Origin of the sequence: Streptomyces abyssalis, from assembly GCF_001751365.1 — a bacterium.
Lineage (GTDB): Bacteria > Actinomycetota > Actinomycetes > Streptomycetales > Streptomycetaceae > Streptomyces > Streptomyces abyssalis.
This window is the reverse complement of record NZ_LJGT01000038.1, coordinates 698,122-1,156,169: the sequence shown is the minus strand read 5'-3', so window position 1 is coordinate 1,156,169 and position 458,048 is coordinate 698,122. Positions and strand designations below refer to the sequence as shown.

The window sequence follows — 458,048 nt, the reverse complement described above, 5'->3', positions numbered from 1 at the left end:
GTTCAAATCCCACCGCCTCCGCGCTGTGAGCAGGCAACTCGGCCCCCGACCAGGCAAGTCGGTCGAGGGCCGTTGTCGTGGGCGCTGCCCGTCGGTGACTGCGGTTCCCCGTGGCTTACCGGTGGATGGGGCACGGCAGGGGCACGGATGGCCACATCCTTATCAGGTCGACGACGTGGGGTCTTAAGTTGCGGTCAATCCGCTCCCGACCACGATGAGCGGTCCCTCCGAGTTCGCTGCCGACCGCCGCTGTCCGCCCCTGTTGGTGTCAGCTATGGGTGTCAGCGACGAGCATTGCTCTCAGCAACCTGTACGCCACGCATTCCCTCACCCGGCATGAGGTGTCGGGTGAGGGAAAGCATGGTCGCGTTCAACTCGGTGAGCGGATCAGGAGTTCGGCTCGAACTTCCACAGGCGGTCGGCGCTCGGGTACTTGTAGGCAGTGTCGAGGTAGAGGTGGTCCCACGCACCGGGGCCCACATAACTCTTGAGCGTCATTGCCAGACTCTTGTCGGTCTTCGGGCGGTATTGCCACCAGTTGGTGCCGCCGTCGGTGTCCGGGGTCGCAAGCCACCGTTGGTCGTCACTCCCGTTGCAGGTCTTGACTACGATGCTGCCCCCGCGCTGTGGGTTCGAGTCGGACGGCTGGAGGCACTTGTCGGCGGCCTCGTTCCGCACCGTGCCGTACCAGTTGCCCTGACTGTCCTTTGCGAAGTCCGATTCCCACTGTTCCGTCTTGTATTTGTATTGGGGGTCGCGGAGTGTGATCGCCAGGGCCCCCTCTCCGGTGTTGTCCGCGTAAAGCGCGAGCCGGCTTCCGTCCATCCGGTTGACCATGTCCTTGTGCGGTCCGACTGCGGCGGCTTGCGGTGCGGTGGCGAGCATGGTGCAGGTGACGGCGGCAGCCAGGACGGAGGCGTCACGAATCGAACGAGCCAGATTCGGCACAGAGAAATCCCCTTCTCGGAATTGCTGCGATGAACATCAAGAGCTTGATGGGAGGGATTGAACTCCAACAAGGCCCAGAGAATGGATTCACCTGCTCCAGTGACTCTGGTGATAATTGCATTGCCCAGGCGGGCAGTTGGGGCTGTACCCCGCTGAGCTGTCCTTTCGGACGGCGCCCCGGTGCTCTCGTTGCTGAGGATCCGCACCGCCGCCTCGAAGTCCGGACGGCGTTCCGGGCCGGCGGGGAGCCGAATCGTGCCGGGGAGCTCGCGCAGCAGCGGATGGGTCCGATACGGCGCGAGCTGATACCCGCCGCACAGGGTCACCGTCGCCGCTTCGTCGGCCAGTGTGTATCCGTTGCCGTGCGGGGAGAACACCACCTCCCCTCGCCCGAGCCGGACAGGGCCGGCGGATTCCTCAACACCGACCTGAGGCCCCTCGCGGCGATGCTCGCCGATGCCGGCGCCGCCGTCGTCGGCACCGGCGAGACGACGCGCGCCGCGCACGAAGTGGTGTCGCTGGGCAAAGTCGCCTACTGGGAAGGCGTCTCGTTCACCGCGAACGCGGCGCGGCTCGAACCGGTCGCGCTTCTCGACCCGTTCCGGAGTGTCGGCAGCGAACTGCGCGGGCAACTGGGCGAGCGGTACGTGTCGCTTCTGATCGGGTTCGGTGCGGGAGACATCAGCGGACTCCATCCCCGCCAGCACGCGCCCGCGCCGATGGCGGGCTCCGTGGAAGCCGAACTGGCCGCGGCGGAGCCGGCCCGGTACCTGCTCGATCTGCGCGCCCCGCGCCAGGACCCGGTGGACGAGTGGCTGCGCGGGACGCACCGGCTGCGGGTGATCGGCGGAATCTACGAGGCCGCCGCCGACCACGAGCACTACCTGACGACCGGCCCGCTCGACGAATGGTTCGACGCCGTGCTGCACGTGCGCACCGTCGGCCCGACCACCCTGCGGTAGCGCGGGGGCACAAGAGGCCCGACAGGCCCGACACACCGAAGCGGTTCGAGGCTCCCCCCTCCTGCCTCGAACCGCCCGGTCGCGGCTCAACGCGCGAAGAACCGCCTACACCAGGGTAGTTGACTCTGCGTCAATGTCCAGTGACGGAGACGACATTATCGATATACCTCTGTGGAGATATTCGCCATTGCGCGTGCACGTCCTGTGGGGCTACGGGCGTCTCCCGGGTCCATCCCGGAGGCCGTCAGGTCCGGATGTCCGTACATCCGCACCGGACTGTGTTTGACCCGCCCCTCCACGGGCCAGACCTCACCCATGGCCGATGAACGTCCCGTGGTCAAGCGCACCGCCCGAGCCATCCTCCTCGACGGAGAGGGCACCGCCACCCCCCGCCTCGTCCTGATCAAACGCACCAAACCCGGCCGTGAACCGTACTGGATCACCCCCGGAGGCGGCGTCGAACCGGACGTGGACGCCACCGTCATCGACGCGCTGCACCGCGAGGTCGACGAGGAACTGGGCGCGAAGGTGACGGACGTGGTCCCGGCGTTCGTCGACACCGTTCCGCACACCACCGGCAGCGGCCAGGCCGGCGTGAAGGTGCAGCACTTCTTCGTCTGCCGGCTCGCCTCGATGGACCTCTCCCGCAGGCACGGACCGGAGGTCGACGAGCCGTGCGGGCTGTACGAGTTCGTGCGGGTGCCCTTCACCCGCCGAGGCATCGCGTCGGTCGACATCGTGCCGCCCGCGCTGCGGGCATACCTCGACAAGAACATCGAGGGCGTACTCGCCCTCCTCGCCCGCGACATGGGATGAACCGGGCGGCGGGCGCCTCACGCGGAGAGGGGCTTCCCCGTCCGTTCGGCTGTGCGCGCCCGCCTGCCGCTCCGGTGCCCGGTCCCCGCTCGTCCGGCCCCAGGGCCTCGTCTCGTCCTGTACTCGTCCGGCACTCCTCCGGTGCTGGTCCTCAGCCGAACCAGCCCTGGAACGAGCCCGTTTCGCTCACCTTGCCACGCCGCTGCGCCTCCGCCAGCGCGCGCTCGGCCTCCTGCCGCCACTCCTGAGGATCGGAACCGCTCATCGTGAAACCGGCGGACGGCGCGCCGCGGGCGGCCAGGGCGCCGGACGCCCCGTCCATCGCCGTACGGCCCTGCTGTTCCTGCGAGTTGAGCGAGGTCGTGGGAAAGCGCGGCCGCGGTGGCATCTCAGGCCACGACGAGTCCCGGGAGCGCCGCTGCTCCGGCAGGCCCGGCGACTCGGACTCGGACTCGGGGGAGCGCCGCTGCTCAGGCACCTCGACGGAGGCCGGCACGCTTTCGGCCTCGCGGGCAGCGGAAGCACGCTCCTGGTGCGCCACTTCCCGTGCGAAGCCGGGCAGTTCGTCGTACGCGGACAGGGTGGCGGACGAAGCGGCAGGTGCCGGAGAGGCAGCGGAGCCGGTGGCCGGGGAGTCGGACGAGGAATTGCCGGCGGACGAGGAGTTGCCGGCGGACGAGGAGGAGATGCTCGCGGACGATGCGGGAGAGAAGGCCGGGTCGGAGCCGGGAACGCTCGGCCCGGCAGCGGACACGTGCTCGGGGGCGCCGCCCACGCCGTCGAGGGCCGTGCGCTCACGTGCGTCGCGGGCCGTGCCGAAGAAGTCGCCGCCCTTGCGCTTGTAGTCGTCCGTGCCCCAGTCGCGGGCGGTGCGCTTGGGTGCCTTCTGCATCTGCGGTATGTGCTTCGCGCAGTGGATGTAGGCCTCTTCGACCTCCACGTGCACCCACATCTGTGCCCGCCGCCCGGGAACGGGGTCCTCGGGCAGATGCGGATACGAGGCGCGGAGCTCCTCGTCCTCGACGATGGTGGCCCGACCGTTGATGTGCAGACCGATGCGTGCCCGCGTGAAGTCGACCAGCATGATGCCCAGGTGCGGGTTCTCCTGGATGTTGCCGAGACTGGCGTGCACGCCGTTGCCGCGGTACTCCGGGTAGGCCAGGGTGCGTTCGCCCAGCACCTGGAGGAAACCGGCCGGGCCGGCGCGGAAACTGCTGTCGCACTCGCCCGACGCGTCCGCGGTGGCCAGGAAGAACATCTCCTGACGCTGCACGAACTCCTGCATCCGGTCGTTGAGATGGTCGAGCACCTGCTCGTCGTAGAAACGCTGCGCGCGGTCGGACGTGCCGAGCCGGCGCTGCAGCAGCCGCTCCCCGTCACTTCCCGGCCGGCGCAGCGGCCCGTCGGGTGCCGCCCTGTCGTGTTCGTGCCCGTGCCGCGTCCGTGAGTCCTGCCCGACCCACGGACGCGGCTCCTCCGCCTCAGCCACGCCGCTGACCCCTTTTCCTTCCTCTGCCTCGTTCTCGTTCCCGTGGTGCGTGTTCGGTGTTCGTGTTAGGTACTGCGTGTGCCGTGTTGCGTGTGCGTTGTTGCGTTGCCGTGTTCTGCTTCGCGGATCGCGTTTCTCGTTTCGCGTTCTCGTTCCAGTGCGCCCGGACCCGCAGTCGGCGTTATTCGTACGCGCCGCCCGTGCGCATCACTCGCACTGGGAGAACACTCTGCACCCGTGCCGGTACCCGTGCCCGTGCCGGTTGCGTCGGATCATTCGGACGCCCGCTCACCGCTGAGGAGGAGCTCCGCCAGCGAGTCGTGCCGTATCCGGTCGGCGGGGACACCCGACGCCACCAGCGCGTCCACACCGCTGCGGATCATGCCGGGCGGCCCCGAGAGATAGCCGTCGTAGGCGGACCAGGGGCCGTACTGTCTTACGGCGTCCGGGAGTTGCCCGGGCAGGGCGTTCGCGAACGCCGACCCCGGCGGGGTGGCGACCACGGGACGCACCGAGAGCCAGCGGTGCTGCTGCTCCAGCCGCATCATCGTGTCCAGGTCGTACAGATCGTGATCGCTGCGCGCGCCGTAGAAGACCTCCACGGGACGTGCGCGTCCGTGCTGGGCGACATCCTCCACGAGTGCCCGGATGGGTGCTATCCCCGTGCCGCCGCCGACGCAGAGCAGTCCGCTCTCCGTGGCGTGGTCGACGGTCATGCTGCCCGCCGGCGGGCCGAGCCGGAGTACGTCGCCGGGGCGTGCGCGGTGCACCAGGGCGCTGGAGACCCATCCCGTGGGGACGGCCTTCACATGGAGGGTGAGCAACCCGTCGGAGCGCGGCGACGAAGCGAAGGAGTAGTGCCTCCACACGCGGGGCCACCACGGCGTCTCGATGCTCGTGTACTGGCCCGCGAGAAAGGGGTACGGCTGGTCCGGGCGCAGAGTGATCACCGCGATCTGCGAAGTGCGCAGCTCGTGCGAGACGATCTGGGCGTTCCACCAGGCCGGAGCGCGCTGTGCGTCCTCCGCGGCGGCGTCGATCATGGCCTGCGAGATCGTCGTGTACGCGCGGACCCACGCGTCCTCGGTCTCCGGGCCCCAGCTCTCCGGGGCGTACTGCGCGAGTGCGCCGAGCAGGCACTCGCCGACGGCGGGATAGTGCTCGGGCAGCGTGCCGTACTTGCGGTGGCCGCGGCCCAGGCCGCTCAAGTACTCGGTGAGCGCGTCCACTTCGTCGGAGAGCCGCACCGCGGTGAGCAATGCCCTGAAGAGGCGGTCGCGCTGGGTGTCCATGGAGGCGGGGAAGAGGTCGCGAAGCTGGGGATGCTGCACGAAGAGCAGCGCGTAGAAGTACGCGGTGGCCGCGTCCGCACGCGGCTCGACCTCTTCCAGCGTCCGCCGGATCAGCGTGCCGTCGCGCGACTCGACATCTGCGGCCGGTGCGGCGGGCGGACCCCCGGCCGGCGGGCCGGGCGGGGTCGGCGGAGCAGGCGGGACCGGCGGAGCCGTGGGCGCCGACGCGTCGCCGTGCTGAGGGGCTCGGGGCTGCGGCTGTCTCTCCGCCTGGGGCGGTGGCCCCGGTGGGTACGGGGGCTGAACCGGGCCTTGGCCTGGGTGCTGGCCTGGGTGCTGGCCTGGCTGCTGGCCCTGGCCCTGTCCTTGGGGCTGGCCCTGGCCCTGGGGCTGGTGTGGTGGCTGGGGTCGGGTGCGGGGCGGTGTCCGGGCCGCGGACGCATGGGGTTCGGGGCCGGGGGCCTGACCCGATGCGGGGCGGGGCCCGCCGTACGGGGAGGGCTGTTCGCGTGGAGCGGTGGGATGTTCGCGCGGCGCCTCCGGGCCACCGCCGGGCCACGCGCCGGGAACCGGTCCGCGCTGCCCGCCGCCGGCCGGGGTGCCCGGACCGTCCGTTGCGGCGGGGGAACCTGGGGCGGGCGTGGCGGACGGATCCGCCGGCGGCGGCACGGGTATCGCCGCCTCCTCGGCCGTCTCGGCCCACAGGGCCCGGCCGGCACCGGGCCCGGTGGTGACGGGGCTCAGCGGCCGGTTCCCCACCTGCGGTGCGTCGTTGTCAGCTCCCCGGCGAGCGGAGGTCTCGGACTGCCGGGCCTGCTCCGCCGGTTCGCGCTGCGCGCCCTGCTCGCCGTGGGTGCCCTGTTCGCCCTGCGCGCCCTGCTCGTTCCGGCGGGAAGCCTCCGCCTCGGTGGCCGGCGGTGCGGGGGTGAACCACCCCCAGCCGCCGTCGTTGTCACCGCTGCCGTCTTCCGCGGACGGACCGTTACCGGCCGATGTGGTCGTCATGGTCTGCCTCGCCTCGAACTCCTACGTACAAGCTGCGCAGTCGCGCGCATTTGGAACGTCGTTCTGGTGGTGCGGCCCCCTGACACGGACAGCGTTCTGTAGCCGTACCGCGCGATGCGGACTCGACCATACCGTTATCACTTCGCCACACAAGTCCCGTCCGTACAGGGGGCGAATTACGTGACCTGCACCACTGAGAGGGAATTACGGACCTTTACGGACAAGTCCGTATGCCTCGCGAAGATCTTCGCCCTCGTACTCGGCCGACGCGAGACCCCGCAAATGACCGTCGCCGTTGACGGCCACCGAGACCGGCACCGCCGCGAACAGCGCCGCATCCGACATCGAGTCGCCGTAAGCCACACATTCACTTCTCGAAACACCGAATTGCGCGCAGAGTTCGTCGGCGATCCGCACCTTCGCCTCCGCCGAGAGAATCCCCGCCGGATCGGGCACCTCGCGGAAAGGGACGGCCGGCCAGCGGGAACCGTAGGTCGCGTCAGCGCCCCGGCCTCGGGCGTCCGCGACGGCATCCGTGACGGCGTCCGCGCGAAGGTCCGTACGGCGGGCGGGACCTGCGGTGTCGGCCGCGGTGTCCGCGGCACCGCGCGCCGCACGCGGGCGCGGAGCCTGCACAAGGAGACGGCTCACGAAGAAGTCCGGTGAGAGCGATATCACCGCGGAACGCTCACCACGTTCCCTTATGTCATCCCACACTTCGCGGATTCCGGAAAGCCAGGGGGCTTCCAGGAAAGCGGCGGTGACATGATCCTCCGTCAGTTCCGACCACATCGCGCACGCACGTGCCGCGAAATCCGGCGGTGTCATTCCACCGGCGGCGAAGGCGAGTTCGAGTTCGCGGATCTCATCGTCCAGACCGAGCTGATGCGAAATCTCCACCGCCGCGGACGACCCGTGGATCAGCGTGCCGTCGAGATCGAAGAGATGGAGCCGGGACGGCCGCCCTGACGGAGAGGAGAGCGAAGAGGCCATGCGTTCGATCGTAGTGACGTTCGAACGCGGCGGGGTTCGGCGGGCGCACACCCCCGAGCTGCCCCTCCGGGGCAGCCTCCGGGGGCACGAGGGGACTGCCGGAGGAGGCCGGAAGCCGCCAGGGCATCGGCAGGCGAACTCGCGCTGCGGCTGCGCCCTGCTCCCGCGGCTGTACTCGGCAGCGAGTAGGACGAAGTACTCCCGACGTAAGACGCGCTGAGCCGCCGCCACCCGGCACCTTGTGGAACATGCCTCAGCTCCCGCGCCTGCCGCGCCTTCCACGCCCCGCACGAAGAGCCGTCCTCGTCGCCCACGTCACCGTCTCGGTCGGCTGGCTCGGCATCTCGCTGTGCCTGCTGACCCTGGCGATCGCCGCGGCAGACGACCCGGACGCCCTCGCCGTCCCCGCGAGCACTGCCATGAAGCTCTTCGCCGACTGGCTGCTGCTCCCCGTCGCGCTGCTCTCCCTGACCACCGGGCTCGTGCTCTCCCTCGGCACATCGTGGGGGCTGGCCAGGCACCGCTGGGTGTGGGTGAAGTTCTGGCTGACGCTCGCCGCGACAGGCCTCACCGTCTTCTCCTTCAGGCCCGGAGCCGGCGAGGCCGCGGCGATGGCGGCAGCCGGCGAGACCGTGCCGGCCACCGACCTCCTCGTCCCGCCCGCCGTGTCCCTGGCGCTGTACGCCTTCCTCACGGCGGTATCGGTGCTCAAACCCTGGGGCCCGACCCGGCGGGGGCGCCGCCTGCGCGAAGCCCGTACGGGAAGGACCGCGGCAGCCGCGACGGAGGGACGGGCAGGCAGGACCGGGGCCGGGGACCGGGACGGGGGCAGGGGCACGGACGACAGGGCAGGGACCGGGACGGAGACGGAGACGGGGACGGGGGCGGAGACGGGGACCGGGACGGGCGGCAGGCGCCGGCACCCGGTGAGCAGGGCGAGCGGAAACCCGGTGGCAGGGAGTCAGTCCCGTCAGCCAGTCTGAGCCCGTGACGACCTCATCGGGGGCTCCCGCACCCCGCCTTCTCGGGCAACGGCTCCAGGATCTTCCCGTACGCCGGCTCACCGTCGCCGATCTCGCCGCGTGCTCCGACCTCGCCGAGAGCCGGGGCTGGGGGCGCGAGCAGCACAAGTGGCGGCTGCTGCTCACCACCGGGCAGGGGTACGGCATCGACGCGCCCGACCGGCCCGGCGCTCTGATCGGGACCTGCGTCGTCACCTCGTACCCGGGCCTGCCCGGCGCTGTCGGGGAGGCGGGGCCTGACTCCGGACCGGAAGCGGCGCCGCGGGCGGGGTCGGCGTGCATCGGCATGATGCTCGTCGCCGCACGCTGCGCACGCCAGGGCCTCGGCCGCCGGCTGATGGAACACGCCATGCACTCCGTGACCACTGCCGGCGACGCGGTTGCCGCCGGCTCGGCTGCGGGTGACGGGGCTGCCGGTGACGCGGTCCTCTTCCTCTCCGCGACCGAGAACGGCAGGCCTCTCTACGAACGGCTCGGCTTCCTTCCGGCCGGTACGGTGACGTCGCTCACCGGCCGGTTCCGCATCCCTGCCGGCGAGCCGTCCGGCGGGCGCGCGGGCACAGCACCGTACGTACGTACCGCCACGGCATCCGATCTGGCCGCCGTCCGCTCGCTCGACGGCCCCGTGTTCGGGGCGGACCGCACCACGGTCCTGCTCCGGCTCCCGCAGTTCGCGGACCGCTTCGTCGTGGCCGAGTCCGGCGACGGCTCACTCGCCGGGTTCGCGGCAGCCTGGCCCAACGGGCCCCGGACCACCGTCGTCGGGCCCGTGATCGCCCGTGACACGGAGACGGCCGAAGCCCTGATCCGCGACCTGGGACTGCACGCCCCCGGAGAGGTCCGTCTCGACATCGACGCCCGGCACGAAGGACTGGCGACCTGGGCGCGGCGGCACGGCCTCGACGGCCGGTGCCTCTGCACCCTCATGGTCCGCTCCGGCTCCGCCCTCCCGGGCGACAACTCACGCCGGTTCGCACCCTGTTCCGTGGCGCTCGGCTGACCGACGGCGCATGTGAGGCGGGCGCGACGACCGGCGACGAGCGGCAAACGGACGACGGCCGTCAACGAACGGCGGCACGACCGGCGACGACGACCGGTGGCAACGACCGGTGGCAACGACCGGCGAACGCCTCCGCGAGCCGCCGAGGCATCCGAAGCGAGAAGCGGAATGCGCCGTGGGCGGCGAGCTGCGAGGTGAGGCGCATCGCGAACCGGAAACCGGGGCCATCGCCGCACAACCCGCACTCCCACCCGCTTGTGCACTTTCCGACCGAGTCCAACCTCTGGCCAATACCGGGGCGTAAGCTGCGATCATGAGCACCGGGACCCCGCCCCCGTCATCAACGCCGTCACCGGCGTCGTCGCCGTCCTCACCGGCTCCGGCGCCGATCACGATGCGGCGCGCGACCGCCGACGACGTACCGGCCCTCGTCTCCATGCTCGCCGACGACCATCTCGGCGCCCAGCGCGAGAACCCCGACGAATCGGCCGTGTACCGCGAAGCGTTCGACCGCATCGACGCCGACCCGAACCAGCACCTCGTGGTCGCGGAACGCGACGGACGGCCCATCGGCACCCTGCAACTCACCGTCATCCCGGGCCTGTCGAGGCGGGGCTCGACCCGCGCCCTCATCGAGGCGGTCCGCGTACACGCGGACGCACGCGGCGACGGCCTCGGCAGCAGGCTGATCCAGTGGGCGATCGAGGAGGCCCGCCGCCAGGGCTGCGTCCTGGTCCAGCTCACCTCGGACGCCACCCGCATCGAGGCCCACCGCTTCTACGAACGTCTCGGCTTCGAGGCATCCCACCTGGGCTTCAAGATGCAGCTCTGAACGCAGCACACGGGCAGGCGGCAACGCGTCGAGACGGACGCGGCAACGCAGCCCGGCTCGGCGCCCGTTCGGTTCGAATCGCAAGAACGACCGCAATTCGAGCGTGTCTTCCCATTTAATGCCTCGTTTATCACGACAGGGGTGGGATCAACGGGGATGCCCACTTGTGTCCGGGTCCGCCCGGTGGGGAGGGGTGTCATGGTGCACGAGGGCGCGCTGCTGGAATCACAGACGCTGCGGGCGTCCGTCGCGGAACGAACGGAAGCACTCGACAAGGTCAAGCTGCTCTCCTTGCTGCCCGACGGCCTGCACGTGACGACGCGCATGGTGGCCGACTACTTCGAGGTGACCGAACGCACTGTCAACAGGCTGATGCAGCGGCACCGCGAAGAGCTGACAGAGAACGGCATGCGTACGCTGCGCGGCTCTGAGCTGGAACTTTTCAAGAGAGACACCCTGTCTCTCTTTCCGGAGAGTTATCCACAGCCCCGCTCCAACCTGGCTCTCTTCACCCGCCGCGCCGTCCTCAACGTCGCCATGCTGCTCCGGGACAGCGACGTCGCGCGGCGGGTCCGTACGTATCTGCTCGACGCCGAACAGACCGGACGGGCCGCGCCTCGCACGCCCCGGCCGGGTCCCGGTCCCCGTGCGGGTTCAGGGCCTGTGGACGAGTCCGTCGTCCGGAGTCTCATCGCGTGGCTGGACGAGCGCATCGCGCAGAGCGTCGCGGAGCAGCACGCCCGGCACCCGTCCGGCTTTCAAGGCGTGGACGAGACGCTGGTACGGCGGCTCGCGGAGGAGACCGTGCGCGGTGTCATCGGGCGGACGATCGTGCCCCTCCTCAACCAGGCGATCGAGTCCCAGCGGGAAGTGCGCCGCCAACTCGCGGAGAACGAGGCGGAGATGATCCAGCTCAGACGCGTTCTGCGGGAGCACGAGGCGGCCGGTTCCATGGCGGCGCTGGATGCCATGAACGGGCGGGAGTTCGAACGGCACGTCGCCTGGCTGTGCCGCCGGGACGGCTGCGCCCAGGTCACCGTCACCGGCGGGCACGGCGACGCCGGTGCCGACGTCCTCGGCTACACCGCCGACGGCCGGCGCCTCGTCGTCCAGTGCAAGGCACGCACCCCCTCCTCCAGCATCACCAGCGGCGACGTGCAGGGCTTCATCGGCATGGCCAGGCTCGAGTACAAGGCCGACGTCGCACTGCTCGTGGCCACGGCGCCCTTCACGCGGGACGCCCTGCTGATGGCCGCTCGTCACGAGGTGACAGCGGTTCACCGCGGTCTGCTGGAGGCGTGGAACAACGGCGCGAAGCTTCGCGTACTGGAGTGACGCGCACCCCGCCGGTTCCGGACGTACCGATTCCTGTTCCGTGACCGGTTCCGGAACCGGCAGCCCGGAAGCTCAAGTGCCCTCCGCCGTACCGGTGTCCGGGAGTGCAACGTCACCGGGCGGCGGGGCCGCCTCCCCGCACGAGGCGCACACGATCCCGGCGTCGAGCGGCCCGCCGCAGTCATGGGTGAAGGGCGTGGGGCCCACTGGAGCCCCGGGCACCCACCGCATGCCCCAGCGCATCAGGCCCAGCAGGGCGGGGGCGAGTTCCCGTCCGGCCCGGGTGAGGTGGTATTCGTCCCGCGGCGGACGTTCGGAGTAACGGACACGCCGCAGCACTCCGCCGTCGACGAGCGTGCGCAGCCGCGCGGCGAGTACGTCGCGCGGTGCTCCCGTGTTGCGCACGATGCCGTCGAAGCGGTGCACGCCGTAGAACACCTCGCGCACGGCCAGCAGTGACCACTTCTCACCGACCACGTTCAGCGCCGAAGCGAGCGAGCACTCCCGCGGGTTCACCTCTCGCTTCGCCATGACCGCGATCCAACCAGCCATTTGATTGGAAAATCAAACCCTCGTGCTAGAGTCCCGGCGTCCGAGTTGGTCGTGAATTCCAACTCACCTATGTCCCGGAGGACTTCGTGCACACCGCCGCCATAGCGCTCACCGCCCTGGTCGCCCTGCTCCACCTGGGCTTCCTGATATTGGAGATGTTCCTGTGGCGCACGCCGCGCGGCCGTGCCGTGTTCGGCACGACCCCGCAGTTCGCCGAGGAATCGGCACCGCTGGCCGCCAACCAGGGCCTGTACAACGGCTTTCTGGCCGCAGGCCTCATCTGGAGCCTGGTCGCACCAGAGCCGACCGGGTCGCAGGCGCAGATCTTCTTCCTCTGCTGCGTGATCGTCGCCGGTCTGTACGGCGCGCTCACGGTCAGCCGCCGCATCGTCGTCGTCCAGGCCCTCCCCGCCGCGGCCGCCCTGGCCCTCGCACTGGCCGCGTAACGCTCGTCGCCTGGCCCTCGCCTCGTAGCGCTCGTCGCATGGCCCTCGCCACGAAGGGCACTCTCCCCCTGACAAGGGGCACTTGCCGGCGCCGCCCCCTCAGGCGACCGGAGCGGCCAGGAACTCCAGGAGCGCATCGGCGGTCGCCTGCGGATCGTCCTCCGCGACGAAATGGCCCGCTCCCTCCACGCGTGCCTCGCACGCACCGGGGATGGACGCCGCGAGCCGGTCCGCGGTGGCGGTGCCGAGCCATTCGTCCTGTGCGCCCCACAGCACGAGCGTGGGAACGGCGATCTGCTCCAACCGGGCCGCGGCATGGCGCGTGTCCTCGAAGCTGACACTCGACACCTGGTCGATCCAGCGGCCCTGGCCTGCGGTTCCAGCCCAAGGAGCGAGGTAGGCGTCGGCGGTCTCGTCGGCCATCGGGTTACGGGTGGCGGTGCGGAGACGGCCGGCGATCAGCTCTTGGAAGACCTCGGTGGGCATGGTGCGGTAGACGTCGGCGTGACGTTGCATGTGCTCGGTGAAGGGCGTGTTCCAGGGGCCGAGGACCGCCGCGTCCAGGAGCGCGAGCCGCCGGGCGCGTACGCCCTCGGTGAGGTGGGCGCGCGCCACGATTCCTCCGCCGATGTCGTGCCCGACCAGGGTGGGCGCCTCCAGGCCCCAGTGCGCGACTAGTTCGGCCAGTGCACGTGCCTGTGCGGCGATCGAGGGGCGGACTCCGGGACGGAGGCGAGAGTCACCAAAACCGAGCAGGTCCCAAACGTGGACGGCATGCGTCCGCGCCAGTAGAGGAACGACCCCGCGCCAGAGGAACGACCATGCCGGGGTGCCGTGGACCAGCAACACCGGCGGCCCCTCCCCGAAGACGTCCGCGGCGACCACGCCACCGCTGACGCGCACGCGTTGGCGAAGTCCCCACGACCCGGGACGGGTTGCATTCGTGGTCATACCGCACTCCCAACCAGGCATTGCTAAGGGGTATAGTCGACTTTCTCCAGTTACCGTAGCAGCGAGGTAAGGCTTGAAGGTATCTTTTTCCAATTACGCTCTCGGGGCGGGGGTGGCCACGTCCCTCGTCAACACCGCTCCGGAGGTGCGAAGAAGCACCGGCGAGGCGCTGCGCTCCCCCGGCGACCTCGCGCGCTTCCTCGACGAACACGGCCTCTCACCCGGGCCGCTGAAGTCAGCCGCCCGTCCGACCGGCGACGACCTCCGGCAGGTACACGCCCTCCGCGGCGAGATCCGCGACATCATGGATACGCACGCCGAGGATCACGCGGTCGACGCCGCCAACGGCGTGCTGGCGCGTGCGGGCAGCAGGCCGGTGTTGCTGCGGAACGCCGAGGACGGCCCATGGCAGTGGCACGTGGTGACCTCTCAGCAGGCCTCCCTCGCCGAGGAGTTGGCCGTCCTCACGGGCGCCGGCATGCTCGGCGTGATCCACACCTTGAGCCACAGCCGCTTCCGCGCCTGCACCTCGTCCACATGCGAGGGAATGTTCATCGACACCAGCCGGGCGGGCCGCCGCCGCTACTGCACGCCGGACGTGTGCGGCAACCGCCTCAACGTCGCCAACCACCGGGCGCGGCGACGGGCGGGTGCCTGAGGCAGGCCGCCGCCCGGCCGGTGCCTCCTACCGCAGGGTGTCCGCCACGACCGACGCCGCCTTCGCGATCAGTTCGTTGTCGAACTCGGCGTCCCGTTCCTTGCGGTGCGACAGGATCGCCACGACGATCGGGGCGCCACCGGGAGGCCGGAGCACGGCGATGTCATTGCGCCCGCCGTAGCTGCCGCTTCCGGTCTTGTCGCCGACGACCCAGTCCTGGGGCACTCCGGCCCTGATGAGTTCGTCCCCGGTGGTGTTGGTCCGCAGCCACTCGGAAAGCTGCTTGCGTTCCGCTTCGCCGAGGACGTCCCCGAGGACGAACGCCCGCAGATCCCCGGCCAGTGCGCGCGGTGTGCTCGTGTCCCTCGTGGAGCCCGGAGTCCACCGGCTCAGCTGCGGCTCGCGGCGTTCCATTCGCGTCACGTCGTCCCCGATGTCCTCGAGCGCCGCGTCCAGGCCCTCGGGCCCGCCGAGCACGTCGAAGAGGAGGTTGGCCGCGGTGTTGTCGCTGTAGCGGACGGCGGCGTCGCACAGCTCGTCCAGAGTCATCCCGGAGCCGACGTGCTTCGCCGTCACGGGAGAGTTGGCGATCAGGTCGTCCCTGGAGTACGTGATCCTGCGGTCCATGCCGTCCGGGGAGTGCCTGCGCAGTACCTCGCCGGCGGCCAGGGCCTTGAACGTGGAGTTGTACGCGAACCGCCGGCCGTCGTTGTAGGCCACCTCGCGTCCGCTGCCTGTGTCGACGGCGTAGACACCGAGCCGCGCGCCGAACTCGCGCTCCAGTTCCTCGAATTCCCGGTCGTACGGCTTCTTCTCCGACCCGGAACCGGACCCGGAACCAGAACCGGACGCCGCGGCCGACGACGAGGACGACGGTGACGACCGGGACGACGAGTCCGCGGAACCCCCCTCCCCGCAGGCCGCGACCTGGACGAGGGCGAACACTGCGAGCGCACCGGCAACGGCACGCCCTGCACGGGTCTGCTTCATGATCCGAACCTCCCGGACGGGACGCCCCGCACGCAGGGCGCAACACAGGATGGAGCGAGCAAGGCCCATCCCGGTACGTGGTGGCGAGTGAGGGCCAAAACCAAGCTCACCGGCTCCCGGCCATGCGGTCCAATACGCACCGGCGCCGTTCCATGCCGATCCGGCATAGGGTCACGGGTGTGGATCTTGTGGGAGCGTGTCGCGCGTTCGTCAGTGTCAGCGAGCACGGCAGTTTCACCGTCGGTGCGGACGCCGCCCGGATGTCCCAGTCCGTGGCCAGCCGTCGTGTCGCCGCTCTGGAAGAACGCTTCGGTGAGCAGCTGTTCGAGCGCACGTCACGCAGAGCCGTCCTCACGTCCTTCGGCCGGGACCTGCTGCCGACCGCACGCCAACTCGTGCAGGCAGCCGACGTGCTGCTGCACGAAGCAGAGTCCGCCAAGCGCAAGCCGTGGCGGCTGGCGATGCCCGCCGTCTGCCCGACAGCCGGGCTCGCCCGCCTCGTCGCCGAGGCACGAGCCCACGCGGTCACGCTCGAAGTCCGCGTCGCGACACCGGCTCAGCGTCAGGAGACCGTCCACGCCCGGCAACCCGTCCGCTCCCACGGGGAGGCATCCGGGGCACCGGCCGGGAGAGTGCACGCCGCCCTGCTCGCGGTGCCGCCCGGCGAGGCCACCTGGTCCGTGCCCCTCGGGCTCGCCGGCGCCCAGGACCCCGGGGTGAGACGCCTGTACGTGGAGACCTTGCGCCCCGGACGAACCACCACCGGCCCGGCGGCCCGTATCTGGATACAGCCGGAGGACGATGTGCCCCACATCCGCGACCCGTTGACGCGACTGCGCGACGCGGTCGGACTGCGGCCCGCACAGCTCACCACCACCAACGACCTGGCGCACGCCGCGGCGGAAGTCCTCTGCACACCCGACCTGTTGCTGTGCTCCCCCGCACAGGCCGAGGAGTTCGGCCTCGACTGGCGGCCCATCGGCGAGATCACGCTCCGGCGCGGGTACGCCCTCGCCACCGCGGACGGCCGTGCACAGCACATCGAAGCCCGCCTCGGCGAGGCACTCGCCCGCTGCCTCGGAGCGCGCTCCGGGACCGGCACCACCGGCGATGCGACGGCCGGAGGTACGGGAACGTGAGCATCGAGGCCCTGCTGCACGACATGCGCCGGCAACTGAACGACGGAGGCCTGCGCGCCTGCATGCTCGTACGGGATCTGCACACGCGGGACGAGTTGAGCATCGACCCGGACACCCAGCTCCCCTCCGCCTCCCTGGTCAAGATCCCCCTCGCGATCGCGACCGCCGAGCGCATCCGACGGGGCGAACTCGACGGTGCGGCCCTGCTCGACGTACGCCCCGGACGGATCACCACACCCGGCCCGACCGGCCTCAGCCGCTTCCGCCACCCCTCCCGGGTCGCGGTGGACGACCTGATCTACCTGAGCACCTGCGTGAGTGACGGCACCGCCGCCGACGTGCTGTTCGACCTCACCCCGCCCGCCCAGGTCGCCGGAATCCTCCAGGAGCTCGGCATCCACGGGATCACCGTCCGGCACGGCATGCACGAACTGTCCGACACCCCGGTGGAACGATTCGACGCCGACCAGGCCCATCTCGCCCACGCGCTCGCCATCGAAGCCGGCACCAGCGGCCGTGGACACCGGGTGCCGCAGCTGGACACCACCCGGGCCAACACCGGCAGCGCACGCTCCTACGCCGACCTGCTCCAAGCCCTGTGGACACCGTCGAAGATCCATCCGGAAGTCGCGGAGCGCGTGCGCGGTCTCATGGCGCACAACGTCCTCCGGCACCGCCTCGCCCCCGACTTCAGTACCGACGCCGCCACTTGGTCCTCCAAGACCGGCACCCTCCTCAACCTCCGCCACGAAATCGGAGTCGTCGGGCACTCCGACGGCCAGAACTTCGCAGTCGCCGTCCTCACGGAGTCACTCGTACCCGCCGGGACCCAGCCCGGCGCCGACGCCCTCATGGCTCAAGTGGCCCGCCGCCTCCGCGACCACCTGCGGCAGCTCTAGCGCGGCCGCGAGCCGTGCCGCCCGGCGCCTTTGCGCCACGGCGCGCTGCGCGGAGCATGTCGGCGCGGCTCAGCCCCCCTCGGCGCAAACCGCTCATTCACGCCGTTGGCGGCGCATGCACCGGCAGGGGTGTGGTCGCGGTCCGGGCCACTGAGCGCTAGCCGCGTTCCGGTGTGTGTACGTCGACATCTGTCGCCAGATGGCCGTTGTCCGGGTCCAGTACACCGCACAGCCGGTTCACCGGACTGTAGATGGGACGCCCGTCAGGCTCGATGCCGTCCTCGTCGGGAAACTCCCCCAGCCGCTCGAACGGCACGATCACGAACGGCCATTCGCCGGGGTCTTCCGATGAGGCCGGGTGGTACTGCCACACCGTGCCGCAGTGGCGGTTGTGGACCTCGCCGACATACCAGGCCGCCGTCTGGAGGAAGTCCCCGCCTTCCTCCGCATGGGCTTGAGCGCTGCCGGAGTATGCCGAACGCACCAACTCTTCCACCTGGGCAAGGGAGTCAAGGCTGAAGTCCCAGCCGCCCGGGTGCCTCTCGGCCCACGCGGGGAACTCGGCGTGCTGGATCTCCAGCCACGCGTTCAGCACGGGGTTGTCCGACCGCAGCCGGTCCAGCTCCCGCAGTTCCTCGTACTCCGCGCTGGTAATCTCCATGAGCCCGACCTTAGCTGCCGGAGCCGACAAGGCTTCAACTGCCTGGCATACACGCATAGTTGAGCTTTTTGCCGGTTCAAATTCCTTGCCGGATCACTGGATTGACTTCTAGGGTCGTTGTGCTCTGCAGCGCCACACAGAACACGGGGGCCCTGGCGCCGCATGAGCTCTCACCCTCTGGGCCCCGACGGGGGGACTCAAGTGAATCGAGCTTTACGCCCAGAGCGCTGGTCCATGCTGCGACGTGCTGCCGTCGCTGTGGCCTGCGCTTCCGCCATGGCCGTCGGCGGGCTGCCGGCCGCCATGCACGCCGTCGCGAAGCCGAAGCCGCTCGACCCGGGTCTTCCCTGCTTCGAGTACTTCGAGCTGCTGGAGGACGCAGCGGGCCTCCTCGACCTACCGGAAGGCGACGCCTCCCGGGCGAAGTCCCAGTGGGACACGTACGAGTACGTCAACGAGGCCAAGAAGTGGGACGGGCTCCAGGCTCCGTCACCGGCCGATGAAGCCCGGCTCAAGGATCTGCCGACGAAGCCGCCGAAGTCGAAGCCCGTCGACCGGATCTACTGGACGTGGATCCAGGCCAAGAAGAAGGACTCCAAGAACTGGTCCAACTGGGACCACTGGCGGGACGCCCGGTTCATACGCAACTCCGGCAACGACCCGCGGGGCAAGGCGTTCGAGAAGAAGGTCATCAAGGATCACGGGCTGACCGGCAAAGACTGGATCTGCCAGAAGGAAGTGATCTTCGAGGACCCCGACACCGGGATCAAGCACCGGCGCCAGCTCGACGCCTACAACCAGAAGACCGGCAAGATCCTCGAGGTCAAGGGCAACGGCGAGCTCACAGAGACGCAGAAGCCCAAGGACCGTGCCTGGGCGAAGGACCCCAAGTGGCGGGGCACGTCCTGGAAGTACGTCTTCGCAGAGCCGCAGACCAAGGGAACGCGCGACTTCATAGAGGAGCAGCGCAGGGCGGCGCAGGCGAACAGCCGCGGGGTCACGGAGTACAACTACCGTTCCGACAAGGTGGAGAAGGCCCCCAGCGGAGGGGTGCGCTACAAGTCGGCCAACATGCAGCCTCCGGGGAAGCCCGGCATCGCGGGGGGCGGCGCGTCCGATCTCATCCGTGAGTCGCGGCCCAGTCCGAAGGACATGAAGGAGTTCCTGGACCGCAAGAACGCGGCTGACCCCAAGCGGCTGTCCCCCAGGGGGCCGGGCGGGGTGGACTTCACCACGCTGGAACTGCGCTACGTCGGCAAGCCCCAGAAGGGCAAGGGCCTGGATTACGGGTTCTCCGCCCAGCAGGACCCGACCGGGCAGTCCGGCTGGGGTGGCAAGGCGAAGTCCCAGCTCATCTCGGACGCGTTCTTCACCTGGCTCGCCCTCACGCCGGAGAAGTTCTGGGTGAACCTCAACCCGGACCAGCCGGACAAGATCATGGATGCCCAGTTCGGCAAGACCGACGCCGGCAGAGTCCTGCTCGAGTCCGACCTGGAGCTGAAGAAGGACTTCGCCTCCGCGATGAACCCGGCCAAGCGGCCCGAAGCCGACCAGTACTGGAAATCGCTGCCCCGCAACGACAAGGGCCAGCCGTGCTGGTTCCAGGTCCGCAACTGGATCGAGCCGAAGGAAGCCGTCGTCCGCGAGGAGAACGGCGGGATCCACATCCTGGACACCCCGCTGGCTGTCAAGGCCCAGTACCTGAAGATCGACAACATGCCCGGCGACCCCTACTTGTGCGACTTCAACGAAGCGGAGAAGAAGGCCACCGAGCGCCGCATGAACCGGCTGATCATGCCGGAGGTCGAGAAGCAGGTGAACACCTCGCCCCGCTACGCCGACCTGCGGCGCGTCTACACCGCTCGTGTCGCGGCGGAGTTCATCCGGCAGCAGGACGCCAAGGAGCCGACCGACTACCGCAAGATCATCAACAGCAACGACGTGAGCGCCTGGCCGCTGCGCGCGCCCAACCAGGACTGGAAGCGGGAGAAGACCTACCAGGCCTACCTGGAGTCATTGAAGAAGGGTGAGGAGAGCTGGGAGCACGACGCCGGCGGCGGCCCCTACACCTACAGCGTCGGTGGCGTGGACTTCTCCAAGCAGCCCAAGCGCAACATGAACAAGGCGCGCTTCACGGCTGAGCACCGGTATCTGCCCAAGCAGACCCGGACCAGCGTGCAGACGCTCACCGACAACACGAAGGACGACGAGCGGAACCTGCTGTTGCTGGGCGGCAACACTGCCACCACCGACACCGGCGGCGGGGACGGGGACGGAGACGGGGACGGGGGCGGCGAGCCAGATCCCACCCCGACCCCGACGCCCACGGACAAGCCGACCGGGGAACCGACGAGCCCGGCTCCCGACCCGTCCGCCCCGGGCAATGACGGCGGCGATTCCACCCCCGGCAGTGGCGGCGGCAAGCCAACGGCTCCGGCCGAGGACCCGGACGGCAACCTCGCCGGCACCGGGACCGGCATCCCGATCGGGTTGATCGCTTCCATCGCCGCAGCGCTGGCGGCGGCCGGAGCAGCACTGATGTGGTGGAAGCGAAACCGCGGCCGGCAAAGCGCCGAATAGCACCGGTCTTACCGAGCCGCACAGTTGGGCCGCTCTTCCTTCGGGAGGGGCGGCCCTTCGCTGTGCCGGCCACCAGCCTCCGGCTGCCTCCGCGACCGCGACGGCCGGGCCCTCCGTGCGGCCCACACGGTCAGCTCTGGTGGACGCTGTTCCTTCCGCTGCCTCCGGAGAGGGTGTCGCTCTCGTCGGTGCCGATCAGGGTGTCGTTGCCGCTGCCACCGTCCGCCCCGTAGTCCGGCGAGGTGAGCAGATCGGCGCCGTCACCGCCCAGTTGGGAGCCTCCCGTGAGGGTGTCGTCACCGTCGTCGCCGTAGAGGATCTCGTGGCCGGTGCCGTTGAGGGTGTCGTTCCCCGAGCCGCCGTGGATCGTGACGCGGCTCGATGGTTGTTCCGGGGGCGGCGGGGCTCAGTTGAGGCCCTACAGGACGGAGCCCTACGTCTGCGCCATGTCCACGAAGCGCGAGTAGTGCCCCTGGAAGGCAACGGTGATCGTCGCCGTCGGACCGTTGCGGTGCTTCGCCACGATCAAGTCCGCCTCCCCCGCGCGCGGTGACTCCTTCTCGTACGCATCCTCACGGTGCAGCAGAACGACCATGTCGGCGTCCTGCTCGATCGAACCCGACTCGCGAAGGTCGGAAACCATCGGCTTCTTGTCCGTACGCTGCTCCGGACCACGGTTGAGCTGCGACAACGCGATCACCGGAACCTCCAGCTCCTTCGCGAGCAGTTTCAGGTTCCGGGACATCTCCGAGACCTCCTGCTGACGGCTCTCCGGGCGGCGCGAACTGCCCGTCTGCATCAGCTGGAGATAGTCGATCACGACGAGCTTCAGATCGTTCCGCTGCTTCAGCCGGCGGCACTTCGCCCGGATCTCCATCATCGACAGGTTCGGTGAATCGTCGATGTACAGCGGTGCCTCCGTCACCTGCGGCATCTGACGCGCCAGCCGCGTCCAGTCGTCGTCCGTCATCGAACCCGAGCGCATGTGATGCAGCGCCACCCGCGCCTCCGCCGACAGCAGCCGCATCGCGATCTCGTTGCGCCCCATCTCCAGCGAGAAGATCACGCTCGGCATGTTGTGCCGCACGGAACAGGCACGCGCGAAGTCCAGCGCCAGGGTCGATTTGCCCATGGCGGGCCTCGCCGCGATGACGATCATCTGGCCCGGGTGCAGGCCGTTGGTCAGCGAGTCCAGGTCGGTGAAGCCCGTGGGCACGCCCGTCATCTGGCCGCTGCGTGAACCGATCGCCTCGATCTCGTCGAGGGCGCCCTCCATGATGTCGCCGAGCGGAAGGTAGTCCTCCGAAGTGCGCTGCTCGGTGACCGAATAGATCTCCGCCTGGGCGGAGTTGACGATGTCGTCGACATCGCCGTCGGCCGCGTATCCCATCTGGGTGATACGCGTGCCCGCCTCGACGAGCCGGCGCAGCACCGCGCGCTCGTGGACGATCTCCGCGTAGTACTCCGCGTTGGCGGCCGTGGGGACGGTCTGTACGAGGGAGTGGACGTAGCCGGGCCCGCCGACGCGGCTGATCTCGCCGCGCCGGGTGAGTTCGGCGGTGACGGTGATGGGGTCGGCGGGCTCGCCCTTGGCGTAGAGGTCGAGGATCGCCACGTAGACGGTCTCGTGCGCGGGGCGGTAGAAGTCGTGCCCCTTGAGGACTTCGACGACGTCGGCGATGGCGTCCTTGGAGAGCATCATGCCGCCGAGCACGGACTGTTCGGCTTCGAGGTCCTGCGGCGGTACGCGCTCGAACGAGACGGGCGCGGGCGCCGCGCCGTGTCCGTCCGTGCCGCGGTCGTGCCTCTCGGCGTGCCCGCTCCCGTGCCCCGCCGCGTGGCCGTTCCCGTTGCCCGCCCCGTGTCCGGGGCCGCTCTGGCCGGCCTGCCTGCTGCGGGCGGCGGGCAGGCGCTCGGTGTGCGCGGGGCGCGTGGCACCGCGGGAGCCAGGGTCCGCCGCCCAGGCGTCCTCGACGTGTTCGGGCTGCTGAGTCATGCGTCCACCTCCTCCCCGTCCGGTGATCGTCCATCACTCACGACCGGACCTGACCGCAGTGCCCTCTTTCTTACGGCACGGCTCTGACAATGGGCCGCCCGGCTCCGCATCGGCGCGTCGGCGCAAGGGAGTTGACGAGGGGTTCGGGAGCGGACGACGACCAACGTTATGGGGCCCGGGAGGCGTCATCCAAGCTTGTTATCCACAGGGTGATGTGGACGGTGTTCGGGTTTCTGTGGAGAAGACCGCGAAAGCTGTGTACGGCTCAGGGGACAGCCCTGTGGAGAAGTTCCCTGCCGTCCATCCCGACCACCCCTGACCTGTGACGACGGTGTCCACCGCCTGTGCGGGGAAAAAACTTGGCCCTGGAGCCGGGATCGTTACGCGGCTTGGCGCACAGTTGCCGCACACGCACACGAGCCGCACAGCGGTAATAGACAGTAGTGCCTTGCAACCATTACTTGTGGATGCTTGGATCGAACCCATGAGCGAGCCTGCCGACACCCGCGCCACCATGCGGCGCCACGACCGCGAGATCATCGCGCTCGCACTGCCCGCCTTCGGGGCCCTCGTCGCCGAACCACTCTTCGTCATGGTGGACAGTGCCGTCGTCGGGCACCTGGGAACCCCGCAGTTGGCCGGACTCGGAGTGGCCGCGGCGCTGCTGCAGACCGGGGTCAACATCTTCGTCTTCCTCGCGTACGCCACCACCGCCGCGGTCGCACGCCGCGTCGGTGCCGGTGATCTGCCGGCGGCGATCCGCCAGGGAATGGACGGCATCTGGCTCGCTCTCCTGCTCGGACTGGCCGTGGTCGTCGTGGTGCTGCCGGTCGCTCCGGCACTCGTGGACGTCTTCGGCGCGTCCGGGACGGCGGCACCGCACGCCGTGACGTACCTGCGCATCAGTGCGCTCGGCATACCCGCCATGCTCGTCGTGCTCGCGGCGACGGGCGTGCTGCGGGGACTGCAGGACACCAGGACGCCGCTCTATGTGGCGGTCGGCGGCTTCTCGGCCAACGCGGCACTGAACGTGCTGCTCGTCTACGGGTTCGGATGGGGCATCGCGGGCTCCGCCTGGGGGACCGTGCTGGCGCAGTGGGCGATGGCCGCGGTGTATCTGTTCGTCGTGGTACGGGGAGCACGGCGGCACGGCGCGTCGTTGCGTCCCGACGCGGCGGGCATCCGCGCGTGCGCGCAGGCCGGTGCACCGCTGCTGATCCGTACGTTGTCGCTGCGTGCCGTGCTGATGATCGCGACGGCGGTGGCGGCGCGGCTGGGAGACGCGGACATAGCGGCGCATCAGATCGCGCTGACGCTCTGGTCGTTGCTGGCTTTCGCGCTGGACGCCATCGCCATCGCGGGGCAGGCGATCATCGGCCGGTATCTGGGTGCCGGCGACGAGGCGGGTGCGCGTGCGGCGTGCCGTCGGATGGTGCAGTGGGGCGTCGCCTCGGGGGTGGTGCTGGGCCTGCTGGTCGTGGCGGCGCGGCCGTTCTTCATGCCGCTCTTCACGTCGGACGGTGCCGTGATCGACGAGCTGACGCCCGCGTTGCTGGTCGTGGCGCTGACGCAGCCGATCGCCGGTGTGGTGTTCGTACTGGACGGGGTGCTGATGGGCGCGGGCGACGGCCCGTATCTGGCGGGGGCGATGCTGGTGACTCTGGCGGTGTTCGCGCCGGTGGCGCTGCTGGTTCCGGTGCTGGGGGGCGGCCTGACGGCGCTCTGGTGGTCGGTCGCGGGCGTGATGATGGGGGTGCGTCTGGTGACGCTGTGGCTGCGTGCCCGTTCGGGCCGTTGGGTCGTGACGGGTGCCGTGCGGGCCTGACCGGCGGTTCGTCGGCCGGGGCGGCGCGGGTGCGGCTGCAATGCCTGGCGCGGGGTGCGGTGCCATGCCAGGAGCGGACGGTGTGCGGTGCGCCCGGCGTGCGCTGTGCCGTGCGCGATGTGACGTACAAGGTGACGTACGAGGCGGGCTCGGAGACGGCCGGAGGGCCGTACCCCTGCTTCCAGGAGTACGGCCCTCCGCTTGTGCCCTTGCCGACCCGACCGGGTCCGCTGCCCGCCCGCTGTCCCGCCCTTCAGGCGTGACGGCCGGTCAGGCGCCGGACTATTCAGGCCGTTGAGCCCGTGCGTGCCGTCAGGCCGGGACGACCTCGATGTCGACCTTGGCGGCGACGTCGGCGTGCAGGCGCACCGAGACCTGGTGCGAGCCCAGGGTCTTGATGGGCGCGCCCACCTCGATGCGGCGCTTGTCGATCTCCGGCCCGCCCGCGTCCTTGACGGCGCCGGCGATGTCGGCCGGGGTGACGGACCCGAAGAGCCGGCCCTGGTCGCCCGCCCGGACCTTCAGACGCACGTTGGCGCCCTCGATCCGGGTCTTGATCTCGTTGGCCTGCTCGATCGTTGCGATCTCGTGGATCTTGCGGGCGCGGCGGATCTGCGCGACGTCCTTCTCCCCGCCCTTGGTCCACCGGATGGCGACGCGGCGCGGGATCAGGTAGTTGCGGGCGTAGCCGTCGCGGACGTCGACGACGTCGCCCGCGGCGCCGAGGCCGGACACCTCGTTGGTCAGGATGATCTTCATCTGTCGGTCACCCTTCCCTTATCGAGCAGTCGAGGTGTAGGGCAGCAGCGCCATCTCACGGCTGTTCTTGACGGCCGTGGCGACGTCGCGCTGGTGCTGGGTGCAGTTGCCGGTGACCCTGCGGGCACGGATCTTGCCGCGGTCGGAGATGAACTTCCGCAGCAGGTTCGTGTCCTTGTAGTCGACGTAGTTGATCTTCTCCTTGCAGAACACGCAAACCTTCTTCTTGGGCTTGCGAGCAGGCGGCTTCGCCATGTCTCTCTCCGTTGAGTTTCAAGAAGTGTGCAGCTGTCTGGCCCTGCCCTGACCGGCCCGGTGCTCCGAGCTCCGGCCGGTCGTCCCGGCCGGTACGCGCATGTGCGCGACCGGTCAGAAGGGGGGCTCGTCCGAGTAGCCGCCGCCGGAGCCTCCGCCCCAGCCGCCACCGCCTCCGCCGCCCTGGCCGCCTCCGGCCGGTGCGCCGGTGGCCCACGGGTCGCCCGCGGGTGCGCCGCCGCCCTGCTGGCTGCCGCCGCCCTGGCCGCCGCCCCAGCCGCCGCCGCCCTGGCCGCCGCCGAAGCCGCCGCCCTGGGCGCCTCGGCCGCTGGTCTTGGTGATCTTGGCGGTGGCGTTGCGGAGGCTGGCGCCGACCTCGTCGACGTCCAGCTCGTAGACCGTGCGCTTGATGCCCTCGCGGTCCTCGTACGAGCGCTGCTTGAGGCGGCCCTGTACGACGACGCGCGTCCCCTTGGTGAGGGACTCGGCGACGTTCTCCGCCGCCTGCCGCCAGACCGAGCAGGTCAGGAAGAGGCTTTCGCCGTCCTTCCACTCGTTGGTCTGACGGTCGAAGGTGCGGGGAGTGGACGCGACGCGGAACTTCGCGACCGCCGCACCGGAGGGGGTGAAGCGCAGCTCGGGGTCGTCGACAAGATTGCCGACGACCGTGATGACGGTCTCGCCTGCCATGGGGAACCTCTCGGCGGGTGCTGCTGGCTGCTTGTGGCTTCTGTGGCTCGTGCTCTGGCTTGCTGCTACTCGGTGTCCGGTCCTTCGTCCGTCCCTTGTGCCGTGGGTGCCGTGCGGCTCGGCCGCCTGGCGGGCCCGTGGCTCAGTGGGCGGAAGGGCGCAGGACCTTGGTCCGCAGGACCGACTCGTTCAGATTCATCTGACGGTCGAGTTCCTTGACGGTCGCAGGCTCGGCCTGGACGTCGATGACCGAGTAGATGCCCTCGGGCTTCTTGTTGATCTCGTAGGAGAGCCGGCGACGGCCCCAGGTGTCGATCTTCTCGACCTTGCCCTTGCTGTCCCGTACGACGGACAGGAAGTTCTCGATCAGCGGCGAGATCGCGCGCTCCTCGAGATCGGGGTCGAGGATCACCATCACCTCGTAGTGACGCATGTGGAACCCACCTCCTTCGGACTCGCGGCCACGGTCGTTCCGTGGCAGGAGGTTCGTGATGCGTTCCGCACCATGGGCCGCCTCGCTACGGGGGCGGCGGGTGCAGACCGTTCAGACTACCCGGCTTGAGCCTTCCGGTTGAAATCCGGGGGCAAGTCCCCTCAACCTGGACGCAACGGTGTGAGCGGCGTCACGAGGGCGCCGCCGATGCCGGCCTCTGTCAGGAGGTGCCGCATGGCACAGGCAGTACGGCACAACCCGGTCTCCATGCTCCTCGACGACGGCAGGGCTCACCCTCTGGAGAGCTCGCTCGCCGCGGTCACGGTCGTCCTGGGCGCGGTCGCGTTCCTGACGGCGCTGGTCTGGCCGGGGCTTCATGTGCTCAGCGCCTGGACGGGCCTGGTCGGCATCGTCACGGGCGCCTGGGGGCAGTTCATCTCGGCCACCACGGGCGAACGCTTCGCCCTGATCATCGGGCTGGGCGGGGCCGCCTTCGGCTTCTATCTGGGCATGGCGCACGGCGGTCTTCTCGCCTGAGGCGAGGTCCCGCTGCCGCTCTCCCCGCTGCGCCGCGCGGCGGGGAGCTGCCCGCGGCTTCTGCGTTCTGCGGATGCCGCGGACGACCGTGGTGCCTACGCTTGCGGATGTCCGGCTGCGGGTCGCCGGTGTCCGGTCATCAGCCGATCGTGTGACGCCTGAGGCACGACTCAGGCGCCGCATCCATGTCTGCCGCCGCGATGTCCGTACTCCTGCGCCCGTACGCCCTTCGTCGCCAGGGGGGCGAGCGAGAGGAAGCCGCAGATGGCACAGCAGGACGGAATCCCCGGCATCGATCCTTCCGCGCAGCCGAGCGGTACGGGCTGTGTGGAGTGCTCGGCGGGCGACGGCCCGGGGTGGTGGTTCCATCTCCGGCGCTGCGCGGCGTGCGGGCACATCGGCTGCTGCGACTCCTCGCCCGGGCAGCACGCCACGGCGCACGCCCGGCAGGCGGGGCATCCCTTCCTGACCAGCTTCGAGCCGGGCGAGGACTGGTTCTGGAACGCGGAGACCGAGCAGGTCCAGGAGGGTCCGCAGCTGGCTCCTCCCACGTCGCATCCGCAGTCGCAGCCGACGCCGGGCCCGGCGGGCATGGTTCCTGCGGACTGGCAGCGCCGGCTGCACTGACCGGGAACTCGCAGGGCGAACTCGCAGGGCTCTGACCCGCCCCTCACGGGGCACGTCCGGGCGCCGCCCGGACGTGCTCGCAGCCCGCCGGGGCGCAGGCCAGCGGTCAGCGGTGCTGGGCGACCAGCTGCTGATCCGTGATGCCGTCCGGGCTGGTGAACGCCTCGATGTCCCAGTCGGCACGGGACGCGGCCGCCCGGTAGGCGCTCTCGTAGAAGTCGAGCAGGGCCCGGCGCGGGTCGTCGAGGGCGCGCACGTCGTCGTAGCGCAGCAGGGCGAGGTGGCCGCCGTTCTGCGCGACCCAGCGTGCGGCCTGCGGCGTGAGCGGCTCCAGCTCCAGTCCGGCCGGTTCCGGTGCGGCGTAGGCGTAGAAGGCGGGCTCGGCGAAGGAGTCGTCGCCGAACCAGAAGCCGAAGCTGGTCACCTCGCGCGAGTACGCCTCGCGGGTCACGGAGTCCACCTGGGGCGGCTGTTCGACGTGCCTGCCGGAGAAGCGGGTGTATGCGAGGTCGAACGTGTGCCAGAAGTGGTGTACGGCGCTGCACTTGCCGGAGAAGCGTGCGGCGAACTCCTCGAGCACCAGCGCGACCTGGCTGAGGACCTGCCAGTAGCGGTTGGCGTGCTCCGGGTCGTACGTGGCGTGCTCGGTGTCCATGGCGAAGGGCCTGGAGGAGTCGGGCAGGTCGAAGGGCTCGGGGTGCGGGATCTCGGCATGTATGCCGAGATCGGCGAGCGTCTCCAGGGTGTGCCTGCGGAAGGAGGCCACGGACTGGCCGAGGAGCGGGAAGGAGACGGCCGTCCCGTCGAGCGCCGAGACGATGAGCTGGTGGTCGACGAAGTCGAAGTCGATGGTGAAGACGGGGTTGCCGTCGGCCTGGCCCATGGGGCGTGTGGTGATGCCGCGCCCGGTGATGTGGAACGGCACGTTCCACCAGTGGTTGCGGCGGCTGCTCGACGTGAGGCGGATCTTGCCGATGAGCTGTTCGAAGCGGTGCAGGGTCTCCTTGGTGTCCCGCCACTCGCTGAGCGGCAGGGGCGGGAAGAGCTCCATGGCGTCGTCCCCCTTTCCTGCTGTCTCCTGCGGTCCTCCCCGGGAAGAGGTCCGGACCGCCCGGCGGTTCCATGATGACGAGATCGGCGTGGTACGGCATGTGCGCGCCGTCCCCGGCCCTTCCCGCCCGTACGGCGGCCGCTGAAGAGCCGCTGAAGAGCCGCCGCGAACCGGCCGGAAACCCGCGCACGCGCGTACGCGGCGGTGCCGGTCCCGGCCCCGGGCAGCAGGATGGATGCCATGGATGCCAAGGACGCTCCGCGCGCCGGCGAAGTGGCCCTGTCAGGGGCCACCGGGCGCCGGGTGCTGTTCGCGACGGTCCTCGGATCGAGCATGGTGCTGCTGGACGGTACGGCCGTGAACGTGGCGCTGCCCCGCATCGGCGCCGATCTGGACTCGGACCTGGCGGGACTGCAGTGGGCGGTGAACGCGTACCTGCTGACGCTCGCCGGGCTGATCCTGCTGGGCGGCTCCCTCGGCGACCGGTACGGGCGGCGGCGGGTCTTCGTCATCGGTGTGCTGTGGTTCGCCGTGTCGTCGGCGATGTGCGGGCTCGCGCCGAGCGCGCCGCTGCTGGTCGGCGCCCGGGGCCTGCAGGGCGTGGGCGGCGCGCTGCTGACGCCGGGATCGCTCGCGATCATCCAGGCGGTCTTCCGCCCCCAGGACCGGGCGGCGGCCGTCGGGACATGGGCCGGTCTGGGCGGGGTGGCCGGGGCCGTGGGCCCGCTGCTCGGGGGCTGGCTGGCCGGCGGGCCGGGCTGGCGCTGGGTGTTCCTGATCAACCTTCCGCTGGCCGCACTGACGGTGCTCGTCGCCGTACGGGACGTACCGGAGAACCGGGACGAGGCTGCGAGCGGCCGCTTCGACGTTCCTGGGGCGGTGCTGGCGGCGCTGTCGCTCTGCTCCCTCACCTATGCGCTGACCGCTGCCACGACACAGCCCTTCGCCGCGCTCGTGACGGGTGCGGCGGCGGTGCTCCTCGGTGCCGCGTTCGTCGTCGCGGAGCGCCGCTCGCCGCGTCCGATGGTGCCGCTCGGACTCTTCAAGGTCCGGCTTTTCTCGTACACGAACGTGGTGACGGTGCTCATCTACGGTGCGCTGGCGGCGGTGTCCTTCTTCCTTGTGCTGCAGCTGCAGACCACCGCGGGTTTCTCGCCGCTGGTGGCCGGGCTGGCGCTGCTGCCGCTGACGCTGCTGATGCTGGCCTTCTCCAGCCGCGCGGCGCGTCTGGGCAAGCGCATCGGGCCGCACGTCCCGCTGACGGCGGGCCCGGTGCTGGCGGCCGTGGGGGTGCTGCTCATGCTCAGGATCGGTCCGGACGCGTCGTACTTCGCCGATGTGCTGCCCGCGGGGATCGGGCTGGGCGCCGGCATGACGCTCCTTGTGGCTCCGCTCACGGCGACGGTGCTGGACTCCGTGGACGTGGGCAGGGCGGGCACCGCGAGCGGCATCAACAACGCCGCGGCCCGTACGGGCGGACTCGTCTCCGTCGCCGCCATCCCGTCGGTCGTCGGCCTCTCCGGCGACGAGTACCGTTCGCCCGCCGACGTCGACGCGGCCTTCCACGGCGCGATGCTGACCTGTGCGGGGCTGCTGGCCATGGCGGCGGTCACGGCCTGGCTCTTCGTACGTACGGCCGCGCCGGCGCCGGAGACGGTGGACGCGGTGTGCAGGTCCTGCTCGCTGTCCGCGCCGCCCCCCGCCGCGGAGCGTGAGAAGCCCGGCGGCGGGACGTGAGCCCCCCACCGCGCACAGTAGGCTTCCCGGCGAGTCACCCACCTGCGCCCGGAGGAGCGTCCCGCATGAGTCTGACCCTGAGGACCATCAGCCGTGAGCAGCATCTGGCGTACATCCGCAGCCTGCCTTCGGCGAGCCACTGCCAGGTGCCCGCCTGGGCCGATGTGAAGGGCGAGTGGCGCTCGGAGAATCTGGGCTGGTTCGACCGGGACGGCGAGCTCGTCGGTGCGGGTCTGGTGCTCTACCGGCAGCTTCCGAAGGTCAAGCGGTATCTGGCGTATCTGCCGGAGGGGCCGGTCATCGACTGGTTCTCGCCCAGTCTGGAGGACTGGCTGCGGCCGATGCTGGCGCATCTGAAGCAACAGGGCGCCTTCTCGGTGAAGATGGGCCCGCCGGTGGTGATCCGCCGCTGGGACGCTCCCGCGATCAAGGGCGGCATCCAGGACCCGGACGTGAAGCGGCTGCGGGACGTGCAGGCGACGCACATCGAGCCGCACGCCTTCGAAGTCGCGGACAGGCTGCGCCGGATGGGCTGGCAGCAGGGCGAGGACGGCGGCGCCGGCTTCGGCGACGTGCAGCCGCGCTACGTCTTCCAAGTGCCGCTGGAGGGACGGTCCCTGGAGGATGTCCACAGGGGCTTCAACCAGCTGTGGCGGCGCAACATCAAGAAGGCCGACAAGGCGGGCGTCGAGGTCGTACAGGGCGGGCTGCAGGATCTGGACGACTGGCAGCGGCTGTACGAGATCACCGCCGAGCGCGACAAGTTCCGTCCGCGGCCCAGGTCCTACTTCGAACGCATGTGGAAGGTCCTCAACGCCGAGGACCCGAACCGGATGCGGCTGTACTTCGCCGAGCACGAGGGCGAACGGATCGCTGCCGCCACGATGCTGATCGTGGGCGGCCATGTGTGGTACTCGTACGGAGCGTCGGCCAACCACAAGCGTGAGGTGCGGCCGTCGAACGCGATGCAGTGGCGCATGCTCCAGGATGCGTACGCCCTGGGGGCGAGCGTCTACGACCTTCGCGGCATCAGCGATTCGCTGGACGAGTCCGACCACCTCTTCGGGCTGATCCAGTTCAAGGTGGGCACCGGGGGAGAGGCCGCCGAGTATCTCGGGGAGTGGGACTTCCCGCTGAACAAGCTGCTGCACAAGGCGCTCGACATCTACATGTCGCGACGCTGACGGCGCGGCCCGCCGCGCCGTCAGCCTCTCGACAGACGGCGCGATCAGACCGACCGAGACGAGAGACGGAAGAAAGGTTCCCTACCGGCCATGGCGCTCACCCTCTACGTCGATACCGATCGCTGGCGGGCGCACCAGCAGTCGGTGATCCAGCAGTACCCGGGCCTCGTCCCGGTCTGCAAGGGCAATGGCTACGGCTTCGGCCATGAGCGGCTGGCCGACGAAGCCACCCGTTTCGGCAGCGACGTCCTCGCCGTCGGCACGACTTACGAGGCCGCCCGCATGAAGGACTTCTTCGGCGGCGACCTGCTGGTGCTCACCCCGTTCCGCAAGGACGAGGAGCCGGTGCCGCTGCCCGACCGCGCGATCCGCTCGGTCTCCTCGGTCGAGGGCGTCGGCCTGATGCGGGGCGCACGCGTCGTCATCGAGGTCATGAGCAGCATGAAGCGCCACGGGGTCAGCGAGGAGGATCTGCCGAAGCTGCACGCCGCGATCGACGAGGTGCGGCTGGAGGGCTTCGCGATCCACCTTCCGCTGGACCGCACGGACGGTTCGGACGCGGTCGAGGAGGTCATCGGCTGGATGGACCGGCTGCGCGCCGCGAGGCTGCCGCTGGAGACGATGTTCGTCTCCCACCTGGGTCCGGACGAGTTCGCCAGGCTTCAACAGCAGTTCCCGCGCACGAACTTCAGGGCGCGTATCGGTACGAGGCTGTGGCTGGGGGATCACACGGCCACGGAGTACCGGGGTTCGATCCTGGACGTCACGCGCGTCGTGAAGGGCGACCGGTTCGGCTACCGGCAGCAGAAGGCTCCGGGCGACGGATGGCTCGTGGTCGTCGCCGGCGGCACGTCGCACGGCGTGGGGCTGGAGTCGCCGAAGGCGCTGCAGGGGATGACGTCCCGCGCGAAGGGAGTCGCGCGTGCGGGGCTGGCGACGGTGAACCGGAACCTCTCGCCGTTCCTGTGGGGCGGCAAGCAGCGGTGGTTCGCGGAGCCGCCGCACATGCAGATGTCGATCCTGTTCGTACCGGCGGAGGCGTCCGAGCCGAAGGTCGGCGAAGAGCTGGCGGCACAGCTGCGGCACACGACGACGATGGTGGACCGCACCGTCGACCGCTGAGCGGGCGGAGTCAGGCCCCCGCCGCAACGGCCCGGGTCACCGCCCCGGGCCCGGGCCCTGGCCCGGGGCACCCCCAGGGGGCGCCCCGGCGGGGCACGGCGCTAGCGCTCCGTCTTGCCGTCGATGAACGCCTGGACGAGCTCCCGCGCCTCGTCGTCGTAGTACTGCACCGGCGGCGACTTCATGAAGTACGAGGAGGCCGAGAGGATCGGCCCGCCGATGCCCCGGTCCTTCGCGATCTTCGCGGCGCGCAGTGCGTCGATGATGACGCCGGCGGAGTTCGGCGAGTCCCAGACCTCCAGCTTGTACTCGAGGTTGAGCGGTACGTCGCCGAAGGCGCGCCCCTCCAGCCGCACATAGGCCCACTTGCGGTCGTCGAGCCAGGCGACGTAGTCGGAGGGGCCGATGTGCACGTTGTCGGCGCCCAGTTCGCGGTCGCGGATCTGGGAGGTCACGGCCTGCGTCTTGGAGATCTTCTTCGACTCCAGCCGGTCGCGCTCCAGCATGTTCTTGAAGTCCATGTTGCCGCCGACGTTCAGCTGCATGGTGCGGTCGAGGATCACGCCGCGGTCCTCGAAGAGCCTGGCCATCACGCGGTGCGTGATCGTCGCGCCCACCTGGGACTTGATGTCGTCGCCGACGACCGGCACGCCGGCCTCGGTGAACTTGTCCGCCCACTCCTTCGTACCGGCGATGAAGACGGGCAGCGCGTTGACGAAGGCGACGCCCGCGTCGACCGCGCACTGGGCGTAGAACTCGACGGCCTCCTGCGAGCCCACGGGCAGATAGCAGACCAGGACGTCGGCCTCGGCTTCCCGCAGGGCGCGTACGACGTCGACGGGCGCGGCGTCGGACTCCTCGATGGTCTCGCGGTAGTACCTGCCGAGCCCGTCGAGCGTGTGTCCGCGCTCCACGGTCACCCCGGAGGGCGGCACGTCGCAGATGTTGATGGTGTTGTTCTCACTCGCGCCGATGGCGTCCGCCAGGTCGAGGCCGACCTTCTTGCCGTCGACGTCGAAGGCGGCGACGAACTCCACGTCACGCACGTGGTATTCGCCGAACTGGACGTGCATCAGGCCCGGCACCTTGCTGCCCGGGTCGGCGTCCTTGTAGTACTCGACGCCCTGCACGAGCGAGGCGGCGCAGTTGCCCACGCCTGCGATGGCTACACGAACCGAACCCATTCCGGTTGCTCCCTGTTTCTGGTCGGTGAGGCCGCGTTCGTACGGGGCCTCATGCGGTGTCGTCGGACGGATCCGGCGGGGTGCCACCCCTGTGCCGGGGCCTGCCTCCCGCGTCTCCTGGCCGGCGCGGCGGAGGTACGGCGTCGTCGCCGGCCTCCAGGTCGCGCCCGGTCCGCTCGGTCTCGATGAGTTCGGTGAGCCAGCGGACTTCGCGCTCTACGGATTCCATTCCGTGGCGCTGCAGTTCGAGGGTGTAGTCGTCGAGCCGTTCCCGTGTGCGGGCGAGTGAGGCGCGCATCTTCGCGAGCCGCTCCTCCAGGCGGCTGCGGCGTCCCTCCAGCACGCGCATCCGCACGTCCCGCGAGGTCTGCCCGAAGAAGGCGAAACGGACACCGAAGTGTTCGTCTTCCCACGCGTCCGGTCCGGTGTGTGAAAGAAGCTCCTCGAAGTGTTCTTTTCCGGCCGCCGTGAGTTTGTAGACGATTTTTGCCCGGCGTCCGGTCAGCGAGGCCTGCCGGTCCTGCCGCTCGCCCTCCTGGGACGGTGCGGCCGTCTCGTGCTCCTCGGTCAACCACCCGCGCTCCACAAGGGTCTTGAGGCACGGGTAGAGCGATCCGTAACTGAAGGCGCGGAAGACTCCCAGCGAGGTGTTGAGCCGTTTTCGCAGCTCATAACCGTGCATGGGCGATTCACGGAGCAGCCCGAGTACGGCGAACTCAAGGATCCCCGAGCGCCTGCTCATTCCGCACCGCCCCCCTCGACTCCCCGCCCCGGCTGCCTGCTTGTGTCGCGCCGATGTATCGGCTCGATACATCAGAACGATAGAGCGATGCTCACGGAGCGACAAGTGGGGAGTGGGTGAAGGGACTCACATCTCTGATTAGTTGGAGGCAACTTGCCTCGATTGAGATGAATGCCCGGCGACGGGTGTTTTGGATCTGCGTAGTCTGTGCGCGTGCAGACCACCACCGGGAACCAGAAGACGCCCGCGCGCGTCATCGTCCTGGGTGCAGTGCGACCGGCAGACCGAGCGTCCGCGGGCCGCGCTCGGGGGGACCAGACGTCAACTGCCACCTTCAGGCGCGAGCGCCTGCCCGAGGAGTAGCTGTTCCATGAGCGAGCACCGTCGAAAGCCGCCACAGGGGCGCGGCCGGCGCGCAGCGCAGCCGCAGCCGTCACCCGGCACCGGCCGTCGTTCCGCCCCGCCGCCCAGGGGTGGCGCTTCAAGCTCGTACGGCGGGCGCGCCGACGCCCGCAGAGCGGCACCGCGCGGAAGTGGCGGCGGCGGACGGCGCCGGGCAGCCGGCGCGGGGGCCGCAGCGGGAGCCGGGGCCGGGATGGCCGCCGGCGGCATGGGCGGTGGTGGCCGGCGTGCGGGCGGCGCGGGAGGCCGTGGCGGCGGCGGCCCGTACGGCAGGGGCGGCGGGCGCTTCCAGCCCCCTCCCAGAAAGAGGTTCATCGACTACCCACGCTGGAACAAGGCCGGCTTCGGCCGCTGGGTGCCGTCGTGGAAGCTCGTGCTCGGCTCCTTCGCCGGCTTCCTCGGGCTGATCATCGGGCTCTCCGGCATCGCGCTGGCGATGGTCGGTGTTCCCGACCAGAACGAGGCGACCAAGCAGCAGAAGAACGTCTACTACTGGGCCAACGGCAAGCAGATGGTCGTCGCCGGCGGCGGCGACCAGAACCGGCAGATCGTGCCGCTCGCCCAGATCCCCAAGTCCATGCAGAACGCGGTCATCGCGGCGGAGAACGAGTCCTTCTACGAGGACCCGGGCGTCGACCCCGTCGGCATCGTCCGCGCGGTGGGCAGGATGGCGCTGGGCGGCGACACCCAGTCCGGTTCGACGATCACCCAGCAGTACGTGAAGAACACCTACCTCGACCAGTCGCAGACGATCACGCGTAAGGTCAAGGAACTGTTCATCTCCATCAAGGTCGGTGCGACGGAGAAGAAGCAGAAGATCCTCGAGGGTTACCTCAACACCGGCTACTACGGGCGCGGCGCGTACGGCATCCAGGCCGCGGCCCAGGCGTACTACCGCAAGGACGCCAAGGACCTGAACCCGAGCGAGTCCGCGTTCCTCTCCGCGACGCTCAACGGCCCGAACCTCTACGACCCCGCGGGCGGCATCGGTTCGGCGGCCACGAAGGAGAAGAACTTCGAGCGGGCCAAGGCCCGTTGGAGCTGGACGCTGGACCGTGAGGTGCAGACGGGCCGGCTGTCCAAGGCGACGCGCGCCGAGTACACGAAGTTCCCGATGCCGAAGCAGCCGAAGAAGTCGACCGAACTCAAGGGCCAGAAGGGCTACATGGTCGACGTCGTCAACAACTACATCACCGCCAACAGCGACATCTCCGACCGGGAGCTCAAGCAGGGCGGCCTGCGCATCCACACCACCTTCGACAAGAAGAAGATGGCCGACATGGCCGCCGCGGTGAAGAAGGTGCGCGACGCGAACATCAAGCCCGAGGATCGCGAGGTCGACAAGTACGTTCAGTTCGGCGGCGCTTCGGTGAAGCCGAACGACGGCGCGATCGTCGCCATGTACGGCGGCGACGACGCGACCACGCACTTCACGAACAACGCCGACTACACAGGCGTCCAGGTCGGCTCCACGTTCAAGCCGTTCGTCCTCGCCTCGGCGATGCGCGACGGCGTACGCAACCCGAAGGGCCCGGAAGTCCAGGGCAGCGAGGCCCGTACGCCTGTCTCGCCCAAGAGCGTCTACAACGGCGACAACAAGATCAAGCTGCGCAACTACAACCGCACCATCTGGCAGAACGAGGAAGGCAAGGAGTGGCGTCAGCGCAACGACGGCAACCAGAGCATGGGCCGGATCAACCTGCGTGAGGCCATGAAGGAATCGGTCAACACGCCCTTCATCCAGCTCGGCATGGACGTCGGCGTCGACAAGGTCAAGGCCGCGGCGATCGACGCCGGCCTCAACGAGGACAGCCTCGCCCGCACCACTCCGACCTTCTCGCTGGGCACGTCGGCTCCGAGCGCCATCCGCATGGCCAACGCCTACGGAACCTTCGCCAGCAGCGGCATGAAGTCCGAGCCGTACTCCGTCAAGCGGGTCGAGAAGGACGGCGAGGACGTCTACACGCACCAGAAGCAGGTCAAGAGCGCCTTCGAGGCCCGCGTGGCCGACAACGTCACCAATGTGCTGGAGACGGTCGTCCAGGACGGCACCGGCAAGGCCGCGAGCGCGCTCGGCCGTCCCGCGGCGGGCAAGACCGGTACGACGGACGACAACAAGTCGGCCTGGTTCGCCGGTTACACGCCGCAGCTGTCCACGTCGATCGGCATGTGGCGCGTCAACGACAAGGCCAAGGTGCAGAAGTTCCAGAAGATGTACGGCGTGGGCGGACAGGAGTCCATCCACGGCGCGTCCTTCCCCGCCGAGATCTGGACCGAGTACATGACGGGCGCCCTGTCGGGCACGCCGGCCAAGTCCTTCCCGGCCCCCGAACCGATCGGCGAGCCGGTCTTCGGTGTCGGGGCCAGCCCGTCGCCGACACCCAGCCCGACGGACACTCCCTCGCAGGACCCGTCGCAGGACCCGTCGCAGTCGCCGTCCCAGTCGCCGTCGCCCTCGGGCACGTGTGACAACCCGTTCGTCTGCAACGACCAGGGCCAGACCGCCGGCCAGGACCAGGGCCAGGACGGCGGAAACGACCAGGGCCAGGACGGTGGGAACACCGGCGGCGCCAACGGCGGGAACACCGGCGGCGCGAACGGCGGGAACACCGGCGGCGCTGACAACGGCGGCCTGTTCGGCGGGCCGACCGGAAGCCGCGAACGGGACTAGCCGGAAGCTTCGCCTCGGCACCTCGCAGCCCCGTCACGGGTCACACCGTGACGGGGCTGCTGGCGTCTGCGCCCGTACGGCAGGATGTGCGCATGACGCGTGCCCACCTCCAGGACCTCCCCGACCGGAACGGCGCCATCGAGCATCCGACGGAGCAGGACGAGGTCGCCGCCGCCGGCAGCGAACTGATCGGCGGGCCGATGGGCCGCCGGGCCGCACCGGGGCCGGGTGGCTGGTGGACTCCGGTGCGGGTGGTGGCGCTGCTGGGGCTGGGCATGTTCGTGCTGGGCATGGTGCAGAAGGCCCCCTGCTTCAACGGTGCCTGGTTCTCCGGCCAGACCAGCCAATACGTACACGCGTGCTATTCCGACATCCCGCATCTCTTCGCCGGGCGGGGCTTCGCCGAGGGCCTCGTCCCGTACTTCGACCGCATCCCCGAGCGCATCTCGGGCGGCATGACCTACCTCGAATACCCGGTGCTGACCGGCGTGTTCATGGAGGTCGCGTCCTGGATGACGCCCGGCGACGGCCTCCAGCAGCGCGAGCAGTTCTACTGGATGGTCAACTCCGGCATGCTGATGGTCTGCGCCGCCGTCCTCCTGGTCTGTGCCGCGCGCACCCACCGCAACCGCCCCTGGGACGGCCTGTTCGTCGCTCTCGCGCCCGCTCTCGCGCTGACGGCCACCATCAACTGGGATCTGCTGGCGGTGGCGCTCACGGCCGCGGCGATGCTGATGTGGTCCCGCAGCCGCCCGCTCGCCGCCGGGGTGCTCATCGGGTTGGCCACGGCCGCCAAGCTCTACCCGGTGCTGCTGCTGGGGCCCCTGCTGCTGCTGTGCTGGCGCGCGGGGCGCCTGCGGCCGTACGGCACGGCGCTCGGCGGCGCCGCGGTCGCCTGGCTGTGCGTCAACCTGCCCGTGATGCTCCTCGCGCCTCAGGGCTGGTCGAAGTTCTACAGCTTCAGCGAGGAACGGCCCGTGGACTTCGGGTCGGTCTGGCTGATCATCTCCCAGCGGACCGGCGATCCCCTGCCTGACGCCAACACGTACGCCACGGTGCTGATGGTGCTCGGCTGCGCGGGCATCGCCGCGCTGGCTTTGCGTGCGCCGCGCCGGCCACGCCTGGCGCCGCTGGCGCTGCTGGTGGTGGCGCTGTTCATCCTGACCAACAAGGTCTACTCGCCGCAGTACGTCCTGTGGCTCATCCCGCTCGTGGCGCTCGCCCGCCCCAAGTGGCGGGACTTCCTGATCTGGCAGGCGTGCGAGGTCGTCTACTTCCTCGGCATCTGGCTCTACCTCGCCTATACGGGCAGCGGGGACAAGCATCACGGCCTGCCGACGGAGGGTTACCAGCTGGTAATCATGATCCACCTGCTCGGCACGCTCTATCTGTGCACCGTGGTGGTACGGGACGCGCTGATGCCGGAGCGGGACGTCGTACGCCGGAACGGCTCGGACGACCCCGGGGGCGGCGTGCTGGACGGGGCACCGGACGTCTTCACACTGGGTGCCGCCCGGCGGAGGCCCGCACACGCGAGTCCCGCGCCGTTCGAGGAGAAGCAGGTCCACTGGGGCACCGGGGCCCGCTAGCCACGGAAGACCCGGAAACCACGGGCGGCTTGCGGCTCGAAGAGGAGCGATCCGGGCCGGAGTCGCGAACGCGACGAGACGGCGGGCGCGTTTCACGGGACGCCATGTTTCACGTGAAACACGAGGCCATGGCCGACACCCGCAGCCCTCGCCCCTTGCCGTCACACCTGCCGTAGCTCCTTCCGTAGCTCCTCCCCTCCCGCCGCCGGGACGCGGACCCGCCCCCGCGTGTGTGAAGCTGGGGCCATGAGTGCCGTCGGAGATCTCCGCACCCTGATGCGCTTCCCCGACTTCCGGCGACTCCTCGCGGTGCGCCTGCTCTCCCAACTCGCCGACGGCATCTATCAAGTCGCACTCGCGGCCTACGTCGTCTTCTCCCCCGAGAACGAGACCTCGCCGGCGGCCATCGCCTCGGCGATGGCCGTACTGCTGCTCCCGTACTCACTCCTCGGGCCCTTCGCGGGCGTGCTGCTGGACCGGTGGCGCAGACGGCAGGTCCTGCTCTACGGAAACCTCCTGCGCGCGGTGCTCGCCGCCGGCACCGCGGCGCTGATACTGGGCGCCGTCCCCGCCTGGCTGTTCTATCTCTCGGCTCTCTCGGTCACCGCGGTGAACCGCTTCATCCTCGCCGGGTTGTCGGCGGCGCTGCCCCGCGTCGTGGACGACGCCCGTCTCGTGATGGCCAACTCCCTCTCCCCGACCGCCGGAACGCTCGCCGCAACGGCCGGCGGAGGCATCGCGTTCGCCATCCGGCTCGCCTTCCCCGACGGCGGACGCGGAGCCAATGCGTGGGTGGTGGTGGCCGGGGCCGCCGTCTACCTGCTCGCCGGTGCCGCCGCCCTGCGCATGGGACGGGACCGGCTCGGACCCGACCCCGGAACTCCGCGGGAACGGCTGCGGCTGCTGACGACGCTGACGACCACCACGCGGGGCCTGGCCGACGGTCTGCGGCACCTCCGGCAACGGCACACAGCCGCTTACGCGCTCACCGCGATGACGCTGATGCGGTTCTGCTACGGCGCTCTGACGGTGATGGTCCTGATGCTCTGCCGCTACGCCTGGGGCACGAACGGAAAGGTGGGAGACGCGGTCGAAGTGGACGTGGGTGCCGGACTGAAGCTGCTCGGGCTGGCAGTGGCGGCGTCCGGGCTCGGCTACTTCGCGGCGGCCGTCATCACTCCCTGGGGAGTCGGGCGAGCCGGCCGCTTCGGGTGGCTGGCGGTGTGCGCGGCGGCAGCGGCGGTGCTGGAGCCGCCTCTCGGGCTGAGCTTCGCGCCGCTGCCGATTCTGCTCGCGGCCTTCGTTCTCGGGCTCGTCACACAGGGTTCGAAGATCACCGCCGACACGGCCGTGCAGTCGACGGTGGACGACACCTACCGGGGCCGGGTGTTCTCCCTCTACGACATGCTCTTCAACGTCGCCTTCGTGGGTGCCGCGGGAGTGGCCGCGCTCATACTCCCGCCGGACGGACGCTCGGTCGTACTCGTCCTCGGGGTCGCCGTGGTCTACGCGGGCGTCGCCTGGCTGATGTTTCACGTGAAACGCACGCAGGCGGACCGGAGCGCGCTCACCTCCCAGGCGCCGCCCTCCTCACCTCCGGGTGCGCTCTGACCCCGGCTCGGGGCCCTGCGCGGCCCACCACTCCTTGAGGGCGGCGATCGCGTCGTCGCGTTCCATCGGACCGTGCTCCAGGCGGAGTTCCAGCAGGTGCTTGTACGCCTTGCCCACCACCGGTCCGGGCTTCACTCCGAGGATGGTCATGATCTCGTTGCCGTCGAGGTCCGGGCGGATGGCATCCAGTTCTTCCTGCTCCTGGAGCCGGGCGATCCGCTCCTCCAGACCGTCGTACGCCCGCGAGAGCGCACCGGCCTTGCGCTTGTTACGCGTCGTGCAGTCCGCACGCGTCAGTTTGTGCAGCCGGTGCAGCAGCGGTCCCGCGTCCCGTACGTACCGGCGTACCGCGGAATCGGTCCACTCGCCGGTGCCGTAACCGTGGAAGCGCAGATGCAGCTCCACCAGCCGGGAGATGTCCTTCACCAGCTCGTTGGAGTACTTGAGCACGGTCATGCGCTTCTTCGTCATCTTCGCGCCCACCACCTCGTGGTGATGGAAGGAGACCCGCCCGTCGGCTTCGAAGCGCCGCGTCCTCGGCTTGCCGATGTCGTGCAGCAGAGCGGCCAGCCGCAGGGTCAGATCGGGGCCGTTCTCTTCGAGGTCGATCGCCTGCTGCAGGACGGTCAGCGAGTGCTCGTAGACGTCCTTGTGGCGGTGGTGCTCGTCCCGCTCCAGCCTCAGCGCGGGAATCTCGGGCAGCACCTGCTCGGCGAGCCCGGTCTCGACGAGCAGCCTGATGCCCTTGACCGGGCGGGGGGAGAGCAGCAGCTTGTTCAGCTCGTCCCGTACACGCTCCGCGGAGACGATGCCCAGCCGGCCGGACATCGCCTTCATCGCCGCCAGCACGTCGTCCGCCACGGAGAAGTCGAGCTGGGCCGCGAAGCGCGCCGCGCGCATCATCCGCAGCGGATCGTCGGAGAACGACGTCTCCGGCGCCCCAGGGGTGCGGAGGATCCGGCGGGCCAGATCCTCCAGGCCGCCGTGCGGGTCGATGAAGTGCTTCTCCGGCAGTGCCACCGCCATGGCGTTCACCGTGAAATCGCGGCGGACGAGGTCCTCCTCCACGGAGTCGCCGTAGGACACCTCCGGCTTGCGCGAGGTGCGGTCGTAGGCCTCGGACCGGTAGGTGGTGACCTCCACCTGGAAGGTGCGTGTCTCGCCCCCGTCTTCCGCCTTCTTCTGGCAGCCCACCGTTCCGAACGCGATACCCACCTCCCAGACGGCGTCGGCCCAGGGCCGGACGATCCGCAGCACGTCCTCGGGGTGTGCGTCGGTGGTGAAATCCAGATCGTTGCCGAGGCGTCCCAGAAGGGCGTCCCGTACGGAACCGCCGACCAGCGCCAGCCGGAATCCTGCGTCCTCGAAGCGCCGGGCGAGGTCGTCGGCGACGGGGGAGACCCGCAGCAGCTCGCTCACCGCCCGGCGCTGCGCCGCGTTGAGCTGCTCCTTGGCGGAAGGGGCGGGCGGTGTCTGCTGGATGTCATCATTGGCGTTCGGCACGACAGCACAGGGTACGTTGCCACCCCCACGCCCTGCCCTGCGCCTGGTCACAACGCCGGGCGATCATGTGACGTACACCGCGGCACGTGCCTTCCCGGGGCATCGTTACCATCAGACGAGCGAGACGCATCCACGACGACACGAGGACGGACGAGCGCGTGGCCGAGGCGGCTGAGAACCAGGGCACCCCGACCGCTCCCGCCCGCCGGTTGCTGCGAGGTACGGCCGCCGTCCTGCTCACCACCGGGCCCCTCCTCGGCGGCCTGCTGCCGCCTCCCGCGGCCGCCGCGGACACGGCGGGCGCACCGGCCGCCGCGTCCGCACCATCCGCCGCGCAGAGCCACGCCCGCTCGGAGGCGTCCGCCCCCGCCCCGGCCCGCAAGGGCACCGGCTCCCAGACTGCCGACATCTCCGTGAACACCCTCTCGCCCGCGACTCCGCAGAAAGGTGACACGGTCAGCATCACCGGCACCGTCACCAACAACGGACGCTCGTCGATCAGCGACGGCCGCATCGGTCTGCGGATCGGTCCCGGCGAGAACAGCCGCAGCGCGCTGGAGCAGAACGCCGGCCGCAAGGACTATCTGCCGGGCGCCGACGGCAAGGAGGTCGAGGCGAAGCGCGCCACGACCGACGTCGGCAGCATGCGCCCCGGCATCCGCCGCTCCTTCAAGCTCAAGCTGCCCGTCAGCGCGCTCAAGATGGACTCCTCCGGCGTGTACCAGCTCGGCGTCACGCTCACCGGGCAGACGCGGGAGCGCCCGTACGACCAGATCCTCGGAATCGAGCGCAGCTTCCTGCCCTGGCAGACCTCCGACGCGGAGAAGAAGACCGGGCTGACCTACCTGTGGCCGCTGATCTCCTCCTCCCACCTGACCGCGCGTACGCAGTCCGACGAGGCACAGACGCCTGTCTTCCGCAACGACGAGCTCGCCAAGGAGCTGGCTCCCGGTGGCCGCCTGCAGCAGATGGTCAACCTCGGCAAGGACCTTCCGATCACATGGATGATCGACCCCGACCTGCTCGCCTCGGTCGACGCGATGACGGAGCGGTACCGGGTGCAGAAGAAGGGCGGCGGCACGGTCGCCGGGAAGGGACAGGCGTACGCCAAGCAGTGGCTCATGGACCTGCAGGGCGCTGTGAAGGGCGAGGAGGTCGCGACCCTGCCCTTCGCGGACCCGGATGTGGCCTCCCTCGCCCACCGGGGCAGGAACGTCCCGGGCGCGCTCGGCGACCTCGGATCCGCCACCAAGCGGGCCACGGAGACGGTCGAGACGATCCTGCACACCAAGCCGAGCACCGACTACGCCTGGCCGGTCGAGGGCGCCGTCGACCCGGGCATCGTGGACGTTGCGACCTCGGCCGGAGCCCACAACGTCATCGCCCGCAGCGACAGCCTCAGGGACACGGCCCTGTCCTACACGCCGACGTCGGCGCGCCCCATCGGAGGCGGCAACACGGCCCTCGTCGCCGACGCCCGCCTCTCCAAGGCCTTCGAGGGCGACATGACGCGGCCGGGCGCCACGTCCAGGGCGGTGCAGCGCTTCCTCGGCGAGACCCAGGCCGTCACCGCCCAGGTGCCGAACAAGCAGCGCAACATCCTCGTCGCACCGCAGCGGACGCCGAGCGCCTCCCAGGCACGCGCTATGGCGCTGGCGCTCAGCTCCCTGCAGAAGGACGGCCGCTGGGTCGAGGGCAGCGACCTGTCGGAGGCGGCGAAGGCCAAGCCCGACCCGGGCGCGAACGGCCGGGTGCCGAGCAGCAGCCAGTACCCGGCTTCGCTGCGCAAGAAGGAGCTGCCCGCCGAGGCGTACCGGCACGTGCAGAACACCAAGCGGCTCGTCGGCGACTTCAAGAAGATCCTGACGCGTGAGGACCGCGTGGTGACCCCGTTCGCCAGCGCCGTGGAACGCGGACAGTCCACCTCCTGGCGCGGGGACGCCGAGGGTGCCTCGAACTACCGGGACGGGGTGCGCAGTTACCTGGTCGGGCTGACCAAGGAGGTCCGCCTCATCCAGAAGTCGCCCATCACCCTCTCCGGACGCAGCGCCACGATCCCCGTGACGGTGCAGAACAACCTGGTGCAGGGCGTCGAGAACCTGGAGCTGCGGCTGACGTCCAGGCGCCGCATCGGACTCGACGTCGGTGAGCCGAAGGCCGTCAGGATCGACGGCGAGCACAGCCAGTCGGTGAAGTTCCCCACGACCTCCAAGGCCAACGGGCGTGCGTTCGTGGAGGCACAGCTCTACACGAAGGACGGCAAGCCCTACGGGAAGCGCATGGTCTTCCAGGTCAACGTCACTTCGATCACGTCGACGGTGCTGCTCGTGATCGCCGGCGGCGTTCTGCTGGTGGTCCTCGCCGGAGTACGGATGTACACGACGCGGAAACGGAACGGCGGCACGGCTCCCGGTCAGGACCCGTCCGGGCCGGACGAGGACGAGGGGGACTCCGACTCGGGCCCCGGCGCGGACGGCACCGACGGCGCTGAGGGCGTGGGGGAGGACGACGGCGGCGAGCGCCCTGACCCGTCGTCCGGGCCCGCAGAACCGGACGAGGCGGATCAGGCGTCTCCCGCGGTCGGCACCGGCGAATCCGCCGGGTCCGACGGGCGCACCGGTGCCGGTGGCAACACCGGTAAGGGAAGCGGAAGCGTCCCCGACGCGGGTGAGAAAGTGGACCGTTGAGTCAGCTCGGGAGCAGGGGCAGGGGTAGGTAGCGATGAATGCGCCGCACGACGGTGACCGGGGCGACCAGGCCGCCGGTGACGGCTCACAGCCGCCGGAGGACCCGTACGTACGGGACGCCTACGCGCGCGACCCGTACCAGGACCGCGACCCCGCCACCAGGGACCCGGTGGGCGAAGCCCTCCAGGACCGCGCGGCCGACCCGCCACCGCCCCCGGGCACCCTCCCCGACCCGCAGGCGCTCTACGAGCAGCCCGAGCAGGGCCCCGACGCACCCGACCCGCGCCGCTGGGCGCATACGCCCGCCCCCGAACCGGACGGACCCTCCCGGCGCCTGCCCTACGGTGACGACCCCGCGACCGTCCAGTACACGGGCCTGGACGGGCTGCTCAGCCGCTCCCGCGACGACCGCACCGGGGACGACCGCACCGGCCACGACCCCACCGGCGACCGCGACCCGCATTCCCAGCGCCGGCTCCAGCCCGAATCCGGGCCTCAGCCCCACCCGGACGGCGAACGACGCGACCCTGAGGACGCCTTCGCCCACCTCTTCCGCGACCAGGGCCGCTCCCACGCCTCCGACACCCCCGCGGCTCCGCCGCAGCCGCGCTCGGAGAGCACACCCGGACATGAGCCGCGGGCCTCCGCGTCCGGTCCGTACGAGGGCCGTCAGCCGCTCCCCGACGAGCAGCCCGCCCCGCACCCCGGGCAAGGTCCCGGCTTCGAAGCCGCACACTCCGCACCAGCCGAAGTGACGCCGCCGCCGCCCGAACCCGACGCACCGTCCGTGCCCGTACAGGACGACGCCGCCCAGGAGCCGCCGGCGAAGGGCGGCGGAGGAGGCGGCCGGGCCGGCGGACTGCTGCGCTCCAGCGCCATCATGGCCGCGGGCACGATGGTCTCCCGCCTGACGGGCTTCATCCGCTCCGCGATGGTCGTCGCGGCCATCGGTGCCGCGGTCCTCGGCGACACCTACCAACTGGCCATCACGCTGCCGACGATGCTGTACATCCTCACCATCGGCGGCGGCCTGAACTCCGTCTTCGTCCCGCAGCTCGTCCGCGCCATGAAGGAGGACGGCGACGGCGGCGAGGCGTACGCGAACCGTCTGCTGACCCTCGTCACCGTCGTCCTCGGCGCCCTGACCCTCGTCGCCGTCCTCGCCGCTCCCCTGCTGGTACGGGTCATGTCGGTGCCGCTCGCGGAGAACCCGCAGGCGAACGAGGTCACCGTCACCTTCATCCGCTACTGCCTGCCCACGATCTTCTTCATGGGCATCCACGTGGTGATGGGTCAGATCCTCAACGCCCGCGGCCGGTTCGGCGCCATGATGTGGACGCCGGTCCTGAACAACATCGTCATCATGGCCACCTTCGGCGCCTTCCTGTGGGTCTACGGCTCCGCCGACGACTCCGGCCTGACGGTGGGAAGCATCCCGCCCGAGGCCGTCCGGCTGCTGGGCATCGGCACCCTGCTCGGGCTCGTCGTGCAGGCCCTGGCGATGATCCCGTACCTGCGCGCCACCGGCTTCCGCATCCGGCCGCGCTTCGACTGGCGCGGCCAGGGTCTCGGGAAGGCCGCGAAGCTCGCCAAGTGGACCGTCCTGTTCGTCATGGCGAACCAGGCCGGCGTCCTCGTCGTCACCCAGCTCTCCACCTGGGCGCAGGAGTCGGCCGCGGCCGACGGCCACGCCGGAGCGGGCTGGACGGCCTACTCGCAGGCCCAGCTGATCTGGAACATGCCGCAGGCCATCATCACCGTCTCCGTGATGGCCGCACTGCTGCCCCGCCTCTCCCGCGCCGCCAACGACGGCGACACCGGCGCCGTCCGCGACGACATCTCCCAGGGGCTGCGCAACTCCGCCGTCGCCATCGTCCCCATCGCCTTCGGCTTCCTCGCCCTCGGCGTACCGATGTGCACCCTGATCTACGGTCCTTCCGGCATCGAGGCGGCCCGTTCCATGGGATACGCGCTGATGGCGTTCGGCGTCGGCCTGATCCCCTTCTCCGTGCAGTACGTGGTGCTGCGGGCCTTCTACGCGTACGAGGACACCCGCACGCCCTTCTTCAACACCGTCATCGTCGCCGTCGCCAACGCCGTGGCCTCGTCCGCGTGCTTCGTGCTGCTGCCCGCCCGCTGGGCCGTCGTGGGCATGGCCGCCTCCTACGGCCTCGCCTACGTCATCGGCGTCGGCATCGCGTGGCGGCGCCTACGTCTGCGGCTGGGCGGCGACCTGGACACCGCGCACGTGCTGCGTACGTACATCAGGCTCGCCGGTGCCGCCGTGCCCGCCACCCTGGCTGCAGGTGCCGTCGTGTACGGCGTCACCGTGGCCCTCGGGAGCGGAACGCTGGCTTCACTGGCCTCGCTGGTCGCCGGAGGGATCGCATTGGCCGTCGTTTTCGTCCTAGCCGCGAAGAGGATGCGGATCGCGGAGATGACAGCCATGGTCGGTATGGTGCGTGCCCGCCTCGGGCGCTGACCGTACAACCATCCGCAGCCACTGCGTGTCGTGCATAGCGGCGGACTGTGGGCACAATTGTTGAGCTGTTTCACAGAGTGGCTGCATTGAACTGGGGAGGCAGGAACGACGGTGGCGGAACGGAGCACAGCTGCCGTCGGCGTGGCTGAGAACAGCGGTGATGAGGAAACACTCACCGCCCGGTCGGACAAGGCCAGCGTCGACAGCGCGACGGACGGACAGAGCGGCAGCGACCGGCCCCCGGAGGACACCAGATCCGACGCTCCCGCCGCGACGGCCGGAAACCAGGACAGCGGCACAGCAGACGGCACAAGTCCTGCAGGTCCTGCAGGCGACCCCGGCAGCCCTGGCGACCAGAGCGGCCCCAGCCCTGACCACGGGCCGTCCGCGGCCGCCGACGGCCCGTTTCAGACGCAGGATCAGACACAGCAGCTCGGCACCGCCGGGGTCACGGGCACCGGTGCGGTCGAGGAGGCCGTCGCCGCCCCCAGCTCCGCCGCGACGCCCGAGCCTCCGGAGCTGCACAGCGGTCACAAGCTGGCCCGGCGGTACCGTCTGGAGGAGTGCGTCACCCGTCTGGACGGATTCAGCAGCTGGCGTGCCGTGGACGAGAAGCTGCGCCGCGCCGTCGGCGTCCACATCCTCCCTTCAGGCCACCCCCGCGCCCGTACGGTGCTCTCCGCCGCCCGCTCTTCGGCCCTTCTCGGGGACCCGCGCTTCGTCCAGGTCCTCGACGCCGTCGAGGACCACGATCTGGTCTACGTCGTCCACGAGTGGCTCCCGGACGCGACTCCGCTCAGCGACATCCTCGCCGCCGGCGCGCTGGAGCCGCACGACGCGTATCAGCTCGTCACCCAGGTCTCCCAGGCCATGGCCGCCGCACACCGCGAAGGGCTGGCCCACCTGCGGCTGACGCCGGGCACGGTTCTGCGTACGGGCTCCGGGCAGTACCGCATCCGCGGGCTCGCCGTGAACGCCGCCCTGCGCGGCATCGGCAGCGACACCCCGCAGCGCACCGACACCGAGGGAATCGGCGCCCTGCTCTACGCGGCACTGACCCAGCGCTGGCCGTACGAGGAGGACGCGTACGGGCTCACGGGCGTCGGCTCGCTCGCCAAGCGCACCCTCGTCGCACCCGACCAGGTGCGTGCCGGCGTGCACCGCGGCCTCGCCCAACTGGCGATGCGCGCCCTCGTCAACGACGGCGCCACCGCTTCCAGCCAGGAGCAGCCCTGCGCCACCCCCGAGGAGCTGGCCAAGGCCGCCTCGGCGCTGCCGCGCATCCGGCCGCCGGAGACCAGCTTCAGCTCACCCGGCCCGTATCAGCGGACCACCTACCAGCAAGGCGCGTACGGGCAGGGGGGCGCCCACGCCCGTCCGGCTCCCGGCATGGGCGGCGGTCACGGATCACCGAGCGACCCTGCGGCACCCCCCGCGCTGCCGGGGCGTACGGGAAAGATCCTCAAGTGGGGCGTGTCCGCCCTGCTCATCGCCGCGCTCGGTCTGGGCAGCTGGCAGGTCGCCGACACCCTCCTCAAGGGCGACAACTCCCCCGGGAAGGGCACGGGCCAGACGCAGGGCAACGACGAGACCGGCGGCACCGGAAAGCCCGTGAAGATCGTGGACGCCAAGGACTTCGATCCGCCGCCCGGCGGGAACGGCAGTGAGAACCCGGGGAAGGTCCCCGACGCGTACGACGGGTCCCAGGGCACCTACTGGCTGACGCAGAAGTACTACGGCCGTCCGGACTTCGGGAATCTCAAGCCGGGTGCCGGGCTCGTCCTGGACCTCGGCAAGCCGCAGCCTGTGAGCTCGGTCGAGGTCGACTTCATGGGCACCACCACCGCCGACCTCCGCGCCGCTCCCGGCGACACCGCCGCGATGCCCACCTCGCTCGACGGATTCAGCAAGGTCAGCGGCGGCACAGGCAAGCATCTGGACCTCAAGACGAAGAAGCCCGTCAAGACTCGTTACGTATTGGTATGGCTCACCGAACTCCCGCTCTCGGACGACGGCAACTACCGTGGCCGGATCACAGAGATCCAGGTAAAGAGCTGATCCCTCGACAGTGACGCACGGCACGGCCGGCGGGCGAGGATGACGGGAGGCGTCCGACGGTGAGCGACGACAGCGGCGGCAAGCGAATGCGCCGCCGCCCCAGACACGGGCGAGGCGGCCCGGGCACGGGCGACAGATCCGCGCGGACCCCTGTCCCCGCCCAGGACCAAGGGCCCGACGCCCCGGACGACCGGGAGCTTCTCGCCCGGCACGTCGAAGGTGACTCCGAAGCCTTCGGCGAGCTCGTCCGCCGGCACCGGGACCGGCTGTGGGCGGTGGCGATACGCACCCTCGGCGACCGTGAGGAGGCCGCCGACGCCGTGCAGGACGCTCTCATCTCCGCCTACCGGGCGGCACACACCTTCCGCGGCCAGTCCGCCGTCACCACCTGGCTGCATCGCATCACCGTGAACGCGTGCCTCGACCGTGCCCGCAAGGCCGCTTCCCGCCGCACTCAGCTCACCGACGACAACGAGCGCCTGGATCTGCTGCTCGAGCCGGAGGAATCCGCCGCGCTTCCCGCGGAGCGCCGGGACCTCAACCGGCAACTCGTCGCCGCGCTCTCACAGCTTCCCGCCGAGCAGCGGGCGGCACTTGTACTCGTGGACATGCAGGGCTACCCCGTCGCCGAGGCCGCCGAGGTTCTGGGCATCGCCGTGGGCACCGTGAAGAGCCGCTGCGCCCGTGGGCGGGCCCGGCTGCTCCCTCTCATCACGCACCTTCGGCCGAACGGGGAGGAGAGGGGTAGCTCACAGCAATCCGGGGGAAGGAACCGGACCCGCGGGCCATCCGTCCCACCCGCGAAAGGTGTCACGCAACGACCCGGAGCCGTGAAGGGAGGAGGAGAACACACATGACATCCACCCCTTTCACGTCCGGCGCGCGCAGCACCGACGGCCATCCGGACGTCGCGGAGATCTCCGCGCTCAACGAGGAGCTGCTGCCCCCGGACCGTTCGTCGGCCCTCCACGCCCATCTGGCGTCCTGCGGCCTGTGCGCGGATGTGCTGGCTTCGCTGGAGGAGATCCGCGGAACGCTCGGCACCCTGCCGGGTCCGGCCGGAATGCCCGCAGACGTCGCGGGCCGTATCGACGCGGCACTCGCGGCTGAGGCTCTGCTCTCCTCTTCGGCCCGAGACAGCTCCGTTGTTTCACGTGAAACCGACGAGGCCTACAACAGCGGCCGCTACGCGAGGCCGACGACAGAACAGCCCTCCGGGCACGGCGTCGGTGTCGTTTCACGTGAAACCGGCGCCTCCCGCCGTCCCGCCGACCGTCCAGCGGGGCGCCCCGGCGGCGGCAGCAGCGGCCCGGGGCGACACCGGCCGGCCCGTCGTGTGCGCCGGTGGCGCTCAGCGATCCTCGCGGGTGCAGCCGCGGTCGTCGCGCTGGGGGTCGGTGGCGTCGTCATGCAGTCGATGAGCGGTTCCGCTCCCTCCACCGCCGAGTCGGGCCCCGACAAGAGCGAACGTGCCACGGCCGGGAGTGCACTCGAGAAGCACGTCCAGGGTCTACTCGCGAAGAACGAGAGCGGAGGATCCACGGAAGGGACGGGAGGCTCCCCGTCGCGGGACATCAAGACGAAGGAGAGCCAAGGGGACGCTCCGCTCGCGGGCGGCGCCACCTCCGTTCCGTCCTGTGTCCGCGCGGGCATCGACCGTACGGACTCGCCCCTCGCCGTCGATGAGGAGGCCCCGTACAAGGGTGGCACCGCCTATCTCGTCGTCCTCCCGCACGAGGACGACCCCAAGAGGGTGGATGCGTATCTCGTCGACAGGTCCTGTCTCGGCGACCAGGGCGGCGGCCCGGGAGACGTGCTCACCAGGCACACCTACACCCGGCGCTGACACACGGCGTCCCTGACGCCTGCCAGGCGGCAACACCGGGAATGTCTGCCCCCTAGGATCCGTTGGGTGGGGTGAGAACCTCACAGACCGGAAAGCAGTCGGCAGACAAGGAAGACTCCCGTGAGCGACGTCCGCAACGTGATCATCATCGGCTCTGGGCCCGCCGGCTACACCGCCGCGCTCTACACGGCGCGGGCATCGCTGAAGCCGCTCGTCTTCGAAGGCTCAGTGACAGCGGGCGGTGCGCTGATGAACACCACCGAGGTCGAGAACTACCCGGGCTTCACGGACGGAATCATGGGCCCGGAGCTCATGGACCAGATGCGCGGGCAGTCGGAGCGCTTCGGTGCCGAGCTCATCCCGGACGACGTGACCGCCGTCGACTTCTCGGGTGAGATCAAGACCGTCACCGACTCCGCCGGCACGGTCCACCGCGCCCGGACGGTGATCGTCTCCACCGGGTCCGCCTACCGCTCGCTGGGTCTGCCCCGCGAGGAAGAGCTGTCGGGCCGTGGCGTCTCCTACTGCGCCACGTGTGACGGCTTCTTCTTCCGCAACCAGGACATCGCCGTCGTCGGCGGCGGCGACACGGCGATGGAAGAGGCCACGTTCCTCTCCCGGTTCGCCAACTCCGTCACCGTCGTCCACCGCCGCGACGCGCTCCGCGCCTCCAAGGCGATGCAGGAACGCGCCTTCGCGGACCCGAAGATCACCTTCGCCTGGGACAGCGAGGTGGCCACGATCCACGAGAAGGACGGCAAGCTCGGCGGGCTGACCCTCCGGAACACCAAGACCGGAGACACCTCCGAACTCCCGGTGACGGGGCTCTTCGTGGCGATCGGTCACGACCCCCGCGTCGAGCTGTTCAAGGGCGTACTCAACCTGGACGAGGAGGGTTACCTCAAGGTCGACTCCCCCTCCACCCGCACCAACGTGCCCGGGGTCTTCGCCGCAGGCGACGTCGTCGACCACACCTACCGGCAGGCAGTCACCGCAGCCGGTACCGGCTGCTCGGCCGCCCTGGACGCCGAGCGCTATCTGGCCGCGCTGCTCGACGGCACCGCCGAGGCGGCCGAACCGGAGAAGGCCGCAGAAGCCCAGGAAGCGGCAGAGGCAGAGGCCGCCACGGTCTGACAGCCAGCGCGGCACCGCGGAACAGGCCGCGGCACCGCACAGAAGACGTGCACGCACCACCCGCACCATCACGAGAATCGAGGAGAACCACCATGGCCGGTGCCACTGTGACCGCAACCGACGCCGACTTCGACGAAGTCGTCCTCAAGAGCGACAAGCCTGTGCTCGTCGACTTCTGGGCTGCCTGGTGCGGTCCGTGCCGTCAGATCGCTCCCTCCCTTGAGGCGATCGCGGACGAGAACAGCGAGAAGCTCACCGTCGTGAAGCTCAACATCGACGAGAACCCGGCTGTCGCCGCGAAGTACGGGATCATGTCGATCCCGACCATGAACGTCTACAAGGGCGGCGAGGTCGTCAAGACGATCGTCGGCGCGAAGCCGCGGGCAGCAATCGAGAAGGACCTCGCCGAGTTCATCGGCTGAGGCGACCGCGGCGGGAGCCACCCTCGCCCATCGCTCAACGGAACGGCCCGGCGTACGACGCCGGGCCGTTTCACGTGAAACCCGTTTCACGTGAAACGAGGCGACCTCAGGGAGCCGGCCCCTCGCACGTCTCAGAAGCCCGACCGGACCACTTACTCCGCCACGGTCACAACGGCCGAAGCACCCGGTCCTTCTGCACCGCCCCCAGCAGTTGATCGAGGGCGCGCTCCATGTCCTCCCGCCAGGAGACCGTCGAGCGCAGTTCCAGTCGCATCCTGGGAAAGCTGTGATGCGGCCGTACGGTCTTGAAGCCGACCGACAGCAGATGATCCGCCGGCACCAGACAGGCCGGCTCGGTCCAGCGCGCGCTTCCGAACGCCTCGATCGCCTTGAAGCCTCTCCGCAGCAGATCCTTCGCCACGGTCTGCACGATGACCCGCCCCAGTCCCTGTCCCTGGCACTCCGGCTTCAGCCACGCTGTCATCAACTGGACGGCGTCAGGGGAGACCGGGCTCGTCGGGAAGGCGAAGGACCGGGGGACGTACGCGGGAGGTGCGTACAGCACGAAGCCGACCGGCTTCTCGTCCACGTAGACGACGCGCCCGCAGGACCCCCACTCCAGCAACACCGCGGAGATCCATGACTCCTTCTCAACCTCGGGCCGCCCGGCTCGCGCCGCGGCCTCACCGCTGACGGGATCAAGCTCCCAGAACACACAGGCGCGGCAGCGCCCGGGAAGGTCGGTGAGGTTGTCCAGCGTGAGCGGAACGAGCTGTCGCCCCATGGATCCATCGTATCCATGGGGCGACATTTGATCCCGTTCCTGCGGGCCGGTATCGGGAGAACCCGCACCAGCCGCTCTCGCGGCTCCCGGCCAAAGGCTCAGTCCTCGCTCTCCTCGTCTTCGGTCCCCGCGGCCTCCGCCGTCAACTGCTGACCCAGCACGCGGCCTTCGCCCGGGGCGAGCTGACCGAGGATCCGCTCGAGGTCGTCGACCGAGGCGAACTCGACGACGATCTTCCCCTTCTTCTGGCCGAGATCGACCTTCACCCGGGTCTCGAAACGGTCCGACAGCCTGCCGGCCAGTTCGTCCAGCGCGGGGGATACCCGCCGCCCCGCACGAGGGCCCTTCGGCTTGGCCGAGCTCTTGGCGGATGAACCCGCCATCGTGACGATCTCCTCGACCGCACGCACCGACAGGCCTTCGGCGACGATCCGGTGGGCGAGGCGATCCTGCTCGTCACCGTCCTCCACCGACAGCAGCGCGCGGGCATGCCCGGCGGAGAGAACCCCCGCTGCCACACGCCGCTGCACCGACGGGGAAAGACGCAGCAACCGCAGCGTGTTCGAGACCTGCGGGCGCGAACGGCCGATCCGGTCGGCGAGCTGATCGTGCGTGCAGTTGAAGTCCTTCAGAAGCTGGTCGTATGCGGCGGCCTCTTCCAGAGGGTTCAGCTGTGCCCGATGGAGGTTCTCCAGGAGAGCGTCCAGGAGCAACTTCTCGTCGTCGGTGGCTCGGACGATCGCCGGGATTCGCTCCAGGCCGGCTTCGCGGCACGCACGCCAGCGCCGCTCACCCATGATGAGCTCATAGCGCTCCGGCCCCAACTGACGTACGACGACCGGCTGGAGCAGTCCCACCTCTTTGATGGAGGTGACCAGCTCCGCCAACGCGTCCTCGTCGAAGACCTCACGTGGCTGACGCGGGTTCGGAGTGATGGCCTCCAGCGGCACCTCCGCGAAGTGCGCACCGACGGGAGCGACTTCACTGCCCGAAGCAGCCCCGTCGTCGCCCGACGACGAGGTTTCACGTGGAACATCGTCCCGTGCCTCGCTGTCCGGCAGCGCGGTCACCTTCGCCGCAGCCACACCACGATCCGGCGGGATCACGGGAACAGCACTTGGGGAAGTGGCACCGTTGGCGTCGACCGAGGGCTTCCCCTCTTCTGTCCCGGATCCCGGCGCGGCCGGAATCAGTGCACCAAGACCCCGGCCCAGCCCCCTACGTCGATCACTCACTGCGTCCCCTCCGGCATGGTGCTGTTCTGCTGTTGCTGCAGCTGCTGAACGGACTCCTCGTGCCGCTGCTGCACATTCGGATCGCGCAGCGCGATCTCACGAGCTGCCTCCAGGTAGGAGAGCGAGCCGCTCGATCCAGGATCGTAGGTCAGGACGGTCTGCCCGTAGCTGGGGGCCTCCGAGATGCGTACCGACCGCGGGATGTTGGTCCGTAGCACCTCTGCACTGAAGTGACTGCGCACCTCGTCCGCAACCTGCGAAGCGAGTCGCGTACGACCGTCGTACATGGTGAGGATGATCGTCGAGACGTGCAATCGCGTGTTGAGGTGCCCCTTGACGAGATCGACGTTCCGAAGGAGCTGCCCCAGACCCTCCAGCGCGTAGTACTCGCACTGGATCGGGATGAGCACCTCGGCACCGGCGACCAGAGCGTTGACGGTCAGCAGACCCAGCGAAGGCGGGCAGTCGATCAGGACATAGTCGAGCGGCTGATCGTACGCACTCAGCGCACGCTGAAGGCGGCTCTCCCGTGCGACCAGAGACACCAATTCGATCTCCGCACCGGCGAGATCGATTGTGGCGGGCGCGCAGAACAGTCCTTCCACGTCCGGTACCGGCTTGACGACGTCCGAAAGCGGCATGCTTTCGACCAACACGTCGTAGATCGACGGCACTTCCGAATGATGGTCGACACCCAGGGCCGTCGAAGCATTCCCCTGAGGGTCCAGGTCGATCACGAGGACTCGGGCACCGTGCAGGGCCAGGGAGGCAGCCAAGTTCACGGTGGTGGTGGTCTTCCCGACTCCACCCTTCTGGTTGGCCACGACCATGATCCGTGTCTGCTCGGGCCTGGGGAGGCCTTCGCCGGCACGGTTCATCGCCTCTACCGCCTGCTGGGCGGCGCGACCGATCGGCGTATCGTCCATCGGGGGCGGAGTTTCACGTGAAACATCCACCGATTCTGAACGGGGGCCGGGGACCGGGTCGGCCATCGGTCCCGCGGTATTGGCGTCGGACCGCAACGGTTCACTCTCCTCGACATAAGGCTCGTGCTGAACAGAGCCTGCCATGCTTTCGGTGTCATGAACCAGCGAGCCCCGCTCAGTTGTGGATGAATCCACCGAGGAGCGGGGCTTGGACGAGGGTTTCTGGTCGCGTTGCGCAGCCTGAGCGCGACCACGGCTGATGATTCCTTGCAAGAGAGAGCGGCGTTTCACGTGAAACACGATGCACACTCGGGCACCGCACACCAGGACGACACACCGTAACGCATAGTCTTAAGAGCTTTTTTGGAGTAAACGGACATCCCGCTCTGTGCGGAAATCAGTGTCGCCGACGCCCACTCCGTGCGGTCCGCCCGCGGGCCTTCTGCGCCTTCGCCCGCCTCGCGGCGAAGCGCACACCTCCGGGGCTCTCGCCGACCTCAGCCCGTACCACCGTCGAGAGCGGATACACGACACCGGAGCCCACCTGAACCACCGATGTCTCCACGACACCGAGCTTGTGCAGTGCGTCGCGTGCGCCCTTCAGTTCCTCGTCGGCCGTGTCGCCCTTGATCGCGAGCATCTCTCCGTACGGCCTGAGCAACGGAATGCCCCAGCCGGCCAGCCTGTCCAGCGGAGCCACAGCACGGGCGGTCACGACATGCACCGGCTGCAGCGCCCCGAGCATCTCCTCCGCGCGGCCACGCGCCACCGACACATGGTCCAGCCCCAGCAGCTCGACGACCTCCTCAAGGAAGGTCGTGCGGCGCAGCAGGGGCTCCAACAGAGTGATCTCCAGGTCGGGCCGTACGAGCGCCAGGGGGATGCCCGGAAGGCCCGCACCAGAACCCACGTCACAGACCGTCACGCCTTCCGGCACGATCTCCGACAGAACAGCGCAGTTCAGAAGGTGCCGCTCCCACAGCCGCGGCACTTCCCGCGGCCCGATCAGTCCGCGGCGTACGCCGACATCCGCGAGCAACGCGGCATAGCGCTCGACCTCGGGGAGTTGTTCACCGAAGAGTTTCCGCGCCGCCTCGGGGGGATCCGACAGCTCCGACAGCTCACTGGACTCCGCCGAGCCCCCCTCAGGTGGCCCGGCCTGCCCCACCGAACCGTCGGTCACGGCAGCACGACCACACAGCGCTGTGGCTCCTCGCCCTCGGACTCACTGCGCAGCCCCGCCGCCTTGACCGCGTCATGGACGACCTTGCGCTCGAAGGGCGTCATCGGCCGCAGCTTCACAGGCTCACCGGACCCCTTGGCCTCCTGCGCCGCCTTGGCACCCAGCTCCGCGAGCTCCTCGCGCTTCCGGGCCCGGAAGCCCGCGACGTCCAGCATCAGCCTGCTGCGGTCACCTGTCTCCCGGTGCACCGCGAGCCGCGTCAGCTCCTGCAGCGCCTCCAGGACCTCGCCCTCGCGGCCCACCAGCTTCTGGAGATCGCGGCTGGATCCGTCGTTGATGATCGACACCGCGGCACGGTCGGCCTCGACGTCCATGTCGATGTCGCCGTCGAGATCGGCGATGTCGAGCAGGCCCTCCAGGTAGTCGGCCGCGATCTCGCCCTCCTGCTCCAGGTGGGACAGCGTGTCCGTCTCCTCCGCAGCAGCAGTCGTACCAGTGGTGTCCGTCGTCTCCGTCACGCCGTGGGCTCCTTCTCGCTACTTCTTGGAGGGGTGCTTGGGACGCTGCGCTCCACCCTTGCGCTGCTGCCCCGACTTCTGCTGTCCCGACTTCTTCTGTCCGGCCTTCTGTCCCGACTTCTGACCGGACTGCTGGCCGGACTTCTTCGGCTGCTGGCGCGATCCGGCATCGCCGGTCTCCGCATCGGTGGCCTCGTCCCCGCCGTCGCCCTGCTTCGTGAGCGACCCGGACCCGCCGGCGGCCGCCCTGCCCTGCTGACGCTGGGACTTCGACTGCCGCTTTGGCTGCTGACGCCGCGAGCGTGCCTCCTCCGCGGCCTCCCGCGCCTCGACCTCCTTCGGGTCCTCCTTGAGCTTCCCGGCGGCCCGCAGCTTGTCCTGACGCTGCTTGTACGCGATGGAGCCCGGCGTCGGATTGCGCTTGATGACGAACATCTGCTGCCCGAGCGTCCAGACGTTCGTGGTGAGCCAGTAGACGAGAACACCCACGGGGAAGTTGATGCCGAAGACGGCGAACATGATCGGGAAGACGTACATCAGCATCTTCTGCTGCTGCATGAACGGCGTCTTCACCGTCAGGTCGACGTTCTTCGTCATCAGCTGGCGCTGCGTGTAGAACTGCGACGCCGACATCAGGATGATCATGATGACCGTGACGACCCGCACATCGGTGAGCGCGGCGCCCAGCTCCGCCACCTTGTCCGCGCTGTCCAGGAACTTCGCCGCGATCGGAGCACCGAAGACCGAAGCGTTACGAGCGCTGTCCACCTGGTCCGCGGTGAGGACACCCACCGGCCGGTTGTTCGCGATGTGGTTCAGCACCTGGAAGAGCGCGATGAAGAACGGGGACTGCGCCAGGATCGGCAGACAGCTGGAGAGCGGGTTCGTGCCCGTCTCCTTGTACAGCTTCATCATCTCTTCGGACTGACGCTGCTTGTCGCTCTTGTACCGCTCCTGGATCGCCTTCATCTTCGGCTGGAGCGCCTGCATGTTCCGGGTCGACTTGATCTGCTTCACGAAGAGCGGGATCAGGCAGATCCGGATCAATACCACCAGGAAGAAGATGGACAGACCCCAGGCCCAGCCGCTGTCCTGGTCGAAGACCATGCTGAACAGCGAGTGGAACTGGACAATGATCCAGGAGACAGCGGTATAGAGAGGACTCAGGATCGTGTCCAGGAAGTTCATCAGGCTCCTTGGGCGTTGGACTGGGTCCGGTACTGCTGCCAGCGGTAACGCAGCCGCTGGTGCCAAACCGGATGTTTCCGGGCGGGGACGTGGTCGACGCCACCTGGGGACCAGGGATTACAGCGCAGAATGCGCCAGGCCGTCAGCGCCGTCCCCTTCACAGCGCCGTGCCGCCCGATGGCCGCGTAGCCATAGTGCGAACACGACGGGTAGTACCGGCACACCGGCCCGAGCATCGGACTGATGGTCCACTGATACAACTTGATCAACCACAGCAGCGGGTACTTCATGACGGAGGCCTTCCAAGCAGCCGCCGGAAAGCGGCGTCCAGGTCGCGCACCAGCTCGTCATGGCCTGCCTCACCCGCGCCCGGCAACGCCCGTACGACAACCAGGCTACCTGGGGGCAACGCGGCCAATCGCTCCCGTACCAGATGCCGCAGCCGCCGCTTGACGCGGTTGCGCACAACCGCGTTGCCGACCGCCTTGCTCACGACGAAACCCGCACGTGCGGGGGGAGCCTCTCCCCCCGCCTCGTGCGGGTCCGATGAGTTGCCGTTGCGGCGGAGATGGACGACGAGAAGCGGGCGGCCCGCCCGGCGTCCTCGGCGTACCGCGGCCGCGAAGTCCTCGCGCCGCCTCAGCCGGTTCTCGGTAGGCAGCACGTCATGGACCGGAGGTCAGGCCGCTCAGGCCGACAGGCGGCTGCGGCCCTTGCTGCGGCGGTTCGCGACGATCGCACGGCCGGCGCGGGTCCGCATGCGCAGCCGGAAGCCGTGGGTCTTCGCGCGGCGGCGGTTGTTCGGCTGGAAGGTGCGCTTGCTCACTCGGGGGCTCCAGGAAAGCTTCGTGTCCCGCGTCGGCCGCGGGAGAGGGCGTGTGGAGTCGACAGGCTGTCACCGTGCGCCCACGAGTAGCTCGCAACGCCCGAGTGCGCACCGCTTCATGATCCGTGAAGAGTCTCATGGATCTTGCCCATCGGAGGCAGGCGGCAGCAGCCGTCGACAACTCGACCTCGTTACGGTACGCGCGGCTACGCCATTCGGTCAAACCACCGACGGCCCTGCCGAAGGCCTCGGCAAGGGGCCGGAGGCCGCTCGTGCACAGCCTGTGGACAACGACTTGAATGGTGCACGTCGCCCTGACTACCGTGACTGAACTTCCCATCCCTCCCGACCGCCCGCAGAACCACACATTCGTGGGATCCAGCCGGCTTCCCCGAAGCATCACACCCAGCGAGTGAGAGAAGCGTGACCCGTGGCCGACCTGCCTGCCGATCTTGCCGCAGTGTGGCCACGAGTACTGGACCAACTCCTCTCGGACGGTCAGGGAGTCGAGGCCAAGGACCAGCGCTGGCTGCGTGAGGCCCAGCCGCTGGTCCTCGTGTCGGGCACAGCTCTCCTCGGCGTCCCGAACGAGTATGCGAAGGGCGTCCTGGAGGGGCGGCTCTCCCCGGTGATCAGCGATGCTCTCAGCCGGGAGTGCCAGCAGCCCATCAGGCTCGCGATCACGGTGACCGGACCCGCTCCGGAAGCATCCGCCCAGGCGGCGGCCACCGACGCCACGGCCGCCGCTGCCGCGTCGGCACCGGACCCGCAGCAGTCCGCCCCGTCCGTACCGGCACAGCACACCCCCGCCCCGCATGAGAGCGGAGACGCGGGCGGCCCGGCGGGCGGCGACCCCGGCGGCGGATACGACAGCGGATACGACAGCGGCGGGTACGCCGGCGGCAGGTACGAGAGCTACGAGAACCGCGACCTTCCCAGCCCTCGCCCCGCCTACCCGGAGTACCCGGAGGCGCCGCGGCAGGCCGGCGCGTGGCCGCAGCCCCAGCAGGGCCAGTACGCACCCCAGAACCAGCCGCCGCCACAGCACCACTCACAGCAGCAGCACCACTCACAGCAGGCGCACCCCCAGCAGGCGCAGCAACAGCACACGCAGCAGACGTACGAACAGCACTACGACCAGCACCGCCCGCCGCACCAGCAGCAGTACGAGCGCCCCCAGTCCCCGTACGACTCCTACGAGCACCACCGTCAGGCGCAGCAGCAACTGCCGCCTCCCCAGGGCCAGATGCCGCAGCCGCAGGTGCCGCCTCAGGGCCAGCCCCCCGCGCCCCGGTACGACGGCCCGTCGCAGCTCCCCGCGCCCAGCGGCGCGCCCGGCCCCCTGGCCGCGCAGCCCGCGCCCGCCACGGGCCCCGGCGAGCCGACGGCGCGGCTGAACCCGAAGTACCTCTTCGACACGTTCGTCATCGGCGCTTCGAACCGCTTCGCGCATGCCGCGGCCGTCGCCGTCGCCGAGGCTCCGGCCAAGGCTTACAACCCGCTTTTCATCTACGGGGAGTCCGGGCTCGGCAAGACCCACCTGCTGCACGCGATCGGTCACTACGCGCGCAGCCTCTACCCGGGCACTCGGGTGCGCTATGTGAGCTCGGAGGAGTTCACGAACGAGTTCATCAACTCCATCCGCGACGGCAAGGCGGACGCGTTCCGCAAGCGGTACCGCGACATGGACATCCTGCTCGTGGACGACATCCAGTTCCTGGCCGACAAGGAGTCGACGCAGGAGGAGTTCTTCCACACCTTCAACACCCTGCACAACGCGAACAAGCAGATCGTGCTCTCCAGCGACCGTCCCCCCAAGGCGCTGGTCACGCTGGAGGACCGGCTCCGTAACCGCTTCGAGTGGGGCCTGATCACGGACGTACAGCCGCCGGAGCTGGAGACGCGCATCGCGATCCTCCGGAAGAAGGCGGTGCAGGAGCAGCTCAACGCACCGCCCGAGGTGCTGGAGTTCATCGCCTCGCGGATCTCCCGCAACATCCGGGAGCTCGAAGGCGCGCTGATCCGGGTCACGGCCTTCGCATCGCTCAACAGACAGCCCGTGGACCTCGGTCTCACCGAGATCGTCCTCAAGGACCTGATCCCCGGCGGCGAGGACGCCACCCCCGAGATCACCGCGCCGGCCATCATGGCAGCCACGGCGGACTACTTCGGGCTCACGGTCGACGACCTGTGCGGCTCCTCCCGCAGCCGCGTCCTGGTGACGGCGCGGCAGATCGCCATGTATCTGTGCCGCGAACTCACCGATCTGTCACTGCCGAAGATCGGCAGCCAGTTCGGCGGCCGCGACCATACGACCGTGATGCACGCCGACCGCAAGATCCGGGCGCTCATGGCCGAGCGCCGCTCGATCTACAACCAGGTCACCGAGCTCACGAACCGCATCAAGAACGCCTGAGCGCACTCCTCCACGTTTCCCTTCACACGTACCCACGCGCACCTTCGCGCCCTCCTGCGCGCCCTGCCTCGCGCCGTACGCCGCCACGAGCCCCCTCGGAGCCAACTCCCCGGGGGCACTTCGCTGTTCGAATCCGAGGGGCGCGAAGGGCGAGTTCCACAGCCTGGAGCCGCATGAGGCGTCCACACCCTGTGGGTCCCACAAGTTGTCCCAACAGTGTCCACAGCAGAGGGTGCTGACGGGCGATCACCGGTGGTCAAGGGGATGTGGATTTGTGTGCAACCGGGGTCCACAGGGTGTGGACCCGGGAAGCGGACACCGGCTGGAGGAGGTTGCTGTCCACCGCCCGCCCACAACGACCGCAATCTTGTCCCCAGCTTCTCCACAGCTCTGTCCACTGTTCGGCAACACAACGCGCCTGCTCACTGGTCCGAGTGAAAGCCGTCACACCCGGCACCCAACAACCCCTGTGGGAAAGCTGGGGACAACATTGGCAACCCTTGTGGGGAAGTCCGGGCGGGCTGTGCACCGGATGTGCAGAACTTTTCGGTGTCCACAGAAACCGTCGCCTGTCCACTGGTCCCGCCCACAGGGACGGTGGACAAAATTCGCGCGCTGAGCTGGGAAAACGGACTTGTCCACGGTTTCCACAAGCCCTACTACTACGACCACGGATATATAGCGAGGAATCTGTTTCGAAGTGGGGGCTGTGCACAACTCAGGGCGCTCCCCTCCTACCCATCCCGCAACGACTTGACCCACACCCACGCCGACTGTCGGCGGCGTGCGTCAGACTGGTCCCCGGCAACGAGCCGACTACGACAGGCGGCAGGGCGAGCAGCCAGCAACAGCAGGAGGCGGCTGAAGGTGAAGATCCGGGTAGAGCGCGATGTACTCGCGGAGGCGGTGGCATGGGCGGCGAAGAGCCTCCCCGCCCGTCCGCCCGTGCCTGTCCTGGCAGGCCTGCTGCTGAAGGCCGAGGACGGTTCCCTGAGCCTCTCCGGCTTCGACTACGAGGTCTCGGCGAGGGTTTCGGTCGAGGGCGAGGTCGAGGAGGAGGGCACGGTCCTCGTCTCCGGCCGGCTGCTCGCCGACATCTGCCGCTCGCTCCCCAACCGTCCCGTGGAGATTTCCACAGACGGTGTACGGGCGACGGTGTCCTGCGGCTCCTCCCGGTTCACCCTGCACACACTGCCTGTCGAGGAGTATCCGGCGCTGCCGGAGATGCCCACCGCCACCGGCACGGTGCCGGGCGAGGTGTTCGCCTCCGCGGTCTCCCAGGTCGCCATCGCCGCCGGCCGTGACGACACGCTGCCGGTGCTGACCGGTGTACGGATCGAGATCGAGGGCGACACCGTCACCCTGGCCTCGACGGACCGGTACCGCTTCGCCGTCCGGGAGTTCCTGTGGAAGCCGGAGACGCCCGACGCCTCCTCGGTGGCGCTCGTGCCGGCCAAGACGCTGCTGGAGACGGCCAAGTCGCTCAGCAGCGGCGACAACGTCTCGCTGGCGCTGTCGGGTTCGGGTGCGGGCGAAGGTCTGATCGGTTTCGAGGGCGCGGGACGGCGTACGACGACCAGGCTGCTCGAGGGCGATCTGCCGAAGTACCGCACGCTGTTCCCCACGGAGTTCAACTCGGTGGCGGTGATCGAGACCGCGCCGTTCGTCGAGGCGGTGAAGCGCGTTGCCCTGGTCGCCGAACGGAACACTCCGGTCAGGCTGAGCTTCGAGCAGGGCGTGCTGACACTCGAAGCGGGTTCCAGCGACGATGCACAGGCTGTGGAGCGTGTGGACTCGGAACTGGAGGGCGACGACGTCTCGATCGCCTTCAACCCCGGCTTCCTTCTTGAGGGTCTGAGCGCGATCGACTCCCCTGTCGCCCAGCTCTCCTTCACGACGTCGACGAAGCCGGCGCTCCTGAGCGGCAAGCCCGCGAGGGACGTCGAGGCGGACGACGCGTACAAGTACCTGATCATGCCTGTGCGGTTGTCGGGCTGAGCGGCTGTCGAAGCCGTCGAGTCCGTCGAATCCGGTCCGGGTCCTCGCCCGTCGTGGGCGGGGCGGCTCCGGTAGCGCCCCTGGTCAGCACGTATGAGCGTCCCCTGTCCACAGGTGTGCACGCGACCTGTGGGCGTAGGGTCGGGCGCAGTACGAATCGTGAAAGAAGGGGCACTGATGGAGCTCGGTCTCATCGGTCTCGGCAAGATGGGCGGGAACATGCGCGAGCGCATCCGCCGGGCCGGCCACACAGTCATCGGCTATGACCGCAATCCCGACGTGGCGGATGCGCGGAGCCTCGAGGAGCTGGTGACGAAGCTCGAGGGGCCGCGCGTCGTGTGGGTGATGGTGCCGGCGGGCGCCGCCACGCAGTCGACCATCGACCAGCTGGCAGAGCTGCTCTCCCCCGGTGACGTGGTCGTCGACGGCGGCAATTCGCGCTGGACGGAGGACGAGCAGCACGCGGAGGAGCTGGCGGCCAAGGGGATCGGTTTCGTCGACTGCGGTGTCTCCGGCGGCGTCTGGGGCCTCGAGAACGGCTATGCGCTGATGTACGGCGGGGACGCCGAGCATGTGGCCCGGGTGCAGCCCGTCTTCGACGCGCTCAAGCCCGAGGGCGACTTCGGCTCGGTGCACGCCGGCAAGGTCGGCGCGGGCCACTTCGCCAAGATGGTTCACAACGGCATCGAGTACGCGATGATGCAGGCCTTCGCCGAGGGCTGGGAGCTGCTGGAGGCCGTCGATTCGGTCACCGATGTGCGTGAGGTCTTCCGCTCGTGGCAGCAGGGCACGGTCATCCGCTCCTGGCTGCTCGATCTGGCGGTCAAGGCGCTGGATTCCGACGAGCACCTGGCCGAACTGCGCGGCTATGCCGCGGATTCGGGCGAGGGGCGCTGGACGGTCGACGCGGCGATCGACCACGCGGTGCCGCTGCCGGCGATCACGGCGTCGCTCTTCGCCCGTTTCTCGTCGCGGCAGAAGGATTCGCCGCAGATGAAGATGGTGGCGGCGCTGCGGAATCAGTTCGGGGGTCACGCGGTCTCGGCCAGCGGCGCCCATGTGGACGGTGACACTCCGGGGGCGGACGTCCTTCCGCCGGTGGGTGGTTGACGGTTCCGATGCACGTCACGCATCTGTCGCTCGCCGACTTCCGTTCGTACGCCCGGGCCGAGGTGGCTCTCGGTCCGGGCGTGACGACGTTCGTGGGGCCGAACGGGCAGGGCAAGACGAATCTCGTGGAGGCCGTCGGCTATCTCGCGTCGCTCGGCAGCCACCGGGTGTCGTCGGATGCTCCGCTGGTGCGTATGGGTGCGCCGCGCGCGGTCGTACGGGCGGCGGTCCGGCAGGGGGACCGGCAGCAGCTGGTTGAGCTGGAGCTGAATCCGGGCAAGGCGAACCGGGCGCGGATCAACAGGTCCTCGCAGGTCAAGCCGCGTGATGTGCTGGGGATTCTGCGGACGGTGCTCTTCGCGCCCGAGGATCTGTCGCTGGTGAAGGGGGATCCGGGCGAACGGCGCAGGTTCCTGGACGAGTTGGTCACGGCGCGTTCGCCGCGCATGGCGGGGGTGCGTTCCGATTACGACCGGGTCCTCAAGCAGCGCAATTCGCTGCTGAAGTCGGCGGTGATGGCGCGGCGTCACGGGGGGCGTGACGTGGACACTTCGACGCTGGACGTGTGGGACGAGCATCTGGCGCGCGTGGGTGCCGAGTTGCTGGGGCGGCGGCTGGAGCTGATATCGGCGCTGCGGCCGCTCGCGGACAAGGCGTACGAGCGTCTCGCGCCGGGCGGTGGTCCGGTGGGGCTGGAGTACAGGGGTGTTCCGGCGGACGGCGGCCGTGGCGAAGCGGGCGGTGACGGCGGGGCTCTCCACGCGGACGCGGACGGTGCGGGCGCGGGCGCGGGTGTGGGCGGTGGGTTCTCGCCGGCGGAGCTCTACGACGGGCTGCTGGGGGCGTTGCGTGAGTCGCGCCGTGCGGAGATGGAGCGCGGTGTGACGCTGGTGGGTCCGCACCGGGACGACCTGGTGCTGAAGTTGGGGGAGCTGCCGGCGAAGGGTTATGCGAGCCATGGTGAGTCGTGGTCGTTGGCGTTGTCGTTGCGGCTGGCGTCGTACGAGTTGCTGAAGAGCGAGGGCAACGAGCCGGTGCTGGTGCTGGACGACGTCTTCGCGGAGCTGGACGTGCAGCGGCGGGCGCGGCTCGCGGAGCTGGTGGTGCCGGGCGAGCAGGTGCTGGTGACGGCGGCTGTGCCGGAGGATGTGCCGGATGTGCTGGCGGGGGCCCGTTTCACGGTTGCCGGCGGGGAGGTGGTGCCGGAATGAGCGAGGAGCGCGACGGGGAGCACCCGGACGCACGGCGGCCCGAACGTACGTCCCCGGAGGCGGGCGCGGAGACCCGGGACGAGACGCCCTGGACGTCCGGCCCCGAGCCGCCTGGCGCGGAGCGTCCGGAGCCCGGGGAGCCCACGGGTGTGGATCTGGCGCGGGTGGCGCTGCGTGCGGCCAAGGAGCAGGCGCGGGAGCGGGGTGCGGCTGCCCAGCAGAAGAAGGATGTGCGGCGTGGCCGGGTGCCGCGTTCCGCCGCAGGCCGTGACGGGCGCGATCCGCTCTCGCTGGGTGCCGCGGTGCGGGGGTTGATCACGGAGCGGGGCTGGGCGGTCCCGGCCGCGGTGGGCGGTGTGATGGGCCGCTGGCCGCAGTTGGTCGGGCCCGAGGTGGCGCAGCACTGTGAGCCGCAGCGGTTCGACGAGGAGGAGCGGGTGCTCACGGTGCGGTGTGATTCCACGGCGTGGGCGACGCAGTTGCGGTTGCTGGCGCCGAGGCTGGTGGCGCGTCTGAACGAGGATCTGGGGGACGGAACGGTGGCGTTCCTGAAGGTTCGCGGACCGCAGGCTCCGGGCACGCGCAGTGGTCCGTTGCGTGCACCGGGTAGCAAGGGTCCGGGCGACACCTACGGGTGATTCGTGACGGCGCTCACGGTGATGGAGCGTTGACAGGTCGAAGCGCTGAGCGCCCCTGTGAGCGTTCTGGCCCCCCGGTGTGCATATAGGGAGTCGGCGGACGCCGATCCAGGACGGCACATGCGGACTCAGGCACCGGCAAACCCCCATTCACACTGCCGCCACCGGTACACTGGTGGCTAACCCGCCCCGTTGCGGAACATGTCGAACGACGCAGCCGCTCCACATCGATGGAGTCGGCCTGTGCTGTGCCAGAAAGGGCGCTTCGTGGCCGATTCCGGCGATCTCAACGAGTCCGAGAACAACTCCACAGACACCGGCACCGATGCGCCGCTCGTCGACGGCGCCGGCGCCGAGGTCCCCCCGGTGGGTCCGCCGGTCTCGCCGGTGTCCGCGGTGTCGGAGCCGTCGTACGACGCGAGTGCGATCACCGTCCTTGAGGGCCTTGAGGCCGTGCGCAAGCGGCCCGGCATGTACATCGGGTCGACAGGTGAGCGTGGTCTGCACCACCTGGTGCAGGAGGTCGTGGACAACTCGGTCGACGAGGCCATGGCGGGCCACGCGGACACGATCACGGTGACGCTGCTCGACGACGGCGGGGTCCGGGTGCAGGACAACGGCCGTGGCATCCCCGTGGGCATCATCCCGTCCGAGGGGAAGCCGGCCGTCGAGGTCGTGCTCACCGTGCTGCACGCGGGCGGCAAGTTCGGCGGCGGCGGGTATGCCGTCTCCGGCGGTCTGCACGGCGTCGGTGTCTCGGTCGTGAACGCGCTGTCGCAGAGGGTCGCCGTCGAGGTCAGGACGGACGGCCACCGCTGGACCCAGGACTACAAGCTGGGTGTGCCGACCGCGCCGCTGAAGCGCAACGAGGCCACCGACGACACCGGTACGACGGTGACGTTCTGGGCGGACCCGGAGATCTTCGAGAGCACGGAGTACTCGTTCGAGACGCTCTCGCGCCGTTTCCAGGAGATGGCGTTCCTGAACAAGGGCCTGACGATCGAGTTGAGGGACGAGCGTCAGGAGCATGTGGACGAGGAGGGCAAGCAGCTCTCCGTCCGTTACCACTACGAGGGCGGCATCTCCGACTTCGTGCGCTATCTCAACTCCCGCAAGGGCGAGTTGGTGCACCCGACCGTGATCGACGTGGAGGCCGAGGACAAGGACCGTACGGTCTCGGTCGAGATCGCGATGCAGTGGAACAACCAGTACAGCGAGGGTGTGTACTCCTTCGCCAACACCATCCACACGCATGAGGGCGGCACGCACGAGGAGGGTTTCCGTGCGGCGCTGACGGGTCTGATCAACCGGTATGCGCGGGACAAGCGTCTGCTGCGCGACAAGGACGACAACCTGACGGGTGAGGACATCCGGGAGGGTCTGACGGCGATCATCTCCGTCAAGCTCGGTGAGCCGCAGTTCGAGGGCCAGACGAAGACGAAGCTGGGCAACACGGAGGCGAAGACCTTCGTTCAGAAGATCACACATGAGCATCTGAGCGACTGGCTGGACCGCAATCCGAACGAGGCCGCGGACATCATCCGTAAGGGCATCCAGGCGGCGACGGCACGTGTCGCGGCCCGCAAGGCCCGTGATCTGACGCGCCGCAAGGGCCTGTTGGAGACGGCGTCGCTGCCGGGGAAGCTGAGCGACTGCCAGTCGAACGACCCGGCGAAGTGCGAGATCTTCATCGTGGAGGGCGACTCGGCGGGCGGTTCGGCCAAGTCGGGCCGTAACCCGGAGTTCCAGGCGATCCTCCCGATCCGCGGCAAGATCCTCAATGTGGAGAAGGCCCGGATCGACAAGGTGCTGCAGAACGCCGAGGTGCAGGCGCTGATTTCGGCGTTCGGCACCGGCATCCATGAGGACTTCGACATCGCGAGGCTCCGGTATCAGAAGATCATTCTGATGGCTGACGCCGATGTCGACGGCCAGCACATCAACACCCTGCTGCTGACCCTGCTGTTCCGTTTCATGCGTCCGCTGGTCGAGGCCGGGCACGTCTTCCTCTCGCAGCCACCGCTCTACAAGATCAAGTGGGGGCGTGACGAGCATCAGTACGCCTACTCGGACCGCGAGCGCGACAGCCTCATCGAGCTCGGCCGTGAGCAGGGCAAGAGGATCAAGGACGACTCGATCCAGCGCTTCAAGGGTCTGGGCGAGATGAACGCCGAGGAGCTGCGCATCACCACGATGGACTCCGATCACCGGGTGCTGCGCCAGGTGACGCTGGACGACGCGGCCGCGGCCGACGACCTCTTCTCGATCCTCATGGGCGAGGACGTGGAGGCGCGGCGCTCGTTCATCCAGCGCAACGCCAAGGACGTCCGCTTCCTGGACATCTGAGCCTTGAGATCCGAGCCCTGACACCTGAGCCCTGCCATCCGGGGCCGCCGGCCGCCGGCAACGCCCGGGGCCCGTACTCCGCCGCGGAGTCCGGCGTCGCAAACACACTGAAGGACTTGAGCTGAGCAATGGCCGACGAGATCACCCCCACCCCTGACAGCCCCGACAGCGACGAGGGCACCGAGCCTGTCGTCGCAGGCGATCCCGCTCCGGTGCAGATCGAGGGCGCGGCTTCGCGCGTCGACCCGGTGAGCCTCGAGACCGAGATGCAGCGTTCGTATCTCGACTACGCGATGAGCGTGATCGTCTCGCGTGCGCTGCCGGACATCCGCGACGGTCTGAAGCCGGTGCACCGGCGGGTGCTGTACGCGATGTACGACGGCGGCTACCGGCCGGAGAAGGGCTTCTACAAGTGCGCCCGCGTCGTCGGCGACGTCATGGGCACGTACCACCCGCACGGCGACTCCTCGATCTACGACGCTCTGGTGCGGCTCGCGCAGCACTGGTCGATGCGGATGCCGCTGGTCGACTCCAACGGCAACTTCGGTTCGCCGGGCAACGACCCGGCGGCGGCCATGCGGTACACCGAGTGCAAGATGACGCAGCTGTCGATGGAGATGCTGCGTGACATCGACGAGCAGACGGTCGACTTCCAGGACAACTACGACGGCCGCAACCAGGAGCCGACGGTCCTGCCGGCTCGCTTCCCGAACCTGCTGATCAACGGCAGCGCGGGCATCGCGGTCGGCATGGCGACGAACATCCCGCCGCACAATCTGCGCGAGGTGGCGTCCGGCGCGCAGTGGTATCTGGAGCACCCGGACGCCTCCAACGAGGAGCTGCTCGATGCGTTGATGGAGCGCATCAAGGGCCCGGACTTCCCCACGGGCGCGCTGATCGTGGGCCGTAAGGGCATCGAGGAGGCGTACCGCACGGGCCGTGGCTCGATCCCGATGCGCGCGGTCGTCGAGGTCGAGGAGCTCCAGGGCCGGCAGTGCCTGGTCGTGACCGAGCTTCCGTACCAGGTGAATCCGGACAACCTGGCGCTCAAGATCGCCGAGTTGGTGAAGGACGGCCGGGTCGGCGGCATCGCGGACGTACGGGACGAGACGTCCTCGCGCACGGGCCAGCGGCTGGTGATCGTGCTCAAGCGGGACGCGGTCGCGAAGGTCGTGCTGAACAACCTCTACAAGCACACCGATCTTCAGACGAACTTCGGCGCCAACATGCTGGCGCTCGTCGAGGGCGTGCCGCGCACCCTGTCGCTGGACGCCTTCATCCGGCACTGGGTGGCGCACCAGATCGACGTCGTCGTACGCCGGACGCGTTTCCGGCTGCGCAAGGCGGAGGAGCGGGCGCACATCCTGCGCGGTCTGCTGAAGGCTCTCGACGCGATCGACGAGGTCATCGCGCTGATCCGGCGCAGTCAGACCGTCGACGACGCGCGCGGCGGCCTGATGGGGCTGCTCGAGATCGACGAGATCCAGGCCAACGCGATTCTCGAGATGCAGCTGCGGCGTCTGGCGGCCCTGGAGCGGCAGAAGATCACCGCCGAGCACGACGATCTGCAGGCGAAGATCGACGAGTACAAGGCGATCCTGGCTTCGCCGGACCGCCAGCGGCAGATCATCGGTGAGGAACTGACCGCGCTGGTGGAGAAGTTCGGCGACGACCGGCGCACGACGATCATCCCCTTCGAGGGCGACATGTCCATCGAGGACCTGATCGCCGAGGAGGACATCGTCGTCACGATCACCCGTGGCGGCTATGTGAAGCGGACGAAGACCGTCGACTACCGGGCGCAGAAGCGCGGTGGCAAGGGCGTGCGCGGTACGAAGCTCAAAGAGGACGACATCGTCGACCACTTCTTCGTCTCGACGACGCACCACTGGCTGCTGTTCTTCACCAACAAGGGCCGTGTGTACCGGGCGAAGGCGTATGAACTGCCCGATGCGGGCCGGGAGGCCCGCGGTCAGCACGTCGCGAATCTCCTCGCTTTCCAGCCGGACGAGCAGATCGCGGAGATGATCGCGATCCGCGACTACGAGGCGGCGCCCTACCTTGTGCTGGCCACGAAGTCGGGCCTGGTGAAGAAGACTCCGCTGAAGGACTACGACTCCCCGCGCTCCGGCGGCGTCATCGCGATCAACCTCCGGCAGATGGAGGACGGCCGCGACGACGAGCTGATCGGCGCGGAACTGGTCTCCCCCGAGGACGATCTGCTGCTGGTGAGCCGCAAGGCGCAGTCGATCCGTTTCACGGCGACGGACGAGGCGCTGAGGCCCATGGGACGTGCCACTTCCGGTGTGAAGGGGATGAGTTTCCGTGAAGGTGACGAACTTCTCTCGATGAACGTCGTACGTGCGGGTACGTTCGTGTTCACCGCCACGGACGGCGGGTATGCGAAGCGCACCGACGTCGACGACTACCGCGTGCAAGGCCGGGGTGGCCTGGGCATCAAGGCGGCGAAGATCGTGGAGGACCGCGGCTCGCTGGTGGGCGCACTGGTCGTCGAGGCGAACGACGAGATCCTCGCGATCACGCTCGGTGGCGGTGTGATTCGTACACGCGTGAGTGAGGTCAGGGAGACGGGCCGTGACACGATGGGCGTCCAACTGATCAACCTGGGCAAGCGGGACGCGGTCGTCGGTGTTGCCCGCAACGCCGAGGCCGGCCGTGAGGCCGAGGAAGTGGAGGCGGCTGTGGAGCCCGGCGGCGAGCCGGGTGAGGAGCCGGCGGCCACGCCGGATGAGCCGGACGACGAGGAGTAAGGCGTGAGTGGTGCCCAGCCGCAGCCTCATGCGGGGCAGGGGGCCGAGGCGCGGCAGCAGCCGCAGCCGGAGTCGCAGCCCCTGCCTGACGCGCAGCCGCATCGTCCCCCGCAGGCGTATCCGGCGCCGCCGGTGACCCCGCCGACGACGGGCGTGGCGGGGCCCGGGTCTGCGGGCGGCGGTCACGGTCAGCAGCCCCGTACGGACGGTGCGGGGGCGGGCACGGGCGCGGGTGCCGGCGCGGGCATGGGCACCGGCACCGGCACCACCACGGAAGCGGGCGCCGGCGCGGGTGTGGGTCTGGCCGCGGGTGCCGTGCGGCGTCCGCGCACCGGGGCCCGCACGGTGCCGCGTACCCGGAAGGCGCGGCTGCGCGTCGCCAAGGCCGACCCGTGGTCGGTGATGAAGGTCAGCTTCCTCCTGTCGATAGCACTGGGCGTGTGCACGATCGTGGCGGTCGCGGTGCTGTGGATGGTGATGAACGCGATGGGAGTGTTCTCCGCCATCTCCGGTACCGTCAGCCAGGCGACGGAGTCCGGCGCCGCGGGCGGCGGTTTCGATCTCGAATCGTTCTTGTCGTTGCCGAGGGTGCTGCTGTTCACGACTGTGATCGCAGTGATCGACGTGGTCCTCGCGACGGCTCTGGCGACGCTGGGTGCCTTCATCTACAACCTGTCGGCGGGCTTCGTCGGAGGCGTCGAGCTCACCCTCGCGGAGGACGAGTAGCAGCGGGAACGGGCCCTGGAACCGATTTGGGGGCCCGGATGGAAGTGCGCTAATCTTTCGGTGCAGCACGGGGCTATAGCTCAGATGGTTAGAGCGCATCCCTGATAAGGATGAGGCCACAGGTTCAAGTCCTGTTAGCCCCACCAGCGCGAAGGCCGGTGTCGGACATCCGACACTGGCCTTTGGCATCACCAACTGACATCAACCGGCCCGACGATCATCCCTCGGCAGGTCGGCAAGCCGAGCGGGACGGGAACGCACCTCAACCTGCTGGCCTTAGGCCGGAGTTCGAGCGGGACGGTCTCGGGACCGTCGGATACGTCGACACGCACGATGGCGTGGAAGTGGACCGCTCCCCTGCGTTGGAAGGCCGCGATCAGTGATTATTCGCGCTTGGGCCAGATCGGCCCCTGGTCGGTCCAGATGACCCCCTTGTTGCGGCACAGGCAGAAGGGGTGGCCGATCGGGTCGGTGTAGACCTGCCAGCCGTAGCCGTTGGGGCCGATGAAGTCCTGCATCAGCGTCGCACCGAGGCCGAGGACGCGGCGCTGCTCGGACTCGATCTCGTCCACCTCGAAGTCGAGGTGGAACTGCTTGGGGTGCTCACTGTCGGGCCACTGCGGAGCGCGGTAGTCGTCAACTCGGATGAATGCCAGCTCGATCTCGCCGAACTGGATGCCGGCCCAGTCCTCGGAGCTGCCTTCCTTGATCGGACGGCCCGTCACCTCGGAGTAGAAAGCCGCCAGCTCCATCGTGTCCGGGCAGTCGATAATGAAATCAGTGAGTCGCAGCATCCCGCGATCTTGGCACAGGCTCACACCCGACTTCGAGACAGACCGCGAGCAGCTCCGCTGAGGTGTAAATCGGGTGGATCACCCGTTCTCGGGCGCGCGTCACGGTGCGTTACCGGCGCCTTTCCCCCGGCGACGGGGACGCCTGCGCCACGCTGCCGACCCCGAAGGCCGGGCGAGCGAACTCGCCTGCAAAGCACGGCAGTTGGACCCGTGAGGTTTGTCACTGAGTGAGTTCTGAGCGAGGCATCGACACTTCCCCGTTCGTGTGGTTGGGACCGGGTCCCGCGGGCGATCCGTGAACCCTTGTGCGCGCATTGGTTCGCTGACGCCAGATACGTTCCCGTGTCCGTATTGCGGACCCGGTGATCCTTCACCGGGATCGAGCCGGCCGTTCCGCATCGCCCTCCTCAAGTTTCCGGCCGCAGAAGTTAACGTCTCTCCGCGCCATTCGCCTTGCGTCAACCTCTGGCCGGATGAAGGAGAGTGCCGACAATGAACCGCAGGACTCTTACGCCCCCTGCCATGGCCGGGCTGCTTGCCCTCGCGCTCGTTGCCTGCAGCGACGGGGTTGGCGGCAGTGACGACGAAGAGAAGAGCATCGTGGTCGGCACGACGGCGAGACTGGCGGTCACCGAGGACACCCCGGCGCCGTTCGACCCGGCCGCCTCATACGACGTCAGCTCCTGGAACGTCATGCGCAACACTTTGCAGACGCTGCTGCGGCCGCCCCGTTCGGGCACCGATCCCGTGCGGGACGCGGCCGAGAGGTGCGCTTTCGCCTACAAGAAGAACGACCGGTACAGCTGCACCGTGCGGGACGGGCTGACCTTCTCCAACGGGAACAAACTCAGCGCCGAGGACGTCGAGTTCTCCATCGAGCGCCTGCTCCGCATCAACCTCGAGGGCGGTCCGGCCTCACTGTTCAGCAACGTCGACAAGGTCGAGGCCACCGGCGGCAACAAGGTCGTCTTCCACCTGAAGAAGCCGGACGCCACCTTCCCGTACAAGCTCGCCACCCCGGCCGCGTCCATCGTCGACAGCGAGACGTATCCCGCCGGCCGGGTCGCCAAGGGCTCCGACGGCACCGGTTCGGGGCCGTACCTGGTCGACGACTTCGACGAGAAGGGGCGCAAGCTGATCCTCGCGAGGAACCCGGACTACCGGGGCGGCCCCGAGGCGAAGAACGAGAAGATCGAGCTGCGATTCTTCGGCAGCTCGGGCGCGCTTCAGAAGGCACTCACCTCCGGTGACATCGACGTGATGAACCGCGGCATCACGTCCCGGTTCGTCGACCGGCTGGAGGCGGAACAGGACGACCACATCGATCTCGTCGAGCAGACCGGCCAGGGGGTCCGCTACCTCGTCTTCGACACGGAGGACAAGACGGTCGGACGGCGCGCGGTGCGGCAGGCGTTCGCCCAGGTCGTGGACCGCAAGCAGCTGGTGGGTGACGTCTTCCCACGTACCGCCGAGCCGTTGTACTCCGTCGTCCCCGGCGGCCTCACGGGGCACACGAACTCCTTCTTCAACGAGTACGGCGAGCCCAGCGTCAAGGCCGCGGAACGCACCCTGCGCAAGGCGAAGGTGAAGACGCCGGTGAAGATCAGCCTTCATCACGCCCGTACCGGCCGGGGCGGCGTGACCGCCACGGAGTTCGCGATGCTCAAGAAGCAGCTCAACGACAGCGGAGTCTTCGAAGCGGACGTCAAGGCCGAACCCCTGAACTCCTACAGCTCCGCGGCGTTGAAGGGGAAGTACCAGGTGTACGGCTTCGGCTGGCTCCCCGACTTCCCGGACGCGGACAACTTCATCGCGCCCTTCCTCGAGAAGAACAACGTGCTCAACTCCCCGTACGCCAACAAGGAGATCCGCGACGAGCTGATACCGCAGACCCGGCGTGAACCCGACCGGGCGGACGCCACGAAGAGCTTCGCCCGCGCGCAGAACATCGTCGCCGACGACGTCCCGGTGCTGCCGCTGTGGCAGAGCAAGCAGTACATCGCGGCCCACGACGACATCACGGGCGTGGAGTGGGCGCTCAACTCCTCGTCCCTGCTGCAGCTGTGGGAGCTGGACCGCGGGGTGAGCAGCTGACGCGTGCCGCATCCGGCGCGCGCCGGCACCGGCCGGTGACGTGGCCGGTGTTCACCGTCGTTCGCCCGGCTCTCCGGTGGCGCCGGAAGGACGGGCCGTGCTGTCGATGATGGTGCGGGCGCCGTGGCGGAGCAGTTCGTCGCACACGCGCGTGCCGAGGCCCGCCGCGTCCTCCGCGCCGGGTGCCTGCAGGTGGGCGTGGGCGGTGCGGGTGCCGTCGAGGGTGAAGACCAGGCCGCGCAGGCTGAGCCGGCCGTCCGCGCCGGTGACGCAGTGACCGGCGACGGGTGAGTTGCAGTGGCCGCGCAGGCCCCCCAGCATCGAGCGCTCGGCCGTCGCCTCGGCGTGTGTCCGCGGGTGGTCGATGCGGCGGAGCAGCGCCGTGGCGGCCTCGTCGTCGCTGCGGCAGTGTGCCACCAGTACGCCCGCGCCGACGGCCGGCAGCACTTCGCCGAGGGGGAATTCGTACCGGATGCGGGCTGTGAGACCCAGACGTACGAGCCCGGCCTTGGCCAGCACCATCGCGTCCGCTCCGAGGCCGCGGCGGGCCCCGTCCAGCTTCTCCAGGCGTGTGGCGACCGCTCCGCGCACGTCCAGCATGCGCAGGTCGGGCCGCAGGGCGAGGAGTTGGGCCCTGCGTCGTACGGAACTGGTGGCGACCGACGAGCCGGGGGGAAGGTCCGCGAGGGTGGTCGCGGGTGAGCCCTCGGGTACTAGCAGCACGTCGTGCACGTCGGCACGGGGAAGCATCGCGGCGACGGCCAGGCCCTGCGGCAGGGGCCGGTCCCCGGGTACGTCCTTGAGGCAGTGGACGGCGACATCGACCTCGCCGCGCTGGAGCCGCAGGTCGACGGCCTTGACGAACAGTCCCTTCCCGCCGGCGTGGGAGAGGGAGCCCGGCCAGGTGTCGCCGGAGGTGATGACCGGTACGGTCCGCGTGGCCAGCCCGGGGGCGGCACGGTGCAGGAGTTCCGCCACCTGGGCGGCCTGCGCGAGCGCCATCGGAGAGCTGCGGGTGCCGATGCGGAGCGGGCGGTCGGGGAAGTCGGTCACGGGTGGAGATCCTCTCGGGGTGCGGATCTCAACGTAGGGCGCGGGCCCGCTCATTGGGGGCGATGGCAGTGTGTGTTGGTTCGGTCGCTGTGAGTTGCGCGGGTTCGGGATGCGGTGTGCGCGGAACCGTCGCACTCTTTTGGTTATGGCTGCGTCGATCGTCGTGCATCCGCCCGCACCCACGGGCGGGCGCCGTATAACCGCTGACAGGGTCGATGGGGACGATCTCGGGTTCGCCCGTGGGATCGCGGACCTGGTCGAGATCCTGCGCCGCGCGGGACTCGATCCCGACCAGGTGCGTCTCGACGACCCGGTGCTGATCGAATGGCGCGGGGGGAAGGCCGACGTGTGGGAGTGACGCGCACCGCGCGCTGCTGAGCGGGCTACTGAACGCGCTGCTGAACGTGCCGCTGAGCCCGCCGCGGAAGGGCCGCGCGGGCGTCCGGCGCCGTGCGTACGCGATGCGCCGAACGGAGATCGTCGTCGTCGGGGCGGACTCCCCGGTGATGGTGGACGGTTGGGTATCATCGGGCGCCAGATGGTCCCAACGTCTCTCAGAAGGACGAGGTAGCGCGGTGAAGAAGCTTCTCCTGGTCGCACTGGCCGCCATCGGCGGGCTCCTCGTGTACCGCCAGATCCAGGCGGACCGCGCCGAGCAGGATCTGTGGACGGAGGCGACCGACTCCGTGCCCGCAGGTTCGGGTGTGTGAAACCACAGCGTTTTCGCGTAGAGGCCCTGACCGTTCAGGCGGTCGGGGCCTCTTCGCGTGCGAAGGCGGCCGGGGCGCCGTTCGTGCCGCTCCTGGACCGAACGCTTCGTGAGCCGCACGCACCCGGTGTCCGTCCGCAGGGACGGCGACTACTACTACATCGCGGTCACGTTCGGGGCGGACGCCGCGTCTGTCGCGGAGAATCCTGACACCGGCGTCCTGTTCCGCGCCGACGTCCGGGGCGAGGCCGACGCGGGACCGCGCACGGGTGTCCCGGGGCCGAGGGCTCCGGGCCGGCGCGGACGCCGCCTCCGACGGAGAGGGCAGCGGGGCGGGCGGCGGCGCAGAGGGCGGGGCGGAATCGATGATGGGGAGCGCGTGGTGACGCGGCGTACCGGGTTTGCAGGGCTCATGAGTGGCGCGGGAAGGCGTACGGGAGTGCGGGCGGCCATATCCGGGGCATCCGGGGCGGCACCGCTGACTGCGTGTGCTGCCGGACCGGTGGCGGCCGTGGCCGCGGCACTCTGTGTGCTGGCGGCGCTGCCGGGACAGGCGGTGGCCGCACCGGCCGACGAGCCGGGCGGCGTGCCCGTCTACGGGATGGCCGACGACGCGAAGAAGGTCAAGGGCACAGCGGGCAGCGGCGAGGCCCCCGGCATCGAGCCCGGCACGTACACCGACTCCATCGGCCGGGGCGAGAAGAGGTACTACCGCGTCGAACTGGACGCGAAAGCCAGCGCGTTCATCTCGGCGGTCGCCGCTCCCGAGCCGGGCTCGCGGGTGAAGGGCGTCGGCGAGGGGCTGAAACTCGCGCTGGAGAACGTCGACGGAAGTGCCTGCAGCGGCTCGGGCCAGCCGCAGTTCAGCGCCGAGGGCGCCGCCTACCCGATAGCGGATCACGCCACGCGCCTCATCGGCGTCAACGACCAGTGCCAGGAGGCGGGTCCGTATCTCTTCTCCGTCGAGCGCGAGAGTCCGGCGACGTCCGACCCGGCCCGCTGGCCGCTGGAGATCCGCTTCATGTCGGAGCCCGGGCTGAAGGGCGGCCCCGCAGCGGTGCCGTCCGCACCCGGAGAGGACACGGCCGCGGACGATGAGACCCCCGCTCCCGTCACCGGCGGCGCGAAGCGGCAGGCACACGGCGGCAGCGGCTTCAACGACGCGGGTTCTCTCTCCAGAGGTGTGTGGAAGGACCGCATCCGGCCGGGTGAGACGCGCTTCTACCGCGTGCCGGTCGACTGGGGGCAGCGGCTGAACGCCGCGGTCGAGCTGGGCAGCGCGAACTCCCCCGGCGAGTACCCGCCGACGATCTACGACGGGCTCGGCGTCACCGCCTACAACCCGGCGCGCGGGCAGTTCGACGACGACCCGTTCGTCTCCTACACGGCCGACAAGTCGGCGCAGGCGGCGCTGTACACGCCGCCTGTGGAGTACGCGCGCCGCTTCGGATTCTCCGACAACACGCCGTGCGTGGCCGGTTGGCACTACCTGGCGGTGACGGTCTCCCCGAAGCTGTCCAAGTACTTCAAGTCGACGGCCTCGCTCACCCTTCGGGTCGACGTCAAGGGCAAGGCCCAGGCCGGGCCCCGGTACGCGGGCGACGCGTCCGCAGCCGGTTTCGGCGTCAGCGAGGCCGACAAGGAGCAGGCGGAGACGGGACGGAACGCGGCGGACGGCAAGAGCAGCGACACCCTCCAGCTCGTCGCCTACGGGGGCATCGGTGCCGGCGCCGCGCTCATCCTCGGGCTCGCGGTGTGGACGCTGACGGCCCGGCGCCGGGCGGCCGCGGCGCCCGGCGGCTTCCCCGCGCAGGGAGCACCGGGCGGGCCGGGCACGCAGGGCGAGGGGCAGTCGGGGACGGTGCCGCTCCGGGCCGGTCACGGTCCGGATCAGAGGTACGGACCGACCCACGGGCCGGGGCCGGGAGCCGGTCCGTGGCCGGGTCCGGGGCAGCAACAGCCGCCGCAGCAGCGGCAGTAGAGCGCGCCGCGGGGCGGCCGCTCAGACATTGGTGAGTGCCCACACGCCGACTGCCAGACAGATCAGCGCCACGATCAGGACCGGGACCGCCACCTTCGCGGGCGGTCCCGGTCTGCGCGCGGGGACCGGAGCCGGGGCCGCGCCCGCCGCCTGCCCGTACGGCGCTGTCTGCCCGTACGGCGCCGTCTGCCCGTACGGCGCGGGGGCGAGCGGCGCCCGCGTGGGTACCGGTGGCCGGTCCGGGGTCCGGCTCGGTGCCGGAGGGGCCGGTTGCTCGGGGGCGCCGAACGCGCCCCGCGGAGGCGCGAGATGGAAGCTCCCCGTGGCGGACGGAGCCGGCGGGGCAGCCTGGGTCGGCGTGGCGGCGGCGGGCGCGGCCGAAGGCGGACTCTGTGCCGGAGCGGCTCCCGCTGAGCCCGGCGACGCGGGAGAGGCCGCCGCGTCGCTGCTCGTCAGCGGTCCGTGCGGCCCGAACCCCTCGGGCAGGGGCCCGAGTTGGTCGAAGACCTCCACGACCTCCTGCCCGGCCGCCGCGTCGGGAGCGAGCATCTCCGCCGCCGCTGCGAGCGCCTTGAGGACGCCCGTCGCCGTGCGGAAGCGATGTCGCGGGTCCGGTTGCAGCAGCTGGCCCAGCACCTGCCACAGCGGCTCCGGTACGCGGTCCGGGGCAGGCGGCACGCCGTGCTCGTAACGGGCGACCATCTCCAGCGAGTCGGGTTTCAGCCCGGTCAGCAGATACAGCCCGACCAGGCCCACCGCGAACAGATCGGCCGTGAAGTCCGGTTCGGCGCCCATCAGTTGCTCCGGTGCGAAGTAACCCGGAGTGCCCACGACGAAGTTGGTCTCCGTCAGCCGGGGCTCACCCTTGCGCATGGAGATGCCGAAGTCCGACAGACGCAGATGGGGCCGCCCCCTGCCGGTGGGCTCCATCAGGATGTTGGCGGGCTTGATGTCCCGGTGCACCACGTCCTCGGCGTGCACCGCCGTCAGCCCGGCGAGCAGCTGGTCGAGGAGCGTGCAGACGAAGCCCGGAGGCAACGGCCCGTAATCGCCGATGAGATGGGAGAGGGAACCGCCGCTGACGAGGTCCATCGTGAAGAGGACCTTGTCGTCGTCGGCCGCCCAGCTGGCCGGCGCGAGCACATGCGGATGGTCGATGCGCAGGGCCTGTTCACGTACGAACCGCAGCAGCGAGTGGGCGTCGCTCTGCTGGAGCACCTTGGCGGCGACGTAACGCCCGCGGCGGCGGTCCCACGCACGCCACACCGCACCGGCTCCGCCGCGCCCGATCGGGTCGGCCAGCTCGTACCGCCCGGCGAAGACCTCACCCATGGCGCCCTGCCCCCTGTTCCCCCGGTGCCCTCAGCCCCGCGGCCGCGGCCCTGCGGCTTGAGCCCCGTCTGCCCTCAGCTCTGATGCGCTTCGTAGTGCTTGACGGCGTCCGCGGTGCGCCCCGCCCCGTACACCCGGAGGAACTCTGCCAGCTCCGGATGTGTGGAGGCGAGAGCGGACGAAGCGTCGAGGATGTCGGCCGCGTCGGAGACGGAACGCAGCAGCGCCTGGATCTCCCGCACCACCCGCTTCACGGGTGTCTGCGACGCGCTGCCCGAAGAGGCCGTCTGCGCCTGGCTGTTGAGCACGCTGCCGCCGGCGCTGCGCCGCACCTCCTCCATGCGCTGTGTCGCGTCGGCCGCGCTGACCTCTCCCCTGGCGACCTCCGCCGCGAGCTCCTGCAGCGCCTGCACCCGCTGTACGACCGCGGGGTTGCCGATCTTCGCGCGCTGGCCGCTCATCAGCTGGGACAGCATGGGCGCCGAGAGGCCCAGCACGGTGGCCAGCCGGGCCTGGTTCAGGCCGAGATCCTCGATGAGCCGGCGGAAGAGAGTCCCCAGCGGCTCGCCGTACCACTGACTTTGCAGCTCACGCGCCTTCGCGGTGGATTCCTGCTGTGCTGCGTCCATCACGTCTCCCCTGGACTCCCCTGGCACTTCGCTGACGCGAACTTGCCGTGCATCCTACGGAGGGTGGCGGACGACGGGCGATACCCGGTCGGAATTCGCTCCGGGGAGCCGGTACTCTTGTGCGGCAGCGGGGCCTTAGCTCAGTTGGTAGAGCGCTGTCTTTGCATGGCAGATGTCAGGGGTTCGACTCCCCTAGGCTCCACGAGGGCGAGGGCGACGTGTGTCCGCGGATGGCGCGGACCGGGTCGCCCTCCTTGTTTTGCGCGGCTTCGCCGCGCGGGGCGGGGGCTCCGCCACCCGCACCCCCGGCGGACCTCCGCCCCCGGCACCCTCTGGGCGGGGGCGCCCCCTGCGGCCCCTTGGTGGTTGCGCGCACCGGCGGTGCCGCCGGGAGGGCCCATGCCCGAGCGGCCCGGCATCCTTCGCGGGTGCCGCAGGTGGGTGATCCCTTGCGGGGGCGGCGGGTGGTCGCACGGCCCGTTGCGGCTCGGGCGTACCGAAGGGCCGACGGTCACTGTGTGGCACGTCACAACGCCGGGCGGGGCCGCGGTCGTTGCCCGGCTCTTCACCCGCGCGAAGCCACGCGCAGCCGGACAGTCGCTGACCGTCACCCCTCCAGGGCGCCGAGCGTCACCGTCCGCGTGCCCGCAGGAACCGGTCGGCACCCTCCGCCAGGTCCACCAGGGGGCCGGGATAGTCCAGCCGGGCGCGCTCCCGCGAGGGCAGCTTCCACGGCCGGTGTACGGAGGCGCCCTCGACGCCGGCGAGTTCGGGAACCCAGCGCCGCACGTAGTCGCCGTCCGGGTCGAAGCGCCTGGCCTGGGTGAGCGGATTCAAGACGCGGTTCGGCCGGGTGTCGTTGCCGGTGCCCGCCACCCACTGCCAGTTGAGCTGGTTGTTCGCCACGTCGCCGTCCACGAGCAGACCGAGGAAGTGGCGGGCGCCGACCCGCCAGTCCGTGTAGAGCGTCTTGGTGAGGAAGCTCGCCGTCAGCAGCCGGGCCCTGTTGTGCATCCAGCCCTCGTGCAGCAGTTGCCGCATCGCGGCGTCGACGAGGGGATAGCCGGTGCGTCCCTCCCGCCAGGCGGCGATCTCGTCCTCGTCGTGCCGCCATCTGTCGCCGCGTGCGCGGTAGTCCTCCCAGGAGGCGTGCGGCCGGGCCGCGAGGACCTGGTGGTGGAAGTCCCGCCAGGCGAGCTGACGTACGAACGCGTCCGCGCCGGCGCCCCCTGTCCGACGAGCCCGGCGGACGAGTTCCACGGGCGAGAGCGTCCCGAAGTGCAGATGCGGCGACAGACGCGACGTGGCGTCCGCCGGCAGGTCGTCGTGCCGGTCCGCGTACGCCTTCATCGGCCCCTTCCGCCACGACTCGAAGCGGGCGCGGCCGACGCTCTCGCCACCGCGGGCGAGCCCCGGCGAGACTCCGCTCACCTCCGAACGCGACGGCAGGGCCGCGGAGCCGGTCCCCTCCGGCACGCGCACCCTGCGCGGCGGCTCCAGGACAGGACGGTGGCGCACGGCCGCCCAGCGTCTGAAGTACGGCGTGAAGACGGCGAAGTGGTCCCGGCCCTGCGGCGTCACCTCGCCCGGCGGGAGCGCCGTGACGACGGTGTCGTGCACGTACAGCTCACGCCCGTCCGAGGCCAGCCGGCGCCGCAGTCGTTCCTCGCGTACCTGGGCGTAGCCGCTCACGTCCCCGGCCACGTGGACCTGGCGCGCGCCGCACCCGGCGGCCACCGCGCATGTCTCCTCGGCGACGTCGCCGCTGCGCACCACGAGCCGGCCGCCGCGTTCCCGCAGCGCCGCGTCGAGGTCCGCGAGGCTGTCGGCGAGGAAGGCGCGCCTGTTGGGCACGTCGAAGCCCGCCGCCCGTACACCCTGATCGAGGACGAACAGCGGCACCACTTCGTCGGCGCCGTCGAGCGCCGCGCGCAGCACCGGATTGTCGTGGATCCGCAGATCGGCGGTGAACAGGGCGACGGAAACGCTCATCTGCGGGCCCTTCGTGCGTGCGCGCGGGCGGCTGTCCGCCGCGAGGTCCGGGGCGCCCGGCAACAAGTGGGCGCCGGGGACAGCTCACCACACGCGCACCGCTCAGCCGCGGCGGCGCAGCGCCCCCGGCCACCACACCGCCGGCCCGATGTCGCGCGCGAGCGCGGGCACCAGGAGGGAGCGGACGACGAGGGTGTCCAGCAGCACCCCGAAGGCGACGATGAAGGCGATCTGGACGAGGAAGGAGAGCGGGATGACCACGAGCGCCGCGAAGGTCGCGGCCAGCACCACGCCCGCCGAAGTGATCACGCCGCCGGTGGCTGTGAGTCCTCTGCGGATGCCGGTACGGGTGCCGTACAGCAGCGCCTCCTCGCGCACCCGCGTCAGCAGGAAGATGTTGTAGTCGACACCCAGGGCCACGAGGAACACGAACCCGTACAGGGGCACCGAGGCGTCCGTGCCGGAGAAACCGAGGAGATGCTCGAAGACCAGCGCGGCGACTCCCAGCGTGGCAAGGAAGTTGAGCGCGACGGTCGCCACCAGCAGCACGGGGATGAACAGGGCGCGCAGCAGCGCCGTCAGGATCACGAGAATGATCGCCAGCACGACGGGGACGATGAGCCCCCGGTCGTGCTCCGCGGTGGTCTGGATGTCGTGCTGCTGTGCGGTGTAGCCGCCCACCAGGGCGTCCGCTCCCCGCACGGCGTGCACCGACGTACGCAGCCGGTCCACCGTCTGCTTGGCGGCGTCGCTGGAGGCGCTCGCGGTGAGCGTGGCGTTGATGAGTACGCGGCCGTCCGCGACGAGCGGTTCGCCCGCCCCCGGGCGGCCCGATTCCGTGACCGGAGCGGCCGTCGCGACGCCTTCCGTACGGGCTGCGGCACGGGTGACCTCGCGGGCCTCCCCGGCGTCGGCGACGATGACGGCGGGGTTTCCGGAGCCGCCGGGAAAGTGGTCGCTGAGCGCGCGCTGCCCGGTGACGGAAGGCTCGTCCTTGACGAAGATCTCGTCGGCCGGAACGCCCTTCGAGTTCAACTGGGGTGAGAACGCGGCGCAGGCGATGAGCGCCACCAGGGTGCTTGCCCAGATACGGCGAGGCATGCGGTCGACGAGGGCGGCGACCCGGCTCCACACGCCCTTCGCGGGCGCGGCCCCGGCCGCGTCGCCGGACTCGCCGCCGTTCGCGCCGGGGGCGGGTTCCGCCGTGGGCTTCGGGCGGGCGGGCCAGTACGCGGCGCGTCCCACGAGCAGGAGCGTCGCCGGCAGGAACGTGAGCGTGCTGATGACGGCGCAGACGATGCCGATGGCGCCCACCGGGCCCAGCGCCTGGTTGTTGGTGAGGTCGCTCAGCAGCAGGGCGAGCAGCCCCAGTGCGACGGTCGCGGCGCTCGCCGTGACGGCCCCGAAGGAGCGGCGCAGCGCCGAGCGCATGGCGGCGAAGCGTTCGCCCTGCGCGGCGAGTTCCTCGCGGAAGCGTGCGGAGAGCAGCAGCGCGTAGTCGGTCGCCGCGCCGATGACGAGGATCGAGAGGATGCCCTGCACCTGCCCGTCGACGCTGACGGCGTCCTCCTGCGCCAGTTCGTACACCACGGCACAGGCGAGGGAGAGCGCGAAGACGGCGCTGACGATGATGAGGACCGGCAGCAGGACGCTGCGGTACACCAGCAGCAGAATCAGCAGGACGACGACGAGTGCGACGACGAGCAGGATCCCGTCGATCCCGGCGAACGCGTCGGAGAGGTCGGCCTGCGTCGCCGCCGGCCCCGTGATGTGTGCCTTCGTCCCCTCCACGCCTTCCGCTTCGGAGCGCAGGTCGGCGAGCAGGTCCGGAAGCGCCTCGTCCAGGTCGGAGCGGATCTCCACCGCGCCCTGCAGCGCGCGGCCGTCCTCGCTGGGCACGGCGGGCGAGGGCTTGCCGACGAAGCCCTCGCTGCCGGCGAGCGAAGCGAGGGCGCGTGTCGCCTCTTCGCGCTGCCGGGGGTCGATCTTCCCTTCTTGCGCGGTCCACACGACCACCGCGGGAATCGTCTCGTCCTGGTCGAAGCTCTTCTGTGCGTCGATGACGCGGGTGGACTCGGCGCTCTGCGGCAGGAAGGTGGACTGGTCGTTGGTGGCGACCTCACCGAGCTTTCCGGCGTACGGGCCGAGGAGACCGCCGAGCACGAGCCAGACGACGAGCAGGACGACCGGGATGACCCACCGGGTGACGCGCTGTGCGGACGGCATCTGTTGTTCCTCGCGTACAAGTACGGCGGACGGTGGACGACGGCGGACGCGTCGCGAGCTTACGCAGCCTCAGGTGTGCCGCTCGCGGCTGCCCCCGCCTTCTCGTACTCCCCCTACGCCGTGTACGCCGCGGCGGTGCGTCACTCGTACCGGTAACGCGGGCCCGCTCGGAGGGCCGTGGCCGGACGGCGGCTCATGCGCGCGGGCCGGCAGGCATCCGTGATGCCCGCCGGCCCGCAGCCGCGCCACGACCGGCGCTCAACGGCCCGCTGCCGGTCGCCGGTTGGCCGGCTACCGGCTGTCCGTCCGGCCGGCCGGACGGCGTGACCTACTGGCCACGCCGCTTCGCCTTCGTCTCGGCCTCCTTGGCCTCCTTGGCCTTCGCCTCGACCTCGGGGTCGAGCTGGCCGTCGCCGGCGCGACGCTCCGCCGCGGCCCCGCCGACCGACGTCAGCGACGCGCGGTCGCCGACCTCCGTGGCCTCGGGCGGCTCGACGAGCCAGTCGGGGTTGGCCTGCTTGTCCCACCAGCGCCAGGCGGCGTAGGCGCCGCCCGCCAGCAGGCCGAGCAGACCGAGCCGCCTGGCCAGCCGGCCCCTGCGCGCACGCTTGTCGCGCTTGTGCACCAGCTTCTCGATCTCCTTGGCCGACACCTGCCCCCGCAGCGCCGCGAACGCGGCGGCACTGCGCGAAGCGGCCTCCTCCCGCACCGGCCCCGAGGCGCTGCGGGCGTCCGCGACGGCGTGCTCGATGCGCGGTGCGGCGTAGTCGGTCGCCTTGCGAGCGGCACGGCGGGTGCGCTTGGCGGCCTTGGCCGCCGCCCGGTCGAGCTCGGGCGGAAGGTTCTTGCGAGCCTTGGCGATACGGGGCACGACGACGTGGTCGTACCCGTCACGAGCCGAGGTACGGGCCTGCCGCGCGGCGTGCGAGACCTTCGGCCCCAGCCGCGCTCCCGCCTCGTGCGCGTACTGCACTGCGGTGTCCCTGGCGGTCCCTGCGTAGGGTGCCATGACCTCCGCTGCGTGCCGCACGCTTTCCTTGGTGTTCCCGGTCGCGGCGCGCACGGTGTCCATGCGGGTCACGGGTACCTCCTCCTCGGTGGCGTGTCACGGGCTGGTTGGTCCTCCCCCGGACACAGTGTCGTTTTCCACCCGTTTCGAAGATCATGCCTGGCTGCGTCCACTCAAGCTCGTTGCACGGGGGCATCCGGGTCACCGGCGGGTACTCCCGGCAGCTCCGGTCCGTGGCAGGATCGGACGGGTCAACGCAGACAGATGGAAGGTAGATCGTGGCCGAGCAGCTCTACGCCACCCTGAAGACCAATCACGGCGACATCGAGGTTCAGCTCTTCCCGAACCAGGCGCCGAAGACGGTCAAGAACTTCGTCGAGCTCGCAGAGGGCTCGCGTGAGTGGACTCACCCGGAGACGGGTCAGAAGACGACCGACAAGCTCTACGACGGCACCGTCTTCCACAGGGTCATCAGCGGTTTCATGATCCAGGGCGGTGACCCGCTCGGCAACGGGACGGGCGGCCCCGGATACGAGTTCGGGGACGAGATCCACCCCGACCTCGCCTTCACCAAGCCGTACCTGCTGGCGATGGCGAACGCCGGGCCGGGCACGAACGGTTCGCAGTTCTTCATCACCGTCGGCGCCACCGCCTGGCTCACCGGCAAGCACACCATCTTCGGCGAGGTCACGGACGCGGCGTCGCAGAAGGTGGTCGACGCAGTCGCGGGCATCCAGACCAACCCGCGCACCGACCGGCCCGTCCAGGACGTCGTCCTCGAGTCGGTCACGATCGAGCGCCGCTGACGGATGGGCGCGTATGCGCCGGGAACTGTTCCGCCCCGCCTGACCGTAGGACAGACGACGGGGCGGAACAGCTCCGCCATGTGAGACCGAGTAAGAGGGGGAGGGGCGGGCCGTGGAGGACCAGCACCGGACGGAACCGCGGGTGACGTACTGCTACCGGCACCCGGACCGGGAGACCGGCATCAGTTGCGTCCGCTGCGAACGCCCGATATGTCCTGAATGCATGGTTCCGGCCTCCGTCGGATTCCAGTGCCCCGAGTGTGTGAAGTCGGGATCCGGCACCGGGCACTCCCCGTCCGCCAGCGCGCCGCGGACCATAGCGGGCGGCGTGATCGCCGGGGACCGGCGACTGATCACGAAGATCCTGCTCGGTGTCAACGCCGCCGTCTTCGTTGCGGTGCTCGTCGTCGGCAGCCGGCTCGTCGACGACCTGCTGCTGTTCGGCCAGGCGGTCACCGAGCCGTACGGACCGGTGGAGGGCGTCGCGCAGGGCCAGTGGTACAGGCTGCTGACCTCGATGTTCCTGCACCAGGAGATCTGGCACATCGCGATGAACATGCTGGGTCTCTGGTTCCTCGGCCCGCCCCTGGAGGCGGCGCTGGGGCGCCTGCGCTACAGCGCGCTGTACTTCCTCTCCGGGCTCGGCGGCAGCGCCCTCACGTTCCTCGTCTCCGCTCCGGGGCAGGCGTCGCTCGGCGCCTCCGGGGCGATCTTCGGGCTCTTCGGTGCGACGGCGGTGCTCATGCGCCGCATGAACTACGACATGCGGCCCATCCTGATCCTGCTGGGCATCAACCTCGTCTTCACCTTCACCTGGCAGGGCATCTCCTGGCAGGCGCACATCGGCGGGCTGGCCGTCGGCGCGCTGATCGCGTACGCGATGGTGCACGCGCCCCGGAAGCACCGGCGGCTGGTGCAGTACGGCTCGTGCGCGCTGATGGCGCTGCTGATCGTGGCGGCATGCGTCGTGCGGACGCTCCAGCTGACGCCCTGACCGTTCCCTGCGGACGGCACCCGCTCCGACCGGGGATTTCGACCTGTTGTCCACAGCGCGTTCCGGATCTTGTGCACGGTGTACGGAACGACTGTCCAGTCTCGCTCACAGGTGCGTTTTCCCTGTACAGGAGGGGTGACGTGGACCGGGATGCAGAACGTACCGGTAGGACGAGCGTCAACTCACGCAGAGTTATCCACAGATGGTGTGAAAGTTATCCAGCCCTGTGGATCAGGCTGTGGATAACTTGGGGCGGGAGGGGCTTCGCGGCAGGTCGGAGCCGTCGCGGGACGCTCACCGAGCGCCCTGGTCCGTTCCCGGGCCGACGGCCCGGAAACGAACGGACGGTGGTGCTACTTCCACTGGGTGGAGACGACGAAGCCCGCCGCGATGAAGCCGAAGCCCACGACGATGTTCCAGCTGCCGAACGCTTCGACCGGCAGCTTGCTCTGGGTCACGTAGAACAGCACGATCCACGCGAGGCCGATGGTGAACATCGCCAGCATCAGCGGCGCCACCCACCTGCCGCCCGTGGCACCGAGGTTGATCTCGGTCGCCTTCTTCTCCGGGGGCGGAGTGAAGTCTTCCTTTTTGCGGATCCGTGACTTCGGCACGAGAGTCTCTCCTGTCGACGGCTTCCCTTACCGCATGGGGCCCTCGGAACGGGGACCGAGGGGGATGTGACGCTGTGGTGGTCCGTTAGCGTAGTGCTTCCCCGCGGTGGAGGGAGACGAGGGTAGTGACCAGATTCCGAATCCGTCCTGCACGGCTGGCCACTCTGGGGGTCTTCGCCCTCGCCGGTCTCATCTTCTGGATCAGTTTCAACACCGCACATGGTACCGATCTGCGTACGGACTCCTCGATGCTGCGCCTGTCCGACCTGATTCAGGAACGGAGCCGCAAGAACGCCGAGCTCGATTCCTCCGCAGCAGCCGTACGCAGCCAGGTCGACCGCCTCGCACAGCGCGACAGCGGAAGCAGCAGCGAGGAGAACCGGAAGCTGTCCGGCCTGGAGAAGGACGCCGGCACCAAGAAGGTCTCCGGAGCGGGGCTGTCCGTCACCCTCGACGACGCGCCGCCCGACGCCACCGCCCAGATCCCCGGCGTGCCCGAGCCGCAGGCCAACGACCTCGTCATCCACCAGCAGGACCTGCAGGCCGTCGTCAACGCGCTGTGGAAGGGCGGTGCCGAGGGCATCAAGATCATGGACCAGCGGCTGATCTCGACGAGCGCCGTGCGCTGCGTGGGCAACACCCTGATCCTTCAGGGCCGCGTCTACTCGCCTCCGTACCAGGTGACGGCCGTCGGCGACCAGGAGTCGCTGCAGAAGGCCCTGAACGCCTCGCCCGCGATCCAGAACTACCTGCAGTACGTGGACGCCTACGACCTCGGCTGGAAGGTCGACGAGCGCAAGTCCGTGACCCTGCCCGGCTATTCCGGCACCGTCGATCTTCAGTACGCGAAGCCGACCGGGTGAAGCGGGCACGGTCCGGGACCCACTTGCCCGACTGACGCACTTCGCCCCGGCGCGGCCCCGTACTCTGGTGGGCGCGCCCGAAGGCGGGGATCTACGGCACTGAAGGGACGGCACGCAGGGATGTACGGCTGGATCTGGCGGCATCTGCCGGGCAACACGTGGGTGCGGGCCCTGTGCTCGCTCGTGCTCGCGCTCGGGGTCGTTTTTCTGCTCTTTCAGTACGTCTTCCCCTGGGCGGAGCCGCTGCTGCCGTTCAACGACGTGACCGTCGACGGCGGTGGCAGCTGATGGGCACCGCCCGCATCCTCGTCGTCGACAACTACGACAGCTTCGTCTTCAACCTCGTGCAGTACCTGTACCAGTTGGGCGCCGAGTGCGAGGTCGTACGCAACGACGAGACCGAACTGGGCCACGCCGACGAGGGGTTCGACGGCGTTCTGCTCTCGCCCGGGCCCGGCACGCCCGAACAGGCCGGTGTCTGCGTGGAGATGGTGCGGCACTGTGCGGCCGGCGGAGTTCCCGTGTTCGGCGTCTGCCTGGGGATGCAGTCGATGGCCGTGGCGTACGGCGGCACCGTCGGACGCGCTCCCGAGCTGCTGCACGGCAAGACGTCCCAGGTCTCGCACGAGGGCGCGGGTGTCTTCGCGGGGCTGCCCACACCGTTCACGGCCACGCGCTACCACTCGCTGGGCGTGGACGGTACGGACGTACCGCAGGCGCTGGAGGTGACCGCACGGACCGGCAACGGGCTCGTGATGGGGCTGCGCCACCGTGAACTGGCCGTCGAGGGCGTGCAGTTCCACCCCGAGTCAGTGCTGACGGAGTGGGGTCATCTCATGCTCGCCAACTGGCTTGCCGAGTGCGGCGACGCGGGCGCCGTCGAGCGTGCCGCCGGGCTGTCCGGGGTGCGGGCGGGCGCTGCCGCTGCCGGGAGCCCGGCTTCGGGGGGCAGGTGACGGGGATGCCCCCCGAGGGGGAGGACGCCTACGGGCGGCCGTACGGCGACGCATACGGAGACGCGTACGGCGATCCCTACGGCGAGCGGGACGAGGGAGATCCGTACAGTCCCCGTGATTCCGGGGGCGGTTGGGCCTACGGGCGGGGCGAGGACTTCCAGCGCGCGGTGGACGCGCTGAGCGATCCGCTGAGCGATCCGCTGCCGGGGCAGGGGTATCCGGGGCGGAACGAGCAGGGCCGTAGCGGGCGGCCGGGGCAGAGCCCGCAGGGGTACCAGCAAGGGCAGCAGTACTCGTCGCAGGGTTATCAGCCTCAGGGCTACTCCTCGCAGGGATACGGGCCGGGGGACCGCGGGGTCCAGGGCCGGCAGGGACAGCACGCACAGGGACAGCACGCACAGCAGGGGCAGTACGCAACTGGGCGCGAGCAGCACCAGCAGCACGCGCAGGACGGCGTCTCACCGTGGTTCCGGCCGCACCGCGAGCCGGGCGACGCGGAGTCCGGCCGGCAGCAGCCGGGCGGTCGACCGGGGCAGACGCCCTCGGCTCCCCCGCAGCAGGGGCCCGGTGCCGGGCGTCAAGTCCCGTACGGCGGCGGGCAGTCGGGCCGTACACAGCAGTGGCAGGGTCCGGGCCCTGGCCCTGGTGGTCCGGGACGGGGTCCAGGCGCGGAGCGGCCGGCGAGTCCCGGCACGGCGGCCGGGCCGCCCGTCACACGGCATCCGGTGAGCTGGAACAACGCCGCGGCGGCTCCCGTTGCACGGCCGCAGGCTCCCGGCGCTCCCGGCGCTCCCGGCGCTCCCGGCGCTCCCGGGGCTCCGGGGGCTCCCGGCGCTCCCCGCGTCCCGCAGGCCCCGCGTACCGGCTCCGGCTCCGGCCCGGGCCCCGCGCACGCCGACTCCCCGCCCGGCCGCGAGGCCCGGATCTCCGAGACCGCACCGCTGCCCGTCGTCGGTGAACCCGGCAGCGGCAGCGGAGCGGGCGGCGAACGGACCGTCCGCGAGACGGCGCCGGCACGTCCGACGGGCCGCGCCACGCGGGAATCCGCGGACGACGACATGACGAACACCCGCACCGTCGGCCTGATCCGGCCCGGTTCGGACGACCTCGCCGGACGCGCCGCCCGGCGCAGGGCGGCACAACACCGCGGGCGGAGCGGCATGCCGCCCCCGCGTGCCGCAGGCACCCGGCTGGAGGCCAGGCGTGCGGAACGTGCCCGCCGCGAGGGCCCGGCGATCATCGCCAGCCGCTTCCTCGGCGAGGTGTTCATATCAGCCGGGGTGCTGATGCTGCTCTTCGTCGCCTACCAGCTGTGGTGGACGAACGTGCTGGCCGGGCAGGAAGCCGGCGGCGCCGCGCAGAGCCTGCAGGACCAGTGGAAGGGCGGCGGCAAGGCGGAACTCGACCCGGAGCGCAGGGCGGACAGCTTCGCGCCGGGTGAGGGATTCGCGATCCTCTACCTTCCGAAGCTGGACGTCAGGGTCCCCATCGCACAGGGCATCTCCAAGCCGAAGGTTCTCGACAAGGGCCTCGTCGGGCACTACGACGAGCAGCCGTTCAAGACCGCGATGCCGTGGGACAAGAAGGGCAACTTCGCCCTGGCCGGCCACCGCAACACCCATGGTGAGCCGTTCCGTTACATCAACCGCCTCGTCGCCGGCGACGAGATCATCGTGGAGACGGCGACGAAGTTCTACACGTACAAGATGGCCAATCGGCTGCCCTCCACCTCACCTGCGAACACCCGGGTCATCGAACCTGTGCCGCAGGGCTCCGGCTTCGAAAAGCCGGGCCGGTACGTCACGTTGACCACGTGCACTCCCGAATTCACTTCGAAGTACCGGCTCATCGTCTGGGGCAAAATGGTCGAGGAGCGTCCGCGCAGCGAGGGCAAGCCGGACGCTCTCGTCGAGTAGGGGACAGCAGAAACGGGCGGTAAGCGGTGTCAAAGACCGAACACGACAAGGGCGGGAGGCCCGGCGCGCCGTCGTCGCTTCCGCCACCAGATCCGGCGCCGGGAGGCGGACGCGGGGCCGCACGCCGGCGGCGCCTCTCCGCGTTCGTGGGCCTTGTCGGCGAGTTGCTCATCACCGCGGGCGTCGTCCTCGCGCTCTTCGTCGCCTATTCGCTGTGGTGGACGAACGTGCTCGCCGAGCGCGACTCCAAGCGCGCCGGCGACAAGGTGCGCGAGAGCTGGCTGCACGACCGTACGCCGGGCGCCCTCGACACCAAGGACGGCATCGGCTTCCTGCACGTACCGTCGATGTCGCGGGACGACGTCCTGGTGATGAAGGGCACCGACGCGAAGGAGCTCAACAAGGGCGCGGCCGGCTATTACACGAAGCCGGTGAAGTCGGGGATGCCGCAGGACCAGTCGGGCAACTTCTCGCTGGCGGCCCACCGCGACGGTCACGGCGCGAAGTTCCACAAGATCGACAAGATCCGGAAGGGCGACGCCGTCGTCTTCGAGACGAAGAACACCTGGTTCGTCTACAAGGTCTACTCGATCCTTCCGCGCACATCCAAGTACAACGTGGACGTTCTGGATCCGGTGCCGAAGGAGTCGGGCAAGACCCGTGACGGCCGCTACATCACGCTGACCACGTGCACGCCCGTCTACACCTCCAAGTACCGCTACGTGGTATGGGGCGAACTGGAGCGTACGGAGGACGTCGACTCGAAGCGGACTCCGCCCGAGGAACTGCGCCGGCCCGCGGGCTGAGCAGCGCGGCGCCCGGTCCGTCCGGCGGCGTTGGACGCGGCATGATCGCTTGACTTAACATGCGGACTGCCCAACGGGGGAGGGCTGTTGAACGCGCACTCGCTTGAACAGATCCTGGGCACCTCCCCTGAGATCTCCAGTCGTGCGCCGGCCCGGGGCGCCGGGGGAACATCATGAAACGCGGAATCGTCGCCACCGTCACTGCGGCGGCAGCACTCGTTCTGACCATGGGGACCACGGGGCCCGCGCAGGCCGCAGCGTTCATCAAGGTGAACAGCGACAACGGCTGCGCGCAGCTGAGGTTCTACACCAAGGGCGAGCACCTCTACCTCGAGGACACATGCCGGGACGGCCGCAGCGCCGTCGCCTTCATCAAGAGGACCGGGAACACGGGCGGCGGCTCGCCGCACCTGGAGAACCGGGGCTACGGCAAGATCGGCCACTGGAACAAGGACTGGCCCGAGGGGCGCCGTGTCGACTTCATGGTCTGCACGCTGAAGGGCCGGGACTTCGAAGACGCCTACTACTGCAACTCACGCAACAACGTGGTCGTCTGAGGCACCGCGTCGTCTGACGCGCTGCAGCGCGAAGGCCGGCCTGCCCGGGCCGGGTCCCGCCGCGCCGCTTGCTTCCGGCAGCATCGGCTGCCGGAAGCAAGCGGACCGCGGTCAGTTCTCCTTCTCGCTCCTGCCCGGCTGACCGGCCGGCCCTCCGAAGATGCCGTCGTCACCGTCGTCCGGCTGACCGTCGCGGGCGAAGATCGTGACCGTGTCGCCCTTCTTGCCCTGGGTGTTGGCGGGCGGGTTGGTGGTGACGACGGTCGCGTTGTTCTCGTCCGCGGCGCCCTGGACCTGGACCTGGAAGCCTGCTTCCTCCAGCGACTTACGGGCCTCGGCGACCAGCTGCTGGGTGACGTCCGGGACGGTTGCGGGCTGGTCGTCCGGTGCCTTGGCGACGGTCAGGGTGACCTGTTCACCGAGCTTCGCCCGCTCGTTGCCACCCGGTTCCTGGGCGAGGACCTCGCCTGCGGCCTTGTCGGGGGCGTCCTGGTCCTTGCGGGCCACCTCGAAGCCGCGTTCCTCCAGCAGCTTCTTCGCTGCTTCGAACTGCTGGCCGACGACCTTGGGAACGATCGCCTGCTGCTCCTGGGCGACGGTCAGGACGACCGTCGAGTTCTTCGGAGCCTTGCCGCCGCCGTTCGGATCCTGGGTCAGCACGGTGCCCGGCGTCTCGTCGGACTCCTGGGTCTTGCGCTGCACTTCGAAGCCGGCGCCCTCGAGCTCCTGCTTGGCGTTCGGGTAGGACTTCCCCTCGACGTCCGGGACCTGCACCGGGGCCGCGCCCTTGGACATGGCCAGGGTGACGGTGTCGCCCCGGTCGATCTCCGCGCCTTCGGCCGGGTCCGTGTCGCAGACGGTGTTCTTCTTCTCGTCGCAGAACTTGCCTTCGCCCTTGGTGACCTTGAAGCCGCCGTTGTCCGCGAGCTTCTGGGCCCCCTGGTAGGTCTCGCCGGCGAGATCCGGCACCTTCGTGGTGTTGGCGGGGCCTCCGGCGAAGAGCGTCTTGCCGATGAAGATCGCGCCGACGAGGATGAAGATCGCGGCGAGGACGAGCAGGATCGTGGAGAGGTTGCTCCGGTTCTGGCGCCTGCGGCCGCCCCGGCCGTCGTCGTAGTAGCCGCCGTTGTCGTCGCGGACGGGCGGCATCATCGAGGTCTGGGAGTCCTGCGCACGAAGCGCCGTGGTCGGCTGGTCGTCGGGGTAACCGCCGTAGCCGGCGGCGCCCATCGCGCTCATGGCGGCGGTGGCTGCGACGGGCTGCCCGTCGAGGCACGCCTCGATGTCGGCGCGCATCTCATCGGCGCTCTGATAGCGGTAATCCGGGTCCTTGACCAGCGCCTTCATGACGATCGCGTCCATCTCGGGCGAGATCTCCGGATCGAAGACGGTGGTGGGCTGCGGATCTTCCCGCACGTGCTGATAGGCCACCGCGACGGGGGAGTCGCCGACGAACGGCGGGCGGTTGGTGAGGAGTTCGTAGATCAGACAGCCCGTGGAATACAGGTCCGAGCGGGAGTCGACCTGCTCGCCCTTGGCCTGCTCGGGGGAGAGGTACTGGGCGGTGCCGATCACGGCGGCGGTCTGCGTCATCGTCATGCCGGAGTCGCCCATGGCCCGCGCGATGCCGAAGTCCATGACCTTGACCTGGCCGTTGCGCGTGAGCATGACGTTGGCGGGCTTGATGTCGCGGTGGACGATGCCGCTGCGGTGGGAGTACTCCAGCGCCTGGAGGATGCCGACGCACATCTCCATGGCGCGCTCGGGAAGCAGCTTGCGCCCGGAGTGCAGCAGCTCACGGAGAGTGGAACCGTCCACGTACTCCATCACGATGTACGGAATGGAGACGCCGTCCACGTAGTCCTCGCCGGTGTCGTAGACAGCGACGATCGCCGGGTGGTTCAGCGATGCGGCCGACTGGGCCTCGCGGCGGAACCGGGCCTGGAACGACGGGTCACGAGCCAGGTCGACGCGGAGCGTCTTGACCGCGACGGTCCTGCCCAGGCGCGTGTCATGGGCGAGGTACACCTCGGCCATGCCGCCGCGGCCGAGCACTGAGCCCAGCTCGTACCGGCCGCCGAGGCGACGCGGCTCTTCCATAGTCTCCAGCCCTCTCCGTTCGTCCGGGCCCGTATCTGACGTACGGCACGGCGGTGTGCTGCTCGGGATACGGTACCCGCCCACTCGTGCGGGTCGGTCGTGACTGAGGTGACTGACGTCACCACTTGCGCGGCCGCCGGGGTGCTTTCGGTCACTTCCCCCGGTTCCGGGCGAACTCCCGTGCTCCGGTGGATCTTGGCGGCGAGCGCTGTGTACGTCATCGCTCACCCTCGAGTACGGCCTTCATCACGCCCTTGGCGACCGGAGCGGCGAGCTTGCCGCCCGCGATGTCGCTGCGGAGCGCGTCCGAACCCTCGATGACGACGGCGACCGCGACGTCCGCGGAACCGTCCTCGCCCTTCGCATATGAGATGAACCACGCATACGGGTTCTCACTGTTGTCCACACCCCGCTGGGCGGTGCCCGTCTTGCCTCCCACTGTGACGCCGGGGATCTGGGCACTGGTTCCTGTGCCCTTCTCGACCACGGTCTCCATGCCCTGCTGGAGCTTCTGCGCGTTCTCGGACGAGACCGGCTTGCTCATCTCCGTCGGCTTGTGCTGCTCGACGACGTTCAGGTTCGGGGCGACGAGCTGGTCGACCATGTACGGCTTCATGAGCGAGCCGTTGTTGGCCACCGCGGAGGAGACCATGGCCATCTGCAGGGGCGTCGCGCGGTTGCTGGCCTGTCCGATGCCGGCCATGGCGTTCTGCGGCTTGTTGTCCTCCGGGTAGACGCTCTCGGCGGCGCGGACCGGGGTGTCGAGTTCCTTGTCGTTGAAGCCGAACTTCTCGGACATGTCGATCATCTCTTCGTTGCCGAGCTCGTTGCTCATCTTCGCGAAGACGGTGTTGCAGGAGTACTGGAGCGCGGTGCGCACGGTGGCGTTCTTGCAGGGCGGGCTGCCCTCGTTGCCGAGCTTGGTCTGCGAGTCGGGCAGCTTGTACGGGTCCGGGGTGTCGGTCGCCTTGTCCAGGTCGTACTCGCCGCTCTCCAGACCCGCGGCCGCCGTGACGACCTTGTACGTGGAACCGGGCGGATAGGTCTGCCGCAGAGCCCTGTTGAGCATCGGCTCGTCCTCGTTCTCCTGCTTCTGCAGCTTCGACCACTGCGCGGTGTCGGAGTCACCGTTCCCCGCGAAGCTGGACGGGTCGTAGGACGGGGTGCTGGCCAGGGCGAGGATGGCGCCGGTCTTGGGATTTATCGCGGCGACCGCGCCCTTCTTGTCGCCGAGGCCGTCGAAGGCGGCCTTCTGTGCCTTGGCGTTCAAGGTCGTGACGACGTTGCCGCCCTTCTGCGGCTTGCCCGTGAGCATGTCGATGGTGCGGTTGAAGAAGAGCCGGTCGTCGTCGCCGGTGAGGATGCCGTCGTTGAGGGCTTCCAGCTGGTTGGCGCCGAAGGCCTGCGAGGCGTAGCCGGTCACCGGCGACCACATCGGGCCGTTCTTGTACGTGCGCTTGTAACGGAAGTCGCCGCTCTTGGTGTCGGTGGAGCCGGTGATCGACTTGCCGTCGACGATGATGTTGCCGCGCGGCTGCGAGTAGCGCTCGATGGCGACGCGGCGGTTCTTGGGGTCGGTCTTGAGTTCGTCGGCCTGGACGAGCTGGATCCAGTTGTCCCGCACCAGCAGGGCGAGCACGAGAAGGCCGCAGAACATCGCGATCCGGCGCAGTGGCTTGTTCACTGTGCATCACCTCGTGCGGGTAGCCGGGACATGTGCTGGGTCGTCTGCGTCGGTGGTGCCGTCATGGGCGGACCACCTGAGTCATCTCGGCGTCCGGGGACGGCGCGGGCGCCGGCGCGGGCCGGCGCGCGGTATCGCTGATCTTGAGCAGGATCGCGACGAGAGCCCAGTTGGCGACGACGGAGGAGCCGCCCTGCGCCATGAAGGGCAGCGTCATACCGGTGAGCGGGATGAGCCCCATGACGCCGCCGGCGACGATGAAGACCTGGAGCCCGAGAGCCGAGGAGAGGCCGACGGAGAGGAGCTTGCCGAACGGGTCACGGGCCGCGAGGGAGGTGCGGATGCCGCGCTCGATGAGCAGTCCGTACATCAGCAGGATCGCCATCGTGCCGGTCAGGCCGAGCTCTTCGCCGACGGTGCCGAAGATGTAGTCGCTCTTGGCTGCGAAGCCGATGAGCCGTGAGAAGCCCTGCCCGAGCCCCGAGCCGAGCACGCCGCCGGAACCGAAGGCCCACAGCGCCTGAGCGGGTTGCTCGGAGCCGTCCTTGAACGCCTGCATGGGGTCGAGCCAGTCCTGGACGCGGCTCTGGACGTGTGGCTCGAAGCTGGCAACGGCGACTGCGCCGACCACGGAGAGGGTGAGACCGAAGACGATCCAGCTGGTGCGTTCGGTGGCGACGTACAGCATCACGACGAAGAGGCCGAAGAAGAGCAGCGAGGTGCCCAGGTCCGTCTCGAAGACGAGGATCATCAGGCTGAGCGCCCAGATCGCGATGATCGGTCCGAGGTCGCGGCCGCGGGGCAGGTAGAGGCCCATGAAGCGGCGGCTGGCCAGGGCGAGCGCGTCCCGCTTCACCATCAGATAGCCGGCGAAGAACACCGCGAGGATGATCTTCGCGAACTCGCCGGGCTGCAGGGAGCCGACGCCGGGGATGGTGATCCAGATCTTGGCGCCGTTCTTGGCGGGGAAGAAGATCGGCAGCGCCAGCAGGATCAGCGCGGTGGCCATCGAGATGTAGGTGTAGCGCTGCAGGACGCGGTGGTCCTTGAGGAAGACCAGTACGCCGGCGAACAGGGCGACCGCGAGCGTGGACCACATCAGCTGGCTCGGTGCCGCCGCCCCGCCCGTCTGGTCGGTGGTGATGCTGGGCTCCTGGTCGAGCCGCCAGATCAGGACCAGGCCCAGCCCGTTGAGCAGCGTGGCGATGGGCAGCATCAGCGGGTCGGCGTACGGGGCCCAGCGACGTACGACGATGTGCGCGACGCCGGCGAGCAGGCCCAGGCCGAGGCCGTAGCCGAGCATGCCGGCGGGCAGTGCGCCGTCCTTGGCGAGGCCGACGTTGGCGTAGGCGAACACCGGGATGAGGACGGCGAAGATCAGCATCGCCATCTCGGTGTTGCGGCGGCTGGGAAGGCCCCCGGGGGAGACCGTCGTATTGCTGCCGGTGTTGGTCATGATGTTGCTGCTCATAGCTGCCGGAGCCCCCCTACGGCGCGGTGCACTGCTTGGCGAGCTGCTGCTGCTTCTCCGAGAGCTTCTGGGTGGGCGACGGCGACGGGGAGTCGCTGCTGCCCGGGTCCTTGCTGCTGGAGGAGCCCTCGGCGGCGCCGGTCTTGTTCCCGCCCGCTTCCTGCTGCTTGTCCTGCTCTTCCTTCTTCTTGCCCTCGTCGGCCGGGGGCTGTACGCGCTGCTCGGCGACGATGCGGCAGACCTCGGCCTGCTGCTCCAACTCGTCGGCCTTGTCGCGGGCTTCGGCGACGCTGCTGGCCGCGATGGTCTCGCGGACCTGGTTGCGCTGGTAGCCGGGCAGGTACTTGAGTTCGACTGCGGGGCGGTCCTGGTAGACCTCGTTCAGGCTGATGCCCGCGAGTTCCTGGCTGATCCCGCGGTAGAGCGCGACATGGTCGTCGTTGGCGCCGACGTAGTACTGGGTCTGTGTCCAGCGGTAGCCGCCGTACAGTCCGCCGCCGACGATGATCAGGATCATCGTGAGCCACAGCGAGCGGCGCAGCCACTTTCTGCCGCCGCGGTGCTTGATGAAGTCGTCCTCGGTGTATGTGCCGAAGCTGCCGGACGGGGGGCCGCCCATGTCGCCGCTTCCGGGCGGGCCGAAGCCTTCGCCCGGGTGGTTCTGCGGAGGTACGGACTGGCCCGCGCTGCGGCCGAGTTCGGCCGCGCGCGCCGCAGGCGTCCCCATCGCGCCTGCGCCGCCGAGCGGCGTCTGGGACTCCGCGACGGCACCGACGACCACGGGGGTGTCGTTCAACTGCCGCCCCAGGGCGTCGTTCTCGTCGACGTCGACGACATCGGCCACGATGCACGTGATGTTGTCCGGGCCGCCGCCGCGCAGCGCGAGCTGGATCAGGTCCTGCACCGTCTCGTGCGGGCCCTGGTAGCTGGCGAGTGCTTCCTCGATGGTCTGCGGGCTGACGACGGTCGGGAGACCGTCGGAGCAGATGAGATACCGGTCCCCGGCACGTACTTCCCTGATGGACAGGTCCGGTTCGACGTGGTCGCCGCTGCCCAGCGCGCGCATCAGCAGGGAGCGCTGCGGGTGGGTCGTGGCTTCCTCTTCGGTGATGCGCCCCTCGTCGACCAGTTTCTGCACCCAGGTGTGGTCCTGGGTGATCTGCGTGAGCTGTCCGTCACGAAGCAGGTACGCACGGGAGTCGCCGACGTGTACGAGGCCGAGCCGCCGGCCCGTCCACAGCAGGGCGGTGAGCGTCGTGCCCATGCCTTCGAGCTGCGGGTCCTCTTCCACCATGACGCGCAGCTGGTCGTTGGCCCGCTGCACCGCGACACCGAGCGAGGTGAGGATGTCGGAGCCGGGGATGTCCTCGTCGAGCTGGACGATGGTGGAGATCACCTCGGAGCTGGCGACCTCTCCGGCGGCCTGGCCGCCCATGCCGTCGGCGACCGCGAGCAGGCGCGGGCCCGCGTATCCGGAGTCCTCGTTGTGGTCCCGGATCATGCCGTCGTGAGACCCGGCGGCGAAGCGCAGTGACAGACTCATGCGCACCTCGCCCGTCGGCTCCGGATACATCCGCACGGTGCCCACCCTCCGGTCGTCATGATCTGTACTACTTCCGCAGCTCGATGACCGTCTTGCCGATACGGATCGGTGCTCCGGGCTGAATCGGCGTCGGCGTGGTGAGTCGGGTCCGGTCGAGATAGGTGCCGTTGGTGGACCCGAGATCCTCGACGATCCACTGGCCGTCACGGTCCGGGTAGATCCTGGCATGCCTGCTGGAGGCGTAGTCGTCATCCAGCACGATTGTGGAGTCGTGCGCACGGCCGAGCGTGATGGTCTGACCCTGCAGCGCGACCGTGGTGCCGGTCAACGACCCTTCTGTGACGACCAGCTTGCTGGGCGCGTTCCGCCCGCGGCCGCCTCCGCCGCGGCGGCCGCTCTGCTGCCTCGGGGGCTGCTGGCGCTGCTGCGGCCGCTGGCCCTCGGCACGGCGTGCGGCGCGCTGCGTCACGCGCGTGCCGAACAGATCGCTGCGGATGACCTGCACGGCCACGATGACGAACAGCCACAGTACGGCGAGAAAACCCAGCCGCATGACCGTGAGGGTCAGCTCTGACATGCCCCCGCTTCACCCTTCGGCTTGCCGGTAAATGATCGTGGTGCTGCCCACGACGATGCGTGAGCCGTCGCGGAGCGTAGCGCGAGTGGTGTGCTGTCCGTCCACCACGATGCCGTTGGTCGATCCCAGATCCTGGATCGAAGCCGGGTCTCCCGCGCGGATCTCGCAGTGCCTGCGCGAGACTCCGGGGTCGTCGACGCGCACGTCGGCCTCGGTGCTGCGGCCCAGGACGAGGGTGGCCCGCGAGATCTGGTGGCGGTTGCCGTTGATCTCGATCCAGCGCCTCGTCTCGGCACGGGGCATGGAGCCGCCGCCGGAACCGCCGCCGGGAGCGTAGCCGGGCGGCGGGCCCGCCGGCATGGGAGGCGCGCCCACCGGACCGGGGCCGGGCGGGTAACCGCCTTGGCCGCCATAGGCGTTGCCGGGTGCGCTCGCGGAGCGCTGCGGCTGCTGCTGTGAGGCGCTGGAGGCGAGGGTGCGGCTGCGGACCCGGTACAGACCGGTGTCGAGCTCCTCGGCCTTCTCCAGGTGGACCTTGACCGATCCCATGAAGGTGTACCGCTGCTGCTTCGCGTAGTCGCGTACCATTCCGCCCAGTTCGTCCCCCAGCTGACCGGAGTACGGGCTGAGGCGCTCGTAGTCGGGTGCGCTCAGCTCGACGATGAAGTCGTTGGGCACCACGGTCCGCTCGCGGTTCCAGATCGTCGCGTTGTTGTCACATTCACGCTGGAGGGCGCCCGCGATCTCCACAGGCTGTACCTCGGACTTGAACACCTTCGCGAAGGTGCCGTTGACCAGACCCTCAAGTCGCTGCTCGAAGCGCTTCAGAACTCCCACGTTGCACCTCCTTCCCAGATGCCCTCGGCTCTAGTGCGCTTCCCAGTGTCACCCGGGGGTGCGCATGCTGTGTTCGTACGTCGGTCCGGTACTGCTTACTGATCGTATCCACGCGTGGGGAAATCGGGTGGTTCCCCAGTGGGGCCCTGCGGAGGAGTGTCACCTCTCACACCGTCACACTCCCTCGCCGTCGCGGTGACACCCTCGCATGGATCGAGGTGTCCCCGAAGCCAGTGTCCCGTAGTCGCGCGGCCTCCTGCGGGGCGGATGCGGATGTGAAGCCACCGCCGCCAGCGTGCTAATCTTCTGGACGTCGGCGGGTACTTCCGAGGAAGCCTGCCGGCCGACTTCCCGCCGAGGCGGGAGGCACCCGATGCGCGGGTGGCGGAATAGGCAGACGCGCTGGATTCAGGTTCCAGTGTCCGAAAGGACGTGGGGGTTCAACTCCCCCCTCGCGCACAGAGAGACACCGACGAAACGGGTCTCCGTCAGTGACGAAAGTCGCGGCGGGGGCCCTTTCTCCGTTGCGGCGAGGGCTCCAGCCGCCCCTTGAGCCGCTTGACCTTCTACGTGTGCACCGTTTCCGCGCATAAGGGCACGTACCCGGACATTTCCATAGTACGGGCCCCTGTTGATGATCTTCGGTTGCGGCGACCGGAGTTGATCACGCGAGGCCGCTGCTCGTTGCCGGCCCCGGAGGCGTCAGGGAGCCGTCAAGGTCGTGCCCGCAGCCGTATGGAAGCCATCAACGGCTGCTGCGTCCCCGCGGAAGTGGGCTTTTCATCTGGAAGACCGAACATTCCCGAACCTCTTCCAGGAGCTCACGATGGCCGACGTGGCCTTCGTCGTCACCATGATCGCGGTCTTCGCGCTGGTGGCCGTCATCGCCAAGGGGGTGGCAAAGCTGTGACCGCCGAGAACATCGTCGGCCTCGTCGTGGCCGCCGCCCTGCTGGGCTACCTCGCATTCGCGCTGCTGCACCCGGAGAGGTTCTGAGCCCGAGATGAGCCCTCTCCTCGCCGCTGTGCTCCAGCTGCTCGCGCTCGTGGCGGCGCTGGCTCTGACGTACCGCCCGCTCGGTGACCACATGGCCCGCGTCTACTCCTCGACCAGGCATCTGAGGGTCGAGAAGTGGATGTACAAGGCCGTCGGCGCCGACCCCGGCACCGGGATGCGCTGGCCCGCCTATCTGCGCGGTGTGCTCGCGTTCTCCGCCGCCGGCGTCCTCTTCCTCTATCTGCTGCAGCGGCTCCAGGGCGGCCTGCCCGGTTCGCTCGGCTTCTCCTCCATCGACCCGGACCAGGCGTTCAACACCGCCGCTTCCTTCGTCGCGAACACCAACTGGCAGTCGTACTACGGCGAGCAGGCCATGGGCCACGTCGTGCAGACCGGCGGGCTCGCGGTGCAGAACTTCGTCTCGGCGGCTGTGGGCATCGCCGTCGCCATCGCGCTCGTGCGGGGCTTCGCGCACAGCCGCAACGGTGAGCTGGGGAACTTCTGGGCGGACCTGGTGCGCGGTGTCGTCCGCATCCTGCTCCCGATGTCGGTGATCGGGGCGGTGGTGCTCGTCGCCTGCGGGGCCATTCAGAACTTCGCCGGCATCCACGAGGTCGGACAGTTCTCCGGGGGGACTCAGCAGTGGAACGGCGGGGCCGTCGCCTCCCAGGAGGTCATCAAGGAACTCGGCACCAACGGCGGCGGATACTTCAACGCCAACTCCGCCCACCCCTTCGAGAACCCCACCCCGTTCTCGAACCTGTTCGAGATCTTCCTGATCCTCGTCATCCCCTTCGCGCTGACGCGGACCTTCGGCAGGATGACCGGCTCCCTGAGGCAGGGCCACGCGATCCTCGCCACGATGGGGACGATCTGGATCGGCTTCACCGCGCTGATGATGTGGACCGAATTCCACCACGGCGGCCCGGCGTTGGACCTCGCCGGCGGTGCGATGGAAGGCAAGGAGACGCGCTTCGGGGTCGGCGGCTCGTCGATCTTCGCGGTGGCGACCACGCTCACCTCGACCGGAGCGGTCAACTCCTTCCACTCCTCCTTCACCGGCTTCGGCGGCGGCATCACGATGCTGGGGATGCAGCTCGGCGAGATCGCACCCGGCGGGGTCGGCTCGGGTCTGTACGGCATGCTGATCATGGCGGTCGTCGCGGTGTTCATCGCGGGACTGATGGTCGGCCGTACGCCCGAGTACCTGGGCAAGAAGATCGGGACCCGCGAGATCAAGCTGGCGGCCTGCTACATCCTGATCACTCCGGCGCTGGTGCTCTGCTTCACCGCCGCGTCGACGGCCTTGCCCACTCCGGCCGATTCGATGACCAACTCGGGGGCGCACGGCTTCTCCGAGATCCTCTACGCCTTCACCTCGGGCGCCAACAACAACGGCTCGGCCTTCGCGGGCCTCAACGCCGACACCCAGTGGTTCAACACCACCATCGGGCTGGCCATGCTGCTCGGCCGCTTCCTGCCGATGGTGTTCGTACTGGCGCTGGCAGGCTCCCTGGCCGGACAACGGCCGGTGCCCGCCACCGCGGGAACCCTGCGCACCGAGAAGCCGCTCTTCACCGGCCTGCTGGTCGGAACGATCATGATCATCGCCGGTCTGACGTACTTCCCGGCGCTGGCGCTCGGGCCGCTCGCAGAAGGGCTGGCCTGATGACCACCTCGACACAGAAACACGAGGAGCCCGGCTCCATGTCCAGCGTCTCTCCGACCCGCGCGCCGCACAGCGACGTGCACAGGGGTCACAAGCCCGGACGCGGTCGCGTCGGCGGAGGTCTCTTCGACCCCAAGCAGCTGGTCAGGTCCTTCCCGGACGCCGTCGCGAAGCTCGATCCCCGGGTGATGATCAAGTCGCCCGTGATGTTCGTGGTGCTGACCGGCTCCGTACTGACCACGGTCTTCGCGCTGATGGATCCCACCGACTGGTTCGGCTGGGCCATCGCCGCCTGGCTCTGGCTGACGACGGTCTTCGCCAACCTCGCCGAGGCGGTGGCCGAGGGACGCGGCAAGGCGCAGGCCGACACCCTGCGCAGGGCCAGGACCGACACCGTCGCGCGGCGGCTCAGCGGCGCCACGGAGGAACGACTGCCCGGCACCGGCCTGCACATCGGTGATCTGGTCGTCTGCGAGGCTGGCGACATCATCCCCGGCGACGGTGACGTCGTCGACGGGGTCGCCAGCGTGGACGAGTCGGCCGTCACCGGCGAGTCCGCGCCGGTGATCCGGGAGTCCGGCGGCGACCGCAGCGCCGTCACCGGCGGTACGCGCGTCCTCTCCGACCGCATCGTCATCAAGATCACGGCGAAGCCGGGTGAGACCTTCATCGACCGGATGATCAAGCTCGTGGAGGGTGCCGCCCGTCAGAAGACGCCCAACGAGATCGCGCTCAACATCCTTCTCGCGTCCCTCACCATCGTCTTCCTGCTCGCTGTCGTGACGCTTCAGCCGTTCGCGGTCCACGCGGGCCGGGAGCAGCCCGTGATCGTGCTGATCGCGCTGCTGGTCTGTCTGATACCGACCACCATCGGCGCGCTGCTCTCGGCCATCGGCATCGCCGGCATGGACCGGCTGGTGCAGCGCAACGTGCTCGCGATGTCGGGCCGGGCGGTCGAAGCGGCGGGGGACGTCTCCACCCTGCTGCTCGACAAGACCGGCACCGTCACCCTCGGAAACCGCCGGGCCGCCGAGTTCGTCCCGGTCGAGGGCGTCAGCGAGGCCGAACTGGCGGATGCGGCACAGCTCTCCTCGCTCGCCGACGAGACGCCCGAGGGCCGCTCGGTCGTCGTCCTCGCCAAGGAGCGGTACCGCCTGCGCGAGCGCGACCAGGGCGAGCTCGTGCACGCCGAGTGGGTGGCCTTCACCGCTCAGTCCCGCATGTCCGGTGTGGACGTGGACGGGTGCCGGGTCCGCAAGGGCGCGGCAGGTTCCGTCCTCGCGTGGGTCCGGGAGCGGGGCGGGCCGGTGGCCGAGGACGCCGCCGCCGCTGCGGACGCCATCTCGGGGGCGGGCGGTACGCCGCTGCTCGTCGCGGTGGAGGACGACCTGGGCGCACGTGTCCTCGGTGTCATCCATCTCAAGGACGTGGTCAAGGAGGGCATGCGGGAGCGGTTCGACGAGCTGCGCCGCATGGGCATCAGGACGGTCATGATCACGGGCGACAACCCGCTGACTGCACGCGCCATCGCCGACGAGGCCGGCGTGGACGACTACCTCGCCGAGGCCACGCCCGAGGACAAGATGGCGCTGATCAAGCGCGAGCAGGCGGGCGGGAAGCTCGTGGCGATGACGGGCGACGGCACCAACGACGCACCGGCCCTCGCGCAGGCGGACGTCGGAGTCGCGATGAACACCGGCACCTCGGCCGCCAAGGAGGCCGGGAACATGGTCGACCTGGACTCCGACCCGACGAAGCTCATCGAGGTCGTCGAGATCGGCAAGCAACTCCTCATCACCCGGGGCGCGTTGACCACTTTCTCCATCGCCAACGACGTCGCGAAGTACTTCGCGATCATCCCGGCGATGTTCGCCGTGGTCCATCCGGGCCTGGAGAAGCTCAACGTCATGGCGCTGTCCTCTCCGCAGTCCGCGATCCTCTCCGCGGTCGTCTTCAACGCGCTGATCATCGTCGCTCTGGTGCCGCTCGCATTGCGGGGCGTGCGCTACCGGCCAACCGGCGCCGACAGGATGCTCCGCCGCAACCTGGGGATCTACGGACTCGGCGGCCTGATCGCCCCCTTCGCCGGCATCAAGATCATCGACCTGCTCATCTCCCTCATCCCCGGAATCGGCTGATCGCCATGAACAACTCGGTAAGCAGCACCGCGCGCCTCCTCGGAGCCGCGCTCCGTGCCCTTCTCGTACTGACGGTGGTGACGGGCCTGCTGTACCCGCTTGCCGTCACCGGCGTCGCCCAGGCCTTCTTCAACGGCAAGGCCAACGGTTCGGAGGTCACATCGGACGGCGAGGTCGCCGGCTCCTCGCTGATAGGCCAGAGGTACGACCTGCCGAAGAGGGACTCCGGCGACGACGAGGAGGTGCCGCGGCCGGACCTGCGGTGGTTCCAGCCGCGCCCGTCGGGCGGGCTGGGGACCAACAGCGTCAACACCCAGTACTCGCTGATCGTCTCCGGAGCCACCAACCGGTCCGCCGACAACCCCGAACTGCTCCAGTGGGTCAAGGACGCCAAGAAGGCGGCCGTCGCGGACAACCGTACGAAGGACTACACCCCGAGGCCCTCAGATGTGCCGGCCGACGCGGTCACCTCGTCCGGCTCGGGCCTGGACCCGCACATATCGCCCCAGTACGCGGAACTGCAGGTACGCCGCGTCGCGGAGAAGAACGGTCTGCCCGTCGAACAGGTCCAGCGGCTGGCCGAGAACCACACCGACGGCCGGGTTCTCGGCTTCATGGGCGAGCCCAGGGTCAACGTCCTTCAGCTCAACATCGCGCTGAAGGAACTCGCCCGGAAGTGACGGGAGTTCAGCCGCGTCAGGAGACCGCTGCCCGGGGAGCCGCTCGCGCCGCGGGCTCCCCGGCGCCGAGGTCCCGCGGCCCGGGGCCCGTCACGCCAGGAGGGAGCGCCAGCGGTCGGCCGACTCCAGCTCGTCCAGGACGACCCGCTCCAGGAACGTCCCCGCCTTGGTCAGCCGCCTGCCCACGGGGGTGTCGGGGCCGAGCCTCTCCGCAGCGGCCATGGCGAGCCGCGCCGATTCGAGTGTGTGCCGCGCGCCGATGAGGATCGAGTGGTACCAGGCGTCGTCGTCGATCACGTAGATGTCGCGACGCCCCTGCGGGTCGCGCTCGCGCCGGATGAACCCCTGCTGGGCCAGGCCGTTCACGGCCACGGAGACGGACGCCGGGCTGACCTTCAGCCTCCGGGTCAGCTCGGCGGCGGTGCGCCTGCCGTCCTCGGACAGCATCAGGTCGATGTGTACGCGGGCCGCCGTCCTCGGCATCCCCGCCCTGACCGCCAGCTCGATGATCTCCTCTTCCATCCCGGTCGTACTGCCCTGCGGTCCGGCGGCGCGTGGGGGTGCGGGTGTGCCGCGCCGGGCCCGCCGGCCCGTCTCCTGGTGTGCTTGCCGGGGCCGGTAGCCGCTGGGGCCGCCGTTGCGTCCGACCTCCCGGCTGATCGTCGACGTCGGCCGGTCCAGCCGTCTGGCGATCTCGGCGTACGAGAGACCGTCGGCGAGTCCGGCCGCGATGCGCTGGCGCTCCTGCTGGGTCAGTCGTCCTCCTGGCATGCCGCCAGTATTGCCTTCACCGTCATTCATTGCAACGCCCCATTGCGTTCTGTCTCAGTGTCATTGCATCAATTAACGGCGCTCTACCTGCATTAATGGCAGAAACTGGATTGACGAGATCCTGAATGCAACGTAGCTTTCAGTTCACCTTGAACGCGCACTATCGCGAGATGAGGAATGGCCATGGGTGAATCCCCGCATGCCGTCGCGACGCTGCCGACCGCGCGTCAGCCCGGCTGCCCCTTCGACCCGCCCGCGGAGCTGACCGACGCCCGCCGGCACGGCCCCATCAGCCGCTACACCTTCCCCGGCGGGAAGCCCGGCTGGCTGATCACCGGATTCGACCTGGTCAGGTCGGTGCTGGCCGACCCGCGGTTCAGCTCACGCAAGGAGCTCATGCGCCACCACCCGACCATCGACTACGGGGACATCGAGGTCCCCCCGGCGCCGCCCGGCGAGTTCCTCCTCATGGACGAGCCCCTGCACAGCCGCTACCGGAAGCCGCTCATGGGCAAGTTCACCGTGCGGCGGATGCGGCTGCTCACCGAGCGCGTCGAGCAGATCACCGCCGGCCACCTCGACGCCATGGAGAAGGCCGGACCGCCGGCGGACCTGGTGACGGCGTTCGCCAAGCCCATCCCCGCCATCATGATCTGTGAGCTGCTGGGGGTGCCGTACGAGGACCGGGGGTCCTTCCAGGAGCAGGTCGAGATGTTCATGAACGGGGAGACGAGCGACGAGGACCTGATCGCGGCCTACACCGCGACCCAGGACTACCTCGCGGAGCTCGTGGCCGCCAAGCGCGCGAACCCCACCGACGACGTGCTCAGCGACCTCACCGACACCGATCTGACGGATGAGGAGCTGAAGGGGATCGCCCTGATCCTGCTGGCGGCCGGGCTCGACACCACCGCCAACATGCTCGCCCTCGGCACCTTCGCGCTGCTGCGCAACCCGGAGCAGCCGGCCGCGCTGCGCGCCGATCCCGCGCTCGCCGACGCGGCCGTGGAGGAGCTGCTGCGGTACCTCAGCGTCGCCAAGACGTTCATGAGGACGGCGCTGGAGGACGCCGAGGTGGGCGGCCAGATCATCGAGGCCGGCTCGCCGGTGATCCTGTCGTTCAACACCGCCAACCGCGACCCCGAGCGCTTCGCCGATCCTCACGTGCTCGACCTGCGCCGCCAGAACGGGGGGCATCTGGCCTTCGGACACGGCGTCCACCAGTGCCTGGGTCAGCAGCTGGCCCGCGTCGAGATGCGGGTCGCCTTCCCCGCGCTGTTCGGCCGCTTCCCGACGCTGCGCCTGGCCGTACCGCCGGAAGCGGTCGCCCTGCGCCCGGAGACCGCGGACGTCCACGGCGTGAAGAGCCTGCCGGTCACCTGGGACGCGTGACCGATGAGGATCGCTGTGGACGCAGAGCGCTGCATCGGCGCCGGGATGTGCGCGCTGACCGCCCCTGAGGTCTTCGACCAGGATGCCGACGACGGCCACGTCCTCCTGCTGCGCGCCGAGCCGCCCACCGCCGCTCGCGCGGCCGCACGGATGGCCGCCGGTGTCTGCCCCTCCGGGGCGATCACCCTCAGCGAGCCGGAACCCGGGAGTTCCTGACGCCGGAGCGGCCCGTCAGGGCCACGGCGACGACGGGAGCAGTGCCCTGCACTCATTCTCCTTCGTCCCGGTCATCGGCGATGCGGTCGCCGTGGTCACCGGCCCGCTCGCCCTCGTCCTCGGCGCGACAGGCATCAGGCGCAGTGAAAAGGGCGTCGCAACGAACTTCGGGCCCTCCCTCACAGGCGCCACCCTCGGGGCCCTGGCGATCCTCGTCGTCGCGCTGATGTTCGCGGTGACCCGCTGAGTGCCTGACGGGCCCCGCACTCCTCGCCCTAGCGTTCGAAGCGGTAGCCCATGCCGGACTCGGTGATGAAGTGCCGGGGGTGCGCGGGGTCCTTCTCCAGCTTGCGGCGCAGCTGGGCCATGTAGACGCGCAGGTAGTTGGTCTCGGTCTCGTAGCTCGGCCCCCACACGTCCTGAAGCAGCTGGCGCTGGGTGACCAGGCGGCCGGAGTTGCGTACGAGCACTTCGAGCACGTGCCATTCGGTCGGGGTGAGGCGGACGTCGGAGCCGTCCCGTCTGACCTTCTTGGCCGCGAGGTCGAAGGTGAGCGCCCCGGTCTCGACGACGACGTCCTCCTCGTCGGCGGGGGTTGCCCTGCGTACGGCCGCTCGCAGGCGGGCGAGCAGTTCGTCCATGCCGAAGGGCTTGGTCACGTAGTCGTCGGCGCCGGCGTCGAGGGCCTCCACCTTCTCGTCGGAGGCGTGCCGGGCGGAGAGCACGATGACCGGGACGCGGGTCCAGCCGCGCAGTCCGCTGATGACCTCGACACCGTCCATGTCGGGCAGGCCGAGGTCGAGGATGATCACGTCGGGGTGCCGGGTGGCGGCGAGGTGAAGGGCGGAGGCGCCGTCGTGCGCGGCGTCCACCTCGTACTTGCGGGCACGCAGATTGATCGTGAGGGCCCGGACGAGCTGTGGTTCGTCGTCCACGACGAGCACTCGCGCCATCCGTCCGGCTGTTTCGTGCCGCGGGGCGTCGGCCCGGGACTCCGTCATGACGTGGCTTCCGCGGTGAGATCGGGGCGGGCCGCGGGCCTGCCGGGGGCGGTTGTGAGAGTCAGCACCATGGTCAGGCCTCCGCTGGGAGTGTCCTCGGCGGTGAGGGTGCTGCCCATGGCTTCGGCGAAGCCGCGGGCGACGGCGAGGCCGAGGCCGACGCCGTCGCCGCCGGGGACGTCGCCGTGGCGCTGGAACGGTTCGAAGATGCGGTCCTTGCCGGCGTCGGGCACGCCGGGGCCGCGGTCGATGACGCGCAGCTCGACGCGCTCGCCGAAGGCACTGGCGGACATCAGGACCTGCTCGTCCCCTGGGCTGTACTTGACGGCGTTCTCGACGATGTTGGCGACGATCCGCTCCAGCAGCCCCCGGTCGGCCTCGATCATCGGGAGGGTCTCGGGGATGTCCAGCCTGACCGCCGATTCGGGCACGCCCTTGAGGGCCAGCGGTACGACTTCGTCGAGGTCGGTCTCGCGCATGAGCGGGGAAACGGCGCCGGTCTGCAGCCTGCTCATGTCCAGCAGGTTGCCGATGAGGTGGTCGAGCCGGTCGGCGCCTTCCTCGATTGCGGCGAGCAGCCCGGCCTCGTCCTCCGCGGACCAGGCGACGTCGCCGGAACGCAGCGAGGACACCGACGCCTTCACGGCGGCCAGCGGCGTACGCAGGTCATGGGAGACGGCGGCGAGCAGTGCCGTGCGGATACGGTCCGTCTCCTCGAGGCGGCGGGCCCGTTCGGCTTCGTCCATCAGCCGCCGGCGTTCCAGTACGACGGCCGCCTGAGCGGCGAAGGCGCCCAGTACGCGGCGGTCCTCGGCGGGCAGCACGCGGCCGCGCAACGCCAGGGTCGTTCCCTCACCGGCGGGGACGTCCACGTCGGCGTCGTCGGGATGCTCCGCAGGGTCCGGTCCTACGCTGCCGGCGCACCTCCAGCGTTCGCGGCTCCCGCCCCGCTCCAGCAGCGCCGCCGATTCCATGCCGAAGGTCTCGCGGGCCTGTTCCAGCAGGACGGGCAGTTCCGTCCCGTCTCCCGGCCGCGCGGGGAAAGCTCGTTCTGCTGGGGAGACCCGGTGGCGCAGCACGCTGCCCGCGAGGTGGCTGAGGATCTCGGCCTCGGAACGGAGCCTGGCCGCCTGAGCGGTGCGGCGGGCGGCCACGTCCACCACGGAGGCCACGGCGACCCCGACCACCACGAAGATGACGATGGCCAGGATGTTCTGCGGGTCGGAGACGGTCCAGGTGCGGACCGGGGCGGTGAAGAAGTAGTTCAGCAGCAGCGATCCGACGACCGCCGACACGACGGCCGGCAGCAGACCGCCCAGCAGTGCGGCCGTCACGGTCATGGTGAGGAAGAGCAGCATCTCGTTCGCCAGTCCGAGCCCGGGGCCGGCGGCGGTCAGCAGGACGGTGAGCAGTGCGGGCCCGGCCGTACCGGTGAGCCAGCCGGCGACGATGCGGCTGCGTCCGAGGCGTGCTCCGCGGGCCGCGGGCAGTCCGCGGCCCTTGGCGGCGCGTTCGTGAGTGACGATGTGTACGTCGATGTCGGGACCGGACTCGCGTGCGACGGTGGCGCCGACGCCGGGCCCGAAGAGGTACTGCCAGGCGTTGCGGCGGCTGATGCCGAGCACGATCTGGGTGGCGTTGACGCCCCGGGCGAACTCCAGGAGGGCGTCGGGGATGTCGTCGCCGACGACGGTGTGGAAGGTGCCGCCCAGGCCCTCGACCAGGTTGCGCTGTACGGCCAGCTCCTCAGGGGACGCCGAGGTGAGGCCGTCGCTTCGGGACACGTACACGGCGAGGATCTCGCTGCCCGAGCCCTTGGCGGCGATGCGCGTGGCCCGGCGGATCAGCGTCCGCCCCTCGGGTCCGCCCGTGAGACCGACCAGGATGCGTTCGCGGGCGGGCCAGGGTGAGGAGATGCCCTTCTCGGCGCGGTACTGCTGGAGGTACTCGTCGACGCGGTCGGCCGTCCACAGCAGGGCGAGTTCGCGCAGCGCGGTGAGGTTCCCGGGCCGGAAGTAGTTGGAGAGGGCGGCGTCGATCTTGTCCGCCGCGTAGACGTTGCCGTGTGCGAGACGTCTGCGCAGCGCCTGCGGCGACATGTCCACCAGCTCGATCTGGTCGGCGCGGCGTACGACCTCGTCGGGGACGGTCTCGCGCTGCCGGACCCCGGTGATGGACTCCACGACGTCGCCGAGGGATTCCAGGTGCTGGATGTTGACCGTGGAGATCACGGTGATTCCGGCCTCCAGCAGCTCCTCGACGTCCTGCCACCGCTTGGCGTTCCGGGAGCCGGGGACGTTGGTGTGCGCCAGTTCGTCGACCAGGGCCACGGCCGGAGCGCGTGCGAGGACGGCGTCGACGTCCATCTCCGTGAACTCCGCGCCCCGGTGGGTGATCTCGCGGCGCGCGACCAGCTCCAGGCCGTGCAGCAGCACCTCGGTGCGCGGCCGTCCGTGGCACTCGACGAAGCCCACCACGACGTCCGTGCCCCTCTCCAGGCGCCGGTGTGCCTCGGAGAGCATGTCGTAGGTCTTGCCGACGCCGGGGGCGGCACCGAGGTAGATGCGCAGATTGCCGCGGGCCATGGCTCCATTGTCTTTCACGTCGGGTGCGGGGACGTTCGTCCTCCGCGTCGGACTCGGAGACGTCGGACGGCGAGCCGCGGATGCGAGCTCACGCAAGAGCAAACTCCCCGGACGGACACGCGCGGCGTCCGTTGACGAAGTCCTGACGCCCCAACGGTCGATCCTGACGCGGCCCTGATGGACACCGGCAGCAGGCCGCCAGGCGTCCGGCCCGGCCCTCGCCGGGACGGACGCCACGCCCGCCGTGGGCGGGGCGGCGCGGAAACGGCCGGAGGCTCCCACAGTGGTGCGGAGGCCACCCGCCGGTCGCTGGCCCGCATTCACTGCGTACTCCGGAGGTGGTTCGTGACCGGGACCGTGCACAGCGGAGCAGAAGCAGGCGACGGCGCCGGCGGACGGTGGCAGTTCTGGGTCGACCGCGGCGGCACCTTCACCGACGTCGTGGCCCGGCGGCCGGACGGCACACTGCTGGCGCACAAGCTGCTGTCCGAGAGCCCCCGCTACAGGGACGCAGCCGTCGAGGGAATCCGTACGGTCCTGGGGACGGCGGAAGGCGCGGCCGTGGCGGGCGAGGAGATCGAGACGGTACGGATGGGCACCACCGTCGCCACCAACGCCCTGCTCGAACGCAAGGGTGAGCGGACCGCTCTGGTGATCACACGGGGTTTCCGTGACGCGCTGCGCATCGGCTACCAGAACCGCCCGCACATCTTCGACCGGGCGATCACGCTGCCGGAGGCGCTGTACGAGCGGGTGATCGAGGTGGACGAGCGCATCACCGCGGACGGCACGGTGCTGCGGGCGCCCGATCTCGAAGGGCTCGCCCCTCGGCTGCGGTGCGCGTACGACGACGGCATCCGCGCGGTGGCGGTGGTGTGCATGCACAGCCACCTGCACCCAGGACACGAAGCGGCCGTCGGGGAGCTCGCAGAGCGGACCGGCTTCCCGCAGGTCTCCCTGTCCAGCGAGGTCAGCCCTCTGATGAAGCTGGTGCCGCGCGGCGACACGGCTGTAGTCGACGCCTATCTGTCGCCCGTGCTGCGGCGCTACGTGGGGCAGGTCGCCGAGCAGCTGCGGGGGGTGCGGCTGATGTTCATGCAGTCCAACGGCGGCCTTGCGGAGGCCGGCCACTTCCGCGGGAAGGACGCGATCCTCTCCGGCCCGGCGGGCGGCATCGTCGGAATGGCGAGGATGTCCCGACTGGCGGGCTTCGACGAGGTGATCGGCTTCGACATGGGCGGCACGTCGACCGACGTCTCGCACTTCGCGGGCGGCTACGAGCGGGTGTTCACCGCGCAGGTGGGCGGCGTACGGCTGCAGGCTCCGATGCTGGACATCCACACCGTCGCAGCCGGGGGCGGATCGGTTCTGCACTTCGACGGCAGCCGCTACCGGGTGGGGCCGGACTCGGCCGGCGCCCACCCGGGACCCGCCTCGTACCGTGGCGGCGGCCCGCTCACCGTCACCGACGCCAACGTGATGCTGGGCCGCATCCAGCCCGCACACTTCCCGCACGTCTTCGGTCCGGACGGCCGCCGGTCACTGGACCGCCGGACGGTGCGGGAGCGGTTCGCCGCTCTGGCCGGCGAGATCCGTGAACGTACGGGCGACAGCCGGTCCCCGGAGGAGGTCGCGGCGGGGTATCTGGAGATCGCCGTGGCGAACATCGGCAGCGCGATCAAGCGCATCTCCGTGCAGAAGGGCCACGACGTCACGCGGTACGCGCTGACCACCTTCGGCGGTGCGGGTGCCCAGCACGCGTGTGCGGTGGCCGACTCCCTCGGCATCCGTACCGTCCTGGTGCCGCCGATGGCCGGGGTGCTCTCCGCCCTGGGCATGGGCCTCGCCGACACCACCGCGATGCGTGAGCAGTCCGTGGAACTCCCCCTCGCCGGGGAGCACATGGAGCACATCCGGGCGCTCGCCGCGGACCTGGAGTCGGCGGCGCGTGCGGAACTCCTCGACCAGGACATCCCCGCAGGACACATCGGGGTGACGCGCCGCGCCCGGCTCCGCTACGACGGGACCGACACCGCGCTGGCCGTGGAGCTCGCCGGGCCGGACGCCATGACGGAGTCGTTCGAAGCGAGGCACCGTGCCACGTACTCGTTCCTCATGGACCGTCCGGTCGTCGTGGAGGCCGTATCGGTGGAGGCGGTCGGCGTCACGGAGCAGCCGGGGCTCGCGGCCCTCGGCGGTGCGGACGGCTCCGGTGACGACGGGCGGGACGGGGAACGCGGGGAGCGCGGGGACGGCGGCGTGAGCACCGTGTGCCTCTGGACGGGCGGAGCATGGCGGGACGTTCCACTGCACGGCCGGGGTTCCCTGCGGACCGGCGACCGTGTGCCGGGCCCGGCGATCATCACGGAGGCCAACGCCACCACGGTCGTCGACGCCGGCTGGCGTGCGGACGTGACGCCCGAGGGCCATCTGCTGGTGCGGCGCGTGGCCGCGCGGGGCGAGGCGGACGTGGGGACCGAGGCGGACCCGGTCCTCCTGGAGATCTTCGGCAACCTCTTCATGTCGATCGCCGAACAGATGGGCGCGCGGCTGGAGTCGACCGCGCAGTCCGTCAACATCAAGGAACGGCTCGACTTCTCGTGTGCCCTCTTCGGCCCGGACGGCGATCTCGTCGCCAACGCCCCGCACATCCCCGTGCACCTGGGCTCGATGGGCACCACCGTGAAGGAGGTGATCCGCCGCCGGGCGGGGACGATGAAGCCGGGCGACGCCTACGCCGTCAACGACCCGTACAACGGCGGCACTCATCTGCCGGACGTCACCGTCGTGACACCCGCCTTCGAGGATCGCGCTGAGGGTGCGGACCCGGCGGACGCGCGGATTCTCTTCTTCGTCGCCTCCCGCGGCCACCACGCCGAGATCGGCGGGCTGACTCCCGGATCCATGCCGGCCGGCAGCCGTGAGATCCACGAGGAGGGCGTGCTCTTCGACAACTGGCTGCTCGTCGAGGACGGCAGGCTCCGTGAGGAGGAGACGCGGCGGCTGCTGACGGAGGCGCCCTTCCCGTCCCGCAACCCGGACACGAACCTCGGGGACCTCCGCGCGCAGATCGCGGCCAACCGGAAGGGCGTCGAGGAAGTCGGCAGAATGATCGGCCACTTCGGCCTGGACGTGGTGCAGGCGTACATGCGGCACGTGCAGGACAACGCCGAGGAGTCGGTACGCAAGGTCGTCGACGCCCTGGACGACGGCGAGTACCGCTACGAGACGGATGCGGGCCACGTGATCTCCGTACGGGTCTCGGTGGACCGCGAACACCGCTCGGCGACAGTGGACTTCACCGGCACCTCGGCGCAGCTCGGCTCGAATCTCAACGCGCCCACGTCCGTGGTGACCGCCGCCGTCCTCTACGTCTTCCGCACTCTCGTCGGCGACGAGATCCCGCTGAACGACGGCTGTCTGAGGCCGCTGCGGATCATCATCCCGCCGGGCTCGATGCTGGCTCCGGTCCATCCCGCCGCCGTCGTCGCGGGCAACGTCGAGACGTCACAGGCGATCACGGGCGCGCTCTACGCCGCGATGGGCGTACAGGCGGAGGGCTCGGGGACGATGAACAACGTCACGTTCGGGAACGAGCGGCACCAGTACTACGAGACCGTGGCGTCGGGCTCCGGTGCCGGTGACGGCTTCGACGGCGCTCCGGTCGTGCAGACGCACATGACCAACTCCCGGCTCACCGACCCCGAGGTCCTGGAGACGCAACTGCCCGTGCTGGTCGAGGAGTTCGCAATCCGCCACGGCAGCGGCGGGGCGGGGCGGCAGCGCGGCGGGGACGGTGCCGTGCGCCGGATCCGCTTCCGTGAGCCGATGACCGTGAGCACGCTGTCGGGCCACCGCCGGGTGCCTCCGTACGGGATGGCAGGCGGCGCGGCGGGCGCACTGGGCTCCAACCGCATCGAACGGGCGGCCGGCGGCAGCCTGATCATGGGTGCGTGCGACTCGGCCGAGGTGGAGCCCGGCGACGTGCTGGTGGTGGAGACCCCGGGCGGCGGCGGATACGGGCCGCCGCGCGACGGCGGGTAGAAACGGCGTCAGGGGCGCCACGTGGCGGTCCGCCTGCTCACGGCGGCGTGCCCTCCCTCAGCGGTCGCCCTCCGCCGGCACCACCACGACGGGGCAGTGAGCGTGGTGCAGCACGGCCTGGCTGACGGAACCCAGCAGCATCCCTGTGAAGCCGCCGTGCCCCCGGGCGCCCACGACCAGCATCCGCGCGCCCTTGCTCGCGTCCATCAGCCGCTCCCGGGTGCGTCCGCGCAGGACGCGGTGCTCCACCCGTACGTCCGGATACCGCCCCGCGTGCCCGGCGAGCGCCTCGGACAGCAGCGCCTCCTCCTCGTCCCGCAGCTCACCGGGCTTACGGGCGTACGCCTCGGACGGGTCACGGGGAACCGTGGGAGGCACCGACCACTCGGACCACACATGAGTCGCCACGAGATCCACCTCCCGAAGCGACGCCTCTTCGAAGGCGAACGCGACCGCGGCACGGTTCGCGGCGGAGCCGTCCACCGCGGCCATGACCGGTCCGGAGGGCTCGGCCGTGCCGCGTACCACCAGCACCGGGCAGCGGGAGTGCGAGGCGAGGTGCATGGCGACGGAGCCGAGCAGCAGCCCGGAGAACGCGCCCCTGCCCTTGCTCCCGACGGCGATCAGCGAGGCCGGCGCGGACAGTTCCGTGAGCACGGGGAGGACCTCACCCATGGCGACGGAGCCGGTCACCTCCACACCGGGGGCGGTCGTACGGGCGCGTGAGACGGCCTCCTCCACGCTCGCCTCCGCACGGCTGTGGAACGCCTCCGCCGCGGACCCGGCCACCGTAACTCCGCGGAGGACGGGGGCCGTCGGCCAGCTCAGCACCTGCACGACCCGCAGACCGGTACCGCGCAGTGCGGCCTCCTCCGCGGCGTGCTCCATGGCCGCGAGGCTCACCTCGGATCCGTCCACTCCGACGACGACTTCGTTGCCCGTCTCCACAACGCTCGTCTCCACAGCCGCGCTCCTTCCGCCCGTCCGCCCGCTCGCTGCACCCGCGCCCGCGGGCCGGTCCGCTGCTGCCTTGTTCTTCCCTGCTCACCCTCAGGGTCGTGCCGGGCACGGTGCCGTACGAGGGCCGAACGGGCCGGGACCAGGGTCTTACGGGCATGGTGACGGCTGCTGCCCGGCGGGCCGTCCAGGTCCGCCGGGCCCAGCCGCGTGCGGCGGAGGCCGAGACGGCTGCGCCGAGGGCACGGCGGCAAGTGCGGCTGCGATACGTGCGGCCGCGGCTGCGTCACGTGCGGGGAGCCGGTCTCAGACCGCCGCCGCGAAGCGTGCCGCGAGGGCCTTGCCGTGTGCGCCCGCCGTCTCGTGTGCCTTGGTGCGCGAGGCCTCCGCGAGGTCGACCAGCGACTCCATGCCGGGCGTACGGGCGGCCAGCGTGAGCTCCGGCACGACGAACTCCAGCTCCAGGCCCATGCCCTCGCCGAGCATCTTGGCCAGGTAGCTCTGTACGAACTCCCAGCTCTCGCGCGGCGTGCCGGGCCCGTATCCGCCGCCGCGGCTGGCCACGACCACGGTGGGGGTGCCCGCGGCGGTCGGGGTGTCCGTGCCGAATGTGCGCCCGTTGAGGACCACCTGGTCGATCCACGCCTTGAGGGTCGAGGGGACCGTGAAGTTGTACATGGGCGCGCCGATCAGCACGGCGTCCGCCTGCTCCAGTTCGCGGGCCAGCTTGTCGCGCAGCGCGTACGCCACCGACTGCTCCGGGCTGTGGGTCTCCGGCGGGGCGAAGGCGCTGGAGGCGGCCACACCGTCGAGGTGCGGGAGCGGGTCGGCGGCCAGGTCGCGGTACACGACCGTTCCGTCCGGGTGCTCGGCCTCCCATGCCTTGCGGAAGGACGCGCCGACGTCGCGCGAGACGGAGCCGTCGTGCGGGAAGACGGACGAGTCGAGGTGAAGCAGAGTAGCCATGAGGGAAGCTCCTTGGTGAATGTAAGGAGGTACTGTTGCGTTCGCACCTATTAATAACACAGCTACTTACTTTTTTTCATCCCCTTGTGTGGGCGCAGTACCCTTGAGGCATGGCGGAGCCGCGGGAACAGACGCACACGGCGTCGGCACAGGAAGAGGGGGTGCCCGGTCTCGCCGGCGCGTGCAGCGAGCCCGAGAGCAGCATCACGCGCGTCTTCCAGATGCTGGGCAAGCGCTGGACCGGGCTGGTGCTCGCGGCGCTCATGCACGGGCCCGGCCACTTCGCCCAGCTCCGGCGCGCGGTGCCCGGAATCAGTGAGCGGATGCTCTCGGACAGGCTGACCGAGCTGGCGTCGCTGGGACTCGTCGTACGCACCGTCGAGGAGGGCCCGCCGCTGCGGGTCAGCTACCGGCTCACGGACGCCGGACTGGCGCTGCGGCCGGCCATGACGGAGCTGACGCGGTGGGCGGACACGCACCTTCCGGACGAAGCGCCGGGCTGCCCCTCGGAGTTCAGGGCCTGACACCGCGGTCCGGCCCGCACGCTCCCCGACGGGCGGGCATCGTCGGGTCGCGGCACTCGCTGGGAATGGCGGGGCGGGCTTCCGTAGGGTGGGCCCGATGAAAGCGAACCCGGAAGCGGAAGCCGAAGAGCCGGAGCAGCCGCCGGAACGGTCCGAGGATCCCGCGGGGGCCGCCGAAGCCTCCGGCACCGCCGGGGCGGGAGGGACCGGGGGCCCGGGTGAGCCGGGCACGGACCGGCTGGAGAAGGCGGTGCGGGCGGCGGAGAACGCACTGATCGAGTTCGAGATCGCGGTCGAGACGTTCCGCGTGGAGGTCGAGAACTTCTCACGCCTGCACCACCAGCGCCTCGGCCCGATGTACGCGCGCCTCGACGAGCTCGACGCCTCGATCCTCGAGGTGACCGCGGCCATCAGCGGCGACCCGGAGGATCTCCGCAAGGCCCAGGACGCGCGGGCCGCCGTGCTGCCGATGCCCAGGGTCGAGGAGCTCTTCCACGGCTGGATCGACTCCAAGGGCATGCCGCCCGAGGCCACCGCCATGCTCACCGGGCAGAACGTGCAGCCGCCCGGCCGCGTGCGTCCGAGCGAGGAGGCGCGCAAGGCGTACCGAGAACTCGTGCGCAAGGCACACCCCGACCTGGCGCAGGAGGACGCGGAGCGGCAGCGCCGCGAGGAGTTCCTCGTACGGGTCAACAAGGCCTACGCGGACGGCGACGCGGACACCCTGCGGGCGCTGCTGGACGAGTGGGAGAACGGGCCGCGCGAAGAGGAACCGGAACCGACGGTGCCGCAGAGCGAACTCCTCTACGCCCGCCTTGAGTGGCTGGCGGAGCGGAAGGAGGTGCTCACGGCGATGGTCACGGAGCTGGAGCAGAGCGCGATCGGTGCGATGCTGAGGATGGCCCCGGACGACCCGGACGCGCTGCTGGACGAGATCGCCGAGCAGCTGCTGGAGCAGGTGGCCGGACGCGAGCGAGAACTTGCGCGGCTGATCCAGGTCCGCGACGCCGGTACGAGCGGCCAGGCCGGTGCGACCGGGGAGGCCGGCGTGGCAGGACAGGCCGGCGCGGCAGGGACGCCCGGCGCCGGCACGGAAGAGAACTGAGAGAGAGCGTTTCGCCATGGAATTCGGTCAGTTGCCGCAGGTCGACGTCGCCTCGGTGCCGCAGGACGCGCTGCTGCTCGACGTCCGCGAGGACGACGAGTGGGAAGCCGGGCGCGCCGAGGGCGCACTGCACATTCCGATGAGCGAATTCGTCGGCAGGCTGGGCGAGTTGACCGAGCGGGCCGGCGAGAACGAGCGGATCTACGTGCTCTGCCGGGTCGGCGGACGCTCCGCGCAGGTGACGCAGTATCTGCGGCAGCAGGGCGTGGACGCGGTGAACGTCGACGGCGGCATGCTCGCCTGGGAGGCAGCGGGACGGCCGCTGACGGCGGACGCGGACAGCGCGCACGTGCTCTGAGGCTCTGAGGCGGACCGCTGAAGCTGCTCCGGGACGGCCCGCTGCAGCGCGGGCCTCTCAGGCAGGCGCCCAGGGCTCCGGTCCGCCCCGTGCCTCCCGGGCACGGCCGCCCTCAGCCGTCGAAGTCCACTTCCACGGCCTCGGTCACCGGGTGGGACTGGCAGGCCAGCACATAGCCCGCCTCCAGCTCGTCGGGCTCCAGCGCGTAGTTGCGCTCCATCCGCACCTCGCCGGAGAGCAGGCGGACCCGGCAGGTGCCGCAGACGCCGCCCTTGCAGGCGAAGGGTGCGTCCGCGCGGTGGCGCAGGACCGTCTCCAGCACGGATTCGCCGTCGTCCATCGGCCAGCAGCCCGAGCGGCCGTCGAGGTTGGCCGTCACGGACGCGCTGTGAGAGACGCCTCCCGCCGCGGACCGCGCCGCGGACGGAGCCGTGGGTGCCTCCGTGACGTGGAAGATCTCCTGATGGATGCGGCCGCGCGGCACACCGAGGCCGCGCAGGGCGCGTGAAGCCTCCTCGACCAGGCCGAGCGGCCCGCACAGATACCAGCCGTCGACGTCCGGCACGGACAGCAGCGAGGGCAGCAGCCCGCTCAGCCGCTGCTCATCGAGACGGCCGCTCGGCAGCCCGCTCTGCTGCTCCTCGCGGGAGAGGGCCGTCACGAGCTGGAAGCGGTCGGGGAAGCGGTCCTTCAGGTCCGCGACCTCCTCCAGGAACATCGTGGACGCCGTGGACCTGTCGCTCCGTACGAGGCAGAAGCGCGCCTCCGGCTCACGCGTGAGCAGCGTGGCGGCGATGGAGAGCACCGGGGTGATGCCGCTGCCTCCGACGACCGCCGCGAAACGGCCCTTCCGCGGCTCCAGTACGAACCGGCCGGAGGGCGGCAGGACGTCGACCGTGTCGCCGGGCCTCAGCTCCTTGACCGCGTAGCTCGAGAAGTCGCCGCCCTCGACGCCGCGTACGCCGATGCGCAGCTCCGCGGGCTCGTCGCAGGCGGGGGCGCAGAGCGAGTACGTGCGCCGCACCTCCGTGCTCGCGGTGAGCGTGTCCGCACCGGCGCGGTGCCTGCGCAGCGCGATGTGCTGGCCGGGCGAGTATCCGTAGAGGGGGCGCAGCTCGGGCGGCACGGCGAAGGTGAGGGCGACGGAGTCGTCCGTGAGGCTGTCGACAGCCGTGACGCGCAGCGGATGGAAGGTGCTCACGGCGCCCTCACACCTCCTTGAAGTGGTCGAACGGCTCCCTGCACGACTCGCAGCGGCGCAGCGCCTTGCACGCGGTCGACGAGAAGCGGCTGATCAGGCTCGTCTCCGTCGAGCCGCAGTTCGGGCAGCGGATCGCGAGCGTCAGCGGGACGGGGCCGTGCGCCTCACCCGCACCCGGGACGGCCCGGCCGCCGCGCGGGGGCGCGATGCCGTGCGCGGCGAGCTTGCGGCGGCCCTCGTCCGAGATGTCGTCCGTGCTCCACGGCGGCGCGAGGACGACGCGGACGGCGACCTCGGGGACGCCGTGCTCACGCAGCACCCGCTCGATGTCCGTGGCCATCGACTCGACGGCGGGACAGCCCGTGTACGTGGGCGTCAGCTCGACCTCGACGGGGCCGTGGGGCGACCTCTCGTGCACGCGGCGCAGCACGCCCAGCTCGGCGAGCGTGATGACGGGAAGCTCCGGGTCGGGGACGGAGCCGGCCCATGCCTCCAGGTCGCGCTGCCGGCGCTCGGCTGCGCCCGTGTCCGCGCGGGCAGCGGCCCCGCCGGGGGTCGTCACCACGACGCCCCCGGGTGGCTGCGGTGCAGGTGCTGCATCTCGGCGAGCATCCGGCCGAAGGGCTCGGTGTGGATGCCCTGGCGGCCCGCTCCCGCCTTCCACGCACCCTCCTGGGGGGATTCCGGCACGGTCAGGGTCGCCCGCTCGAACGTACGGGTGATGCGCTCCGTCCAGCCCGTGCGCAGGGCGTCCCAGTCGACCTCGCCGACGGGCCCGGGGCCTGCGATCGGCTCGAAGAGCTCGCCCGTGAAGCGCCACAGGGAGTCCGCCGCCCGCTGGGCGCGGGCGTGGCTCTCCTCCGTGCCGTCGCCGAGACGCAGCGTCCAGTGCTCGGCGTGGTCGCGGTGGTATTCGGACTCCTTGACCGCCTTCGCCGCCAGCGGCTGCCCGAGCTCGGCGAGCTGTGCGTACAGCAGCTCCTGCCAGGCGGAGAAGTAGAGCTGGCGGACCATCGTGTGCGCGAAGTCGCCGCCGGGCTGCTCGGCCAACTGGCAGTTGCGGAAAGCCCGTTCCTCACGGAGGAAGGCCAGCTCGTCCTCCTCGCCCAGCTCGGCGTAGAGGGCGCGGGCCTGGCCGAGGAGGTCGAGGGCGATGTTGGCCAGGGCCAGCTCCTCCTCCAGAACGGGTGCGTGCCCGGCCCACTCCCCCAGCCGGTGGGAGAGCACGAGGGAGTCGTCCGCCAGCGGGAGCAGCGGGTCGGAGAGTGCGGCTGCGCTGCGCGCCGAGAGCCCCTCGGAGCCCGTCACAGGTTCCGCACCCCTTCCGGCACCTCATAGAACGTCGGGTGGCGGTACGGCTTGTCGGCGGCGGGCCCGAAGAACGGGTCCTTCTCGTCCGGCGAGGAAGCCGTGATCTCGTGGGAGGGCACGACCCACACGGAAACGCCCTCGGAGCGGCGCGTGTAGAGATCGCGTGCGTTGCGCAGCGCCATCTCGGCGTCGGGGGCGTGCAGGCTGCCGGCGTGCGTGTGCGACAGGCCGCGCCTGCTGCGCACGAACACCTCCCACAGGGGCCAGTCCGTGCCGCTCATCAGGCGCTCACCGCCGTGTCCACCGCGGTCTCCGTCCGCTCCTGAACCTTGCCGCGGCCGCGGGCCGCGTGCTTCGCCGCATACGCGGCCGCCGCGTCACGCACCCAGGCACCGTCCTCGTGGGCCTGGCGGCGGCGGGTTATCCGCTCCTCGTTGCACGGCCCGTTGCCCTGCAGCACCTGTTTGAACTCCTCCCAGTCGATCGGGCCGAAGTCCCAGTGGCCCCGCGACTCGTTCCACCGCAGCCCGGGGTCGGGGAGGGTGAGGCCGAGCGCCTCGGCCTGCGGCACGCAGATGTCGACGAAGCGCTGGCGGAGCTCGTCGTTCGAATGGCGCTTGATCTTCCACTCCATGGAGCGGGCGCTGTGCGAGGACTCGTCGTCGGGCGGCCCGAACATCATCAGCGAGGGCCACCACCAGCGGTCCACCGAGTCCTGCGCCATGGCGTGCTGTGCCTCCGTGCCGCGGCTGAGTGCCAGCAGCAGCTCGAAGCCCTGCCTCTGGTGGAAGGACTCCTCCTTGCAGATGCGGATCATCGCCCGCGCGTACGGACCGTAGGAGCAGCGGCACAGCGGCACCTGGTTGGTGATGGCCGCGCCGTCCACGAGCCAGCCGATCGCGCCGACGTCGGCCCAGGTCAGCGTCGGGTAGTTGAAGATCGATGAGTATTTCTGGCGGCCCGAGTGCAGCTTGTCGAGCAGCTCCTCGCGGCTCGTGCCCAGCGTCTCCGCGGCGCTGTAGAGATACAGGCCGTGGCCCGCCTCGTCCTGCACCTTGGCCATGAGGATCGCCTTGCGGCGCAGGGAGGGCGCACGCGTGATCCAGTTCGCCTCGGGCTGCATGCCGATGATCTCGGAGTGCGCGTGCTGCGCCATCTGCCGTACGAGCGTCCTGCGGTAGTCGTCCGGCATCCAGTCGCGCGGCTCGATCCGCTCGTCCGCGGCGATCGCGCTGTCGAAGGCCGCGACGGACTCCACCGGCTCCGCGGAGCCCTGCGTGCCCTCGCCGAGCAGCACCGATGTCATGCCGACCCCCTTGCCGGCGGCCGCAGCCGCACTCCCAACCGACCGATCGTTCGGTTCAATGGTGGGCCGGGGCCCCACAGGGTGTCAAGGCTCGAATAATGTCTGAGGTCGTATCGGCTGACCGACCGACTGACGTGGGGAGCAGGGGAGGGCATGGAGCCACAAGAGCAGCAGGCGCCGCCGGCCGGATCGCGGGCCGAGCCGCCGCGGGAGGCCGGGGGTTCCCCCAGGCCCTCATGGGCTGAGGCAGGGGGTACGCCCAAGCCCTCACGGGCCGAGGGGGAGGGTCCGCCCGGACCGGGGGAGCGAGGTCCGGGATTCGCGGGGCTGCCGCGCCCCTGGCGGCTGGCAGTGGCGGTATCCGCCGCTGTCCTGGTGGCCGCCGTCGCCGTCCACCTGGGGATGGTCTTCCTGCATGTGGCACCGTCGAACACGCTCAGCAAGCAGCACGGCGAGGGCATAGACGACTACGTCTACCCGGAGTTCGAACAGAACTGGAAGCTCTTCGCGCCGAACCCCCTCCAGCAGAACATCCACGTCCACGCGCGCGCCCGCGTGGCCAAGGACGACGGCAGTTCGGAGACGACGGGCTGGGTCAACCTCTCCCGGATGGACGGCGAGGCCATCGACCACAACATCGCCCCCAGCCACGTACAGCAGAACGAACTCCGCCGCGGCTGGGAGTTCTACCGCGGCGCGCACAACGAGAAGGGCAAGGCCATCGGACTGCGCGGCGAGCTGTCGGAGACGTACATCAAGCGAATAGTGATGCTGCGCTTCGGCCGTGAACTCAACGGAGGCACGGTCGAGCGCATCCAGGTCCGCTCCGCCACGACACCGGTCAAGCCGCCCTCGTGGAGCGACGAGAAGTCGGACGCCAAGACCGAGTACCAGGTGCAGCCCTGGTGGCAGGTCGGCAGCGCCGACATTCCGGGGGGCTGGGACAAGTGACCGAACAGCAGCGCCCCCAGGACGACGGCACCCCTCCCGCCGCGCACGCCCCGCACGCCTCCGAAGGTTCCGCCCGTGCACAGGCGTCCGTGCCCGCGCAGGCCTCCGCGCCCGCAGCGGAGTCCGGGCCGGCATCCCCGTCCGCCGCGGACCCGGCACATGAAGGCTTCTTCGCCCGCGGACTCGCCCGCGTCACCGCCGAGGCGATCGCCCCGTACCAGACTGCGGTCGTGCGGATCGGCTTCGCGCTCACCTGGTTCCTCTTCCTCCTGCGCGAGTTCCCCCACCGCCACGAGCTGTACGGGCCCGACGGCCCCTGGAGCTGGCAGCTCGCGGAGCGGCTGATCGACTCCAACCAGGCGTTCACCGTGCTGATGTGGTCCGGCAGCGCCGTGTGGTTCGAGCTCGTCTACGCGCTGTCGCTCGCCGCGAGCCTCGCCGTGATCCTCGGCTGGCGCACCCGCACCGCCTCCGTGGTCTACATGGTCGGCGTGCTGAGCCTGCAGAACCGCAGCGTCTTCATGGGAGACGGCGGCGACAACGTCATCCACCTCATGGCGATGTACTTGGTGCTCACCCGCTGTGCCGAGGTCTGGTCCCTCGACGCACGGAGGCGGCGCAGGAAGGCGGCGGCCGCCGCTGGCCCCTCGGCCGGCCACGCGTCACCGCCCCGGGACGTGACGGGCGTCGTCCTGTGGAGCGTCCTCGGCGCGATCATGCTCGGTTCGACCGTCGGCGGCGGGCTCAGCATCGGCTGGGGCCTGTTCTTCTGGGCGCTGTGGGCCGCGCAGGCCGTGTGGTGGCTGGCCGGGCGCCACACGCCGCGCGGCGATCTGCGAGCCGTGTGCGACATGCTGGCCAACCTCGTTCACAACGCGGCGCTCGTGGTCATCGTCGTCGAGGTCTGCCTGATATACGCGACGGCCGGCTGGTACAAGATCCAGGGCTCGCGGTGGCAGGACGGCACCGCCGTCTACTACCCGATGAACCTGGACTACTTCTCCCCGTGGCCCGAGGTCAGCTCCTTCCTGGCAGGCAGCGGCCTGCTGATCCTGCTGATGACGTACGGAACGGTCGCGGTCCAAGTGGCCTTCCCGTTCACGCTGTTCAACAGGAACATCAAGAACGCGCTGCTCGCCGCGATGATCGCGGAGCATCTGGGCATCGCGGTGCTGCTCGGGCTGCCCTTCTTCTCGATGGCCATGATCGCGGCCGACGCCGTCTTCCTGCCGACCGTCGCGCTCCTGTGGTTCGGAGACCGCCTCCGGGGAGGCTGGGAGCGGGTGTTCGCGCGGCTCCGCCCCGGCCGTGGACACCGGCCGCATCCCGCCGGCGGCCCGGATGAGGGCGGAGCAGGCGACGGCGACGGTGCCTCCGCCGCCTCCCCGGTCCCTCAGCAGCGCAGCGGCGACGGGGTGTCCGTACGCTGACGCCATGACCGGCGGTGAGTACCCGGGGGTGGCCGCTGACGCCCCGGACGGCAGCGGCGCCCACCCGGCGCCGCTGCTGCGGCAGTGGCGCGGGCTGGCGGAGGACTGCGTGCTGCTGGACGGCTTCCACGCCCTCAAGCACGCCCTGCGCTTCGGGGCGCGGATCCCTCTCGCGCTGACGGAGGACCGCGCCGCGGCGCTCGAACTCGCGGACGGGCTCGCCCCCGATCTGACCCGGACGCTGGACGGCCTGCTGCGGGAGGTGCCCCCGGGTGCGCTGCGCGGGCTGGTGCCCCGCCCCCATCCCACCGGTGTCGCCGCGCTCGCGGTACGCGGCGGCGGCCGGGTCGCGGACGACCGTACATCGCCCGTGGTCGTGCTCGACAATCCCCGTCATCTGGGCAACGTGGGCGCTGTCATCCGGCTCGCCGCCGGAGCGGGCGCCGCGGGCGTCCTCACCACCGGCACCGTCGACCCCTGGCATCCCAATGTGGTCAGGGCGAGCGCGGGACTTCACTTCGCGACGGCCGTACGCCGTTGCGAGCCGTCAGCTCTTCCGCCGGGGCCGCTCTACGCACTCGACCCGGACGGCCGTGATCTGCGGGGTCTCGAACTGCCCGACGACGCGCTCGTGGCGTTCGGCTCCGAGCGGCACGGCCTGTCGGAGGCGCTGCGTGAGCGCGCCGACCACCTGGTGGCCCTGCCGATGCAGCCGCAGGTCTCCAGCTACAACCTCGCCACCAGCGTCGCGATGACCCTCTACCACTGGATGGCGGGACGGGCCCCGGCACCCGGCGGGCCCGGCCGGGGCACGCCCGCGTAGCTGAGCGCCCGGAGGGTCCGCCCGCCGCACGGGCCACCCCGCCGCCGCACGGGCGGTGTGCGCCGCCCCCGCGCCGCCTACAGGTACGGGCCGCCCGAGCGGGCCGGGCGCCCCGGCTCCTCGTCGCCGAGCGTGCCGTCCTCGGGGAGCGTCCCTGGAGGCAGCGCCCTGCGCATCTGCTCGAGCTGCGCGCGCGCCGCCATCTGCTGGGCGAAGAGCGCCGTCTGGATGCCGTGGAAGAGCCCTTCGAGCCAGCCCACGAGCTGCGCCTGCGCGATGCGCAGTTCCGCGTCGGTCGGGACCGTGTCCTCGGTGAACGGCAGCGAGAGCCGTTCCAGCTCCTCGATCAGCTCCGGCGCGAGACCGTCCTCCAGCTCCTTGATCGAGCTGGTGTGGATCTCCTTGAGCCGCACCCGGCTCGCCTCGTCCAGCGGTGCCGACTTCACCTCTTCGAGCAGCTGCTTGATCATGCTGCCGATGCGCATGACCTTCGCGGGCTGCTCGACCATCTCCGTGACGGGGACCTCGGTCTGCTCGTCGCCGTCCTCGCCACCGGCCCTGGAGTCGGCGCTGCCGAGCGCCATGCCGTCCGGTCCGACGACCAGTACGTGCTGGTTCTCCTTTGGCCGTTCGTTGCTCGGCTGTGTCATGACCCCATTCTGCACGCATGCCCCCGTCGCGTGTTCGCCGCGTTCCCCCCGGGGCTCCGTCAGGCAGGGTCCGGTCCGGGCGGGCGGGCACCACGCGGCGGCGAACGCCCGTACCGGCGTCCCGGTGGTGTCAGGGGCGCCTCAACCCGACGGCGGTCAGGGCGAGTCCCAGCCCGATCAGCGTCATGCCGGCGCCCAGCGGGAGCACAGGTGAGACCTCGCCGGTGGCGGCGGCCGTGGGCGGGGGGCGGTTCTCGCTCGCCACGGCGGCGCTCCGCTCCCCGTCCCTGTGCTGATCCTGGGCGGGTGCCGCTCCGGTGAGCGTCGCGGCCAGCAGCAGGGCGGCACAGGGCAGCCCGGCGGTCGCACGGAGCGTACGGCTGTGAGTGGGGATGCTCGCGGGGGTGCGGGTGGGGGTGTGGCGTCTGAGCCGCACGGCAGAGACCCTCCCGTCAAGGATCGTCCAACAATGCAATCAGCGTTACATAATTGGACAAACCCGGCATCCGGAAGGGTCTCTGTGCGGACGTGTCCGTCCGCCCGTTCGTGCGCTACGGAGTGAGAAGGATCTTCCCCACGTGGGTGCTCTCCTCCATGGCCCTGTGTGCGTCCGTGGCACGGCTCATGGGGACGGTGCTGTCCACCACCGGGCGTACCCGGCCGTCGGAGACCAGCGGCCACACGTGTTCGCGTACGGCCGCGACGATCGCGGTCTTCTCCGCGGCGGGCCGGGCACGCAGCGAAGTCGCCGTCACCGCGGCCCGCTTGGCGAGCAGGGCGCCGAGGTTCAACTCGCCCTTCCGTCCGCCCTGGAGGCCGATGATGGCCAGACGGCCGTTGACGGCGAGCGCCTTGATGTTCTGCTCCAGGTACTTGGCGCCGATGATGTCGAGGATCACGTCGGCACCCTGGCCGTCCGTCCCCGCGCGCACCTCCTCGACGAAGTCCTGGTCGCGGTAGTTGATCAGGATGTCGGCGCCCAGTTCGGCGCAGCGCTCCAGCTTCTCCTTGCTGCCGGCGGTGACCGCGACCCGTGCGCCGACCGCCTTCGCCAGCTGGATCGCCATGGTGCCGATGCCGCTGCCGCCGCCGTGCACGAGCAGCGTCTCGCCGGGACGGAGGTGGGCGACCATGAAGACGTTCGACCAGATCGTGCTGGTCACTTCGGGAAGCGACGCGGCGGTCCGGATGTCGATGCCCTCCGGTACGGGCAGCAGTTGGCCGGTCGGGACGGCGACCTGCTCGGCGTAGCCGCCGCCGCCCAGCAGGGCGCAGACCTCGTCGCCGACGGCCCAGGTGTTCACGCCCGGGCCCAGCGCCGAGATCCGGCCGGAGCATTCGAGGCCGGGATAGGGGGAGGCGCCGGGCGGCGGATCGTAGAAGCCCTGACGCTGGAGGATGTCGGCGCGGTTGACCGCGCTCGCCGCGACCTCGACGAGCACCTCGCCCTCGCCGGGTTCGGGGACGGGGACCTCGGCCCAGACGAGGGCCTCGGGGCCTCCTGGTTCGGGGATGGTGACCGCGTGCATCGTGGAGTTGGACGTACCCATGCGGCCGACGCTACTCCCGGGGCCGCTCCCCTGGCTCCCCTGGGGACCGTCACTCAGGGAGTTGCAGCCTCTGGGGGACTCGCGGGTGCGGCACCGTCCCGCACGGCTCGGTCCGGGTCCTGCCGGTACGCCCGGGGTTCTCCCGGCGCCGGACGGACTTCCCAACTCCCGTGCGGGCGCGGCCTCTCGCAGGCCCCGGCTTACGCCGTTTCCTCGCGGGTGCGGCGGCCCGCGTCCCAACTCGGCGGGCGCGCTTGCCGGCTGATCGTCAGCGGCCTTCCCCGCGTTCGTTGCGCCAGAAGCCCACGACGCCGGGACCGCCGGAGTCCCCGCCGGGGCCGGAACTTCCCGCACTGCCTGCGGCAGGGGGGGTGCCCCCATGGGTGGGGTCGGTGCTGCCGAGGTGCGGGTCCGCCGGGGGCGCTGCCGGCGCCCGCTGGATCACCACGATGCGGTCGGTGGACTGGAGCGGGTCCGCTTGCGGATCGTCGTATCCGAGCAGCCGGTGGCCCCGTACGACGGTGACCACCAGGTCCTTGCACTCGCGTGGCGGGCGCCCGGTCTCGGCCTTGGTCACGGGCCGCTCCGTGAGGCTGAGTCCCGAGCCCTGCTGGATGAGGTCCTCCATCACGGAGCTGGCGTTCGGGCTGAGCACGGAGAGTCCGAGGAGCCGGCCGGCGGCGCTGGCGCTCGTGATCACGGAGTCCGCCCCGGACTGGCGCAGCAGCGGTACGTTCTCCTCCTCCCGCACCGCGGCGACGATCTTGAGGCGCCGGTTGAGCTGGCGTGCGGTCAGCGTGACCAGCACCGCCGTGTCGTCGCGCTGCGTCGCGATGACGATCTGCTTGGCGCGCCTGACCTCGGCGCGCGACAGCACATCGCTGCGGGTGGCGTCGCCGGCGACGCTCACATAGCCCTCGTCGCTCGCGGCCTTCGCCACGTGGTGACTCGGGTCGATGACCACTATCCGGTCCCGGCGCACGCCGGTGGACAGCAGGGTCTGTGCCGCCGAGCGGCCCTTCGTGCCGAAGCCGACGACGACGGTGTGGTCGCGCAACTGGGACCTCCAGCGGGACAGGCGCCACTGCTCCCTCGTGCGGTCGGTGAGCGCTTCGAGGGTGGTGCCGATGAGGATGATCAGGAAGAGGATGCGTAGTGGCGTGACGAGCAGGATGTTCGCGATGCGGGCGCTGTCGCTCGCGGGCGCGATGTCCCCGTAGCCGGTGGTCGAGAGGGTGACGGTCGTGTAGTAGACGGCGTCGAGGAAGGAGACCTCGCCGCCGGGATCGCCGTTGTCGTTGTAGCCCCCGCGGTCGAGGTAGACGATCAGGACGGTCGTCGCGAGCACCGTGAGCGCCGCGAGGAGTCGCTGCCCGACCTGGCGCTGAGGGCTGACCTCGGAACGCGGCAGCAGAATCCGGTACCGGTCGCTCACCTGGGATGTTCCTTTCACCGGGCGACCCATGGGAGCGGCAGCATCTGCACTTCTGTGCCGGACGGGGCGCCGCCCGGCGGTACGACGGCGAGGGCGGTGGCGGTGGCGATGCCGCGGAGCATCGCGGGGCCGTTGTAGTGGAGGGGACGCGCCCGTGAGGGCGAGGGCGAGTGGTCGACCGGCACCAGCCGTGTGTCGCGGGGATGCCCCTGTACGTCGTCGGTGATGCGGGCGTACAGCTCCGGACGAGGCGGCCGGTCGCCGAGCGTGCGGATCAGCGGGTCGGCGAGCGTCGCCAGCCCGGAAAGGGCCGCGAGCGGATTCCCGGGGAGGCCGACCAGGAACGGGCCTCCGCCGCCCTCGGTGCCGCCGCTCTCGGTACTGCCGGCCTCCGTGCCGGCCTCCCCGCGCCGCGGCAGGCGGGCCAGCAGCATGGGGTGCCCGGGGCGTACGCGTACGCCCTCGATGAGGAGCCGCGCGCCGAGCCGGGCGAGCGTGGGACGCAGATGGTCGACGGGGCCGCGGGCCGTGCCGCCCGTGGTGACGAGGAGGTCCGCGGTGGTCGTGGCGACGGCCTCGTGGAGCGCTTCCGCGTCGTCCCCGAGGCGCCTCGTGACGATCACGTCCGCGCCGAGCTCCGACAACCAGGGAGCGACCGCCGGGCCGAGTGCGTCGCGGATGCGTCCCTCGTGCGGCACGCCGCGGTGCAGCAACTCGTCGCCCAGTACGAGGACTTCCGCGCGGGGGCGCCTGGTGACGGTCAGCCTGTCGTAGCCCGCGGCGGCGGCGAGACCGAGCACGGCCGGAGTGACGGGTGTGCCGGCGGGCAGCAGCCGGTCCCCGGAACGGCACTCCTGGCCGCGGGGCCGGATGTCCGTACCGGGCTGGGGCCGCCGCGTGGTGCGCAGCCGGCTGCCGTCTGTCTCGCCGTACTCGGAGCGCAGCACCGCGTTCGCACCGGGCGGGATGCGGGCGCCGGTCGCGATGCGGACGGCCCGGCCGTCCGGGAGCGGACGGGGCTCTGACCGCGCGCCGGCGAGGATGCCGGTGCCAGTGGCGTCCTCGGCCAGCGTCCAGGGGCCGGGGCCCGCGACGGCCCAGCCGTCCATCGCGGAGGTGTCGAAGGACGGCAGGTCGGTGAGCGCGTCGAGCGGGGCGTCGAGGGTGTGGTGCAGGGCCTGGTCGAGGGGGAGCGCCAGGGAGGGGAGAGGAGCGGCGGCCCGTGCGGCGTAGGTGCGGGCATCGGGCCAGGGGACGTCGTGGGCATGGGCCCGGGCGGTACGGGAGCGGTCACGGGCCTGGGCGCCTGCCTCGGGCCCGGCGCCGGCCTGGCCGTCGTCCCGCGTCGTACGGGCGGGGCGGTGGCCGCTGCCGTGGTCGCCGTCCCGCCCGCGCCCGCCGGTGCTCCCGCCGGTTGTCCCGCCGTCGGCGCGGGGCCGCGGCGTCCCACCGGCACCCGGGCCCCCGCGGTGCGCTCCCCCGGCCTTGGGCCGTGGGCGTCCCCAGGCGTCCTCGTTCGCCAGCGCGATGGCCTCGTCGAGTTCGTCGGCGCCGCTCATCGACCTTCGCCCTGCTCCTCTTCGCTCTCCTCGGCCCAACGCGCCGCGAGCCGGGCGGCCTTGTCCACCGTCTCCGCGATGTCCTCGGCGGTGCCGCCGCGCCGGGCGGCGGCGTAACCCACGAGGAACGTGGTCAGCGGTGCGGCGGGGCGGGCGACGCCGTGCGCGGCGTCGCGTGCCAGGTCGAGGAGTGCGGCGGTGTCGACGTCGGTTTCGATGCCGAGTTCGGCCTTGGCTGCGGCCATCCATTCGTCCAGCACGGTGTCATGCTCCCTGATACGGGCCCTGGCGGCGGCGACGTCTTCCCAGGTGTCGCAGTCGAGGGCGTCCGATGTGGCCGGCCTGCGGCCGACGGCGATATCGATGCGACGAAGTCTCAGCTCAGGAAGGAGCAGCCGCAAGGGGAGACCGGTGAGGCTTCCGTATTCGGTGCGCAGCAGGGCCAGTTCGCGGCGGAGCGATTCGGTGCGGTAGGCGGCGAGCAGCGGCTGGTCACGGCCGTCGTTCACCAGCGCGCCCTCGGTGCCGTCCCCGCTGTCGCTCGCGGCCGGGCCCGCGTCCGTCCCCGTGTCCGCGCCCGCGCTCGTCCCCGTACCCGTGTCCGCGCCCGCACTCGTGTCCGCAGGAGTACGCCCGTTCCCGAGCGGTGCCACGCCGACCGCCGCCAGCAGCGCATGTACGGTTTCCGGCCGCAGGAAGGGCAGATCGGCGGAGAGGACGAGCACCGTCCCGCCCGTGACCGATCGCAGCCCGGCGTCGAGGGCCGTCAGCGGCCCGCCGCCCGGCGGGTCCTCGCGCACCCACGACACCGGCCGGTACGTGGGCCTGCGCGGGCCGACGACGACCGTCGTGGACGCGTCGGCGCACGCGGACAGCACCCGGTCGAGGAGGGTGCGGGCACCGACGGTCAGCGACGGTTTGTCCGTGCCGCCGAGGCGCCTGGCGCCGCCGCCCGCGAGGACGACGGCGTCGTGCGTGTACGCGTGTGCGTCAGGTGTCACGCACTAGAGCGTACGGAGGAGCACCGCCGGCTGTTCCACGCAGTCCGCGACATGGCGCAGGAATCCGCCCGCCGTACCGCCGTCGCACACCCTGTGGTCGAAGGTGAAGGACAACTGCACGACGTGGCGCACCGCCAGCTCCCCCTGGTGCACCCACGGCTTCTCGGCGATGCGGCCGACGCCGAGCATCGCGGCCTCGGGGTGGTTGATGATCGGGATCGAGCCGTCGACACCGAAGACGCCGTAGTTGTTGAGCGTGAAGGTGCCGCCGGTCATGTCGCCCGGCGTGAGTTCGCCGTTCCGCGCCGACTCGGTCAGCCGCGCGATCTCCTCGCCGAGCCGGACCGCGTTCATGGTGTGCGCGTCCCGCACCACCGGGACGACGAGCCCCCGGGGGGTCTGCGCGGCGAACCCGAGATGCACCTCGGACCGGCGCACGATCTCCCGGGCCTCGGTGTCGACGGTCGCGTTGAGGTCCGGGAAGCGGGCGAGCGCGGCCGTGCAGATGCGGGCGAGCAGCGCCAGCAGCGAGACCTTTGACGCTTCGCCGGTCCCGGCGGGGGAGTTCATCGCCCGGCGGGCGGCGAGGAGTTCGGTCGCGTCGGCGTCGACCCAGCAGGTGGCGTCGGGGATCTCGCGGCGGCTGCGCGAGAGCTTGTCGGCGACGGTGCCGCGGAAACCGGTCAGCGGAACGCGCGTGGCCGTGCCCGGGTCCGTAGCCGCCGGGGCTGCCTGCTGTGCCGCCGGCTGCGTCGCCTGCTGTGTCACGGGCTGCGTCGCGGGCAGCGCCTCGGGCAGGGGCGCCGACGCCGGCGCGGTCTGCCCGGTCGCTTCGCGGGTGCCCGCCGCGCGCTCGACGTCCGCGCGCAGGATCAGCCCGTCGGGGCCGGTGCCGGTGATTCCGCGCAGATCCAGGTCGTGCTCGCGGGCGATGCGCCGGACGAGCGGTGAGATGACGGCGACCGGGCCCTGCTCCGCCGCTCTTGGAGCGGGCGGCGGAGCAGAGGCCGCGGCCGCCGGCGGGCGGAATCCGTCGACGGGGCGGGAACGTCGACGGCGGCCTGCCGGGGCTCCTGTGCCGTAACCGACCAGGACGTTTCCGGAGCTTTCAGCCTCTGCGTGCACGAGCTCCGCGTCCGCGTGCACGTTCTCGTCCTGGGCGGCGGACGCTTCCGTACGCGCAGCGGCGGCAGGCGGCGCGTCCTGCTGCGGTTCCTGCTGCGTTTCCTCCTGCGACGCACCCACGGCCACCGTCAGCAGCGGAGCGCCGACCGGGATCTCCGCGCCCTCCCCCCCGTAGCGCGCGGTGACCACTCCGCCGTACGGGCAGGGAACGTCCACGAGCGCCTTGGCCGTCTCGACCTCGACGACGGACTGGTCCACCGCCACGACGTCGCCGACGGCCACCAGCCACCGCACGACGGTCGCCTCCGTCAGCCCTTCTCCCAGGTCGGGAAGCGTGAACTCCCGCACGGAGGCCATCAGCGATCCCCTCCCCCGGCGCGCCCGGCATCTCCCGCCGCCTCGCCGGCACGCCATTCGCTCTCCCACTGGAGCCGTGCGACCGCGTCCAGCACCCGGTCCACGTCCGGCAGATGATGCTGCTCCAGCATCGGCGGCGGATACGGGATGTCGAAGCCCGCGACGCGCAGCACCGGCGCCTCCAGGTGATGGAAGCAGCGCTCGCTGACGCGTGCCGCCACCTCCGCGCCCGGACCGGCGAAGCCCGTCGACTCGTGCACGACGACGGCCCGGCCCGTGCGCCGTACGGACGCCACGACCGTCTCCTCGTCGAACGGCACGAGCGACCGCAGGTCGACGACCTCCAGCTCCAGGCCCTCGTCACGGGCCGCCGCCTCGGCGGCGTCCATGCAGACGGGCAGCGAAGGCCCGTAGGTGATCAGCGTGGCCGAGGTGCCCGGGCGGCGGACCACCGCGCGGCCGATCCCCGGCACCTCGTCCGGCTGCTCCGGAGACCAGTCGTCCTTGCCCCAGTACAGCCGCTTGGGCTCCAGGAAGATCACCGGGTCGTCGCTCGCGATGCTGTGGCGCAGCAGCCCGTAGGCGTCGGCGACGGTGGCCGGAGTGACGACGTGGAGGCCGGGCGTGGCCATGTAGTACGCCTCGGAGGAGTCGCTGTGGTGCTCGACGCCGCCGATTCCTCCGCCGTAGGGCACCCGCACCGTCAGCGGCATCGGCAGTGCGCCCCGCGTGCGGTTGCGCATCCGCGAGATGTGCGAGACGAGCTGCTCGAACCCGGGGTAGGCGAAGGCGTCGAACTGCATCTCGACCACGGGCCGCATGCCGTACATGGCCATGCCGACCGCGGTGCCGAGGATGCCGGCCTCGGCGAGCGGGGTGTCGGTGCAGCGGTTCTCGCCGAACTCCGCCGCCAGACCGTCCGTCACGCGGAAGACGCCGCCGAGCGTGCCGACGTCCTCACCGAAGACATGCACGTCCGGGTCGGCGGCCAGGGCGTCGCGCAGCGCCCGGTTGAGGGCCTGCGCCATCGTGGACGGCTTGCGCGCGGACTCCCGGGCCGGCTGCGCACCGGGCTGCAACGACGTGCCCGTCGCTGTGCTCATTTCCGGCCCCCCTGCTCGTCCGTGTGCTGCCGGGTGTCCGTGTGCAGCCGGGTGCCTCCGTGCCGCTCTGCGGCCGCCGGGGTCCCCTCCGCCTCGGCGGCCTCGAGCTCCGCGCGCAGCCGCTCGGCCTGCTGGTGCAACTGCGCGGTCCTGTGGGCGAAGACGTGGTCGAAGAGGTCCATCGGATGCAGGTCCGGCTCCTGGTGCATGCGCTCACGCAGGTCACCCGCCATCCGCTCCGCCTCCTCGCGTGCCTCCCGCGCTCCCTCGTCGTCGAGGAGCCCGCGCGTGCGCAGCTCCCGCTCCATCAGCACGAGCGGGTCGTGCTCGCGCCAGGCGTCCACCTCGGCGGCCTCCCGGTAGCGGGTGGCGTCGTCGGCGTTGGTGTGCGCTTCGAGGCGGTACGTCACCGCCTCGACCAGGCATGGGCCCTCGCCCCTGCGGGCCCGTTCGACGGCGTCCGTGAGCACGAGGTGCATGGCCGCCGCGTCGTTGCCGTCGACGAGCCGGCCCGGCATTCCGTAACCCACCGCCTTGTGCGCGAGGGACGGCGCCGCGGTCTGTTTCGCCAGCGGTACGGAGATCGCGAAGCCGTTGTTCTGCACGAGGAAGACGACGGGGGCCTGCCACACGGCGGCGAAGTTGAGCGCCTCGTGGAAGTCGCCCTCGCTGGTGCCGCCGTCGCCCACCATCGCGAGCGCCACCACGTCGTCCCCCTTGAGGCGTGCCGCGTGCGCCAGCCCCACCGCGTGCGGCAGCTGGGTGGCCAGCGGGGTGCTGAGGGGGGCGACTCGGCTCGCGCGCGAGTCGTAGCCGCTGTGCCAGTCGCCGCGCAGCAGCGACAGCACGGCGACGGGGTCGAGGCCGCGGGCGACGGCCGCGAGGGTGTCCCGGTAGCTGGGGAAGAGCCAGTCCTGCTCGCGCAGGGCCAGCGCCGCCGCGACCTCTGCGGCCTCCTGGCCCGTGGAGGACGGATAGACGGCGAGGCGGCCCTGCTTGGTCAGCGCCGTGGCCTGCTCGTTGAACCGGCGGCCGCGCACCAGGTGTCCGTACAGCTCGTGGAGCAGATCGCCGTCCAGCTCCGCACCGGTGCCGAGCAGCCGCAGCGGCTCCCGGTCGGGCAGCAGGGGAGCGGGGTCGCGGCGGGGGCGCCAGGCCGGGGGCGGCGCGAGGTGGTAGGCACCGGACTGCTCGAGAACGGTCATGGTGAGCACCTCACTCAGTGGGGACTGTCAGGACTCAGTGGGACTGCCAGGGCTGCGGTTGTCTCGGGGTTGCCGCTGGGCCGTGGCCGGTTGCGGGCCGGGATGTCGATGTGCCGTTGCCGGTCGTGGGGCTCCAGGGCCTGTCCCGGTGGCCCCCCGGCGCGGAGCCATGGGGAGCGGGTACCCGGACAGGCCCCGATGGGCGTGGAAGCGCGTTGGTGCCGTGCTCCCCTACCGATTGTTCGGTTGCCGGCACATTTTGGCTACAGGCGGGGTCAGGCTGTGGACAAGTTGAGCGACCATGCGTTCGATGGAGGCAAGACGTCCAAGCAGGGGAGGCCACAGGGCATGCCGGACGGACAGATTGCCGATTCGGCCGGCGGACCCGGGGGCCCGGGCCCGGAAGGTGCGGAGGCTCTGGACCGCCGGCCCCCCGCCCGCCCGCTGGACCCCGTCGACAGGGAGATACTGCGGCTGCTGCGCGCGGACGGCCGGATGTCCGTACGGGCGCTGGCGGACCAGGTCCACATCTCCCGCGCCAACGCCTACGCCCGCATCAACCGGCTGGTGGACGACGGCGTGATACGGGGCTTCAGTGCCCGCATCGACGAGGAGCGGGCGGGGCAGGGCGCGTCCGCGTACATCACCCTCAAGATCGTGCAGGACTCCTGGCGCAGCGTCCGCGAGAAGCTGCTGCGGCTGCCGGGGGCCACGCACATGGCGCTGGTCAGCGGGGACTTCGACGTGCTGCTGCTGGTGCACACCGCCGACAACAGGTCGCTGCGTGACCTCGTGCTGACGAGGATCCAGTCGATCCCGGAGGTGATCAGCACGCGGACCCTGCTCGTCTTCGAGGAGACCCATCTGGAGCCGGAGATCTGAGGCCGCATACGTGAAGCCGCCGCCGCGGTCAGGATCTTGCGCCCGGCGCACCAGCGAAATTACCCTCCAGTAACCGTGCGCGCCCGCCGGGACCGCCGTGACTCCGGTGCGGCCGGGGACCGCCCGTCCGCGGACGGGCCGCCGAACGGCCGGAGCGAGCGGAGGGTCCCCATGGCCGCAGAGCATTCACCGGGCAGTACGCGGAGCACACCGGCCGGCCGCACGGCCGCGGCCGGCCGGTCCTGGTGGGGCTGGGGACGTACGGACCAGGCGCTGCCCGACAGCGAGTGCGCCGCTCTCGCCACGATGATCCCCGGGCTGCCGTCCGCACCGCTGCCCGTGCCGGACGCCGCCGCCCTCACTCTCGCGCCCCCGCGGATACGGGTCCCCGGCTCGCTCGCGCACCTGGTCTCGGACGGTACGGCGGACCGTGCGGCCCACACCTACGGCAAGGCGTACCGCGACGTCGTCCGCGCCCTGCACGGCGATCTGGCCGCCGCACCCGATCTCGTCGCCTTCCCGCGCACCGAGGCGGAGCTGGTGGATCTGCTCGACTGGGCGGGCACGCGGAACGCCGCCCTGATCCCGTACGGCGGCGGCAGCTCGGTGGTCGGCGGCGTCGAATACCGCGGCGGCGACCACTCCGGAGTCCTCTCGCTCGATCTCTCCGCGATGGACCGGGTGCTGGAGGTGGACACGACCAGCAGGGCGGCCCGCATCCAGGCGGGCGTCCTCGGGCCGGCGCTGGAGCGGCAACTGCGCGACCACGGCGGGGGCCTGACGCTGAGGCATTTCCCGCAGAGCTTCGAGTTCTCCACGCTGGGCGGCTGGCTGGCCACCCGCGCCGGAGGGCACTACGCGACGCTGCACACCCACATCGACGACTTCGTCGAGTCGATGCGCGTGGTGACTCCCGCCGGCGTCTCCGAGTCCTGGCGCCTGCCCGGTTCGGGTGCGGGTCCGTCCCCCGACCGGCTCTTCCTCGGCTCCGAGGGGACCCTCGGCGTGATCACCGAGGCGTGGATGCGGCTGCAGGACCGTCCCGTGCACAAGGCCTCCGCCGCCGTGCTGTTCGCGGACTTCGCGGACGCGGCGGAAGCCGTACGGGCGATCTCGCAGTCCGGACTCCACCCGGCCAACTGCAGGCTGCTCGACCCGGGCGAGGCCGCTCTCGCGGGCGCGGCGCAGGGCGGGGACAGCGTGCTGGTGCTGGGCGTGGAATCCGCGCACCACCCGGTGGACGGGCGGCTGGCGGAGCTGTGCGCTCTCGCCGCCGACCACGGCGGGCGTGTTCCCGCCTCCGCCTCCGCCCCGGGCGGCGGTGACGGTGACGGCGGCCCCGCGGCCCGTGACGACGCCGTCGACGCCTGGCGGTCCGCGTTCGTACGCATGCCGTATCTGCGGGACGGGCTGGCGCGGATGAGCGCGATCACGGAGACCTTCGAGACGGCGTGCACCTGGGACCGGTTCGCCGGTCTGTACGAGGCGGTCCGCACCGGGACCGCGGCAGCGGTGAAGGAGATCACCGGCAGCCCCGGGCTGGTCAACTGCCGCCTGACACACGTGTATCCGGACGGGCCCGCCCCGTACTTCACGGTGATCGCGGCCGGACGACGCGGCCGGGAGGTGGCCATGTGGGACGAGATCAAGAGCGCGGCCATGGAGACGCTCGGCAGGCACGGAGCCACCGTCACCCACCATCACGCCGTCGGCAGGGACCACCGGCCCGGCTACGACCGGCAGCGCCCCGAGCCGTTCGCCCTCGCCCTGCGGGCCGCCAAGTCGGCCCTCGACCCGAGGGGCATCCTCAATCCGGGAGTCCTCCTCGGCTCCGGGTCGCCCGGAGCAGGCTGAGGCGCGCGAGCAGGCGGGTCCCGGTCAGCTGCGCAGACCCGCGAAGGCCGTGCGCACGACGGCCTCCGCCACCTCGTCGCTGGTGGCGGTGTTTCCACGCCCGGCACGCGAGGGCCGGTACCACTCCACGATGGAGTTGATCATTCCGAAGAGCAGCCTCGTCGCCAGCCGTACGTCCACGTCGGCCCGCAGGTCGCCCTCCGCCACGGCCTGCTTGATCAGCTCCGAGACCCGCTGGTCGAACTCCCTGCGGCGGGCCATCGCCCACCGTTCGGTGTCGGTGTTGCCGCGGACCCGCAGCAGCAGCGTCACGTACGGCAGCTCCGCCGTCAGCACCTCGACGGTGCGGCGGGTGACGTGCTCCAGCCTGTCGATCGCGTGGCCCTCGCGCGCACGCGGCTCGTCGAGGACGCCGAACAGCCCGCTGAGGGCCCGGCTTATCGCCCGGCGCAGCAGCTCCTCCTTGCCGCGTACGTGGTGGTAGATCGACGACTTCGAGATGCCGGCGGCCTGGGAGAGATGCTCCATCGAGGTGCCGTCGTAACCGCGCTCGTTGAACACCTCCACGGCGACTTTCAGCAGCGAGTCGGGTGTGTAGGTGTCGCGCTTGACCGGCATGCGGCCGATGCTATCCGCGTTGTCCACAGGCTCACCGACCCCCTTGCACCGACCGATCGTTCGGTAGCAGTATCTACCTGTTGCTGCAGGACCGACAGCCCGCGCAGCCATGCGGGGCCGGCGCGCCGCGCACATCCGGGCGAGGCGTGCAGGCGATGCAGCGCAAGACAGCGCCAGTGCCGTGACCGGCGATGTCTGCCCGCGACAGGGCAGGGCTCGCCGGGAGGGGTATCAGCCACCCAGCCCCCAGCTTCGACGAGGAGTTGGTCGTTCGTGACCGCACCCGTGACCACCACCGCGACTACGGCCGGCAGCACCGCGCTCTCCGCGGCCCGGCTGACCGAGAAGCACCGTCCCACGCTCGACCGCGCGCTGGAGGCGATCCGCAGCCGCGAGTACTGGTCGCCCCACCCCGAGCACCCCAAGGCGTACGGGGAGGAGTCCGCCGTGGCGGGCTCGCTGAGCGCCGGGCAGGGCCAGGCCGCCTTCGACGCGCTGCGCGGCAGCCGCTTCGAGATCGAGGGCCAGCCGGGCACGGCCGGCCCGCAGGGCGGCTGGGCGTCGACGGAAGTCTCGCCGTACGGCCTGGAGATGGGCATCGAGTATCCGCGCCCCGACATCGACGTGCTTCTCCCCGAGATGCGCAAGGCGATGCCGGCGTGGCGTGCGGCGGGGCCGGAGGTGCGGGCGGCGGTGTGCCTGGAGATTCTGGCCCGCATCAGCGCCCGTACGCACGAGTTCGCGCACGCCGTGATGCACACCAGTGGCCAGGCGTTCATGATGGCGCTCCAGGCGGGCGGCCCGCACGCGCAGGACCGCGGCATGGAGGCCGTGGCCTATGCCTATGCCGAGCAGGTGCGCACCCCCGAGACCGCCGCCTGGTCCAAGCCGCAGGGCAAGCGCGACCCTCTCGAACTCGACAAGCGGTTCACGGCGGTGGGCCGCGGCGTCTCGCTGCTGATCGGCTGCAACACCTTCCCCACCTGGAACGGTTACCCGGGCTTTTTCGCCTCCCTCGCCACGGGCAACCCGGTGCTGGTCAAGCCGCATCCGCGTGCGGTGCTGCCGCTGGCGCTGACGGTCCGTATCGCCCGCGAGGTGCTCACGGAGGCGGGCTTCGAGGCGAACCTGGTGGCGCTGGCGGCCGAGCGGGAGGGCGAGGGCATCGCCAAGGACCTGGCGGTCCGCCCCGAGATCCGCATCGTCGACTACACGGGCTCGACAGCCTTCGGCGACTGGCTGGAGGCCAACGCCCGCCAGGCCCGCGTCTTCACCGAGAAGGCCGGGGTCAACACGGTGATCATCGACTCCACCGACGATTACAAGGGCATGCTCGGCAATCTCGCCTTCTCGCTCTCGCTCTACAGCGGCCAGATGTGCACCACGCCGCAGAATCTGCTGATCCCGCGGAACGGCATCAGCACGGACGCGGGCGAGAAGTCCTACGACGAGGTCGTCGCCGATCTCGCCACCGCCGTGGGCAAGTTGCTGGGGGACGACGCCCGTGCGAACGCGATCCTGGGCGCCATCGTCAGCCCGCAGGTGCGTGAGCGCGTGGAGTCGGCGGCCTCGCTGGGCGAAGTGGCCCTGGAATCCCGTCCGGTGGAGCACCCCGACTTCCCCGGTGCGACGGTGCGCACACCGGCCGTTGTGAACCTGGAGTCCGCGAAGCCGGAGGCGGAGGCGGCGTGCTTCTCGGAGTGCTTCGGGCCGGTCTCCTTCGCCGTCGCGGTCGACTCCACCGCCGACGCCGTCGCCCTGCTGCGGCGCACGGTGCGTGAGAAGGGCGCCATGACGGTCGGCGCGTACACCACTTCCCCGGCGGCGGAGCGCCTGATCGAGGACGCCTGCATGGACGAGTGCGCGCAGCTCTCGCTCAACCTCACCGGCGGGGTCTATGTGAACCAGACCGCGGCCTTCTCCGACTTCCACGGCTCCGGCGGCAATCCCGCCGCCAACGCGGCCCTGTGCGACGTCGCGTTCGTCGCCGACCGCTTCCGGACGGTGGAGGTGCGGCGGCCCGCGGAGTCCGCCCCGGCGCAGGACTGATCGGAAGAAGCGGGCCGTAGACGAAGCGGCCGTAGAGGAAGCGGTCGGAGAAAGAGAAGGGGCGCCCGGCGCGTGCGGTGCGCGTCGGGCGCCCCGGCCTGTTCGGCGGACCGGGCACGGTGCGGTGCGGGCCGGTCAGTCGCCGGGCTTGCCTGTGGAGACGGTCAGCTCGATCTTGTCCTTGTCCGGGTCCAAGTACTCGATGCCGTCAGGGGACTGCTCCAGGACCATGTTCTTGCCCCAGATGTTCTCGTCCTCGTGTGAGACCTCGCCGAGCTTCCAGCCCGCGGCCTTGATGCACTTCTTCACCGAGTCCAGGTTCTTGTAGGTGAAGTCGGGCACGATCTTCTTGCTCTTGTCCGAGTAGCTGTCGGGGGCGTTCGTGCAGCGGGTGGTCTCGATCGTCTTGGACTTGTCCTCCGGCTTGAAGCCGTCGGCCTCCTCGTCGCCGGTTCCGCCCGATTCGGCCTCGGGTGCTTCCTGCCGCGGGGCAGAGGTCGTCGGGATCGGGTCGTTGTCGGCCTCCGGGTCCGTCTCGGTGCTGCTGGAGAACAGCACCGCGACGATCACCGCGATCACCGCGACGGCCACCGTGATGACCGAACCGACGATCACCGGGGTGTTGCTCTTACGCCCCCCACCGCCACCGGAGGGCTGCGGGGAGAGCGTGTACGGAGGAGGCGTGTGCTGCCCCGCGCCCTGCTGCGCACCGTACGGCGACGGTGCGTACTGCCCCATCGGTGCGGTGGCGGGCGGCGGAGGCGTCGAAGGCCCGAACCCGCCGTACTGCTGCTGCGGCTGGTAGGGCTGCACCCCCTGCGGCGGCGGCGTGCCCTCGCCCACCGGCGGGAAGACGGCCTGCCCGACTCCCGCGCCGCTCTGCGCGACCGGAAGCCCCTGCACGATGGACGGAGAGGCACCGGCCGCCGCCTGCCGGACGAGGCGGGTGCACTCCTGGTTCATCGTTTCCGCAGACGGGAAGCGCTCGTTCGGGTTCTTCTGCAGCGTCCTCGCCACGAGGCTGTCGACCGCGGGAGTCAGCGACTGGTTGATCGCGGACGGAGTGGGCGCCTCCTCCTGCACATGCGCGTACGCGATGGCCAGCGGGGAGTCGGCGTCGAACGGCAGCCGCCCGGTGAGGAGTTCGAAGAGCATGATGCCGACCGAGTACAGGTCGGAACGGGCGTCCACGCCGCGCCCCAGCGCCTGCTCCGGCGACAGGTACTGCGGCGTGCCCACGACCATGCCGGTCTGCGTCATCGACGTGACCCCGGACTGCATGGCGCGCGCGATGCCGAAGTCCATCACCTTGACCACGCCGCGCTTGGTGAGCATCACGTTGCCGGGCTTGATGTCCCGGTGGACCAGCCCCATCTCGTGGCTGACCTCGAGCGCCGCCAGCACGTCGCCGGTGATCTTCAGTGCCTTCTCGGTGGGCATCGCGCCGAACTGCGCGATGTCCTCGTCCAGTACGGAGCGCAGCGGCTTGCCCTCGACGTACTCCATGACGATGTACGGCACCATCGCGCCGTCGATCTCGTCCTCGCCGGAGTCGAAGACCGAGACGATGTTGGTGTGTGTGAGCTTCGCGACAGCCTGTGCCTCGCGGCGGAAGCGCTCGCGGAAGGACTGTTCACGGCCGAGCTCGGTGTGGAGGGTCTTGACCGCGACCTGGCGGTCGAGGACGGAGTCGTAGGCGAGGTAGACGGATGCCATGCCGCCGGCGCCGAGCAGACTCTGCAGCTGGAAGCGGCCGCCGCCGACCGTGCGGCCCGCGTACTCCGCGGCTGCCTGACCGCCGTCGTCACTCATCTGACTGCTCCCCCTCGGCGGCATGCCCCCGCACAGTTTTTTCAGGGCAGATTTCCGGCCCCGGAAACTCGCTGATGCTCACTGATTCTCGTACCGGCTCAAGTCTGCCGGAGGGCTCCGGTACGTCAAGCGCAGTGCCCGTTCCGTAACCCGATGCGCAACCTGTGACCACAACTGTGGCAGCTCTGGTTCTTCGCAACTCTTGCGCCCCGAGTCCCCTGTGTGCGCTGCAGCACGAAGGCGCCGCAAAGGGACCCCGAAAACCCGTCCCGCAAGGCCGCACGGCCCGTCCCGCAGGGGCTCTCGCCCCACCGCCTGCGAACTTGCCAGCCGGGTACCGCAGCCGATTGGATGGCTGATCCGTCCCCATCCATGCGACTCCCCCGAGCCTGTAGCCTCCAAAGCGGAGCGGCGCGAGCCCGGGGCGTCCGGGCATGAGCCGTCCGGGCATGAGCCGGCGGTCAGGGGGTAGGCACCGCGCGACCCACACCGGATGACGGCATTTCGATCCACGGCGAGGACAGATGGCACAGACGCAGGCCGGCGGGGGTCCCTCGGACCCTGACGCCATGGGCGGCTCCATGGCCGAATCGCCTGAGCTGTGGGGCAACAACGGCCTTGTCGGCGACGGCCGCTACCGCCTTACCCACCGCCTCGGGCGGGGCGGCATGGCGGAGGTCTTCGCCGCCGAGGATCTGCGCCTGGGCCGTACCGTCGCGGTGAAGCTGCTCCGCTCCGACCTCGCCGAGGACCCGGTCTCCAAGGCCCGCTTCACGCGTGAGGCGCAGTCCGTCGCGGGCCTCAACCACCACGCGGTCGTGGCCGTCTACGACTCCGGCGAGGAGACCATCGGCGGCTCCGTCACGCCGTACATCGTGATGGAGCTGGTCGAGGGCCGCACGATCCGCGATCTGCTGCTCAACGCCGAGGCGCCGCCGCCCGACCAAGCGCTGATCATCGTCTCCGGTGTGCTGGAGGCCCTGGCCTACAGCCATCAGCACGGCATCGTGCACCGCGACATCAAGCCGGCCAACGTCATCATCACCAACACCGGCGCGGTGAAGGTGATGGACTTCGGTATCGCCCGCGCCCTCCACGGCGCGTCCAACACCATGACGCAGACCGGCATGGTGATGGGCACACCCCAGTACCTCTCCCCGGAGCAGGCGCTCGGCAAGACCGTCGACATCCGCTCCGACCTCTACGCCACCGGCTGTCTCCTCTACGAACTGCTCACTCTCAGACCGCCGTTCACGGGCGAGACCCCGCTCTCGGTCGTCTACCAGCACGTCCAGGACGAGGCGGCGCCGCCGTCCGAGTCCGCGGAGACCGTCCCGCCCGAGCTGGACGGGCTGGTGATGCGGGCGCTGGCGAAGGACCCGGACGACCGGTTCCAGAGCGCCGAGGAGATGCGCGGCCTCGCCCAGTACGCGCTGCAGATGCTGCACGAGCAGGGCAGCCACACGGGCGGCATGTGGAACACCGGCCCGGTCGCGCACGCCGGGGGCTCCACCCCCGCGATGGGCGTCCCCGGCGCCGGAGCACGGCAGCACCCCGCGCACGGCGACACCTCGACGCTGGCACCGCCCATGCTGATGGGCCGGCCCGACCGGGACGACGGCGGGTTCGAAGGCGGGCCGCGCCGCGACGACCGCCGTGGCGGCGGCGTGAAGTACGCGTTCATCGCCTTCCTCGCCGTGATCGCCGTGGCGGCCGGCATCTGGTTCGCCGCGACCTACGACTCCGGCAAGGGGGAGAACGACACCAAGCCGGACACGTCGACGACGGAGCCGAAGGACAAGGAGACGTCGGAGGACCCGACGCCGACGCCCACGGAGACCGAGGAGGAGCCCGGCGCCAGCACGGGCGACACCGGCGAGGACACACCCACCCAGACGCCCTCCGAGACGACGCCGAGCGAGACCGAGACCTCGCCCACGGGGGAGCCGACGGACACCCCGAGCGAGACGGACTCCGGCAACTCCGGAAACGGCGGAGGCACCGGCGGCCCCACCAATACGCCCTCCGATCCGCCCACCGAGGAAGACGGTGGCACCACTGAGGGCGGGCCCGGCTCCGGCGGCGGCGAGGGCGAAGGCAGCGACTGACGGCCCCGGCCCCCCCGGTGGTCCGTCACTGCTCGTACGGCGGACCGTCCTGCTCGGCGTCCTGCCCCGCCTGCATCCGTGCGACGTAGGCGGCGGCCTGTGTCCTGCGTTCCATACCGAGCTTCGAGAGCAGCTGCGACACGTAGTTCTTGATCGTCTTCTCTGCCAGGTTCAGCTCGTCGCCGATACGACGGTTCGTCATGCCCGCGCCGATGAGGTCGAGGATGATGCGCTCCTGGCCGGTGAGCGAGGCCAGCTTCTCCCGGCCGCTCATGCCGTCCTCGCGGGCGGCTCCCCGGCGCAGCCGCTCCACCACCCGGCGGGCGGAATCCGGGCCGATCAGCACCTTCCCGGCAGCCGCGTCCCGTACCGCCGACTGGAGCTCCTTGCCGCGGATGCCCTTGAGGACGTAGCCCGAGGCGCCCGCCAGTACGGCGTGCACGAGCGCCTCCTCGTCCGGGAACGAGGTGAGGATCAGGCATGCGATGTCCGGGTCGCGGGAGCGCAGCTCGCGGCAGACCTCGATGCCGCTGCCCTCCGGCAGACGTACGTCCAGCACGGCGACGTCGGGACGGGCGTCGGGGATGCGCTTCAGCGCCTCGGCCGCGTTGTCCGTCTCGCCGATCACCTCGATGTCGGGTTCCGCCGACAGCATCTCGTGCACACCCCGGCGGATCACCTCGTGATCATCGAGCAGGAAGACAGTGATTTGGGTGCTTTCTTCCATTTTTTCAGTCTCACACACTGGTCTCCGCTCCGCCCTTCCCGCACTCTGGAGCCGCGGGATACCGTGCTTGGGGCCTCCCCACGCCGAAGGCGCAGGGGAAGGTCCACGAGGCCCGCGAGGCTGTGACCAGTGATGTCTCTGAACCTTCCGCTTGCCCGGACTTCCGAGTCGTTAGTTGGAAATCCGAGCAAAGTTGCAGGTCAGGGCAGCTTCATGCATGTATGGAGTCCTGGGAACTGCTTCAGCGGGCCTTAACCGAGACATCGTCACCGTCCGGTTGCCGTCCGTGCCGCACCCACCCCCGTGGCCGTACGGGACCGGGCGAGCCTCCCTCCGCCCACGGGCGGGGGAACCCCAGGCCACCGGCGACCCCGGGGGCCGGACAGAAGAGGAGCACACGTGACCGTGGAGAGCACTGCCGCGCGCAGCACGTCGCGCCGCAGCGGCACCGGAGGCAAGCGCGCCACGAAGAAGGCGGCGTCCGCACCGGGCGACGCCGGCAGCACTACCGGTACGACGGCGAAGACCGCGAAGCGTTCGAAACCCGCGGGTTCGAAACCCGCGAAGGCGGCGAAGACCGCGAAACCCACGAAGGCGGCGAAGACCGCCCAGCCCGCGAGGACGGCCAGGTCCGCCAAGCCGCGCGCCGCGGGACAGGGCGCGAACGGATCGGCAGGCCCCGAACTCGTACAGCTGCTGACCCCCGAGGGCGAGCGGGTCGAACACCCCGACTACGCCATCGATCTGAGCGCCGAGGAGCTGCGCGGCCTGTACCGCGACATGGTGCTCACCCGGCGCTTCGACAGCGAGGCGACCTCGCTCCAGCGCCAGGGCGAACTCGGCCTGTGGGCCTCGCTGCTGGGCCAGGAGGCCGCGCAGATCGGCTCCGGGCGCGCGCTGCGCGACGACGACTACGTCTTCCCCACCTACCGCGAGCACGGCGTCGCCTGGTGCCGCGGTGTGGACCCGACGAAGCTGCTGGGCATGTTCCGCGGCGTCAACAACGGCGGCTGGGACCCCACCACCAACAACTTCCACCTCTACACGATCGTGATCGGCTCCCAGGCCCTGCACGCCACCGGCTACGCGATGGGCGTCAGCCTGGACGGCGCCGACTCCGCCGTCATCGCGTACTTCGGCGACGGTGCCTCCTCGCAGGGCGACGTGGCCGAGGCCTTCACCTTCTCCGCCGTCTACAACGCGCCGGTCGTCTTCTTCTGCCAGAACAACCAGTGGGCGATCTCCGAGCCCGCCGAGCGGCAGTCCCGCGTGCCCATCTACCAGCGCGCCGCGGGCTTCGGCTTCCCCGGCGTCCGCGTCGACGGCAACGACGTGCTGGCCTGTCTCGCCGTGACCCGCGCCGCCGTCGAGCGTGCGCGCAGCGGCCAAGGGCCCATGCTGGTCGAGGCGTTCACGTACCGCATGGGCGCCCACACCACCTCCGACGACCCGACCCGGTACCGCCGGGACGAGGAGCGCGCCGAGTGGGAGGCCAAGGACCCGATCGCGCGTCTGCGCGCGTACCTGGAGAAGGACGGGCTCGCCGACGACGCGTTCTTCGCGTCCATCGACGAGGAGAGCGAGGCGATGGGCAAGCACGTGCGTGAGGCGATCCGCACCATGCCCGACCCGGACACCATGGCGATCTTCGAGAACGTCTACGCCGACGGGCACGCGCTGGTCGACGAGGAGCGCGCCCAGTTCGCCGAGTACCTCGCGTCGTTCGCCGACTCAGCCGAATCCGCAGGGGAGGGCCGCTGACATGGCCGCTGCCGCTACTTCGACCACATCGACCACGCCGGCGTCCCCGGACGCCGCCGCGTCCGGCACCCCGGACGTACGGAAGATGCCCATCGCCAAGGCGCTCAACGAATCCCTGCGCTCCGCGATGGAGAACGACCCGAAGGTCCTGGTCATGGGGGAGGACGTCGGCAAGCTCGGCGGCGTCTTCCGCATCACCGACGGCCTGCAGAAGGACTTCGGCGAGCAGCGGGTCATCGACACCCCGCTCGCGGAGTCCGGCATCGTCGGCAGCGCGATCGGCCTCGCGCTGCGCGGCTACCGCCCGGTCGTGGAGATCCAGTTCGACGGTTTCGTCTTCCCGGCGTACGACCAGATCGTCACGCAGCTCGCTAAGATGCACGCGCGGGCACTGGGCAAGATCAAGCTTCCCGTCGTCATCCGCATCCCGTACGCGGGCGGCATCGGCGCCGTCGAGCACCACAGCGAGTCGCCCGAGGCACTCTTCGCGCACGTGGCCGGCCTCAAGTGCGTCTCGCCGTCGAACGCTTCGGACGCCTACTGGATGATGCGTCAGTCCATCGAGAGCGACGACCCGGTCGTCTTCTTCGAGCCCAAGCGCCGCTACTGGGACAAGGGCGAGGTCGACGTCACCGCCATCCCGGCGCCGCTGCACGCGGCCCGGGTGGCCCGCGAGGGCGGCGATCTCACGCTGGCGGCCTACGGGCCGATGGTGAAGACGTGCCTGGAGGTGGCGAACGCGGCCCAGGAGGAGGGCCGTTCCCTCGAAGTGATCGACATGCGCTCCATGTCGCCGATGGACTTCGACACCGTCCAGAAGTCGGTCGAGAAGACCGGAAGGCTTGTGGTGGTGCACGAGGCGCCAGTATTCCTGGGGACCGGCTCGGAGATCGCCGCCAGGATCACGGAGCGGTGCTTCTACCACCTGGAGGCGCCGGTGCTGCGCGTGGGCGGTTTCCACGCGCCGTATCCGCCGGCCCGGTTGGAGGACGAGTACCTTCCGGGTCTTGACCGGGTGCTCGATGCCGTCGACCGCGCGCTGGCGTACTGAGGAGAGTCGTGACGATGACAGAGAGCGCGACCCGCATCCGCGAGTTCAAGATGCCCGACGTGGGCGAGGGGCTGACGGAGGCCGAGATCCTCAAGTGGTACGTCCAGGCCGGTGACACGGTGACGGACGGCCAGGTCGTCTGCGAGGTCGAGACGGCCAAGGCAGCGGTCGAACTGCCCATCCCCTTCAACGGATCCGTGCACGAGCTGCGCTTCACCGAGGGCACGACCGTGGACGTCGGCACGGCGATCATCGCTGTCGACACCGACCCCTCGGCCGGGCCGCTCGGCGGCGAGGCGGCCGCGGGACCGGCGGTGCCCGCCGACGAGGGGGCCCGCGAAGGGTCCGGCGACGGAGGCGGCGACAAGCGGCAGCCCGTCCTGGTCGGTTACGGGGTCGCGGACTCCCCGACCAAGCGCCGCCCGCGCAAGCCGCAGGCCGCGGCGGACGCACCGCCTAACGGGAACGGTGCACCGGAGTCCGTGGAGGAGTCCGTACAGGCGGCCGTTCAGGGTGAGTTGAACGGTCACCGGGAAGGCGCAGGCAGCGTGGCCGGCGTCGCCGGCGTCCCCGCACCTGCCGGCCCCGGGCGTCCGCTGGCCAAGCCGCCGGTGCGCAAGCTGGCCAAGGACCTCGGCATCGACCTGACGACGGTCGTGCCGACGGGCCCCGACGGCGTCATCACGCGCGAGGACGTCCACGCGGCCGCCGCCCCGGCCGCTTCCCGCGTCCCGGGCCCGGCACCCGCCGCGGTCGCGCCCGCGCAGCCCGAGGCTGCGGGGGCCGGTGAGACGGCGGCCCGGGAGACGCGGATCCCGGTGCGCGGGGTACGGAAGGCCACCGCGCAGGCCATGGTCAACAGCGCCTTCACCGCGCCGCATGTCACGGAGTTCGTGACCGTGGACGTGACGCGGACGATGAAGCTCGTACGGGAGCTGAAGCAGGACCCGGACATGCAGGGGCTCCGCGTCAACCCGATGCTGCTGGTCGCCAAGGCGTTCCTGGTCTCGCTGCGCCGTCACCCGGAGGCCAACGCCGCCTGGGACGAGGCGAATCAGGAGATCGTGCGGAAGCACTACGTCAATCTGGGCATCGCCGCGGCCACGCCGCGGGGCCTGATCGTCCCGAACATCAAGGACGCGCAGGCCATGACTCTGCCCGAACTGGCGCAGGCGCTGGGCGAGTTGGTCTCCACGGCCCGTGAAGGCAGGACGAGCCCGGCCGCGATGCAGGGCGGCACGGTGACGATCACCAACGTCGGCGTGTTCGGCGTCGACACGGGGACGCCCATCCTCAACCCCGGTGAGTCCGCGATCCTCGCCTTCGGCCAGGTGCGGCAGCAGCCGTGGGTGCACAAGGGCAAGGTCAAGCCGCGTGACGTGACCACACTCGCGCTCGCCTTCGACCACCGTCTGATCGACGGCGAACTGGGTTCGAAGGTGCTCGCGGACGTGGCGGCGGTCCTGGAACACCCCAGGCGGCTGATGACCTGGACCTGACGGGCACGGCCTCCGGCCGTCCGCCCGCGCAGTCCCGTGCCGGGCCCCCTCCACGGGGCCCGGCACCGCCGTGTGCGGTGGCCGGGAACGGGGGCGGCAGGTCCGGCGGGGCCCGCTACTCGATCGCGGGATCCGCGGTGGTCTCGAACGTCCTCCAGTACTGCCGCCGCTTCTCGTCCTTCACGACGACGCCGAGACGGGCCAGTTCCGCACGCAGTTCCTGAACGTCGTCGTCGGAGGAGTCCTTCTTCTCCAGCGACTTCTGGCGTGCCGCGAGGATGGCGTTGGCACCCTCCGGCAGTCCGGGAGTGTCCGGGACCCAGCGGCGGAACTCGTCCTGGTGCGGATCGGCGTCCACCCAGACGTAGCCGTGCCCGGTGAAGGCGGCGTGGACCCCGTCGGCGTCCAGGTCGCAGTCCTGCCGGGCGAGTTCGCCGCCGTCGCTGCCGAGCAGGACGAGCTGGTCGCCGTCCCGGAAGACCGCCGCGACGGTCTCGCGAAGGAACTCCTGCTCACGGCGCTTGCGCGTGAGCACGACACGGTCGTCCGACAGGCGGATCGCCAACTGCTCGCGCTGGGCGTTGACTCCGAGCCACAACCCCGCCACCGCACCCGCGACGGGGAACACCGGATCGGGGAGCCCCGCGGCTATCCGGGCCACTTCCGTCAGCGACGCCAGCGGCAGCGTCGCCAGCCAGTCCGTCAGGATGCCGGTCAGCCAGCCGGCGACCGTCGCCGCCACCACGCAGACGACGTAGAGGAACACGGTGCTCCAGCGCGGCTCGGCAAGCACGGTGGAACGTTCCTCTTGCGCCTCCCCCTCGGGTTGCGCCTCCCCCTCGGGTCTCTTGTCCGTACTCATGATCTACCTCACTCCGGACGTTCTCTTTCGCAACCCATGCTGCTGCCGGAAGCGGCTCCAGCGGGCGGGATCGGCCGAGAACGAGGGCCTGGACCTGCTCGGACGTGCCGATATCACCAGGTAACAGCCGAGATGAACGGGCTGCTCCGGGCCGCAGGGAGGCATCGTTCAGGAGCGGGTGAGCGGGAGCGAGTCCATATCGCGGACGCGAACTCCCACGCATCTGTGTTGTATCTAAGCTGTGCTCATGTCCGTTTCCACCGATCTCGCGACCTCCGCACCCTCCACCTCGACGTCCACCTCGACGTCCAGGGCACCGGCCGCCTCGCGCCGCCCGCCCGCCGCCGACCGCGTGTACGCACACGTCAAACAGGCCGTGCTGGACCGCCGTTACGAGGGCGGGATGCTGCTCACCGAGGGCGAGCTCGCCGAGGCCGTCGGCGTATCGCGTACGCCCGTACGGGAGGCGCTGCTGCGCCTGGAGGTCGAGGGGCTGATCAGGCTCTACCCCAAGAAGGGCGCCCTCGTACTGCCCGTGTCGGCGCAGGAGATCACCGACGTAGTGGAGACGCGCCTCCTCGTCGAGCAGCACGCGGTGCGCAAGTCGTCGGACCCGGTGCACGCCGGACTGATCGCGCGGCTCGAGGAGTTGCTGGACGAGCAGCGCGCGCACGCCGACGCCGGCGACCTCACGGCGTTCGCGGTGAGCGACCGCTGCTTCCACGCGGAGATCGTCAAGAGCACGGGCAACGAGATCCTCACCCGTCTCTACGACCAGCTCCGTGACCGGCAGTTGCGGATGGGCGTCGCCATGATGCACGCGCACCCCGACCGCATCGCCAAGAGCATCGCCGAGCACGCGGAGATCACGGAGACGGTGCGGGCGGGCGACGCGGAAGCCGCCGCGGAGGCCGTACGCCGCCACGTCACCTGGGTGCGGCACCTGGTCCACGGTGATGTGCGGTGAGCGCACCCACCTCCGCGGGCGTGCCGGTCCACAGCGACCCGCCCGGCGGTTCCCGCGCGGTCGCGGTCTGGGGCCTGGGCGTCACCGTCTACTTCGTCGCCATCACCTACCGCACCAGCCTCGGCGTCGCCGCGCTCGACGCCGCGGAGCGCTTCGACATCAACTCCTCCGCGCTGTCCACGTTCTCCATCCTCCAACTGCTCGTATACGCGGGGATGCAGATACCGGTCGGGCTGCTGGTGGACAGGCTGGGCACGAAGAAGGTGCTGTCCCTGGGCGTCGTGCTCTTCACGGCGGGGCAGTTCGGCTTCGCCTTCTCCGAGTCGTACGCCGCCGCGCTGGCCTGCCGTGCCCTGCTGGGCTGCGGGGACGCGATGACGTTCATCAGCGTGCTGAGGCTCGGCTCGCGCTGGTTCCCGGCGCGGCGCGGGCCGGTCATCGCGCAGATCGCCGGCCTCATCGGCATGGCGGGCAACCTCGTCACGACGCTGGTGCTGGCCCGGGTGCTCGACGCCTTCGGCTGGACGGCCACGTTCGCGGGCAGCGCCGTGGGCGGTGTGCTGCTGGCGGTGCTGGTCGTGGTGTTCCTCAGGGACCACCCGAAGGGGTACGCGGTGGTCTCCCCGCCGCATCTGGGCGGCGGCTACGTACGGCGGCAGATCCTGCGGGCCTGGCGCGAGCCGGGCACCCGCCTGGGGATGTGGGTGCACTTCACCACCCAGTTCCCGGGGATGGTCTTCCTGCTGCTGTGGGGCATGCCGTTCCTCGTCGCGGGACAGGGCCTGGACCGTGCGACCGCGGGTGAACTGCTCACGCTCATCGTGCTGTCGAACATGGCCGTCGGCCTGGTCTTCGGGCAGGTGATCGCAAGGCACCACGCGGCGCGCGCCCCGCTCGCGCTCGGCACGGTGGCGATGACCGCCGGAGTGTGGGCAGCGGTGCTGCTCTGGCCCGGTCACTCGCCGATGTGGCTGCTCGCGCTTCTGTGCGCGGTGCTGGGGGCGTGCGGCCCGGCCTCCATGATCGGCTTCGACTTCGCCCGTCCGGCCAACCCCCCGGAACGTCAGGGCACGGCCTCGGGAATCGTCAACATGGGCGGGTTCACGGCCTCGATGACGACGCTGCTGGCGGTCGGCGTGCTGCTGGACCTCACCGGCGGCAGCTTCCGCGCGGGCTTCGCGAGCATCTTCGTGCTGGAGGCGCTGGGCGTCGTGCAGATCCTGCGGCTCCGCAAGCGGGCGCACAGGCGCGAGCGTGAGCGCATCGTCGCCAGCCGTGTGGAGGCGGTGCACGTCCCGGTCTCCCGCTGACGCGGGTGCCCTGACGGGCATTCGGGCCGGTCATCCGCCTGCCCGTACGCTCCGTTCCGCCGGCGCGCAGCGGGCAGCGCGGCTCCGCGCGCGGTGGCGGCAGCGAGCCCACGGCCGGCCGGTCTTGCCTTGTCACGCGGGCCGTGCGGCCGGGCCATGCGGCCGGAACCGCGGCCCGCGACGTGCCCTCCTGCGGGACCGGGGCGGGCACGCGGCGCCCGGCGGGGCAACCGGTGCGCCGCGAACGCCGCTCCAGGTGCCGCGTGGCGCGAGCGCCCGCCGGTGTCATCCCCTCACGGCGTGACGGTGAAGTTCTCCAGGATCGCCTTGGCCAGCTTCGCGTCGCCCTCGACCTTCACCTGCTCCGCCACGGCATCCGCCCGTACGCGCCCGGCTGCGAGCCGCACATACGTCTCCCAGTCCAGCGACAGCGTGGCCGCGGGGCCCAGCGAGGGGCTGCCGTCGACCGTGCCGCGGCCGTCGGCGCCGACCCGGACGGTACGCATGAACTCCATCGGGCCGCTCACGTCGAAGACGACCGCGGTGTTCGCGGGAGCGCCCGCCTTCTTCGCGACCACCTTCGGCAGGCCCAGCACCAGCACGTCGCGCGCCACGGCCGCGCCCGGCGAGTCGAGGTTGGCGGGCTTGCCCAGCGCCCGCCGCAGATCCTGTTCGTGCACCCACACGTCGAACGCCCGCAGCCGGAGCTGGTGTTCGAGGGTGACCTTCGAACCGCCCGGCATGATGTCCCGTACCTCGGCGTCCGGTTCGCGCTTTTCGTTACGCAGCTGACGGGAGCGGCGGATGATGGTGTACTCCAGCTCGCTCGTCATCTCGGGGCCGGTGTGGTGCCGCCGCACGTCGACCTGGATCTCCATGTGCCGGCTCGGCTCGTCGACGACGTGGTAGAGGTCGCGGGGGAGGGTGTGGATCGGCCGTGGATCGCCGAGGAGTTCACACTCCATGCCGATGATGTGGGAGACCACGTCCCGGACCGACCACCCGGGGCAGGCGGTGCGCCGGTTCCACTCACCCTCGGCGAGCGGCCTCACCAGTTCTGATATCGCTTCGATGGACTCGGTCCAGGCGTCGACGTATGGCTGAAGGCTTGGGTGGTCGGTCACGAGACCCCTCGGGCGGTACGGACGTTCGTGGTCTTCGGTGCGTGCGGTGCTCTCAAGTTACGCTGCGCGAGGCCGACGCGGCAGTGCTTTCGGGGCACGATGCTAGGCCCATTCGGACCCCTTTTGCGCACTGGCGGTGGTACGGTGCCCGGCCGTTACGCGTGAATGGTGCAGAAGGGCGCACAACGGCCGATTCGCTTGCTGCGCGGACCAGTTGACCGGCCCCGCCGCGTACGCCCGCGCCGTACGTCGGTCGCTGCGCGCCGTCGTCAGTCGTCGCCGGTCAGCGCGTCGACGCACACCGCGAGCGACAGCAGCAGCGGCACATCGGAGCCGGGCTGTTCGATGTCGACGGCGTACGTGTCGCGCATCCGGAACCACTTGCGCGAGATGCGTGCCAGACGGCCGCCGCCGAGCTCGATGTCGTACTCCTTGTCGAGCACGTTCCCGTGCACCGACAGCGCGCCGCCGTCCGCCAGCCGCGCCTTGAAGCGATTGCGCAGCGGTGTGAACCGCTTCTTGCGCACCGTCGCCAGCCTCCGGCCGTCGCGCTCGATCTCCATGGTCTCCCAGAGGCTGACCATCTTCCGCCGGATGACGGCGACGACCTCCCCCTGTACGTCCTTGAGCTGGAAGGTCTGCCGCACCCGCAGCGCCTTGCCGTCGACGAGGAAGGCGTGGTCCCCGTGCTCGTCGTCGATCCAGTAGTCGTCGCCGATGCCGAAGATCCGTTCCCGTACCAGATATCTCATGGCACACGTCTTCCCCGAGTGGCGGCGGAATGCTCACCCGGCTGTGACTGTTGCTCCGACCATGGTTTCTCAGGCACGCGTCCGCGCCCCCGAGCTGCGGGGCGAGGGCGGCTGGATCAACACCGGCGGCAGGGATCTGCGGCTGGCGGACCTCCGCGGCCGTACGGTCATCCTGGACTTCTGGACCTTCTGCTGCGTCAACTGCCTTCATGTGCTCGACGAACTGCGGGAGTTGGAGGAGCGGCACCGCGACACGCTCGTGATCGTGGGCGTGCACTCGCCGAAGTTCGCACACGAGGCCGACCACCAGGCCGTCGTGGACGCGGTCGAGCGCTATCAGGTCGCCCATCCGGTGCTGGACGATCCGGGCCTGGAGACCTGGAAGCAGTACGCGGTACGGGCGTGGCCCACGCTCGTCGTCATCGACCCCGAGGGGTACGTCGTCGCCCAGCACGCGGGCGAGGGACACGCGCACGCCATCACGAGGCTCGTGGCGGAGCTGGAGCGCGAGCACGCCGCGAAGGGCACGCTCCGCCGCGCCGGCAGCCCGTATGAGCTGCCGGAACCGGAGCCGACCGCTCTGCGCTTCCCCGGCAAGGTGCTGCGGCTGCCCGAGGGAGGCTTCCTCGTGTCGGACACGACCCGGCACCAGCTCGTCGAGCTGGCCCCGGACGGCGAGACGGTGCTGCGCCGCGTGGGCAGCGGCGAACGCGGGCTGGTGGACGGAGGCGCCGCCGAGGCGCGGTTCAGCGAGCCGCAGGGCCTCGCGCTGCTGCCCGACGGGAAGACGGTGGTGGTCGCCGACACCGTCAACCACGCGCTGCGCTCCTACGAGCCGGACAGCGGCGAGGTCCGCACGCTGGCGGGCACCGGCGAGCAGTGGTGGCAGGGCGCGGCGACCGACGGCCCCGCGCGGCGGGTCGCCCTCTCCTCGCCGTGGGACGTGGAGTGGTTCGACGGGCGGCTGTGGATCGCGATGGCCGGAGTGCACCAGCTGTGGACGTACACGCCGCCCGCCGAGGGCGGTGCGGAGGGCACCGTACGGGCCGAGGCGGGCACGACCAACGAGGGTCTGGTCGACGGTCCGGCGGCCGAGGCGTGGTTCGCGCAGCCGTCGGGCCTGTCGGCCTCGGCTGACGGGAAGCGGCTGTGGGTCGCCGACTCCGAGACCAGCGCCGTCCGCTGGATCGAGCGGGCCGACGGAGACCGGCAGGGCGGGGACGCAGACGGGCACGCAGACAGGCGCGCAGGCGGCCAGGCGGACGGGGGGCTCCACGTCCGTACGGCGGCGGGCACGGGCCTGTTCGACTTCGGGCACCGGGACGGGGAGGCCGGACAGGCGCTGTTCCAGCACCCGTTGGGCGTCACGGCGCTCCCCGGCGGCCGGGTCGCGGTCAGCGACACCTACAACCACGCGCTGCGCTGCTACGACCCCGCCACCGGCGAAGTCACCACGCTCGCAACGGACTTGCGTGAGCTCTCGGACGCGGTCCTGGTCGAGCACGCCGGGGAAGGGGCAGGGGAAGGGACGCGGGCCGAGATCGTGGTCGTCGAGTCCGCCCGCCACCGGCTGACCCGGCTGCGGCTGCCCGAGGAGGCCGTACGGGTCGATCCCGTGGCGCACCGTACGCAGCGCTCGGCGACCGAAGTGGCGCCGGGCGAACTGCTGCTGGACGTCGTCTTCCAGGCGCCCGAGGGGCAGAAACCCGATGACCGTTACGGTCCCTCGACGCGGCTGGTGGTCGGCTCGACGCCGCCGGAGCTGCTCGCGGAGGGAGCCGGCCCGGGCACGGACCTGCGACGCCGGCTGCGGCTCGCGGAGGGGGTGGCGGAGGGTGTGCTGCACGTGTCGGCGACGGCGGCCTCGTGCGACGATCCGGACGGTGCCGGGGAGGCCGCCGAGTACCCGGCGTGCCACGTGCACCAGCAGGACTGGGGGGTGCCCGTGCGCGTGACCGGGTCGGGGACGCGCCGCCTGCCGCTGGTACTCGCGGGCATGGACGACGGCCGGGAATCCTGAGGGCCGGACGGAACGGGCGGCCCGTGGCATCCGGCCGGATGCCACGGGCCGTCGTCGTGTGCCTGTCCGTGCAGCCGCTCCGGCTGCTCGGCTCCGCTCAGATCACAGGCGCCGTTCCTCCTCGACGACCACCGGTGCGGCCGCCTGGCCCCTGCGGCGCTTGAAGATGCTGACGTAGACGGAGAGACCGATCAGCCCGGCGGCCATCAGGACGAGTCCCACCACATCGAGGTTGACGGCGTCGGTGTTGAAGTCGACGGCCAATGTGAGGATCGCTCCCACGGCCAGCATGCCGATGCAGATGACGATGCCCATGGATTCCTTGCCTCCGATTGGCGGTTGCCCTGCCTGTACGGCTTTCGTACGACGTACGGGTGCCCCGGCGGGTGAAGGTCAATCAGACGGCCACGAACGGGGTCCGTCAGCCGGTGAGGAATCCGTTCATGCAACGGGTCAGCAGATGAGGGTCGTTCACGCCGCACAGCTCGCGCGCCGAGTGCATGGACAGGATCGCGACCCCGATGTCGACGGTCGAAATCCCGTGCCTGGCCGCCGTGATGGGCCCGATCGTCGTCCCGCACGGCATCTCGTTGTTCGACACGAACGTCTGCCAGGGCACACCGGCACGCTCGCAGGCCGCCGCGAAGACCGCGCGGCCCGAACCGTCCGTGGCATAGCGCTGGTTGACGTTCACCTTGAGGATCGGGCCGCCGTTGGGCTTCGGCAGGTGCCCGGGATCGTGCCGCTCCGCGTAGTTGGGGTGCACCGCGTGCCCGGTGTCGGAGGAGAGGCAGACGCTGCCCGCGTACGAGCGCGCGCGGTCCTCGTAACCGCCGCCGCGCGCGAAGACGGACCGTTCCAGCACGGAGCCGAGCAGCGGCCCGTCGGCGCCGGTGTCCGACTGGCTGCCGTTCTCCTCGTGGTCGAACGCGGCCAGTACGGGGATCGCCGCCAGACCGTCCTGCCCGGCCGCGTCCGCCAGCGCGACGGCACCGGCGTGCACGGAGAGGAGGTTGTCCATGCGCGGCCCGGCCAGCAGCTCCTCGTCCCGCCCCAGATACGCGGGAGGCTCCACGCTGTGCGCCATCAGGTCCCATCCGGTGACCTCCTCGGCGGGGATGCCGGCCTCCTCCGCGACGAACCGGATCAGGTCGCCCTCGTGGGGAGTGCCGAGCCCCCACACGGGGGTCATGTGGCGCTGGCGGTCCAGCCTGAGCCCGTCGTTGGCCTGCCGGTCCAGGTGGATGGCGAGCTGCGGTACGCGCAGCAGCGGACGGCTGACGTCCACCAGCCGTGTCGAGCCGTCGCGCAGCGAGAGGCGCCCGGCGAGGCCGAGGTCCCGGTCGAGCCAGGTGTTGAGCAGTGTGCCGCCGTAGATCTCCATACCGATCTGCCGCCAGCCGTTGCTCCCGGTGTCGGGCACCGGCTTCACGCGCAGGTTGGGGGAGTCGGTGTGGGCGCCGATGATGCGGTACGGGGTGGCGGGACCGGCGCCCGCCGGCACGTACCAGGCGATCAGGGCGCCGCCGCGCAGCACATAGTGGCCGCGGCCGCTCGCCGCGGCGCCGCCGCCGGCCGAGTCCCAGGCTTCCGTCTCGTCGAGCTGCCGGAAGCCCGCCTTCTCCAGCAACTCCGCCGCGCTGCGCACCGCGTGGTACGGCGTGGGCGAGTCCGAGAGGAAGCCGATGAGGCTGTCGGTGTGGGCACGGGCCGCAGGGTGCGGCGGCGCGGTGCTCTGCGAGCTTGGGGTCATACGACCAGCATACGAAGGCGAAACGTCCTTCCCCTGCCCTGCCGGGAGGAGAAGGACGTTCCGCATGGGGGGATCTCAGTGGCCGCCGCCGGCCGCCCGTATGTGGACGGCCGGGACGGCCAGGACGGCCACCACGGCCGGGACCGTCAGTACACCGGGACGCTCAGAAAGCGGCCTCGTCGAGCTCCATCAGCGAGGAGTCGACGTTTTCGGCCAGCGTGCGCTCCATGGCCACGGCGGGCAGCACGTTCGAGGTGAAGAACTTCGCCGCGGCGACCTTGCCCTCGTAGAACGCCTCGTCCTTGGGGGAGAGGGAGACGGAGGCGTCGGCCAGCTTCTCCGCGGCGACGGTCGCGCCGCGCAGCAGCAGGTAGCCGATGACGACGTCCCCGGAGGCCATCAGGAAGCGCGTGGTGTTGAGGCCGACCTTGTAGATCGACTTCACGTCCTTCTCCGTGGCGGCCAGGTCGGTCAGCATGGCTCCGACCATCGCCTCCAGCTCCACCGCCGCGCGGGAGAGCTCCTCGCGGGCCCCGGCCAGCTCCTCGCCGCCCTTCGCCTCGGCCAGGAACTTCTTGATCTCCTCCGAGAGCGTCGTGAGCGCCTGGCCCTGGTCGCGGACGACCTTGCGGAAGAAGTAGTCCTGGCCCTGGATCGCGGTGGTGCCCTCGTAGAGGGTGTCGATCTTGGCGTCCCGGATGTACTGCTCGACCGGGTACTCCTGCAGGTAGCCGGAGCCGCCGATGGTCTGCAGCGACTGCGCGAGCTGCTCGTAGGACTTCTCCGAGCCGTAGCCCTTCACGATCGGCAGCAGGAGGTCGTTCAGACGCTGCGCCGCGGAGGCGTCCTCACCGCGGTACTCCTTGATCATGATCTCGTCCTGCACGGACGCGGTGTAGAGGACGAGCGCGCGCATGCCCTCCGCGTAGGCCTTCTGCGTGAGCAGCGAGCGGCGCACGTCGGGGTGGTGCGTGATCGTGACGCGGGGCGCGTTCTTGTCGGTGAACTGGGCCAGGTCGGCGCCCTGCACGCGCTCCTTGGCGTACTCCAGGGCGTTGAGGTAGCCCGTGGAGAGCGTCGCGATGGCCTTCGTGCCGACCATCATCCGCGCGAACTCGATGACCTTGAACATCTGGCGGATGCCGTCGTGCTTCTCGCCGAGCAGCCAGCCCTTGGCGGGGCCGTTCGCACCGAAGGTCAGCTCGCAGGTGTTGGAGACCTTCAGGCCCATCTTGTGCTCGACGTTGGTGGCGTACACGCCGTTGCGCTCGCCGAGTTCACCGGTCTCCCAGTCGAAGTCGTACTTCGGTACGAGGAAGAGCGAGAGGCCCTTGGTGCCGGGACCGTGGCCCTCGGGGCGGGCGAGGACGAAGTGCACGATGTTCTCGGAGAGGTTGTGCTCACCGGAGGTGATGAAGCGCTTCACGCCGTCGATGTGCCAGCTGCCGTCGTCCTGCTGCACGGCCTTGGCGCGGCCGGCGCCGACGTCCGAGCCCGCGTCCGGCTCGGTGAGCACCATCGTGGAGCCCCACTGCTTGTCGACCATCAACTGGGCGATCTTCAGCTGCTCTTCGGTGCCCTCGTCATGGACGACACCCGCGAAGGCCGGGCCGGACGCGTACATCCACACCGCCGGGTTGGAGCCCAGGACTGTCTCCGCGAAGCTCCACAGCAGCGAGCGCGGTGCGGTGGTGCCGCCGATCTGCTCCGGGGTGCCCAGGCGCCACCACTCGGCGTCCATGTACGCCTGGTAGCTCTTCCTGAACGACTCGGGCACCGGAGCGGTGTTGGTCTCCGGGTCGAAGACGGGCGGATTGCGGTCGGAGTCCTCGTAGGACTCGGCCAGTTCGTTCTCGGCGAGGCGCGCGATCTCGGTCAGCACGCTCTTCGCGGTGTCCACGTCCATCTCCGCGAACGGTCCGGTGCCGTACACCGTGTCGCGGCCGAGCACCTCGAAGAGGTTGAACTCGATGTCGCGGAGATTCGACTTGTAGTGCCCCATGGCAACGGCTCCGTGTGGTCTCACTCGACGGACAGGTAGTCAGCTGTGTCACGCAGTCTGTGTCTGCTCAAGATGATGCTACCCGTCGGTAATAAGAAGCAAGCCCTAACCGCCCATCTGTGACTCGTTACTCTTTCTTCCATGTACGGCTACGACCAGACCGCGTCCGCGGGGCAGGGCTACCCGCATGCCGGGCAGCAGCACGTCCACCACCAGCAGCCTGGCCATCAGCAGTACACGCAGCACCAGGCTCCTCCCCAGTACGGGCACCAGGGCCAGCAGCACGCGAACGGGCAGCCGCTCTACCCCGAGCAGGCGTCGCCGCCGTCGCTCCGCGAGACCGTGCGGGCGTTCACCAACGGCACGCTCACCTCGGAGGACTTCCAGTCGATCTTCTCGACGTCGAAGGTCTACTGCCCGCGCGGCGAGACCCCCGGCTTCCTGGCGCTGCACGACACCCAGCAGCCGGTGATCCCGATGTTCACGACGCTCAAGGAGCTGCGCCGGTACGCGGGCAAGGAGTCCCGCTACTTCGTGATCACGGGCGCCGAGGTCCTGGACCTGCTCCCCTCCGGCTACGGCTTCGTGCTGGACATGGAGGGCGACCACCGCATCGTCTTCGACGCGAAGGCGGTCGAGGAGATGGTCGACTTCGCGATGCGGCGCATGTACGGGTAGCCGGTCTCCCGGCAGGACAGCCGATGTGCGCTGGGCCTTGCGGCCCGGGGTTCCCCTGGCTTCCCCGGCGCTTGGCGGGAGTGCCCCGGAGGCCCCGGGGAGTCCCTCCGGGTTTCTCTCCGGTGGGTGTGTCCCTGCCCGGCCGGAGGCCAGGGGGAACGGCCAGGGGCGTGCCCCGGTCACGGCCGGCTCTTGTGCCGCCGCGGCGGCGGACACCGCGACGGTGACCCGCCGCGACGGTGAGCCTTGCGACGGTGGCGGTTCGAGGACCGGTCGCGGCGGGCGGTCCGTCGCCGCCGGACGGTTCGGCCGAACCTCCCCTGGCTTCGCCGGGGGCCTGGGCGCCCGGACCGGGCCTGGGGCTGTGGCGAGCATCTTCCGGTTCGGCGGCCAACTGGCCGCATCCATGGGCCTGTTGGCGTGACCGGACATGGCTCTTGAGCTCCCCTGGCTTCGCCGGAGACGTCCGGCGTGGTGCCGCTCGCAGCGAGCGGAGTGTGCCCGAACCGGGCCGCAGGGCCCGGGGAGACCGCGTCCGGCTGTTTGCCCCGGGGCACCGCCACCGGGCGAAGCCGAAGGGGAGGCCGCGGGGACGGGGGTTCGGCCGTCCGCCAGGACTGTCACGCCCACGCGGGCGCCGCGATGTTCTCGCGCATCTCGAACCAGATGCTCTTGCCCTCGCCGCGCGGGTCCACCCCCCACGACCCCGCCAGCATCTCCATCATCATCAACCCCCGGCCTGACGAGGCCAGTTCGCCGGGCGTGCGGCGGTGCGGCAGTGCGTCGCTGGTGTCGGAGACCTCCACGCGCAGCAGCCGGTTCCCGCGGTTGCCGCTGCACTCGGCGACCATGATCGCGTCGCCCTCGGTGTGCACCAGCACGTTCGTGAGCATCTCGGAGAGCATCAGCACCGCGCCGTCGATCTGGTCCTCGCTCTCCCAGTCGAAGAGCATGCCCTGGAGCTGGTGCCGGGCCTCGCCGATCCGGTCGGGCTCGGCCTGCGCGACCGTGAACGTCGTACGCCGCGATACCCCGGCGGCCGCGGCGGCGCGCTCGACGGCGTAGGCGGGGTCCAGGGTCAACAGCAGCAGCGCGATGTCGTCCTCGCGGCGGTCGGCGAGCGGCCCCGCGGCCTCGCCGGACAGCGGCTGCTGTGCCGAGCGGATCAGGGCGTCGGCGAACTGCTCCAGATCGGCGGGCGTGCCCGTGCTTCCGGCGGCCAGCTCCCTGAAGACCGACTGGATGCGCCGCCAGCCGGTCTCCATGGTGTGCCCGCCGATCTCGATCAGGCCGTCCGTGCACGCCAGCAGCGTCTCCCCGGGCTCCAGCACCAGCCGCGTCGTCGGATACTCCGTGCCGGGCTCGATGCCCAGGGGCAGCCCGCCGGCGGTGGCCCTGATCAGCATCGTGCCGTCGGCGAGCCAGATCGCCGGGTCGGGGTGGCCCGCGCGGGCGATGTCGAGCGTGCCCGTGACGGGGTCGGCCTCCATGTAGAGGCAGGTGGCGAAGCGCTCGTCGTCCGCGAAGCCTCCGGTCAGCTGCCCCTGTGCGGTGCCCGCGCCGCCCCCCTCGTCCGGGCTGCCCGTCATCACCTCGGGCCGCCCGATGCCCGCCAGATAGCGCGAGGCACGTGCCAGCACGGCGTCCGGCCGGTGCCCCTCCGCCGCGTACGCGCGCAGGGCGATGCGCAGCTGCGCCATGATGCCCGCCGCGCGCACGTCGTGGCCCTGGACGTCGCCGATCACCAGTGCCGTACGGCCCGACGGCAGCGGGATCACGTCGTACCAGTCGCCGCCGACGTCCAGCCCGCCGCCCGAGGGCATGTATCTGGCCGCGAGCTTCATGCCCTCGATCCCGGGCCTGCGGGTGGGCCTGAGAGTGCGCTGCAGACCTGAGGAGAGCTGGAGCTCCATCTCGTGCATGGACGTACGGGCGATCGCCTGGGCCAGCATCCGCGCGACGTTCGTCAGCAGCGACCTGCCCTCCGGCGTGAACTCCACGGGCTCGGGGAAGGCCACCATCCACGCGCCCAGCGTGCGATTGGAGATCACGAGCGGCAGGAAGGCCCATCCCCGGTTGCCGATCGGCTCGACCTGGGGCCACGCGGCGGGGAACTCGCGCCGGTAGTCCTCGGGGGCCGGCAGGTAGATCGCCCGCCCGGAGCGTACGACGGCCGCGGCCGGATGGTCGGCCTCCACGGACATGTCGATGAAGGGAAGCAGATGCTGCGGCACGGGCCGTTGCGCGGCGGGCCCCACGAGGATCAGCCGCCCCCGCTCCAGGCTGAAGACCGCGAGGGCCCGGGTCTTGAAGCCGGGGATGACCAGTGAGCCCGCTACCCGCAGCACCTCCGCGGTGGTGCGCGCCTCGGCGAGCGCGCGTCCGGTGTGGAGCAGGAACGCCTCACGGCTGTGCTGATGGCCCTCCTCGGTTTCGTGCGACGCCTTCCCGGTGGATTCGGGCAGCTGGGCGACGGTGCCGATGAGTGAGAGCGCTCCGTCCTCCTCCACCGGCACCATGCGGGTCCGCACCGTGCGTACGACGTGACCGTCCTCGTCGACGACGCGCAGTACGGCTTCGACGAGCTCCCACTCCGCCAGCGCCAGGGTGGCCGTCGCGGTCAGCTCGACGTAGTCGGCGAAGTGGATGCGCGAGCGGATGGAGGGCTCGGCCAGCGTGATGGAGTCCTTCGCCGCCCCGGCGCCCGGGCCGGTGCCGGGTTCCGCGCCGGCTCCCGAGGGGACCTCGGAGCCCGGCCCGGCCACCGAGAGGGGCCGCTCGCCCCTGTCGGACGACGCGTCCTGTCTGAATGGCAGACCGAGGAGCTCCGCGGTGCGGACGTCTACGGTCGAGGCACCGGTCGCGCTGTCCCAACGCCACAGCCCGGTCCGGGTGGCCCTCAGCACGTCCTCGGTGTGCATTGTCCCACTTTATGTGCGTTCGGGAATACGGGGCGAGCGGGGCTGAGCCAGGGCGGTAGTCTGAAGGGCCGACTGCCCCCATAGCCTCCGGCATGGGGGTGCCCCCAGGTATCTGGGTCAAGTGCTGCCCACCCGACGACTGGATGACAGATGCACCGGTACCGTTCCCACACCTGCGGCGAGCTCCGTGCTCCGGACGTCGGCACGGACGTCCGTCTGAGCGGCTGGCTGCACAACAGGCGGAACCTGGGCGGCATCCTCTTCATCGACCTCCGTGACCACCACGGCATCGTGCAGCTCGTCGTACGTCCCGAACAGGCCGAGGTGCACGACCGCCTCAGCTCGCTCTCGAAGGAGTCCGTCGTACGGGTCGACGGCAAGGTGAGCGAGCGCGGCGCCGACAACGTCAACCCCGAGCTGCCGACGGGGGAGATCGAGGTGGAGGTCGGCGAGGTGGAGGTGCTGGGCGCCTCCGAGCAGATCCCCTTCACCATCAACGCCGACGACGGCGTCAACGAGGAGAAGCGCCTCGAATACCGCTTCCTCGACCTGCGCCGCGAGCGCATGCACCGCAACATCGTGCTGCGCTCGCAGGTCATCGCGAAGATCCGCGAGAAGATGGTCGCCCAGGGCTTCAACGAGCTGGCCACGCCGATCCTCTCGGCCACCTCCCCCGAGGGCGCGCGGGACTTCCTCGTACCGTCGCGGCTGCATGCCGGGAAGTTCTACGCACTGCCGCAGGCGCCGCAGCAGTTCAAGCAGCTGCTGATGATCGCCGGCTTCGACCGCTACTTCCAGATCGCGCCCTGCTTCCGCGACGAGGACGCCCGCGCGGACCGCTCGCCCGGCGAGTTCTACCAGCTCGACATGGAGATGAGCTTCGTCGAGCAGGAGGACGTCTTCGGAGTCATCGAGAAGGTGATGACCGATCTCTTCCAGGAGCTGGGCGGCGGCCGCGAGTGCACCTCGCCCTTCCCGCGCGTCCCGTTCCGCGAGGCGATGCTCAAGTACGGGACGGACAAGCCGGATCTGCGTGCGCAGCTGGAGCTCGTGGACGTCTCGGACATCTTCAAGGACTCGGGATTCAAGGCCTTCGCGGGCAAGCACGTACGGGCGCTGTCCGTGCCGGACACAGCGGACCAGCCGCGCCGGTTCTTCGACCAGATGGGCGAGTTCGCTGTCGAGCAGGGTGCGAAGGGTCTGGCCTGGGTCCGTGTGGGCGAGGACCGTACGCTCACCGGCCCGATCGCCAAGTTCCTCGACGAGAACGACGTCTCGCAGCTGTTGACCGCGCTGAAGGCCGAGCCGGGCACGGCGGTCTTCTTCGGAGCGGGAGAGTTCGACGAGGTCTCGAAGGTCATGGGCCCGGTCCGCGTCGAAGCCGCCAAGCGCGCGGGGCACTTCGAGGAAGGCGTCTTCCGCTTCTGCTGGATCGTGGACTTCCCGATGTTCGAGAAGGACGAGGAGACCGGCGCCGTCCAGTTCTCCCACAACCCCTTCTCCATGCCTCAGGGCGGCCTCGAAGCGCTGCAGACGCAGGACCCGTTGGACGTCCTGGCCTGGCAGTACGACATCGTCTGCAACGGCGTGGAGCTCTCCTCGGGCGCCATCCGTAACCACGAACCCGAGATCATGTTCAAGGCGTTCGGCATCGCGGGCTACTCGGAGGAGGACGTCGAGCGCGAATTCGGCGGCATGCTCCGGGCGTTCCGCTTCGGGGCGCCGCCGCACGGCGGCATCGCCCCGGGCATCGACCGCATCGTGATGCTGCTCGCGGACGAGCCCAACATCCGCGAGACGATCGCCTTCCCGCTCAACGGCAACGCCCAGGACCTGCTGATGGGTGCGCCGAGCGAGGTCGACGAGGCCCGGCTGCGGGAGCTGCACCTGTCGGTGCGCAAGCCGAAGCTCTAACCCTGCCGGGGGCGTGTGTATCGGTGGTGGCTGCGTGGCCGGGTGCGGCGCCTTCGTGGCTCCGGTCGTTCCCGTCCGTCCGTCCGTCCGTCCGCCCGCCCACCCGCTCGGCGGCGAAGTTGTTCCAGCGCTGACCGCTTACGACGCCTCGTATGTGGCCCTTGCGGAAAAGCTGGACGTGCCACTGGTCACGACTGACGCGACGCTCAAGCGCGGCAGGGGTGCGCGCTGCGTGATCGAACTCGTCGGGTAGCCCTCTCAGGTGGGCCGACCAAGGGCCGGCCCACCTGATGTACAGGCCGCTTCCTCAGTCCTCGAGCCGCGGGAAGAGCGCCGCGCCCTTCGTGACCGTCGCGCCGGCGGGGAGCTGGCCCCAGCGGGCCGCGTCGCCCACGGGCTGGTCCGCCAGCGGGCCGAGATGCGGCTCGGCGCCCAGCGAGTCCCACAGCTTCGCAGACGACTCCGGCATGATCGCGCTCAGCAGCACCGCGCAGGCGCGCAGCGACTCGGCGGCCGTGTAGAGGATCGTGGCCAGCCGTGCCTGGGCCTCGTCCGACTTGTCCTTGGCGACCTTCCAGGGCTCCTGCTCCGTCAGGTAGCCGTTGACCTGCTTGATGAAGTCGAAGACCGCCGCGATGCCGCCGGAGAAGTCCAGCTCGTCGCCGATGCGTTCGTCCGCCGTGGCGACGGCCTTCGCGAGTCCGTCCACGACTGCCTGTTCGGCCTCGCCGTGCGCCGTCGCCTCCGGCAGCGCGCCGCCGAAGTACTTGCCGACCATGGCCGCGACGCGGGACGCCAAGTTCCCGTAGTCGTTGGCCAGTTCGCTCGTGTAGCGGGCGGAGAAGTCCTCCCAGGAGAACGATCCGTCCTGTCCGAAGGCGATGGCACGCATGAAGTACCAGCGGTAGGCGTCGACGCCGAAGTGCTCGGTGAGCTGCTGCGGGGAGATGCCCGTCAGGTTCGACTTGGACATCTTCTCGCCGCCGACCATCAGCCAGCCGTTCGCCACGATCTTGCCGGGCAGCGGCAGTCCGTTGGCCATCAGCATCGCCGGCCAGATCACCGTGTGGAAGCGGAGGATGTCCTTGCCGACGAGGTGCACGTCCGCGGGGAACGTCCGCTCGAAGCGCTCCTGGTCCGCGCCGTAACCCACCGCCGTGGCGTAGTTGAGCAGCGCGTCGATCCAGACGTAGATGACGTGCTTGTCGTCCCAGGGCACCTTGACGCCCCAGTCGAAGGTCGAGCGCGAGATCGACAGATCCTCCAGGCCCTGCCGGACGAAGTTCACGATCTCGTTCCGCGCGGACTCGGGCTGGATGAACCCGGGGTTCCGCTCGTAGTGCTCCAGCAGCTTCGGGCCGTACTCGGAGAGCTTGAAGAAGTAGTTCTCCTCTTGGAGCATCTCGACCGGCGCGCGGTGGATGGGGCACAGCTTCTGGCCCTCGAAATCCCCTTCGCCGTCGAGGAGTTCGCCGTAGGTCTTGTACTCCTCGCAGCCCACGCAGTACGGGCCCTCGTAGCCGCCCTGGTAGATCTCGCCCTTGTCGTAGAGATCCTGGACGAACTCGCGGACGCGTTCGGTGTGCCGCTTCTCCGTCGTACGGATGAAGTCGTCGTTGCGGATGTCGAGATGCTCCCAGAGGGGCTTCCACGCCTCCTCGACGAGCTTGTCGCACCACTCCTGCGGGGAGACCCCGTGTGCGTCCGCGGTGCGCATGATCTTCTGACCGTGCTCGTCCGTGCCGGTGAGGTACCACACCTTCTCGCCGCGCTGACGGTGCCAGCGCGTGAGCACGTCGCCCGCGACGGTCGTGTAGGCGTGGCCCAGGTGGGGAGCGTCGTTCACGTAGTAAATGGGGGTCGTGACGTAGTACGCCTTCGATCCCGTCTGCTCTGATCCAGTGGCCGCCATGCCCGGAATCCTAACCGTCCGGAGGCCGCCGTTTCCCTCCGATAACGCTGTGTGACCGGCCACCCCGGGTGGCGGGCAGGCGGCGGATGTCTCTGTTGACGCCCCTCGTGCGCCTCTGCATGCTTGCGCGCGTACCGAGACCGAAACTTCACACACGGGGACCGGACCATGGAGGGCGCCATCCGTCGCGTGATTGCTCCGCTGGCCGGTGTCGTGGCCGCGGGTCTCGTGGCCGCGGCGGTGCTGGTCGCCGGCTCGGACGCGGAGACCCGGCCCGAGAAGCCCGCGTCCTCGTCGGGCGAGTACGTCATCGGGCAGTTCAACATGGCCGGCGGCACGACCGAGCACGGCGGGAAGAAGAACGGGCCGCCCGACGCCTTCGCCGAGGATGTGAAGAACCGCAAGCCCGCGTTCGTCGCGATGCAGGAGACCTGCCGCGACTGGGACGAGCGTCTGGAGGACCGACTGCCCGGCTACACGGTGCTGTTCAGCCCGGTCAGGAACCTCGCCAGGAACCCCGGGAGCCCCGCCCGCTGCCACCACCCGACCGACTTCGGCAACACGATCGTCTTCCGTCACGGCCTGGGCTTCGACAAGGACGACACCGACGTGCACCAGCTCGGCTCCACCTCCGGCGACGAGTACCGCGAAATGGTCTGCGTACGTTCCGAGCCCCGGAAGCTGGTCGCCTGCTCCGCCCATCTCACGCCCGCCGGGGGCGAGTTCCTGGACAGCCGCAAGCGCGAGGTGGCGACGGCCGAGCAGGTCCTGACCTCACGGTACGAGGACTACACCGTCCTGCTCGGCGGAGACATAAACGACCTGCCGCTCTCCGCGACGCTGGACCGCCTCTACGACCGCGGGTACGGACGCGGTGCCCGCGGCGCGTTCAAGGAGGCCGCGAGCCCTTGCGGCGATGAGATGAAGCCCGGGCGGAAGGCGGCGGAACTGCCGCGCACTAGGTACGCGCACTGCCGCTCGGGGGAGCCGACCCACAGCAGCGGGAAGATCGACTACCTCTTCGTGTCGCCGTCCGTACGGGTCGAGTCCAGCAGCGTGAGCTACTCCGAGCACTCCGACCACAAGCAACTCTGGGCACGCGTCGGCCTCCGGGCAGGCCGCGGAGGACACGGCTGATCCATTCCGGTCACAGAGTTTCGGATCACGTGAGGATCGTGCGGAGACGGTTTCCACGAGTGGCAGCGGGGTCCGCGAACATGTTCTGATCCCCCGACCTCCGGATTCACCGGAGGACTGTCCCCGCCCTGTTGATTGGAAGCCACCATGCGTGACATCACTCCCCAGATCGAGACCTCCGAACTCTCCGACGCCGACCTCGACAACGTGTCCGGCGGCGTGGGCGCCACCGTCGGCGGCAACCTCGCCGCAGGCCTGGACGGCGTCGCGGGCAGCGTGGCCGGCGGCGTCGACGGCGTCGGTGGCGTCGCGGGGAGCGTGGCCGCCGGCGCCCCCGGTCTCACCGGCAGCCTGCCCGCCGTGGGCGGTGTCACCGGCCTGGTGGGCTGACCGCGAGGAGCTCCTTCGCATTCAGGGGCCCCGGGGCGTGTGCGACGCATGCGTACCGGGGCCCTGCGCGCGCCCGGGTGCCACCGGTCCGGTGGGGCGGGGCTGAGAGTCAGTAACGAATCAGAAGATCACGTGAGGGTCATGGGGGAGACGAGTGTGACAAGTGGCAGAGGAGAGCGTCCAGATGGTCTGATCCCTAACTCCGGCTCTGCCGGAGCAGTGCTCCCGCTCATCGATTGGAACCTTCATGCGTGACATATCCCGGATCGAGACCGCCGAACTCTCCGACGCCGACCTCGACAACGTGTCCGGTGGCGTCAGCGCGACCGTCGGCGGCGGTATCGCCGACGTCGCCGTCACGCCCGGCCCGGGCGGCGTGGCCGCCAACGTGGACGTGGTCGGCGTCAACGGCACCGTGAACGCCGGCGTCCCCGCCGTCGAAGGCGCCTCCGGCATCGTCGGCTGACCGGCTCTCCGGACTCAAGGGCCCCGGGATCGCACGCTGTTCGCGTGCGATCCCGGGGCCCTCGTCCGTGCGCCGTGGCCTGATGCGCGGGCTCAGTCCACGGCGAAGACCTGCGCGTCGTCGGCGAACGCGCGGATGCCGTGGGCGGCTCACCCTCTCCACCCTCATCTGCACACCAACCTCCCAGGTCGTGTTCCCCGAATTCGGTCATAACGCCAACGACAGCGCGTTACTCCGGGACATGACTTGGTCCCTCGATCCCCGGAAATGGTTCACACGACGTCGCTACGCTCGGTCGCTGTAACAGGGCCCCGAACGATGTTTCCGCAGACCGGGCACGAACGCCGGCCAGTGGCCCGAATGCGGCCGGAGACGCGTGTTGCAGAACTTCCGTCTCGGTCTGCGCAAATAACCTGGGATCGAGCGCGAGAAATTCACTCGTCGCGGCCGAGATCTAAAGGAACCGGAGACGCAGATGCGTAAAGTTGCCAGGGCGGCCTTCGCGGGCACCATGGTCGGAGGTCTGAGCATTCTTTGTGTCAGCCTCGCCGCCGCCCAGAATACAAGCGTGGACTGCCGACAAGTAAACGGCACCAACGGAGCCCCAAGCCAGTTCACCGGGGCCGTCGACGGCTCTGGTCATTCCGATGCGAGAAACAGCAGCTCTTCCTGCGGCGTTGGGATCAGAAACAACAACAACTCGAGCGGCGACGCAGTCGGCGGGGACGTAACCGTGGTTGAGACCCCGACAACAATGGCACCTGCGCCGTAGGAATTCAGCAGCTTCATGCTTGCCCTCACGTTCTCGGGGGCTGATGACGACTCGTCCTCAGTGCGAGTGAGGAAGCCGGACCCGCGGCCGAAGTTCAAGCCAATTCCGCGCCACCAATGTGCCGATCGACGCGCGCACCGTGCATGCCGAGCGTCGCCGCGACTGCCGGCGCATCGAACTTCGAGATCTCTGCACCATGACTGCCATGGCCTTCTGTAGAGCGGGGAGCGTGTGTGTGGGGGCCGGTCCGCACTGTGGGTGTAGGGGTGGTGCGGACCGGCGTGGTGTTGGTGGGTGGGTCAGTTGTTGCAGCCGGGGGGGATGACGGGGCTGCCGGTGCAGTTGGTGGGGATGTTGCCGGTGATGGCGGAGGAGGTGAAGGTGATGGGGACGTCGGTGTATAGGCCGCCGGGTGCGATGGTGGCGTTGTTGCCGGTGACTCTGCTGCTGATCAGGGACAGGGGTGCGCTGTCGTTGTAGATGCCGCCGGCTCCGGTGGCGTTGTTGCCGGTGACTCTGCTGCTGATCAGGGACACGGGTCCGTCGTCGCTGTAGATGCCGCCGCCTTGTCCGTTGGCTCCCGGGAGGCTGTTGCCGGTGACGGTGGAGTTGCGGAGGGTCAGGGGGCTGGTGTTGTAGATGCCGCCCCCTTCGGAGCCGTCGCCGGTGCTGGTGTTGTCCCTGACGATCGTGGTGTTGAGGGTCATGGAGTCCGCATCGTTGTAGATGCCGGCGGCGAAAGTACCGATGGTGGTGTTGTCGCTGATGTTGCTGTTGCTGATGGTGACGGTGCCGCCGTCGGAGTCAACGCCGGCGCTGCCCTCCCCGGTTTCGTTGTTGCGGATGGTGGTTCTGCTGGCGGTCAGGGTTTCGTCGTCGCTGTCCAGCCCGCCGCCGTAGTTGTCTGCGTTGTTGTTGTTGAGGGTGGTGGTGCCCAGGGTGGTGGTGCCGTCGTTGCTGAGACCTCCGCCTTCATCGCCTGCGTCGTTGTTGCTGAAGGTGCTGTTGGCGATGGTCGCGGTGGCATCCTCTGTGATCTTGGCGCCGCCTCCGTCGGCGGCGGAGGTGTTCTCGGTGACGGTGACGTCGGCGAGGCGGAGGTTGCCTCCGGTGGATGTGAGGATGCCTCCGCCCTCGCCGGTGGTGTCCCCGCCTCGGATGGTGAGTCGTTGGAGGCTGAGGCGTCCGCCGTCGCCTACTTCGAAGATGCGGAACTGGTCGGTGGCTGAAGCGTTGCGGGCGATGGTGGTGTTGCTGCCGACGATGGTGATGGGTGTGGTGATGACGGGGAGGCCGTTCTCGTCGTTGTCGGCGGCGGTGAGGTCGTAGGTGCAGCCTGAGGCGAGAACGAGGGTGTCGCCGCCGTTGGCGTTGGCGTCGTTGATGGCGTCGATGAGAGCGGTTGCGGAGCAGGGCACGGCGGTGGCGGCGTGCGCGGCGGGGGCAGTGAGGGTGCCTGCGGCCAAAGCAGCGCCGGCGGCGGCGAGGACGACGCGGGTGGGCTTCATCGTGTCTCTTTTCTGCAGTGGGCAGGCCCCTCGACGGGCGCTGCCGGTCGTCGGTGGAGGCGACGGCCAGGGAGGACCGGAAAGTCCCGGTGCTTCCCGACCTGTGCTGCCAGTAATATGAGATTCCGAAACGGTGCCCCAAGAGACATGACGGGGCATCATCCCAACGGCCCTGCGCGCGTCAGCAACCTGCCACGCCGGCAGAACCCACTGCCTCTCCGTCACACCACCGGCGGCCCCGGCCACCACCAGGGCATATCGGCTGGGTTCGGGCCGCCTGCCCCGAGCGGATGATTCGTTCATGAATGACCGTTCGCCCCGACTCCGGGACGGGGGAGCGCTGCCGCGCAGCCTGGTGGACCGCCTCCATCCCGACTTGGGTTGTGCAGACCTCAACGTTCATTCGGTGTGGGCATTCCTCGCTTCACGTCCTGGCTTGCTTGCCACCGATCCCACCGATCCCAGCCTCGTCATCGCCTGAGAGACCGCGTTGGTCTCCTCCTGGACGGTGGCCGTGTGTCCAAGCAGTCGACACGCGAACTCGATGCGGTGCATATCGGTCTCAGACCGAACACGCGATGATTCGCCCAGAGGAAGATCCGTATGGGTCGACGCAGCACGGACCAAGCTCAAGACAGCGTCAGCCAAGGCGCTTGCAGAGGCCGCCGAAGGCATGTCGTCGGCTGAGTGGCAGCGAACCTGCTCCGAGAAGCTGAGCCAAGACGGTCTACCCCGTCCGGTGTCGCACCGGCCGGGGTCGTTTCTTGCTCTGGTGAGGCTCTTGCCGTGACTCAACCGGTGGCGAAGACCTGCGCATCGTCGGCGAACGCCTTGAACTCCAGGGCGTTTCCGGCCGGATCGCGCAGGAACATCGTCCACTGCTCGCCCGGCTGCCCCTCGAACCGTACGTACGGCTCGATGACGAACTCCGTGCCGGCCGTACGCAGCCGGTCCGCCAGCTTGTGGAACTCGGGCACGGCGAGGATCAGGCCGAAGTGCGGCACGGGCACGTCGTGGCCGTCGACGGGGTTGTGCGCACCGCCGGGCGCCGCGCCGCCGTGGCCGGGTGCGAGGTGGGTGACGAACTGGTGCCCGTGGAGGTTCCAGTCCGTCCAGGTCTCCGCGCTGCGGCCCTGTTCCAGGCCGAGGACGTCGCCGTAGAAGCGGCGTGCGGCGTCCAAGTCGTCGACGGGCACGGCCAGATGGAACCGCGGGACGGGGGAGTCGAAGATGCTCACGGGCTCTCGCCGCCTTCCTGTGGAGTGGTGCGCCGTGGAGGGCCGGCAGTCGACCGTACCCGGGCGTGGGGCTTGGGCCGTGGGGCGGGGCGTCGGGCGCGGAGTCAGGAGCCGTACGAGCCGCAGGTCGCCTGCTCACGCCTTGGATGGGCGCTCGGTCTCAGGCAACTTCAGGTCGCATCCTTTTGCGAACTGGGTATTCACACGCACGTCATCACACCTGATTTGCATGGCCCCTCAGCGGCGCAACTCCGGCCGCGTTGCCGCCAGCTCCCGCGGGCAAACCCCGTAGGCGCGGGCCCGCACCGCAAGCGCCCCAGCGAAGCCGAACTCATCGAGGTCTACGGCGTATCACGCCCCACCGTCCGTTCGGCCGTGGGGCGAGCTGCGGAAGCTGGGCGTCGTCGTCTCCCAGCACGGCAAAGGCAGCTTCGTGCGTCAGCAGGCCACTCCCACGGCCACCCTTGAGCGCACCGTCTACCGAGCAGGCAAGAGCTCTGTCAGCGGCGAAAGCTTCAGCGACGCCGAGGCCCCCGCGGTCTCCCGCAGCAACATCACCGGCCAGACAGCCCATGGCAAGCACGTCTGCGAAACCGGCGGCACCGCCACCTGAACGCCCGCCTCACCCAGCGGCGCCGGGTCGAGGACTCGCCAGCTATCGCGCCCTATCACCTGGCGGCCAGCGAGAGGAGTTGACTTCAACTTAAGTTAAAGTTCTAGGTTTTCCTCCATGGACACCACGAACTCCACTCTCCCCACCAGCGACGCAGACGAGCAGAAGATCCGCGAGTTGGTCGCGCGGTCCCAGGAGGCGCAGACCGACCCGGACGCGCTGCCTGCGCTGCACACCGCAAACTTGGTGATCGTCAACTTGGCCGGGCGGCGCCTCTTCGGGCGTGAAGCCTTCGCTTCGGCGATGGCCGAAGCGCTCTCTTCCCCGCTCAAGGACATCCGGACCTCGCTGGAGGTCGACGACATCCGGTTCACCACCCCAGACGTCGCTGTCGTCAGCCTCACCAAGACCGTGCACGACGAACGGTCCGAAGCGGAGGGCACGTCCGAGCTGCCTTCGGTCGGTGCCATGACCTACGTATTGACCCGCCAGGGCGACGACTGGCGCATCGCCCTGGCCCAGACGACACCGGTCCGCTGAGCGGTAAGGCCCTGGTGATTCTCGGTGTGCGGACGGTTCTGGTCGGGTCCGCGGCGGTGATCAGTTCGGCCGGGTCGGTGTTGGAACGCCGTTACGAGGTGGCGTCGCGGGTGCGCAGTTCTTCGTTGATGCGCTGGGCTTCTTCGAGTTGGTCTTCGAGGATGATGATCCGGCAGGCTGCTTCGATGGGGGTGCCGTCGTCGACGAGTTCGCGGGCGCGTGCGGCGATGCGTAGTTGGTAGCGGGAGTAGCGGCGGTGGCCGCCTTCGGAGCGGGGCGGGGTGATCAGCCGGTTCTCGCCGAGAGCGCGGAGGAAGGCGGGGGTGGTGCCGATCATGTCGGCGGCCCGGCCCATGGTGTAGGCGGGGTAGTCGTCGTCGTCGAATTTGTCGACGGGGCGGGAACTTCGAGGGGGCATAAACCTCTTCTTTCGGGGGCGCGTCGAGGGGCCCGAGTGCCGTACTGGCACCCGGGCCCCGAGCTTTCAACACCATCTACCGGCTGACTACACCGGGCTTCTTGTTCCGCTGGTCCGCCTCGGCGGGCGGAAGTGCGGGGATCGCGGCTGCGTGACCGGGGACCACCTTCCAATCCGGGGCCTGCGGTACCCGAGCGGTGTTCTGCTTCGCCCGGGCGATCCTGATGGCGGCTGCTCCTAACCTCGTTCGGTTACTCGGTTGTACTGCTTGATCTTGCGGGTGCTGAATGCGGCCCCTGGGGCCGCTCGGCCCGGCAGTCAGTGAGGGAACCCACCCTTTGCGGCTCCACCACTCCACTGCCGTTCCGCATCTTGCCGGACCTGCTTGCACGGCAGTTCATCTCTGCCGTGCCCTCTTCGACCTCTTGGCTACAGGCAGAACACTAACCCCGGCACGTACCGATGTCTACTCTCGCCGTGACAGATTTTCTTCACCAGTGGTGACGGAGGTTCTGCCTTTTGCGCACCCGGAAGAGTGACGTACGCGGTTGAGGCCCGGCTCGCCGGGCACAAGCTGAGCCCGGCGGCACAACCGACCCAGGCGGGGTGTTGGCGCATGAACGACATGAAGACGACCGGCACAGTGGCTCCCGGGCCCCCTGTCGTTCTCGAAGACGACAGCCTCGCCGGCATCCCCCGCGCCCGCGGGGTCGCCCGCGCCTTCATCGAGGATCTCGACCCGGCCCCGGACCCCGAGACCGCGGAAACCCTCGCCCCGGTGGTCTGCGAACTCGCCACGAACGCCCTGCGCCACGGTGGCGGCTACTACACCCTCCACCTCAGCGCCACCGCCCACACGGTGGACGTCGCCGTCAGCGATCTCAACCCGGCGCCCCCGCGCGAACGTGCCCCGACCTCAACGACGGCACCGGCGGCTTCGGATGGCACATGGTCCGCCTCCTCACCGGCCACATCGCCATCACCCTCGGCCCCGGCCAACAGGGCAAGACCATCCACGCCCGCCTCACACGATGACCGCACCCAACGGCGTGCATCGGCCGGTTGCCCAACTCCGCACGCCCCGACGGATAACCGACGCCCGCGTCTGTGGGTGGCGCTGACCCGCCAGGGAGCAAGGGGGAGAGATCAAGAGCAATGGCAGTTACGGCGAGTAATGAAGGAGCCCGTACGAGCCGCAGCACGTTCGGGTGAAGCCGTCCCGTCCGGGCCCGGGCGGGAGGCGGCGGGCCTACGGTGACGGGGCAGGTGACACCATCGCCCGCACCCTGCGAGGAAACGCATGCCTCTCACGTCGAAGAGCCTCCCCGAGTACTGGGACACGTACAAGCCGCACAAAGGGGACGGGGCGCCGTCGCCCCCGGTCGTCGACTCCTTCGAGTGGACGCAGTATCCCGGGCACGGCCCGGGAGCCGGCTTCCTCGGACAGCCGCGCACAGCCCTGGAGCTGGGCTCGGCCGAAGGGAAGGAGGCGGTCTTCCTCGCCCGTATGGGCGTCGAGACGACCGCGCTCGACTTCTCGCCCGCACAGACCGCCCGCGCGCGCCTGTGGTGGGAGGGCACGCCGGGGCTCTCCTTCGTCAACGCGGAGGCCTGCGACCATCTCGCCGACACCTCCGCCACCTTCGACGCCGTCTTCTCCCGCTGGGGCGCCGTGTGGTTCACCGATCCGGAGAAACTGATCCCGCTGATCGCCCGCAGGCTCAACCCCGGTGGAGTGCTGGCCCTTTCGCAGGCCGAGCCCATCGAGGGCTTCTACGGGCCGCAGGCGATGTACGGCAACGGCCTCAGCGGACGCAGGCTGCCCGTGCTGCGCTGGTCGTACTCCACGGAGATGTGGGAGGACCTGCTGAAGCGCAGCGGCTTCACGGGCGTCGAAGCCTCCGTACTGCCCGCGCCGGAGCCCGACAACGTCGGCACGCTGATGGTGCGGGCACGTATCCCGGCTGCCCCGGCGGTCCCGTCCGTGCCGAAGAGGCGCCGCCGCTGACAGGCTGAGCAGACGCACGCGGGCCCGTACGAACCGGGCCGCCGCGGCGCGGAAGCGGAACGGCCGAGGGAACTAAGGCGCGGCCGGCGGCGTCAGTTCCGTCATGGAACCGAGCGAACCGCGTGAACGGCGTGCGGGGCCTGAAGGGCGCGAGGGGCCGGCGGCCGTGGCTGCCGGGTGCCTGGTCACGGCCGTCGCTGCGGCCGTCGGCTTCGGAGTCTGGCTCGAAGGCGCGGCACCCGGGCTGCGGGGATCCTTCGAGGGGCGGCGCGACCTGAGTCTGCTGTACATCGAACTGCCGGGCATGGTCGCAGGCTTCCCCCTGATCACCCTGCTCACCTGGTCACTCACGCGCGCCGTGCTCCGCGGCAGGGGCGGGCCCGGGGCACGCCGCACCGTCAAGGCCGCGGTCGTGGTGCTGACGCTGCTGTTGCTGTCGTGGGCGTGCGCGGTCTGGCTGGACCACCGCATCGTGGTGGCCTTTCCGGACCAGTGCTCGGGCGCGCCGTGCTGACCTGAGGGCCGCCGGCCGCCGTCGGCGGCACTCGTCGACGACCGGCGGGCTTTCGTGAGCGTGCGGGGGTGGGACGGGGTTCACCCGTGGTTCATCGTGAGGTTGCCTCTTCGCGGGGCTGTGCCCATAGCGTCACCGCCGTAGACACGGGAGATCCGGAGGGGACCATGCGCAAGCTGCTGACGGTGCTCGGCTCGCACCCGGGCGGGAGGTCCGCCATGACCTGCCGCTACCGGTGTGGGGACGCCTGCTTCCACGAGGCGCCCAACACCAGCGGCAACGAGTACGCCGGAGACGTCATCGCGCGTGCCCTCTCGCGCCGGGCCGTGCTGCGCGCCGGGGCCGTGGGCGGGACCGTCGTCGCGGTGGCCGGTACGGGGGCGTGCAGCTCCGGGCCCGCCGGTGCGGTGTCTGCGGAGGAGGCCAAGACGAAGGGCAAGCCCGCGAAGGGCCTGCGTTTCACGCCCGTCGAGCCGAACACCGACGACAAGGTGACCGTCCCGGAGGGCTACGGTCAGAACGTCGTGATCCGCTGGGGCGAACCGATCCTGCGCGGTGCGCCCGACTTCGATCCGGAGAAGCAGACCGCGAAGGCGCAGAAAGGGCAGTTCGGTTACAACAACGACTTCCTGTCGCTCCTGCCGCTGAAGGAGCAAGAAGGCGACGAGAAGCGGCAGTTGATGGTCGCGAACCACGAATACACGGACGAGGTCCTGATGTTCGCCGGTTACGACGCCGACGACCCGACCCGTGAGCAGGCCGAGATCGGCTGGGCTGCGCACGGGCTGTCCGTCGTGGTGGTCGAGGGCGAGAAGAAGTCCGGAGCCCTCAAGGCGGTGCCGCGCCACCGCCTCAACCGCCGCGTCACCGCCACCACGCCCTTCGAGGTCACCGGCCCGGCGGCCGGCAGCAAGTGGCTCCGTACGTCCGCGGACCCCGGGGGCCGCAAGGTGCTGGGCACCCTCAACAACTGTGCGGGCGGCACCACCCCGTGGGGCACCACGCTGCACGGCGAGGAGAACGTCGACCAGTACTTCGCCAACACCGACGAGGTGAAGGACGAGGAGCACAAGAAGCGGCTGCAGCGCTACGCGCTGAAGGGCACCGACACCGAGCGCAAGTGGGAGCGGTTCGACGACCGCTTCGACGTGACGAAGGAGCCGTACGAGCCGCACCGCTTCGGCTGGGTCGTCGAACTCGACCCGTACGACCCGGATTCGGCGCCGCGCAAGCGCACCGCGCTCGGCCGGTTCAAGCACGAGGCCGCCCAGCCCCGGCTGACGAGCGACGGCCGCCCCGTGGTGTACATGGGCGACGACGAACGCTTCGAGTACCTCTACAAGTTCGTCTCGTCGAAGCGTATGCGGCGCGGTGACAGCCGTGCCGACAAGGAGCACAACATGACGCTCCTGGACCACGGCACGCTCTACGTCGCCAAGCTGACCGGGGACAGCCCCGAGGACGAGATCGACGGCTCGGGCGAACTCCCCTCCGACGACCACGAGTTCGACGGCAAGGGCAAGTGGATTCCGCTGGCCACCGGCGACGACTCGCATGTGAAGGGCATGACCGCCGAGGAGGTCTACGTCTTCACGCGCATCGCCGGCGACAAGGCCGGGGCCACGAAGATGGACCGTCCCGAGGACGTCGAACCGAGCCCGCGCACCGGGCGCGTCTACGCCGCGCTCACCAACAACACCGACCGCGGCGCCGCAGGCAAGGCGGGCCCCGACGAGGCCAACCCCCGCAAGGGCAACAAGCACGGCCAGGTGCTGGAGTTCACGGAGAAGGGCGACGACCCGGCCGCGCGGAGCTTCTCCTGGCGGCTCTTCCTGGTGTGCGGCGATCCGGAGGACCCCTCCACGTACTTCGGCGGTTTCCCCAAGGACCAGGTCAGCCCGATCTCCTGCCCGGACAACGTCACGTTCGACGACTACGGCAATCTGTGGCTCTCCACGGACGGCAACGAACTCGGCTCGCACGACGGCCTGTTCGGCGTGGCCACGGCTGGCCGGCGGCGCGGCGAGGTGCGGCAGTTCCTGACCATGCCCAACGCGGCCGAGACCTGCGGGCCGATCGTCCAGGACCGGCGCGTGCTCGTGTCCGTACAGCATCCGGGCGAGGAGGACGGGGCGAGCGTGGAGAAGCCCGCCTCCCAGTGGCCGGACGGACCGGGCGAGTACGTGCGCCCCTCCGTCGTCAGCGTCTGGCGCAAGGACGGCGGAGACATCGGCGTCTGACGTGGCTCCCGGCGGCCGGGCCTCCCGGCCGCCGGTCTTCCGGAGCCCGGCCTCCGGGTTCCCGGCCTCCGGGTGCTCGGTCTCCCGGAGCCTCGCCTTCCGGGGCCTCGTCTTCCGGTGCCAGGGCTCCCTGGCGCCCGGGCTCCCGCTCCGCTCCCGCGCGCGTGTGATCGACTGCCGGTGGCAGCCGGCTGGGGCTGCCCTGAGGCGGCCCGCGCTGGAGCGGGCGGAGTGGAGCGCGTGCGATGAGTCTCGCCTGGGTGGTTCTGATCGCATCGGGGCTGCTGGAGACCGTGTGGGCGAGCGCCCTGGAGGCGTCCGGCCATTTCCACAGGCTGTGGCCGTCGCTCCTCTTCGCCGGTGCGCTGGCGTGCAGCATGGCCGGACTGTCGTACGCGATGGGACACATCCCGCTCGGGACCGCCTACGGCGTCTGGGTGGGGATCGGAGCCATCGGCACCGCCGTGTACGGGATGGCGGCGCTCGGCGACCCCGCCACGGCCGCCCGTCTGCTCTGCCTGCTGCTCATCGTCGCCGGCGTGGTCGGGCTGGGCTTCCTCCGCTGACGACCCCGGGCCGGGCGTTCCCCGGACCGGGCCCGGTCCCGAACCGGACGCTGCCCCTGCACCTCCACCCCCGCCGCTTCCCGCGGGTCCCCCGGCCGGACCCCGAGCGGATGCGGCCCGCGCGACCCCGTGCCAGCCTTTGCGCACGGGCCGCCTCCGGCGGTGACTGACGGACCACGGTTCCACGGACCCCGGCGAGTGAGGGCGGGTGAAGCGGCCATGGAGCGACCCAGGGTGCTCATCGTCGGAGGCGGCTTCGCCGGAGTGCAGTGCGCGCGGGGACTGGAGCGCGAACTCTCCGAGAGCGAGGCGGAGATCTCCCTCATCACCCCCGACGACTACCAGCTCTACCTCCCGCTCCTTCCCCAGGTGGCCTCCGGCGTGCTCGCCCCCGAGGCCGTCGCGCCCGCGCTACGGCGCGTCCTGCGCCGTACGCGCATCGTCCCCGGCGCCGCCATCGGCGTGGACACCTCCGCGAAGGTGTGCGTCGTACGGCTGATCACCGGCGAACTGGTCAACCAGCGCTACGACTGGATCGTCCTCACACCCGGCAGCGTCACCCGCACATTCGACATCCCCGGCCTGGACCGGCGGGCGCGCGGCATGAAGACGCTGGCCGAGGCTGTCTGGCTCCGCGACCACGTCATCGCCCAGCTCGACCTCGCCGCGGTCACGCACGACGAGGCGGAGCGTGCCGCACGGCTCCGGTTCGTCGTGGCCGGCGGCGGCTACTCGGGGACGGAGACGGTCGCCTGCCTCCAGCGGCTGACGTCCGCGGCGGCGTCCCGCTACCGCCGCGTCGACCCCCGCTGGATCAAGTGGCATCTCATCGACCACGCACCGAAGCTGCTGCCTGAGCTCGGCGACCGGCTCGGACACAAGGCGCTGCAGATCATCACCGCACGGGGTACTCAGGTCTCGCTCGGGGTCTCCGTGTCGGCGGTTTCGGAGGGCTCCGTCACGCTCACCGACGGCCGCACTCTGGCCAGCCACACCCTCATCTGGACGACGGGCGTGACCGCCAGCCCGCTGATCGACACGCTCGGCGCGGAGACCGTGCACGGGCGGCTCGCGGTACGGGCCGATCTGCAGGTGCCCGGCATGGAGGGAGTCTTCGCGCTCGGGGACGCCGCGGCCGTGCCCGACCTGGCCGCCGCCCGTGGCGCCGGTGACGGTCCGCCGCCCGTCTGCCCGCCCACCGCGCAGCACGCCATGCGGCAGGGGCGGCGGGCAGCCCGCAACGTCGCCGCCGTTCTGCGGGGCAGGCCCACGAGACCGTACGAGCACAGGAACCTCGGGCTCGTCGTCGACCTCGGCGGGCGGGACGCGCTGGCACGTCCCCTCGGTGTCGAACTGAGCGGACTGCCCGCCCGGTTGGTCACCCGCGGCTACCACGTCGCGGCGCTGCGGACCAGCAACGCCCGCTGCCGCACCGTCGCGAACTGGCTGCTCGACGCCACCACCGGCAACGACTTCTTCCGCACCGGCTACCTGGCCGGGCAGCCCGCCACACTCTCCGGGTTCGAAGGCACCGGCGAATACCCGACACCGGAGCGCGTCCGCGAACTCGCGCACGACTCCTCCGTGGCCGGGGAGTGCTGAGGCCCGCTCATCAGCCTGCGCACAGCCTGCGCCCCCGGCCTTGCCGTCCTCCGGCCTTGCCCTCTTTCCCTTCCCGCCCTGCCCGCGCCCTGCCCCGCTTCCGTCCCGGTCGCTTCCGCTTGGTCCATCGGCCGTCTGCCAGTTCCCGCGTGAGCGTTGTGCGGCAGGGAGCTGGCGGGTTCGTGCCGTCCGTGTGCGATCTTCCACTTCGGCGGGTTACCAGGCTCGCGGACGGGCACCACCGGAGGCGGAGGGCCGACGGACGGGCCGTATGCACGAGGTCGTGTGTACGGGCCGCACGCACGGCCCACCCGCACGTCCGCCCCGTACGTCATGCCAGTCGCTGCACGACCGTGTGCCGTCCCGTACGGACGGCACCCCCGAGGAGAAAGGCGGGTCATCCCGTGTCCGCACCACCGCTGCGCCAGAACCTTCGCTTCGACGCCGACGGCGTGGAGATCTACGGCTATCTCGCTCTTCCCGAGGGCGGCACCGGTCCCGGTGTCATCGTCATCCAGGAGTGGTGGGGGCTGACGGACCAGATCGCCGACGTGGCGGACCAGTTCGCCGCCGCCGGCTATGTGGCGCTCGCCCCCGACCTCTACGGCGGCCGCACCACCCACGACAGCGACGACGCGGCACGCCTGGCCACGGAGCTGCCGATGAACCAGGCGGTGCGCGAACTCACCGGCGCCGTCGACTACTTGCTCGCACACGACGCGGTACGCGGCGACTCGGTGGGTGCCGTCGGCTTCTGCATGGGCGGCGGCTTCGTACTCGCGCTGGCTGCCGCGGCGGGGGAGAAGATCGCGGCAGCGGTCCCGTACTACGGGGTCACGAGCGACGACGAGGTGGACTTCTCGGGCGTCCGCGCCGACGTCCTCGGTCACTACGGCGAGCTGGACGAGAACGCCACACCCGCCCGGGCCGAGGAGATCGCCGCACGAATCCGCGCCGAGTCCGGGGCGAAGGTGACCATCGAGCGCTACCCGGCGGGCCACGCCTTCGCGAACGAGGAGAACCACCTGGGCACTTACGACCCGGACTCGACCCGGCTCGCCTGGGAGCGCACCCTCGCCTTCCTGGAGAAGCGCCTCTGACGGCACGGGTACCGGCGCGACGCCGGGCCGCGCCGGGCGGTCAGGCCGCCGGTACGACGTCGGGCCGGCGCTGCGACGTCTGGACCGTGGCAGGACCTCAGGGCAGCAGTACGACCTTGCCGCCGGAATGGCCCTCCGCGAGGAAGCGGTGGGCCTCCGCCGCCTCCGCGAGGGAGTACGTACGCGCGACGGGGACCTCCAGTTCGCCCCGGCGCGCGAGGGCTACGAGCTGCCGCCAGGCATCCGCCCTGATCCGGGTGCCCGGGTCGGCGTTCGGGGCACCGCCGATCAGCTTGATACCGGTGTCGCCACGGTCGAAGGCGAGGACGGAGACGATCCTGCCGCGGTCCGGGACCAGTTCGAGCGAGGCGTCGATGGCCTCTCGGGTGCCCGAGGTGTCGACGACCGCGTCGACGCCTCCGGGTGCGGCCTCGCGCACCCGCTCCAGGAGGCCCTCGCCGTAGGGCAGCGCGGTCGCTCCGTACCGCTCGACCGCCTCCAGATGCCCCGTGCCCGCCGTGCCGATCACCCTCGCGCCCGCCGCGGCCGCGATCTGCACGGCGAGGAGGCCGACGCCGCCCGACGCCCCGTGGATCAGCAGTGTCTCCCCCTCGGTGACACCGACGACCGTGAGGGCGTGCACCGCGGTCCCCCCGGCGAGCAGCAGCCCGGACGCCGCCTCCCACGACATCTCGGCCGGCTTCGGCACGACGCCGGCCGCGGGGACCGTGAGCTCGGTCGCGTAGGCGCCCGGTGCGGGGTGGGCGATGACCTCGTCCCCGGCGGAGAGCGGACCGTCCGGGCCCTCCGCGCCCTGCCCGACGGCGGTCACCACGCCCGAGAGCTCCAGGCCCACGGGCATCGGCAGGGCCGCCGGGTCGTCGCCCATGGCACCGCTGTAGAGCTTGTAGTCCACCGGGTTCGTGCCGATGGCCATGGCCCGCAGCGTCACGGAGCCCGGCCCCGGCGCAGGCACCTCCGACTCGATGAGGTCGAGCGCCTCCGGCCCGCCGTACGAGTTCGCCACCACCCGTTTCGCCATGCCGCGGTCCCTTCGCACGTGTGTCCGTCACCGCCAGGGTCGCACCGGGCGGTGCCGTACGCGCGGCGGGCGGGGGCGGGCCCTGATTCACGGGGTGGGCGGGCCGTACCTCACGGGGTGAGCGTGCGCACCGGCTTCCCGTCCGCCCAGGCGGTGATGTCCTCGACCGCCTCCCCGTAGAAGGTCCGGTAGGTCCCCTCGGTGACGTATCCGATGTGCGGCGTCAGCACGGTGCGGGGCGCGGTGCGCAGCGGGTCGTCCGCCGGCAGCGGTTCCACGTCGTAGACGTCCAGGCCCGCGCCCGCGATACGTCCCTCTATCAGGGCGTCGACGAGCGCGTCGGTGTCGACCAGCGGCCCGCGCGAGGTGTTGACGAGGTACGCCGTGGGCTTCATCCACGACAGCTCCTCCGGGCCGATCAGGCCCGTGCTGCGTTCGCTGAGCTTGTAGTGGACGGTCACGATGTCGGCCTCGGCGAAGAGGGTCTGCTTGCTGACCGGCTCCGCCCCGCGCTCGCGGGCCGTCGCGGGTTCGAGGTTGCTGCTCCAGGCCAGTACGCGCATGCCGAAGGCCCTGCCGACGGCGGCCACCCGCGAACCGAGCCGTCCGAGGCCGACGATGCCGAGGGTGCGCCCGTAGAGGTCGCCTCCGATGGAGTGCTGCCACTGGCCCTCGCGCACGCCGGTGGACTCGGCCGGGATGTGGCGGATCAGCGACAGGATGAGGCCCCAGGTGAGTTCGGGCGTCGCGGTGGCCGGGCTGTGTGTGCCGCAGACGGTCACGCCGTGCCGTTCGGCGGCCGCCACGTCGATCGCGGCGTTGGCCATGCCGGTGGTCACCAGCAGACGCAGGTCCGGCAGACGCTCGAACCGCTCGGCGGTGAAGGGGGTCCGCTCGCGCATGGCGACGACGACGTCGTAGCCGCGCAGCGCGGCGACGAGGGCGTCGGTGTCGCCGAAGTGCTCGTGGAGGAAGGTGACTTCGGCGTCCAGGCTCTGCCAGTCGGCGAAGTGGTGGGCGGCCTGCTGGTAGTCGTCGAGGACGGCGACGCGCACAGTCGCTCCTTCCTGCCGGGTTCGTACTGACGTTCATCCGCTGACCTGGACCTTAACCCCACACGGCGGAACTGTCCCCTTGTCGTACCTGAGGCGGAGATGCGGTGACGGGACCGCAGGCGGATGTCACCGTGCGGCCGCCCTCGTACGTTCGTCCCCATGGACATCGAGGGGCCGCACGGCCAGGGCTTGTTCCGGAGGTTGTTCCCGGGGTTGTTCCGTGACCTCGTGCGGGACGCGTTCGTCTTCCGTCCGCTGCCTCCGGCCGGCGGGATCTCCCTGCCGGGCGGTGCCGGGCGGTCCGTACCGGCGGCCGCACGGAATGCGCTGCGCTTCGCGCCGCACGGCGGCCTGCTGATGGCCGTCCTGCTGCTCGTGACGCTGCAGGCCCGTGCCGAGATCGGCCTGAGCGAGAAGCTTCCCGGCATGGCGCTTCTCGCGGCAGCGCTGCTGACGGCGGCGTTCTGGCCGGTGGTGTCGGCCTGGCTGCTGCTGGTGGCGACGGCCGTCAGTCTGTTCCGTCCCGGCGCGGTGGCGGCTCCGTTCCCGTTCGCCGACCTGTCGCATTCGAACGTCCTGCAGTACGGCTCCCAGGAGCGGCCGTGGGCGTGGGCGGGACTCTTCGCCTTCGCCGCCCTGCTGGTGGTCCTCGGTCTGCGGTTGCGCGTACGGGCCGTGGCCTGGCTCTGGGTGCTCGTGGTCGCGCTCGCGGCGGTGGGCAACGGGCCGTTCATCGTCGGTACGTCGGTGACCGCCCTCCTCTCGGGGCTGATGCCGCTCGTCGCGGTCGTCTCCACGGGCTGGCGGGAGGCCCGCGAGGAGGCGGCCGCACAGGCCGTCGCCGCGGACGGGGAACGCTCGCGGCGCATGCTGCTGGAGGAACGGGCCGCGATCGCAAGGGAGTTGCACGACGTGGTCGCCCACCACATGTCGGTCGTCGCCATCCAGGCGGAGGCCGCGCCGTACCGGGTCGCGAATCCACCGCCCGAACTGGAGAAGGCGTTCGGGAACGTACGGGAGAACGCGGTCGCCGCGCTCGCCGAACTGCGCCGGGTGCTGGGCGTCGTACGGGACGTACGGCCCTCGTACCCGTCGCCGTTCGCGCACGGGGGGATGCCGTCAGGCGGTGGTGGTGCGGAGGTCCCGCAGCCCGCTCTCCGTGACCTCGACGCGCTGCTGGCGGGTGCGGAGGCCGCCGGGCCGCGGCCGGTGAAGACGGTGACGGGTGCGGTGCGCCCGCTGCCGCGCGGCGTGGAACTGTCGGCGTACCGCATCGTCCAGGAAGCCCTGAGCAACGCGCTGCGGCACGCTCCCGGGACCGCCGTCCGTGTCGAAATGGCCTACAGCACGGACGGGTTGGGGCTCCGGGTCGTCAACGACCCGCCCTCCGTGCCCGCACCGCCGTCGCCGGGCGCGGGACACGGCCTGACGGGCATGCGCGAGCGTGCCGCGATGCTGGGCGGGCGGCTGACCGCCGGCCGCAGGGACGACGGCGGCTTCGAGGTGTCGGGATATCTGCCCGGCGACCGGGCAGGGGCCGTGAATGGATGAGGAGGAGGTGATCCGCGTGCTGATCGCCGACGACCAGGAGATGGTGCGCGAGGGATTCTCCGTACTCCTCGGCAGCCGGCCCGGCATCGAGGTGGCCGGTGAGGCCGTCGACGGCCGCGACGCGGTGCGGCAGACGGCCGCCCTGCGCCCCCACGTCGCCCTCCTCGACGTGCGGATGCCCGTGATGGACGGCCTGGAGGCCACCCGGGAGATCGCCGCGGCCTTCCCGGAGACCAAGGTGCTGATACTCACCACCTACGACCTGGACGAGTACGTCTACCGGGCGCTGCGCGCAGGCGCGAGCGGGTTCCTGCTCAAGGACGCGCCGGTCCGCCAACTCGCTGAAGGCATAAGGGTGGTGGCCGGCGGCGGTGCGTTACTGGCTCCCACGGTCACGCGTCGCCTCATCGCCGAGTTCAGCCGTCTCGACGGCGAACGCGCGGGCCTGCATGCGCCGTTGAAGGAGCGTGTCGCCGAACTGACCGTCCGGGAGACTCAGGTGCTGGCACTCGTGGCACAGGGCCTGTCGAACGCCGAGATCGGCGAGCAGCTCTTCGTCGCGGAGTCGACGGTGAAGACCCACGTCGGGCGCGTTCTCGAGAAGCTGGCCCTGCGCGACCGGACGCAGGCCGTGGTCTTCGCGTACGAGAGCGGGGTCGTCGAGGTCGCCGGCCCCGACCCCGTCACGGAACCCGGCACCGGGACCGGCACACCCGCCGCAACCGGGACCGGCACACCCGCCGGCAGACGCACGCGAGCCGAGAGACGCACGCGCACCGACTGAACCCGCGGGACGGCAAAGGCCGTCGGCGCCCCGCGCCCGGCGCCGACCGGTGCCGCCCGCACATTCCCCGCTTCCCGCGCCGCACGGCCATGCCCCTTCCGCGCCCCGCATGCGAACGTGTCCGACATGGCCGGTCATTCGTTTCGGCATGTGTCGAAACGCCGTCGGGGCGACACCGGAACAACCGAGGAGTACACCGTCATGCCCAAGAAGACCCCGCGCTCGCTGGCAGCCAACCGGTCGAGGCTGGCCCACAAGGTCTCGTACGCGCTGCGGAATCCGGCGCGCGTCGCCCCGTACGTGCGCCGTGCGGCCCGTGACCGCTGGCTGCGCTTCAAGCACCCGGACCACGTCGGTTACTACCGCGCCGTGATGGCCTCGGACACCGCCAACAACCCGGAGGCGGCCGTCGGAAGCCGCAGTCACGACCGGTGGCTGGCACTGGGGCAGATGCAGTTCGACTTCCTCAAGGACCACGGACTCCAGCCGCAGCACCGCATGCTCGACATCGGCTGCGGCAACCTGCGCGCGGGCTGGAGGTTCATCCAGTACCTCGACTCCGGCAACTACTACGGCATCGACATCTCCCCCGACATCCTCATCTCCGCGAAGAAGACCCTCACGCGTTACGAACTGCAGGAGAAACTCCCGCACTTGACCCTCACGCACGACCTGCGGCTCGACTTCCTGCCCAGCGGGCACTTCGACGTCGTGCACGCGCACAGCGTCTTCTCCCACTCGCCGGTCGAGGTCATCGACGAGTGCCTGGCGAACGTGGGCCGGATCCTGGCGCCGCGCGGCTTCTTCGACTTCACCTTCGACCGCACGGAAGGCGCCGAACACCAGGTGCTGCGCGAGGACTTCTACTACCGGACGGAGACGCTCACGGCGCTGGCGGAGAAGCACGGGCTCGTCGCGCGCTTCATGGACGACTGGGAGAAGCTCCCGCACGGCCAGTCCAAGATCCGCGTCTCCCTCGCGGACACCGCGGCCGCGCCCCCTGGGAGCTGACAGCGGGGAAGCGATGCGTGTGAAGCGTCACGAGTGGTATTGACGGCGCGGCGCCGCACGGATTTCGTGGACTGTCTTACGAATCCCCCCACGACGGAAGGCAGTTCACATGCGAGGCATGACCACCGGCTCGCCGTCATCCGGCGGCAGAACGGGAGGCATACCTGGGGCCACGCGCCTCCTGGCCACGCTGGCCGTGGTGGCGCTGGCCGCCGGAAGCACGGCAGGCACCTCGTCCGCCAAGGAGGCTCCGCGACCCCCGTCCGGGAAGGCCGCTCAGTCCTCCCAGCCCTCCCAGCCGCGCGAGGCCACCTCCCCCTTCACCGGGCTGCCCGCCGAGCCCGCGCCGGTCCTGGCCGTGAAGATCGACAACCACAAGGACGCACGGCCGCACACCGCGCTGGAGGACGCCGACATCACCATCGTGGAGAAGGTCGAGGGCGGGCTCAGCCGGCTGCTCGGGATCTACTCCAGCAAGTTCCCCGAGTCGCTGGGACCGGTACGCAGCGCACGTGCGTACAACGTCGAGCAGCTGCGCATGTTCGACCGGCCCGCGCTCTCGTACTCGGGTGCGCGCGCAGGGGTCGAGGACCTCATAGAGAAGTCGCCGCTGCACGCCCGCTCGCACGACAAGTACCCCGAGCCGTACTTCCGCGGGGGCGACAACGAGGCGCCGCACAACCTCTACGTGCATCCCGATCAGCTTCTCGACACCGCGCCGGAGGCCAGCAAGAGCGCCGACATCGGCTTCCGCTTCGCCGACGCGGCCCCGGAGGGCGGCGAGCCCACGGCGGAGCGCTCGGTGGACTACGGCTCGGCCGAGACCGGCTTCGAATGGTCGGAGAAGGAGGACCGCTGGCTCGCCTCCTTCGACGGTGCTCCCGCGACGAGCACGGGCGGGGCGCGGCTCGGCGGCAGGACGGTGATCGTTCAGAAGGTGGCCATGCCGCCGGACGACGCCGGCACCCCGTACGAGGAGACCGTCGGCAAGGGCAAGGCGACGGTGCTGCGTGACGGCAAGGCGTACGAGACGACCTGGGAGCGGCCGACGGCGGAGTCTGGCACGACCTTCACGCTGCCGAACGGCGAGCCGATGCCGTTCGACCGCGGCAACGTGTGGCTGGTCTACGAGGAGGCGTGAGGGCCTGACGGCCGGGATCAAGGTGTGAACGGTGTCAACGGCGGGCGGACGGACTGCCGTTGACACCTCGCGTTCCGCTGCGCGGCCTCACCGCAGCGGAATGCCCGCCCCGCGCTGGGACTCCGGGCGCGGCCCGAAGATGCGGCGGTCGCTCTCGGCGATCGGTACGTCGTTGATGCTGGCCTCGCGGCGTGACATCAGGCCCTGCGAGTCGAACTCCCACAGCTCGTTGCCGTACGAGCGCCACCACTGCCCGTCGGCGTCGTGGCACTCGTACTGGAAGCGCACGGCGATGCGGTTGCCCTCGAAGGTCCACAGGTCCTTGCGCAGCGCGTACTCCAGCTCGCGCTGCCACTTCCTGGTCAGCAGGTCGACGATCTCCGCGCGGCCGTTGACGAAGGCGTCGCGGTTGCGCCACACCGAATCCTCCGTGTAGGCGAGCGAGACCTTGTGCGGATCGCGGGTGTTCCAGGCGTCCTCGGCGGCCTGGACCTTCTGACGCGCGGTCTCCAGGGTGAACGGCGGCAGTGGCGGGCGAGCGTTCATGGCGGGGGTGCCTTTCTCGACGTCGTGCTCCGGCTCCGGACGGGAATGCGGCTCCCGACGGGGACGCGGTCCGGCTTCCGTGAGGAGGGGTGGCCGACTCCTTCCCGCATGGGGGGTGGCCTACCGGACCGCCTGCCGGTTCTCGTGCCGGGAGGGCCTTCGCGGTGCTGCGGCCTGCCCAGCTGGACGTCACGAACGACCTGCGGTCCCCCGGTCACAGACCGATGAGACGCACCCGGTCACCGCAGAGCTTGGTCGTGTCGTCGATGTCGGAGGTCACGATCGCCACCGGCCCCGGTTGGCGCAGCGCGGCCTCGGCCACGGTGGCGTCGATCGCGTACTTGTGGCCGACCAGACCCGCCGCCTTGAGCAGCGCCGCTGCTTCCTTTGCCGCGTGCTGTGTGACGGGCTCGACCTTCACGCGGGAGAGAGTCCAGTTCAGGCGTGGGACGTTCACCCGTGCGTGGCTCACTTCCACGATCGTGTTGGCGCCGATGACGAGATCGGCGCCCATCTCGTGGAAGACGGCGAGCATCGCGAGGAACTTGCGGTCCTGAGCGACCCAGGCGGACAACCCTTCGGCATCCAGAACAACGGTTTCGACGTGCTGGTTCACGCGGCGTCGGGGTGATCGGTGGCGGCGTCCCGGCCGGGCTCGCCGAAGATTCTGCCGCGGGCTTCCGCCAGTTCCTCATCCGTGAACGCGCCGTGCTCTTCCTGGTGGCGCAGCAGTTCCTCGCCGATGAGCTCGTGTCTGATCCTGCGAGCGACTGCATCAGCCACATAGCCGGAGACGTTGTCCGTCAGCTTCCTCAGTTCGTCGACCTGCTCTGCGGGCAGGGTGACGGTGATACGGGTCGTCTTGGACATGAGCCAAGCATACCGCGGTATGCGCCGACCGTCCCGGAGCTCGGCCGGAGCATCCACGACTGCGCGCTCACGCCACCAGGTACTCCTCGTCGCGCACGTCCGTGACGAACATCCGGCCCGGCGCATGGGTGATCGCGAAGGGCGGGCGGGAGGCCGTCACGGCGGCCTGCGGGGTCACGCCGCAGGCCCAGAAGACGGGCACGTCGCCCGGGTGGAGCCCGGTGCGGTCGCCGAAGTCGGGCTCGTCGAGATCCGCTATGCCGATGACGGAGGGGTCGCCGTGGTGCACCGGGGCGCCGTGTACGGCGGGCATGCGGCCCGTCACCCGTACCGCGGTCTCCACCAGGTCCTCCGGCACGGGCCGCATCGAGACGACCATCGGCCCGCGCATGCCGCCCGCGGGACGGCACGGGCGGTCCGTGACGTACATGGCGACGTTGCGGCCCTGCTCGATGTGGCGCAGCGGGACGCCGGCCTCGCCGAGCGCCCACTCGAAGGTGAAGCTGCACCCGATCAGGAAGCTCACCATGTCCTCGCGCCACAGGCCGCTGACGTCGGCGGGCTCGTCGACCGGTTCGCCGTGCTCCCAGACGCGGTACGCCGGCAGGTCGGTGCGCAGGTCCGCCTCCGGGGCGAGCACGGTCGAGGTCGCGCCGGGGTCCGTCACGTCCAGCACGGGGCACGGCTTGGGGTTGCGCTGGCAGAAGAGCAGTACGTCGTAGGCCCAGTCGCGCGGTACGGAGACGAGGTTGGCCTGGGTATATCCGGGGGCCTTGCCGCTGGTGGGGCTTCTGTCGCCGCCACGGACCGCCGCCCGGACCGCTTCGGGGCCGGCCGGGGTGGCCGAAGTGCCGTGCGTCGTACGGGGCATGGCGTGTGACCTTTCGTGGGCTGCGGAGGTCCGGCGGTGGGGCGGTCCGGCGGTGGAGCGGTCCGGCGATGTGCGCAACGGTGTGCCGAACGGTGTGCGGAACAGGGTCCGGGCGGGGCGCGGCGGGCGCGGCCGGGGGCGGCGGTGCGGCGGTTGCCGCGCCCGGCCGTGCGGACCGGTGTCTCAGACCAGCGCCCGCCCCCGCGTCTCCGGCAGCCCCAGCAGCGCCACCAGGGCCAGCCCGTACCCGGCCGCCCCGAAGATGAGCGCACCGCTGACGCCCCAGCTGTTGGCGAGGAAGCCGACCAGCGTGGGGAAGAAGGCGCCCACGGCGCGGCCCGTGTTGTAGACGAAGCCCTGCCCCGTGCCGCGTACGGCCGTCGGGTACAGCTCGCTCAGGAAGGAGCCGAACCCGCTGAAGATGGCCGACATGCAGAACCCGAGCGGGAATCCGAGCAGCAGCACGAGCGTGTTGGAGCCGGTCGGGACGTTGGTGTAGGCGACGACCGAGACCGCCGAGAGGACGGCGAACACGGCCACGTTGCGTTTCCGGCCGAGCTTGTCGGTGAGATAGCCGCCCGTCAGGTAGCCGATGAAGGCGCCCGAGATCAGGAATGTGAGGAATCCGCCGGTGCCGACGACGCTCAGCCCGCGGTCCGTCTTGAGGTAGCTGGGCACCCAGGTGGCGAGCGTGTAGTAGCCGCCCTGCACACCGGTGGAGAGCAGCACGCCGAAGATCGTGGTGCGCCGCAGGTCGCCCTTGAAGATCGCGGCGAACGATCCCTTCTCGCGGCTGTTCTTGCGCTGCTCGGCGGCCTGGGGGGCGTCGCTGACGTTCCGGCGTACGTAGAGGATCAGCAGCGCCGGGAGGGCGCCGGTCCAGAACAGCACGCGCCAGGCGGTCGATTCGTCGAAGAGCTCGAAGACGGCGGTGTAGACGATGACCGCCAGCGCCCACCCCACGGCCCACGAGCTCTGGATGACACCGAGGGTGCGCCCGCGGTTCTTCGCGGTGGCGTACTCGGCGACGAGGATCGCGCCGACCGCCCACTCGCCGCCGAAGCCGAGCCCTTGCAGTCCGCGGAAGACCAGCAGGGTCTCGTAGTTGGGGGCGAAGCCGCAGAGCAGGGTGAAGAGCGCGTAGGTGACGACGGTGAGGATCAGCGTCCGCGTCCGCCCGATGCGGTCGGCCAGGATGCCCGCGAGCGCGCCGCCGAGTGCGGAGACGACCAGGGTGACGGTGGTGAGCAGCCCGGTCTCGCCCGGGTTGAGGCTGAAGTACGCGCCGATGGCGACCATGCCCAGCGGCAGCGTGAAGAAGTCGTAGGAGTCGAGCGCGTAGCCGCCGAACGCGCCGGCGAAGGCGCGGCGCCCGGACGCGCCGAGCTCCCGGAACCAGGCGAACGGGCCGCCGGGCTGCCCGCCGCCGGCCCCGGCGTCGTTTCCGCCGTCCCGGCCTTGCACCGGGGCGTGCTCGGTCGCGGTGCCCTCCTGTGGGGCACTCGGATTCGGGTCGCTGTTCATGTGCACCTCGCAGAGGGAGAGGGTGCCGCCGGGGAACGGGGCCGGACGGTGGTGCCGGGCCGATGTCCGGGATAACGTAGAGGATCGTTGAACGATCCTTCAAGGGGTTCGTAGCGATGTATGCGCGCGACGTGGCGCCGACGGGCGCCCTTCATCGCGGGGGAGCGAGCCGGAGACAGGACCCGGAGACAGGAATCGGAGAGCAGGAACCGGAGACACGAGGGGGCACCAGTTGGGGACGACCGACCCGGAGCCGGCACGACTGCCCGCCGTGCAGTCCGCGCCCGCGCTGCCGCCTGCCACGCCGTCCACGCCGTCCACGCCGTCCGCCGCACCGTCGACGCCGCCTGCCGCACGCGCTGCCGCACCCTCTGACGCCACGGCCGCCGTGCCCCCTCCGCAGGGCGAACTCGCGGGCGACCGTGCGCTGCTGAACCGTACGAGCACCTCCGAACGCGTCGCCGACGTGCTGCGCAGCCGGATCGCGGAGGGGTTCTTCCCGCCGGGGGCGCGGCTGTCGGAGGGGAACATCGGCGGGGCGCTCGGCGTCTCACGCAACACGCTGCGCGAGTCGTTCCGGCTGCTCACCCATGAGCGGCTGCTGGAGCACCAGCTCAACCGGGGGGTCTTCGTCCGTGTCCTCACGGTCGAGGACGTCCTCGACATCTACCGGATGCGGAGACACGTCGAGTGCGGAGTCGTGCGGCAACTGGCGGCCGAAGGCCCGCCGTTCGCGCTGGACGCCCTGGCCGCGACCGTCGCGTCGGGGCAGGCGGCCGCGCGGGAGTGGCGATGGAAGGACCTGGCCACCGCGAACATCCACTTCCACAGCGAGCTGGTCGCGCTCGGCCGCAGTCCCCGCACTGACGAGGTCATGCGCAGCGTGCTCGCCGAACTACGGCTGGCACTGCACGTCATGGACAGCCCGCGCCGCCTCCACGAGCCCTATCTGGCGCGCAACCGGGACATCCTCGGGGCCCTGCGCTCGGGGGACGCGGCGGAGGCGGAGCGGATGCTGCGGGAGTACCTGGAGGACTCCCGCAGACAGATCGTCGCCGCGTACGCACAGCGCCTCGGCGGGCAGGACGGCCACCGTGGGGAGGGCCGCCACGGGGACGGCCACCGCGGGGAGGGCCGCCGTGGCGAAGGTGCTCAGCCGATGGGCTCCGGCATGGGCACCACGTGGTAGGCCAGGGAGATCTCGTCGCCCGTCGCCGGGTCCGCGAGCTGCACACGCCAGTGCGCGGCGAACTGGTCGACGCCCTGCAGCATCGGGATCGTGCCGGAGATGAGCACCGTGCCGGGCTCCAGCTCGCCCCGCTCGCGCAGCACCTCCGCCCAGTGGTGCGGGGTGAGCAGTTCGGCGGCGGTGCCGTCCTGGATCAGCTGCTCGCCGCTGCCGCCGGCTCCGCTGCCGCCGGCCCCGCTCCCGCCCGCGCCGGAGTCGCCGTCTCCACCGCTCACCCAGGCCCGCAGCGTCAGCGTGTCCAGGCGGCCTGCGACGTCGTCGAGGCGCCATGCGCTCGTGGCGAGCACGTCGGGGGCGGCGTTCTTGCTCCAGGCCACGCCGTACGTCTCCAGCTCGCGGTCGGTGTGGTCGCACGCGGCCGTCAGCAGCAGCTCCCCGGTGTCGTCGACGACGAGCGCCCATTCGGCCTCGCCCGAGGTCTTGCGGTGCTGAACCGGGACCTCCGCGGTCTGCTGCGCGAGATAGGGCGAGACGGGGTAGAGCGCGGGGGTCGTGGAGGGGGCCGGTACGCCGAGCTCGGCGAGTTCCGCGACGTGTGCGGCCACGTCCTCCTGGCTGCGGCCCGCATACCCGGCGTTGAGCAGACGCTTCACGGTCACGGTGCGCCTGGTTCCGTCAGGCAGCGTGAAGGAGAGGCCGGTCATGGGGATTCCTCCAGGTCGAGCTTGATTTCACAGGGGTAAATTCCGCGCTCCGAGGGTTGCGCATACGAGCTGTATACAGCAAGTATGCCCCCGTACCAAAAAGGCACCCGACCGTGAGGAAGCCCCCGTGGACCACAACACGTCGCACCAGGCGGCAGCGGAGGAAGCCCGGCCGCCGCACCGCGGCCCGGGCGATCCGGCCGGGCCCGGCGGCCCAGGCGGCACGAGCAGCAGGCAGCGCAAGGACCTGATCAAGGCGTTCACCGCGAGCCTCACCGGCACCTCGCTCGAGTGGTACGACTTCGCCGTCTACTCGGCGGCCTCCGCGCTCGTCTTCGGCAAGCTCTTCTTCCCCGGCGGCGACCCGCTCACCGGCACGCTGCTCGCCTTCTCCACGTACGCCGTCGGTTACGTCTCCCGCCCCCTCGGCGGCTTCGTCTTCGGACGCCTCGGCGACGTCATCGGCCGCAAGCGCGTCCTCGTCGCCACCCTCGTACTCGTCGGCGTCGCCACGTTCCTCATCGGCTGTCTTCCCACCCACGCCGTCGCCGGCCCCGTCGCCCCCGCACTGCTGGTCCTGCTGCGCTTCGCCCAGGGCGTGGGCGTGGGCGGCGAGTGGGGTGGTGCCGTGCTGCTCACCAGCGAGTTCGGCAACACGAGGCAGCGCGGGTTCTGGGCGTCCGCGGCGCAGGTCGGGCCGCCCGTCGGCAACCTCATGGCCAACGGCGCCCTGGCCGCGCTCGGCGCGATGCTGACGGAGGAGCAGTTCCTCTCCTTCGGCTGGCGCATCGCCTTCCTGCTCTCCGGCGTGCTGGTCGCCTTCGGCCTCTGGGTGCGTACGCATCTGGAGGAGACGCCCGTCTTCAAGGCCGTCGAGGCGAACGACGAACGCCCCGAGGCGCCGATCCGCGAGGTGTTCGCCACGCAGCGCAGGCCGCTGATCGCCGCGATCCTCTCCCGGGTCGCGCCCGACGTCCTGTACGCGATGTTCACGGTCTTCGTGCTGACGTACGTGACCCAGGAGCTCGGCATGCCGCAGGGCCAGGCCCTCACGGCCGTGCTCGTCGGCTCCGGTCTGCAGATCTTCCTCATCCCGCTCGCCGGCGCGCTCTCCGACCGCTGGAACCGCCGGCGCCTGTACCTGGGGGCGGCCGTCGCCGCCGGCGTATGGCCCTTCGTCTTCTTCCCGCTCGCCGAGACGCGCTCGTGGCTGCTGATCGTGCTGGGCGTCATCGGCGCGCTCGTCATCCACTCGATGCTGTACGGGCCGCAAGCGGCGTTCGTGGCCGAGCAGTTCAGCCCTCGGCTGCGCTACACCGGCTCCTCCCTGGCGTACACACTGGCCGGAGTCATCGGCGGAGCCGTCGCACCCCTGGTCTTCACGGCGCTGCTCGGCGAGTTCGGCACCTGGCTGCCGCTCGCGGGGTACATCGTGCTCACCGCTGTGCTTACGGTGGCGGGAGTGCTGCTGGGCCGCGACGCCGACCACACGGAGGACGAGGAGTACATCAAGCTCCTCGGTCCCGGTGGCGGCACCCATGGCGAAGGCGGCGGCGACCGGACGGCGGGCGCGGGAGCGGACGCGGAGTCCTCGCCGTACGCCGCGAAGTCGCGGTGACGGCGAGCCGGTCCGCCGGCGTGCCCGACCTGCTCGACGTGCCCGATCTGCGGAAAGGAGACAGGCAGTGACGACGCTCCGCACGGCGCTGTGCCAGTTCACCGCCTCCACCGACCCCGAGGAGAACCTGCGCACCATCGACGAGATGGCCGCGCGGGCAGCCGGTGAGGGCGCCGCGCTGGCGGTCTTCCCGGAGGCGGCGATGGCCCGGTTCGGCATCAAGCTCGCGCCCGTGGCGCAGCCGCTGGACGGGCCGTGGGCCGACGGGGTGCGCGAGAGCGCCCGCCGCCACGGACTCACCCTGGTGGCAGGGATGTTCACGCCGTCCCCCGACGGCCGCGTCACCAACACCCTGCTGGCCACCGGCCCGGACGTGGACACCGCGTACGACAAGATCCATCTGTACGACGCCTTCGGCTTCTCCGAGTCGGACACCGTGGCACCGGGCGAGAAGGTCGTCACCGTCGACGTCGCGGGTGTCCGGGTGGGCCTCGCGACCTGCTACGACATCCGCTTCCCCGAACTCTTCCGCGCGCACGCCGATGAGGGCGCGGCGCTGACCGTACTGCCCGCGTCGTGGGGCGCGGGCCCCGCCAAGCTGGACCACTGGCGGCTGCTCACCAGGGCCCGCGCGCTGGACGCCACGCTCTGGGTGGCCGCTGTCGGCCAGGCCCCGCCCGGCCCGGACGCGGACATCCGGCGGCCCACGAAGGCACCCACCGGCATCGGGCACAGCGTGCTGATCGGCCCTGAAGGAAGCGTGCGGGCGGAGGCCGGGGAGACACCCGAGATGCTCGTGGCCGACGTGGACGCGGACGAGGTCGCCGAGGTCCGCAAGGCGGTGGCCGTCCTGGAGAACCGCAGGCTCTGACGATGCGGACGGCGTGCGCGCCCACCCTTCCCCGGCGGGCGCGCGCGGCGGCCGGCCCCCGGCGGGCGCCCCTCGCGCGGGCACCAGGTGCGCGGGCGGCCCGCGTCCGGTCAGCCCTCGGTGAGGATGCGACGGGTGGCCGCGATGTGGTCGTCGATCGCGGCGCAGGCGACATCCGCCCGCTCGGCCGCCAGCGCCGTGACGATGTGCCGGTGTTCGACGCAGACCTCGTCCTGTCGCCCGGCCGAGCGGTAGAGAGCGCTGACGCCGGCCCGGACCTGACGGCTGCGCAGCGCCTCGTACTGCTTCGTCATCAGCTTGTTGCCGGCGGCGGCGATGAGCGTGGCGTGGAAGCGGTGGTCGGCCTCGATGAACTCCTTGGCCCTCTCGCCGCCGCGCAGTTTCTCCTGCTCCTGGAGGATCCGGTCCATCTCGGCGACGGGAGCGGTGCCCATGTCGACGGTGCGGCGGGCCGCGTAGCGCTCCAGCAGGGCGCGCATCTCCATCAGTTCGCTGATCTCGCGGCCGGAGAGCGGTGCGATGTAGGCGCCGCGCTTCGGGACGAGGCTGACGAGTTCCTCGGCGGCGAGCAGCAGCAGCGCCTCGCGGATGGGAGTGCGGGAGATGCCGACGCGGTCGGCGATCGTCTGTTCGGAGAGGAACTCGCCCTGCATGGCGGGATCGGTGAGCACCGTCTCCTTGAGGAACGTGTACGCCTTCTCACGTCCGGATGTCACAGCCAGCCTCCCCGTCAGGTCGCGTCCGGGTTCGCCCCGGAGGGCGCTGCCGTGCCGCACCGACGTCCGTCGCGCTCTTGCGTGCGTGCCCCGTACCAGCTCTTGCATACAGTCTGTATACGGACTACACACCATCACTCCGCGCTTGTCCAGTCCGTCCCCGGTCACAGCGCCGCACGTCCCGCGTCCCGTCCTTCGGGTGGCGGGCGGCACCGTCTGGCGTGGTGCGAAGGCGACGCGGAAGTGGCTTCCTAGTCTCGCCGCTGACGGACCGAACCGCGTTCCGCGGCTCCGGGCGACCGGGATGCGGCACGTGGTGACGGCCAGTCACGTCAACGGCGCTCCCTTCGTCCTCCATGCGACGCGGGCGCGTACGCCATCCTCGCGGGCCGAAACGGCGCAGGCCGACGGCCCAGAACAGGTGGGTGTCCATGAACCGCTACTCACTTCCCGGGCGTTCCGCCGAGCCGGATCCAGAGCGTTCCCCCGGGCCGCGTCCACAACAGCCGTCCCAGCTGTCCCAGACGTCCCAGACGTCCCCGTCCTCCGTGCCGTCCCCGTCTCCGTCGTCCCGAGCGGGGCAGCCGTCATGGCGCAAGCGCCTCACCTGGCGGTCCGGTTCGTGGCGCCGTGCGGCGGCCGTGACGGGAATCCTCATGCTGTGCACGGCCGGGCTGGCCTCCGCCACCCCTTCGGCCTTCGCGGAGCCCGGCACCGGTGCCGGGGAGTCCGGGTCCCGCCGCGCGTCCCTCTACATCAGCGAGTACATCCCCGCGAACGAGGTCCAGAAGCTCCGGCTTCCCGACGGACCCCAGACGACGGTGCCGGCCACGGGCCTGAACGGTCCGAGCTACATGGAACTCGACCGCGCCGGCGCTCTGTACATCGCCGACACCATCAACAGCAGGATCGTGAAGGTCTCCGCCGACGGTGAGCAGACGACCGTCCCGACCGAGGGCCTGGACCGTCCGCTCGGGCTGGCGCTCAGCCGGGCCGGAGACCTCTACATCGCCGACAGCCGCAACGACCGGGTGGTGAAGGTGCCCGTCGGGGGCGGAGAGCAGACCACCGTCCCCACCTCCGGCCTCACGCACCCCCAGGGCCTGGCGCTGGACGAGAGGAAGAACGAGCTCTACATCGCCGACTTCGTCAACGACCGCGTGGTGAAGGTGCCGACCGCGGGCGGCGGCGGGCAGACGACGGTGCCCACCACCGGTCTCTCCCAGCCGACGGGCCTCGCACTCGACGCCCGCGCCGAACGGCTCTACATCTCCGACTCGGGCAACAACCGGGTGCTGCGGGTGCCGACGCGTGGCGGCGGACAGACGACCGTTCCGACCACCGGCCTGTCGAGCCCCTCCGGGCTGACCCTCGACCGCAGGAACAACCTCTACATCGCCGACAGCCTCAACGACCGGGTGGTGCGGGTGCCCGCCCGCGGCGGGCCGCAGACCGTCGTCCCCTTCACCGACCTCACCGCTCCCGTGGACCCGGTGATCCAGGAGGCCGTACGCACCAGGCTGGAGGCCCGTACCGCAACCGCGGAACGCCACTTCGGCCCGCCCGCGCTGAAGGTACGCGGACTGTCCGCCAAGCTGACCCGGGCCGGCGGCAAGCCGCTCGCAGGCGAGACGGTCCGGTTCGGCAACGCGTCGCAGACCAGACAGCTCTGCCGGGCGGTCACCGACGCGCGGGGAACGGCCCGCTGCACCGCGAACGTCCATGGCAGCCGGCAGCAGATCGACCGCCTCTACCGCGATCTGCTGCACAACGGCTACCGCGCCTCCTTCTCCGGGACCGCCGCGTACGAATCCAGTGCCGACTCCGCCCGGGTACGTCCGCGGCACTGACCTGAGGTCCACCGGCGGACATCGGCAACACCGGAGACACCGGAGACACCGGAGACACCGGAGACACCGGCAGACGCAGGGGGCCGCGGCGCACCGCCGGGTGCGGCCGCGCGCCGCGGCCCTCGCCGTGCCGTCGCCCGCCTGCCGTCGACGGTCACACCGCCGCCCGCCGCCCGCCGCCCCGCGAAGGAGCGCAAGTGAACGCGTCCGCCGCCCCCGGGGAAGCACCCCGGCCCAAGGAACCGCCGCCCGCGCGCTACGACGACCTGCGCGCCCTGATCTTCAACTGCACCCTCAAACGCTCGCCGGAGCGGAGCAACACCGAAGGTCTCATCGAGCGCTGCGCCGGCATCATGACCGGGGAGGGCGTGCGCGTCGACGTGGTCAGAGCCGTCGACCACGACATCGCGACGGGCGTCTGGCCGGACATGACCGAGCACGGCTGGCAGAGCGACGCGTGGCCCGGACTGTACGAGCAGGTCCTGGCCTCGGACGTCCTCATCCTGGCCGGTCCCATCTGGCTGGGTGACAACAGCTCCGTGACCAAGCGCGTCATCGAGCGCCTCTACGCCTGCTCCAGCCTCCTCAACGACCGCGGCCAGTACTCGTACTACGGGCGCGTCGGCGGCTGCCTCATCACCGGGAACGAGGACGGAGTCAAACACTGTGCGATGAACGTCCTCTACAGCCTTCAGCACCTCGGCTACACGATCCCGCCGCAGGCCGACGCCGGGTGGATCGGCGAGGCCGGGCCCGGGCCCTCCTATCTGGACCCCGGCTCGGGCGGCCCGGAGAACAGCTTCACCAACCGCAACGTCACCTTCATGACGTGGAACCTGCTGCACCTGGCCCGGATGCTGAAGGACGCGGGCGGCGTTCCCGCGTACGGGAACCAGCGCACCGCCTGGGACGCCGGCTGCCGGCACGACCACGAGAACCCCGAGCACAGGTGACGGGGTCCGGCGACGAGCACAGGTGACGGGTCCGGCGACCAGCACAGGCGAGGCAGGCGGCCGGTTCACCCGTATGCGATGACTTCTCCGCCCGCGTCCGGTCCGTACAGGCAGAGACATCCGACTGCGGGAGGCAGCGATGACGGTCGACGGGTTCACCACCTGCCTGTGGTTCGACGGGCAGGCCGAGGAAGCGGCGGAGTACTACGTATCCGTGTTCAAGAACTCCAAGCTCGGCAGGATCGTGCGCTACACCGATGCCGGGCCCGGGCCCGCGGGGTCGGTCGTGACGGCCGAGTTCGAGATCAACGGCCAGCGGTTCGTGGGAGTGAACGGCGGGCCGCAGTTCACGTTCAACGAGGCCGTCTCCTTCCAGATCGACTGCGAGGACCAGGAGGAGGTCGACCATTACTGGAACCGGTTCGTGGACGACGGCGGCGAAGGCGTCGCGTGCGGCTGGCTGAAGGACAAGTTCGGGGTCTCCTGGCAGGTCGTGCCCACGGAGCTCGTCGGCATGATCAGCGACCCCGACTCGGAGAGGGCCAAGCGGGCCACGGAGGCGATGCTCAAGATGACGAAGCTCGACCTCGACGTCCTGCGCAAGGCCTACGCGGGAGACTGAGCACAGGGCAGGGGCCTGGATGGACAGGGTTGTGATCGTCAGCGGCGGCGGTACGGGCATCGGCCGTGCCGCCGCCCGCCGTTTCGCGGAGGACGGCGACCGCGTGCTGCTCGTGGGGCGCCGCGAGGCGGTGCTCCGGCAGACCGCGGAGGAGCTCACGGCCGAAGGCGCGGTACGGGGCGGGATCGGGACGCTCGCCGCCGACCTCACCGGGCCCGAGGGGGCGCAGCGCGTACGCGACGAGGCCGGCGCCCGCTACGGCCGCGTTGACGTGCTGGTGGGCAGCGCCGGCGGCAACGTGAAGTACGCCTCGGGCGGGAAGGAGCCGCCGGGCGGGCTCGCGGGCGTCGCATGGCAGTGGCGGTCGGACTTCGAGTCCAACGTGCTCACGGCAGTGCTCCTCGCCGAAGCCCTCACCGACCTCCTTCAGGCGCCGGGCCGCCGGGTCGTGCTGCTCAGCTCCATCGCGGCCTACCGCGGCTCCGGTACGGGCTCGTACGCCGCGTCGAAGGCGGCGCTGCACCCGTACGTGTACGAGCTGGCGGGCAGGCTGGGCCCGCACGGGGCGACGGTGAACGCGGTGGCGCCCGGCTTCGTCGAGGCGACCGGGTTCTTCGGCGGCCGGATGCCGCAGGAACGGCGGGAGGCGCTCGCCGCACAGACGGTCACCGGCCGTACGGGAACGCCCGAGGACGTCGCGGAGACGGTCTTCTGGCTTGCCTCGCCGGGCGCGGCGCAGGTGACCGGCCAGATCGTGCAGATCAACGGCGGTGCGCGGTACGGCAATTGACGCCGCGTCCGGGCGGGCGGCGGCCACCGTCCGCCCGGTCCGCCGGGTCGGCCAGCCATCGGCCCGAGGGTGCCCCGACCCGCCCGGGCGCCCATCCGGACATTTATTCAGCGCCGCATGCCGTGGGCGCCCGCCTTCGGGGAACGCTCACCTCACCCGGGAGCGCAATGAGGGAGGCGGGCGCCATGGAGTGGACGGGATCGCGCCGGACGGTGCTGCTGACGGCGGGGCTGTCGCTGCTGACGGCCGCCTGCAACGGCAACGGTGACGGGGGCGGAGGCGGCGGGGGTGGAGGCGACGGCGACGGGGAGCGCTCGCCGTTCACGGGCCGGGTGGGCGCCGGCGAGAAGGTGCTCGCCGTGAAGATCGACAACGTCGAGGCCGCCCGGCCGCACACCGGCCTGCAGAAGGCGGACATCGTCTACATCGAGCAGGTCGAGGCCGGTCTCACCCGCATAGTGGCCGTCTTCGCCTCCAGCCTTCCCTCGCTCGTCGGCCCGGTGCGCAGCGCCCGCGAGTCCGACCTGGAGCTGCTGCGCCAGTTCGACCATCCGGGCCTCGCCTACTCCGGCGCCTCCTCCGAGGTGCGGCTCAAGGTGGAGTCCGCGCCGCTGGCCGCGCTGTTCCCGGGGCGTGTACGGGAGGCGTACGTACGGAAAGGGGACAGACCCGCTCCCCACAACCTCTATCTGCGCCCGGGCCGTGCCCTGGACTCGGACGCCGCCTCCGACGTCGGGGCGCCCGGCGACATCGGCTTCCGCTTCGGGTCCGCGCCGGCCGGCGGGCGGAAGACGCGGGGGCGCACCGTCGAATTCCAGGCAGCGCGGTACTCCTTCGACTGGTCGGCGGAGAAGAAGCGCTGGCTGGTCTCGATGGACGGCCGGCCGGCCAGTACGACGGACGCCGGGCGGCTGGAGGCCGCCACGGTGGTGGTCCAGTACGTGCAGATCAGCGACAGCGCCTCCCCGCTCACCGAGACGGTGGGCTCGGGGCGTGCCCTGGTGCTCCGGGACGGCAAGGAGTACGAGGCCCGCTGGAAGCGTCCGTCGGAGAGCGACGGCACGGAGTTCACGGACGCCGACGGCAAGCGGCTGCCCTTCGCGCGCGGGCAGGTGTGGGTGGCGCTGGCTCCGGACGACTGAGCGCCCGAGACCTCCGCCCCCGTCCGTCCCGGCGCTCACCGGTCCGTCCGCCCCGTGGAGTCGATGCCGAGGAAGGCGCACGTCGCCTCGTACGCCGATCCGCCGCCCATCGAGAGCGGCAGCAGATGCCAGCCCTCTTCGACGATGTGCAGCCGCGCGTCCGGGATGGTGGCGGCGGAGTGGCGCGCGTGCGCGGGGTCGACGTCCCCGTCGTGGCTCCCGTGGAGGACGAGGGTGGGGCAGCGGACGCCGGCGGTGAGTGAATCGTCGAGCGCGGCCCAACGGCGCAGGTCGTTCTCCGAACCCGCGGCACGGTCCTCGTACGGAGTGATCAGGTCCGTGACGGCCTGCAGAATCGTGCGGCGCCCGCTGTCGGCGAGTATCCACTCGACGACCTGCCGCCTTCTCCGGCGGTCGAGCGTCGATTCCTGGCGGACGAACCCCGCCGCGTACGCGCGTGGCCGGCGGCGTGCGAAACGCGTGGTCAGCCACGCGCCGCGGGGCGTGAGGAAGAGCGCCCTGGCCAGGGGCGAGATCTTCGGTGCGTAGCGTCGGCTCACGGCCGACTCCAGCACCAGGCCCCGCGTCATCGCGGGATGCCGGCGTGCGAACTCGATGGCCATGGGCCCGCCGCCACTGATCCCGTAGGCCACCGCGGCCGGGACGCCGAGTTCGTCGAGCAGCGCGGCCGCGGCGTCGGCCTGCTCGGCGAAGCTGCTTCCGGTCGTCAGGGGCGTACGCAGATATCCCGGCCGGGACCACCCGATGACGCGGCATCCCGCTGCGGCGAGCGGGGAGAGAAGCCGGGTCTGGTCGTGGCCGGCGAGGCCGCCGGGGAAGAACAGGACCGGCAGGCCCGAGTACGGGCCGAGTTCGGCGTACTCGACGGTTCCGGCGCGAGTGGTGACGAGGGTGCCGCCGGAGCTGAGTTCGGCACGTCTGCGGGAGGCGAAGCTCTTGTAGCCACGGGACATGGGAAGCCCTCCAACCGGGACCGGCATTGGACAATCGTCTTGGGCGAGTGACCAAAAGCTAGCACGCCACGGGTGCACCGCGGCATGGCCGGGTCGCGGAGGTTCTCTCAGGCCGTGGGGCTGGGGCGCACTACCGGGTGTCCGGCCGCAGTTCGCGGCGGAGGATCTTGCCGGTTGAGGTCTTGGGCAGCTCGTCGAGGAAGACGACCGACCTGGGGTACTTGTACGCCGCCATCCGCTCCCGGCAGTAGGCGATCAGACCCGCTTCGGTGACGGGTTCCCGTTCCCCGTCCGTGTCCGTGGCCCCTCCCGGGCCCGTGCCCGTTCCCGGTGCCGGCTGCCGGTGGTCCGGGTCCTTGAGGGAGACGAACGCCTTCACCGTCTCGCCGCGGTACTCGTCCGGTACGCCGACCACCGCCGCCTCGCGCACCGCCGGATGCCCGTAAAGGACGTCCTCGACCTCACGCGGCCAGACCTTGTAGCCCGCCGCGTTGATCATGTCCTTCTTGCGGTCGACGAGGTAGAACCAGCCCTGCTCGTCCATGAACCCCACGTCGCCGGTGCGCAGTTCACCGCCCGGAAGGGACTCGGCGGTCGCCTCGGGCCTGCCCCAGTAGCCGGGCACCACCTGCGGCCCGTAGGTGGCGATCTCGCCGGTCTCGCCGACCGGCACCTCCTCGCCGCCGTCGTCGAGGATGCGTACGACGGTGTCGAAGACCGGAACTCCCACCGACAGCGCACCGGTTGCCGGGTCCACGGGTGCCTCCGTGTGCAACGGGACGGCGTGGGAAGGGGAGTTGGTCTCGGTCAGGCCGTAGCAGTTGTGGATGTACAGCCCCGTGACCTCCCTGATCCGTGCGATGACGGCGGGAGCCACCGGCGCACCTCCGGAGTACACGACGCGCAGCGACGAGAAGTCCTCCGAAGCTGCGCCGGGGGCCGCCGAGAGGCTGATGAACACGGTGATCGCCCCGACGGTGAAGGTCGGCCTGTGCTCGCGGAGCGCGTCGAGCACCACTCCCGGGTCGAAGCGGTGGGCGAGCACCAGCGGGCAGGGCAGCAGCAGCGCGAGCGTGAGATGCCCGACGAGGCCGGTGATGTGGAAGAGCGGGGCGACGCCGAGGACGGAGTCGTCGGGCGTCAGGCCCATCCACTCCCGGTAGGTGCAGGTGTTGAAGACCATTCCGGCGTGGGTGTTCATGGCGCCCTTGGGCACGCCGGTCGTGCCGGAGGTGTAGGTGAGTACGGCGACGTCGTCCGGGGCCGGTGTGTGCGGTTCGGGCGTGCGTCCCGCGTACTCCCGGACGAGGGTGAGCAGGTCGAGCGTCCCGGCGGGGCGGCCGGTCGCCCTGGTGGCGTCCGGGTCGGGGAAGAGCCGCGGATCGTCGCGCGTCTGCCAGTCCAGCGGCGAGCAGGTGACGACGGTGCCGACGTTCGTGCCTCCGGAGGCGATCACGTCGCGGGCCACGCTCTCGTACAGCTCGTCCAGGCAGAGCAGAGCCGTCGCGCCCGAGTCGGCGAGCAGGTACGTCACCTCGCGGGCCTTGTTCATCGGGTTGACGGCGACCGCGCTGCCGCCCGCCTTCCAGGCGGCGATCAGGCCTACGACGAAGGCGGGGTTGTTCTGCACGTACACCGCGAGCCGGTCCCCGGGCAGGAAACCGTGACCGGCGAGGGCCACGGCGAGTGCGTCGGAGGCGGCGTCCAGATCGGCGAGGGTGAGCACGCCGTCGAAGTAGCGGATCGCCTCGGTGCCGGGTGCGCGTTCGACAGACGCCCTGAACATCTCCAGCAGCGTGCCGTGCACGGGGACGATGCCGGCCGGGGTTCCGGGCGGGTAGAGGTCCAGCCACGGCCGCTCCGCGTAGGCGCTCATCCGCTTGTCCGGCGCGGCGCCTGCCCGGTCATCGGTTCACGTCCAGGTCCTCCTCGCACGCACGGGCGCACGGCCTCGGGGAAGCCGCCCGCCGGGCACCCGCGCGGGCCGCCCCGACGGAAGTGCACGCCACTGTGGACGAAGGCGTCCCGGCCGGTCAACGGGGCCGGGCCGGGGCCCGCCGATGTGCACAGTGCCCTACGGGGACCCGGGTGCCGCCCCCGACCTGGACTTGGCCCCCGACCCGGACTTGGCCCCCGACCCGGACTTGGCCCCCGACCCGGACTTGGACTCGGACCCGGTGTCGGGCTCCGATCCGTACGCCGTCAGGAAGCGGTCGCGGAACTTGTCCATCCGCCAGACCGGCGCCTTCGGACCCGGCTTGAGGCCCTCGTCCCATCCCCAGTCCGAGACCTTGTCCATCACCTTCTTGTCGCGGGCGACGATCGAGATGGGCACGTCCTTGTTCTTCCAGCCGTCGGTGACCGTCGGTACGGGCTGGTGGTCGCCCAGCATCACGAGCACGGTGTCCTCGTCGCCGTACTTCTCCACGTACTCCGTGAGGCTCTGGACCGAGTACTCGATGGCCTTCCGGTACTGCGCGCGCACCCGGTGCGGGTCCTTCCACACCTCGGTGGGCCGTGCGCCCGCGTCGTGGATCGGCTTGTAGACGGAGCCGTCGCCCAGCTTGTTCCACGGGAGCATCTTCGGCAGCGGCGACCAGGGGTTGTGGCTGGAGGCGAGGATGATCGTCGCCATCAGGGGCTTGCCGTCCGCCTTCGCCTTGCTGTGCTCCAGGCGCTCGAAGGACTTCAGGCTGAACTGGTCGGGCACGGGCGACCAGCTGAAGTACGGGCCCTCATAGCCGAGTTCACGGGAGTCGTAGATGTGGTCCATGCCGTAGAACTTGCCCTCGGGCCAGGACCGCCTGACGCCCGGCATGATGCCGACCATCCGGTAGTCGCCCGTCCTGCGGAAGGCCCGGGTGATGGTCAGGCGGTCGCTGGACATGACGCTGCGGTACCGCTGCTCGTTCGCGACCCACAGCCCGGACATCAGCGTGGAGTGGCCCATCCAGCTGCCGGCGCCGGAGATGGGCGAGGTGAGCCAGCCGCTCCTGGAGGAGAAGCCCGCCTCGTTCAGGGCGTCCGTCCGCTCGGAGAGCACTTGGTTGACGCCGGGGGCCATCTCGGGGTCCTCGACGGCGCTGCGGCCGTAGCTCTCGACGAAGGCGAAGACGACGTTCTTGCCGCGCAGATCCGGCACGAGCTTCTTGCCGGGGGTCTCGTCGAACTTGTCGACGCGGGCCACCTTCTCGAAGGCCTTCCCGTCCGCCATGCCGGCCCTGACTGCGTCCACGCGGTTCTGCACCAGGAGAGCCGTGCTCCTGGAGGCGACGTCCACATCGGCCTTCCCCGTCTGCACACCGAAGACCGCGCAGACGATCCAGACCGTCCCGACGGCGAGGACGGTACGGGTCGTCACCGCCCGGTGCTCGGCCATGATGCGGCTCAGACGCCTGACCGCCAGCGCCATGAAGACGACCAGGACGAGCGCGAGGACCACGACGCCGATCAGGGCCAGGACGGTGCCGGCCGGGCCGACGGAGTCCTTGAGGAAGGACTGGGCGTCGTCGAAGAGGATCCAGTCCAGTACGAGGTCGAAGGGGCGGGCGAGCACCGAGTAGAAGCCCATGTCCAGGAACTTCAGGATGGTCACCAGGCCGAGCCCGGTGCCCGCGAGGACGGCCGTCCAGCGCCTCGCCCGCGGCGGCAGTACGAGCAGCACGACCGTGCCGAATATCGCCTCCACGGGTATGCGTATGAAGGCGCTGGGCGTGAGGCGCGGGATCGCGTTCGGCAGCAGGAGGGCGAGGAGCACGAGGGCGGAGGCCAGCACGGTCGTCGTGCCCGCGGCGATGCGGGCGGCTGTGGCCCGTCCGGCGCGCGGGCCTTCGTCGTCCGCGCCCTTGCCTTCGCCGCCGTTCTCACCGGCGGCGTCGCCGGGCCCCGCGGGGGCGTCCGGGCCGCCGGGGTCCTCGGAGGTGCCGGCGCCTTCCCGTGCGTGCGTGCCGGTCCCGTCCGTGACCTCGTCCGTGGCGGTCCTGTCCGTGACCTCGTCCGTGCCGGTCCCGTCCGTCACCTCGTCCGTGCCGGTCCCGTCCGTGGACGTGGCGGAGCTGGGGCCGTTCCCGGGGTTCGTGCCCTTCTCTGTGTGTTTGTCCTTGTTCCTCTGCTGCCAGAGGGAACGCGTGAAGAGCGACAACCCGAAGGTCCTTCCGTGCGTGGCGCGGTGGTGTCACGGCGGACCAGTGATCACGGACCGGCCGCGCGGGAAGCGTACGCCGCGAAGGGTGCCCTGGCAGGGCGGTTTTGCCAGCCCGATAAACAAGCCCCGGTGCCGTACCCGTACTCGTCGGCATCAGGTCATCGGGAAGGCAGCGGCGGCGGGGGAAGCGGCGGAAGCAGCCCGGCCGTGCCGAGGACCGCCTTGACGGCCTCCACGTCGTCGCCGTCGAGGGCGCCGAAGGGTTCGGGCAGCTGGTTGTGCGCGATGACCCCCTGCAGCATGAGCGCCGTCTTGAAGGAGCCGACGCCCGCACCCCAGCCGGTGACGGACCCGGCGACGCGGGTGATCTCGAAGAGGGCGGCGAGACGGTCCTGTTCGCGGCGTACGGCCGCCCAGTCACCGTCGCGGAAGGCCGCGTGCATGCGTACGTACCCGTCCGGGTCGACGTTCGCCAGGCCCGGCACGACACCGTCCGCGCCCGCCAGATACGCCCCGTCGACGACGACTTCGTGCCCGGTGAAGAGGGTGAGCGGCCCGCCCTCGGCACGGTTGTGCAGCGCGAGCCGCCGGAACGCGACGTCGTCGCCCGAGGAGTCCTTCACGCCGGCGAGCGCGCCGCTGAGCCCCAGCTCGACGAGCATGCCGGGGTCGAGCTTGGTGTGCACGCAGAGCGGGATGTCGTACGCGTACACGGGGACGTCCGCCCGCTCGCCGATGGTCTCGAAGTGGCGCCTGATCTGCGGTGCGTGGGTGACGGCGTAGAACGGCGCGGTGGCGACCACCCCGTCCGCGCCGGCCTCCTGCGCGGCTTCGAGCTGCCGGAGCACCCGGTCCGTCTGGGTGTCGATGACGCCGGCGAGAACCGGCACGCGTCCCGCCGTGACGCGCACGGCCTCCTCGATGACGCGGACCCGCAACTCGTCGGTGCAGAAAGCGGCTTCGCCCGTCGAGCCGAGCACGAACACCCCGTCGACGCCGGCCGCGAGGAGCCGGCCGATCAGCCGCTCGAACGAGGGGACGTCGAACTCGCGGTCCTCGGTGAGGGGTGTGACGACGGGCGGCACCACGCCGCCGCTCGCGGTGCGTGTGCCTGTCTGCGGAGATGACCGAGATGCGTTCATGAAGGCATTCCTTCCCTGCCCGCGCCGGGCACCGCCGGCGCGGGGACCTGCGGAACGACGTCCAGGGCATCCGTGTCCCACACATGCCCGGGGGCGACGAGCCGCTGTGCGCGCAGCGGCGCGTTAACCGCGACGAGGACGATCACGACGGCGGTCAGCCCGAACGAGAGCACCGCGAGCGCCGTCCCCAGCGGCATCGTCTGCGCGAGCGCCGCACCGAGCACGGGTGCCACAGCACCGCCCAGCGCGCCCACGTTGTAGGTGAACCCGAGTCCCGCCGCACGCTGCTCCACCCTGAAATAGCCCCCTATCCACTTCGGCAGCAGCCCTGAGATGCCCTGCCCGAAGACCTGCTGCAGGAAGAGGAGCGCCCCGAGCAGGACCAGGGACCGCTCCCCGACGAGGAAGACCGGGAAGACGAGCACCTGCGAGACGACGAGGGCCGTCCAGTACGCCCTGCGGGTGCCGAGACGGTCGCCCAGGAAGCCCCCGAGCACGCAGCCGGCCGCCGCGCCGAAGCCGGAGAAGAAGAGCAGGTCCGCGACGTGTCCGGGGTCGAGCCCGAGATCGGACTTGAGATACGTGGGCAGCAGCGCCTGGATGGGCCACGAGTACAGGAAGGCCGCGAAGACGACGATCATCAGCGTGACGCCCGTGGGCCATCGCCGTCCGGAGAACTGGACCATGAAGCAGACGAAGACCACGGTGACCACGAGCGCCAGCGCCGTCACCGGCAGCGCGCCGTGTACGAGCCCGGCGAAGACGAGCAGCAGGGCGCCGAACGCCACGAGCGTCAGCACGATGTTCACCGCGCCGGTCCGTGCCCCCGCGCTCCGGTAGAGGACGCGGAACATGTCGGGCGGCCCTCCCCCGGCGCTTCCCGCCCTGCGGGCGTCGCGGGCCCGTTGCCAGTCCCCGGACTCGGGCAGTGCGCGCCGCAGCCACAGCGCGACCACGATCGGCACGAGGCCGACGGCGAAGAGCGCACGCCACCCGAACTCCGGCACGACGAACCGGTAGACCTGTGCGCACAGCGCGGCTCCGATGGCGAATCCGCTGATCAGGAAGCCGGATGCCTTGTTGCGGAGGTGCTCGGGCCACGACTCGATGACGTACGTCGCACTCGATCCGTACTCCCCGGCCATGCCCAGGCCGATCAGCAGCCGTGCCGCGAAGAGCACCCAGTACGCGGGCGCCACCGCGCACAGCGCGGAACCGGTGGAGAACAGGACGATGCTCACGACCATGGCGTTCCTGCGCCCGAAGCGGTCGGCGAAGGCGCCGAGCGCCAGGCCGCCGAACCACCGGGATATGAACGCGGCGGAGACCAGTGCCGCGGCCGTCACGCCGGAGAGGCCGAACTCGTCGGTCACCTCGGTGAGGACGAGAGTGATGATCACGAAGTCGAAGCCGTCGAGCAGATAGCCGAGCCAGGCCGCGGTGAAGGCCCGCCACTGCGACCGGGATATCTCGCGGTACCAGGCGGTGCCTTTGCTCTTGCCGGTCGTCATGATCCCCCACATCGGACGTCGGATGTCTGATGTCCTGACGCTAGGGCCGGGCCGTCGAGGGCGGCAAGACCCCTTCCGGCCTTCCGGCCTTCCGGCCTTCCGGCGGTTCCGGCTTCAGGCCCGCCCGGCCGCCCGTACGCCCGTACGCCCGTACGCCCATCCACGCGGACATAGGATGTCCGACGTCGGGACTCACACCTCCGGGCGACAGCGAAGTCGCTCCTGACACGGGAAGGGCCCCCGGATGCCGCCGAAGAAGCTGCCTGCCGAGTACGGACCCGCCCCCCTCGGTGAGCCCGCCGGCCCGGGCCGCGGAGGCGCGGCCCGTCTCCACCCCCTCGGCGCCCCGCGTGCCCCGGAGATGTCCGTGGTGGACCGGATCAAGGAGTACATCCTGCTGGGGCGTCTCGCCCCGGGCGACCCGATGCCCACCGAGAACGAGCTGAGCGAGCAGCTCGACGTGAGCAGGTCGCGCATCCGCGAGGCGATGAAGACGCTCTCCGCGCTCGACATCGTCGAGGTCCGGCACGGATACGGCACCTACGTGGGGCGTCTCAGCCTCACGGCGATGGTCGAGTCGCTCGCCTTCCGGGGGCTGCTCAACGCACACGACGACCAGGACGTCATGGCCGATCTCATCGACGTACGGCAGCTGATCGAGACCGCCCTGGCGGAGCTGATCATCGAGCGCGCGACGCCCGAAGTGATGGCTGCGATGCGGCAGTTGACCGGCACGATGCACGAGAAGGCCGAGATCGGAAGGGAATTCCTCGACGAGGACCGGGAGTTCCACATGCTCCTCATGCAGACGACCGGCAACGCGCTGGCCGTTCAGCTCACCGGCGCCTTCTGGGACGTCCACTCCATCGCCCTCGGCGCGCTGCCCGGCAGGACGGATCTCGCGCAGACCGCGGACGTGCACGTCGCCGTGCTCGACGCGATCGGGGCGTCGGACGGGGCGCTCCTGCGCGACGCGATCGTCAGGCATTACGCGCCGATCCGGGAGCGCATCGGCCGGAGGACCCCGCCTGGCGCGACGGGGAAGTGAAACGGGGGAGTGAACAGGCAGGCGTGAACGGGCCGATCGCGCGGGCGGCACCCGGCCGCGCGTGCCGGGTCGCGGCCCGGGCAGGCGCACTCCCTTGACAGCGGACCCGGATGGCTCGAACCTTCCGGCATCTCTCGTTCAGTGGATCACTGGCCAGTCCACCCTGAGGAGCCGCCATGACCACGCCCACGTCCACGCCCGCGGGTGAGCCGCAGACGATACGCAGCCAGCGACGCCGCGCGGTGGTCGCCAGCACGGTCGGCACGGCCATCGAGTGGTACGACTTCTTCCTCTACGGCACCGCCGCGGCCCTGGTCTTCCCGCAACTCTTCTTCCCCGGCCACTCCACGTACGTCGGTGTGCTCGCCGCCTTCGGCACGCAGTTCGTGGGCTTCGCCGCGCGCCCCATCGGCGCCGCGATATTCGGCCACCTCGGAGACCGGGTCGGGCGCAAGTCGACCCTCGTGATGACGCTCATGCTGATGGGCGTCAGCACCTTCCTCATCGGGCTGCTGCCCACGTACGCCTCGATCGGCTTCGCTGCCCCCGTGCTCCTGGTGCTCCTCCGCATCGTCCAGGGCATCGGCGTGGGCGGCGAGTGGGGCGGCTCGGTCCTGCTGTCGATGGAGTGGGGCTCCAAGCGCCGCCGCGGGCTGATGGCGAGCTGGCCGCAGCTGGGCGTCCCACTGGGGCTGCTCGCGTCGACGGGCATGGTCCAGCTGATGAGTTCCGCCTCGGGCGACGGCTTCGAGAGCTGGGGCTGGCGCGTGCCGTTCCTGGCCAGCTTCGTGCTGATAGGCATCGGCATGTACGTACGGCTGCGCGTGCTGGAGAGCCCCGCCTTCCAGGAGGTGAAGAAGGACCGCGAGGTCGTGCGCATGCCCGTCGTCAGCGTGCTGCGCGAGCAGCCCCGCGAGGTCATCACCTCCGCCTTCGTGCGCCTCTCCGAGCAGGCCCCCTTCTACCTCTTCATCACCTTCATCCTGACCTACGGGACGAAGGAAGTGGGCCTGTCCAAGGAGGAGTTGCTCAACGACACCCTCATCGCCGCGGCCGTCGGCCTGGTCAGCGTTCCGCTGTGGGGGTACATATCCGACCTCATCGGACGACGTCTCACGTACGGGATCGGCATCGCCTGCGTCGGCGCCTTCGCGTTCCCGTACTTCGCGATGATCGACACCGGCAGCTCGGGGCTGGTGATGGCCGCCATCGTGCTGTCGCTGTTCTTCCACGACATCCAGTACGGGCCGCAGGCCGCGCTGATCGCCGAGAGCTTCGGGGCGAACGTCCGCTACAGCGGCGCCGGTCTCGGCTATCAGCTCGCCTCGGTCATCGCGGGCGGACCGGCGCCGCTCATCGCCGCGGCGATCCTGGAGAACACCGGCTCCAGCACCGGGATCAGCTGGTACATGGTCGGCTGCTGCGTGCTCGCCATGGCCGCGCTGTTGCTCATGCCGCGCGGCGGTGCCGAGCCCGGCACGTCGCTCAGCGACAAGCCGGCAGCGTCGGGCAAGGCGGACGCATCGGGCAAGGCGGACGCGGCCACGACCGACAAGGGCTGACCCGCGACCGAGAAGGGCTGACCCCGGCAGGGAAGGGCTGAGCACCCCCGGCCGGGGCGGGATGAGGGAGCACCGTAAGCAGTCCGTAACGGAGCGCACAGGAAGCCGGTGCCGTGCTGCGTCACACGTTCGAGCAAGCCGACGACCTGTCGACGCACGAGATCGAGCAGTGTAAACAGGGGCAATGGCAGGACCGCTGACACGTCTTCGGGCCCTGGCCGCCCCGCCGTTGACCGGCAGGCGCCTGCGGCGGACGCTGCTGCGTGAGGGCAGCGTCGCCGGGCAGGTCTTCGTCCTCCAGGTGGCCGTGGTCCTGCTGCTCGTCGTGGCTGCGGTGGCCGCCCTGGTCCTCCAGGTGCGGCGGGACGGCACGCAGGCGGCGCGCGACCGGTCGCTCGCCGTCGCCGAGACGCTCGCGAACGCGCCGGGGACGGTGGACGCGCTCCGCTCGTCCGATCCGACCGCGCGGCTGCAGGGCCCGGCCGAGGCCGCGCGGAAGCGCAGCGGGGTCGACTTCATCACCGTCATGAACAAGGACGGCGTCAGGTACACCCACCCGATCACGAACAGGATCGGGAAGAAGTTCGTCGGCACCACGGGGCCCGCGCTGCAGGGACGCGTCCACACCGAGACCATCGAGGGCACCATCGGCCGGCTCGTTCAGGTCGTCGTCCCCGTGACCGGCCGGGACGGCGAGATCGTCGGCCTCATCTCGGCCGGAATCAAGATCGACAAGGTCAGCGGCGTCGTCGACCGGCAGCTCCCGATCCTCCTGGGCGCGGCCGCCGTCGCGCTCGCGCTCGCAACCGCCGGTACGGCACTGGTGAGCCGGCGGTTGCGCCGTCAGACCCACGGCCTGGGACCGCTGGAGATGACGCGCATGTACGAGCACCACGACGCGGTGCTCCACGCGGTCCACGAGGGCGTGCTGATCGTCAGCGGCGAGGGCAGGCTGCTGCTGGCCAACGACGAGGCGAGCCGGCTGCTGGACCTGCCGCCCGACGCGCAGGGGCGCCACGTCACGGAGCTCGGCCTGGAGACGTCCATGGGCCGGCTGTTCGTCCCGGGGCGCGTCGCCACGGACGAGGTCCTGCCCGCCGGCGACCGGCTCCTCGCCGTGAACAACCGCTCCACCGACCGCCACGGCGGTCCTCCCGGCTGGGTCGCCACCCTCCGCGACACCACCGAGCTGCGTCTCCTCACCAGCAGGGTCGAAGTGGGCCGCAAACGCCTGGAGTTGCTCTACGAGGCCAGCGGCGGCATCGGCACCACCCTCGATGTCGTGCGTACCGCCGAGGAGTTGTCACAGGTCTCCGTTCCGCGCTTCGCCGACTTCGTCACCGTCGACCTGGCCGAGGCCGTGCTGCGCGGCGACGAACCGGGCGGCGGCAGCCCGGCGATGCGTCGCACGGCCGTCCACGGCATCCGCGACGACCAGCCGCTGTACCCGCTCGGCGAGCTGATCACGTTCGCCGCGCCCTCGCCGCAGGCCCGGGGCTTCGAGAGCGGACAGGCAGTGATGGAGCCCCGGCTGCGCGAGTCGCGCGGTTGGCGCGAGCAGGACTCCGAACGCACCGCCAGCGTCCTGGAGTACGGCATCCACTCGCTGATCGCGGCGCCGCTGCGCGCCCGCGGCGTGCTGCTGGGCGTGGTCAACTTCTGGCGCTCGGAGAAGCCCGAGCCCTTCGAGGACGACGACCTGTCCCTCGCCGCCGAACTGGCCGCCCGTGCCGCCGTGTCCATCGACAACGCACGCCGCTACACGCGCGAGCACGGCATGGCCGTCGCCCTGCAGCGGAGCCTGCTGCCGCGCGCACTGCCCGAGCAGAGCGCCGTCGAGGTCGCCTCCCGGTATCTGCCCGCGAAGGCCGGAGTGGGCGGCGACTGGTTCGACGTCATCCCGCTGCCCGGGGCACGCGTCGCGCTCGCCGTGGGGGACGTCGTGGGACACGGGCTGCACGCCGCCGCCACCATGGGCCGGCTCCGTACCGCCGTGCACAACTTCTCCGCCCTCGACCTGCCGCCCGACGAACTCCTCGGCCACCTGGACGAGTTGGCCGCACGCATCGACCATGACGCCATCGAGGCGGGCGACGAGACGGCCATCACCGGCGCCACCTGCCTTTACGCGGTCTACGACCCGGTCTCGCGTACGTGTGTGACGGCCAGGGCCGGTCACCCCACGCCCGCCGTGGCACGCCCCGACGGCACCGTGGAGTTCCCCGACGTGCCGGCCGGACTGCCGCTGGGCATCGGCGGACTGCCCTTCGAATCGGCCGAGTTGCAGCTGCCCGAGGGCAGCCGCCTCGTGCTGTTCACCGACGGCCTCGTCGAACGCCGCGACAAGGACATCGACACCGGGCTGCGGCTGCTGCGCGACGCGGTGGCGCAGGCGGGCCAGTCGCCCGAGGAGAGCTGCGACGCGGTGCTGGAAGCCCTGCTGCCGGACCGCCAGGGCGACGACATCGCGCTGCTGGTCGCCCGTACGCGGGTGCTGGGGCGGGGCCAGGTCGCCGAGTGGGACGTGGAGTCGGACCCCTCGGCGGTCTCCGGGGTGCGCAACGCCGTCTCCTCGCAGCTCGCGGAGTGGGGCCTGGAGGAGCAGGGCTTCGTCACGGAGCTGATCCTCAGCGAACTGATCACCAACGCCATCCGGTACGGCACCGGGCCGATCAAGGTGCGGCTGCTCCACGACCGTGCCCTCATCTGCGAGGTCTCCGACCACAGCAGCACCTCACCGCACCTGCGCCACGCGGCCACGACGGACGAGGGCGGCCGCGGGCTCTTCCTCGTCGCGCAGTTCGCCGAGCGCTGGGGGACGCGCTACACGAAGGACGGCAAGGTCATCTGGACGGAACAGTCACTGCCCGGCAGCCGTGACGCGACGACCCCCGAGGCGGACGCCCTCTTCACGTGACGCCGCCGGTCGATGTGCTGCCGGTTCACGCGCGGCCGGTTCACGCACCAGGACCCGCGCCGGAGGACCCCACCGTCCCGGACTGCCCCAGGCGGGCGGCGAGTTCGCGGCGCGTGGCGATGCCGAGCTTGGCGTACGCCCGCTGCAGATGGTTGTCGACTGTGCGCACCGACAGGGTCAGCGAGGCGGCTATCTCCTTGCTCGGCTCGCCGGCGGCGGCCAGCACGGCGATCTCGTGCTCCCTGTCGGTCAGCGGCGCAGCGGCACGTACGGCGTCGAGCAGCGGAGTACGGGCACCCTCGCAGTGCTCCTCCGCGACGGCGCAGGCACGTACCGACGCGGCCGTGGCCTGGCGCCCCTCGCCGCGACGGCGCCACACGCCGGATGCCGCGGCGGCGGCCTCGGCGGCCGGAAGATGAGCGCCCAGCGCCTCCAGCTCGTCGCTGACCTCCAGCAGCCGCGACGGGTCGCCCGCCGCGAGCACCGAGGCCAACCGGGCCCGCACCGCCGCCAGTTCGCCGTCGCACCGCTCCGCCACCGAGGCCAGCCGCCCGGCGACGCCGGCGGCTCCGCCGAGCCGCGCCACGTCGGTCAGCAGCAGCCCCTCCGATGTGATGTGGCCCGTGGAGCGCGCCGCGTCCGCCGCCTCGGTCAGCACGCTCCGCGCCTTGCTGCGGTGTCCGCCGCTCGCGAGAAGCCACGCCTCACCCAGGCGCTCCTCCCCGACGGAGAAGTAGCCGGGCGCCCCGCCCGCCATGCCGTCCAGCTCCGCGAGCGCGTTTCCGGCGGCTTCCGCGTCCCCCAGCACGGCGGCGCACGCGGCCAGCCCGCTCAGCGCGATCCGCAGCAGCTTGACCTGGTGTTCACGGCGGGCGAGCGCGGCCAGTTCGGCGTACAGGCGGCGCGCGGTCGCGGGATGGCCGGCCAGCCACTGGGTGCGGGCGCTCAGCAGCGCGGGGAGGACCCGCAACAGGGGGCTGTGGCGCGCGAGTTCGACGCTCACGCTCTCGCAGAGGGCCGCGGCCTGAGCCAGCCGTCCTTCCTCCGCGAGCGCGAGCACCAGCGTGCCCTGCTGGACGGCCGGGTGGGCGGGACGTGCCTCCTCGTCGGTCAGCACATGTGCCGCGTGGGCGTGTTCGGCCCAGCGGACGGCCTCCCCGATGCGGCCGGTCAGGACCAGTGCGAGGGTCCGCACCGCGGCCGCGCACAGCCACATCCGCCGGTCGGGTGCCCGGTCGGCGTCGGGTTCGAGGAGATCCAGCAACTCCAGCCCGGCGACCGGCTCTCCGCTGGCGAGCCTGATGAACCCCTCGTTGACGAGGAGCAGTTCGCGGACGGTGTCGGAGGATGCCGCGGCTCGGGCGGCTTCGTTGACGTCGAGTATCTCGGCCGGCGGCGTGTTGCTCACCAGCAGGTTCGTCGTCCTGGTCACGGTGACGGCGATGCGTTCCGGTTCGTTCCGTGCGGACTGGGCCGCCTGTGCCAGTACGGCGTCGGCCAGATCCCAGCCGCCCGTGAGGAAGTGCGCCTCGCCCAGCATGAGCCTGGTCCCGGTGTCGTGGTGCGTCTCGGGCAGTGCTTCGAGGAAGGCGAGCGTGCGCGGATGGTCGTGTGCGTAGTGGGCGAGCCGTGCCGCGCGCAGCAGCAGGGCAGGATCGGCCTTGCCGGTGGCGTCGAGCCGCCATGTGGCGATGCGCAGCGCGTCACCGCGTCGCTGCGCGCCCAGCGCCTCGATCCGCTCGGCCTGTTCGAGCTGGATCGCCCGGTGCCGCAGGGCGGGTACGGAGCTGCGCAGGACCTCCTCGTAGAGCGGGTGTGCCAGCGAGACCCGGGTGCGCCGGCCGTCGGTGCCGAACTGGATCAGTCCCTTGCGTTCGAGCTCCGTCAGTACGTCCTGCGGCGCGGCCTCTTCGAGTGCGGCGAGCGGAAGTGCCCCGCAGCAGGCGAGGACTTCGAGCGCGTCGCGCCCGGCGCCCGCGACGGCGTCCACTTTCACGCGGATGAGCTCGGCCAGCCGGACCGTCGTCCAGTCCGCGCCGGGGCCCGCCTCCCAGACCTCGCCGTCGCTGGTGAGAGCGTGGTTCTCGAGTGCTCCCCGCACGAGTTCGCGGAGGAAGAGCACATTGCCGCCGGAGACCTCGTGCAGGTCCCTGACCGTGCTGCGGCCGACGGGCCCTCCGAGGACCTCGTTCAGCAGCCCTTCGGTCCGCCGCAGGTCGAAGGCGTCAAGACCGACGTGGAAGACCGACTCGCCCGCGGTCAGCGCCTGCACCGCCTCCGTGGCGTGCTCCCCCGTACGGATCGTCGCGATCAGCGTGATCACGCCCGCGTCCATCAGCTGCCGCAGCAGCATCGCCGACGTCGCGTCGAGGAGGTGGATGTCGTCGACGAACACCGCGTACCGCTCCCGGTGGTCACCGCCGTCCCGGATGGCGCCGGCCACCGTGGCGAACCCCCGCACCGGATCGGTGAGATCGACGCCGGTCGGCAGGAGATGAGCGATCGCCCCGAGCGGTACGGCCGCGGCCGCCGTGCTCGCCACGGCACGCCCGGCCCGGAAGCCGGCACGTTCCGCCACGGCGAGACACTCCTCGGCCAGGCGTGACTTGCCGACGCCGGCCTGGCCGAAGACGACCAGCCCGGAACACCGGTTCGCGGTCAGTGCACGCGTGAGACGGCCGAGCTCCTCGTCCCGCCCGTACAGCGGCCAGCCCGCCCCCCAAGCCGGCACACGCGACTCGTCCATCCGGCAACTCTACGCACAGAACGCGCCTGTCAGCGGGTCTGTACGGGCTCTTCACGTGCTCCGGGGCGGGGCCCCGCCGCCGCATGGTGCGGTGCTTTCATTCCGGATACGGGGAAGGGCGCCGGCAGCAGCAGCTCGGTGTTGCGGTCCTTCTCGCTGCCGCGGTGGCCCTCGTCCACCTGGAGGTCGTTGACGGCCAGCTCCCGCGCCAGGGACGCCAGGGCCCGGGGGCTGCCCAGGTCGCCGCCGCTCTCCAGCGGCGCGTCGATGTCGAGGACGGTCGTGAAGAGGGCCAGGCACTCCCTGCCCTCGCCGTCCCTGCCCGCGGCGATCTCGATGACGCGGCTCTGGACCGGCCAGTCGATGTGCGCGGCCGCCGAGACCTCCCAGAAACCGCCCGGCCTGGCGTGCCCGGCGGGCCGTGCGTGGGGCCTGATCTCGTTGCGGTGGGTGTGGCCGTTCGCCATCAGAACGACGTTCGGGAAGCGCAGCAGCAGCGCTTCCACTTCCTCTCCGGAGCGGTGGTCGTTCTCGGTGTTGGTCATGGTGTGCAGCGGGTGGTGGCAGAAGACGACGACGAGTCTGTCCCGCACCCCCTGCTGCGTCACGGCTTCGCCCGACTCGTCGAAGTACGTGCGGCTGTGCTCCTTCAGCCGCTCCTCGAGCCAGCGGAACTGGTCCTCGTCGATGCCGCCGTCCGCGTTGCTCGCGATGTTGCCGAGGCCGCCCGGATTCGTCGTGTCCAGAGTGATGTAGGCGACCGGGTCGTCCGCCGCCGCCGGTATCGCGTAGTACGCCTTGTCGCTGCCGGCCGCGAATCCGTGCCCGGCAGGCAGCCCCGAGGTGCGGTGGTGCTCCTCGACGAACTCACCGGGGCTGAGCAGACGCCGCTCGGCATCGGCCGTGACGTCCTGCGACTCGACCCCGTCGAACACGGCCTTGATCACGTCGAAGAGATCCAAGTCGTCCATGTCGTCGGGGAGTTCGGGACCCTCGGTCCACTTGGAGCCGTTCACGGTGTGGTGCTTCAGCGAGTGGAAGAAGGGCAGGTCGGTGTCGATGGGCAGGTTTCCCTGCGCCATCACGTCGTGGTTCCCGTACACCGCGTACCAGGGCATGCCCAGCCCGCCCGCCGTGAACGGCTTGCGTGCCGCGCCCAACAGGCCCTGGATCTGCGGGAATCCGCGCCGTCCGTAGCGGTTCGCGGGGTCCACCGGGTCCTCGGGGCGCCAGTAGTGCTCACTCCTGCCGAAGGTCCCGTTCGCGACGCTCTCGTCCTTGCCGGGCGAACCGGAGTCCGCCCGCACGGACTTGCCGCCGTCGAGGAGGTCGATGTACCAACGCACCTCGTTCAGCTGAGCGTTGTCGACGGCGTCGCCCGTCACCACCGTGAAGGCGAGGGGCAGCCCCGTTCTCGGGCCCTCACCGAGCTGCCTGAGCGAGCGGCACATCGCGTCCACAAGGTGCAGCGACAGGAACTCGTGCGCCCGGTAGCCGGCCGAGAAGGGCCATCCCGAGCCGGGGTCGTCGTTGTAGCGGTCGAGGAACTCCACGCGGGACGGCGACTGGTCGTCGACGATGTGGAGATCGCTGAGATGCCCGAAGGCGGCCAGGGGCTCCAGCTTCTCCGCCCGTACGTCGGTGATGTCCGTACGGAGCAGATGGTCCTCGCCCTTGCCCTCGACGAGCTTCCGGAAGCCGTTGCCGTCGGGCGGGCCGGGCTGGACCGTGCGGGTCAGTGTGGTGCCGGCGGTCTTCGCCGGCGCCGGCCGCGACGGGGAGAGCAGCTCCGAAGCGGCGAGCGCGGCGGCACGGCCCTTCCCGCCCGCGTCGATGGCCGCCGCGGCCACACCCACGGCGGCGAAGGTCAGCATCCTGCGACGTGAGACCGGCACCTGATCCCCCTTCTTCGGCGACGCCCCGCCGGTCGGTGCGGGGCGTGCGTACGGCCGTCCGTACGACCCGGTGGATTCTTGAACCGAACGGGGCCGTACGCATGAGTAATCACTACTCCCCTGTGCATGCGGGGACCTGGCGACGCCGCGGCCGGTGCCTTCTCCGGTGCGCTTGCCGGCGCCGGTTGCGGCTCCGGTGCCTGTGCCGGTGCCTGTGCCGGTGTCACGTCCGGTGCTCACTGCTGGAAGGGCCCCACCGTGGTCTTCGGGCCGCAGACGATCAGTCCGGCCTCCGCGGCGTCCGCGTCGCCCGCCTCGTTGGCGCGGATCTTGGCATTCCAGGTCGCGTCCTGGTTGGACACCTCGGCCGTTTCGGCACTCTTCCCGCAGGTGATCCCGTCCTGCGAGCCGCCTTCGCTCACCGGGCCGCTCTCGTACGTCAGATCCGCGGTGGCGACGCTGCCCGAGTCGACCGTGACGAGTGGGGCCTCCTGATTGCCGTCGGTGGCGGGCTCGGGGTTGAGGATCTCGCCGTCCGACGACTTCAGGATGAGGTTCGGCGCGCCGTAGACGGAGCAGGAACGCCCGCTGTTGTTGAACACCTGGATCTCACCGGTGCCGGAGCCGACGGCGGTCCTGATCGTGACGGCGGTGTTCTTCTCGGTGCAGGCAGGCGCGTCCGGCTTGTGATTGCCGAGGCCTCCGTCACCGGCCTCCCCGCCGCCGGTGCCCCCGTTGCCGGACGCCCCGGCGCTCCGCCCCTCGGTCTCGCCGTCGCCGCCCGCTCCGCCGGCCGATTCGCCCGCGCCGCCACCCGGGCTGGCCGTCGAGCTGGTGGAGGATGCCGGGGCGCCGGCACCGGAGTCGTCCTTCGGACCGCAGCCGGTGATCACCAGACTGCACGCGGCCAGGACGGTCGTGGTTGCGGCAGCGAGCCGCAGACGATTGCGCATGGTCTTCCTCAGCACTTGATCGGTCATCGGTACGCGGCGGCCCCCTGCACCGAAGGCAGGGGACCCTGCCTTCGGTGCAGGGGCCCCCAGCCGTCACGCAGGACGGATGCCGCCGTACCGCTGAGCCCAGCACGTGCCGCGGGGCAGGTCGTGAGTAAGCGCTACTCATGCGTAACCAAGCCCGAAGTGGAGCGAAAGACCTCGGATGTGCAGGTCAGAGAACCGGAACCCGCACCTGGGCCTACGGAGTGCCCGCGTCCGCTCCCGTTTCCTCGAGCCGCAGGAACCCGGTGAAGAAGGGAGTGATGCTCACCGGGAACGCGCCCTCCGAGCCGGGCGCCAGCGCCGCCCGCACCTGCTCGTCGGGGTCTCCGTAGACGTCCAGACGCTCGACGGAGCAGTGCTCCATGACCGCAGCGATGTAGGGGTCGGACAGCTTCCAGTGGGTGCGGACCGCCTCTGAGCCGTCGTACAACTGGAAGCTGTGGGCCCGCATTCCGGCCTCGTCGACGAAGACCCTGACCATGAGCTGCGGGCCGTGCTCCTCGACGAAGCCGACCGCGCGACGGACGGCTTCCCGGAAGCCGTCGAGATGCCCCTCGGTGATCTTCATGGTGTTGTGCATGAGGACGGGTGCCGTACCGCCGGATGACTCACTCGTGATCTCCATGCGCCGAGTCTTCGACTTGAACCGCCGTTGAAGTCAAGCGTGACTCATCGCGTTGGCGACGACGATCACCAGCCCGATCACCAGGTCCACGCCTCCCGAGAGAAACGAGCCCGGCCATCCGCGCCCCGCGACACGGGCGGCCCACGCGCCCCAGGCGAACAGCGCGACCGTGTTGAACCACAGCGCCGCCGCCACGGCGTCGCTCTCCTCCCACCACCCGGCGACGGCGACGGACAGCAGCACCGCCGTCGGCAGCGCCGCGGCGACCAGCGGCCACTCCGCCAGCATCGTCCGCAGCGCTCGCACGGTGGTCTCTCCGCGGGCCGCGGCGCGGCGGGCGATCACATGCGCATAACCGTGCGCGGCCGCCGTCGCGGCAGTGGTGAGCAGCACCCACAGCAGGTCCGACGCCGGGTCCGGCTCCTCCCCGGGGTTCTCGAGCGCGGCGATCAGTGCGCTGGACAGCACGAGCCCGTAGGTGCCCCCGAACAGCAGCTGTTCCCGGGGTAGGTGCCGCACGGCCCGCGTACGGACCGGGCCGGGGGAGGACGGGACGGGCTCGTCGCGGCCGGGCATCACACCGCCTCCATGCGGGAGGAGTTCCAGTTCGGGTCCGCACATGCTCACCCGCGGGCCGCACCGCCGCGCACCGCGACGCGTGCACGGCACGCTTCTTCCGCCGTACGGGAGCGGCCGGGGCCGGACCCCGGGCCGATCACGGACCGCGCGCCGCAGCGGCCCCGGGGACGCTTGCCCGCCCTGCCCTGCCCTGCCCTGCCCGGGCGGTCGGGCCCGGCTTCCCGGCCTGCCCTGCCCTGCCGGTCCCGCCCGTCCCCGGCTCCGGTCGCGACCCGGCGGCAGGATCTCCGCCGGGACCCCGCCCCCGGTCCCCCGGCCGGGCCTGGCCGGGCGAGGTGAGTAGTACGGTCGAAAAGAGAGTTTGCTTCCTATTCGTCCCGCGTCGGCCTGGAGGCGATCATGTCGGTGGATATCGAGCGGCTTCCCGTCGAGCGGTCGGAGTTCGCAACCAAGGATCCTGACACCGCCGAGGCCATGAGCGCCGAGATGTACGGCGCCTTCCGGCCGAAGTACGGCCACACCGAGGACTTCACGTTCGACGGCCGCCGTACGAGCGCCGGGGGAATGAGCCTCGACCACCTCACGCACTCGACGATGAGCATCGAATGCGCGCCCCTCGACTACCTCATGTTCATGTTCGTGAGGGGCGGGACGCTCACCGTCACCTCAGGTGACATCGAGACCCGCCTGCGCATGGGCGACACGGCCGTGTGCCCTGCGGGAGTGCCTCTCACGATCAGCTGGGACCGCCTCAACAAGGAAGTCATCTCGGTGCCTCTGCAGGCGGCCCACGAGGCGGCGGCCGAGTACGGCGGAACCGGCGAGGTGAACTTCGTCGGGACGACACCGGTGTCCCCCGCGATGGACCGGTTCTGGCGCTCCACGGTCGGATTCGTCGCCAGCCAGCTGGAGAGCCCCGACAGCCCCCTGTCGGAGCCGCTGGTCTACGAGCAGACGCTCAGCCTTCTCGGTACGGCGGCGGTGAAGACCTTCCCGAACACCACCATGACGGCCGACTACCAGCCCGGCCCCGGCCAGATCGCACCGGCCGCGCTGCGCCGCGCCGTCTCGTTCATCGAGGCCAACGCCGACCGGCCCCTCAGCCTGACCGACATCGCCGCCGCCGCGTCCGTCTCCGCGCGGGCCCTGCAGCACGGCTTCGTCCGCCAGTACGGGACCAGCGCGCTCGGCTACCTGTACCGCGCCCGCCTCGAACGGGCCCGCCGGGATCTCCAGGCCGCCGACCCCACCACCGGTGCGACGGTCGACTCCGTGGCCACACGCTGGGGTTTCCCCAACCCCGGGAAGTTCTCCGCCACTTACCACGAGGCGTACGGGCAGCCGCCTGTCCAGACCCTGCGGTCCTGATCCCGCGGCGGATCAACCTCCGGCAGGGGCGGTGCGTCCTGACCCTCGGCTGCTCCGTGAGCGGTCCTGCCGCCACGGCGACGCGTTTCTGCCACGAGGAGGACGACCATCCCCGGGACCGGAGCCACCTCGCGCGAGCGCCGGGGCGGGCGCCCCGGCCGTCTCAGCCGCATCGGCCGGCCGTACGGCGTGCGCCGGCTGCTCCTCGGCGCCGTGCTGGGCGCCGCCCTCACCGCCGTACTGCTCACCGTCCTGTGGTGGCCGCGGTCCGAGGTCGTGCACCGCAGCGGCGCACCGCCTTCCGTGACCTACAAGGACGGGTCACGCCATCACCTCGGCCTGGTCCGCGAGCACAGCTTGTCCGGACGGGAGTCCTGGCGCCTGGTCGTCGGCCGCGATCCCCGCCTGGCCTACGGGCACATGCTGGACGTCGACGCGTCACTCGGGGCAGGCGGGATCGAGTCCACGGAGTGGACGACCGCCGGCGTGCGGATCCGGTTCACCGCCGGGCACGAACTCTTCGTTCCCGCACGGCTCTTCACGTACGGAAGGTGAACAGGACGCCGCCGTCGCGCCGGAGGAGCAGCATGACCGGAATGGGGGTGAACGAGCGGGAGGTATGTGCTGAACTTCCCGGCATGGACCCTTCCCGATATCTCGGCTGCCTGGCGGCCGACTTCGCCCGCCTGCGTGCCGTGGCACCGGCCGACCTCACCGCGGCGGTGCCGAGTTGCCCCGGTTGGACCGTCGCCGATCTGACCCGTCACGTCGCCGAGGTGTATCTGCACAAGACGCTGGCCATCCGCGAGGGCGCCGAGCCCGAACCGTGGCCGCCGGACGAACTGGCGGACGAGGAGCCTGTCGCGCTGCTCGACCGGACGTACGCGGGGCTGCTGGAGGAGTTCGCCGCCCACAAGCCGGACGATCCGGCGGGCTCCTGGTACACCCCCGACCGGACCGTCGGGTTCTGGTTCCGGCGGATGGCGCAGGAGACGCTCATCCACCGCATCGACGCGGAACTCGGCGCCGGCCTGCCGGTCGCGCCCGTCCCCGCGGACCTGGCGGTCGACGGCGTCGACGAGCTGCTCAAGGTCTTCGTGGCGTACGGAGTCGCCGAGTGGGGCGCCTACTTCACCGGCATCCTCTCCGCTTCGCCGGGCCGGACGTACGCGGTGCGGACGGACGGTGCGGCCTGGCGGGTGCGTACGGGCTCCGGGCTCTTCGCCGTCGAGGGCGGCCCCGGCGCCTCCGCACCGGAGGGGTCCGGCGCGGTCGACGTGACCGTGAGCGGCCCCCCGGAGGCTCTGCTGCGCCGGCTGTGGAACCGCGAGCAGCCCGGCGGCCCGTCCGGAGTGACGGTCGAGGGCGCCCCGGAGGCCATCGAGGAGCTGCGACGCTGCATCGTCACGGCCACGCAGTGAGTGTGCGAGGGCGAGGCGCAGGGCAGTCCAGGGCCGGGCGACCCCGCCCGTGCTCACAACCAGGCCAGTAGCGAAGGGGAGGCACAGGGTGAATCTGTTCGGGCGAGGAAAGCGACGCATTCCGCTCAAGTACTACCTCTACATATCCCAGTCGAAGCTGGACAACCTCTTACCTCAGATTCCGCAGTCGTTCATCAAGGCATTCGAGACCGAGTTCAAAGTCAGTGCGGGAGTGCTGGGGGCCACGGTGAGAGGAAAGCCCGGTGGCGACCCCTCTGAGGTCTCGGCCCGGGTCGGGGTGCTCGACGCCTATCTCAGGAAGAGCGAGCCGCCTGGATCGGTCGCACAGCCGGGCCGGTACATCGCGGGTGCCGAGTCGTTCCGATACGGCATCGTGCACGAGTACGCGTCGCAACTGGCCTTCTTCGGAGGGCCCGTGGACGGAGTGAGGTGCGCACTCATCGGATCCCCCGACAGCCTGGTCGGCGCCGCTCCCAAGGCCGGCGCGAATCACGCGCCGTACTACTACACCCTCAAGTTTCTCAACGCCCTGGCCTCCGCCCCTGAATGGCAGCAGGCCACGGGAGAGCCCGACTACTACTCCTACCCCGAAGCCGTTGACATAGCGTTGCAGGCGCTCTCTTCGACACCGCCCACCAGGCTGGAGTTTCTGGCCAAGACCCTGCACGTCGAGCCAGGTGTGGTCGTGGCGACTCCGATCTATGTGGCGATGGCCGACTGAGCTCACGTCGGCCGCCCTACGTCAGCAGCCCGGCGAGCCTTTCCTCGACGTCCTCCCTGTCCTCCGCTCCGGTCGGCACCAGCTCCGCCCGGTCGCGCGGGTCCCGGGAGAGCACGTGCAGCCGTCCGTCGTTGCGGGCGAGGATCAAGTCGCGGCTGGCACCGGCGACTTCGGCCGATCCCTGCGCCGTGTAGTCGGTGACGGTGACGAGCGCGGAGCGCTCCGACGCGGTGAGCACGGCATCGGCGTCCATCGCGGGATCGGGCTTCGCCACCCGGCCTCCGGGCAACCAGTCGATGAGCGTGCGGAGGGCTTCGTCGAGCTTGTGGAGACCGATCTGGTGGACGCCGAGGGCGTCGATGCGGATCATCAGGCAGATCCCCTCGGGCTGCGGGAGCAGCAGTATCCGCCACGGCTCCCCCGGTTCCGTGCCGGTCGTACGGGCGTCCAGCACCTTCCGCGCCCTCCGCTGGAACGCCACGGTGATGCCCAGGTCTCCCCGCACCTGGACCTGCTCTTCCGACGACCCCGCCACGAGCAACTGCCGTGCGGCCAGCGACCGTACGGCCTCGGCGAGCACCTCGTCCGACGGACGGGCCTCCAGGAAGTCCACGATCGCGTCCACAGCGGTGAGTTCGGCGATGGTGTACGCACCGAGCAGTACCGGTCCGGTGTTGACCAGGTTCAGCACAGCCGAGACCAGCCCTTCGGGGACGGACGCGTCGCCCGGTTCCGGCGGCGGCGCCGGCGGAGGACCGTTGCGCTGTTCGTCGCTCATGCGGCTCCTCTCCCCGGCCGTCCCTGCGGCCGTCCGTCCACCGCGGGCGCCTCGGGGCGCTGCCGGAGGAGCTCGGCGGCACTGCGCGAGGGCGTCTGCGTGACCCACACGTCGGAGTTGCCGAACAGCCCGCGCCCGGCCCTGCCGGACAGCGCGTGCCCCAACTCGCCCGCCAGGTCCGCCCGGTCGGGGGGCGGGAACCGGGCCGCCAGGTCCTGGGACACGGCGGTGACGTCGTCGTCCTCCTCGATCCGGCGCAGTGCCCGGGCCAGCGACCGCGCGACCGGCGGCGTCAGCGACGTGGGCACCGCCAGGACCGGCGACAGGTACATGGGGCGCCGCTCGGTCATCCGGGACAGGCCCCAGGGGCCGACGTTGCTGCGGGTGATCCGGTACACCACGTAGTCCATGAGGTGCCGGAGGTCGTTGAGGGTGGGCAGCTTGCGCTTGCCGAAGGCCGCCGGGGTCTTCTCCAGCTGCACCCAGGTGCCCTGCGCCGTGCGGCCGTGCAGCTTCTCCCGTACGACGTCGCCGCGCATCCCGATGTCGGGATACCGCGTCTTGTCGATGTCGCGGTGATGGCTGGACAGGCGTGTACGGCTGCCCTCGGCGAACCGCCAGTTCTCGTACAGCTGCGGGTCGTCCACCAGCACGTGGCCGCCGCACAGCACGTCGTGCAACTGCGGCACCTGCAGTCCGTTCCGCTCCAGATCGGCGAGGATCACCGCCTCCTCGGGGCTGAGGCGGCCGACTGCGGTGACCAGTCCCTTACGGTACGCACCCGCCCGAGCGGTGATCTTGATCATGAGGCGCACCCTGCGGCGCTGCAGCTCGGCCTGCTCGGCCTGCTCGGCCCGCACACCGCCGGAATCCCGCGGGACGGAATCCGCCTTGCCGGACCGCCCGGTGCGCGGCGTCGGGGCATTTGTGTGCTTTCGCTTCACTTGACCACTACAACACGGCGGCCGGGCGCCCGCATCGGCTGCGAACGGCCTGCGAATGCAGCGGCCGTTCCCGCTCCTTAGGCTGGTTCACGGGAGTACGTGTCGGGGGCCCCAGTTCCACACCGGCACCACTCGTCGTCATGCGGGTGCGTGGCCGGTGAGACCCGGCGTCGCATCCCGTGCCGGCGCCCCTGATGTGGAGTCCTCCATGAGCACACCGCGGGACTTGATGATCATCGCCCTGGACGTGACGCCGAGCAGGCCCGTGAAGCAGGGCGAACTGTCGCTCGCCCTGGCGGGAGCCGAACTGGTCGACCTCCTGGGCGCCGGGGCCGTCACGCTGGAGGACGACCTGATCGTGCCCGGCGACGGGACGCCCGTGACGGACCCGCTGCTGGAACGGGCCGCGGCGTCGTTCGCACGGGAGGCGCCGCACGAGCCCGTCGGCGACTGGCTCTGGCGCAGGGGCCGCGGGCTGGCCTCGGCCTATCTGGACGCCCTTCAGGCGGAAGGGCAGCTCACGCGGCGACGGAGCCGGTGGTCGCCGTTCCGGACCGGCCGTACCGTGCCGGCGGATTCGTACGGGCGCCGCCGGGCGGGGGACCGCTGGGCGTCGGAGGAGCCCGTCCTCCTCGCGCTTGCGACGACCGTCGGCATCCGCGACGACGAGACCGGACGCGACACCCGGATCGTGGACGACGAGGCGGTGGAGACGGTGCTCGCGGCGGTCGACGGCGCTTCGGTGGAGCTGGAGGCCGTACGGCAGCGCAGATCCGTCGAGCAGGACGCCTTCGACAACATCTGGCGGGGCGACTGACGGGGGACGGCGACGGGGCCGTCGGTGGTCTTCCGCCGGCGGGAGCGGCGGCGTGACCCGCGGCACCGGCCGTCCCGCGGCCGGAGATTGACGGTGACGGCCGGGTGCCGTTGTCAGTGGTCCGGGCTAATGTACGGAATCCACTGTTTGCTCCGATTCAGGAGGTTTCTCATGACCTCGCGTCTCAACCCGTACATCAGCTTCGGCGGCGACGCCCGGCAGGCGATGGAGTTCTACAAGGAGGTCTTCGGCGGCACACTGGCGCTGCACACCTACGGCGAGTTCGGCCAGGGCGGCGCACCCGAGGCCGACAAGATCATGCACGGCATGCTGGAGACGCCGCGCGGCTTCGCCCTGATGGGCGCCGACGCCCCGCCGGGGACGGAGCACACCCCGGGCAACAACTTCTCGGTGAGCCTCAGCGGCGACGACGAGGCCGAACTGCGCGGCTACTGGGAGAAGTTGTCCGCCGGCGGCTCCGTGGACGTGCCCTTGGAGAAGCAGATGTGGGGCGATCTGTTCGGCATGTGCACGGACCGTTTCGGCATCGCCTGGATGGTCAACATCGGCGAGGAGTAGGGCTTTCGCTTTCCGGCCCGTCGCGGGCAACTGCGGCCTGTCACCCGGGACTTCGCGTCGGAACACGGGTGACAGGCGCCGGATCCGCCCGCTGCGCCCGGGAGTCACCGCCGGGACGCCGACGCGGCTGACCTGGCCGGGCGGGTGCGGCCGCACCCGCCCGGAGGTGGTGCGTCAGCGCAGGAAGCCGCCGAAGCGCGCTCCGGTCACAGGACCCCCGACGTCGCCGGGGCCGAAGGCCGCCGCGCCGTCCGTCGTCAGACCGTCGCCGGTCCCGCGCAGCGACCACACGGCTCCGGCGGAGGCGTTCTCCTTCGTGGAGGAGACGTTCACGTCGCGGTGACCGTCGCCGTCGACGTCCTTCAGGGCGCACGCCGCCCCGAACTCGTCGCCCGTCTCGGCCACTCCGGGCACGCCCGCCGTGTTCTGGTGCACGACCTGGCTGCCGGTGCCGGTGACGCCGGAGGAGCTGCCGTGCAGCAGCGCGACAGAGCCGGCGTCGTCCAGCCCGCCGAAGTCCTCCCCGCTGATGCCGACGGCGACCTCCGCGTGACCGTCGCCGGTGACGTCGGCGACCGAGATGCAGGAGCCGACGCGGTCTCCGTCCTCCTGAGCGCCGGGGAACCCGGGCATGCTCTGGTCGAAGGACTGGCTGCGGTCGGCGGACGGACCGGACGCCGAGCCGAAGACGACGGTGACCTTCTGGTTCAGGCCGGCACCGAGCACGACGTCGCCGAATCCGTCGCCGTCCACGTCGCCGATGTCGCCGGCGCCCTCGTCGCCGACGGAGCCGAAGTCGCCCACGGTGCCCGTCGTCTTGAATCCGGCCTCACCACCGAGCAGTACGTGGTTGCCCCACACCCCGTCGCCCTCGTACTGCCAGATCGCGATGTCCTGGCGCTTGTCGCCGTTGACGTCGCCGACCGCCTTGGCCTTGACGGGCCCGCTGACCGAGGACGGGCCGTCGACGCACGAGTCGTCCTCCGCGCAGCCGGGTCCGTCGTCGCCGTAGCCCCACCACTCGGACTTGTCCATGAAGTCGAGCCGCTCGGCGGGCGAACCGTCACGGGAGACCGGTCCCTTGAGCAGTGCGGCCGGCTGCGTCACGGGGTCGTCGCCCCCCACCTCGGCGTCGCCGAGCAGCGCCAGGTCGGCCTTGCCGTCGCCGTCGAAGTCGCCGGCCTGCGGCGTCCGTCCGTACTCGCCGAGCGCGGTGCCCTTGGACGGACCGGACGGCGAGCCCCAGAGGATCACGCTGCCGGAGGGCGCGTCGGCGGAACCGACGACGAGGTCGCCGTAGCCGTCGCCGTCCAGGTCGCCTGTGCTGAAGGTCTTGCCGAACTGCTGCCCGGCGGCGGCCGATCCGGGCACGCCGCTCGTCGAACGGCTCAGCAGCGTCCTGCTCGACGGGTCGATTCCGTCCGCCGATCCGTACGTCACCGTCACGTACCCCGCCTGCGCCTTGCCGGAGACCTTGCCGCCCGGGGCGCCGGAGACCAGGTCCGCGTGGCCGTCGCCGTTGAGGTCCTCAGCGGGGGCCGCGGTCCCCGCCGGCGCCGCGTGCGCTTCGCCCGCCGCGAGCGACCAGGCGGTCAGGCCGCCCGCCGCCAGCAGTGCGGCGGCCAGCGGCACAGCGGCACGCGCGGCCCGCCCTCCCCGGGCACTGCGGACATCGGGGCGTCTCAAGGGTGTCATCGCGAATTCCTTTTTTTGTCCAGACCATTCGCATCAGAAGACACACCTGACTCCCAGTTGGTTGCACCCCCCGGCCGCGTGCGACGTACGGCGGCTTGTCACAACGAGTACGGCCGCCGCTCAAGTGGCGCGGTGAGGCGTGCGAGGGGACGGTTGACACACGAAGCGGGACGATCGGCAGACACGAAGCACACAGCGTCACGCGGGTCCGGAGGAGAACAGCGCCATGCCCGGGAACCTCAGCAACTCGGGGCGGTTCGACGGCAACGATCCCGAGGCCGTGAAGCGGCACCAGGCGCTGTTCCGGGCGATCCGGCGGCGGCGGCACCCGGCATGGCGGCGCAGCGACATCACCGTGACCGACGAGCGTTCGGTCAGGCGAGCCGTGCGGGCGGCGGCCCTCGGCAACGCCATGGAGTGGTACGACTTCGGCGTCTACGCCTACCTGGCCGTCACCATCGGCGACGTCTTCTTCTCCGGACTCAGCGGAGGCGCACGCACGCTCGCCTCCCTCGGCACGTTCGCGTTGACCTTCGCGGTCCGGCCGTTCGGCGGCCTCTTCTTCGGGCCGCTGGGCGACCGTATCGGCCGGAGGAAGGTCCTCGCGGCGACGATCATCCTGATGGCCTCGGCGACCTTCTGCGTCGGCCTCATCCCGAGCTACGGCACCATCGGCGTCCTCGCGCCGGTCCTGCTGATCTTCTTCCGGCTGCTGCAGGGCTTCTCCACCGGCGGCGAGTACGGCGGGGCCTCGACCTTCATCGCCGAGTACGCGTCCGACCGGAAGCGCGGATTCTTCGGGAGCTTCCTGGAGCTGGGCACCCTCGTCGGATACGCGTGCGCGGCCTCCATCGCCGCGGTCCTGCAGGTCACCCTGAGCGAGGGCGACCTCGTCTCCTGGGGGTGGCGCATCCCGTTCCTGCTCGGCGGCCCGCTCGGCGTCGTCGGCCTCTACCTGCGGCTGAAACTGGACGAGACGCCCGCGTACCGGCGGCTGGCGAGCGAGACCGGGGGGATGACTCAGGACGGGGAGGCGCCGGGCGGTTCCCCCGCTGCGCAGCCGCACCTTCCCGAGCACAGTCACAAGAAGGAACTGGTGACGATCTTCAAGGACCAGTGGCGCGTACTGATGCTGTGCATCGTGCTCGTCGCCGCGTACAACGTGACCGACTACATGCTGCTGTCCTACATGCCCACCTATCTCACCGACACCCTCGACTACCCGGCGAGCCACGGCACCTTCATTCTCGTGGGAACCATGGTGCTGATGATCTGTGTGATCAACCATGTGGGCCGGCTCAACGACCGGTACGGACGCAAGCCCCTGCTGATGACCGGCATGCTGGGCTTCGTCGTCCTCACCGTGCCGGCCTTCCTGCTGCTGAGGCAGGGCAGCCTCCCGGCGGTGATCTGCGGCATGCTGATGCTGGGCTTCTCGCTGGTGTGCCTGCTGGGCACGATGTCGGCCACGCTGCCCGCGCTCTTCTCCACCGACGTGCGCTACGGCTCGCTCGCCATCGGCTACAACGTCTCCGTCGCGGTCTTCGGCGGCACCACACCCCTGGTCATGGACGGACTGGTGACGCTCACGCACAACGACCTGATGCCCGCCTTCTACACGACGCTCTTCGCGGTCGTGGGCGTGGTGGCCGTACTGGTCATGAAGGAGACCGCGCGGCAGCCGCTGAAGGGTTCGCCTCCGTCGGTGGCGTCGGCGGCGGAGGCGAAGGAGCTGGCCCGCCAGTCACAGGGCGCCGGCCGGTCGCGCCAGTCACAGGGCGCCGGCCGGTCCGCGCTCTGAGGTCGTTTCGGCCCGCGCGCCGAGGTCCTTGCCCGCGCGGGCCCGGAGAGACCGGTCAGGAATCGAGAAGCGCCTGGCCTGGCCCGAAATTAGCGTGATCACCATGACAGCCATCCCATCGGTCACCCTCGAGGTCGCCGACCCCGCAGCCGAAGAACGTTTCTACTCCGCCGCCTTCGGTCTGGGCCCCGAGGTGCGACTGCGTGCCCCGCAGGCACCGACGAGCGGCTTCCGCGCCTTCACGCTGACGCTCTCGGTGTCCCAGCCGTCCACCGTGGCCGGCTTCATCGACTCCGCGCTCGACGCGGGCGCCGCTCCGCTGAAGCCGGCGGCGAAGTCGCTCTGGGGCTACGGCGGAGTCGTACGGGCCCCGGACGGGACGGTCTGGCAGGTCGCAACCTCGTCGAAGAAGGACACCGGCCCTGCCACCAGGGAGATCGACGAGATCGTGCTCCTGCTGGGAGTCGCGGACGTGGCCGCGAGCAAGCGGTTCTACGCGGACCACGGCCTCACCGTGACGAAGAGCTTCGGCCGCAAGTACGTCGAGTTCGCCGACCCTTCCAGTCCCGTGAAGCTGGCGCTCTACGGGCGCCGTGCCCTGGCCAAGGTCGCCGGAGTGTCTCCCGAAGGCACCGGGTCGCACCGGCTCGTGATCAACAGCGATGCCGGGCCCTTCACCGACCCTGACGGGTTCGAGTGGGAGGCCGCGTCGCACTGAGCCGTGCACCGGGCACACCCGCGGCCTCCGCCGCCCGTCCGGGCTAGCGTGGGGGCGTGACGCTGTTCATCTCCCCCGGGGGACCGGGGCTCGCGGAGCTGGTCCGGCAGGCGATGTCGTCCACGCGGCGCGGCTACGACCTGCTCGCGCCGAAGTTCGACAGCAGCCCGTTCCGGACCCCGGACGGGATGCTGGACGCCACCGCCCGCGCGCTGCGCCCGCTCGGCCCGTTCGAGGCGGGCCTCGATCTGTGCTGCGGCACCGGCGCGGGCGTCGAGCGGGTGCTGCGGCGGGTGTGCGACGGGCCCGTCACCGGGGTCGACTTCAGCGAGGGCATGCTCGCCGAGGCCCGGCGCGCGGTGCCCGGCGCGGAGTGGGTGCGCGCCGACGCCCGCGCGCTGCCGGTCCGCGACGCCTTCGATCTGGCGGTCAGCTTCGGGGCGTTCGGGCACTTCCTGCCGCATGAGCGGCCCGCGCTGTTCGCGCAGGTCCACGACGCACTGCGCCCCGGCGGCCTGTTCGCCTTCCCCGTCGCGGCGCCACCCCGCGTCGGGTCGCGGCCGTACTGGACGCTGTGGGGGTTCGACGCCGCGATGCGGGTGCGCAACGCCCTCTGGCACCCCCGATTCGTCATGTACTACCGCAGGTTCCGCCTCCCCGAGGTGCGCCGCGACCTGGCCGCCGCCGGCTTCACGGTCACGACCCTCGCCCTGGAGAGCCTCGGCCGCCGGCCGGACGGCAGCCCCCGCTGCCGCCTGGTCCTGGCCCGCCGTCGGGCCTGACGCCTTCGCCGGGTCTGACCCGGGACCGACCCCGCCGCCCGGCCGGGCCCGTCGGCGCACTCCGTCCGCACCCTCCACGTGGTCGCCGAGGGCACACGGCGCGGCCTGAGCCCCGCGACCCTGCCGCGCGTCGACGCCTGGCCGTGAACGCCCGCGCACCGCGGCGGCGTTCACGGCCAGGCCCGGCTCGGGCCCGTCGGCTCAGGCCGTCTTCGTCGCAGGGTCGCTGACGCCCGGCGCGCCCGTCTCCACGTGGCCCGCGAGCCGGCGCCGCCACGACTGGTCCGTGTCGGAGGACACGGACAGGTCGTACCAGTGCCTGCTCGCCCGCAGGCTCACCCTCTGCACCCTTCGGCCGCCGGCGCGCACGGTCCAGGTCTCCTTCGAACCGTCGTACGCGTTCGTCACCGTGAGAGCGCAGTCGGCGTCACCGCGGTTCGTCATGGTCAGCTCGATGTCGCCGCTCGCCGGCAGATGGCGGCCGGTCACCTCGGGGCCCGCGGTGCCGCCGGGCCCGGTGAAGGCGCACACGAACCCGTTGGGACCGTGGACCGACAGGTCGTAGACCCCGTCCGAGTGCGCCGTGTTCCAGGTGCCGGAGAGCTCCTTGCCCGCTTCGGCGGTGTACGTCCAGGGCCCGTCCGTACGGTTCCCCGACGTGACCAGGAAGCAGGCACCCGCCGCCTCGCCGCCGCTGAAGGTGAGCGTGAACCTGCCCTCCGCGGGCCCGGCCGCCCCGTCCACGCGCGGCGCGTACCGCAGCGGGCGCGTGGGCCGCGAACCGGCCTCCTGCACGGGCAGCGAGGGGCTGGCGGGCGGCTCCGGCACGTAGTCCTCGTGCCGCTCCTTGTCCGGGGGCTCGTAGGCGCCGGTGTCCGGGAGCGAGGCGGGCTCGGTGTCCTTGAGGCCGAAGTCGAACGCCGAGGTGAGGTCACCGCAGATCGCGCGCCGCCAGGGCGAGATGTTCGGCTCCCGTACGCCGAAGCGGCGCTCCATGAAGCGGAGGATGGAGGTGTGGTCGAGGACCTCCGAGCAGACGTAACCACCCGTGCTCCAGGGGGAGACGACGAGCATGGGCACGCGCTGGCCCAGTCCGTACGGGCCGGGGGCGTAGCCGGCGACGCCGCCGCGGTACCGGTCGGGCTCGGTCTCGACCGTGGAGGCGCCCTGGGCGGCGGAGTCCGGGGGGAACGGCGGTACGACGTGGTCGAAGTAGCCGTCGTTCTCGTCGTAGGTGATGAAGAGTGCCGTCCGGCTCCATACCTCCGGGTCGGAGGTGAGGGCGTCCAGGACCTGGGAGACGTACCAGGCGCCGTAGTTCGCGGGGAAGTTCGGGTGTTCCGAGAAGGCCTCCGGCGCGGCTATCCAGGAGATCTGCGGAAGTCTGCCGGACTGCACGTCGGCCTTGAGCACGTCGAAGTAGCCGTCGCCCTTCTTGGCGTCTGTGCCGGTGCGGGCCTTGTCGTAGAGGGCGTCGCCGGGCTCGGCGCCGCGGTAACTGTTGAACCAGAGCAGCGAGTTGTCGCCGTAGTTGCCGCGGTAGGCGTCGTCGATCCAGCCCCAGGAGCCCTCTTCGTCCAGGCCGTCGCCGATGTCCTGGTAGACCTTCCAGGAGATCCCGGCCCGCTCCAGGCGCTCGGGGTAGGTCGTCCAGCCGTATCCGGCTTCCTCGTTGCCGAGGACGGGGCCGCCGCCCGTGCCGTCGTTGCCCGTGTAGCCCGTCCACATGTAGAAGCGGTTCGGGTCCGTGGCCCCGATCATCGAGCAGTGGTAGGCGTCGCAGATGGTGAAGGAATCCGCGAGCGCGTAGTGGAACGGGATGTCCTCCCGCGTCAGATACGCCATCGTCCCGGTGCCCTTGGCGGGGATCCACTGGTCGTACTTGCCGCCGTGCCAGGCACGTTGGCCGCCCGCCCAGTCGTGGTTGAGGCCGGCTATGAACTGCATGCCGAGGTTCTCGGCGTCAGGGTGGTAGGGCAGCACGTCCTTGGTGCCGTCCGACTGGTGCCAGACCGTCCTGTTCCCGGTCGGTGCCGAGGGGCGGGGGTCGCCGAATCCGCGTACGCCCCTGAGGGAGCCGAAGTAGTGGTCGAAGGAACGGTTCTCCTGCATCAGCACGACGATGTGCTCGACGTCCTCGATCGTGCCCGAGCGGCGCGCCGCGGGGATCGCGGCGGCGCGCTCGATGCTGCTCGACAGGGCGGCGAAACCCGCGGTGGCGCCCGCGATCTGGAGGAAGCGGCGCCGATTGAGTCCTGGCATGGGGCTGTTGACCTCGCGAAGTGTGGGGAGTGTGCGCGAGAAGTCTTTCAAGAAGAGCGGGGTGCATGAGGGGTGCCCGGGTGAACAGCCGTCAAAGTGAGGAAGGGTGCGGCGCTCCTCCCGGCTCGCCCGGGCTGGTCCGGCGCCGGCCCGCTGCTGCTCCGGTGCCGCTCCGGTCGCTGCCTGCTCGCCATAGGTTGGTGCCATGCTCGACTCAGAGGACGTCCGCCGTATCGCGCTGTCATTCCCGGAGACGGTGGAGAAGGAGGCATGGCAGATGCCCACGTTCCGCGTCGCCGGCAAGATGTTCATCACGGTCCCCGACGACGAGACGTCGTTCGCCGTGCGCTGCCCCAGGCACGAGCGGACCGAACTGATCGCGGCGGAGCCGGAGAAGTTCTGGGTTCCGCCCCACGAGGCAGGCACCCCGTGGGTGCGCGTGCGTCTCGCCGCTCTCGACGACATCGACGAACTGCGCGACATCCTTGCCGATTCCTGGAGGCAGGCCGCTCCGGCCCGTCTGCTGGACGCCTTCCCCGGCCCCGGCCCGGGTTCCGACGAGGGGCCCGGCACGCGCTGAGCACCGGCGCTCCCGGTACGCGCGTCCCCCCGGCGATGACAAAGCGGTACGCGCCGGGTCTGCAGATGTGTGAACGCACAGCCGGGTGAACGGAGAGTTCAGCATGACCTTCTCGCACGTGCTCGCAGTCGCTCCCGTCCGTGACATCGAGGCCGCCGTCAGCTGGTATCAACTGCTCATGGGCAGGGGGCCGGACACCAGGCCGATGCCCGGGCTGGCCGACTGGCACGTCGCACCCAGGCCCTGTCCGGCGGATCTTCTCGGGCCCGCGACGACAGCCACGGCACCTCGCTGCGTTGTCGGAGTCGCCCGAGTACGCCCAGTACGAGGACGATCCTCCGCCTTGCGATGCACCGCATCTGACGCCGCAGGCTTGTCCTCAAAGATCCACCGGACAGGTCCTAGCTGTATTGATCATGAGCGTTGTTAACTCTGGGGTCTTGATCAATAGCGAAGACCTCCGCTGTGGTGGAGCTGTCTAAGGACTGCACCGCAGGGAGGTCTTCGTGTCCCACCGTAATGCCCGTCTGACTGTTCATGGCAGGCGGCTGCTGGTCGATCGTGTCCGTTCCGGCTGTCCCGTCGCTCATGTTGCGGGTGCGATGGGGATCTCCCGGGTCACCGCCCACAAGTGGGTCCGCCGCTGGCGCCGGGAGGGCGAAGCAGGGCTGCACGACCGCTCCAGCCGACCGCACACCACGCCGCGTCGCACCCCGGCCGCAGACGAGGCCCGGGTGTGCGAACTGCGCCGGATCCGCAAGCTGGGACCGGCCAGGATCGGGCCGATCCTGGGCCTGCCCGCCTCGACCGTTCACCGGATACTGACGCGGCATGGTCTGCACCGGCTGGCCTGGATGGACCGACCCACTGGAACCGTGATCCGACGCTACGAACGCGCGGCTCCCGGCGAGTTGGTACACGTCGATGTCAAGAAGCTCGGACGTATCCCCGATGGCGGCGGCTGGCGTGTCCACGGCCGGGCCGAGAGCCGGCTCACCAAGACCGGTGTCGGCTTCGATTACATCCACTCCGCCGTCGATGACCACAGCCGCCTGGCCTACAGCGAGGTCCACACCGATGAGAAGGCAGCCACATGCGCCGGCTTCCTCTACCGAGCGGCCGCCCACTTTGCCCACCACGGCATCCGCCGCATCGAGCGGGTGCTGACCGACAACGCCTGGTCCTACCGCAAGAGCAGCTTGTTCCAGCAGGCTCTGACCGATCTCGGCGCGACGGGCAAGCGCACCCGCGCCTACCGGCCACAGACCAACGGCAAGGTCGAGCGCTTCAACCGCACCCTTCTCGATGAATGGGCCTACCAACAGCCCTACGCCAGCAACGCAGAGCGCACAGCCGCACTGGACAGCTTCCTGCACACCTACAACCACCACCGATGCCACACAGCACTCGGAGGCCAGCCACCAATCAGCCGTGTGAACAACGCATCAGGTCAATACACCTAGCGGCTGGGTCCAGGTCTTCGAATCCCCCGAGCACGCGGGGTCGACGCTGCTGAACCTGGTGGTGGCGGACCTGGACGAGACCATCGCGGAGCTCGCGGAGCGGGGCATCCAGGCCGGTGACGTCCAACAGGGCGGTCAGAAGGCCCGGTTCGCGGCTGTGCACGACCCCGACGGCAACCGCGTCACCCTGCTGGAGAGCCCCGTGACGTCGTAAGGGGGACGCCGGGGCGGCCGGACGCGCTGTCGCGTGCGGAAGCCGCATGAGTGCCGCCCGATTCGGGAAAGCAGCCAGGCCGGGCCCCTTCACCAGGGGCCTCCCGACGCCGAACCGGAGAGCTGGAGGGCGGACGATGGCCGCGCCATGCGCCGTGCGCGGGACCCCCCTGCGTCCGTTCCTGCGCCGTGCCCGTCCCGCGGCGTGGCGGCACGCACGCTGGGTCGGGCCCGTACGTGTGCTGGCGTGCCTCGTCGCGGTCGTGTGCGTGACGGCTCTCGTCGGCGCCGCGACACTGCGCGCGACGGTCCTGGAGCGCGGGTACTACCAGGCCGTGCTGGACGACGAGCGGGCGTACGACCGGCTGTACGACGAGGTCCTGGTCGACCCGCGCTCCCGTCCCGTCACCAGGAGCCTGCTGTCCCGGCTGCCCGTCCCGGAAACCGTGGTGACGGCCAACCTGAAGACCGTGCTGCCCCCGACCACGGTCCGGCAGCTGACGGGCGAGCAGATCGCCGCCCTGACCGGCTACTTCCGCGGTGACTCCCGCTCCCTGGGGGTGTCGGTGAACCTGCGGCCGGTCCTCGCCAACGTCGGCGAGCTCGCGCAGGTGTACCTGGGCGGTCTGGCCTCCGGTGAGCGGGCCTCGCCCGAGGCGAAGGTCTCGGCGGTGCTCGCCCGCGTGGACGAGGCCCTCGACAGGGTCGCGGCGGGCCGTGAGCCGGCCGGCCTGCCCGAGGTGGAGCTCAGCGACCGGGCCGTGGATACGGTCACCTCCGCGTTGCTGTCCGGCGTACCCGCGAACGAGCGGGCATCGCTGCGGCCGCAGGTCGAAGGGGCCCTCGCAGCGGGCGACACGGGCACCGCCCTCGCCGCCGTCGGGCCGCATCTGCCCGGCACCAAGGCCGGCAGCGGCGAGGAGAGAAGCCGGCGGGACCTGCTGCGGATGGCCGACGGCGGACGCTGGAACGCCGTACACGACCTGAGAGGCGCGGGCGTGGACACCGGCGCGCTGGAGTCGGCGCGCGCTGTCACCCGCCTCATGCAGGGCCCGGCGCAGACGCTCGCCGTCGCCGTCGGGCTTCTCGCCCTCGTCTTCCTCTGGGTGTCCGGACCGCCGGGGCGCCGGACGCGCGGGCTGCGTACGGCCGGCTGGATCCTCGCCGTGGGCGGCGCTCTGCCGGCCGTCGCGTTCTGGGCGGTACGTCACAGGGCCGGCGACCTGCTGTGGCAGGCTCCCGCGTCGTGGCCGCCGTCACTGGCCGGCCTGGCGGAGGACCTGCAGCGCAACGCCCTCGCCGCCCTCGGCACCGCGGGCCTCTCCGCCGCCGCCGTGCCGCTCGCCGCGGGCGCGCTGCTGGTGACCGCGGCCGCCGTACGGGAACGGCACCGGGCCGTGCGCACCGCTCTGCGGGCGCTGAACCGGCGTACGCGCACACGCCTGGTGGGCGGGACCTCCGCTGCCGTCGCGGCCGCGGTCGTGTTCGGCGTGGTGCTCGCCCCCACCGCCGCCGGTGAGCCGGAGCGGGCCCACTGCAACGGATCGGCTCAGCTGTGCGACCTCCGCTACGACGAGGCGGCATACCTGACCACGCACAACTCGATGTCCTCCACCGCGGACAGGTTCATCAGTCCGCTCCAGGACGGCGACATCACGACCCAACTGGACGACGGCGCCCGCGCGCTGCTCGTCGACACCCACACCTGGGAACCCTCCGACCGGATCGCCGAGCGGCTGAAGGTGTCCGACTTCGCCCCCGGCATGCAGCGGAAGGTCGCGGAAGTCATCGACAAGGCCGGCCCTGCCCGGCCGGGCCTGTGGCTGTGCCACGCGGCCTGCCGCGCCGGCGCGCTTCCACTCGTCGAGACGCTGCGTGAGATCCGCGTCTGGCTCCAGCAGCACCCGGAGGAGGTCGTCACGCTGGTCGTCCAGAACGGCATCACCGGCGAGCAGACGGCCTCCGCCTTCCGCAAGGCGGGTCTGCAGGACCTGCTGTTCACGCCCGACCGCGACCCGGAGTCCCCCTGGCCGACGCTGGGGGAGATGGTCGCCGGCAACAAGCGGCTGGTCGTCTTCTCGGAAGGGTCGGGGGGACCGGCCGGCTGGTACCGCGGCTTCTACCGGTACGGAATGGAGACCCCGTACGACTTCCCCGACCCCGGCAGCATGAGCTGCGCACCCAACCGCGGCGGCACCGGCAAACGGCTCTTCCTGCTCAACCACTTCATCACCGACGCGGGCGGCAGCCGCCTCGACGCCGGCGAGGTCAACGCGAAGAGCTTCGTGCTGGACCGGGCCCGCCGCTGCGGGGCGGAACGCGGCCGGCCCGTCAATTTCGTGGCCGTCGACTTCGCCAACCTCGGCGACGCCCGTGGCGCCGTGGACGAGATGAACGCCGCCCGCGCCCGCTGACAACAGCGCAGCGGCAGTCTGCCGTTTCGCGAAGGATGCCCTGTTCCTCTGCCACGGTCCGTGGTCCTAAGCTCGCCGCGCCCACCAACTCTGCTGCGAGGGACGGAACATGGACTTTCAGCGTGTCGGCACAGGAGCGCACACCGTGCTGGTTCTGCACGGCTGGTTCGGCTCGTCGCGGTCGTGGCAGGCCGTGCTGCCGCACCTCGACCAGGAGACGTTCAGCTATGTGTTCCTGGACTGCCGCGGCTACGGGGCCCGTCGGGGCGAGACGGGGCGGTTCTCGGTCGCCGAGGCGGCGGACGACGTGCTGACGGCCGCGGACGAACTGGGTGCGGAGCGCTTCTCGTTGCTCGGGCACTCGATGGGCGGATCCGTCATGCAACGGGTGTACGCCGACGCTCCCGAGCGCGTACGGGCACTCGTCGGTGTGTCACCGGTGCCCGCCGGCGGCGTGCCGTTCGACGAGCAGAGCTGGCAGCTGTTCTCCAGCGCCGCCGACAGTCCCGGCAGCCGCCGCGCGATCATCGACTTCACCACCGGAAACCGGCTCACCGGAACCTGGCTGGACGCCATGGTGCGCCATTCGCTGGACAACTCGGACCGTGACGCGTTCGCCGCCTGGCTTCCTGCCTGGGCCCGCACCGACTTCCACACCGAGATCCAGGGCCGTGACGTGCCGATCCAGGTGATCGCCGGACGGCACGACCCGGCGCTGGGCCCCGAGACCATGGAGGCGACGTTCGGAGCCTGGTACCCGAACCTGGAGCTGGAGATCTTCCCCGACGCGGGGCACTACGCGATGGATGAGTCCCCGGTGGCCCTCACCAGCAGCGTCGAGCGCTTCCTGCGGAGGCACTGATGGCCGCGGCCCCCGCAGGCATCCCCGACGTGTTCGACCCCCGCGTGTTCGCGCGCGGCATTCCCCACGACGGGTTCCGCCGGCTGCGCGACGAGGCGCCGGTCTGCCGGCAGGACGAGCGCGAAGTGCTCGACTGGCCCGCCGGACCCGGATACTGGGCCGTCACCCGCTACCAGGACGTCCGCGCCGTGCTGCGCGATCCCGCCGTGTACTCGTCCTGGCTGGGCGCCACGCAGATCCGCGATCCCGCCCCGGAAGACCTCGACTTCATCCGGCGCATGATCCTCAACATGGATCCGCCCGAGCACAGCCGGATACGACGGCTGGCCGCCGCCGTGTTCACCCGACGGCGCCTGGAGCGCTTCACCGCACAGATCACCGCACGTGCCACCGCCCTGCTGGACGCCGTTGCCGGGCGCGGCAGTTGGGACCTTCCTCCCGAGGTCACCGACGAATTCCCCCTCGCCAACCTCGCCGAACTCCTCGGCGTCCCCGCCGCCGACCGGGGCCTGCTGCTGAAGTGGACCAACCGGGTCATCGGCTACCAGGACCCCGAACACGCAGAGGTCGTGCGCGACTCCGACGGACGGCCCGTCAACCCGCGTTCACCCGCGATGCTGCGCGACATGTTCGACTACGCCCACGAGCTGGCCCGGCACAAGCGCAGCCACCCCGCGGACGACCTGATTACGGCCCTGGCCACCGCCACCCTCGACGACGGGCGCCCCCTGACCGGCGAAGAGCTCGCGATGTTCTTCTTCCTCGTCGTGATCGCCGGCAACGACACCGTGCGCAGCGCCCTGCCCGGCGGAGTCCTGGCCCTCCTCGAACACCCCGACGCCTACCGGCGGTTGCGCGACGACCCCGGCCTCGTGCCCGACGCCGTGGAGGAGATGCTGCGCTGGCACCCGCCGGTGCTCAGCTTCCGCCGCACCGCCACCCGGGACACCGAACTGGCCGGGCAGCGGATCGGCGAGGGGGACAAGGTCGTGGTCTACCACGCCTCCGCCCACTTCGACGAGCGCGTCTTCCCCGATCCGTACCGTTTCGACATCACCCGCACGCCCAACGACCACCTGGCCTTCGGTCAGGGCCCGCACATGTGCCTCGGCGCGCACTTCGGGCGTCTGCAGATGCGGATCTTCTTCACCGGGTTCCTCACCCGCCTCCCGGAGCTCGAACTCGACGGTCCGCCGGTCCGCCTGGTCTCCAACTTCATCAACGGCATCACGCATCTCCCGGTGCGCCGGCTGCGCCGGCCATAGGTGGCGGCTCCTGCGGGCACTGTCCTTGCGCAGGGCCGTACCGCGGGGGCTCCGGCGGCACCTCGCAGGCCCGGTAGCCGCATTCCTTGAGGGCCTCCTCCACCGAGTCCCGCCCGGCGGGCAGCAGCGGCAGCCGTACGTCCGCCGTGGGGATGCGGCCCTGGGCGTGCAACACCCCTTTGATCACGGTGGGGTTGGGCTCGGCGAAGGCTGCGGCCGACAACCGGGCCAGAGCATGCCCGAGCGGTCGGGCCGCTGCGGCGTCGCCCGTGCGCCAGGCCGCGGCGAGCTCCACGAACCGGCCCGTGGCCAGCTGAGCCGACGCGATGATGCCGCCGGCCGCGCCGAGTGCCAGCATCGGGGAGAGAAACAGGTCGTCGCCGGCCAGCACCGAGAACTTCGGCGGCGGACTGCCCAGGAGGTCGACGGCGGCCTGGTCGATCGCGCCTGTCGCGTACTTGACTCCGCTGATCCCGCTCAGGCTGCCCAGCGACCGCAGCGTGGCCGCTCCGAGCTGCTGCCCGGTGCGGTACGGAATGTGGTAGATCACCAGCGGAACGGGGCTCGTCGCCGCCAACTGCGTGAAGTGCGCCCGGACTCCGGCCTCCGACGGCCGGGTGAAGTAGGGCACCGGCACCAGCGCGGCCGTCGCCTCCGGCCACCGGCTCAGCCCGGCCAGGGCGAGAGCGCTGCTCCGGGTGTCGTTGCTCCCGGCCCCGATCAGCAGGGGCACCTGGCGCTCCCTGCAGACCCGGGCACACACGTCGACGACCGCGGCCTTCTCCCCGGCGTCGAGTGCGGCCGCCTCGCCCGTCGAACCGAGCGCGACGATCCCGTCGGCACCCGCGTCCAGCACGTCGCGGGCAAGCTCCTCGAGGGCCTCCGTCGCGATCCGCCCATCGGCGGTGAACGGGGTGACGAGCGGCACGTGGATCCCCCGCAGGGATGTGTCCTGGGTCATGCTCACGAGAGTGGCAACGGGTCGTGAAGCAGGTCCAGTTCGCCTTTCTTGGTCTGAGCGTAAGCTGTGCTGATGCTCGACGTCCGCCGGCTGCGCCTGCTGCGCGAACTCTCCCTGCGCGGCACCATCGTCGCCGTCGCCGACGCCCTCGCGTTCACCCCGTCGGCGGTCTCTCAACAGCTCAGCGCGCTCGAACGCGAGGCGGGCATCGCCCTGTTGGAGCGCACCGGACGCCGGGTCGTCCTCACCCCCGCGGGTCTGAATCTGGTCGAGCACGCCGAAGCGGTGCTCGCGCGCCTCGAACAGGCGACGGCGGAACTGGCCGACGCCCGCCAAGGACTGGCAGGCCCGCTGCGGATCGGTACCTTTCCGACAGCCGCCCGGGCGATCGTCCCGGCCGCGCTGACGACCCTCGCAGCCCACCACCCGGGCCTGGAGCCGATGGTCTCGGAAATCGACCCGGCGGGGGTCGCCCATGCCCTGCGGGCGGGCGAACTGGACGTCGCCCTCGTCCATGACTACGACTTCGTCCCGTCTCCCGCAGAACCGGGCCTGGCGAGCGAACCCCTCTGCGCCGAGTACCTCTGTCTCGCGGCGCTCTCGCCGGAGACCGCAGAGACGACCGAGGGCGCGTCGATCAGCCGCTGGAGGGACGCTCCCTGGATCACGGCGACACCGGGCACTCTCTGCCACGCGATGACGCTCCGGGCCTGCCAAGCCGCCGGCTTCACACCACGTGTCCGCCATCAAGTCGACGAATTCGCCACCGTGTTGGCCCTGGTCGCGGCCGGACAGGGCGTCGCCCTGGTGCCCCAGCTCGGCGTGGCGGAACCGGTGCCGGGAGTGACGCTCACCCGCCTGCCGGTCCACCGGCGCACCAGGATCGCCTTCCGCCGCGGCGCCGACGGGCACCCGGCCGTCGCTGCGATCACGGCAGCCCTGCGCACGGCCGTCCCCGAGGAGTTGCGCCCCGGGCCCTGACGGTCGTGCCGGGCACGGCGGACCGGGCAGGCTACGAGGGCACGTACGCGATGCTCAGTCGAGGCAGAACTCGTTGCCCTCGATGTCCTGCATCAGCATGCACGACTCGTCGAAGCCGTCGGCGACCAGCAGTCGTTCGCGTACCGCGCCGAGCGCGACCAGGCGTGCGCACTCGGCCTCGAGTGCGGCCAGGCGCTCCTCACCCACGAGCCCGGTGCCGACCCGTACGTCGAGATGCAGCCGGTTCTTGACGGCCTTGCCTTCGGGCACGCGCTGGAAGAACAGTCGCGGGCCCACACCTGTGGGATCGACGCATGCGAAGGCGGCGCCCTGACGCTCGGGCGGCAGCGAGCGGTCGAACTCGTCCCAGGTGGCAAACCCTTCCGGTGGCGGTGGCACGACGTACCCCAGCACCTCGCACCAGAAACGAGCGACGCGCTCAGGTTCTGCGCAGTCGAAGGTGATTTGGACCTGCTTGACGGACGCCATCGGTCCACCATAGAGGCGCGCGCCCGGCGGTCGCAGCGCGTCGGGGCCGCTGGCGCCGGCCACCAACCGTGACCGGAGAAAGGACCGTTCGCCGGACTCGGCGGCCTCTCCGTCTCCGGGACGGCCGATTCCTGGGCGGCGGCGCCCCCCCCGCCGATCCGGCGCCGAATTCCGGTGAACTCCTTACAACCAGCTCTGCCCCTGGACGGTCACACCAGACAACCCGTACCCCGTCGACCGAGTGGGGGCCTCCGTGCCACGCAGCCGCCGCATCCTGACGTACGCCATCGCAGCCGCCGTCGCGGCCACCACCGGGTTCGTGCTCCCGTCCGGCGCCACCGCTGCCGCCGCTGCCACCCCCACCGCCACCGCCGCCGCACCCCGTGCCACCACGAGCGACTTCAACGGCGACGGCTACGCGGACCTCGCCGTCGGCGTCCCGGACGGGACCGTCGGCGGCCGGGCCAAGGCCGGGTACGTGAACGTCGTCCGGGGCGGCCCGAAGGGTGTCGGCGCCCACGGAAGCATCCGTGTCACCCAGGCCACTCCCGAGGTTCCCGGCACCCCGGAGGCGGGCGACCGCTTCGGCGCATCCGTGGCTCTGACGGACCTCAACGGCGACGGCATCGCGGAACTCCTCGCCGGTGCCCCCGGCGAGGACGTCACCGACCGCGGTGCCGACGCGGGCATGGTCACCGTCGTAGGCGGCTCGAAGGACGGGCCGGGACCGGGGTCGACGGTCCTCACCGGGCCGTCGCCGTCGGCCGCGTACGGCAAATCGGTCGTGGCGGCCGAGATGACCGGCGACGACAACAAGGAGATCGTGATCGGCGGTACGGACAAGGTCGTCGCCCGTGTCATCGAGGGCGAGGACAGCATGGTCACCACCGTCGTCGCCGACCCCATGGGCGGCCGCGCCCCCGCCCTGGCCACCGGCGACTTCGACGGCGACGGCACGGCGGACCTGGCCGTGGCGTACTGGACCTCCGGCGTCCCCAGCACGCAGTCCCACGTGCGCCTTTGGAAGTGGGACGCCGACCGGTCGGAGATGGCCAACTTCTGGAACACGGACAACGCCGGCGTGACCGCCCTGGCCGCCGGCGACTTCGACGGCGACGGCCACGACGACCTGGCGCTCGGCGAATGCCGTGAGATCGCCGACGAGAACATCGACGACCCGTGCGGCCCCGAAGAGCTGGCCGAAGGGGGCGCCGTCCACACCCATTACGGAAGCTCTGCGGGCGGCTCGTTCGGCAGCCGCGCGCAGACCCTCAACCAGGACACGGCGGGCGTCCCGGGAGTGGCCGAGGACGGGGACCGCTTCGGCGCCGCCCTCGCCGTGGCCGACGTCAACCGCGACGGCCGCGACGACCTGATCGCGGGTGCTCCCGGTGAGGCCATCGGAAGCAGAGCGGGGGCGGGCGCCGCCTGGCTGCTCCGCGGTGGCGCTCAGGGTCTGCTCGACGCCGACAACGCTGCCGCATCCGTCACTTGGAACCAGGACACGGCGGGCGTCCCGGGCGTCGCCGAGGCGGGAGACACCTTCGGCGCGGCGGTCGCCTCGGGTGACGGCAACGCCGACGGCGTACCGGACGTCACGGTCGGATCCCCTGGCGAGAACGCCTCCCTGGGCGCCGTGTGGAGACTCCCCGGCGGCTCGGCCGGCGGCTCGGCGGCCTTCTCACCCCGCACGCTCGGCCTTCCGTACCCGTCCACGGCGCACAAGTACGGCAACCCGCTGAACAGCCGCTGAGCCGCCGCCGAGCAGCAGCTGAGTGAGACGTACGGACCGCTGTGCCCGTCCCCCATACGTCGGCCCGCCCGCCGGGGCCGAATCTCCCTGGTCTGCGCAGCGAACAAGCCCCCGGGCCGCCAGGCCCGGGGCATTGTGCTGGAGCAGCACCGTCCGACCGGCGACGTCGGAGCGTACGTTCAGTCGATGACCGCGCCGCCGGTGACGTTGAGTTCGGTGGCGGTCATGGTCGCGGCACGGTCGGAGGCGAGGAAGGCCGCGGCATAAGCGACCTCATCGAGGCGTGGCCGGCGGTGCAGCAGGGTCCCGGTCGCCTCCGGGTCATCCTCGGGCGGAGTGGTTGGACCGGGCGAGCCGGGGGACAGCAGCCAGGCGGACCGGATCCCGTGCGGGCCGAGTTCGGCGGCGAGTTGGCGGCACAGGCCGGCGAGCGCGGACCAGGCGATGTGGGAGCCGCCGAGGCGGGGGATGGCTTCCCGGCCACCTCCCATCGCCAGGATCACCCCGGTGCGGCGGGGGATCATGTGGCGGGCCACGGCGGTGGCCAGGGTCAGGTGGGTGGTGACTGCCTTGGTGACGGGCCTCAGCACGTCTTCGTCCGCCATGTCGACCAGGTCGGTGCCGTGCAGATCCTCGTTGGAGGTGGCGTTGAAGGCGACGTCGATGCCTCCGGAGTGCTGAGCCACGGCCTCGGCGTGCCGCTCGACTGCGGCCCGGTCGGTCGCGTCGAGCGCGGCGACATCGGCGCGCCCCCCGGATCGGGCGATCGTGCCGGCAAGTTCGTCCAGCGGTGCCCGGGTGCGTCCGGCCAGGTGGAGTGCGGCGCCTTCGCGGGCGAAGACGCGGGCGACCGCGGATCCGATCGTTCCCGCGCCGCCGTAGACGACGGCGGTCTTGTTCTCCAGCAGCATGAAGGTCCCTTGGGCAGTCGTGGACGCAACCGTGATCGTTTCGGAAGGCGGCAAGGTCGTGCCGCAGGCACGGATGGACGCTCCTGCCGCGGGCAACGCCTTCCCACCTACGAAGTCGGACCGTGAGCGACCGCGGAATTCATCGGTTCGACGTTCCTGCTGCGCATGCCCGGACCGAGAGCTAGCCCATGCTCTGCTGCGGCGGTATCCAGTCGAGTTTGTGCCGGATGTGCGACGACATCTTCGCGTCGAGCTGCATGTGGAGTTGGGTGTTCCCGCAGGCCGCGCAGACGTAGGCGTCGAACACCGGCTGCTTCGCCCCCAACTTGCCCGTTCCCGACTGGCGGAGCCCGGCCTGCGCCACGTACTCGCCCCGGTACACCTCGCCGCCGCCGCACGCCCCACAGCGTCCGTAGCGCATGTCCCCATTGGTCATGCGGGCGAGCCTAGATCGATCCTGCGCAGCCGGACACGGCGAATCAGCCCACGGGCACGAGCCTGTCAAGCAGACGTCCGGAGACGTTGTCGGCACCGGGTGGTGCGCATGAACCACTGGCGCCGGTCGGGCCTGAGCGAGGGGTGCGAACAGGCGGCGCCGGTGGACGCGAAGCCCAAGTCGCCCCGCTCGAGCGCCAATCCGTCTTGCCATTTGTCGGACAACTGAACGTGCCTACGTGGGTGAACTGCGCGCGTTACTCTGCCGCCGCGGGTATGAAGTGCTCACGACAAAACAGACTCGGAGAGACCATGAAGAAGAGAACCGGCATCGTGCTGGGCATGATCCTGGTGGCGGGGGCCGCGGTGACACCGGTCGCGGCGTCCGCTGCGGAGGAGAAGCCGAAGGCGGCGAACTTCCAGCTCCCGTTCAAGTGCGGGGACACCTGGCGACTGGACACCTGGGGCCACAACCCCGCGCTGGACATGGTCAAGGAGCCGGACCAGCACGGGACCGAGGGAGCGCAACTGGTCGCGCCGGAGGCCGGCACCGTCAACAAGTCCTTCTGGCACGACAACGCCGGCAACGTGGTCCAGATCGACCACGGCGGCGGCCACTTCACCACGTACCTTCACATGCAGTCGCGGTCCGTCAACGCGGGCGACACGGTCGCTCAGGGCCAGGGGATCGGCGCCGTCGGGAAGACAGGCCCGACCTCCAACGGTCACCCCCACCTCCACTTCGAGCACGGCGTCGACGCCAACGGCGACGGGGAGGCCTCCTGGGGCACGTCCGACTCGGAGCGGGTCAACGCTTCGTTCAACGGGGTCGAGTACGCCGGAAGCAGCCAGACCTGGCGGAACGTCAAGAGCAACAACTCCTGCTGAAGCGGACCCGGCCGGCGATCGGACGGCCCTTCAGCCGACTGCGTCCCGGAGGCCCTGTGGTCACCGGTCGCACGGCCGTCGGGCCGTCCGCGAGCCCCCTGTCCTCCGTGGCCGACGCTACGGCTGCGAGGGAGGTCGGGCAGGCACGGGCTCGCCACCCGGGGCAGGAAGCACGGCAGGTGAGCCTGTGGCCTGCGGCACGGTTCGGCCGCTCCTGCTGAATGCCACGGCGCAGGCCGCGAATGTCACCCCGGCCAGGCCGAAGACGACGGCCAAGTTGCCCTTCGTCTGGATGCCCGCCTGGCGCCCTTCGATCTCGGCCGCCCAACTCGCCGCATCCTCCTGCATGTTCGCCTCGTGCTCGGCCAGACAGGAGAAGAAGGGCCGATCGGGGGGAGATTCGCTGTCACGGTCGCACCTGGATTCCCCGAACAGGTCCTTCTCGTTCTTGAATTCGTCCATCGGCTTGCTGGACACCTGAGAACTCGCGTCCAGCGCGACGGCCGACAAGATCACCGCCGTGGACATACCGAGCATCGCCAGCACGATGCAGAGAAGAAATCCGGCCCCACGCCCCTGAGATGACATGGCAGGGAGATTAACGGCACGCGCGAACCGCTCTCAGCCGACTGCGACGACGCCCCCGCGGCTGTAGAAGCGCCCCTGCCCAGCCACGATGCGCCCCCGGCTCCGACCACCCGAAGCCGGAACTCGCCGGCGAACCGTCTGCAGTCACCGGCCGGTCCGGTTCAGCGCGTCCGGTAGCGCGCGTAGATCAGTCCGCTGTCGAAGGCCCGCTCCTCGACCAGGACGAGATCTAGGCGCACGCCGTCGGGGAAGAACCGCTTGCCGCCGCCGACCACGCTCGTGGTGATGAACAGGTGGTACTCGTCCACCAGACCGGCCGCGATCGCCTGGGCCGCGAGGTTCGGGCCGTCGACGGTGAGGTCGTGGTCGGCCTCGGCCTTGAGCCTGCGCACCGCGTCCGGGTCGAAGGTCCGCTCGATCCTGGTCTTCGCGCTGGACACCGACTCCAGCGTCGTGGAGTACACGATCTTCTCCGCGGCCTGCCAGTCGCGGGCGTACTGCAGGATGTGCGGCGGCTGTTCGGGCTCGGTGTGCGCGGTCTCCCAGTAGACCATCGTCTCGTACATCCGCCGGCCGTAGAGGTACGTGCCGACGGGGCGGAAGAGGTCGTTGACGAAGGTATGCACCTCTGGATCTTCGGCTCCGGTGCCGAGGTCGCCCTCCGCGGCCTCGGCGTAGCCGTCGAGCGAGGTGATCATCGAGTAGATGAGCTTTGCCATACGTCCCTCCGGGTGCGAGCGCGCGGTCTGCCGGCGGTCCCGCAGACTGTGACCTCCGCACGACCCGGAACTCATCGACCAGCCGGCCCGGAAGCCGAAGTCGTCGCAGATCGACGAGCCCAGCAACTCGCGGCACACTCGGCAGCACTCGCCCCGACGTCCCCGACGTCCCCGACGTCCCCGACGTCCCCGACGTCCCCGACGTCCTCGATGCCGAGCAGGCCGAAGCCGCAGTCGAGCGCCGCACCTTGGTCGTGGCCCCGGTCAGGACTGGGTCGTCTGACGGTCGGCCTCGTCCTGGACGAGCCAGGACAGCAGCGAGGCCACCGTCAGCCCGGCTTCGGCCGGGTGGCGCAGCACCTTGCCGGGCGCGATCTGGTACGTGTTGGCGCGCCCTTCGCGGGTGTGGGAGAGGTAGCCCTCCTGCTCCAGGTCGACAATGATCTTCTGGACGGAGCGCTCGGTGAGACGGCAGTGCGCAGCGATGTCGCGGATGCGGGCGCTGTGGTTGTCAGCGATGGCTGCGAGCACGCGCGCATGGTTGGTGAGAAACGTCCATCCGGTGTGCGGCTCGGGTACTGCTTCCATCCTCCGACTGTACCGATCCGGCATTCACGTACCCAATAACCTGTACTAGAGTTCAGGTATATATTGACGGGTGTCGGGTGGGAGCGGGCTTGGCGCTGATGTCAGCCCCGAGAGGGAGACAAGACGTCATGTCGGAGCCGGGGTTCTCCGAGAAGCCTCTTGAGCAGGCAGCCGCACAGGTCGGGAGTGGCGGCGCGCAAGGGACGCACGGGCCGAGTTCGGACATCCATCAGAACTCAGGTGACGAAGCCGCAGCCGGTACGGGCAGTGCGCACGAGGACGCGGGTCAGGATCTGCATGTCGAAGTGACGCAGTTGCGACGAGCCATGCAGACCCGGGCGCCCATCGACAAGTCCATGGGCGTGCTCATGGCTGCTTACGGCCTCTCCGAGGATGAGGCATGGAAGATCTTGGTGACCGTCTCCCAGAACACGAACACCAAGCTCTACGCCGTGGCCGAAGAGATCGTCGCGAGCACTCAGAAGTACGTCCTGGACGCGCGCTTGCGCAGGACGATCCAGGCCGCACTGAAGGACCTCAGGACCCAGTAGCGGGTCCCCGGCCTTCGAGGCTCGTCCCCGGTGCGAGCGTGGTTGTGGCCTGGTCGCCTTGAGTGGCGCGGGGCCGGTCGTAGTCGGTGCGTGGCTCTGTATATGGCTCCAGGGGGACGTCCTGCCGCGTGGGGTCGACGGCGCTTGCCAGGTACCCGGTGCCCGTTGACTTGTCGCAACCCTTGACGCAGGATGCTGAGACAAGTCTTGCGACATGAAGCCTCAAGATGAAGGAGGGTCGGCGGATGACTGACCAGCCGGTGCGTCCAAGGGACTTGAAGGGGGCCGAAGTGTGGTTGGCCGCACACGGCTTGACCGACGTCCGGCCGACACCGTTGCTGGCCACGCGTCTGGCGGCCCGGCAGCGTGCCCGTCTGACTGCTGCTGTCCTGCTGGCCGCGTTCATCGTCGCGGTCGCCCTTGTCTACACCGTCGACAGGTCGACCGGCGCCGGGGATGACGGCTCCGGACCGTACCGGCACTGGTCGCTGCTGGTCCTTACGGCGGTGGTCGTGGGGTTGGTGCTCGCCCAGTCGCTGCTCGACCGGCGGGTGCGGCGGGCCGACCGGCGAGCCGGTGCGACGTTGCAGCGACGGGCGGCCCACTCCGTACGGCCCGGCTGGCGCACCGTGCTCGGCTGGCCGCGTGCCGCATTCTCGGTTGCCACGTTCGCGGGCGGGATGGTGCTGGCGATCAGTGCCCTGACCACGCAGGACTCCACCGCGCGGTACGCGGCACTCGTCCTGCTCATCGGGCTTTGCGGCGCCGCAGTCGGTACGGTCGTCCAGCTGCGTCATGTGCTGACGCACCCGGTCGTGGCCGACGACGAAGCCTCGCTCACCACCGACTTCCTCATGCGGGTCGAAGACGCCCGCGAGGTCACCACGCCAACCTTGGTGTGGTGCCTGCCGACCGCGTCGGTGCTCGCTGCCGTGCCTGGATCGTGGATCACTGCCTGGATCGTTTTCGTCGCCCTGAGCGCAGTCACGCTCGCCCTGATCACCGTGGGGACCGGACTGGCGGCGCGGCGGCGCGGGCGCGCCACGACCGCCCCGGTGAACCGATGATCGTCGTCGATTCGACCTCGCCCGTCCCCCCGTTCGAGCAGCTCCGCGCCCAGCTCGCCCGACAGATCCAGGACCACACACTGGCCGTGGGCACCAAGTTGCCGACCATCCGCCGCCTGGCCGCAGATCTCGGCCTGGCCGTCAACACCGTCGGCCGGGCCTACCGGGAGCTGGAGGAGGCAGGGCTGATCGAGACCCGCGGACCGGCCGGCTCCTTCGTCTCCGCAGCCGGCGGGCAGGGACGCGAACGGGCACGCCGCGCAGCCGCCGAGTACGCCACCGTCATCGCCAGCGTCGGCATCGACACCGGCGAGGCCCTCCGCATCGTCCAGGCGGCCCTGACCAACGGCACTGCCGTGTCGCCCCCGTCATCCCTGTCCACGGCGCACGTGCCGGACGGTGACCCCGACGCATAGGCCGGGGCCGGAGGCAACAGCCCGCACAACGAACAAGCCCCGGGCCGCTGACTGGCCTGGGACTTCGTTCTGGAGGGGGGGGTGACGGGAGTCGAACCCGGGCTCTGAGCTTGGGAATCACCGGGTAGTTGAGCTCAGCAGGTGTGCTGAGCTGCGTACATGACTCCTGGTGCACCATTGCAACAGGCCGTGTTGTGACCGATGTTGACCGGGCGTCTCCGCCCGTTCTGGCCCGCATCTGGCGCGGTCGCCCAGGTGGTTCTACAGGTCGTCAGGCAGAAGCCGAAAGGCGTGGTTGCCGGTGAGGGGGGTGACGGCCCTGAAGTCCCGGCGGTCGAGGGTCAGGATGCTCTCGGTGTCGTACGCCTCGGCCAGAACGACGTTCACCGCATCGGTCAGATCGAGCCGCAGGGCCGCGTAGTGGTTCTGGACCTTACGGGCCTTGCGTAGTGTGCCGGCGGACAACTCGGGAATGGCAAAGCGTCCGGTTCGTTCTTGACTCAGCAACCAGTCGTTCACGGCGTACGCGGCCTTGCGGTCGACGTTGCGTGTGGTGATGTGTTCGATCTCCAGAATCACCAACGGTGACACCACGATGAGTGCTGCCTGACGCATCGCAGTCCGAGCGGCTCCGTGTTCAGGATCCGAGGTGTTCAGTGCAGCCACCAGGCCGGAGGTGTCCCCGACAACGATCACTCGGTGTCCGCCACGCCGTCCGAGACCGCTCGGTCGATCTCCTCAGCACTGACCGGTCCGCCGAAGTCCATGCTCGGGATGTCCCAGTCGTCACCCCAACGACGGGTGCGCAGGGCCGCGAGGTGGAACGCCTCCCGGAAGTACTCCGACTCCGAGCGCCCCTCCCGAGCAGCCGCCTCCTTGATCAGCGCGAGGTCTTCTTCGTCGACCATGACGGTCGTCTTCTTCAAGGCCATATGGTTATGGTACCTCCGCCATACCAGCGTATTCTCGGTCGGAAGTCTGAATCGCGCCCTGTCAGTCCCGTGTGTCGGCAGGCAGCCTCGAGTCAATCCCTCCGAAGAGGGCGGGCGTGCGTGGCTCCTAGGGGCAGTGATGGCGTATGTACCGATCCTGAAAGGCAAACGAGGCGAATTCACTGCGCTCGGGCAGATGGAGCCGGGTGTGCAGGCCGAAGTTCATCCGATCATGGAAGTCGTCCACGACGAGCGACTGCGGGATGTCATGGAGACCTTCCGCAAGAACGCTTGGAGCCAGCTGCCGCAAGGGCTGGACATCGCCGTGGACTGTGGCGGCCTTTGGCATCACGGTGTGGTCGGCGGCGTCTGGACTGGACGCCCGATGAACTGGCTCAGCGAGGCGTTCGGAGCCTGGCTCCTCGCCCTGATCCCGGTCTTCCGGCCGTATGACCCGCCCGGATTGCTGACCGAGGTGCGTGACGTTCAGCGCGCTCACAGGCGTGGAGCGGTGCTCCGCGTCGATGTCTTCCTTGTTCCGGTCGGGTCTTCCGCGATGTCGCGTGAGGTGCGCACTGCCTTGCGTGCCGTGCATCTGGCCCCTGAGCAGGTGGACTTGGTGCTGGATGCCGGTCACGTGTCTGGGGATACCGCGGTGATTGACGCGTTCGCGCCGATGCTGGACGCGTTGCGATGGGCGCGGCAGGCCACGTGGCGCAACGTGGTATTGGCTGCCGGGGCCTTTCCCAAGACTCTTCGGAAGCTGGTGCGAGGAATTCCCAACCGGATGCACCGGTGGGACGCTGCGTTGTGGCGCAAGGTGGTGAACTCTACGGACGGCATGCCACCGCACTTCGGCGATTACGGCGTGACGCATCCGGTCGCGCCGCGACGCGGTCGTGGCAGCATCCCCAACATCCGGTACACGGTCGGCGAGGACTGGCAGGTCTACGTTGCCCCTCAGACGCTTCCGGGTAACGATGACTTCTTCGTGATCGCACGGGAGCTTCTGCGCTCGGAGTATTGGCCTGCCCGTGGGGAGGCTACTTCGTGGGGAGACGCGGAGTTGGCCAGGTGCGCACGGGGACAGCGGGCGAAGGCCGGCGGCGGAGCGGAGTGGCGTGCCTGGGCCACTTCCCACCACTTGGCGGTTACCGCGGAGGCTCTGCGAACGACGGGCCAGCCGTAATCTGCTGCCTCAAGGCTGGGCGCCACTCTCGAGCGGATAAGAGCCTTAGGCGGATTGAACCGGCCTGCAACGGACACGGTGTGCGGAGGCGAAGTCCCATGGGAAACAGAGCGGCCCAGGCTGGAATGTCTACCCCTGACTGGCCTTCGTCGTGGAGCGGGTGACGGGAATCGAACCCGCGCTCTGAGCTTGGGAATCAGGGAGCGGTTGGGGTCCGCCGAATGCGCTGAGCTGCGTATACAGCCACTTCTCCACCACGGGAACGGGCCCGGCCATAGCCGGTGTTGAACGTGACTCACTGCCTGTTCTGGCCCGCATCTGGCACGGGGAAGCGCGGCGGCTGGGGGTGGTCCACTCAGTCCTGTTCAAGGTCTTCCGGATCGTGGAGCCGCACGGCGATGTCGTCAGCCCACGCGAGTGCCCACCGACGCAGTTCGTCTGCTTCCTCGCTGTGGAGTCCGTAGGCGGCGAATTCGCTGTCGTCGATCCAGTCCGCTCCACCGAGTCGTGCTTGGAGTTCGGAGAGGTCGAAGTCGTCCCGAGCATGACGTTGACCGAGCGTTTCGAGTTCCGTGCGGCTCCAACGATCTGCTGCAGCCCGCACGTCGATGAGGTCCCGGGCCAGCCCGCGGTCGGCCAAAGCGCGGACCTTGGTGCCGACGACGTCATCGAGAGAGAGGACCAACCCGAATTCGGTCGTCACCGGCGGACGCCAGAACGCCTCCTTGAGGATGTCGACCTCGCACTCTTCGCCGGAGCCGGGGTCGGTGACGATCAGCCGGGCCGAGAGCGGGTCGGCATCCAAGCACGTACGCTCCAGCCGCGGCCTTCCAGACCGGTGCGTACGGAGGCGGCGATGTCCTCCATGGGGTCCGGCTTCTCGGTTGCGACGTCGAGGTCCTGGCTGAGCCGGTCGACCAGACCGTGGGCCTGGACGGCGTAACCCCTGTGACCGCGAGCGGATAAGCCTCACCGACCGCGAGTACATCTGCCAGCAGCAGGCGATGGAGTTCCGTGAGATTCATGCAGCGGTCTGGGCGCTCGGACGGAGTTCGGTGAAGGCACTCTCCCAGACCTCACGGATGTCGCGGCTGATCAGGGTACGCAGAACGGGCCACATGCTGGTGAGCAGATCCCGGTTGAGGTAGCGAACAAGATCCTCATGCATACCCTCGGCCAGGACGATCCGGTAGCAGCTCATCCGCAAGCGGGGCTGGTCGAGGTCGAACTCGGTGAGACTGGACCATGCCAGGTGGAGAGGCAGGCTGACACTGCCGTGCGCCGGGCCTTCGAGCTCGGAGAGATCGGCAGGTCGCCGCCGCGCGAACCGGTCGCGTCGGATCTCGGAGATGCTGGGCGTGGATGCCATGTCTCGATTATCACGCAGGGCCGGGTGGGTGCGCTGCGCCTCTGTCTGCGGAAAGGGCTCCGGGCAGGTGCTGCTGACAGGAACGCTGTAGACGCCAGTCATGAGCTTGCACAACAAACAAGCCCCGGGCCTCTGGCCTGGGGCTTTGCGCTGGAGCGGGTGACGGGAATCGAACCCGCGCTCTGAGCTTGGGAATCACGGTGCGGATTGGGCCAGTTGGCTCCTGAGCTGCATAGAGGTGTCGTGCCCGTCCACCAAGCGACTCGTCCCATGGCCCGTGTTGACCGTGGATTACCGCCTCTTCTGGTGCGCATCTGGTGCGACGCTGGAGGCACGCGGTCAGTGGATCACGACTCCGGGAATCATGGCAGCCAGACCCGAGGCGAAGCTGCCCAAGCCGGCCAGGGTCACGACCACGGCTTTCCCGTCCGAGAACAGGCCGCGGCAGAAGGTGGCGACCTGGCGGCGCACAAAGAGCATCTTGAGCTTCTGCCAGCGGTGTTGCCGGATGTGGCACCCCAAGAGGAGCCCTGCCGCGTTGTTCCGGCAACCATCCGGTCTTCCTCTCACCTCCGCCTTGCAGGTCACGGGGGCTTGGAAGAAGCACCAGAGGAGGACGATGGCCGACAGTCCGATGACCACCGCTGGGCCAGCTGCCTTGTTGATCCAGGCTGCGATCAGCAAGAAGCCTGCCAACACGCCCCACCACTTGCCCAGTCCGCCGAACGGCGCCTTGCGTGCCCCCGAAGTAGCCATGCCACCGAGGGTATGGACCGGTCCACGGACCCCAGGTTCGGCAGGGTGACTCTGACCGGAAAGGAACGACGAACGGCTGGAGCTGGGATGTTGACGAGCCCTTAGAGGTGGAAGACGGCGGCCTTCTGAGCGTGCCGGTGGGCTACACCAACTTGAGTTGCTGTGCCGCAGCGCACTGCAGGAGGTGAGTTCTCCGGGCTTCGGCATAGCCGTACCAGTGTCGCAGATCAACTGGAGCGCCCCAGGCCAGAGCAGTGCGACGACAGTCACCATCCGGCATCGACTGTCAACGTCGGCCAACCTCGCACGGCCCAGAGACGGCCCAGACGATTGGTATCCCTGGCCCCCAGACGCCGGCCAGGCCTTCAGCCCGACTGGCTCTCTGGCTTCATGCCTGCTGTTGATGGCTGCCCAGGCATGCCGAGGTCCGGGGCCATTGGCGTCGGAATGGGCGTCACCCATCTCCGAGCGTCGACCAACCTGCTGAGGCCCTCAGGCCCTCTGGGCAGTGCCCTCCTTCAGGTCGCAACAGGAGTGACGCAGGTGTAGCTCGCCAGCGTTGCAGGTGTCTCGATTCCGCCATGGCGGAGCAGCGTGAAATCTGACGTTGTTCCAGTGGGCGGGCGATCTCAAGTGCACTGGCATGTGAGTCTCTCGACCTGCTGATGACCATGGGTGCGCATCTAGTGGCCTCAACAGGATCTCGATTCGTGTCAGGGACAAGGTTCTTCAGGCAACAGGGTGCATCAGACGGTCACTTGAGAGACAATCACTGACACTTCGCTCATCACGGACTATCCAGGTGGATCGAGTAGGGGAGAGCGGCAATGGTCGAGTGGTGCTTGATGCGGCAGATTTCCAGGAAAACAGAGAGCGGAAATCACCATAAGCTCGCTTACGTTCGTGAACTTGAGAATCAAGAGAAAGAGGGAATCGATGAAGCCCTCGCTATTATTCGATCATTCACTTCGAACTGGGAATGGGAGCAGGCGAATCAGTCCGTTAAACGAGTAGCGGAAATTGTTGCTGAATGCGCGGATGGAATTGCAAGAGCGAGTGGCCATTTCAGCGACAGTGATCGCAGAATGCTTTCCAGGTCAGTCATTGAGGCGGCTTCGGTCATTTCTTCGTGGCCAGTTTCAGTGTTGAATGAATGTTCCAACCACATGGGCTTGAATGTCGAATCTCGGGAGCGGATAGAGGCCAGTGCCAGAAGGGTCCTGAGTGAGGATTCGATTGTGTCACTCCTCAACGAGATTAGTCAGTGCGATGATGATTCATTGGTCTCGCTCGGTAAACTGCAAAACCATGAACAGAGCGCACTTGTTCCACATTTTCAAAAGTCCTCCCTGGAGAAGATTGGAGTTTCCCCGGCAGATAATTGGTTAGTGGATGAAGTCCTTATGTACGGCCTCTCTGCTTTGGAGCACTTGGCCGCAACTACGCTCACTGCTTATAGGAAGGACATCGAACAGTCGGGAAGGAAGGTCTTGGCTCACCATGCTGAGATCGTGTATGGCGCACCTGTGTTGCTTCCCAAGGCTGACCTTGAAGACATGAAAAATGGTGGAACGAATTTGCGTGTCACGCCCATTGATAACCCTGGCATTGAAGGGTTGATGAATGCAGTGGACACAGCATCTGCCTTGTTGCAAGAAGGGCGTGAGCAACCAACTGCCGTGCAAGATGTCGATGCAAATACCCAGGCTCCTCAGAATGCATCCGAAGCAAGGGAGGAAGAAGGAGAGCAGATTAGTCCGATTGCCTCGAATTTGAATTCCCTCCTTTTTCACATCGGACGCCTGAATACCGAGATTGAGAAAGCTTGGTCTTCGGCACTAGATCCCGTTGGAAACACGGCACACAAGACACTACTGGCGCAGTGGAACTCGTTTCTCACATCGTTGAGAAGTCATATTAGTCAACAAGACAAGCGAGGAGAGGGGCATAGCGGAGGACTTTTGACGAGCGAATTTCCGCTTACAGCCGACCACTTCACAAGTTATGAAGAAGTCTCCGACGTGGCCTGCGCTGCAAGGGAAGCTGGCTACGCCGAACTGTACGCTGTTCGGAATCTCGGCCGCTGCATGGCTGCCTTTAGGAAGCCCTCAGCGGTGGAAATTAATTTGGTGACAGGTGAAGAGACTACATGGTGGGAGGCCGGCGGCTTCTCCGCCGTACGACGGGCATCGGAGCTTGCTATCCGAACTGTCCACCGTAGGGACCAGCTAGTCGCGCATAGCGAAGGAGGAGAACAGGAAGCCGAAGGTGTGGCTGATCTGTCGCGCTCCGGGCTAACAGATCTTCAGTGTGTCGATCTCTGTCGGATCGCGATGCATCAAGGACTGCCCGAGGCATCAATTCTCTACTGCGCAATGGCGCTTCGTGAGTTTTCCGCACGGATTGGGCTGGATCGGGCGGGGGCTAATGAAACTGCTGTGAGAATTGGAGCCATTTTCGGCGAAGACCTAGTCGTTCCTGCCGAACGGGCCTTGCACCTGGCGTATCAAGTTGCGTTGGGGCTCCCTGCGCCGCTGGAGCAAATTGTCAACCTTGGGAATTTCTGGTGCTCGAAGTTTGATGCGCTTATCTCAAAGAGTTTCGATATGCGCACATCAGATCATCCCTCAGAACGAGAGGGGGGAGATTGATAATGGCGGGATGGGGTGACGTAAGTAGGCTTCTACTGACGAAAGACAATAGCCGTCAGATTACATGCTTCGGAGCTGTCGATGTAAGCCCGGCCGTAGTTTCGATCACTGTTACTGGGAAACTGAACTCGATAACTGAAGCGCGGATCGTCCTGAATCCCATGTCGTCGGTTATCAGTAGAGTCGACTTCAGTAGTCAAGTAACTGTGGAACGGGAAATTGGTGGTGATGCTGCACAGCGGATTTTCACTGGGTTCGCGGTGCAGGCTCTCCTTTCGAATGGTTGCATTGAAGTTGTCTGTAGCGCGCGTCCAGAGTTCGCAGAGCGTCGAATTTCTCCTATGGCAACGGTCGGGGTCCCTGGAGCAGAAATGATCTACACGTTGGCAAGAGGCGGTGGCCTTCGTGACGATCAGATAAGGGTTCAAGGAATTGAAGACCTCGGGAGTGAGGTGTTCGAAATCGTATGTCCCATCCGGGGAATCGAAGTCCAGGATCCTATCCGAATCGGTTCAGTGACCATCGCTAGCGAGAGCGCTGTAGAGTTGACCTCCATTCCCGACCCGGAAGGCTTTGCGTCAGAGTTTCGTGGGTTTCAGGCCTATGCCGTAGCCTATGTAACCGACAGGCTGATGCTTTCCGCCGAGAAAGTCGGAATTCAAGAGATCGATCTATGCCTTTCGTGGCTTACCGTAAGATCACGCTATTCCGTACCACCGCTACCGGATGGGACCCTGCATTCTTGGGACAGAGCGAGTATGTTCGTGAGCCCATCTAGAGGGCGGTTCGTGTACCTGCGAGGATTGAGTACGCACAGGAGATGGCTGCGAATTCCCAAACAGGAGGTCAATCTAGGAAATCTAGAATTGGCCCAAAAGCATGCAGGCTTGACGAAGCCCTCACTCTTTCGTGCGGCACCAATGAATATTCGCCAAGCAATTGTGTCTTGCGCGAGGGCGGCAAAGGGGATTGACGATCTAGATCGCGTACTGGCGCTCTGGGAGGCAATTGAATTCTACGTTGGGGACACCTCGGTACCTCGACTCTTTTCGAAATCAGAAATGAAGGCCATCCGCAAAGCTATGCCGAAGCTTGACAATGATGAGAAATCCAGTCGTTTGGGAATTCTCCTGGGAGATCTTAATAGTCCTCCGCTTATTGTTAAGTTCAGACGCCGAGTCGCTATTGATGGCGCTCCAGTAAGTCAATCCGACGTGGATCTGTTCGTTAAACTGCGCAAGATTAGAAATGATGCAGTGCACGGGCGCTCGTTGAGCGAACCCGAATCGAGTGAAGTCAGTCAAGCGGTTGCTGTGTTATCTCGGATCCTGGTTTTTAGAATGCATGCGCTCGGGCAACAGAACGAGTGAGAGTAGGTCGGCGGAGTCTCAATGAGCGAGTCAAGCTGTCGCAGCCGCTTGTGGTGGCATCGCAGTGAAGGGCCGGTTGTCGCGTAGGAGTGCCCAGAGGACTGCGACTCGTCGGCGGGCGAGAGCGATGACGGCTTGGACGTGCTGTGCGCCCTCGGCTCGTTTCTTGAGGTAGTAGTCGCGGTTGGGCCCTTCGCGGATGATGCTGGTCTGGGCTGAGAGGTAGAAGACGCGGCGAAGGCGTCGGCTGTAGCGCTGGGGCCGGTGCAGGTTGCCGGTGCGGCGTCCGGAGTCGCGGGGGACGGGGACCAGGCCGGCCGCGGAGGCGAGGTGGCCTTCGTTCGCGTAAGAGGTCAGGTCCCCGGCAGCCACGATGAACTCGGCGCCGAGGATGGGTCCCATGCCGGGCAGCGATTCGATGACGGCAGCCTGAGGGTGGCTGCGAAAGGTGCAGCGGATCTGCTTGTCGATGCGATTGAGGCGTTCATCGAGGTCGAGGATCTGCTGGGCGATGTCGGCCACGATGTCCGCGGCGACCTGCTGGCCGGGCAACGTGGTGTGTTGAGCATCTGCGGCCTGGACGGCGGTGTGCGCGACGGTTGCAGGATTGCGCACGTTCCGGCGGGTCAGCCACGTCGTAAGACGAGTGAGGCCGCGGCGGCGGATGGCCGTCGGAGTCTGGTAGCCGGTGAGCAGGGTGAGGGCACCTTTGTGGTCGGAGTAGTCGAAGGCAGCCTCCAGTGCGGGGAAGATCCCGGTGAGCACGTCGCGGAGCCGGTTGACCATGCGGACCCGGTCGGTGATCAGGTCGGACCGGTGTGCAGTGAGGAGGGCAAGGTCGGCGGCCAGTTGAGCGCTGACACCGATGCTGGTGAAGTCCCGTCGGACACGGGCGGTTTCTGCGATGACATAGGCGTCGCGGGCATCGGTCTTGGCCTCACCTGGATAGGCGCCGGACATGCGGTTGACTGTCCGACCAGGCACGTAGACGGCCTCCTGGCAGTGGGATGCAAGCAGCGCCAGCAGAAGCGCGGAGGCAGTGCCGGCAATGTCGATGGCCCAGTGCACGTGATCGGCAAGGGCAAGGACGCTGCCGAGGGCGTCGAGGATCGCACTCTCGTCGTTGGGGACTTTCTGGTTCCACACTGCGGCACCGGCGTCGTCGACCGCGGTCATCCAGTGGTGGGCCTTGCCGGCATCAATGCCGACCCAGATCTGGGTCAACTGCTTTGCCATGAGCGTCTCCTCGGCTCGGCGACGTGGTGTCGGTCCGAGGAACACCCGCTGTCAGCTCCGTAAGCAGCGACCGGTTCGCACATCTCAATCAGCAGGCAGGCGTCCCGGAGAGCCGGGCGGCCACTCCACCGGAGCCACCGAAGGCAAGCGGCTTTAAAGCCACACCCGACCCTCCCGGACCGCCGAACAACTTACGGAGCGGCTTTGGGCTGGAGCTGCCTTGGGGCGAGAGATCAGGGGCTCGTAAGCTTTCCGCGATTCGGGCAGTCTCCTGACCTGCCCGCAATAGCCCGAAGTGAGCCCCTGATCTTGGAGGCTCGCCCCAAGGTGGCTGCCTCCTAATGCGGTTGGTCAAGTGGTTGGTTGGTCAGGCGGCGAGACTGACGGGCGGTGGGGGTTGGTAGCGGCGGTGGTCGCGGAGGAGGGCCCACAGGACGTTGACGCGTCGGCGGGCGAGGGCGAGGACTGCTTGGGTGTGGCGTTTTCCTTCGGCTCGTTTGCGCTCGTAGAAGCGTCGCGATTCCGGACAGTGCTGGATGCTGATCTGCGCGGAGAGGTAGAAGACGCGCTGGAGTCCGCGGTGGTAGCGGTGGGGTCGGTGCAGGTTTCCACGGATGCGGCCGGAGTCGCGTGGTACGGGTGCGAGGCCGGCGAAGCCCGCCAGTCGGTCGGCTGTCTCGAATGCGGCCATGTCACCGCCGGTGGCCACGAGGAATTCAGCGGCCAGCTGGGTTCTGATACCGGGCAGGGTGGTGATGATCTCGGCATGCCGGTGGCGGCGGTAGCGGTCCGCGATGAGGGCGTCGGCTTCCTTGATCTGCTTGCTGAGCTCGAGGACCCCTTCGGCGAGGCGTCGGATGATGCGGGCGCTCAACTGTTGTCCGGGCAGCGTGATGTGCTGCTTGGCGGCTGCTTCGATCGCGGTCGTGGCGAGCCGTGCCGCATTGCGGACCTTGCGTGAATGCAGCCAACTGGCCAGCGAGCTGTGGTCTGTTCGGCGCACGGAGTCGGGTGTCTGGTGGCCGGTTAGCAGCGTCAGCGGGCCGATGGTGGTCAGGTCCAACGCGCGTTCCAGGGTCGGGAAGACGCTGGTGAGAAGCGAGCGCAGGCGGTTGGTGTTGCGGGTGCGGTCGGCGACCAGGTCGGCTCGGTGGGCAGTGAGGATCTTCAACTCGGCGGTGACGTCGTCCCCCTTGCGCAAGGGGTGAAGGTCGCGTCGCATACGGGCCTGGTCGGCGATGACGGCTGCATCACGAGCATCGGTCTTGGCGCTGCCGCGGTAGCCGCTGGCGGCGCGGTTGACGCTCAGACCTGGGAGATACAGCAGATGCTGGTCATGTTCGGTGAGCAGACCGATCATCAGTGTTGCCGGGCCGTCGGCCAGATCGATGGCCCAGGTGACCGGTTGCTCCTCGGCGAGGGTGCCGACATCGCTGAGCAGCTGCAGTAGTTCCGGTTCGTCATTGGCCACCCGGCGGGAGAGCAGCCGGTTGCCCTCGCTGTCGATCGCGACGCAGTGATGGTGAAGCTTTCCCGCGTCCACTCCGGCCCAGACCTGGGACATGGCGACCTCCGTACTCGACGCTCAGTGGTTCCGTGAGACGACGTCGCCGGCCTGGCCCTACACAGCGATGAACTCGCACGTCCTAATCAGCGGCCGAGTCGTCACAGAGCGTCGGGCGGCCAAGCAGCCAAAGCCATGATCGGCAGCCTAAAGCGAGCCATACCCGACGCCCCTCGGGCCCACCGACCCTACGAATGGCCGGACCGGACCCACCAAGAACGTAGGGCCTAAAGCCGTGGAGCCGACTGACCCCGCCGGCACCCGTTCTTCTCTTCTGGGCCGCGTCCGCGCGCGGTACGGCGGCCGGGCCGGAGCGGGGCGGAGACAGGAGCGTCGGCCCGGCGGCGAGCCGGGCCGCGCGGCGAGCGGAGCGAGCCCTTGAAAGTAGCAAAGAAGGTTGTTACTCACCGCTGAGGAAGCTGAGTTGAGCGGTCGAGTGGCGTTGCGTGCATGAGGGGAGCGTCCTGCCTTGGCGGTGGACCAACGGTAGGAATGTGACTGGTCGGGCCGTCCAAGTGATCTGCGTGGTGCGGTGCTTGAGGGTGAGGTCTTGGGGCTCGCCCCGGCGGAGCGCTTCGAGAGCCTGCGGCTGCTCGTGGGCCTTCCAGTGCTGGGCCTGGCGGTAGGGCTCGTGGTCCAGGGCGATCGCGATCGTCATGAGGCTGATGCGGACCCACCGAAGGGCTTGTTCAGCGCTGGTGGCATCGAATGCGCCGAGAGTGCCGCCGTTGACCGTGCATTCGCACCAGTAGCCCTGGGTGAGAGGGACGTCGGGTGATGGCTGGAGGCCGGCCTTGAGTTCGGCGGTGACGGTGTGGCCGTGTTCGTCGTCGCCGTAGACGTGGAGGCGTCGGGCGAGTGAGGCGACGAGGGCCAGGCCGCGGCCGTGGGTGTCGTTCTCGTCGGGGTGCTCCACGTGGGGTGTGGTCCGTGTGCCGCCGGAGTCGGTGACGGACAGGGAGACCGTCTGTGGTGTGCGGGAGATCGTGAGGTTGAAGCCATCACCCTGGTTGCCGCTGGCGCTGTGGAGTAAGGCGTTCGTGCCCAGCTCGGTGACGATCAGTGCCGCGTCGTCGGCATGGTCGCTGTCGCTGAGGATGTCGCGCGTCCATCGGCGTGCGCGGCCGATCTCTTCCAAGTCACCGGGGCAGGAGAGTTCCCAGATCCGCACCGTGCTCGTATACTCGTGCATACAAGTTCCTTCGTGCTGGTGGCCGCTATGGACAGTGAGTTAGAGCTAGACGAGTTTCACGCCGTCGTGCGCACGCACGGCCGGCGGGGATGTTGCGTCGAGAGCGTCCAGGACGCGGATCGCGTATGCCTCGTCGGCCAGTTCGGAGACCTCTTCGCGGGTCGCCCAGCGAAGTGCGTAGGTCTCCTCCCCTGTCGTCGGGGCCCCGTCGACCGCTTCGCAGCGGAAGACGAGCGAGACGATCAGGCCGGACATGTTCTTGTAGACGCCAGTGAGGGTCGCCGGAAGCGCGATCTTGAAGCCGGTCTCTTCGAGGACTTCGCGCTGAAGAGCATCCGGGATGGTCTCCCCCGGTTCGAGCACGCCACCGGGCGGCTCCCACTGGCCGTTGTCACGGCGCTGGATCAGGAGGGCCCGGCCGTGCTCGTCGACGATGACTCCGGCGACGCTCACGGAATGGGGGCGCTCTACAGTGCTCACGTTCCTCGGCTTCCCTCTGCTGGCTAGGCTTCCCACCGTAGCAATGACACTCAGCTTCTCGTCTAGATATCTGAAGGAGTACACATGGCGGCTCTCCCCTCCGGCGTTCTCGGAGCGCTGGACCCGACAAGTGACCGCGCGGTGTTCCGGCAGATCGCTGACCAACTACGGGAAGCCATCGACAAGGGGCGGTTCAAGGAGGGTGCCAAGCTGCCTTCCGAAGCGGAGCTGACCGAGCATTTCGGGGTGTCCCGGATGACCGTCCGCAACTCACTTTCCATCCTTCAGAGTGAAGGGCTGGTCTCCTCCGAGCACGGTCGTGGGGTCTTCGTGCGGCCCCGGCCACCGGTGCGGCGTCTGGCCTCGGATCGCTTCGCCCGGCGTCACCGTGATCAGGGGAAGTCCGCGTTCACCGTGGAGGCCGAAGCCGCGGGGAGCCGTCCCGAGGTGGACAGCTTGGAGGTGCGCGAGGAGCGCTCCACGCCGGAGATCTCCGCCCGGCTCGGGTCAGCACGGAAGGTCCTCGCCCGCCGGCGCCGGTACCTGATGGACGGCAAGCCGGTCGAGTTCGCCACCTCGTACCTGCCGCTCGACATCGCCCGCAACACCCCGATCGCCGAACCGAACCCCGGCCCCGGCGGCATCTACGCCCGACTGGAAGAACTGGGGCACCGCCTGGAGCACTTCGACGAGGAAGTACGGGCCCGGATGCCGGCACCGGATGAGGTGAAGACGCTGCGGCTGGCCTCCGGTGTGCCGGTCATTCACCTGGTGCGGACCGCGTACGACACCGAGGGGCGTGCGGTGGAGGTCTGCGACACCGTGATGGCTGCCGACGCCTACGTCCTCGCCTACCAACTCCCGGCAACCTGACGAGTCTCGGAGGCCGGTGCGCTGCAAGTGGGGCCTCTTCTCCGGGACTTGTACACACGCAGAGGCATACTCGTATAGACGAGTGGGCAAGCATGTGGCACAGTGGTTCGTGTTCCCAACCGAATCGGGGCTGTCATGACGCATCTTGTCTAGACGACTAGGCGTTGATGGTCCCGGCTGTGACTGAAGGAGAAGAGACCTTGAAGACCATCCGTGTGCAGACCGAGAACGCCACGATCCTGCTGACCGAGGTGCCTGAGCCGAAGGTGCGGGACCGGCAGACCGGCGAGATCGCCAAGGACGCTGTCAGCGGTGAGGCGTTGATGAAGGTCGGCGTCGTCTACATCGACGAAGGGGAGTCCTCGCTGATCCATGTGACCGTGCCGGAAAGCGGCGTCTCTGACGGGCTGACGCTCGGCGCTCCGGTCTCGCTGCCGGGACTGATCGCCCGGCCGTGGGACTCGGTGTTCAACGGGCAGCAGCGGCACGGCATCGCCTACCGGGCGGCGGCTGTCGCCCCTGGTGCCGTTCCGGCCGGTGTGGGGGCCTGACCTGATGTCGGAACTGATGACCATGATGGAGGTGGGTGGTCCCCTCGCCGTTGCTGGTGGCGGGGCCGCCTACCTCCGGGCCCGGCATCCGGCCGCGTACTGGTCCACGGTGGGCTTGCCGGTGTCGGTGGCCCGGCTGTTGGGTTCGTACGGGTCGGTCATGGACTCTTGCGGACTGACCGTTCCGCCGTCCCGGCTGCGGGTGTTGGCCACACGCGCGACGACTCGTCGCGAGGTGCGGCCGGTGCCTCCTCGCCGCGGAATGCTGCGGCCGACCTCGACGGGGATGCGGCTGCGGTTGCGGCTCGCTCCGGGTCAGGAACCGGCGGACGTGGCGGCCTCGGCTGAACGGCTGCGTCACGCCTGGGGGGTTCATGCCGTCTACGTGGACGTGGTCAAGCCCGGTGTGGTCGAACTGCGGCTCGTCGGCTTCGACGTGCTGGACCGGGTGCGGATGCCTCGTAAGGCGGGTGGCGGCTTCCTGCGGGTGCCAGTGGCTCTGCGGGAGGACGCTACCGCGTTCGTACGGGACTACCGCGCGATACCCCACCAACTCACCCTCGGCGCCACGCTGTCGGGGAAGTCGATGTACCTGCGGCACCTGGTCGCCGGGCTCGCCGGTCAGCCGGTGGCGCTGGCAGGGATCGACTGCAAGCGCGGGGTGGAGCTGGCACCGTTCGCCTCGCGGTTGTCGGCGCTGGCGACCGAGCCGGGTGAGGCGGCTGAGCTGCTGCCGGTGCTGGTGCGGCTGATGGAGGAGCGCTACGACCTCATCAAAGCCCGGCAGGGGATAGCTCCGAGTACGCCGGACGAGGAGATCACCTCGGACGTGTGGGGGCTGCCGGAGCATCAACGGCCGGTGCCGGTGGTGCTGTTCGTGGACGAGATCGCCGAACTCTTCCTCGTCGCCACGCGGAAGGACGAGGAGAGGCGGGACGAGATGGTCACCCAGCTCATCCGGCTCGCCCAGCTCGGACGCGCCGCCGGCATCTACCTGGAGGTGTGCGGCCAGCGCTTCGGTGCCGAACTGGGCAAGGGAGCGACGATGCTCCGTGCCCAGCTCTCCGGCCGCGTCTGCCACCGAGTCAACGATGAGCCCTCGGCCAAAATGGCGCTCGGTGACATCGCCCCGGAAGCGGTCGAGGCTGCCTGCGCCATCGCTCCGGAGCGGCCCGGATTGGCCGTGGCCGGTGACACCTCCGGTGGCTGGTCCCGCATCCGTACGCCGTACCTGTCGCTGGCCGATGCTGCCGCCGTCTGCCAGGAAGCCGCGCACCTGGTGCCCGACGTGCCCGCGCTGGAGCGCTTCCGGCCCGTGGTTCCGGCTCAGCCCGTCGAGCGGCCGATCTCGCTCGTGAAGCCCTGGCCCGTCACGGACTGATCCACACCCTCACCCGGTCGGCGTGACCGCCTCACGCCACGTCCCTACCCCTCCCATGCCTGAACACAGAAAGGAGGCTCCCTGTGCGTGCACAACTGGCTCGTGTCGACGCCGTACTCGTCCAGGCCGTCATCGCCGCCGCGCTGTCCTTCGCGCACCTGCACGACTTGGCCTCGGCTGCCGGACAGGACGGCTGGAAGGCGTGGGCCTATCCGGTCTCCGTCGACCTGCTCCTGGTCGCCGCGTGGCGGCGGCTGAGGTCCGGAAAGGACAAGGCGGCGGGCTGGTGCTGGTTCCTCATCGCCCTGGCTGCGTCGCTCGGCGCGAACGTCTCCACTGCCGGCCTCCTCGACCTGAACGACGTCCCTGACTGGCTCCGCATCCTCGTCGCCGGGTGGCCCGCCCTGGCCTTCCTCGGCGGAACGCTTCTCGCCCACGGCTCGAACGAGCCTGCTGCGGAGGAGAGTTCGGAGCCCGTCTTGACTGCCGAGCAGGAGTCCACAGCTCCCGTTGAGCCGGTGGCTGAGGAGCCGGCGCCTTTGCCCGCCCCGCCGGACATCGCTCCGCCGGTCCCGGCCGCCCTCGTCGCGCACGCACGCAAGGTCGCCGACGCCCATCAGGCCCGTACCGGCGCCCGCATCGACACCGACTCACTCCGCGCCCGCCTCGGCGTCCCCGCACCGCTCGCCGAACAGATCGCCGCCCAACTCACCTGATCAGACAGGAGAACTCGCCGTGCCCATGAACCGCCGCTTCCGCCGCGTAACCCGCGTCGGCCCCGTCCAGGTCGGCACCGCCTACGACAACCGCGGACGAGAGAAGCACACCGCCGCCTGCACCGCCCCGCGCTGCGGCTTCTCCGCCGACTACGACTCGCGCGCCGCCGCCGAACTCGCCGCCCGTACGCACCGCTGCCCCGTCCGCTGAAAGGAGACCTGACCTCGTGAACGTGACTCTGCCCCTGGTCGTCGTCCTCGGCCTCATCACCTGGGGCGCCGTGAAGTTCCTCGGCGTCCGCGTCTGGCTCGTCGTCGTGATCGCCCTCTTCGGCTTCTACCTCGCCGACACCTTCCTCGCCCCCGCCATCGACAACGGCACCCGCGACGGGGTCGACGTCGTCAACGGCACCCACGACTGAACGGAGAACCAACCATGCTGCTCAAGCCCCAGCTCTCGCAGGACCCCACGGCGAATGTCGCGGGTTCAAGTCCCGTCATCCACGGTCACCAACCGGCCGCCCCGGCGCCCGTACGCCGTTCGCTGCCCTCGGTCAGCACAGGAGCCGTTGCCACCGTGCTCCTGGGCGGCGTCGTCCTCACGGCCCTGCTCACCGCCGTCGCCGTCTCGGCCATATCCGTCGCCGTGGCCGCCGTGGTCCTGCGCTCGCTCCTGGGCTCCCAGCACCGCCGCTGAAGCGGCTACCGGGGCGGTCTCGATACCGCCAAGCATCCACCGCCCCGGCAGCCCGGCCCCTTCCGACCGAAGCCGAAAGGAGAAGACCATCATCACCCGCAAGAGCCCGACCCCACTCAAGGAACTCGGGACGCTCGCCTCAACGGGGACGCTGCCCGGTATCCTCCGCCAGCTCTCCACGCTCGGCGGCTGCACCAACCCCGTACGCCTTGCCGGCCAGCGGACCGAACACCGCCTCAACACCAGGACGGGTGTGATCGGTGCCGAACTGCACCGCCTCAACTCGGCCGAGATGCCTGCCGGTCACCTCCTGGTGCGCTGCGGCAACCGCCGCACGACCCGCTGTGCGGCCTGCGCCGAGACGTACCGCCGTGACACGTTTCACCTGATCACCGCCGGACTGCGGGGCGGCAAAGGCACGCCTGAGACGGTCACTTCGCATCCGCGCGTCTTCGCGACGTTCACCGCTCCGAGCTTCGGCCCCGTCCACAACCGGCCCACCGGGCCCGGTGGTTCAGTACGCCGGTGCCGGTGCGGCAAGCGTCACGACCAGGGCGACGGCGTCCTCGGGATGCCGCTGAATCCTGCCCGCTACGACTACGAAGCCGCCGTCCTGTGGAACGCGCACGCCGGGGCCCTGTGGCGGCGCTTCACCATCTACCTGCGCCGCGAGATCGCCAAGCGAGCCGGACTCACTCAGCGGGCCTTCCGGCACTTCGCCCGCGTGTCCTTCGCCAAGGTCGCCGAGTACCAGAAGCGCGGTGCCGTCCACTTCCATGCCGTGGTCCGCCTCGACGGGCCCGAGGGTGGCGACACTTCGCCCCCGGCCTGGGCGACTGCCGAGCTGCTGACCGATGCCATCGAGGCCGCTGCCGGGAAGGCCACCGTGGCCGGCCCCGACGTCGACGGCCGCGCGCACTCCTTCGCCTTCGGCCGTCAGCTCGACGTACGCACCATCCACGGACCCGACTTCGACGGCGGGCAAGAGCTGACCGACCGGGCTGTCGCGGCGTACATCGCCAAGTACGCCACCAAGGGCGCAGAGACAGCCACGGGGACGCTCGACCGCCGTCTGAGGTTCGTCGGCGAACTCGCCCAGCTCGACCTCAACCCGCACGCGGAACGCATGATCCGCACCGCCTGGGCCCTCGGTGCGCGTAAGGACCTGGCACACCTGCGGCTGCGGGCCTGGGCCCACATGCTCGGCTTCCGCGGCCACTTCTCCACCAAGACCCGCCGCTACTCCACCACCCTCGGCGCTCTCCGCGCCGCCCGCGCCGAATGGCGCCGCCTCCAAGCCGCCATCGCACGCGGCGAAAACCATCCACAGCCGGTGGACGACAACGGCTCCCGCGAAGAGACCACGCTCGTTCTCGCGCACTGGTCCTTCGTCGGAACCGGCCTCGACCCGATCGAGCAATGGCTGTCCGCGTCGCTCGCTGACCCCAGCACACCAACCGCCACCAGCACGGAAGGAGAGATCGCACGATGACGGACCGGTACCTCAGCGTCGACCAGGTCGCCGAACTCCTCGGCACCACCGTTCGATTCCCCCGCCGCCTGATCGCCGAGCGGCGCATCACCTTCGTGAAGGTCGGCCGTCACGTGCGCATCCCTGAGAGCGCGCTGGCCGCGTACATCGAGGAGAGAACCGTCCAGCCGATGCGCCCGCGTCGGGTCAGGGCCCGGAAGGCGGCTGCCTGATGGGAAACAGCAAGGGGAGGCGGCGTCGCTTCGGAGCCGTTCGCCAGTACCGGTCTGGTCGTTGGACGGCGAGCTATCTGGACCCAGAGGGGATGGAACGCCGGGCGCCTCAGACTTTCGAGACCAAGACCGACGCGGAAGTCTGGCTCTCACAGGTGGAAGCCGACCTCTCTCGGGGTAACTGGCAGGACCCGGACGCCGGGGCGGTCAACTTCGAGCTGTACGCCTCGCAATGGGTGAGGGAACGCGGCTTGTCGCCGACAACGAGCGAGCTGTACCGACGACTCCTCCGGCTGCACATCCTGCCCACCTTCGGTGGTCTCGACCTGGACGAGATCACCTCACCTCGCGTCCGTACCTGGCGTACGGAGCGCTTGACCGCGACGGAAGCTCCGACGACGGTCGCCAAGGCGTATCGGCTGCTCAAGGCCATCATGCAGACCGCGACCGACGATGAACTGATCCGCCGGAACCCCTGCCGGATTCGCGGAGCCGGCAAGGAGGTCGCTCCGGAACGTCCCGTCGCCACCGTGGACCAGGTGGATGCCCTCGCGAACGCGATCGGCGTGCGCTGGAAGCTGATGGTCTACCTCGGCGCGTATGGCCCGCTGAGGCCCGAGGAGCAAGCGGAACTCCGGCGCCGCGATGTCGACCTGGACGCGATGACGCTCCGGATCACTCTGGCCTCACCCGAACTGACCACCGGAGAGCGGGCCACCGGGCCCACGAAGTCCGAGGCGGGCGTGCGGCTCGTCGTCCTGCCGGACTTCCTCCGCACCGACCTCCGCCGGCACCTCGACTGGTTCGCGGAGAAGGGTCGGGATGGCTTGCTGTTCGTCGGTGAGAAGGGCGCGCCGTTCCGGCGAAGCTCCTTCGGCCGGAAGTGGCGGCGCGCCCGGACCAAGGTCGGGATGCCCGAGGGTTTCCGCTTCTACGATCTTCGTCACACCGGGCACACCCTGTCGACGCAGAGCGGCGCCACGCTCAAGGACACGATGGTCCGGGCGGGCCAGTCCTCCGAGCGGGCCGCGCTGATCTATCAGCACTCGAACGAGGAGCGACAGAAAGAGGTGGCCGGCGGGATCGACGCACGGGTACGCGCTGAGCGGAAGAAGGCGGCGCAGGGGGACGGCGACGCGCCTTCTGGTGCGGATCTGGTGCAAGACGCTTAGAGCGGTCTAGACAACAAACAAGGCCCGGGTCTGTGACCTGGGCCTTTGTCGTGGAGCGGGTGACGGGAATCGAACCCGCGCTCTGAGCTTGGGAAGCTCATGTTCTACCATTAAACTACACCCGCGAGGAGCCATTCGATCATCGGCTTCAACGCCCGATACTCTACCTCATGACAGACCCCGCCGCACCGGAGCGAGGGGTCTTTTTGCTGCTCCGGCACGGGGTCCGTGCCCTCGGGGCAAGGGAGTTGGGGGCGTAGCGTATGTGTGGGCGGCCGGGCGGAAGGCTGTCAGTTTGATCCCCTAATGTGGCTTTCGTCGACCAGATACTTGGCGACCACGCACTTGGGGAGAGGAGAGCGATGGAGGCCACCGTCGTTCAGTGTGCCGAGGGGCACGTGTTCAGTACCTCGACGTTCCCGATGCAGAACCTGCGGAGCGGGCGCATCGGTCCCGGGCGGCTGCTGCGGTGTCCGCGGTGTGCCCGTCTGCGGCAGGCCGTCCCGGTCCAGGCACCGGGAACGGCGTCGGCAGCGGCACCCGGCGCAGGGCCGGCGCCCGACGCTCCGTATCCCGACGCTTCGGACCCCGACGCCCCGTACGTGCCGCGCCCCGCGCGCCGCGAGCGGTAGCTGCCCGGGCGAGTACGGGCGAGTACGGACGAGTGCGGGCGGTTCGCCCGCCGTGCGCAGCCGTGGGGCAGGTTCGATTGGGCCGGCCCCTCGCTGGGCGCGTAGTCTCTGGCCCGTGCTTCTCTCTGACAAGGACATCCGGGCGGAGATCGACGCCGGCCGGGTGCGGATCGATCCGTACGATCCCGCGATGGTGCAGCCCTCCAGCATCGACGTCCGACTGGACCGCTATTTCCGGGTGTTCGAGAATCACCGGTATCCGCACATCGACCCCGCCGTCGAACAGCCCGATCTGACAAGGCTGATCGAGGCGGTGGGTGACGAGCCCTTCATCCTTCACCCCGGTGAGTTCGCGCTCGCGTCGACGTACGAAGTGATCACGTTGCCCGACGATATCGCCTCCCGCCTGGAGGGGAAGAGTTCGCTGGGGCGGCTCGGCCTGCTGACGCACTCGACCGCGGGTTTCATCGATCCGGGCTTCTCGGGCCACGTGACCCTGGAGTTGTCGAACGTGGCGACGCTGCCGATGAAGCTGTGGCCCGGCATGAAGATCGGGCAGTTGTGCATGTTCCGGCTGACGTCGCCTGCGGAGCATCCGTACGGGTCGACGCCGAACGGCTCCCGCTATCAGGGGCAGCGGGGCCCGACCCCCTCGCGCTCGTACATGAACTTCCACCGGACGCAGGTCTGACCGGAGCCGATCGAGAGGGAGGGGCGGGCGTGAGCGGTGAACAGCGGGAGAACCTGACGTACCCGATGTTCGGGCAGGCGGTACGGGAGTTGGCGCAGGCCGTCGCCGACGACGGGTACGACCCGGACATCATTCTGTCCATCGCGCGCGGCGGCCTGTTCGTCGCGGGCGGGCTCGGCTACGCGCTGGACGTGAAGAACCTGCATGTCATGAACGTCGAGTTCTACACGGGGGTCGGCAAGACCCTGGACATGCCGGTCATGCTGCCGCCCGTACCCAACGTCGTGGACCTGAGCGAGAAGAAGGTGCTCATCGCGGACGATGTCGCGGACACGGGGCGGACGTTGAAGCTGGTGCAGGAGTTCTGCGCGGAGCACGTCGCGGAGGTGCGCAGCGCGGTGATCTACGAGAAGTCGCAGTCCGCGGTGAAGTGCGAGTACGTGTGGCGGCGTACCGATGAGTGGATCAACTTCCCGTGGAGCGTGGAACCTCCGGTACATACGTCTGGAGAGGCGCCGAAGGAGAACAAGGAAGCGCTCTGACCCGCTTGTCCGGCCGGGTACCGCAGGATGTGTGCGCGGCGCCGGTCCGGGTTGCCGGATCCCATGACCTGTCAGGTCATCGATCCGTGTGCGCCGGCATGGCAGCCTCGGCGTACGGAGCCCGGCCGACCGGAAGGACGCCATGCCCGCCTACGTCATCGCTCATCTGCAGGAAGCCGAGCCGCACCCGGAGATCGCCGAGTACATCGAGCGGCTCCCCGCCACCTTCGAGCAGCACGGCGGGCGCTACCTCGTGCACGCCACGCAGCACGAGGTGAAGGAAGGCAGCTGGCCCGGGCACGTCGTGATGATCGGCTTCCCGGGGATCGCCGAGGCGCGGGCGTGGTGGGACTCGCCTGCGTACCGGGATATCGCGCCGCTGCGCTCCCGGCACATCGAGGGCGACATCATCATGGTGGAAGGCGTCCCCGAGGACTACGACCCGACGGCCGCCGTGAAGGCGATCCGGGAGGCCCTGCCGGGCGAGTAGTCCGGGCCCGGACCCGGCCCGGGTCCGGCTCCGCGTCCGGCTCCGGCCCCTATTCACGCCTCACTCGGTCGTGCCGTGCCACGCCGGTCGCGCGATGCCGGTCGCGACGAGGATCTGCTGGCCGGTCTCCGTGTTGCCGATGTGCGTGGCCATGGTCATCGCGGCGTGTGCCTCGTCGACGCCGGCTTCGGGGGAGATGGCGAGGAGCGAGAAGTTGTCGAGGCCGCCGCGGGTGATGATGACCGTGTCGTCCCCCACCGGGAACCAGTCGATCTGTATGAGCCTGCCGTCGACGAAGAGGGGTTCGCCGAGCCCGTCCCAGGCGTCCGCGTCCAGGCCGATGCGGTCGATGGGCCCCAGGTGCTCGCTCAATACGGTCACCAGCCCCGGCAGTTCGGCGTGGATGTCGCGGGAGTGCGGCCACCATGCGCCGTCGAAGAGCCCGTCGCCGGACGGTTCGGACTTCAGGCGGAGCGCCAACAGGCCCGGTTCGACGGGGAGATGGAGGGCGCTCAGCGCGGAGAGGTCCACGGTCGGCATGTTGGGCTCGGTGTCCGCGCTGCCCGCGATGTGCACGCCGGATGCGCCGGGTGCGTCGGACACATGCCGTGCCGTGTCCGGGATGCTCGGTTCGACCCTCATGGTGTCCGCCCCTCTGTGGCCCGGAGAGATCTGACGGAGTGGACAGCCGGACGGCTCGCAGTCCGGCCGCCGCCTTCGAGCTTCGAAGCACTGATGCGTTGAAAAAGGCCCAACGATTTAGGAATGGGCGTTGTCGCCCATTTTTTCCCAGAGTACTACCGGCGGGTTCCCGGGCCTCCCGCTCCCTCCGCAGGCCTTCCACCAGGCCCCCCACCAGGCCTTACGACTGTTCTTTACCGGGGGCGACGCCGGGTCCAGGCCTCCAGCGGCGGGCGGTCCGGCGAGGGCGTGATCTTCCCGAGGCTCTCCCAGCCCCATGAGGTCAGCGCACAGCGGGCGGGGGTGTCCTCCTGGTCGATCAGGGTGACGGCGAGGCCGATGCCCGCGGGGGTGAGCAGGTGCTCCTGGAGGCGTGTGGCGATGCCGCGCCGCCGGAAGGACGGCAGCACCATCAGCTCGGTCATCACGAACGCCCGGCCGGACGCGGTGAGTTCGGCCATGTCCGCGGGCAGTTCGCCGTGCAGGCCGTGCCACCATTCGTCCGTACGTTCCGGGCGGTAGCCGTAGACGCTGCCCGCCAGTGCCCCGCCCGTGCTCGCGGTGACCAGCTCGAAGCCGGTGCGCTGCACGTGCTCCCCGAGGCGGCGCAGATACTCCTGCCGGTCGTGGAACTGCTCGCCGGCCGTGCCCCGGTACGCCTCCACGTACAAGTCGGCGACGGCCTCCCGCTCCCGGTCCGCCTGCCACCGGCTGAGTCGCCGTACGAACACCTCGGTCATCTCTCCGCCCCCTCCCCGCCTCGGCGGGCGCGCCCCTGCGTCCCGCCCCTCTGCGTCCGCCCCTGCGTCGCGACCGGCACACGACGAGTCGGTCCGATGGGCCCTGTCCGACTTTGACCGGCAGTGACCGAATCCTCACAGGGAGAGGCCGAGAATACTGAGAATACTTCGCCTCCGGGGATTTTCGGCCTGCTTGTTCCGGGTGCGAAGTGCCCGTTCTCAGCGAGGAGTTGCCGGGCCGCACCGTGCCGGGGCCGGGCCGTTCACCCGGCTGGTACGGGAGCGTGCTGTGTTCCGCGGGCGAAATGGGCACCCGCGTCACGTGCGTACGTACGTGAACGCGTGCGTGCCGGAGCCACAGCAGAGGCGAGGGGAGGAGGAGCGGCCATGCTCGACATACTCGTCACCGTCGGCGTCATCCTCGTGCTGATCGCGCTGGCGGCGCTGCTGCTGCATCTGATCAACACGCACCATGAGCAGCGCATCGCCACCACCCACTACGAGCGGTTCCACCCCGGGAATCCGCCGGAGGGGCCCGGAAGCCGCGCCGAGCGGCAGGACCGGGAGGAGGGGAAGGGCGAGGACGGCGGTGGCCCGCCGCCCTAGCGGCCCTGGAGCCCCGGAGCACCAGAGGCCCCAGGGCTCCCGCGTACCTGAGCTCAGCTCCTAGAGCGTGCCCAGCTTGATCAGCACCAGCAGCGCCACGAGCTGCACCGCCGAGGCGCCCAGCGCCCGCGCCCAGTGGAGGTCGTGGGAGCGGCTGACCATCATCGCGAAGAGTGCGCCCGAGGCGACCCAGGTCACCCAGCCCAGTACCTGTACGACCGGGGCCGTGCCGCCGAGGAAGAGGGCGACGAGGAGGCGCGGCGCGTCCGTCAGCGACATGATCAGCATCGACAGCCCGACCGTGGGCGCCCATGCGCCGGTGCCGCCGAACTGGCGCGCGAGGGTGTGTGTGACCGCGCCGAGTATGAGGCCGGCGAGGACCACCGCGATGCCCGTGCTCAGGGCGTACGGGATCGCGCTCGACAGGGTGGCGTTTATGACCTCTTCGCGGGCCTGGTCGAGGCCGAAGATCGCGAGCAGCCCGTAGAGGAACGTGACGATGATCGCCGTGCCCCAGACGCTGTGGTCGCGCATCTGCCAGAAGGTGTCGCTGGGGCGCAGCAGGATGCCGCTCAGCAGCTCCTTCCAGTGCAGGCGGGGGCCGGGGGGCGGTGCCGGGCGGCTGTAGTCGTAGCCGTCGTCCGGGCCGTAGGCGCCGTGCGCGCTGAACGGGTCGGGGACGGTGAAGGAGCGGGTGTGGCCCGAGGAGTTCGCATACGGGTCGGCGGGGCCGCTGCCACGGGCCGGACCGTTGCCGGCGGCGTAGGGGCCCGGGCCGAACTGGGGACCGCTGCCGCCCTGACCCGGGGCGCCCGGACCGGGGCCCTGGCCTCCGTGACCCGGTCCGTAGCCGTGCCCCGGGTGCGGTTGTGCGCCGTGCGGCTCACCGAAGTACTCGGGCTCGCCGTGGCGGCCGCCCCTGCGTGGCCACTGCTCCGGCGGGCGCTGTCCGTACGCCCCCGGGCCGGGGCCCGGTGCGCCCTGCGCCCGCCCCTGTGGTCCGCGGTACTGCCCTTGCTGCTGCGCGTTCCGGGAGCCCCGGCCGCGTCCGATCCTGAAACCAGCCACGCCTTCGAACGTACCTTGTCCCCGGGCCGTCGATGCCGGGCCCGGGAGATTGGGACGGGCTTTGTGGCCGATCCGGTACAACTCGTAGGGCTCACCCCTAAGGGCTGTCCCGGCGCGCCGTCAGCCCACGTGACGAGACGGGACCTGACGGGACCTGACGGGAGGGGAGCGGGCCTGCCCGGGTCAGCCGCCGGGCAGCTTCACGGCCAGCGTCACCACCGCGCCGGAATCCGGCCCCGCCGGTTCGACGCTGAGCCTGTCGGTGACGAGACGCGCCAGCCACAGCCCGCGGCCGGCGGTGGCTCCGGCCACGCCGGGCGCGAGTTCGGGGATGACGTCCTCGGAGAAGCCGGGCCCCGAGTCCTCGACGCGGCACTCCAGTTCGCCCGCGAGGTGACGCATCACCAGGCGGCCGGTGCCTCCCGCGTGTTCGACCGCGTTCGTCGCCACGGCGTCGACGGCGACCACGAATTCGCCTCTGCGCGGCTCGGCGAGCCCCGCGGAGGCCGCGCACTCCTCGACCTCGATGCGGATGCGCGGGAGGTCGCGTGAGGTGAAATGCAGTCGGCAGAGGCGCTCGTTGGTCAGCATGCGCCCATCTCCTCGACGGTGGTCGGCGTACGGACCGGGTCTTCCCCCTGCCTGTGTCCCCTGCGGGCCCGGTCGCTTCTGCCCCGCAGGTTATCGGGCCGTGCTCTCCGGCCGCAGAGCCGTAAGCGCCGGGTCTCCGCGACGACCGGCAGGACCGGGGCGGGACGCAGGTCCCGTCTCGCGGAGACACGGCGGACCGGGCTGGTCTCCGCCGTCACGTCGCCGCCGTCCAGCAACCGGGGTCGCCTCCTTCTGCTTCCGGCTTCTGCTTCCGGTACTTCTGCCGCTGGTCAGCGAGGCTAAGGCGCGGGCTGCCGGTTGGGTATCCCCCGAAGGGGATTGACGTGTGAAGAACGCTAAGTGACTGAATACGAACGGAGCTTGCCGCAAACGAACGGAGCCTGCCGTTTCCGACGACAGACTCCGTTCATTTACGCATTTTGTCCGGCAAGGTTCGGGTTCCGAAGGCCCGTTGACCCGCACTCGCACCCGCATCCGCACCTGTACCCGCGCCCGGGCCGGGGCTCCGCGGGGCTAACGGGCGGGCTCGGGCGCGCTGCTCTCCTCCTTCTCCGGTTCGTCCGACGGGCCGTCCTCGCCCGGCGTACGCACGGAGTCCAGCAGCAACTGCGCCACGTCCACGACTCGCAGGTCTTCCTTGGCCTGCTGATCGTTCTTCTTGCCGTTGACCGAGTCCGTCAGCATGACGAGGCAGAACGGGCAGGCGGTCGAGACGATGTCCGGGTTCAGCGAGAGGGCCTCGTCCACGCGCTCGTTGTTGATGCGCTTGCCGATGCGCTCTTCCATCCACATGCGGGCGCCGCCGGCGCCGCAGCAGAAGCCGCGCTCCTTGTGGCGGTGCATCTCCTCGTTGCGCAGGCCCGGCACCTTGCCGATGATCTCGCGCGGCGGCGTGTAGACCTTGTTGTGACGGCCCAGGTAGCACGGGTCGTGGTACGTGATCAGGCCCTCGACCGGTGTGACGGGCACCAGCTTGCCCTCGTCCACGAGGTGCTGCAGCAGCTGGGTGTGGTGGATGACCTCGTAGTGGCCGCCCAGCTGCGGGTACTCGTTGGCGAGCGTGTTGAAGCAGTGCGGGCAGGTCGCGACGATCTTCTTCTTCGAGGCGGGCTTCTTCGTCGACTCGTCCTCGTCGTCCTCGCCGAAGGCGGCGTTGAGCGTCGCGACGTTCTCCTCGCCGAGTTGCTGGAAGAGGAACTCGTTGCCGAGGCGGCGAGGGGAGTCACCTGTGCACTTCTCGTCGCCGCCCATGATCGCGAAGTTGACGCCCGCGATGTGCAGCAGCTCCGCGAAGGCCTTGGTGGTCTTCTTCGCCCGGTCCTCCAGCGCGCCCGCGCAGCCGACCCAGTAGAGGTAGTCGACCTCGGTGAGGTCCTCGACGGTCTTGCCGACGACGGGCACCTCGAAGCCGGTCTCCTCGGCGAGTTCCTTCGTCCACTCCAGGCGCTGCTTCTTGGCCAGGCCCCAGGGGTTTCCCTTCTTCTCCAGGTTCTTCAGCATCGTCCCGGCCTCGCTCGGGAACGCGCTCTCGATCATCACCTGGTAGCGGCGCATGTCGACGATGTGGTCGATGTGCTCGATGTCGACGGGGCACTGCTCGACGCACGCGCCGCACGTGGTGCAGGACCACAGCACGTCCGGGTCGATGACGCCGCCCTCTTCCGCGGTGCCGATCAGCGGGCGCTCGGCCTCCTCCAGCGCCGCTTTGGGTACGTCCTTCAGTTGCTCCTCGGTCGCCTTCTCCTCGCCCTCCATCGTCTTGCCGCCGCCGGCCAGCAGGTACGGGGCCTTCGCGTGCGCGTGGTCGCGCAGCGACATGATCAGCAGCTTGGGCGAGAGGGGCTTGCCGGTGTTCCAGGCGGGGCACTGCGACTGGCAGCGGCCGCACTCGGTGCAGGTGGAGAAGTCGAGGATGCCCTTCCAGGAGAAGTCCTCGACCTGGGAGGCGCCGAAGCGGACCTCCTCCTCGTTCTCGTCGTCCAGAGCCGTCTCGAAGTCGATCTCCTTGCCGCCGGAGACCATCGGCTTCAGCTCGCCCATCGCGGTGGCGCCGTCGGCGTTGCGCTTGAACCAGATGTTGGGGAAGGCGAGGAAGCGGTGCCAGGCCACACCCATGTTGGTGTTGAGGCCGACCACGATCATCCACACGAACGAGGTGCCGATCTTGATGAGCGCGACGAGATACGTCAGGTTCTGCAGCGCGCTCACGCTCAGCCCGTCGAATGCGGCCACCAGCGGATACGAGACGAAGTACGAGGCCTCGTAGCCGTGTACGTCATGCAGGGCGCCCTCGAGTCCGCGCAGCACCAGGATCGCGATGCCGATGGTGAGGATGACGTACTCGACGAAGTACGCCTGGCCCGCCTTGGAGCCCGTGAAGCGGGACTTGCGCCCGGCGCGCGAGGGCAGGCTCAGCAGCCGGATGACGATGAGCGTGGCGATGCCCAGTGTCGTCATCAGACCGAGGAACTCCGTGAAGATCTCGTACGGGGCCCAGGTGCCGATGAGCGGCAGCGTCCAGTCGGCTTGGAAGAGCTGCCCCATGGCGTGGACAAGCGTCAGCACGAGCGCGAAGAAGCCGACGGCTACGAACCAGTGCGCGAAGCCGACGATCCCCCACCGGTTCATCCGCGTGTGGCCGAAGAACTCACGGGCCACCGTGAGCGTGCGCGCTGCCGGGTCGTCGGTGCGCGTGCCCGCGGGCACCGGCTGCCCCAGCCTGACGAAGCGGTAGATCTGCGCGACGGCGCGCGCGAACAGCGCGATGCCGACCGCGGCCAGCACCAGCGAAACGACGATCGCGGCGAGTTGCATGAGGGCTCCTCGGGCGGCCTTCGGGCGAGACCTGATCGGGTGGCTTACTAAGCGGTAACTTATCTGATCCGTACGAGACTACCCACTCCGCGCGCCCTGCTGGTACCCGGGCGCGCGGTGATCTGCGTCGCGGGGCGCCCGGTGGGGGTCCCTGCGCCGCCCCGTCGGCCGGCAGCCTTTCTTCTCTCCTGGTCAGAGGTGGGTGCGCATAAAGTCGGCATAAGAGTTGAGTGCCTCCCACTCAGGTCGTTTGACGTACTCGGATCGGCCAGGCACTCTTGAGCCAGCTTCACTCAAGACATCAGCTGGAGGAAACCGAAATGGCACGTGCGGTCGGCATCGACCTGGGCACGACGAACTCCGTCGTCAGTGTTCTCGAAGGCGGTGAGTCCACCGTCATCACCAACGCCGAGGGCGCCAGGACCACGCCGTCCGTTGTGGCCTTCGCGAAGAACGGCGAGGTGCTCGTCGGCGAGGTGGCCAAGCGGCAGGCTGTGACCAACGTCGACAGGACGGTCCGGTCGGTCAAGCGCCACATGGGCACCGACTGGAAGATCAACCTGGACGGCAAGGACTTCAACCCGCAGCAGATGAGCGCCTTCATCCTGCAGAAGCTGAAGCGCGACGCGGAGTCCTACCTCGGTGAGAAGGTCGAGGACGCCGTGGTCACCGTCCCGGCGTACTTCAACGACGCGGAGCGTCAGGCCACCAAGGAGGCCGGCGAGATCGCGGGCCTCAACGTGCTGCGCATCGTCAACGAGCCGACGGCCGCCGCCCTCGCCTACGGCATGGAGAAGGAAGACCAGACGATCCTGGTCTTCGACCTCGGTGGCGGCACCTTCGACGTCTCGCTGCTGGAGATCGGCGACGGCGTCGTCGAGGTGAAGGCCACCAACGGCGACAACCACCTCGGTGGTGACGACTGGGACCAGCGCATCGTCGACCACCTGGTCAAGCAGTTCCAGTCCGGGCACGGCGTGGACCTGTCCAAGGACAAGATGGCTCTCCAGCGTCTGCGTGAGGCCGCGGAGAAGGCGAAGATCGAGCTGTCCAGCTCCACCGAGACCAACATCAACCTGCCTTACATCACGGCGTCCGCCGAGGGCCCGCTGCACCTGGACGAGAAGCTGACGCGCTCCCAGTTCCAGCAGCTCACGGAGGACCTGCTGGAGCGCTGCAAGACCCCGTTCCACAACGTGATCAAGGACGCCGGCATCCAGCTGTCCGAGATCGACCACGTGGTTCTGGTCGGTGGCTCGACGCGTATGCCCGCCGTCGCCGAGCTGGTCCGTGACCTGACCGCCGGCAAGGACGCCAACAAGGGCGTCAACCCGGACGAGGTCGTCGCCATCGGCGCCAGCCTGCAGGCCGGTGTGCTCAAGGGCGAGGTCAAGGACGTCCTCCTGCTGGACGTCACCCCGCTGTCCCTCGGCATCGAGACCAAGGGCGGCATCATGACCAAGCTGATCGAGCGCAACACCACGATTCCGACGAAGCGTTCGGAGACCTTCACCACGGCCGAGGACAATCAGCCGTCGGTGCAGATCCAGGTCTTCCAGGGTGAGCGCGAGATCGCGGCGTACAACAAGAAGCTCGGCATGTTCGAGCTGACGGGTCTGCCGCCCGCGCCGCGCAACGTGCCGCAGATCGAGGTCAGCTTCGACATCGACGCGAACGGCATCATGCACGTCTCCGCCAAGGACCTCGGTACCGGCAAGGAGCAGCGGATGACCGTCACCGGCGGTTCGGCGCTCCCGAAGGAAGACATCGAGCGCATGATGCGCGACGCCGAGCAGTACGCGGACGAGGACGCCAAGCGCCGCGAGTCCGCCGAGACGCGCAACCAGGCGGAGCAGCTGGTCTACACGACCGAGAAGTTCCTCAAGGACAACGAGGAGAAGGTCCCCGGCGAGATCAAGACCGAGGTCGAGGCCGCTCTCGAGGACCTGAAGGAGAAGCTGAAGGGCGAGGACACCGCGGCGATCCGCGAGGCCAGCGAGAAGGTCGCGGCGACCAGCCAGAAGCTGGGCCAGGCCATGTACGCGGACGCCCAGGGCGCCCAGGGCGAAGCCGGCGCGGAGGCCGGTCCCGAGGGTGCCGAGGGTGCCGGGCAGGCCAAGGCCGACGGTGACGAGGATGTCGTCGACGCCGAGATCGTGGACGACGAGCAGAAGCCGAAGGATGGTGCAGCGTGACGGAGGAGACTCCGGGCTTCGAACAGAAGCCCGACGTCCCCGCCGACGCCGTACAGCCCGACGACGCTGCGGCGCAGGCCGCCGGACAAGTGCCCGCCGACGAGGCGGGCGGTCCGGCGGACCCGGCCGGGGACGTGACCGACGACGAGCAGGAAGGCCAGGACGTCCTGCAGGGCGGCCAGGGTCAGGACGCGCAGGTGGCGGCGCTGACCGCTCAGCTGGACCAGACCCGTACGGCACTGCACGAACGGACGCAGGATCTGCAGCGCCTCCAGGCGGAGTTCCAGAACTACCGCCGCAGGGTCGAGCGGGACCGCGCGGCTGTGAAGGAAGTCGCGGTCGCCAACCTGCTGACGGAACTGCTGCCCGTGCTCGACGACATCGGCCGCGCCCGCGACCACGGCGAACTCGTCGGCGGCTTCAAGTCGGTGGCCGAGTCGCTGGAGATGGTCGCCGCCAAGATGGGTCTGATGCAGTTCGGCAAGGAGGGCGAGCCCTTCGACCCGACTGTGCACGAGGCACTGATGCACTCGTACTCGCCCGACGTCACGGAGACGACGTGCGTGCAGATCCTGCAGCCCGGGTACCGAATCGGCGAACGGACGATCCGCCCCGCCAGGGTCGGAGTCGCCGAGCCGCAGCCGGGTGCTCAGGGCGCGGCAGGCGAGGAGTCCGCCGACGAAGAGGAGAACGGTGGCCCCGACCAGGGCTGACCAGGCTGACCAGGCTGCCCACGGCAGCACGAGCGGGCACGGCACCGGGGAGGAGGGACGTCGCGGATGAGTACGAAGGACTTCATCGAGAAGGACTACTACAAGGTCCTCGGCGTCCCGAAGGACGCCACCGAGGCCGAGATCAAGAAGGCCTACCGCAAGCTGGCCCGTGAGAACCACCCCGACGCCAACAGGGGCGACGCCAAGGCCGAGGAGCGCTTCAAGGACGCTTCCGAGGCCTATGACGTACTCGGCGACGCCAAGCGCCGCAAGGAGTACGACGAGGCGCGCACCCTGTTCGGCAACGGGGGCATCAGGACCGGCGGTCCCGGTGGCCCGGGCGGAGCGGGCGGCTTCAACTTCGACCTGAGCGACCTCTTCGGAGGCGGTCAGCCGGGCGGTCCCGGTGGCCCGGGCGGAGCGGGCGGCTTCGGCGGCGGTCTCGGCGACGTGTTCGGCGGGCTGTTCAACCGCGGCGGCGCCGGTACGCGCACGCAGCCGAGGCGCGGCCAGGACATCGAGTCCGAGGTGACGCTCAGTTTCACCGAGGCGGTGGACGGTGCCACGGTCCCGCTGCGGATGTCGTCCTCGGCGGCGTGCAAGGCGTGTGCCGGCACCGGCGACAAGAACGGCTCACCCCGGGTGTGCCCCACGTGCGTCGGCACCGGCCAGGTCTCGCGGGGCGGTGGCGGCGGATTCTCCCTGACCGATCCCTGCGTCGACTGCAAGGGCCGCGGGCTCATCGCGCAGGACCCCTGCGACACGTGCAAGGGCTCCGGCAGGGCGACGAGTTCGCGCACCATGCAGGTCCGCATCCCCGCGGGCGTCAGCGACGGGCAGCGCATCAGGCTGCGCGGCAAGGGCGCACCGGGCGAGCGCGGCGGCCCCGGCGGCGACCTGTACGTCGTGGTGCACGTGGACCGTCACCCGGTCTTCGGCCGCAGGGGGGACAACCTGACCGTGACCGTGCCGGTGACCTACCCGGAGGCGGCGCTCGGCGGCGAGATCAAGGTCCCGACGCTCGGCGGTCCGCCGGTCACGCTCAAGCTGCCGCCCGGCACGCCCAGCGGCCGTACGATGCGGGCCCGCGGCAAGGGTGCGGTCCGCAAGGACGGGACGCGCGGCGATCTGCTGGTCACCATCGACGTATCGGTTCCGAAGGATTTGAGCGAGAAGGCGAAGGGCATCCTGGAGACCTACCGCGAGGCGACGGCCGCGGAGGATCCGAGGGCGGCCCTGTTCAAGGCCGCGAAGGGAGACTGAGGTGAACGGCCGAGGTGGACGACGCAATCCTTACCAGCTGACCGACGAGTCCCCTGTGTATGTCATCTCGGTCGCCGCTCAGCTCTCGGGTCTGCACCCGCAGACTCTGCGTCAGTACGACCGCCTCGGCCTGGTCTCCCCCGACCGCGCGGCCGGGCGCGGCCGGCGCTACTCGGCGCGGGACATCGAACTCCTCCGTCAGGTACAGGAGTTGAGCCAGGACGAGGGGATCAACCTCGCGGGCATCAAGCGCATCATCGAGCTGGAGAATCAGGTCGCCGCACTGAAGTCCCGTGTGGTGGAGCTCCAGCAGGCGGTCGAGGGCGCCGCGGCCGCCATGCAGCAGCGTGAGGCCCAGGTCCACGCCTCGTACCGCCGCGACCTCGTCCCGTACGAGGACGTCCACCCGCAGTCCGGGGCCCTTGTCGTCTGGCGGCCGAAGAAGCAGCGCCGCGACTGAGGCGCCGGCCCGGCTCTCACTGCCGACGCGGGCCCAGCACGCAGAACTCGTTGCCCTCGGGGTCGGCGAGCACGACCCAGGGGTCCTCCTCGCTCTGCCCCACATCGGCGTGGCGTGCCCCGTGGGCGAGGAGGCGGGCGACCTCGGCCTCCTGGTCGTCGGGCCGGAAGTCCAGGTGGAGCCGGTTCTTGCCGGTCTTCCGCTCGGGGACGTGTACGAACAGGAGCCCGGGCAGCCGGTCCGGGGACGGGCGGATCTCGAACTCTCCCCCGGAGGCTCCGCCCTCGGTGGTCTCGGCCGAACCGTCGACCACGGCCCAGCCGAGCGCCTCGGCCCACCAGCGTCCCAGCTTCGCCGGGTCCTCAGCGTCCACCAGTACTTGCTCCCATTCGAGGGTCATGGCGGGGAGCGTACTGCTCACGCTCAGCCCGCGGCGGCTCAACCGGGCGCGGCGGGGCCGGGGTTGACCGCGAGGGCCGGCCCCTCGGCTGGGCTGGCTGGCGTGGACTGACCGGGCGGGGCTGACCGGCCGGGGCCGGCGGGCCGTTGACGGCCTGCGGCAGGGCGCGCGTGTCATGACCTGGGCGCGGGTGGCGCCCGGAACGCCCACTGTTAACCCGATCAGGTGTGTGCGGTTGGCCGAGGGGACGGCGGCAGCAGAGCGTAGGTGCATGACGTCGACCCGCGCGGCGCTCGCCGCTCTCGTGACCTGCACCACCTCGCTGGCTCTCATGGGAGCGAGCGCGCCCGCGCCGTATCCGCCCGCCTCGAAGGGTGACCGCTGGCCGCAGGGGACGGTCAGGACCGTCGGGAAGCTTGTCGCCAAGCTGCCGGGTCATCAGGCGGAGTCCTGCTCCGCCGCGATCGTCGACTCCCCGAGCGGCAGCATCGTGGCCACCGCGGCGCACTGCATCTCCAGCCCGGAGCGTCCGCGCAAGCCGGAGGCCATGTACTTCCAGCCCGCCTACAAGAGCAAGAGCGACCCCAAGGGCCAGGGCCAGGGCAAAGACAAGGGCACCAAGCGTGGCGGCACCGGCGACGGCCCGCGGACCGTGCTCGCTCACGGCTGGAAGGTGGAGTCCTGGAAGACGGCGCCCGGCTGGGACACCAGCAAGAACCTGGAGTCGGTCCTTCCGTACGACTGGGCGTTCCTGCGGATGGAGAAGCGCGGCGGTCGCACCATTCAGGAGGTGTACGGCGCGAACAAGCTGCGGACCGAGCCTGTCCGCGGCGGCCACGCGGCCACGCTCGGCTACCCGGCCTCCTCGCCGTACGACGGGGAGACGCTCCACTACTGCGCGGGCCGGGCCCACCGCTACGAGCGCGGCGAGATCGCCGCCACCAACGTGGGTGCTCTGTCGCTGCGGCCCTGCAAGCTCACCCAGGGTGTCAGCGGCGGCCCCTGGCTCCGCGGCATCGACAAGAAGACGGGCACCGGAACCCTGGTGGCCGTGACCTCCGTGGGCTCCGACGACGAGCTGCTGGGGCGGCCCTATCCGAGTTCGGCGCGGGCGCTCCTCGCCGAGTTCGGCGCCAGGAACAAGCGCTGAGGGCGGAGCCGGGCCACCGGCCGCCGGGGGGCGGCGGGGCTGGGACCGCTCAGGCCATGGGGCCCAGGGTCCGCTCGACGGCGATCTCGATCAGTACGCGCTCGGGGTTGGGCCTCGGCCGGCGTCCGTAGCGCTCCTCGTAGCGGCGCTCGGCGTCGGCGACCGCTGCCGCGTCCGTACGGATGCGGGCGCGGCCCTCCAGGGTCGACCACCGTCTGCCCTCGAACTGGCAGAGGGAGACGCGCATGCCGTCGCTGCCCGCGGCCTCGATGTTGCGGACCTTCTTGCTGCCGCGGCCGGCCACCACGCGGGCGGTTGCCCCTGTCCCCGTCCCGCCGCGGGTCCCCGTCCCCGGCTCCCTGCCCGGACCGGGTTCGTACGTCACGCTCACGGGCACCACGTGCGGTGTGCCGTCGGGCCGCAGCGTGGTGAGAGTCGCGTAGCGGCGCTCCTGCCAGAACGCCGCGAGGGGGTCCGCCGACGCCGGCTCCGGCGGCTGCGATTCGATGCTCGTCATGGGAACGAATCTAGCCCCGTGACAGTTGAGTGGAATAGACTCAACTTGCTGGAGGCTGAAGCTAGCAGCGACCCGGTCAGAGGGGCCGGGAAGGCCCGTCAGGGCCCGCGAGCAGGTAACGGCACAGCCAGCCGTAGACGAAGGAGGCACGCACGCCAGTGGACGCAGAGCTGACCAACAAGAGCCGGGAAGCGATCAGTGCGGCCAGCGACCGGGCGGTGACGGACGGGCATCCCGACATCACCCCCGCCCACCTGCTCCTCGCTCTGCTCCAGGGCGAGGAGAACGAGAACATCTCCGACCTGATCGCCGCCGTCGAGGCCGACCAGGCCGCCCTCCGCTCGGGCGCCGAGCGGCAGCTCGCCGGCCTTCCCAGCGTCCAGGGCTCGACGGTGAGCAAGCCGCAGCCGGACCGGCCGCTGCTTGCGGTCATCGCGGACGCCACACAGCGCGCCAAGGAGCTCGGCGACGCCTACGTCTCCACCGAGCACCTCCTGATCGGCATCGCCGCCAAGGGCGGCCAGACCGCGGAGTTGCTGAAGGAGCAGGGCGCGACGGACAAGGCGCTGCTGGAGGCGTTCCAGTCCGTCCGGGGCAGCCGCCGGGTCACCAACCCCGACCCGGAGGGCACGTACAAGGCGCTGGAGAAGTTCGGCACGGACCTGACCGCCGCCGCACGTGAGGGCAGGCTCGACCCGGTCATCGGCCGGGACCAGGAGATCCGCCGCGTGGTGCAGGTGCTCTCGCGCCGTACGAAGAACAACCCGGTGCTCATCGGCGAGCCCGGAGTCGGCAAGACCGCGGTCGTGGAGGGCCTGGCGCAGCGCGTGGTCAAGGGCGACGTGCCCGAGTCGCTGCGCGACAAGCGGCTGGTGGCACTCGACCTCGGCGCGATGGTGGCCGGCGCCAAGTACCGGGGCGAGTTCGAGGAACGCCTCAAGACCGTGCTGTCGGAGATCAAGGCCAGCGACGGCCAGATCATCACCTTCATCGACGAGCTGCACACCGTGGTCGGCGCGGGTGCCGGCGGCGACTCCGCCATGGACGCGGGCAACATGCTCAAGCCGATGCTCGCGCGCGGCGAGCTGCGCATGGTCGGCGCCACGACACTCGACGAGTACCGCGAGCGCATCGAGAAGGACGCCGCGCTGGAGCGCCGCTTCCAGCAGGTGCTGGTGGCCGAGCCGACCGTCGAGGACTCCATCGCGATCCTCCGCGGGCTCAAGGGGCGTTACGAGGCGCACCACAAGGTCCAGATCGCCGACGGCGCCCTGGTGGCGGCCGCGGCACTCTCCGACCGGTACATCACCTCCCGCTTCCTGCCGGACAAGGCCATCGACCTCGTCGACGAGGCGGCCTCCAGGCTGCGCATGGAGATCGACTCCTCGCCCGTCGAGATCGACGAACTCCAGCGCGCCGTCGACCGGTTGAAGATGGAGGAGATGGCGCTCTCCAACGAGACCGATCCCGGCTCGGTGGAGCGCCTCGAGCGGCTGCGCCGCGAACTGGCCGACCGCGAGGAGGAGTTGCGGGGCCTGACCGCCCGCTGGGAGAAGGAGAAGCAGGGCCTCAACCGGGTCGGTGAACTCAAGGAGCGCCTCGACGAGCTGCGCGGCCAGGCCGAACGGGCCCAGCGCGAGGGCGACTTCGAATCCGCTTCGCAGTTGCTGTACGGGGAGATCCCGGGCGTGGAGCAGGAGCTGGCCGAGGCGTCGGCCGCCGAGGAGGAGGCCGCGTCCCAGCCGGAGCGGGAGACGATGGTCAAGGAGGAGGTCGGCCAGGACGACATCGCGGACGTCGTCGCCTCCTGGACGGGCATCCCCGCCGGACGGCTCCTGGAGGGCGAGACCCAGAAGCTGCTGCGCATGGAGGAGGAGCTGGGCAGGCGCCTGATCGGCCAGACCGAGGCCGTGCGTGCGGTCTCCGACGCCGTACGCCGCACCCGCGCGGGCGTCGCCGACCCGGACCGCCCCACCGGCTCGTTCCTCTTCCTCGGCCCCACCGGAGTCGGCAAGACCGAACTGGCCAAGGCACTAGCGGACTTCCTCTTCGACGACGAGCGGGCCATGGTCCGCATCGACATGAGCGAGTACGGCGAGAAGCACTCCGTGGCACGCCTGGTCGGCGCGCCGCCCGGCTACGTCGGGTACGAGGAGGGCGGCCAGCTCACCGAGGCCGTGCGGCGGCGCCCGTACAGCGTCGTGCTGCTGGACGAGGTGGAGAAGGCACACCACGACGTCTTCGACATCCTGCTGCAGGTGCTCGACGACGGCCGGCTCACGGACGGGCAGGGCCGCACGGTCGACTTCCGCAACACCATCCTGGTGCTCACCTCCAACCTGGGCAGTCAGTTCCTGATGGACCCGCTGGAAAAGCAGGAGGAGAAGCGGGAGAAGGTGCTGGCCGCCGTCCGCTCGTCCTTCCGGCCGGAGTTCCTCAACCGCCTCGACGACGTCGTGGTCTTCTCCGCGCTCAGCGAGGACGAACTGGGCCGCATCGCCCGGCTGCAGATCGACGGGCTGCGGCGGCGCCTCGCAGACCGCCGGCTGGAGCTGGAGGTCACTCCGGAGGCGCTGGCCTGGCTGGCGCGCGAGGGCAACGATCCGGCGTACGGGGCGCGGCCGTTGCGCCGCCTCGTGCAGACCGCCATCGGCGATCAGCTGGCCCGCGAGATCCTCTCCGGCGAGGTGCGCGACGGCGACACGGTGCGCGTCGACCACGTCGAAGGCTGGGAGGGCCTGATGGTCGGCAGCACCTCGGGAGCGCCCGCGGAGTCCTGACCGGCGGCGACGCGGGCCGGCTCGCACCGGCTTCCGCGTCGCTTGCCAGGACGGCCCCGGCATGGGGGAGGATGGCGGAATCCGTACGAAGGGAAATACACGGTGAGCATCGATCCGTCCTCGATTCCGAACTTCGGGGGCCAGGAGCCCGACCCGGAGGGATCCGGTCCGACCGGCCCTGTGATCCCCGACCAGGAGCTGGTCAAGCAGCTGCTGGACCAGATGGAGCTGAAGTACGTCGTCGACGAAGAGGGTGACCTCGCGGCGCCGTGGGAGGAATTCCGCACGTACTTCATGTTCCGGGGCGAGGAGGAGCAGCAGGTCTTCTCGGTCCGTACGTTCTACGACCGGCCCCACCCGATCGAGGACAAGCCCAAGCTGCTGGAGTCCATCGACGACTGGAACCGGCGGACGCTGTGGCCGAAGGTCTACAGCCACACGCACGACGACGGCACCGTCCGCCTGATCGGCGAGGCGCAGCTGCTGATCGGCACGGGTGTCTCCCTCGAGCACTTCGTCTCCAGCGTCGTCAGCTGGGTGCGGGCGTCGATCGAGTTCGACAAGTGGCTCGTCGAGCAGTTCGGCCTGGAGAAGGACGCGGAGTCCGGCGAGAAGCCGGACGACGGCGCCGAATGAGAGGGACGCTCCGCGCGGCACGTACGCGCGGCGGCGCACACGGGTCCGCCCGGGCACGCACAGCCCGGACGGCGCGGACCAGGACATCGCGCACAGCACGACGGGCCGGGGTCTGAAGACCTCGGCCCGTCGTGGTGCGTGAACAGGGGGCGGGCGGCAAGTACCGGGCGCGCAGGGCCGGTTCGGCGTCCTGAAGCGTCCAGGGGGCCGCCCTCGACTCCCTAGCGTCGCTCGGTCACGGTGAACCGGCGCAGTTCGAGTGCCGGATTCACCTTCCTCACCGCGGAGATGCGCTCCCGCGTGGCGGTCGCGGCCGCTGTGCCGGTCCGCTCACCGAGAGACGCGACGACGACGCCCATCGGATCGACGATCATGCTGTTGCCCGCCCCCGTGGGGGCGCACTGGTCGGCGGCGGCCACGTACACGGTGTTCTCGATCGCCCGGGCCCTCAGCAGCGTGACGAAGTGGTCTTCTTTCAGCGGCCCCGGCACCCACTCGGCAGGCACCAGCACCACGTCGGCGCCCGCGTCGACGAGGCGGCGTGTGACCTCGGGGAAGCGCAGGTCGTAGCAGGTCTGCATGCCGAAGACGAGGCCGTCCGCCTCGAACGTCCCGAAGTCCCCGACGGCGCCGGGGTGCACGATCGAGGACTCCGTGAACCCGAAGGCGTCGTAGAGGTGCAGTTTGCGGTAGACGGCCGTGACGACGCCGTCCGGACCCGCGGCGACGAGCGTGTTGAAGATGGTGCTGCCGTCCCGCTGTTCATTGATTCCGGCCACCAGATGTATCCCGAGCCGGGCGGCCAGCTCGCGCAGTGCCGTCGTGTACGGACCGTCGAGGGGCTCCGCCGAGTCGACGAAGCGCCGGTCCATCGCGGGTGCGGTGTACATCGCGTACTCGGGAGCCACGACGACCCGCGCTCCGCGGCCTGCGGCCTCCTCGGCGAGGTCCTGCAGAGCGGCGAGGTTCGCGCTCTTGTCCTCACCGGGCGCGAACTGTGCCACGGCGATGTCGCCCATGCGTCTTCTCCTGTCTCGGGTCGTTGCGGATTCGGGGAGTCCGGGTGTCCGCATCGGTCACGATGCGGGGGCGGGCATGCGCTCGATACGTCCGAGCACGGCCGTGTAGCAGACGATCCCGCCCAGCAGCACCGCGCCGGTGACGATGAACGCCCCGGCGAAGGAACCGGTCGCGTCGACGACCATGCCGGTGACGATGGGGGCGGCGATGCCCAGCAGGTTCGCCGTGAAGTTCACGATCCCGCCCAGCGTCCCCGCGTACCCCTCCGGAGCGATCAGCGCCACGATGCTCGACCCGGCGGGCACCGAGATCGCCAGCCCGGCCGCGCCCACCGAGAGGTACACGAGGGCGACGCCGACCGATTCCGCGTACGCGGCTCCCGTCACCGCCATCGAGGCCAGCAGGCTGAGCACCAGCACGGTGCGGCGTACGCGTGTGGTGTCGTGCGTACGGCGCAGCCACCGGTCCATGAGGATGCCGCCCACGAGGAACTGCGCCAGCACTGCGGCCAGCCACGGGAGCATCGCGTAGAAGCCGCCCTGCAGCAGATTCACGCCGAACTGCTTCTCCAGATATGCGGGCAGCCAGGTGAGCAGCACGTAGTAGCTGTAGGTGTACGAGGCATAGCCGAGCGCCAGGCCCCAGGTCTTGCGGCGCCGCAGCAGGTGGCCCATGCCGCGCAGCGAACCGCCGCCCGCGGTCGCGGACTCCTCGTCGTCCCCGCCGCCCGCGCGGATGTGCTCGAACTCGGCCTCGCTGAGCCGGCCCTTGGCGCGGGCCTGCTTCGGGGTGAGGTACATCAGCCACCACACCGCCAGATACACGGCGGAGAGCACACCGGTGAAGACGAAGGCGGCGTGCCAGCTGTAGACCGTGACCAGGAACGCCATGACCGGGATGCCGATCACGTTGGACAGCTTGGCGCAGCCGTCGAAGACCGCGGTTGCCGTTCCGCGCTCGTGCTTCGGGAACCACTGGCCGATGCTCTTCCAGCCCGCGGGGATGGTCGGTGCTTCGCCGACCCCCAGCAGCAGACGGCTCACCAGCAGCAGGCCCAGGCCGCCCGCCGCGGCCGAGGCGAAGGAGGCGACCGTCCACAGGAAGGCGGCCACGCGGTTGACCCAGGTGACCCCGATCCGGTCGATGACGGACCCGACGGGGAGCTGCAGCATCGCGTAGGTCCACAGGAAGGCCGAGGAGAGAAGGCCCATCTGGGAGGCGCTGATGTCGAAGTCCCGCATGATCGCGGGAGCGGCGACCGAAAGGTTGACCCTGTCGATGTAGTTGACGAAGGTGCCGACGCCCAGGACGCCCGCTATGCCCCAGCGGAACCTTCCGCCGCCCTGCGTACGGGCGGCCTTCCCCGCCTTCTGGGCCGCCTGGCCGGTCTCCACTCCCGTCCCGGTTCCGGTCCCGGTTCCCGTCTCAGTCATCGCGCCCCTCCGGACCCGGAGCCGCCGGGTACGCCCCGGCCTGCTCGTGGTCCGCCCCGGCGTCCGCGAGTATCCGCCGCGTCGTCTCCAGCGGGGCGGAGAAGCCCGCGGCCAGGGCGCCGTGCTGCATGATCAGCGCCATCTGGTCGACTCCCGCGCGCACTGCGAACTCCTTCTCCTCGGGGGACCAAGCCGGCAGGAACCACGGCTTGCGGGCTGCCGCTGCGGCGTCGGCGATCCTCCACATGTCCTCGAAGTCGCCTTCCGTACGGGCGTACGCCCCACGCCCGCGCCGCAGCGAGAGATCGCTGGGGCCGACGAACACGCCGTCCACGGTGGGCAGAGCGAGGATCGCCTCGATCTCCTCCACCGCTCCCGCGTCCTCGATCATGGGATAGCAGCGGGTCCGTGAGTCCTGCTCCCGGACCCAGGGGTCCGTCATGCCGCCGTAGGACGCCGTGCGCCCGCCGGCGAAGCTGCGGTCTCCCAGCGGGGGGAACTTCGCGAAGCCGGTGACGGTCCGGGCGTGCGCCGCGTCCTCCACGTGCGGGATCACGACGACGTCCGCGCCGAAGTCCAGCGCCTGCTGGACCGGGCCCCGCTCGGGGCCCAGCACCTTCGCCAGCACCTCCATGCCCGAGGCCTTGATGAAGGGTACGAAACGCTCCAGATCGGCGAGGTCGAACGAGCCGTGCTCGATGTCGAGCACGACGGCGCCGTAGCCCATGCCGCGGGCGATCTCCACGGCCGCGGCGCTGGGGTCGGAGAGCCAGACCGCGAAACGGCGGTCGGCGGTGACGCTGGGAACGGGCACGGGTGACTCCTCGGGACGACGACCGCGCAAGTCGCGCATGCGTCGTGTATACACGGTGCATTTCTGAGGCGTCCAGGGCTAGGATGTCTTCGCATCACCACGCACGTCACGTCCTGCGCGCCCACCTCCTGCGGACGGGGCCGTCAGGGCGCCGAGAGGAAGAAGGGCCAGTGACCACACGGGACGGGGCGACGGGCAGCCGGAAGCCGGCGGGGCCGGCCAGGGAGCGCGTCTACGACTGGCTCCGTGACGAGATAATCAAGGGCTCCCTCGAAGGCGGCCAGTTCCTCGACGAGCAGTGGGTCTCCCGCACCGTCGGCGTCTCCCGTACGCCGGTCCGGGAGGCCTTCCACCGGCTCGCGGCCGAGCACTTCATCCAGCTGATGCCGCGCAAGGGGGCGCAGGTGCGCAGCGTCACGGCGCGCGAGCTGGAGGAGGTCTACCAGGCGCGCCGTCTCATCGAGGGCCATGCCGCGCGGTCGCTGTGCGAGGCGCGGCACGGCGCACCGGGCGGGATGACCGCGCTGCTGGAGCCCATGGAACGGGCGGGCCGGGAGCGTGACTGGTTCGAAGTAGCCGCGCTGAACCGGCAGTTCCACGAGGTCATGGTGAGCACGGCGGGAAACTCGGTGATCACCGACCTCTATGAGGGCCTGCACTCCCGCCAGCAGCGCGTCGGGCTGCGGGCGATGCGCGCCCGGCCGGAACGTGTGGGGACCGTTGACGCCGAACACCGCGCTCTGGTCGCGGCGTTGGACGCCTTCGACGCCGAGCGCGCCCTCGCGGTTCTCGACGAACACCTCAGGCCCGTCCCGGAAGTGGTCTCGGTCCTTCCACGCGGGACCGACGGCTGAACGGGCGCTGCCGCGACGGTTGAACCGGCCGCGCCGTCCGCCGCCTCCTGGTCAGGCCCGCAGAGTCGCACCCTTCAGCCGTGTGACGGCCTCGGCCAGCACGTTCGGCTGCTTGCAGAAGGCGAAGCGGACGTGGCTGCGTCCGGCGTCCGGGTCGTCGTAGAAGACGGCGGTGGGGACGGCGACGACTCCGCACCGTTCGGGAAGGCCGAGGCAGAAGGGGATGCCGTCCTTCTCGCCGAGGGCCGTGATGTCGGTGGTGATGAAGTACGTGCCCTGGGGGCGGAAGACCTGGAAGCCCGCTTCGGCGAGCCCGTCGCCCAGGATGGCGCGCTTGGCGCGCAGGTCCTCGCGGAACTCGGTGAAGTAGCCGTCCGGGAGCCGGAGTGCCTCGGCGACCGCGTACTGGAACGGGCCCGCACTGACGTACGTCAGGTACTGCTTGGCGGTGCGGACCGCGGCCACGAGTGCGGCGGACGCCGTGACCCAGCCCACCTTCCAGCCGGTGAAGGAGAAGGTCTTGCCGGAGGAGGAGATGGAGACGGTGCGGTCACGCATGCCGGGAAGGGAGATGAGCGGCGTGTGCTCGCCGTCGAAGACGAGGTGTTCGTAGACCTCGTCGGTGACCACGAGCAGGTCGCGCTCGACGGCCAGGGCGGCGATGGCCGTGGCTTCCTCCTGGGTGAGCACCATGCCGGTGGGGTTGTGCGGGCTGTTGAGCAGCAGCAGGCGCGTGCGCGGGGTGATCGCGTCGCGCAGGGCCTCGAGGTCGGGGCGGAAGCCGGGGGCGCGGAGCGTGAGGGGCACGCGGGTGGCGCCGGCCATGGCGATCGAGGCGGCGTAGGAGTCGTAGAACGGCTCGAAGGCGATGACCTCGTCGCCCGGCTCCAGGAGGGCGAGCATCGAGGCGGCGATGGCCTCGGTCGCCCCCGCGGTGACCAGGACTTCCGTGTCGGGGTCGAAGTTCAGGCCGTAGAAGCGCTGTTGGTGCTCGGTGACGGCGGTGCGCAGTTCGGGGATGCCGGGGCCGGGAGGGTACTGGTTGCCGCGTCCGTCCCGGAGGGCCCGTACGGCGGCTTCCCGTACGGATTCGGGGCCGTCGGTGTCCGGGAAGCCCTGACCCAGGTTGATCGCCCCGGTCCTGACGGCAAGGGCCGACATCTCCGCGAAGATCGTCGAGCCGTGCCCCTCCAGCCTGCGGTTCAGCAGTGGCCTGTCGCTCATGTCCGCACCAACTCCCGTCCCCACCGACTCCTCACGCCGGACGGCAACCGTCCGGGACGCGTCCACGCGGGGCGCGCAGGGCGCGCTTCGCGCAGAGGCTTTCGCGCAGAGGCTATCGAACGGACAGGTGAGCAGCCTTGCGGGAAGCACCCGGGGCCACGCGCGCGGGCCGCCGCGGAAGCCGGAGCGTCCGCTCGTGGACCTCGGCGGCGAGCGCCCGCCCGCCCCTCGGCCCTCGGGCCAGGGGCGGGCGCGGCTACCGGTGCGGCGTGATCAGAGGTTGCCGCGGACGGCTCCGGCAGGGAACTCGGCGTTGTGGACGTTGACATAGAAGAAGAACGGGTTCCGCTTGATGCCGTCCAGCTCCCAGCGGGTCAGGACCTGGTCGGCGTTCTCGGGTGTCTGGGTCCGCTGGGCGCGGATGCATCCCTTGGACGTGCCGTCCGCGGGCGGCGTGTTCAGCAGGACGGCGATGGGTCCCGCCTCGTCGCTCTGGCCGAAGTGGATGTGGGCGGCGGTGGGGGGAGCGATGTTCTGGACGCTGAGCTTGTAGCAGAGCGTCCGGTGCTTGATCTGGTACTTGAAGACGCCGCTGCCGTCGGGGTCACCGGGGCCGGGGACCTCCTGGGCACCGTCGAGGCTCACGGTGTGCTTGCCGTGGCCGCCGACGGGGTCGGCCGGGGCGGCGGTGGCGGTGCCGGCCGTCGAGGCCAGCATGGCCGCGGCACCGAGTGCGGCGGCGACGGCTGCAGTGGATACGCGCATGCGGATGCTCCTTCTCCAGGACGGATGCGGAGAGCGTGCGGACGAGCACGTTCCGTACACAGTGGTTGCGGGGACGACGCTAAGTGCGACATGGGGCATCCGCATCCGTACCGGGCATTCGGTGTAGCCGGGGTGCGCCGGATGCCCGGATGGCCCGGTGTGGTGCGTCTCCGTGCGTGTGTGAACCTCTGGTCTTGCTCAACTCTGCTTTGACGCCGCGGACTCCGGGCAGAAGCCGGTTCACGCCGGCCAGGTGCCGGCTTGCGGGCGTCCGCGGGATGCCCGCCGGAGCAGCGAGATCGGAGCGGTGCCTGGCGGCGCCGCGGAGATGAGGGGGAAACGCAAATGGGCAAGGTCTTCGTGTTCATAGTCGTGGCGGTGATCGTCATCGCGATCGTCGCCGCCGTTTCGAAGAGCTCCAAGGGCGGCAGCAAGCGGCGTGGCGGCGGCTACTCCGGCGGCGGCGGTGCGGCGGCCGGCGGCTGGTGGGCAGGTGACTCCGGCGGCAGCGGCGGTGACGGCGGCGGTGGCCACTCGTGCGGCGGCGGTGGCGGCGGCTGCGGTGGCGGTGGTGGCGGCGGCTCCTGACCGCTCGTCGCGACAACAGGCTCACGGCCCGCTGCAGCAGGACAGGCTCCTGGTCTGCCGGCGGGCCGTCCCGTCTCGCCCCGCACTACAGGCAATCCGTTCCTCCGTCGAGGGCCCGGCAGTTGAACATCTGAACTGCCTGGCCCCCGGGGGGATGGAAACCCGGAGAAGTTGGGCGATACAGCTGTGGTAGTACACATTTCATGATTCGGTGATTCCGTATCCCCGGACTTGGCGTGGGTACGAGCCGACGGCGCACGGCCCCTGGTCACTCGTCGAGAGACGCGCCCGGCTCACCCCTCCACTGTGTGCTTGCGGAGCCGACCCATGCTCACCACTCTCTCCACCCCCTACACCGACACCCGCGCGGGCGACCTCGCGTGGGCGCTCGGCCGCGAGCCGCTTCCCGCGCTCGCCCAGCGCGAGCTGGAACTCGGCACCGCCACAGTGCAGTTGAGGCTGCTCGGCGCATCCCATCAGGTGCTGCTCGAAGAGGACGGCCGCATCTGCTCCGAGACCGTCGCCTGCATGCCCGGCGGCAGCACGCCGCTGCCGCTCGGCGTCTCCAGACGGGCCGGCGAGTTCGACTACGACTTCGCGGCGCGCGTCGAGGTGCTGACGCCCGGCTCTTTCGCGGGCCGCGCACAGGAGTTGCTCGACCTGGTCTCCGACCATCCCGGCGGTCTCGCCGGTACGTTCCCCGGCGCCCCGCACGCGTTCACCGCGCTGCTGGTGCAGCGCTCCGCGGGCAACGTGCGCTGGCGCACGTGGCATTCGTATCCGCAGGAGGGCCGGCTGGTCTCCACCCGTACCCGCGTGGTCCGTTGCCACGTGGGCAGGCGTGGCACTCCGGCCGCGGTGCCGGCAGGGGCGGCCGAACGCCCCGCGGCGGCGCGGTAGTCGGGCGTCTGGCACCGCTCGTGCTTCCGGCCGCTTCACTGCGCATGTTTTGCCGCGAAGGCACGCGTGTGGGTGACGAAGTGTGTAAAAAGCGTGACGTAGCGTTCGCGGCATGATCGACCGTCCCCTCGCCCAGTCCCAGGACGCGCGGCTGCCCGTGCCCGTCGGGCTCGGGCGCGGGCTCGTCCTCGCCTCGGTCTTCGTGTGTGCCGCCTGCGGCCTCGTCTACGAGCTCGAACTCGTCGCGCTCGCCTCGTACTTGTCGGGCGACTCGGTCACGCAGGCGTCGGTCGTGCTGTCCGTGATGGTCTTCGCGATGGGCATCGGTTCGCTGCTCGCCAAGCGGCTGCGCTGCCGCGCGGCCACCGGATTCGCCGTCGTGGAGGCGCTGCTCGCCCTCGTCGGCGGCGGCTCGGCGATCGCGCTCTACGCGAGCTTCGCCTGGTTCGGCGGTGCGCGCGTCGCGCTCGTCGGCTTCTCCCTGGCCATCGGGGTGCTGATCGGTGCCGAGATGCCGCTGCTGATGACTCTCATCCAGCGCATCCGCAAGCAGGACGCCGGCGGTGCCCTCGCCGACCTCTTCGCCGCCGACTACGTGGGTGCCCTCGTCGGCGGGCTGACCTTCCCCTTCCTGCTGCTGCCGTTCTTCGGACAGCTGACGGGTGCTCTGCTGACGGGCGTGGTGAACGTGTGCGCGGGCGGGGTCGTCGTGCTGTGGCTCTTCCGTCACGACGTCAGTGCCCGCGTGCGCTGGTGGCTGCTGGCGGTGAACGGCGCGGTGGTGCTGCTGCTGATCGCCGCCACCGCGTTCGTGGCCTCCTTCGAGCGCGCGGCACGGCACGCGGTGTACGGGCAGCACGTGCGAGTCGCCGTCCGCGACGGCCAGCAGGAGGCGGTCCTCACCGGCGACCCGGACCCCACGGCGTACCGGAGCGGCGCCGAACCGCTGCGGTTCTACCTGGACGGGCGGCTGCGGGCCTCCTCCGCCGAAGGGAACCGCTACCCCGCCGCGCTCGTACGGCCCGCCATGGCGGACGGCCCGCACGAACGGGTGCTGATCCTGGGCGGCGCGGACGGCCTGGTAGTGCGCGAAGTGCTCAGGCACACACGGGTGCGGGCGGTGACGGTCCTCGAACGCGACCGGGCCGCAGCGGAGTTGGCACGCACGGACCCCGGTCTGCGGCGGCTCAACAAGGACGCGTACGACGACCCGCGCGTACGCGTCGAAACCGGCGGCGACCCCTTCGACCGGCTGCGGGAGCGCGTGCGGACCCCGGGCGCGGCACCGTACGACGTCGTGATCTCGGACCTTCCCGACCCCGCCGTACGGGACAGCGCGAAGCTCTACTCGCACGAGTTCTACGGGCTCGTGCGCCGCGTGCTCGCACCCGACGGCCGCTTCGCCGTCCACGCGGGCGCGGCCGCCGCGCAGCCCCGCACGTACTGGACGGTGGAGGCGACCCTTCGTTCCGCGGGGCTGCGCACCTCGCCGTACGTGGTGCGCAGCCCCCGCGACTGGGGGTTCGTGCTCGCGTCGAACGGCGCGCAGCGGACCACGCTCACCGCTCTCAGCTCCGCCGGCGGCGGGGCCGGGCTCGACGGTCTCGACGGGGTTGCCGGGTTCGACGGGGTCGCCGGGTCCCGCAGCGGTGCCGACGCCGCGTCACCGCTGCGTCCGCTGACTCCGCATCAACTGCGAACGGCCGGGCTGCGTGCGGAACGCGACCGTCTGACGGGCCTTCCGCCCTCCACGCTCACGCATCCCCGTCACTGAGGCGCTCACGCACCGGACCCGGCCCGCGCCCAGGCGGGTGCGCTGCGCGGCGGAACAGTGCCGACCGGTCACATGTACGGGGTGCGGTGGGTAGGCTCCGCCCTATGGAGCACGAGGTGAACGTTCCGTTTTCCGTCGGGTCGGTACGGGCGGCGCTCGCTGAGCCCGAACGTGTGGCGCGCTGCGTGCCGGGTCTGCAACTCGACAGCGCCGGAGGCGCCGGGAGCGCCGGGAGTACGAACGCCAAGGGCACCGGGGGCACCACCGAGGGCCGGCTGCGTGTCCGCGTCGGCGGGTCCACGATCACCTACCGGGGCAGCCTGACCGTCACGTCCCGCGGTGAGGAGTTCACCGTCAAGGGCACCGGTACGGAGGCTCGGGGCACCGGCTCCGTGCGGCTGAACCTCACCGTCGTACCGAGGCGCTCGAAGGAGGGCGAGGGCACCCGCCTGGTCTGCACGGGCACCGTCAAGGGCGACGGACGGATCAACGACGTCGAGCAGAAGGCGGCGGCGACGGCCGGACAGCGGCTGCTGGAACGCTTCGGCAAGGCGCTCGCGGACAGCATCCAGGAGAACCCGCCCGGCACGCTCGACGCTCCGGAGGCTCCCGCCGCCGAACCCGCGACGGCAGGTCCCGTGGGCGGCATCGGCGAGCCCGGCGACAACGACCGCGTGATCCCCGGCATCCCGGGCCCGGACAACCGCGAGTCGCAGACGTCCGCACCTCAGACGGGCGCGGCCAAGGACCAGGCGGCCAAGGCCGAGGCCAAGCCGGCGGACAAGGCGAAGCCCGCGGCCAAGGCCGAGGACAAGGCGAAGCCCGCCGACAAGGCGAAGCCCCAGGACAAGGCCGCGGGCCCGGAAGCCGACCGGGCCAAGGGCGGGAAGAAGACCGGGGACGGGGCCGGGGAGTCCAAGGCCAAGGCAAAGGACAAGGCGGAGGACGAAGGCAAGGCCAAGCCCGCGGACAAGCCGAAGCCCCAGCCCGAGCCCAAGGACGAGCCCGAGGACCACAAGGACAAGGCCGAGCCCAAGGACGAGCCGACCCCGGACGAGCGGCCCTCCGGGCGTGAGGGCGTCTTCGGCACGGAGGTTCCGCCGCCCTCCCTCGACCCGCTCCACGACGACGAGCCCCTCGACGAGGCCGAGGTCGAGGCGGCGGCCGAAGCCGAGGCGGCGCACGCCCGCCGCACGATGATCGGGCGCAGCGCCGAGGAGGTCGACCACGCGCCGCCGCGCGGCCGGTACGCACCCGTCCCGTTGCCGGAGCCCATCGCCAACTCGGCCGCGCTGCGCTGGGTCGCGCCCGCCGCGGCCGCCGTGGTCGCCGGAGCCGTGGTCATCGGCCGTGCCCTGCGCCGCCGCCGCTGACCGTGTCCGTACCGCCGCCGACGGGAGCCGTGCCCGTGGCGGGACCGCGCCCGGACCGTGCCCCAGGAGTACGGCCGGGTCGCGCTCTGCCGGGAAGTGCCGAGGTTTAGGGTCGCGTCATGACTGACACCGCCACCACTGACGCCGACGTCACGCTCCGCGCCGGAAACGCCGAGCTGACCGTCGAACCCCACCGGGGCTGCCGTATCGCCTCGCTGAAGGTCAGCGGTACGGAACTGCTCCGGCAGGGCAACAGGTACGGCGCGTTCGTCATGGTGCCCTGGTGCGGCCGTACGGACCAGGGCCGGTTCCGCAGCGGCGGCGAGCTGTACCAACTCCCCCTGGACAGCGGTCCGCACGCGATCCACGGCACCGTACGCGACGGGGCGTGGAGCACCCTGCGGCACGACGAACGCTCGGCGGCCTTCACCTACGAACTGAGCGACCCCTGGCCGTGGGAGGGCCGGGTGACGCAGATCGTCGAGCTCGACGAGGCCGGCGAGGGGCTCACTCTCACCCTCGGCATCGAGGCGGCCGACGCCAGCTTCCCGGCCCAGGCCGGCTGGCATCCCTGGTTCCTGCGCAACCTCGGCGGACGCAGCGGCGACGTACGCATCGACTTCGACCCGGAGTGGCAGGAGGAGCGCGGGGTCGACCACCTCCCCACGGGCAAGCGGATCGCGCCCCGTCCCGGTCCCTGGGACGACTGCTTCGGCATGCCGCAGGGCGTCGACGTCACCCTGACCTGGCCGGGAGCTCTGGAGATGAAGGTCGCCAGCCGTGCCGAGTGGGTCGTCGTCTACGACGAGCAGCCGGACGCCGTGTGCGTGGAGCCGCAGACGGGCCCGCCCAACGGCCTCAACTCGCACCCGCACCTGGTCACGCCGATCCAGCCGCTGGAGATCTCCACGGCCTGGACGTGGCGGCCCCTCTCTTAGAGCCTCCGCACGGGCCCGCATAGGCTCCGGGCCATGAGCACTGCAGACGCGCTGCTGCGGCAGATCAAGGAAAAGGCCGTCGTGCACGGCAAGGTCACCCTGTCCTCCGGGCAGGAGGCGGACTTCTACATCGACCTGCGCCGCATCACCCTCGACGGCGAGGCCGCGCCGCTCGCGGGCCAGGTCATGCTGGACCTCACCGACGGTCTCGACTTCGACGCCGTCGGCGGCCTGACGCTCGGAGCCGACCCGGTCGCCTCGTCGATGCTGCACGCGGCGGCCGCCAGGGGCCGCAGGCTGGACGCGTTCGTCGTACGGAAGGCGGGCAAGGCCCACGGCCTGCAGCGACGCATCGAAGGGCCGGACATCGCGGGGCGGCGCGTACTGATCGTCGAGGACACCTCCACGACGGGCAACTCGCCGCTCACCGCCGTGGAGGCGGCGAGGGAGGCCGGTGCGGAGGTCGTGGCGGTGGCCACCATCGTGGAGCGCGGCGCGGCGCGGGCCGTCGAGCAGGCGGGCGTGAGGTACCTGCACGCGTACGACCTGGGGGATCTCGGCCTGGCGTGAGGGAGCCGGAGCGGACCCGTCGCGGCGGAGCCGCAGCGCGTCCTCCTGTGGCTCGTGCTGTGACCGGGCACCCGGGTGCGTCTGGGAGGATGGGGGTGACGATGACGTCGTTCCGTTGAATCCGCAGATTTCCGCCGGCCCGGTCCGGGACCCGGCGGTGATCCGGATCCGGACTCCGCAGCAGAGCCGACACGCGAGCCCATACGCACCCCAAGGAGCGGACAGATGCCCATCGCGACCCCCGAGGTCTACAACGAGATGTTCGACCGGGCGAAGGCGGGCAAGTTCGCCTACCCCGCCATCAACGTCACCTCGACGCAGACCCTGCACGCGGCCCTCCGCGGCTTCGCGGAGGCGGAGAGCGACGGCATCGTCCAGATCTCCACGGGCGGTGCGGAGTTCCTCGGCGGGCAGTACAGCAAGGACATGGTGAGCGGCGCGGTCGCGCTGGCCGAGTTCGCGCACATCGTCGCGAAGAAGTACCCGGTGAACATCGCCCTGCACACCGACCACTGCCCGAAGGACAAGCTCGACGGGTATGTGCGTCCGCTGCTCGCGGTCTCCAAGGAGCGCGTGGACGCCGGCCAGAACCCGCTCTTCCAGTCCCACATGTGGGACGGCTCCGCCGAGACGCTCAAGGACAACCTGGACATCGGCGAGGAGCTGCTGGCCCAGGCCACCGCCGCGAAGATCATCCTCGAGGTCGAGATCACCCCGACCGGCGGCGAGGAGGACGGCGTCAGCCACGAGATCAACGACGAGCTGTACACGACCGTCGACGACGCGCTGCGCACCGCCGAGGCCCTCGGCCTGGGCGAGAAGGGCCGCTACCTGCTGGCCGCCTCGTTCGGCAACGTGCACGGCGTCTACAAGCCGGGCAACGTCGTGCTCCGTCCCGAGCTGCTGAAGGACCTGCAGGAGGGCGTCGCCGCGAAGTCCGGCAAGCAGAACCCGTTCGACTTCGTCTTCCACGGCGGCTCCGGCTCCACGGACACGGAGATCGCCACGGCGCTGGAGAACGGCGTCGTGAAGATGAACCTGGACACCGACACCCAGTACGCCTTCTCGCGCCCCGTCGCGGACCACATGTTCCGCAACTACGACGGCGTGCTGAAGGTCGACGGCGAGGTCGGCAACAAGAAGACCTACGACCCGCGCAGCTGGGGCAAGGCCGCCGAGAAGGGCATGGCCGAGCGTGTGCAGCAGGCGTGCGCGAACCTGCGCTCGACCGGCACCCGGCTGAAGTAGGAACCGGAGCCCTGAGGCCCCGCCCGGGCCCGCCGGACCCCGCGTCCGGCGGGCCCGGGCAGGGGGCAGGGCCCGTCGCGTCCGCCGAGGAGGACCGGCCGTTCCGGCGGCCGGTCCTCCCGCGCTGTGTGCGTCCGGCGGCGCATGCGGAGTGCGCGCACCGGGAGTTCCCGCTTCACGCTTGCGGCGGGTCCGCGCACCCGCGACCGTGTCCCGTACCGACAAGGCAGACTGGAAAGCATGAGCATTCACGAGAATCTGCTCGGGGGCCCGCCCCCGACCCACCTGCCCGACGACCCCGGGCCGCGCGAGCTGCTCGCCTCCGGGGCGGCACCCGCAGAGGTGGCCGCGGAGTACCCCACGTCCTCACTGGCGTGGGCACTGCTCGCGGACGACGCCTTCGAGGCAGGGCGGGTCGTCGAGTCCTACGCGTACGCGCGCACGGGCTACCACCGCGGCCTCGACTCGCTGCGCCGCAACGGCTGGAAGGGCCACGGGCCCGTGCCGTTCGAACACGAGCCGAACCGCGGCTTCCTGCGCGCGCTGCACGCCCTCGCGCGCGCAGCCGAGGCGATCGGGGAGCACGAGGAGTACGAGCGCTGCTCGACGTTCCTCAAGGAGAGCTCACCGACCGCGGCGGCGACTCTGTCGTAACCGGACGGCGGGCGAGGCCCGGCCGGGGCATATGACGTGGGCGCTGACCAGCTGCTCTTGTCCCGGCGGGCCGCCTCCCCGATGATGAGTGACAGGTCCGTACGCCCGGAGTGCCGGGGGCGGGCCTGAGGGGACCGGGGCTCTTGCCGATGAAGAGAAGGAGCGGACCGCTACCCGGACACCACGTTGAGGAGAAGCGATGTCGCACGACGTCGAGGACCCCGCGGCCGGTATCGAGGCCCCCCATCTGGATTTCGAAGGCACCACCCCCTACGAGGACTACGTACAGGCCGACGTCCTCACCCACCTCCAGCACCCGCTCTCCGAAGATCCCGGCGAGATGGTCTTCCTCGTCACCACACAGGTCATGGAGCTGTGGTTCACCGTCATCGTGCACGAGTGGGAGACGGCCGCGAAGTCGCTGCGGCAGGACGACCTTCCGGGCGCGCTGGCGGCTCTGAAGCGCTCCACGTACGAACTGCAGTCGCTGAACGCGTCCTGGGAGCCGCTGGCCCATCTGACGCCTGCCCAGTTCAACTCCTACCGCTCCGCGCTCGGGGACGGCTCCGGCTTCCAGTCCGCGATGTACCGGCGGATGGAGTTCCTGCTCGGCGAGAAGTCCGCGTCGATGCTCGTACCGCACCGCGGAGCGCCGCGCGTGCACGACGAGTTGGAGAAGGCGCTGCACGAACCGAGCCTCTACGACGAGGTGTTGCGGTATCTCGCGCGGCGGGGCGAGGCGGTGCCGCAGGAGGTGCTGACCAGGGACGTCTCCCAGTTGTACCGGCCGAACCCCGAGGTGGAGGCCGTGTGGGCCGGCGCGTACGCGCGGCCGGCGGCGGGAGCCGGCGGCGGCACCGGGGAGAGCGACGTCGTACGGCTCGGTGAGGCGCTGACCGAAGTCGCCGAGCTGGTGTGGCGCTGGCGCAACGACCATCTCGTGGCCACGCGGCGCGCGATGGGCTCGAAGGTCGGTACGGGCGGCTCGGCCGGCGTGGCATGGCTTGAGAAGCGCGCCGCGAAGAACGTCTTCCCGGAGCTGTGGACGGCGCGCAGCCATGTCTGAGGCGGCGGGAGTACGGGCCGACGCGAGCACCGCCGATCCCGGCCCCGGTTCCACCGCCGCCGACGACGCGGGCGCACTCACAGCCGACGAGCTCGACGCACGCGACGAACTCGCGCAAAGGCGTGGGGACTTCGTCCTGGACGGCACCGTCTATCTCGACGGCAACTCCCTGGGCGCCCTGCCCCGTTCCGTGCCCGCACGCATCGCCGATGTTGTGGAGCGCGAGTGGGGGCGGCTGCGCATCCGCTCCTGGAACGAGTCCGGCTGGTGGAGCGCGCCGGAGCGGATCGGCGACCGCGTCGCGGGGCTGGTGGGCGCCGGTGAGGGGCAGATCGTGGTCGGGGACTCGACCAGCGTCAACGTCTTCAAGGCACTGGTGGGCGCGGTGCGCCTCGCCCGCGAGGAGCACGGTTACGGTTCCGGTGACGGGGGCGGTCGCGGGGCCGGACGGGACGAGATCCTGGTGGATGCCGCCACGTTCCCCACCGACGGTTACATCGCCCGCTCCGCCGCGCGGATGACCGGAGCCACGGTGCGCGCCGTGCCGGTCGCCGGGATGGCCGCGGCGGCGGGCCCGTCCACGGCGGCGGTGCTCGTCAACCATGTCGACTACCGCACGGGTGAGTTGCACGACCTGGCGGCGCTCACCTCCGCGGTGCACCGCGCCGGGGGCCGCGTCGTGTGGGACGTCTGCCACAGCGCGGGGGCGCTGCCCGTCGAACTCGACGCCGCGGGTGCGGACTTCGCAGTCGGCTGCACGTACAAGTACCTCAACGGCGGCCCGGGCTCGCCCGCGTTCCTGTACGTACGGCGCGAGTTGCAGCACCGCTTCGACACGCCGCTGCCCGGCTGGACCTCGCACGCCGACCCCTTCGCGATGTCGGACGCCTACGAGCCGGGCGACGGTGCGGTACGCGGACGTGTGGGCACCCCGGACATCCTCTCCATGCTCGCGCTGGAGGAGGCGCTCAAGGTCTGGGACGGCGTCGATGTGGCGGCAGTCCGCGCCAAGAGCCTCGCCCTGACGGACTTCTTCCTGCGGCAGGTGCGCGCGTACGTACCCGGGGGGCGGGCCGGACGCCTCCGTCTGCGCTCGCTCACGCCGGAGGCACACCAGCGCAGGGGCAGCCAGATCTCCCTGCTGTGCGAGGACGTGGCGGACGCGGACGGGCCGGACGGGCGGGAGGACGCCGCCGGGGCTCGCCGGGGCGACGTCGCGGAGGACGTGATGAACGAGCTGCACGCGCGGGGCGTCGTCGGCGACCACCGCCGTCCCGGCGTGCTGCGTTTCGGATTCACCCCGCTCTACACGTCGTTCGCCGACACCGGCCGCGCGGCGAGGACACTGGCGGACGTCGTACTCGAACGAGGCGGTGAGGTGGGCAGCCGACCGCGACGGGGAACGGGGGAACGGTGAACGGGGCAACCGGGAACGGGGAGACCGGAAGCGGGGGAACGGGGAACGAGGCGGAGAAGAACGCGCTGCTGGGCCTGCCGCCCGTACCGCCGGAGAGAACCGTCCCCTACGGTGAACACCCCTCCCAGGTCGTCGACTTGTACGGAGTCGGCGCGCCGGGCCCGCGCATCACTGTCCTGCACGGCGGCTACTGGCGTGAGGCGTACGACCGCACACACCTGACCCCCTTCGCCGCCGCCCTGGCGGAACGGGGCATGACCGTCGAGCTCGTGGAGTACCGGCGCGTGGGCGGCGGTGGCGGATGGCCGGTGACGGCACAGGACGTCGACGCCGCACTCGGCCTTCTCGGGCCTCCGGACGTGCTGCTGGGGCACTCGGCGGGCGGCCAACTGGCCCTGTGGGCAGCGGGTTCGGCGGGTGCGGCGTGTTCATCGGGTTCGGCGGGTGCGCCGGGTACGTCGGGTTCGGGGGGCTCGGAGCCCTTCGGCGCCGCCCCGGGCCGGGACCGTGCGGCGGACCGCGTCGTGGCCGTCGCCCCCGTCGCCGATCTCGAACGGGCCTGCCGGCTCCGGCTCAGCGCGGACGCCGTACGCGAATTCCTGGGCGGCGACGTGCAGTCGGGCGGATTCGCTGAGCGGATGGCGGAGGCCGACCCGATGCGGGTGCCGCCGCGCGTACCGGTGGAGATCCTCCACGGCACGGCGGACGAGGTGGTCCCGCTGGAGCTGTCCCGCCGCTACGCGGGCGACTGGGGCGCCCGCCTCAACCTGCTGACCGGAGCCGGCCACTACGCGGCCTTCACGCCGGGCACGCCCGCCTTCGGCGTACTCGTCGACGCGCTGGGCTGAGCGGCGCCCACCCGACCCCGAGGGCCGGGCTGGGCCGGACCGGGCCGCTCAGGGCAGCATGCGGAAGTCGGCGAAGTCGAAGCCCGGCGAGACGATGCAGCTGACCAGCGTCTCCCCGTCCCGGTCCACGGGCCGTGCCCGCTGCCACACCCCTGGCGGCACGACCGCCTGGGGCAGCTGGCCGCTCGCGACGTCCGGGCCGAGCGTGAGCGTCGTCGGCTCGTCACCCGGAGCCTCGCCGTCGCCGCCGAGCTGCAGACTCAGCGGCGCCCCGGAATGCCACAGCCAGATCTCCGCGGAACGCACGGCGTGCCAGCGTGACTCGTCACCGGGCCCCAGCAGGAAGTAGATCGCGGTGGCGGAGGCCCGTTCCCCGTCGTACCCGTCGGGGTGCATCGCGACGTCGCTGCGCCAGGTCTCCCTGAACCAGCCGCCCTCCGGGTGCGGTTGGAGGCCGAGTTCGCCGATGAGCGTGGAGTGGTCTGCCATGGGGACATCATCGGCTCGGCCGCGTGCCGTGCACCAGCCCGCCCCGTCCCGTGTGCGCCCGGCCGCACCGGCCGGGCGCACACGTACCGCTCGCTTCCGCGCCCGGGCGCCGGGCACCGGCAGCGCTCAGAGGAACGAGTTGATCTGGATGGTCTCGTCGCGGCCCGGGCCGACTCCGATCGCGGACACGGGGGCGCCGGACATCTCCTCGACGGCCTTGACGTATCCCTGCGCGTTCTTCGGGAGGTCGGAGAAGGACTTGGCCTTGGTGATGTCCTCCGACCAGCCCGGCAGGTACTCGTATACCGGTGTGGCGTGGTGGAAGTCACTCTGGCTGAAGGGGAGTTCGTCGATGCGCTCGCCGTCGATCTCGTAGCCGACGCAGACGGGGATGCGCTCCCAGCCCGTCAGTACGTCGAGCTTGGTGAGGAAGAAGTCGGTGAGGCCGTTGACGCGGGTCGCGTAGCGGGCGATGACCGCGTCGAACCAGCCGCAGCGGCGGTCGCGGCCCGTCGTGACGCCCCGCTCACCGCCGATCTCGCGCAGCGCCTCACCGTCGGCGTCCAGCAGCTCGGTGGGGAAGGGGCCGGCGCCCACGCGGGTCGTGTACGCCTTGAGGATGCCGATGACGCGGCTGATCCTCGTCGGCCCGACGCCCGATCCCGTACAGGCGCCGCCCGCGGTGGGGTTGGAGGAGGTGACGAAGGGATACGTGCCGTGGTCGACGTCGAGCAGCGTGCCCTGCCCGCCCTCGAAGAGGACGACCTTCCCCTCGTCCACGGCGTTGTTGAGGATCAGAGTCGTGTCGGCGACGTAGCCGCGCAGCGCGTCCGCGTAGCCGAGGAGTTCTTCGACGATCTGCTCGGTGCGTACGGCGCGGCGGTTGTAGAGCTTGGCGAGCACCTGGTTCTTGAAGTCGAGGGCGGCCTCGACCTTCTGCGTCAGGATCGACTCGTCGAACAGGTCCTGGACGCGGATGCCCACCCGGTTGATCTTGTCCGCGTACGCGGGGCCGATGCCGCGCCCGGTGGTCCCGATCTTCCGCTTGCCGAGGAACCGTTCCGTCACCTTGTCGACCTCCGTGTGGTACGGGGTGATCAGGTGCGCGTTACCGCTGATGAGAAGGCCGGAGGTGTCGACGCCGCGCTCGTTCAGGCCGCTCAGCTCGGAGAGCAGGACCGACGGGTCGACGACGACGCCGTTGCCGATGACGGGCACACAGCCCGGCGAGAGGATGCCGGAGGGGAGAAGGTGCAGCGCGTACTTCTGGTCGCCGACGACGACCGTGTGGCCGGCGTTGTTGCCGCCCTGGTAGCGCACCACGTAATCCACCGAACCGCCGAGCAGGTCGGTGGCCTTCCCTTTGCCCTCGTCACCCCACTGAGCACCGAGCAGCACGAGTGCGGGCACAGGCGTACACCCCTTCCGGGCGGGGCATGTCCCACGTGCGTGGCGAGTGCCATCGCAGAGCCGCGGACCGGTGCCCCAGATAGCGGAAGCCCCTAGTCGCAACAGCGACAGGGGCTCTTGCACCGAGAGGTTACCTGAGAGAGGAACAAGGTGTCGGCTCCAGACCCCACGGGGACCTCGCAGCTCTCGCTGCTCCTGGTCATCGACCCCGCCGCGAAGCTGTGGGACGGGGAATCCGTGCGCATCGCGCGGGACGTGCTGTGCGCGGGCGCGGCGGCGGTGAAGGTGTGCCTTCCCGAGAGCCCGGAGGAGGCCGAGCGGGCGCTGGCCCGCCGTGGCAGTCGCCGCCCCGTGGTGGTGGGCGACGACAGGGCGCTGCTGAGAGCCGTCCGACTGCTCCACCGCGAGCGGGCGTTGGACGATGCGGTGCTCTCGGTCGTCCCCGTCGGCGCGGAGGACGCCGTGGCTCTGACGTGTGGTCTGGGTGTCCCGGCGGACGCGGTCTCGGCCGCCCGCACGGTGCTCGACGGTGTCGAACAGCGGCTGGGGCTGCTGATAGACGACAGCGGCGGAGTGGTGCTGGGCGGCATCCGCATCCCGGGGCAGCAGGGCAGGGGTGAGGCCCAGGGCCGCGCCGGGGCGCTGAAGGCGAAGGCGGCGCTTTCGCTTGCCCGGCGCACGCGGGTCCCCGCGCAGCGGCTGCGGGTCGAGGCGGACGGCGAGCTGCTGGCGGACCTCGACCGGCCGGTGACGGAGGTCTGGGTCACCTCGCCGGACAAGGGCCCTCGTTCCTCGCGCGCGGGAGACCTCGGCCGTCGCTTCGGCAGGGAGTCCGAGGGTCCGGGTGAGGGCGCGCACAGCCTGGCGCAGGTGACCGTACGGCCCGAAGGCGCGGACCGTTCGGGCCTGGTGCGGGCGCGGGCGAAGGCTGTGACGGTGTCGGGGCCCGACTTCAGCTACCGGGCGGACGCGCTGGTCGGCGGGCCGGTACGGGTACGGACGTGGACGGCGCTCGCGGGGGCGTGGAGCCTCACTCTTCCTGCTTGAGCGCGGCGTGCTGGGCGCGCCAGCGGGTCAGCATGGCCGACAACTCGCCCTGGAGGAACTCCAGAAGGTCGTGGGTCTCCCGTATGCGGCGCCCCGCCGGGGTGTCCGGGCCCAGGCTCTGCTCGCCCGAGCGCAGAGTGCTCGTCCAGCGGGTGATGATCTGGTCGCGGTCCAGCAGGGCCTCGTACCAGACGTTCTCGTGGACGCGGTAGAGCTCGCGGCGGGAGCCCGGTTCGCGCTCGCGGCTGACCATGTGGACCTGGGAGAGATAGCGGACCGCGCCGGAGACGGCCGCCGCGCTGATGCGCAGCCGTTCGGCGAGCTGTGCCGAGCTGAGCGAGCCGTCGTCGGAGGCGAGCAGGCAGGCGAAGACGCGGGAGGCCATGCGCTGCATGCCGGCCTCAGTCATGTCGGCGGCGAAGCGCTCGACGAAGGCGGAGGCGGTCTCGTCGTAGTGGCGCAGCTCCCGGGCCTCCTGCGAATCCTCCTGCTGCTCGCCGCCGTGCTCGGACGTGCGTCGTGATCTCTCTTCGGGCACCGTTTCAGCTTCTCCCTGCTCAGCTCGGATGCGGTCGATCCTAACGCTTCCTTAACTTCACAAATTTATGAAGCAAGCGTAGCTTCCTGTCCATGGACACGGACACACCCGCCACCGCGATCTCGGTATCCGGTCTCGTGAAGACCTTCGGCCGGGTACGCGCACTCGACGGCCTCGATCTCGACGTACGGACCGGCGAGGTGCACGGCTTCCTCGGGCCCAACGGAGCCGGGAAGTCGACTGCCATCCGCGTACTCCTCGGCCTGCTGCGCGCCGACGCCGGCACCGCGCGGCTGCTGGGCCACGACCCGTGGGACGAGGCCGTCACCCTGCACCGCCGCCTCGCCTACGTGCCCGGCGACGTCGAGCTGTGGCCCGGCCTCACCGGCGGCGAGGCGATCGACCTGCTCGCCCGCCTCAGGGGCGGGCTCGACGCCGCACGCCGCGACGAGCTGATCGAGCGCTTCGATCTCGACCCTACGAAGAAGGGGCGGACCTACTCCAAGGGCAACCGGCAGAAGGTCGCCATCGTCGCCGCGCTCGCCTCCGACGCCGAACTGCTGCTGCTCGACGAACCCACCGCGGGACTCGACCCGCTGATGGAGGTCGTCTTCCAGGACGTCATCTTCCAGGCCAAGGCCGCGGGGAAGACGGTGCTGCTCAGCAGCCACATCCTCGCCCAGGTGGAGAAGCTGTGCGACCGGGTGAGCATCATCCGGCTGGGCAAGATCGTCCAGTCCGGGACGCTCAGCGACATGCGCCATCTGACGCGCACGACGATCGAGGCCGAGACCGAGCGGCCCGTGACGGCTCTGGAGACGCTGCCGGGCGTGCACGACGTACACACGGACAAGGGACGGGTGCACTTCGCCGTCGACGGCGAGCACCTCGACGAGGCGGTACGGCACCTCAGCAGCGTCGGCATCCGCAGCCTCACCAGCCACCCGCCGACCCTCGAAGAGCTGATGCTGCGTCACTACGGCGACGAGCTGGCCGCCCTGAACGGCAACGGGGGAGCAGCCTGATGAGCGCCGGCACCGCCACCCCCACCACCCCCGCCGCACGGACACCCGCGGCGAAGCGCCACGGCGGCGGCCGCCTGCTGGCCGGCACGGGAACGCTCATCCGCTTCGCGCTGCGCCGCGACCGCGTCCGGATTCCCGTGTGGATCGCCGCCCTGCTGCTGGCGCACCTGTCGACCCTCAGCGAACTCACCGGCCTCTACGGCGACGCCGCCACCCGTGCCTCCCTCGCGAAGACGATGGACAGCCCGGCCGGGCTCGCCATGACCGGCCCCCGCCACTACCTCGACGGCGGCTACGGGACGGGCGCGATGCTGAGCCACCAAGTGCTCGGTTTCTACGGCGTCCTGGTCGCGCTGATGAGCGTCCTGATCGTCGTACGGCACACCCGCGCCGAGGAGGAGACCGGCCGGGCCGAGCTGCTGCGTGCGACGGTCGTGGGCCGCCACGCGGCGCTGACGGCCGCGCTCGCCGTCGCTCTCATCACCAACCTGGTGCTCGCCGCGCTGCTGGCCGCGGGCCTCGGCGGATCGGGCACCGACGGCCTGACCTGGCAGGGCTCGCTGCTCTACGGAGCGGTCTTCGGCGGCCTCGGCCTGCTCTTCGCCGCGGTCGCGGCGGTCACCGTGCAGATCAGCGAGCACGCGCGGGGCGCCTCCGGCACGGCGGTCGCCGTGATCGGACTCGCGTACGTGCTGCGCGCGGCCGGCGACGTCGGTGACGGCACGCTCTCGTGGGCGTCTCCGATCGGGTGGGCGCAGCGCAGCTATCCGTTCGTGGACGACCTGTGGTGGCCCCTGCTGCTGATGACCGGCTTCACCGCCGTGACGGGCGGCGTCGCGTACGTGCTCAGCGGGCGCCGCGACGTGGGAGCGGGCCTGCGCCGTCCGCGGCCCGGGCGGCGTACGGCCTCCGGGGTGCTCGTGCGGCCGTTCGGCTTCGCGCTGCGGCTGCACCGCGGCATGCTGGCCGGATTCTGCTTCGGGGTGCTGCTGCTGGGGTCGATGTACGGGTCGATCCTCGGCGACGTCGACGACATGCTGAAGAACGTCGACGTGGTGGACGAGGCGCTCGCGCAGGCCGGCGGCCGCGACTTCGTGGAGTCCTTCGCCTCCGTCGTAATGATCGTCAATGCGGTGGTGGCGGCCGTGTACGTGGTGATCGCCTCGCTGCGTACCCGCGCGGAGGAGAGCGCCGGACGGGCCGAGTCGCTGCTGTCGACCGGGCTCTCCCGGGTGCGCTGGATGTGGAGCCACCTGGCCGTGGCGCTGCTGGGCGGCACGGCGACGTTGCTGCTGGCGGGGCTCGGCTTCGGCCTCACGGGGGCCGCCTCCACGGGCGACGGCGGCCTGGTGCTGTCGCTGACCGGGGCGGCGCTGGCCTACGCACCCGCGCTCTGGGTCACGGCCGGTGTGGCGGCACTGCTCTTCGGCTGGCTGCCGAAGGCCACGGCGGCGGCGTGGATCGTGCCCGTCTACGCGTTCCTCGTCGGCTACCTGGGGCAGATCCTGCGGTTCCCCGGCTGGATGAACAACATCTCGCCCTTCGGCCACGTGCCGCAGCTGCCGGCCGCCGAGATGGACTGGACGCCGGTGGCGGTGCTCACCGCGGTCGCGGCAGCGCTGCTCGCGGCGGGGCTGGCGGGCTTCCGGCGGCGGGACCTGGAGACGAAATAGCAGTCCCCGGGCGTGGGCCGGGGTGTCCGGCCTGGTGGGATCAGTGGGCGACGGGAGCCCTCACTCCACGCGCTCGTACGTGAACGACTTGACGGTTCCCTCGGCGAAGCCGCGTACGAGAGCCCCGTTCTCGACGCTCAGTGTCGCGGATGGGCCGGTGACGCACGCGCCGGAGGAGGCCGCGCGGTCGAGGCGGGGCGGGCCCAGCCGTACGGGTTCGTCCCGTCCGCCGACGGAGACCACGTCGGCCTTCGCCTCGCAGTGCTCGTCAGGGGCCTCGGAGACCATGCCGACCGACATGCTGCCGGGCTCCACCTGCTCGACGGTCATCCGCTGGGTGCCGCCGCCCGCCAACTGCCGCTGCCAGACGCCGAGATACTCCTCGGGCAGCTTCTCGGGCCCGGTGATGCGGCGGAGCGTGGCGTTGCGGCCCGCGGCCTCCCACTTCAGCGTCGAGCCGGAGGCTTTGGTGAGCTTGTGCGATCCCAGGGCCGAACACCTGCCCGCGGGGACGCTCTTGACGACCTTGGTGTCCAGCTCGACCGAGTCGCCGGCCGCGACGAGCTTTCCGTCGCTCTTGCACTCGTAGTCGGTGCCGAGGCTGACGCTGTTGGCGACGACCTCGTTGATCTTGCCGTGTGTGACGACGAACCGCCGGTACTGGCCGGTGGGTTCGCCGTCCCTGGTCACCTCGCCGCCCCACGTGCCGACGTAACTCTCGGGGATGTCGGAGGACTCGCTGTTGCTGCCGCCCTCCTCCGGGCCGAGCAGGGGGAGTTCGGCGCCGGACGCGGCGAAGGCGACGCCCGCCACGGCGACCGCCGCCAGGAGGCCGATCGTGGTCCGCTTGCCCGGGCCCCGCGCCGGACGCGGAGCAGGTGCGGACGGCTGCCCGGCCTCTCCCGGCTCTCCCGGCTGCGGCGAAGCCGCGGAGTGCTCCGCTGACGGCCGGGGAAGCGCCGAGGTCAGCTGCTCGTCGGCCTTCCCGCCCGGGTTGCCGTCGGGCTTGCCGTCGCCGAGGGCGTCCGGCGGCCCGGAACCCGAGGGCGGCGTGTCCGTGTCCAGCAGCTGCACGGCGTGCCGGCCCAGTTCGGCGATCAGCGTCGTGGGCAGCCACGGCGCGGAGGCCGTACCGGTGGAGATGGGCTGCACGCCGGCGATGACGTCTTCGGGCGCGGGCCGCTCCGCCGGGTCCTTGGCCAGGCACGACGCGATGAGCCCGCGCAGCGGCTCCTCGATCCCTTCGAGATCGGGCTCCTCGGCGGCGATGCGGAACATCACGGCGTGCATGCCGCCGCCCTCACTCCCGAAGGGCCTGCGCCCGGTCGCGGCGTACGCGAGCACCGAGCCCATGCAGAAGACGTCGCTGGCCGGAGTGACCTGCTGGGCGCGGATCTGCTCGGGCGACATGTAGCTGGGGGAGCCGACGACGACTCCGGTGCCGGTCATCGTCGATTCGGGAAGGGCGTCCAGGGCGCGGACGATGCCGAAGTCGATGACGCGCGGGCCGTCGATGGTCACGAGGACGTTGGACGGCTTGAGGTCGCGGTGGACGACCCCGGCGCCGTGGATGTCGAGGAGGGCGCTGGAGAGTCCGTACGCCAGCGTGCGGATGGTGTTCTCGGGGAGGGGGTCCTCGCCCGCGGCGGTCCGGCCGGCGACGACCTGTTCGAGGGAGGGGCCGGCGATGTAGCCGGTGGCGACCCACGGGTTCTCGGCCTCGGTGTCCGCGTCCAGAACGGGTGCGGTCCAGCGCGCCCCCACGCGCCGGGCGGCCTCCACCTCCAGCCGGAAACGCGAGCGGAACTCCTTCTCGGCGGCCAGCTCCGCCTTGATCAGCTTCACGGCGACCGTACGTCCGCCCTCGGACCGGGCCAGGTAGACACGGCCCATGCCGCCGGCGCCGAGCCGGCTCAACAGCCGGTAACGGCCGATGGATTGCGGGTCGTCCGCCGCCAGCTCCGCCATCTCATCCCCCCACGTCGATATTCGGCCATGCGTGCGCTGGAACCCTCTCACTCTCGGTCACGAAGGTCACAGCCGGGCTGCCAACGCGTCCCCGTTTGATTGTCGCCCGGCGGTCCCTTCCGCCGGTGTCACAGGTCGGTTGCCGCGAAAGCGGTGAGTTGCCGCGAAACGGTCAGCTGCCGCGTCCGGAGAGGCGTTCGTCCTGCATGGAGGTGAGCCGTGAGACGAGGACCATGGCGAGGATCGAGGCCGGAATGCCGAAGAAATCCATGAACATGGCGATCGCGACGCTTTCCTCCGCGTTCGAGATGCTGCTCTGGTCATACCAACTGTCCCAGTTGGCCGAGAAGAAGCACAGGTAGATGAGCCAGAAGATCCACCAGGTGTTGACGAGGCCACGCCGGACCGGCGGACGCTGCCCGTAGCCGTACCAGTCCGGCACGGCCGTGTTGCTCGCCGACCAGACGTCGTTCATGACCTGCTTGGGCATGAAGAGATTGCACACCGGGATGAACCAGGAGCCGACGGCCATCGCCGACGAGTAGCGGATGCCGCCCGGCGAGAACGACTCGGCGTTGACCCGCACCCGCCAGAACCACGTGCACCACAGCACGATCACGGTGACGCCCAGCAGGAAGCCGATGACCTCGACGGCGATCGTGGCCCCCTGCAGCCCGCCGAAGCCGTCGATGCTCTCGACGGAGGTGTAGAGCACGCCCGCGTCGAGGGCGCCGATCACGACTATGTCCACGATCAACGCGATGACGCCGACGAGCAGATGGAGGCTCATCAGCACCGTGAAGGACTGCGAGAGCTTGCGTGGCGAGCGTGCGCGCTGCGGCGGCTGCGCCGGGCGGCGGCCGACCGGGGGCCCGTGTCCGGGACCAGGACCAGGACCGGGACCGGGACCGGGACCCGGGCCAGGACCGGGGCCGGGCCCGTGCGCGGGTGCGGGACCGTGCGCCGGCCCCTGCCCCGGGAACCCCGGCTGCCACGGCGAGGGCTGCCGGGGCGGCGTCGAGTACGGGGAGTTCGCGGGCGGACCGTACAGGCCGGCCGGCGGGGGCGTGGACGGCGCGGAGTTCGCGGGCGGCGGCGTGGAGGGCGCCGACGGCGGGGACGGCGTCGACGGCGGGGATGGCGTGCCGGAAGGCGCCGCGGCCGGAGCCGAGGCGGCCGCGGACCTCGGCATCTCGGCGCTCTCCGGGTCCTCGCTGTCCAGGAGCTGTACGGCGTGCCGTCCCAGCTGCGCGAGCACCTCGCCCGGCAGCCAGGTGCCCTTGAGCTCGCCCTCCGTGTGCTGCAGCAGCATCTCCAGCGTGGGCCGCTCTTCGGGCTTCTTGGCGAGGCAGGCCGCGACGATGTCGAGCAACGGGCCGTCCAGGCCGGACAGTTCCGGGTCCTCCTCCGCGATACGGAAGAGCAGCGCGTGCACCCCGCTGTCGGCGGTGCCGAACGGCATCCGTCCCGTCGCCGCGTAGGCGAGCACCGCGCCGAGGCAGAAGATGTCGCTGGCGGCCGTGGTCTGCAGCCCCCGCACCTGCTCGGGCGACATGAAGCCCGGCGAGCCGACGAGCGCTCCCGTACGGGTCAGTCCGCCCGCAGACTGGACCGCGGAGTCCAGGGCACGTGCGATGCCGAAGTCGATGACGCGCGGACCGTCGATGGTGATGAGGACGTTGGAGGGCTTCAGGTCGCGGTGGACCAGCCCGGCCCGGTGGATGTCGTGCAGCGCGCGGACCAGGCCGGAGGCGAGCGCCGTCACCGACGCCGCCGGAAGCGGCCCGAACTGTTCGTCGACGACCTCGGAGAGGGACGGCCCGGCGATGTAGCCGGTGGCCACCCACGGCGTGGCCGCCTCGGTGTCCGCGTCCAGCACGGGTGCCGTCCAGTCGCCGCCCACCTTGCGGGCGGCGGTGATCTCCAGCGCGAAACGGCGGCGGAAGTCGGGCTGCCGCGCCAGTTCGTCCTGCACGGCCTTCACCGCGACCGTGCGGCCGCGGCTGGAACGGGCCAGGTACACCCGGCCCATGCCCCCCTCACCCAGCCTGCCGAGCAGCCGGTAGTCGCCGATCCAGTGCGGGTCACCGGCGCTGAGCCGCTTCATTCGCCTACCTCTTCCCCCCGGGTGATTCGACTGCAACGAGAATAAGGTGGCGGGCCGCGTGCGTTGGGCTGAGCCCCGGATCCGATCCGATAACGCGTTCGCCGGTGGCTCGGGGGCGTACCGAAGGGGCATCAATTGAGATGACAAGCTCTCAATTCGCCCTTATTGGTGGGGTGAAGACGGTGGAGATCCTTCTGTTCGCCGCTTCCCTTATTTTCCCGGCATGGACGTGATCTGCCAGATCCTCTCCCATTTCGCCCTCGACCTCACGGCCGTGTGCGTGCTGACTTTCGCCGTCTACTATCCACGCCACCGGCGAAGGGATCTGATCCCCGGCTATCTCGCTCTGAACGTCTCGGTCTTCGCGCTCGCCGCCTCTCTCGGCCGCAGCGGCGACAAGGGCGGTATCGCGCTGGGGTTCGGTCTGATCGGAGTCCTGTCGATCGTCGGGCTGCGGTCGGAGTCCATGCAGAGCGAGGAGATCGCGTACTACTTCACGAACCTCGTCCTCGGCCTCATCTCCGGCCTGCCGAACGTGAGTCTCCTGCTCGCGGGCGTCCTGTGCGCGCTGCCGCTCGCGGTGGTCTATCTCGCGGGCCACCCACGGCTGTTCGCCCACACGCACCGGGCACTCGTCACCGTGGACGAGGCGGTCACCGAACCGGAGGCGATCGAGGCCTTCGTGAGGGAACGCCTCGGGGAGCCGCTCTCCTGGAAGATCCAGGAGGTGGACTACGGGCGTGATCTCACCGTCGTGGACGTGCGTTACCGGCGTACGGACACCGCCGGACGCAGCCGGCGGCGGAGGGTGCGCACGATCGTGCGGCAGCGGCGGCCCCGCCACACTCCGCGGCACTCGCCTCGGGGCGCTCCCCGTGAAGCCCCCGGGGAGACCATGCACTCGCCGTGACGGCGAGGCCGGCGCCGTGACGGCGAAAGCGGCCGCCGTGAGAGCGGAACCTGGCGGTCCGCAGTGGAACAACCCAGGACAGAGCGGTACAGCGGTGTTGATCGCCCTGCTGGGGCAGGCTCTAGGGTTTGCGGACACGCCCTAGGCTGTGGGCCGTCCCACCCGGCGCCTTCCCCGAGCTGAGGAGCCACCACGTGAGCACAGGTACGAACCCGTCGACTTCTGCCGCAGGCCCTGCGGTATCCGTTCCCGACCCGGCCGCGGGTCAGGCCGTACGGGCGGCGGACCGCGCGCACGTCTTCCACTCCTGGTCCGCGCAGGGGCTGATCGAGCCGCTGCCCGTCGCAGGCGGCGAGGGCTCGTACTTCTGGGACTACGACGGCAACCGCTACCTCGACTTCTCCTCGCAGCTGGTCAACACCAACATCGGTCACCAGCACCCCAAGGTCGTCGCCGCCATCCAGGAGCAGGCGGCCCGCATGTGCACCATGGCGCCCGGATTCGCCGTGGACGTACGGGCGGAGGCCGCGCGGCTCGTCGCCGAGCGCACCCCCGGAGACCTCGACAAGATCTTCTGGACGAACGGCGGCGCGGAGGCCGTCGAGAACGCCGTCCGCATGGCGAAGCTGCACACCGGCCGCCCCAAGGTCATGAGCACCTACCGCTCGTACCACGGGCACACGGCAGCCGCGATCCACATCACCGGCGAACCGCGCCGCTGGGCCAACGACACGGGCGCCGCCGGCGCCGTGCACTTCTTCGGCCCGCATCTGTACCGCTCGCACTTCTACGCCGAGACCCAGGAGCAGGAATCGGCCCGGGCCCTGGCCCACCTCGAGCAGACCATCGCCTACGAGGGGCCGGGCACCATCGCCGCCGTCATCCTGGAGACCGTCCCCGGCACCGCGGGCGTCCTCGTGCCGCCGCCCGGCTACCTCGCGGGCGTCCGCGAGATCTGCGACCGGTACGGCATCGTCTTCATCCTCGACGAGGTGATGGCCGGTTTCGGGCGTACGGGCGCGTGGTTCGCCGCCGACCACTTCGGCGTCACCCCGGACCTGATCACCTTCGCCAAGGGCGTCAACTCCGGCTACGTGCCGCTGGGCGGAGTCGCCATCTCGGCGGAGATCGCCGCGACCTTCGACCAGCGTCCGTACCCGGGCGGACTCACCTACTCCGGGCATCCGCTGGCGTGCGGCTCCGCCGTGGCGACGATCAACGCCATGGCGGAGGAGGGCATCGTCGCCAACGCGGCGCAGATCGGTGAGAACGTCATCGGGCCGGCCCTGCGGGAGATCGCCGACCGCCACCCGTCGGTCGGCGAGGTGCGCGGCATGGGCGTCTTCTGGGCGCTGGACCTCGTACGGGACGAGGAGACCCGCGAGCCGCTCGTCCCGTACAACGCGACGGGCGCGGCCAACGCGCCGATGGCCGAGTTCGCCGCCGCCTGCAAGCGCGGCGGACTGTGGCCGTTCGTGAACATGAACCGCACCCACGTCGTGCCGCCTTGCACCATCAGCGAGGCGGAGGTCAAGGAGGGGCTGGCCGTCCTCGACGAGGCGCTCGGCGCCGCGGACGCCCACACGACCGCCGGGTGATGATCAAGCGAAGTACCTTGCGGGCACAGGTCGCCGGCGCTCTGCGTGACGAGATCCTGGCCGGGAGGCTGCCCGCGGGCAGCCACTTCACGGTCAAGGAGATCGCCGAGCAGTACGGGGTGTCGGCCACGCCCGTGCGCGAGGCGCTGGTCGATCTGGCCGCGCAGGGGCTGCTGGACGTGGAGCAGCACCGGGGCTTCCGCGTCCACGAGTTCACCATCGACGACTACCGGTCGATGGTGAAGGCCCGGATGGTGGTCCTGGACGGCCTCTTCCACGGCTACTTCTCCGAGGAGGGACCGGTGCCGGTGCTCGCTCTGGACGCGGCCGTGCTCGCGTCCGTACGCCGCCGGGCGGAGGCCGCGGTACGCGCCGCCCACGCGGGCGACCTCGACGTGCTCATCGGCTACGACCTGCGCTACTGGCGGGAGTTGAGCGAGGTCATAGGCAACCGCTACATCTGCGACTTCCTCGACCGGCTCCGCGTCCAGTGCTGGGTCTACAGCGTGCCCTTCCTGCGCAAGGAGCACGAGATGGCGAAGCGGCTGTGGTCGGGGCACCGGGTGCTGGTGGACGCGGTGGAGCGTGAGGACGCACAGGCGACGCGTCAGATCATGGACGGTTACCACCGTCATTCGCTGGCACTCGCGGAGTGAACACAGCCCGGGGGCAGGGCATTACGCTGTTGCGACCCGGCCGGGAGCCCCCGGGGCACTGGGGAGGATGGAGAGTCCCTTGGCATGTGATCTCTGGTTGGTCCCCCTCGTCGACGTGCTGTGCCACAGCCCCGACAATCCCTTCGCCGAGGAGATCGCTGCGTACGACAAGGCGCTGACGGACGCCGGTCTGCCGCCCGTCCCGGTCTTCAACTACATGCCCGGACTGTCGGGGGACGTCGCGCCGGTCGCCGGTTTCGACTACGACGCGCTGCACTTCCTGCGCCGCGCGCACATCCTGCACATGTGCGGTCTGGAAGTCGCACCCGTGGACGAACTCGGTGGCGACTACGAGCAGTTGCTGGAGATGTTCGAGGCGACGGCGCAGCAGTCACATCTGGTGTGGCACTTCGACCACGCGGGCGCCTACGTGCCCGTCGACTTCGCCGAGCCGCTCGTGACCGACGAGCTGCTGGACGGCGGCGGCCCGCTCGGCTCCAGCCACGGCCTGCTGCGCGAACTGGAAGCCGTCGCACCGTACCTGGGCATCGACCCGGCGGCACCGCCGCCCGCGCCCCAGTCGCCGTCGCGGCCCACGGACCTGGAGGAGCCGGCGGAGACGCCGGTCGCCTACGAGGCGGGGCCGTTCGCGCGGGAGCGGCACGTGTGGCTGGGACTGCACGCGGCGGCCACGCGCAGCCTGGCTCAGGGCTCGATGATCGTCTTCAGCTAGGGGCCGGGCGTTGCGCCGTCGAGCCGGCGTCTGCCGGAGGGGCCGGAGGGGTTCGCTCAGAGCGGCCCTTCGGGCGGGCGCTGCCGGGGCATGCTGGTGCGGAAGCCCGGGGACGCCGGCAGGCGGTGCACGTTCTGCGCCGCGGCGCAGACTTCGGCCGGACGTACGCCCGGTACGGCTGCCGGGCGGGCGGCCGACGCCGACGACCCGGGCCTGAACTCCTGCATCCAGTCGGCGGTTTCGGCCCGTACGACCTCCGAGACGTCCTCGGTGAAGCGGCGGAGCAGGGTCAGACCGCGCTCGGCGGCCTCGCCGGCACCGCCCTCCGCCGGGCCGAGCATCTCGCGCACGGACTCCGACGCCCAGTCGTACTGCAGGGTCTCCAGCCTGCGCTGGATCGCCTGTGCCGTCGAGACGTCCCGGATCCAGCCCGTGGTCAGCCCGAAGCAGCGGTCCGCGCACACGCACACCAGGGCGCCGAGCAGTGCCACATAACCCCACACGGCGTGCCGCACGGGCAGCGTCCCCGTCAGGGCCAGCAGCGGCAGCACCGCGGCGGCGGTGGCCCCCAGCGCGGCTCCTGTGCGCAGGGCGCGCGCTCCGCGCCGCTTCCAGGTGCGGTCGGAGAGATACCAGTCGGCGATGAACAGCGCACGCTGCTCCACCCATACGTACAGCTCGTCGAGGCGCTCCCCCGGCTCGCCCCAGTCACCGAGCGGGAACGCCCGTCCCGCTCCGGGCCGCATCTCCGGCTTGCTCACCGTCACACCCCACAACACACGCACCACGAACGCTTCGAGCTCCGAAGGGCCCTTCCTACCGCCGGAAGAGGGGGCGCAACACCACTTCCCGGCCGAATTCCCACGGAATTGTGCACTGTTCAGGTATAGGACGGATTTCGCTCTCACTCGAAAGAGTGCCCCGCCCAGGCGCCTGAAGGTGCCGTCTAGGCTGCTCCCGTGAGGATTCTGGTCATCGGCGGCGGCGCCCGCGAACACGCCCTGTGCCGCTCTCTTTCGCTCGACCCCGAGGTCACGGCGCTGCACTGCGCGCCCGGCAACGCCGGAATCGCCGAGGTGGCCACGCTGCACGCCGTCGACGCGACGGACGGCGCCGCCGTCGCGTCGCTGGCGGAGACCCCCCACGTGAACGCGGACCTCGTCGTCGTCGGGCCCGAGGCGCCGCTCGTCGCCGGGGTCGCGGACGCCCTGCGGGCGCGCGGGATCGCCGTGTTCGGGCCGTCGGCCCAGGCCGCACGTCTGGAGGGTTCCAAGGCGTTCGCCAAGGACGTGATGGCGGCGGCCGGTGTCCCGACGGCCCGCAGCCACGTCTGCGCGACCCCCGGGGAGGCCGACGAGGCGCTGGACGCCTTCGGCCCTCCGTACGTCGTCAAGGACGACGGGCTCGCCGCGGGCAAGGGGGTCGTCGTGACCGGCGACATCGAGGAGGCACGCTCGCACGCCCGCGGCTGCGAGCGGGTCGTCATCGAGGAGTTCCTGGACGGCCCGGAGGTCTCGCTCTTCGCGGTCACCGACGGCGAGACCGTGGTGCCGCTCCAGCCGGCACAGGACTTCAAACGCGCCTACGACGGCGACGAGGGCCCCAACACAGGTGGCATGGGGGCCTATTCGCCGCTCCCCTGGGCGGACCCCGGGCTGGTGCAGGAGGTCGAGCGGACGGTGCTGAGGCCGACCGTGGACGAACTGCGGCGCCGCGGGACGCCGTTCTCGGGGCTGCTGTACGCCGGGCTCGCGATCACCTCGCGCGGTGTCCGCGTGATCGAGTTCAACGCCCGCTTCGGCGACCCGGAGACCCAGGCCGTACTGGCGCGGCTGCGGACGCCGCTCGCCGGGCTGCTGCACGCCGCCGCCACCGGCCGGCTGGCCGCCTTCCCCGAGCTGCGCTGGAGCGACGAGGCGGCTGTCACCGTCGTCGTCGCGGCGAGCGGCTACCCGGCGTCGCCCCGTACGGGCGATGTGATCGAAGGGCTCGACGCGGTGGCCCGGCAGGACGCGCCGGATGCGTACGTGCTGCACGCGGGCACCAAGCGGGACGCGCAGCACCGGGTGGTCAGCGCCGGCGGGCGCGTGCTGTCCGTCACCGCGACGGGAGCCGGGCTCTCGGGTGCGCGCGAACGGGCGTACGAGGCGCTGGAGCGGATCCGGCTCGACGGCTCGCACCACCGTACGGACATCGCGGCCAGGGCAGCCGACACCACCGCAAAAGGGGCACAGGGGTAGCGGGCGGACACCCCTCTCACCCCCCGCTGACGCAAGAGCTCTCCCCAAAGCCATTCCATCGAGTGACCGGACAGCGGAGCGGCTGACGGGTGTGAGGGGTCCAACTAGGGTTCCGCGCAAGCCGCATGGGGCCTCTCCCGGCGCCTCCCTCGGCCCTGCGCTGAGCGGCGGGGGCGGGAGACCCTCTACGGGTGTCCCGAACCGGCGTCGTCCGGCCGCAGGGCGGGCCCGGGGCACTCCCCTTGGCGAGACCGGGGGGACCCCCGTCCAGACGGAGTCTGGGGGAGGGACTTCGGCACAGCCCCCGGGCCCTGCCGGGTCCCGGCTGGCCCCGCGCACGTTGCGGTGGCGGCGCGCGGTGCCACAGTGGGACCACCGAAGTCCGGGAATCCGGGCACGTCGTGATGGGGGTGAGCAGTTCGTGGTGGGCCGCCAGGCAGGGACGCGCTCTGCGCGATCGCACGCTCTCTCCGTGCTCCGCATCCGCGGCGGGGCGCTCGCTCTCGCGCTGCTGCCCGCGGCGGCCGCGGTGATCCTCCTCGCCGCGGAGGCGACGGGCCGCGTCGGCGCCGGCTGGGCGGGCGTACGGCTGGCGGTGAGCGCGGTCGCGGTGCTGGTGCTGGCGACGGCTGCGGGCGTCGCGGCCGTGATCGCGCGGTCCCGGCCGGCCGTCTCGCCGACCGTCCCCGTCGAGGAGAGCTCCGCCCGCGATCTGTACGAGCTGGTGCGGGATCTCGCCGAACGGCTGGAGGTCCCCGTGCCCTCGGCGGTGGCGCTCACGCCGGACTGCGACAGCTGGCTGGAGGACCGTTCGCACCGCACGCGGGGGCGGGCGGCCCCGGTGCTGGTCATCGGCTCGCCGTTCCTGTGGTGGATGCGGGTCGCGGAGCTGCGCGCCCTGCTGGCGCCCGTGGTCGCGGGCACGGGGCCCTCCGCGCACCCGGACATAGCCGCGGCCCGCCGTTTCGTGCGGGGGCTGGACGCGGCTGTCGCCGTCGCCGACAAGGCGCAGGCGGTGCGCGGGCCCGGGCGGGCGAAGCGCGCACTCGTCCGCTTCGCGGGCGGCAGCGCCCGGCTGATGCTCCGCGCCTGCGCCTCGCACGCCGCCGAGATGGAGCGCGGTGTCGCCGCCGCGGCGGCCGCTCGTGCACAGGGTGTGGATCACGCGCTGCGCACGGCGGCGCAGGAACAGGTCGGCCTCGCATACGCGGGCTGGGACAGGCTGCTCACGCGGGTCGCCCTGCCCGCCTGGCGCATCGGCCGGTGGCCGGCCCGGCTCGACGCCGGGGTGGTCTCCGCGCTCACGGAGCTCTCCCACCGGGACAGGCTCGCGGAGGGCTTCACCTCGCGGCTGGGCGAGAGGCCCGCCTGCGACCTGCTGGACGAGCCCGGCACCGTGGACGAGGCGGTCTCACTGCTCGCCGCCCGCCTCTTCCACGGCGGGCCGCCGGAGCCGGGTCCGGACTGGGCGCCGGTGGACTGGCAGGCGTATCCGGAGGAGGTCGTCGACCGCATCTGGCGCACCCGGGCGGCCCGCCTCTTCACTCATCTCGACGCCCTCGACCGGCCCGGCAGCGGTGCCGTGGACGGCGGAGCCACCCCGGCCCGGATCATGGAGTGGCTCGCGGGCAGCGGGGAGGCCCGTACGGAGGAGCTGGCCGCCCGCCTGGGTGCCGCCGTCGCACGCGAGACCTCACGCGAGTCGTGGGAGGACGCGCTCGTGGCGCCGCTCATAGCGGGAGCGGGCACGGGAGGCGGAGCCGGTGTCTCGCCCATGGGGCTTCCCCTTCAGGCGCCCCGCAGCGGGCGCGAGTTGATGACGGAGCACGTCGCCGCGGTGATCTGCTGCGCGGCTGTGGACAGCGCCGGCGCGGCACCGGGGCTGGACTGGCTCGACGGTCCGGCGCTCCTCGTCGACGGGGCGCGCGTGGCGGATCTGACGGGTCCGGTCCTGGAGCTCGTCGAGGACGGCGACGGCCGGCCGCTGCGCGAGTGGATGGCCGCCATCGGGGTCAGGCCGGACAAGCCCGTCCGCCTCGTCTGATGCCATGGGGTGACGTCACGCTCGCGTAATGTGATGGGGTGACGCCGTCGGGGTGACGACGAGAAGTGGGGGTGGGGTCACCGGTGGGACAGCAGCAAGCGGGGGAAGGGCAGGCGGGTAGGGAAGCCATCCGGCGCTGGGAGTCGGGGGCGCTGGCGCACGCCGTCACGGACCCGTTCGGGCAGGGGCCGCTCCCCTGGCTCCGCTTCGGCGAACAGTATTTCGACAACGGCCGCATGGTCCCGTGGTACGTGGACCACACCGGCCTCGAGGACGTGCTCTCGGGCGAGCGGATCCACCGCAGTCCCGGTGTCGGCCGTCCCCGCACCGCCGACGATCTGCACTGTCAGATCAAGGGCTTCGCCGGGAGCGACGGCGGCACGGCACCCGGGGAGTCCCTCGACTTCCGGATCACCGTCGACCCGCCTCAGCCCTTCTGCGTCGACATCTACCGGATCGGTCACTACGGCGGCGACGGCGCCCGGAAGATCACCACCAGCCCGCGCCTGTCGGGCATCAGCCAGCCCGCCCCGCTCACCGCCGACAAGACCGTCTCCTGCCACCACTGGTGGCTCTCCTGGCGCCTGCAGATCCCGGAACACTGGTCCACGGGCGCCTATGTCGCCGTCCTCACCACCGCCGACGGGCGGCACCGGTCGCACATCCCCTTCACCGTGCGCGACCGCACTCCCGCGGACCTTCTCCTCGTACTGCCGGACATCACCTGGCAGGCGTACAACCTCTTCCCGGAGAACGGCCGCACCGGCGCCAGCCTCTACCACGCCTGGGACGAGGAGGGGCGCCTGCTGGGAGAGGCGGACGCCGCCGTCACGGTCTCCTTCGACCGCCCCTACGCCGGAGCGGGCCTGCCCCTGCACGTGGGCCACGCCTACGACTTCATCCGCTGGGCCGAGCGCAACGGGTACGACCTCGCCTACGCCGACGCCCGCGACCTGCACGCGGGCCGCGTCGATCCGGCACGCTGCCGCGGCGTGGTCTTCCCCGGCCACGACGAGTACTGGACGGTGCCCATGCGCCGCTCCGTGGAGCGGGCCCGCGACTCCGGCACCTCGCTGGTCTTCCTCTCCGCCAACACCATGTTCTGGCAGGTGCAGTTGGACCCGCTGCCCGGCGGCGCCCCCGACCGGCTGCTGACCTGCCGGAAGCGCCGCGGCCCCGGCCGCCCGGCCCAGTGGCGGACCCAGGGTGAGCCGGAGCAGCGCGTGCTGGGCATCCAGTACGCGGGGCAGGTGCCCCACCCGTACCCACTGGTGGTGCGCAACAGCGGCCACTGGCTCTGGGAGTCCACCGGTGCGTCCGAGGGCGACGGGCTGCCCGGCCTGGTCGCGGGCGAGGCCGACTGCTATTTCCCCCGTACGAGCCTGCCCGCCCACTCCGAGCGCGTGCTGCTCGCGCACTCCCCGTACCAGGACACGCGGGGCACCCGCCGCCACCAGGAGACGTCCCTGTACCGCGCCCCCTCCGGCGCGCTGGTCTTCTGCTCCGGCACCTTCGCCTGGTCGCCCGCGCTCGACCGCCCGGGCCATGTCGATCCCCGCGTCCAGCGGGCCACCGCCAACCTCCTCGACCGGGTCAGCAAGATCGGCTGAGCGGCGGGCGCCCCGTGGCTCTTCCACCGGCCCCGGGAGGTGTGCGAAGCCCCCGTACGGGACAATCGGGAGCTGAAGCGCGCTCGCTCCGGGCTTCCCCCACGCTCCTCCTACGGTGGGAGGTGCCCCAGGGGACCCGGGGACACCCCAAGCCGACCCCGGAGGACCAGTGTCCGGATTCGTGGAGAAGCCCGACCCCGTGCAGGTCCCCGGCCTGCTGCATCTGCACACCGGCAAGGTGCGCGATCTGTACCGCAACGAGGCGGGCGATCTCGTCATGGTGGCCAGCGACCGCATCTCGGCGTACGACTGGGTGCTGCCGACGGAGATCCCGGACAAGGGCCGGATCCTCACCCAGCTCTCCCTGTGGTGGTTCGAGCAGCTCGCCGACCTCGTCCCCAACCACGTCATCGGCACCGAAGTGCCCGCGGGAGCGCCGGCCGACTGGGCGGGGCGCACCATGGTGTGCCGCTCGCTGCGGATGATCCCGGTGGAGTGTGTGGCCCGTGGCTATCTCACCGGTTCGGGCCTCGCGGAGTACGAGCAGACCCGTACGGTCTGCGGTCTCGCGCTGCCCGAAGGGCTCACCGACGGCTCGGAGTTGCCCGGCCCGATCTTCACACCCGCCACGAAGGCCGCGGTCGGTGACCACGACGAGAACGTCAGCTACGAGGAGGTGGCCCGCGAGGTCGGTGCGGAGACCGCCGCCCAGCTCCGTCAGTTGACGCTGGCGGTCTACCAGCGCGCCCGCGACGTCGCCTCGGACCGCGGCATCATCCTCGCCGACACGAAGTTCGAGTTCGGCCACGGGGAGGGCGACGGCGAGGACGGGATCGGGGTGTCCGCCGCTTCGGACGTCGGGCTGGTGCTCGGGGACGAGGTGCTCACCCCCGACTCGTCCCGGTTCTGGCCCGCGGACCAGTGGGAGCCGGGGAAGGCGCAGCCCTCGTACGACAAGCAGTTCGTGCGCGACTGGCTCTCCGGGCCCGAGTCCGGCTGGGACCGGAGCAGTGAACAGCCCCCGCCTCCGCTGCCGGAGAAGGTCGTGGAAGCGACTCGCGCGAAGTACGCGGAGGCCTACCGGATGCTCACCGGGCTCGACTGGGACTGGCCGCTCCGCTGAGTTGTGATCTACGTGCTGAACGCACGGAGAATTTTCCGGAGGCGATTCCTCCGTCCAGGACGGTGCATACGGGGGCAGATGCGCACCATATGAAGGCCCCTTTCGAAATGGTCTTTCTGACAGGGGTGTTGGACGCCTTCGTTTTTTCTATGCTCGGAAGCCTGTTCAGGCATGTGGGATCCCAAGCTTTTACGACCACCCATGTGCACGGGTCCTGGCGGGCGACCGGACAGGGGGAATCACCTTGGGTACGAACGAGATGTCTTATCTCGGTCTCACCGAGGATCAGGAACACATATACCGGCTCTGTCTCCGCGAGCCGGGCATAGGGCTCGACGGTCTCATCGACCAGCTCCGGCTGCCGCCGAACGCGGCGCGCAGGGAGCTGCGCAGGCTGCGCGAACTGGGCCTGCTGCGCGGCGGGGGCAACAGTCACGGGCGAAGCCCGGCGGGGGACGACGCGCTGCTGGCGGCCGACCCGGACGTCGCGGTGGCCAGGCTGCTGGACCTGCGCCTGCACGAACTCCACGAGAAGCTGCAACGCGTCACGCAGCTCCAGCCGTTGGTGGCGTCGCTGCGCGCGGAGCGGGGTGAGGTGCGCGAGCCCGCCGTCGTCGGGATCGAGCAGCTCACCGACCCTCCCAAGATCCGGGACCGCATCGACGACCTGGCCTTCTTCGCCCGCGAGGAGGTCGCCCTCGTCGAACCGGCCATCGCTCTGCGGCCGGAGGAGATCGAGCAGTCGTGCCCGCGGGTGCTGCGCTGCCTGAGACGCGGTCTGTCGGTACGTACGGTGCTGGTCCGCAAGGCGCTCGACCACCCGCCGACGGTGGCGCATCTGCGGGAGCTGGAATCGCACGGGGCGCGCGTACGGCTGGTCAACCACACCACGGCGAAGATCCAGATGTACGACCGCCGCACCGCCGTCGTACCCGTCGATCCCGAAGACGCCACGCGGGGCGCCCTGTTCGCGCAGGAGAGCGGTCTGGTCTCCAACATCCTCGCCCTGTTCGAGTCCATCTGGGCGGAGTCGGAGGACCTGGGGGTCCTGCTCGGCGAGTGGCGGGCCGTGGAGGAGGACGGGCCCTCCGAGCTGGAGCGGATGGTGCTGCGCGCGATGTGCTCCGGGGGCAAGGACGAGGCGGGGGCGCGGGATCTGGGCGTGTCCGTACGCACGTACAGGCGCTACATCGCCGAACTCATGCAGCTGCTCGGTGCGGGCAACCGGCCGCAGGCGGCGCTGCTGGCACGGGAGCGCGGCTGGATCTAGGGGGAGGTCCCCGGTGAGGGCCGCGGCCGGCCGTGCGGCACCGGGGTGGGGCCATCCGCACCGCATCGGACCGCCCCACCCCGTCCGTCCCGCGCAGCACCCGTCCCGCAGTGCACGCGTCCCGCAGTGCACGCGTCCCGCAGTGCACGCGTCCGACCGGCCGGGCCGCCGCGGGCCCGGCCGGATCTCAGCCCCGGCCGGCCGCCGCCGTGGGTCTCAGCGACGGTGCCTCGCGCACCCCGAAGCTGTGGCGCAGCGCGGAGAGCGCCGCCAGGTGGCCGGACATGCCGTGCACGCCCGGTCCGGGCGCCGCGGAGCCCGAGCAGAGGAAGACACCTGGCAGCGGCGTGCGCCAGGGGTCCAGCCGCGGGACCGGCCGGGCCAGCGACTGGTACAGCGTCATGGCGCCGGCGCTGATGTCGCCGCCCACGTAGTTCGGGTTGTACGTCTCGTAGTCACGGGCGGGGACGCCGCGTGCCGCCAGGACGGTGTCACCGAAGCCGGGTGCGTACTTCTCGATGCGTGAGCGTACGAGAGCCACCGGGTCGCGCGGATCGCCGTTCGGCACATGCGCGTACGCCCACACGGGCCGCTTGCCCTTGCTCGCCCGCCCGGGGTCGGTGGCCGCCGGGTCGACGAGCAGCACGAAGGGCTCGTCGGTGGCCTTGCCCCGTACGGTCAGATTCTCCTGACGGGCGATCGCGGTGTGGCTGCCGCCCAGATGGACGGTGCCGGCGCGGCCGACGTCCGGATTGGTCCAGGGGACGGGCTCCGAGACGAGGAAGTCGGCCTTCGCCGCGCCGGGTCCGTACCGGAAGCGCCTCAACTGCCGTGCGTAGCCCGCCGGGAGACGGTCACCGGCGAGGGCGAGAAGTTGGGTGGGAGTGGTGTCGAGCAGGACGGCGCGGGCGTGGGCGAGCTGGCTCAGGCCGGTGATGCGGGAGCCGGTGTGGATGGTGCCGCCGTGCGCGCGTACGTCGTCCGCCATGACCTGGGCGATGCGTTCGCTGCCGCCGCGCGGCAGTGGCCAGCCGGTGCCGTGTGCCAGGTGCCCCAGCAGCATCGCGACGGCGTCGGAGGCGAGGGACGGCAGCTTGCCGACGGCGTGCGCGGCGACACCGGTGAGCAGCGCGGGTGCGACGTCCCCGCGGAAACCGCCGATCACCCGGCGGGGCAGCAGCCGCGCCGCGAGCAGCAGGGGTGCGGCGAGGTCGCGGGGCACGGAGCGCTGACCGCTCATGAAGAAGTCCACGAGGCCGGTGCTGTGCTGGAGCAGCGGCTCCATCAGCTGCCGCCACCGCGGGCCGTCGGCGCCGAGACCGTCGCACGTGGCGTCCAGGTCCGGGTGGGCCAGGCCGGCGCGTCCGTCGTCCAGCGGGTGTGCGTAGGCGATGTCGGGGCCGAGGAGTTCGACGCCGCGGGCTGGGAGGTCGAACTCGCGGAAGAACGCCGACGCGGCGGCCATCGGATGGACGGCGGAGCACACGTCGTGCCGGACGTCGCTGTCGAAGTACGCCTCACCCCGCAGCCCGCCGCCGATGCTCCCGGCGGCCTCGTGGAGCTCGACGCGCAGGCCTGCCCGTGCCAGAGTCACCGCGGCCGCCAGCCCGTTGGGGCCTGTGCCGACGATGGCCGCATCGGCGGTCTGCGTCACCGCGAACCGCCGACGGGCGTGCCGTCCGGCGCCGCCTGCGTCCCGTGCCCGTTCCCTGCAGCGTTACCGGAAGCGTTCCCGGAAGAGTTCCCGGGTGCGTTCCCGGTCCCGGTCCCGGGCGCGTTCCCGGGTGCGTTCCCGGCCCCGGCCCCGGTCTCGCTCCCGGCCCCGTTCCCGTTCGGCCAGTGCTGCGCCTGCTGCTGCCCGCTCTGCCCGTTCTGCCCGGGCGCGGGCCAGTGGGCCGCCGAAGTTGCCGCCTGCAGCTGGGAGTTGGCGAGCCGGTGGTAGAGCGGGTCGCGCCGCATCAGGTCGTCGTGCGTGCCGGTGGCCTGCACGCGGCCCTCGTTCATCACCACGATCTTGTCGGCGTCGACGACGGTGGAGATGCGGTGCGCGATGGCGATCACCGCGCAGCGGGCGGAGACCTTGCGCAGCGTGTCGCGGAACTCCCGCTCGGAGTCGGAGTCCAGGTGCGAGGTGGCCTCGTCGAGGAGGAGCACGGCCGGCTTCTGCAGCAGCGCGCGTGCGATGCACAGACGTTGCCGCTGGCCGCCGGAGAGTCCGCTGCCCTGGTCGCCCAGTTCGGTGTCCAGACCGGCCGGCAGGTCGTCGACGACCTTGGTGAGACCGGCCAGTTCGATGACTTCCCGGATGTCTTCCTCGCGTGCGTCGGGCTGCGCGTACACGACGTTCTCGCGTACGGTTCCGCGCATGGCCGCGGTGTCCTGCTGTACGTAGCCGACGAGCCCGCGCAGCGTCGCGAGCGGCATCGTCTCGACGTCCTTGCCGCCGACCATGATGCTTCCGGAGTCCAGTGCGTGGAAGCGCTCGATCAGCTGGAAGAGGGTCGTCTTGCCCGCGCCGGACGGGCCGACGACCGCGGTCATGCCGCGGGCGGCCACGGAGAAGCTGACGTCGGAGAGCGTCTCCGCCGGCTGCTCGCCGCCGCTGTCTCCGTCTCCGTCCGCACCGTCGCTCCCGCCGCTGCCTCCGCCGCCCTCGCCGCCGTAGGTGAAGCGCACCGAGCGGAACTCGACCGCTTCCTGGTCCTCCGAGAGCGACGACTTGACGGGTGGCTTCGGCCGGTGCCGCATCCTGTCGAGCACGCCGCCCTCCTGGGGGAGGGTGGTGAGTTCGTCGACCCGGCGGATCGCCGCGCGCCCCTGCTGGAACTGGCCGATGGCCAGGAAGAACAGCACCAGGGGGGAGACCATGTAGAAGAGATACATCACGAAGGCGGTGAGATCCGCCATCGACATAGTCCCCCGGGTCACGCGGGTCATGCCGACCCCGACGACGACCGCGAGCGCCGCCTGCGTACCGACGTTCATGGCCGGCATGAACAGCGCGTTGAGGCCGTTGACGCGCACTCCGGAGTTCCGCGTACGCCAGGCCAGCAGGCCGATCCGCTGCGTCTCGCGGTCCTCCGCGCGGGAGGCCTTGACGGTCGGCAGGGCGGACAGCACACGCTGCACGTCCGAGCCGTAGGCGCTGGTGTCCTCGCGGTTGACCACCGCCGCCCGGCGCACGCTGCGCGCCAGCACCAGGGAGACGCCGCTGGCGAGGCCGAGGCAGGCGAGCGTGATGAGCATCATCCACACGTCGATCAGGAACATCACGACGACGCCGCCGACCACCGTGAACCCGTTGATCACGAGCTGCGCCAGGCTCTGCGACAGCGCGATCTTCGCGAGCGAGGTGTCGGAGACCGTACGCGTGAGGACGTCGCCCTGCTGCTGCTTGCTGTACGCGGACAGGTCCACGCGAAGCAGCCGTCTGGTCAGGAGCATCCGCACGTCGTAGACGATGTTCTCGCCGGCTCTGCCGATCAGATACGACTGGAGCGCCGAGAAACCGCCGTCGACGCAGAACAGCCCCACGAGGACGAGGACCGCCGTGGTCAGGGGCTCCCTGGCCCCCGCCTGCTTGATGAGTTCGCCGATCGCGTACGGCTGCGCCAGCTGCGCCGCCACCCCGATCAGGCCGATCACGACGCCCGCGGCGAGCAGCCCCCGGTGGCGTCGCGACAGATACCACACGGCGGCCGGGGCGGCGCCGCCGCGCCGCCTGCGCGCGTGTGCCGGACCCAGATGCTCGAGCGGCCCGTCCACGTCGGGAGTTGCGGAGTCCGACGTGTCCTTCGCCTCCAGGGTGCTGCTCATGCCGGTGTCACCTCGCCGTGTAGGTGGTGACGAACATGGGGGAGTCGTCGGCGTACGGCGTCTCCTCCCAGTCCGCCCAGCGGTCGACCGGCTTCAGGCCGGCGGCTGCCGCGTACTCGTCCACCTCCTCCGGGGTGGTGAGCCGGGCGAGTTCGGAGCCGACCGAGGACTTGCCGTCCTCGAACCAGATGTGCGACGCGTGCCACAGACTCTTGTCCTCGAAGACGGTGGAGTACGTCAGCAGGCCCGTGTTCGGCTCCGGGTAGGGAATGAAGTACGAGGTGCGCTGCCGGCCTTCGTGCAGTACCCGCAGGCCCCCCGGGTTCGACGTCTCGACCACGAGGACGCCGCCGGGAGCGAGCCGGTCGGCGGCCGCCTGGATCGTGGCCCGCTGGTCGTCGGCGTCCAGGATCATCGAGAGGGTCGCGCAGACGCAGTAGACCAGGCCGTACTGCGCCTCGTCCGTGTACTTGCGGATGTCGCCGTGCACCGCCTCGACGTCCGCGCCTGCCTCCTTCGACTTCTCTCTCAGCTGCTCCAGCATCTCGGGCGAGGAGTCGACGCCGGTGACGGGAAAGGCCCGTTGGGCCAGGGGTATCGCCACCCGGCCGGTGCCCACGCCGAGTTCCAGGGCGCGTTCACCGGGGCTGGGGTGCAGGGAGGCGAGCTTGCGCACGGTCGGCTCGGTGTAGGCGCCGCTCGGGAAGATCCGGTCGTAGAAGTCTCCGAACTGCCGTCCGTAGCCTATGTCGTCCACAGAGCTCATCAGGGCCCCCTCTCGGTGTCGTGATGTGCGGCCTTCCGCTTGCCGGGGCCCGTGCCTACTTCTTCTTGCTGTTCTTCGAGACGTTCAGAGCGATGGCCGCGACGATGATGATCGCGATGACGGAGATGATGATCGAGCCAGTGGACATGTGCTTGACCCCTTCCGGGAACGGTGCTGATCAGGCCGGCTGTGCGGGTACTTCCCCGCGTGAGTCGTCCCTTATGTGTGAGTCGTAGGACGGTCCCCAACCCGAGGCACCGCCGTCGCCGCCCGCTGTCTCCCCCGGCCCCGTCATCGGGGTGTACGGGGAGACGAAGACGACCTCCGGATCGGACTCCTCGAAGCCGGTGGCCCTTACGAGCGTGAACTGGAAGCCCTTCACGCCCTCTGCCCTTCCGTCCTCACGGATGCGGTGCCGCAGGAACGCGCACAGCATCCGGTAGGAGGGCAGCTTCATCATCCCGCTGAAACCCTTGTCCAGCTGGGTGATGAGTTCGGTGACGATGTCGAAGATCGCCTTCTCGGGCCGCCGTCCCGGGAACCAGAAGATCTGCGGGAGCTTGCGGCCCACGATGACCTCCACCATCCGCCAGGAGGAGGTCTCCCCCTCGCGGTTCAGCGTCCGGTAGAGGATGTGGTAGTCGTGCTGAGCCGGAGTGGGCGCGAAGAACCGCCAGTTGGGGAAGAGCCCCGAGAAGATGTCGATCTTCTGCGCCCTGTTGAACAGCGGGTTCGGGTGCTGCGCCGAGAGCGTGCCGAGCAGCAGGGCCGCCCCCGCGGCACGGGTGAGACCGCCCGGCCCGGTGAAGGCGCGCGAGAGAACGGAACGTACTCCGCCCGGTGTGGTTGTCATCGTGCCTCCTTGGACTGGTTGCCCTTGCTCCCGCCGGTACGGCCCTCTTCGCCGTGCAGGCCCTCGACCTCCCGCAGGAAGTCGAGGATCCGGCGCCCCACGTCCCCGCCGAGGCGTGCGTCGGTGAGCATCGTGTCGTGGTCGGCCCCCTCGATCACGGAGTTGCGGACGACCCGTCCCTCTCCGCGGTGTGCCGCGCCGAGTTCGTTGTGCATCAGCAGCTGTTCGGGGTCGCGGTCCACTGTCCGCTGCGCCGACAGCACGAGCGCGTGCGCGCCGACCGCCGGAAGGTCGCCGCTGAAGCGGCGGAAGTCGTCCTCCGTGGCGTCCCATTCACGCATTCCGGCCCGCCACAGCCTGCTGTCGGCGTACTGGGCGAAGGCGCGGCTGCGCACCTCGGCCGGCAGGTCGTGCACCCACTTGGGACGTACGAGGGTGGCGCCGAGGCCGGTCTGCAGGCTGCGGGTGAACATGTTCAGGCCGTCCTTGAGCCGGTCGGCCGCTTCCTGCTGCTGCTTGGACCGGGTCAGCTCGTCCGGGTGGGAGCTGTCGAGGTAGATCACGCCACGGATACGGTCGCCGAGTTCGAGGGCCGCGCGCCGCCCGATCTCACCGCCGAGGGAGTGCCCGACGAGGTATACGTCGCGGTCTGCCGCAACCCCGTTCCGCACAAGGTCGATCAGGTCGTCCACGGACTCCTGCAGGGTGTACGTGCCGGTGCTGCGGCGCTTGCTCGGCCCGTAGCCGGCCCGGCTGTAGGAGATGATCCCGTAGTCGCTCTCCTCGACCAGCTTGTCGGTGATCCAGCCGAAGTGCTCGGTCGTGGAGATCATTCCGGTCCCGAAGACCAGCACGGGCGCCTTCGTGTCCTCCGACACCCGCTCGTTGTAGTGCAGTTCGTTGCCGTGCCGCGTGGTGAGCACCTTGCCGTGCGGCCACGGGTCCGTGGCCCGCATGCGGCGCATCGCCGCGAGAAAACCGGCAATGGTCACACCGGTGGCGGCCATGGCGGCCGTTGCCTTCAGCATCCGGTCGTCGCGTCCGGCCACCGCGGGGTGGTCCTTGGGGGCGCTGGTGTAGGCGACCATCGGGTGCATCGCCTCGAACGCGGTGATGAAGCGGCCGAGCCCCATGAAGTAGCCGTTGGCCACGTGGAACGCCGCGGCGCTCGCCATGACGGGCCGTGCGAGCGCGCCGCCCTTGAGGTACGCAACCGGGAACAGGCACTCCAGCGCCAGCACGCCGTGCGCCAGGTAACGGGCGGGCACGGGGTAGCGGTTGGTGAGGTTCCACATGCCCTCGTGACCGTACGTACGGGTGCGCATGATGCCGTTGAGCGCGGAACCGTCCCGCCAGGGCTCCCCCAGCAGCTTCACCCAGCCGGAGACCAGGTACGAGAGGTTGGCCTGCAGCGCGACGTACCACAACAGGGCGTCCTGCACCGCGGGCTGGCGGGAGAGCCGGGCGAGCCCGGCAGCCGTCTGCACGAACGAGGAGACCTGGTCGGAGCCGTCGGTCCCGTAGCGGTGCCGCGGGTAGAGGGCCGCGTTGCTCAGCCCGAGGAACATGTTGGCGGCGCCACGCCAGCGGGCGTTGCCGGGCGCGAGCAGCGCCGCAGCGGCCGCAATTCGCCCGATGTGCAGCGCACGCGTCGTCCTCGGGTTTCCGACGGTGTCCAGGATGCGCCGGGTCGGCCGCGTCGACGACGCGTGCATGCCGCGCGCAATGGTCCAGTCGTTGAGCCCGCCGCGGCGTATCTGCCGCTGGTGGGTGATGTATTCGAGACTCGACGTGAGGGACGTCACCGCCGTCAGCCGCTCGGAAACGGCAAGCGCCCGACTGCGGGAGATCGGGACCGGCCCGAGAAATGTCGAGGTCAGCTTTTTGGCAAGCGATTTCACGTCGGTCTCCTCGGTGCCGGGGTACCGGGTGGGGGGTGGCGGTCTGAAAAGGGATGAAAGGCAGAAAGGGCGTGGTGCGAAATCAGACGCAAGGACTCGTTTGCGGACGAGCGTGAAGACAGGTGCGGAGAATCGGCAAAGAGTAAGGAAATGCGCGGCAGTTGGTCTGGGCCGACTTGAAAGAAATCTTCATCGATGATGGTGTTACCCGGTCGGCCGGTGTCAGGACCGGCCGACCGGGCAGAGCCCCGAGTTCATCCGGCCGCGCAGAAGGGGGTACCACGTGGCCGATTGATCAGCGGGTCGGAGCCGGGATCAGATCAGCCCTGGCCCTGCTCGAAGGCCGCAACCGTCGCCGAGGCGATGGCGACGCCGCCGAGGAAGGCGCCGGGGGTGCCCATCACCGGGGTGTAGTCGGTGAAGACGACACCCTCGGCGTCGGTGATCTCGACGGAAGCGAGCTCCGCTGACGCGTTGATGTGCGAAGTCACATCGTTCATGTGCGCACTCCTGTTCTGTTCTGGATCACCCGGAGCGTCTGTCTCTCCGGATGTAGGGACAGACGGCCGGACCGAGTCGGCCGGCCGGGAAATGTGCCAGTGGTCAGCCCACGGCCTTGCCGGCGGCGTACGCGCCCGTCACGACGGCCGCGCCGCCGACGAAGGCACCCGCGAGCGCGGGGGTGGCGAGGACCGGAGCCGCCTCTTCGGCGATCTCGCCGGCGTGCTCCTCGTGGAGCTGGTCCTGAATTTGAAGGTTCAGCTTCTCTTCCAGCATGGATTCCTCCGAGCTTGTGAGACGTGACTGGCTGTTCCTCGCGAAAGTGGTCGAAGCCAGGAAGCTCAGGGTGGTCACCGGGCGCGGGTCCCCCGTCGTTTGAGCTTTCGGTCGTCACCGTAAACTGCAGCGAAGCGGGTCTTGCGCACGCTTGCCTCCCCGTGAATGCCCAGGTTCGCTTCCGCAGGGATGAAGATGCCAGCACGGGATGCGCGGCAGAAGAGGAATCCGTGACAGTTTGCTGCAATGCGGCGGGGCAGCTTTATGCCACGGGTGACTGTGGCCTGGACCAATATGTTACTGGTCAGGTTCTCTATACGGCCTTCCGCTCGCCAATCTCAAGTAAACCTCAATCTTTGAGAATTGGCATAGGGGTAAGCAAGAGATAGAGAAGAATATCCGGCTCCGGAATGCTTGCCCCGCCTTGAGGTCCCGGGCTCTGAATAGTCCGAATTCGCCCGCCTGTGTGGGGTGTTGGGCGCGGAGGCTGCCACGCGGCACGTCCACGGCGCCCCGGAACCCCCCTAGAGCCAGCCCCGCTCGCGAGCCATCCGCGCGGCCGCATGGCGGTTCTCGGCGCCCAGCTTCGCGGTCGCCGCCGAGAGGTAGTTGCGCACCGTCCCCGGTGTGAGCGAGACACGCTCCGCGATCTCCGCGACCGGAGCCCCGTTGGCCGCCAGCGCCAGCAACTCCGTCTCACGTGCGGTGAGGGGCGAGTCGCCCGTACTGATCGCGTCCGCCGCCAACTCCGGGTCCACGTAACGCGTTCCCCCGTGCACGGCCCGGATGATCTCCGCGAGCTGCTGTGCCGAGGCGGTCTTCGGCACGAAGCCCCGCACGCCCGCCGCGAGCGCACGCTTGAGATGACCCGGCCGCGCGTGACTCGTCACGATCATGGTCCGGCACGCGGGCAGTTGGTCACGCAGCTCCGTCGCGACCTGTACGCCGTCGGCGCCGGGCATCTGCAGATCCAGTACGGCCACATCGGGCGCGTGCGCACGGGCCATCGCCACCGCCTCCGGACCGGACGCCGCCTCGGCGACGATCGTGAGGTCCTCCTCCAGGGCGAGCAGCGCGGCCAGCGCGCCCCGGATCAGATGCTCGTCGTCCGCCAGCAGGACGCGGATGCCGCCGTCCGGCCCGCCGTCGCCGCCGGGCCCTGGCCCGTCCTGCCCGCCGATCACTCCGCCGTGTCCTTCCCGTTCCCGCTCTCGCCCTCGGCTGCGAGCGGGACTTCGGCCGTCAGCCGGAATGTACCTCTCTCGCCGTCGTGCACCGCCCGCAGCGTGCCGCCGACCCCGTCGAGGCGTTCCCGCAGCCCCGCGAGCCCGGAGCCCGTGCGGCCGCCGGCGCCCTCACCCGCCGGGGTGCGTGCGCCGTCGTTCTCCATCACGAGCAGCGCACTGCCGCCCGCGGCGTCGGTACCCACCCATACTGTGCACCACGTGGCGTCCGCGTGCCGCAGCACGTTCGTCGCCCCCTCCCGCACGACCCAGCCGAGCGCGGCCTGCACCGGAACGGGCAGCCGCGAACCGCCGTTGTCGGTACGGCAGTCCACTCCCGCGGCGCGCAGGATGCCCCGCGCGCCGGCGAGTTCGGTGGGCAGATCGACGTCCCGGTAGCCGCGGACCACCGCCCGCACCTCCGACTGCGACTCTCGTGCGATGTGCTGCACCTGCGTCATCTGCTCCACGGACGCCTCAGGGGACGCCCCGCGCTGCGCCAGCTGTGCCGCCAGCTCGCTCTTCAGCGCGATCGCCGACAGATTCCGCCCCATCACGTCGTGCAGATCCCGGCTGAAGCGCAGCCGCTCCTCGGCGACGGCCAGCCGCGCCTGCACACCCCGTGCCTCCTGAAGCTCCCTGATGACGGCGATGTACCAGGCGGACGAGCGCCCGGTGAAGACGGAGAGGAGACCGCCGAGACCCGTCACGACCAGTGCCGCCAGCACACCCGACCAGGGCATCGCCGTCGCGGCGAGCGCGGCGAGCGCGACGGCGAGGAAGCCGCACAGCGCGAGGGCCGCCACCCGCCGCGGCACCGTCACACCGAAGGTCACGGCGAACGGCGCAAGCGTCCCGTGCAGCGCCAGCCCGACGGTCAGCCCGCCCTCGACCGCGCCGACCGCGACCAGCGCGACCGTCAGCGCGGTCATCACTCCCACCAGCGCGGCGGGAAGCACGAGCAGGGAGCCCGGCACGGTACGGGTGCCCAGATAGCCGTCGACGGCCTGGTGCAGTGCGCCCGTACAGAGCAGGCACTGCACCAGGCCCAGTCCGAAGACCGTCCAGGCGAGGGTGAGGGAGAGAGCACCGGGGCCCGCGTTCGGCATCAGCTGTACGACGAAGCCGACGACCGTCAGCCAGGCATAGGCGGCGAGCATCCACCGGGTCGAGGCCTCGACCTGCTCGTGGCTGCTGCGCTCCTGCCAGCGGCGGTACTTGGGGGCGACCCACCAGCCGATCACGTGCCCGTGCTCCTCACCTGTCCACCGCTGTCTAGCGCCGCGGCTCCCAGGGGAACCAGCGTCGTACGGCCAGGGTCCCGAGGATGATCCACACCACGAGGACGCCCAGGGCCTTCACCGTGTCCGCGCCGCTGAGCGTGCCCACCCAGCCGTTGCGTACCAGCTCCATCGTCGGTGACACGGGGAGCAGTGAACACACCGTGGCGAGGGCGTCCGGCATGACATCCAGCGGAACCACGATTCCCGATCCCACGAAAGAGACCGCCATGAACGGGAACGTGGTGATCTGCGAGGCTTCCGTGCTCCGCGTGAACACGGCCGACACCCCGGCCAGCAGCACCATCAGCACCAGGCCGAGCAGCAGCCCGGCGGCGACCAGTTCGGGCCGCTCCGGCGGTGCGAGGTCGAGCAGCACCGCGCCTCCGCCGAGCAGCAGCACGCACTGCCCGAGCGCCAGCACCAGCGAGGGCAGCGCGCTGCCCGCCAGGATCTCGCCGTCGCTCGCCTCACCGGTACGCAGCCGCTTGAGCACGAGCTCCTCGCGCCGCGTGACGTAGATGCCGGTCAGGTTCGCGTAGACGGCGAAGACCAGCACGTAGCCGATCGAGCCGGGGATCAGCACCGTCCCCATCGACAGGCCGGTGCCCTCGAGGTTCATGCCGCTGATGGTCTGGCGCATCAGCACCGTCAGCAGGATCGGGGTGGCGAGAGCGACGAAGAGCATCGCCTTGTTCCGGAACAACAGCGTCAGTTCCGCGCGGCCGAGCGCGCGCAGCCTTCGCCCCATCGCCGAAGTGTCCACCCGGCCCGGCGCCTTCACAGTGGCCGCATCCGTGGTGCTCATACCCGCTCCACCTCCTTCTCGCCGGACTTCGCCGCGTCCGGAGCCTGCCCGTCCTCGTCGTTCTCGTCCGGGAGCTGCGCGATCTCCAGGAACACCTCTTCGAGGGTGGCCGTCCGCGCGTGCAGGCCGGGCAGTTCGACGCCCGTCTGCCGCGCCCACAGCAGCAGATCGGTCAGCACCGCCTGCAGCTGCGGCGTACGGATCTCGAAGCGTCCCTCGCGCACCGTGGCCGGCGGCAGCGTCGGCGGCAGATGCTGGGCGGTGAGACCGTCCGGCAGCATGAAGCGGATGCTGGACGGGCGTTCCGCGACGACCTGCTCCGGGGTTCCGGTGGTGACGATGCGCCCCGAACGCATGATGGCCAGCCGGTCGGCCAGCTCCTCGGCCTCCTCCAGATAGTGCGTCGTCAGCAGCACGGTCGTGCCGGCCCGGCGCAGCTCGCGTACCAACTCCCAGGTGTCCCGGCGTCCTTCCGGGTCCATGCCGGTGGTCGGCTCGTCCAGGAAGAGCACCTCCGGGTGTCCGACCAGCGCCATCGCCAGGTCCAGGCGCCGCCGTTCACCTCCGGAGAGCTGCTTGACGCGGACGTTCGCGCGCCGGTCGGAGAGCCCCACCTGTGCCAGGACCTCGCCGATGGGGCGCGCGTCGCTCGTGCAGCCCGCCCACATCCGGATCGTCTCGGTGACCGTCAGCTCGGACGGGAAGCCGCCCTCCTGAAGCATCACGCCTGTACGGGGCCGCACCGCCGTGCGTTCCGAGTACGGGTCGAAGCCGAGCACCTTCACCTTGCCGCCGCTGGGCCGTGCCAGGCCCTCCAGCAGCTCGACCGTGGAGGTCTTGCCCGCTCCGTTCGTACCCAGCAGCGCGAAGATCTCGCCCTCCCGTACGGAGAACGAGACACCGCGCACGGCTTCGAAGCCCTTCGCATATCGCCGTTTGAGTCCGTCGACCTCGATCGCATCCATGTCCGTCAGTCTTCCGCGCCGCCCGGCTTCTGCCGGGTGCGTGGTGTCACGAGCGCGCATGACGAACCTCATGCGCGGGCAAGGAGGCTTGCACACGAAGGCGTCGGACCGGCGGACACGATGGCCATCGGAGGCGGCGGAGCTCATGGCCGCAGAGGCGGCAGCGGACATCGCCGCGGAGGCGGCGGACATCTTTCGGAACCGGGGAAATGAACGAGCCCCGGTCCGGGGACCGGGGCTCTCACATACCTCTTGAATGAGGATTCCGTTGTGCGTGGAGCGGACGACGAGGCTCGAACTCGCGACCTCAACCTTGGCAAGGTTGCGCTCTACCAACTGAGCTACGTCCGCATGCTTCCATCCGGCTTGCACCGGGTGGCTTGCGCGACCCCACTGTACCTGATCGTTTCCGACGGCGGTCCGGCGAGGACGAGAGCGGGTGACAGGAATCGCACACTGCGCCTCCCCCTTGGAAAGGGGGCGCTCTACTACTGAGCTACACCCGCGTGTTCCGCGTGGTTTCCCTCGCGGCGACGGGCCAGACTCTAGCGGATCAACCGGGGTCCGTGGCAAGTCGGGCCGCCCGGCCCGCGGTACGGGCCGGGCGCGGGGGTCAACGGGAGGCGTTGAAGGCGTCGTAGACCTTCTTCGGGATGCGGCCGCGAGCCGGCACCTCGAAGCCGTTGGACTCGGCCCAGGCGCGCACGGCGCGGGGGTCGGGGGCGACCGAGGTGCGGTGGTAGGCCTTGCCGGACTTGGCGCGCTTGCGGCCGGCTTCGACGAAGCGGGCCAGGTCCTCACGCAGCTTCTTCGCGTTCTCGATGTTGAGGTCCACCTCGTACGACTTCCCGTCGAGCCCGAAGGAGACCGTTTCCGCTGCTTCTCCGCCGTCGATGTCGTCGGAGAGGGTGACCACTACACGTTGTGCCACGGATATCGGACCTTCCATCAGGATCGCGAAATGGATCACACGATTCCCGCGCTGACATGGGAAGACCAGCGGGAGGCGCGAGTGATCCGCGGGATTGGTGCCGGGGACTTTTCCTTTTGTACAGCCGAGGGCTTTGCAATGTGAAGCGCGAGTATTTCGACTCGCGTGTCAGACCGCAATCGGGACCATACTTTTTTCACGGCATTTTTCCCAGAGCTCCGGCGTGCGGTGGTGGGCCGATCGCGCCGGAAAGCCGGGCCGGTGCGGGTGCGGCCCGAGATATCAACGCGCGTAGATTCTGCGGGCCGGTAGGCTGGCGAGCGCGTTGCTTCGCCGGCAGACGCACCATTGCTCAGCACCATCACCATCACCGGGAGTACCTGTGGCTCGCGTCGTAGTCGACGTCATGCTGAAGCCGGAGATCCTCGACCCGCAGGGCCAGGCGGTGCAGCGTGCACTGCCCCGCCTCGGTTTCGAGGGCATCGCGGACGTACGCCAGGGGAAGCGCTTCGAACTCGATGTGGCGGAGCCCGTCACGGACGAGGCACTGGCCCGTATTCGCGAACTGGCCGAGACCTTCCTCGCGAACACCGTGATCGAGCACTACACGGTTCGTGTCGAAGAGGCCGAAGGCGCCGAAGGTGCCGGAGCGGGGGCCGCTGCGTGACCGGCGGCCTCGGACGTATCGGCGTCGTCACCTTTCCCGGGTCGCTCGACGACAGCGACGCCCGCCGCGCCGTCCGGCTCGCCGGCGGCGAGCCCGTCGAGCTCTGGCACCGCGACGCGGATCTGCGTCAGGTGGACGCGGTCGTGCTGCCCGGTGGCTTCTCCTACGGCGACTATCTGCGCTGCGGCGCCATCGCCCGCTTCTCGCCCGTCATGGAGCCGCTGCTGGAGCAGGCGCGCGGCGGCATGCCGGTGCTCGGCATCTGCAACGGCTTCCAGGTGCTGTGCGAGTCGCATCTGCTGCCCGGAGCGCTGACCCGCAACGACCACCTGCACTTCGTCTGCCGCGACCAGAGGCTGCGCGTGGAGCGCACCGACACCGCCTGGACGTCCGACTACGGGCAGGGGCAGGAGATCACCGTCCCGCTCAAGAACGGCGAGGGCGGTTACGTCGCCGACGAGCGCACCCTCGACTCCCTGGAGGCGGAGGGCCGCGTCGTCTTCCGCTACGTCGGGGGCAACCCCAACGGCTCCCGCCGCGACATCGCGGGCATCTCCAACGAGGCCGGGAACGTGGTCGGCCTCATGCCGCACCCCGAGCACGCCGTCGAGACCCTCACCGGGCCGACGACCGACGGGCTGGGCTTCTTCACCTCGGTACTCAAGAGGCTGGTCACCGCATGACTCCGTCCACGCAGTCCGAGCCGCGTACGGCACCCGCGCCGCGTACGGCTCTCGACACCGTCAAGCACGCCGCCGGGACCCCCGGCGCCGATCAGCCCTGGGCCGAACTCGGCCTCAAGCAGGACGAGTACGAGCGCATCCGCGAGATCCTCGGCCGGCGTCCCACCGGCGCCGAGCTGGCCATGTACTCGGTGATGTGGTCCGAGCACTGCTCGTACAAGAGCAGCAAGGTGCACCTGAAGCAGTTCGGGGAGAAGGCGCCCGGACAGCCTGAGAACACAGCGATGCTCGTCGGCATCGGGGAGAACGCCGGGGTCGTCGACATCGGCCAGGACTACGCCGTCACCTTCAAGGTCGAGTCGCACAACCACCCCAGCTATGTGGAGCCCTACCAGGGCGCTGCCACCGGTATCGGCGGCATCGTCCGCGACATCCTCGCCATGGGCGCCCGTCCCGTCGCCGTGATGGACCCCCTCCGCTTCGGCGCGGCCGACCACCCCGACACCAGGCGCGTGCTGCCCGGCGTCGTCGCCGGCATCGGTGGTTACGGCAACTGCCTGGGCCTGCCCAACATCGGCGGTGAAGTGGTCTTCGACGACTGCTACCAGGGAAACCCGCTGGTCAATGCCTTGTGCGTCGGCGTGATGAAGCATGAGGACATCCACCTCGCACAGGCGTCCGGGACCGGCAACAAGGTCATCCTGTACGGGGCCCGCACCGGTGGCGACGGCATCGGCGGCGTCTCCGTGCTGGCCTCCGAGACCTTCGAGGAGGAGGGCCCGGCCAAGCGCCCGGCGGTCCAGGTCGGCGACCCCTTCCAGGAGAAGCTCCTCATCGAGTGCACCCTGGAGATCTTCAGGGAGAAGCTGGTCGCCGGCATCCAGGACCTGGGCGGCGCGGGCCTGTCCTGCGCCACGTCCGAGCTGGCCAGCGCCGGCAGCGGCGGCATGCGCGTCGAGCTGGACACCGTCCCGCTGCGGGACTCCTCGCTCTCCCCCGAGGAGATCCTCATGAGCGAGTCGCAGGAGCGGATGTGCGCCGTCGTCGAGCCCGGCAAGGTGGACCGCTTCCTGGAGATCTGCGAGAAGTGGGACGTCATCGCCACGGTCATCGGTGAGGTGACGGAGGGCGAGCGGCTGGAGATCTACTGGCACGGCGAACAGATCGTCGACGTACCGCCGCGCACCGTCGCGCACGAGGGGCCCGTCTACCACCGTCCGTACGAGCGTCCGTCCTGGCAGGACGCGCTGCAGGCGGACGACGCGGCCGCGCTGCCGCGCCCCGGCACGGGGGAGGAGCTGCGCGCCGCCACGCTCGCGCTGCTCTCCTCGCCCAACCAGGCGGCCAAGTCCTGGATCACCGACCAGTACGACCGCTACGTCCTCGGCAACACCGTGCTGGCGCAGCCGGAGGACGGCGGCATGATCCGCGTCGACGAGGAGACCGGCCTCGGGGTCGCGCTCGCCACCGACGGCAACGGCCGCTACGCCAAGCTCGACCCGTACGCGGGGGCGCAGCTCGCGCTCGCCGAGTCGTACCGCAACGTCGCGGCGACGGGCGCGCGCCCGCTGGCGGTCACCGACTGCCTCAACTTCGGCTCGCCGGAGGACCCTTCGGCCATGTGGCAGTTCGCCGAGGCCTGCCGGGGGCTCGCCGACGCCTGCCGCGAACTGGGCACGCCGGTGACGGGCGGCAACGTCTCCCTCTACAACCAGACCGGCGACACGGCGATCCATCCGACGCCGGTCGTCGGCGTCCTCGGTGTCATCGACGACGTGAGCCGCCGTACGCCGGTCGCGTTCGCGGAGCAGGGGCAGCTGCTCTACCTGCTGGGCGACACCCGGGAGGAGCTGGGCGGCTCGGCCTGGTCCCAGGTGGCCCACGGGCACCTGGGCGGGCTGCCGCCGGCCGTCGACCTGGACCGGGAGCGGCTGCTCGCGGAGATCCTGATCGCCGCGTCCCGTGACGGGATGATCGATGCCGCGCACGACCTGAGCGACGGCGGCCTGATCCAGGCCCTCGCCGAGTCCTGCCTCAAGGGCGGCAACGGTGCGCGCGTGGTGGTGCCGGACGGGCTGTCGCCGTTCGTCTTCCTCTTCTCCGAGTCGCAGGGGCGCGCGCTGGTCGCGGTCCCGCGCAGCGAGGAGGTCCGCTTCAACGACATGTGCGGGGCGCGGGGGCTTCCGGTGGCCCGCATCGGCGTCGTGGACGGCGACGAGATCGAGATCCAGGGCCAGTTCGGCGTCTCCCTGCGCGAGTTGCGCGAAGCGCACGAGGGCACGCTTCCGGCGCTGTTCGCGGGCGACGCGGAGCGCGCGGGCGCCTGACGCCCTGCCCGTACCGGTGGCGCCGGGTCATCCCCGCCCCGCCCGCCCGCCCGGCCCCGCCTCCGGCGCGGGCGGCTCTGCGCCCCCGCCGCAGGGGGACCGCCCTCGAACCGGCCCGGCCGTGACGCCTGCGACATGGCCGTACGGCCCCGAGGTGTTGCCTCCCGCGGATCATCCTCGCCGCTGTCTGCGGGGCGGGGGCCTGCGGGGACGGGGGTTCGTCGGCAGGTGGTCGCAGCTGATGTGCCGGGTCGCGTCTTTCCGCCGTGGCGGCGGGTGTCCGCGGTGTGTGTGGTCGGCGGTGTCGGGGACGGGGTGATCGGCGCGTGCGCCCCCGCGTGGCCACGCCGGCGGGGGGCGGCGGATTCCCGTACTGCTCCGGCGCGGCGCGCCGCCCACCGGCCCGGAGCGGGGTTCCGGCCCCGGGCCGGTCAGGGTTCCTGCTCAAACCGGAAGGTTCCGGCCGGAGGGGACAGGTCCGGAGGGAGTCCGGCCCGCGTCGTGGTCAGACCTCCGGCGTCAGCCGGATCACGCTCCAGGAGACCGGCGGCAGCACCGCCTCCAGTTCGCCCTCCGCGCTGACCGCCGTGTCCCGTACGGGCCGTGGCACGACGCGGTCCGGTTCGGCCTCCGTGTTGGCCGCGTCCGGATCGGGGTCGGCGATCTGGAGATGCTCGGTCACCCGGTACGGGGCGGACAGACCGCGGAGCGCCGCGCTGAGCCGGAGGCTCTGCTCCTGGTGCCGGTTGACGGCCAGCACCGTCAGCTCGCCGCTCTCCGGGTCCAGCGTGCTGACCGTGTCGAGCGCCTGTACGGGCCCGTGCTTCTCCGTCTCGATCACCGGCCCGGACACCTCCGTACGCAGCACCGTGCCGCGCGCGTGCCGTGCCGTGAGCGCGAAGGGGTGGAAGGTGGTCTGCCGCCAGCTCGGGCCGCCCGGTTCGCTGCGGATGGGGCCGATGACGTTGACGAGCTGCGCGAGGCAGGCGACGGCGACCCGGTCGGCGTGGCGCAGCAGCGTCATCAGCAGGGAGCCGACGACGGCCGCGTCCGTGACGCTGTAGGTGTCCTCGATGAGCCGGGGCCTCTCTTCCAGCGGAAGCGCGCGCTCGCCCGGGAAGCGGGACTGGTACCAGACGTTCCACTCGTCGAACGAGAGCTTCATCCGCTTCGTGGAACGGCGGACGGCCCGCACGTGGTCGGCGGTGGAGACGACGTCGGAGATGTAGGCGTCCATCTGGGCGCCGCTGGCGAGGAAGCTCGCCCGGTCGCCGCCGGTCTCCTCGTAGTAGGCGTGCAGCGAGAGGTAGTCGGCCTCGTCGTACGTCTCGTGCAGCACCTGCCGCTCCCACTCGCCGAACGTCGGCATCCTCGCGTTCGAACTGCCGCACGCCACAAGCTCGATGGAGGGGTCGACCTGGTGCATGGACTTGCCCGCCTCCGCTGCCAGGCGCCCGTACTCACGGGCCGTGGTGTGCCCGGTCTGCCAGGGGCCGTCCATCTCGTTGCCGAGACACCACAGCCGTACGCCGTGCGGCTCGCGCACGCCGTTCTTCACGCGCAGGTCCGACCAGGCGGTGCCGCCCGGGATGTTGCAGTACTCGACAAGGGCGCGTGCGGCGTCGATGCCGCGCGTGCCGAGGTTGACGGCCATCATCGGCTCGACGCCCTGACGGCGGGCCCAGCCGAGGAACTCGTCGGTGCCGACCTGGTTCGTCTCGATGCTGCGCCAGGCGAGGTCGAGGCGGCGGGGGCGGTCGGCGGCCGGGCCGATGCCGTCCTCCCAGTGGTAGCCGGAGACGAAGTTGCCCCCGGGATAGCGGACGAGGCCCGTGCCCAGCTCGCGTACGAGCCGGGAGACGTCGCCGCGGAAGCCGTGCTCGTCGGCGGTCTCATGGTCCGGCTCGTGGATGCCCGTATAGACGCAGCGGCCCATGTGCTCGACGAACGTCCCGTACAGGCGGGGGTCCACGGTGCCGAGGGCGAAGTCGGGGTCGATGGTGAAGCGGGCGGTGCCGACGGGCTGGTCGGTCATTCGGTGATTGCCTCTCTGGGTGCTCTGTGTGCGGTGCTCTATGTGCGGTGCTGTTCGTGCAGTGCTCCCTATATGCGGTGCTCTTCGTGTCGGTGGCTTCGTGTCGGTGCTCGTCGTGCGGGACCCGCGGCGGCTGTCACTTCAGGCCGGTGCCGGCGATTCCCTCGACGATCCGGCGCTGGAAGAAGAGGAAGACGGTGAGCAGCGGCAGCGCCCCCAGCACCGCCGACGCCATCAGCTGCGCCTGCGGCAGACCGAAGGCGTCCTGTACGGAGTTGAGGCCGACGGGAAGCGTCATCATCTGCGGGTCCGTGACGGCGAGCAGCGGCCAGAGGAAGTTGTTCCAGGACCACACGAAGACGAAGATCGTCACGGCGGAGATGGCGGGACGGGACAGCGGCATCACGATCTGCCAGTAGATCCGCAGCCAGCTCGCGCCGTCCGCGCGCGCCGCGTCCGTCAGCTCGACGGGGATGCCGTCGAAGAACTGCTTGAAGACGAAGACCGAGACCACGTTGGGCACTTGGGGCAGGATGACCGCCCAGTACGTGTTGAGCATCCCGGTCGCCTGCAGCGTCAGGAACTGCGGAATCATCAGCAGCTGCGGCGGGATCATGACGCCGGCGAGGATGACCAGGAAGACCGGCCTCCGGTAGCGGAAGTTCAGCCGTGACAGCGCGAACGCCGCGAGCGACGTGGTGCACACCGCGAGCAGCGTCGTCAGCGACGAGGTGATCAGGCTGTTCACGTACCAGTACTGGATTCGTCCCGCGGAGAGAATCTCCTGGTAGGAGGAGAGCGTCGAATTCTCCGAGAGCCACGAGGTCGGATCGGTCGCGATGTCGTTGGGCGGCCGTACGGACGTTGCCACGGCCCACGCGATCGGGACCAGCCACAGCAGCGCCAGGGCGATGAGCACACCGAGCACGACCCGGTTGAACAGCCGCTCGGAGTCGGTGTGTCCGGCGCGCCTGCGGGACCGGGACGGTTCCGTCTGAGGGGTGGAGGGAGGTGCCGCCGGGGTGAGCGTCGTCATCGTGCTCAGCCCTCCTTCTCGGTGCGCCGGATCAGCGCGAACCAGACGAGCGAGATGAGCAGGATGATGACGAAGAGAAGCAGCGCAACGGTCGAGGCGTAGCCGGCGCGGCCGTCCGTGAAGCCGGTCTGGAAGATGTACAGCAGCGAAGGACGGGTGGCGTCGTCCGGGCCGCCGTTCGTCATCATGTAGATCTGGTCGAAGACCTTGAGCGACGCGACGAGTTGGAGCACCGCCACCAGCGTGGTCGCGCGCCCCAGCATCGGGATGACGACGAGGCGCAGCCGCTGCCAGGGGCCCGCGCCGTCGATGGCCGCGGCCTCGTACACGTCGCGCGGTATCTCCTGCAGCGCGGCCAGGTAGATGACGAAGTTGAAGCCGACCGTCCACCAGACCGTCGCGGCGGCGATCGAGATCATCGCCCAGTCCGGGTCGCCGAGCCACGAGGGCGCCGCGTTCACGCCGAACCACTTGACCACGCCCTGCGCCAGCCCGATCTGGTCCGCGTAGATCCACATGAAGAGCAGTGAGATCACCGAGGAGGGCAGCATGAAGGGCGCGAAGAACGCCAGCCTGAAGAACCACTTCCCCCGCGAGAAGCGGTCCGTCATCAGGGCCAGCGTCAGCGCCAGCAGTATCAGCGGCACCGTCGTCAGCACGGTGAACCAGAGGGTGTGGCCGAGGCTGGACCAGAACTCCGGGGAGGCGAGCGCCTCCGCGTAGTTGGCCGTGCCGACCCACTCGCCGGTGCCGTCCTTGACGAGGCTGTCGTTGAAGAATCCCGCGACCGCCGTGTAGACGAGCGGGCCCAGCAGGAAGAGCACGTAGAAGAACCCGAAGGGCAGCAGCATCCCGGAGGCCGTCCAGCGGGCGGTCCCGCTCCCGGGCCCGCCGCCGGGCTTGCCGGTCGCGGGTGCGCCGGTCCCGGCTCCCAGGTGCACGCTCGTACTCGTACTCATACGGGTGCCTCCATCCCGGCCAGGTCCTTGATCGCCGCGCGCATGCGTGCCGCGCCCGGGCCGGGGCGGGTGTCGCCGCCCACCACTGACGACACGACGTCGCTGAAGCGGCGGTAGAGGTTGCTGTCCGCGCCGGAGTACCAGGCGGCCGGGTCGTACGCCGCGCTGTCGGCGGCGTCCCTGTAGTGCGCCTGCGGCTCCAGCCGGTGGTAGGCGTCGGAGCGTTCGGTGGACTGCCAGGCGGGGATGTGGCCGCCCTTCGCCCACAGCAGGCTCTCGTCGAGCATCGACCGGGCGAACTCCAGCGCCTTGCCGGCCCGTTGGGCCTTCTCGGAGGGTGCGCTCGGCAGGATGAAGGCGTGCGAGTCGGCGGCGCACGCGTACGGGGCGTCGCGGAAGATCCGCGGGAAGGTGCGCATGTCGAACTTGTCCTTCACCGCTCCCTGTACGGCGAGCAGTTGCCATTCCCCGTCCATCAGGAAGCCCGCCTTGCCGGAGGTCAGCAGTGTGATCGCGCCGCCGTCGCCGTCCGCGCCGGGAGGGATGAGCTTCTCCGCGGCCATGCGGTGGATGAAGGCGAGCGCCTCCTCGGCGGCGCCCACGTCCATGACCACCTTCCGGCCGCCGTCGGTGATGAGGTCCGCGCCCAACTGCCGGTACAGGGACCAGAAGAGCCGCCAGCAGGTCGCCGGGTCCTTGACGGTGGCGATGGACCCGCCCCAGACGCCGGTTGCCTGCTTCGCGGCCCGCAGCGCGTCGAGGAACTTCTCGGGTCCGTCGACGTCCGTCAGCCGGCCCGCCTCGTCGAGCAGCCCTGCCTTCTTCGCGACGTCGGTGCGGTAGTAGAGCACGAAGGGGTGGGTGTCGATCGGGAGTGCGTAGAGCCTGCCGTCGTGGTGCGCGCTGCGGAACGCGGCCTTCTTGAAGCGGTCGGGCGTCAGACCGTGTTCTTCCAGCTCGGAGCCGGATATCTCGCGGAGCAGCCCGGACGCGGCGAGCGTGGGCAGCCTGGAGACATGCGTGATGGCGATCTGCGGCGGCCTGTTGCCGAGCGTCGCCAGGGTGAGCTTGGTGTAGTACGGGGCGCCCCACACCAGCGTGGTCGTCTTCAGATCGACGCCGGGGTTCTCCTTGCGGTACGCGCTCTGCATCGCGTCCAGCTGCGCGCCGTCGCCGCCGGTGAAGGGGTGCCAGAAGTTGAGGAGGGACGGCGGGCCCGCGGAGCCGGTGAAGGCCTGCCCGACGGGGCTGCCGCACCCGCTGAGCGCCCCGGCCGCCGCGAGAGAGCCGACGGCCCCGAGGAACCTCCTCCTGTCGTGCAGGTTGCCGTGCCCACTGCCACGCACACGCACCACGCCCGTTCGTTCAACGTTGGAAGCACAGGAGCGGCTGGCCAGCAGCCGCCCGTCAGGGCCTGCGGAATCGCTGTTCCAACGTTGTACTCAGGGCATAATCTGACGTCAACACATCGGACGGCACTTTCCGTCCGCGCGGTACGGGGCAGGCCGGAGCGAGGGCGGGTGGTGACCGCACGCCGAGGGGAGCGGAATGGCCGGGGCGAGACTCAAGGACGTCGCGGAGCGGGCGGGCGTCTCCATCAAGACCGTCTCCAACGTCGTACGGGGCAAGGTCCGCGTCGCCGAGCCCACCCGCCGGCGGGTCCTCAGCGCCATCGACGAGCTGGACTACCGGCCGAACGCCTCCGCCCGCCATCTGCGCACCGGCCGCAGCGGCGTCATCGCCCTCGCCGTCCCGGAGCTCGTCCAGCCCTACTTCTCGGAGCTGGCCACCGCCGTCATCGCCGCGGCCCGCGAACACGACGTGTCCGTCCTGATCGAGGAAACCGGCGGAAATCCGGCGTCTGAACTGCGCGTCGCCTCCGGCCTTTCGGACCTGCTGATCGACGGAGTGCTCCTCTCGCCGCAGGGCCTCGACCAGGTCACTCTCGCCCGCCGCGAACGACGCGTCCCGCTCGTACTGCTCGGCGAGCGCGACTACGAGGTCGCCGCCGACCAGGTACTGATCGACAACGTCGCCGCCGCGCGCGAGGCCACCGCACACCTGATCGCGGGCGGACGCCGCCGCATCGCCGCCGTCGGGTTTCTCTCCGACCCCCTCTTCACCTTCTCGCAGCAGCGCGCCCGCGGTTACCTGGACGCTCTGGAGGCGGCAGGCCTCCCGCACGAGCCGGAGCTCACGCCCCTCGTGCCCGCCTTCAGCCGCACCGCGGGCCAGGCCGCCATGCGCGGCCTGCTCGCGCTCCGCGAGCCGCCGGACGCGGTCTTCTGCTTCTCCGACCTGCTCGCCTCCGGCGCCGTACGGGCCGTGTACGACTCGGGCCGCACCGTGCCCCGCGACATCGCGGTGATCGGCTTCGACGACATCGAGGAGACGCGGTTCAGCGTCCCTTCCCTGAGCACCGTCGCCCCCGACAAGCGGCAGCTCGCCCGCCTCGCGGTGGAGGCGCTGCTGGCCCGTACGGCGGGCGACCCGGAGGCGCCGCACAGGACGCTGCACGTGGAGCACCGGCTGGTCGCCCGGGAGAGCACCGCGCGAGCGTGAGCTCCCCGGCACCCGGCGGCGCCGCCGGGTGCAGTGCGGATACCGGCGCCTTCGGCCCGCTCCGGGCCGGGCCCGGAGTGCCCTGCCGCAAGGCCGCCTTCCGCGTACCGGCCGCCCGCCCAGCCTCTAACCTCTTGACCATGCCGCCCGCCAAACGCAGCAAAGCTCCCACCAGGCGCAGCTACGACCCCGCCAGGGTCCGGCAGGCCCTGATCGGCCAGGTCGAGGCCGTCACCGCCGCCGCGCACGCGCTCACCCCCGAGCAGTGCGCACGGCCCTCGGGGCTCCCCGGCTGGGACGTGCACCGGCTCCTCGTCCACATCGCGCTCCAGATCGACGCCGTGCCCCGCTTCCTGGCCGGCCCGGAGTCGAAGGCCGCCGCCCCCGAGGTGGACCTGCCGAAATGGGCGCTCTCGACCGCCCGAGGCGCCGCCGGACTGGACCGGGAGACCCGCGAGGAGGCGGACCGGGCGGGCGCCGGCGGCGCGGCCCGTATCGACGAGGCCGTGGCACAGCTGGAGCCCGTACTGGAGTCGGCCGTACGGGGCGACCTGCTCATCCCGCACGGCGCCGGAGCGATGCGGATGCTCGACTTCACAGTGACGCGGCTGGTCGAACTCGTCGTCCACAGCGACGATCTGGCCCGCGCCACCGGCAGCGCCGTCACCTTCGACCGGCAGGCGCTCGCCGCCACCGTACGGGTGCTCACGGACACGCTCGCCGTGAAGGCGCCGGGCTCCTCGGTCGAGGTGCGGGTGCCGCCCTTCGCGGTCGTCCAGTGCGTCGAGGGGCCCCGGCACACCAGGGGCACGCCGCCCAACGTCGTGGAGACCGACCCGCTCACATGGGTCAGGCTCGCCACCGGCCGGGTCCGCTGGGAGCAGGCCCGTGACGCGGCCGCGGTCTCCGCCAGCGGTGAACGGGCCGACCTCGGCGGCCTGTTGCCCTTGCTGGGCTGAGCGGGGCGCGGCCGGGCCCGTCCCACCTGCTGAGCCGCCTCGTGACCGCAGGTAGCCGGGATGTCACCCGATACCGGTGGGACTGTCCCCGATTCGGAGCAACGCGCCGCCTGTCCTAGACTCGGTGTCGTGCCACGTGGTGACGGACGACTCAGTCACGACCTGCTCCCCGCAGAGAAGGGCCCACAGGACGCCTGCGGCGTCTTCGGTGTCTGGGCCCCCGGGGAAGAGGTCGCGAAGCTCACGTATTTCGGTCTCTACGCGCTGCAGCACCGCGGACAGGAGTCCGCGGGCATCGCGGTGAGCAACGGCTCCCAGATCCTGGTCTTCAAGGACATGGGCCTTGTCTCGCAGGTCTTCGACGAGACCTCCCTCGGTTCCCTCCGCGGCCACATCGCCGTCGGCCACGCCCGCTACTCGACGACGGGCGCGTCCGTGTGGGAGAACGCCCAGCCGACCTTCCGTGCCACCGGGCACGGCTCGATCGCGCTGGGCCACAACGGCAACCTCGTCAACACCGTCGAGCTCGCCGGGCTGGTCGCGGAGCAGTCGTCGGAGAACGGCAGCCGCGCCACCAGGGTCGCGGCCACCAACGACACCGACCTGGTCACGGCCCTGCTGGCCGGCCAGACCGACGAGGACGGCACCCCGCTCACGGTCGAGCAGGCAGCTCCAGTGGTCCTGCCGCTCGTGCGGGGTGCCTTCTCCTTCGTCTTCATGGACGAGCACACGCTGTACGCCGCCCGCGACGCCCAGGGCGTGCGCCCGCTCGTCCTCGGCCGCCTGGAGCGCGGCTGGGTCGTCGCGAGCGAGACCTCGGCCCTGGACATCGTCGGCGCGAGCTTCATCCGCGAGGTCGAGCCGGGCGAGATGATCGCCATCGACGAGGACGGTCTCCGCTCCACCCGGTTCGCGGAAGCGAAGCCCAAGGGCTGTGTCTTCGAGTACGTCTACCTGGCCCGCCCCGACACCGACATCGCCGGGCGGAACGTCTACCTCTCCCGCGTCGAGATGGGCCGGAAGCTCGCCGCCGAGGCCCCTGCCCCCGATGCCGACCTGGTCATAGCGACACCGGAGTCCGGCACCCCCGCCGCGATCGGCTACGCGGAGGCCAGCGGCATCCCGTACGGCAGCGGCCTGGTGAAGAACAGCTATGTCGGCCGCACGTTCATCCAGCCGAGCCAGACCATCCGCCAGCTCGGCATCCGCCTGAAGCTCAATCCGCTGAAGGAAGTCATCAGCGGCAAGCGCCTGGTCGTCGTGGACGACTCGATCGTCCGCGGCAACACCCAGCGCGCCCTGGTGCGGATGCTGAGGGAGGCGGGCGCGGCCGAGGTGCACGTACGGATCTCCTCGCCGCCCATCAAGTGGCCCTGCTTCTTCGGCATCGACTTCGCCAACCGCGCCGAGCTGATCGCGAACGGCCTCACGGTCGAGGAGATCGGCAAGTCCCTGGGCGCGGATTCGCTCGCGTACATCTCCATCGACGGCATGACCGACGCGACGACGATCCCCAAGTCGCAGCTGTGCCGCGCCTGCTTCGACGGCGAGTACCCGATGCCGCTTCCCGACCCCGAGCTGCTGGGCAAGCACCTGCGCGAACCGCAGGCGGCGCCCGGCGCCGAAGCGGGCAACGGGCACAGCACCGAGCAGCCCTCCGTTCCGGACGTCGACGGCGTCGGGACGCTCACCGCCGGCGTCGGCGGCACCGACGCGCTGCGACGCCCGTAGCCGGCCCGCCCATGGCAGGCCGCAGTCCCGCGGACTCCCGCCCGCATGCCCCCACGACCCGAGAGAGCCGACCCCATGCCTGCCGAGCCTGCTGAATCTTCCGGCGCGACCTACGCGGCCGCCGGCGTGGACATCGAGGCGGGCGACCGCGCCGTCCAGCTCATGAAGGAGTGGGTCAAGAAGGCCCAGCGCCCCGAGTCGGTGGGCACGCTCGGCGGCTTCGCCGGCCTCTTCGACGCCTCCGTGCTCAAGCGGTACGAGCGGCCCCTGCTGGCCTCGGCCACCGACGGCGTCGGCACGAAGGTCGCCGTCGCGCAGCGCATGGACCAGCACGACAGCATCGGCCACGACCTGGTGGCGATGGTCGTGGACGACCTGGTCGTCTGCGGCGCCGAACCGCTCTTCATGACCGACTACATCTGCGTCGGCAGGGTCGTCCCCGAGCGCGTCGCCCAGATCGTCAAGGGCATCGCGGAGGGCTGCGTGCTGGCGGGCTGCGCCCTCGTCGGCGGCGAGACCGCCGAGCATCCGGGGCTGCTCGGCCCCGACGAGTACGACGTGGCGGGCGCCGGTACGGGCGTGGTCGAGGCCGATGCGCTGCTGGGCGCGGATCGAATCCGTACGGGGGACGCCGTGATCGCCATGGCCTCCTCCGGTCTTCACTCGAACGGGTACTCGCTGGTCAGGCACGTACTCTTCGAGCGCGCCGGCTGGGCCCTGGAGAGGCACGTGCCGGAGTTCGGCCGCACCCTCGGCGAGGAGCTGCTGGAGCCCACCAGGATCTACTCGCTGGACTGCCTCGCGCTGACCCGTACGACGGAGGTGCACGCCTTCTCGCACATCACCGGCGGCGGTCTCGCGGGCAACCTCGCCCGCGTCGTGCCGGAGGAGATGCAGGCCCGGGTCGACCGCGGGACATGGACGCCGGGCCCGGTGTTCGACCTGGTCGGGCAGGCCGGTGACGTGGCACGGGGCGAGCTGGAGAGCGCCCTGAACATGGGCGTCGGCATGGTCGCCGTGGTGCCGCAGGAGTCTGCCGGAGCGGCGCTCGCCACTCTCGCGGACCGCGGAGTGGACGCCTGGGTGGCGGGGGAGATCACCGGGCGCCCCGCCGGCGGCGGGGCCGTGACTCTCGCGGGTGACTATGCGCGGTGACCGGCCGCGGATACAGGCGGCGCCGCCGGCGTGCTCCGGTGCAGCATCTGCCGGGACAGCCCCGGCCGGAACAGCGCGGGCGGTGAGAGCACAGGCCGCGACGTCATCGAGCGCGACAGCGCCCGGAACAGCACAGAACCCGGTCCGGCTTACGCCGGACCGGGCAGGGATCTGTGGACGTCAGCTCCGGCGCCGGTGCGCCGAAGAGTCGGAGGACTGGCCCTCGTCCTCCTCGTCGTTGTACCCGTCCGCGTACTGCGCGTACGGGTCGTCGTCACGCTCATCGTCCTCGAAGCGGTCGCCGTTCGGCGGCTCGTTCGAGGTCGATGCGCCCAGCTCCTCAGCCAGACGCGAGAGGTCCGTCCCACCGCTGTTGTACTTCAGCTGGCGGGCGACCTTCGTCTGCTTGGCCTTGGCCCGGCCGCGCCCCATGGCTCGACCCCCTCAACGACGGGGCTCGACGGCCCCAGAGTCTTGACACGCGTTCACAATTCAGAGCGGACCCTCGAAGGAGAGACCGGCCCGTAGGGCTTCAACGGTACCTGCTTCCGCCGCCGTACGGTACGCCGCCCGCACGACACGGCCGCCGGCAGGCGCCGCCGGTGGCTCTCTCTTCGCTGGTCAGCTCTCATTTTACCGTGCGTCCGAGTGTCGACCCGCCGAGGGGTCCACGGGAAGAGTCCCGACAGGATCAGCCGTACGATTCCTCGGCGCCGTCGCCCCCCGAGCCGCCTCCGGCCATCCGCATCTCGGCGATGCGGTCCGCGGCCGCCGCGGGCGGAACACCGTCCGTCGCCGCGCGGTCGAAGATCGAGAGCGTGGTGTCGAAGATCTTTGCAGCCTTTGCTTTGGCACGTGCGAAGTCGAAGCCCAGCAGCTCGTCCGCGACCTGGATCACGCCGCCCGCGTTCACCACGTAGTCCGGCGCGTAGAGGATGCCGCGCCCGGCGAGGTCCTTCTCCACGCCCGGGTGCGCCAGCTGGTTGTTGGCGGCCCCGCACACGGCCTTGGCGGTGAGGGCCGGGACGGTCGCGTCGTCCAGGGCGCCGCCGAGGGCACAGGGCGCGTAGACGTCCAGCCCCTCGAAGCGGACCAGCGTCGCGGTGTCCGCGACGCCCTCGACCTCCGGATGCGCCGCGCGCACGCGCTCGACCGCCTCGGGCCGCACGTCCGTGACCACCACGCGCGCCCCGTCCTCCAGGAGGTGCTCCACGAGGTGGTGCCCGACCTTGCCGACTCCGGCGATGCCGACCGTACGGCCGCGCAGCGTGGGCGCCCCCCACAGGTGCTGCGCGCTGGCCCGCATGCCCTGGAAGACGCCGAACGCGGTGAGCACGGAGGAGTCGCCGGCGCCGCCCTGCTCGGGGGAGCGGCCGGTCGTCCAGCGGCACTCGCGCGCGACGACGTCCATGTCCTGCACGTACGTGCCCACGTCGCAGGCGGTGACGTAGCGGCCGCCCAGGGACGCCACGAAGCGTCCGTAGGCGAGGAGCAGCTCCTCGGTCTTGATCTTGGCGGGATCGCCGATGATCACGGCCTTGCCGCCGCCGTGGGGGAGGCCGGCCATCGCGTTCTTGTACGACATGCCGCGAGCGAGGTTCAGCGCGTCCAGCAGCGCGGCCTCCTCGGGGTGCTCCTCCCCTGCGTAGGGGTGGAACCTTGTGCCGCCCAGACCGGGGCCGAGGGCGGTGGAATGGAGGGCGATCACTGCCTTGAGGCCGCTGGCGCGGTCCTGGCACAGCACGACTTGCTCGTGCCCGCCCTGCTCGGACCGGAAGAGGGTCCGCAGAATCCCCGTGCCACTCGCTCCGCCGGCGCTGATGGTGGGCGCCGCGGTGTGCTGTGGGGAGGGACGTACGTCAGCCACGGTGGTGACTCCTGATGTCGCGGTTGTACGCCCTCTTTGTCGCCTTCCGTGCTTGTGGCGCGGAACGGCGTGGAGGGCCGGTCGACAGCAGGGTACGACCTGCGCGCGGCCGCATCGTTGCGGTGCCACGATCGGTGGTAGTCAACTGTCCTTCGGGGTGCGCCCGGCAGGGGCGGACCCGGGCTCCCGCGGGAGCTCTTGCAGGCGAGATTCTGGAGGAAACGCGTGGCTCAGCAGGCGTCGGTCATCGTCCCGTACGCGGCGTATCTGCGGGTGTACGAGCCACTGGCCGCGTTCCCGGAGCCGGAGCGGGCGCACTGGGTGCGGTACGCGAAGCGGGACCGGGTGCCCACCGCCCAGGACGAGTTGCGGCGTTCGCTCGCCGATCTGCTGCCCGTACCGCCGGTCGCCGTGCCCGTGCGGGAGAGTGCCGACGCCTTCGTGGCCGAGGTGGACGGTGTGGTCTGCGTGTGCCCATGGCGTACGCGCCTGCGGGGCTGGCAGGCGCTTGCGGCGCTGTCGCAGGCGGCGGGCGAGCAGGAGGTGGCGATGCCGCAGACGGTGCTGGACGCCGCTGTGCCTCCGGTCGTGCGGCGTCAGGCCGCCGCGGACTATGAGCGCTGGCTGACGCGCAATCCCGATGCGCGTCCGTGGATCCGTACCGCCCTCTGGCATGTCCCCGTGCGCTGGTTCGTTCTTTTTTCTTCGGAAGAGAAAGAGTTTGCGAAGCCTGGAACGGGTGAGGAGAGCGTTCAGCAGTTCGTCCTCCGCTATCGCACGCCGATGGTCCAGGCGCGGCGCCGCCTCGCCCGTGGTCTGAAGGTGCTCCGCGAGGAGTTGGAGGAGGGGCCGCTCGTCGACGGCCTGGTCGACGTGGGCAGATGGCTGGAGGAGTTCCATCCGCGGTCCCTCGTCGAACTGGACTACGGCGGTCTGGCACACGCGATCCCCGAGGAGCAGCTTGCCGACGACGATTCCGCCGCCGATGTGGCGGAGGGAATCGCGGCCCTGCGAGAAGGGGACGGGGAGCGGGCCGGCGTCGCCTACGAGCGGCTCACGGACCGCTGGCGGAGTGTGAGAGAACTGCAGTTCGCCAACTGACTACGCGGGTTCGGTGCGTGGCGGTTCACGATCGAGCTGTGTTCGTGAACTGAACACGGACTGGGGCCCACGGGGGTTGCGTACGTCACGGACCTCCAGGACCAAGGTCCCGAAAGGGGCCAAAGCCTCAAGCGTGACGGACAGCACTTTCCGGGGCCTTGCTCTCAGAGCAGTCCCTCGTGTCAAAATAGGACAAGGAGTTCGACGGGGGCTCCATCCATCCAACTATGGTCGGAAAGATCGGTATTGCCCACCTTGGTGGGGCTGATGCTGCTTGGTCACCCTGTGACTGTTCGTCACGGTGGTGTGACTGTCCGCTATGGGGCGGTCCATCGGCATCCGTCGAGGTTCTACACCTCAGAGGGCAATTCCATCGGTTTGGCCGACGTGGCTGGACAGATGGTGTAGTTGTAGTGCCGAGGACAAGCCGTTCGTCCTATAACCGACTCGGCTCGCGTACGTCCATATCGGGCAACGCGGGCCAAGGTGCAGAATTTAAGGAAAGAACCGTATGGTTCGGTTCCTCCGAGGAGGCCGCTCATGACCGCTCGCACCCCTGATGCCGAGCCGCTGTTGACCCCGGCTGAGGTTGCCACGATGTTCCGCGTGGACCCGAAGACGGTCACACGCTGGGCAAAGGCAGGCAAGCTCACGTCGATCCGCACGCTCGGTGGTCATCGCCGCTACCGCGAGGCGGAGGTGCGCGCACTGCTCGCGGGCATCCCGCAGCAGCGCAGTGAAGTTTGATCAGGCGAAATAACTGCATAACAGGGCGTATTCGGGGCCCTCACCCCGGATCGGCGCCCGAGGCAACAGACATCAGGCCGCTGTCCCCAACGGCGCTTGATCGTTGATCGCGCTGGACTCCGCCGGGTCCGGCGCGATCTTTTTGTGCTCGGACCTGCCGTGTCCGGACTGGTCGTGTCCGGACTGGTCGGAAGCGGATCGCATTCGGTCACGCTGCCCGGCCGGCGCCGGTCGGGCAGCAAGACGGCGGGCTCGACTGGTGCCGCGACAGGGGGAGTTGGGTGTGCCGCTACGTCCGCTGTGGGTCGACGGTGAGGGCAATGAGACGTAGTGCAATTGCACATATTAAATTGGCGCGTGGTGAGAAGGGCGTAAGTTCCTCCCCATCCGGAACGGAACCAGTGACTCCCGTCACATCTGCTGTGACTTGTCGGGACCGATCACTCTGAGGTAGTGAGCAACCTCTCGTCAGCCGATGCCCCGCAGCTTCACAGCTCCACACTGAACGCCCTTATCCGGAACGGGCGTTGACTAGTTGGACGCGGAGACCCGGCGTGGCTCCCTGGGGCGCTCCGTGTGCCGCTCGGCGCGTCCGTCCGGGTGCCCGGTGCTGTGCCCGTCGGCGTGCCCGTCCGGGTGCTCGTCCTCGGGCTCCTCCGCCGTGTGCTCCATCGCCAGGCGCAGCAGCCGGTGGCAGACGGGGCAGTGACGCGTCACGTGCCGGTACCGGGTGGCGGCCGCCAGGTGCGCCCGCAGGAGCGCCTTGGTCTCACGCCGCCGTGGGCCGCGCGGAGTTGTCCCCATTGATGCCCCACCTCCCTATACGAGAAGTACCGGCGGGACGGTTTGCCGTCAAGAAGGCCCGGGTGCGGGCGGGCGCGAGGTCTGGAGTTCGTGGAATCCCGGAGTCGAGGCCACGAGCAGGACGCCGTCCCACAGCCGTGCGGCCGCTTCACCGGTGGGGACCTCGGAGACGACCGGCCCGAAGAACGCGGTACGTGCCTGACCGGCACCGGCCCGCTCCCCCTCCCGGTCTCCATCCATCTCCCCGTGCCCGTGCCCGCCCCCGTGGTGATCTCCGTGCCCGGACACGGAGATCACCGGGGTTCCGACATGTGTGCCGACCAGCCCCACGGCCTCGGCTGTCGACGCTCGTATGGCCTCGTCGTGGGCCGTCGTCATGCCGGCGTCGGCGAGAGTCCGGGGAAGCCCCGCCTTCTCCAGGGAGTCGTGCAGGTCGCCCAGCCACTCCTGTTCGCCGCCGCCGACCGTCCACAGGGCTGTGTAGAGCCTCGCGAGCGCCTCCTGCCCGTACTCCTCCAGCACGGCGGCGCAGATGCGCACGGGGACCCACAGCCAGCCCTCAGGGTCCCCTTCCGGGTCGTCGTCGCGGCCTTCGTTGAGCACCGAGAGGCTCATCAGGTGCCAACGCACCCGCACCGGGCGGACCTTGGCGACCTCCAGCAGCCACCGGGAGGTCAGCCATGTGTACGGGCAGGACGGATCGAACCAGAAGTGGGCCGTGCGTATCTCCGACGGGACTGTCACGGGGCGCTCCAAGTCGTCAGGGCCACGGGGGCACTTCCACGACGGCGCTTCACAGTCGCACGCCCGGGGTGCACGTGGAACAGCCCGCCCCCGGCGAGCGGGGACGGGCTGTCGATCTCTGCGGTCCTGACGGGATTTGAACCCGCGGCCTCCACCTTGACAGGGTGGCGAGCACTCCAAACTGCTCCACAGGACCTTGCGCGAGCGCCCGGCGTGCGGGCGCGAACGAGACTCTACAGCAGCCCGGTGAGCGTCGCGAACTCACTTTCAGCGACGTACATGTCACGCTCACGGCGCCGCCGCGTCCACCGCTTTCATGATCCGTTTGTCCGAGACGGGGTGGGCGGTGCCGAGCGCGTGGGCGAAGTAGCTGACGCGCAGCTCCTCGATCATCCAGCGGATGTCGAGCGCCGCCCGCGGCACGGGCCTCCCCCTGGGGAACTGCTCCAGCAGCCACAGGTATTCGTCGTGCATCTCCTTGACCTTGGCCATCCGCGTACGGTCCCGCTCGGCGTTGTTCGGCATCTGCGTCAGGCGGCGGTCGGCAGCGACGAGGTAGCGCAGCAGGTCCGGGAGGCGTGCCGTGCCGTGGAGCGTGACGAAGCCGGGGCAGACGAGGGCGGCGAGCTGCTGCCGTACGTCCTCGGCGGACTCGGCCAGCGCCGGGCTCGTCACGCCGCGCAGGCGCTGCTCGCACGAGTGCCAGGCGGCGAGCACCTCCTGGACCTGCCTGACCGTCTTCAGCGTGACGTCGACCAGGTCCGTGCGCACGGCGTCGAAGAGCTTGCGGAAGCTCTCCTCGTCCCACGCGGGACCGCCGTGCGCGGCGATGAGCCGGTCGGCGGCGGCCGTCACGCAGTCCTCGAAGAGAGCCTGCACGCTGCCGTGCGGAGAGCGGGAGAGAGCCAGCTTCTGCGGGTTGGACAGCTTCGAGGCGGCGAACTTGGCCGGGTCGGAGGGGATGTTGAGCAGGATCAGCCGGCGCGTGCCGCGCCACATGGCCTGCTGCTGCTCGGCCTCCGTGTCGAAGAGGTGAACGGAGACGGAGTCGCCGTCGTCCACCAGCGCCGGGTACGCCTTCACGGGCTGACCGCCGCGCCTGGCTTCGAAGACGCGGGGGAGGGCGCCGATCGTCCAGCCGGTCAGGCCCGTGCGCGAGGAGAGGGCGGGAGCCGCGTCGTCGGCGCGTCCGGTGCCGGGGGCTTCGGCGGACGCCGCGGAGGGCCCCGCCGACGACTGTGCCGCGGACCGGTCCGAGGGCCGGGCTGAAGACCGGGCCGTCTCCGCGTGCCTCTCCCCCGCCTTCTTCCGCTGTGCACGCTCGGACGACTCGAAGGCGCGGGCGATCGCGGCCTGCGTCTTGTCCCGGAGGCTGTGCTGCAGCTCCTCCAGGTCCTTGGACTCGGCGAGGGTGCGGCGACGTTCGTCCGTCACCCGGAAGGTGACCTTGAGATGGTCCGGGACCTTCGCCAGGTCGAAGTCGCCCGCGTGGAAGGGCACTCCGACCATGCGCTGCAGGTCGCGGGCGAGGACGGCCGTCAGCGGCTCCGGGCCCGGCGCCGCGGTGCGCAGGAAGCGCGCGGCGAAGTCCGGCGCCGGGACGTAGTGCCGCCTGACGGCCTTGGGCAGTGAGCGGATGAGCTCGGTGACGAGGCTCTCGCGCAGCCCGGGGATCTGCCAGTCGAATCCCCCGGGCTCGATCTGGTTGAGGACCTGCAGGGGTACGTGGACGGTCACGCCGTCCGCGTCGGTGCCCGGCTCGAACTGGTAGGTGACGCGCAGCGTCAGCTCGCCCTGCTGCCACACGTCCGGGTAGTCGCTGCGGCTGATCTCCTCCGCCTGCTCGTTGATGAGCATCGACTTCTCGAAGTTGAGCAGGTCGGGGTCCTCGCGGTGCTGCTTCTTCCACCAGGAGTCGAAGTGGGAGCCGGAGACGACGTGCCCGGGGACGCGCTCGTCGTAGAAGTCGTACAGCGTCTCGTCGTCGACGAGGATGTCCCGCCGGCGTGCCCGGTGCTCCAACTCCTCGACCTCGTCGAGGAGTTTGCGATTGTCATGGAAGAAACGGTGGTGTGTGCGCCAGTCGCCCTCGACCAGGGCGTGCCGGATGAACAGGTCGCGGGACGTCTCCGGGTCGATGCGCCCGTAGGCGATCTTGCGCTCGGCGACGAGCGGCACGCCGTAGAGCGTCACGCGCTCGTACGCCATGACAGCCGCCTGCTTCTGCTCCCAGTGCGGTTCGCTGTAGGTGCGTTTGACCAGGTGTTCGGCGAGCGGCTCGATCCACTCCGGTTCGACCTTGGCGTTGACGCGGGCCCACAGCCGCGAGGTCTCCACCAGTTCGGCGGACATCAGCCAGCGCGGCTGCTTCTTGAAGAGCGAAGAGCCGGGGAAGACCGCGAACTTGGCGCTGCGCGCGCCCAGGTACTCGTTCTTGTCGGTGTCCTTGAGCCCGACGTGGGAGAGGAGCCCTGCCAGCAGCGACTGGTGCACCGCGTCGGCCGGAGCCTCCCGCGAGGACGAGGCCGGCAGGATGTCCATCGCCTTGGCGACCTGGCGCAGCTGCGCGTAGATGTCCTGCCACTCGCGTATACGCAGGTAGTTGAGAAATTCCGCCTTGCACATGCGGCGGAAGGCCGAGGAGGACAGCTCCTTCTGCCGCTCCCGCACGTAACGCCACAGGTTGAGGAAGGCGAGGAAGTCGCTGCCCTCCTCGCGGAACCGGGCGTGCTGCTGGTCGGCCTGCTGCTGCTTGTCCGAGGGGCGTTCGCGGGGGTCCTGGATGGACAGGGCCGCGACGATCACCATCACCTCGCGCACGCATCCGTTCCGCTCGGCCTCCAGCACCATGCGTGCCAGCCGCGGGTCGACGGGGAGCTGTGCGAGCTTGCGCCCGGTGGAGGTGAGGCGGTTCCGGCCGTCCTTGCCGTCCTTGCCGCTGCCCTTGGCGCCCTTGGCCCCCTTGGTGCCCTGGGGTTCCTTGGCGTCCTTCGTCCTCGCAGCGGTGGAGGTCTGCAGCGCGTGCAGTTCCTCCAGGAGCTGGACACCGGCCTTGATGCTGCGGTGGTCCGGCGGGTCGATGAAGGGGAACTTCTCGATGTCGCCGAGGCCTGCCGCGGTCATCTGCAGGATGACGGAGGCCAGGTTCGTACGGAGGATCTCGGCGTCCGTGAACTCCGGCCGGGTGAGGAAGTCGTCCTCGGAGTAGAGCCTGATGCAGATGCCGTCGGACGTACGGCCGCAGCGGCCCTTGCGCTGGTTGGCGCTGGCCTGGCTGACGGGCTCGATGGGCAGCCGCTGCACCTTGGTGCGGTGGCTGTAGCGCGAGATGCGGGCCGTGCCCGGATCCACGACGTACTTGATGCCGGGGACGGTGAGGGAGGTCTCCGCGACGTTCGTCGCCAGGACGACGCGGCGGCCCGTGTGCGCCTGGAAGACGCGGTGCTGTTCGGCGTGGGAGAGGCGGGCGTAGAGGGGGAGGATCTCGGTGCCGGACGCGGCGGCGGCTCCCCTCCGTACGAGACGTTTCTCCAGCGCGTCCGCCGTGTCCCGGATCTCGCGCTCGCCGGAGAGGAAGACCAGGATGTCGCCGGGCCCTTCGGCCTGGAGTTCGTCGACGGCGTCGCAGATCGCCGTGGTCTGGTCGCGGTCGCGCTCGTCGGAATCCTCTTCGAGCAGCGGCCTGTAGCGCACCTCCACCGGATACGTGCGGCCGCTGACCTCGACGATCGGCGCATCGCCGAAGTGCCGGGAGAACCGTTCCGGATCGATCGTGGCGGAGGTGATCACGACCTTCAACTCCGGGCGTCTGGGCAGCAGTTGTGCCAGATAGCCGAGAAGGAAGTCGATGTTGAGGCTTCGCTCGTGCGCCTCGTCGATGATGATCGTGTCGTACTGGCGCAGCTCGCGGTCCTGCTGGATCTCGGCGAGCAGGATGCCGTCCGTCATCAGCTTGACCAGTGTGTTCTCCCCCACCTGGTCGGTGAAGCGGACCTTCCAGCCGACGGATTCGCCGAGCGGCGACTTCAGCTCGTGGGCGACGCGTTCGGCGACCGTGCGGGCCGCGAGCCGGCGAGGCTGCGTGTGCCCGATCGTCCCGTGGATGCCGCGGCCCAGCTCCATGCAGATCTTGGGGATCTGCGTCGTCTTGCCCGACCCGGTCTCGCCCGCGACGATCACGACCTGGTGGTCCCGTATCGCCGCGAGGATCTCGTCCTTCTTCCGGCTGACCGGGAGCTGCTCCGGATATGTGATCGACGGCAGGGACTCGCGCCGGGAGGCCACCTTCAGCTCCGAGTCGTCCATGGCCGCGGAGATCTCCGCGAGGACGGCGTCGCGCGCCTCGGGCTTGCGGACCTTGCGTGCGCCGTCGAGGCGCCGCCCCAGCCGCTGCCGGTCGCGCAGCATCAGCTCGGGCAGACGCTCGCGGAGAGCGTCGAAGGACGGGGTGGGGGACGTGGATGTCGGCATACCGGCTCCAGGATCGCACCTCACCGAATCCGGCGGCCAACCAATTCATGAAGGGGATGAATGCATACGTATCAGAACAAGTGAGACCTAGGGTGTCGCGCATGAGCGAGCAGCAGGAACCGGAGCCCGGCGCGGACAAGTCGCGGTCGCGACCGCAGTCACAGCAGCCGCACGGCGCGCGGGGTGTGCAGCACCCGCCCCACGGGCTGCGCGCCCGATGGCGGATCTTCACGCACACGCCGTTCTTTCCCGCGACCGTGCTCGCGCTCATCGTCGCGGCGGCGGCCGGTCTCTTCGCCGGCTCCTACACCTATGCCATGGCCGACCCGACACCCCGGGACATCCCCGCGGCGGTCGTGGGCCAGATCGAGGACGAGGGCCGCGCCCGCGCCTTCGTCGACGGCCTGGAGCAGGCGCTCGGCTCCTCGCTCGAGCTGCACCGCTACGGCACGTTCGCGCAGGCCAAGGAGGCAGTCGAGGACCAGGAGGTCTTCGCGGTGCTGCGGATGGACGCCCGTGAACGCGTCAGGCTGGACCTCTCCAGCGCCGCCGGCGCCTCGGTGGCCGAGGTGCTGCAGGAGACGGCACCGAAGGTGGGGCAGAAGACGGGCGTACGCGTGACGGTCGGCGATCTGAAGCCGCTCGGCAAGGGGGACCCGCGCGGGCTGACGATCTTCTACATGACCCTCGCCGCCGACATCATCGGCTTCATCGGCGCGATCCAGCTCAGCGTCAACGTGCCGGATCTCTCCCCCGTCGCCCGGCTCTCCTTCATCGCCTCGTACGCGCTGCTCGGCGGCTTCATCATCGCGGCGATGGTGAGCTGGTTCCTCCAGGCCGTGCACCTGCCGTTCGTGCACTCCTGGATGATCCTCACGCTGACGATGTTCACGTCGGGCATGGTGTTCCTGATGTTCAACGCCCTCATCGGGCGCTGGGCGATGATCCCCACCTGGTTCGTCATGGTGCTGCTCGGCAACCCCTCCTCCGGCGGCGCCGTGTCCTGGCCGCTGCTCCCGTCCGTACTGGGCCAGGTCGGCCGGTGGCTGCCCCCGGGAGCGTCCGTGAACGCCCAGCACACGGCGGTCTATTTCCCGGGCAACCAGCACGCGACGCCGTACCTGGTGCTCGCTGCCTGGGCGGTGGGGGGTGCCGCGGTCTTCCTCGGCCTCGACGCCCGGCGCCGCGGCGACGGCGGCGAAGCGTGGTGGAAAAACCTGCTGCCGTGGTCCGTACGCGAATGAGACGGTGTCAGAGACCGCAGCGCAGGCCCGATCCGGTGGAGGAGGGGAGAACCGTGGCAGTGACCGAGGTGATCAATACCGTGTGTGCTGCCATCAGCGCGTTTGCCGCCGTCGCGGGCGTATGGGTGACCATGCAGCAACCGCGCCCACGCCGAGGACGACGTGGCGACTCCCGTACGCAGGAAGGCGCACCGCCGCCGAGCCTGACTCACCGAAAGCTCACAGGGGCGGTCCTGGGCGTGTGAGCCCGGGCGTGTGATCGCCTTGAGCGTGTGAGGCACCGCCTTGAGCGTGTGAGGCACCGCCTTGAGCGTGTGAAGCAGAGCGAGGGCCCCGCCGGACGCCGGCGGGGCCCTCCGCATTCGATGCGCCGCTGTGTTACGAGGCGGGGCCGCCGATCACCGGGTAGTGGTCGGAGAGGTTGGTGAAGGTGCCCTCGGAGGACTCCCAGGGTGCGGTCTCCTCCTTGACGACCTCGTTCTCCCAGCCGGCAGGCCGGGCATGGCCGTTGCGGTGCAGCACGTAGTCAAGGTCCGACCGGCTGCCGTTGTCGCTCCGGCCCTTGGCGATGGTGTTCTCCACGTGGTCCGAGGAGTAGGGGTGCCCCGTGCGGGCGTCCGCGGAAGCGAGGTCCGCGTTGGCGAGCATGGACGCGTACTCCTCGCCGCGGGAGTCGGTGTTGAAGTCGCCCGCGACCATGACCTGTTCGTCCGCGGGGATCTTCTTCTCGTCGAGGAACGAGTCGATCGCGCGGAACTGCTCGGCACGTATCTTCTGCGGCTCGCCGTCGCCGCAGGCCGAGTCGCCCGCCTGCACGTGCGTGCCGACGACGTGCACCTTGGCGCCGTTCACGTCGAGCACGGCGTAGACGAAGCCCTTGTTGGAGAGGTAGTCGGCGCCGCAGCCGTGGTCGTAGACGAACTGTTCCTTGTGGACGACCGGCCACTTGCTGAGGATCGTGACTCCGCCGTCCTCGGGCGCGATGTCGGACCACGAGCCGCCGGTCGCGTCCCAGCCGTCCTTGCTCCTGCCCAGCACCGGTGTCTGGTGCGGGTATTGAGCGGCGGCCTTCTCCTGGAGCTTGTCGGAGACCGAGTTCTCGAACGCCTCCTGGAGTACGACCACGTCGTGGCCCTGGAAGAAGTCCGCGTCGGGGATCGCGTCCCCGCGGTGGTCCTGGCCCCAGTTGGGATAGATGAGCTTGTTGAACAGGAAGGTGTTGTAACTGAGCACCTGCAGGCCCGGCGTTTCGGCGGCCTTGGGGGACTCCCCGGGCGACGCGGTGGCGGCGGAGCCCGTCGCGAACAGGGCCGATCCGGCGAGCACCGCGGCGGCGGCAAGTCCCTTGAGGCGGCGCAGTCTTCGCGGTTCGCGGGGCGGAGGCGCCGGTGCGGAGGCGGATGCTGAGGGTGGCATGTTCGTCTCCCGTGGGGGGTGAGGGATACGTACGACGTCCATCCAAGCAAGCAAGCTTGATTTCTGTAACCGTACCCGCGCGCCGAATTCGGCTCGGACAGCGGGAGTCCGGGGCGGTCGGTACGGGTCGGTGCGGGTGGGTACGGGTCGGCACGGTTCGGTCCTGGTTCGGGAGGATCAGGGTCCCTGCACAACTTTTCGTGCGCTCCGCTGGTCTCATCTGCGTACCGGCGCCATCAGGCGCATCCGGGGGGACTTGGAGGGGAAATGCGCGTTCGCACACTGTGCGCCGCCGCGGCCGGCCTGGCCGTCGTTCTTGCGGGAGGCACGGCGTCCGCGGCCGGCCGTGCGGAGCCGGCCCAGCCGGGCTCGGCGGCCCAGTCGGGGCAGGCGGGGGCCGCGAAGGGGGCGGCGGCCCAATCGGCTTCCGTGCGGGAGGACTTCGACGGAGACGGCTTCCAGGACGTGGCGACCACCGCGTCCGGTGCCACGGTCGGCGGCCAGGCCAGGGCCGGTTACGTCGTGGTCACCTACGGCTCGGCCTCCGGGCTGCGGACGGCGTCCAGCACGTACATCGACCAGAACACCGCGGGCGTCCCGGGCGTGGCCGAGACCGACGACCGCTTCGGAGCCAAGGTGGTCGCCCGCGACCTCGACGGCGACGGCCTCACCGACCTCGCGGTGTGGTCCTCCGGCGAGCAGGTCGGCACGTCCGGCTACGGCACGGTGACCGTGCTCTGGGGCCGCGGAGGCGGGATCAGCGGGCAGGGCTCGGCGACCATCGAGGCCCCTGCCGAGCCCTACTGGCAGGCCGGGGCCAACATGGCGGCCGGGGACTTCGACGGCGACGGCAACGCCGATCTCTTCATGCAGCACGGCGACGACTGGGAGACGCGCTCGGTGCTCTCCGGCCCGTTCACCCGCGGCGGCGAGGCGGCGGACGAGCAGCAGATCGACATGTTCACCACCGACAACGACATCCACACCGTCGCGGCGGGCGACATGACGGGCGACGGCGTCGACGACCTGGCCACCTTCTACGCGTACCAGAACCACGCCGAGGGCGGCCGGTTCTGGCAGGGCACCGCCTCCGGACTCTCGACGGAGCCGAAGCAGCTCAAGTCCGCGGCCACCGCCGTCGTCGGCGACTTCGACAAGGACGGCAAGGGCGACCTGGCCACCCGCACGGTCCCGGGCGACATCACCGAGGAACTGCCGTACGACCCCGGCACCGTGAAGGTCTACTACGGCACTGCCGACGGGCCCAGCGCCACCCGCACCAGGACGATCACCCAGAACAGCGCGGGCGTCCCGGGCACCAGCGAGAAGGGCGACCAGTTCGGCGCGCGGCTCGACGCGGGCGACGTCAACGGCGACGGCTACGCGGACCTCGCCGCCGGCGTGCCCTTCGAAGCCATCGGCAACAAGTCGGCGGCGGGCGCCGTGGTCCTGCTCAAGGGCCGCTCCGGCGGACTCAGCGGCACCGGCGCCCAGGCCTTCCACCAGGACACCGCGGGGATCCCGGGCGTGGCCGAGGCCGGCGACCGCTTCGGCGGCGCGGTGCGCCTGCTCGACGTCACCAAGGACGCCAAGGCCGAACTCGCCGTCTCCGCACCGGAGGAGAACGGGACGGGCGCCGTCTGGTCGCTGCGCGGCACCTCGGCCGGCCTCACGTCGGCCGGTTCGCTCGCCTTCAACCCCGTCGACCTCGGCACCCCGGCCGCGGGGGCCGGCTTCGGCGGCTCCTTCGCCAACGAGAACGGGACGGGTCTGTACGCGCCCTACTGATCCTCCACCGGTTCGGAACCCGAGCCGTTGCCGGGCAGGGCAGGCGCCGCCACCGCGGCGCCTGTCCTCAGCGCGAGGCCCTCGTCCTGTGGGGGCCCAAGTCGTGGAGTACGCGGCCGAGTTGGTCGAGGCTGAGGGGCGGCCCGGGCAGGGGCCGCCCCGCCTCGGCGCGAAGGCCGTCGAGAAAGAGAGCGAGAAAGCGGCGCCAGGCGCCGGGGGCGGCCTCGGCGCAGGCCGGTACCACCCGGCCGAGCGCGGCGAGGGCGAGGAGCAGGTCCTCGGCGACGACGTCGTCCCGCACGGTGCCCTGCTCCTGGCCGCGGGAGAGAAGCATCCCGACCGTCTCCAGATTGTGGGCGTGCAGTGCGTCGAGCGAGGGGACGCCCTCCAGGCCCGTGGTCATCAGGTCGTTGGCGCCCCGGTCGGCAGCCAGGCCCTCGAATATCCCGTCCAGATAGCGAGTCAGCCCGGTCCACGCGTCGGGCTCGGCCCGCGCCTCTTCACCCCTGCGCCGGGTCCCGGTCAGCAGCTCGTGGAATACGGCCTCGACCAGCGCGGCCCGGTTGGGGAAGTGCCGGTACAGCGTCGCGTTGCCCACCCCCGCGCGGCGGGCGATCTCGTCGAGCGGAGCGTCGAGCCCCAGCGCGGCGAACACCTCCCGCGCGGCCGAGAGCAGCGCATCGCGATTGCGCCGGGCGTCGCGCCGCAGCGTCACGGGTCCCCCTTTCTGCAGCAGACGGTCCTCTGCCGCCCCCGGGTCTTCGGACCGTACGGAAGCGTGGACTGTTCCCCGGTTGGGATGTTAGCGTCCCCGACGGAAACGGGGAGTAGTCCTCGTTTAGCGGGAAGGGTGGGCGTGGCGGACACGGCACTGGTGCTCGGCGGGGGAGGACTGACCGCGTACGCGTGGCAGGCCGGTCTGCTGGCAGGGCTGGCAGAAGCCGGTGTGGATCTCAGCGGCGCCCACCTGCTCGCAGGTACGTCGGCCGGCTCGCTGCTCGCCGTGGAACTGGCCGCGGGGGCAGCGCCGGCGGACCTGTACGCGGAACAGATCAGCCAGGAGCGCACCATCCTGGAGCCGGCCGTCACCTTCGCCATGACCGTCAAGTACCTGTGGGCCGCCCTCGGTTCACGTGATCCGGGGACCGTGCTCAAGCGGCTGAGCAGGCTGGCGCTGGCGGTGCGCGACGTACCGGAGAGCGAACTCCTCGATGCGATCGGACGCCAACTGCCGGGCCGGGCGTGGCCGGAGCGGCCCCTGCGGCTGTTCGCGGTCGACGCTCTCACCGGTGCGACAGCCGGCTTCAGCGCCGGCAGCGGGGTCGACCTGCTGCGGGCGACGGCCGCGAGTTGTGCGCTGCCTCCCCTGTTCCCGCCCGTCACGATCGGGGAGGGGCGCTGGGTGGACGGAGGCGTCCGCTCGACGACCAACGCCGACCTGGTGCACGACTGCTCCCGGGCGGTCGTGCTGGCCCCCGTTCCCAAGGCGCCCGGGGCCGCTCCCGGCGCCGCCGGCCAGGTCGCCTCCCTGGCGGCGCACGGCGTACGGACCGCGCTGGTCGTTCCGGACCGCGAGGCGCGTCGTGCCTTCGGCCGCAACGCCATGGACCCGTCCCGCGTTCCCGGCGCGGCCCGGTCGGGGCGGCGCCAGGCGGCCGCGCATGCCGAACGGATCCGCGCCGTCTGGCACGGCTGAGCCGGCCGTCTCCAAGTGGCCGCCACGTTCCAGCGGACGGGACACGCGAGGGGCACGGGGAAGCAGCCGAGGAGTTCGGCCGTGCTCGCCCCGGTCGCCCCGGTCGTCCACGCGACGGCGACGCCGAGGTCCAGGACCTGCCTGAGTACCCGTCCCTGGGCAAGGCGGAGTGTCAGTTCACAAGGCCGATCCTGTGTCGACGATCATGTGATCCATGAATCGAGTACCTGAGGAAGGCATGGTCCTCATCCCGGGCGGCACGCTGATCACCAAGACAGCGGAGGAGGGGCGAGCCCTGGCGCTGACGATCGCACGGCACACCGTGCACAACATCCAGCCGGACCTCGACGTACTCGCCGGGGGGCGCCCCAACTACGCCACCTCCCCTGACAGCCTCATCGAAGCGACGCGCGTCGTGGCCGTGGAGTTCCAGACGATCGCTGCGGCCAACAACTACTGGCGCGACTGAGGACCACCGGCCACAGCGCAGGGTCGTCACTGTCGACCGAACCCGCGGCCCACTGCCGTCGCAGGCACGCGAAAGCCCCCGCCGAGACGACTTGAGTTCTAGTGGTCGTTGCAACACCCCAGTTCAAGGGGTGCGATGGACTTCGAGATCCGGGCGGACCGGCATCAGAAGGGGCGCCGTCTGACGCGTGAGCGGGCGGCATACTTCCGGCTCATGGAGCAGGGCTACAGCAGCAGAGAGGCCTGCCGGATCGTCGGCATCAACTTGCGGACCGGCAAGAGATGGCGCAACGGCTGGCATGCGCCGCCTACAGGGAAGCCGAAGCCTCCGATCCATGTCGAGGCTTCGGCTTCCGGCTCCTCGCGCTACCTCCAGGAGAAGGACCGCATCCACATAGCCGACCGGTTGAGGGAGAACGCCTCGATCCGGCAGATTGCCACCGAGCTGGACCGCAGCCCGTCCACGATCAGTCGAGAAGTACGCCGTAACGGCATGCCGTTACGCGGGGACGCGTCTTGCTGGGTCTACCGCCCGCATGCCGCCCATCGCCGAGCCGAACAGCGGCGCCCGCGTCCCAAGCCCGGCAAGATCGGGCAGAACTCGCAGCTGCGTGACTTCATCCAGGACCACCTCACGCTGCGATGGAGCCCGGAACAGATCTGCCACGCTCTGCGTGCACGCTTTCCCGACCGGCCGGAGATGCACGTGACGCACGAGACCATCTACCAGGCCCTCTACGTCCAGGGCCGCGGAGAACTCCGCCGCGAGCTGACCCGAGCCCTGCGAACCGGTCGCGCACGGCGCCGGCCCCACCGACAGTCCTACAAGCGCCAGCCCCGCAGCATCCCGAACATGGTGATGATCAGCGATCGTCCCGCTGAGGCCGCCGACCGGGCCGTTCCCGGCCACTGGGAGGGCGACCTCATCATCGGCAAGGATCACAAGTCCTCGATCGGCACCCTCGTGGAGCGAGCCACCCGCTACGTCCTGCTCGTCCACCTGCCGGCCGGTCACAGCGCGGGCAACACCCGAGACGCGCTGGCCGAGACCGTGAAGGACCTGCCGCCGCACCTGCGGAAGTCTCTGACCTGGGACCAGGGCTCGGAGATGGCCGCCCACCAGGCATTCACCATCGCCACCGACATCCCCGTCTACTTCTGTAACCCCGGCAGCCCCTGGCAGCGCGGCTCGAACGAGAACACCAACGGCCTGCTGCGACAGTACTTCCCGAAAGGAACAGACCTGTCCGTCCACACCCGAGACCACCTGGACGCCGTCGCAGCCGAACTCAACAGCCGCCCACGCAAAACGCTCGGCTGGGAAACCCCAGCCGAGCGCCTCGCTAAGCTCCTGGCAACAGCCAGTTGATCACTTGTGTTGCAACGACCCCTCGAATTCGCCTGACTCGACGGGGGCTTTTCGCTGTTCAGCGACAGTGGCTGGGGCCGGGGTCGAACCGGCGACCTTCCGCTTTTCAGGCGGAGGAGGGGATAGGCGGGGCCCCGCTACGCCCAGGTCGATGGTGCGCTGACATCCGCCTCGACCGCCGACGTCCAACCTCGTTGGCGTCACGACTGGCGTCACGACGGGTCACCCTGGTGCAAGGGACCAGCGGATCACGAGGCCTGGGATCATGGCCGCCATCCCTGAAGCGAAGTAGCCCACGCTGGCCGCTCCTGTGGGTCGGCGCTGACTCCGTCTTTCCACCCTCCGCCATGCTCGTACGGCAATCGACCAACTCAACGGTCTGACTGGACTCGGCTGCCCCACGAGCCAACGAAATTGGCCGATACCGATCGACACTCCGCGTCTCAGCAGTACGGTAAGAGCACTGCCGTAAGCTAGCTCAAATGACGGGGTGAACATCATGCTGAACCTGCGCGACGTAGAAGATTTTGGCGCCACCGATGCTGACGCGGATTCCCTTCTCCGTGAATGCTTCCAAGACCACCCGGCCTATATCTCCGCCAAGGAGAACAGGAAATTTCTCATCCTTGGAAGGAAAGGATCGGGGAAGACTGCCATCTATAAGCGTTTCTTGACTGAGCGAGATCCACACGAGTTCGCTTACGGCCATTCTTTTAATGACTACCCTTGGCATCATCATGACCTGCAAGGGCAAACCGGAGTCCCGGAGGAGCGTCGGTACTTCCACAGCTGGAAATTCCTCATTCTGATGGGATTGGCAAAAATCCTACTCAATAACGATCAGAGCCAACCGTGGAGCGATCAATCCTTCGACTCCATCACGGCTCTCGAGGATTTCGTGGTCGATTCTTATGGATCACGCGACCCTGATATCCGTCAACTCTTCAGTCCGAGCAGGGAGCTGCGCCTAAAGAGCGTACTCAAAATGCCATTTATCGAATTCTCAGGTGAGCGTGTTCGCGTGAAGGAGTTGCCCCCTCACATTCAGGAGGTGAACCGTGCAGTGCAAGAGCACGTACTGAACTCCCTTAATCCGGACAACTCCTACTACATCTGCTTCGACCAGTTGGACCTGGAATTTGTCAAGAGCAACGAACCATATGCTCAGCGTCTAATCGGTCTCATTCTCGCAGCCCGAGACCTGTTTGTTGCAGCCCGAGACATGGGGAAGAAACTCAACGTCGTTGTTTTCCTGCGAGACGACATCTATCAAGACTTGCAATTCGAGGACAAGAATAAAATTACACGGAATTTCATGGAACGGGTGCAGTGGGATAAGTACGGTAGTGGGCTGACACTCAAAGGGCTCATGGAGAGCCGTTTCAGCAAGGCGCTGGGAGACGAAAGGACTCCTAGGGTCACTTGGGAGGACGTGTTCGACGAGTCTAAGGAAATGCCAAGTCGACAGAATAAGTATCAGCACATCTGTGACCGCACATTCCTGAGGCCCCGCGATGTGATCCAGTTTTGCAACGAGGTCTTGAATCAGTATAAGTCTTCAAGCGAATTGGGGGACACGCAGTTCGACAATACGGCCGTTCACGAAGCGCGCCCAGAGTATTCTGATTACCTTCTCAGTGAGCTGGATGACGAAATCGCTAAACATGTACCTCAGTACAAGGAATACATGGAAGTGCTCAAAGAGATCGGATCGCTGCAATTCTCTCTAGTCGCCTTCGAGGGGGCTTGGCTTAGGAGGTCGCTGAACGCCCAGGTGGAGCCAATCGTTGCGCTGAGTCAACTCTTTGAATTCTCAGTCGTTGGCTACCTTAAGCCCGGTGGTCGGGGAGGTGGTTCCGAGTATGTTTGGCGGTACCGTGACCCGAGAGCTCGATTCAATGCGGCGTCAGAAGTATTTCGTATCCATCCCGGCTTCAAAGAAGCTCTCGACTTGAGTCGTCAATCTGCCTGAGGTTACTTTCACGGTCGGCGGAGTCTCAATGAGCGAGTCAAGCTGTCGCAGCCGCTTGTGGTGGCATCGCAGTGAAGGGCCGGTTGTCGCGTAGGAGTGCCCAGAGGACTGCGACTCGTCGGCGGGCGAGAGCGATGACGGCTTGGACGTGCTGTGCGCCCTCGGCTCGTTTCTTGAGGTAGTAGTCGCGGTTGGGCCCTTCGCGGATGATGCTGGTCTGGGCTGAGAGGTAGAAGACGCGGCGAAGGCGTCGGCTGTAGCGCTGGGGCCGGTGCAGGTTGCCGGTGCGGCGTCCGGAGTCGCGGGGGACGGGGACCAGGCCGGCCGCGGAGGCGAGGTGGCCTTCGTTCGCGTAAGAGGTCAGGTCCCCGGCAGCCACGATGAACTCGGCGCCGAGGATGGGTCCCATGCCGGGCAGCGATTCGATGACGGCAGCCTGAGGGTGGCTGCGAAAGGTGCAGCGGATCTGCTTGTCGATGCGATTGAGGCGTTCATCGAGGTCGAGGATCTGCTGGGCGATGTCGGCCACGATGTCCGCGGCGACCTGCTGGCCGGGCAACGTGGTGTGTTGAGCATCTGCGGCCTGGACGGCGGTGTGCGCGACGGTTGCAGGATTGCGCACGTTCCGGCGGGTCAGCCACGTCGTAAGACGAGTGAGGCCGCGGCGGCGGATGGCCGTCGGAGTCTGGTAGCCGGTGAGCAGGGTGAGGGCACCTTTGTGGTCGGAGTAGTCGAAGGCAGCCTCCAGTGCGGGGAAGATCCCGGTGAGCACGTCGCGGAGCCGGTTGACCATGCGGACCCGGTCGGTGATCAGGTCGGACCGGTGTGCAGTGAGGAGGGCAAGGTCGGCGGCCAGTTGAGCGCTGACACCGATGCTGGTGAAGTCCCGTCGGACACGGGCGGTTTCTGCGATGACATAGGCGTCGCGGGCATCGGTCTTGGCCTCACCTGGATAGGCGCCGGACATGCGGTTGACTGTCCGACCAGGCACGTAGACGGCCTCCTGGCAGTGGGATGCAAGCAGCGCCAGCAGAAGCGCGGAGGCAGTGCCGGCAATGTCGATGGCCCAGTGCACGTGATCGGCAAGGGCAAGGACGCTGCCGAGGGCGTCGAGGATCGCACTCTCGTCGTTGGGGACTTTCTGGTTCCACACTGCGGCACCGGCGTCGTCGACCGCGGTCATCCAGTGGTGGGCCTTGCCGGCATCAATGCCGACCCAGATCTGGGTCAACTGCTTTGCCATGAGCGTCTCCTCGGCTCGGCGACGTGGTGTCGGTCCGAGGAACACCCGCTGTCAGCTCCGTAAGCAGCGACCGGTTCGCACATCTCAATCAGCAGGCAGGCGTCCCGGAGAGCCGGGCGGCCACTCCACCGGAGCCACCGAAGGCAAGCGGCTTTAAAGCCACACCCGACCCTCCCGGACCGCCGAACAACTTACGGAGCGGCTTTGGGGTGGAGCTTGCTTGGAGCGAGAGATCATGGCCCTTACGCTTCCGCGAATCGGGCTGGCTCCTCGCCTGCCCGCAATAGCCCGATCTGGGCCATGATCTTAGAGGCTCGCTCCAAGTTGGCTCCGTAAGGCCGTGGAGCCGGCCGTCCCAACCACGATGGCGCCCTCTTCTGCGACTCGCGTTGCGCGCGGCCCGGCGGCGAGCCGGGCCGCGCGGCGAGCGGAGCGAGCCCTTGATCTCGGCACCCCCGTGCACATCGTCCAGCAGATAGCCGGGCACAGCGATCACGGCGTCACGATGCAGGTCTACGCACATGCCTCGCTGGATGAGCAGAGGAAAGCTCTCGGGCGTCTGGAGGGCACGTTGCTGTAGCGGATCGCTGCCGTTGGCGTCAGAACTGGCGTCATCCGGCACGCAGAAGCCCCCGCCCAGTGAGGCGAATTCGAGGGGTCGTTGCAACACAAGTGATCAACTGGCTGTTGCCAGGAGCTTAGCGAGGCGCTCGGCTGGGGTTTCCCAGCCGAGCGTTTTGCGTGGGCGGCTGTTGAGTTCGGCTGCGACGGCGTCCAGGTGGTCTCGGGTGTGGACGGACAGGTCTGTTCCTTTCGGGAAGTACTGTCGCAGCAGGCCGTTGGTGTTCTCGTTCGAGCCGCGCTGCCAGGGGCTGCCGGGGTTACAGAAGTAGACGGGGATGTCGGTGGCGATGGTGAATGCCTGGTGGGCGGCCATCTCCGAGCCCTGGTCCCAGGTCAGAGACTTCCGCAGGTGCGGCGGCAGGTCCTTCACGGTCTCGGCCAGCGCGTCTCGGGTGTTGCCCGCGCTGTGACCGGCCGGCAGGTGGACGAGCAGGACGTAGCGGGTGGCTCGCTCCACGAGGGTGCCGATCGAGGACTTGTGATCCTTGCCGATGATGAGGTCGCCCTCCCAGTGGCCGGGAACGGCCCGGTCGGCGGCCTCAGCGGGACGATCGCTGATCATCACCATGTTCGGGATGCTGCGGGGCTGGCGCTTGTAGGACTGTCGGTGGGGCCGGCGCCGTGCGCGACCGGTTCGCAGGGCTCGGGTCAGCTCGCGGCGGAGTTCTCCGCGGCCCTGGACGTAGAGGGCCTGGTAGATGGTCTCGTGCGTCACGTGCATCTCCGGCCGGTCGGGAAAGCGTGCACGCAGAGCGTGGCAGATCTGTTCCGGGCTCCATCGCAGCGTGAGGTGGTCCTGGATGAAGTCACGCAGCTGCGAGTTCTGCCCGATCTTGCCGGGCTTGGGACGCGGGCGCCGCTGTTCGGCTCGGCGATGGGCGGCATGCGGGCGGTAGACCCAGCAAGACGCGTCCCCGCGTAACGGCATGCCGTTACGGCGTACTTCTCGACTGATCGTGGACGGGCTGCGGTCCAGCTCGGTGGCAATCTGCCGGATCGAGGCGTTCTCCCTCAACCGGTCGGCTATGTGGATGCGGTCCTTCTCCTGGAGGTAGCGCGAGGAGCCGGAAGCCGAAGCCTCGACATGGATCGGAGGCTTCGGCTTCCCTGTAGGCGGCGCATGCCAGCCGTTGCGCCATCTCTTGCCGGTCCGCAAGTTGATGCCGACGATCCGGCAGGCCTCTCTGCTGCTGTAGCCCTGCTCCATGAGCCGGAAGTATGCCGCCCGCTCACGCGTCAGACGGCGCCCCTTCTGATGCCGGTCCGCCCGGATCTCGAAGTCCATCGCACCCCTTGAACTGGGGTGTTGCAACGACCACTAGAACTCAAGATGACTCGACGGGGGCTTGTCGCTGTTCAGCGACTGTGGCTGGGGCCGGGGTCGAACCGGCGACCTTCCGCTTTTCAGGCGGACGCTCGTACCAACTGAGCTACCCAGCCCGGGTCCGGGGGCGAAACCCCCAGTCGGGGCGTACCCCTCAGGAGGCGAAGCATCCGCATCCTGAGAGAAGCGGTCCTGACGGGATTTGAACCCGCGGCCTCCACCTTGACAGGGTGGCGAGCACTCCAAACTGCTCCACAGGACCAAGCATCGTGCGAGCACAAGTCTCGCACAGGTGGTGCGTGCCCCCAACGGGATTCGAACCCGTGCTACCGCCTTGAAAGGGCGGCGTCCTGGGCCACTAGACGATGAGGGCTGATGGCCCACCTGGGCGCTTCCGGTGAGTCAGCGCGTCGGGGACGTGAGAAGCATATGGGATAGCAGGAGCGTTCGCCAAAACGGTTACGGGGAGTTCGCCGGCCCCGGCGACGCGGCGGGCGTCGGCCCGGGGGAGCCGGACGCCGGTCCGGGAGACGGGGACCCCGGACCCGTCGTACTCGGGGAGGGCGAGGGGGAGGAGCCGGGCTCGTCGGCGAGGTGACGGGTGACCTCCGCCGTCGTCAGGCCGAGCCCGCCGAGGGTGATCTCGTCCCATGCCTGCAGCCCTCCGTCGTCGCGGTCGAGGTAGAGGACGGACGCCGAGACCTTCTGCGGTTCCTCCTTCTCCACCGCGCGCAGGCCGCCGCCGCCCGTCGAGCCCTCGATCATCAGCCGGGTGTCACGCGGCAGCAGCTCGTTGCTGCGCTGATGGGTGTGGCCTGCGAGGGCCAGCGGCACGAGGCCGTCGGTCTCCTTCGCCAGGACGGGGTTGTGGGCGACGGCGATGTCGACGGGTGTTCCGGCAGCCTTCTGGGCGCGGAGCGCGAGAGCCAGCCGCCGCCCGTCCCTCCGTTCCCGAGGGTCGCCCTCGGGTTTGACGGAGCGGTCCGGCGTGAACTGCGGGTCGCCCCAGCCGGCGAGGCGCAGACCGGCCACGTTGAGGGGCACGCCGTCGTCGAGGACGTGGACGTTGCTGCCCTCCTCCTCCCCCATCTCCTCGAACGCCTTCTGGGTCTTGTCCGAGTCGTGGTTGCCGCGCACCCAGACGTACGGGGCTCCGAGGTCGGTCACCGGCTCCAGGAAGCCGTTCTCGGCCGAGGTGCCGTGGTCCATCGTGTCGCCCGTGTCGATGATCGCGTCGATCTCGTACTGCTCCACGAGCGACTTGATGATCTGCCAGGCGGCCGGGTTGAGGTGGATGTCCGAGACGTGCAGGACGCGGGTCGTGGAGGGGTCCGGCTGGTACGCGGGGAGGGTGGAGGTCGCCTCGTAGAGCTTGGTCACATTGGTGACGAGGCGGGCCAGTTCACGCTGGTAGATGTCGAACTCGGTGACGATGCTGCGCGCGTTGCCGACGACCGAGGGTGCGCCGGCCAGCAGTCCCGAGAACTTCGGTTCGAGTACGGACTTCGGGTTCCACGTCGCGCACGCCGTCGCCCCGGAGGCCGCCAGCAGCGCGAGCGCGAGGCCGCCCGCGAGGGCCGCGCGGCGCGGGCGCCGGTACACGGCGAGGCCGAGTGCGCCGGCTCCGACGACGACGGCCACCGCGGAGCGCAGCGCGAGGTCGCCGGTGCCCGCCTTCACGTCGGAGGTGATCTCGCTCTCGAGTCCCTCCAGGCGCTCCGGATGGTCGACGAGCGCAGAGGCGCGCTCCTGGTCGAGCTGGTCGACGTCCACGTCGAGGCGCAGGGGTGCGGTGTGGCTGCGCAGTTCGAGGGCGCCCAGCGGCGAGACGTTGATCTTCGTGCCGCCCGTGAGGGCGGGACGCAGCGCCATCTTGGTGTCCATCGGGCCCACGGGCGCGTCGATGCTGCCCACGATCAGGAGGCCGAGCCAGGCGCCGGCGAGGGTGGTCGCGATGAGGCCGAGCGCACGTACGTACGGGCGGGGGCCGGGGACCAGCGTGCCCGGGAACTCCGGGACGTCCGGGGTGTCCGGGGTGCCCCCGGGCGGCGCCGTCGCCCGGCTGGAACGGGCTCCTCGGAGGCGGTGCGGGACGGGCAGTTTGCGTACCCATTGCGGCAGAGCGAGCGGTTTACGGGGCTTCCTGGCATCGCGGGCCATGAGGCCCCCTATGCCCGCACGAGCAGGCACCTATGCGGGAGTCCCGGAGACCGGTCGTGCACGGGGGAAGCCGGTTGGCCGACAATGGCCGGGTGCTGGAGATGACGCGCGAGGACTTCGAGGAGCTGGTGGCCGAGGCGCTGGACCGCATTCCGCCGGAGCTGACGAGGCTGATGGACAACGTCGCGGTCTTCGTCGAGGACGAGCCGCCCGCCGAGGACCCGGAGCTGCTGGGCCTCTACGAGGGCACGCCGCTGACCGAGCGGGGCGAGTGGTACGCGGGCGTGCTGCCGGACAGGATCACGATCTACCGGGGTCCGACGCTGCGGATGGTGGACGGCGAGGACGGCGGCCGGGAGGGAGTCGTCTCGGAGGTCGAGGTGACCGTCGTGCACGAGATCGCGCACCACTTCGGCATCGACGACGAGCGGCTGCACGAACTGGGGTACGGATGAGTTCCAGACGGGGGCCCGGACGGGGACCTGGACGGGGACCCGGCGGTGACGGCCGCCCGGACGGACCCGGTGGACCCGGCGGACACAGCGGACCCGGTGGCGATCCCGTCGATCCCGACGTCGATCTGCACGTGGCCGCGCAGCGGGCCGAGACCGCCGGACGGCGCGGGTCGGCCGTGCTCGCCGCCGTCGCCGCCGGTGGCGCGCTGGGTGCCGTCGCCCGCCTCGCGGTCACGCTGTGGCTGCCCGCTCGCGGCACGGCCGGTTTCCCGTGGGGGATCTTCGCCGTGAACCTCTCCGGCTGCGCCCTTATCGGAGTGCTGATGGCACTGATCGGCGAGGGCGGGCGCGACGCCCGCGCCCCCGCGCTGCTGCGGCCGTTCCTGGGCGTCGGTGTGCTGGGAGGCTTCACGACCTTCTCGGCGTACGCGCTCGACGCGGCGCATCTGCTGGAGTCCGGGCCGCGTGCCGTGCCGGCCGCCGTCGCGTATCTCGCCGGGACGCTGCTGGGCGCCCTCGCCGCGGTGTGGGCCGGAGCGGCGGCCACGCGTGCGCTCTTGGCGGTGCGCGAGGGGGCGGTGACGCGGTGACGACGCCGGTGACCTGGCTGCTGGTGGCGGCGGGCGGCGCGGTGGGCGCGCCCCTGCGGTATCTGACGGACCGCGCGGTGCAGGCGCGGCACGAATCGGTCTTCCCCTGGGGCACTTTCACGGTCAACGCGGTGGGCTGTCTGCTGCTGGGACTGGTGACGGGGGCCTCGGTCTCGGGCGCGGCCGGTTCGCGGCTGGTGGCGCTGCTCGGTACGGGGCTGTGCGGGGCGCTGACGACGTATTCGACGTTCTCGTACGAGACGCTGCGGCTCGCCGAACGCGGCCGCGTGGCCTCGGCGTTGGCGAACGCGGGCGGGTCGGTGCTGGTCGGTCTCGGAGCCGTCTTCGCCGGACTCGCTCTCGCGCGCGGCGTGTTGGCGTGACCTGTCGAGTGGCGCGGCAGTTGAGCAGGGCGCTTGCCCGGCTTGCCGTTTCCCGCGCCTGGAGGTCCCCGCCGTGCGCTCGTCCCGTTCCCCTGCCCGTTCCCGGTCCCGCTCCCGCTCCCGCTCAGGGGCCGGTGTCCGTGTACGTCTCACCGCCCCGGCCCGCCCGACTGCGGGCGTACGCAAAGGCGTTCGCGTCGCGAGCTCTGTCCGGGCCGCCCGTGCCGTCCGCGGTGCCGCCCGTACGGCCGCCTGCGCGCTGATGCTCGCGGCGCTGCAGGGATGCATGACGGTGCACGGCGACGGCGACGGCCGCGCACCGCGCGGGTCCTCGTCCTCCGGAGCGAGCGCGGGCGCCGGTGCCCGGATGCCGGAGGGCGGAGTCGGCGGCAGCGTGCGGCACGGCGAACGCGCGCACGCCGGCGACGGCTCCGGAAGCGGCGACGGCGCCAGGGCGCGGAAGCGCGGTGGCGCGGACGACAAGGACCGGGACGGCCGGGGGAAGCGCGACGGCAAGGACCGGCGGGGCGAGGATGACGCCAAGTCCGGTTCGGGGCAGCACAGTTCGGGCCGCGGCCAGGAATCCCCGGACAAGCCCGGGCGGCCGCGGCCACAGCGGCCCCCGCGGCCTGACCGTCCGCCCGCCCCGCCGAAGCCGAGTGTGCCGAAGCCCACTCCCAGCGACCAGAACCCGCCGACGCCGACGCCGACGCCGCCCACCAGCGGATAGTCCCGCGAGCGAGGCCGTGTACCGTTCTGGATCTCATTTGCGCGGCGGCCCGCGGGGTGCGTATGCTGGTTGATCGTTTGATCCCATTTGCCCGGCGCCCTGCAGAGCGCGCCGCGTGGCGCGTTTCTCTCAGCCGTGGCTGACCGCATAGAGGCGGTCGTTTGCGAATTCACGGAGTCTGGGCGCGTGCTGCTGAACTCCGGAAGGTTCGCATTTCGCATGTCTGTTGCCTCGATCGACGCTGTCCTGCCTGAGGACGAGGACACCGTCACCTTCGCCGATCTCGGGCTCCCCGAGCCCGTGGTGCGCAAGCTCGCGCAGAACGGCGTCACCATCCCCTTCCCCATCCAGGCCGCGACCATCCCGGACGCGCTGCAGGGCAAGGACATCCTCGGCCGCGGCCGCACCGGCTCCGGCAAGACCCTCTCGTTCGGGCTGCCGCTGCTGACCGGTCTCGCCGGCGCGCGCACCGAGCGCAAGCGCCCCCGCGGCGTCATCCTCACGCCCACCCGCGAGCTGGCCATGCAGGTCTCCGACGCGCTCCAGCCGTACGGTGACGTGCTCGGTCTGAAGCTCAAGGTCGTCTGCGGCGGCACGTCCATGGCGAACCAGATCACCGCCCTGGAGCGCGGCGTCGACATCCTCGTCGCCACCCCCGGCCGCCTGCGCGACCTGATCGGGCGGGGCTCCTGCTCCCTGCAGGACGTCGAGGTGGCGATCCTCGACGAGGCCGACCAGATGTCCGACCTGGGCTTCATGCCCGAGGTCACCGAGCTGATGGACCAGCTCCCCGAGGGCGGCCAGCGGATGCTCTTCTCCGCGACGATGGAGAAGGAGATCGACACCCTCGTACGCCGCTACCTGGTCACGCCCGTCGTGCACGAGGTCGACGCCGCACAGGGCGCGGTCACGACCATGAGCCACCACGTGCTGGTGGTGAAGCCGCGCGACAAGGCGCCCGTGACCAGCGCGATCGCCTCGCGCAAGGGCCGCACGATCATCTTCGTACGTACGCAGCTGGGCGCCGACCGGGTCGCCGAGCAGTTGCGTGAGGGCGGCGTCGGCGCGGACGCGCTGCACGGCGGCATGACGCAGGGCGCCCGTACGCGCACGATGGCGGACTTCAAGGACGGCAAGGTCAACGTGCTGGTCGCGACGGACGTCGCGGCCCGCGGCATCCACGTCGACAACATCGACCTGGTGCTGAACGTGGACCCGGCCGGCGATCACAAGGACTACCTGCACCGGTCCGGCCGTACGGCACGGGCGGGGCTGTCCGGCACGGTCGTCTCGCTGGCGCTGCCGCACCAGCGGCGGCAGATCTTCCGGCTGATGGAGGACGCGGGCGTCGACGCCTCGCGGCACATCATCGGGCGGGGCGACGTCTTCGACGAGGAAGTGACGCGGATCACGGGTGCCCGGTCGCTGACCGAGGTACAGGCCGACTCGACGGCCAACGCCGCGAAGCAGGCCGAGCGTGAGGCGGCCAAGCTCAGCCGTCAGCTGGAGCGCGCGCAGCAGCGTGCGGCCGAACTCCGTGAGGAGTCCGAGCGGTTGACGGCGCGCGCGGCGCGCGAGCGCGGTGACGACCCGGAGGTGGCCGTCGCGGAGGCCTCCGCGGCGCTCACCGCTGAGGTGGAGGAGGCGGTGCAGCGCGAGCTGCGCCGGGAGCAGCGCCGCGAGGAGCGCGAGCAGCGCGACCGTGAGCAGCGGGACCAGCGTGAGCAGCGCGACCAGCGCCGCGACGGGAAGCGCGACGATCGCAACGAGCGCGGCGGCGACCGCGACCGGCGCGACGGCGGCCGTCCGGCGTACAACCGTGGGCGCGAGCGTGACAGGAACGGCGACCGGGACCGTCCGCGTGACCGCGGCGAGGGCCGCCCGTCGTACAACCGCGAGCGGCGCGACGGCGACCGTGGCGGGTTCCGGCGCGACGACCGCCGCCCGGCGTCGTCGTACGGGCGGGACACCCGCTCGCACGACGACCGGCGCCCGTACGGCCGCCGTGACGATCACCGCACGGGTGGCCGCTCGTTCGACCGCCGGGCCGACAAGCCGCGATGGAAGCGCAACGGCTGACGCGGGCCCGTACGACTCCCCAGCACGAAGGCCGATGCCTTCGAAGCCCGGCGGTCCGCCGGGCTATGCTGCGGGGGCGGGCCGTTAGCTCAATTGGCAGAGCAGTGGACTTTTAATCCATTGGTTGAGGGTTCGAGTCCCTCACGGCCTACCGAATTGTCATTGCACGAGCACTTTCCTCCTGGCCCTGGCTGACGGTTTTCCGTCGGCCAGGGTTTTGCGTTTCAGCTGTGCCCTGGTCTGTGCGGTTCGGTCCGGGTAAGCCGGGGTGAATGGCTTCTGGCCGCCCTCGGCTCGGTGGGGCCTGCGTGTGCGGCGGGGCGCCGGCCAACCGCGTCGGGCGCGGCGGCAGACACGGCAACACCCCTTGCCCGGCAACGAGTTCCGCGACTGTGAGGAAGGGGCTGCCCGGGGCGGGAAGCAAGCAGGTGAAGATCGTTCGCGGGCGGGGGCGGGAGCCTGTGAAGACCCGGCCGGACCGGCAACTCGGGCTGATAGATAATCATCCCGACGACTGTCATCTTCCGACCCTCGTGGTCCTCATGCCTGGAACGGAGTCCACCCCATGCCCAAGTCCTTCTCTTCCTTCGCCACTTGGGGCCTCGCCGCCGCAGCCGCCGGAGCGCTGCTGGTCGGCTGCTCGTCGGAGGCGAAGATGCCCAAGGACAAGGTGGCGGACACCGTGGCCGAGAAGCTCGCCGCGCAGACGGGCCAGCCGAAGCCGGACGTGACCTGCCCCGAGGACCTCGTCGGCAAGGTCGGCACCTCGATGCGCTGCAAGCTCACCGCGAGCGACGGCAGCAGCCTCGGCGTGACCGTCAAGGTCACCTCCGTCGACGGCGACAAGATCAACTACGACATAAAGGCCGACCAGTAGGTCTCCTGAGGCAGACCGCCGCCTGAGGCAGATCAGGGCCCCCGCTCCCCGGACCTTCCGCCGGGATCGGGGGCCAGGCGGTTACCGCCAGGCGCGCGCCACGACCGCCACGGATACTCCTTGTCGACGACGAGCGTGAACTCCGTTTCTTCAGCCTGTGTTCGGGATTGCTCCGGCCGCCTGTCCACAACGTGATCCTCCGCCGATGTACCGCTCCGGGCTAGTCCCAGGAAGCGGGGGAGCCTCGACGCGATACGCGATGGGTCCTCCGCCGCCCGGACGGGACATGCGGGAAGATGTGTGATCCCAGGGCGCAGACTGTGCACGAGTGCGGGGGCGGTTGGCCCGCGAAGGGGCGTGGGGGATGCTGGCGCCATGAGTGGAATTCAAGCTGTCCTGATCCTGCTGTGGTGGGTTGCCGTAGGAGCGCTCGTGTTCTGGGTGTTCCGGCGCAAGGCCCGGAAGAAGCGCGAGGCCCGAGAGACGTACGCAGAGCTGCAGTCGTTCGCTGAGAGCCGTGGGTGGAGGTACGAGAACGGGGTGCCCGGCCTTGTCGACGCGTACCAGGGAGCATCACCGCTGCCGATCACGGCCAGCGGTCTCGGGGGGGACCATGTCGTCACCGGCTCCCACCGCGGATTCGGCTTCCGCGCCTTCGAATACCGCCACTACTCCACCGATCTCGACGTCGACGGTGCCGACACGAGCAGCGTCACCATTCACTCCTTCTGGGCTCTGAACCTGGGAGTGGAGGTGCCGGATCTGCGCATCTACCGTGACGGCTGGTTCGACACCGTGTCTCGGGGAAGGGCCATGGAGGTCGGAATCCCGCAGCTCGACAAGGACTTCCACATCGTCTCCAAGGATGAGGAGCGTGCTCGGGCGGTGTTGTTCGGCGGCCTGGCGGAGTTCCTCACGTCCGACCGTCGCGCTTCCGAGCTCGAATTGCGCCTCCACAACGGTCAGTTGATTACTTGGCGAACGCGGACCGGCCTGAGCAGCGCGACGTTCGATGGGCCCCTTGACTATCTTGCCGATGCCGCTGGTCACTTGGGGATCGGCACGCCCGCCCAGCCTCCGCGCCTCTAGCGCAGTCTTCCCCGAAGTGCCTCCCGCGCGGGGCCGCCAGGGCGGCGGTCCCGCGCGGTCCGCTGCGGTCGCCGAGGCGGGGCGAGCGCGAACAGTGCGATTGGATGTTTCCTGAGGCGCACGCTGTGGTCGCAATGTGAAGCTTCACGGTGGGGGGCATGGTGATGTAGGGGGCCGATGTTGGGCCATCCCAGCCACGCGAGACCCTGGCAGGGTCTCAATAACCAGAGTCTGAGCGTGAGTTCGCATCGAGCTCGGACGTACAGGGGGAGCGGATGGGCCAGTTCGATGTCGAGCCGTCCGAACTGCGGGCGGCTTCCAAGAAGATCAAAGACTCCGTGGACAACAGTGACAAGGTGAAGCTCAAGGAACTCGGAGATGCGAGCGGCGATTTCGGGCACGCTGACGCGGCCGCGGAGTTCAGCCAGCTGATGGCCACTTGGACGGAAGCCATCAAGAGCCCGATGAAGGAGGACGGGGAGAACTCGGCGGACAAGCTGAAGGAGAACGCCGAGTCGTACGAACGCTCCGAGCAGCAGTCACAGAACCACTTCACCGGGCCCGCGGCCGCCGGCCCTGGCCCGATCTACTGACGACGACCTACCAACGGGGACCGATGACGGCACAACTTGGCGACACCCAGAACCCGCGCGAACTGATACCGGGAAACCCGTCGAAGCTGACAGACGACGCGGACAAGCTTGACGATCACGCGAAGACCCTGGACGGCATAGGGGACAAGCTCGGCTCTGTTCGCATCCCCAGCTGGCGGGGACAGGCCAGCGACGCCTTCTGGGACGACTTCTCAGGCCAGAAGAAGAGGTGGCACCGCGGCTCGGACTCCCTGGCCGCAGCCGCAGGCGCACTCCGGGACTACGCCGGAACCCTCAAGTGGGCCCAGGGACAGGCGAGGGAAGCCGTCCGGCTGTATGAGGGAGGCGACGAGAGCGGCGGCATGCAGCTGCTGGAAACGGCGCGCTCCCAGGTCCGTTCGGAGGGCGACGCGGCGGCCAAGAAGTTCAAGGCGCAGGGCGGAGGCGGCAAGAACGCACCGGAGTGGCTCTTCTGGGCCTCCGAGGCGACGCAGGACGACACGGGCAAGACGTCCATGCAGATTGCCGAGATGATGCGGGCGCCCGACCCGCGACACGGCAAGGCCTGGGGCGACCACAAGAACATGTCGCAAGCGCAGAGGGAAGCGTTGCGTGAGGGCAGGGGGCCGGGCATCAGCGTTGCCGGTCCTTCCGTCAGCGGCGAAGCCAGTGCGTGGGGTGCTGAGGCCCGGGGCCGCGGGAACTTCGCAGGCGGCGAGGCCTCCGGCAAGGCCGGCGTCAACCTCCTCGGCGCACAGGGCACCGCCGGGGTGGGCGCCAGGGACGGGAACGTCACCGCACAGGCGTCCGGCAAGGCCTATCTCGCCCAGGCCACGGCCGAAGGCAAGTACGTGGCTGGTCCGATGGAGACCTCTGGCAAGGCCCAGGCATTCGCAGGCGCTGAGGCCAAGGCCAAGGGTTCCATCGGCACCGACGGCGCCCATGTCGGCGCCGAGGCCTTCGCCGGTGCCAAGGCCACCGCGGAGGGGCACGCCTCGGTGGCCGGTGTCGGCGTCGGTGGCGAGGCGGAGGCGTGGGCCGGTGCTGGAGCCGAGGCCCACTTCGATGCTGGCCGTACGGAGGACGGCAAGTTCGTCATCGGCGGCGATCTGGGCGTCGGCCTCGGCGTCGGCGCGAAGCTCGGCGCTGAGGTCGAGATCGACCCCGGCAAGGTCACCGATGCCGCCGGCGACGCGGCGGACGCGGTCGGGGACTGGGGCTCGAGCGCCAAGGACACGGTCGGCGGCTGGTTCGACTGACCGCCGGGGTGTGGCCCCGCTCGGGGCCACCCATCGGCCCCTCCCCGTCGCTTCCCGTACCGTCGAATCCGTACCGCAAGGAGTTGATCCACCATGCCGGGCACACTTCCGGTGCCGCTCGAGATCGAGCTTCCGCAAGGCTGGGAGTCGGCACCCCCGGACAAGGTCGGCGCCCCGCACGCCGCCTTTGTCGCGCTGCACAAGGCCTCACAGGGGCAGGGCTTCACGCCCAACATCACGGTCACCGGACACACCATCGAGGGCTCGCCTGGCCTGCACCGTCTCGCCGAGGAGTCGGTGCAGCGGCTGCGCGAGAACGTCGGCGCCGTCGACATCGTCAAGCGCACCGAGGTGGGCACCTCGTCGGCGCCGGGCCTCGTCGACGCCCCTGGGATCGTGCAGAACCTGCGCATCCAGGCCGCCGTCAACGAGCAGCCGATGGAGCTCGCGCAGAGCCAGTTCATCCTGGTGCTGGAGAACGAGAAGCAGCGCAGTGAACTCGTGCAGATCGAGGTCGCGTTGACGGCGAAGACGAGCCAGCTCCAGGACGTCCTGGAGGACTTCCAGGACTTCGTCGCCGCCCTCCGCCCGGCCACTCAGACGTAGCCGGGCGGCTGCCGGCCCGGGGCCGCGCCTCAGCTCAAGAGCGCGGCCCCGGGACTCAGCTCAAGAGCGCGGCCCCGGCGACGTGTCAGGCCTTGCGCTGCATGCTTTCCCTCGCGGGGTTGCCCTGGCGCTCGGCCTTCGGGCCCTTCTCGTCCTGCTTGGCGCGCACGCCCTGCTCGATCCGGGCGCCGACGGACGTGTCGATGTTGCGCCAGTACTCGAAGGCCCGTTGAAGTACGGGCTCCGTGACCCCGTTGAGCAGGTGCCCCACGACGTTGTCCACCAGCCGGTCGCGGGCGGCGTCGTCCATCACCTCACGCACCAGCGTCCCCGGCTGACCCCAGTCGTCGTCCTTCGCGTGCGAGACGTAGGCAGCGCGTGTGATCTCGCCGTCCGTGTACCAGCTGGGCGGGGTCCCGTAGCGCTCCGTGTCCGCCCTCGGCCCGCTCTTGGAGTTCGGCGCGTACACCGGATCGGTGGTCTTGCGGTAGGCCATCGCCCCGTCCTTGGAGTAGGTGTGCACGGGAGCGACCGACGCGTTGACGGGCAGCTGCTGGTAGTTGCCGCCGATGCGGTGGCGGTGTGCGTCGGCGTACGAGAAGAGCCGGGCCAGCAGCATCCGGTCGGGGCTCGGCCCGATGCCCGGCACGAGATTGTTCGGCTGGAACGCGGCCTGCTCGATCTCGGCGTGGTTGTCGGTCGGGTTGCGGTCCAGGGTCATCCTGCCGACCTCGGTCAGCGGGTAGTCACCGTGCGGCCAGACCTTGGTCAGGTCGAACGGGTTGAAGCGGTAGTCCTTGGCGTCCTCGTACGGCATGACCTGCACGTACAGCGTCCAGCTCGGGTACTCGCCGTCGCGGATGTGTTCGAACAGGTCGCGGGTGTGGTAGTCGGTGTCGGCGGCGGCCATCTGGTCTGCTTCGTGCTGGTCGAAGAACTCGATGCCCTGGTCGGTCTTGAAGTGGTACTTGACCCAGAAGCGCTCACCCGCGGCGTTGATCCACATGTAGGTGTGCGAGGTGTAGCCGTTCATGTGGCGCCAGGTGCGGGGGATGCCGCGGTCGCCCATCAGCCAGGTGACCTGGTGAGCGGACTCGGGTGAGAGGGTCCAGAAGTCCCACTGCATGTCGTGGTCGCGCAGGTTGTTGTCGGCACGGCGCTTCTGCGAACGGATGAAGTGCTGGAACTTCATCGGGTCCTTGACGAAGAACACCGGCGTGTTGTTGCCGACCATGTCGTAGTTGCCTTCGCTGGTGTAGAACTTCACCGCGAAGCCCCGCGGGTCACGCCATGTGTCCGGGCTGCCCCGCTCGCCCGCCACGGTGGAGAACCGCGTCACCAGTTCGGTCCTGGTGCCGGGCTGGAACACCGCGGCCTTGGTGTACGCACTCACGTCGCTCGTCACCTGGAAGTGGCCGAACGCCCCGCTGCCCTTCGCATGGGGCTGCCGTTCGGGAATCCGCTCCCGGTTGAACTGGGCCATCTGCTCGATCAGATAGGCGTCCTGCAGCAGGATCGGCCCACCGGGGCCGACGGTCAGGGAGTGCTCGTCGCTCTCGACAGGAATGCCGGCATCCGTCGTCGTCGGGTTCCGGTCCGCGTTCGCCATCGCTGCTTCTCCTTACACCTGGGCCCAGTGGCGGGACCCGCAGCCCCGGCGCGCGCAGCACCTCCGGAGGCTTGCCGTAACCCTGCGGTTTCCGCTCACTGATCCGTACTGAGGCCCTGTCGCGTCATTGGGTGACCTCTTCGGAACAGGTCAAACATGGCGATATCCGCGTGGGCTGCCGTATGCGTGAGCGGACCGCTCGGCACGGTGCGTACGAGCTGGACAGCCCGTCCGGGCGGAGGGCTCAACACAGACGGCCGACCTGCGAGAACCGGACCCTGCGACGTCACTCGAAAGGGGACCCCTCAGCGGCTGACGGCCGGGCGCAGGACCGGCGCCACCGGCCTGCGCCGTGAGGTCTGCGGCTGCGCCTCCGCCTCCGCCGGAACCTCGATGGAGCAGCCGCGCAGCCGGCGGGCCATGCGCCAGCCGCCGCAGCCCAGTTGGAGCTGAAGGTCCCAGGTGCCCGGGGCCAGCGGCCGGCCGTTGTCGGCCGAGGAGGGGTCGACCGTGAACTCGGTCTCGAACCCCAGGGCGCACAGGTCCGGTTCGCGGTTGCCGCCACCCGGCAGACGGGACGTCAGCCGGTCGGTCAGCCGGTCGGTCAGCCGGTCGGTCAGCCGGTCCGGCAGCCGCATCCGGCGGGCCGCCTTCGCCACGAAGTCGGCCGCGGTGCCCTCCTGCCGCAGCGGCACCTCGACGACGCGGTGGGTCAGCGGAACGCTCAGCGTGGTGCCGCCTTCGCGGTGGCGGAGCAGGCCCCGTACGTTGCTGCGCCGCACCGCCCCGGTGAAGTCGGCCGCCTCCGCGGCCTCCGGCACGGCGGCCACACCGGGCGCCAGCTGAAGCCGGTAGCGGTTCCGGGCGCGCGAGAAGGGGAGCGGAAGAGCGCGGGCACCCTTCTCCTCCGTGCGGACCAGCCGGGTGCCGCACCTGACGGTGAGCCGTCCGTCCTTCCATCCGGTCGACCGGACGACGGGCCGGTGGTCGACGCCCGCTTCGAACTCCGCGTGCTCCTCCAGCAGTTCACGCTCGCCCCGCCGCGCGAGGGCCCCGACGATCCGCAACCGCGTCGGCAGTGACGTGTCGGTTTCCGGCGGCAGGTCGCACGCCAGGGCGCTGACGGCCTCGAACCATTCGGCCCTGCGACGGGCGGACTGCCCGAGCAGGAGCTCCCCGCTGATCCGGGCGAGCGCCTTCTTCCCGTACCAGTTCGCCGTCAGACGGCGGCGGTGCCGGCCGTGCGGTACGTACGTGTCGGGCGCGTCCAGGATCGCGAGCACCTTGCGGACGCTGTCGAGGTACGGGCCCGGCTCGATCGACTCGTAGCTGATGTTGTGGTCCTCGCTCCGGTGCCGGACCCAGTGGTAGCAGGTGTAGTCGTGCACCGTCGCCACGCGGCTGGTCAGCAGGTAGGCACGGAGGGTGAACATGTGGTCTTCGAGCCGCACTTGGCCCTCTTCGAAGCGCAGCCGGTTCTCCTGCAGGAAGCTGCGCCGGAAGAGCTTGTGCACGGTCATCGAGGCCAGCAGCGCGGTGTCGGACCGCAGGTCGGCGGACGCGATCGGCTTCTCGAACAGGGCACGCGGCGCGCGCCGTCCATGACCTGCCATCCGGCCGATGACGATGTCGGCCCCGGTTTCCTCCGCCCGCGCGCAGGTGCGCTCCAGTGCCTCGGGCGCGAGCCAGTCGTCGTCGTCGACGAAGTGGACGAACTCGCCGCGGGCGGCGTCCATTCCGATGTTGCGCGGCCTGCCTGGCCAGCCGGAGTTCGCCGTCCGTATCACGCGGATCGCCGGTTCGGCTCCCTGGCGGGCGAGTTCGGACTCCAGCAGCGCGACCGTGTCGTCGGTGGAGCCGTCGTCGACGTAGATGACCTCGAAGTCGGTACGAGGCATGGTCTGCGCGAGGAAGGAGTGCAATCCGGTCAGGATCGTCTCGCCGGTGTTGTGGGTGGGAACGACGACGGTCACCTTGACCGGCGTCGTCCGGCTGACCGAGGGCGGCGTGACAGGCACTGCGACCTTTCAGGTGGATTACGGATCAATTGCATGCCTACCCGTACGTTCTGAAGTGAAAGTTAACGACGTCCGACAACCCGTGACGACAGTGTGAATCGGCCTTGCGCGCGCCCCGGTTCACGCCGTGCGCCGCCCGCGTTCCACGCCGTGCGCCGCCCGCGTTCCACGCTCACCGCGGAAGATGCCGTGAGAAGGCTCATTCACGCACGGAGAGCGCCGTGCGGCGGCAGCAGTTACTTGCCGGGGCCGTCGGCGGGCGCGAAGGCGGCTCGCGCCATTACGCAGTCGAACTCGACGACGCGGCCTGTGGCGGCCTCACGCGTCACCGGGTACATGCCGGTGATCTCGAAGCCCGCGTCCTGGTAGGCGGTGATGGCCTCGGTCATGTGCGGGCTTCCCTCGTACAGCCGCAGCGCCGCCACCTCCGACTGCATCCCGACGTACTCGTCGATCCGCTTGCCGGCGCCGGCGAAGACCTCCATGTCGAAGCCCTGAGTGTCCATCTTCAGGTACGGCCGCGGGTCCGCTATGCCCTCCAGGGCCTCGTCCATGACCTCGTCCAGCCGCCTGACCTGCACCTGTGTGGTGGTGCTGGTGTCGGCGAACCGCTTGTAGCGCTGCTGCCCGTACGCGCTCGGCTCCAGCAGTGAGTTCATGGTCTTCCAGCCGAGGTGCATGGTCTCGACCGATTCGCCGCGCCCCAGCGCGCAGGGGTACACCAGCCAGTCCCGGTCCCGTTCGGCGGCCTTGCGCAGCTTGGCCAGGGCGTCCGGGACGGGCTCGAAGGAGACGATCCTGCCGCGGTAGCCGGACTCGCGCAGCTGCTTGCCGTACTGCCCCTTGTTGGCTCCGACGTCGAACACGCAGTTCACTTCGTAGTTGACCAGGAAGTCGGCCACGTGCCGTGTGCAGAGGCTGCTTGCGGCCGCCTTGTGGAGGCCCCACCCGTCCCGGGGGGCACGGCTGCTCCTGGAGAGCTTGCCGGCGACCAGCCACGCGTCCGAGCTCAGCTTCGTCGCGGTGTAGCCGCCGCGCCGTGAGATCACGGCAGCGCCCGGGCCGAGATCGAGTACCTGCACTCCCAGCCGGGACGCTGCGCCGAGCACCTTCCTGAACATAGTTGTCATATTGTGAGGCTAGGCTTGCGGCTTCCATTTCTGTCAAACAGAAGGTCCGGCCGTACTGCCCGTTCGGCGTTCCGGCGAGCGCGGATGCTTCCCGAACCTCTCCCGGCCGCCGACGTCGCCTCCGCCGATGCCCGGCCTTCACTCGGCCAAGGTCCCGAACGCCGCGCATGCTCCGCCGGATTCGTGCCCGTTCCGCGTCCCGAGAGGGTTCACGCCGTCGGCACCGGCGCGGGCGGCACGGGTCCCGTGTAGCGGGCGGAGGGGCGGATGATCTTCGAATCCTCCGCCTGCTCAAGGATGTTGGCGCTCCAGCCCACCACGCGCGCCGCGCAGAACGTCGGCGTGAACATCGTGCGCGGCAGACCGCACAGCTCCATGACGACGCCCGCGTAGAACTCGACGTTGATGTGCAGCTCGCGGCCGGGCTTGAGTTCGGCCAGCACCGCCTCGACCCGTTCCTCGACCTGTGAGGCGAACTCGACCAGCGGGCCCCCGAGTTCCTCCGCGATGCCCTTCAGCATGCGTGAACGCGGGTCCTCGGTGCGGTAGACGGGGTGCCCGAATCCCATGATCCGGCCTCCCTCACGTACGCGCGCGCGGATCCACGCGTCGATGCGGTCGGGTGTGCCGATGGCGTCCAGCGCGTCCAGGGCCCGGCTCGGGGAACCGCCGTGCAGCGGGCCGGAGAGGGCGCCGATCGCACCCGTCAGGCACGCGGCGACGTCGGCGCCGGTCGAGGCGATCACGCGGCCGGTGAAGGTCGAGGCGTTGAAGCCGTGGTCGACGGTCGAGATCAGGTAGCGCTCCACGGCTCGGGCCTCGCGCGGAGCGGGCTCCTCACCGGTGAGCATGTAGAGGTAGTTGGCGGCGTACGGCAGGTCCTCGCGCGGTTCGACGGGCTCCAGCCCCCGGCCGAGCCGGTGCAGCGCGGTCAGCAGCGTCGGTACGAGCGCGCAGGCGGCGAGCGCGTCCTCGCGGCGCTCGGCCGGCGTGAGGTCGTAGACCGGACGCAGCCCGGCCGCCGCGCCGGCGAGGGAGAGCGCGGTGCGCAGCCCGGCGAGCGGGCCGGAGGCGGCCGTGGCCCGTGAGACGGCGGGCAGTGCCTCGCGCACCGGGCGGGGGAGGCGGCGCAGCGCGGCGGTGCGCTCGGTGAACTCCTTGAGGGCGGCGGGGCCGGGGAGTTCCCCGTGAAACATCAGATGCCAGACGTCCTCGAAGCTGCGGTGCGCTGCCAGCTCCACCGCCGAGTACTGCCTGTAGTGGTAGAAGCCCTCGCGCCCGCGTACGTCGCCGAGGGCGGTGTCCGTGACGACGACGCCGGAGAGCCCGCGCGGTACCTCGATGCCCTGCTGCTCCATGGTCCGGATCTCCGTTCCCCGTTCCGCAACCCCTTACTTGATTCGACTGTCCATGCTGTACTGAATGCTGTCAATGTTGATTGAATCAATGCAGGGCCCAGTGCTAATGCTCAGGAAACCGATGCACGAGGGATCAATGCCAAGGGGAGCGCGGGTGCCGGTGTGAGCGAGAACAGCGAAGGCGACGAGGGCGCGGGCGACGGCGGTCGGCCGGACGAGCGGCCCCGGCTGAGCACCCGGCAGGCCGCCGAGCGACTGGGTGTGAAGCCCGAGACGGTCTACGCCTACGTCAGCCGCGGTCTGCTGAGCAGTCGCCGCTCGGCCGGCGGACGCGGCAGCACGTTCGACGCCGCCGAGATCGACTCGCTCGCCGCCGCCGCCCGCAGGCCCGCCGCCACGGCGCGCGAGGCCGCCCCGGACGCCATGTCCGTACGTACCGGGATCACGCTCATCGAGCCCGACGGCTGCTGGTTCCGTGGCGTCGACGCCCGTGAACTGGCCGCGGCCCGTGGCTTCGAGGAGGCGGCCGATTGGCTGTGGACGGGCCGCCTCACCCCAGGGCTGCGTTTCACCGCCTCTCCCCCGCTGCTCGGCGCGGCCCGCGCGGCAGCCGAGGCGCTGCCCGGGCACTGCGCCCCCACGGACCGGCTGCGCGCGGCGGTCGTCGCGGCTGCCGCCGCGGACCCGCTCCGCTTCGATCTCGCCGAGGACGCGGTGATCGCGCGGGCACGCGGGCTGCTTCCCGTGCTGGTGGGCGCGCTGCCGCTGCGTGGCGACGACCCGGGGCCGGAGGCCCCGCTCGTCCGGGCGCTGTGGTCCCGGCTGACGGGACGCCGCCCGTCGGAGGCGTTCGCCCGCACCCTTGAGCGGGCGATGGTCCTGCTTCTCGACCACGACCTCGCCGCCTCTACGCTCGCCGCCCGGGTCGCCGCCTCCGCGCGTGCGCACCCGTACGCGGTGGTCTCCGCGGCGCTCGGCGCTCTCGACGCCCCGCTGCACGGCGCCGCCGGTGCGGGTGCGCACCGCATGCTGGCCGAGGCGGTCGAGCGGGGGAGCGCCGCCGCCGTCGTCGCCGGCACCCTGCGGGCGGGGCGCCGCGTTCCGGGGCTCGGACACCGCGTCTATCCCGGCGAGGACCCGCGGGCCACCGCCCTCTTCGCATGGCTGGAGGAGGTGCCGCGGTGCGCGCCCGCGCTGGAGGCCGCCCGCGCGGTCGCGGCCACGGCCGGACGGCCCGCCAACATCGACCTGGCGCTGGCGGTGCTCACCCTCGGCGCCGGCATGGGCCCCGAGGCGAGCGAGGCCGTCTTCGCCGTGGCCCGTACGGCGGGCTGGATCGCCCACGCGCTCGAGGAGTACGGGGAGCGCCCGCTCCGGCTGCGGCCCAGCGGTCACTACACGGGTCCGAGGCCGCCCGTCGCCGTGCCGTAGGTCGCCGGCGCATGCGCCGATCCACCGGGGCGGCCGCGACGAACCACTCAACGACAGTTGTGTACACGTACGCGCGAGAAGGAGCGGAGGCACATCTGATGTCCTGCGCGGACGACTCCCCCGTACACGGCCTCCCCGGCAGGGCGCCTGCCGGGGAAGCGCCTGCCGGGGAATGGAACCGTATCGAGATCCACGGTGAGGTCAGCAGCGTGGGCCCCTCGGAAGACCATCCCGGCCTGGCGCGGATCGAGCTGACCGTTCCGCCGGTCGCCGGCTGCCCCGACGGGACTCCTGAGGAGTCCCGGGCCGCGCTGGCGCAGTGGCTGCTCGCCGCCCAGGCGGGCGGCCTGGTGACGTTGCGGCCTGGCGGACGCCGGGCGGATGAGGCCTCCTGACGCGGCCTGGCCTGGCCTGGCCTGGCCTGGCCGGCCCGCGGCCCGGTCCGCTCCGCCTGGCCTGGCCTGGCTTTGCGCCGGTGGTCGGGGTCCGTACGCCGCCGGGTACCCGGCTCGTACGCCCCGGGGAGAGGGCCGTGGGATTTCCGCTTGCACCTGACGTCACGTGAGGGCTCATCGTGAAGTGCGTACGAGAGAGGAGCGGAAGATGAGCTACTCCGTGGGACAGGTCGCCGGGTTCGCCGGGATCACCGTGCGCACCCTGCACCACTACGACGGCATCGGACTGCTGGTCCCCAGCGAGCGCACCCACGCCGGCCACCGCCTGTACGGGGACGCCGACCTGGACCGGCTCCAGCAGATCCTGTTCTACCGGGAGCTCGGCTTCTCGCTCGAAGAGGTGGCGGTCCTACTCGACGACCCGGACGCGGACCCGCGGGAACATCTGCGGCAGCAGCACGAACTGCTGCGTTCGCGGATCGAGAAGCTGCAGAAGATGGCCGCCGCCGTCGAACACGCGATGGAGGCAAGGAAGATGGGCATCAATCTCACGCCCGAGGAGAAGTTCGAGGTCTTCGGCGACCACGACCCCGACCAGTACGCCGAGGAGAGCGAGCAGCGCTGGGGTGGCACCGAGGCCTACCGCGAGTCGCAGCGAAGAGTCTCCTCCTACACCAAGGAGGACTGGCTGCGCATCAAGGAAGAGGGCGAGGACTGGGGGAGACGCTTCGTCGCGCAGATGGAGAGCGGCGAAGGACCGGAGTCCGAGGCGGCGACGGACCTGGCCGAGGAGCACCGGCAGCAGATCTGCCGCAACTTCTACGAATGCCCGTACGAGATCCATACCGGTCTCGGCGAGATGTACGTCGCCGACGAGCGCTTCACCGCCCACTACGAGGCGATCAAGCCGGGGATGGCCGAGTACCTGCGGGACGCGATCCTCGCGAACGCCGTCCGCCGCGCCTGACGCGCGCCCGCGTCCCTCGGGGCCCCGCGTCCCTCCGGCGCTCCGCGCCTGAAGGGCGCAGGCACCCGGCACCGCCGGCACCCGCCGGCACCGCCGCGTCCCGGCGCCGGGGCGCCGCCGCCCGGCCCGTGGCGCGCGGGAGACGGCGCCGCTGGACACCAGGCCCCGGCCCCGCCGGGCCGGGAGCCCCGCGCGGACCGTCACCTCGGCGGTCCGGCGGCTCTCCCGGCCAAGGGCATCCGCCGGGGCTGGCGCAGTCCGTGAACGGCATCCCGCCTCCCGCACCCCGCGGCCGCGAGCAGAGGGGCCGTCCGGGACCGCCGGCCCGGCCCCGGGCGTCCGCAGCCAACTCCGGTGGGCCGCTCGCCCGTTCTTAGACCACGTGGGTCAACATCCCCTCCCCGACTCCCCACGCTCGGTGCGCCCCGTAGGAGCGGGCCCCGCCCCGCACGATGTTGGAGCGGTCATGCCGAGAACGGGGGCGGCGAACACCACGGGCGAGTGAGGGGCTTCGCGATGGCCGAGCTGTATATCGACGGTGAGTGGACCGCGAGCGTCTCCGGTGGATTGCGCGACGTGATCAACCCGTTCGACGCCTCGGTCATCACCACCGTCGACGAGGCGGACGAGACGGACGTCGACATCGCGGTACGGGCCGCCAAGCGGGCCTTCGAACGCGCCGACTGGGCATGGGCGCCCGCCCGCCGCCGCGGAGACGTCCTCTACCGCCTGCACGAACTGCTCCTGCGCGACAAGGAGCAACTGGCCCGCATCGAAACCCTGGACACCGGCAAGACGCTCGCGGAGTCCCGCCTCGACATCGAGGACATCGCGGGCGCCTTCCGCTACTTCTCGGAGATCGTGGGCAAGGAGGCGGGGCGGGTCGTCGACGTCGGCCCGGACGTGCTCAGCAGGGTCGTGCACCAGCCCGTCGGCGTGTGCGCGCTGATCGCGCCGTGGAACTACCCGCTGCTCCAGGCCTCGTGGAAGGTCGCGCCCGCACTCGCCGCTGGGAACACCTTCGTGCTCAAGCCGAGCGAGACCACTCCGCTGACGACGATCGCCCTGATGGGACTGCTGGAGGAGGCCGGTACGCCGCCGGGAGTCGCCAACCTCGTGCTGGGTGCGGGCGGCTCCGTGGGCGCCGCGATGACCTCGCACCCGGAGGTCGACATGGTCTCCTTCACCGGGGGCCTGGCGACCGGGCGGAAGGTGATGGAGGGCGCCGCGTCCGGCGTGAAGAACATCGCCCTCGAACTGGGCGGCAAGAACCCCAACATCGTCTTCGACGACGCCGACTTCGATGCGGCGCTCGACTACGCCCTGGACGCGGCCTTCCTCCACTCGGGGCAGGTCTGCTCGGCCGGCTCCCGCCTCATCGTCCAGTACGGCGTCCACGACCGCTTCGTGACCGAACTCGCCTCCAGGGCCCAGGCGATCCGCCTCGGCGACGGACTCGAACCGCTCACCGAATCCGGCCCTCTCAGCTCCGCGGAGCACCGTGCGAAGGTGGAGGACTACCTGGAGATCGCGCGCATGGACGGGGCGCGGCTCGTCACGGGCGGCCGGCGGCCCGACGATCCCGAACTGGCCCGTGGGTTCTTCCTGTTGCCCACCGTCTACGCGGACTGCAAGCCGACGATGCGCATCGTGCAGGAGGAGGTCTTCGGACCGGTGGTGACGGTGGAGCGCTTCTACACCGAGGACGAGGCGCTGGAGCTCGCCAACGACACCCGGTACGGGCTGGCCGGCGGCGTGTGGACCAACGACGCGGGCCGCGCCCAGCGGGTGGCGAACCGCCTGCGCCACGGGACGGTCTGGATCAACGACTTCCATCCGTACGTGCCGCAGGCCGAATGGGGCGGCTTCGGCAGGTCCGGCATCGGACGGGAGCTCGGGCCGACGGGACTGCGCGAATACCAGGAGGCCAAGCACATTTACCACAACCTCTCGCCCGCACCGTCCGGTTGGTTCAAGGGCTGACGCACAGGCTGAGTTACCGGCTGACGACGGGTGGACGGGATGGGCGGCGGACAAGTGGACGGCGTGGGCATGAGCGCATCGGGCATGAGCGCATCGGGCATGAGCGAATCCGGCAGGGGCGAGAAGGACGAGGACGCCTACGACTACGTCATCGTCGGCGGCGGCACCGCGGGCTGCGTGCTCGCCTCCCGCCTGAGCGAGGACCCGGAGTGCCGGGTGTGCGTGGTCGAGGGCGGACCCAGCGACGTCGGCGACGAGAACGTGCTGAAGCTGCGGAACTGGATCAATCTCCTCGACACCGGCTACGACTACGGCTATCCCACCGTCGAACAGCCCCGTGGCAACTCCCACATCCTGCACTCGCGGGCACGTGTGCTCGGCGGCTGCTCGTCCCACAACACCCTCATCAGCTTCCTGCCGTTCCCCCAGGACCTTCAGGAGTGGGTGCGCGCCGGCGCGGAGGGCTGGGACGCCGGGACGCTCCTTCCGTACCGGCAGCGGCTGCGGAACACCATCCGGCCCGTCGCCGAGAAGGACCGCAATCCAGTCGCGCACGACTTCGTCGGTGCCGCGGTCGACGCCCTCGACGTCCCCGTCGTCGACGACTTCAACGCGCAGCCCTTCACCGAGGGCGCGGGCTTCTTCTCCCTCGCCTACGACCCCGCCACCGGGTACCGGTCCTCTGCGTCCGTCGCCTATCTGCACCCCGTCATGGACCGGCCCAACCTGACGCTGAAGCTGGAGACCCGCGCGTACCGGCTGCTGCGGGACGGTGCGGGCCGCCTCACCCGCGTGCGGGTCAGGTACGCCGACGGCTCCGCCGGCACCGTACGGGCCGAGCGTGAACTGCTGCTGTGCGCGGGGTCGGTGGACACCCCGCGGCTGCTGATGCTCTCGGGCATCGGGCCCGCGGAGGACCTGCGCGAGCTCGGCATCGACGTGCTCGCGGACCTTCCCGGGGTGGGGGAGAACCTGCTGGACCACCCGGAGTCGGTGATCGTCTGGGAGACGGCCGGCCCGCTGCCGCCGAACTCGGCGATGGACTCAGACGCGGGTCTCTTCGTACGGCGCGACAGCCGCGAGCCCGGTCCCGACCTGATGTTCCACTTCTACCAGGTGCCGTTCACCGTCAACACCGAACGCCTGGGCCTCCCTTCGCCGCCGTACGGGGTGTGCATGACGCCCAACGTGCCCAAGTCCCGCTCACGCGGCCGCATCTGGCTGCGCAGCGCCGACCCGGACGAGAAACCCGCCCTGGACTTCCGCTACTTCACCGACCCCGAGGGCTACGACGAGCGCACCATCGTCGACGGCCTGCGCATCGCCCGGGAGGTGGCGGCCACCGGGCCGCTGCGCGACTGGCTCCTGCGGGAGTCCGCCCCGGGTCTCGACGTGACCTCCGACGAGGCTCTGTCCGAGTACGGGCGGCGCGCCGCGCACACCGTCTACCACCCGGCGGGCACCTGCCGGATGGGCCGCGCCGCCGACGACGGCGCCGTCGTCGATCCGTTGCTTCGGCTGCGCGGCGAGGAGGGCGTGCGGGTGGTGGACGCGTCGGTGTTTCCGAGCCTTCCGACCGTCAACCCGATGGTCACCGTGCTGCTCGTCGCCGAACGTGCCGCGGATCTGATCACCGGCCGTGCCGGACCGGGGACGACAGCGACATCTGCACGCGACGTGCTGGGAGAGGAACAGCGATGACGGACGCCCAAGGCCCCGCCGCGGCGGGCGGATCAGGGGGAGGCCGCGGCGGAGGCTCCGCGGGACACGGCGGCTCCGCGGGACACGGCGGCGACTCGGCCCCGCCCGGCGGCGAATCCGCGGGGCACGGCTCGGAGTTCCGCAAGGAGATGGGCCCGTGGGCGAACTTCGCGCTCGGCTTCACCTACCTCTCCCCCGTGGTCAGCACCTACACCCTTTTCGCCACGGCGCTGGCCACCGGCGGCCCGCCCATGATCTGGGCGTTCGTGCTCGCCGGCGCGGGCCAGTTCCTCGTCGCGCTCGTCTTCGGGGAGATCGTCGCGCAGTACCCCATCGCCGGCGGCGTCTACCCGTGGGCGCGGCGGCTGTGGGGCATCCGCTGGGCGTGGATGACCGGCTGGGTCTACATGTGGGCGCTGCTGGTGACGATCACCGCCGTCGCCTACGGCGCGGGCCCGTACATCGCGATCCTGTTCGGCTTCGAACCGTCCGTGCACACAACCGTGTTGTGCACCGTGGCCCTCATCCTCGTCGCCGCCCTCATCAACTACGCCGGTACGAAGGCCCTTTCGAAGGCGGCCGTCATCGGGTTCACCGCGGAACTCGTCGGCGCCCTCGTCGTCGGCATCTGGCTGCTGAGCACCCACCGCTTCCACGGGCTCGGCGTCATCTTCGACAACTTCGGTGCCGGGGGCGGCGAATCGTACTTCCCGGTCTTCCTCGCCGCGGCGATCATCGGCTTCTACCAGTACTACGGTTTCGAGGCGTGCGGCGACCTCGCCGAGGAGGTCGCCCGTCCGGGCATCGTCATTCCCAAGGCGATGCGCCGCACCGTGTACGTGGGCGGCGCCGCGGCGACGTTCACCTGTCTGACGCTGCTGCTGGCCGTCTCCGACTACCAGGCCGTGATCGACGGCGAGGACACCGACCCGGTGGTGCGTGTGCTCTTCGACGCGCTGGGCGAGTTCGGGGCGCGCATGGTGATGGCGGTCGTGCTGATCTCCTTCCTGTCGTGCACGGTCAGCCTCCAGGCCGCCGCCGGGCGTCTCATCTACTCCTACGCGCGCGACAAGATGATCGTCGGGCACCGGCTCCTGCGTTCGTTCTCGTACGCGCGCGCGGTGCCGCACCACGCGCTGCTGGTGGCCGCCGTCATCCCCACCGTGATCGCCTTCGGATCGCTGATCTCGGAGGACGCCCTCACCAAGATCGTCTCGTTCGCGATCCTCGGCATCTACGGCTCGTTCCAGATGGTCGTCCTCGCCGCGCTGCGCGCACGGCTGAAGGGCTGGCGGGCCACGGGGGAGTTCAAGCTCGGCCGCTGGGGGCTGCTCGTCAACGCCGGCGCCCTCGCCTACGGCATCTTCGCGATCATCAACATCTCGTGGGCGCGCAACCCGGACCAGTCCTGGTGGGAGAACTGGATCGTGCTGCTGTGCGGCGGCGTCGTCCTCGGCACGGGGCTGCTCTACATGTTCACCACGCACCACTACGGGCGGGGCGACGCCCCCGCCGGTGACGCGATTCCGAAGCGCTCCAAGGTGTGAACGGCGCCGCGCCGCAGGCCTGTGCGCACGCGGCTCGGCCTGCGGCCCTCTGCCGTGGTTCGGCGTCGCGCCGACCTCACCAGGGCACCGCGCCCTCCTCACCGAAGAACCCGCCGGTCGGTCCGTCCACGCCGAGAGTGGCAAGGCGCACCAGGACCGCGGCGCCTTGCGCGACCGTGAGGAACCCGGTGTGGTTGTTGCTGTCCGTGGCGACGAAGCCGGGAGCGACGGCGTTGACGAGGATGCCGTCCCTCCGCAGCTCGTTCGCGTACTGCACGGTCAGCGCGTTCAGCGCGGACTTGGACGGCGAGTACGCCGCCGACTGCGGAAGCGACGCCAGCGGGCCGTCCGTGGCACTGGCGAGAGTCAGCGACGCCGCATGGCTGCTGACGTTGACGATGTGCGCCGCCGACGACCGCCGCAGCAGTGGCAGCATGGCGTTGGTCACCGCGATGACCCCGAAGACGTTGGTCTCGAACACCGCCCGGACCATGTCCGGGTCGACGGAGCTGGGGACCTGGTCGTGTGCGTCTTCGGGCGAGACCTGACCGGAGCCGGTGATGCCGGCGTTGTTGATCAGCACGTCGAGGCGGCCGAATCGCTCCTCGACCTGCTTCGCCGCCTCGCGAACGGTGGCCGGGTCGGTGACGTCCAGGGTGACCGCGTGCGCGTCGCCGCCTGCGGCACGCAGCGCCGCCGCGGCCTCCTCGCCGCGCCGCGGGTCTCTGGCCCCGATCAGGACAGTCATGCCCAGACCGGCGAGATGTCCGGCAGCCCCACGGCCGATCCCCTTGTTCGCCCCGGTGACCAGCGCCACCTTCTGGTGTGTGCCCTGCTCGCTCATGACCTGCTCCTCGTGAAGTAGGGGGTGCCGTCCCCGGAACCGTCCTCGAACCGGGACGGGACAGCCCGGCCACCTGTGACATCCGGACGGGAGAGCCCGGAGCCCGGAGAGCCGGGAGAGAGAACCCGGGAGCGGGCCGTCCGGCGGCGGAGTCACCCGGACGGGAGCGGTCCGGCCGGGGCGGCGGCTCCCGGAGCCAGCCGTGCCGTCATCTCCGCCAGCCGCGCACGTGCCTGCGGGTCGTAGGCCTGCGGCTCGGCCCTGCTGTCGGCGAAGCGGTGGAAGTAGCGCCCGGTGACGCCCGCGAGCTCCGGGTCGTCGACGAGCCGCCGCACCGCCTTCACGCCGTCCTCCACGTCCGACTGCGGCGGAGCCGAGATCTCCCGCACCATGCCGGTGTCCATGAGCGAAGCCGGGTGCACGGCGTTGACGGTGACCAGGCCGGGTGCCACCTCGGCGGCGAGGTCGAACGTCGCCATGATCAGCGCGAGTTTGCTCCTGCAGTACGCGAGGATCCCCTCGTAGTCCCGGTGCGTCATCAGATCGCCGAAGTCCAGTGGCTCCTGCCCCGCGGATGCGACGTTGACGACGCGCGCCGGTGCCGAGCCCTTCAGGAGCGGCAGCAGCCCGCGGGTCAGCACAAGAGGCGCCAGGTAGTTCACGGCGAAGCGCAACTCCAGCCCCTGGGCGCTGACCTGGCGCCGTGAGCGGTCCGGGCCGCCGCCCACCGCCGCGTTGTTGACCAGCACGTCCAGCCGCCCGCCGCCCTCGGTGAGGGTCCCGGCCAGGTCGCGCACCTGCTCCAGATCGGCGAGGTCCGCCGCGTGGCCGCGCACGTCCGCTCCCGGAACTGCCGTGCGCAGGTCTTCGACTGCCTGCCCCACTCGTGTACGGTCCCGTCCGTGCAGCAGCAACGTGGCACCGTCCGCCGCCAGTTCGCGGGCGAGACGGTTGCCCATTCCCCGGGTGCTGCCGGTGACCAGGATTGTCCTGCCCTGCGGGGGGCGCTGATCCGTCTGCTGATCCGACTGCGGACTCATCTGCTTTCCTCCTTCTCTCCGGGCCGGCTGATCCGCGGACGCGGGTGAACTGACGTACGGGGACGATTCCGTGCAACCAAACGGGGCGTTGCGCTGTCCTTCGGGCAACGGACTTTTCTCACGGGGCGGCCGCCCGCACGCACACGGGCTCCGGCCGGCCCCGTCACGGACGATGGAGCTGCGAGTTGATGCGTGTATCCACCAGGGCCCGCCGGATCGGTGTTGCGGGGGTGGCGGCAGGAGCCGTTCTGGCCGCGGGACCCTTTGTCTACCCGGCGCAGGCGGCCGGCCCGTCCGGCGTCAGCGCCAAGGGCGCCTTCCTGCTGGACGCCTCGTCCGGTGAGGAGATGTGGGGCAAGAGCTCCGACACCAAGCGGCAGATGGCCAGCACCACGAAGGTGATGACGGCGGCGGTCGTGGTGAGCTCCGGCGCCGACCTCGACCGCAGGGTCACCGTCAAGAAGGCGTACCGCGACTATGTCGCCAAGTGGGGTGGCAGCACCGCCGACTTGAGGACGGGCGACAAGCTGACCCTGCGGCAGCTCCTGTACGGGCTGCTGCTCCCCTCCGGCTGCGACGCCGCGTACGCGCTGGCCGACGCCCTCGGGAAGGGCAGCTCCACGACCGCCCGCGCCAACTCCTTCATCGCGAAGATGAACGCCAAGGCCGACCAGCTCGGCATGAAGAACACCGAGTTCGACTCCTTCGACGGCATCTCGAAGAAGGGGCGCAACTACTCCACGGCGCGTGACATGGCCAAGCTCGGCAAGTACGCCCTGGGCAGCACGAACATCCGCAAGGTCGCGAAGTCGACGTCGACGAAGCAGAAGGCGACCAACGGCCGTACGTACACCTGGTACAACACCAACCAGCTGCTCGGCTCGTACCAGGGCGTCATCGGCATCAAGACCGGCACCGGCACGAAGGCCGGGCCGTGCCTCGTCTTCGCGGCGGAGCGCAACGGCCGCTCGATCGTGGGCGTGATCCTCAACAGCAGCAAGCGTTACCCGGACGCCAAGAAGATGCTGGACTGGTCGCTGCAGCAGAAGACGCCGAAGCTCGACCTCCGCTCGCTGCCGGAGGGCGCGGAGCGCGACTGACGCGGAAGCGGGCAGTGCGCGCGGCGCGCGCACTGCTCCGCCCCGCACCACGCGCGCCGTGCGCACGGCGCGCAGCGCGTGTACCGCCCGGGTGTGGCTGTCCGGCGACGGCCGCACCCGGGCGTTCGCGTGCCGGGCGTTCGCGTGCCGGGCGTTCGCGTGGGGTCCGCACGGGTGGCGGGTCGGGGTCATACGTGCCTCCGGTTGTGGGGGTGCGCTTCCGGGGGCCGGGTGCTGGGAGGCCGCGTGGGCGGGTGGTTGTCCTGTGAGGCGCGGTGCGAGGAGCGCAGGCGGGAGCCTCCGGCCGGGGTGGGCGCGGCCCGGCCGCCGTGCCCATGCCCGAAGGCGGGCCGGAGCCGGACCCCCAGGCACCCGGGGCCGGGCGGCCCCTGCGCGCCCGCATCGCGCCGCGCGCCCGCGCCGCGCGCCACCGCGCGCCCGCATCGCGCCGCGCGCCCGCACGGCGGTGGAACCGTCCCGGCCCCGCGGCCGTGACGCCCGGACGCCCCGACTCCCCGCCGGGGCCGGGCGGTTCAGCGTGCGGCAGGCGCATGCGCGGCCGTGTCGTGCTGCAGGACGACGATCACCAGGTCGTCGTTGATCGTCCCGGCCCACCGCGTGACGTCCGTGTTGATGAAGGAGACGACGTCCCCCGGTTCGGCTCCCCCGGCGCGTTCGCCCTCCCGGCCCGTGCGCCGGCCGCTTCCCGCGCCGTCGCCGTATCGGGCCGCCAGCCGCTGCCCCAGCGGGTAGAAGGCGCCGTCCCGGTTCCGCGCCTCGCTCACCCCGTCGGAGTACGCGACCAGTGCCTCGCCCTCCGCCAGCTCGTAGCTCTTCTCCCCCGTCGAATCCCCTGACGCGGTCACCGGCGTGAGGTCTCCGAAGCCGAGCGGCAGCGCGGGCTCCGGCTCCAGTGCGCACACCCCCTGCGGCCCGAAGATCCGGTACATCGGCGGATGCCCCCGGTTCAGCACCCGTACCAGCCCTCCACCCAGCGGGAACTCCAGCAGCACCGCCGTCGCGAACAGCTCCTGCGACCAGCTCTTCGGCATCCCCAGCGCGGGCGCGGCCTGCGAGACCCCCGCCTCCATGTCCTCCCGGTCCATGGCCATCGCCGCCTCCACGCGGGCGGCCACCTCCGAGAGCGTCGCGCACTGCGCCGCCGCCTCACGGAAGGCCGAGGTGATCGTCGCGACGCCCTCGGTCGCGCCGATGCCCTTGCCCCGTACGTCGCCGATCACCGCGCGCACCCCGTAAGGAGTGGAGCGGACGCTGTAGAGGTCCCCGCCGATCATGGCCGCCTCGTCGGCGGCGCGGTAGAGGCCCGCCAGACGCACCGGGCCCACCCGGTCCGGCAGCGGCCGGAGCAGCGCCCGCTGGGTCGCCTCCGCGACCGCGTTGACCTGGACGAGCTGGAGCGTCGTACGTTCGAGGATCATGGCCAGCAGCGTCGAGAAGCCCGTGACCAGCACAAGGGTGACGATCGGGCCGGTGACGTTGTCGGGATAGACCTCTTCCAGGGCCACGTGCAGGCCGAGGACCAGGGCGATCGAGAGCACGCCGATCACGAGGGTCGCGAGCGGCCGCGTCAGCAGCGCGGCGAGCACGACGGCGGCGGTCAGGAAGGAGGCGAACGAGTAGCGGGTGGGAGTCGACAACTCCAGTACGAGCGCCAGCACGATGAGCCCCGGCGGCAGGGCCTTCACCCAGCTCGGCAGCCATGCGGTTCGTTGTGCCCGGGTCACGCCTGTGCTGAGCACCTGGTTCGCGTTCCAGGCCCGCCGGGCGGTGTGGACGCCGGCCGGAACGCCCTTGCCCGTGCGGCCCGTGCTCCCCCGGCTGCCCCTGTCGCCTCTGCCGCTCGTGCCTCCCGTGTACCGCGTGCTCACGTGCGTCCGTTCCCTTCCACGGGGCGCGCGCCGGATGCCGCTCCTGCGCCGGCTTCTCCTCAGTCTCCGCCACGGACGCCGATCCGGCCCGGCGTCCCGGCTCCTGCCCGCCGTCCCGGCTCCGGCGGGCAGGCACGCCCGGCCGGGTCAGGCGAGGCGCGCCTCCACCTGCCCCTCCGCCTGCCGCGTCTCGAAGACCGGCTGCGGGGAAGTCGCCGGTCCGCCCACGTTCCAGCCGTCCGAGAGCCGGAAGACGCTGCCGTGCCAGGGGCAGCGGACACATCCGTCGCTGATCTCCCCCTGCGAAAGCGGCCCCGCCATGTGGCTGCACCGGTCCGCCAGCACGTGCACGGCGCCGCCGCCCTCCCGTACGACCAGGACCGGCGTCTCACCCACCGTCCGCCGCACGGCCTTGCCGACGGGGAAGTCCGAGGGTGCGCCCAGCGCGTGCCAGCCCGGCTCCGTACGTACGGGGATGTCCTCGGCGTGGTTGACGGCCGCGGCCTGCCGGTACGCGAGGTGGCCGCCGAGCGCTCCGCCGACGCCGACCGCCGCGAGCCCCGCGAATCCGAGGGCGCGCCCGCGCACGGAACGGCCCCGCAGCCGCGCGCCCAGCGAGGCCGTGTAGAGGACGACGGCGGTGGAGTTCGCGAGCGCGTGCACGAGACCGACGCGCATCTGCGGTTTGCGCAGCTCCGCCCAGTCGATCCACCCGGTCACGGCGGCGGGCACGGCGGCTCCGAGGCCCGTGGCGATCAGCAGCGCGGGCGCGTAGTGCCGCCGCTTGCCCGGGATCAGATCCAGCACGGCCGCGGACAGCCAGGTGCCGATCGGGATCTGGACCAGGGCGGGATGCACGGGGTGGCCGAGCCAGTGCCCGTGCAGTACGTCGCGGTCCTCGTCGCTGAGGGGCAGTGCGTGGACGGCCCGCTGGATTCCCTGCAGCGGGGGATCGAGGCGCGTGTCCTGCTCGGTCCTCTCGATGGCCGTCAGCAGCCGCCCCTGGCGCTGAGGGTCGGGCAGCACGGCGCGCAGGGCGCCGGCGCAGGCAAGGAGCTTCTGTGAATAGGACATACCGCCCGGTTCCCGTCACGCGGCGGGGCAAACGGCGCCACGGCGGGCTCGGCCCGCTGACCGGCCGGAGCTTCGGACCGTACCGCTCAAGTGGCCGACTGCGACGGCACCCCCCACCGTGGAGTGGTGAAGGAGCGACGGAGTCACAGCACGACGAGGCGGCGATACGAGAAGAGGTCACGGCGGCCCGCCGACTGGTACGGGGCGCCGTGGGGACCTGATGAAGAGGGCCGGCTCCGCATACCCACGGTGCGCCGCGTCGCGCTGTTGCTGCCCCTCATGCTGATCACCGCGGGCGCGGCCCTCGACCTGGTCACCGAGCGGGGCCTGCCCGGTTCGCCTCTGTTCACAGTCGCGCCGCTCGTGGCGGCACCCTTCACCTCGACACTCGTGACCGCGCTGACCGGCCTGGCCTCGGCTGGGGTGCTCGCCGTCGTGCTACTGATGGACGAGGTGACGTGGAGCGAGGACGACCTCACCAGGATCGTCACCGTCGTCATGGTCGGTCTCCTCGCCGTGGCCATCAACCGGCTCCTGCACCGGATGAACGCCGCTCTCACCTCCGCGAGGACCATCGCCCAGGTCGCTCAGCTCGCGGTGCTTCCCGTACCGCCGTCCCGTATCGGCGACCTGCAGATCGCGGCACGCTACGAGGCGGCGCAGAGCGGCGCCCACATCGGCGGGGACCTGTACGCCGTGCACGAGGTGCCGCAGGGCGTCCGGCTGATCGTCGGGGACGTGCGCGGCAAGGGGCTTCAAGCCGTACGGACCATGGCCGTGGTCGTGGGGACCTTCCGGGAGGCCGTCGAGCAGGAGGCCACCCTCGAAGGGGTCGCCAGGCGCCTCGACCGGGCCGTGCTCCGGGAGAAGCTGGGACGCAAGGGCACCGATGCCTATGAGGACTTCACCACGGCCGTGATCGCGGAGGTCCCGGTGGAGGACGCCGGCGTTCTGCGTCTGGTCAACCGCGCGCATCCGGCGCCGCTGCTCTTCCTCCCCGACGGCCGCGCGGGGCTGATCGATCCCGCGGAGCCGGCGCTGCCGCTGGGCGTGTCCGAACTCGGCGAATGGCCGGACCGCGCCGAGGAGATCCCCTTCCCGCCCGGCATGCAGATCCTCTTCTACACGGACGGGCTGTCCGAGGCGCGCGACAGGGCGGGTTCGTTCTACGAGCCGGGCGTACGGCTCTCCGGAATGGCCTTCAGCGGCCCCGAGGCCCTGCTCGACGAGGTACTGGAGGATGTCGCCAGGCATGCCCGGGGGGACATCAAGGACGACTTGGCGCTGGTGGCCGTGCAACGGGGCACCGGCCCGGACTGACGGCCTTTCACGGCGCGTTCACCCGTCACCCACAGCGATCCCAGGCACCATGCAGAGTGACCGGGTGTCCCAATTGGACCTTACTGTCCCGGAAGATGGAGCTCACGCAGCTACAAATCTCGCCGGAACCGCTTGGAATCCCGACCGCCGCTCTATTAACGTTCCATAACGCAGCGCGGTCGTCACTGCCGTCACGAGAGACGGCTCCGTGCGCCGTCGCCGAATCCTGAAAGTGCACCACCCCGAGCCACAACTCGATATCGCTGCACCAAGGGAACCGGGGAACCACCCCCTGCCGGCCAGTCCGGTGGGGATGGGGTGAATCGGACAAGTCCCGCCCACGGGCGGGCAGTTCGTAGGAGACCTTCCTGCTCCGAACCCGTCAGCTAACCCGGTAGGCGAGAAGGAAGGAAAGGAGAACGCCCCCGTGGCGTCCAACAGGCATGCCCCCGAGGGCACGTATGACCCGTACCTCGACGACGAAGAGTCCGGCAGATACGGCGACTACGGCTCCTACGGCGACGACGGCGCGCAACAGCAGTCCGGCCACTTCGGCTCGTACCAGTCGTACGTTTCGTACGAACAGGATGGCCGGTACGGCGGTTTCGACGGCTACGGCTCGCAGCTGACCGAGCCGTACGGCACGGACACCGCGTACGGCTTCGGCACCGACGGCGCTTACTCGACGCAGGAGTTCGCGGCCCCCGGCTTCGACTCACCCGGCTTCGACTCACCCGGCTACGGGACTTCCGCCTACGGCGCATCCGCCTACGAGACGCCGGAGTTCGGCACCTACGAGTTCAGCGACGGCGAAGTGCCGCCCGTTCCCGGCTCCTTCGTCCCTCTCCCCGGCGACCCTCCCTTCGAGGAGTGGAACCCGACCGAGGAGTCCGTACGCCCCGTACGCGGGCGCCACAAGCTCGCCAAGCAGCGCGGCGGCAGCATGGCCCGCAGCGGCGCCGTCCTCGGCGTCGGCATGATCGCGGCCGTCGGCGCGGGCGGCATGGCCACCGCGCAGGAGAAGCCCTCGGCGTCCATCTCCATGCCGGACGTCGCGGCGGCGGCCGACAAGGCCAAGGACCTGCCCGGCGTCAAGCTGCTCTCCGGCGGCTCCGAGGAGACCGTCGCCGGTCAGCCCCTCACGCAGGCGGCCCTGACCGAGAGCGACACCCAGGCCGGCCGTACGGACGCGGGCGAGGCTCTCCGCTCCCGCATCCTCGAACAGGCCCAGCAGCAGCAGTCGCAGGCCGAGGCCTCCGCACGCAACGCCGCCATCGACAAGGCAGCGGGCGCGGCGAAGGCGAAGGCCGCCAAGGCGCAGAACAAGGCCGAGGCCGCGGAGCGCCAGAAGGCCGAGGAAGCGCGCCTGGCCAAGCTCGCCAAGAGCTTCAAGCTTCCCGTCTCGGGCTACCAACTCACTTCCGGCTTCGGGGAGTCCGGCGGCCTGTGGTCCAACGGCCACACGGGCACGGACTTCGCTGCCTCCTCCGGCACGCCCATCAAGGCGGTCGGCTCCGGCACGATCAAGGAGGCCGGCTGGGCGGGATCGTACGGATACCGCACGATCCTGCAGCTGAACGACGGCACCGAACTGTGGTTCGCTCACCAGTCGTCCATGAACGTCTCGGCGGGCCAGAAGGTCCGCACGGGCGAGACCATCGGCCGCGTCGGCTCCACCGGCAACGTCACAGGTGCCCACCTGCACATGGAGGTCCACCCGGGCGGCGGCGGCCCCGCCATCGACCCGCTGGCATGGCTGCGCGGCAAGGGCCTCACTCCCTGACGCGGCCGCCGCAGGAAGGGCGGCCGCGCGGCCGGCCGCCCTCGCGCACCACGCCACCCCTTCGGGGCAACACCGCTGTGACGGCCGGGAGTTGAAGCCTCCGTCGCAGCACCCGTAACAAGTACATGTGCCGGCAGGCCAGTTCCGCACAGGCCCCGCGCTCGCACTCACAGCGGCACATCCGCCTCTCCCCGGGCGCACCGCCGTTTCCCACATCTGCACAGACGCACGACTGCCGACGCGATGACCTGTCGCGCCGCCGCCGCCTCGCACCGTCGAGGTGCGCTGGACCACGCACAACTCGCCCATGCCCCTCGGCGTATCAAGGAGGGGACGAGGCGGCGGCGGACGGGGGCCCCTCCTTCACGAGTACGGCCCTGCCTCCCATGCTCCGGCGGCCCTGGTGGACCACCCCCCGACACCAGGGCCGTCGGTCTTTTATCCGGTGCCGGTGAACGGCGCGGGGCGCTACGGTCGGTGCCATGTCCGATCCCGATTCCCCTGACGCGACCGGCGGGCTCGCCTCGCGCCGCCCCCTCGGCCGGCTCTCCGTCTCGCCGCTCTGCCTCGGCGGCAACGTCTTCGGCTGGACGGCCGGCGAATCCGTCTCCTTCGACGTCCTCGACGCCTACACCGCCGCCGGCGGCAACTTCATCGACACCGCCGACTCCTACTCGGGCGCCCGCCACGGCGTCGAGGGCGGCATGGACTCCGAGGCCGTCATCGGCAACTGGATGGCGGCGCGCGGCAACCGGGACGACCTCGTCATCGCCACGAAGGTCGGCGCACACCCCGACCGCAAGGGCCTGACCGCCGCCAACATCCACGCCGCCGCGGACGATTCGCTGCGCCGCCTGCGCACCGACCACATCGACCTCTACTACACGCACTTCGACGACGAGTCCGTGGAGGTCTCCGAGATCATCACCGCGCTCGACGAGCTCGTACGGGCTGGGAAGGTCCGCGAGACCGGCGCCTCCAACATCTCACCGGAACGGCTCGAAGCCTCCCTCGCCTTCAGCGCCGACGACGGTGCCGCGTCGTACGCCGCGCTCCAGCCGCACTACAACCTCGTCTCGCGCGACACCTACGAAGGTCCCCTGGCGGAGATCGCCGGCCGGCACGGGATCGCGGTCATGCCGTACTTCGCGCTGGCCATGGGCTTCCTCACCGGCAAGTACCGGCAGGACCGTACGGCGGAGAGCGTGCGCGCCGAGCGGGCGTCGAAGTACCTGGAGACGGAACGCGGCCGCCGCGTACTCGCGGCCCTCGACCAGATCTCCGAGACCCGCGGCGCCGCCCCGGCGACCATCGCCCTCGCCTGGCTGCTGACCCGCCCCACGGTCACCTCGCCGATCGCGAGCGCCCGCTCGCTGGAGCAGCTCACACCGCTGGTGGCCCTCGCCGACGTCCAGTTGACGGCGGAGGAGGCGAAGCTCCTGACGGAGGCATCGGCTTGAGGGGAGCCCGGCGCGAGCAGCCGCCGTGGGCGGCGAGCCTGCCCCGAGAAATCCGACGCGGCGACGGCACCGGTCAATGGCGGGGCGGAACTCGTCCGCGACCGGTGCCGCCCGTCCCTAGAATGCACGGATGGCCATCGAACTCGCGGAGTACGACCCTTCCTGGCCCGAACAGGGCGCCCGTGCCTGCGCGGAGCTGACCGACGCGATGCCCGGGCTGTTCCTGGAAGCCGAGCACGTGGGCAGCACCTCCGTGCCGGGCGTCACCGCGAAGCCGGTGATCGACATCATGGTGTCGGTCGCCGGGCTGGACGAAGTCACGGCCGAACGCGAAGCCGTACTGGAGCGGCTCGGCTACCGGCAGCAGTCCACCGGGATGCCCGGACGGCTGTTCTACCGGCGGGACGCGGACGCCGTGCGGCTCGGCCACAACCTGCACATCGTCACCGCCGAAACCTGGGACACGCGCAATGAGCGGCTGTTCCGCGACCACCTGCGGGCGCACCCGGAGACGGCGGCCGAGTACAGCGCCCTGAAGCGGCATGTCGTCCGTGAGGAGGACGACGGACTCGCCTACACCAAGCGCAAGACGGAGCTGATCCAACGCGTCGTCGACCGCGAGCGTGCCGCCCGCGGCCTGCCCCTGGTGCCGGTCTGGGAGGAGTGAGCCCGGCGGCCCGGCCCGCACACGCGGGCGGCCCCGACGGCCGGCGCTCAAGGGCCGGTGTTCCAACGCGGGCCGGTGACCGCGTCCCACGCCCAGACGTACTGCCGCGTGGGCTCGACCGTCATGCCGAAGTCGTAGAGCTCCGGGCTTTCCGCCGCGAGCCACCGGTCCCAGGCCGTCTCCAGCAGATCCACGAGCCGCAGCGGTCCGCCCTGGTGGACGGCCGTCCCGCCGCCCGCGGTCGCGGAGAGGGCGGCCCAGGACGAGACACCGTCGTGCAGCCAGGCGTTGACGCCGTCCTCGTCCACGGCCGTACGGAGCCGGACCTCGGGAAGGGCGACGCGCAGCGCGAACCGCAGATGCCAGTTGCTGTGGAGCGGGCTCGGGTCACGGTCGAAGACACCCTCGTGACCGGCCGGAGAAGTGCCCCGTACGTATGTGAAGTCCGGGGCGGCGCCGGTGCCTTGGGCGGGCATGAACTGAGCGAGACCCTGCATCCGGCCACTCGCGGACCCGCCGTCCTCCGAGACGGTGAGAGCGACATGGCCCAACCGGCCCCACGGTGTGACGATCCTGCCGCCGGGACGCGCCTGCTCCACCCACGCCCAGGGCACACGGTCGACCGCGTAGGTCGAGATCACCCGGTCGTACGGAGCCGCCTCCCGCCACCCCGCCCCGCCGTCGCCGGTACGGACGTGCACCTCGGCGCCGGTGCCCGACGCCGACAGCCTGGCTGCGGCCAGCTCCGCCAGCTCCGGGTCGACCTCGACGCTGGTCACCTGCCCCCCCGGCGCCCGCGCGCCAGGCGAGCAGCGCGGCGTTCCAGCCCGTGCCGGTGCCCAACTCAAGTACGTGATGGCCCGGTTCGGGGTCGAGGGCGTCGAGCATGTCCACCACGACGGCCTGGCACGACAGACTGGATGAGGCCGCCCCGCCCGAGGACACTGCCGTCACGGCGGCCTCGTCCGGGCTTCCGTACACCAGAGACGCCCACCGCTCCGCGTCCATGCCGCGCTCCACGGGCCCGTACGCCTGACCGTGCCACTGCCACAGCCGATCGGGTGCGAACTCGTGCCTGGGCAGAGCTTCAACGGCCTTGCGCAGCCAGACGGAATCGGCGGGCCAGTCACCCCGCCGATCCATGAACTCCGCCAACTCGTGCCGCCGCTCGGCGAACTCCGCCACGCTCGGGCCTACTTGTCTTTCCTGCGCCTGCCCGAACCCGATTCAGGCCTGGGTACCTGTCCGTCCGAGTTCCCCGGCGGCGGCTTGCCCTCCGACGGCTCCGGCGGTGGTTTCTCGTGCTTGGCCAAGGTGCTTCCCTCCGATGGTCGGTCGGATGGTGCCCACCTCGACAATGTTGCAGAGCAGAGGGCCAGTCGGGGAGAGACGCGCATACCCGTCAGGGGGTACGCGGGGCTCACAGGTCGGCGCATACCGTGCCCACGCAACCCTTGACCAGTGAGGGAGCAGGGCCTCGTCCCGGCCGGGGCCGGGAAAGCAGGCGGTCGGCACCAGCCGCCGCGACCGGCTAGTCGCCCGGGCCCGCAGCCGCCGACGGTACCTCGACGACGAAGAACAGGAAGCAGGTCTTGGTCGAGAGGTCGTGGAACCCGTCGGGGAACAGCTCGCGGGCGGCCGGGTCGGGCTGCGGCTCGCTGATGACGGAAAGACGGAAACCTGCGGTGGTGAAGGCATCGGTCATCGCGTGCAGCGGCTTGCGCCAGAACCTCAACGGGAAGGACTGCCCGTCGTACGTCCAGTGGAACGTATAGCTGGTGGTCGCGAAGTAGTCGGGCCGGGGCTCCTGGAACGTGTAGGCCACGAAAGGGTGTTCCACCGACGCGATCAGCCGGCCGCCCGGCCTGAGCACCCGCCGCAACTCGGCCAGCGTCGGCCCCCAGTCCTCCAGGTAGTGCAGCACCAGCGACGCGACCACGTCGTCGAACGCACCGTCGGCGAAGGGCAGCGGGTCGCTCAGGTCCCCCACGTGGAGGGCCGCGTCGTCACCGAGCCGCCGCCTTGCCAGCGCCACCATCCTGGCGCTGGCGTCGATGCCGGTGACGTCCGCGCCACGGTCCCGCAGTGCGGCGGACAGCGGACCCGAGCCGCAGCCCGCGTCCAGGATGCGACGGCCGGCCACGTCTCCGGCGAGTTCCAGCATCGCGGGCCGCTCGTAGTACGCGTTCACGAGATTGTTCTCGTTCTCCGCCGCGTACGCCTCGGCGAAACCGTCGTAGTCGTTCACCTGCGCGGGGCTCGCGGGCTCGGCGAGACCCTCGGGCACGTCCGTCAAGTGGTCCATCGCCGCAGCCTAGTAGTCACCTCACCCGCCGGTCAGAAAAACGAGCCGCGCAGCTCCGCGAGCCGCGCCAGGTCGTCCCGGACGGACTCCCGTTCCCCGTCCGGGAGTTGGACCGCGGCGGCCTCTTCCAGCAGGGGCGACCGCCCGTTCGTCGTCCCCGAGCCGTCCCGCGACGTCCGCGCGCAGCACTAGCAGACGCAACAGCTGCACACGCGTGGGCTCGTCCTCCAGCCGCAGGACCCTGTCGATGATCTTCGCCGCGCCCAGCGGGTCCTCGTGCGAGTCCGCGAAGAGCGCCGCGTTGTGCAGAGCGCGGGCGAAGGTCTCCTTGGGCGCGGGCCGGTGGTGCTGGTCCTGGCTCGTCTTCTTCCCGATGCGGATGCAGTTGCCGCCCGGGTCCGACATGAGGAACTGCCGCACGCCGTAAGACATGTCCTTCAGCGGTCCTATGCGCGGCAGCCCCCGGGTCGGGATCCTCCCGTACGCGGCCTTGAGCCCGGCGCGGAACTCCTCGTACAGCGTGTCCACGTCGTCGGTGAGTACGTAGCAGGTGCTGAAGGACTCTGTGGGCTCGTACTTCTTCATGCCGAAGAACTGGAGCTCGATGCCGCCTCGTTCCACGACCGCGAACGGGTTCGGGCTCTTCTGCTGGAAGGTCACCTCGAACCCGAGGGCCGTGTAGAAGTCCAGGACGGGCTGGATGAACTGGCACGGCAGGATGGGAATGGTCTTCTCGCTCATGCACCAGCACTCTAATCAAGTTTGAATAGAAGCACAGGCCTCGTGCGCGTCTGTGTTCCTGGTGGTCGTGACGGTCCTGGTGCTCGGACGCTCAGCGCTGCGGCTGCCCGTACGCGTGCTGCACCCCGAGCCGCACGACCAGGCGCCGGTCGGCCACCATCGCCGCCCGGTACTCGTCCCAGTCGGGATGCTCACCCTGGATCGCGCGGAAGACGTCGATCAGCTCCTCGACCGTCTCATCCTGCGGGTCGGCGGCGACCGGCGTCAGCTCCGCGTCGCCCTCGGCCACGGTCCAGGCCCAGCCGTCCTCGCTCCGTACGTGGAAGCTGGCGCGCGGATCGCGCAGCAGATTGCGCGTCTTGGCGCGGTCGGCGGTGACGGAGATCCGGATGAGCCGACGGGCCGAGTCGTAGGTGTAGTTGACGTTCGACAGCTGGGGCCGCCCGTCCCGCTTCAGCGTCACCAGCACGCCCAGCTTGTGCCCGGCGAGCAGCGCGAGCAGTTCCTCGTCCACGAGTCCTCGGCCTGTCCCTTCCGTCTTCCGTCTTCTCAGGTCAGATCTGTCCGCGCTTCACGGCGTCCACGAACGCGTACCAGCCGCCGGCGGGGAAGACGATCACGGCTCCGTCGCCGCCGGCACGCTTGCTGTCCCGCACGGGCATGAGGCCGGGCAGACCGCAGGCGACCTCGACGCAATTGCCGCCATCGCCGTTGCTGTAGCTGCTCTTGTGCCACTCGGCACCGCTCAGGTCGTTGCAGGTCATCATCTGGATTGTTCCCCTCTGAGGAGTTCAGACGGAGAAGCGTCCGACCTTGACGGCGGAGACGAACTCGCCCCAGTCGCAGGCTGAGAACAGAAGCACGGGACCGTCCGCCCATTTGCTGTCACGCACCGGTACTTCGCTGGGGATGTTGTCGGCGACTTCCACGCAGTTTCCGCCACTGCCGTTGCTGTAGGTGCTCTTGCGCCAACGGGCGCAGCTCAGATCAGTGTTCGTCGTCATTTCTGTAGTCCTCTGCCGCTGACTCGATCATGGCCAGGGACGCCCGAGGCGCCATTGCGGCGGCCCTGAGCAGATCGTACGACGCCATGTACTGCCTCACGAGTGCTGGATCATCGATGAGTTCACCGCTGTGCAGAGACTCTGTGTACGTCAGTGGCGGCGCTTCGGCAAACGACATAAGCGTGGCTGTGCCGATCATGAAAGGGTGTGCCCCGGCGTTCAACGGCAGAACTTGCGTAATGATCCGGTTGCGTCGCGCCAGCTCGGCAACGTGGTTGAGCTGCACGGCCATGTCCTGCGAACCCATGATTGGCTGTCGCAGCAGCGATTCGTGCAGAACTACCCACAGCTCCGGAGTCCTTGGGTCCTCGAAAACACTTGCTCGACTGAGTCGGGCGCTGACCTTGGCGTCGACGTCCTCAGCGAGTTCCAGTGGGTGGGTGGCGCGAACGACGGCCCGAGCATAGGCCTCCGTCTGCAACAGCCCAGGGAGCAGTGTCGGAGCCCACTCTCCGATGAACTGCGCCTTCTTCTCTTGCTCCACCACATCCGCGAAGTATTCGGCGTGACCGGCCCTCCGGGCCTTCCTCGCGTCCTCGCAGCGGCGCTCGAAGAAGCCGTCGGTGTCGAGGAGTTGATCGGCGTGACGCGCGAAATCGAGGGGCATACGACGCTCACCCATCTCGATCTGGCTCAGGAACGCCACGCTGTAGAAGCAGCCCTCCGCCAACTCCTGGAGCGTCAGCCCGGCGTTCTCCCGCTTCCAGCGCAACTCGGCCCCGTAGAACGCGGGCACACTCGCCGCCGCGTCGACGTCCTTACGTGGTGGCATGGTCGATGACCTCCGGATTCAGCACGGTTCACCGCAGAACCTGAACCCCTGTCACGTTACGCGTCCCGGCTCCACGCTGTGAGCAATACGTCACACAGAGCACGGAAGGCGCGACATGCAGACACCGGAGCAGATCCGGGAATCCGTCCGGGAGTGCGCGGACGAGCTTCGAGCCGTTCTCGCAGACCACGGCATCAAACTCCCATCCCTGGGCGTCGACTTGACCACGTACGCGAGCGAAGCCCCGTACCCGCTCGTCTCGCTGGGCAACTGCCGCCTCGACACGGCACGCAGGCTCGTCGCCGTACTCCAGGAAGCCCGGCGGACGGGGCCCACCGATGACCGGCACTGACCCCACTCCGTCCCTCGGGGAACCGGCGCGCCTCCACCTGTCCCGCCGTTGCTGCGTCACCCTGACGATCCCGCTCCTGGCCGAGCCGGAAGCCCTCTCGCCCGTACGCCACCGGATCGGCGCCTACTTCGAGCTCTGGGACCTCCCCGAACTCGCCGGCACCGCCCAGCTCTGCGTCAGCGAACTCCTCACGAACGCCATCACCCACATCGGCCCGGGCACCCCGGTCACCCTCCACGCCTCAATGGCAGGCCCCAACCCCCGCCTCTCCCTCACCGATCCGGTCCCGGACGCGATGCCCGCTCTCCAACGTGCCGACGACGACGCGGAGTCGGGCCGGGGGCTCGCCTTGCTGGATGCGCTGACGCATAGGTGGGGAGTGGACCGGGGGCGGCACAGCAAGACGGTGTGGTGTGAGCTACGACTTGAGCCTCCCTTCGGGAAGTAGGCTTCCGTCCATGACGGATCAGGCGAACTCCCCGCGCGTGGTGGTCGGAGGCGCGATTTGCGACCAAGGGCGGCTACTCGCCGCACGGCGCACAGCTCCTCCTGCACTGGCGGGACGTTGGGAGCTACCTGGCGGCAAGGTCGAGCCAGGTGAGACCCCGGATCAGGCACTCGTGCGCGAGCTACGCGAGGAACTGGGCATCGAAATCGAGGCCCTTGCACGGGTACCGGGTGCGTGGCCTTTGAACCAGAACCTTGTACTGCACGTTTGGCAGGCACGTCTCCTCAAGGGCGAGCCTCAACCGCTCCAAGATCACGATGAGTTGCGTTGGCTCGCCCCTGATGAGGCCTTTGATGTCGACTGGCTGGAGCAAGACCGACCGGCTGTACGTGCGGTTATGGAGACACTCACGCACTCAGCAGCTCAGTAACTGCCGTCGGCATGCCTACGTGTGAGTGATGGAAGAGTAGGTCAAGACATCAGCCGGAAGTTCGTGGTTGAGCTTCCAAACTATGGCCATTGGTTTGCTTCCCTTGTGGCTCACGTATTCAACTGGACCGAGAAGGGTCGACGGGTGCGGCCTTCCAATGTCAGTTGTCTTGTACCGACGTACGAAGAGCAGGACTTGCGATCCCCGCGTCTGATGGTTCTGGTACCTCTTCCCTACCTCAGACGTGGGCGACGTGGCGTTCTGGGACTCCCAGTGGAAAAGATCCGGGCCCATTGCGTAGTCCTGGTACCGGGTCTCTGGAGAGAAGTCTTTCTCCTCCTTCTCGAGCGTCACAAACAGTGCATCCGTCTTCTCTGCCTTGCACCATTTTGCCCCCTCGCGGAAGTTGTTCGGAAGGGCGCCACCCAACTCAGCCTCGCCCAGGGCGGGTAGGTACTCCTCGCGGCTGTATGCACAGTGCACTAGGAGCGTCTCTGGAAGTCGGTCATCGCGTATCGGAAGCGTCTCGGTGTGTTCCAGATTGTACTTCAGAACTTGCCTTACTTCATGGCGAAAGTGGGTCTGCTCCCTCAGCGTTGACAACCCTTCCTCGTAGCTGGAAAAGCCGCCGCCCCCAGGCCACAAGGAGAAGAAGAGCATGCGAGCGAACGCCTGGTCCGAATCACTCAACTCATCGTAGGGCGTGGCATCGTCTTCGAGTACTCGCTGATATGCATGCACGCGGAATGAATCATCTACGTGCAGGAAGGCGAACACGCGCTTGAGGAGTTCCCCCTCGCCCTGCGGCGCAGGCGAGGGCAACAAGTCTGCCCGCCGAAGAAGCGTGGTCCACGAGGACTCCTTCCCACGGTACAGCTCCTTGAGGTCCCGCCCGGTCTCTTGCAAATATTCTGCGAGTTCGAGCGTGCCCACCTCCCGGACCTCCTCGGCAAGGCGCTTGACGTTGACGTCTATCTGGGATCGAATGTTTTCTACTACTCGTTCCTTTGACTTCTTGTCGAGAATCAGTCGGCAGCCGGCCGGAAGGTTGGGGAATCCCGCCTCTGCACTGGCGAGCAGTCGCTTCCGAGTGAGTCCGGTCAAGGACTTGTACTGGGGTTCAAAATGGTATTCTCGTCGGTGTTGACCGATGAAGTCGAGGACGGTCAATACAGGCTTGTTTGCTGTACGACGTAGCCCGCGTCCGAACTGCTGCAGGAAGACAGTTGGGCTTGAAGTAGGCCTGAGTAGCAGGAGAGTGTCGACGTCGGGGATATCCAGTCCCTCATTGAAGAGGTCGACGGAGAAGAGGACTTGAAGCCTGCCAGCCTTGAACTCTTCCAGCGCGTGGTCCCTGGCCTCTTTCGACCAGGTGCCATCCAGTGCCACGGCACGTATCCCTCGGTCGTGGAAATACTGGGCCATATAGTTCGCGTGTTTGACAGTCACGCAGAAGCCCAATGCACGCATCGAGTCGAAGTCGGTGACCTTGTCCCCAAGCGAGCTGAGGATGAGCTCTGCCCTGGGGTCATTTTCTGTGAGAAGGTCGCTTAGTTGGGCAATGTCGTAGCCACCGCCACGCTTCCACTCGACACTTGTGTAGTCGGTATCGTCGGCAATTCCGAAGTAGTGGAAAGGGCTGAGAAGTTGGTTTTCGAGGGCCTCCCAGAGTCGCATCTCTGCTGCGATGCGCCCCTTGAAGTACATGTTGTGTACGTGATTGCCGTCGCCCCGCTCTGGGGTTGCCGTGAGGCCGAGAAACTCTTCCTTTGGGTGAAAGAACTCGATGACTTGTTTGTACGTCTCCGCGGCGCTGTGATGAAATTCGTCGATGACTATGACATCGAAGTGGTCTGCCGTGAACTTGTCACCCAAGGAACCGGATTGAAGTGTCTGAATGCTGGCAAATACGTGTTCATTCTTCTCGGGTGTCGCACCGCCGACGAGTAGCTCGCCGAACCTGCTATCAGACAGCACCTTTCGATACGTGCGCAATGCCTGGTCGAGGATCTCTCTACGATGAGCGATGAAGAGAAGGCGGAGATTTCGACCATGCTTCTCGCGCAAGGACTTGTAGTCGAGTGCAGCCATGACTGTTTTTCCGGTGCCTGTGGCAGCCACGAGCAAGTTCCGATGCGTGCCATGTACTTCTCGCTCGATCGTGAGACGATCCAGCATGTCCTTCTGGTGGGGGAAGGGGCGCACTTCACGACCAGGGAGACTGAGAGCCTGGGCTCCAGTCGTCACAGCGCGGCCTGCCTGCTTTAGTGCCTCGGCAAGCCGCTCACCGTCACGATCGGGATCGTACTCTTCGAATGATGCGTCACCCCAGTACACATCAAAGGTTGCCTCGAACTTGCTCATTACAGAGGGAGTTGCCACAGACGATGCTCTGACGTTCCACTCCAAACCCTCCAGTAGAGCGCTCTTGGAGAGATTGGAACTACCGACATAGGCGGTGTCATAACCTGAGTTTCGACGGAACATCCAAGCTTTGGCGTGCAAGCGCGTGGATCGCACCTCATAGTTGATTTTCACTTCTGCGTCGAACTCGCGAACGAGGCGATCCAATGCGGTTTTTTCCGTCGCGCCCATGTAGGTCGTAGTGATGACGCGAACCGGTACACCGCGATCCTTCGCTTCCTTGAGAGGATCTTCGAGGACACGCAGGCCACGCCACTTCACGAAGGCACAGAGGAGATCGATGCGGTCGGCGCTGGCGATCTCTAGTTCCAACTCACTGCCGAGGCTCGGCTCTTCTGGTGCATTGGTGAAGAGCGCGGATTCCGACAACGGGGTACTGGGGCGGGTCCTGTAGCGATCAGGCGCTTCCTGAGGCTCGCTGAGCGCAAGAAGCTGCCGTGGACCTTCGGTGATGTGAAGGAGGTCTGCGTCGGGGTGCTGAATCTGGCTGCCGAGGGCCTTGAGAATCATGTTGGCGGCCAGCACCTGCTCCACCGTCGTGAGTCCTGTGAGCGCCTGTTCCACCATGGAGCCCACATGACGGGCGAGTGCGTGCGGCGCTAACTCCGTGGCCACAGCTTCGTCTATGACGTTCCAACCGCCATCGCGTAGCTCATCTATGTGGTGTTGCAACTCCCCGGTCACGAGTTGCTCATAGATGCCAGCAGCGGCCCACGACTCATTGAGTGGGTCAACCAAGGGAACCTCTCCTAGATGAGTACTGCGAATGGAAGTTCCCCTGTCTAGCATCCACCGCTGACATGTGAGGGGAGATCAACTAGTCGTTCATACAAGAGGTTTGAGATTCTCACAGGGACAATGAGCTAAGAGGGTTCGTCGGGGTGGTGGTTTGGGGTTGCCTGCGACGGAATGATGCCCCCATGCCCACCCTCGTCGCCTTCCACGCCCACCCCGATGACGAAGTCCTGCTCACCGGCGGGACCCTCGCGCAGGCGGCAGCGCAAGGCCACCGGGTCGTGGTCGTCGTGGCCACCGATGGGCTGATGGGCCAGGTCCCGCACGGCGAGGAGCCGCCGCGGATGGGGGAGTTGAGGGCCGGCGCGGCGGTGCTCGGAGTCGGGCGGGTCGTGCATCTCGGGTACGCGGACAGCGGGCACGGCAAGGAGCTGTACCCCGATCCGCCCGACCGGAGCCGGTTCGTACGGGCGGACACCGAGGAGGCCGCCCGACGGCTGGCGGAGGTGTTGCGGGAGGAGGACGCCGATGTGCTGCTCAGCTATGACGCGAACGGCGGTTACGGCCACCGGGACCATGTGAAGGTGCACCACGTCGGGAAGCGGGCAGCCGAACTCGCCGGAACGCCAAGGGTGTTGGAGGCGACCATGCCGCGGGAGGCGTTCGGCCGGCTGATGAGGCTGGCGCGGCTGCTGAGGATTCCCGTCCGGTACGACGCCGAGGCGCTGAGCAGGATCTACAGCTCACGCACGGACATCACCCACGTCATCGGCGTACGGCGGTACGCCCGGCAGAAGCAGGCCGCGCTCGCCGCGCACCGCAGCGAGGTCGCGAAGGGTACGGGCCGGATCGCTCCCGCGATGCGGGCGCTCGTGCGGCTTCCGGTGCCGTTGTTCGGGCTGCTGCTCGGCCGCGAGTGGTTCGTGGAGGCGGGGCCGGTGCGCAGGAGTACGAACCGGTAGCAGGGCCTACGCCGGCTGGTCACGTACGGCCGAAGCCGCCTGGTCACGTACGGCCGAAGCCCGCAGTCACGTACGCCGGTTGGCGACGCCCGTCGCGTACGCGTCCAACGTGGCCCGGTCGGGAACGATGCCCGCGACCGGTGGAAGCACCTTGCCGCCGGCGCTGCCGGCGTCCAGCGCGACGCCGCAGGGCCGCCCGGCGGCCGGTATGACGGAGTCGAGGAGTCGCCAGCCCTGCACCTTCCGGTACTCCCAGCCCTGCTTGCCCTCCTCCTCGGAGGTGGCGGGCTGCCGGATGCCGATCTCGGCGTCGCTGCCCTTCTTCGCGAACCGCGCCAGGCTCTTGACGTCGGAGAAGGCCAGAATCCAGCGAATGCCGCCGAGTTCGGCGGACCAGATGCCGCCCTGGTCGTCGAGCGGTACGAGCACGGTGCGGTGACGGAAGCCGTCGAGGAAGGCGGTGAACTCCGGCCGCGCGGCGGCCGCGTCGTCACGGACCTGCTGCTCGGCAGCAACCATGTCGGTCAGTTGCACGACTGCCCCCAACCCTCTGCTGCCTCACCGGTCCCAACTGGGGGCATGCTGGCAGCGATACGAAGTCACCGCAAGTATGTGCTAGTCGTGCTGCGGATACATGGAGTGAGGGAGCTTGGGCCGCTTTGTGCGCCCGGAGACCCGAACGGCCCCGGCCCGGCGACCAGTTGACCGCTCACCGCGCGCCGTTCCCCTCCCCCGGCCCTCACCTGCGGCGCCGCTACCGGACGGGAAACTGCTGCGCCCCGTACGCTCCGTACGCCGGCGGCGCCCCGCCCCAACCCGGCGGCCCCGGGGGCCCCGTCGGCCGGTAGCGGTTGAGGTTGACCGCCGCCGAGGCCGTCGGCGGGCCCGCGACGCCGTGCCGCTGCCAGACGTGGTGCAGGAGTTCCTGCTCGCGGGCCTGGAAGTCGGGCGCCGGCGACCCGTGGAGCGCGCGGGCGCGCAGCAGTGCCAGCGAGGTGGCGAAGTGCTGGTATTCGGCGACCGTACGGGCACCGGACGGCCCGTGCGTACGGCGGGCGAGCGTACGGGCCGCCGCCCGCGCCCGCATGGAGGCCAGCCCCCACGGCTCGGGCGCGGAGAACCAGCCGGCCGCGGCATACGCGGGAAGGGTGTCGCGGACGGTACGGAGCTCCAGGCGCCGCGACCAGACCGCAAGCCAGGTCAGTGCGGCGAAGACCGGGATCATGAAGAGGGCGTAGACGAAGAGGAACGTGAAGTCCGGCAGCGACGCGGAGCCGTTCCATATCGCGTGCAGCAGCGACGCCGCCAGCAGTCCGAGGACCGGGATGAGGATGCGCAATGCGCGTCCCATGCCGGGCAGCGCGGCGACGATGCCGACGGCGATGCCCGTCAGCGCGGTGAAGAGGGGGTGTGCGAAGGGAGCCACGATGATGCGGATGAAGAAGGTCATCGCGGTCACCGACTCGTGCAGCGCGTCCGGGCCGAGGAGTTGGTCCTCGCCGAAGGCGGTGCCGAGGTAGAGCACGTTCTCGGTGAAGGCGAAGCCTGTGGCGGTGATGCCCGCGAGTGCGATGCCGGATATGACGCCGTTGAAGTCGCGCCGCCGGAAGAAGAAGAGGAGCAGGATGGCGGCGCCCTTGGCGGTCTCCTCGACGATCGGTGCGATGACGGTGGAGCCCAGCAGGTCCGCACGGGGTTCGACGTCGCCGTCGGCGAGGGACGTGACGAGCCAGGTCGTGGCGAGGCTGTTGGTGAGGAGGGCGACGAGTGTCGCCGCGAACGCGCCCCACGCGAAGGCGAAGAAGTGGTTGCGCCAGGGGGTCGGCTCGACGCCGTCGATCCACCGGAACGCGGCGATGAGCAGCGGGACCGGCAGCACGGCCAGGCCGAGACCGACGAGGAGGCCGAGAGTGCCGGTCTGCTGCCGTACGAGGCCGAGGATGACCAGGCCGCAGAGCGCGAGCACCGTGACGAGGGTCAGCAGGCGGAGCGTGCGGCGGTGGCGGTGCCACCAGGAGGGGGCCGCGGGCGCGCGGTAGCGCCAGTCCGCCGGGGAGGCGGGCATCGCGGGGAACTGGGGCTGCTGGGCCCAGGCCGGGACGGGGTGCGTGTAGGAGTGCGGCTGGGGCTGCTGGCCGGGTTGCGGGCCTGGTTGCGGACCTGGATGTCCGCCGGGTTGCGGGCCGGGCTGCGGACCTGGGTGTCCGCCCGGTTGCGGACCGGGTTGCGGGGGAGGGCCGCCGTACGGCTGGGGTTGCGGCTGCCGCACCTGGGCCGGGTCCTGAGCCTGCGGTTGCTGTGCCGGTTGGGGCGCTGTGTGCCGGGGTTGGGGGGTCGGCGGCGTGTTCGTCGCGTCCGTGGGGTGCGTCGCGTCCGCCGCGTCCGGGGCCGTTCCCTCCCGGTTGTCGCGGTCCGACGTGGGCGTGTCCGTACCCGCGGCGTCCGGCCCCTCCGGAGAGGGACGGTCAGCCTGCGGGGGCGCGTCTCGCGCGCCGGAAGGTTGGTCGTCCACCACTCGACAGTAACGAGGCGGGCGGCGGCCCGGAGCGGAGTGCCCCGGATTGACGGACGGAGGCTTCGGACAGGGCCGCGCGGGGTGATCAGAAACCGGTTTATTCACCCGTTTGGAGTGATTTGACGATGAATGTTCTGGTACGGGCGTGCGAGCGCCGTCAAGCCGCGTTTGCCTGGAAACGGAGTGATACGCCATTGGGAGTAGGAGGCTCTTCATGATCTCCCAGGAGCAGATCCCCGCGGTGGTCGATCACATGATCTACGACCCCGACGGCAAGAAGATCGGCGAGGCCCGCCACGTCTTCCTCGACGAGCGCACGGGCGAGCCGGAGTGGGCCACGGTCCGCACCGGGCTCTTCGGCACTCAGGAGACGTTCGTACCCATTCATGAGGGCCGCGTCGTCGGTGACAACATCGAGGTGCCTTTCGCCAGGACGAAGGTGAAGGACGCACCCCACATGGACGTCTCGAAGGGCCGCCTCACCGAGCAGCAGGAGCGCGAGCTCTACAACTTCTACGGCTTCGACTGGGACGGCACACAGGGGCCGGCCGAAGGAGAGGCCGGGGTTCAGGGGACGGACACGGATATGGACACGGGTACGGCTGCCGGCGCCGGCGCAGCGGGTGCGGCCGGGGCCGCGGGAGCGGCGGGAGCCGCGTCCACAGGCACGATGCCGTACGAGCGTGAAGGCGCCGGTGCCGACGCAGGCGCGGCTGCCGCTTACGCGACCGGACAGGATGCCATGACCCGTTCCGAGGAGCGACTGCACATCGGCACGGAGCGGTACGAGACGGGTCGTGCGCGCCTGCTGAAGTACGTGGTCACGGAGGAGGTCGAGCAGACCGTTCCGGTGCGCCACGAGGAGGTGCGGATCGAGCGGGAGCCGATCACCGACGCCAACAGGGGCGCCGCGATGAGCGGGCCCGAGATCTCCGAGGACGCCTACGAGGTCGTTCTGCACGACGAGCGTCCGGTTGTGGAGACCGAGGCGGTGCCGGTCGAACGGATCCGTCTGGTCACCGAGGAGCACGTCGACCAGGAGACCGTCCGCGGCACCGTCCGCAAGGAGCGCATCGAGGTCGAGGGCATCGACGACTCGGCGTCCTACCGCTCCCAGGACACCGGCTGACGGACGAGGAAGGAAGGGCGGACACGGCGCGAGGGCCGGGCTTCAGGCCCGGCCCTCGCCTCGTCCGGGGCCCGGTCGCGGCCCCCTTCGGCTCGCCTCGTCCGGGGGCCTTGTCGCGTACGGTCCGGTGATCGCCTCGCCGCGTTCGGCAGGTCGCGGTCGTTGCGGTCGCCGTCGTACGGCTGTGTCGCGTCCAGCCGTCCTCAGCGGCGGCGGAAGAGCAGGTCGCGCACCTTGTGGCCCTTGTCCAGGCCCTGCTCCTCGAAGCGCGTACGGGGCCGGACGGCCGGGCGCGGGGCGAAGCCGCCGTCGAGCTGCGTGTTCTCGTACGCGGGATGCCCGGAGAAGACGTCGAGCATCTGCTCGGCGTACGGCTCCCAGTCCGTCGCGCAGTGCACCAGCGCGCCCGAACGCAGTGGGACTGCCGCGAGGTCGAGGAACTCGGGCTGGATCAGGCGCCGTTTGTGGTGCCGCTTCTTGGGCCAGGGGTCGGGGAAGTAGACGCGGAGGCCGGAGAGGGATTCGGGGGCGAGCATCTCGCGGAGCAGGATGATCGCATCGCCGTTGCCCACACGGATGTTGGTCAGCCCGCGTTCCTCGGCGAGGCGGAGCAGGTTGCCCTGGCCGGGGGTGTGCACGTCGACGGCGAGGATGCCGGTGTCCGGGTCGGCGGCGGCCATTTCGGCCGTGGCCTCACCCATGCCGAAGCCGATCTCCAGGACGACGGGGCGGTCTTCACGCGCGGGCGGGGGCGCGGGTGCATCCGCATGCCCGTCCGCATGTTCAGGGCCCCGCTGCTCGGGGGCGTTCGCGTCGTCCCCGGCATCCCCGGCATCCCCACCGTCCGCGTAATCCGCGTCGTCCGCGAACAGCTCGGACAGATCGATGCGGCGCTGCCCGTCGATGTCGAAGCCCCAGCGTGGCCAGAGCCGGCGCAGCGCGGCCCGCTGCCCCGAGGTCACACGGCTGCGGCGGGGCTGGAAGCTGCGGATTCGGCGCTCGTGGTGCGAACCGGCCGGGTCGGCCGACGGGCCGGTGCCGTCCGGGAACATCACAGGTTTCTCAAGTCTCTCAGGCTTCTCACGCACAGTACTTCCACTGTAAGGGCGCTGCGTACGGCGCCGGAACCGCTGCGGCCGTGGGCGCCCGGGGCGCGCGGGCGGGCGCTCAGCGGGCGGCCGGCTCCAGTGCGTTCAGCGCGCTCAGGGCACGTGACGCCACTTCGCGGCCGATCGGCAGCGAAGCCGTGGCCGCGGGGGACGGTGCGTTGAGGACATGGACGGCGTGCGGGCCTTCGGTGATCAGGAAGTCGTCGACGAGGGTCCCGTCGTGCAGCACCGCCTGTGCGCGCACTCCCGCGGGAGCGGGGACCAAGTCGCCCTCGGAGACCTCCGGGAGCAGCCGCCGCACAGCCTCGGTGAACGCGCGCTTGGAGAGGGAACGGTGCAACTCGCCCACCCCGTAACGCCAGTGGCGGCGCGCCATGCGCCATGTGCCCGGGTGGGCGAGGACCGCGGCCAGCTCGGAGGGGCGCACCGTGCGCCAGTCGTAACCCTCGAGCGCGAGCGCGGGAACGGCGTTGGGCCCGATGTGGACGCCGCCGTCGACGCCGCGCGTGAGATGGACGCCGAGGAAGGGGAAGGCCGGGTCGGGCACGGGATAGACGAGCCCGCGCACGAGATCCTCGCGGGCACGGGTCAGTTCGAAGTACTCGCCGCGGAACGGGACGATGCGCGCGGCCGGTTCGTCGCCGGTCAGCTGAGCCACCCGTGCGCAGTGCAGGCCCGCGCAGTTGACCATCGCGCGGGCCCGTACGACGGAGGAACCCGGCGGTGAATGACCCGGCGCCAGGGAACCGGCCGGTGAGGAACCGGCGGGCGTGGCGTCTTCCTCGGACACTCGTACGGCCACGCCCGTGCCCGCACGGCGCCGGACGGCCGTGACCTGCGAGCCGTAACGGATCTCCGCTCCGCCCTCCTGGGCGAGCCGCGCGAGCTGCCCGGCGACCGCGCCGAAGTCGCAGACCCCCGTGGTGCCCACGTCGATGGCGGCCAGGCCGCGCACGTGCGGCTCGCGTGCGGCGATCTGCGCGGGCCCCAACTCCCGTACGGGAATGCCGTGCTGCCTGCCGCGCTGGATCAGGGCGTGCAGCCGGGGGAGCTCCTCGCGGTCGGTGGCGACGATCAGCTTGCCCGTGACCTCGTGCGGGATTCCGTACTCCGCGCAGAAGGCCGTCATCTCGGCCGCGCCGCGCACCGCGAAGCGCGCCTTGAGGGAGCCCGGCCGGTAGTAGATCCCGCTGTGGATCACGCCGCTGTTCCGGCCCGTCTGGTGCCGGGCCGGGCCGGGCTCCTTCTCCAGGACGACGACACGTGTGCCTGGCGCGGCACGCGTGATCGCGTACGCCGTCGAGAGGCCGACGATGCCGCCTCCGACGATCACGACATCGCAGTCGTACCCGGGGCGGGGGCGGGCGCCGCGGGAGCTGCCGGGCGTGGCGGGCGCCGGCTCTTGCATGGCTCTCCCCGGAGTGGTGCTGGAGACGCTGGACGAGTGGCGTGGGTGTGACGGGAGGGGCGGGAGGGACGGGCGCGGTCTGCTCGTCGGGGACGAGCCGGTCGTGCCGGTCGTGTCGGTGGAGTCGGTCGTGTCGGTCGAAGCGGGCGTGTCGGCGGGCACGTTCTCCATCATGAACCGCACCACTGACAACAGGCTGCGACGCAGGTCACGATGCGGGCAACCCGGTTCCGCCTCCGTCGGCACGCGTGCCCGTACGGGCGCCGCGCCCGCTCCGGTTGATTCCGCCCGGACGGGCGGCCGTCCTCACGCCGGTGCCGCCAGCAGCGGCCGAGCCTGCTCCCGGAGCTCCGCGACCCGCGGCTCGTCCCCGTACGGCTCCAGACGGTGCAGCAGGTCCCGTACGTACTCGGTGGTGCGGGCCGAGGAGATGCGGCCCGCCACCTCGACGGCACGCGCTCCCGCGGCGCACGCGGCGTCGAGGTTGCCCGACTCCAGCTCGGCGACGGCCGACACGACGAGACGCAGCCCGTGCGAACGTACGAACTCCTCCGTCGGCTTCGACAGCGCCTTCTCGGTGAACCGGCGCACCTGGCGCGGGGCCTTCAGGTCGCGGTAGCACTCGGCGGCGTCGGCGGCGAGCCGGTCGTAGGAGTAGAAGTCCAGCCAGGAGGGGTCGGCGTCGCCTTCACGCGCCCGCTCCAGCCAGCTCTCCGCCCCGGAGAGGGCGGCGGCGCACGCGTGCGAGTCGTTGGCCTTGGCGTGTGCGCGGGCCTCGACGAGGCGGAAGAAACTCATGGTGCGCGCGGTGGCGAGACCGCGGTTGCGCTCCACGGCGGCCTGCGCGAGGTCGACGCCCTCGTCGGCGAAGCCGCGGTAGGTGGCCTGGAGCGACATGGAGGCCAGAACGTACCCGCCGAGCGGGACGTCGGCCGCGGCGCGGGCCAGCCGCAGTGCCTGGATGTAGTAGCGCTGTGCCGCCTCCTGCTGCCCCGTGTCGAAGGCCATCCAGCCCGCGAGGCGCGTGAGTTCGGAGGTGGCGCCGAAGAGGGAGCGGCCGACCTCGTCGGTGTACGCGCCGAGAAGTAACGGCGCCGCGTCCACCCGCAGACACTCCGGGACCATCGACGAACGCCAGTCACCGCCGCCGTACTTGGAGTCCCAGCGGCGTGCCTCGTCCGCGGCCTCGCGAAGCTTGGCGACGTCGGTGTGGCCGACGCGCAGGGCCGCGGCGGGCTCCTGATCGGCCCCGCCGTCAGGGCCGTTGGCTGAGCCGCCGTCCCCGGCGGTGCCGTCCGCCCCGGTGCCGTCCGCCCCGGTGCCGGCTCCCGTGCCGGACGCGGCGGCGGTCTCCGGATCGCGGGCGACGGAACTGTCGGCCGGGGTTATCAGCCACCGGGACGCGGGCGTCGCGTACGCGCTGACCGCGAACGACCCCGCCAGCGACTGCCAGATGCCGCCACCGCCGCGGCGCCCGCCGTGCAGATCCAGACGGTACAGATCGGTGGCGGCCTTCACCGCGGCACGTACGTCGCGTGGGAAGGCGAGGCCGACTTCGGGCGCCGGGTCGGCGTCCGCGAGACCGATCTCATGGAGCGGTACGGGGCGGCCCAGCTTGCTGCCGATCGCCGCCGCGATGAGGTGGGGAGCGGCGCCCTGCGGGACCATTCCCTTGGAGACCCAGCGGGCGACCGACGTCTTGTCGTAGCGGAGCGTCAGACCGCGCTGCGCACCCAAGTCGTTGACCCTGCGGGCGAGTCCGGCGTTGCTGATTCCTGCGAGGGCGAGAACGGTGCCGAGTTTCTCATTCGGCCCGCGTGGCTCCCTGGACATGCGCGCACACCCCTGACACACACCAACGGCCGCCCCGCCGGCCGGTGCGAACCGGCGGCAAGGCACCTGCTACCCGCGGGAGACCCGCGGGATGCCTCCCTGGAGACCGGACCTCTGCGGCAGGCACGGCGCGGGACGCACTGAGGACTTAGCGTAGTTCGCCGCATCCCTACCGTTAAGGGGCGCTGGACGGGATGGCGGGATTCGTGTCCGTGCGCAGGGTGGCGTCGGGCGGTGTGGAGAAGCCCGGAGCTGTGTACGGTCTGTCGCCGGATGCCGGCCCTCGTGACAGTCCGAGCGTGCGGCGACGGTGGGGCCGCGGACGGACGGTGGAGACCAACGGGCCCGTCGGCGGAGCGTCTTGGGGCCAGTGGTGGTGGGGGGTGGCGCGTTGGTGGCGCGTCGGCGGTGGGCCGATGCGGCCCGGCGGGCTGCCGTGGGGACCGCGGGCGGACGCCGCAGAGGCCGGCAGAGTGGCGGGGTGATTCTTCGCGTGTGCGTCTGTGCCCGTGCCTTTGCCTCTGCCTTGCTCCCGTCGCATCGGTCATTCCTGATGTATCTGCTTCTGACCGTTTGTGCGTTGGTGCTCCTTGGTCTGCATCGGTGTGAGCTGATGTGCCGGTTCTTGTCCGTATATGGCGCGTGTGTGTCCGGGTGGGTGCGTACGTGCGTCCGTCACGTGCCAACTGCCGCAGGACGCCCGGGAACAGGCCGAAATCCGTGTGAAGAAATCGTCGGATAAGGGTGCCGCGGCCGGTGCCTCCCGTGCTCCGGGTGTGTGGTCGTGCGCCTGTCCATGCGCCTGTGCGGCGCGTCGGGCGGGAGCTTCCATGAGAAGTGCGTGGGTCGGCCCGCTGAACTGGACCAGCGGGCTGGGGGAAACCGCCGCCCCGCTCCCCGCGGGCGACGGTCCGGCCCGGGAAGTTGGAGAAGCCTTCCCGGGCCGGCGAACCCCGCCGGTGCGCCTCCAATTTGGCCTTCCCTGCTTCCCCCTGCCGCCTTCTCCGCCTTCTCCGCCTTCTCCGTCCTCGCCGTCTTCCTGCTTTCTCCGTCTTCCCGGTCTTTCCCTTGCCCTCTCCCGGGACGCCGTCGAGCAGCCGTCGGGCACGCCGCCGCTTCACCTTCAAATCCCTCACAGTTCCGGCACGTTCTCGTGTGCCCTCGGTTCCGACGGCTGCCGATCGGTGCCGTGCCCCCGGCCCGGACGTCCGGCAGCGGTACGGGGATCGCCGACGTACGTCCGTCCGGGCATCGCTGCCGTGCGGACGTACCAGCGCGGTGAACACGGGGCGTAGGAATCCGGGTCCACCGAAACGGACTCCGAGGTCGGTGCAACGCACGGCCGCGCTCTGATACTTGGCCGAATAACATCGGTCAGCCGTGCGGTGCCGCGAGCCGAAGCCAGCGGAATATGCCTTACGTCCGGGTGCCGTCCCGGCGCCGTCCCGTGGCCGTACGGGCGGAGGTCCGAGGAGAGCACGGGGGCTGCCGCCCAGCTCCCGTCCGGCCGTCACCGAACCCGCCGCGCCTCCCGTCCGCGCGGTCCGCCCGGCGCACGTGCCGTGCAACCCACCTTCATGAGCGGCGCGTTGGGGCCAGATATGCGCCCCTTTCACGCCTCTCGTGCACCCTTCTCGTGGCAACATGGCCGCAGGGCAGCACAAGTTCCCCGCCGGAGGCAGGGGGAGAAGCCTCTCCCTGGGGGAAGGCAGGCCCACGACGGCGTCACTCAGGCAGCGGAGGCGGGCGGCGATGCGATGGTTGGTGGGATGGAGCAGCGCCGCTCCGGGACGCGGACAGTACACGCCGGGTTCGCTGGAGCCGGTGGGCGCACAGCTTCTGTGGAGTGACCCCGACCCGCTCTGGGCGGTGGGTGACTGGCGTCCTGACGAGGTACGGATCGTCGAGGCCGACGCCGCCAACCGCCTTGCCGTATTCGGATGTTGCGGCGCCAGCGACGAAGAACTGCGTGTGGGCCTCTCCGCCGCACGCGGCGGTGCGTACCGGCATCTCACGGCCTGGCCCGGCAGTTACACCGCGGTCGCGTGCGTCGGCCGTCGCCTCACCGTCGCGGCCGACCTCGCGGGTGCCCGTCCCGTCTTCCACACCCCGTGGGACGGCGGCACCGCGTACGCCACCGCCGCCCTGCCGCTCGCCGACCTCACCGAGGCGCAGCTCGACATCGGTCATCTCGGCGCGCTGCTCGCCTGTCCCGACTCGCCGGAGGCGCTCGGAGACGGCACCCCGTACGAGGGCGTGCGCCGCGTACCGCCCGGCCATGCGCTGATCCTGCGCGAAGGCAGCCGTGAGATCACGAGTTACGAGCCGGCGTCGTCGCTCGTCGTCTCCGCCCCGCCGCCCGTGGACCCGGAGACAGCGGTCGCGCGTGTGCGGGACGCGCTGGTGGAGGCCGTACGGGCGCGGCTGGCGGCGCCGCGGCACGCGTCGGAGAGCGACCTGGGACACGGCTACGGCGCCGGATACGGCGGAGCCGCGTACGGAGACGCCGCGTACGGAGACGCCGCGAACGGAGACGCCGCGTACGGAGATGCCGCGTACGGCGAACGGGCCTACGCCGAACGGGCGTTCAGCGACGAGAGCCATCCCGCGAGTGCGTACGGGCACGATGCGCACAGGCACGACGCGTACGCCCACGACGCGTACGGAGGCGGCCAGTACGGGGCCGACTCGTACGGAGGCGACTCATACGCCGGCGCCTCGTATGTCCACGACTCGTACGGGCGTGTGCCGTACGCCCGCGAGGGCCCTCCGCGCCCCCACGACGGCTCCGCGTACAACGGCAGCGGTCCCGGTCCGGGTCCCGGTCCCGGTCCCGGTCCGGGCGGGCCCGGGCGGACGACCGCCGGTCCGTCAGGCGGCCCCCGCAACGGCCGTGCCGCCCACGGCATGGACGGCCGCGACCCGGGCCCTGTCCCCGGTATGGGCCCCGCCGACCGGCGCGCCGCACGCGGCGGCCCCGCGCCCGGTGTGGGCGCCGACCTGTCGGGCGGGCCCGCCTCCGGCACTCTCGCCCTGCTCGCCGCCGGGCTGCCCGGGGTGCCGGGGACCGTGCACGGCGCACTGGACGGCACGGAAGGGGGCGCGCGGCTGCTGGCCGTTACCTTCAACGACCTTGCCACCAGCGGCGGTTCGGACGGTTCGGCAACGGCCGAGCTCGAACGGGCGCGCAGCATCGCGGACGACCCCCGTCTGCATCACGTCGTCGTCGCAGCCGGTGAAGAGGCCTTGCCCTTCGCCGAGTTGGAGGGGCCTCTCACGGATGAGCCGGGTCCGTCGCTCGTCGTCGCGGACAGGCACCGCCAGCGGCTGGCGGTCGGCAGCTCGGACCACTTCGTCGGGTACGGCGCCCGTCAGGTGCTGGACGCTCACCCGGCTCGTCTCGCGGACCTGCTGATGGATCGTCGCAGACGTCATCTCCTGCGTCCTGTCGCGGCGTTGGCGCGCGCCGAGGACGTACCGCCTGGGCGGTCGGTCCTGGTGCCGTGGACGGTCTACAGGGCTGCGCGCAAGCTCGCCCGCACGCAGTACAGGGACGGCGTCACCGCCACCGCCGAGCGGCTGCGATCCGGCGGCTTCGGGCGCGGCGGTTCGGCACGGAACGGCTCCGGGCGGAACTCGGCCTCCCAGGGGCGAGGTTCGGACAACGTCTCGGCGGACGGCTCCGGCTCGGGTTCCGGCCACGGCGCGGGCACGGGGAAAGGTTTTGCCGATCTCGGCGCCTTCGGCGGTGCGGCCGGCTACGGAAGTGAGGGCGCCGTCGGTGCCTCGGTGGCAGCCCTCACCTGGTGCCGTCCCGGCCCTGCGGCCCGTTGGCTGACGGGAGAGGCACTGGCCGAGGTGTCCGTACGGCTCGAGGCGGCGGCCAGGCTCCGCCCCACCGTGGAACGCCCCGGCGACCGGCGCGCCCGCGCCGCCCTCGCCCGGCAGGCCGCGGACCACCGTGTGCTCGAACAGGCCGCCGAGGTCCGCAACCAGCGTCTGCACGCCCCCTTCTACGACAACCAGGTCGTACGGGCCTGCCGCGACCTCCCCGAAGCACTGCGCGTCAAGCCGGGCGCTCGGGCGTCCGTGCTGCGCGCGGTGCTGGCGGGCGCCGGTGTGCACGATCTGCCGGCGGGCTGGGGAGCTCCGTCCCACGCCTACCAGGCGGCATCCGTACGGGCTGGCCTGCGGACCGCCGCCGGCGAACTCATCGAACTCTTCGACTCCCCCCTCCTGGCCGAGGCCGGGCTGGTGGAGGCCCGTGTCGTGCGGAAAGCGATCCGCGCCGCCTCCCAGGGCGAACCGCTGCCCCTCGACGGCCTCGCCGACCTCGTCTCGACCGAGCTGTGGCTGCGCCGCCTCGTCTCCCGGCGCGGCACATGCTGGACCGGCTCCGCCGCGCCACGCCAGCGCGCGGTGGCCTCGGGCGTGCTCCCCGCCGCCCAGCAACGCCCGGCACTCTGAGCAGCGTTCACCATGCCCACGGCGAGCCGGTCGCACCGGGAGGCCATGCCCCACGGCGACCCCGCAGCCCCGGCTCCACTACGGCGGTGACGGCTGCGACCCCTGTGACGGCGGCGGAACGGCGGAGCGCTCCTGATGGATCGCGACGCCGGCCACTACCAGGGCGACGCCTGCCAGTTCGAGCCATGTGGGCGTCTGAGCGAGCACTGCGAACCCGACGGCGACCGCCGTGGCCGGCAGCAGCGAGAGCATGAGCGCGAACGTGGCACGCGGCAGCCGCGCCATGGCGAGCTGATCGCATACGTAGGGGATGACGGAGGAACAGATCCCCACCCCGAACGCGCTCACCAGCAGCACCGGTGACGTGAGCGCCTCCGCCGCGTCACCGATCCCGACGGGAGCCACCACCGCCATCGCCACGAGCATCGCCGCGCCCAGACGGTCGATGCCCGACGCGCCGCCGTCGGCGGCCAGCCGGTGACCCAGCACCACGTACAGCACGAACAGGGCACAGTTGCCGAACGCGAAGGCCAGGCCGAGAGGTTCGGCGGCGAGGTGCACGTCCGTGAGCAGCCAGACCCCGCCGACCGCGATGAACAGCGCGCACGCGTTACGTGCCGTACGCAACCCCAGTGCGGCAAGCAGCACCGGCCCGAGGAACTCGATCGCGCCCACCGTCCCCAACGGCAGCCGCTCCAGGGCGAGATAGAACGAACTGTTCATCAGCCCCAGCACGACCCCCAGCGCCAGAAGCAGCCGCCGACGGCGCCCGGATGACCTCGCCCACACCCGCCACGGCCGACGCCATAGGGCAAAGACGAGCGCGGCGGAGGCACACCGGAGCCAGGCGACCCCCAGCACATCGATCCGGGCGAACAGCAGAACCGCGAACGCCGGCCCTAGGTAGTGGAAGACCGCACTGGTCACGAAGTACGTGGACGGAGGCAGCCGGCCGCCTGACGCGACGGCCTTGGTGCGGGCCCGGGGCTGAGCTTCTCCGCCGGACCGCACGCCACCGCCGCCGGCACGAGCGTCGTCTGCAGCCGGGCCGGTACCGGCGCCGGTCCCTGTACCTGAGCCTGAGCCTGTGAGGAAGCGCGGGAGGTTGACCATGCGTGGCACGATCGCAAGAATCCTCAAGCGGAACCATGTCGAAAAGGAAAGCTATCCGGGAAAGAACTTTCCCGTTGTCTCTGTGAATCACCTCTCGATTGGCGATTATGAAAATGGATGCCGTGGACAGGGCGCTGCTGGTCGAGCTGGATGCGGACCCCCGTCTGCCCACGGCCGAACTGGCCCGGCGTATCGAGGTCTCCGTGCCCACGGCGCGGGACCGTTTGCGCAGGCTCCAGGAGAGCGGCGTCATCCGCGGCTACCGCGTGGACGTCGACCCGGCAGCGCTCGGCTATCCGGTGGCCGCCTTCGTGCGCGTACGGCCCGGGCCAGGGCAGCTGCCCAAGATCGCCGAACTCGCTCGGAGCATCCCCCAGGTCAGCGAGTGCCATCGCGTCACCGGCGAGGACTGCTTTCTGATCAAGGTTCATGCGGCGGACGTCAGCTCGTTCGAGGAAGTCCTCGACCGCTTTCTGTTCCACGGGCAGACGACGACCTCGATCGTCCAGTCCACGCCCGTACCACCCCGGACGCCCGGGCTGGACTGAGCGCCTGAGCGAGCAGGACCGGCGGAGCAGCCCCCCGGTTGCAGCCGGCCCGGCCGGACCCTCGGCGGAGAGCGGCCGGGGCGCCTGGAAGCCCGCACCCGCCCCAGGGCCCGGACTCGCGCCCGACCCGGCCCGGACCCGGGACTGGCCCGGACTCCGACCGACCGGACCCGGGACTAAGCCCCGGACCCGGGACTAAGCCCCGGACCCGGGACTAAGCCCCGGACCCGGGCCCCGTCCGGGCGCCCGAAGCCGGAGCCCGTCACGTGGCTGTCGCTGCCGACTCCGTGCCCGTCGGCGCCGTCACGCCTGTGGGCGCGGGCGCAGCCCTTCCAGAAGTATCTCCAGCAGCCGCCTGGACGCCGCCGCCTGCTGTGCGGCGTCCGGGAGCGAAGGAGCCGCGGTGGCTATCACCAGCAGCACATCGCCGACCGTCACATCGTCGCGCAACTCCCCCGCCTCACGGGTTCGTTGAACCATCTGGCCGACGACGCTCAGCAACTCCGTACAGCCCGAGTCGTCCTCGAACCCCTCGAAACCGTCACCGCCACGCCCGGCCTGCCCCTGAGCGGGTGCAGGCGCGGCAGAGGCGCCGTCCTCCACCAGCCGCAGTCCGGCCTGGCCCTCCTGCTCGTACGCGGCCTGCCGCTGCTGCGGCACCCGCGCCGGAGAGCCTTCGGCGATCGGCACATCGCCGCCCCAGCCGTCGGCGCGCAGTATCCGCGGCGGCAGCAGACGGCCTGCGCCCGAGGCCACCGACGTGCGGAGGAAGCGCGCGAGAGCCGACCACGGCTCCTGCTCCTGGCCCAGTGCGGTGCGTGCCTGTTCGGTGAGGCGGGCGGTCTCCTCCGCCGCTATACGCCGGACCAGTACGTCCTTGCTCGGGAACCGCCGGTACACGGTGCCGACGCCCACCCGGGCCCGCCGGGCGACGTCCTCCATCGGCGCGCCGTAACCCAGCTCGCCGAAGACCTCGCGGGCGGCCCTCAGTACATGTTCGAGATTCCTCTGCGCGTCCACTCGCAACGGAGTCGGACGCGGGGCGGCCACAGCCTCTGCGGCCCTGCCGGCAGTGCCGGCCCTGTTCGCGCTCGTGGTGTTGTCGACGGCGCCGATTCCGCTGCCGCCGTCTCCCGCCCCCTGGCTCCCCGTGTCCGGAACCGCCGACATGGCAGCGGCCATGGAAGAAGAGCCGTGAATACCCTGAATGCGCATCAATTTTCCCCCGGTCATCAAAGTCTCCCCCCGGAGACCCTCACGCTGTCGCGGTCGGCGGCGCCGGCACCGTGGTCCTCAAGCACCGCACCTCCGACGACCATCGAAGATAGTTGAGACCCTGCTCATGAGAGAAGAGGGCGGTCTGGCGGACGTCCCACAGTGGCTGGAACGACACTCCACGGAAGTGCCCCGGACCACCTTTCACACCTCGGCATCCCCCTTCTGACCTGCTGTTATCCGTACGTTCCGGAATCGGAAAGGGAAGCGGATGCGGGGTCTCCACCGGTCACACAATTCTTTGAGCCTGTGGACAAACACCCGGTCGCGGGTGCGTCATGGACTCGTGACGAAGGCGAAGAACGGAACCGCCCGCATCCTCGTGATCGGCGGCGGATATGTGGGCATGTACACGGCCCTGCGTCTTCAGCAGAAGCTGAAGCACCAGCTCAGGCGGACAGCGAACAGCGGCCCCGGCACCTCCGGCGGAGTCGAAGTCGTCGTGGTCGACCCCGAGCCCTATATGACCTACCAGCCCTTCCTCCCCGAAGCGGCTGCAGGGTCCATCTCGCCGCGTCATGTCGTCGTGCCCCTGCGCAGAGTCCTGCGGGACTGCCGGCTGGTCGTCGGCGAAGCAGTCTCCATCGACCACGAACGGCGAGTCGCCCATGTCAAGACGCTCGCCACGGAGGAGGAAGGGACCGAGGCGGTCGAGATCTCCTACACCGAACTCGTACTGGCGCCCGGCTCCGTCTCCCGCACCCTCCCCGTCCCCGGTCTCGCGGAGCACGGCATCGGCTTCAAGACGGTCGAGGAAGCCATCGGGCTCCGCAACCACGTGCTCGAACAGCTCGACATCGCTTCGTCCACCCGCAGCCCGGAGATTCGCGACGCCGCCCTCACCTTCGTCTTCGTCGGCGGCGGCTACGCGGGCGTCGAGGCCCTGGCCGAGCTGGAGGACATGGCCCGCTACGCGTGCCGCTACTACCACAACGTCCGCGCGGAGGAGATGAAGTTCCTGCTCGTCGAGGCCTCAGGGAAGATCCTCCCCGAGGTCGGCGAGGAGATGGGCACATACGCGCTCCGCGAGCTCCGCGCCCGCAACATCGACGTACGGCTGGAGACCCGCCTGGACTCCTGCGAGGACCGCGTCGCCGTGCTCAGCGACGGCTCACGCCACCCCACACGCACCCTCGTGTGGACAGCCGGCGTCAAACCGCACCCCGTCCTGGCAGCGGCGGGCCTGCCCCTCAACGGCCGCGGCAGACTCAAGTGCACGGCACAACTGCGCGTCGAGGGCGTCGAGAACGCGTGGTCGGCGGGCGACGCGGCCGCCGTGCCCGACCTCCTCGCCGAGGAGAAGGGCGAGAAGGGCGCCCTGTGCGCCCCCAACGCCCAGCACGCCGTGCGCCAGGCGCGCCGCCTCGCCGACAACATCGCGGCCACCCTGCGGGGCGAGCCCGCCACCGACTACCGTCACGCCTACGCGGGCTCCGTCGCCTCGCTCGGACTGCACAAGGGCGTCGCGCACGTCTACGGGCGCAAGCTGAAGGGCTACCCGGCGTGGTTCATGCACCGCGCCTACCACCTCAGTCGCGTCCCCACGATCAACAGAAAGGCGAGAGTCCTCGCGGAATGGACCTTGGCGGGACTCTTCAAGCGCGAGATCGTCTCACTCGGCTCGCTCGAACACCCTCGCGCCGAGTTCGAACTCGCGGCAGGTGGCGTACGCCGTCGCGACGACGGCTGAGGGACCGGTCCGGGAAGTCCGCCTCCCCGGAGCGGCCGGCCCGACTCCCGGAAGGGACGCCGGGTGATCCGACGGGTGGCCGGTGCGTGATCCAATGTCTGCGCCGTGCACCATGCGGAACGTGTGACCATGAGTGGGCTCGCATCCGCACACTGTGACCAGCGACGGCTCAGCGGGGGGCCGTCTTCCGGACTACACGAGGAATCGGACGACCGTGAATTTCACGCGCTGGAGCGCCCGACTGCCCGGCACACAGCGGCGCAACTCAGCCGCGCAGGCCGCCAGGGCAGCGGCAGCGCAGGCGCAGCAGACGTCCGGAAGCCCTGCCGACGGGGCCGGGGGCGACGACGAGTCCGGCGGCGTGGCCGACGGCGCGAACCCGGAGAGCTCCGGCAGCGTCCCGGCGGCACGGGCCGAGCGCCGCGCTGACCCGGCAGCGCCGGAAGCGGAACCCGGAGGCCGGTCAGCGCAGACCGGCCACGCCGCTCCGTCCGTGCTCTCCGACTCGGAACGCAGGAGCGCGGAAGCCGCCGTGGCCGCATGGGCCCCGGGGACGGCCACGGCGACTGAGAACTCCAGCGCCCACGTCACCCGCAGCATCGACGCGCTGTCAGTGCACGATCTGCTCGGCCAGGTCCCTGCCCTCGCCGCTGTCGTGCACGGCGCCGACCACCGCATCGCGTACGTCAACGACGCATACACCGCCGTCTTCGGCCCGCGCACCCAGGGCGACGCGGCGCGTGACGCGCTGCCCGAACTCGTCGAACTCGGCCTGCTCCCACTCATGGACCAGGTGCTGCGCAGCGGCAAGCCGCGCACGGTCAAGTCGCGCCGCGTCCCCCGGACCGCCGACTCACGCGACAGCCGCGATGCCTTCTACACCTTCACCTGCACGCCCATCACCGCCGACGGCGAGAACGGCGTGCTGATCTTCGCCGCCGAAGTCACCGACCAGGTCGAGGCGGCGGAGCGCCTCCGCGCCAGCGAACGCCGCCAGCGCGAGGCAGCGGTCACCCTCCAGCGCAGCCTGCTGCCCCAGGAGCTGGAGCAGCCCGACGACTTGCGGGTCGCCGCCACCTACCAGCCCGGCGGTACGGAAGCGGCCGTCGGCGGCGACTGGTACGACGTCATCACCCTCGGCGCCGGCCGCACTGCCCTCGTCATCGGCGACGTGATGGGCCGCGGCGTGCGCGCCGCTGCCGTGATGGGCCAACTCCGCACCGCCGTACGCGCGTACGCCCGGCTCGACCTCCCGCCGCACGAGGTGCTGCAGCTGCTCGACGGGCTCGCCGCCGAGATCGACCCCAGCCAGATCGCCACCTGCGTGTACGCCGTGCACGACCCCAACGAGGGGCTTCTGCACTACGCCTCCGCCGGCCACCCCCCGATCATCGTGTGCGACGCGGCGGGCACGGTCCAGCGCGCGCCCGAGCCGACCGGACCTCCGCTCGGCACCGGTGGATGGGTGCACGCCTCCAGCTCACTGCCGCTCCCGCCCGGTGGCTCCGCCGTCCTGTACACCGACGGCCTCGTCGAACGTCGCGACGCCGACATCGACACCGGAGTCCACACCCTGGAACAGGCCTTCGCGGGCGCCACAGGCTCCCCGGACATCGTCTGCGACCGTCTGCTGCGCTCCCTCGGCATCACCGCGGAACACGACGACGATGTCGCCGTCCTCGTCCTTCAGCACCCCGCCCGCACGGGCCCCGACGCCGAACTGTTCCACAACGCCGCCCTGGACCTCCTCGGCGGCACCGAAGCCGCCCCGCGCGCCCGCGCGTTCGCCACCGGCGTGCTCTCCTCCTGGCGCTTCCCGAGGGAACTCCAGGATCTCGGCGTACTGGCAGCCAGTGAACTCGTCGCGAACTCCCTCCAGCACGGCATCCCGCCGATGCGCCTGCGCCTGCGCCGGACGAACCGGCGGCTGATCGTCGAAGTCACGGACGGCGACGAACACCTGCCGAGGCGCTGCGCCGCCGAGGCCGCTGATGAGGCGGGACGCGGAATCTCCATCGTCGCCACCATCGCCTCGGCCTGGGGCTCACGACGGACACCCGGAGGGGGCAAGTCGGTCTGGTGCGAGTTCGCCCTGCCCACGGCCTGACCGCATCTCGCGGCCGCCACCGGAACTGACCAACTCCCCGCTTCACCCCCTCCGTTGATGCCCTGCGCCGGCCTGTAGCCGATCCCGGCAGCGGACTCGCTCAGACCGCCGCTCCATTCGCGCGATCCATCGGTGCCGTCTCTAACGTGACAGCCTCGGCCGGCCGCCGCGGTGCACCGCTGCCGCCCGCCACCACGACGGACCGGTACGGACGGTCCTGCGCGGCTGTCAGACGCCGGCCCAGGCAGAGCGCCAGCAAGCTCACGCCGAACGAGCAGCCCACCAGCATGACGATGTAGACCCCGTACGCGCCCATCGCTGCCAGCAACCCTCCGAAGGCGGGGCCCGCAGCCAGCGCCAGTTGCTTGACCAGCGCGAACGCCGAGTTGTACTGGCCGACCAGCCGCCCCGGCGCCAAGTCCGCCACGAGGGGTGCCACGGTCGGCGACAGCATCGTCTCGCCCACGCCGAAGAGCGCGTACGTCGTGATCAGCAGCGCCGTCGCAATCGCCTGGGTTCCGTGCACCAGACCGGAGGCACCGGCGGCCACCCAGGCGACCGCCCATATGACCCCGACCAGAGCGACGACCCTGCTGCGCCGACGCCGTTCGACGAGCCGCAGCACCACGTACTGCGCCAGGACGATCACCCCGGTGTTGACCGCGAGTGCGATGCCCAACGTGGACGTCGATATTCGCGTTACTTCCACCGCGTACGCCGACAACCCCGACTCGAACTGCCCGTAGCAAGCGAAGAACAAGACGAAGCCGAGGACGCAGAGCAGCACCATCGACCGGTCCCGCAACAGCACCGACCAGCCTTCTGCCGGCGCCTCGCGCTCATCCGCCGCCGCCTGGGTCAAGTCGCGGCCGGCCTCCCGCAGTTGCGGCAACCGGACGGTCGCGAGTACCGCAGCCAGCACCACGAACATCGCGGCCTCGATGACGAACAGCAGCGTGAACGTCCCGGGCCGATGCTCGTCGACCATGAGCCCCCCGAGCAGACCGCCGACACCCAGACCGAGGTTGTTCAGGAAGAACTGCGTCGCGAAGGCGTGCGAACGGGTCACCGCCGTCGAGCAGGAAACGACCATGGTCGCAAGGGCAGGCTGCAGAATCGCCACACCCGCTCCCATCAGAGCCGACGACGCCAGCACGGACGGAGCGCTCTCCGATATGCCGAACCCCAGCGCCCCGACCGTGCCGAGCGCGGAACCTGCGAACGCCACAGGCATCGGGCCCCGGCGGTCGATCACCCGCCCCGTGAAGGGCAGCACCACGAGCGCGACGACAGCGAAGACCGCCAGCACCGCGCCGGCCGTGCCGTCACCCAAGTCCCGCACGTGCGAGGCATAGATGAACAGGAACGGCGCCGTGAAGCCGTTGCCGAACGCCGCCAGGGCGTTCCCGAACTGGATCCTGCGCAGCGCAGCGCTCATCGCCGTGGTCACACTCACCTACCTCTGATCCCGGCTCCTCGGCACGCGAGGAGACTTCAAAGCTAAACTTCGAAGCTAAAGGCTACACAGCGCAAGCGTTCATGTCGAACGACTTCACGTGGGATACTCCGTTTCCATGCCTCCCGTGCCGGACCGACAGCCCACACTCGACGAGCAGATCGCCATCTACCAGCGCGAATACCGCGATCTGGACCCTCAGGTGGAGAAGGTCGTCAACGCGCTCAGCCGCCTCGACCGCCGTATGAACGTCGCCTACGGACGCCAGCTCGGCACCCTCGGACTGGGCCATGCGGAGTGGGAGGTCCTCAGAGAGCTCGTGATGGCGGGAACGCCGTACCAGTTGTGGCCCGGCACGATCGCCAAGCGTCTGGGTCTGACCCCGGCCGCGATGACGCACCGCATCGACCGCATGCTCGCTCAGGGGCTCGTGACGAGGGAGCGCGACTCGGAGAACCGGGTGCGGGTCATCATCGGCATCACCGACGAGGGCCGGGAGAAGTGGCTCCAAGTGATGCGAAAAGCCTCTGTGTTCGAAGAAGAGCTGCTCCAGGACCTCACCAAGGTCGAGCGGTCGCTCCTCGGTGAGCTGCTCACACGGCTCCTGCGCCGCGTCGAGGACGCGCAGCCGGACGCGAGCGGCCGGCTCACCGACCTGGACTGACGCGGTCCGGCGTCCGGCAGCAAGTTGACACCGTGCACGCCGATCCGTAGTGTCCTCCGGGTTGCCACGGAGCCCACGGCTCCGAAGCGACGCTCTTGCCGTTCGGCGGCAGTCTCCAGTGAAGTGTTCTCCCCGTCCTGCGGGGCTGTTTTTCGTGTGTTTGTGTGTGCGGAAATCAGTTCGGTGCGGGTGGTGTGGCGTCTCGATTTTGAGGTGTCGGGGGAGTTCCTCTAATGTGGCGGCCGCGCCGGTAAGGTGTCCCCTCCCGGCAGGGGTTCAGGAAGAAATTCTGGTCCGTTCGGACCGGGAATTCGGATCTGATAGTGTCGGGTTCACCGAGAGGGAAGCGCCCGGAGTGGCCTGTGGCAGGGTTGTGATGGAAGCGTCCGTTCTTTGAGAACTCAACAGCGTGCCAAAAGTCAACGCCAGATATGTTGATACCTCGTGCCCCTGGTGTGTTTGCCGGGGGTGGGGATTTCTTTGATGACAGCGAGGATGTTGTGCGCGACCGGGATTATTCCTTCTGGTTGTGCCGCTCTTTCGGGTCTGTCTTTTTAGGCATTCACGGAGAGTTTGATCCTGGCTCAGGACGAACGCTGGCGGCGTGCTTAACACATGCAAGTCGAACGATGAAGCCCTTTCGGGGGTGGATTAGTGGCGAACGGGTGAGTAACACGTGGGCAATCTGCCCTGCACTTCGGGACAAGCCCTGGAAACGGGGTCTAATACCGTATAGGACTGCCGGCCGCATGGTCTGGTGGTGGAAAGCTTCGGCGGTGCAGGATGAGCCCGCGGCCTATCAGCTTGTTGGTGGGGTGATGGCCTACCAAGGCGACGACGGGTAGCCGGCCTGAGAGGGCGACCGGCCACACTGGGACTGAGACACGGCCCAGACTCCTACGGGAGGCAGCAGTGGGGAATATTGCACAATGGGCGGAAGCCTGATGCAGCGACGCCGCGTGAGGGATGACGGCCTTCGGGTTGTAAACCTCTTTCAGCAGGGAAGAAGCTTTTGTGACGGTACCTGCAGAAGAAGCACCGGCTAACTACGTGCCAGCAGCCGCGGTAATACGTAGGGTGCGAGCGTTGTCCGGAATTATTGGGCGTAAAGAGCTCGTAGGCGGCTTGTCGCGTCGGATGTGAAAGCCCGGGGCTTAACCCTGGGTCTGCATTCGATACGGGCAGGCTGGAGTTCGGTAGGGGAGATCGGAATTCCTGGTGTAGCGGTGAAATGCGCAGATATCAGGAGGAACACCGGTGGCGAAGGCGGATCTCTGGGCCGATACTGACGCTGAGGAGCGAAAGCATGGGGAGCGAACAGGATTAGATACCCTGGTAGTCCATGCCGTAAACGTTGGGCACTAGGTGTGGGCGACATTCCACGTTGTCCGTGCCGCAGCTAACGCATTAAGTGCCCCGCCTGGGGAGTACGGCCGCAAGGCTAAAACTCAAAGGAATTGACGGGGGCCCGCACAAGCGGCGGAGCATGTGGCTTAATTCGACGCAACGCGAAGAACCTTACCAAGGCTTGACATACACCGGAAAGCTCTGGAGACAGAGCCCCCCTTGTGGTCGGTGTACAGGTGGTGCATGGCTGTCGTCAGCTCGTGTCGTGAGATGTTGGGTTAAGTCCCGCAACGAGCGCAACCCTTGTCTCGTGTTGCCAGCAGGCCCTTGTGGTGCTGGGGACTCACGGGAGACTGCCGGGGTCAACTCGGAGGAAGGTGGGGACGACGTCAAGTCATCATGCCCCTTATGTCTTGGGCTGCACACGTGCTACAATGGCCGGTACAATGAGTGGCGATGCCGTGAGGTGGAGCGAATCTCAAAAAGCCGGTCTCAGTTCGGATTGGGGTCTGCAACTCGACCCCATGAAGTCGGAGTCGCTAGTAATCGCAGATCAGCATTGCTGCGGTGAATACGTTCCCGGGCCTTGTACACACCGCCCGTCACGTCACGAAAGTCGGTAACACCCGAAGCCGGTGGCCCAACCCCTTGTGGGAGGGAGCCGTCGAAGGTGGGACTGGCGATTGGGACGAAGTCGTAACAAGGTAGCCGTACCGGAAGGTGCGGCTGGATCACCTCCTTTCTAAGGAGCATGCGGCGTCAGGTACACCTCTCGATGTGAGAGGGGCCCTGCCGTCCAGAGCCAGTACACCGGCGCACGTCCGGTGCTGGACGCTCATGGGTGGAACGTTGACTATTCAGCTCTCGTGCCGGTGTCGGCCGTTAGTACTGCCTGTGTTGTTGCAGGTGTGGAAGACGGTCCGCTGCCGGCGGCGGGGGCTGGGCGCGCTGTTGGGTGTCTGAGAGTGCGGCCGTTGGGCTGTTTTCTCTTGGTTGCCGGTCCCGGTGTACTTCGCCCCGATGGGGTGGGGGTGGTGGGTGGCTGGTTGTTGTTTGAGAACTGGACAGTGGACGCGAGCATCTGTGGCCAAGTTTTTAAGGGCGCACGGTGGATGCCTTGGCACCAGGAACCGATGAAGGACGTGGGAGGCCGCGATAGGCCCCGGGGAGTTGTCAACCGAGCTGTGATCCGGGGGTGTCCGAATGGGGAAACCCGGCAGTCGTCATGGGCTGTCACCCGCATCTGAATGTATAGGGTGT

The 458,048-nt window shown here is 70.2% G+C and carries 396 protein-coding genes, 12 tRNA genes, 2 rRNA genes, 6 pseudogenes and 1 riboswitch (1 of these 417 running past the window's edge); of the genes and pseudogenes, 225 read left to right on the top strand and 191 right to left on the bottom strand.

Annotated elements, in window-relative coordinates; genetic code table 11:
• Positions 1-387: 387 nt before the first annotated feature.
• Positions 388-948: an RICIN domain-containing protein gene (locus AN215_RS12325; RefSeq protein WP_245694416.1), complete on the bottom strand. Its 561-nt coding sequence runs from the start codon at positions 946-948 to the stop codon at positions 388-390.
• A 239-nt stretch (positions 949-1,187) separates the two neighbouring features.
• Positions 1,188-1,325: pseudogene (locus AN215_RS30870) on the bottom strand (AraC family transcriptional regulator); the annotation flags it as partial.
• 69 nt (positions 1,326-1,394) lie between these two features.
• Here AN215_RS30870 and AN215_RS30055 point away from each other — a divergent pair.
• Together AN215_RS30055 and AN215_RS12315 are read left to right on the top strand one after the other, a co-directional pair.
• A complete protein-coding gene (locus tag AN215_RS30055) occupies positions 1,395-1,910 on the top strand; it encodes an erythromycin esterase family protein (protein WP_420856103.1) in 516 nt (171 codons plus the stop codon).
• Positions 1,911-2,225: 315 nt separating this feature from the next.
• Positions 2,226-2,726 carry an NUDIX domain-containing protein gene (locus tag AN215_RS12315; protein WP_079122922.1) on the top strand — a complete coding sequence of 167 codons (501 nt, stop codon included), beginning with the start codon at positions 2,226-2,228 and terminating at the stop codon, positions 2,724-2,726.
• A gap of 151 nt (positions 2,727-2,877) precedes the next feature.
• Here the strand turns inward: AN215_RS12315 and AN215_RS30865 are convergent, their stop codons facing one another.
• From AN215_RS30865 to AN215_RS12300, 3 genes are all read right to left on the bottom strand, one after another.
• Positions 2,878-4,215 (bottom strand): pyridoxamine 5'-phosphate oxidase family protein, encoded by a 1,338-nt coding sequence (locus tag AN215_RS30865; RefSeq protein WP_420856090.1) that lies wholly within the window; start codon positions 4,213-4,215, stop codon positions 2,878-2,880.
• A gap of 272 nt (positions 4,216-4,487) precedes the next feature.
• Positions 4,488-6,512, bottom strand: coding sequence for a globin domain-containing protein (locus AN215_RS28575; RefSeq protein ID WP_079122921.1), 2,025 nt, complete (start codon positions 6,510-6,512; stop codon positions 4,488-4,490).
• A gap of 204 nt (positions 6,513-6,716) precedes the next feature.
• Entirely contained in the window at positions 6,717-7,505 is a 789-nt protein-coding gene (locus AN215_RS12300; protein WP_070009519.1) for an HAD family hydrolase, read from the bottom strand.
• A 248-nt stretch (positions 7,506-7,753) separates the two neighbouring features.
• Here AN215_RS12300 and AN215_RS12295 point away from each other — a divergent pair, with 248 nt between their 5' ends.
• The 4 genes from AN215_RS12295 (at position 7,754) to AN215_RS12280 (ending at position 11,694) form a co-directional block, all read left to right on the top strand.
• Positions 7,754-8,488, top strand: coding sequence for a hypothetical protein (locus AN215_RS12295; protein ID WP_070009151.1), 735 nt, complete (start codon positions 7,754-7,756; stop codon positions 8,486-8,488).
• A 4-nt stretch (positions 8,489-8,492) separates the two neighbouring features.
• Positions 8,493-9,527, top strand: a complete 1,035-nt coding sequence (locus AN215_RS12290) for a GNAT family N-acetyltransferase (RefSeq protein WP_070009150.1) — start codon at positions 8,493-8,495, stop codon at positions 9,525-9,527.
• Between the two features lie 394 nt (positions 9,528-9,921).
• Positions 9,922-10,359, top strand: a complete 438-nt coding sequence (locus AN215_RS12285; protein WP_070009149.1) for a GNAT family N-acetyltransferase — start codon at positions 9,922-9,924, stop codon at positions 10,357-10,359.
• 198 nt (positions 10,360-10,557) lie between these two features.
• The gene (locus AN215_RS12280; RefSeq protein WP_070009148.1) at positions 10,558-11,694 is read left to right on the top strand and encodes a restriction endonuclease; all 1,137 of its coding nucleotides are present in this window, start codon (positions 10,558-10,560) and stop codon (positions 11,692-11,694) included.
• 72 nt (positions 11,695-11,766) lie between these two features.
• Here the strand turns inward: AN215_RS12280 and AN215_RS12275 are convergent, their stop codons facing one another.
• On the bottom strand, positions 11,767-12,225 hold the full coding sequence (locus AN215_RS12275) for a winged helix-turn-helix transcriptional regulator (protein ID WP_070009147.1): 459 nt from the start codon (positions 12,223-12,225) through the stop codon (positions 11,767-11,769).
• Positions 12,226-12,332: 107 nt separating this feature from the next.
• Here AN215_RS12275 and AN215_RS12270 point away from each other — a divergent pair, with 107 nt between their 5' ends.
• Positions 12,333-12,692 (top strand): DUF1304 domain-containing protein, encoded by a 360-nt coding sequence (locus AN215_RS12270; protein WP_070009146.1) that lies wholly within the window; start codon positions 12,333-12,335, stop codon positions 12,690-12,692.
• Between the two features lie 99 nt (positions 12,693-12,791).
• Here the strand turns inward: AN215_RS12270 and AN215_RS12265 are convergent, their stop codons facing one another.
• On the bottom strand, positions 12,792-13,643 hold the full coding sequence (locus AN215_RS12265) for an alpha/beta fold hydrolase (protein WP_070009145.1): 852 nt from the start codon (positions 13,641-13,643) through the stop codon (positions 12,792-12,794).
• A gap of 112 nt (positions 13,644-13,755) precedes the next feature.
• Between AN215_RS12265 and AN215_RS12260 the strand changes: the two genes are divergently transcribed.
• Complete coding sequence (locus AN215_RS12260) at positions 13,756-14,301, top strand: CGNR zinc finger domain-containing protein (protein ID WP_245694414.1); 546 nt, start codon at positions 13,756-13,758, stop codon at positions 14,299-14,301.
• 27 nt (positions 14,302-14,328) lie between these two features.
• Here the strand turns inward: AN215_RS12260 and bla are convergent, their stop codons facing one another.
• Entirely contained in the window at positions 14,329-15,291 is a 963-nt protein-coding gene (bla, locus tag AN215_RS12255) for a class A beta-lactamase (RefSeq protein WP_070009143.1), read from the bottom strand.
• 179 nt (positions 15,292-15,470) lie between these two features.
• On the opposite strand from bla, the gene AN215_RS12250 reads away from it, so the two are divergent.
• Both AN215_RS12250 and AN215_RS12245 read left to right on the top strand, forming a co-directional pair.
• Positions 15,471-16,430 carry a LysR family transcriptional regulator gene (locus AN215_RS12250; protein ID WP_245694412.1) on the top strand — a complete coding sequence of 320 codons (960 nt, stop codon included), beginning with the start codon at positions 15,471-15,473 and terminating at the stop codon, positions 16,428-16,430.
• A complete protein-coding gene (locus tag AN215_RS12245) occupies positions 16,427-17,329 on the top strand; it encodes a serine hydrolase (RefSeq protein WP_171904168.1) in 903 nt (300 codons plus the stop codon). Before AN215_RS12250 ends, AN215_RS12245 begins: the two co-directional genes overlap by 4 nt.
• Positions 17,330-17,486: 157 nt before the next feature.
• On the opposite strand, the gene AN215_RS12240 is transcribed toward AN215_RS12245, so the two are convergent.
• A complete protein-coding gene (locus AN215_RS12240) occupies positions 17,487-17,990 on the bottom strand; it encodes a hypothetical protein (RefSeq protein WP_070009141.1) in 504 nt (167 codons plus the stop codon).
• Between the two features lie 234 nt (positions 17,991-18,224).
• On the opposite strand from AN215_RS12240, the gene AN215_RS12235 reads away from it, so the two are divergent.
• Positions 18,225-20,570, top strand: a complete 2,346-nt coding sequence (locus AN215_RS12235) for a hypothetical protein (protein WP_070009140.1) — start codon at positions 18,225-18,227, stop codon at positions 20,568-20,570.
• Positions 20,571-20,700: 130 nt separating this feature from the next.
• Here the strand turns inward: AN215_RS12235 and AN215_RS30745 are convergent.
• Positions 20,701-20,940: pseudogene (locus AN215_RS30745) on the bottom strand (calcium-binding protein); the annotation flags it as partial.
• A 63-nt stretch (positions 20,941-21,003) separates the two neighbouring features.
• A complete protein-coding gene (gene dnaB, locus AN215_RS12230; protein ID WP_070009139.1) occupies positions 21,004-22,566 on the bottom strand; it encodes a replicative DNA helicase in 1,563 nt (520 codons plus the stop codon).
• Positions 22,567-23,050: 484 nt separating this feature from the next.
• On the opposite strand from dnaB, the gene AN215_RS12225 reads away from it, so the two are divergent.
• A complete protein-coding gene (locus AN215_RS12225; protein WP_070009138.1) occupies positions 23,051-24,391 on the top strand; it encodes an MATE family efflux transporter in 1,341 nt (446 codons plus the stop codon).
• A 312-nt stretch (positions 24,392-24,703) separates the two neighbouring features.
• On the opposite strand, the gene rplI is transcribed toward AN215_RS12225, so the two are convergent.
• The 4 genes from rplI to rpsF form a co-directional block, all read right to left on the bottom strand.
• Positions 24,704-25,150 (bottom strand): 50S ribosomal protein L9, encoded by a 447-nt coding sequence (gene rplI, locus AN215_RS12220; protein WP_070009137.1) that lies wholly within the window; start codon positions 25,148-25,150, stop codon positions 24,704-24,706.
• 18 nt (positions 25,151-25,168) lie between these two features.
• Positions 25,169-25,405 (bottom strand): 30S ribosomal protein S18, encoded by a 237-nt coding sequence (rpsR, locus tag AN215_RS12215; protein ID WP_028438380.1) that lies wholly within the window; start codon positions 25,403-25,405, stop codon positions 25,169-25,171.
• Positions 25,406-25,519: 114 nt separating this feature from the next.
• A complete protein-coding gene (locus AN215_RS12210; protein WP_070009136.1) occupies positions 25,520-26,095 on the bottom strand; it encodes a single-stranded DNA-binding protein in 576 nt (191 codons plus the stop codon).
• Positions 26,096-26,237: 142 nt separating this feature from the next.
• Complete coding sequence (gene rpsF, locus AN215_RS12205; RefSeq protein WP_070009135.1) at positions 26,238-26,528, bottom strand: 30S ribosomal protein S6; 291 nt, start codon at positions 26,526-26,528, stop codon at positions 26,238-26,240.
• 234 nt (positions 26,529-26,762) lie between these two features.
• Here rpsF and AN215_RS12200 point away from each other — a divergent pair, with 234 nt between their 5' ends.
• Positions 26,763-27,065, top strand: a complete 303-nt coding sequence (locus tag AN215_RS12200) for a hypothetical protein (RefSeq protein WP_070009134.1) — start codon at positions 26,763-26,765, stop codon at positions 27,063-27,065.
• 264 nt (positions 27,066-27,329) lie between these two features.
• A complete protein-coding gene (locus AN215_RS12195; RefSeq protein ID WP_070009133.1) occupies positions 27,330-27,692 on the top strand; it encodes a UBP-type zinc finger domain-containing protein in 363 nt (120 codons plus the stop codon).
• A 106-nt stretch (positions 27,693-27,798) separates the two neighbouring features.
• On the opposite strand, the gene AN215_RS12190 is transcribed toward AN215_RS12195, so the two are convergent.
• Positions 27,799-28,743: a DUF5996 family protein gene (locus AN215_RS12190; protein ID WP_070009132.1), complete on the bottom strand. Its 945-nt coding sequence runs from the start codon at positions 28,741-28,743 to the stop codon at positions 27,799-27,801.
• Positions 28,744-28,974: 231 nt separating this feature from the next.
• Here AN215_RS12190 and AN215_RS12185 point away from each other — a divergent pair, with 231 nt between their 5' ends.
• From AN215_RS12185 to AN215_RS12175, 3 genes are all read left to right on the top strand, one after another.
• Positions 28,975-30,480 carry an MFS transporter gene (locus AN215_RS12185; RefSeq protein WP_420856089.1) on the top strand — a complete coding sequence of 502 codons (1,506 nt, stop codon included), beginning with the start codon at positions 28,975-28,977 and terminating at the stop codon, positions 30,478-30,480.
• Positions 30,481-30,545: 65 nt separating this feature from the next.
• On the top strand, positions 30,546-31,664 hold the full coding sequence (locus AN215_RS12180; protein ID WP_070009130.1) for a lipid II:glycine glycyltransferase FemX: 1,119 nt from the start codon (positions 30,546-30,548) through the stop codon (positions 31,662-31,664).
• Between the two features lie 90 nt (positions 31,665-31,754).
• Positions 31,755-32,786 (top strand): alanine racemase, encoded by a 1,032-nt coding sequence (locus AN215_RS12175; protein WP_070009129.1) that lies wholly within the window; start codon positions 31,755-31,757, stop codon positions 32,784-32,786.
• 101 nt (positions 32,787-32,887) lie between these two features.
• Here the strand turns inward: AN215_RS12175 and AN215_RS12170 are convergent, their stop codons facing one another.
• Both AN215_RS12170 and AN215_RS12165 read right to left on the bottom strand, forming a co-directional pair.
• On the bottom strand, positions 32,888-33,970 hold the full coding sequence (locus AN215_RS12170) for an inositol-3-phosphate synthase (protein WP_070009517.1): 1,083 nt from the start codon (positions 33,968-33,970) through the stop codon (positions 32,888-32,890).
• A gap of 49 nt (positions 33,971-34,019) precedes the next feature.
• The gene (locus AN215_RS12165) at positions 34,020-34,712 is read right to left on the bottom strand and encodes a PadR family transcriptional regulator (protein WP_070009128.1); all 693 of its coding nucleotides are present in this window, start codon (positions 34,710-34,712) and stop codon (positions 34,020-34,022) included.
• A gap of 370 nt (positions 34,713-35,082) precedes the next feature.
• Between AN215_RS12165 and AN215_RS12160 the strand changes: the two genes are divergently transcribed.
• The 3 genes from AN215_RS12160 (at position 35,083) to AN215_RS12150 (ending at position 40,985) form a co-directional block, all read left to right on the top strand.
• Positions 35,083-37,785, top strand: coding sequence for a transglycosylase domain-containing protein (locus AN215_RS12160; RefSeq protein ID WP_070009127.1), 2,703 nt, complete (start codon positions 35,083-35,085; stop codon positions 37,783-37,785).
• Positions 37,786-37,877: 92 nt separating this feature from the next.
• A complete protein-coding gene (locus AN215_RS12155) occupies positions 37,878-39,374 on the top strand; it encodes a glycosyltransferase family 87 protein (RefSeq protein WP_070009126.1) in 1,497 nt (498 codons plus the stop codon).
• Between the two features lie 246 nt (positions 39,375-39,620).
• On the top strand, positions 39,621-40,985 hold the full coding sequence (locus tag AN215_RS12150; protein ID WP_070009125.1) for an MFS transporter: 1,365 nt from the start codon (positions 39,621-39,623) through the stop codon (positions 40,983-40,985).
• On the opposite strand, the gene AN215_RS12145 is transcribed toward AN215_RS12150, so the two are convergent.
• A complete protein-coding gene (locus AN215_RS12145; RefSeq protein ID WP_070009124.1) occupies positions 40,965-42,488 on the bottom strand; it encodes a CCA tRNA nucleotidyltransferase in 1,524 nt (507 codons plus the stop codon). The two genes, AN215_RS12150 and AN215_RS12145, sit on opposite strands and share 21 nt — an antisense overlap.
• Before the next feature lie 158 nt (positions 42,489-42,646).
• Here AN215_RS12145 and AN215_RS12140 point away from each other — a divergent pair, with 158 nt between their 5' ends.
• The 7 genes from AN215_RS12140 (at position 42,647) to trxA (ending at position 53,117) form a co-directional block, all read left to right on the top strand.
• Positions 42,647-45,175, top strand: a complete 2,529-nt coding sequence (locus AN215_RS12140) for a DUF6049 family protein (protein ID WP_079122919.1) — start codon at positions 42,647-42,649, stop codon at positions 45,173-45,175.
• A gap of 34 nt (positions 45,176-45,209) precedes the next feature.
• The gene (murJ, locus tag AN215_RS12135) at positions 45,210-47,657 is read left to right on the top strand and encodes a murein biosynthesis integral membrane protein MurJ (protein ID WP_070009123.1); all 2,448 of its coding nucleotides are present in this window, start codon (positions 45,210-45,212) and stop codon (positions 47,655-47,657) included.
• A 111-nt stretch (positions 47,658-47,768) separates the two neighbouring features.
• On the top strand, positions 47,769-49,715 hold the full coding sequence (locus AN215_RS12130; protein WP_070009122.1) for a protein kinase family protein: 1,947 nt from the start codon (positions 47,769-47,771) through the stop codon (positions 49,713-49,715).
• A 59-nt stretch (positions 49,716-49,774) separates the two neighbouring features.
• Positions 49,775-50,572 carry an RNA polymerase sigma factor SigM gene (sigM, locus tag AN215_RS12125; RefSeq protein WP_245694409.1) on the top strand — a complete coding sequence of 266 codons (798 nt, stop codon included), beginning with the start codon at positions 49,775-49,777 and terminating at the stop codon, positions 50,570-50,572.
• Positions 50,569-51,561, top strand: coding sequence for an anti-sigma factor (locus AN215_RS12120; protein ID WP_070009121.1), 993 nt, complete (start codon positions 50,569-50,571; stop codon positions 51,559-51,561). Before sigM ends, AN215_RS12120 begins: the two co-directional genes overlap by 4 nt.
• A gap of 120 nt (positions 51,562-51,681) precedes the next feature.
• Entirely contained in the window at positions 51,682-52,695 is a 1,014-nt protein-coding gene (gene trxB / locus AN215_RS12115) for a thioredoxin-disulfide reductase (RefSeq protein WP_070009120.1), read from the top strand.
• A 92-nt stretch (positions 52,696-52,787) separates the two neighbouring features.
• The gene (gene trxA, locus AN215_RS12110; RefSeq protein WP_070009119.1) at positions 52,788-53,117 is read left to right on the top strand and encodes a thioredoxin; all 330 of its coding nucleotides are present in this window, start codon (positions 52,788-52,790) and stop codon (positions 53,115-53,117) included.
• Between the two features lie 166 nt (positions 53,118-53,283).
• On the opposite strand, the gene AN215_RS12105 is transcribed toward trxA, so the two are convergent.
• From AN215_RS12105 to rpmH, 9 genes are all read right to left on the bottom strand, one after another.
• A complete protein-coding gene (locus tag AN215_RS12105) occupies positions 53,284-53,901 on the bottom strand; it encodes a GNAT family N-acetyltransferase (RefSeq protein WP_070009118.1) in 618 nt (205 codons plus the stop codon).
• Positions 53,902-53,999: 98 nt separating this feature from the next.
• On the bottom strand, positions 54,000-55,136 hold the full coding sequence (locus AN215_RS12100; protein WP_079122918.1) for a ParB/RepB/Spo0J family partition protein: 1,137 nt from the start codon (positions 55,134-55,136) through the stop codon (positions 54,000-54,002).
• Complete coding sequence (locus AN215_RS12095) at positions 55,133-56,206, bottom strand: ParA family protein (protein ID WP_079122917.1); 1,074 nt, start codon at positions 56,204-56,206, stop codon at positions 55,133-55,135. Before AN215_RS12095 ends, AN215_RS12100 begins: the two co-directional genes overlap by 4 nt.
• A gap of 253 nt (positions 56,207-56,459) precedes the next feature.
• On the bottom strand, positions 56,460-57,182 hold the full coding sequence (gene rsmG, locus AN215_RS12090; RefSeq protein WP_245694467.1) for a 16S rRNA (guanine(527)-N(7))-methyltransferase RsmG: 723 nt from the start codon (positions 57,180-57,182) through the stop codon (positions 56,460-56,462).
• Positions 57,183-57,241: 59 nt separating this feature from the next.
• A complete protein-coding gene (locus tag AN215_RS12085; protein ID WP_070009115.1) occupies positions 57,242-57,763 on the bottom strand; it encodes a Jag family protein in 522 nt (173 codons plus the stop codon).
• A gap of 18 nt (positions 57,764-57,781) precedes the next feature.
• Positions 57,782-58,942 carry a membrane protein insertase YidC gene (yidC, locus tag AN215_RS12080; RefSeq protein WP_070009513.1) on the bottom strand — a complete coding sequence of 387 codons (1,161 nt, stop codon included), beginning with the start codon at positions 58,940-58,942 and terminating at the stop codon, positions 57,782-57,784.
• Between the two features lie 8 nt (positions 58,943-58,950).
• Complete coding sequence (yidD, locus tag AN215_RS12075; protein ID WP_070031154.1) at positions 58,951-59,241, bottom strand: membrane protein insertion efficiency factor YidD; 291 nt, start codon at positions 59,239-59,241, stop codon at positions 58,951-58,953.
• Entirely contained in the window at positions 59,238-59,615 is a 378-nt protein-coding gene (rnpA, locus tag AN215_RS28570; RefSeq protein ID WP_079122916.1) for a ribonuclease P protein component, read from the bottom strand. The genes yidD and rnpA overlap by 4 nt, the downstream gene beginning before the upstream one ends.
• 24 nt (positions 59,616-59,639) lie before the next feature.
• Positions 59,640-59,777, bottom strand: a complete 138-nt coding sequence (gene rpmH / locus AN215_RS12070) for a 50S ribosomal protein L34 (RefSeq protein WP_027748981.1) — start codon at positions 59,775-59,777, stop codon at positions 59,640-59,642.
• 430 nt (positions 59,778-60,207) lie between these two features.
• Between rpmH and AN215_RS30950 the strand changes: the two are divergent.
• From AN215_RS30950 to AN215_RS12025, 10 genes and pseudogenes are all read left to right on the top strand, one after another.
• Positions 60,208-60,478 (top strand): annotated as a pseudogene (locus AN215_RS30950) (chromosomal replication initiator protein DnaA); the annotation flags it as partial.
• Positions 60,463-62,193, top strand: coding sequence for a chromosomal replication initiator protein DnaA (dnaA, locus tag AN215_RS12065; RefSeq protein ID WP_488803505.1), 1,731 nt, complete (start codon positions 60,463-60,465; stop codon positions 62,191-62,193). The pseudogene AN215_RS30950 and the gene dnaA, both read left to right, overlap by 16 nt.
• A gap of 867 nt (positions 62,194-63,060) precedes the next feature.
• Positions 63,061-64,191 (top strand): DNA polymerase III subunit beta, encoded by a 1,131-nt coding sequence (gene dnaN / locus AN215_RS12060; RefSeq protein WP_070009113.1) that lies wholly within the window; start codon positions 63,061-63,063, stop codon positions 64,189-64,191.
• A 177-nt stretch (positions 64,192-64,368) separates the two neighbouring features.
• Positions 64,369-65,301, top strand: coding sequence for a phosphogluconate dehydrogenase (NAD(+)-dependent, decarboxylating) (gene gnd, locus AN215_RS12055; RefSeq protein ID WP_070009112.1), 933 nt, complete (start codon positions 64,369-64,371; stop codon positions 65,299-65,301).
• 8 nt (positions 65,302-65,309) lie between these two features.
• Positions 65,310-66,512: a DNA replication/repair protein RecF gene (gene recF, locus AN215_RS12050; protein ID WP_070009111.1), complete on the top strand. Its 1,203-nt coding sequence runs from the start codon at positions 65,310-65,312 to the stop codon at positions 66,510-66,512.
• Positions 66,509-67,150, top strand: a complete 642-nt coding sequence (locus tag AN215_RS12045; RefSeq protein ID WP_079122914.1) for a DciA family protein — start codon at positions 66,509-66,511, stop codon at positions 67,148-67,150. The genes recF and AN215_RS12045 overlap by 4 nt, the downstream gene beginning before the upstream one ends.
• A gap of 243 nt (positions 67,151-67,393) precedes the next feature.
• Complete coding sequence (gyrB, locus tag AN215_RS12040) at positions 67,394-69,496, top strand: DNA topoisomerase (ATP-hydrolyzing) subunit B (protein ID WP_070009110.1); 2,103 nt, start codon at positions 67,394-67,396, stop codon at positions 69,494-69,496.
• A gap of 128 nt (positions 69,497-69,624) precedes the next feature.
• Positions 69,625-72,267, top strand: coding sequence for a DNA gyrase subunit A (gene gyrA / locus AN215_RS12035; RefSeq protein ID WP_070009109.1), 2,643 nt, complete (start codon positions 69,625-69,627; stop codon positions 72,265-72,267).
• A 3-nt stretch (positions 72,268-72,270) separates the two neighbouring features.
• Positions 72,271-72,993 carry a DUF3566 domain-containing protein gene (locus tag AN215_RS12030; RefSeq protein ID WP_070009108.1) on the top strand — a complete coding sequence of 241 codons (723 nt, stop codon included), beginning with the start codon at positions 72,271-72,273 and terminating at the stop codon, positions 72,991-72,993.
• 69 nt (positions 72,994-73,062) lie between these two features.
• A tRNA-Ile gene (locus tag AN215_RS12025) sits at positions 73,063-73,139 on the top strand.
• A gap of 237 nt (positions 73,140-73,376) precedes the next feature.
• On the opposite strand, the gene AN215_RS12020 is transcribed toward AN215_RS12025, so the two are convergent.
• A complete protein-coding gene (locus AN215_RS12020) occupies positions 73,377-73,787 on the bottom strand; it encodes a VOC family protein (RefSeq protein WP_070009107.1) in 411 nt (136 codons plus the stop codon).
• Positions 73,788-74,279: 492 nt separating this feature from the next.
• On the opposite strand from AN215_RS12020, the gene AN215_RS12015 reads away from it, so the two are divergent.
• Complete coding sequence (locus tag AN215_RS12015) at positions 74,280-75,881, top strand: ABC transporter substrate-binding protein (RefSeq protein WP_070009106.1); 1,602 nt, start codon at positions 74,280-74,282, stop codon at positions 75,879-75,881.
• Between the two features lie 51 nt (positions 75,882-75,932).
• Here the strand turns inward: AN215_RS12015 and hemC are convergent, their stop codons facing one another.
• Positions 75,933-76,934, bottom strand: a complete 1,002-nt coding sequence (gene hemC, locus AN215_RS12010; protein WP_275521288.1) for a hydroxymethylbilane synthase — start codon at positions 76,932-76,934, stop codon at positions 75,933-75,935.
• 145 nt (positions 76,935-77,079) lie between these two features.
• Between hemC and AN215_RS12005 the strand changes: the two genes are divergently transcribed.
• From AN215_RS12005 to AN215_RS12000, 3 genes are all read left to right on the top strand, one after another.
• Complete coding sequence (locus tag AN215_RS12005) at positions 77,080-77,292, top strand: hypothetical protein (protein ID WP_070009105.1); 213 nt, start codon at positions 77,080-77,082, stop codon at positions 77,290-77,292.
• A gap of 217 nt (positions 77,293-77,509) precedes the next feature.
• Positions 77,510-77,644 (top strand): DLW-39 family protein, encoded by a 135-nt coding sequence (locus AN215_RS28560; RefSeq protein ID WP_003958712.1) that lies wholly within the window; start codon positions 77,510-77,512, stop codon positions 77,642-77,644.
• A 510-nt stretch (positions 77,645-78,154) separates the two neighbouring features.
• Complete coding sequence (locus tag AN215_RS12000; RefSeq protein WP_139140723.1) at positions 78,155-79,624, top strand: hypothetical protein; 1,470 nt, start codon at positions 78,155-78,157, stop codon at positions 79,622-79,624.
• Between the two features lie 21 nt (positions 79,625-79,645).
• Here the strand turns inward: AN215_RS12000 and AN215_RS11995 are convergent, their stop codons facing one another.
• Together AN215_RS11995 and AN215_RS11990 are read right to left on the bottom strand one after the other, a co-directional pair.
• Positions 79,646-80,956: a serine/threonine-protein kinase gene (locus AN215_RS11995; protein ID WP_070031153.1), complete on the bottom strand. Its 1,311-nt coding sequence runs from the start codon at positions 80,954-80,956 to the stop codon at positions 79,646-79,648.
• A gap of 74 nt (positions 80,957-81,030) precedes the next feature.
• Positions 81,031-81,585, bottom strand: a complete 555-nt coding sequence (locus AN215_RS11990) for a helix-turn-helix domain-containing protein (RefSeq protein ID WP_070009102.1) — start codon at positions 81,583-81,585, stop codon at positions 81,031-81,033.
• A 129-nt stretch (positions 81,586-81,714) separates the two neighbouring features.
• On the opposite strand from AN215_RS11990, the gene AN215_RS11985 reads away from it, so the two are divergent.
• Positions 81,715-81,787, top strand: a tRNA-Ala gene (locus AN215_RS11985).
• A 428-nt stretch (positions 81,788-82,215) separates the two neighbouring features.
• Here AN215_RS11985 and AN215_RS11980 read toward each other — a convergent pair.
• From AN215_RS11980 to AN215_RS11970, 3 genes are all read right to left on the bottom strand, one after another.
• Complete coding sequence (locus AN215_RS11980; protein ID WP_070031178.1) at positions 82,216-83,577, bottom strand: cryptochrome/photolyase family protein; 1,362 nt, start codon at positions 83,575-83,577, stop codon at positions 82,216-82,218.
• Positions 83,578-83,679: 102 nt separating this feature from the next.
• Positions 83,680-85,803, bottom strand: coding sequence for an MMPL family transporter (locus AN215_RS11975; protein ID WP_070009100.1), 2,124 nt, complete (start codon positions 85,801-85,803; stop codon positions 83,680-83,682).
• A gap of 328 nt (positions 85,804-86,131) precedes the next feature.
• Positions 86,132-86,884 carry a DUF5324 family protein gene (locus AN215_RS11970; RefSeq protein ID WP_070031152.1) on the bottom strand — a complete coding sequence of 251 codons (753 nt, stop codon included), beginning with the start codon at positions 86,882-86,884 and terminating at the stop codon, positions 86,132-86,134.
• A gap of 206 nt (positions 86,885-87,090) precedes the next feature.
• On the opposite strand from AN215_RS11970, the gene AN215_RS11965 reads away from it, so the two are divergent.
• Positions 87,091-87,618 carry a peptidylprolyl isomerase gene (locus AN215_RS11965; protein WP_070009098.1) on the top strand — a complete coding sequence of 176 codons (528 nt, stop codon included), beginning with the start codon at positions 87,091-87,093 and terminating at the stop codon, positions 87,616-87,618.
• A gap of 112 nt (positions 87,619-87,730) precedes the next feature.
• A complete protein-coding gene (locus AN215_RS11960) occupies positions 87,731-88,612 on the top strand; it encodes a rhomboid family intramembrane serine protease (protein WP_070009097.1) in 882 nt (293 codons plus the stop codon).
• 353 nt (positions 88,613-88,965) lie between these two features.
• Here AN215_RS11960 and crgA read toward each other — a convergent pair whose 3' ends face one another.
• Positions 88,966-89,226: a cell division protein CrgA gene (crgA, locus tag AN215_RS11955; protein ID WP_070009096.1), complete on the bottom strand. Its 261-nt coding sequence runs from the start codon at positions 89,224-89,226 to the stop codon at positions 88,966-88,968.
• Positions 89,227-89,351: 125 nt separating this feature from the next.
• On the opposite strand from crgA, the gene AN215_RS11950 reads away from it, so the two are divergent.
• The 6 genes from AN215_RS11950 to AN215_RS11930 all read left to right on the top strand — a co-directional run bounded on the left by AN215_RS11950 (position 89,352) and on the right by AN215_RS11930 (position 94,324).
• A complete protein-coding gene (locus AN215_RS11950; protein WP_070009095.1) occupies positions 89,352-90,089 on the top strand; it encodes a DUF881 domain-containing protein in 738 nt (245 codons plus the stop codon).
• A gap of 120 nt (positions 90,090-90,209) precedes the next feature.
• On the top strand, positions 90,210-90,377 hold the full coding sequence (locus tag AN215_RS29830) for a hypothetical protein (protein WP_171904167.1): 168 nt from the start codon (positions 90,210-90,212) through the stop codon (positions 90,375-90,377).
• A complete protein-coding gene (locus tag AN215_RS11945; protein WP_070009094.1) occupies positions 90,377-91,045 on the top strand; it encodes an aminodeoxychorismate/anthranilate synthase component II in 669 nt (222 codons plus the stop codon). Before AN215_RS29830 ends, AN215_RS11945 begins: the two co-directional genes overlap by 1 nt.
• 5 nt (positions 91,046-91,050) lie before the next feature.
• The gene (locus AN215_RS11940) at positions 91,051-92,961 is read left to right on the top strand and encodes a class E sortase (protein WP_079122911.1); all 1,911 of its coding nucleotides are present in this window, start codon (positions 91,051-91,053) and stop codon (positions 92,959-92,961) included.
• 26 nt (positions 92,962-92,987) lie between these two features.
• Positions 92,988-93,767, top strand: a complete 780-nt coding sequence (locus tag AN215_RS11935) for a class E sortase (RefSeq protein ID WP_070009093.1) — start codon at positions 92,988-92,990, stop codon at positions 93,765-93,767.
• Between the two features lie 173 nt (positions 93,768-93,940).
• Positions 93,941-94,324 carry a hypothetical protein gene (locus tag AN215_RS11930; protein ID WP_070009092.1) on the top strand — a complete coding sequence of 128 codons (384 nt, stop codon included), beginning with the start codon at positions 93,941-93,943 and terminating at the stop codon, positions 94,322-94,324.
• Between the two features lie 111 nt (positions 94,325-94,435).
• On the opposite strand, the gene pknB is transcribed toward AN215_RS11930, so the two are convergent.
• The 6 genes from pknB to AN215_RS11900 form a co-directional block, all read right to left on the bottom strand.
• Positions 94,436-96,424: a Stk1 family PASTA domain-containing Ser/Thr kinase gene (gene pknB / locus AN215_RS11925; protein WP_070031151.1), complete on the bottom strand. Its 1,989-nt coding sequence runs from the start codon at positions 96,422-96,424 to the stop codon at positions 94,436-94,438.
• 217 nt (positions 96,425-96,641) lie between these two features.
• Positions 96,642-98,108, bottom strand: coding sequence for a peptidoglycan D,D-transpeptidase FtsI family protein (locus AN215_RS11920; RefSeq protein WP_070009090.1), 1,467 nt, complete (start codon positions 98,106-98,108; stop codon positions 96,642-96,644).
• A gap of 61 nt (positions 98,109-98,169) precedes the next feature.
• Complete coding sequence (locus AN215_RS11915; RefSeq protein WP_070009089.1) at positions 98,170-99,579, bottom strand: FtsW/RodA/SpoVE family cell cycle protein; 1,410 nt, start codon at positions 99,577-99,579, stop codon at positions 98,170-98,172.
• A gap of 16 nt (positions 99,580-99,595) precedes the next feature.
• Positions 99,596-101,167, bottom strand: coding sequence for a PP2C family protein-serine/threonine phosphatase (locus tag AN215_RS11910; RefSeq protein WP_070009088.1), 1,572 nt, complete (start codon positions 101,165-101,167; stop codon positions 99,596-99,598).
• A gap of 22 nt (positions 101,168-101,189) precedes the next feature.
• Positions 101,190-101,699 carry an FHA domain-containing protein FhaB/FipA gene (locus AN215_RS11905; protein ID WP_070009087.1) on the bottom strand — a complete coding sequence of 170 codons (510 nt, stop codon included), beginning with the start codon at positions 101,697-101,699 and terminating at the stop codon, positions 101,190-101,192.
• 9 nt (positions 101,700-101,708) lie between these two features.
• Positions 101,709-102,536, bottom strand: coding sequence for an FHA domain-containing protein (locus AN215_RS11900; protein ID WP_070009086.1), 828 nt, complete (start codon positions 102,534-102,536; stop codon positions 101,709-101,711).
• 375 nt (positions 102,537-102,911) lie between these two features.
• Between AN215_RS11900 and AN215_RS11895 the strand changes: the two genes are divergently transcribed.
• From AN215_RS11895 to AN215_RS11875, 6 genes are all read left to right on the top strand, one after another.
• Positions 102,912-102,995: transfer RNA gene (locus AN215_RS11895), tRNA-Leu, on the top strand.
• A 262-nt stretch (positions 102,996-103,257) separates the two neighbouring features.
• Entirely contained in the window at positions 103,258-103,446 is a 189-nt protein-coding gene (locus AN215_RS29545) for a hypothetical protein (protein WP_139140722.1), read from the top strand.
• Positions 103,443-103,532, top strand: coding sequence for a K(+)-transporting ATPase subunit F (gene kdpF / locus AN215_RS29160; protein WP_070009085.1), 90 nt, complete (start codon positions 103,443-103,445; stop codon positions 103,530-103,532). Before AN215_RS29545 ends, kdpF begins: the two co-directional genes overlap by 4 nt.
• 7 nt (positions 103,533-103,539) lie before the next feature.
• Positions 103,540-105,201 carry a potassium-transporting ATPase subunit KdpA gene (gene kdpA / locus AN215_RS11885; RefSeq protein ID WP_070009084.1) on the top strand — a complete coding sequence of 554 codons (1,662 nt, stop codon included), beginning with the start codon at positions 103,540-103,542 and terminating at the stop codon, positions 105,199-105,201.
• 38 nt (positions 105,202-105,239) lie between these two features.
• Entirely contained in the window at positions 105,240-107,339 is a 2,100-nt protein-coding gene (gene kdpB / locus AN215_RS11880) for a potassium-transporting ATPase subunit KdpB (protein ID WP_420856088.1), read from the top strand.
• Positions 107,340-107,344: 5 nt separating this feature from the next.
• The gene (locus AN215_RS11875) at positions 107,345-108,019 is read left to right on the top strand and encodes a potassium-transporting ATPase subunit C (RefSeq protein ID WP_070009082.1); all 675 of its coding nucleotides are present in this window, start codon (positions 107,345-107,347) and stop codon (positions 108,017-108,019) included.
• Positions 108,020-108,109: 90 nt separating this feature from the next.
• On the opposite strand, the gene AN215_RS11870 is transcribed toward AN215_RS11875, so the two are convergent.
• Positions 108,110-108,790 (bottom strand): GbsR/MarR family transcriptional regulator, encoded by a 681-nt coding sequence (locus tag AN215_RS11870; protein ID WP_070009081.1) that lies wholly within the window; start codon positions 108,788-108,790, stop codon positions 108,110-108,112.
• Positions 108,791-108,973: 183 nt separating this feature from the next.
• Between AN215_RS11870 and AN215_RS11865 the strand changes: the two genes are divergently transcribed.
• The 3 genes from AN215_RS11865 (at position 108,974) to AN215_RS29825 (ending at position 110,645) form a co-directional block, all read left to right on the top strand.
• Complete coding sequence (locus AN215_RS11865; RefSeq protein WP_070009080.1) at positions 108,974-110,182, top strand: cytochrome P450; 1,209 nt, start codon at positions 108,974-108,976, stop codon at positions 110,180-110,182.
• Positions 110,183-110,185: 3 nt separating this feature from the next.
• The gene (locus AN215_RS11860) at positions 110,186-110,398 is read left to right on the top strand and encodes a ferredoxin (RefSeq protein WP_070009079.1); all 213 of its coding nucleotides are present in this window, start codon (positions 110,186-110,188) and stop codon (positions 110,396-110,398) included.
• A 91-nt stretch (positions 110,399-110,489) separates the two neighbouring features.
• Positions 110,490-110,645 carry a hypothetical protein gene (locus tag AN215_RS29825; RefSeq protein WP_171904166.1) on the top strand — a complete coding sequence of 52 codons (156 nt, stop codon included), beginning with the start codon at positions 110,490-110,492 and terminating at the stop codon, positions 110,643-110,645.
• Between the two features lie 28 nt (positions 110,646-110,673).
• Here AN215_RS29825 and AN215_RS11850 read toward each other — a convergent pair whose 3' ends face one another.
• The gene (locus tag AN215_RS11850) at positions 110,674-111,351 is read right to left on the bottom strand and encodes a response regulator (protein WP_070009509.1); all 678 of its coding nucleotides are present in this window, start codon (positions 111,349-111,351) and stop codon (positions 110,674-110,676) included.
• A 44-nt stretch (positions 111,352-111,395) separates the two neighbouring features.
• Positions 111,396-113,984, bottom strand: a complete 2,589-nt coding sequence (locus AN215_RS11845) for a sensor histidine kinase (RefSeq protein WP_070009078.1) — start codon at positions 113,982-113,984, stop codon at positions 111,396-111,398.
• A 345-nt stretch (positions 113,985-114,329) separates the two neighbouring features.
• Here AN215_RS11845 and AN215_RS11840 point away from each other — a divergent pair, with 345 nt between their 5' ends.
• Complete coding sequence (locus AN215_RS11840; protein WP_245694406.1) at positions 114,330-118,028, top strand: hydantoinase B/oxoprolinase family protein; 3,699 nt, start codon at positions 114,330-114,332, stop codon at positions 118,026-118,028.
• A gap of 57 nt (positions 118,029-118,085) precedes the next feature.
• On the opposite strand, the gene AN215_RS11835 is transcribed toward AN215_RS11840, so the two are convergent.
• Both AN215_RS11835 and AN215_RS11830 read right to left on the bottom strand, forming a co-directional pair.
• Complete coding sequence (locus tag AN215_RS11835) at positions 118,086-118,991, bottom strand: universal stress protein (RefSeq protein WP_079122909.1); 906 nt, start codon at positions 118,989-118,991, stop codon at positions 118,086-118,088.
• Between the two features lie 300 nt (positions 118,992-119,291).
• On the bottom strand, positions 119,292-119,951 hold the full coding sequence (locus AN215_RS11830; RefSeq protein ID WP_070009077.1) for an FMN-dependent NADH-azoreductase: 660 nt from the start codon (positions 119,949-119,951) through the stop codon (positions 119,292-119,294).
• A gap of 221 nt (positions 119,952-120,172) precedes the next feature.
• On the opposite strand from AN215_RS11830, the gene AN215_RS11825 reads away from it, so the two are divergent.
• From AN215_RS11825 to AN215_RS11815, 3 genes are all read left to right on the top strand, one after another.
• The gene (locus AN215_RS11825) at positions 120,173-120,475 is read left to right on the top strand and encodes a winged helix-turn-helix transcriptional regulator (RefSeq protein ID WP_070009506.1); all 303 of its coding nucleotides are present in this window, start codon (positions 120,173-120,175) and stop codon (positions 120,473-120,475) included.
• A gap of 97 nt (positions 120,476-120,572) precedes the next feature.
• Positions 120,573-121,580 (top strand): J domain-containing protein, encoded by a 1,008-nt coding sequence (locus AN215_RS11820; protein ID WP_245694404.1) that lies wholly within the window; start codon positions 120,573-120,575, stop codon positions 121,578-121,580.
• A 16-nt stretch (positions 121,581-121,596) separates the two neighbouring features.
• Positions 121,597-121,938 carry a rhodanese-like domain-containing protein gene (locus AN215_RS11815; RefSeq protein ID WP_070009076.1) on the top strand — a complete coding sequence of 114 codons (342 nt, stop codon included), beginning with the start codon at positions 121,597-121,599 and terminating at the stop codon, positions 121,936-121,938.
• A gap of 112 nt (positions 121,939-122,050) precedes the next feature.
• Here the strand turns inward: AN215_RS11815 and AN215_RS11810 are convergent, their stop codons facing one another.
• The 5 genes from AN215_RS11810 to paaA all read right to left on the bottom strand — a co-directional run bounded on the left by AN215_RS11810 (position 122,051) and on the right by paaA (position 125,756).
• Complete coding sequence (locus AN215_RS11810; protein ID WP_070009075.1) at positions 122,051-123,139, bottom strand: 2Fe-2S iron-sulfur cluster-binding protein; 1,089 nt, start codon at positions 123,137-123,139, stop codon at positions 122,051-122,053.
• 7 nt (positions 123,140-123,146) lie between these two features.
• Positions 123,147-123,635 carry a 1,2-phenylacetyl-CoA epoxidase subunit PaaD gene (gene paaD, locus AN215_RS11805; protein WP_107374364.1) on the bottom strand — a complete coding sequence of 163 codons (489 nt, stop codon included), beginning with the start codon at positions 123,633-123,635 and terminating at the stop codon, positions 123,147-123,149.
• A gap of 62 nt (positions 123,636-123,697) precedes the next feature.
• The gene (gene paaC, locus AN215_RS11800; protein ID WP_070009074.1) at positions 123,698-124,447 is read right to left on the bottom strand and encodes a 1,2-phenylacetyl-CoA epoxidase subunit PaaC; all 750 of its coding nucleotides are present in this window, start codon (positions 124,445-124,447) and stop codon (positions 123,698-123,700) included.
• The gene (gene paaB / locus AN215_RS11795) at positions 124,444-124,731 is read right to left on the bottom strand and encodes a 1,2-phenylacetyl-CoA epoxidase subunit PaaB (RefSeq protein WP_055484808.1); all 288 of its coding nucleotides are present in this window, start codon (positions 124,729-124,731) and stop codon (positions 124,444-124,446) included. The genes paaC and paaB overlap by 4 nt, the downstream gene beginning before the upstream one ends.
• Entirely contained in the window at positions 124,731-125,756 is a 1,026-nt protein-coding gene (paaA, locus tag AN215_RS11790; protein WP_079122907.1) for a 1,2-phenylacetyl-CoA epoxidase subunit PaaA, read from the bottom strand. Before paaA ends, paaB begins: the two co-directional genes overlap by 1 nt.
• 351 nt (positions 125,757-126,107) lie before the next feature.
• Between paaA and AN215_RS11785 the strand changes: the two genes are divergently transcribed.
• From AN215_RS11785 to AN215_RS11775, 3 genes are read left to right on the top strand one after another with little or no spacing between them, the layout of a single operon-like run.
• Positions 126,108-126,707, top strand: a complete 600-nt coding sequence (locus tag AN215_RS11785) for a DUF5819 family protein (protein WP_245694402.1) — start codon at positions 126,108-126,110, stop codon at positions 126,705-126,707.
• Positions 126,704-128,137: an HTTM domain-containing protein gene (locus AN215_RS11780; protein ID WP_070009073.1), complete on the top strand. Its 1,434-nt coding sequence runs from the start codon at positions 126,704-126,706 to the stop codon at positions 128,135-128,137. The genes AN215_RS11785 and AN215_RS11780 overlap by 4 nt, the downstream gene beginning before the upstream one ends.
• 4 nt (positions 128,138-128,141) lie before the next feature.
• Complete coding sequence (locus tag AN215_RS11775; RefSeq protein WP_070009072.1) at positions 128,142-128,960, top strand: TrmH family RNA methyltransferase; 819 nt, start codon at positions 128,142-128,144, stop codon at positions 128,958-128,960.
• Positions 128,961-129,037: 77 nt separating this feature from the next.
• Here AN215_RS11775 and AN215_RS11770 read toward each other — a convergent pair whose 3' ends face one another.
• The 9 genes from AN215_RS11770 to pdhA (AN215_RS11730) form a co-directional block, all read right to left on the bottom strand.
• On the bottom strand, positions 129,038-129,610 hold the full coding sequence (locus tag AN215_RS11770) for a bacterial proteasome activator family protein (RefSeq protein ID WP_070009071.1): 573 nt from the start codon (positions 129,608-129,610) through the stop codon (positions 129,038-129,040).
• A 130-nt stretch (positions 129,611-129,740) separates the two neighbouring features.
• Positions 129,741-130,046, bottom strand: a complete 306-nt coding sequence (locus AN215_RS11765; RefSeq protein ID WP_070009070.1) for a hypothetical protein — start codon at positions 130,044-130,046, stop codon at positions 129,741-129,743.
• A gap of 115 nt (positions 130,047-130,161) precedes the next feature.
• Positions 130,162-131,139, bottom strand: coding sequence for an NAD(P)H-quinone oxidoreductase (locus tag AN215_RS11760; protein ID WP_070009503.1), 978 nt, complete (start codon positions 131,137-131,139; stop codon positions 130,162-130,164).
• 289 nt (positions 131,140-131,428) lie between these two features.
• The gene (locus AN215_RS11755) at positions 131,429-132,625 is read right to left on the bottom strand and encodes a potassium channel family protein (RefSeq protein ID WP_079122906.1); all 1,197 of its coding nucleotides are present in this window, start codon (positions 132,623-132,625) and stop codon (positions 131,429-131,431) included.
• A complete protein-coding gene (locus AN215_RS11750) occupies positions 132,610-134,154 on the bottom strand; it encodes a molybdopterin molybdotransferase MoeA (RefSeq protein ID WP_070031150.1) in 1,545 nt (514 codons plus the stop codon). The genes AN215_RS11755 and AN215_RS11750 overlap by 16 nt, the downstream gene beginning before the upstream one ends.
• Entirely contained in the window at positions 134,151-135,155 is a 1,005-nt protein-coding gene (locus AN215_RS29155; protein WP_070009069.1) for a DUF6457 domain-containing protein, read from the bottom strand. The genes AN215_RS11750 and AN215_RS29155 overlap by 4 nt, the downstream gene beginning before the upstream one ends.
• Positions 135,156-135,158: 3 nt before the next feature.
• Complete coding sequence (locus tag AN215_RS11740; protein ID WP_070009068.1) at positions 135,159-136,637, bottom strand: dihydrolipoamide acetyltransferase family protein; 1,479 nt, start codon at positions 136,635-136,637, stop codon at positions 135,159-135,161.
• Positions 136,637-137,740 carry an alpha-ketoacid dehydrogenase subunit beta gene (locus tag AN215_RS11735; protein ID WP_070009067.1) on the bottom strand — a complete coding sequence of 368 codons (1,104 nt, stop codon included), beginning with the start codon at positions 137,738-137,740 and terminating at the stop codon, positions 136,637-136,639. The genes AN215_RS11740 and AN215_RS11735 overlap by 1 nt, the downstream gene beginning before the upstream one ends.
• Positions 137,737-138,945, bottom strand: coding sequence for a pyruvate dehydrogenase (acetyl-transferring) E1 component subunit alpha (gene pdhA, locus AN215_RS11730; protein ID WP_070009502.1), 1,209 nt, complete (start codon positions 138,943-138,945; stop codon positions 137,737-137,739). Before pdhA (AN215_RS11730) ends, AN215_RS11735 begins: the two co-directional genes overlap by 4 nt.
• 348 nt (positions 138,946-139,293) lie before the next feature.
• Here pdhA (AN215_RS11730) and AN215_RS11725 point away from each other — a divergent pair, with 348 nt between their 5' ends.
• Positions 139,294-139,827 (top strand): Lrp/AsnC family transcriptional regulator, encoded by a 534-nt coding sequence (locus tag AN215_RS11725; protein WP_070009066.1) that lies wholly within the window; start codon positions 139,294-139,296, stop codon positions 139,825-139,827.
• Positions 139,828-139,998: 171 nt separating this feature from the next.
• Positions 139,999-141,681, top strand: a complete 1,683-nt coding sequence (locus AN215_RS11720; protein ID WP_070009065.1) for an FAD-binding oxidoreductase — start codon at positions 139,999-140,001, stop codon at positions 141,679-141,681.
• A 24-nt stretch (positions 141,682-141,705) separates the two neighbouring features.
• Here AN215_RS11720 and AN215_RS11715 read toward each other — a convergent pair whose 3' ends face one another.
• Positions 141,706-142,299: a TetR/AcrR family transcriptional regulator gene (locus AN215_RS11715; protein ID WP_070009064.1), complete on the bottom strand. Its 594-nt coding sequence runs from the start codon at positions 142,297-142,299 to the stop codon at positions 141,706-141,708.
• A 285-nt stretch (positions 142,300-142,584) separates the two neighbouring features.
• On the opposite strand from AN215_RS11715, the gene paaN reads away from it, so the two are divergent.
• Positions 142,585-144,348, top strand: a complete 1,764-nt coding sequence (gene paaN, locus AN215_RS11710) for a phenylacetic acid degradation protein PaaN (RefSeq protein ID WP_070009501.1) — start codon at positions 142,585-142,587, stop codon at positions 144,346-144,348.
• 135 nt (positions 144,349-144,483) lie between these two features.
• Here the strand turns inward: paaN and AN215_RS11705 are convergent, their stop codons facing one another.
• Positions 144,484-146,160 (bottom strand): Stk1 family PASTA domain-containing Ser/Thr kinase, encoded by a 1,677-nt coding sequence (locus tag AN215_RS11705; RefSeq protein WP_070009063.1) that lies wholly within the window; start codon positions 146,158-146,160, stop codon positions 144,484-144,486.
• Positions 146,161-146,684: 524 nt separating this feature from the next.
• On the opposite strand from AN215_RS11705, the gene AN215_RS11700 reads away from it, so the two are divergent.
• Complete coding sequence (locus AN215_RS11700) at positions 146,685-148,268, top strand: protein kinase domain-containing protein (RefSeq protein WP_070009062.1); 1,584 nt, start codon at positions 146,685-146,687, stop codon at positions 148,266-148,268.
• A gap of 25 nt (positions 148,269-148,293) precedes the next feature.
• On the opposite strand, the gene AN215_RS11695 is transcribed toward AN215_RS11700, so the two are convergent.
• Entirely contained in the window at positions 148,294-148,995 is a 702-nt protein-coding gene (locus AN215_RS11695) for a response regulator (protein WP_070009061.1), read from the bottom strand.
• 399 nt (positions 148,996-149,394) lie between these two features.
• On the opposite strand from AN215_RS11695, the gene pdhA (AN215_RS11690) reads away from it, so the two are divergent.
• The 3 genes from pdhA (AN215_RS11690) to AN215_RS11680 all read left to right on the top strand — a co-directional run bounded on the left by pdhA (AN215_RS11690) (position 149,395) and on the right by AN215_RS11680 (position 153,306).
• Entirely contained in the window at positions 149,395-150,756 is a 1,362-nt protein-coding gene (gene pdhA, locus AN215_RS11690; protein WP_070009060.1) for a pyruvate dehydrogenase (acetyl-transferring) E1 component subunit alpha, read from the top strand.
• 85 nt (positions 150,757-150,841) lie between these two features.
• Positions 150,842-151,807 (top strand): alpha-ketoacid dehydrogenase subunit beta, encoded by a 966-nt coding sequence (locus AN215_RS11685; RefSeq protein WP_070009500.1) that lies wholly within the window; start codon positions 150,842-150,844, stop codon positions 151,805-151,807.
• A 14-nt stretch (positions 151,808-151,821) separates the two neighbouring features.
• Entirely contained in the window at positions 151,822-153,306 is a 1,485-nt protein-coding gene (locus AN215_RS11680; RefSeq protein WP_070031149.1) for a dihydrolipoamide acetyltransferase family protein, read from the top strand.
• 115 nt (positions 153,307-153,421) lie between these two features.
• Here the strand turns inward: AN215_RS11680 and AN215_RS11675 are convergent, their stop codons facing one another.
• Positions 153,422-154,168, bottom strand: a complete 747-nt coding sequence (locus AN215_RS11675; protein WP_070009059.1) for a YqeB family protein — start codon at positions 154,166-154,168, stop codon at positions 153,422-153,424.
• A 247-nt stretch (positions 154,169-154,415) separates the two neighbouring features.
• Between AN215_RS11675 and AN215_RS11670 the strand changes: the two genes are divergently transcribed.
• Positions 154,416-155,135, top strand: a complete 720-nt coding sequence (locus tag AN215_RS11670; RefSeq protein WP_070009499.1) for a GntR family transcriptional regulator — start codon at positions 154,416-154,418, stop codon at positions 155,133-155,135.
• Positions 155,132-156,445 (top strand): MFS transporter, encoded by a 1,314-nt coding sequence (locus AN215_RS11665; RefSeq protein ID WP_070009058.1) that lies wholly within the window; start codon positions 155,132-155,134, stop codon positions 156,443-156,445. The genes AN215_RS11670 and AN215_RS11665 overlap by 4 nt, the downstream gene beginning before the upstream one ends.
• Before the next feature lie 293 nt (positions 156,446-156,738).
• Here the strand turns inward: AN215_RS11665 and AN215_RS11660 are convergent, their stop codons facing one another.
• On the bottom strand, positions 156,739-157,569 hold the full coding sequence (locus AN215_RS11660; protein ID WP_070009057.1) for a maleylpyruvate isomerase family mycothiol-dependent enzyme: 831 nt from the start codon (positions 157,567-157,569) through the stop codon (positions 156,739-156,741).
• A 269-nt stretch (positions 157,570-157,838) separates the two neighbouring features.
• Positions 157,839-158,321, bottom strand: coding sequence for an LURP-one-related/scramblase family protein (locus tag AN215_RS11655; RefSeq protein WP_070009056.1), 483 nt, complete (start codon positions 158,319-158,321; stop codon positions 157,839-157,841).
• A 61-nt stretch (positions 158,322-158,382) separates the two neighbouring features.
• On the opposite strand from AN215_RS11655, the gene AN215_RS11650 reads away from it, so the two are divergent.
• Complete coding sequence (locus AN215_RS11650) at positions 158,383-160,341, top strand: NHL domain-containing thioredoxin family protein (protein WP_070009055.1); 1,959 nt, start codon at positions 158,383-158,385, stop codon at positions 160,339-160,341.
• Between the two features lie 102 nt (positions 160,342-160,443).
• On the opposite strand, the gene AN215_RS11645 is transcribed toward AN215_RS11650, so the two are convergent.
• The 3 genes from AN215_RS11645 to AN215_RS11635 all read right to left on the bottom strand — a co-directional run bounded on the left by AN215_RS11645 (position 160,444) and on the right by AN215_RS11635 (position 164,096).
• Entirely contained in the window at positions 160,444-160,656 is a 213-nt protein-coding gene (locus tag AN215_RS11645; RefSeq protein ID WP_070009054.1) for a hypothetical protein, read from the bottom strand.
• A gap of 106 nt (positions 160,657-160,762) precedes the next feature.
• Positions 160,763-162,094 (bottom strand): M18 family aminopeptidase, encoded by a 1,332-nt coding sequence (locus AN215_RS11640; protein ID WP_070009053.1) that lies wholly within the window; start codon positions 162,092-162,094, stop codon positions 160,763-160,765.
• A 163-nt stretch (positions 162,095-162,257) separates the two neighbouring features.
• The gene (locus AN215_RS11635) at positions 162,258-164,096 is read right to left on the bottom strand and encodes an acyl-CoA dehydrogenase (protein ID WP_070009052.1); all 1,839 of its coding nucleotides are present in this window, start codon (positions 164,094-164,096) and stop codon (positions 162,258-162,260) included.
• Positions 164,097-164,237: 141 nt separating this feature from the next.
• Here AN215_RS11635 and AN215_RS11630 point away from each other — a divergent pair, with 141 nt between their 5' ends.
• Positions 164,238-164,774, top strand: coding sequence for an SseB family protein (locus AN215_RS11630; RefSeq protein WP_070009051.1), 537 nt, complete (start codon positions 164,238-164,240; stop codon positions 164,772-164,774).
• Positions 164,775-165,394: 620 nt separating this feature from the next.
• Here AN215_RS11630 and AN215_RS11625 read toward each other — a convergent pair.
• Positions 165,395-167,695, bottom strand: a complete 2,301-nt coding sequence (locus AN215_RS11625; protein ID WP_070009050.1) for an ATP-binding SpoIIE family protein phosphatase — start codon at positions 167,693-167,695, stop codon at positions 165,395-165,397.
• A gap of 150 nt (positions 167,696-167,845) precedes the next feature.
• On the opposite strand from AN215_RS11625, the gene aspS reads away from it, so the two are divergent.
• Together aspS and AN215_RS29150 are read left to right on the top strand one after the other, a co-directional pair.
• Positions 167,846-169,609, top strand: a complete 1,764-nt coding sequence (gene aspS / locus AN215_RS11620; protein WP_070009049.1) for an aspartate--tRNA ligase — start codon at positions 167,846-167,848, stop codon at positions 169,607-169,609.
• Between the two features lie 55 nt (positions 169,610-169,664).
• Positions 169,665-169,862: a type II toxin-antitoxin system VapC family toxin gene (locus AN215_RS29150; RefSeq protein WP_216094089.1), complete on the top strand. Its 198-nt coding sequence runs from the start codon at positions 169,665-169,667 to the stop codon at positions 169,860-169,862.
• Between the two features lie 54 nt (positions 169,863-169,916).
• Here the strand turns inward: AN215_RS29150 and metG are convergent, their stop codons facing one another.
• On the bottom strand, positions 169,917-171,521 hold the full coding sequence (gene metG, locus AN215_RS11610; protein ID WP_070009047.1) for a methionine--tRNA ligase: 1,605 nt from the start codon (positions 171,519-171,521) through the stop codon (positions 169,917-169,919).
• 168 nt (positions 171,522-171,689) lie between these two features.
• On the opposite strand from metG, the gene AN215_RS11605 reads away from it, so the two are divergent.
• The 3 genes from AN215_RS11605 (at position 171,690) to AN215_RS11595 (ending at position 173,514) form a co-directional block, all read left to right on the top strand.
• On the top strand, positions 171,690-172,658 hold the full coding sequence (locus AN215_RS11605; RefSeq protein ID WP_070009046.1) for an endonuclease/exonuclease/phosphatase family protein: 969 nt from the start codon (positions 171,690-171,692) through the stop codon (positions 172,656-172,658).
• 147 nt (positions 172,659-172,805) lie between these two features.
• Positions 172,806-173,048 carry a hypothetical protein gene (locus AN215_RS11600; protein WP_070009045.1) on the top strand — a complete coding sequence of 81 codons (243 nt, stop codon included), beginning with the start codon at positions 172,806-172,808 and terminating at the stop codon, positions 173,046-173,048.
• 247 nt (positions 173,049-173,295) lie between these two features.
• Complete coding sequence (locus AN215_RS11595) at positions 173,296-173,514, top strand: hypothetical protein (RefSeq protein WP_070009044.1); 219 nt, start codon at positions 173,296-173,298, stop codon at positions 173,512-173,514.
• 639 nt (positions 173,515-174,153) lie between these two features.
• Here AN215_RS11595 and AN215_RS29820 read toward each other — a convergent pair.
• The 3 genes from AN215_RS29820 to AN215_RS11580 all read right to left on the bottom strand — a co-directional run bounded on the left by AN215_RS29820 (position 174,154) and on the right by AN215_RS11580 (position 177,032).
• Entirely contained in the window at positions 174,154-174,303 is a 150-nt protein-coding gene (locus tag AN215_RS29820) for a hypothetical protein (protein ID WP_171904165.1), read from the bottom strand.
• Between the two features lie 282 nt (positions 174,304-174,585).
• Positions 174,586-175,794 carry a hypothetical protein gene (locus tag AN215_RS11585; RefSeq protein ID WP_079122904.1) on the bottom strand — a complete coding sequence of 403 codons (1,209 nt, stop codon included), beginning with the start codon at positions 175,792-175,794 and terminating at the stop codon, positions 174,586-174,588.
• A 791-nt stretch (positions 175,795-176,585) separates the two neighbouring features.
• Positions 176,586-177,032 carry a VOC family protein gene (locus AN215_RS11580; protein ID WP_070009042.1) on the bottom strand — a complete coding sequence of 149 codons (447 nt, stop codon included), beginning with the start codon at positions 177,030-177,032 and terminating at the stop codon, positions 176,586-176,588.
• A 433-nt stretch (positions 177,033-177,465) separates the two neighbouring features.
• Between AN215_RS11580 and AN215_RS11575 the strand changes: the two genes are divergently transcribed.
• Both AN215_RS11575 and AN215_RS11570 read left to right on the top strand, forming a co-directional pair.
• The gene (locus AN215_RS11575) at positions 177,466-177,645 is read left to right on the top strand and encodes a hypothetical protein (RefSeq protein WP_070009041.1); all 180 of its coding nucleotides are present in this window, start codon (positions 177,466-177,468) and stop codon (positions 177,643-177,645) included.
• A 117-nt stretch (positions 177,646-177,762) separates the two neighbouring features.
• Positions 177,763-178,185: an SgcJ/EcaC family oxidoreductase gene (locus tag AN215_RS11570; protein WP_070009040.1), complete on the top strand. Its 423-nt coding sequence runs from the start codon at positions 177,763-177,765 to the stop codon at positions 178,183-178,185.
• Between the two features lie 91 nt (positions 178,186-178,276).
• On the opposite strand, the gene AN215_RS11565 is transcribed toward AN215_RS11570, so the two are convergent.
• Complete coding sequence (locus AN215_RS11565) at positions 178,277-178,603, bottom strand: MerR family transcriptional regulator (protein WP_070009039.1); 327 nt, start codon at positions 178,601-178,603, stop codon at positions 178,277-178,279.
• Between the two features lie 1,300 nt (positions 178,604-179,903).
• On the opposite strand from AN215_RS11565, the gene AN215_RS11560 reads away from it, so the two are divergent.
• From AN215_RS11560 to AN215_RS11535, 6 genes are all read left to right on the top strand, one after another.
• On the top strand, positions 179,904-180,611 hold the full coding sequence (locus tag AN215_RS11560; protein WP_070009038.1) for a class I SAM-dependent methyltransferase: 708 nt from the start codon (positions 179,904-179,906) through the stop codon (positions 180,609-180,611).
• A gap of 166 nt (positions 180,612-180,777) precedes the next feature.
• Positions 180,778-181,125: a hypothetical protein gene (locus AN215_RS11555; RefSeq protein ID WP_070009497.1), complete on the top strand. Its 348-nt coding sequence runs from the start codon at positions 180,778-180,780 to the stop codon at positions 181,123-181,125.
• Positions 181,126-181,292: 167 nt separating this feature from the next.
• Positions 181,293-183,365: a PhoX family protein gene (locus AN215_RS11550; RefSeq protein ID WP_070009037.1), complete on the top strand. Its 2,073-nt coding sequence runs from the start codon at positions 181,293-181,295 to the stop codon at positions 183,363-183,365.
• Positions 183,366-183,610: 245 nt separating this feature from the next.
• Entirely contained in the window at positions 183,611-183,931 is a 321-nt protein-coding gene (locus tag AN215_RS11545; protein ID WP_070009036.1) for a DMT family transporter, read from the top strand.
• A gap of 219 nt (positions 183,932-184,150) precedes the next feature.
• Positions 184,151-185,533: an NAD(P)/FAD-dependent oxidoreductase gene (locus AN215_RS11540; RefSeq protein ID WP_070009035.1), complete on the top strand. Its 1,383-nt coding sequence runs from the start codon at positions 184,151-184,153 to the stop codon at positions 185,531-185,533.
• Between the two features lie 404 nt (positions 185,534-185,937).
• Positions 185,938-186,633 (top strand): dienelactone hydrolase family protein, encoded by a 696-nt coding sequence (locus AN215_RS11535; RefSeq protein ID WP_070009034.1) that lies wholly within the window; start codon positions 185,938-185,940, stop codon positions 186,631-186,633.
• A gap of 97 nt (positions 186,634-186,730) precedes the next feature.
• Here the strand turns inward: AN215_RS11535 and AN215_RS11530 are convergent, their stop codons facing one another.
• Together AN215_RS11530 and AN215_RS11525 are read right to left on the bottom strand one after the other, a co-directional pair.
• Positions 186,731-187,675: a quinone oxidoreductase family protein gene (locus tag AN215_RS11530; RefSeq protein ID WP_171904164.1), complete on the bottom strand. Its 945-nt coding sequence runs from the start codon at positions 187,673-187,675 to the stop codon at positions 186,731-186,733.
• A 110-nt stretch (positions 187,676-187,785) separates the two neighbouring features.
• Entirely contained in the window at positions 187,786-188,730 is a 945-nt protein-coding gene (locus AN215_RS11525; RefSeq protein WP_070009033.1) for a D-2-hydroxyacid dehydrogenase family protein, read from the bottom strand.
• Between the two features lie 159 nt (positions 188,731-188,889).
• Here AN215_RS11525 and AN215_RS11520 point away from each other — a divergent pair, with 159 nt between their 5' ends.
• The 4 genes from AN215_RS11520 to AN215_RS11505 all read left to right on the top strand — a co-directional run bounded on the left by AN215_RS11520 (position 188,890) and on the right by AN215_RS11505 (position 193,217).
• The gene (locus AN215_RS11520) at positions 188,890-190,281 is read left to right on the top strand and encodes a sensor histidine kinase (protein WP_079122903.1); all 1,392 of its coding nucleotides are present in this window, start codon (positions 188,890-188,892) and stop codon (positions 190,279-190,281) included.
• Positions 190,274-191,065: a response regulator gene (locus tag AN215_RS11515; protein ID WP_079122902.1), complete on the top strand. Its 792-nt coding sequence runs from the start codon at positions 190,274-190,276 to the stop codon at positions 191,063-191,065. Before AN215_RS11520 ends, AN215_RS11515 begins: the two co-directional genes overlap by 8 nt.
• Before the next feature lie 201 nt (positions 191,066-191,266).
• The gene (locus tag AN215_RS11510; protein ID WP_070009031.1) at positions 191,267-192,076 is read left to right on the top strand and encodes a class I SAM-dependent methyltransferase; all 810 of its coding nucleotides are present in this window, start codon (positions 191,267-191,269) and stop codon (positions 192,074-192,076) included.
• Between the two features lie 118 nt (positions 192,077-192,194).
• The gene (locus tag AN215_RS11505) at positions 192,195-193,217 is read left to right on the top strand and encodes a DUF3048 domain-containing protein (protein WP_079122901.1); all 1,023 of its coding nucleotides are present in this window, start codon (positions 192,195-192,197) and stop codon (positions 193,215-193,217) included.
• 87 nt (positions 193,218-193,304) lie between these two features.
• Here AN215_RS11505 and AN215_RS11500 read toward each other — a convergent pair whose 3' ends face one another.
• The 5 genes from AN215_RS11500 to AN215_RS11480 form a co-directional block, all read right to left on the bottom strand.
• Positions 193,305-193,763 (bottom strand): nuclear transport factor 2 family protein, encoded by a 459-nt coding sequence (locus AN215_RS11500; protein WP_070009030.1) that lies wholly within the window; start codon positions 193,761-193,763, stop codon positions 193,305-193,307.
• Between the two features lie 214 nt (positions 193,764-193,977).
• The gene (locus AN215_RS11495; protein ID WP_070009029.1) at positions 193,978-194,379 is read right to left on the bottom strand and encodes a DNA-binding protein; all 402 of its coding nucleotides are present in this window, start codon (positions 194,377-194,379) and stop codon (positions 193,978-193,980) included.
• Complete coding sequence (locus AN215_RS11490; protein ID WP_070009028.1) at positions 194,376-194,633, bottom strand: type II toxin-antitoxin system CcdA family antitoxin; 258 nt, start codon at positions 194,631-194,633, stop codon at positions 194,376-194,378. Before AN215_RS11490 ends, AN215_RS11495 begins: the two co-directional genes overlap by 4 nt.
• Before the next feature lie 67 nt (positions 194,634-194,700).
• Complete coding sequence (locus AN215_RS11485; RefSeq protein ID WP_070036286.1) at positions 194,701-195,504, bottom strand: putative hydro-lyase; 804 nt, start codon at positions 195,502-195,504, stop codon at positions 194,701-194,703.
• Positions 195,505-195,687: 183 nt separating this feature from the next.
• On the bottom strand, positions 195,688-197,028 hold the full coding sequence (locus AN215_RS11480) for an MFS transporter (RefSeq protein ID WP_079122900.1): 1,341 nt from the start codon (positions 197,026-197,028) through the stop codon (positions 195,688-195,690).
• A 388-nt stretch (positions 197,029-197,416) separates the two neighbouring features.
• Here AN215_RS11480 and AN215_RS11475 point away from each other — a divergent pair.
• Positions 197,417-198,106, top strand: a pseudogene (locus AN215_RS11475) (GntR family transcriptional regulator); the annotation flags it as partial.
• A gap of 74 nt (positions 198,107-198,180) precedes the next feature.
• Here AN215_RS11475 and AN215_RS11470 read toward each other — a convergent pair.
• Entirely contained in the window at positions 198,181-198,921 is a 741-nt protein-coding gene (locus AN215_RS11470; RefSeq protein ID WP_070009026.1) for a DUF2848 domain-containing protein, read from the bottom strand.
• Positions 198,922-199,171: 250 nt separating this feature from the next.
• Between AN215_RS11470 and AN215_RS11465 the strand changes: the two genes are divergently transcribed.
• Together AN215_RS11465 and AN215_RS11460 are read left to right on the top strand one after the other, a co-directional pair.
• Positions 199,172-200,539: an MFS transporter gene (locus tag AN215_RS11465; protein WP_070009493.1), complete on the top strand. Its 1,368-nt coding sequence runs from the start codon at positions 199,172-199,174 to the stop codon at positions 200,537-200,539.
• A 67-nt stretch (positions 200,540-200,606) separates the two neighbouring features.
• Entirely contained in the window at positions 200,607-201,410 is an 804-nt protein-coding gene (locus AN215_RS11460; protein ID WP_070009025.1) for a carbon-nitrogen hydrolase family protein, read from the top strand.
• Positions 201,411-201,520: 110 nt separating this feature from the next.
• Here AN215_RS11460 and AN215_RS11455 read toward each other — a convergent pair whose 3' ends face one another.
• Entirely contained in the window at positions 201,521-202,147 is a 627-nt protein-coding gene (locus tag AN215_RS11455) for a GntR family transcriptional regulator (protein WP_070009492.1), read from the bottom strand.
• A 641-nt stretch (positions 202,148-202,788) separates the two neighbouring features.
• On the opposite strand from AN215_RS11455, the gene AN215_RS11450 reads away from it, so the two are divergent.
• The 5 genes from AN215_RS11450 to AN215_RS11430 all read left to right on the top strand — a co-directional run bounded on the left by AN215_RS11450 (position 202,789) and on the right by AN215_RS11430 (position 207,504).
• Positions 202,789-203,997 (top strand): NHL repeat-containing protein, encoded by a 1,209-nt coding sequence (locus AN215_RS11450; protein ID WP_216093790.1) that lies wholly within the window; start codon positions 202,789-202,791, stop codon positions 203,995-203,997.
• Between the two features lie 197 nt (positions 203,998-204,194).
• Positions 204,195-204,950: a flavodoxin family protein gene (locus AN215_RS11445; RefSeq protein ID WP_070009023.1), complete on the top strand. Its 756-nt coding sequence runs from the start codon at positions 204,195-204,197 to the stop codon at positions 204,948-204,950.
• A 139-nt stretch (positions 204,951-205,089) separates the two neighbouring features.
• Positions 205,090-205,572 (top strand): VOC family protein, encoded by a 483-nt coding sequence (locus AN215_RS11440; protein ID WP_070009022.1) that lies wholly within the window; start codon positions 205,090-205,092, stop codon positions 205,570-205,572.
• A gap of 19 nt (positions 205,573-205,591) precedes the next feature.
• Positions 205,592-206,362, top strand: a complete 771-nt coding sequence (locus tag AN215_RS11435) for an SDR family NAD(P)-dependent oxidoreductase (protein ID WP_070009021.1) — start codon at positions 205,592-205,594, stop codon at positions 206,360-206,362.
• A gap of 185 nt (positions 206,363-206,547) precedes the next feature.
• Positions 206,548-207,504 carry a DUF3048 domain-containing protein gene (locus AN215_RS11430; RefSeq protein WP_070009020.1) on the top strand — a complete coding sequence of 319 codons (957 nt, stop codon included), beginning with the start codon at positions 206,548-206,550 and terminating at the stop codon, positions 207,502-207,504.
• Between the two features lie 35 nt (positions 207,505-207,539).
• Here the strand turns inward: AN215_RS11430 and AN215_RS11425 are convergent, their stop codons facing one another.
• From AN215_RS11425 to AN215_RS11405, 5 genes are all read right to left on the bottom strand, one after another.
• Positions 207,540-208,478 carry an alpha/beta fold hydrolase gene (locus tag AN215_RS11425; RefSeq protein ID WP_070009019.1) on the bottom strand — a complete coding sequence of 313 codons (939 nt, stop codon included), beginning with the start codon at positions 208,476-208,478 and terminating at the stop codon, positions 207,540-207,542.
• 130 nt (positions 208,479-208,608) lie between these two features.
• Positions 208,609-210,354, bottom strand: coding sequence for a class I adenylate-forming enzyme family protein (locus AN215_RS11420; protein WP_070009018.1), 1,746 nt, complete (start codon positions 210,352-210,354; stop codon positions 208,609-208,611).
• A 198-nt stretch (positions 210,355-210,552) separates the two neighbouring features.
• A complete protein-coding gene (locus AN215_RS11415) occupies positions 210,553-212,619 on the bottom strand; it encodes an alkaline phosphatase family protein (RefSeq protein WP_070009017.1) in 2,067 nt (688 codons plus the stop codon).
• 161 nt (positions 212,620-212,780) lie between these two features.
• Positions 212,781-213,764, bottom strand: coding sequence for a dihydrodipicolinate synthase family protein (locus AN215_RS11410; protein ID WP_070009016.1), 984 nt, complete (start codon positions 213,762-213,764; stop codon positions 212,781-212,783).
• Positions 213,761-215,275: an MFS transporter gene (locus AN215_RS11405; protein ID WP_070009491.1), complete on the bottom strand. Its 1,515-nt coding sequence runs from the start codon at positions 215,273-215,275 to the stop codon at positions 213,761-213,763. The genes AN215_RS11410 and AN215_RS11405 overlap by 4 nt, the downstream gene beginning before the upstream one ends.
• Positions 215,276-215,519: 244 nt before the next feature.
• Between AN215_RS11405 and AN215_RS11400 the strand changes: the two genes are divergently transcribed.
• The 3 genes from AN215_RS11400 (at position 215,520) to AN215_RS11390 (ending at position 220,802) form a co-directional block, all read left to right on the top strand.
• Positions 215,520-216,323, top strand: a complete 804-nt coding sequence (locus AN215_RS11400) for a FadR/GntR family transcriptional regulator (RefSeq protein ID WP_245694399.1) — start codon at positions 215,520-215,522, stop codon at positions 216,321-216,323.
• 176 nt (positions 216,324-216,499) lie between these two features.
• On the top strand, positions 216,500-217,885 hold the full coding sequence (locus tag AN215_RS11395; RefSeq protein ID WP_070009015.1) for an MFS transporter: 1,386 nt from the start codon (positions 216,500-216,502) through the stop codon (positions 217,883-217,885).
• Between the two features lie 184 nt (positions 217,886-218,069).
• The gene (locus AN215_RS11390; protein ID WP_079122898.1) at positions 218,070-220,802 is read left to right on the top strand and encodes a SpoIIE family protein phosphatase; all 2,733 of its coding nucleotides are present in this window, start codon (positions 218,070-218,072) and stop codon (positions 220,800-220,802) included.
• A 40-nt stretch (positions 220,803-220,842) separates the two neighbouring features.
• Here the strand turns inward: AN215_RS11390 and AN215_RS11385 are convergent, their stop codons facing one another.
• The 5 genes from AN215_RS11385 to AN215_RS11365 all read right to left on the bottom strand — a co-directional run bounded on the left by AN215_RS11385 (position 220,843) and on the right by AN215_RS11365 (position 227,642).
• The gene (locus AN215_RS11385) at positions 220,843-223,548 is read right to left on the bottom strand and encodes a LuxR C-terminal-related transcriptional regulator (protein WP_070009014.1); all 2,706 of its coding nucleotides are present in this window, start codon (positions 223,546-223,548) and stop codon (positions 220,843-220,845) included.
• 29 nt (positions 223,549-223,577) lie between these two features.
• The gene (locus tag AN215_RS11380) at positions 223,578-225,443 is read right to left on the bottom strand and encodes a TIGR03767 family metallophosphoesterase (protein WP_139140721.1); all 1,866 of its coding nucleotides are present in this window, start codon (positions 225,441-225,443) and stop codon (positions 223,578-223,580) included.
• Between the two features lie 236 nt (positions 225,444-225,679).
• Positions 225,680-226,396: a DUF4232 domain-containing protein gene (locus AN215_RS11375; RefSeq protein WP_070031148.1), complete on the bottom strand. Its 717-nt coding sequence runs from the start codon at positions 226,394-226,396 to the stop codon at positions 225,680-225,682.
• Positions 226,397-226,637: 241 nt separating this feature from the next.
• Positions 226,638-227,066, bottom strand: coding sequence for a hypothetical protein (locus tag AN215_RS11370; protein ID WP_070009011.1), 429 nt, complete (start codon positions 227,064-227,066; stop codon positions 226,638-226,640).
• Between the two features lie 33 nt (positions 227,067-227,099).
• Positions 227,100-227,642 carry a hypothetical protein gene (locus AN215_RS11365; RefSeq protein WP_070009010.1) on the bottom strand — a complete coding sequence of 181 codons (543 nt, stop codon included), beginning with the start codon at positions 227,640-227,642 and terminating at the stop codon, positions 227,100-227,102.
• A gap of 402 nt (positions 227,643-228,044) precedes the next feature.
• Here AN215_RS11365 and AN215_RS11360 point away from each other — a divergent pair, with 402 nt between their 5' ends.
• From AN215_RS11360 to AN215_RS11345, 4 genes are all read left to right on the top strand, one after another.
• On the top strand, positions 228,045-229,013 hold the full coding sequence (locus AN215_RS11360; RefSeq protein WP_070009009.1) for an AraC family transcriptional regulator: 969 nt from the start codon (positions 228,045-228,047) through the stop codon (positions 229,011-229,013).
• A gap of 189 nt (positions 229,014-229,202) precedes the next feature.
• A complete protein-coding gene (locus AN215_RS11355; protein ID WP_245694397.1) occupies positions 229,203-229,568 on the top strand; it encodes a hypothetical protein in 366 nt (121 codons plus the stop codon).
• Between the two features lie 83 nt (positions 229,569-229,651).
• On the top strand, positions 229,652-230,434 hold the full coding sequence (locus tag AN215_RS11350) for a maleylpyruvate isomerase family mycothiol-dependent enzyme (protein WP_070009487.1): 783 nt from the start codon (positions 229,652-229,654) through the stop codon (positions 230,432-230,434).
• A gap of 88 nt (positions 230,435-230,522) precedes the next feature.
• Positions 230,523-231,176, top strand: a complete 654-nt coding sequence (locus tag AN215_RS11345) for a DUF7019 family protein (RefSeq protein ID WP_070009008.1) — start codon at positions 230,523-230,525, stop codon at positions 231,174-231,176.
• 16 nt (positions 231,177-231,192) lie between these two features.
• On the opposite strand, the gene AN215_RS11340 is transcribed toward AN215_RS11345, so the two are convergent.
• On the bottom strand, positions 231,193-231,954 hold the full coding sequence (locus AN215_RS11340) for a hypothetical protein (protein ID WP_070009007.1): 762 nt from the start codon (positions 231,952-231,954) through the stop codon (positions 231,193-231,195).
• Positions 231,951-232,814 (bottom strand): hypothetical protein, encoded by an 864-nt coding sequence (locus AN215_RS11335; RefSeq protein ID WP_070009006.1) that lies wholly within the window; start codon positions 232,812-232,814, stop codon positions 231,951-231,953. The genes AN215_RS11340 and AN215_RS11335 overlap by 4 nt, the downstream gene beginning before the upstream one ends.
• Before the next feature lie 292 nt (positions 232,815-233,106).
• Between AN215_RS11335 and AN215_RS11330 the strand changes: the two genes are divergently transcribed.
• Both AN215_RS11330 and AN215_RS11325 read left to right on the top strand, forming a co-directional pair.
• Entirely contained in the window at positions 233,107-233,715 is a 609-nt protein-coding gene (locus AN215_RS11330; RefSeq protein WP_070009005.1) for a GOLPH3/VPS74 family protein, read from the top strand.
• A 171-nt stretch (positions 233,716-233,886) separates the two neighbouring features.
• Entirely contained in the window at positions 233,887-234,294 is a 408-nt protein-coding gene (locus tag AN215_RS11325) for a VOC family protein (RefSeq protein ID WP_070009004.1), read from the top strand.
• Between the two features lie 174 nt (positions 234,295-234,468).
• Here AN215_RS11325 and AN215_RS11320 read toward each other — a convergent pair whose 3' ends face one another.
• Entirely contained in the window at positions 234,469-235,989 is a 1,521-nt protein-coding gene (locus AN215_RS11320; protein WP_070009003.1) for an FG-GAP-like repeat-containing protein, read from the bottom strand.
• A 226-nt stretch (positions 235,990-236,215) separates the two neighbouring features.
• On the opposite strand from AN215_RS11320, the gene AN215_RS11315 reads away from it, so the two are divergent.
• From AN215_RS11315 to AN215_RS11305, 3 genes are all read left to right on the top strand, one after another.
• Positions 236,216-237,790, top strand: coding sequence for an MFS transporter (locus AN215_RS11315; RefSeq protein WP_070009002.1), 1,575 nt, complete (start codon positions 236,216-236,218; stop codon positions 237,788-237,790).
• A 103-nt stretch (positions 237,791-237,893) separates the two neighbouring features.
• Positions 237,894-238,508: a VOC family protein gene (locus AN215_RS11310; protein WP_070009486.1), complete on the top strand. Its 615-nt coding sequence runs from the start codon at positions 237,894-237,896 to the stop codon at positions 238,506-238,508.
• Positions 238,509-238,621: 113 nt separating this feature from the next.
• Complete coding sequence (locus AN215_RS11305) at positions 238,622-239,290, top strand: class I SAM-dependent methyltransferase (protein WP_070009485.1); 669 nt, start codon at positions 238,622-238,624, stop codon at positions 239,288-239,290.
• A 201-nt stretch (positions 239,291-239,491) separates the two neighbouring features.
• Here the strand turns inward: AN215_RS11305 and AN215_RS11300 are convergent, their stop codons facing one another.
• On the bottom strand, positions 239,492-241,552 hold the full coding sequence (locus tag AN215_RS11300; protein WP_070009001.1) for a phosphocholine-specific phospholipase C: 2,061 nt from the start codon (positions 241,550-241,552) through the stop codon (positions 239,492-239,494).
• Positions 241,553-241,757: 205 nt separating this feature from the next.
• Here AN215_RS11300 and AN215_RS11295 point away from each other — a divergent pair, with 205 nt between their 5' ends.
• The 6 genes from AN215_RS11295 (at position 241,758) to AN215_RS11275 (ending at position 248,349) form a co-directional block, all read left to right on the top strand.
• Positions 241,758-242,132, top strand: coding sequence for an MmcQ/YjbR family DNA-binding protein (locus tag AN215_RS11295; RefSeq protein ID WP_070009000.1), 375 nt, complete (start codon positions 241,758-241,760; stop codon positions 242,130-242,132).
• 506 nt (positions 242,133-242,638) lie between these two features.
• Positions 242,639-243,595, top strand: coding sequence for an IS481 family transposase (locus AN215_RS11290; protein WP_070008999.1), 957 nt, complete (start codon positions 242,639-242,641; stop codon positions 243,593-243,595).
• 61 nt (positions 243,596-243,656) lie between these two features.
• A complete protein-coding gene (locus AN215_RS29815) occupies positions 243,657-243,809 on the top strand; it encodes a VOC family protein (protein WP_171904162.1) in 153 nt (50 codons plus the stop codon).
• A 136-nt stretch (positions 243,810-243,945) separates the two neighbouring features.
• A complete protein-coding gene (locus AN215_RS11285) occupies positions 243,946-246,222 on the top strand; it encodes a phosphoinositide-specific phospholipase C-related protein (protein ID WP_245694394.1) in 2,277 nt (758 codons plus the stop codon).
• 109 nt (positions 246,223-246,331) lie between these two features.
• On the top strand, positions 246,332-247,084 hold the full coding sequence (locus AN215_RS11280) for an alpha/beta fold hydrolase (RefSeq protein ID WP_070008998.1): 753 nt from the start codon (positions 246,332-246,334) through the stop codon (positions 247,082-247,084).
• Positions 247,084-248,349: a cytochrome P450 gene (locus AN215_RS11275; RefSeq protein WP_070008997.1), complete on the top strand. Its 1,266-nt coding sequence runs from the start codon at positions 247,084-247,086 to the stop codon at positions 248,347-248,349. Before AN215_RS11280 ends, AN215_RS11275 begins: the two co-directional genes overlap by 1 nt.
• Here AN215_RS11275 and AN215_RS11270 read toward each other — a convergent pair.
• Positions 248,312-249,310: a dihydrodipicolinate synthase family protein gene (locus tag AN215_RS11270; RefSeq protein ID WP_079122896.1), complete on the bottom strand. Its 999-nt coding sequence runs from the start codon at positions 249,308-249,310 to the stop codon at positions 248,312-248,314. The two genes, AN215_RS11275 and AN215_RS11270, sit on opposite strands and share 38 nt — an antisense overlap.
• Positions 249,311-249,382: 72 nt before the next feature.
• Between AN215_RS11270 and AN215_RS11265 the strand changes: the two genes are divergently transcribed.
• Positions 249,383-250,291 carry a LysR family transcriptional regulator gene (locus AN215_RS11265; RefSeq protein ID WP_070009483.1) on the top strand — a complete coding sequence of 303 codons (909 nt, stop codon included), beginning with the start codon at positions 249,383-249,385 and terminating at the stop codon, positions 250,289-250,291.
• 54 nt (positions 250,292-250,345) lie between these two features.
• Here AN215_RS11265 and AN215_RS11260 read toward each other — a convergent pair whose 3' ends face one another.
• Complete coding sequence (locus AN215_RS11260; protein WP_070008996.1) at positions 250,346-250,780, bottom strand: VOC family protein; 435 nt, start codon at positions 250,778-250,780, stop codon at positions 250,346-250,348.
• A 253-nt stretch (positions 250,781-251,033) separates the two neighbouring features.
• Here AN215_RS11260 and AN215_RS30640 point away from each other — a divergent pair, with 253 nt between their 5' ends.
• Entirely contained in the window at positions 251,034-252,533 is a 1,500-nt protein-coding gene (locus tag AN215_RS30640) for an FG-GAP-like repeat-containing protein (protein ID WP_070009482.1), read from the top strand.
• Between the two features lie 179 nt (positions 252,534-252,712).
• On the opposite strand, the gene AN215_RS11250 is transcribed toward AN215_RS30640, so the two are convergent.
• Both AN215_RS11250 and AN215_RS11245 read right to left on the bottom strand, forming a co-directional pair.
• On the bottom strand, positions 252,713-253,444 hold the full coding sequence (locus AN215_RS11250) for an SDR family NAD(P)-dependent oxidoreductase (protein ID WP_070008995.1): 732 nt from the start codon (positions 253,442-253,444) through the stop codon (positions 252,713-252,715).
• Positions 253,445-253,625: 181 nt separating this feature from the next.
• Positions 253,626-253,880, bottom strand: a complete 255-nt coding sequence (locus AN215_RS11245; RefSeq protein WP_070008994.1) for a hypothetical protein — start codon at positions 253,878-253,880, stop codon at positions 253,626-253,628.
• Positions 253,881-254,191: 311 nt separating this feature from the next.
• Between AN215_RS11245 and AN215_RS11240 the strand changes: the two genes are divergently transcribed.
• Positions 254,192-254,767, top strand: a complete 576-nt coding sequence (locus AN215_RS11240) for a M23 family metallopeptidase (protein WP_070008993.1) — start codon at positions 254,192-254,194, stop codon at positions 254,765-254,767.
• Between the two features lie 117 nt (positions 254,768-254,884).
• Here AN215_RS11240 and AN215_RS11235 read toward each other — a convergent pair whose 3' ends face one another.
• The 3 genes from AN215_RS11235 to AN215_RS11225 form a co-directional block, all read right to left on the bottom strand.
• Positions 254,885-255,355, bottom strand: coding sequence for a hypothetical protein (locus AN215_RS11235; RefSeq protein ID WP_070008992.1), 471 nt, complete (start codon positions 255,353-255,355; stop codon positions 254,885-254,887).
• Between the two features lie 161 nt (positions 255,356-255,516).
• Positions 255,517-256,074, bottom strand: coding sequence for a dihydrofolate reductase family protein (locus AN215_RS11230; RefSeq protein ID WP_070009481.1), 558 nt, complete (start codon positions 256,072-256,074; stop codon positions 255,517-255,519).
• A gap of 264 nt (positions 256,075-256,338) precedes the next feature.
• Entirely contained in the window at positions 256,339-256,662 is a 324-nt protein-coding gene (locus AN215_RS11225; RefSeq protein ID WP_070008991.1) for a helix-turn-helix transcriptional regulator, read from the bottom strand.
• Between the two features lie 128 nt (positions 256,663-256,790).
• On the opposite strand from AN215_RS11225, the gene AN215_RS11220 reads away from it, so the two are divergent.
• The 3 genes from AN215_RS11220 (at position 256,791) to AN215_RS11210 (ending at position 258,696) form a co-directional block, all read left to right on the top strand.
• A complete protein-coding gene (locus tag AN215_RS11220; protein ID WP_070008990.1) occupies positions 256,791-257,213 on the top strand; it encodes an ANTAR domain-containing protein in 423 nt (140 codons plus the stop codon).
• A gap of 245 nt (positions 257,214-257,458) precedes the next feature.
• Positions 257,459-258,280, top strand: a complete 822-nt coding sequence (locus AN215_RS11215; RefSeq protein ID WP_070008989.1) for a hypothetical protein — start codon at positions 257,459-257,461, stop codon at positions 258,278-258,280.
• Positions 258,277-258,696, top strand: coding sequence for a GntR family transcriptional regulator (locus AN215_RS11210; RefSeq protein ID WP_070008988.1), 420 nt, complete (start codon positions 258,277-258,279; stop codon positions 258,694-258,696). The genes AN215_RS11215 and AN215_RS11210 overlap by 4 nt, the downstream gene beginning before the upstream one ends.
• A gap of 261 nt (positions 258,697-258,957) precedes the next feature.
• On the opposite strand, the gene AN215_RS11205 is transcribed toward AN215_RS11210, so the two are convergent.
• Together AN215_RS11205 and AN215_RS11200 are read right to left on the bottom strand one after the other, a co-directional pair.
• A complete protein-coding gene (locus tag AN215_RS11205) occupies positions 258,958-259,392 on the bottom strand; it encodes a PIN domain-containing protein (RefSeq protein ID WP_070008987.1) in 435 nt (144 codons plus the stop codon).
• On the bottom strand, positions 259,389-259,628 hold the full coding sequence (locus tag AN215_RS11200; protein WP_070008986.1) for a ribbon-helix-helix protein, CopG family: 240 nt from the start codon (positions 259,626-259,628) through the stop codon (positions 259,389-259,391). Before AN215_RS11200 ends, AN215_RS11205 begins: the two co-directional genes overlap by 4 nt.
• Before the next feature lie 139 nt (positions 259,629-259,767).
• Here AN215_RS11200 and AN215_RS11195 point away from each other — a divergent pair, with 139 nt between their 5' ends.
• Positions 259,768-260,817, top strand: coding sequence for a beta family protein (locus tag AN215_RS11195; RefSeq protein WP_070008985.1), 1,050 nt, complete (start codon positions 259,768-259,770; stop codon positions 260,815-260,817).
• Positions 260,818-261,172: 355 nt separating this feature from the next.
• On the opposite strand, the pseudogene AN215_RS11190 reads toward AN215_RS11195, so the two are convergent.
• From AN215_RS11190 to AN215_RS11180, 3 genes and pseudogenes are all read right to left on the bottom strand, one after another.
• A pseudogene (locus AN215_RS11190) lies at positions 261,173-261,842 on the bottom strand (nucleotidyl transferase AbiEii/AbiGii toxin family protein).
• On the bottom strand, positions 261,839-262,186 hold the full coding sequence (locus AN215_RS11185) for a transcriptional regulator (RefSeq protein ID WP_070008984.1): 348 nt from the start codon (positions 262,184-262,186) through the stop codon (positions 261,839-261,841). Before AN215_RS11185 ends, AN215_RS11190 begins: the two are co-directional and overlap by 4 nt.
• A gap of 339 nt (positions 262,187-262,525) precedes the next feature.
• The gene (locus AN215_RS11180; protein ID WP_070008983.1) at positions 262,526-262,942 is read right to left on the bottom strand and encodes a hypothetical protein; all 417 of its coding nucleotides are present in this window, start codon (positions 262,940-262,942) and stop codon (positions 262,526-262,528) included.
• An 827-nt stretch (positions 262,943-263,769) separates the two neighbouring features.
• On the opposite strand from AN215_RS11180, the gene AN215_RS29540 reads away from it, so the two are divergent.
• Both AN215_RS29540 and AN215_RS29535 read left to right on the top strand, forming a co-directional pair.
• A complete protein-coding gene (locus AN215_RS29540) occupies positions 263,770-265,593 on the top strand; it encodes a hypothetical protein (RefSeq protein ID WP_139140719.1) in 1,824 nt (607 codons plus the stop codon).
• Between the two features lie 206 nt (positions 265,594-265,799).
• A complete protein-coding gene (locus tag AN215_RS29535) occupies positions 265,800-266,963 on the top strand; it encodes a hypothetical protein (RefSeq protein ID WP_139140718.1) in 1,164 nt (387 codons plus the stop codon).
• Between the two features lie 30 nt (positions 266,964-266,993).
• Here AN215_RS29535 and AN215_RS11175 read toward each other — a convergent pair whose 3' ends face one another.
• The 4 genes from AN215_RS11175 to AN215_RS11160 form a co-directional block, all read right to left on the bottom strand.
• Positions 266,994-268,199 (bottom strand): IS110 family RNA-guided transposase, encoded by a 1,206-nt coding sequence (locus AN215_RS11175; RefSeq protein ID WP_070012789.1) that lies wholly within the window; start codon positions 268,197-268,199, stop codon positions 266,994-266,996.
• 367 nt (positions 268,200-268,566) lie between these two features.
• Positions 268,567-269,763 carry an IS110 family RNA-guided transposase gene (locus AN215_RS11170; RefSeq protein WP_070012790.1) on the bottom strand — a complete coding sequence of 399 codons (1,197 nt, stop codon included), beginning with the start codon at positions 269,761-269,763 and terminating at the stop codon, positions 268,567-268,569.
• A gap of 400 nt (positions 269,764-270,163) precedes the next feature.
• Complete coding sequence (locus AN215_RS30860; RefSeq protein WP_079122893.1) at positions 270,164-270,955, bottom strand: ATP-binding protein; 792 nt, start codon at positions 270,953-270,955, stop codon at positions 270,164-270,166.
• A gap of 45 nt (positions 270,956-271,000) precedes the next feature.
• A complete protein-coding gene (locus AN215_RS11160) occupies positions 271,001-271,408 on the bottom strand; it encodes an NUDIX hydrolase (RefSeq protein ID WP_070012791.1) in 408 nt (135 codons plus the stop codon).
• Positions 271,409-271,519: 111 nt separating this feature from the next.
• Between AN215_RS11160 and AN215_RS11155 the strand changes: the two genes are divergently transcribed.
• From AN215_RS11155 to AN215_RS11110, 10 genes are all read left to right on the top strand, one after another.
• A complete protein-coding gene (locus AN215_RS11155; protein ID WP_070012792.1) occupies positions 271,520-272,308 on the top strand; it encodes a GntR family transcriptional regulator in 789 nt (262 codons plus the stop codon).
• A gap of 200 nt (positions 272,309-272,508) precedes the next feature.
• Entirely contained in the window at positions 272,509-272,859 is a 351-nt protein-coding gene (locus AN215_RS11150; protein WP_028433706.1) for an SCO3933 family regulatory protein, read from the top strand.
• A 4-nt stretch (positions 272,860-272,863) separates the two neighbouring features.
• Positions 272,864-274,240, top strand: coding sequence for an FtsK/SpoIIIE domain-containing protein (locus AN215_RS11145; RefSeq protein WP_070012793.1), 1,377 nt, complete (start codon positions 272,864-272,866; stop codon positions 274,238-274,240).
• 83 nt (positions 274,241-274,323) lie between these two features.
• Positions 274,324-274,956 carry a DUF2637 domain-containing protein gene (locus AN215_RS11140; RefSeq protein WP_070012794.1) on the top strand — a complete coding sequence of 211 codons (633 nt, stop codon included), beginning with the start codon at positions 274,324-274,326 and terminating at the stop codon, positions 274,954-274,956.
• 19 nt (positions 274,957-274,975) lie between these two features.
• Entirely contained in the window at positions 274,976-275,167 is a 192-nt protein-coding gene (locus tag AN215_RS11135; protein ID WP_070012795.1) for a mobile element transfer protein, read from the top strand.
• A 16-nt stretch (positions 275,168-275,183) separates the two neighbouring features.
• Positions 275,184-275,378, top strand: coding sequence for a hypothetical protein (locus AN215_RS11130; protein WP_070012796.1), 195 nt, complete (start codon positions 275,184-275,186; stop codon positions 275,376-275,378).
• A 14-nt stretch (positions 275,379-275,392) separates the two neighbouring features.
• Positions 275,393-275,653 carry a SpdD protein gene (locus AN215_RS11125; protein WP_245694392.1) on the top strand — a complete coding sequence of 87 codons (261 nt, stop codon included), beginning with the start codon at positions 275,393-275,395 and terminating at the stop codon, positions 275,651-275,653.
• Between the two features lie 151 nt (positions 275,654-275,804).
• Entirely contained in the window at positions 275,805-277,145 is a 1,341-nt protein-coding gene (locus tag AN215_RS11120; protein WP_070013809.1) for a replication initiator, read from the top strand.
• Positions 277,142-277,357 (top strand): helix-turn-helix domain-containing protein, encoded by a 216-nt coding sequence (locus tag AN215_RS11115; RefSeq protein ID WP_070012797.1) that lies wholly within the window; start codon positions 277,142-277,144, stop codon positions 277,355-277,357. Before AN215_RS11120 ends, AN215_RS11115 begins: the two co-directional genes overlap by 4 nt.
• Positions 277,357-278,529: a tyrosine-type recombinase/integrase gene (locus tag AN215_RS11110; RefSeq protein ID WP_079122892.1), complete on the top strand. Its 1,173-nt coding sequence runs from the start codon at positions 277,357-277,359 to the stop codon at positions 278,527-278,529. The genes AN215_RS11115 and AN215_RS11110 overlap by 1 nt, the downstream gene beginning before the upstream one ends.
• Before the next feature lie 51 nt (positions 278,530-278,580).
• On the opposite strand, the gene AN215_RS11105 is transcribed toward AN215_RS11110, so the two are convergent.
• Positions 278,581-278,654, bottom strand: a tRNA-Gly gene (locus tag AN215_RS11105).
• Between the two features lie 622 nt (positions 278,655-279,276).
• Between AN215_RS11105 and dcd the strand changes: the two genes are divergently transcribed.
• The 3 genes from dcd to AN215_RS11085 all read left to right on the top strand — a co-directional run bounded on the left by dcd (position 279,277) and on the right by AN215_RS11085 (position 280,884).
• Positions 279,277-279,852: a dCTP deaminase gene (gene dcd / locus AN215_RS11095; RefSeq protein ID WP_070012800.1), complete on the top strand. Its 576-nt coding sequence runs from the start codon at positions 279,277-279,279 to the stop codon at positions 279,850-279,852.
• 65 nt (positions 279,853-279,917) lie between these two features.
• A complete protein-coding gene (locus AN215_RS11090; protein WP_216093875.1) occupies positions 279,918-280,394 on the top strand; it encodes a phosphoribosyltransferase in 477 nt (158 codons plus the stop codon).
• 142 nt (positions 280,395-280,536) lie between these two features.
• On the top strand, positions 280,537-280,884 hold the full coding sequence (locus tag AN215_RS11085) for a DUF1330 domain-containing protein (RefSeq protein ID WP_070013810.1): 348 nt from the start codon (positions 280,537-280,539) through the stop codon (positions 280,882-280,884).
• Positions 280,885-280,944: 60 nt separating this feature from the next.
• Here AN215_RS11085 and AN215_RS11080 read toward each other — a convergent pair whose 3' ends face one another.
• Together AN215_RS11080 and AN215_RS11075 are read right to left on the bottom strand one after the other, a co-directional pair.
• Positions 280,945-281,526 carry a DUF5994 family protein gene (locus AN215_RS11080; protein ID WP_245694391.1) on the bottom strand — a complete coding sequence of 194 codons (582 nt, stop codon included), beginning with the start codon at positions 281,524-281,526 and terminating at the stop codon, positions 280,945-280,947.
• A 233-nt stretch (positions 281,527-281,759) separates the two neighbouring features.
• Positions 281,760-282,305 carry a GNAT family N-acetyltransferase gene (locus tag AN215_RS11075; RefSeq protein WP_070012802.1) on the bottom strand — a complete coding sequence of 182 codons (546 nt, stop codon included), beginning with the start codon at positions 282,303-282,305 and terminating at the stop codon, positions 281,760-281,762.
• A gap of 387 nt (positions 282,306-282,692) precedes the next feature.
• Here AN215_RS11075 and AN215_RS11070 point away from each other — a divergent pair, with 387 nt between their 5' ends.
• Positions 282,693-282,911 (top strand): hypothetical protein, encoded by a 219-nt coding sequence (locus AN215_RS11070; protein WP_070012803.1) that lies wholly within the window; start codon positions 282,693-282,695, stop codon positions 282,909-282,911.
• A 60-nt stretch (positions 282,912-282,971) separates the two neighbouring features.
• Here AN215_RS11070 and AN215_RS11065 read toward each other — a convergent pair whose 3' ends face one another.
• The 3 genes from AN215_RS11065 to AN215_RS11055 form a co-directional block, all read right to left on the bottom strand.
• Positions 282,972-283,979: a Yip1 family protein gene (locus AN215_RS11065; protein ID WP_070012804.1), complete on the bottom strand. Its 1,008-nt coding sequence runs from the start codon at positions 283,977-283,979 to the stop codon at positions 282,972-282,974.
• A 183-nt stretch (positions 283,980-284,162) separates the two neighbouring features.
• Positions 284,163-284,570 carry an ATP-binding protein gene (locus tag AN215_RS11060; protein WP_055486769.1) on the bottom strand — a complete coding sequence of 136 codons (408 nt, stop codon included), beginning with the start codon at positions 284,568-284,570 and terminating at the stop codon, positions 284,163-284,165.
• Between the two features lie 534 nt (positions 284,571-285,104).
• Entirely contained in the window at positions 285,105-287,405 is a 2,301-nt protein-coding gene (locus AN215_RS11055) for a (Fe-S)-binding protein (RefSeq protein WP_070012805.1), read from the bottom strand.
• 320 nt (positions 287,406-287,725) lie between these two features.
• Here AN215_RS11055 and dnaK point away from each other — a divergent pair, with 320 nt between their 5' ends.
• The 4 genes from dnaK (at position 287,726) to AN215_RS11035 (ending at position 292,036) form a co-directional block, all read left to right on the top strand.
• Positions 287,726-289,600 (top strand): molecular chaperone DnaK, encoded by a 1,875-nt coding sequence (dnaK, locus tag AN215_RS11050; RefSeq protein ID WP_070012806.1) that lies wholly within the window; start codon positions 287,726-287,728, stop codon positions 289,598-289,600.
• Positions 289,597-290,313, top strand: a complete 717-nt coding sequence (grpE, locus tag AN215_RS11045) for a nucleotide exchange factor GrpE (RefSeq protein ID WP_070012807.1) — start codon at positions 289,597-289,599, stop codon at positions 290,311-290,313. The genes dnaK and grpE overlap by 4 nt, the downstream gene beginning before the upstream one ends.
• Before the next feature lie 66 nt (positions 290,314-290,379).
• Complete coding sequence (gene dnaJ, locus AN215_RS11040) at positions 290,380-291,576, top strand: molecular chaperone DnaJ (RefSeq protein WP_070012808.1); 1,197 nt, start codon at positions 290,380-290,382, stop codon at positions 291,574-291,576.
• Between the two features lies 1 nt (position 291,577).
• Positions 291,578-292,036, top strand: coding sequence for a heat shock protein transcriptional repressor HspR (locus tag AN215_RS11035; protein WP_028437518.1), 459 nt, complete (start codon positions 291,578-291,580; stop codon positions 292,034-292,036).
• 16 nt (positions 292,037-292,052) lie between these two features.
• On the opposite strand, the gene AN215_RS11030 is transcribed toward AN215_RS11035, so the two are convergent.
• Positions 292,053-292,436, bottom strand: coding sequence for a VOC family protein (locus tag AN215_RS11030; protein WP_070012809.1), 384 nt, complete (start codon positions 292,434-292,436; stop codon positions 292,053-292,055).
• Between the two features lie 271 nt (positions 292,437-292,707).
• Between AN215_RS11030 and AN215_RS11025 the strand changes: the two genes are divergently transcribed.
• The gene (locus AN215_RS11025; RefSeq protein WP_070012810.1) at positions 292,708-293,586 is read left to right on the top strand and encodes a trypsin-like serine peptidase; all 879 of its coding nucleotides are present in this window, start codon (positions 292,708-292,710) and stop codon (positions 293,584-293,586) included.
• 49 nt (positions 293,587-293,635) lie between these two features.
• On the opposite strand, the gene AN215_RS11020 is transcribed toward AN215_RS11025, so the two are convergent.
• Positions 293,636-294,103: a pyridoxamine 5'-phosphate oxidase family protein gene (locus AN215_RS11020; protein WP_070012811.1), complete on the bottom strand. Its 468-nt coding sequence runs from the start codon at positions 294,101-294,103 to the stop codon at positions 293,636-293,638.
• A gap of 158 nt (positions 294,104-294,261) precedes the next feature.
• Here AN215_RS11020 and clpB point away from each other — a divergent pair, with 158 nt between their 5' ends.
• Both clpB and AN215_RS11010 read left to right on the top strand, forming a co-directional pair.
• Positions 294,262-296,883: an ATP-dependent chaperone ClpB gene (gene clpB / locus AN215_RS11015; protein WP_070012812.1), complete on the top strand. Its 2,622-nt coding sequence runs from the start codon at positions 294,262-294,264 to the stop codon at positions 296,881-296,883.
• 102 nt (positions 296,884-296,985) lie between these two features.
• The gene (locus tag AN215_RS11010) at positions 296,986-297,519 is read left to right on the top strand and encodes a type III secretion system chaperone family protein (RefSeq protein WP_070012813.1); all 534 of its coding nucleotides are present in this window, start codon (positions 296,986-296,988) and stop codon (positions 297,517-297,519) included.
• 221 nt (positions 297,520-297,740) lie between these two features.
• Here AN215_RS11010 and AN215_RS11005 read toward each other — a convergent pair whose 3' ends face one another.
• Genes AN215_RS11005 through AN215_RS10995 form a run of 3 tightly spaced genes read right to left on the bottom strand, consistent with a single transcriptional unit; the run spans position 297,741 to position 300,786 of the window.
• On the bottom strand, positions 297,741-298,538 hold the full coding sequence (locus AN215_RS11005) for a carbon-nitrogen hydrolase family protein (RefSeq protein ID WP_070012814.1): 798 nt from the start codon (positions 298,536-298,538) through the stop codon (positions 297,741-297,743).
• 57 nt (positions 298,539-298,595) lie between these two features.
• Complete coding sequence (locus tag AN215_RS11000) at positions 298,596-299,972, bottom strand: MFS transporter (protein ID WP_079122890.1); 1,377 nt, start codon at positions 299,970-299,972, stop codon at positions 298,596-298,598.
• The gene (locus AN215_RS10995) at positions 299,965-300,786 is read right to left on the bottom strand and encodes an HpcH/HpaI aldolase family protein (RefSeq protein ID WP_245694390.1); all 822 of its coding nucleotides are present in this window, start codon (positions 300,784-300,786) and stop codon (positions 299,965-299,967) included. Before AN215_RS10995 ends, AN215_RS11000 begins: the two co-directional genes overlap by 8 nt.
• A gap of 170 nt (positions 300,787-300,956) precedes the next feature.
• On the opposite strand from AN215_RS10995, the gene AN215_RS10990 reads away from it, so the two are divergent.
• On the top strand, positions 300,957-301,640 hold the full coding sequence (locus AN215_RS10990; RefSeq protein WP_070012815.1) for a GntR family transcriptional regulator: 684 nt from the start codon (positions 300,957-300,959) through the stop codon (positions 301,638-301,640).
• A gap of 51 nt (positions 301,641-301,691) precedes the next feature.
• On the opposite strand, the gene AN215_RS10985 is transcribed toward AN215_RS10990, so the two are convergent.
• Positions 301,692-302,864, bottom strand: a complete 1,173-nt coding sequence (locus AN215_RS10985; protein ID WP_070012816.1) for a pyridoxal phosphate-dependent aminotransferase — start codon at positions 302,862-302,864, stop codon at positions 301,692-301,694.
• 273 nt (positions 302,865-303,137) lie between these two features.
• Positions 303,138-303,629, bottom strand: a complete 492-nt coding sequence (locus AN215_RS10980; protein WP_070012817.1) for a CHRD domain-containing protein — start codon at positions 303,627-303,629, stop codon at positions 303,138-303,140.
• Positions 303,630-303,974: 345 nt separating this feature from the next.
• Between AN215_RS10980 and AN215_RS10975 the strand changes: the two genes are divergently transcribed.
• From AN215_RS10975 to AN215_RS10925, 11 genes are all read left to right on the top strand, one after another.
• Positions 303,975-304,217, top strand: coding sequence for a hypothetical protein (locus tag AN215_RS10975; protein WP_070012818.1), 243 nt, complete (start codon positions 303,975-303,977; stop codon positions 304,215-304,217).
• A 327-nt stretch (positions 304,218-304,544) separates the two neighbouring features.
• The gene (locus AN215_RS10970; RefSeq protein WP_070012819.1) at positions 304,545-305,117 is read left to right on the top strand and encodes a DUF2617 family protein; all 573 of its coding nucleotides are present in this window, start codon (positions 304,545-304,547) and stop codon (positions 305,115-305,117) included.
• Between the two features lie 112 nt (positions 305,118-305,229).
• Positions 305,230-306,891, top strand: coding sequence for a polyamine aminopropyltransferase (locus tag AN215_RS10965; protein WP_070012820.1), 1,662 nt, complete (start codon positions 305,230-305,232; stop codon positions 306,889-306,891).
• 116 nt (positions 306,892-307,007) lie between these two features.
• Entirely contained in the window at positions 307,008-308,264 is a 1,257-nt protein-coding gene (locus AN215_RS10960) for an SRPBCC family protein (protein WP_070013813.1), read from the top strand.
• A gap of 119 nt (positions 308,265-308,383) precedes the next feature.
• The gene (locus AN215_RS10955) at positions 308,384-309,202 is read left to right on the top strand and encodes an aldose epimerase family protein (RefSeq protein ID WP_070012821.1); all 819 of its coding nucleotides are present in this window, start codon (positions 308,384-308,386) and stop codon (positions 309,200-309,202) included.
• A gap of 33 nt (positions 309,203-309,235) precedes the next feature.
• Positions 309,236-309,772: an orotate phosphoribosyltransferase gene (pyrE, locus tag AN215_RS10950; protein ID WP_070012822.1), complete on the top strand. Its 537-nt coding sequence runs from the start codon at positions 309,236-309,238 to the stop codon at positions 309,770-309,772.
• A 225-nt stretch (positions 309,773-309,997) separates the two neighbouring features.
• The gene (fbaA, locus tag AN215_RS10945) at positions 309,998-311,020 is read left to right on the top strand and encodes a class II fructose-bisphosphate aldolase (protein ID WP_070012823.1); all 1,023 of its coding nucleotides are present in this window, start codon (positions 309,998-310,000) and stop codon (positions 311,018-311,020) included.
• Between the two features lie 240 nt (positions 311,021-311,260).
• Entirely contained in the window at positions 311,261-311,674 is a 414-nt protein-coding gene (locus tag AN215_RS10940) for a DUF3151 domain-containing protein (RefSeq protein ID WP_070012824.1), read from the top strand.
• Between the two features lie 199 nt (positions 311,675-311,873).
• Entirely contained in the window at positions 311,874-312,740 is an 867-nt protein-coding gene (locus AN215_RS10935) for a tryptophan 2,3-dioxygenase family protein (protein WP_070012825.1), read from the top strand.
• The gene (locus AN215_RS10930) at positions 312,733-314,157 is read left to right on the top strand and encodes a kynureninase (RefSeq protein ID WP_070012826.1); all 1,425 of its coding nucleotides are present in this window, start codon (positions 312,733-312,735) and stop codon (positions 314,155-314,157) included. Before AN215_RS10935 ends, AN215_RS10930 begins: the two co-directional genes overlap by 8 nt.
• Complete coding sequence (locus AN215_RS10925; protein ID WP_070012827.1) at positions 314,154-315,005, top strand: alpha/beta hydrolase family protein; 852 nt, start codon at positions 314,154-314,156, stop codon at positions 315,003-315,005. The genes AN215_RS10930 and AN215_RS10925 overlap by 4 nt, the downstream gene beginning before the upstream one ends.
• Positions 315,006-315,053: 48 nt before the next feature.
• Here the strand turns inward: AN215_RS10925 and AN215_RS10920 are convergent, their stop codons facing one another.
• Both AN215_RS10920 and AN215_RS10915 read right to left on the bottom strand, forming a co-directional pair.
• Positions 315,054-315,494 carry a cupin domain-containing protein gene (locus AN215_RS10920; protein ID WP_070012828.1) on the bottom strand — a complete coding sequence of 147 codons (441 nt, stop codon included), beginning with the start codon at positions 315,492-315,494 and terminating at the stop codon, positions 315,054-315,056.
• Positions 315,495-315,620: 126 nt separating this feature from the next.
• Entirely contained in the window at positions 315,621-316,904 is a 1,284-nt protein-coding gene (locus AN215_RS10915) for an adenylosuccinate synthase (RefSeq protein WP_070012829.1), read from the bottom strand.
• Positions 316,905-317,054: 150 nt separating this feature from the next.
• Here AN215_RS10915 and AN215_RS10910 point away from each other — a divergent pair, with 150 nt between their 5' ends.
• The gene (locus AN215_RS10910; RefSeq protein ID WP_070012830.1) at positions 317,055-317,951 is read left to right on the top strand and encodes a hypothetical protein; all 897 of its coding nucleotides are present in this window, start codon (positions 317,055-317,057) and stop codon (positions 317,949-317,951) included.
• Here AN215_RS10910 and AN215_RS10905 read toward each other — a convergent pair.
• On the bottom strand, positions 317,935-318,489 hold the full coding sequence (locus tag AN215_RS10905; RefSeq protein WP_070012831.1) for a GbsR/MarR family transcriptional regulator: 555 nt from the start codon (positions 318,487-318,489) through the stop codon (positions 317,935-317,937). The genes AN215_RS10910 and AN215_RS10905 overlap by 17 nt on opposite strands.
• A gap of 92 nt (positions 318,490-318,581) precedes the next feature.
• On the opposite strand from AN215_RS10905, the gene AN215_RS10900 reads away from it, so the two are divergent.
• Together AN215_RS10900 and AN215_RS10895 are read left to right on the top strand one after the other, a co-directional pair.
• Positions 318,582-319,514, top strand: a complete 933-nt coding sequence (locus AN215_RS10900) for an ABC transporter ATP-binding protein (RefSeq protein ID WP_070012832.1) — start codon at positions 318,582-318,584, stop codon at positions 319,512-319,514.
• The gene (locus tag AN215_RS10895; protein WP_070012833.1) at positions 319,514-321,187 is read left to right on the top strand and encodes an ABC transporter permease; all 1,674 of its coding nucleotides are present in this window, start codon (positions 319,514-319,516) and stop codon (positions 321,185-321,187) included. The genes AN215_RS10900 and AN215_RS10895 overlap by 1 nt, the downstream gene beginning before the upstream one ends.
• A 60-nt stretch (positions 321,188-321,247) precedes the next feature.
• Here AN215_RS10895 and AN215_RS10890 read toward each other — a convergent pair whose 3' ends face one another.
• Positions 321,248-323,155, bottom strand: a complete 1,908-nt coding sequence (locus AN215_RS10890; RefSeq protein ID WP_070012834.1) for a protein kinase domain-containing protein — start codon at positions 323,153-323,155, stop codon at positions 321,248-321,250.
• 172 nt (positions 323,156-323,327) lie between these two features.
• Entirely contained in the window at positions 323,328-325,262 is a 1,935-nt protein-coding gene (locus AN215_RS10885) for a protein kinase domain-containing protein (protein ID WP_070012835.1), read from the bottom strand.
• 223 nt (positions 325,263-325,485) lie between these two features.
• On the opposite strand from AN215_RS10885, the gene AN215_RS10880 reads away from it, so the two are divergent.
• From AN215_RS10880 to AN215_RS10865, 4 genes are all read left to right on the top strand, one after another.
• A complete protein-coding gene (locus tag AN215_RS10880; protein WP_070012836.1) occupies positions 325,486-326,172 on the top strand; it encodes a DUF4956 domain-containing protein in 687 nt (228 codons plus the stop codon).
• 194 nt (positions 326,173-326,366) lie between these two features.
• On the top strand, positions 326,367-327,770 hold the full coding sequence (locus AN215_RS10875) for an aspartate aminotransferase family protein (protein ID WP_070012837.1): 1,404 nt from the start codon (positions 326,367-326,369) through the stop codon (positions 327,768-327,770).
• Positions 327,770-328,426, top strand: a complete 657-nt coding sequence (locus AN215_RS10870) for a GntR family transcriptional regulator (protein WP_070012838.1) — start codon at positions 327,770-327,772, stop codon at positions 328,424-328,426. The genes AN215_RS10875 and AN215_RS10870 overlap by 1 nt, the downstream gene beginning before the upstream one ends.
• 79 nt (positions 328,427-328,505) lie before the next feature.
• On the top strand, positions 328,506-329,159 hold the full coding sequence (locus AN215_RS10865) for a hypothetical protein (RefSeq protein ID WP_070012839.1): 654 nt from the start codon (positions 328,506-328,508) through the stop codon (positions 329,157-329,159).
• A 56-nt stretch (positions 329,160-329,215) separates the two neighbouring features.
• On the opposite strand, the gene AN215_RS10860 is transcribed toward AN215_RS10865, so the two are convergent.
• Positions 329,216-329,920, bottom strand: a complete 705-nt coding sequence (locus AN215_RS10860) for an SLATT domain-containing protein (RefSeq protein ID WP_070013814.1) — start codon at positions 329,918-329,920, stop codon at positions 329,216-329,218.
• Positions 329,921-330,118: 198 nt separating this feature from the next.
• Here AN215_RS10860 and purD point away from each other — a divergent pair, with 198 nt between their 5' ends.
• From purD to AN215_RS10835, 5 genes are all read left to right on the top strand, one after another.
• Positions 330,119-331,399: a phosphoribosylamine--glycine ligase gene (purD, locus tag AN215_RS10855; protein ID WP_070012840.1), complete on the top strand. Its 1,281-nt coding sequence runs from the start codon at positions 330,119-330,121 to the stop codon at positions 331,397-331,399.
• Between the two features lie 424 nt (positions 331,400-331,823).
• Positions 331,824-333,443: a hypothetical protein gene (locus AN215_RS10850; protein WP_070012841.1), complete on the top strand. Its 1,620-nt coding sequence runs from the start codon at positions 331,824-331,826 to the stop codon at positions 333,441-333,443.
• Between the two features lie 83 nt (positions 333,444-333,526).
• Positions 333,527-335,053 carry a N,N-dimethylformamidase beta subunit family domain-containing protein gene (locus AN215_RS10845; RefSeq protein ID WP_070012842.1) on the top strand — a complete coding sequence of 509 codons (1,527 nt, stop codon included), beginning with the start codon at positions 333,527-333,529 and terminating at the stop codon, positions 335,051-335,053.
• A 169-nt stretch (positions 335,054-335,222) separates the two neighbouring features.
• Positions 335,223-336,176, top strand: a complete 954-nt coding sequence (locus AN215_RS10840; RefSeq protein WP_070012843.1) for a phosphoribosylaminoimidazolesuccinocarboxamide synthase — start codon at positions 335,223-335,225, stop codon at positions 336,174-336,176.
• Positions 336,177-336,420: 244 nt separating this feature from the next.
• Positions 336,421-337,446, top strand: a complete 1,026-nt coding sequence (locus AN215_RS10835) for a helix-turn-helix transcriptional regulator (RefSeq protein ID WP_079122885.1) — start codon at positions 336,421-336,423, stop codon at positions 337,444-337,446.
• Positions 337,447-337,633: 187 nt separating this feature from the next.
• Here the strand turns inward: AN215_RS10835 and AN215_RS10830 are convergent, their stop codons facing one another.
• From AN215_RS10830 to AN215_RS10770, 14 genes are all read right to left on the bottom strand, one after another.
• A complete protein-coding gene (locus AN215_RS10830; protein WP_070012844.1) occupies positions 337,634-339,100 on the bottom strand; it encodes a phytoene desaturase family protein in 1,467 nt (488 codons plus the stop codon).
• Positions 339,097-341,262, bottom strand: a complete 2,166-nt coding sequence (locus tag AN215_RS10825; protein ID WP_070012845.1) for an ABC transporter ATP-binding protein — start codon at positions 341,260-341,262, stop codon at positions 339,097-339,099. Before AN215_RS10825 ends, AN215_RS10830 begins: the two co-directional genes overlap by 4 nt.
• A gap of 7 nt (positions 341,263-341,269) precedes the next feature.
• Positions 341,270-342,028 carry a class I SAM-dependent methyltransferase gene (locus AN215_RS10820; protein ID WP_070012846.1) on the bottom strand — a complete coding sequence of 253 codons (759 nt, stop codon included), beginning with the start codon at positions 342,026-342,028 and terminating at the stop codon, positions 341,270-341,272.
• A 178-nt stretch (positions 342,029-342,206) separates the two neighbouring features.
• A complete protein-coding gene (locus AN215_RS10815) occupies positions 342,207-342,881 on the bottom strand; it encodes a hypothetical protein (RefSeq protein ID WP_070012847.1) in 675 nt (224 codons plus the stop codon).
• On the bottom strand, positions 342,878-344,782 hold the full coding sequence (locus AN215_RS10810) for an alpha/beta fold hydrolase (RefSeq protein ID WP_070012848.1): 1,905 nt from the start codon (positions 344,780-344,782) through the stop codon (positions 342,878-342,880). The genes AN215_RS10815 and AN215_RS10810 overlap by 4 nt, the downstream gene beginning before the upstream one ends.
• A 320-nt stretch (positions 344,783-345,102) precedes the next feature.
• Positions 345,103-345,282 carry a hypothetical protein gene (locus AN215_RS10805; protein ID WP_070012849.1) on the bottom strand — a complete coding sequence of 60 codons (180 nt, stop codon included), beginning with the start codon at positions 345,280-345,282 and terminating at the stop codon, positions 345,103-345,105.
• A gap of 103 nt (positions 345,283-345,385) precedes the next feature.
• Complete coding sequence (locus AN215_RS29810; RefSeq protein ID WP_171904161.1) at positions 345,386-345,559, bottom strand: hypothetical protein; 174 nt, start codon at positions 345,557-345,559, stop codon at positions 345,386-345,388.
• Positions 345,560-346,083: 524 nt separating this feature from the next.
• On the bottom strand, positions 346,084-346,740 hold the full coding sequence (locus AN215_RS10800; RefSeq protein ID WP_070013816.1) for a response regulator transcription factor: 657 nt from the start codon (positions 346,738-346,740) through the stop codon (positions 346,084-346,086).
• Positions 346,740-348,026 (bottom strand): sensor histidine kinase, encoded by a 1,287-nt coding sequence (locus AN215_RS10795; RefSeq protein WP_070012850.1) that lies wholly within the window; start codon positions 348,024-348,026, stop codon positions 346,740-346,742. Before AN215_RS10795 ends, AN215_RS10800 begins: the two co-directional genes overlap by 1 nt.
• A gap of 31 nt (positions 348,027-348,057) precedes the next feature.
• Positions 348,058-348,870, bottom strand: a complete 813-nt coding sequence (locus tag AN215_RS10790) for an ABC transporter permease (RefSeq protein ID WP_070012851.1) — start codon at positions 348,868-348,870, stop codon at positions 348,058-348,060.
• A complete protein-coding gene (locus tag AN215_RS10785; RefSeq protein WP_070012852.1) occupies positions 348,867-349,835 on the bottom strand; it encodes an ABC transporter ATP-binding protein in 969 nt (322 codons plus the stop codon). The genes AN215_RS10790 and AN215_RS10785 overlap by 4 nt, the downstream gene beginning before the upstream one ends.
• A 275-nt stretch (positions 349,836-350,110) precedes the next feature.
• Positions 350,111-350,186, bottom strand: a tRNA-Gly gene (locus tag AN215_RS10780).
• Between the two features lie 83 nt (positions 350,187-350,269).
• Positions 350,270-350,341: transfer RNA gene (locus AN215_RS10775), tRNA-Gly, on the bottom strand.
• 107 nt (positions 350,342-350,448) lie between these two features.
• Complete coding sequence (locus AN215_RS10770) at positions 350,449-350,766, bottom strand: histone-like nucleoid-structuring protein Lsr2 (RefSeq protein WP_070013817.1); 318 nt, start codon at positions 350,764-350,766, stop codon at positions 350,449-350,451.
• 382 nt (positions 350,767-351,148) lie between these two features.
• On the opposite strand from AN215_RS10770, the gene purS reads away from it, so the two are divergent.
• The 3 genes from purS to purL are packed head-to-tail and all read left to right on the top strand — an operon-like array spanning position 351,149 to position 354,443.
• Positions 351,149-351,433, top strand: a complete 285-nt coding sequence (gene purS, locus AN215_RS10765; RefSeq protein WP_070012853.1) for a phosphoribosylformylglycinamidine synthase subunit PurS — start codon at positions 351,149-351,151, stop codon at positions 351,431-351,433.
• A complete protein-coding gene (gene purQ / locus AN215_RS10760) occupies positions 351,430-352,116 on the top strand; it encodes a phosphoribosylformylglycinamidine synthase subunit PurQ (protein WP_070012854.1) in 687 nt (228 codons plus the stop codon). The genes purS and purQ overlap by 4 nt, the downstream gene beginning before the upstream one ends.
• Positions 352,113-354,443, top strand: coding sequence for a phosphoribosylformylglycinamidine synthase subunit PurL (gene purL, locus AN215_RS10755; RefSeq protein WP_070012855.1), 2,331 nt, complete (start codon positions 352,113-352,115; stop codon positions 354,441-354,443). The genes purQ and purL overlap by 4 nt, the downstream gene beginning before the upstream one ends.
• Before the next feature lie 505 nt (positions 354,444-354,948).
• Here the strand turns inward: purL and arfA are convergent.
• The 4 genes from arfA to AN215_RS10735 form a co-directional block, all read right to left on the bottom strand.
• Complete coding sequence (arfA, locus tag AN215_RS10750; protein ID WP_070012856.1) at positions 354,949-356,478, bottom strand: arabinosylfuranosidase ArfA; 1,530 nt, start codon at positions 356,476-356,478, stop codon at positions 354,949-354,951.
• Positions 356,479-356,614: 136 nt separating this feature from the next.
• Positions 356,615-357,514: a carbohydrate ABC transporter permease gene (locus AN215_RS10745; RefSeq protein WP_070012857.1), complete on the bottom strand. Its 900-nt coding sequence runs from the start codon at positions 357,512-357,514 to the stop codon at positions 356,615-356,617.
• Between the two features lie 5 nt (positions 357,515-357,519).
• Entirely contained in the window at positions 357,520-358,473 is a 954-nt protein-coding gene (locus AN215_RS10740) for a carbohydrate ABC transporter permease (RefSeq protein WP_070012858.1), read from the bottom strand.
• Entirely contained in the window at positions 358,470-359,828 is a 1,359-nt protein-coding gene (locus tag AN215_RS10735; protein WP_070012859.1) for an ABC transporter substrate-binding protein, read from the bottom strand. Before AN215_RS10735 ends, AN215_RS10740 begins: the two co-directional genes overlap by 4 nt.
• A 193-nt stretch (positions 359,829-360,021) precedes the next feature.
• On the opposite strand from AN215_RS10735, the gene AN215_RS10730 reads away from it, so the two are divergent.
• From AN215_RS10730 to purM, 4 genes are all read left to right on the top strand, one after another.
• On the top strand, positions 360,022-361,035 hold the full coding sequence (locus AN215_RS10730) for a LacI family DNA-binding transcriptional regulator (protein ID WP_070012860.1): 1,014 nt from the start codon (positions 360,022-360,024) through the stop codon (positions 361,033-361,035).
• Between the two features lie 140 nt (positions 361,036-361,175).
• Positions 361,176-361,994, top strand: coding sequence for a maleylpyruvate isomerase family mycothiol-dependent enzyme (locus AN215_RS10725; RefSeq protein WP_070012861.1), 819 nt, complete (start codon positions 361,176-361,178; stop codon positions 361,992-361,994).
• A gap of 129 nt (positions 361,995-362,123) precedes the next feature.
• Positions 362,124-363,725 carry an amidophosphoribosyltransferase gene (gene purF, locus AN215_RS10720; RefSeq protein ID WP_070012862.1) on the top strand — a complete coding sequence of 534 codons (1,602 nt, stop codon included), beginning with the start codon at positions 362,124-362,126 and terminating at the stop codon, positions 363,723-363,725.
• Between the two features lie 75 nt (positions 363,726-363,800).
• Entirely contained in the window at positions 363,801-364,880 is a 1,080-nt protein-coding gene (purM, locus tag AN215_RS10715; protein ID WP_070012863.1) for a phosphoribosylformylglycinamidine cyclo-ligase, read from the top strand.
• Positions 364,881-365,060: 180 nt separating this feature from the next.
• Here the strand turns inward: purM and AN215_RS10710 are convergent, their stop codons facing one another.
• Both AN215_RS10710 and AN215_RS10705 read right to left on the bottom strand, forming a co-directional pair.
• Positions 365,061-365,312 (bottom strand): DUF3073 domain-containing protein, encoded by a 252-nt coding sequence (locus AN215_RS10710; protein WP_070012864.1) that lies wholly within the window; start codon positions 365,310-365,312, stop codon positions 365,061-365,063.
• 259 nt (positions 365,313-365,571) lie between these two features.
• The gene (locus AN215_RS10705; protein ID WP_070013818.1) at positions 365,572-366,702 is read right to left on the bottom strand and encodes a Leu/Phe/Val dehydrogenase; all 1,131 of its coding nucleotides are present in this window, start codon (positions 366,700-366,702) and stop codon (positions 365,572-365,574) included.
• Between the two features lie 270 nt (positions 366,703-366,972).
• Between AN215_RS10705 and AN215_RS10700 the strand changes: the two genes are divergently transcribed.
• A complete protein-coding gene (locus AN215_RS10700; protein ID WP_070012865.1) occupies positions 366,973-367,848 on the top strand; it encodes a DUF8083 family protein in 876 nt (291 codons plus the stop codon).
• Between the two features lie 540 nt (positions 367,849-368,388).
• Positions 368,389-368,595, top strand: a complete 207-nt coding sequence (gene bldC, locus AN215_RS10695) for a developmental transcriptional regulator BldC (RefSeq protein ID WP_027749187.1) — start codon at positions 368,389-368,391, stop codon at positions 368,593-368,595.
• Positions 368,596-369,126: 531 nt separating this feature from the next.
• Here the strand turns inward: bldC and AN215_RS10690 are convergent.
• The 4 genes from AN215_RS10690 to hrpA form a co-directional block, all read right to left on the bottom strand.
• A complete protein-coding gene (locus AN215_RS10690) occupies positions 369,127-369,399 on the bottom strand; it encodes a DUF6274 family protein (protein WP_070012866.1) in 273 nt (90 codons plus the stop codon).
• A 48-nt stretch (positions 369,400-369,447) separates the two neighbouring features.
• The gene (locus AN215_RS10685; RefSeq protein ID WP_079122884.1) at positions 369,448-370,143 is read right to left on the bottom strand and encodes a DsbA family protein; all 696 of its coding nucleotides are present in this window, start codon (positions 370,141-370,143) and stop codon (positions 369,448-369,450) included.
• A 121-nt stretch (positions 370,144-370,264) separates the two neighbouring features.
• Positions 370,265-370,339: transfer RNA gene (locus AN215_RS10680), tRNA-Asp, on the bottom strand.
• A 92-nt stretch (positions 370,340-370,431) separates the two neighbouring features.
• Complete coding sequence (gene hrpA / locus AN215_RS10675; protein WP_070012867.1) at positions 370,432-374,613, bottom strand: ATP-dependent RNA helicase HrpA; 4,182 nt, start codon at positions 374,611-374,613, stop codon at positions 370,432-370,434.
• A 101-nt stretch (positions 374,614-374,714) separates the two neighbouring features.
• Here hrpA and AN215_RS10670 point away from each other — a divergent pair, with 101 nt between their 5' ends.
• Positions 374,715-375,857, top strand: a complete 1,143-nt coding sequence (locus tag AN215_RS10670) for an ABC-2 transporter permease (protein WP_070012868.1) — start codon at positions 374,715-374,717, stop codon at positions 375,855-375,857.
• Between the two features lie 378 nt (positions 375,858-376,235).
• Here AN215_RS10670 and sph read toward each other — a convergent pair whose 3' ends face one another.
• A complete protein-coding gene (sph, locus tag AN215_RS10665) occupies positions 376,236-377,273 on the bottom strand; it encodes a sphingomyelin phosphodiesterase (RefSeq protein ID WP_079122883.1) in 1,038 nt (345 codons plus the stop codon).
• A gap of 267 nt (positions 377,274-377,540) precedes the next feature.
• On the opposite strand from sph, the gene AN215_RS10660 reads away from it, so the two are divergent.
• Entirely contained in the window at positions 377,541-379,061 is a 1,521-nt protein-coding gene (locus AN215_RS10660; RefSeq protein ID WP_070012869.1) for an FG-GAP and VCBS repeat-containing protein, read from the top strand.
• Positions 379,062-379,128: 67 nt separating this feature from the next.
• Here the strand turns inward: AN215_RS10660 and AN215_RS10655 are convergent, their stop codons facing one another.
• Complete coding sequence (locus AN215_RS10655; protein WP_245694387.1) at positions 379,129-379,776, bottom strand: TetR/AcrR family transcriptional regulator; 648 nt, start codon at positions 379,774-379,776, stop codon at positions 379,129-379,131.
• A 141-nt stretch (positions 379,777-379,917) separates the two neighbouring features.
• Here AN215_RS10655 and AN215_RS10650 point away from each other — a divergent pair, with 141 nt between their 5' ends.
• The 3 genes from AN215_RS10650 to AN215_RS10640 all read left to right on the top strand — a co-directional run bounded on the left by AN215_RS10650 (position 379,918) and on the right by AN215_RS10640 (position 382,594).
• Positions 379,918-380,757: a patatin-like phospholipase family protein gene (locus tag AN215_RS10650; RefSeq protein WP_070013821.1), complete on the top strand. Its 840-nt coding sequence runs from the start codon at positions 379,918-379,920 to the stop codon at positions 380,755-380,757.
• Between the two features lie 214 nt (positions 380,758-380,971).
• Positions 380,972-381,226, top strand: coding sequence for a hexameric tyrosine-coordinated heme protein (locus AN215_RS10645; RefSeq protein ID WP_070012871.1), 255 nt, complete (start codon positions 380,972-380,974; stop codon positions 381,224-381,226).
• A gap of 135 nt (positions 381,227-381,361) precedes the next feature.
• Positions 381,362-382,594, top strand: coding sequence for an IS30 family transposase (locus AN215_RS10640; protein WP_070008649.1), 1,233 nt, complete (start codon positions 381,362-381,364; stop codon positions 382,592-382,594).
• Positions 382,595-382,662: 68 nt separating this feature from the next.
• Here the strand turns inward: AN215_RS10640 and AN215_RS29805 are convergent.
• Positions 382,663-382,738, bottom strand: a tRNA-Phe gene (locus tag AN215_RS29805).
• Positions 382,739-383,093: 355 nt separating this feature from the next.
• On the opposite strand from AN215_RS29805, the gene AN215_RS29530 reads away from it, so the two are divergent.
• On the top strand, positions 383,094-384,566 hold the full coding sequence (locus tag AN215_RS29530; protein WP_420856231.1) for a P-loop ATPase, Sll1717 family: 1,473 nt from the start codon (positions 383,094-383,096) through the stop codon (positions 384,564-384,566).
• 37 nt (positions 384,567-384,603) lie between these two features.
• On the opposite strand, the gene AN215_RS10635 is transcribed toward AN215_RS29530, so the two are convergent.
• Positions 384,604-385,809, bottom strand: a complete 1,206-nt coding sequence (locus AN215_RS10635) for an IS110 family RNA-guided transposase (RefSeq protein ID WP_070012789.1) — start codon at positions 385,807-385,809, stop codon at positions 384,604-384,606.
• A gap of 457 nt (positions 385,810-386,266) precedes the next feature.
• Here AN215_RS10635 and AN215_RS30635 point away from each other — a divergent pair, with 457 nt between their 5' ends.
• Entirely contained in the window at positions 386,267-386,389 is a 123-nt protein-coding gene (locus tag AN215_RS30635) for a hypothetical protein (RefSeq protein WP_275520878.1), read from the top strand.
• A gap of 96 nt (positions 386,390-386,485) precedes the next feature.
• Here the strand turns inward: AN215_RS30635 and AN215_RS10630 are convergent, their stop codons facing one another.
• The 5 genes from AN215_RS10630 to AN215_RS10610 form a co-directional block, all read right to left on the bottom strand.
• Complete coding sequence (locus AN215_RS10630) at positions 386,486-387,718, bottom strand: IS30 family transposase (RefSeq protein ID WP_070008649.1); 1,233 nt, start codon at positions 387,716-387,718, stop codon at positions 386,486-386,488.
• 81 nt (positions 387,719-387,799) lie between these two features.
• Positions 387,800-387,873: transfer RNA gene (locus tag AN215_RS10625), tRNA-Phe, on the bottom strand.
• 71 nt (positions 387,874-387,944) lie between these two features.
• Positions 387,945-388,019: transfer RNA gene (locus tag AN215_RS10620), tRNA-Asp, on the bottom strand.
• A gap of 38 nt (positions 388,020-388,057) precedes the next feature.
• A tRNA-Glu gene (locus AN215_RS10615) sits at positions 388,058-388,130 on the bottom strand.
• A gap of 86 nt (positions 388,131-388,216) precedes the next feature.
• Positions 388,217-389,917: a metallophosphoesterase family protein gene (locus AN215_RS10610; protein ID WP_070031146.1), complete on the bottom strand. Its 1,701-nt coding sequence runs from the start codon at positions 389,915-389,917 to the stop codon at positions 388,217-388,219.
• 92 nt (positions 389,918-390,009) lie between these two features.
• On the opposite strand from AN215_RS10610, the gene AN215_RS10605 reads away from it, so the two are divergent.
• The 11 genes from AN215_RS10605 (at position 390,010) to AN215_RS10555 (ending at position 398,578) form a co-directional block, all read left to right on the top strand.
• Complete coding sequence (locus AN215_RS10605; RefSeq protein ID WP_070012873.1) at positions 390,010-390,372, top strand: metallopeptidase family protein; 363 nt, start codon at positions 390,010-390,012, stop codon at positions 390,370-390,372.
• Positions 390,373-390,503: 131 nt separating this feature from the next.
• Entirely contained in the window at positions 390,504-390,962 is a 459-nt protein-coding gene (locus AN215_RS10600) for a fluoride efflux transporter FluC (protein WP_338057920.1), read from the top strand.
• Between the two features lie 8 nt (positions 390,963-390,970).
• Positions 390,971-391,345, top strand: coding sequence for a fluoride efflux transporter CrcB (gene crcB / locus AN215_RS10595; protein WP_070013822.1), 375 nt, complete (start codon positions 390,971-390,973; stop codon positions 391,343-391,345).
• 286 nt (positions 391,346-391,631) lie between these two features.
• On the top strand, positions 391,632-392,075 hold the full coding sequence (locus tag AN215_RS10590) for a hypothetical protein (protein ID WP_139140716.1): 444 nt from the start codon (positions 391,632-391,634) through the stop codon (positions 392,073-392,075).
• Between the two features lie 219 nt (positions 392,076-392,294).
• Positions 392,295-394,154 carry a DEAD/DEAH box helicase gene (locus tag AN215_RS10585; RefSeq protein ID WP_070013823.1) on the top strand — a complete coding sequence of 620 codons (1,860 nt, stop codon included), beginning with the start codon at positions 392,295-392,297 and terminating at the stop codon, positions 394,152-394,154.
• Between the two features lie 78 nt (positions 394,155-394,232).
• Positions 394,233-394,305 (top strand) — tRNA-Lys (locus AN215_RS10580).
• 414 nt (positions 394,306-394,719) lie between these two features.
• Positions 394,720-395,031 (top strand): DUF4333 domain-containing protein, encoded by a 312-nt coding sequence (locus AN215_RS10575; protein ID WP_070012875.1) that lies wholly within the window; start codon positions 394,720-394,722, stop codon positions 395,029-395,031.
• Between the two features lie 375 nt (positions 395,032-395,406).
• Positions 395,407-396,120 carry a hypothetical protein gene (locus tag AN215_RS10570; protein WP_070012876.1) on the top strand — a complete coding sequence of 238 codons (714 nt, stop codon included), beginning with the start codon at positions 395,407-395,409 and terminating at the stop codon, positions 396,118-396,120.
• A gap of 275 nt (positions 396,121-396,395) precedes the next feature.
• Complete coding sequence (locus tag AN215_RS10565; RefSeq protein ID WP_070012877.1) at positions 396,396-396,713, top strand: WXG100 family type VII secretion target; 318 nt, start codon at positions 396,396-396,398, stop codon at positions 396,711-396,713.
• Between the two features lie 23 nt (positions 396,714-396,736).
• Positions 396,737-397,972 (top strand): putative T7SS-secreted protein, encoded by a 1,236-nt coding sequence (locus AN215_RS10560; protein WP_070012878.1) that lies wholly within the window; start codon positions 396,737-396,739, stop codon positions 397,970-397,972.
• A 93-nt stretch (positions 397,973-398,065) separates the two neighbouring features.
• Positions 398,066-398,578, top strand: a complete 513-nt coding sequence (locus AN215_RS10555) for a hypothetical protein (RefSeq protein ID WP_070012879.1) — start codon at positions 398,066-398,068, stop codon at positions 398,576-398,578.
• A gap of 85 nt (positions 398,579-398,663) precedes the next feature.
• Here AN215_RS10555 and AN215_RS10550 read toward each other — a convergent pair whose 3' ends face one another.
• The 4 genes from AN215_RS10550 to AN215_RS10535 form a co-directional block, all read right to left on the bottom strand.
• Positions 398,664-400,187 (bottom strand): catalase, encoded by a 1,524-nt coding sequence (locus AN215_RS10550; RefSeq protein WP_070012880.1) that lies wholly within the window; start codon positions 400,185-400,187, stop codon positions 398,664-398,666.
• 305 nt (positions 400,188-400,492) lie between these two features.
• The gene (locus AN215_RS10545) at positions 400,493-402,205 is read right to left on the bottom strand and encodes a glycosyltransferase family 2 protein (protein WP_070012881.1); all 1,713 of its coding nucleotides are present in this window, start codon (positions 402,203-402,205) and stop codon (positions 400,493-400,495) included.
• A gap of 236 nt (positions 402,206-402,441) precedes the next feature.
• Entirely contained in the window at positions 402,442-403,335 is an 894-nt protein-coding gene (locus tag AN215_RS10540) for an FkbM family methyltransferase (RefSeq protein WP_070012882.1), read from the bottom strand.
• A 209-nt stretch (positions 403,336-403,544) separates the two neighbouring features.
• Entirely contained in the window at positions 403,545-404,693 is a 1,149-nt protein-coding gene (locus AN215_RS10535) for a citrate/2-methylcitrate synthase (RefSeq protein WP_070031144.1), read from the bottom strand.
• 162 nt (positions 404,694-404,855) lie between these two features.
• Here AN215_RS10535 and AN215_RS10530 point away from each other — a divergent pair, with 162 nt between their 5' ends.
• From AN215_RS10530 to AN215_RS10505, 6 genes are all read left to right on the top strand, one after another.
• A complete protein-coding gene (locus AN215_RS10530; RefSeq protein WP_079122877.1) occupies positions 404,856-406,124 on the top strand; it encodes a citrate/2-methylcitrate synthase in 1,269 nt (422 codons plus the stop codon).
• Between the two features lie 98 nt (positions 406,125-406,222).
• Complete coding sequence (locus AN215_RS10525) at positions 406,223-406,519, top strand: hypothetical protein (RefSeq protein WP_070012883.1); 297 nt, start codon at positions 406,223-406,225, stop codon at positions 406,517-406,519.
• 208 nt (positions 406,520-406,727) lie between these two features.
• The gene (locus AN215_RS10520) at positions 406,728-407,486 is read left to right on the top strand and encodes a MerR family transcriptional regulator (RefSeq protein ID WP_070012884.1); all 759 of its coding nucleotides are present in this window, start codon (positions 406,728-406,730) and stop codon (positions 407,484-407,486) included.
• A 516-nt stretch (positions 407,487-408,002) separates the two neighbouring features.
• Complete coding sequence (locus AN215_RS10515; protein ID WP_070012885.1) at positions 408,003-409,469, top strand: aldehyde dehydrogenase family protein; 1,467 nt, start codon at positions 408,003-408,005, stop codon at positions 409,467-409,469.
• 99 nt (positions 409,470-409,568) lie between these two features.
• Positions 409,569-411,170 carry a GMC family oxidoreductase gene (locus AN215_RS10510; RefSeq protein WP_070012886.1) on the top strand — a complete coding sequence of 534 codons (1,602 nt, stop codon included), beginning with the start codon at positions 409,569-409,571 and terminating at the stop codon, positions 411,168-411,170.
• The gene (locus AN215_RS10505) at positions 411,167-412,717 is read left to right on the top strand and encodes an APC family permease (protein ID WP_079122876.1); all 1,551 of its coding nucleotides are present in this window, start codon (positions 411,167-411,169) and stop codon (positions 412,715-412,717) included. Before AN215_RS10510 ends, AN215_RS10505 begins: the two co-directional genes overlap by 4 nt.
• Before the next feature lie 76 nt (positions 412,718-412,793).
• On the opposite strand, the gene AN215_RS10500 is transcribed toward AN215_RS10505, so the two are convergent.
• Both AN215_RS10500 and AN215_RS10495 read right to left on the bottom strand, forming a co-directional pair.
• The gene (locus tag AN215_RS10500; RefSeq protein WP_070012887.1) at positions 412,794-413,561 is read right to left on the bottom strand and encodes an SDR family NAD(P)-dependent oxidoreductase; all 768 of its coding nucleotides are present in this window, start codon (positions 413,559-413,561) and stop codon (positions 412,794-412,796) included.
• Positions 413,562-413,713: 152 nt separating this feature from the next.
• On the bottom strand, positions 413,714-414,601 hold the full coding sequence (locus AN215_RS10495) for an SDR family NAD(P)-dependent oxidoreductase (RefSeq protein ID WP_070012888.1): 888 nt from the start codon (positions 414,599-414,601) through the stop codon (positions 413,714-413,716).
• 188 nt (positions 414,602-414,789) lie between these two features.
• On the opposite strand from AN215_RS10495, the gene AN215_RS10490 reads away from it, so the two are divergent.
• Positions 414,790-415,701 carry a D-alanyl-D-alanine carboxypeptidase family protein gene (locus tag AN215_RS10490; protein WP_070012889.1) on the top strand — a complete coding sequence of 304 codons (912 nt, stop codon included), beginning with the start codon at positions 414,790-414,792 and terminating at the stop codon, positions 415,699-415,701.
• Positions 415,702-416,234: 533 nt separating this feature from the next.
• Here the strand turns inward: AN215_RS10490 and AN215_RS10485 are convergent.
• Both AN215_RS10485 and AN215_RS10480 read right to left on the bottom strand, forming a co-directional pair.
• Complete coding sequence (locus AN215_RS10485; protein ID WP_079122875.1) at positions 416,235-417,590, bottom strand: PP2C family protein-serine/threonine phosphatase; 1,356 nt, start codon at positions 417,588-417,590, stop codon at positions 416,235-416,237.
• A gap of 147 nt (positions 417,591-417,737) precedes the next feature.
• Positions 417,738-418,664, bottom strand: coding sequence for a Rieske (2Fe-2S) protein (locus tag AN215_RS10480; protein ID WP_070012890.1), 927 nt, complete (start codon positions 418,662-418,664; stop codon positions 417,738-417,740).
• Positions 418,665-418,790: 126 nt separating this feature from the next.
• Between AN215_RS10480 and AN215_RS10475 the strand changes: the two genes are divergently transcribed.
• From AN215_RS10475 to AN215_RS10460, 4 genes are all read left to right on the top strand, one after another.
• Positions 418,791-419,984 (top strand): PP2C family protein-serine/threonine phosphatase, encoded by a 1,194-nt coding sequence (locus AN215_RS10475; RefSeq protein ID WP_245694385.1) that lies wholly within the window; start codon positions 418,791-418,793, stop codon positions 419,982-419,984.
• Between the two features lie 251 nt (positions 419,985-420,235).
• Positions 420,236-420,400: riboswitch (cyclic di-AMP (ydaO/yuaA leader) on the top strand.
• Positions 420,401-420,798: 398 nt separating this feature from the next.
• The gene (locus AN215_RS10470) at positions 420,799-421,767 is read left to right on the top strand and encodes a M23 family metallopeptidase (RefSeq protein ID WP_070013828.1); all 969 of its coding nucleotides are present in this window, start codon (positions 420,799-420,801) and stop codon (positions 421,765-421,767) included.
• A gap of 482 nt (positions 421,768-422,249) precedes the next feature.
• Positions 422,250-423,227 (top strand): aldo/keto reductase, encoded by a 978-nt coding sequence (locus AN215_RS10465; protein ID WP_070012891.1) that lies wholly within the window; start codon positions 422,250-422,252, stop codon positions 423,225-423,227.
• Positions 423,228-423,357: 130 nt separating this feature from the next.
• Positions 423,358-423,894: a GrpB family protein gene (locus tag AN215_RS10460; protein ID WP_070012892.1), complete on the top strand. Its 537-nt coding sequence runs from the start codon at positions 423,358-423,360 to the stop codon at positions 423,892-423,894.
• A gap of 47 nt (positions 423,895-423,941) precedes the next feature.
• Here AN215_RS10460 and AN215_RS10455 read toward each other — a convergent pair whose 3' ends face one another.
• Positions 423,942-424,673, bottom strand: coding sequence for a methyltransferase domain-containing protein (locus AN215_RS10455; RefSeq protein ID WP_253186522.1), 732 nt, complete (start codon positions 424,671-424,673; stop codon positions 423,942-423,944).
• A gap of 107 nt (positions 424,674-424,780) precedes the next feature.
• Between AN215_RS10455 and AN215_RS30305 the strand changes: the two genes are divergently transcribed.
• Positions 424,781-424,930 (top strand): hypothetical protein, encoded by a 150-nt coding sequence (locus AN215_RS30305; protein ID WP_245694482.1) that lies wholly within the window; start codon positions 424,781-424,783, stop codon positions 424,928-424,930.
• 495 nt (positions 424,931-425,425) lie between these two features.
• On the opposite strand, the gene AN215_RS10450 is transcribed toward AN215_RS30305, so the two are convergent.
• The 6 genes and pseudogenes from AN215_RS10450 to AN215_RS10425 all read right to left on the bottom strand — a co-directional run bounded on the left by AN215_RS10450 (position 425,426) and on the right by AN215_RS10425 (position 428,776).
• Positions 425,426-426,199, bottom strand: coding sequence for a class I SAM-dependent methyltransferase (locus AN215_RS10450; protein WP_070012893.1), 774 nt, complete (start codon positions 426,197-426,199; stop codon positions 425,426-425,428).
• 32 nt (positions 426,200-426,231) lie between these two features.
• Positions 426,232-426,940 (bottom strand): annotated as a pseudogene (locus AN215_RS10445) (bleomycin resistance protein).
• A gap of 91 nt (positions 426,941-427,031) precedes the next feature.
• On the bottom strand, positions 427,032-427,454 hold the full coding sequence (locus AN215_RS10440; RefSeq protein WP_070012894.1) for a PPOX class F420-dependent oxidoreductase: 423 nt from the start codon (positions 427,452-427,454) through the stop codon (positions 427,032-427,034).
• A 40-nt stretch (positions 427,455-427,494) separates the two neighbouring features.
• A complete protein-coding gene (locus AN215_RS10435) occupies positions 427,495-427,704 on the bottom strand; it encodes a DUF397 domain-containing protein (protein WP_420856215.1) in 210 nt (69 codons plus the stop codon).
• 27 nt (positions 427,705-427,731) lie between these two features.
• Positions 427,732-427,944 carry a DUF397 domain-containing protein gene (locus AN215_RS10430; protein WP_070012896.1) on the bottom strand — a complete coding sequence of 71 codons (213 nt, stop codon included), beginning with the start codon at positions 427,942-427,944 and terminating at the stop codon, positions 427,732-427,734.
• Positions 427,928-428,776, bottom strand: coding sequence for a helix-turn-helix domain-containing protein (locus AN215_RS10425; RefSeq protein WP_070012897.1), 849 nt, complete (start codon positions 428,774-428,776; stop codon positions 427,928-427,930). The genes AN215_RS10430 and AN215_RS10425 overlap by 17 nt, the downstream gene beginning before the upstream one ends.
• 115 nt (positions 428,777-428,891) lie before the next feature.
• Here AN215_RS10425 and AN215_RS10420 point away from each other — a divergent pair, with 115 nt between their 5' ends.
• The 3 genes from AN215_RS10420 to AN215_RS28530 are packed head-to-tail and all read left to right on the top strand — an operon-like array spanning position 428,892 to position 430,006.
• On the top strand, positions 428,892-429,128 hold the full coding sequence (locus AN215_RS10420) for a hypothetical protein (protein WP_070012898.1): 237 nt from the start codon (positions 428,892-428,894) through the stop codon (positions 429,126-429,128).
• Entirely contained in the window at positions 429,115-429,576 is a 462-nt protein-coding gene (locus AN215_RS10415; protein ID WP_079122874.1) for an ATP-binding protein, read from the top strand. Before AN215_RS10420 ends, AN215_RS10415 begins: the two co-directional genes overlap by 14 nt.
• A 10-nt stretch (positions 429,577-429,586) precedes the next feature.
• Positions 429,587-430,006: a (deoxy)nucleoside triphosphate pyrophosphohydrolase gene (locus AN215_RS28530; RefSeq protein ID WP_171904160.1), complete on the top strand. Its 420-nt coding sequence runs from the start codon at positions 429,587-429,589 to the stop codon at positions 430,004-430,006.
• 15 nt (positions 430,007-430,021) lie between these two features.
• Here AN215_RS28530 and AN215_RS10405 read toward each other — a convergent pair whose 3' ends face one another.
• Positions 430,022-433,219, bottom strand: coding sequence for a DEAD/DEAH box helicase (locus AN215_RS10405; protein ID WP_079122873.1), 3,198 nt, complete (start codon positions 433,217-433,219; stop codon positions 430,022-430,024).
• Between the two features lie 131 nt (positions 433,220-433,350).
• On the opposite strand from AN215_RS10405, the gene AN215_RS10400 reads away from it, so the two are divergent.
• A complete protein-coding gene (locus tag AN215_RS10400; RefSeq protein WP_070012901.1) occupies positions 433,351-434,127 on the top strand; it encodes a PIG-L deacetylase family protein in 777 nt (258 codons plus the stop codon).
• 66 nt (positions 434,128-434,193) lie between these two features.
• Here the strand turns inward: AN215_RS10400 and AN215_RS10395 are convergent, their stop codons facing one another.
• On the bottom strand, positions 434,194-434,661 hold the full coding sequence (locus tag AN215_RS10395) for an SseB family protein (RefSeq protein WP_245694383.1): 468 nt from the start codon (positions 434,659-434,661) through the stop codon (positions 434,194-434,196).
• Between the two features lie 220 nt (positions 434,662-434,881).
• Positions 434,882-436,192: a PrsW family glutamic-type intramembrane protease gene (locus AN215_RS10390; protein ID WP_107374359.1), complete on the bottom strand. Its 1,311-nt coding sequence runs from the start codon at positions 436,190-436,192 to the stop codon at positions 434,882-434,884.
• Between the two features lie 664 nt (positions 436,193-436,856).
• On the opposite strand from AN215_RS10390, the gene AN215_RS10385 reads away from it, so the two are divergent.
• Positions 436,857-437,771, top strand: coding sequence for a PRC and DUF2382 domain-containing protein (locus AN215_RS10385; RefSeq protein ID WP_070012903.1), 915 nt, complete (start codon positions 436,857-436,859; stop codon positions 437,769-437,771).
• Between the two features lie 203 nt (positions 437,772-437,974).
• On the opposite strand, the gene trmB is transcribed toward AN215_RS10385, so the two are convergent.
• The 3 genes from trmB to AN215_RS10370 all read right to left on the bottom strand — a co-directional run bounded on the left by trmB (position 437,975) and on the right by AN215_RS10370 (position 442,121).
• Positions 437,975-438,823 carry a tRNA (guanosine(46)-N7)-methyltransferase TrmB gene (trmB, locus tag AN215_RS30300; RefSeq protein ID WP_245694461.1) on the bottom strand — a complete coding sequence of 283 codons (849 nt, stop codon included), beginning with the start codon at positions 438,821-438,823 and terminating at the stop codon, positions 437,975-437,977.
• Between the two features lie 115 nt (positions 438,824-438,938).
• Complete coding sequence (lhgO, locus tag AN215_RS10375) at positions 438,939-440,288, bottom strand: L-2-hydroxyglutarate oxidase (protein ID WP_070013831.1); 1,350 nt, start codon at positions 440,286-440,288, stop codon at positions 438,939-438,941.
• 306 nt (positions 440,289-440,594) lie between these two features.
• The gene (locus AN215_RS10370) at positions 440,595-442,121 is read right to left on the bottom strand and encodes an NsdA family TPR-like regulatory protein (protein ID WP_070012904.1); all 1,527 of its coding nucleotides are present in this window, start codon (positions 442,119-442,121) and stop codon (positions 440,595-440,597) included.
• A 1,752-nt stretch (positions 442,122-443,873) separates the two neighbouring features.
• Between AN215_RS10370 and AN215_RS30295 the strand changes: the two genes are divergently transcribed.
• Complete coding sequence (locus AN215_RS30295) at positions 443,874-446,588, top strand: asparagine synthase-related protein (protein WP_245694382.1); 2,715 nt, start codon at positions 443,874-443,876, stop codon at positions 446,586-446,588.
• Positions 446,589-446,666: 78 nt separating this feature from the next.
• Here AN215_RS30295 and AN215_RS10355 read toward each other — a convergent pair whose 3' ends face one another.
• Positions 446,667-447,515 carry an EamA family transporter gene (locus AN215_RS10355; RefSeq protein ID WP_245694381.1) on the bottom strand — a complete coding sequence of 283 codons (849 nt, stop codon included), beginning with the start codon at positions 447,513-447,515 and terminating at the stop codon, positions 446,667-446,669.
• 293 nt (positions 447,516-447,808) lie between these two features.
• On the opposite strand from AN215_RS10355, the gene AN215_RS10350 reads away from it, so the two are divergent.
• Positions 447,809-448,249 carry an Lrp/AsnC family transcriptional regulator gene (locus AN215_RS10350; protein WP_070037773.1) on the top strand — a complete coding sequence of 147 codons (441 nt, stop codon included), beginning with the start codon at positions 447,809-447,811 and terminating at the stop codon, positions 448,247-448,249.
• 303 nt (positions 448,250-448,552) lie between these two features.
• Here AN215_RS10350 and AN215_RS10345 read toward each other — a convergent pair whose 3' ends face one another.
• Positions 448,553-449,431: a TetR/AcrR family transcriptional regulator gene (locus AN215_RS10345; RefSeq protein ID WP_107374314.1), complete on the bottom strand. Its 879-nt coding sequence runs from the start codon at positions 449,429-449,431 to the stop codon at positions 448,553-448,555.
• A 439-nt stretch (positions 449,432-449,870) separates the two neighbouring features.
• Here AN215_RS10345 and AN215_RS10340 point away from each other — a divergent pair, with 439 nt between their 5' ends.
• The gene (locus AN215_RS10340) at positions 449,871-451,214 is read left to right on the top strand and encodes an NAD(P)/FAD-dependent oxidoreductase (RefSeq protein WP_070013834.1); all 1,344 of its coding nucleotides are present in this window, start codon (positions 449,871-449,873) and stop codon (positions 451,212-451,214) included.
• A gap of 214 nt (positions 451,215-451,428) precedes the next feature.
• The gene (locus AN215_RS10335; protein WP_070012906.1) at positions 451,429-453,321 is read left to right on the top strand and encodes an ATP-binding SpoIIE family protein phosphatase; all 1,893 of its coding nucleotides are present in this window, start codon (positions 451,429-451,431) and stop codon (positions 453,319-453,321) included.
• A 100-nt stretch (positions 453,322-453,421) separates the two neighbouring features.
• Here the strand turns inward: AN215_RS10335 and AN215_RS10330 are convergent, their stop codons facing one another.
• Entirely contained in the window at positions 453,422-454,759 is a 1,338-nt protein-coding gene (locus tag AN215_RS10330) for an MFS transporter (protein ID WP_070013835.1), read from the bottom strand.
• Between the two features lie 145 nt (positions 454,760-454,904).
• On the opposite strand from AN215_RS10330, the gene AN215_RS10325 reads away from it, so the two are divergent.
• From AN215_RS10325 to AN215_RS10315, 3 genes are all read left to right on the top strand, one after another.
• Positions 454,905-455,441, top strand: a complete 537-nt coding sequence (locus tag AN215_RS10325; RefSeq protein ID WP_107374358.1) for a MarR family winged helix-turn-helix transcriptional regulator — start codon at positions 454,905-454,907, stop codon at positions 455,439-455,441.
• Between the two features lie 561 nt (positions 455,442-456,002).
• Positions 456,003-457,530 (top strand): 16S ribosomal RNA (locus AN215_RS10320).
• Positions 457,531-457,873: 343 nt separating this feature from the next.
• A 23S ribosomal RNA gene (locus tag AN215_RS10315) occupies positions 457,874-458,048 on the top strand; it runs 2,954 nt beyond the window's last position.
• Together the 16S and 23S rRNA genes form the textbook arrangement of a ribosomal RNA operon.

Excerpts from the sequence above, each read along its gene's own strand:
- AN215_RS30055 (WP_420856103.1), top strand. The coding sequence starts at position 1,395 with ATGCTCGCCGATGCCGGCGCCGCCGTCGTCGGCACCGGCGAGACGACG.
- AN215_RS12315 (WP_079122922.1), top strand. The coding sequence starts at position 2,226 with ATGGCCGATGAACGTCCCGTGGTCAAGCGCACCGCCCGAGCCATCCTC.
- AN215_RS28575 (WP_079122921.1), bottom strand. The coding sequence starts at position 6,512 with ATGACGACCACATCGGCCGGTAACGGTCCGTCCGCGGAAGACGGCAGC.
- AN215_RS12300 (WP_070009519.1), bottom strand. The coding sequence starts at position 7,505 with ATGGCCTCTTCGCTCTCCTCTCCGTCAGGGCGGCCGTCCCGGCTCCAT.
- AN215_RS12295 (WP_070009151.1), top strand. The coding sequence starts at position 7,754 with ATGCCTCAGCTCCCGCGCCTGCCGCGCCTTCCACGCCCCGCACGAAGA.
- AN215_RS12285 (WP_070009149.1), top strand. The coding sequence starts at position 9,922 with ATGCGGCGCGCGACCGCCGACGACGTACCGGCCCTCGTCTCCATGCTC.
- AN215_RS12280 (WP_070009148.1), top strand. The coding sequence starts at position 10,558 with ATGGTGCACGAGGGCGCGCTGCTGGAATCACAGACGCTGCGGGCGTCC.
- AN215_RS12275 (WP_070009147.1), bottom strand. The coding sequence starts at position 12,225 with ATGGCGAAGCGAGAGGTGAACCCGCGGGAGTGCTCGCTCGCTTCGGCG.
- AN215_RS12265 (WP_070009145.1), bottom strand. The coding sequence starts at position 13,643 with ATGACCACGAATGCAACCCGTCCCGGGTCGTGGGGACTTCGCCAACGC.
- bla (WP_070009143.1), bottom strand. The coding sequence starts at position 15,291 with ATGAAGCAGACCCGTGCAGGGCGTGCCGTTGCCGGTGCGCTCGCAGTG.
- AN215_RS12240 (WP_070009141.1), bottom strand. The coding sequence starts at position 17,990 with ATGGAGATTACCAGCGCGGAGTACGAGGAACTGCGGGAGCTGGACCGG.
- AN215_RS12235 (WP_070009140.1), top strand. The coding sequence starts at position 18,225 with ATGCTGCGACGTGCTGCCGTCGCTGTGGCCTGCGCTTCCGCCATGGCC.
- dnaB (WP_070009139.1), bottom strand. The coding sequence starts at position 22,566 with ATGACTCAGCAGCCCGAACACGTCGAGGACGCCTGGGCGGCGGACCCT.
- AN215_RS12225 (WP_070009138.1), top strand. The coding sequence starts at position 23,051 with ATGAGCGAGCCTGCCGACACCCGCGCCACCATGCGGCGCCACGACCGC.
- rplI (WP_070009137.1), bottom strand. The coding sequence starts at position 25,150 with ATGAAGATCATCCTGACCAACGAGGTGTCCGGCCTCGGCGCCGCGGGC.
- rpsR (WP_028438380.1), bottom strand. The coding sequence starts at position 25,405 with ATGGCGAAGCCGCCTGCTCGCAAGCCCAAGAAGAAGGTTTGCGTGTTC.
- AN215_RS12210 (WP_070009136.1), bottom strand. The coding sequence starts at position 26,095 with ATGGCAGGCGAGACCGTCATCACGGTCGTCGGCAATCTTGTCGACGAC.
- rpsF (WP_070009135.1), bottom strand. The coding sequence starts at position 26,528 with ATGCGTCACTACGAGGTGATGGTGATCCTCGACCCCGATCTCGAGGAG.
- AN215_RS12200 (WP_070009134.1), top strand. The coding sequence starts at position 26,763 with ATGGCACAGGCAGTACGGCACAACCCGGTCTCCATGCTCCTCGACGAC.
- AN215_RS12195 (WP_070009133.1), top strand. The coding sequence starts at position 27,330 with ATGGCACAGCAGGACGGAATCCCCGGCATCGATCCTTCCGCGCAGCCG.
- AN215_RS12190 (WP_070009132.1), bottom strand. The coding sequence starts at position 28,743 with ATGGAGCTCTTCCCGCCCCTGCCGCTCAGCGAGTGGCGGGACACCAAG.
- AN215_RS12185 (WP_420856089.1), top strand. The coding sequence starts at position 28,975 with ATGGATGCCATGGATGCCAAGGACGCTCCGCGCGCCGGCGAAGTGGCC.
- AN215_RS12180 (WP_070009130.1), top strand. The coding sequence starts at position 30,546 with ATGAGTCTGACCCTGAGGACCATCAGCCGTGAGCAGCATCTGGCGTAC.
- AN215_RS12175 (WP_070009129.1), top strand. The coding sequence starts at position 31,755 with ATGGCGCTCACCCTCTACGTCGATACCGATCGCTGGCGGGCGCACCAG.
- AN215_RS12170 (WP_070009517.1), bottom strand. The coding sequence starts at position 33,970 with ATGGGTTCGGTTCGTGTAGCCATCGCAGGCGTGGGCAACTGCGCCGCC.
- AN215_RS12165 (WP_070009128.1), bottom strand. The coding sequence starts at position 34,712 with ATGAGCAGGCGCTCGGGGATCCTTGAGTTCGCCGTACTCGGGCTGCTC.
- AN215_RS12160 (WP_070009127.1), top strand. The coding sequence starts at position 35,083 with ATGAGCGAGCACCGTCGAAAGCCGCCACAGGGGCGCGGCCGGCGCGCA.
- AN215_RS12155 (WP_070009126.1), top strand. The coding sequence starts at position 37,878 with ATGACGCGTGCCCACCTCCAGGACCTCCCCGACCGGAACGGCGCCATC.
- AN215_RS12150 (WP_070009125.1), top strand. The coding sequence starts at position 39,621 with ATGAGTGCCGTCGGAGATCTCCGCACCCTGATGCGCTTCCCCGACTTC.
- murJ (WP_070009123.1), top strand. The coding sequence starts at position 45,210 with ATGAATGCGCCGCACGACGGTGACCGGGGCGACCAGGCCGCCGGTGAC.
- AN215_RS12120 (WP_070009121.1), top strand. The coding sequence starts at position 50,569 with ATGACATCCACCCCTTTCACGTCCGGCGCGCGCAGCACCGACGGCCAT.
- trxA (WP_070009119.1), top strand. The coding sequence starts at position 52,788 with ATGGCCGGTGCCACTGTGACCGCAACCGACGCCGACTTCGACGAAGTC.
- AN215_RS12105 (WP_070009118.1), bottom strand. The coding sequence starts at position 53,901 with ATGGGGCGACAGCTCGTTCCGCTCACGCTGGACAACCTCACCGACCTT.
- AN215_RS12095 (WP_079122917.1), bottom strand. The coding sequence starts at position 56,206 with ATGGCAGGCTCTGTTCAGCACGAGCCTTATGTCGAGGAGAGTGAACCG.
- yidD (WP_070031154.1), bottom strand. The coding sequence starts at position 59,241 with ATGAAGTACCCGCTGCTGTGGTTGATCAAGTTGTATCAGTGGACCATC.
- gnd (WP_070009112.1), top strand. The coding sequence starts at position 64,369 with ATGGAGCTCGGTCTCATCGGTCTCGGCAAGATGGGCGGGAACATGCGC.
- recF (WP_070009111.1), top strand. The coding sequence starts at position 65,310 with ATGCACGTCACGCATCTGTCGCTCGCCGACTTCCGTTCGTACGCCCGG.
- AN215_RS12045 (WP_079122914.1), top strand. The coding sequence starts at position 66,509 with ATGAGCGAGGAGCGCGACGGGGAGCACCCGGACGCACGGCGGCCCGAA.
- gyrA (WP_070009109.1), top strand. The coding sequence starts at position 69,625 with ATGGCCGACGAGATCACCCCCACCCCTGACAGCCCCGACAGCGACGAG.
- AN215_RS12020 (WP_070009107.1), bottom strand. The coding sequence starts at position 73,787 with ATGCTGCGACTCACTGATTTCATTATCGACTGCCCGGACACGATGGAG.
- AN215_RS12015 (WP_070009106.1), top strand. The coding sequence starts at position 74,280 with ATGAACCGCAGGACTCTTACGCCCCCTGCCATGGCCGGGCTGCTTGCC.
- AN215_RS12005 (WP_070009105.1), top strand. The coding sequence starts at position 77,080 with ATGGCTGCGTCGATCGTCGTGCATCCGCCCGCACCCACGGGCGGGCGC.
- AN215_RS11995 (WP_070031153.1), bottom strand. The coding sequence starts at position 80,956 with ATGGGTGAGGTCTTCGCCGGGCGGTACGAGCTGGCCGACCCGATCGGG.
- AN215_RS11990 (WP_070009102.1), bottom strand. The coding sequence starts at position 81,585 with ATGGACGCAGCACAGCAGGAATCCACCGCGAAGGCGCGTGAGCTGCAA.
- AN215_RS11980 (WP_070031178.1), bottom strand. The coding sequence starts at position 83,577 with ATGAGCGTTTCCGTCGCCCTGTTCACCGCCGATCTGCGGATCCACGAC.
- AN215_RS11975 (WP_070009100.1), bottom strand. The coding sequence starts at position 85,803 with ATGCCGTCCGCACAGCGCGTCACCCGGTGGGTCATCCCGGTCGTCCTG.
- AN215_RS29830 (WP_171904167.1), top strand. The coding sequence starts at position 90,210 with ATGTACGGCTGGATCTGGCGGCATCTGCCGGGCAACACGTGGGTGCGG.
- AN215_RS11945 (WP_070009094.1), top strand. The coding sequence starts at position 90,377 with ATGGGCACCGCCCGCATCCTCGTCGTCGACAACTACGACAGCTTCGTC.
- AN215_RS11940 (WP_079122911.1), top strand. The coding sequence starts at position 91,051 with ATGCCCCCCGAGGGGGAGGACGCCTACGGGCGGCCGTACGGCGACGCA.
- AN215_RS11930 (WP_070009092.1), top strand. The coding sequence starts at position 93,941 with ATGAAACGCGGAATCGTCGCCACCGTCACTGCGGCGGCAGCACTCGTT.
- pknB (WP_070031151.1), bottom strand. The coding sequence starts at position 96,424 with ATGGAAGAGCCGCGTCGCCTCGGCGGCCGGTACGAGCTGGGCTCAGTG.
- AN215_RS11915 (WP_070009089.1), bottom strand. The coding sequence starts at position 99,579 with ATGAGCAGCAACATCATGACCAACACCGGCAGCAATACGACGGTCTCC.
- AN215_RS11905 (WP_070009087.1), bottom strand. The coding sequence starts at position 101,699 with ATGTCAGAGCTGACCCTCACGGTCATGCGGCTGGGTTTTCTCGCCGTA.
- kdpA (WP_070009084.1), top strand. The coding sequence starts at position 103,540 with ATGAGCCCTCTCCTCGCCGCTGTGCTCCAGCTGCTCGCGCTCGTGGCG.
- kdpB (WP_420856088.1), top strand. The coding sequence starts at position 105,240 with ATGTCCAGCGTCTCTCCGACCCGCGCGCCGCACAGCGACGTGCACAGG.
- AN215_RS11875 (WP_070009082.1), top strand. The coding sequence starts at position 107,345 with ATGAACAACTCGGTAAGCAGCACCGCGCGCCTCCTCGGAGCCGCGCTC.
- AN215_RS11870 (WP_070009081.1), bottom strand. The coding sequence starts at position 108,790 with ATGCCAGGAGGACGACTGACCCAGCAGGAGCGCCAGCGCATCGCGGCC.
- AN215_RS11865 (WP_070009080.1), top strand. The coding sequence starts at position 108,974 with ATGGGTGAATCCCCGCATGCCGTCGCGACGCTGCCGACCGCGCGTCAG.
- AN215_RS11860 (WP_070009079.1), top strand. The coding sequence starts at position 110,186 with ATGAGGATCGCTGTGGACGCAGAGCGCTGCATCGGCGCCGGGATGTGC.
- AN215_RS11850 (WP_070009509.1), bottom strand. The coding sequence starts at position 111,351 with ATGGCGCGAGTGCTCGTCGTGGACGACGAACCACAGCTCGTCCGGGCC.
- AN215_RS11845 (WP_070009078.1), bottom strand. The coding sequence starts at position 113,984 with ATGGCCCGCGGCAATCTGCGCATCTACCTCGGTGCCGCCCCCGGCGTC.
- AN215_RS11830 (WP_070009077.1), bottom strand. The coding sequence starts at position 119,951 with ATGGCTACTCTGCTTCACCTCGACTCGTCCGTCTTCCCGCACGACGGC.
- AN215_RS11825 (WP_070009506.1), top strand. The coding sequence starts at position 120,173 with ATGCTGGGCAAGCGCTGGACCGGGCTGGTGCTCGCGGCGCTCATGCAC.
- AN215_RS11820 (WP_245694404.1), top strand. The coding sequence starts at position 120,573 with ATGAAAGCGAACCCGGAAGCGGAAGCCGAAGAGCCGGAGCAGCCGCCG.
- AN215_RS11815 (WP_070009076.1), top strand. The coding sequence starts at position 121,597 with ATGGAATTCGGTCAGTTGCCGCAGGTCGACGTCGCCTCGGTGCCGCAG.
- paaB (WP_055484808.1), bottom strand. The coding sequence starts at position 124,731 with ATGAGCGGCACGGACTGGCCCCTGTGGGAGGTGTTCGTGCGCAGCAGG.
- paaA (WP_079122907.1), bottom strand. The coding sequence starts at position 125,756 with ATGACATCGGTGCTGCTCGGCGAGGGCACGCAGGGCTCCGCGGAGCCG.
- AN215_RS11775 (WP_070009072.1), top strand. The coding sequence starts at position 128,142 with ATGACCGGCGGTGAGTACCCGGGGGTGGCCGCTGACGCCCCGGACGGC.
- AN215_RS11770 (WP_070009071.1), bottom strand. The coding sequence starts at position 129,610 with ATGACACAGCCGAGCAACGAACGGCCAAAGGAGAACCAGCACGTACTG.
- AN215_RS11760 (WP_070009503.1), bottom strand. The coding sequence starts at position 131,139 with ATGCACGCGGTCACCATCCCCGAACCAGGAGGCCCCGAGGCCCTCGTC.
- AN215_RS11755 (WP_079122906.1), bottom strand. The coding sequence starts at position 132,625 with ATGGGTCGCCCGGTGAAAGGAACATCCCAGGTGAGCGACCGGTACCGG.
- AN215_RS11750 (WP_070031150.1), bottom strand. The coding sequence starts at position 134,154 with ATGAGCGGCGCCGACGAACTCGACGAGGCCATCGCGCTGGCGAACGAG.
- AN215_RS11740 (WP_070009068.1), bottom strand. The coding sequence starts at position 136,637 with ATGGCCTCCGTGCGGGAGTTCACGCTTCCCGACCTGGGAGAAGGGCTG.
- AN215_RS11735 (WP_070009067.1), bottom strand. The coding sequence starts at position 137,740 with ATGAGCACAGCGACGGGCACGTCGTTGCAGCCCGGTGCGCAGCCGGCC.
- pdhA (WP_070009502.1), bottom strand. The coding sequence starts at position 138,945 with ATGACCGTTCTCGAGCAGTCCGGTGCCTACCACCTCGCGCCGCCCCCG.
- AN215_RS11725 (WP_070009066.1), top strand. The coding sequence starts at position 139,294 with ATGCCGGACGGACAGATTGCCGATTCGGCCGGCGGACCCGGGGGCCCG.
- AN215_RS11720 (WP_070009065.1), top strand. The coding sequence starts at position 139,999 with ATGGCCGCAGAGCATTCACCGGGCAGTACGCGGAGCACACCGGCCGGC.
- AN215_RS11715 (WP_070009064.1), bottom strand. The coding sequence starts at position 142,299 with ATGCCGGTCAAGCGCGACACCTACACACCCGACTCGCTGCTGAAAGTC.
- AN215_RS11705 (WP_070009063.1), bottom strand. The coding sequence starts at position 146,160 with ATGAGTGACGACGGCGGTCAGGCAGCCGCGGAGTACGCGGGCCGCACG.
- AN215_RS11700 (WP_070009062.1), top strand. The coding sequence starts at position 146,685 with ATGGCACAGACGCAGGCCGGCGGGGGTCCCTCGGACCCTGACGCCATG.
- AN215_RS11695 (WP_070009061.1), bottom strand. The coding sequence starts at position 148,995 with ATGGAAGAAAGCACCCAAATCACTGTCTTCCTGCTCGATGATCACGAG.
- AN215_RS11685 (WP_070009500.1), top strand. The coding sequence starts at position 150,842 with ATGCCCATCGCCAAGGCGCTCAACGAATCCCTGCGCTCCGCGATGGAG.
- AN215_RS11680 (WP_070031149.1), top strand. The coding sequence starts at position 151,822 with ATGACAGAGAGCGCGACCCGCATCCGCGAGTTCAAGATGCCCGACGTG.
- AN215_RS11675 (WP_070009059.1), bottom strand. The coding sequence starts at position 154,168 with ATGAGTACGGACAAGAGACCCGAGGGGGAGGCGCAACCCGAGGGGGAG.
- AN215_RS11670 (WP_070009499.1), top strand. The coding sequence starts at position 154,416 with ATGTCCGTTTCCACCGATCTCGCGACCTCCGCACCCTCCACCTCGACG.
- AN215_RS11655 (WP_070009056.1), bottom strand. The coding sequence starts at position 158,321 with ATGAGATATCTGGTACGGGAACGGATCTTCGGCATCGGCGACGACTAC.
- AN215_RS11650 (WP_070009055.1), top strand. The coding sequence starts at position 158,383 with ATGGTTTCTCAGGCACGCGTCCGCGCCCCCGAGCTGCGGGGCGAGGGC.
- AN215_RS11645 (WP_070009054.1), bottom strand. The coding sequence starts at position 160,656 with ATGGGCATCGTCATCTGCATCGGCATGCTGGCCGTGGGAGCGATCCTC.
- AN215_RS11640 (WP_070009053.1), bottom strand. The coding sequence starts at position 162,094 with ATGACCCCAAGCTCGCAGAGCACCGCGCCGCCGCACCCTGCGGCCCGT.
- AN215_RS11635 (WP_070009052.1), bottom strand. The coding sequence starts at position 164,096 with ATGGGGCACTACAAGTCGAATCTCCGCGACATCGAGTTCAACCTCTTC.
- AN215_RS11630 (WP_070009051.1), top strand. The coding sequence starts at position 164,238 with ATGTACGGCTACGACCAGACCGCGTCCGCGGGGCAGGGCTACCCGCAT.
- AN215_RS11625 (WP_070009050.1), bottom strand. The coding sequence starts at position 167,695 with ATGCACACCGAGGACGTGCTGAGGGCCACCCGGACCGGGCTGTGGCGT.
- aspS (WP_070009049.1), top strand. The coding sequence starts at position 167,846 with ATGCACCGGTACCGTTCCCACACCTGCGGCGAGCTCCGTGCTCCGGAC.
- metG (WP_070009047.1), bottom strand. The coding sequence starts at position 171,521 with ATGGCGGCCACTGGATCAGAGCAGACGGGATCGAAGGCGTACTACGTC.
- AN215_RS11605 (WP_070009046.1), top strand. The coding sequence starts at position 171,690 with ATGGAGGGCGCCATCCGTCGCGTGATTGCTCCGCTGGCCGGTGTCGTG.
- AN215_RS11600 (WP_070009045.1), top strand. The coding sequence starts at position 172,806 with ATGCGTGACATCACTCCCCAGATCGAGACCTCCGAACTCTCCGACGCC.
- AN215_RS11595 (WP_070009044.1), top strand. The coding sequence starts at position 173,296 with ATGCGTGACATATCCCGGATCGAGACCGCCGAACTCTCCGACGCCGAC.
- AN215_RS29820 (WP_171904165.1), bottom strand. The coding sequence starts at position 174,303 with ATGAAGCTGCTGAATTCCTACGGCGCAGGTGCCATTGTTGTCGGGGTC.
- AN215_RS11585 (WP_079122904.1), bottom strand. The coding sequence starts at position 175,794 with ATGAAGCCCACCCGCGTCGTCCTCGCCGCCGCCGGCGCTGCTTTGGCC.
- AN215_RS11570 (WP_070009040.1), top strand. The coding sequence starts at position 177,763 with ATGGACACCACGAACTCCACTCTCCCCACCAGCGACGCAGACGAGCAG.
- AN215_RS11565 (WP_070009039.1), bottom strand. The coding sequence starts at position 178,603 with ATGCCCCCTCGAAGTTCCCGCCCCGTCGACAAATTCGACGACGACGAC.
- AN215_RS11560 (WP_070009038.1), top strand. The coding sequence starts at position 179,904 with ATGCCTCTCACGTCGAAGAGCCTCCCCGAGTACTGGGACACGTACAAG.
- AN215_RS11550 (WP_070009037.1), top strand. The coding sequence starts at position 181,293 with ATGCGCAAGCTGCTGACGGTGCTCGGCTCGCACCCGGGCGGGAGGTCC.
- AN215_RS11545 (WP_070009036.1), top strand. The coding sequence starts at position 183,611 with ATGAGTCTCGCCTGGGTGGTTCTGATCGCATCGGGGCTGCTGGAGACC.
- AN215_RS11540 (WP_070009035.1), top strand. The coding sequence starts at position 184,151 with ATGGAGCGACCCAGGGTGCTCATCGTCGGAGGCGGCTTCGCCGGAGTG.
- AN215_RS11530 (WP_171904164.1), bottom strand. The coding sequence starts at position 187,675 with ATGGCGAAACGGGTGGTGGCGAACTCGTACGGCGGGCCGGAGGCGCTC.
- AN215_RS11520 (WP_079122903.1), top strand. The coding sequence starts at position 188,890 with ATGGACATCGAGGGGCCGCACGGCCAGGGCTTGTTCCGGAGGTTGTTC.
- AN215_RS11515 (WP_079122902.1), top strand. The coding sequence starts at position 190,274 with ATGGATGAGGAGGAGGTGATCCGCGTGCTGATCGCCGACGACCAGGAG.
- AN215_RS11510 (WP_070009031.1), top strand. The coding sequence starts at position 191,267 with ATGCCCAAGAAGACCCCGCGCTCGCTGGCAGCCAACCGGTCGAGGCTG.
- AN215_RS11505 (WP_079122901.1), top strand. The coding sequence starts at position 192,195 with ATGACCACCGGCTCGCCGTCATCCGGCGGCAGAACGGGAGGCATACCT.
- AN215_RS11500 (WP_070009030.1), bottom strand. The coding sequence starts at position 193,763 with ATGAACGCTCGCCCGCCACTGCCGCCGTTCACCCTGGAGACCGCGCGT.
- AN215_RS11490 (WP_070009028.1), bottom strand. The coding sequence starts at position 194,633 with ATGTCCAAGACGACCCGTATCACCGTCACCCTGCCCGCAGAGCAGGTC.
- AN215_RS11485 (WP_070036286.1), bottom strand. The coding sequence starts at position 195,504 with ATGCCCCGTACGACGCACGGCACTTCGGCCACCCCGGCCGGCCCCGAA.
- AN215_RS11480 (WP_079122900.1), bottom strand. The coding sequence starts at position 197,028 with ATGAACAGCGACCCGAATCCGAGTGCCCCACAGGAGGGCACCGCGACC.
- AN215_RS11470 (WP_070009026.1), bottom strand. The coding sequence starts at position 198,921 with ATGACCGGCCTCTCCTTCACGCTGCCTGACGGAACCAGGCGCACCGTG.
- AN215_RS11440 (WP_070009022.1), top strand. The coding sequence starts at position 205,090 with ATGACGGTCGACGGGTTCACCACCTGCCTGTGGTTCGACGGGCAGGCC.
- AN215_RS11435 (WP_070009021.1), top strand. The coding sequence starts at position 205,592 with ATGGACAGGGTTGTGATCGTCAGCGGCGGCGGTACGGGCATCGGCCGT.
- AN215_RS11430 (WP_070009020.1), top strand. The coding sequence starts at position 206,548 with ATGGAGTGGACGGGATCGCGCCGGACGGTGCTGCTGACGGCGGGGCTG.
- AN215_RS11425 (WP_070009019.1), bottom strand. The coding sequence starts at position 208,478 with ATGTCCCGTGGCTACAAGAGCTTCGCCTCCCGCAGACGTGCCGAACTC.
- AN215_RS11420 (WP_070009018.1), bottom strand. The coding sequence starts at position 210,354 with ATGAGCGCCTACGCGGAGCGGCCGTGGCTGGACCTCTACCCGCCCGGA.
- AN215_RS11410 (WP_070009016.1), bottom strand. The coding sequence starts at position 213,764 with ATGAACGCATCTCGGTCATCTCCGCAGACAGGCACACGCACCGCGAGC.
- AN215_RS11405 (WP_070009491.1), bottom strand. The coding sequence starts at position 215,275 with ATGACGACCGGCAAGAGCAAAGGCACCGCCTGGTACCGCGAGATATCC.
- AN215_RS11400 (WP_245694399.1), top strand. The coding sequence starts at position 215,520 with ATGCCGCCGAAGAAGCTGCCTGCCGAGTACGGACCCGCCCCCCTCGGT.
- AN215_RS11395 (WP_070009015.1), top strand. The coding sequence starts at position 216,500 with ATGACCACGCCCACGTCCACGCCCGCGGGTGAGCCGCAGACGATACGC.
- AN215_RS11390 (WP_079122898.1), top strand. The coding sequence starts at position 218,070 with ATGGCAGGACCGCTGACACGTCTTCGGGCCCTGGCCGCCCCGCCGTTG.
- AN215_RS11385 (WP_070009014.1), bottom strand. The coding sequence starts at position 223,548 with ATGGACGAGTCGCGTGTGCCGGCTTGGGGGGCGGGCTGGCCGCTGTAC.
- AN215_RS11375 (WP_070031148.1), bottom strand. The coding sequence starts at position 226,396 with ATGCGCAATCGTCTGCGGCTCGCTGCCGCAACCACGACCGTCCTGGCC.
- AN215_RS11370 (WP_070009011.1), bottom strand. The coding sequence starts at position 227,066 with ATGGAGATCACGAGTGAGTCATCCGGCGGTACGGCACCCGTCCTCATG.
- AN215_RS11365 (WP_070009010.1), bottom strand. The coding sequence starts at position 227,642 with ATGCCCGGCCGCGACGAGCCCGTCCCGTCCTCCCCCGGCCCGGTCCGT.
- AN215_RS11360 (WP_070009009.1), top strand. The coding sequence starts at position 228,045 with ATGTCGGTGGATATCGAGCGGCTTCCCGTCGAGCGGTCGGAGTTCGCA.
- AN215_RS11350 (WP_070009487.1), top strand. The coding sequence starts at position 229,652 with ATGGACCCTTCCCGATATCTCGGCTGCCTGGCGGCCGACTTCGCCCGC.
- AN215_RS11340 (WP_070009007.1), bottom strand. The coding sequence starts at position 231,954 with ATGAGCGACGAACAGCGCAACGGTCCTCCGCCGGCGCCGCCGCCGGAA.
- AN215_RS11330 (WP_070009005.1), top strand. The coding sequence starts at position 233,107 with ATGAGCACACCGCGGGACTTGATGATCATCGCCCTGGACGTGACGCCG.
- AN215_RS11325 (WP_070009004.1), top strand. The coding sequence starts at position 233,887 with ATGACCTCGCGTCTCAACCCGTACATCAGCTTCGGCGGCGACGCCCGG.
- AN215_RS11320 (WP_070009003.1), bottom strand. The coding sequence starts at position 235,989 with ATGACACCCTTGAGACGCCCCGATGTCCGCAGTGCCCGGGGAGGGCGG.
- AN215_RS11315 (WP_070009002.1), top strand. The coding sequence starts at position 236,216 with ATGCCCGGGAACCTCAGCAACTCGGGGCGGTTCGACGGCAACGATCCC.
- AN215_RS11310 (WP_070009486.1), top strand. The coding sequence starts at position 237,894 with ATGACAGCCATCCCATCGGTCACCCTCGAGGTCGCCGACCCCGCAGCC.
- AN215_RS11305 (WP_070009485.1), top strand. The coding sequence starts at position 238,622 with ATGTCGTCCACGCGGCGCGGCTACGACCTGCTCGCGCCGAAGTTCGAC.
- AN215_RS11300 (WP_070009001.1), bottom strand. The coding sequence starts at position 241,552 with ATGCCAGGACTCAATCGGCGCCGCTTCCTCCAGATCGCGGGCGCCACC.
- AN215_RS11295 (WP_070009000.1), top strand. The coding sequence starts at position 241,758 with ATGCTCGACTCAGAGGACGTCCGCCGTATCGCGCTGTCATTCCCGGAG.
- AN215_RS11285 (WP_245694394.1), top strand. The coding sequence starts at position 243,946 with ATGGCCGCGCCATGCGCCGTGCGCGGGACCCCCCTGCGTCCGTTCCTG.
- AN215_RS11280 (WP_070008998.1), top strand. The coding sequence starts at position 246,332 with ATGGACTTTCAGCGTGTCGGCACAGGAGCGCACACCGTGCTGGTTCTG.
- AN215_RS11275 (WP_070008997.1), top strand. The coding sequence starts at position 247,084 with ATGGCCGCGGCCCCCGCAGGCATCCCCGACGTGTTCGACCCCCGCGTG.
- AN215_RS11270 (WP_079122896.1), bottom strand. The coding sequence starts at position 249,310 with ATGACCCAGGACACATCCCTGCGGGGGATCCACGTGCCGCTCGTCACC.
- AN215_RS11265 (WP_070009483.1), top strand. The coding sequence starts at position 249,383 with ATGCTCGACGTCCGCCGGCTGCGCCTGCTGCGCGAACTCTCCCTGCGC.
- AN215_RS11260 (WP_070008996.1), bottom strand. The coding sequence starts at position 250,780 with ATGGCGTCCGTCAAGCAGGTCCAAATCACCTTCGACTGCGCAGAACCT.
- AN215_RS11250 (WP_070008995.1), bottom strand. The coding sequence starts at position 253,444 with ATGCTGCTGGAGAACAAGACCGCCGTCGTCTACGGCGGCGCGGGAACG.
- AN215_RS11245 (WP_070008994.1), bottom strand. The coding sequence starts at position 253,880 with ATGACCAATGGGGACATGCGCTACGGACGCTGTGGGGCGTGCGGCGGC.
- AN215_RS11240 (WP_070008993.1), top strand. The coding sequence starts at position 254,192 with ATGAAGAAGAGAACCGGCATCGTGCTGGGCATGATCCTGGTGGCGGGG.
- AN215_RS11235 (WP_070008992.1), bottom strand. The coding sequence starts at position 255,355 with ATGTCATCTCAGGGGCGTGGGGCCGGATTTCTTCTCTGCATCGTGCTG.
- AN215_RS11230 (WP_070009481.1), bottom strand. The coding sequence starts at position 256,074 with ATGGCAAAGCTCATCTACTCGATGATCACCTCGCTCGACGGCTACGCC.
- AN215_RS11225 (WP_070008991.1), bottom strand. The coding sequence starts at position 256,662 with ATGGAAGCAGTACCCGAGCCGCACACCGGATGGACGTTTCTCACCAAC.
- AN215_RS11220 (WP_070008990.1), top strand. The coding sequence starts at position 256,791 with ATGTCGGAGCCGGGGTTCTCCGAGAAGCCTCTTGAGCAGGCAGCCGCA.
- AN215_RS11215 (WP_070008989.1), top strand. The coding sequence starts at position 257,459 with ATGACTGACCAGCCGGTGCGTCCAAGGGACTTGAAGGGGGCCGAAGTG.
- AN215_RS11210 (WP_070008988.1), top strand. The coding sequence starts at position 258,277 with ATGATCGTCGTCGATTCGACCTCGCCCGTCCCCCCGTTCGAGCAGCTC.
- AN215_RS11200 (WP_070008986.1), bottom strand. The coding sequence starts at position 259,628 with ATGGCCTTGAAGAAGACGACCGTCATGGTCGACGAAGAAGACCTCGCG.
- AN215_RS11195 (WP_070008985.1), top strand. The coding sequence starts at position 259,768 with ATGGCGTATGTACCGATCCTGAAAGGCAAACGAGGCGAATTCACTGCG.
- AN215_RS11185 (WP_070008984.1), bottom strand. The coding sequence starts at position 262,186 with ATGGCATCCACGCCCAGCATCTCCGAGATCCGACGCGACCGGTTCGCG.
- AN215_RS11180 (WP_070008983.1), bottom strand. The coding sequence starts at position 262,942 with ATGGCTACTTCGGGGGCACGCAAGGCGCCGTTCGGCGGACTGGGCAAG.
- AN215_RS29540 (WP_139140719.1), top strand. The coding sequence starts at position 263,770 with ATGGTCGAGTGGTGCTTGATGCGGCAGATTTCCAGGAAAACAGAGAGC.
- AN215_RS11175 (WP_070012789.1), bottom strand. The coding sequence starts at position 268,199 with ATGGCAAAGCAGTTGACCCAGATCTGGGTCGGCATTGATGCCGGCAAG.
- AN215_RS11170 (WP_070012790.1), bottom strand. The coding sequence starts at position 269,763 with ATGTCCCAGGTCTGGGCCGGAGTGGACGCGGGAAAGCTTCACCATCAC.
- AN215_RS30860 (WP_079122893.1), bottom strand. The coding sequence starts at position 270,955 with ATGCACGAGTATACGAGCACGGTGCGGATCTGGGAACTCTCCTGCCCC.
- AN215_RS11155 (WP_070012792.1), top strand. The coding sequence starts at position 271,520 with ATGGCGGCTCTCCCCTCCGGCGTTCTCGGAGCGCTGGACCCGACAAGT.
- AN215_RS11145 (WP_070012793.1), top strand. The coding sequence starts at position 272,864 with ATGTCGGAACTGATGACCATGATGGAGGTGGGTGGTCCCCTCGCCGTT.
- AN215_RS11125 (WP_245694392.1), top strand. The coding sequence starts at position 275,393 with ATGCTGCTCAAGCCCCAGCTCTCGCAGGACCCCACGGCGAATGTCGCG.
- AN215_RS11115 (WP_070012797.1), top strand. The coding sequence starts at position 277,142 with ATGACGGACCGGTACCTCAGCGTCGACCAGGTCGCCGAACTCCTCGGC.
- AN215_RS11110 (WP_079122892.1), top strand. The coding sequence starts at position 277,357 with ATGGGAAACAGCAAGGGGAGGCGGCGTCGCTTCGGAGCCGTTCGCCAG.
- AN215_RS11090 (WP_216093875.1), top strand. The coding sequence starts at position 279,918 with ATGTTCGGGCAGGCGGTACGGGAGTTGGCGCAGGCCGTCGCCGACGAC.
- AN215_RS11085 (WP_070013810.1), top strand. The coding sequence starts at position 280,537 with ATGCCCGCCTACGTCATCGCTCATCTGCAGGAAGCCGAGCCGCACCCG.
- AN215_RS11080 (WP_245694391.1), bottom strand. The coding sequence starts at position 281,526 with ATGAGGGTCGAACCGAGCATCCCGGACACGGCACGGCATGTGTCCGAC.
- AN215_RS11075 (WP_070012802.1), bottom strand. The coding sequence starts at position 282,305 with ATGACCGAGGTGTTCGTACGGCGACTCAGCCGGTGGCAGGCGGACCGG.
- AN215_RS11070 (WP_070012803.1), top strand. The coding sequence starts at position 282,693 with ATGCTCGACATACTCGTCACCGTCGGCGTCATCCTCGTGCTGATCGCG.
- AN215_RS11060 (WP_055486769.1), bottom strand. The coding sequence starts at position 284,570 with ATGCTGACCAACGAGCGCCTCTGCCGACTGCATTTCACCTCACGCGAC.
- AN215_RS11055 (WP_070012805.1), bottom strand. The coding sequence starts at position 287,405 with ATGCAACTCGCCGCGATCGTCGTTTCGCTGGTGCTGGCCGCGGTCGGC.
- dnaK (WP_070012806.1), top strand. The coding sequence starts at position 287,726 with ATGGCACGTGCGGTCGGCATCGACCTGGGCACGACGAACTCCGTCGTC.
- dnaJ (WP_070012808.1), top strand. The coding sequence starts at position 290,380 with ATGAGTACGAAGGACTTCATCGAGAAGGACTACTACAAGGTCCTCGGC.
- AN215_RS11030 (WP_070012809.1), bottom strand. The coding sequence starts at position 292,436 with ATGACCCTCGAATGGGAGCAAGTACTGGTGGACGCTGAGGACCCGGCG.
- AN215_RS11025 (WP_070012810.1), top strand. The coding sequence starts at position 292,708 with ATGACGTCGACCCGCGCGGCGCTCGCCGCTCTCGTGACCTGCACCACC.
- AN215_RS11020 (WP_070012811.1), bottom strand. The coding sequence starts at position 294,103 with ATGACGAGCATCGAATCGCAGCCGCCGGAGCCGGCGTCGGCGGACCCC.
- AN215_RS11005 (WP_070012814.1), bottom strand. The coding sequence starts at position 298,538 with ATGGGCGACATCGCCGTGGCACAGTTCGCGCCCGGTGAGGACAAGAGC.
- AN215_RS11000 (WP_079122890.1), bottom strand. The coding sequence starts at position 299,972 with ATGACTGAGACGGGAACCGGGACCGGAACCGGGACGGGAGTGGAGACC.
- AN215_RS10985 (WP_070012816.1), bottom strand. The coding sequence starts at position 302,864 with ATGAGCGACAGGCCACTGCTGAACCGCAGGCTGGAGGGGCACGGCTCG.
- AN215_RS10980 (WP_070012817.1), bottom strand. The coding sequence starts at position 303,629 with ATGCGCGTATCCACTGCAGCCGTCGCCGCCGCACTCGGTGCCGCGGCC.
- AN215_RS10975 (WP_070012818.1), top strand. The coding sequence starts at position 303,975 with ATGGGCAAGGTCTTCGTGTTCATAGTCGTGGCGGTGATCGTCATCGCG.
- AN215_RS10970 (WP_070012819.1), top strand. The coding sequence starts at position 304,545 with ATGCTCACCACTCTCTCCACCCCCTACACCGACACCCGCGCGGGCGAC.
- AN215_RS10965 (WP_070012820.1), top strand. The coding sequence starts at position 305,230 with ATGATCGACCGTCCCCTCGCCCAGTCCCAGGACGCGCGGCTGCCCGTG.
- AN215_RS10955 (WP_070012821.1), top strand. The coding sequence starts at position 308,384 with ATGACTGACACCGCCACCACTGACGCCGACGTCACGCTCCGCGCCGGA.
- pyrE (WP_070012822.1), top strand. The coding sequence starts at position 309,236 with ATGAGCACTGCAGACGCGCTGCTGCGGCAGATCAAGGAAAAGGCCGTC.
- fbaA (WP_070012823.1), top strand. The coding sequence starts at position 309,998 with ATGCCCATCGCGACCCCCGAGGTCTACAACGAGATGTTCGACCGGGCG.
- AN215_RS10940 (WP_070012824.1), top strand. The coding sequence starts at position 311,261 with ATGAGCATTCACGAGAATCTGCTCGGGGGCCCGCCCCCGACCCACCTG.
- AN215_RS10935 (WP_070012825.1), top strand. The coding sequence starts at position 311,874 with ATGTCGCACGACGTCGAGGACCCCGCGGCCGGTATCGAGGCCCCCCAT.
- AN215_RS10930 (WP_070012826.1), top strand. The coding sequence starts at position 312,733 with ATGTCTGAGGCGGCGGGAGTACGGGCCGACGCGAGCACCGCCGATCCC.
- AN215_RS10920 (WP_070012828.1), bottom strand. The coding sequence starts at position 315,494 with ATGGCAGACCACTCCACGCTCATCGGCGAACTCGGCCTCCAACCGCAC.
- AN215_RS10900 (WP_070012832.1), top strand. The coding sequence starts at position 318,582 with ATGGACACGGACACACCCGCCACCGCGATCTCGGTATCCGGTCTCGTG.
- AN215_RS10895 (WP_070012833.1), top strand. The coding sequence starts at position 319,514 with ATGAGCGCCGGCACCGCCACCCCCACCACCCCCGCCGCACGGACACCC.
- AN215_RS10890 (WP_070012834.1), bottom strand. The coding sequence starts at position 323,155 with ATGGCGGAGCTGGCGGCGGACGACCCGCAATCCATCGGCCGTTACCGG.
- AN215_RS10885 (WP_070012835.1), bottom strand. The coding sequence starts at position 325,262 with ATGAAGCGGCTCAGCGCCGGTGACCCGCACTGGATCGGCGACTACCGG.
- AN215_RS10880 (WP_070012836.1), top strand. The coding sequence starts at position 325,486 with ATGGACGTGATCTGCCAGATCCTCTCCCATTTCGCCCTCGACCTCACG.
- AN215_RS10870 (WP_070012838.1), top strand. The coding sequence starts at position 327,770 with ATGATCAAGCGAAGTACCTTGCGGGCACAGGTCGCCGGCGCTCTGCGT.
- AN215_RS10825 (WP_070012845.1), bottom strand. The coding sequence starts at position 341,262 with ATGAGCAGCACCCTGGAGGCGAAGGACACGTCGGACTCCGCAACTCCC.
- AN215_RS10820 (WP_070012846.1), bottom strand. The coding sequence starts at position 342,028 with ATGAGCTCTGTGGACGACATAGGCTACGGACGGCAGTTCGGAGACTTC.
- AN215_RS10815 (WP_070012847.1), bottom strand. The coding sequence starts at position 342,881 with ATGACAACCACACCGGGCGGAGTACGTTCCGTTCTCTCGCGCGCCTTC.
- AN215_RS10805 (WP_070012849.1), bottom strand. The coding sequence starts at position 345,282 with ATGAACGATGTGACTTCGCACATCAACGCGTCAGCGGAGCTCGCTTCC.
- AN215_RS29810 (WP_171904161.1), bottom strand. The coding sequence starts at position 345,559 with ATGCTGGAAGAGAAGCTGAACCTTCAAATTCAGGACCAGCTCCACGAG.
- AN215_RS10790 (WP_070012851.1), bottom strand. The coding sequence starts at position 348,870 with ATGAGCACCACGGATGCGGCCACTGTGAAGGCGCCGGGCCGGGTGGAC.
- AN215_RS10785 (WP_070012852.1), bottom strand. The coding sequence starts at position 349,835 with ATGGATGCGATCGAGGTCGACGGACTCAAACGGCGATATGCGAAGGGC.
- purL (WP_070012855.1), top strand. The coding sequence starts at position 352,113 with ATGACTCCGTCCACGCAGTCCGAGCCGCGTACGGCACCCGCGCCGCGT.
- arfA (WP_070012856.1), bottom strand. The coding sequence starts at position 356,478 with ATGACCGACCAGCCCGTCGGCACCGCCCGCTTCACCATCGACCCCGAC.
- AN215_RS10745 (WP_070012857.1), bottom strand. The coding sequence starts at position 357,514 with ATGACGACGCTCACCCCGGCGGCACCTCCCTCCACCCCTCAGACGGAA.
- AN215_RS10740 (WP_070012858.1), bottom strand. The coding sequence starts at position 358,473 with ATGAGTACGAGTACGAGCGTGCACCTGGGAGCCGGGACCGGCGCACCC.
- AN215_RS10730 (WP_070012860.1), top strand. The coding sequence starts at position 360,022 with ATGGCCGGGGCGAGACTCAAGGACGTCGCGGAGCGGGCGGGCGTCTCC.
- AN215_RS10725 (WP_070012861.1), top strand. The coding sequence starts at position 361,176 with ATGCCGCCCGCCAAACGCAGCAAAGCTCCCACCAGGCGCAGCTACGAC.
- purM (WP_070012863.1), top strand. The coding sequence starts at position 363,801 with ATGCCTGCCGAGCCTGCTGAATCTTCCGGCGCGACCTACGCGGCCGCC.
- AN215_RS10710 (WP_070012864.1), bottom strand. The coding sequence starts at position 365,312 with ATGGGGCGCGGCCGGGCCAAGGCCAAGCAGACGAAGGTCGCCCGCCAG.
- bldC (WP_027749187.1), top strand. The coding sequence starts at position 368,389 with ATGACCGCTCGCACCCCTGATGCCGAGCCGCTGTTGACCCCGGCTGAG.
- AN215_RS10690 (WP_070012866.1), bottom strand. The coding sequence starts at position 369,399 with ATGGGGACAACTCCGCGCGGCCCACGGCGGCGTGAGACCAAGGCGCTC.
- hrpA (WP_070012867.1), bottom strand. The coding sequence starts at position 374,613 with ATGCCGACATCCACGTCCCCCACCCCGTCCTTCGACGCTCTCCGCGAG.
- AN215_RS10670 (WP_070012868.1), top strand. The coding sequence starts at position 374,715 with ATGAGCGAGCAGCAGGAACCGGAGCCCGGCGCGGACAAGTCGCGGTCG.
- sph (WP_079122883.1), bottom strand. The coding sequence starts at position 377,273 with ATGCCACCCTCAGCATCCGCCTCCGCACCGGCGCCTCCGCCCCGCGAA.
- AN215_RS10660 (WP_070012869.1), top strand. The coding sequence starts at position 377,541 with ATGCGCGTTCGCACACTGTGCGCCGCCGCGGCCGGCCTGGCCGTCGTT.
- AN215_RS10645 (WP_070012871.1), top strand. The coding sequence starts at position 380,972 with ATGAATCGAGTACCTGAGGAAGGCATGGTCCTCATCCCGGGCGGCACG.
- AN215_RS10640 (WP_070008649.1), top strand. The coding sequence starts at position 381,362 with ATGGACTTCGAGATCCGGGCGGACCGGCATCAGAAGGGGCGCCGTCTG.
- AN215_RS29530 (WP_420856231.1), top strand. The coding sequence starts at position 383,094 with ATGCTGAACCTGCGCGACGTAGAAGATTTTGGCGCCACCGATGCTGAC.
- AN215_RS10635 (WP_070012789.1), bottom strand. The coding sequence starts at position 385,809 with ATGGCAAAGCAGTTGACCCAGATCTGGGTCGGCATTGATGCCGGCAAG.
- AN215_RS10630 (WP_070008649.1), bottom strand. The coding sequence starts at position 387,718 with ATGGACTTCGAGATCCGGGCGGACCGGCATCAGAAGGGGCGCCGTCTG.
- AN215_RS10610 (WP_070031146.1), bottom strand. The coding sequence starts at position 389,917 with ATGGCCCGCGATGCCAGGAAGCCCCGTAAACCGCTCGCTCTGCCGCAA.
- AN215_RS10590 (WP_139140716.1), top strand. The coding sequence starts at position 391,632 with ATGACGGTGCACGGCGACGGCGACGGCCGCGCACCGCGCGGGTCCTCG.
- AN215_RS10585 (WP_070013823.1), top strand. The coding sequence starts at position 392,295 with ATGTCTGTTGCCTCGATCGACGCTGTCCTGCCTGAGGACGAGGACACC.
- AN215_RS10575 (WP_070012875.1), top strand. The coding sequence starts at position 394,720 with ATGCCCAAGTCCTTCTCTTCCTTCGCCACTTGGGGCCTCGCCGCCGCA.
- AN215_RS10570 (WP_070012876.1), top strand. The coding sequence starts at position 395,407 with ATGAGTGGAATTCAAGCTGTCCTGATCCTGCTGTGGTGGGTTGCCGTA.
- AN215_RS10565 (WP_070012877.1), top strand. The coding sequence starts at position 396,396 with ATGGGCCAGTTCGATGTCGAGCCGTCCGAACTGCGGGCGGCTTCCAAG.
- AN215_RS10560 (WP_070012878.1), top strand. The coding sequence starts at position 396,737 with ATGACGGCACAACTTGGCGACACCCAGAACCCGCGCGAACTGATACCG.
- AN215_RS10555 (WP_070012879.1), top strand. The coding sequence starts at position 398,066 with ATGCCGGGCACACTTCCGGTGCCGCTCGAGATCGAGCTTCCGCAAGGC.
- AN215_RS10550 (WP_070012880.1), bottom strand. The coding sequence starts at position 400,187 with ATGGCGAACGCGGACCGGAACCCGACGACGACGGATGCCGGCATTCCT.
- AN215_RS10540 (WP_070012882.1), bottom strand. The coding sequence starts at position 403,335 with ATGACAACTATGTTCAGGAAGGTGCTCGGCGCAGCGTCCCGGCTGGGA.
- AN215_RS10535 (WP_070031144.1), bottom strand. The coding sequence starts at position 404,693 with ATGGAGCAGCAGGGCATCGAGGTACCGCGCGGGCTCTCCGGCGTCGTC.
- AN215_RS10525 (WP_070012883.1), top strand. The coding sequence starts at position 406,223 with ATGTCCTGCGCGGACGACTCCCCCGTACACGGCCTCCCCGGCAGGGCG.
- AN215_RS10520 (WP_070012884.1), top strand. The coding sequence starts at position 406,728 with ATGAGCTACTCCGTGGGACAGGTCGCCGGGTTCGCCGGGATCACCGTG.
- AN215_RS10515 (WP_070012885.1), top strand. The coding sequence starts at position 408,003 with ATGGCCGAGCTGTATATCGACGGTGAGTGGACCGCGAGCGTCTCCGGT.
- AN215_RS10510 (WP_070012886.1), top strand. The coding sequence starts at position 409,569 with ATGAGCGAATCCGGCAGGGGCGAGAAGGACGAGGACGCCTACGACTAC.
- AN215_RS10505 (WP_079122876.1), top strand. The coding sequence starts at position 411,167 with ATGACGGACGCCCAAGGCCCCGCCGCGGCGGGCGGATCAGGGGGAGGC.
- AN215_RS10500 (WP_070012887.1), bottom strand. The coding sequence starts at position 413,561 with ATGAGCGAGCAGGGCACACACCAGAAGGTGGCGCTGGTCACCGGGGCG.
- AN215_RS10495 (WP_070012888.1), bottom strand. The coding sequence starts at position 414,601 with ATGAGTCCGCAGTCGGATCAGCAGACGGATCAGCGCCCCCCGCAGGGC.
- AN215_RS10490 (WP_070012889.1), top strand. The coding sequence starts at position 414,790 with ATGCGTGTATCCACCAGGGCCCGCCGGATCGGTGTTGCGGGGGTGGCG.
- AN215_RS10480 (WP_070012890.1), bottom strand. The coding sequence starts at position 418,664 with ATGTCCTATTCACAGAAGCTCCTTGCCTGCGCCGGCGCCCTGCGCGCC.
- AN215_RS10465 (WP_070012891.1), top strand. The coding sequence starts at position 422,250 with ATGTCCGATCCCGATTCCCCTGACGCGACCGGCGGGCTCGCCTCGCGC.
- AN215_RS10460 (WP_070012892.1), top strand. The coding sequence starts at position 423,358 with ATGGCCATCGAACTCGCGGAGTACGACCCTTCCTGGCCCGAACAGGGC.
- AN215_RS30305 (WP_245694482.1), top strand. The coding sequence starts at position 424,781 with ATGTCCACCACGACGGCCTGGCACGACAGACTGGATGAGGCCGCCCCG.
- AN215_RS10450 (WP_070012893.1), bottom strand. The coding sequence starts at position 426,199 with ATGGACCACTTGACGGACGTGCCCGAGGGTCTCGCCGAGCCCGCGAGC.
- AN215_RS10435 (WP_420856215.1), bottom strand. The coding sequence starts at position 427,704 with ATGACCTGCAACGACCTGAGCGGTGCCGAGTGGCACAAGAGCAGCTAC.
- AN215_RS10430 (WP_070012896.1), bottom strand. The coding sequence starts at position 427,944 with ATGACGACGAACACTGATCTGAGCTGCGCCCGTTGGCGCAAGAGCACC.
- AN215_RS10425 (WP_070012897.1), bottom strand. The coding sequence starts at position 428,776 with ATGCCACCACGTAAGGACGTCGACGCGGCGGCGAGTGTGCCCGCGTTC.
- AN215_RS10420 (WP_070012898.1), top strand. The coding sequence starts at position 428,892 with ATGCAGACACCGGAGCAGATCCGGGAATCCGTCCGGGAGTGCGCGGAC.
- AN215_RS10415 (WP_079122874.1), top strand. The coding sequence starts at position 429,115 with ATGACCGGCACTGACCCCACTCCGTCCCTCGGGGAACCGGCGCGCCTC.
- AN215_RS28530 (WP_171904160.1), top strand. The coding sequence starts at position 429,587 with ATGACGGATCAGGCGAACTCCCCGCGCGTGGTGGTCGGAGGCGCGATT.
- AN215_RS10405 (WP_079122873.1), bottom strand. The coding sequence starts at position 433,219 with ATGCTAGACAGGGGAACTTCCATTCGCAGTACTCATCTAGGAGAGGTT.
- AN215_RS10400 (WP_070012901.1), top strand. The coding sequence starts at position 433,351 with ATGCCCACCCTCGTCGCCTTCCACGCCCACCCCGATGACGAAGTCCTG.
- AN215_RS10390 (WP_107374359.1), bottom strand. The coding sequence starts at position 436,192 with ATGCCCGCCTCCCCGGCGGACTGGCGCTACCGCGCGCCCGCGGCCCCC.
- AN215_RS10385 (WP_070012903.1), top strand. The coding sequence starts at position 436,857 with ATGATCTCCCAGGAGCAGATCCCCGCGGTGGTCGATCACATGATCTAC.
- trmB (WP_245694461.1), bottom strand. The coding sequence starts at position 438,823 with ATGTTCCCGGACGGCACCGGCCCGTCGGCCGACCCGGCCGGTTCGCAC.
- lhgO (WP_070013831.1), bottom strand. The coding sequence starts at position 440,288 with ATGCAAGAGCCGGCGCCCGCCACGCCCGGCAGCTCCCGCGGCGCCCGC.
- AN215_RS10370 (WP_070012904.1), bottom strand. The coding sequence starts at position 442,121 with ATGTCCAGGGAGCCACGCGGGCCGAATGAGAAACTCGGCACCGTTCTC.
- AN215_RS30295 (WP_245694382.1), top strand. The coding sequence starts at position 443,874 with ATGCGATGGTTGGTGGGATGGAGCAGCGCCGCTCCGGGACGCGGACAG.
- AN215_RS10350 (WP_070037773.1), top strand. The coding sequence starts at position 447,809 with ATGAAAATGGATGCCGTGGACAGGGCGCTGCTGGTCGAGCTGGATGCG.
- AN215_RS10345 (WP_107374314.1), bottom strand. The coding sequence starts at position 449,431 with ATGGCCGCTGCCATGTCGGCGGTTCCGGACACGGGGAGCCAGGGGGCG.
- AN215_RS10340 (WP_070013834.1), top strand. The coding sequence starts at position 449,871 with ATGTACACGGCCCTGCGTCTTCAGCAGAAGCTGAAGCACCAGCTCAGG.
- AN215_RS10330 (WP_070013835.1), bottom strand. The coding sequence starts at position 454,759 with ATGAGCGCTGCGCTGCGCAGGATCCAGTTCGGGAACGCCCTGGCGGCG.